This is a genomic window from Agarivorans sp. Alg241-V36 (assembly GCF_900537085.1).
Classification (GTDB): domain Bacteria; phylum Pseudomonadota; class Gammaproteobacteria; order Enterobacterales; family Celerinatantimonadaceae; genus Agarivorans.
In genome coordinates this window covers 57,672-519,044 of record NZ_UNRE01000002.1, presented here as the reverse complement: position 1 = coordinate 519,044, position 461,373 = coordinate 57,672, and the positions used below count along the sequence as shown (strand labels likewise).

General features: G+C 44.9%; 412 protein-coding genes, 2 tRNA genes, 2 other RNA genes, 1 pseudogene and 1 riboswitch (1 of these 418 cut by a window edge). Of the genes and pseudogenes, 169 read left to right on the top strand and 248 right to left on the bottom strand.

Annotated elements, in window-relative coordinates; translation table 11 throughout:
* On the bottom strand, nt 1–143 hold the 5' portion of the coding sequence (locus tag G6R11_RS06810) for a TIGR03503 family protein (protein WP_163132326.1). 1,135 nt of this gene lie to the left of the window's left edge; 143 of the gene's 1,278 nt are visible here — the first part of the coding sequence; the start codon lies at nt 141–143; the stop codon falls past the left edge of the window.
* The gene (gene dnaQ / locus G6R11_RS06805) at nt 125–901 is read right to left on the bottom strand and encodes a DNA polymerase III subunit epsilon (RefSeq protein WP_163132325.1); all 777 of its coding nucleotides are present in this window, start codon (nt 899–901) and stop codon (nt 125–127) included. The genes G6R11_RS06810 and dnaQ overlap by 19 nt, the downstream gene beginning before the upstream one ends.
* A gap of 51 nt (nt 902–952) precedes the next feature.
* Between dnaQ and rnhA the strand changes: the two genes are divergently transcribed.
* Nucleotides 953–1,423: a ribonuclease HI gene (gene rnhA, locus G6R11_RS06800; protein ID WP_163132324.1), complete on the top strand. Its 471-nt coding sequence runs from the start codon at nt 953–955 to the stop codon at nt 1,421–1,423.
* Here rnhA and G6R11_RS06795 read toward each other — a convergent pair.
* Entirely contained in the window at nt 1,420–2,136 is a 717-nt protein-coding gene (locus G6R11_RS06795) for a class I SAM-dependent methyltransferase (protein ID WP_163132323.1), read from the bottom strand. The two genes, rnhA and G6R11_RS06795, sit on opposite strands and share 4 nt — an antisense overlap.
* 71 nt (nt 2,137–2,207) lie before the next feature.
* On the opposite strand from G6R11_RS06795, the gene gloB reads away from it, so the two are divergent.
* Nucleotides 2,208–2,978 (top strand): hydroxyacylglutathione hydrolase, encoded by a 771-nt coding sequence (gloB, locus tag G6R11_RS06790; RefSeq protein WP_205472640.1) that lies wholly within the window; start codon nt 2,208–2,210, stop codon nt 2,976–2,978.
* Between the two features lie 62 nt (nt 2,979–3,040).
* A complete protein-coding gene (locus G6R11_RS06785) occupies nt 3,041–4,630 on the top strand; it encodes a LysM peptidoglycan-binding domain-containing protein (RefSeq protein ID WP_163132322.1) in 1,590 nt (529 codons plus the stop codon).
* Here G6R11_RS06785 and G6R11_RS06780 read toward each other — a convergent pair.
* Nucleotides 4,620–5,441, bottom strand: coding sequence for an endonuclease/exonuclease/phosphatase family protein (locus G6R11_RS06780; protein ID WP_163132321.1), 822 nt, complete (start codon nt 5,439–5,441; stop codon nt 4,620–4,622). The two genes, G6R11_RS06785 and G6R11_RS06780, sit on opposite strands and share 11 nt — an antisense overlap.
* 137 nt (nt 5,442–5,578) lie before the next feature.
* On the opposite strand from G6R11_RS06780, the gene G6R11_RS06775 reads away from it, so the two are divergent.
* The 3 genes from G6R11_RS06775 to G6R11_RS06765 all read left to right on the top strand — a co-directional run bounded on the left by G6R11_RS06775 (nt 5,579) and on the right by G6R11_RS06765 (nt 10,037).
* Nucleotides 5,579–6,448 (top strand): patatin-like phospholipase family protein, encoded by an 870-nt coding sequence (locus G6R11_RS06775; RefSeq protein ID WP_240352412.1) that lies wholly within the window; start codon nt 5,579–5,581, stop codon nt 6,446–6,448.
* 111 nt (nt 6,449–6,559) lie between these two features.
* Entirely contained in the window at nt 6,560–8,221 is a 1,662-nt protein-coding gene (locus tag G6R11_RS06770; RefSeq protein WP_163132319.1) for a methyl-accepting chemotaxis protein, read from the top strand.
* 154 nt (nt 8,222–8,375) lie between these two features.
* The gene (locus G6R11_RS06765; RefSeq protein ID WP_163132318.1) at nt 8,376–10,037 is read left to right on the top strand and encodes a methyl-accepting chemotaxis protein; all 1,662 of its coding nucleotides are present in this window, start codon (nt 8,376–8,378) and stop codon (nt 10,035–10,037) included.
* Nucleotides 10,038–10,108: 71 nt separating this feature from the next.
* Here G6R11_RS06765 and purL read toward each other — a convergent pair whose 3' ends face one another.
* The gene (gene purL / locus G6R11_RS06760; RefSeq protein ID WP_163132317.1) at nt 10,109–14,002 is read right to left on the bottom strand and encodes a phosphoribosylformylglycinamidine synthase; all 3,894 of its coding nucleotides are present in this window, start codon (nt 14,000–14,002) and stop codon (nt 10,109–10,111) included.
* Between the two features lie 180 nt (nt 14,003–14,182).
* Between purL and mltF the strand changes: the two genes are divergently transcribed.
* On the top strand, nt 14,183–15,652 hold the full coding sequence (mltF, locus tag G6R11_RS06755; protein WP_163132316.1) for a membrane-bound lytic murein transglycosylase MltF: 1,470 nt from the start codon (nt 14,183–14,185) through the stop codon (nt 15,650–15,652).
* 105 nt (nt 15,653–15,757) lie between these two features.
* Nucleotides 15,758–15,892, top strand: a complete 135-nt coding sequence (locus tag G6R11_RS21865; RefSeq protein WP_255494555.1) for a hypothetical protein — start codon at nt 15,758–15,760, stop codon at nt 15,890–15,892.
* Here the strand turns inward: G6R11_RS21865 and tadA are convergent.
* From tadA to rlmE, 15 genes are all read right to left on the bottom strand, one after another.
* On the bottom strand, nt 15,872–16,381 hold the full coding sequence (gene tadA / locus G6R11_RS06750) for a tRNA adenosine(34) deaminase TadA (RefSeq protein ID WP_163132315.1): 510 nt from the start codon (nt 16,379–16,381) through the stop codon (nt 15,872–15,874). The two genes, G6R11_RS21865 and tadA, sit on opposite strands and share 21 nt — an antisense overlap.
* A gap of 138 nt (nt 16,382–16,519) precedes the next feature.
* On the bottom strand, nt 16,520–18,634 hold the full coding sequence (gene pnp / locus G6R11_RS06745; RefSeq protein WP_163132314.1) for a polyribonucleotide nucleotidyltransferase: 2,115 nt from the start codon (nt 18,632–18,634) through the stop codon (nt 16,520–16,522).
* 185 nt (nt 18,635–18,819) lie between these two features.
* Complete coding sequence (gene rpsO, locus G6R11_RS06740; protein ID WP_016402372.1) at nt 18,820–19,089, bottom strand: 30S ribosomal protein S15; 270 nt, start codon at nt 19,087–19,089, stop codon at nt 18,820–18,822.
* Nucleotides 19,090–19,190: 101 nt separating this feature from the next.
* Nucleotides 19,191–20,138: a tRNA pseudouridine(55) synthase TruB gene (gene truB, locus G6R11_RS06735; RefSeq protein WP_163132313.1), complete on the bottom strand. Its 948-nt coding sequence runs from the start codon at nt 20,136–20,138 to the stop codon at nt 19,191–19,193.
* Nucleotides 20,138–20,554 carry a 30S ribosome-binding factor RbfA gene (gene rbfA / locus G6R11_RS06730; protein ID WP_163132312.1) on the bottom strand — a complete coding sequence of 139 codons (417 nt, stop codon included), beginning with the start codon at nt 20,552–20,554 and terminating at the stop codon, nt 20,138–20,140. The genes truB and rbfA overlap by 1 nt, the downstream gene beginning before the upstream one ends.
* A 91-nt stretch (nt 20,555–20,645) precedes the next feature.
* Nucleotides 20,646–23,297: a translation initiation factor IF-2 gene (gene infB, locus G6R11_RS06725; protein WP_163132311.1), complete on the bottom strand. Its 2,652-nt coding sequence runs from the start codon at nt 23,295–23,297 to the stop codon at nt 20,646–20,648.
* Nucleotides 23,298–23,320: 23 nt separating this feature from the next.
* Nucleotides 23,321–24,817: a transcription termination factor NusA gene (nusA, locus tag G6R11_RS06720; RefSeq protein ID WP_163132310.1), complete on the bottom strand. Its 1,497-nt coding sequence runs from the start codon at nt 24,815–24,817 to the stop codon at nt 23,321–23,323.
* Between the two features lie 12 nt (nt 24,818–24,829).
* On the bottom strand, nt 24,830–25,288 hold the full coding sequence (gene rimP, locus G6R11_RS06715) for a ribosome maturation factor RimP (protein ID WP_163132309.1): 459 nt from the start codon (nt 25,286–25,288) through the stop codon (nt 24,830–24,832).
* Nucleotides 25,289–25,433: 145 nt separating this feature from the next.
* A tRNA-Met gene (locus G6R11_RS06710) sits at nt 25,434–25,510 on the bottom strand.
* 53 nt (nt 25,511–25,563) lie between these two features.
* Nucleotides 25,564–25,649, bottom strand: a tRNA-Leu gene (locus tag G6R11_RS06705).
* Nucleotides 25,650–25,654: 5 nt separating this feature from the next.
* The gene (gene secG, locus G6R11_RS06700) at nt 25,655–25,999 is read right to left on the bottom strand and encodes a preprotein translocase subunit SecG (RefSeq protein ID WP_163132308.1); all 345 of its coding nucleotides are present in this window, start codon (nt 25,997–25,999) and stop codon (nt 25,655–25,657) included.
* A 159-nt stretch (nt 26,000–26,158) separates the two neighbouring features.
* Nucleotides 26,159–27,496: a phosphoglucosamine mutase gene (gene glmM / locus G6R11_RS06695; RefSeq protein WP_163132307.1), complete on the bottom strand. Its 1,338-nt coding sequence runs from the start codon at nt 27,494–27,496 to the stop codon at nt 26,159–26,161.
* The gene (gene folP / locus G6R11_RS06690; RefSeq protein WP_163132306.1) at nt 27,496–28,326 is read right to left on the bottom strand and encodes a dihydropteroate synthase; all 831 of its coding nucleotides are present in this window, start codon (nt 28,324–28,326) and stop codon (nt 27,496–27,498) included. Before folP ends, glmM begins: the two co-directional genes overlap by 1 nt.
* 61 nt (nt 28,327–28,387) lie before the next feature.
* Nucleotides 28,388–30,316 (bottom strand): ATP-dependent zinc metalloprotease FtsH, encoded by a 1,929-nt coding sequence (ftsH, locus tag G6R11_RS06685; protein WP_163132305.1) that lies wholly within the window; start codon nt 30,314–30,316, stop codon nt 28,388–28,390.
* 49 nt (nt 30,317–30,365) lie between these two features.
* Nucleotides 30,366–30,995, bottom strand: a complete 630-nt coding sequence (gene rlmE, locus G6R11_RS06680; protein ID WP_016402382.1) for a 23S rRNA (uridine(2552)-2'-O)-methyltransferase RlmE — start codon at nt 30,993–30,995, stop codon at nt 30,366–30,368.
* Between the two features lie 114 nt (nt 30,996–31,109).
* Between rlmE and yhbY the strand changes: the two genes are divergently transcribed.
* The gene (yhbY, locus tag G6R11_RS06675) at nt 31,110–31,406 is read left to right on the top strand and encodes a ribosome assembly RNA-binding protein YhbY (RefSeq protein ID WP_163132304.1); all 297 of its coding nucleotides are present in this window, start codon (nt 31,110–31,112) and stop codon (nt 31,404–31,406) included.
* 30 nt (nt 31,407–31,436) lie between these two features.
* Here yhbY and G6R11_RS06670 read toward each other — a convergent pair whose 3' ends face one another.
* From G6R11_RS06670 to G6R11_RS06605, 14 genes are all read right to left on the bottom strand, one after another.
* The gene (locus tag G6R11_RS06670) at nt 31,437–31,928 is read right to left on the bottom strand and encodes a hypothetical protein (protein ID WP_163132303.1); all 492 of its coding nucleotides are present in this window, start codon (nt 31,926–31,928) and stop codon (nt 31,437–31,439) included.
* Between the two features lie 158 nt (nt 31,929–32,086).
* A complete protein-coding gene (locus G6R11_RS06665) occupies nt 32,087–32,692 on the bottom strand; it encodes an HAD family phosphatase (RefSeq protein ID WP_163132302.1) in 606 nt (201 codons plus the stop codon).
* Nucleotides 32,693–32,748: 56 nt separating this feature from the next.
* Nucleotides 32,749–33,225, bottom strand: a complete 477-nt coding sequence (greA, locus tag G6R11_RS06660; RefSeq protein WP_163132301.1) for a transcription elongation factor GreA — start codon at nt 33,223–33,225, stop codon at nt 32,749–32,751.
* A 147-nt stretch (nt 33,226–33,372) separates the two neighbouring features.
* Nucleotides 33,373–36,591: a carbamoyl-phosphate synthase large subunit gene (carB, locus tag G6R11_RS06655; RefSeq protein WP_163132300.1), complete on the bottom strand. Its 3,219-nt coding sequence runs from the start codon at nt 36,589–36,591 to the stop codon at nt 33,373–33,375.
* Between the two features lie 19 nt (nt 36,592–36,610).
* Nucleotides 36,611–37,753 carry a glutamine-hydrolyzing carbamoyl-phosphate synthase small subunit gene (gene carA / locus G6R11_RS06650; RefSeq protein WP_163132299.1) on the bottom strand — a complete coding sequence of 381 codons (1,143 nt, stop codon included), beginning with the start codon at nt 37,751–37,753 and terminating at the stop codon, nt 36,611–36,613.
* A 310-nt stretch (nt 37,754–38,063) separates the two neighbouring features.
* Nucleotides 38,064–42,440 carry a pullulanase-type alpha-1,6-glucosidase gene (pulA, locus tag G6R11_RS06645; protein WP_163132298.1) on the bottom strand — a complete coding sequence of 1,459 codons (4,377 nt, stop codon included), beginning with the start codon at nt 42,438–42,440 and terminating at the stop codon, nt 38,064–38,066.
* A gap of 350 nt (nt 42,441–42,790) precedes the next feature.
* Nucleotides 42,791–43,603 carry a 4-hydroxy-tetrahydrodipicolinate reductase gene (dapB, locus tag G6R11_RS06640; protein WP_163132297.1) on the bottom strand — a complete coding sequence of 271 codons (813 nt, stop codon included), beginning with the start codon at nt 43,601–43,603 and terminating at the stop codon, nt 42,791–42,793.
* A gap of 222 nt (nt 43,604–43,825) precedes the next feature.
* Nucleotides 43,826–44,665 carry an ABC transporter ATP-binding protein gene (locus G6R11_RS06635; RefSeq protein ID WP_163132296.1) on the bottom strand — a complete coding sequence of 280 codons (840 nt, stop codon included), beginning with the start codon at nt 44,663–44,665 and terminating at the stop codon, nt 43,826–43,828.
* 15 nt (nt 44,666–44,680) lie between these two features.
* Nucleotides 44,681–45,703 carry an ABC transporter permease gene (locus G6R11_RS06630; protein WP_163132295.1) on the bottom strand — a complete coding sequence of 341 codons (1,023 nt, stop codon included), beginning with the start codon at nt 45,701–45,703 and terminating at the stop codon, nt 44,681–44,683.
* Nucleotides 45,704–45,771: 68 nt separating this feature from the next.
* On the bottom strand, nt 45,772–47,157 hold the full coding sequence (locus G6R11_RS06625; RefSeq protein ID WP_163132294.1) for a CmpA/NrtA family ABC transporter substrate-binding protein: 1,386 nt from the start codon (nt 47,155–47,157) through the stop codon (nt 45,772–45,774).
* Between the two features lie 590 nt (nt 47,158–47,747).
* Complete coding sequence (locus G6R11_RS06620) at nt 47,748–48,578, bottom strand: sulfite exporter TauE/SafE family protein (protein WP_163132293.1); 831 nt, start codon at nt 48,576–48,578, stop codon at nt 47,748–47,750.
* Between the two features lie 94 nt (nt 48,579–48,672).
* A complete protein-coding gene (locus G6R11_RS06615) occupies nt 48,673–49,701 on the bottom strand; it encodes a methionine synthase (protein ID WP_163132292.1) in 1,029 nt (342 codons plus the stop codon).
* Nucleotides 49,702–49,724: 23 nt separating this feature from the next.
* Nucleotides 49,725–50,699 (bottom strand): DUF1852 domain-containing protein, encoded by a 975-nt coding sequence (locus tag G6R11_RS06610; RefSeq protein ID WP_163132291.1) that lies wholly within the window; start codon nt 50,697–50,699, stop codon nt 49,725–49,727.
* Nucleotides 50,700–50,962: 263 nt separating this feature from the next.
* On the bottom strand, nt 50,963–51,859 hold the full coding sequence (locus tag G6R11_RS06605; RefSeq protein ID WP_163132290.1) for a LysR family transcriptional regulator: 897 nt from the start codon (nt 51,857–51,859) through the stop codon (nt 50,963–50,965).
* A gap of 113 nt (nt 51,860–51,972) precedes the next feature.
* Between G6R11_RS06605 and G6R11_RS06600 the strand changes: the two genes are divergently transcribed.
* Nucleotides 51,973–52,755, top strand: a complete 783-nt coding sequence (locus G6R11_RS06600; protein ID WP_163132289.1) for an NAD(P)H-flavin reductase — start codon at nt 51,973–51,975, stop codon at nt 52,753–52,755.
* 184 nt (nt 52,756–52,939) lie between these two features.
* Here the strand turns inward: G6R11_RS06600 and G6R11_RS06595 are convergent, their stop codons facing one another.
* From G6R11_RS06595 to dnaK, 6 genes are all read right to left on the bottom strand, one after another.
* On the bottom strand, nt 52,940–53,560 hold the full coding sequence (locus G6R11_RS06595; RefSeq protein ID WP_163132288.1) for an FKBP-type peptidyl-prolyl cis-trans isomerase: 621 nt from the start codon (nt 53,558–53,560) through the stop codon (nt 52,940–52,942).
* Nucleotides 53,561–53,613: 53 nt separating this feature from the next.
* Entirely contained in the window at nt 53,614–54,102 is a 489-nt protein-coding gene (locus G6R11_RS06590; protein ID WP_163132287.1) for a GNAT family N-acetyltransferase, read from the bottom strand.
* Nucleotides 54,083–54,949, bottom strand: coding sequence for a M48 family metallopeptidase (locus G6R11_RS06585; RefSeq protein ID WP_163132286.1), 867 nt, complete (start codon nt 54,947–54,949; stop codon nt 54,083–54,085). Before G6R11_RS06585 ends, G6R11_RS06590 begins: the two co-directional genes overlap by 20 nt.
* 33 nt (nt 54,950–54,982) lie before the next feature.
* Complete coding sequence (cobU, locus tag G6R11_RS06580; protein ID WP_163132285.1) at nt 54,983–55,525, bottom strand: bifunctional adenosylcobinamide kinase/adenosylcobinamide-phosphate guanylyltransferase; 543 nt, start codon at nt 55,523–55,525, stop codon at nt 54,983–54,985.
* 134 nt (nt 55,526–55,659) lie between these two features.
* Complete coding sequence (gene dnaJ, locus G6R11_RS06575; RefSeq protein WP_163132284.1) at nt 55,660–56,802, bottom strand: molecular chaperone DnaJ; 1,143 nt, start codon at nt 56,800–56,802, stop codon at nt 55,660–55,662.
* A 117-nt stretch (nt 56,803–56,919) separates the two neighbouring features.
* On the bottom strand, nt 56,920–58,836 hold the full coding sequence (gene dnaK, locus G6R11_RS06570; protein WP_163132283.1) for a molecular chaperone DnaK: 1,917 nt from the start codon (nt 58,834–58,836) through the stop codon (nt 56,920–56,922).
* A gap of 294 nt (nt 58,837–59,130) precedes the next feature.
* On the opposite strand from dnaK, the gene G6R11_RS06565 reads away from it, so the two are divergent.
* Nucleotides 59,131–60,465: a dicarboxylate/amino acid:cation symporter gene (locus G6R11_RS06565; RefSeq protein WP_163132282.1), complete on the top strand. Its 1,335-nt coding sequence runs from the start codon at nt 59,131–59,133 to the stop codon at nt 60,463–60,465.
* A 64-nt stretch (nt 60,466–60,529) separates the two neighbouring features.
* Here G6R11_RS06565 and can read toward each other — a convergent pair whose 3' ends face one another.
* From can to grpE, 3 genes are all read right to left on the bottom strand, one after another.
* Nucleotides 60,530–61,132: a carbonate dehydratase gene (gene can, locus G6R11_RS06560; protein WP_163132281.1), complete on the bottom strand. Its 603-nt coding sequence runs from the start codon at nt 61,130–61,132 to the stop codon at nt 60,530–60,532.
* Nucleotides 61,133–61,223: 91 nt separating this feature from the next.
* Entirely contained in the window at nt 61,224–61,475 is a 252-nt protein-coding gene (locus G6R11_RS06555; protein ID WP_163132280.1) for a DUF1289 domain-containing protein, read from the bottom strand.
* A 174-nt stretch (nt 61,476–61,649) separates the two neighbouring features.
* A complete protein-coding gene (gene grpE, locus G6R11_RS06550; protein ID WP_163132279.1) occupies nt 61,650–62,279 on the bottom strand; it encodes a nucleotide exchange factor GrpE in 630 nt (209 codons plus the stop codon).
* Nucleotides 62,280–62,432: 153 nt separating this feature from the next.
* Between grpE and nadK the strand changes: the two genes are divergently transcribed.
* Together nadK and G6R11_RS06540 are read left to right on the top strand one after the other, a co-directional pair.
* Entirely contained in the window at nt 62,433–63,314 is an 882-nt protein-coding gene (gene nadK / locus G6R11_RS06545; protein WP_163132443.1) for an NAD(+) kinase, read from the top strand.
* 27 nt (nt 63,315–63,341) lie between these two features.
* Nucleotides 63,342–64,046, top strand: coding sequence for a flagellar brake protein (locus G6R11_RS06540; RefSeq protein WP_163132278.1), 705 nt, complete (start codon nt 63,342–63,344; stop codon nt 64,044–64,046).
* An 8-nt stretch (nt 64,047–64,054) separates the two neighbouring features.
* On the opposite strand, the gene G6R11_RS06535 is transcribed toward G6R11_RS06540, so the two are convergent.
* From G6R11_RS06535 to G6R11_RS06505, 7 genes are all read right to left on the bottom strand, one after another.
* A complete protein-coding gene (locus G6R11_RS06535; RefSeq protein ID WP_163132277.1) occupies nt 64,055–65,287 on the bottom strand; it encodes a cysteine desulfurase-like protein in 1,233 nt (410 codons plus the stop codon).
* Nucleotides 65,284–65,925 (bottom strand): 2OG-Fe dioxygenase family protein, encoded by a 642-nt coding sequence (locus G6R11_RS06530; protein WP_163132276.1) that lies wholly within the window; start codon nt 65,923–65,925, stop codon nt 65,284–65,286. The genes G6R11_RS06535 and G6R11_RS06530 overlap by 4 nt, the downstream gene beginning before the upstream one ends.
* Before the next feature lie 241 nt (nt 65,926–66,166).
* The gene (locus G6R11_RS06525; RefSeq protein WP_205472630.1) at nt 66,167–67,387 is read right to left on the bottom strand and encodes a multidrug effflux MFS transporter; all 1,221 of its coding nucleotides are present in this window, start codon (nt 67,385–67,387) and stop codon (nt 66,167–66,169) included.
* Nucleotides 67,388–67,543: 156 nt separating this feature from the next.
* A complete protein-coding gene (locus G6R11_RS06520; protein WP_163132275.1) occupies nt 67,544–68,398 on the bottom strand; it encodes an ABC transporter permease in 855 nt (284 codons plus the stop codon).
* Between the two features lie 9 nt (nt 68,399–68,407).
* On the bottom strand, nt 68,408–69,265 hold the full coding sequence (locus G6R11_RS06515) for an ABC transporter permease (RefSeq protein ID WP_163132274.1): 858 nt from the start codon (nt 69,263–69,265) through the stop codon (nt 68,408–68,410).
* A complete protein-coding gene (locus G6R11_RS06510) occupies nt 69,255–70,370 on the bottom strand; it encodes an ABC transporter ATP-binding protein (protein WP_163132273.1) in 1,116 nt (371 codons plus the stop codon). Before G6R11_RS06510 ends, G6R11_RS06515 begins: the two co-directional genes overlap by 11 nt.
* Before the next feature lie 45 nt (nt 70,371–70,415).
* Nucleotides 70,416–71,486, bottom strand: a complete 1,071-nt coding sequence (locus tag G6R11_RS06505; RefSeq protein ID WP_163132272.1) for an extracellular solute-binding protein — start codon at nt 71,484–71,486, stop codon at nt 70,416–70,418.
* Between the two features lie 392 nt (nt 71,487–71,878).
* Between G6R11_RS06505 and G6R11_RS06500 the strand changes: the two genes are divergently transcribed.
* The 3 genes from G6R11_RS06500 to G6R11_RS06490 all read left to right on the top strand — a co-directional run bounded on the left by G6R11_RS06500 (nt 71,879) and on the right by G6R11_RS06490 (nt 75,341).
* A complete protein-coding gene (locus G6R11_RS06500) occupies nt 71,879–73,093 on the top strand; it encodes a glycosyl hydrolase 53 family protein (RefSeq protein ID WP_163132271.1) in 1,215 nt (404 codons plus the stop codon).
* 147 nt (nt 73,094–73,240) lie between these two features.
* A complete protein-coding gene (gene recN, locus G6R11_RS06495; protein WP_163132270.1) occupies nt 73,241–74,905 on the top strand; it encodes a DNA repair protein RecN in 1,665 nt (554 codons plus the stop codon).
* Nucleotides 74,906–74,981: 76 nt separating this feature from the next.
* Nucleotides 74,982–75,341 carry an outer membrane protein assembly factor BamE gene (locus G6R11_RS06490; protein ID WP_163132269.1) on the top strand — a complete coding sequence of 120 codons (360 nt, stop codon included), beginning with the start codon at nt 74,982–74,984 and terminating at the stop codon, nt 75,339–75,341.
* Nucleotides 75,342–75,389: 48 nt separating this feature from the next.
* Here G6R11_RS06490 and G6R11_RS06485 read toward each other — a convergent pair whose 3' ends face one another.
* Both G6R11_RS06485 and G6R11_RS06480 read right to left on the bottom strand, forming a co-directional pair.
* Complete coding sequence (locus tag G6R11_RS06485; protein ID WP_163132268.1) at nt 75,390–75,734, bottom strand: RnfH family protein; 345 nt, start codon at nt 75,732–75,734, stop codon at nt 75,390–75,392.
* Nucleotides 75,735–75,736: 2 nt separating this feature from the next.
* Nucleotides 75,737–76,165: an SRPBCC family protein gene (locus G6R11_RS06480; RefSeq protein WP_163132267.1), complete on the bottom strand. Its 429-nt coding sequence runs from the start codon at nt 76,163–76,165 to the stop codon at nt 75,737–75,739.
* 101 nt (nt 76,166–76,266) lie between these two features.
* Between G6R11_RS06480 and smpB the strand changes: the two genes are divergently transcribed.
* From smpB to G6R11_RS06465, 3 genes are all read left to right on the top strand, one after another.
* Nucleotides 76,267–76,752, top strand: coding sequence for an SsrA-binding protein SmpB (gene smpB / locus G6R11_RS06475; protein WP_016401009.1), 486 nt, complete (start codon nt 76,267–76,269; stop codon nt 76,750–76,752).
* A gap of 89 nt (nt 76,753–76,841) precedes the next feature.
* Nucleotides 76,842–77,208, top strand: a transfer-messenger RNA (tmRNA) gene (ssrA, locus tag G6R11_RS06470).
* Nucleotides 77,209–77,406: 198 nt separating this feature from the next.
* Nucleotides 77,407–78,456 carry a CNNM domain-containing protein gene (locus G6R11_RS06465; RefSeq protein ID WP_163132266.1) on the top strand — a complete coding sequence of 350 codons (1,050 nt, stop codon included), beginning with the start codon at nt 77,407–77,409 and terminating at the stop codon, nt 78,454–78,456.
* A gap of 89 nt (nt 78,457–78,545) precedes the next feature.
* Here G6R11_RS06465 and G6R11_RS06460 read toward each other — a convergent pair whose 3' ends face one another.
* The 4 genes from G6R11_RS06460 to G6R11_RS06445 all read right to left on the bottom strand — a co-directional run bounded on the left by G6R11_RS06460 (nt 78,546) and on the right by G6R11_RS06445 (nt 82,062).
* Nucleotides 78,546–78,797, bottom strand: a complete 252-nt coding sequence (locus G6R11_RS06460) for a DUF2999 family protein (protein WP_163132265.1) — start codon at nt 78,795–78,797, stop codon at nt 78,546–78,548.
* Between the two features lie 176 nt (nt 78,798–78,973).
* On the bottom strand, nt 78,974–79,423 hold the full coding sequence (gene cynS, locus G6R11_RS06455; protein WP_163132264.1) for a cyanase: 450 nt from the start codon (nt 79,421–79,423) through the stop codon (nt 78,974–78,976).
* A 45-nt stretch (nt 79,424–79,468) separates the two neighbouring features.
* Nucleotides 79,469–81,190 carry a bifunctional protein-serine/threonine kinase/phosphatase gene (locus G6R11_RS06450; RefSeq protein WP_163132263.1) on the bottom strand — a complete coding sequence of 574 codons (1,722 nt, stop codon included), beginning with the start codon at nt 81,188–81,190 and terminating at the stop codon, nt 79,469–79,471.
* A gap of 14 nt (nt 81,191–81,204) precedes the next feature.
* Nucleotides 81,205–82,062, bottom strand: a complete 858-nt coding sequence (locus tag G6R11_RS06445; RefSeq protein ID WP_163132262.1) for a formate/nitrite transporter family protein — start codon at nt 82,060–82,062, stop codon at nt 81,205–81,207.
* A gap of 497 nt (nt 82,063–82,559) precedes the next feature.
* On the opposite strand from G6R11_RS06445, the gene G6R11_RS06440 reads away from it, so the two are divergent.
* The gene (locus G6R11_RS06440) at nt 82,560–84,290 is read left to right on the top strand and encodes a sulfotransferase (RefSeq protein WP_163132261.1); all 1,731 of its coding nucleotides are present in this window, start codon (nt 82,560–82,562) and stop codon (nt 84,288–84,290) included.
* 62 nt (nt 84,291–84,352) lie between these two features.
* Here G6R11_RS06440 and G6R11_RS06435 read toward each other — a convergent pair whose 3' ends face one another.
* Both G6R11_RS06435 and G6R11_RS06430 read right to left on the bottom strand, forming a co-directional pair.
* A complete protein-coding gene (locus tag G6R11_RS06435) occupies nt 84,353–85,372 on the bottom strand; it encodes an endonuclease/exonuclease/phosphatase family protein (protein WP_240352411.1) in 1,020 nt (339 codons plus the stop codon).
* Between the two features lie 166 nt (nt 85,373–85,538).
* The gene (locus G6R11_RS06430) at nt 85,539–86,108 is read right to left on the bottom strand and encodes a phosphoribosyltransferase (RefSeq protein WP_163132260.1); all 570 of its coding nucleotides are present in this window, start codon (nt 86,106–86,108) and stop codon (nt 85,539–85,541) included.
* Nucleotides 86,109–86,195: 87 nt separating this feature from the next.
* Between G6R11_RS06430 and G6R11_RS06425 the strand changes: the two genes are divergently transcribed.
* Complete coding sequence (locus G6R11_RS06425; RefSeq protein ID WP_163132259.1) at nt 86,196–86,813, top strand: phosphoribosyltransferase; 618 nt, start codon at nt 86,196–86,198, stop codon at nt 86,811–86,813.
* A gap of 55 nt (nt 86,814–86,868) precedes the next feature.
* On the opposite strand, the gene G6R11_RS06420 is transcribed toward G6R11_RS06425, so the two are convergent.
* The 5 genes from G6R11_RS06420 to G6R11_RS06400 all read right to left on the bottom strand — a co-directional run bounded on the left by G6R11_RS06420 (nt 86,869) and on the right by G6R11_RS06400 (nt 98,285).
* Complete coding sequence (locus tag G6R11_RS06420; RefSeq protein ID WP_163132258.1) at nt 86,869–87,972, bottom strand: hypothetical protein; 1,104 nt, start codon at nt 87,970–87,972, stop codon at nt 86,869–86,871.
* Nucleotides 87,973–88,093: 121 nt separating this feature from the next.
* Nucleotides 88,094–89,821 carry a DEAD/DEAH box helicase gene (locus G6R11_RS06415; protein WP_163132440.1) on the bottom strand — a complete coding sequence of 576 codons (1,728 nt, stop codon included), beginning with the start codon at nt 89,819–89,821 and terminating at the stop codon, nt 88,094–88,096.
* 152 nt (nt 89,822–89,973) lie between these two features.
* Complete coding sequence (locus tag G6R11_RS06410) at nt 89,974–92,799, bottom strand: glycoside hydrolase family 9 protein (protein ID WP_163132257.1); 2,826 nt, start codon at nt 92,797–92,799, stop codon at nt 89,974–89,976.
* Nucleotides 92,800–93,236: 437 nt separating this feature from the next.
* Entirely contained in the window at nt 93,237–95,396 is a 2,160-nt protein-coding gene (locus G6R11_RS06405) for a cellulase family glycosylhydrolase (RefSeq protein ID WP_163132256.1), read from the bottom strand.
* 66 nt (nt 95,397–95,462) lie between these two features.
* Nucleotides 95,463–98,285, bottom strand: coding sequence for a glycoside hydrolase family 9 protein (locus G6R11_RS06400; protein ID WP_240352410.1), 2,823 nt, complete (start codon nt 98,283–98,285; stop codon nt 95,463–95,465).
* A 121-nt stretch (nt 98,286–98,406) separates the two neighbouring features.
* Between G6R11_RS06400 and G6R11_RS06395 the strand changes: the two genes are divergently transcribed.
* Nucleotides 98,407–98,592: a hypothetical protein gene (locus G6R11_RS06395; protein ID WP_163132255.1), complete on the top strand. Its 186-nt coding sequence runs from the start codon at nt 98,407–98,409 to the stop codon at nt 98,590–98,592.
* A gap of 94 nt (nt 98,593–98,686) precedes the next feature.
* Here G6R11_RS06395 and G6R11_RS06390 read toward each other — a convergent pair whose 3' ends face one another.
* The 3 genes from G6R11_RS06390 to G6R11_RS06380 all read right to left on the bottom strand — a co-directional run bounded on the left by G6R11_RS06390 (nt 98,687) and on the right by G6R11_RS06380 (nt 100,535).
* Nucleotides 98,687–98,992, bottom strand: a complete 306-nt coding sequence (locus G6R11_RS06390; protein WP_163132254.1) for a hypothetical protein — start codon at nt 98,990–98,992, stop codon at nt 98,687–98,689.
* Nucleotides 98,993–99,140: 148 nt separating this feature from the next.
* Nucleotides 99,141–100,106 (bottom strand): sensor domain-containing diguanylate cyclase, encoded by a 966-nt coding sequence (locus tag G6R11_RS06385; RefSeq protein ID WP_163132253.1) that lies wholly within the window; start codon nt 100,104–100,106, stop codon nt 99,141–99,143.
* 204 nt (nt 100,107–100,310) lie between these two features.
* Complete coding sequence (locus tag G6R11_RS06380; RefSeq protein ID WP_163132252.1) at nt 100,311–100,535, bottom strand: hypothetical protein; 225 nt, start codon at nt 100,533–100,535, stop codon at nt 100,311–100,313.
* Between the two features lie 159 nt (nt 100,536–100,694).
* Between G6R11_RS06380 and G6R11_RS06375 the strand changes: the two genes are divergently transcribed.
* Nucleotides 100,695–100,970, top strand: a complete 276-nt coding sequence (locus G6R11_RS06375; protein ID WP_163132251.1) for a nitrogen fixation protein NifW — start codon at nt 100,695–100,697, stop codon at nt 100,968–100,970.
* A gap of 154 nt (nt 100,971–101,124) precedes the next feature.
* Here G6R11_RS06375 and G6R11_RS06370 read toward each other — a convergent pair whose 3' ends face one another.
* Entirely contained in the window at nt 101,125–101,370 is a 246-nt protein-coding gene (locus G6R11_RS06370; protein WP_163132250.1) for a hypothetical protein, read from the bottom strand.
* Nucleotides 101,370–102,413: a pentapeptide repeat-containing protein gene (locus G6R11_RS06365; RefSeq protein WP_163132249.1), complete on the bottom strand. Its 1,044-nt coding sequence runs from the start codon at nt 102,411–102,413 to the stop codon at nt 101,370–101,372. Before G6R11_RS06365 ends, G6R11_RS06370 begins: the two co-directional genes overlap by 1 nt.
* A gap of 293 nt (nt 102,414–102,706) precedes the next feature.
* Between G6R11_RS06365 and malE the strand changes: the two genes are divergently transcribed.
* Nucleotides 102,707–103,885 carry a maltose/maltodextrin ABC transporter substrate-binding protein MalE gene (gene malE / locus G6R11_RS06360; protein WP_163132248.1) on the top strand — a complete coding sequence of 393 codons (1,179 nt, stop codon included), beginning with the start codon at nt 102,707–102,709 and terminating at the stop codon, nt 103,883–103,885.
* Nucleotides 103,886–103,977: 92 nt separating this feature from the next.
* Here the strand turns inward: malE and G6R11_RS06355 are convergent, their stop codons facing one another.
* The 4 genes from G6R11_RS06355 to G6R11_RS06340 form a co-directional block, all read right to left on the bottom strand.
* Entirely contained in the window at nt 103,978–104,985 is a 1,008-nt protein-coding gene (locus G6R11_RS06355; RefSeq protein ID WP_163132247.1) for a M48 family metallopeptidase, read from the bottom strand.
* Nucleotides 104,986–104,989: 4 nt separating this feature from the next.
* A complete protein-coding gene (locus tag G6R11_RS06350) occupies nt 104,990–106,186 on the bottom strand; it encodes a YjgN family protein (RefSeq protein ID WP_163132246.1) in 1,197 nt (398 codons plus the stop codon).
* A gap of 221 nt (nt 106,187–106,407) precedes the next feature.
* Nucleotides 106,408–107,226: a hypothetical protein gene (locus tag G6R11_RS06345; RefSeq protein ID WP_163132245.1), complete on the bottom strand. Its 819-nt coding sequence runs from the start codon at nt 107,224–107,226 to the stop codon at nt 106,408–106,410.
* 27 nt (nt 107,227–107,253) lie between these two features.
* A complete protein-coding gene (locus G6R11_RS06340; protein ID WP_163132244.1) occupies nt 107,254–108,270 on the bottom strand; it encodes a DUF2860 family protein in 1,017 nt (338 codons plus the stop codon).
* Between the two features lie 252 nt (nt 108,271–108,522).
* Between G6R11_RS06340 and G6R11_RS06335 the strand changes: the two genes are divergently transcribed.
* From G6R11_RS06335 to G6R11_RS06320, 4 genes are all read left to right on the top strand, one after another.
* Nucleotides 108,523–109,272 carry a response regulator transcription factor gene (locus G6R11_RS06335; protein WP_163132243.1) on the top strand — a complete coding sequence of 250 codons (750 nt, stop codon included), beginning with the start codon at nt 108,523–108,525 and terminating at the stop codon, nt 109,270–109,272.
* 14 nt (nt 109,273–109,286) lie between these two features.
* Entirely contained in the window at nt 109,287–110,600 is a 1,314-nt protein-coding gene (locus G6R11_RS06330; RefSeq protein WP_163132242.1) for a cell wall metabolism sensor histidine kinase WalK, read from the top strand.
* Between the two features lie 85 nt (nt 110,601–110,685).
* A complete protein-coding gene (locus tag G6R11_RS06325) occupies nt 110,686–111,309 on the top strand; it encodes a PolC-type DNA polymerase III (RefSeq protein WP_163132241.1) in 624 nt (207 codons plus the stop codon).
* A gap of 114 nt (nt 111,310–111,423) precedes the next feature.
* Nucleotides 111,424–111,705 (top strand): RNA-binding protein, encoded by a 282-nt coding sequence (locus G6R11_RS06320; RefSeq protein WP_163132240.1) that lies wholly within the window; start codon nt 111,424–111,426, stop codon nt 111,703–111,705.
* Nucleotides 111,706–111,730: 25 nt separating this feature from the next.
* Here G6R11_RS06320 and G6R11_RS06315 read toward each other — a convergent pair whose 3' ends face one another.
* Genes G6R11_RS06315 through G6R11_RS06305 form a run of 3 tightly spaced genes read right to left on the bottom strand, consistent with a single transcriptional unit; the run spans nt 111,731 to nt 116,168 of the window.
* Nucleotides 111,731–112,015 carry a hypothetical protein gene (locus G6R11_RS06315; RefSeq protein WP_163132239.1) on the bottom strand — a complete coding sequence of 95 codons (285 nt, stop codon included), beginning with the start codon at nt 112,013–112,015 and terminating at the stop codon, nt 111,731–111,733.
* 8 nt (nt 112,016–112,023) lie between these two features.
* Nucleotides 112,024–115,137 (bottom strand): efflux RND transporter permease subunit, encoded by a 3,114-nt coding sequence (locus tag G6R11_RS06310; RefSeq protein ID WP_163132238.1) that lies wholly within the window; start codon nt 115,135–115,137, stop codon nt 112,024–112,026.
* The gene (locus tag G6R11_RS06305; protein WP_163132237.1) at nt 115,137–116,168 is read right to left on the bottom strand and encodes an efflux RND transporter periplasmic adaptor subunit; all 1,032 of its coding nucleotides are present in this window, start codon (nt 116,166–116,168) and stop codon (nt 115,137–115,139) included. The genes G6R11_RS06310 and G6R11_RS06305 overlap by 1 nt, the downstream gene beginning before the upstream one ends.
* 396 nt (nt 116,169–116,564) lie before the next feature.
* On the opposite strand from G6R11_RS06305, the gene gltS reads away from it, so the two are divergent.
* From gltS to G6R11_RS06275, 6 genes are all read left to right on the top strand, one after another.
* A complete protein-coding gene (gene gltS, locus G6R11_RS06300; protein WP_205472628.1) occupies nt 116,565–117,794 on the top strand; it encodes a sodium/glutamate symporter in 1,230 nt (409 codons plus the stop codon).
* A gap of 182 nt (nt 117,795–117,976) precedes the next feature.
* Nucleotides 117,977–118,291, top strand: a complete 315-nt coding sequence (locus tag G6R11_RS06295; protein WP_163132236.1) for a hypothetical protein — start codon at nt 117,977–117,979, stop codon at nt 118,289–118,291.
* Nucleotides 118,292–118,352: 61 nt separating this feature from the next.
* Complete coding sequence (locus G6R11_RS06290) at nt 118,353–118,784, top strand: DUF3429 domain-containing protein (protein WP_163132235.1); 432 nt, start codon at nt 118,353–118,355, stop codon at nt 118,782–118,784.
* A 12-nt stretch (nt 118,785–118,796) separates the two neighbouring features.
* Nucleotides 118,797–119,198: a thiol-disulfide oxidoreductase DCC family protein gene (locus G6R11_RS06285; RefSeq protein ID WP_163132234.1), complete on the top strand. Its 402-nt coding sequence runs from the start codon at nt 118,797–118,799 to the stop codon at nt 119,196–119,198.
* 20 nt (nt 119,199–119,218) lie between these two features.
* Nucleotides 119,219–119,473 carry a DUF3081 family protein gene (locus tag G6R11_RS06280; RefSeq protein ID WP_163132233.1) on the top strand — a complete coding sequence of 85 codons (255 nt, stop codon included), beginning with the start codon at nt 119,219–119,221 and terminating at the stop codon, nt 119,471–119,473.
* Nucleotides 119,474–119,574: 101 nt separating this feature from the next.
* A complete protein-coding gene (locus G6R11_RS06275) occupies nt 119,575–120,066 on the top strand; it encodes a DUF962 domain-containing protein (protein WP_163132232.1) in 492 nt (163 codons plus the stop codon).
* A gap of 79 nt (nt 120,067–120,145) precedes the next feature.
* Here the strand turns inward: G6R11_RS06275 and G6R11_RS06270 are convergent, their stop codons facing one another.
* The 3 genes from G6R11_RS06270 to G6R11_RS06260 all read right to left on the bottom strand — a co-directional run bounded on the left by G6R11_RS06270 (nt 120,146) and on the right by G6R11_RS06260 (nt 123,570).
* Nucleotides 120,146–121,720, bottom strand: coding sequence for a polysaccharide lyase family 7 protein (locus G6R11_RS06270; RefSeq protein WP_163132231.1), 1,575 nt, complete (start codon nt 121,718–121,720; stop codon nt 120,146–120,148).
* Nucleotides 121,721–122,291: 571 nt separating this feature from the next.
* The gene (locus tag G6R11_RS06265; protein ID WP_016400965.1) at nt 122,292–122,471 is read right to left on the bottom strand and encodes a hypothetical protein; all 180 of its coding nucleotides are present in this window, start codon (nt 122,469–122,471) and stop codon (nt 122,292–122,294) included.
* Between the two features lie 172 nt (nt 122,472–122,643).
* Nucleotides 122,644–123,570 carry a hypothetical protein gene (locus G6R11_RS06260; protein WP_163132230.1) on the bottom strand — a complete coding sequence of 309 codons (927 nt, stop codon included), beginning with the start codon at nt 123,568–123,570 and terminating at the stop codon, nt 122,644–122,646.
* 172 nt (nt 123,571–123,742) lie between these two features.
* Between G6R11_RS06260 and G6R11_RS06255 the strand changes: the two are divergent.
* The 5 genes and pseudogenes from G6R11_RS06255 to G6R11_RS06235 form a co-directional block, all read left to right on the top strand.
* Nucleotides 123,743–123,955 (top strand): annotated as a pseudogene (locus tag G6R11_RS06255) (VF530 family DNA-binding protein); the annotation flags it as partial.
* Nucleotides 123,956–124,061: 106 nt separating this feature from the next.
* Nucleotides 124,062–125,000 (top strand): lipid kinase YegS, encoded by a 939-nt coding sequence (yegS, locus tag G6R11_RS06250; RefSeq protein ID WP_163132228.1) that lies wholly within the window; start codon nt 124,062–124,064, stop codon nt 124,998–125,000.
* Between the two features lie 108 nt (nt 125,001–125,108).
* Entirely contained in the window at nt 125,109–125,366 is a 258-nt protein-coding gene (locus G6R11_RS06245; RefSeq protein ID WP_163132227.1) for a YdcH family protein, read from the top strand.
* Between the two features lie 127 nt (nt 125,367–125,493).
* Nucleotides 125,494–126,117 (top strand): NAD(P)H-dependent oxidoreductase, encoded by a 624-nt coding sequence (locus G6R11_RS06240; protein WP_163132226.1) that lies wholly within the window; start codon nt 125,494–125,496, stop codon nt 126,115–126,117.
* Nucleotides 126,114–128,030 (top strand): monovalent cation:proton antiporter-2 (CPA2) family protein, encoded by a 1,917-nt coding sequence (locus tag G6R11_RS06235; RefSeq protein WP_163132225.1) that lies wholly within the window; start codon nt 126,114–126,116, stop codon nt 128,028–128,030. The genes G6R11_RS06240 and G6R11_RS06235 overlap by 4 nt, the downstream gene beginning before the upstream one ends.
* A 56-nt stretch (nt 128,031–128,086) precedes the next feature.
* Here the strand turns inward: G6R11_RS06235 and G6R11_RS06230 are convergent, their stop codons facing one another.
* The 4 genes from G6R11_RS06230 to G6R11_RS06215 all read right to left on the bottom strand — a co-directional run bounded on the left by G6R11_RS06230 (nt 128,087) and on the right by G6R11_RS06215 (nt 131,754).
* Nucleotides 128,087–128,869, bottom strand: a complete 783-nt coding sequence (locus G6R11_RS06230) for an arylamine N-acetyltransferase (protein ID WP_163132224.1) — start codon at nt 128,867–128,869, stop codon at nt 128,087–128,089.
* Between the two features lie 192 nt (nt 128,870–129,061).
* Nucleotides 129,062–129,367, bottom strand: coding sequence for a hypothetical protein (locus G6R11_RS06225; RefSeq protein WP_163132223.1), 306 nt, complete (start codon nt 129,365–129,367; stop codon nt 129,062–129,064).
* A 112-nt stretch (nt 129,368–129,479) separates the two neighbouring features.
* A complete protein-coding gene (locus G6R11_RS06220; protein WP_163132222.1) occupies nt 129,480–130,307 on the bottom strand; it encodes an abortive infection family protein in 828 nt (275 codons plus the stop codon).
* Nucleotides 130,308–130,656: 349 nt separating this feature from the next.
* A complete protein-coding gene (locus tag G6R11_RS06215; RefSeq protein WP_163132221.1) occupies nt 130,657–131,754 on the bottom strand; it encodes an alkene reductase in 1,098 nt (365 codons plus the stop codon).
* 183 nt (nt 131,755–131,937) lie between these two features.
* Here G6R11_RS06215 and G6R11_RS06210 point away from each other — a divergent pair, with 183 nt between their 5' ends.
* A complete protein-coding gene (locus G6R11_RS06210) occupies nt 131,938–132,594 on the top strand; it encodes a DsbA family oxidoreductase (protein WP_163132220.1) in 657 nt (218 codons plus the stop codon).
* Between the two features lie 2 nt (nt 132,595–132,596).
* On the opposite strand, the gene G6R11_RS06205 is transcribed toward G6R11_RS06210, so the two are convergent.
* From G6R11_RS06205 to G6R11_RS06175, 7 genes are read right to left on the bottom strand one after another with little or no spacing between them, the layout of a single operon-like run.
* Nucleotides 132,597–133,118 carry a chalcone isomerase family protein gene (locus G6R11_RS06205; RefSeq protein WP_163132219.1) on the bottom strand — a complete coding sequence of 174 codons (522 nt, stop codon included), beginning with the start codon at nt 133,116–133,118 and terminating at the stop codon, nt 132,597–132,599.
* Nucleotides 133,111–133,584 carry a DUF2878 family protein gene (locus G6R11_RS06200; protein ID WP_163132218.1) on the bottom strand — a complete coding sequence of 158 codons (474 nt, stop codon included), beginning with the start codon at nt 133,582–133,584 and terminating at the stop codon, nt 133,111–133,113. The genes G6R11_RS06205 and G6R11_RS06200 overlap by 8 nt, the downstream gene beginning before the upstream one ends.
* A 3-nt stretch (nt 133,585–133,587) precedes the next feature.
* On the bottom strand, nt 133,588–134,808 hold the full coding sequence (locus G6R11_RS06195; RefSeq protein WP_163132217.1) for a cyclopropane-fatty-acyl-phospholipid synthase family protein: 1,221 nt from the start codon (nt 134,806–134,808) through the stop codon (nt 133,588–133,590).
* A gap of 24 nt (nt 134,809–134,832) precedes the next feature.
* Complete coding sequence (locus tag G6R11_RS06190; protein ID WP_163132216.1) at nt 134,833–135,564, bottom strand: DUF1365 domain-containing protein; 732 nt, start codon at nt 135,562–135,564, stop codon at nt 134,833–134,835.
* The gene (locus G6R11_RS06185) at nt 135,561–136,814 is read right to left on the bottom strand and encodes an NAD(P)/FAD-dependent oxidoreductase (RefSeq protein ID WP_163132215.1); all 1,254 of its coding nucleotides are present in this window, start codon (nt 136,812–136,814) and stop codon (nt 135,561–135,563) included. Before G6R11_RS06185 ends, G6R11_RS06190 begins: the two co-directional genes overlap by 4 nt.
* A 5-nt stretch (nt 136,815–136,819) precedes the next feature.
* Entirely contained in the window at nt 136,820–137,542 is a 723-nt protein-coding gene (locus G6R11_RS06180; RefSeq protein ID WP_163132214.1) for an SDR family NAD(P)-dependent oxidoreductase, read from the bottom strand.
* Nucleotides 137,539–137,979 (bottom strand): nuclear transport factor 2 family protein, encoded by a 441-nt coding sequence (locus tag G6R11_RS06175; protein WP_163132213.1) that lies wholly within the window; start codon nt 137,977–137,979, stop codon nt 137,539–137,541. Before G6R11_RS06175 ends, G6R11_RS06180 begins: the two co-directional genes overlap by 4 nt.
* Before the next feature lie 146 nt (nt 137,980–138,125).
* On the opposite strand from G6R11_RS06175, the gene G6R11_RS06170 reads away from it, so the two are divergent.
* The 3 genes from G6R11_RS06170 to G6R11_RS06160 all read left to right on the top strand — a co-directional run bounded on the left by G6R11_RS06170 (nt 138,126) and on the right by G6R11_RS06160 (nt 140,069).
* Nucleotides 138,126–138,740 (top strand): hypothetical protein, encoded by a 615-nt coding sequence (locus tag G6R11_RS06170; RefSeq protein WP_163132212.1) that lies wholly within the window; start codon nt 138,126–138,128, stop codon nt 138,738–138,740.
* Between the two features lie 80 nt (nt 138,741–138,820).
* Complete coding sequence (locus G6R11_RS06165; RefSeq protein ID WP_163132211.1) at nt 138,821–139,399, top strand: sigma-70 family RNA polymerase sigma factor; 579 nt, start codon at nt 138,821–138,823, stop codon at nt 139,397–139,399.
* Nucleotides 139,392–140,069 carry a ChrR family anti-sigma-E factor gene (locus G6R11_RS06160; RefSeq protein ID WP_163132210.1) on the top strand — a complete coding sequence of 226 codons (678 nt, stop codon included), beginning with the start codon at nt 139,392–139,394 and terminating at the stop codon, nt 140,067–140,069. The genes G6R11_RS06165 and G6R11_RS06160 overlap by 8 nt, the downstream gene beginning before the upstream one ends.
* A 57-nt stretch (nt 140,070–140,126) precedes the next feature.
* On the opposite strand, the gene G6R11_RS06155 is transcribed toward G6R11_RS06160, so the two are convergent.
* Complete coding sequence (locus G6R11_RS06155; protein ID WP_163132209.1) at nt 140,127–141,080, bottom strand: chemotaxis protein CheV; 954 nt, start codon at nt 141,078–141,080, stop codon at nt 140,127–140,129.
* A 254-nt stretch (nt 141,081–141,334) separates the two neighbouring features.
* On the opposite strand from G6R11_RS06155, the gene G6R11_RS06150 reads away from it, so the two are divergent.
* On the top strand, nt 141,335–142,318 hold the full coding sequence (locus G6R11_RS06150; RefSeq protein WP_163132208.1) for a rhodanese-related sulfurtransferase: 984 nt from the start codon (nt 141,335–141,337) through the stop codon (nt 142,316–142,318).
* Between the two features lie 45 nt (nt 142,319–142,363).
* Here G6R11_RS06150 and G6R11_RS06145 read toward each other — a convergent pair whose 3' ends face one another.
* The 4 genes from G6R11_RS06145 to G6R11_RS06130 form a co-directional block, all read right to left on the bottom strand.
* Entirely contained in the window at nt 142,364–142,870 is a 507-nt protein-coding gene (locus G6R11_RS06145; protein WP_163132207.1) for an RNA methyltransferase, read from the bottom strand.
* Between the two features lie 120 nt (nt 142,871–142,990).
* Nucleotides 142,991–143,446 carry a VF530 family DNA-binding protein gene (locus G6R11_RS06140; RefSeq protein ID WP_163132206.1) on the bottom strand — a complete coding sequence of 152 codons (456 nt, stop codon included), beginning with the start codon at nt 143,444–143,446 and terminating at the stop codon, nt 142,991–142,993.
* Between the two features lie 54 nt (nt 143,447–143,500).
* A complete protein-coding gene (locus tag G6R11_RS06135) occupies nt 143,501–144,367 on the bottom strand; it encodes a carboxylate/amino acid/amine transporter (RefSeq protein WP_163132205.1) in 867 nt (288 codons plus the stop codon).
* A 76-nt stretch (nt 144,368–144,443) separates the two neighbouring features.
* Nucleotides 144,444–144,809, bottom strand: coding sequence for an MmcQ/YjbR family DNA-binding protein (locus tag G6R11_RS06130; protein WP_163132204.1), 366 nt, complete (start codon nt 144,807–144,809; stop codon nt 144,444–144,446).
* A gap of 129 nt (nt 144,810–144,938) precedes the next feature.
* Between G6R11_RS06130 and G6R11_RS06125 the strand changes: the two genes are divergently transcribed.
* Nucleotides 144,939–145,838, top strand: coding sequence for an HAD-IIA family hydrolase (locus G6R11_RS06125; RefSeq protein WP_163132203.1), 900 nt, complete (start codon nt 144,939–144,941; stop codon nt 145,836–145,838).
* Nucleotides 145,839–145,889: 51 nt separating this feature from the next.
* On the opposite strand, the gene G6R11_RS06120 is transcribed toward G6R11_RS06125, so the two are convergent.
* The 4 genes from G6R11_RS06120 to G6R11_RS06105 all read right to left on the bottom strand — a co-directional run bounded on the left by G6R11_RS06120 (nt 145,890) and on the right by G6R11_RS06105 (nt 155,741).
* Complete coding sequence (locus tag G6R11_RS06120; RefSeq protein WP_163132202.1) at nt 145,890–146,291, bottom strand: hypothetical protein; 402 nt, start codon at nt 146,289–146,291, stop codon at nt 145,890–145,892.
* A gap of 92 nt (nt 146,292–146,383) precedes the next feature.
* Nucleotides 146,384–151,771, bottom strand: coding sequence for a transporter substrate-binding domain-containing protein (locus G6R11_RS06115; protein ID WP_163132201.1), 5,388 nt, complete (start codon nt 151,769–151,771; stop codon nt 146,384–146,386).
* Nucleotides 151,772–152,158: 387 nt separating this feature from the next.
* Nucleotides 152,159–154,714, bottom strand: coding sequence for a glycosyl hydrolase family 8 (locus tag G6R11_RS06110; RefSeq protein WP_163132200.1), 2,556 nt, complete (start codon nt 154,712–154,714; stop codon nt 152,159–152,161).
* Between the two features lie 316 nt (nt 154,715–155,030).
* Nucleotides 155,031–155,741, bottom strand: a complete 711-nt coding sequence (locus G6R11_RS06105) for a pirin family protein (RefSeq protein ID WP_163132199.1) — start codon at nt 155,739–155,741, stop codon at nt 155,031–155,033.
* Between the two features lie 343 nt (nt 155,742–156,084).
* Between G6R11_RS06105 and rsgA the strand changes: the two genes are divergently transcribed.
* From rsgA to G6R11_RS06090, 3 genes are all read left to right on the top strand, one after another.
* The gene (rsgA, locus tag G6R11_RS06100) at nt 156,085–157,140 is read left to right on the top strand and encodes a ribosome small subunit-dependent GTPase A (RefSeq protein WP_163132198.1); all 1,056 of its coding nucleotides are present in this window, start codon (nt 156,085–156,087) and stop codon (nt 157,138–157,140) included.
* Nucleotides 157,141–157,291: 151 nt separating this feature from the next.
* On the top strand, nt 157,292–158,704 hold the full coding sequence (locus G6R11_RS06095; RefSeq protein ID WP_163132197.1) for an N-acylglucosamine 2-epimerase: 1,413 nt from the start codon (nt 157,292–157,294) through the stop codon (nt 158,702–158,704).
* Nucleotides 158,705–158,951: 247 nt separating this feature from the next.
* Nucleotides 158,952–159,863, top strand: a complete 912-nt coding sequence (locus G6R11_RS06090) for an SMP-30/gluconolactonase/LRE family protein (protein ID WP_163132196.1) — start codon at nt 158,952–158,954, stop codon at nt 159,861–159,863.
* 43 nt (nt 159,864–159,906) lie between these two features.
* Here the strand turns inward: G6R11_RS06090 and G6R11_RS06085 are convergent, their stop codons facing one another.
* The 3 genes from G6R11_RS06085 to G6R11_RS06075 all read right to left on the bottom strand — a co-directional run bounded on the left by G6R11_RS06085 (nt 159,907) and on the right by G6R11_RS06075 (nt 162,453).
* Entirely contained in the window at nt 159,907–160,152 is a 246-nt protein-coding gene (locus tag G6R11_RS06085) for a YdcH family protein (protein WP_163132195.1), read from the bottom strand.
* Nucleotides 160,153–160,287: 135 nt separating this feature from the next.
* Nucleotides 160,288–161,133, bottom strand: coding sequence for an enoyl-CoA hydratase/isomerase family protein (locus G6R11_RS06080; protein ID WP_163132194.1), 846 nt, complete (start codon nt 161,131–161,133; stop codon nt 160,288–160,290).
* 444 nt (nt 161,134–161,577) lie between these two features.
* Nucleotides 161,578–162,453, bottom strand: a complete 876-nt coding sequence (locus G6R11_RS06075) for a radical SAM protein (protein ID WP_163132193.1) — start codon at nt 162,451–162,453, stop codon at nt 161,578–161,580.
* Nucleotides 162,454–162,759: 306 nt separating this feature from the next.
* Here G6R11_RS06075 and G6R11_RS06070 point away from each other — a divergent pair, with 306 nt between their 5' ends.
* The 4 genes from G6R11_RS06070 to G6R11_RS06055 all read left to right on the top strand — a co-directional run bounded on the left by G6R11_RS06070 (nt 162,760) and on the right by G6R11_RS06055 (nt 168,166).
* The gene (locus G6R11_RS06070) at nt 162,760–163,749 is read left to right on the top strand and encodes a zinc-dependent alcohol dehydrogenase family protein (RefSeq protein ID WP_163132192.1); all 990 of its coding nucleotides are present in this window, start codon (nt 162,760–162,762) and stop codon (nt 163,747–163,749) included.
* A gap of 85 nt (nt 163,750–163,834) precedes the next feature.
* The gene (locus G6R11_RS06065) at nt 163,835–165,223 is read left to right on the top strand and encodes an MATE family efflux transporter (protein WP_163132191.1); all 1,389 of its coding nucleotides are present in this window, start codon (nt 163,835–163,837) and stop codon (nt 165,221–165,223) included.
* A 21-nt stretch (nt 165,224–165,244) separates the two neighbouring features.
* Nucleotides 165,245–166,138, top strand: a complete 894-nt coding sequence (locus tag G6R11_RS06060; protein WP_163132190.1) for a LysR family transcriptional regulator — start codon at nt 165,245–165,247, stop codon at nt 166,136–166,138.
* A 294-nt stretch (nt 166,139–166,432) separates the two neighbouring features.
* On the top strand, nt 166,433–168,166 hold the full coding sequence (locus tag G6R11_RS06055; RefSeq protein WP_163132189.1) for a hypothetical protein: 1,734 nt from the start codon (nt 166,433–166,435) through the stop codon (nt 168,164–168,166).
* 61 nt (nt 168,167–168,227) lie between these two features.
* Here G6R11_RS06055 and sstT read toward each other — a convergent pair whose 3' ends face one another.
* On the bottom strand, nt 168,228–169,451 hold the full coding sequence (gene sstT, locus G6R11_RS06050) for a serine/threonine transporter SstT (RefSeq protein ID WP_163132188.1): 1,224 nt from the start codon (nt 169,449–169,451) through the stop codon (nt 168,228–168,230).
* A gap of 424 nt (nt 169,452–169,875) precedes the next feature.
* Between sstT and G6R11_RS06045 the strand changes: the two genes are divergently transcribed.
* From G6R11_RS06045 to G6R11_RS06030, 4 genes are all read left to right on the top strand, one after another.
* Entirely contained in the window at nt 169,876–170,628 is a 753-nt protein-coding gene (locus G6R11_RS06045) for a TetR/AcrR family transcriptional regulator (protein ID WP_163132187.1), read from the top strand.
* A gap of 235 nt (nt 170,629–170,863) precedes the next feature.
* The gene (locus tag G6R11_RS06040; RefSeq protein ID WP_163132186.1) at nt 170,864–173,179 is read left to right on the top strand and encodes an RND family transporter; all 2,316 of its coding nucleotides are present in this window, start codon (nt 170,864–170,866) and stop codon (nt 173,177–173,179) included.
* On the top strand, nt 173,148–173,966 hold the full coding sequence (locus G6R11_RS06035; protein WP_163132185.1) for an outer membrane lipoprotein-sorting protein: 819 nt from the start codon (nt 173,148–173,150) through the stop codon (nt 173,964–173,966). Before G6R11_RS06040 ends, G6R11_RS06035 begins: the two co-directional genes overlap by 32 nt.
* On the top strand, nt 173,966–175,156 hold the full coding sequence (locus G6R11_RS06030) for a hypothetical protein (protein WP_240352409.1): 1,191 nt from the start codon (nt 173,966–173,968) through the stop codon (nt 175,154–175,156). The genes G6R11_RS06035 and G6R11_RS06030 overlap by 1 nt, the downstream gene beginning before the upstream one ends.
* A 200-nt stretch (nt 175,157–175,356) precedes the next feature.
* Here G6R11_RS06030 and G6R11_RS06020 read toward each other — a convergent pair whose 3' ends face one another.
* The 9 genes from G6R11_RS06020 to G6R11_RS05980 form a co-directional block, all read right to left on the bottom strand.
* Nucleotides 175,357–176,058 (bottom strand): hypothetical protein, encoded by a 702-nt coding sequence (locus G6R11_RS06020; protein WP_163132184.1) that lies wholly within the window; start codon nt 176,056–176,058, stop codon nt 175,357–175,359.
* Between the two features lie 171 nt (nt 176,059–176,229).
* The gene (locus G6R11_RS06015; protein WP_163132183.1) at nt 176,230–176,526 is read right to left on the bottom strand and encodes a hypothetical protein; all 297 of its coding nucleotides are present in this window, start codon (nt 176,524–176,526) and stop codon (nt 176,230–176,232) included.
* 24 nt (nt 176,527–176,550) lie between these two features.
* A complete protein-coding gene (locus G6R11_RS06010) occupies nt 176,551–176,688 on the bottom strand; it encodes a hypothetical protein (protein WP_163132182.1) in 138 nt (45 codons plus the stop codon).
* A gap of 114 nt (nt 176,689–176,802) precedes the next feature.
* Nucleotides 176,803–177,528 (bottom strand): HNH endonuclease, encoded by a 726-nt coding sequence (locus tag G6R11_RS06005; RefSeq protein WP_163132181.1) that lies wholly within the window; start codon nt 177,526–177,528, stop codon nt 176,803–176,805.
* 129 nt (nt 177,529–177,657) lie between these two features.
* Nucleotides 177,658–178,308 (bottom strand): hypothetical protein, encoded by a 651-nt coding sequence (locus G6R11_RS06000; protein ID WP_163132180.1) that lies wholly within the window; start codon nt 178,306–178,308, stop codon nt 177,658–177,660.
* A gap of 113 nt (nt 178,309–178,421) precedes the next feature.
* Nucleotides 178,422–178,820 (bottom strand): hypothetical protein, encoded by a 399-nt coding sequence (locus tag G6R11_RS05995; RefSeq protein WP_163132179.1) that lies wholly within the window; start codon nt 178,818–178,820, stop codon nt 178,422–178,424.
* Nucleotides 178,821–178,936: 116 nt separating this feature from the next.
* Nucleotides 178,937–179,350, bottom strand: coding sequence for a hypothetical protein (locus tag G6R11_RS05990; RefSeq protein ID WP_163132178.1), 414 nt, complete (start codon nt 179,348–179,350; stop codon nt 178,937–178,939).
* Between the two features lie 123 nt (nt 179,351–179,473).
* Entirely contained in the window at nt 179,474–179,971 is a 498-nt protein-coding gene (locus G6R11_RS05985) for a GNAT family N-acetyltransferase (RefSeq protein ID WP_205472619.1), read from the bottom strand.
* Between the two features lie 282 nt (nt 179,972–180,253).
* Nucleotides 180,254–180,952, bottom strand: coding sequence for a hypothetical protein (locus G6R11_RS05980; protein WP_240352408.1), 699 nt, complete (start codon nt 180,950–180,952; stop codon nt 180,254–180,256).
* Nucleotides 180,953–181,192: 240 nt separating this feature from the next.
* On the opposite strand from G6R11_RS05980, the gene G6R11_RS05975 reads away from it, so the two are divergent.
* From G6R11_RS05975 to G6R11_RS05960, 4 genes are all read left to right on the top strand, one after another.
* The gene (locus tag G6R11_RS05975; RefSeq protein WP_163132176.1) at nt 181,193–182,074 is read left to right on the top strand and encodes a LysR family transcriptional regulator; all 882 of its coding nucleotides are present in this window, start codon (nt 181,193–181,195) and stop codon (nt 182,072–182,074) included.
* A gap of 101 nt (nt 182,075–182,175) precedes the next feature.
* Nucleotides 182,176–183,258, top strand: a complete 1,083-nt coding sequence (locus tag G6R11_RS05970) for an efflux RND transporter periplasmic adaptor subunit (protein WP_163132175.1) — start codon at nt 182,176–182,178, stop codon at nt 183,256–183,258.
* Between the two features lies 1 nt (nt 183,259).
* A complete protein-coding gene (locus G6R11_RS05965; RefSeq protein WP_163132174.1) occupies nt 183,260–186,343 on the top strand; it encodes an efflux RND transporter permease subunit in 3,084 nt (1,027 codons plus the stop codon).
* Nucleotides 186,330–187,802 carry an efflux transporter outer membrane subunit gene (locus G6R11_RS05960; protein WP_163132173.1) on the top strand — a complete coding sequence of 491 codons (1,473 nt, stop codon included), beginning with the start codon at nt 186,330–186,332 and terminating at the stop codon, nt 187,800–187,802. The genes G6R11_RS05965 and G6R11_RS05960 overlap by 14 nt, the downstream gene beginning before the upstream one ends.
* A 97-nt stretch (nt 187,803–187,899) precedes the next feature.
* Here the strand turns inward: G6R11_RS05960 and G6R11_RS05955 are convergent, their stop codons facing one another.
* The 3 genes from G6R11_RS05955 to G6R11_RS05945 form a co-directional block, all read right to left on the bottom strand.
* On the bottom strand, nt 187,900–188,505 hold the full coding sequence (locus G6R11_RS05955) for a YiiX/YebB-like N1pC/P60 family cysteine hydrolase (RefSeq protein WP_163132172.1): 606 nt from the start codon (nt 188,503–188,505) through the stop codon (nt 187,900–187,902).
* A 373-nt stretch (nt 188,506–188,878) separates the two neighbouring features.
* The gene (locus tag G6R11_RS05950; protein ID WP_163132171.1) at nt 188,879–189,391 is read right to left on the bottom strand and encodes a PEP-CTERM sorting domain-containing protein; all 513 of its coding nucleotides are present in this window, start codon (nt 189,389–189,391) and stop codon (nt 188,879–188,881) included.
* A 269-nt stretch (nt 189,392–189,660) separates the two neighbouring features.
* Complete coding sequence (locus G6R11_RS05945; RefSeq protein ID WP_163132170.1) at nt 189,661–190,539, bottom strand: LysR family transcriptional regulator; 879 nt, start codon at nt 190,537–190,539, stop codon at nt 189,661–189,663.
* A gap of 94 nt (nt 190,540–190,633) precedes the next feature.
* Here G6R11_RS05945 and G6R11_RS05940 point away from each other — a divergent pair, with 94 nt between their 5' ends.
* Nucleotides 190,634–191,146 (top strand): lactoylglutathione lyase family protein, encoded by a 513-nt coding sequence (locus tag G6R11_RS05940; protein WP_163132169.1) that lies wholly within the window; start codon nt 190,634–190,636, stop codon nt 191,144–191,146.
* A 55-nt stretch (nt 191,147–191,201) separates the two neighbouring features.
* Here the strand turns inward: G6R11_RS05940 and G6R11_RS05935 are convergent, their stop codons facing one another.
* From G6R11_RS05935 to G6R11_RS05925, 3 genes are all read right to left on the bottom strand, one after another.
* Complete coding sequence (locus G6R11_RS05935; protein WP_163132168.1) at nt 191,202–191,675, bottom strand: DUF1772 domain-containing protein; 474 nt, start codon at nt 191,673–191,675, stop codon at nt 191,202–191,204.
* Between the two features lie 9 nt (nt 191,676–191,684).
* Nucleotides 191,685–192,578, bottom strand: coding sequence for a DMT family transporter (locus G6R11_RS05930; protein ID WP_163132167.1), 894 nt, complete (start codon nt 192,576–192,578; stop codon nt 191,685–191,687).
* A 145-nt stretch (nt 192,579–192,723) separates the two neighbouring features.
* Nucleotides 192,724–193,635: a LysR family transcriptional regulator gene (locus G6R11_RS05925; protein ID WP_163132166.1), complete on the bottom strand. Its 912-nt coding sequence runs from the start codon at nt 193,633–193,635 to the stop codon at nt 192,724–192,726.
* A gap of 156 nt (nt 193,636–193,791) precedes the next feature.
* Between G6R11_RS05925 and G6R11_RS05920 the strand changes: the two genes are divergently transcribed.
* Entirely contained in the window at nt 193,792–194,481 is a 690-nt protein-coding gene (locus tag G6R11_RS05920) for a type 1 glutamine amidotransferase domain-containing protein (protein WP_163132165.1), read from the top strand.
* A gap of 287 nt (nt 194,482–194,768) precedes the next feature.
* Nucleotides 194,769–195,926 carry an iron-containing alcohol dehydrogenase gene (locus G6R11_RS05915; RefSeq protein WP_163132164.1) on the top strand — a complete coding sequence of 386 codons (1,158 nt, stop codon included), beginning with the start codon at nt 194,769–194,771 and terminating at the stop codon, nt 195,924–195,926.
* A gap of 313 nt (nt 195,927–196,239) precedes the next feature.
* Here G6R11_RS05915 and G6R11_RS05910 read toward each other — a convergent pair whose 3' ends face one another.
* A complete protein-coding gene (locus G6R11_RS05910; protein ID WP_163132163.1) occupies nt 196,240–198,384 on the bottom strand; it encodes a di-heme-cytochrome C peroxidase in 2,145 nt (714 codons plus the stop codon).
* Nucleotides 198,385–198,616: 232 nt separating this feature from the next.
* Nucleotides 198,617–198,877, bottom strand: a complete 261-nt coding sequence (locus G6R11_RS05905) for a DUF1127 domain-containing protein (protein ID WP_205472617.1) — start codon at nt 198,875–198,877, stop codon at nt 198,617–198,619.
* Between the two features lie 216 nt (nt 198,878–199,093).
* Between G6R11_RS05905 and G6R11_RS05900 the strand changes: the two genes are divergently transcribed.
* Nucleotides 199,094–200,539 carry a PLP-dependent aminotransferase family protein gene (locus tag G6R11_RS05900; RefSeq protein WP_163132162.1) on the top strand — a complete coding sequence of 482 codons (1,446 nt, stop codon included), beginning with the start codon at nt 199,094–199,096 and terminating at the stop codon, nt 200,537–200,539.
* 24 nt (nt 200,540–200,563) lie between these two features.
* Here the strand turns inward: G6R11_RS05900 and G6R11_RS05895 are convergent, their stop codons facing one another.
* Complete coding sequence (locus G6R11_RS05895; RefSeq protein ID WP_163132161.1) at nt 200,564–200,785, bottom strand: hypothetical protein; 222 nt, start codon at nt 200,783–200,785, stop codon at nt 200,564–200,566.
* 551 nt (nt 200,786–201,336) lie between these two features.
* Here G6R11_RS05895 and G6R11_RS05890 point away from each other — a divergent pair.
* The 5 genes from G6R11_RS05890 to G6R11_RS05870 all read left to right on the top strand — a co-directional run bounded on the left by G6R11_RS05890 (nt 201,337) and on the right by G6R11_RS05870 (nt 206,320).
* Entirely contained in the window at nt 201,337–201,687 is a 351-nt protein-coding gene (locus tag G6R11_RS05890; RefSeq protein ID WP_163132160.1) for a hypothetical protein, read from the top strand.
* A 74-nt stretch (nt 201,688–201,761) separates the two neighbouring features.
* The gene (locus G6R11_RS05885) at nt 201,762–202,508 is read left to right on the top strand and encodes a sugar nucleotide-binding protein (RefSeq protein WP_163132159.1); all 747 of its coding nucleotides are present in this window, start codon (nt 201,762–201,764) and stop codon (nt 202,506–202,508) included.
* 60 nt (nt 202,509–202,568) lie between these two features.
* Nucleotides 202,569–203,111: an inosine/xanthosine triphosphatase gene (gene yjjX, locus G6R11_RS05880; RefSeq protein WP_163132158.1), complete on the top strand. Its 543-nt coding sequence runs from the start codon at nt 202,569–202,571 to the stop codon at nt 203,109–203,111.
* 403 nt (nt 203,112–203,514) lie between these two features.
* The gene (gene rnr, locus G6R11_RS05875; RefSeq protein ID WP_163132157.1) at nt 203,515–205,803 is read left to right on the top strand and encodes a ribonuclease R; all 2,289 of its coding nucleotides are present in this window, start codon (nt 203,515–203,517) and stop codon (nt 205,801–205,803) included.
* Nucleotides 205,804–206,020: 217 nt separating this feature from the next.
* The gene (locus tag G6R11_RS05870; protein WP_163132156.1) at nt 206,021–206,320 is read left to right on the top strand and encodes a hypothetical protein; all 300 of its coding nucleotides are present in this window, start codon (nt 206,021–206,023) and stop codon (nt 206,318–206,320) included.
* Nucleotides 206,321–206,366: 46 nt separating this feature from the next.
* Here the strand turns inward: G6R11_RS05870 and G6R11_RS05865 are convergent, their stop codons facing one another.
* On the bottom strand, nt 206,367–207,263 hold the full coding sequence (locus G6R11_RS05865) for a LysR family transcriptional regulator (RefSeq protein ID WP_163132155.1): 897 nt from the start codon (nt 207,261–207,263) through the stop codon (nt 206,367–206,369).
* A gap of 155 nt (nt 207,264–207,418) precedes the next feature.
* Between G6R11_RS05865 and G6R11_RS05860 the strand changes: the two genes are divergently transcribed.
* Nucleotides 207,419–208,402: an aldo/keto reductase gene (locus G6R11_RS05860; protein ID WP_163132154.1), complete on the top strand. Its 984-nt coding sequence runs from the start codon at nt 207,419–207,421 to the stop codon at nt 208,400–208,402.
* Nucleotides 208,403–208,629: 227 nt separating this feature from the next.
* Here G6R11_RS05860 and G6R11_RS05855 read toward each other — a convergent pair whose 3' ends face one another.
* Nucleotides 208,630–210,093, bottom strand: a complete 1,464-nt coding sequence (locus tag G6R11_RS05855; protein ID WP_163132153.1) for an alpha/beta hydrolase-fold protein — start codon at nt 210,091–210,093, stop codon at nt 208,630–208,632.
* Between the two features lie 860 nt (nt 210,094–210,953).
* On the opposite strand from G6R11_RS05855, the gene G6R11_RS05850 reads away from it, so the two are divergent.
* Nucleotides 210,954–214,073: a DUF1566 domain-containing protein gene (locus G6R11_RS05850; RefSeq protein ID WP_163132152.1), complete on the top strand. Its 3,120-nt coding sequence runs from the start codon at nt 210,954–210,956 to the stop codon at nt 214,071–214,073.
* Between the two features lie 17 nt (nt 214,074–214,090).
* Nucleotides 214,091–214,627: a DUF1566 domain-containing protein gene (locus G6R11_RS05845; protein ID WP_163132151.1), complete on the top strand. Its 537-nt coding sequence runs from the start codon at nt 214,091–214,093 to the stop codon at nt 214,625–214,627.
* A 169-nt stretch (nt 214,628–214,796) separates the two neighbouring features.
* Here G6R11_RS05845 and ribB read toward each other — a convergent pair whose 3' ends face one another.
* Entirely contained in the window at nt 214,797–215,450 is a 654-nt protein-coding gene (gene ribB / locus G6R11_RS05840; RefSeq protein ID WP_163132150.1) for a 3,4-dihydroxy-2-butanone-4-phosphate synthase, read from the bottom strand.
* Nucleotides 215,451–215,605: 155 nt separating this feature from the next.
* A riboswitch (FMN riboswitch) is annotated at nt 215,606–215,807 on the bottom strand.
* Between the two features lie 181 nt (nt 215,808–215,988).
* Between ribB and G6R11_RS05835 the strand changes: the two genes are divergently transcribed.
* A complete protein-coding gene (locus G6R11_RS05835; protein WP_163132149.1) occupies nt 215,989–216,828 on the top strand; it encodes a hypothetical protein in 840 nt (279 codons plus the stop codon).
* Nucleotides 216,829–216,886: 58 nt separating this feature from the next.
* On the opposite strand, the gene G6R11_RS05830 is transcribed toward G6R11_RS05835, so the two are convergent.
* The gene (locus G6R11_RS05830) at nt 216,887–217,384 is read right to left on the bottom strand and encodes a fasciclin domain-containing protein (protein ID WP_163132148.1); all 498 of its coding nucleotides are present in this window, start codon (nt 217,382–217,384) and stop codon (nt 216,887–216,889) included.
* Nucleotides 217,385–217,688: 304 nt separating this feature from the next.
* Between G6R11_RS05830 and G6R11_RS05825 the strand changes: the two genes are divergently transcribed.
* Nucleotides 217,689–219,428, top strand: coding sequence for a choice-of-anchor I family protein (locus G6R11_RS05825; RefSeq protein ID WP_370525642.1), 1,740 nt, complete (start codon nt 217,689–217,691; stop codon nt 219,426–219,428).
* Between the two features lie 89 nt (nt 219,429–219,517).
* Here G6R11_RS05825 and G6R11_RS05820 read toward each other — a convergent pair whose 3' ends face one another.
* Nucleotides 219,518–221,233 carry an NAD-dependent malic enzyme gene (locus tag G6R11_RS05820; RefSeq protein ID WP_163132146.1) on the bottom strand — a complete coding sequence of 572 codons (1,716 nt, stop codon included), beginning with the start codon at nt 221,231–221,233 and terminating at the stop codon, nt 219,518–219,520.
* A gap of 205 nt (nt 221,234–221,438) precedes the next feature.
* On the opposite strand from G6R11_RS05820, the gene G6R11_RS05815 reads away from it, so the two are divergent.
* Nucleotides 221,439–222,662, top strand: coding sequence for a threonine/serine exporter ThrE family protein (locus G6R11_RS05815; protein ID WP_163132145.1), 1,224 nt, complete (start codon nt 221,439–221,441; stop codon nt 222,660–222,662).
* 150 nt (nt 222,663–222,812) lie between these two features.
* Here G6R11_RS05815 and G6R11_RS05810 read toward each other — a convergent pair whose 3' ends face one another.
* A complete protein-coding gene (locus tag G6R11_RS05810; protein WP_016400309.1) occupies nt 222,813–223,073 on the bottom strand; it encodes a hypothetical protein in 261 nt (86 codons plus the stop codon).
* Nucleotides 223,074–223,435: 362 nt separating this feature from the next.
* Between G6R11_RS05810 and ggt the strand changes: the two genes are divergently transcribed.
* Nucleotides 223,436–225,175 carry a gamma-glutamyltransferase gene (gene ggt, locus G6R11_RS05805; RefSeq protein ID WP_163132144.1) on the top strand — a complete coding sequence of 580 codons (1,740 nt, stop codon included), beginning with the start codon at nt 223,436–223,438 and terminating at the stop codon, nt 225,173–225,175.
* Nucleotides 225,176–225,230: 55 nt separating this feature from the next.
* Here the strand turns inward: ggt and nqrM are convergent, their stop codons facing one another.
* The 11 genes from nqrM to G6R11_RS05750 form a co-directional block, all read right to left on the bottom strand.
* Nucleotides 225,231–225,467: a (Na+)-NQR maturation NqrM gene (nqrM, locus tag G6R11_RS05800; RefSeq protein WP_163132143.1), complete on the bottom strand. Its 237-nt coding sequence runs from the start codon at nt 225,465–225,467 to the stop codon at nt 225,231–225,233.
* Nucleotides 225,468–225,484: 17 nt separating this feature from the next.
* A complete protein-coding gene (locus G6R11_RS05795; protein ID WP_163132142.1) occupies nt 225,485–226,510 on the bottom strand; it encodes an FAD:protein FMN transferase in 1,026 nt (341 codons plus the stop codon).
* Between the two features lie 3 nt (nt 226,511–226,513).
* Entirely contained in the window at nt 226,514–227,737 is a 1,224-nt protein-coding gene (gene nqrF, locus G6R11_RS05790) for an NADH:ubiquinone reductase (Na(+)-transporting) subunit F (protein ID WP_163132141.1), read from the bottom strand.
* A 31-nt stretch (nt 227,738–227,768) separates the two neighbouring features.
* Nucleotides 227,769–228,377 (bottom strand): NADH:ubiquinone reductase (Na(+)-transporting) subunit E, encoded by a 609-nt coding sequence (gene nqrE, locus G6R11_RS05785; protein WP_163132140.1) that lies wholly within the window; start codon nt 228,375–228,377, stop codon nt 227,769–227,771.
* Between the two features lie 4 nt (nt 228,378–228,381).
* Nucleotides 228,382–229,014, bottom strand: a complete 633-nt coding sequence (locus G6R11_RS05780) for an NADH:ubiquinone reductase (Na(+)-transporting) subunit D (RefSeq protein ID WP_016400315.1) — start codon at nt 229,012–229,014, stop codon at nt 228,382–228,384.
* Nucleotides 229,007–229,792: a Na(+)-translocating NADH-quinone reductase subunit C gene (locus G6R11_RS05775; protein WP_163132139.1), complete on the bottom strand. Its 786-nt coding sequence runs from the start codon at nt 229,790–229,792 to the stop codon at nt 229,007–229,009. Before G6R11_RS05775 ends, G6R11_RS05780 begins: the two co-directional genes overlap by 8 nt.
* Complete coding sequence (locus G6R11_RS05770) at nt 229,782–230,999, bottom strand: NADH:ubiquinone reductase (Na(+)-transporting) subunit B (protein WP_163132138.1); 1,218 nt, start codon at nt 230,997–230,999, stop codon at nt 229,782–229,784. Before G6R11_RS05770 ends, G6R11_RS05775 begins: the two co-directional genes overlap by 11 nt.
* 2 nt (nt 231,000–231,001) lie before the next feature.
* Nucleotides 231,002–232,342: a Na(+)-translocating NADH-quinone reductase subunit A gene (locus G6R11_RS05765; protein ID WP_163132137.1), complete on the bottom strand. Its 1,341-nt coding sequence runs from the start codon at nt 232,340–232,342 to the stop codon at nt 231,002–231,004.
* Between the two features lie 296 nt (nt 232,343–232,638).
* Nucleotides 232,639–233,709 (bottom strand): TRAP transporter substrate-binding protein, encoded by a 1,071-nt coding sequence (locus G6R11_RS05760; RefSeq protein WP_163132136.1) that lies wholly within the window; start codon nt 233,707–233,709, stop codon nt 232,639–232,641.
* 31 nt (nt 233,710–233,740) lie between these two features.
* A complete protein-coding gene (locus G6R11_RS05755; RefSeq protein WP_163132135.1) occupies nt 233,741–234,046 on the bottom strand; it encodes a BolA family transcriptional regulator in 306 nt (101 codons plus the stop codon).
* A gap of 18 nt (nt 234,047–234,064) precedes the next feature.
* Nucleotides 234,065–234,739 carry an alpha-ketoglutarate-dependent dioxygenase AlkB gene (locus tag G6R11_RS05750; RefSeq protein ID WP_163132134.1) on the bottom strand — a complete coding sequence of 225 codons (675 nt, stop codon included), beginning with the start codon at nt 234,737–234,739 and terminating at the stop codon, nt 234,065–234,067.
* 11 nt (nt 234,740–234,750) lie between these two features.
* Between G6R11_RS05750 and G6R11_RS05745 the strand changes: the two genes are divergently transcribed.
* The 4 genes from G6R11_RS05745 to G6R11_RS05730 are packed head-to-tail and all read left to right on the top strand — an operon-like array spanning nt 234,751 to nt 238,458.
* Nucleotides 234,751–235,893, top strand: a complete 1,143-nt coding sequence (locus G6R11_RS05745; protein ID WP_163132133.1) for a methyltransferase — start codon at nt 234,751–234,753, stop codon at nt 235,891–235,893.
* Nucleotides 235,894–235,915: 22 nt separating this feature from the next.
* Nucleotides 235,916–236,497, top strand: a complete 582-nt coding sequence (locus tag G6R11_RS05740) for a YajG family lipoprotein (protein WP_163132132.1) — start codon at nt 235,916–235,918, stop codon at nt 236,495–236,497.
* Nucleotides 236,494–237,072 carry a peptidylprolyl isomerase gene (locus G6R11_RS05735; protein ID WP_163132131.1) on the top strand — a complete coding sequence of 193 codons (579 nt, stop codon included), beginning with the start codon at nt 236,494–236,496 and terminating at the stop codon, nt 237,070–237,072. The genes G6R11_RS05740 and G6R11_RS05735 overlap by 4 nt, the downstream gene beginning before the upstream one ends.
* Before the next feature lie 27 nt (nt 237,073–237,099).
* A complete protein-coding gene (locus tag G6R11_RS05730; protein WP_163132130.1) occupies nt 237,100–238,458 on the top strand; it encodes an MFS transporter in 1,359 nt (452 codons plus the stop codon).
* A gap of 2 nt (nt 238,459–238,460) precedes the next feature.
* Here G6R11_RS05730 and G6R11_RS05725 read toward each other — a convergent pair whose 3' ends face one another.
* The 3 genes from G6R11_RS05725 to G6R11_RS05715 form a co-directional block, all read right to left on the bottom strand.
* Nucleotides 238,461–239,705 (bottom strand): RNA polymerase sigma factor, encoded by a 1,245-nt coding sequence (locus G6R11_RS05725; protein ID WP_163132129.1) that lies wholly within the window; start codon nt 239,703–239,705, stop codon nt 238,461–238,463.
* The gene (locus G6R11_RS05720) at nt 239,702–240,043 is read right to left on the bottom strand and encodes a YciI family protein (protein ID WP_163132128.1); all 342 of its coding nucleotides are present in this window, start codon (nt 240,041–240,043) and stop codon (nt 239,702–239,704) included. Before G6R11_RS05720 ends, G6R11_RS05725 begins: the two co-directional genes overlap by 4 nt.
* A gap of 183 nt (nt 240,044–240,226) precedes the next feature.
* A complete protein-coding gene (locus G6R11_RS05715) occupies nt 240,227–240,709 on the bottom strand; it encodes a YajQ family cyclic di-GMP-binding protein (protein WP_163132127.1) in 483 nt (160 codons plus the stop codon).
* Nucleotides 240,710–240,872: 163 nt separating this feature from the next.
* On the opposite strand from G6R11_RS05715, the gene G6R11_RS05710 reads away from it, so the two are divergent.
* Both G6R11_RS05710 and G6R11_RS05705 read left to right on the top strand, forming a co-directional pair.
* Nucleotides 240,873–241,787 carry a ketopantoate reductase family protein gene (locus G6R11_RS05710; RefSeq protein ID WP_163132126.1) on the top strand — a complete coding sequence of 305 codons (915 nt, stop codon included), beginning with the start codon at nt 240,873–240,875 and terminating at the stop codon, nt 241,785–241,787.
* The gene (locus G6R11_RS05705; protein ID WP_163132125.1) at nt 241,780–242,340 is read left to right on the top strand and encodes a DJ-1 family glyoxalase III; all 561 of its coding nucleotides are present in this window, start codon (nt 241,780–241,782) and stop codon (nt 242,338–242,340) included. The genes G6R11_RS05710 and G6R11_RS05705 overlap by 8 nt, the downstream gene beginning before the upstream one ends.
* A gap of 64 nt (nt 242,341–242,404) precedes the next feature.
* On the opposite strand, the gene G6R11_RS21925 is transcribed toward G6R11_RS05705, so the two are convergent.
* The 6 genes from G6R11_RS21925 to prfB form a co-directional block, all read right to left on the bottom strand.
* Nucleotides 242,405–244,000 carry a cellulase family glycosylhydrolase gene (locus G6R11_RS21925; RefSeq protein WP_163132124.1) on the bottom strand — a complete coding sequence of 532 codons (1,596 nt, stop codon included), beginning with the start codon at nt 243,998–244,000 and terminating at the stop codon, nt 242,405–242,407.
* Between the two features lie 246 nt (nt 244,001–244,246).
* Nucleotides 244,247–244,993: a carbonic anhydrase gene (locus G6R11_RS05695; RefSeq protein ID WP_163132123.1), complete on the bottom strand. Its 747-nt coding sequence runs from the start codon at nt 244,991–244,993 to the stop codon at nt 244,247–244,249.
* A gap of 269 nt (nt 244,994–245,262) precedes the next feature.
* Nucleotides 245,263–246,252 carry a substrate-binding domain-containing protein gene (locus tag G6R11_RS05690; RefSeq protein ID WP_163132122.1) on the bottom strand — a complete coding sequence of 330 codons (990 nt, stop codon included), beginning with the start codon at nt 246,250–246,252 and terminating at the stop codon, nt 245,263–245,265.
* 105 nt (nt 246,253–246,357) lie between these two features.
* Nucleotides 246,358–246,804: a DUF1499 domain-containing protein gene (locus tag G6R11_RS05685; RefSeq protein ID WP_240352416.1), complete on the bottom strand. Its 447-nt coding sequence runs from the start codon at nt 246,802–246,804 to the stop codon at nt 246,358–246,360.
* 160 nt (nt 246,805–246,964) lie between these two features.
* A complete protein-coding gene (lysS, locus tag G6R11_RS05680) occupies nt 246,965–248,488 on the bottom strand; it encodes a lysine--tRNA ligase (RefSeq protein WP_163132120.1) in 1,524 nt (507 codons plus the stop codon).
* 16 nt (nt 248,489–248,504) lie between these two features.
* Nucleotides 248,505–249,603 (bottom strand): peptide chain release factor 2 gene (gene prfB, locus G6R11_RS05675; RefSeq protein ID WP_163132119.1). Its coding sequence is split into 2 segments (ribosomal slippage): nt 248,505–249,527 and nt 249,529–249,603, totalling 1,098 coding nucleotides; the frame shifts between segments, so codons are not numbered across the junction.
* Between the two features lie 345 nt (nt 249,604–249,948).
* Here prfB and G6R11_RS05670 point away from each other — a divergent pair.
* Both G6R11_RS05670 and G6R11_RS05665 read left to right on the top strand, forming a co-directional pair.
* The gene (locus G6R11_RS05670) at nt 249,949–251,169 is read left to right on the top strand and encodes a right-handed parallel beta-helix repeat-containing protein (RefSeq protein ID WP_163132118.1); all 1,221 of its coding nucleotides are present in this window, start codon (nt 249,949–249,951) and stop codon (nt 251,167–251,169) included.
* Between the two features lie 168 nt (nt 251,170–251,337).
* Entirely contained in the window at nt 251,338–251,766 is a 429-nt protein-coding gene (locus G6R11_RS05665; RefSeq protein WP_163132117.1) for a hypothetical protein, read from the top strand.
* A gap of 73 nt (nt 251,767–251,839) precedes the next feature.
* Here G6R11_RS05665 and tyrA read toward each other — a convergent pair whose 3' ends face one another.
* On the bottom strand, nt 251,840–252,964 hold the full coding sequence (gene tyrA / locus G6R11_RS05660; RefSeq protein ID WP_163132116.1) for a bifunctional chorismate mutase/prephenate dehydrogenase: 1,125 nt from the start codon (nt 252,962–252,964) through the stop codon (nt 251,840–251,842).
* 13 nt (nt 252,965–252,977) lie between these two features.
* Nucleotides 252,978–254,051, bottom strand: a complete 1,074-nt coding sequence (locus G6R11_RS05655) for a 3-deoxy-7-phosphoheptulonate synthase (RefSeq protein ID WP_163132435.1) — start codon at nt 254,049–254,051, stop codon at nt 252,978–252,980.
* A gap of 250 nt (nt 254,052–254,301) precedes the next feature.
* On the opposite strand from G6R11_RS05655, the gene G6R11_RS05650 reads away from it, so the two are divergent.
* The 3 genes from G6R11_RS05650 to G6R11_RS05640 all read left to right on the top strand — a co-directional run bounded on the left by G6R11_RS05650 (nt 254,302) and on the right by G6R11_RS05640 (nt 258,378).
* The gene (locus G6R11_RS05650) at nt 254,302–256,002 is read left to right on the top strand and encodes a sensor histidine kinase (protein WP_163132115.1); all 1,701 of its coding nucleotides are present in this window, start codon (nt 254,302–254,304) and stop codon (nt 256,000–256,002) included.
* Complete coding sequence (gene btsR / locus G6R11_RS05645) at nt 255,999–256,742, top strand: two-component system response regulator BtsR (protein WP_163132114.1); 744 nt, start codon at nt 255,999–256,001, stop codon at nt 256,740–256,742. Before G6R11_RS05650 ends, btsR begins: the two co-directional genes overlap by 4 nt.
* A gap of 142 nt (nt 256,743–256,884) precedes the next feature.
* A complete protein-coding gene (locus G6R11_RS05640; RefSeq protein WP_163132113.1) occupies nt 256,885–258,378 on the top strand; it encodes a carbon starvation protein A in 1,494 nt (497 codons plus the stop codon).
* A gap of 337 nt (nt 258,379–258,715) precedes the next feature.
* Here the strand turns inward: G6R11_RS05640 and G6R11_RS05635 are convergent, their stop codons facing one another.
* The 3 genes from G6R11_RS05635 to G6R11_RS05625 form a co-directional block, all read right to left on the bottom strand.
* The gene (locus G6R11_RS05635; protein WP_163132112.1) at nt 258,716–259,402 is read right to left on the bottom strand and encodes a TIGR01621 family pseudouridine synthase; all 687 of its coding nucleotides are present in this window, start codon (nt 259,400–259,402) and stop codon (nt 258,716–258,718) included.
* A 65-nt stretch (nt 259,403–259,467) separates the two neighbouring features.
* Nucleotides 259,468–263,292: a DUF748 domain-containing protein gene (locus tag G6R11_RS05630; RefSeq protein ID WP_163132111.1), complete on the bottom strand. Its 3,825-nt coding sequence runs from the start codon at nt 263,290–263,292 to the stop codon at nt 259,468–259,470.
* A 61-nt stretch (nt 263,293–263,353) separates the two neighbouring features.
* A complete protein-coding gene (locus G6R11_RS05625; RefSeq protein ID WP_163132110.1) occupies nt 263,354–263,980 on the bottom strand; it encodes a LysE family transporter in 627 nt (208 codons plus the stop codon).
* 248 nt (nt 263,981–264,228) lie between these two features.
* Between G6R11_RS05625 and G6R11_RS05620 the strand changes: the two genes are divergently transcribed.
* On the top strand, nt 264,229–265,473 hold the full coding sequence (locus G6R11_RS05620) for a diguanylate cyclase (RefSeq protein WP_163132109.1): 1,245 nt from the start codon (nt 264,229–264,231) through the stop codon (nt 265,471–265,473).
* Between the two features lie 12 nt (nt 265,474–265,485).
* Here G6R11_RS05620 and G6R11_RS05615 read toward each other — a convergent pair whose 3' ends face one another.
* Nucleotides 265,486–268,407 (bottom strand): HD domain-containing phosphohydrolase, encoded by a 2,922-nt coding sequence (locus G6R11_RS05615; protein ID WP_163132108.1) that lies wholly within the window; start codon nt 268,405–268,407, stop codon nt 265,486–265,488.
* Between the two features lie 278 nt (nt 268,408–268,685).
* On the opposite strand from G6R11_RS05615, the gene G6R11_RS05610 reads away from it, so the two are divergent.
* Entirely contained in the window at nt 268,686–270,029 is a 1,344-nt protein-coding gene (locus tag G6R11_RS05610) for a DEAD/DEAH box helicase (RefSeq protein ID WP_163132107.1), read from the top strand.
* 125 nt (nt 270,030–270,154) lie between these two features.
* Nucleotides 270,155–271,948 (top strand): ABC transporter ATP-binding protein, encoded by a 1,794-nt coding sequence (locus G6R11_RS05605; RefSeq protein WP_163132106.1) that lies wholly within the window; start codon nt 270,155–270,157, stop codon nt 271,946–271,948.
* A 97-nt stretch (nt 271,949–272,045) separates the two neighbouring features.
* Here G6R11_RS05605 and G6R11_RS05600 read toward each other — a convergent pair whose 3' ends face one another.
* From G6R11_RS05600 to G6R11_RS05590, 3 genes are all read right to left on the bottom strand, one after another.
* Complete coding sequence (locus G6R11_RS05600) at nt 272,046–272,528, bottom strand: DUF2390 domain-containing protein (RefSeq protein WP_163132105.1); 483 nt, start codon at nt 272,526–272,528, stop codon at nt 272,046–272,048.
* A 217-nt stretch (nt 272,529–272,745) separates the two neighbouring features.
* Complete coding sequence (locus G6R11_RS05595; protein ID WP_163132104.1) at nt 272,746–272,958, bottom strand: cold-shock protein; 213 nt, start codon at nt 272,956–272,958, stop codon at nt 272,746–272,748.
* Between the two features lie 275 nt (nt 272,959–273,233).
* On the bottom strand, nt 273,234–273,491 hold the full coding sequence (locus tag G6R11_RS05590; protein ID WP_163132103.1) for a DUF3820 family protein: 258 nt from the start codon (nt 273,489–273,491) through the stop codon (nt 273,234–273,236).
* A gap of 87 nt (nt 273,492–273,578) precedes the next feature.
* On the opposite strand from G6R11_RS05590, the gene G6R11_RS05585 reads away from it, so the two are divergent.
* Both G6R11_RS05585 and G6R11_RS05580 read left to right on the top strand, forming a co-directional pair.
* Nucleotides 273,579–273,860: a pyrimidine/purine nucleoside phosphorylase gene (locus G6R11_RS05585; RefSeq protein WP_163132102.1), complete on the top strand. Its 282-nt coding sequence runs from the start codon at nt 273,579–273,581 to the stop codon at nt 273,858–273,860.
* 6 nt (nt 273,861–273,866) lie between these two features.
* Nucleotides 273,867–274,145 carry a hypothetical protein gene (locus G6R11_RS05580; protein ID WP_205472613.1) on the top strand — a complete coding sequence of 93 codons (279 nt, stop codon included), beginning with the start codon at nt 273,867–273,869 and terminating at the stop codon, nt 274,143–274,145.
* Nucleotides 274,146–274,152: 7 nt separating this feature from the next.
* Here G6R11_RS05580 and G6R11_RS05575 read toward each other — a convergent pair whose 3' ends face one another.
* The 4 genes from G6R11_RS05575 to G6R11_RS05560 all read right to left on the bottom strand — a co-directional run bounded on the left by G6R11_RS05575 (nt 274,153) and on the right by G6R11_RS05560 (nt 278,865).
* On the bottom strand, nt 274,153–274,542 hold the full coding sequence (locus G6R11_RS05575; protein WP_163132433.1) for a MerR family DNA-binding protein: 390 nt from the start codon (nt 274,540–274,542) through the stop codon (nt 274,153–274,155).
* Nucleotides 274,543–274,544: 2 nt separating this feature from the next.
* On the bottom strand, nt 274,545–276,935 hold the full coding sequence (locus G6R11_RS05570) for a heavy metal translocating P-type ATPase (protein WP_163132101.1): 2,391 nt from the start codon (nt 276,933–276,935) through the stop codon (nt 274,545–274,547).
* A gap of 60 nt (nt 276,936–276,995) precedes the next feature.
* Nucleotides 276,996–278,459 (bottom strand): deoxyribodipyrimidine photo-lyase, encoded by a 1,464-nt coding sequence (gene phrB, locus G6R11_RS05565; protein ID WP_163132100.1) that lies wholly within the window; start codon nt 278,457–278,459, stop codon nt 276,996–276,998.
* 70 nt (nt 278,460–278,529) lie between these two features.
* Entirely contained in the window at nt 278,530–278,865 is a 336-nt protein-coding gene (locus G6R11_RS05560; RefSeq protein WP_163132099.1) for a helix-turn-helix domain-containing protein, read from the bottom strand.
* Nucleotides 278,866–278,972: 107 nt separating this feature from the next.
* Here G6R11_RS05560 and G6R11_RS05555 point away from each other — a divergent pair, with 107 nt between their 5' ends.
* Nucleotides 278,973–279,737, top strand: a complete 765-nt coding sequence (locus G6R11_RS05555) for an SDR family NAD(P)-dependent oxidoreductase (RefSeq protein WP_163132098.1) — start codon at nt 278,973–278,975, stop codon at nt 279,735–279,737.
* Nucleotides 279,738–279,765: 28 nt separating this feature from the next.
* Here the strand turns inward: G6R11_RS05555 and G6R11_RS05550 are convergent, their stop codons facing one another.
* The 5 genes from G6R11_RS05550 to G6R11_RS05530 all read right to left on the bottom strand — a co-directional run bounded on the left by G6R11_RS05550 (nt 279,766) and on the right by G6R11_RS05530 (nt 281,680).
* Complete coding sequence (locus G6R11_RS05550) at nt 279,766–280,149, bottom strand: VOC family protein (protein WP_163132097.1); 384 nt, start codon at nt 280,147–280,149, stop codon at nt 279,766–279,768.
* Between the two features lie 2 nt (nt 280,150–280,151).
* Nucleotides 280,152–280,499, bottom strand: a complete 348-nt coding sequence (locus G6R11_RS05545; RefSeq protein WP_163132096.1) for a hypothetical protein — start codon at nt 280,497–280,499, stop codon at nt 280,152–280,154.
* A gap of 12 nt (nt 280,500–280,511) precedes the next feature.
* A complete protein-coding gene (locus G6R11_RS05540; protein WP_163132095.1) occupies nt 280,512–280,877 on the bottom strand; it encodes a hypothetical protein in 366 nt (121 codons plus the stop codon).
* Nucleotides 280,878–280,958: 81 nt separating this feature from the next.
* Nucleotides 280,959–281,186 carry a DUF333 domain-containing protein gene (locus G6R11_RS05535; protein ID WP_163132094.1) on the bottom strand — a complete coding sequence of 76 codons (228 nt, stop codon included), beginning with the start codon at nt 281,184–281,186 and terminating at the stop codon, nt 280,959–280,961.
* Nucleotides 281,187–281,383: 197 nt separating this feature from the next.
* Nucleotides 281,384–281,680: a Dabb family protein gene (locus G6R11_RS05530; protein ID WP_163132093.1), complete on the bottom strand. Its 297-nt coding sequence runs from the start codon at nt 281,678–281,680 to the stop codon at nt 281,384–281,386.
* Between the two features lie 303 nt (nt 281,681–281,983).
* Here G6R11_RS05530 and G6R11_RS05525 point away from each other — a divergent pair, with 303 nt between their 5' ends.
* Both G6R11_RS05525 and G6R11_RS05520 read left to right on the top strand, forming a co-directional pair.
* A complete protein-coding gene (locus G6R11_RS05525; RefSeq protein ID WP_163132092.1) occupies nt 281,984–283,234 on the top strand; it encodes an OmpP1/FadL family transporter in 1,251 nt (416 codons plus the stop codon).
* A 129-nt stretch (nt 283,235–283,363) separates the two neighbouring features.
* A complete protein-coding gene (locus tag G6R11_RS05520; protein WP_163132091.1) occupies nt 283,364–284,071 on the top strand; it encodes an SDR family NAD(P)-dependent oxidoreductase in 708 nt (235 codons plus the stop codon).
* Between the two features lie 14 nt (nt 284,072–284,085).
* Here the strand turns inward: G6R11_RS05520 and G6R11_RS05515 are convergent, their stop codons facing one another.
* Nucleotides 284,086–284,685, bottom strand: coding sequence for a TetR/AcrR family transcriptional regulator (locus tag G6R11_RS05515; protein WP_240352407.1), 600 nt, complete (start codon nt 284,683–284,685; stop codon nt 284,086–284,088).
* Between the two features lie 130 nt (nt 284,686–284,815).
* On the opposite strand from G6R11_RS05515, the gene G6R11_RS05510 reads away from it, so the two are divergent.
* Nucleotides 284,816–285,466, top strand: coding sequence for a peroxiredoxin-like family protein (locus G6R11_RS05510; RefSeq protein WP_163132090.1), 651 nt, complete (start codon nt 284,816–284,818; stop codon nt 285,464–285,466).
* Between the two features lie 25 nt (nt 285,467–285,491).
* Here G6R11_RS05510 and G6R11_RS05505 read toward each other — a convergent pair whose 3' ends face one another.
* Together G6R11_RS05505 and G6R11_RS05500 are read right to left on the bottom strand one after the other, a co-directional pair.
* Nucleotides 285,492–286,310 carry an AraC family transcriptional regulator gene (locus G6R11_RS05505; protein WP_163132089.1) on the bottom strand — a complete coding sequence of 273 codons (819 nt, stop codon included), beginning with the start codon at nt 286,308–286,310 and terminating at the stop codon, nt 285,492–285,494.
* 18 nt (nt 286,311–286,328) lie between these two features.
* On the bottom strand, nt 286,329–286,922 hold the full coding sequence (locus tag G6R11_RS05500; RefSeq protein ID WP_240352406.1) for a LysE family translocator: 594 nt from the start codon (nt 286,920–286,922) through the stop codon (nt 286,329–286,331).
* Nucleotides 286,923–287,132: 210 nt separating this feature from the next.
* Here G6R11_RS05500 and G6R11_RS05495 point away from each other — a divergent pair, with 210 nt between their 5' ends.
* Nucleotides 287,133–287,387 carry a TIGR02647 family protein gene (locus tag G6R11_RS05495; protein ID WP_163132088.1) on the top strand — a complete coding sequence of 85 codons (255 nt, stop codon included), beginning with the start codon at nt 287,133–287,135 and terminating at the stop codon, nt 287,385–287,387.
* A gap of 64 nt (nt 287,388–287,451) precedes the next feature.
* Here G6R11_RS05495 and G6R11_RS05490 read toward each other — a convergent pair whose 3' ends face one another.
* The gene (locus tag G6R11_RS05490) at nt 287,452–288,093 is read right to left on the bottom strand and encodes a MarC family protein (RefSeq protein WP_163132087.1); all 642 of its coding nucleotides are present in this window, start codon (nt 288,091–288,093) and stop codon (nt 287,452–287,454) included.
* A 241-nt stretch (nt 288,094–288,334) separates the two neighbouring features.
* On the opposite strand from G6R11_RS05490, the gene G6R11_RS05485 reads away from it, so the two are divergent.
* Both G6R11_RS05485 and G6R11_RS05480 read left to right on the top strand, forming a co-directional pair.
* The gene (locus G6R11_RS05485) at nt 288,335–288,928 is read left to right on the top strand and encodes a LemA family protein (RefSeq protein WP_163132086.1); all 594 of its coding nucleotides are present in this window, start codon (nt 288,335–288,337) and stop codon (nt 288,926–288,928) included.
* A 15-nt stretch (nt 288,929–288,943) separates the two neighbouring features.
* Nucleotides 288,944–290,911, top strand: coding sequence for a M48 family metallopeptidase (locus G6R11_RS05480; protein WP_163132085.1), 1,968 nt, complete (start codon nt 288,944–288,946; stop codon nt 290,909–290,911).
* A gap of 39 nt (nt 290,912–290,950) precedes the next feature.
* On the opposite strand, the gene add is transcribed toward G6R11_RS05480, so the two are convergent.
* Nucleotides 290,951–291,949: an adenosine deaminase gene (gene add, locus G6R11_RS05475; protein WP_163132084.1), complete on the bottom strand. Its 999-nt coding sequence runs from the start codon at nt 291,947–291,949 to the stop codon at nt 290,951–290,953.
* Between the two features lie 271 nt (nt 291,950–292,220).
* On the opposite strand from add, the gene G6R11_RS05470 reads away from it, so the two are divergent.
* Nucleotides 292,221–293,159 (top strand): aldo/keto reductase, encoded by a 939-nt coding sequence (locus G6R11_RS05470; RefSeq protein ID WP_163132083.1) that lies wholly within the window; start codon nt 292,221–292,223, stop codon nt 293,157–293,159.
* On the opposite strand, the gene G6R11_RS05465 is transcribed toward G6R11_RS05470, so the two are convergent.
* The 6 genes from G6R11_RS05465 to G6R11_RS05440 form a co-directional block, all read right to left on the bottom strand.
* A complete protein-coding gene (locus tag G6R11_RS05465; protein ID WP_163132082.1) occupies nt 293,156–293,557 on the bottom strand; it encodes a MerR family transcriptional regulator in 402 nt (133 codons plus the stop codon). The genes G6R11_RS05470 and G6R11_RS05465 overlap by 4 nt on opposite strands.
* A gap of 48 nt (nt 293,558–293,605) precedes the next feature.
* Nucleotides 293,606–294,169, bottom strand: a complete 564-nt coding sequence (locus G6R11_RS05460; RefSeq protein ID WP_163132081.1) for a DUF4136 domain-containing protein — start codon at nt 294,167–294,169, stop codon at nt 293,606–293,608.
* A gap of 81 nt (nt 294,170–294,250) precedes the next feature.
* On the bottom strand, nt 294,251–294,868 hold the full coding sequence (locus G6R11_RS05455) for a hypothetical protein (RefSeq protein ID WP_152780122.1): 618 nt from the start codon (nt 294,866–294,868) through the stop codon (nt 294,251–294,253).
* Between the two features lie 241 nt (nt 294,869–295,109).
* Nucleotides 295,110–296,999 (bottom strand): DUF3488 and transglutaminase-like domain-containing protein, encoded by a 1,890-nt coding sequence (locus G6R11_RS05450; protein WP_163132080.1) that lies wholly within the window; start codon nt 296,997–296,999, stop codon nt 295,110–295,112.
* On the bottom strand, nt 296,992–297,969 hold the full coding sequence (locus tag G6R11_RS05445; RefSeq protein ID WP_163132079.1) for a DUF58 domain-containing protein: 978 nt from the start codon (nt 297,967–297,969) through the stop codon (nt 296,992–296,994). Before G6R11_RS05445 ends, G6R11_RS05450 begins: the two co-directional genes overlap by 8 nt.
* 2 nt (nt 297,970–297,971) lie before the next feature.
* Nucleotides 297,972–298,883, bottom strand: a complete 912-nt coding sequence (locus G6R11_RS05440; protein ID WP_163132078.1) for a MoxR family ATPase — start codon at nt 298,881–298,883, stop codon at nt 297,972–297,974.
* On the opposite strand from G6R11_RS05440, the gene G6R11_RS05435 reads away from it, so the two are divergent.
* Complete coding sequence (locus G6R11_RS05435; RefSeq protein ID WP_163132077.1) at nt 298,869–299,141, top strand: hypothetical protein; 273 nt, start codon at nt 298,869–298,871, stop codon at nt 299,139–299,141. The two genes, G6R11_RS05440 and G6R11_RS05435, sit on opposite strands and share 15 nt — an antisense overlap.
* 31 nt (nt 299,142–299,172) lie before the next feature.
* Entirely contained in the window at nt 299,173–299,973 is an 801-nt protein-coding gene (locus G6R11_RS05430) for a class I SAM-dependent methyltransferase (RefSeq protein WP_163132076.1), read from the top strand.
* Nucleotides 299,974–300,141: 168 nt separating this feature from the next.
* Here the strand turns inward: G6R11_RS05430 and G6R11_RS05425 are convergent, their stop codons facing one another.
* From G6R11_RS05425 to G6R11_RS05410, 4 genes are all read right to left on the bottom strand, one after another.
* Entirely contained in the window at nt 300,142–300,405 is a 264-nt protein-coding gene (locus G6R11_RS05425) for a hypothetical protein (RefSeq protein ID WP_163132075.1), read from the bottom strand.
* Nucleotides 300,406–300,618: 213 nt separating this feature from the next.
* On the bottom strand, nt 300,619–301,584 hold the full coding sequence (locus G6R11_RS05420; protein ID WP_163132074.1) for a trypsin-like serine protease: 966 nt from the start codon (nt 301,582–301,584) through the stop codon (nt 300,619–300,621).
* A gap of 98 nt (nt 301,585–301,682) precedes the next feature.
* Nucleotides 301,683–302,507: a DUF4037 domain-containing protein gene (locus G6R11_RS05415; protein WP_163132073.1), complete on the bottom strand. Its 825-nt coding sequence runs from the start codon at nt 302,505–302,507 to the stop codon at nt 301,683–301,685.
* 96 nt (nt 302,508–302,603) lie between these two features.
* A complete protein-coding gene (locus G6R11_RS05410) occupies nt 302,604–302,861 on the bottom strand; it encodes a DUF2960 domain-containing protein (RefSeq protein ID WP_163132072.1) in 258 nt (85 codons plus the stop codon).
* Nucleotides 302,862–303,251: 390 nt separating this feature from the next.
* On the opposite strand from G6R11_RS05410, the gene G6R11_RS05405 reads away from it, so the two are divergent.
* Both G6R11_RS05405 and G6R11_RS05400 read left to right on the top strand, forming a co-directional pair.
* Entirely contained in the window at nt 303,252–304,379 is a 1,128-nt protein-coding gene (locus G6R11_RS05405) for an efflux RND transporter periplasmic adaptor subunit (protein ID WP_163132071.1), read from the top strand.
* Nucleotides 304,380–304,393: 14 nt separating this feature from the next.
* Nucleotides 304,394–307,546, top strand: a complete 3,153-nt coding sequence (locus G6R11_RS05400; protein WP_163132070.1) for an efflux RND transporter permease subunit — start codon at nt 304,394–304,396, stop codon at nt 307,544–307,546.
* A gap of 65 nt (nt 307,547–307,611) precedes the next feature.
* Here G6R11_RS05400 and G6R11_RS05395 read toward each other — a convergent pair whose 3' ends face one another.
* Complete coding sequence (locus tag G6R11_RS05395) at nt 307,612–308,325, bottom strand: ABC transporter substrate-binding protein (protein WP_163132069.1); 714 nt, start codon at nt 308,323–308,325, stop codon at nt 307,612–307,614.
* Between the two features lie 150 nt (nt 308,326–308,475).
* Here G6R11_RS05395 and G6R11_RS05390 point away from each other — a divergent pair, with 150 nt between their 5' ends.
* The 3 genes from G6R11_RS05390 to G6R11_RS05380 all read left to right on the top strand — a co-directional run bounded on the left by G6R11_RS05390 (nt 308,476) and on the right by G6R11_RS05380 (nt 311,730).
* Nucleotides 308,476–309,354: a LysR family transcriptional regulator gene (locus G6R11_RS05390; protein ID WP_163132068.1), complete on the top strand. Its 879-nt coding sequence runs from the start codon at nt 308,476–308,478 to the stop codon at nt 309,352–309,354.
* Nucleotides 309,355–309,560: 206 nt separating this feature from the next.
* The gene (locus tag G6R11_RS05385; protein ID WP_163132067.1) at nt 309,561–309,719 is read left to right on the top strand and encodes a hypothetical protein; all 159 of its coding nucleotides are present in this window, start codon (nt 309,561–309,563) and stop codon (nt 309,717–309,719) included.
* 349 nt (nt 309,720–310,068) lie between these two features.
* The gene (locus G6R11_RS05380; protein ID WP_163132066.1) at nt 310,069–311,730 is read left to right on the top strand and encodes an AMP-binding protein; all 1,662 of its coding nucleotides are present in this window, start codon (nt 310,069–310,071) and stop codon (nt 311,728–311,730) included.
* Nucleotides 311,731–311,806: 76 nt separating this feature from the next.
* Here the strand turns inward: G6R11_RS05380 and G6R11_RS05375 are convergent, their stop codons facing one another.
* A complete protein-coding gene (locus G6R11_RS05375; RefSeq protein WP_163132065.1) occupies nt 311,807–313,096 on the bottom strand; it encodes a carbohydrate porin in 1,290 nt (429 codons plus the stop codon).
* 610 nt (nt 313,097–313,706) lie between these two features.
* Here G6R11_RS05375 and G6R11_RS05370 point away from each other — a divergent pair.
* Nucleotides 313,707–314,831: an endo-1,4-beta-xylanase gene (locus tag G6R11_RS05370; protein WP_163132064.1), complete on the top strand. Its 1,125-nt coding sequence runs from the start codon at nt 313,707–313,709 to the stop codon at nt 314,829–314,831.
* A gap of 146 nt (nt 314,832–314,977) precedes the next feature.
* Nucleotides 314,978–316,237, top strand: coding sequence for an NADP-dependent isocitrate dehydrogenase (gene icd / locus G6R11_RS05365; RefSeq protein WP_163132063.1), 1,260 nt, complete (start codon nt 314,978–314,980; stop codon nt 316,235–316,237).
* A gap of 4 nt (nt 316,238–316,241) precedes the next feature.
* Here icd and G6R11_RS05360 read toward each other — a convergent pair whose 3' ends face one another.
* On the bottom strand, nt 316,242–316,757 hold the full coding sequence (locus tag G6R11_RS05360; protein WP_163132062.1) for an adenylate kinase: 516 nt from the start codon (nt 316,755–316,757) through the stop codon (nt 316,242–316,244).
* 491 nt (nt 316,758–317,248) lie between these two features.
* Here G6R11_RS05360 and G6R11_RS05355 point away from each other — a divergent pair, with 491 nt between their 5' ends.
* The 3 genes from G6R11_RS05355 (at nt 317,249) to G6R11_RS05345 (ending at nt 323,315) form a co-directional block, all read left to right on the top strand.
* Nucleotides 317,249–319,690: a carbohydrate binding domain-containing protein gene (locus G6R11_RS05355; protein ID WP_163132061.1), complete on the top strand. Its 2,442-nt coding sequence runs from the start codon at nt 317,249–317,251 to the stop codon at nt 319,688–319,690.
* Between the two features lie 80 nt (nt 319,691–319,770).
* Nucleotides 319,771–320,511, top strand: a complete 741-nt coding sequence (locus G6R11_RS05350; protein ID WP_163132060.1) for a hypothetical protein — start codon at nt 319,771–319,773, stop codon at nt 320,509–320,511.
* A gap of 32 nt (nt 320,512–320,543) precedes the next feature.
* On the top strand, nt 320,544–323,315 hold the full coding sequence (locus G6R11_RS05345; protein WP_163132059.1) for a carbohydrate binding domain-containing protein: 2,772 nt from the start codon (nt 320,544–320,546) through the stop codon (nt 323,313–323,315).
* A 48-nt stretch (nt 323,316–323,363) separates the two neighbouring features.
* Here G6R11_RS05345 and G6R11_RS05340 read toward each other — a convergent pair whose 3' ends face one another.
* The 3 genes from G6R11_RS05340 to G6R11_RS05330 form a co-directional block, all read right to left on the bottom strand.
* Nucleotides 323,364–323,927: a hypothetical protein gene (locus tag G6R11_RS05340; protein WP_163132058.1), complete on the bottom strand. Its 564-nt coding sequence runs from the start codon at nt 323,925–323,927 to the stop codon at nt 323,364–323,366.
* A gap of 243 nt (nt 323,928–324,170) precedes the next feature.
* Nucleotides 324,171–325,031 (bottom strand): hypothetical protein, encoded by an 861-nt coding sequence (locus tag G6R11_RS05335; RefSeq protein WP_163132057.1) that lies wholly within the window; start codon nt 325,029–325,031, stop codon nt 324,171–324,173.
* Between the two features lie 252 nt (nt 325,032–325,283).
* Entirely contained in the window at nt 325,284–326,231 is a 948-nt protein-coding gene (locus tag G6R11_RS05330; protein WP_163132056.1) for a LysR family transcriptional regulator, read from the bottom strand.
* Nucleotides 326,232–326,925: 694 nt separating this feature from the next.
* Between G6R11_RS05330 and G6R11_RS05325 the strand changes: the two genes are divergently transcribed.
* Nucleotides 326,926–328,713, top strand: a complete 1,788-nt coding sequence (locus G6R11_RS05325) for a bifunctional diguanylate cyclase/phosphodiesterase (protein WP_163132055.1) — start codon at nt 326,926–326,928, stop codon at nt 328,711–328,713.
* On the opposite strand, the gene G6R11_RS05320 is transcribed toward G6R11_RS05325, so the two are convergent.
* From G6R11_RS05320 to G6R11_RS05310, 3 genes are all read right to left on the bottom strand, one after another.
* The gene (locus G6R11_RS05320; protein WP_163132054.1) at nt 328,710–331,016 is read right to left on the bottom strand and encodes an FdhF/YdeP family oxidoreductase; all 2,307 of its coding nucleotides are present in this window, start codon (nt 331,014–331,016) and stop codon (nt 328,710–328,712) included. The genes G6R11_RS05325 and G6R11_RS05320 overlap by 4 nt on opposite strands.
* Nucleotides 331,006–331,947, bottom strand: coding sequence for a formate dehydrogenase accessory sulfurtransferase FdhD (locus G6R11_RS05315; RefSeq protein WP_163132053.1), 942 nt, complete (start codon nt 331,945–331,947; stop codon nt 331,006–331,008). The genes G6R11_RS05320 and G6R11_RS05315 overlap by 11 nt, the downstream gene beginning before the upstream one ends.
* 114 nt (nt 331,948–332,061) lie before the next feature.
* Nucleotides 332,062–332,427 (bottom strand): 5-carboxymethyl-2-hydroxymuconate Delta-isomerase, encoded by a 366-nt coding sequence (locus G6R11_RS05310; RefSeq protein ID WP_163132052.1) that lies wholly within the window; start codon nt 332,425–332,427, stop codon nt 332,062–332,064.
* 192 nt (nt 332,428–332,619) lie between these two features.
* Here G6R11_RS05310 and G6R11_RS05305 point away from each other — a divergent pair, with 192 nt between their 5' ends.
* Nucleotides 332,620–333,573: a response regulator gene (locus G6R11_RS05305; protein ID WP_163132051.1), complete on the top strand. Its 954-nt coding sequence runs from the start codon at nt 332,620–332,622 to the stop codon at nt 333,571–333,573.
* A 110-nt stretch (nt 333,574–333,683) separates the two neighbouring features.
* Here the strand turns inward: G6R11_RS05305 and G6R11_RS05300 are convergent, their stop codons facing one another.
* Nucleotides 333,684–334,337, bottom strand: coding sequence for a DUF642 domain-containing protein (locus tag G6R11_RS05300; protein ID WP_163132050.1), 654 nt, complete (start codon nt 334,335–334,337; stop codon nt 333,684–333,686).
* A gap of 294 nt (nt 334,338–334,631) precedes the next feature.
* On the opposite strand from G6R11_RS05300, the gene G6R11_RS05295 reads away from it, so the two are divergent.
* A complete protein-coding gene (locus G6R11_RS05295) occupies nt 334,632–335,903 on the top strand; it encodes an ABC1 kinase family protein (RefSeq protein ID WP_370525641.1) in 1,272 nt (423 codons plus the stop codon).
* A gap of 203 nt (nt 335,904–336,106) precedes the next feature.
* Here G6R11_RS05295 and G6R11_RS05290 read toward each other — a convergent pair whose 3' ends face one another.
* Entirely contained in the window at nt 336,107–337,033 is a 927-nt protein-coding gene (locus G6R11_RS05290) for an endonuclease/exonuclease/phosphatase family protein (RefSeq protein WP_163132049.1), read from the bottom strand.
* 325 nt (nt 337,034–337,358) lie between these two features.
* Entirely contained in the window at nt 337,359–337,796 is a 438-nt protein-coding gene (locus tag G6R11_RS05285) for a DUF4399 domain-containing protein (RefSeq protein ID WP_163132048.1), read from the bottom strand.
* A gap of 251 nt (nt 337,797–338,047) precedes the next feature.
* Here G6R11_RS05285 and G6R11_RS05280 point away from each other — a divergent pair, with 251 nt between their 5' ends.
* Nucleotides 338,048–338,323 (top strand): DUF3634 family protein, encoded by a 276-nt coding sequence (locus G6R11_RS05280; protein ID WP_152780180.1) that lies wholly within the window; start codon nt 338,048–338,050, stop codon nt 338,321–338,323.
* A 45-nt stretch (nt 338,324–338,368) separates the two neighbouring features.
* Here G6R11_RS05280 and G6R11_RS05275 read toward each other — a convergent pair whose 3' ends face one another.
* The 3 genes from G6R11_RS05275 to G6R11_RS05265 all read right to left on the bottom strand — a co-directional run bounded on the left by G6R11_RS05275 (nt 338,369) and on the right by G6R11_RS05265 (nt 341,274).
* A complete protein-coding gene (locus G6R11_RS05275; protein WP_163132047.1) occupies nt 338,369–338,869 on the bottom strand; it encodes a carbohydrate binding domain-containing protein in 501 nt (166 codons plus the stop codon).
* Between the two features lie 284 nt (nt 338,870–339,153).
* A complete protein-coding gene (locus tag G6R11_RS05270; protein WP_163132046.1) occupies nt 339,154–339,894 on the bottom strand; it encodes an ABC transporter substrate-binding protein in 741 nt (246 codons plus the stop codon).
* 144 nt (nt 339,895–340,038) lie between these two features.
* On the bottom strand, nt 340,039–341,274 hold the full coding sequence (locus G6R11_RS05265) for an ABC transporter substrate-binding protein (protein WP_163132045.1): 1,236 nt from the start codon (nt 341,272–341,274) through the stop codon (nt 340,039–340,041).
* 190 nt (nt 341,275–341,464) lie between these two features.
* On the opposite strand from G6R11_RS05265, the gene G6R11_RS05260 reads away from it, so the two are divergent.
* The 3 genes from G6R11_RS05260 to G6R11_RS05250 all read left to right on the top strand — a co-directional run bounded on the left by G6R11_RS05260 (nt 341,465) and on the right by G6R11_RS05250 (nt 344,529).
* Entirely contained in the window at nt 341,465–342,688 is a 1,224-nt protein-coding gene (locus G6R11_RS05260) for a DEAD/DEAH box helicase (protein ID WP_163132044.1), read from the top strand.
* Between the two features lie 550 nt (nt 342,689–343,238).
* Nucleotides 343,239–343,916 (top strand): PEP-CTERM sorting domain-containing protein, encoded by a 678-nt coding sequence (locus G6R11_RS05255; protein WP_163132043.1) that lies wholly within the window; start codon nt 343,239–343,241, stop codon nt 343,914–343,916.
* Between the two features lie 262 nt (nt 343,917–344,178).
* Nucleotides 344,179–344,529 (top strand): DUF2750 domain-containing protein, encoded by a 351-nt coding sequence (locus G6R11_RS05250; RefSeq protein ID WP_016400438.1) that lies wholly within the window; start codon nt 344,179–344,181, stop codon nt 344,527–344,529.
* Nucleotides 344,530–344,704: 175 nt separating this feature from the next.
* On the opposite strand, the gene G6R11_RS21685 is transcribed toward G6R11_RS05250, so the two are convergent.
* The gene (locus G6R11_RS21685) at nt 344,705–344,878 is read right to left on the bottom strand and encodes a PA3496 family putative envelope integrity protein (protein WP_205472611.1); all 174 of its coding nucleotides are present in this window, start codon (nt 344,876–344,878) and stop codon (nt 344,705–344,707) included.
* Between the two features lie 321 nt (nt 344,879–345,199).
* Between G6R11_RS21685 and G6R11_RS05245 the strand changes: the two genes are divergently transcribed.
* Nucleotides 345,200–346,378, top strand: a complete 1,179-nt coding sequence (locus G6R11_RS05245; protein ID WP_163132042.1) for an MFS transporter — start codon at nt 345,200–345,202, stop codon at nt 346,376–346,378.
* Nucleotides 346,379–346,380: 2 nt separating this feature from the next.
* On the opposite strand, the gene G6R11_RS05240 is transcribed toward G6R11_RS05245, so the two are convergent.
* The 5 genes from G6R11_RS05240 to G6R11_RS05220 all read right to left on the bottom strand — a co-directional run bounded on the left by G6R11_RS05240 (nt 346,381) and on the right by G6R11_RS05220 (nt 353,155).
* Entirely contained in the window at nt 346,381–347,070 is a 690-nt protein-coding gene (locus G6R11_RS05240; protein ID WP_163132041.1) for an SDR family oxidoreductase, read from the bottom strand.
* A gap of 216 nt (nt 347,071–347,286) precedes the next feature.
* Nucleotides 347,287–348,336 carry a 3-oxoacyl-ACP synthase III family protein gene (locus tag G6R11_RS05235; RefSeq protein ID WP_163132040.1) on the bottom strand — a complete coding sequence of 350 codons (1,050 nt, stop codon included), beginning with the start codon at nt 348,334–348,336 and terminating at the stop codon, nt 347,287–347,289.
* The gene (locus G6R11_RS05230; protein ID WP_163132039.1) at nt 348,327–349,037 is read right to left on the bottom strand and encodes a hypothetical protein; all 711 of its coding nucleotides are present in this window, start codon (nt 349,035–349,037) and stop codon (nt 348,327–348,329) included. Before G6R11_RS05230 ends, G6R11_RS05235 begins: the two co-directional genes overlap by 10 nt.
* Nucleotides 349,034–351,139, bottom strand: coding sequence for an MMPL family transporter (locus G6R11_RS05225; protein ID WP_163132038.1), 2,106 nt, complete (start codon nt 351,137–351,139; stop codon nt 349,034–349,036). The genes G6R11_RS05230 and G6R11_RS05225 overlap by 4 nt, the downstream gene beginning before the upstream one ends.
* Nucleotides 351,140–351,235: 96 nt before the next feature.
* A complete protein-coding gene (locus G6R11_RS05220; protein WP_163132037.1) occupies nt 351,236–353,155 on the bottom strand; it encodes an alkaline phosphatase D family protein in 1,920 nt (639 codons plus the stop codon).
* 125 nt (nt 353,156–353,280) lie between these two features.
* Here G6R11_RS05220 and G6R11_RS05215 point away from each other — a divergent pair, with 125 nt between their 5' ends.
* The 4 genes from G6R11_RS05215 to G6R11_RS05200 all read left to right on the top strand — a co-directional run bounded on the left by G6R11_RS05215 (nt 353,281) and on the right by G6R11_RS05200 (nt 358,680).
* Entirely contained in the window at nt 353,281–353,565 is a 285-nt protein-coding gene (locus tag G6R11_RS05215) for a DUF1330 domain-containing protein (RefSeq protein WP_163132036.1), read from the top strand.
* A 451-nt stretch (nt 353,566–354,016) separates the two neighbouring features.
* A complete protein-coding gene (locus G6R11_RS05210; protein ID WP_163132035.1) occupies nt 354,017–357,343 on the top strand; it encodes an alpha-amylase family glycosyl hydrolase in 3,327 nt (1,108 codons plus the stop codon).
* 257 nt (nt 357,344–357,600) lie between these two features.
* On the top strand, nt 357,601–358,260 hold the full coding sequence (locus G6R11_RS05205; RefSeq protein ID WP_163132034.1) for an NAD(P)H-dependent oxidoreductase: 660 nt from the start codon (nt 357,601–357,603) through the stop codon (nt 358,258–358,260).
* A gap of 141 nt (nt 358,261–358,401) precedes the next feature.
* Nucleotides 358,402–358,680: a peptidylprolyl isomerase gene (locus G6R11_RS05200; RefSeq protein ID WP_016400450.1), complete on the top strand. Its 279-nt coding sequence runs from the start codon at nt 358,402–358,404 to the stop codon at nt 358,678–358,680.
* A 41-nt stretch (nt 358,681–358,721) separates the two neighbouring features.
* Here the strand turns inward: G6R11_RS05200 and G6R11_RS05195 are convergent, their stop codons facing one another.
* Nucleotides 358,722–358,940, bottom strand: a complete 219-nt coding sequence (locus G6R11_RS05195; protein ID WP_163132033.1) for a TIGR02450 family Trp-rich protein — start codon at nt 358,938–358,940, stop codon at nt 358,722–358,724.
* 170 nt (nt 358,941–359,110) lie between these two features.
* On the opposite strand from G6R11_RS05195, the gene G6R11_RS05190 reads away from it, so the two are divergent.
* The 6 genes from G6R11_RS05190 to G6R11_RS05165 all read left to right on the top strand — a co-directional run bounded on the left by G6R11_RS05190 (nt 359,111) and on the right by G6R11_RS05165 (nt 366,413).
* Nucleotides 359,111–359,284 carry a hypothetical protein gene (locus tag G6R11_RS05190; RefSeq protein ID WP_016400452.1) on the top strand — a complete coding sequence of 58 codons (174 nt, stop codon included), beginning with the start codon at nt 359,111–359,113 and terminating at the stop codon, nt 359,282–359,284.
* A gap of 286 nt (nt 359,285–359,570) precedes the next feature.
* Nucleotides 359,571–360,230: a hypothetical protein gene (locus G6R11_RS05185; RefSeq protein ID WP_163132032.1), complete on the top strand. Its 660-nt coding sequence runs from the start codon at nt 359,571–359,573 to the stop codon at nt 360,228–360,230.
* Between the two features lie 15 nt (nt 360,231–360,245).
* Entirely contained in the window at nt 360,246–362,564 is a 2,319-nt protein-coding gene (locus tag G6R11_RS05180) for an EAL domain-containing protein (RefSeq protein WP_163132031.1), read from the top strand.
* Complete coding sequence (locus tag G6R11_RS05175) at nt 362,554–363,801, top strand: hypothetical protein (RefSeq protein ID WP_163132030.1); 1,248 nt, start codon at nt 362,554–362,556, stop codon at nt 363,799–363,801. The genes G6R11_RS05180 and G6R11_RS05175 overlap by 11 nt, the downstream gene beginning before the upstream one ends.
* Nucleotides 363,802–363,933: 132 nt before the next feature.
* Nucleotides 363,934–364,932 carry a zinc-binding alcohol dehydrogenase family protein gene (locus G6R11_RS05170; RefSeq protein ID WP_163132029.1) on the top strand — a complete coding sequence of 333 codons (999 nt, stop codon included), beginning with the start codon at nt 363,934–363,936 and terminating at the stop codon, nt 364,930–364,932.
* Nucleotides 364,933–365,093: 161 nt separating this feature from the next.
* A complete protein-coding gene (locus G6R11_RS05165) occupies nt 365,094–366,413 on the top strand; it encodes a ferric reductase-like transmembrane domain-containing protein (RefSeq protein ID WP_163132028.1) in 1,320 nt (439 codons plus the stop codon).
* Nucleotides 366,414–366,472: 59 nt separating this feature from the next.
* Here the strand turns inward: G6R11_RS05165 and G6R11_RS05160 are convergent, their stop codons facing one another.
* Nucleotides 366,473–367,393: a permease gene (locus tag G6R11_RS05160; protein WP_163132027.1), complete on the bottom strand. Its 921-nt coding sequence runs from the start codon at nt 367,391–367,393 to the stop codon at nt 366,473–366,475.
* A 106-nt stretch (nt 367,394–367,499) separates the two neighbouring features.
* Here G6R11_RS05160 and G6R11_RS05155 point away from each other — a divergent pair, with 106 nt between their 5' ends.
* Nucleotides 367,500–367,805, top strand: coding sequence for a helix-turn-helix transcriptional regulator (locus G6R11_RS05155; protein ID WP_163132026.1), 306 nt, complete (start codon nt 367,500–367,502; stop codon nt 367,803–367,805).
* A gap of 7 nt (nt 367,806–367,812) precedes the next feature.
* On the opposite strand, the gene G6R11_RS05150 is transcribed toward G6R11_RS05155, so the two are convergent.
* Entirely contained in the window at nt 367,813–368,721 is a 909-nt protein-coding gene (locus G6R11_RS05150) for a LysR family transcriptional regulator (protein WP_163132025.1), read from the bottom strand.
* Between the two features lie 122 nt (nt 368,722–368,843).
* Between G6R11_RS05150 and G6R11_RS05145 the strand changes: the two genes are divergently transcribed.
* Both G6R11_RS05145 and G6R11_RS05140 read left to right on the top strand, forming a co-directional pair.
* Nucleotides 368,844–370,040: an MFS transporter gene (locus tag G6R11_RS05145; protein WP_240352404.1), complete on the top strand. Its 1,197-nt coding sequence runs from the start codon at nt 368,844–368,846 to the stop codon at nt 370,038–370,040.
* Between the two features lie 600 nt (nt 370,041–370,640).
* The gene (locus tag G6R11_RS05140) at nt 370,641–372,143 is read left to right on the top strand and encodes a lytic polysaccharide monooxygenase (RefSeq protein WP_163132024.1); all 1,503 of its coding nucleotides are present in this window, start codon (nt 370,641–370,643) and stop codon (nt 372,141–372,143) included.
* A 71-nt stretch (nt 372,144–372,214) separates the two neighbouring features.
* Here G6R11_RS05140 and G6R11_RS05135 read toward each other — a convergent pair whose 3' ends face one another.
* From G6R11_RS05135 to G6R11_RS05105, 6 genes are all read right to left on the bottom strand, one after another.
* Complete coding sequence (locus G6R11_RS05135; RefSeq protein ID WP_163132023.1) at nt 372,215–373,714, bottom strand: arylsulfatase; 1,500 nt, start codon at nt 373,712–373,714, stop codon at nt 372,215–372,217.
* 311 nt (nt 373,715–374,025) lie between these two features.
* On the bottom strand, nt 374,026–374,619 hold the full coding sequence (locus G6R11_RS05130) for a sugar O-acetyltransferase (RefSeq protein ID WP_163132022.1): 594 nt from the start codon (nt 374,617–374,619) through the stop codon (nt 374,026–374,028).
* 104 nt (nt 374,620–374,723) lie between these two features.
* The gene (locus tag G6R11_RS05125) at nt 374,724–375,395 is read right to left on the bottom strand and encodes a haloacid dehalogenase type II (protein ID WP_163132021.1); all 672 of its coding nucleotides are present in this window, start codon (nt 375,393–375,395) and stop codon (nt 374,724–374,726) included.
* 304 nt (nt 375,396–375,699) lie between these two features.
* Entirely contained in the window at nt 375,700–376,332 is a 633-nt protein-coding gene (locus tag G6R11_RS21920; RefSeq protein WP_304503124.1) for a CAP domain-containing protein, read from the bottom strand.
* A gap of 405 nt (nt 376,333–376,737) precedes the next feature.
* The gene (locus G6R11_RS05110) at nt 376,738–377,307 is read right to left on the bottom strand and encodes a CAP domain-containing protein (protein ID WP_163132018.1); all 570 of its coding nucleotides are present in this window, start codon (nt 377,305–377,307) and stop codon (nt 376,738–376,740) included.
* 243 nt (nt 377,308–377,550) lie between these two features.
* Nucleotides 377,551–378,012: an NUDIX pyrophosphatase gene (locus tag G6R11_RS05105; RefSeq protein ID WP_163132017.1), complete on the bottom strand. Its 462-nt coding sequence runs from the start codon at nt 378,010–378,012 to the stop codon at nt 377,551–377,553.
* Nucleotides 378,013–378,125: 113 nt separating this feature from the next.
* On the opposite strand from G6R11_RS05105, the gene G6R11_RS05100 reads away from it, so the two are divergent.
* Both G6R11_RS05100 and nadN read left to right on the top strand, forming a co-directional pair.
* On the top strand, nt 378,126–379,427 hold the full coding sequence (locus tag G6R11_RS05100; protein WP_163132016.1) for a DASH family cryptochrome: 1,302 nt from the start codon (nt 378,126–378,128) through the stop codon (nt 379,425–379,427).
* A gap of 93 nt (nt 379,428–379,520) precedes the next feature.
* Nucleotides 379,521–381,365, top strand: a complete 1,845-nt coding sequence (nadN, locus tag G6R11_RS05095) for an NAD nucleotidase (RefSeq protein WP_163132015.1) — start codon at nt 379,521–379,523, stop codon at nt 381,363–381,365.
* Nucleotides 381,366–381,529: 164 nt separating this feature from the next.
* Here nadN and G6R11_RS05090 read toward each other — a convergent pair whose 3' ends face one another.
* Both G6R11_RS05090 and G6R11_RS05085 read right to left on the bottom strand, forming a co-directional pair.
* Entirely contained in the window at nt 381,530–383,518 is a 1,989-nt protein-coding gene (locus G6R11_RS05090; protein ID WP_163132014.1) for an alpha-amylase family glycosyl hydrolase, read from the bottom strand.
* Nucleotides 383,519–383,699: 181 nt separating this feature from the next.
* The gene (locus tag G6R11_RS05085) at nt 383,700–384,614 is read right to left on the bottom strand and encodes a LysR family transcriptional regulator (protein ID WP_163132013.1); all 915 of its coding nucleotides are present in this window, start codon (nt 384,612–384,614) and stop codon (nt 383,700–383,702) included.
* A gap of 173 nt (nt 384,615–384,787) precedes the next feature.
* Here G6R11_RS05085 and G6R11_RS05080 point away from each other — a divergent pair, with 173 nt between their 5' ends.
* Nucleotides 384,788–385,708: a DUF1989 domain-containing protein gene (locus G6R11_RS05080; protein WP_163132012.1), complete on the top strand. Its 921-nt coding sequence runs from the start codon at nt 384,788–384,790 to the stop codon at nt 385,706–385,708.
* Nucleotides 385,709–385,777: 69 nt separating this feature from the next.
* Nucleotides 385,778–386,110: a hypothetical protein gene (locus tag G6R11_RS05075; protein ID WP_163132011.1), complete on the top strand. Its 333-nt coding sequence runs from the start codon at nt 385,778–385,780 to the stop codon at nt 386,108–386,110.
* 105 nt (nt 386,111–386,215) lie between these two features.
* Here the strand turns inward: G6R11_RS05075 and G6R11_RS05070 are convergent, their stop codons facing one another.
* On the bottom strand, nt 386,216–387,085 hold the full coding sequence (locus G6R11_RS05070; protein ID WP_163132010.1) for a LysR family transcriptional regulator: 870 nt from the start codon (nt 387,083–387,085) through the stop codon (nt 386,216–386,218).
* A gap of 251 nt (nt 387,086–387,336) precedes the next feature.
* Between G6R11_RS05070 and G6R11_RS05065 the strand changes: the two genes are divergently transcribed.
* From G6R11_RS05065 to yghU, 4 genes are all read left to right on the top strand, one after another.
* Complete coding sequence (locus G6R11_RS05065; RefSeq protein ID WP_163132009.1) at nt 387,337–387,657, top strand: hypothetical protein; 321 nt, start codon at nt 387,337–387,339, stop codon at nt 387,655–387,657.
* A 121-nt stretch (nt 387,658–387,778) separates the two neighbouring features.
* Entirely contained in the window at nt 387,779–388,804 is a 1,026-nt protein-coding gene (locus G6R11_RS05060; protein WP_163132008.1) for a DUF1989 domain-containing protein, read from the top strand.
* A 641-nt stretch (nt 388,805–389,445) separates the two neighbouring features.
* Nucleotides 389,446–390,639 (top strand): MFS transporter, encoded by a 1,194-nt coding sequence (locus tag G6R11_RS05055; RefSeq protein WP_163132007.1) that lies wholly within the window; start codon nt 389,446–389,448, stop codon nt 390,637–390,639.
* A gap of 206 nt (nt 390,640–390,845) precedes the next feature.
* A complete protein-coding gene (yghU, locus tag G6R11_RS05050; protein ID WP_163132006.1) occupies nt 390,846–391,703 on the top strand; it encodes a glutathione-dependent disulfide-bond oxidoreductase in 858 nt (285 codons plus the stop codon).
* A gap of 97 nt (nt 391,704–391,800) precedes the next feature.
* Here yghU and G6R11_RS05045 read toward each other — a convergent pair whose 3' ends face one another.
* From G6R11_RS05045 to ygiD, 5 genes are all read right to left on the bottom strand, one after another.
* Nucleotides 391,801–392,820 (bottom strand): hypothetical protein, encoded by a 1,020-nt coding sequence (locus G6R11_RS05045; RefSeq protein WP_163132005.1) that lies wholly within the window; start codon nt 392,818–392,820, stop codon nt 391,801–391,803.
* 190 nt (nt 392,821–393,010) lie between these two features.
* On the bottom strand, nt 393,011–394,219 hold the full coding sequence (locus G6R11_RS05040; protein WP_163132004.1) for a family 43 glycosylhydrolase: 1,209 nt from the start codon (nt 394,217–394,219) through the stop codon (nt 393,011–393,013).
* A 712-nt stretch (nt 394,220–394,931) separates the two neighbouring features.
* A complete protein-coding gene (locus G6R11_RS05035; protein ID WP_163132003.1) occupies nt 394,932–395,537 on the bottom strand; it encodes a PEP-CTERM sorting domain-containing protein in 606 nt (201 codons plus the stop codon).
* A 267-nt stretch (nt 395,538–395,804) separates the two neighbouring features.
* Nucleotides 395,805–396,773, bottom strand: a complete 969-nt coding sequence (locus G6R11_RS05030; RefSeq protein ID WP_163132002.1) for a glutathione S-transferase family protein — start codon at nt 396,771–396,773, stop codon at nt 395,805–395,807.
* A 20-nt stretch (nt 396,774–396,793) separates the two neighbouring features.
* Nucleotides 396,794–397,618 (bottom strand): 4,5-DOPA dioxygenase extradiol, encoded by an 825-nt coding sequence (ygiD, locus tag G6R11_RS05025; RefSeq protein ID WP_163132001.1) that lies wholly within the window; start codon nt 397,616–397,618, stop codon nt 396,794–396,796.
* Nucleotides 397,619–397,775: 157 nt separating this feature from the next.
* Between ygiD and G6R11_RS05020 the strand changes: the two genes are divergently transcribed.
* A complete protein-coding gene (locus G6R11_RS05020; protein ID WP_163132000.1) occupies nt 397,776–398,687 on the top strand; it encodes a LysR family transcriptional regulator in 912 nt (303 codons plus the stop codon).
* 58 nt (nt 398,688–398,745) lie between these two features.
* Here the strand turns inward: G6R11_RS05020 and arsB are convergent, their stop codons facing one another.
* The 10 genes from arsB to G6R11_RS04970 all read right to left on the bottom strand — a co-directional run bounded on the left by arsB (nt 398,746) and on the right by G6R11_RS04970 (nt 409,734).
* The gene (gene arsB / locus G6R11_RS05015) at nt 398,746–399,762 is read right to left on the bottom strand and encodes an ACR3 family arsenite efflux transporter (RefSeq protein WP_163131999.1); all 1,017 of its coding nucleotides are present in this window, start codon (nt 399,760–399,762) and stop codon (nt 398,746–398,748) included.
* Nucleotides 399,763–399,815: 53 nt separating this feature from the next.
* Complete coding sequence (locus G6R11_RS05010; RefSeq protein WP_163131998.1) at nt 399,816–400,142, bottom strand: metalloregulator ArsR/SmtB family transcription factor; 327 nt, start codon at nt 400,140–400,142, stop codon at nt 399,816–399,818.
* 376 nt (nt 400,143–400,518) lie between these two features.
* The gene (gene choV, locus G6R11_RS05005; protein WP_163131997.1) at nt 400,519–401,715 is read right to left on the bottom strand and encodes a choline ABC transporter ATP-binding protein; all 1,197 of its coding nucleotides are present in this window, start codon (nt 401,713–401,715) and stop codon (nt 400,519–400,521) included.
* A 2-nt stretch (nt 401,716–401,717) separates the two neighbouring features.
* On the bottom strand, nt 401,718–402,566 hold the full coding sequence (gene choW, locus G6R11_RS05000) for a choline ABC transporter permease subunit (RefSeq protein ID WP_163131996.1): 849 nt from the start codon (nt 402,564–402,566) through the stop codon (nt 401,718–401,720).
* A 95-nt stretch (nt 402,567–402,661) separates the two neighbouring features.
* Nucleotides 402,662–403,609, bottom strand: coding sequence for a choline ABC transporter substrate-binding protein (locus G6R11_RS04995; protein ID WP_163131995.1), 948 nt, complete (start codon nt 403,607–403,609; stop codon nt 402,662–402,664).
* 133 nt (nt 403,610–403,742) lie between these two features.
* A complete protein-coding gene (gene betA, locus G6R11_RS04990) occupies nt 403,743–405,437 on the bottom strand; it encodes a choline dehydrogenase (protein ID WP_163131994.1) in 1,695 nt (564 codons plus the stop codon).
* Between the two features lie 70 nt (nt 405,438–405,507).
* Nucleotides 405,508–406,962, bottom strand: a complete 1,455-nt coding sequence (gene betB / locus G6R11_RS04985) for a betaine-aldehyde dehydrogenase (RefSeq protein ID WP_205472674.1) — start codon at nt 406,960–406,962, stop codon at nt 405,508–405,510.
* A 48-nt stretch (nt 406,963–407,010) separates the two neighbouring features.
* Nucleotides 407,011–407,604: a transcriptional regulator BetI gene (gene betI / locus G6R11_RS04980; RefSeq protein ID WP_163131992.1), complete on the bottom strand. Its 594-nt coding sequence runs from the start codon at nt 407,602–407,604 to the stop codon at nt 407,011–407,013.
* 664 nt (nt 407,605–408,268) lie between these two features.
* Nucleotides 408,269–409,297 carry a hypothetical protein gene (locus G6R11_RS04975; RefSeq protein WP_163131991.1) on the bottom strand — a complete coding sequence of 343 codons (1,029 nt, stop codon included), beginning with the start codon at nt 409,295–409,297 and terminating at the stop codon, nt 408,269–408,271.
* 11 nt (nt 409,298–409,308) lie between these two features.
* Nucleotides 409,309–409,734: a hypothetical protein gene (locus G6R11_RS04970; RefSeq protein WP_163131990.1), complete on the bottom strand. Its 426-nt coding sequence runs from the start codon at nt 409,732–409,734 to the stop codon at nt 409,309–409,311.
* A gap of 291 nt (nt 409,735–410,025) precedes the next feature.
* On the opposite strand from G6R11_RS04970, the gene dgt reads away from it, so the two are divergent.
* Complete coding sequence (gene dgt / locus G6R11_RS04965; protein WP_163131989.1) at nt 410,026–411,522, top strand: dGTPase; 1,497 nt, start codon at nt 410,026–410,028, stop codon at nt 411,520–411,522.
* Between the two features lie 55 nt (nt 411,523–411,577).
* Here dgt and G6R11_RS04960 read toward each other — a convergent pair whose 3' ends face one another.
* Nucleotides 411,578–412,180, bottom strand: a complete 603-nt coding sequence (locus tag G6R11_RS04960; protein ID WP_205472609.1) for a hypothetical protein — start codon at nt 412,178–412,180, stop codon at nt 411,578–411,580.
* Between the two features lie 135 nt (nt 412,181–412,315).
* Between G6R11_RS04960 and G6R11_RS04955 the strand changes: the two genes are divergently transcribed.
* Together G6R11_RS04955 and G6R11_RS04950 are read left to right on the top strand one after the other, a co-directional pair.
* On the top strand, nt 412,316–412,732 hold the full coding sequence (locus G6R11_RS04955) for a hypothetical protein (protein ID WP_163131988.1): 417 nt from the start codon (nt 412,316–412,318) through the stop codon (nt 412,730–412,732).
* Complete coding sequence (locus G6R11_RS04950; RefSeq protein ID WP_163131987.1) at nt 412,732–414,033, top strand: DUF6575 domain-containing protein; 1,302 nt, start codon at nt 412,732–412,734, stop codon at nt 414,031–414,033. The genes G6R11_RS04955 and G6R11_RS04950 overlap by 1 nt, the downstream gene beginning before the upstream one ends.
* 247 nt (nt 414,034–414,280) lie before the next feature.
* Here G6R11_RS04950 and G6R11_RS04945 read toward each other — a convergent pair whose 3' ends face one another.
* The 4 genes from G6R11_RS04945 to gcvT all read right to left on the bottom strand — a co-directional run bounded on the left by G6R11_RS04945 (nt 414,281) and on the right by gcvT (nt 420,819).
* Nucleotides 414,281–416,119: a hypothetical protein gene (locus G6R11_RS04945; protein WP_163131986.1), complete on the bottom strand. Its 1,839-nt coding sequence runs from the start codon at nt 416,117–416,119 to the stop codon at nt 414,281–414,283.
* Between the two features lie 136 nt (nt 416,120–416,255).
* Nucleotides 416,256–419,141 (bottom strand): aminomethyl-transferring glycine dehydrogenase, encoded by a 2,886-nt coding sequence (gcvP, locus tag G6R11_RS04940; protein WP_163131985.1) that lies wholly within the window; start codon nt 419,139–419,141, stop codon nt 416,256–416,258.
* Between the two features lie 115 nt (nt 419,142–419,256).
* Nucleotides 419,257–419,649, bottom strand: coding sequence for a glycine cleavage system protein GcvH (gene gcvH / locus G6R11_RS04935; RefSeq protein ID WP_163131984.1), 393 nt, complete (start codon nt 419,647–419,649; stop codon nt 419,257–419,259).
* Between the two features lie 78 nt (nt 419,650–419,727).
* Nucleotides 419,728–420,819, bottom strand: coding sequence for a glycine cleavage system aminomethyltransferase GcvT (gene gcvT / locus G6R11_RS04930; RefSeq protein ID WP_163131983.1), 1,092 nt, complete (start codon nt 420,817–420,819; stop codon nt 419,728–419,730).
* 776 nt (nt 420,820–421,595) lie between these two features.
* On the opposite strand from gcvT, the gene G6R11_RS04925 reads away from it, so the two are divergent.
* Both G6R11_RS04925 and G6R11_RS04920 read left to right on the top strand, forming a co-directional pair.
* Nucleotides 421,596–422,324, top strand: a complete 729-nt coding sequence (locus G6R11_RS04925) for a hypothetical protein (protein WP_163131982.1) — start codon at nt 421,596–421,598, stop codon at nt 422,322–422,324.
* The gene (locus G6R11_RS04920; protein ID WP_163131981.1) at nt 422,324–422,824 is read left to right on the top strand and encodes a GNAT family N-acetyltransferase; all 501 of its coding nucleotides are present in this window, start codon (nt 422,324–422,326) and stop codon (nt 422,822–422,824) included. The genes G6R11_RS04925 and G6R11_RS04920 overlap by 1 nt, the downstream gene beginning before the upstream one ends.
* Nucleotides 422,825–423,014: 190 nt before the next feature.
* Here the strand turns inward: G6R11_RS04920 and G6R11_RS04915 are convergent, their stop codons facing one another.
* Together G6R11_RS04915 and G6R11_RS04910 are read right to left on the bottom strand one after the other, a co-directional pair.
* On the bottom strand, nt 423,015–426,635 hold the full coding sequence (locus G6R11_RS04915) for a response regulator (protein WP_163131980.1): 3,621 nt from the start codon (nt 426,633–426,635) through the stop codon (nt 423,015–423,017).
* 95 nt (nt 426,636–426,730) lie between these two features.
* A complete protein-coding gene (locus G6R11_RS04910; protein WP_163131979.1) occupies nt 426,731–427,138 on the bottom strand; it encodes an XRE family transcriptional regulator in 408 nt (135 codons plus the stop codon).
* Nucleotides 427,139–427,258: 120 nt separating this feature from the next.
* Between G6R11_RS04910 and G6R11_RS04905 the strand changes: the two genes are divergently transcribed.
* From G6R11_RS04905 to G6R11_RS04895, 3 genes are all read left to right on the top strand, one after another.
* Nucleotides 427,259–427,846, top strand: coding sequence for an acyloxyacyl hydrolase (locus G6R11_RS04905; protein WP_163131978.1), 588 nt, complete (start codon nt 427,259–427,261; stop codon nt 427,844–427,846).
* Between the two features lie 197 nt (nt 427,847–428,043).
* Nucleotides 428,044–429,234 carry a serine hydrolase domain-containing protein gene (locus G6R11_RS04900; RefSeq protein ID WP_163131977.1) on the top strand — a complete coding sequence of 397 codons (1,191 nt, stop codon included), beginning with the start codon at nt 428,044–428,046 and terminating at the stop codon, nt 429,232–429,234.
* Nucleotides 429,235–429,249: 15 nt separating this feature from the next.
* Nucleotides 429,250–429,642 carry a hypothetical protein gene (locus G6R11_RS04895; RefSeq protein ID WP_205472608.1) on the top strand — a complete coding sequence of 131 codons (393 nt, stop codon included), beginning with the start codon at nt 429,250–429,252 and terminating at the stop codon, nt 429,640–429,642.
* Between the two features lie 53 nt (nt 429,643–429,695).
* Here G6R11_RS04895 and G6R11_RS04890 read toward each other — a convergent pair whose 3' ends face one another.
* The 5 genes from G6R11_RS04890 to G6R11_RS04870 all read right to left on the bottom strand — a co-directional run bounded on the left by G6R11_RS04890 (nt 429,696) and on the right by G6R11_RS04870 (nt 434,723).
* Nucleotides 429,696–430,904 (bottom strand): FAD-dependent monooxygenase, encoded by a 1,209-nt coding sequence (locus G6R11_RS04890; RefSeq protein WP_163131976.1) that lies wholly within the window; start codon nt 430,902–430,904, stop codon nt 429,696–429,698.
* Nucleotides 430,905–430,923: 19 nt separating this feature from the next.
* Nucleotides 430,924–432,138 (bottom strand): 2-octaprenyl-6-methoxyphenyl hydroxylase, encoded by a 1,215-nt coding sequence (gene ubiH / locus G6R11_RS04885; RefSeq protein WP_163131975.1) that lies wholly within the window; start codon nt 432,136–432,138, stop codon nt 430,924–430,926.
* Between the two features lies 1 nt (nt 432,139).
* Nucleotides 432,140–433,435 carry a Xaa-Pro aminopeptidase gene (pepP, locus tag G6R11_RS04880; RefSeq protein ID WP_163131974.1) on the bottom strand — a complete coding sequence of 432 codons (1,296 nt, stop codon included), beginning with the start codon at nt 433,433–433,435 and terminating at the stop codon, nt 432,140–432,142.
* 24 nt (nt 433,436–433,459) lie between these two features.
* Nucleotides 433,460–434,026 (bottom strand): UPF0149 family protein, encoded by a 567-nt coding sequence (locus G6R11_RS04875; RefSeq protein WP_163131973.1) that lies wholly within the window; start codon nt 434,024–434,026, stop codon nt 433,460–433,462.
* A 91-nt stretch (nt 434,027–434,117) separates the two neighbouring features.
* Nucleotides 434,118–434,723: a hypothetical protein gene (locus G6R11_RS04870; RefSeq protein ID WP_163131972.1), complete on the bottom strand. Its 606-nt coding sequence runs from the start codon at nt 434,721–434,723 to the stop codon at nt 434,118–434,120.
* Between the two features lie 268 nt (nt 434,724–434,991).
* Between G6R11_RS04870 and zapA the strand changes: the two genes are divergently transcribed.
* A complete protein-coding gene (zapA, locus tag G6R11_RS04865) occupies nt 434,992–435,306 on the top strand; it encodes a cell division protein ZapA (protein WP_163131971.1) in 315 nt (104 codons plus the stop codon).
* A 47-nt stretch (nt 435,307–435,353) separates the two neighbouring features.
* Nucleotides 435,354–435,534: non-coding RNA, 6S RNA (gene ssrS, locus G6R11_RS04860), on the top strand.
* A 312-nt stretch (nt 435,535–435,846) separates the two neighbouring features.
* Here ssrS and G6R11_RS04855 read toward each other — a convergent pair.
* Both G6R11_RS04855 and G6R11_RS04850 read right to left on the bottom strand, forming a co-directional pair.
* Nucleotides 435,847–436,527 (bottom strand): penicillin-insensitive murein endopeptidase, encoded by a 681-nt coding sequence (locus tag G6R11_RS04855; protein WP_163131970.1) that lies wholly within the window; start codon nt 436,525–436,527, stop codon nt 435,847–435,849.
* Nucleotides 436,528–436,585: 58 nt separating this feature from the next.
* Entirely contained in the window at nt 436,586–437,536 is a 951-nt protein-coding gene (locus G6R11_RS04850) for a hypothetical protein (RefSeq protein ID WP_163131969.1), read from the bottom strand.
* Between the two features lie 316 nt (nt 437,537–437,852).
* Between G6R11_RS04850 and G6R11_RS04845 the strand changes: the two genes are divergently transcribed.
* From G6R11_RS04845 to G6R11_RS04835, 3 genes are read left to right on the top strand one after another with little or no spacing between them, the layout of a single operon-like run.
* Entirely contained in the window at nt 437,853–439,034 is a 1,182-nt protein-coding gene (locus G6R11_RS04845; protein WP_163131968.1) for a hypothetical protein, read from the top strand.
* Complete coding sequence (locus G6R11_RS04840) at nt 439,031–440,053, top strand: sensor histidine kinase (protein ID WP_163131967.1); 1,023 nt, start codon at nt 439,031–439,033, stop codon at nt 440,051–440,053. Before G6R11_RS04845 ends, G6R11_RS04840 begins: the two co-directional genes overlap by 4 nt.
* Nucleotides 440,041–440,790 carry a LytTR family DNA-binding domain-containing protein gene (locus G6R11_RS04835; protein ID WP_163131966.1) on the top strand — a complete coding sequence of 250 codons (750 nt, stop codon included), beginning with the start codon at nt 440,041–440,043 and terminating at the stop codon, nt 440,788–440,790. Before G6R11_RS04840 ends, G6R11_RS04835 begins: the two co-directional genes overlap by 13 nt.
* 77 nt (nt 440,791–440,867) lie before the next feature.
* Here G6R11_RS04835 and G6R11_RS04830 read toward each other — a convergent pair whose 3' ends face one another.
* Together G6R11_RS04830 and G6R11_RS04825 are read right to left on the bottom strand one after the other, a co-directional pair.
* Nucleotides 440,868–442,571, bottom strand: coding sequence for a solute:sodium symporter family transporter (locus G6R11_RS04830; protein ID WP_163131965.1), 1,704 nt, complete (start codon nt 442,569–442,571; stop codon nt 440,868–440,870).
* Between the two features lie 68 nt (nt 442,572–442,639).
* Nucleotides 442,640–444,742 (bottom strand): alpha-galactosidase, encoded by a 2,103-nt coding sequence (locus G6R11_RS04825; RefSeq protein ID WP_163131964.1) that lies wholly within the window; start codon nt 444,740–444,742, stop codon nt 442,640–442,642.
* A 264-nt stretch (nt 444,743–445,006) separates the two neighbouring features.
* Here G6R11_RS04825 and G6R11_RS04820 point away from each other — a divergent pair, with 264 nt between their 5' ends.
* Nucleotides 445,007–446,065 carry a LacI family DNA-binding transcriptional regulator gene (locus G6R11_RS04820; RefSeq protein ID WP_163131963.1) on the top strand — a complete coding sequence of 353 codons (1,059 nt, stop codon included), beginning with the start codon at nt 445,007–445,009 and terminating at the stop codon, nt 446,063–446,065.
* Nucleotides 446,066–446,076: 11 nt separating this feature from the next.
* Here G6R11_RS04820 and G6R11_RS04815 read toward each other — a convergent pair whose 3' ends face one another.
* Nucleotides 446,077–446,400: an NIPSNAP family protein gene (locus G6R11_RS04815; RefSeq protein WP_163131962.1), complete on the bottom strand. Its 324-nt coding sequence runs from the start codon at nt 446,398–446,400 to the stop codon at nt 446,077–446,079.
* Nucleotides 446,401–446,616: 216 nt separating this feature from the next.
* Between G6R11_RS04815 and G6R11_RS04810 the strand changes: the two genes are divergently transcribed.
* Nucleotides 446,617–447,420 carry a PEP-CTERM sorting domain-containing protein gene (locus G6R11_RS04810; RefSeq protein WP_163131961.1) on the top strand — a complete coding sequence of 268 codons (804 nt, stop codon included), beginning with the start codon at nt 446,617–446,619 and terminating at the stop codon, nt 447,418–447,420.
* Nucleotides 447,421–447,666: 246 nt separating this feature from the next.
* The gene (locus G6R11_RS04805; protein ID WP_163131960.1) at nt 447,667–448,728 is read left to right on the top strand and encodes a polysaccharide lyase family 7 protein; all 1,062 of its coding nucleotides are present in this window, start codon (nt 447,667–447,669) and stop codon (nt 448,726–448,728) included.
* A 102-nt stretch (nt 448,729–448,830) separates the two neighbouring features.
* Here the strand turns inward: G6R11_RS04805 and G6R11_RS04800 are convergent, their stop codons facing one another.
* The gene (locus G6R11_RS04800; protein WP_163131959.1) at nt 448,831–449,487 is read right to left on the bottom strand and encodes a cupin domain-containing protein; all 657 of its coding nucleotides are present in this window, start codon (nt 449,485–449,487) and stop codon (nt 448,831–448,833) included.
* A gap of 157 nt (nt 449,488–449,644) precedes the next feature.
* On the opposite strand from G6R11_RS04800, the gene G6R11_RS04795 reads away from it, so the two are divergent.
* Nucleotides 449,645–450,109: an OsmC family protein gene (locus G6R11_RS04795; protein ID WP_163131958.1), complete on the top strand. Its 465-nt coding sequence runs from the start codon at nt 449,645–449,647 to the stop codon at nt 450,107–450,109.
* 276 nt (nt 450,110–450,385) lie between these two features.
* Here the strand turns inward: G6R11_RS04795 and G6R11_RS04790 are convergent, their stop codons facing one another.
* On the bottom strand, nt 450,386–451,027 hold the full coding sequence (locus G6R11_RS04790) for a hypothetical protein (protein WP_163131957.1): 642 nt from the start codon (nt 451,025–451,027) through the stop codon (nt 450,386–450,388).
* A gap of 86 nt (nt 451,028–451,113) precedes the next feature.
* Nucleotides 451,114–451,752, bottom strand: a complete 639-nt coding sequence (locus G6R11_RS04785) for a hypothetical protein (protein ID WP_163131956.1) — start codon at nt 451,750–451,752, stop codon at nt 451,114–451,116.
* Nucleotides 451,753–452,236: 484 nt separating this feature from the next.
* Between G6R11_RS04785 and G6R11_RS04780 the strand changes: the two genes are divergently transcribed.
* The 8 genes from G6R11_RS04780 (at nt 452,237) to serA (ending at nt 459,462) form a co-directional block, all read left to right on the top strand.
* Complete coding sequence (locus G6R11_RS04780) at nt 452,237–452,866, top strand: hypothetical protein (RefSeq protein WP_163131955.1); 630 nt, start codon at nt 452,237–452,239, stop codon at nt 452,864–452,866.
* A gap of 9 nt (nt 452,867–452,875) precedes the next feature.
* Nucleotides 452,876–453,562, top strand: a complete 687-nt coding sequence (locus G6R11_RS04775; protein WP_163131954.1) for an ABC transporter ATP-binding protein — start codon at nt 452,876–452,878, stop codon at nt 453,560–453,562.
* Nucleotides 453,550–454,764, top strand: a complete 1,215-nt coding sequence (locus tag G6R11_RS04770; protein WP_163131953.1) for an FtsX-like permease family protein — start codon at nt 453,550–453,552, stop codon at nt 454,762–454,764. The genes G6R11_RS04775 and G6R11_RS04770 overlap by 13 nt, the downstream gene beginning before the upstream one ends.
* Entirely contained in the window at nt 454,757–455,500 is a 744-nt protein-coding gene (locus tag G6R11_RS04765; protein ID WP_163131952.1) for an outer membrane lipoprotein-sorting protein, read from the top strand. The genes G6R11_RS04770 and G6R11_RS04765 overlap by 8 nt, the downstream gene beginning before the upstream one ends.
* A 223-nt stretch (nt 455,501–455,723) precedes the next feature.
* A complete protein-coding gene (locus G6R11_RS04760; RefSeq protein WP_163131951.1) occupies nt 455,724–456,440 on the top strand; it encodes a YebC/PmpR family DNA-binding transcriptional regulator in 717 nt (238 codons plus the stop codon).
* A gap of 160 nt (nt 456,441–456,600) precedes the next feature.
* Nucleotides 456,601–457,185 carry a 5-formyltetrahydrofolate cyclo-ligase gene (locus G6R11_RS04755; RefSeq protein ID WP_163131950.1) on the top strand — a complete coding sequence of 195 codons (585 nt, stop codon included), beginning with the start codon at nt 456,601–456,603 and terminating at the stop codon, nt 457,183–457,185.
* A 138-nt stretch (nt 457,186–457,323) separates the two neighbouring features.
* Nucleotides 457,324–457,977, top strand: a complete 654-nt coding sequence (gene rpiA / locus G6R11_RS04750; RefSeq protein ID WP_163131949.1) for a ribose-5-phosphate isomerase RpiA — start codon at nt 457,324–457,326, stop codon at nt 457,975–457,977.
* 255 nt (nt 457,978–458,232) lie between these two features.
* Nucleotides 458,233–459,462 (top strand): phosphoglycerate dehydrogenase, encoded by a 1,230-nt coding sequence (gene serA, locus G6R11_RS04745; protein ID WP_163131948.1) that lies wholly within the window; start codon nt 458,233–458,235, stop codon nt 459,460–459,462.
* Between the two features lie 90 nt (nt 459,463–459,552).
* Here the strand turns inward: serA and G6R11_RS04740 are convergent, their stop codons facing one another.
* Nucleotides 459,553–459,843, bottom strand: a complete 291-nt coding sequence (locus G6R11_RS04740) for a putative quinol monooxygenase (RefSeq protein WP_163131947.1) — start codon at nt 459,841–459,843, stop codon at nt 459,553–459,555.
* Nucleotides 459,844–459,975: 132 nt separating this feature from the next.
* Here G6R11_RS04740 and G6R11_RS04735 point away from each other — a divergent pair, with 132 nt between their 5' ends.
* Nucleotides 459,976–460,911, top strand: coding sequence for a LysR family transcriptional regulator (locus G6R11_RS04735; protein WP_163131946.1), 936 nt, complete (start codon nt 459,976–459,978; stop codon nt 460,909–460,911).
* A gap of 98 nt (nt 460,912–461,009) precedes the next feature.
* A complete protein-coding gene (locus G6R11_RS04730; protein WP_163131945.1) occupies nt 461,010–461,288 on the top strand; it encodes a SemiSWEET transporter in 279 nt (92 codons plus the stop codon).
* Nucleotides 461,289–461,373: the final 85 nt, after the last annotated feature.

Here is a 461,373-nt window from a genome sequence, read left to right as displayed (position 1 = left end):
ATAGTTTGATCGAGGCGAAAACGATTATCGATTAAAGGAATATCTCGATTCTCGAAAATGGTTGAAGCTTGAACGGGTATCACTACACACAACAATAACCACAATATGTTTTTTATCATCAAGTTTAATTGCGCCAGCGACACTGGCCTCCCTTTTTCTCGACAAGGTCTAAGCGTTCTTGGTGAGCACTTAGTTCCTGCTCTGTGGCAAATACCACTTTTAGCGGCGCTCTATTGCTATCAACTAAGCGCACTCCCACACCATCACCACTGCCTTTTTGCTTCAAATTCAGCTTATTTTGGCCACCGGTCATTTTTAAGAAAACGTCGGCCAGCAACTCGGCATCCAGTAATGCGCCGTGGTAAGTCCTTGATGTACGGTCTACGCCATAATAATCACTTAAGGAGTCTAAGTTTTTACGTGAAGGCAGCGGCTTATTGCCGGCCATTTGAACTTCACGCTTATTGTACTCGCCACGTCGCGCCACCAATAATGAGTCGGTGATAGTACAGATATCGGCACATTTGGGCATCGCTTTAGCTAAGGTGCGCGACATCATCTCAAACTCGTGATCAAGGAAACTAATATCGAAGTTTGCGTTGTGCGCCACCAGCTCACCGCCACGGATGAACTCGACAAAGTCATGAGCAACGTCTCTAAACAAAGGCTTGTCTGCAACAAAGTCATCGGTAATGCCGTGAACTTGAATCGCTTCTTCATCAATCAACTGCTCGGGGTTGATATAAACGTGAAAAGTATTGCCGGTAAGTTTGCGGTCAATCACTTCCACACAACCAATTTCAATGACTCGATGGCCTTGATAAATAGGTCCACCGCTGTCATTCATACCGGTGGTTTCAGTATCAAATACAATTAAGCGATGGTTCTTGGATTGGTTCACAACAGCTCCTATGCGACACTAAGCAGATAATCCTGCAAGTTTAACAAAAATATGGCGAAAGAAGTCCACTTGTTTACCGACGGCTCTTGTTTAGGTAATCCGGGGCCAGGAGGTTATGGCACATTATTGGTTTACCAAGAGCATCGCAAAGAGCTTAGCCAAGGATATCGACTCACCACCAATAACCGCATGGAGATGCTCGCCGCCATCATTGGCCTAGAAAGCCTAACTCAAAGTTGTAAGGTGATATTAACTACCGATAGCCAATATGTTCGCCAAGGCATAACTCAGTGGATCCACAACTGGAAAAAACGAGGCTGGAAAACCGCAGCAAAAGCCGAGGTAAAAAATGCTGACCTATGGAAGCGCTTAGACGCCGCTTGTCAGCACCACCAAGTAGAATGGCATTGGGTAAAGGGCCACGCCGGCCATCCAGAGAACGAACGCGTAGATGACTTAGCCCGAGAAGCTGCCAGCAACAATGCAAATTTAATTGATGAAGCATATGAGCAACTCAATTAGCCACTAATTGACGAAGGCACTGGAATACGCTGCTTCACTCTCCAGGCTTTTTTAACCGGAGTTAAAGGTGCGCGGCGTTTGCGTGCCACTATAAAATACGCTGAGGCTGTGGCTCGAAAATAGCGTTTTCCCCAGCGCTCAAACCATTGTGGTGCTGGCCTGCTGTTTACAAACGAGGTGTAAGCAAAACGTTCATCATTAAGCACTTCAAACCCTAATAAATTTAACCAATCTTTGACCCGCGCAGGGGTAAACATGCGACATGACCAAGGCATTCCACGTTTTCTAAAGGGAAAGTAGCGACGCATTCCCAGCAAACTAAATGGGTTAAAGCCACTAATAATCACGTAACCATCGGCAGTGAGCACTCGCTCAACCTCTCGCAACATTTGATGGGGATCTTTGGAAAAATCTAAACTGTGGGCAAGTAAGCACAAATCGATACTGCTTTCTTGAAAAGGTAATTGCTCGGGGTGAGCTCGCAAACCAATTAAGTGCCCTTGTTTACCTACATTTAATTGATGACGAATCATTGAGGCATGACAGTTTAGCTGAGCACTTAAATTGCCCAGTTTTAACATGTGATAGCCAAAGGCCACAGGCAGATGTTGGTCAAGCAAACTTTGCTGTTGCTCCATTAACCAATCACCTAATGGCAGATCTTGCCAGAAGTCAGGGCTTGCAATTACTTCACGAATTTTCGCCGGCTTCATCAATTCCCCGTACCAATCTACTGCAGTTAAGGCAATAATGTGTCATCGACTTTAACGACAGAGATATCATAATGCAAATCATCCATATACCCGCCTTTAATGATAACTATATCTGGTTAATAAAAGAGGCAAATTCAAACGATTGTGTTGTGGTTGACCCAGGTGACGCTGCGCCTGTAGAACAGCGACTTAAAGATATTGGCGGACAATTAAGCGCAATACTTATCACCCATCATCATGCTGATCATATTGGCGGTGTAGAACGCTTACTGGCTAGTTACCCACAAGCGCGGGTGTACGCCCCCAAAAACGCCAAATATAGCTTTGAACATCAGGTTGTTGATGAAGCTAGCATTATCACTCCAGAAGGCTTGAACAGTCCTTTCTCGGTAATTGAGGTTCCAGGGCATACGCTCGACCATATTGCCTATTTAAGTGAAGGCCATCTGTTTATCGGTGATACCCTATTTTCGGCAGGCTGCGGTAGGTTGTTCGAAGGTAGTGCTGAGCAAATGCACCAATCGCTATCAAAAATTAAAAAGCTTTCCCCCGAGACTCTTGTTTACGCCGCACACGAATACACTCAGGCTAATCTACAATTTGCGCTTGCTGCGGAACCAGACAATGTTGAGCTACACCGTTACCAGCAGCAAGTGAGTAAGCTGCGACAAATGGGCTTACCCAGCCTTCCTACCAGCTTAAATCAACAGCTGGCGATAAATCCTTTTTTACGCTGCGATAATGCCAATATTAAGGCCGCCGTTGAATTGGAAGAATTACAGCCATTAAACAATGAGATAGCAGTATTCGCTGGCCTAAGATCATGGAAAGACCGCTACTGACTTGCCAAACAAGGTTTAGCTCAATACCATTGGGCACTGAATTTTACGTAAATGGATGAATCATGAAAGCGCTCATTGTTGGCCTTTTTTCTTTATTATTGGGCGCTTGCCAACTTACTAGTCCTCAAGTTACTGAACCATTAGTTGATGCTAATACCGCAGACCATAGCGAGCTGCAGGCTCAAGAGGAACAAACCAAAGTAGTTGAAGAAGCCAAGGTTCAAGCCGAGCCCGAAGTAGAGCCAGAGCCTCAAGCTCCGGTATATAACGATGTATGGGTACGTATTGAAGATCAACTGGCGATCCCATTGCCAGAAAACAATAAACGCCTACAAGCCCAGCTTAATTGGTTCTTAAAACATCCTGACTACATGCGCCGAGTATCGGTTAGGGCTGACCCTTATTTGTTTTTTATTGTAGAAGAGATTGAAAGGCGCGAAATGCCTCTTGAGCTAGCTCTTCTACCTATAGTAGAAAGCGCTTTTCAACCTTTCGCCTACTCCCACGGACGTGCTGCAGGTATCTGGCAAATTATTCCAGGCACCGGTACAAGATTCGGTCTAGAGCAAAACTGGTGGTACGACGGCCGCCGCGACATTTATGCCTCTACCAATGCTGCACTCGATTATCTCGAGTACCTACACAAATACTTTGATGGTGATTGGCTACATGCTCTTGCTGCCTATAACTCTGGTGAAGGACGGGTGCGACGCGCTATTCGTGCTAACGCCAAAGCCGGTAAGGCCACAGACTTTTGGTCGCTAAACCTGCCAAGAGAAACCCGCGCTTATGTGCCAAAACTGTTGGCACTAAGCCAAATGCTGCAACACCGTGATGAGTACCAGCTAAACATTCCAAAAATTGCCAACCACGCCCATTTTGAGAAAGTGGCAACTTATAGCCAAATCGATTTAGCGCTGGCGGCAGATTTAGCTAACATCAAGTTAGATCAATTGCATAAGCTCAACCCAGGCTTTAACCGCTGGGCGACTGCGCCAAACGGCCCACATTACTTGTTAGTACCAAAGAAAAACGTGCCTAATTTTGAAATAGCACTCGCCTCTTTATCTAAACAAGAGCGCATGCAATGGGCCCGTTATAAAGTAAAATCCGGTGACAGCCTTAGCGTAATAGCCAAGCGCTATAACACCACCAGCAAACAGATCAGAGATCTTAACCAGCTAAGCAGCAATACTATTCGCATTGGTCAACATTTGTTGGTGCCAGTGTCTTCACGTAATCAAAATGCTTACACCTTAAGCCAGAGCCAGCGTTTAGCCAGCCAACAGAATAAACCTCGTGGCGACATAAAACTAAGTTACACAGTGAAGTCAGGAGATAGTTTTTGGAGCATTGCGCAAAAGTATAAAGTGTCGCACCGCAGTGTTGCTAAGTGGAATAGCATGGCGCCTACCGACACCTTAAAACCAGGTAAAAAACTGGTGATTTGGCAAAAATCTCAAGCCAATAAAAATCACATACAGACCGTTACCTATAAAGTACGCAATGGTGACTCGCTGTCTCGTATTGCCCAAAAATTTAAGGTATCAGTGACCGACTTACTTAAGTGGAATGACCTAAACAAAAACCACTATTTGCAGCCAGGTCAAAAGTTAAAACTCTACATTAACGTGGCAGAAGTTAGCGCTTAGCAAAACCAAAGTGTACTAACAAAGCATTGTGATCGGAGCTCTCGGTCACAATGCTCTCACTCTGATTTACTCGTAGCCCCCGATAAAATACATGATCTAGAGCTTTACCAAAAAAGCGGGTTCGATTATCGGGCTCAAACCTCACTGTTCTTAATTGATGTGCGGTAATAAACTGTTCAAGCACCGCTAAACGCCCAATACTCCAAGTATTAAAATCCCCCGCAAGTATCACCGCGCCTTGATAACTGGCCAACCAAGGGCCAAGCTGCTGGAGTTGTCGCAAGTAATCTTGTTCGCTCAGGGTGAAATTAATGCTATGCATGTTAATCAACAATAACTGCTGCTGTTGCCATTGGTATAACTGCAACAAAGCTGATTTCGGCACTCTTATCCATGGCTCGGTGCTTAACGCCAGGCAACTCTCTTCACTAGCAAACTTAGCCAAGTTCATCACGCCTAGGCCGTCACCAAGCCACTCAAAGGCAATGGCTTGATACTGATGCCATTGAGCGCCTTCAGACCACGCTAGCATGCGCTCTCGGCTTGCTTCTTGTAATAGTAAAAAATCAACGTGTTGGGAAAACTGCTGGAGCTGTTCTGTCCAGCCCTGATTCTGTCCTTTATAGCTGTTCCAGACTAAAACTGAAAAGTCTTCAGTGTCTGGGAGTGTTTGAATTTGTTGTAAATTTGCAGGTTGGTAGTCTAGAGTTTGATTATCACAAGCGGGTAAGGCTGCAACTGCTAAAGGGCTTAATACAGTAAGCAAGGAAGCTAGCATTAAAGCTTGGAACAACCAACGAATCACTAGCACACACAGCCCTCTTTAAATACGCCGATAACAAACCAAATGGATAAAACTAAGCACAACTAAAAAGATATTTTGGCAAAGCCTAGCAGCTTGGCAAAATTGCGACATACTTGAGCTATCATCAAATAATGGATAAACAAATGCAATCTCAAGAGCCAAAGACACTAGTTCCTATATTTGCTGGCGGTGGCACTCGCCTGCCGGCACATATTGGGATTCTAGCCGGCTTAAAAGAGCTAAATGTTCATTTCTCTCATATTGTAGGTGTGTCAGGGGGCAGTATTATCAGCTCCTTATTTGCCAGCGGCATGGATGTAGATCAAATAAAAGCCATTGCCTTAGATACCGATTTCGAGCAATTCAAAGGCTTTTCACTGATCAGCCTACTGCGAAATGGCGGGCTTTGCTCCGGTGATAAATTTGAAGAATGGATCGATGACTTACTTAACGGTGTCACTTTCAGCCAGCTGCCCATGCAATTACACGTTGTGGCTACCGACGTACGCTCGGGTTCGCCAGTTGTATTTGATGCTATTCGAACCCCTCACGAAAAAGTATCGCGAGCGGTGCGTTTTTCTATGTCTATTCCTCTAATTTTTTCCTTCAAACCATACCAAGAACATTTAATGGTAGATGGCAGCATTTTATCAGAAGACGCTCTCCATCAAGATTGGGCCGAAGATGGCACTCCCGTCATCTGCTTTAGGCTGCGCGGCGACAATGATATAAAGCCATTGCAAACTAACGGAATTTTTCCTTTAGCCGCTTACATATCTTTGTTAATTAGAACGTTCATGACCACCATTTCAAGAGAGTATGTTAATGAGAAATTCTGGCATAGAACCATCGTAGTCAATACTGGGAATACTTCTCCGGTAGATTTTCACCTCAACGATGAAGCCAAGCTGCGTTTATTCGACACCGGCTATCAAACTGCCATTAATATCGTGCCAGCAAAAATATGGCACCAACAACATCCAGCTCCCCAAGCTGACAACAAACATATTTAAAACAAAGGCTTGATCACGTTTTCAAGCACCAAAGCCGCTTCTTAGCCAGTAAAGCGCATAGCCGACTACACTTAAAAAAAGCCAAAAAAATAACTATTCGGAACGTAGACTATGTCACTGACTATTCGCCAACGCTTACTCTTTTTATCACTAGCACCAGTATTAATTTTGGCTGTTAGTATTTTATTGCTTACCATTTCAGAAACTCAAAAGCTCACTCAAGGTCAATCAAGCGAAACCCGTGAAAACATGCTAGGCATGAAAAAGGATGAGCTAAAAGCTTATATGGGTTTGGCCTACTCTGCGGTTGCTGAGATCTATGAAAACGGCGGAAGCCTAGAACAAGCCTTACCTATACTGCAACGCTTAGAATACGGTGAAACAGGCTATATGTTTGGTTACACCAATAAAGGTGTTCGCGTATTTATGGGCACTCTAGACAAAGGCATTGGCGATAACTTTTGGTCACTGCAAGACAAACAAGGCCAGTACTTAATCCAAGACCTGATAAAAGCCTCGAAAAAAGGCGAATTTTATACTTACTACTTTCCAAAACCTGGCGGCACCGAAGCCCTACCAAAATTAAGTTACGCGATTTATCTAGACCGTTGGGATTTAATGATGGGCACAGGCTTTTACACCGACGATGTTGAAGCGGTAATCAGCACTCTTGAAGAGCATGCTAAAGGCAGCTTACAATCCTCGCTTATGTTCTTAGGCCTTACCGCTGCAGCATTGTTAGGCTTTGCGCTAGTCATTGGCTACTTTATTAATCGAAGCATTATGGCTCCCCTACAGGACCTCAATCAGTCCTTCGAAAAGCTTGCTAGTGGCGATGCAGATCTAAGTGCCCGACTCGATACCAACTACGTACACGAGTTTGGACAACTAGCAACTAACTTTAACTCCTTTATCGAATTACTCCACGAAATCATAAGCATGGTTGGTAATGTTGCCCACGACGTTGCCAAAGAGACTTCTTCAATGTCAGAGCGTGCTAATAGCGTTGACCAACTGCTTGTTGAGCAACGCGAAGAAACGGAGCAAGTTGCCACGGCAATGACCGAGATGACAGCCTCAGCTCACGATGTCTCCGACAATGCTAATCAAGCGGCTGACTCAGCCCAACAAGTGGATACTAACGCTGGACAAGCTATGAGCACCGTTGGTTCTGCAGTAACTACCGTGCAACAGCTAGCAGATGAGATAGGCCAAGCCAGCGAAGTGATTGGCAAGCTTGAAGGCGATGTACAAAATATTTCTTCTGCTCTAGGGGTTATTCAAGGCATTGCTGAACAAACTAACTTACTGGCCTTAAACGCGGCCATTGAAGCAGCCCGAGCTGGTGAGCAAGGCCGAGGCTTCGCAGTTGTGGCCGATGAAGTGCGTCAACTAGCCAGCCGCACTCAACAAAGTACCGGTGAAATTCACGGCATGATTGAACGTTTGAAAAGCGGCTCTGATGCTGCAGTATCTGCTATGGACAGCAGCCAAGAACGTAGCAGTGAAGCGGTAAGTGGAGCAAATGCCGCCAGTGATGCCTTGCAACTCATTAAAGAGTCAATTCAACACATTATGGATATGAATGCCCTCATCGCAACCGCAACCCAAGAGCAAAGCCATGTAGGCCAAGAAATATCGCAACGTATAGTGCATATTGCTGACCAATCCAGCCAATCCGCCGGCCTAGCCCAAGAAAACCGCAGTGGCAGTGTTAACCTTAATGAGCGTGCAGAACAACTTGAACAGTTAGTAAAACGCTTTACCCTTTGAGCTGACTGCACTCAATAGCCCCATGTTTTATGGGGCTTTTTATGTCTATTGCTAAGTAGCAGAATCAATTCACAAAAAAACTTAATTGCTTGTGCTAACCTGCCGATAAACCTCAACAACACCTCTACAAAACCTCAAGCTCAGGGAGCAAACCATGTCTCTAACCATACGCCAACGTCTACTCATTTTAGCCTTAGGACCAGTTCTTATTTTGGCTGCCAGTATGCTTTTCTTAAGCTACTCCGAAACGAAAGCACTTAGTCAGGCTCAATCTTCTGAAACTCAAGAAAACATGATGGAGATGAAAAAAGTCGAGCTAAAAGCCTATATAGACATGGCATACTCCTCGATAGCTGATATTTATGAAAATGGTGGAAGCCTTGAGCAAGCGATGCCCACTCTTAAAAGGTTAAAGTATGGTGAAAGCGGCTACTTATTTGGATACGACAAAACCGGTGTGCGTAAATTATTAGGCACTAGCGAAAAAGGTATTGGCGATAATTTTTGGTCGCTGCAAGATAAACACAACCAATACATAATCCGCGATTTACTAAAAGCATCAAAAAACGGTGACTTCTATACTTACTACTTCCCCAAACCAGGCGGTAGTGAAGCACTGCCAAAGCTAAGCTACGCCGTCTATCTAGATAAATGGGACTTATTCATTGGCACCGGTTTTTACACCGATGATGTTGACGCTGTGATTGCCAAACTCGAAGCTGAAGCCCAAGCTAGTCTTGAGTCATCAATGCTTTTCATCTTCATTACTGGTATTGCCTTGCTTGGCCTAGCCGTGGTGATCAGCTATTTTATTAACCGTAGCATTATGGCGCCACTGCAAGACTTAAATCAGTCCTTCGAAAAACTCGCTAGTGGTGATGCAGACCTAAGCGCCCGTCTCAGAACCGACTATGTTCATGAGTTTGGTCAATTAGCCAATAATTTTAATGCCTTCATATCGCTTCTTCACGACATTATTAGCATGGTGGGTAAAGTCTCTTCTGATGTAGCAAAAGAAACCTCATCGATGTCTGATCGCGCTAACAGTGTAGACCAACTGCTAGTAGAACAGCGCGAAGAAACGGAGCAAGTTGCTACAGCAATGACCGAGATGACAGCCTCAGCTCACGATGTGTCTGACAATGCTAATCAAGCGGCTAATTCAGCTCAAGAAGTTGATACCAATGCTGGACAAGCAATGACTACCGTAGGCAGTGCGGTCACCACGGTGCAACAACTGGCTGACGAGATAGGTCAAGCTAGTGAAGTGATTGGTAAACTTGAAGGCGATGTACAAAATATTTCTTCCGCTCTAGGGGTTATTCAAGGCATTGCTGAACAAACCAACCTACTGGCCTTGAACGCGGCCATTGAAGCAGCCCGAGCTGGTGAGCAAGGCCGAGGCTTCGCAGTTGTAGCCGATGAAGTGCGTCAACTAGCCAGCCGCACTCAACAAAGTACCGGTGAAATTCACGGCATGATTGAACGTTTGAAAAGCGGCTCTGATGCTGCAGTATCAGCCATGAATAGCAGCCAAGAGCGCAGTGGCGAAGCAGTAAGCGGCGCCAATGCCGCCAGCGATGCCTTGCAGCTTATTAAAGAATCTATTCAACACATCATGGATATGAATGCCCTCATCGCAACGGCGACCGAGGAGCAAAGCCATGTGGGCCAAGAAATATCACAACGCATTGTGCATATTGCTGACCAATCGAGTCAATCTGCTGGTTTAGCCCAAGAAAATCGCAGTGGCAGCATCAACCTTAATGAACGTGCTGAGCAACTCGAAGAACTAGTAAAACGCTTTACCCTCTGAGCTAATGCCAATTGGCACTAAAAAGTGCAATAAAAAAGCCACCCTAAGGTGGCTTATTTATTCAATGCGGCTTAACCAACATTAACCCGTGCGTTGCGGAACATACGCATCCATGGGCTATCTTCGCGCCAGTCATCTGGGTGCCAAGAATGCGCCACTGTACGGAATACTCGCTCTGGGTGAGGCATCATAATCGTCACTCGACCATCTTTAGACGAAAGACCCGTAATACCAAGAGGAGAACCGTTAGGGTTAGCAGGATATTGGGTTGTTGCTTCACCATAGTTATCAACATAACGTAGCGCCACAGTACCACTGCTTGCTAAGGCATCAAGATGAGCTTGGTCGCGCACTTCAACACGCCCTTCACCATGCGACACAGCAATTGGCATTTGCGAACCAGCCATACCGTTTAGGAAGATAGAAGGTGATTGCTGCACTTCTACTAAACTAAAGCGCGCTTCAAAACGCTCCGATTCGTTGCGCACAAAACGTGGCCACAAATCGGCACCTGGGATTAACTCACTGAGGTTAGATAGCATTTGACAGCCATTACACACACCAAGAGCAAAAGAATCATTACGCTCAAAGAATGCACTAAATTGCTCTCGCGCTCGGCTGTTGAACAAAATAGATTTAGCCCAACCTTCACCAGCGCCTAATACGTCACCGTAAGAAAAGCCACCACAAGCCACTAAACCAGCAAACTTGTCTAAGCTTACTCGGCCAGCAAGAATGTCGCTCATGTGAACGTCTACTGCGGCAAAGCCTGCACGGTCAAAGGCGGCTGCCATTTCGTGATGCGAGTTAACACCCTGCTCACGTAATATCGCCATTTCAGGTTTTAAGCCTTTAACGATGAATGGGGCTGCTACATCTTCGTTAATGTCAAAGCTTAAGCCAATGTTTAAGCCAGGATCTGCGGCGTCGAACTTAGCCTCAAACTCTTGCTTAGCGCATTCTGGGTTATCGCGAAGCGCCTGCATTTGATAAGTTGTTTCTGCCCAAATACCGCGGTAGTGAGTGCGCGAATTGGCCAATACCACTTCACCATTGCGGGTAAAGCGGATTGCATCATCGCTGTTTAGCGAGCCAATAACATGGCTACAAGACGCCAAGCCATGGCCAGCTAATACATTAAGTACCGCTTCTTTGTCTTCAGTTTTCACCTGAATAACCGCACCTAGCTCTTCACTAAACAGCACATCTAAGCTATCGCCAGCTAATAGGTCTAAGGCTACGTCTACACCGCAATGTCCGGCGAAGGCCATCTCTGCAACGGTGGTAAACAAACCACCATCACTACGGTCATGGTAAGCAAGTAATTTTTGCTCAGCAGTAAGCACTTGAATGGCATTAAAGAAGCCTTTCAGTAACTCTGGCGAGTCTACATCTGGCACTTTATTACCTAGTTGCTTATATACCTGCGCTAAACAAGAAGCGCCCATGCGGTTTTTACCTTGACCTAAATCGATAAGAATCAGATCGGTGTCACCAGCATCGTTACGCAATTGCGGAGTAACCGTTAAGCGAATGTCTTCAACTTTTGCAAAGGCACTAATAATTAAAGAAAGTGGCGAGGTAACCGCTTTGTCTTGGCCTTCATCTTGCCAAGCTGTCTTCATCGACATCGAATCTTTACCTACCGGAATAGTAAGACCCAATGCAGGACAAAGCTCTTCACCTACTGCTTTAACTGCGGCATATAAACCGGCATCTTCACCTGGGTGACCAGCAGCAGACATCCAGTTAGCCGACAACTTAATGTTGTTTAGCGAACCGATATTCGTGGCGGCAATGTTGGTTAAGGCTTCGGCTACTGCTAAACGTGCAGAAGCAGCATGGTCAATCAAGGCCGCAGGCGTACGTTCACCTACCGACATTGCTTCACCATGGTAAGTATCGTAACTTGCTGCGGTTACCGCACAGTTAGCCACCGGTACCTGCCAAGGGCCGACCATTTGGTCACGCGCTACCAAACCGGTTACGCTGCGATCGCCTATGGTGATTAAGAAGGTCTTTTCTGCAATAGCAGGTAAGCGTAATAAGCGCTCTGCTGCTTCAGCCAAATCAACTTGATTAGTATTAAACGCTGGGCCATTAAAGCTGGCAGTTTTAACATCGCGATGCATTTTAGGCGCTTTACCTAACAATACTTCCAATGGCATGCGGATAGGATCGTTATCAAAGTGCGAATCGTGCAGGATTAAATCCATTTCTTCGGTAGCAACACCAATTACGGCGTACAAGGCACGTTCACGCTTACAAATTGCATCAAATACATCTAAGTGCTCAGGAGCAACCGCTAGCATGTAGCGTTCTTGAGACTCGTTACACCAAATTTCTAGCGGAGACATCCCCGGCTCATCATTTGGTACTGCGCGCAGGTCAAATATTCCGCCACGGCCGCCATCGTTAACCAACTCTGGACAAGCGTTAGATAAACCACCGGCGCCAATATCGTGAATAAAGGCAATTGGGTTAGCATCGCCTAGCTGCCAACAGCGGTCGATAACTTCCTGACAACGACGTTCCATTTCTGGGTTTTCACGCTGAACCGAAGCAAAATCCAAGTCTTCGCTAGATTGACCAGAAGCCATAGAAGATGCAGCACCGCCGCCTAAGCCAATGTTCATGGCTGGGCCGCCAAGTACAATGATTTTAGCGCCAACCGGAATATCACCTTTCTCAACATGATCTTCGCGAATGTTACCTAAACCACCGGCCAACATAATCGGTTTGTGGTAACCACGTACTTCACTGCCGTTAAAGCTTTCTACTTGTTCTTCATAAGTACGGAAGTAACCTAAAATATTAGGACGGCCAAACTCGTTGTTAAACGCAGCACCGCCTAATGGCGCTTCAAGCATAATCTCTAGTGCATTAACGATTCGGCTAGGCTTACCAAAGTCACTTTCCCAAGTTTGTTCGAAACCAGGAATGCGCAGGTTACTAACAGTAAAGCCGACCATGCCTGATTTAGGCTTAGAACCACGACCAGTAGCACCTTCATCACGAATTTCACCACCTGAGCCAGTAGCAGCGCCAGGGTAAGGCGAAATAGCCGTTGGATGGTTATGGGTTTCTACCTTCATCAAGATATGGATATCTTCTTGATGGTAGTTGTATTGCTTGGTTTCAGCATTGGGGAAGAAGCGGCCAGCTACCGAGCCTGTCATTACCGCTGCGTTATCTTTATATGCCGACAATACGTAATCGCTATTTAGCTCATAGGTATTCTTAATCATTTTAAACAATGACTTAGGCTGCTTAACCCCATCAATTGTCCAATCTGCATTAAAGATTTTATGACGACAGTGCTCTGAGTTTGCTTGAGCAAACATCATTAGCTCTACATCGTTAGGGTTGCGCTTCATCTTCTCGAAATTTTCTACTAAGTAGTCAATCTCGTCATCGGCTAAGGCTAAACCTAACTCCTGGTTGGCTTGCTCTAAGGCTTGCTTGCCGCCAGATAAAATATCTACCGACTCAAAAGGTGCTGGGCTTGCGTGTTCGAACAATGCACTAGCTTGTTCAGTTTCAGCAAACACCACTTCCATCATGCGATCATGAATTAAGCCTTTAAGCTGCTTGCTTTGCTGCTCATTCAATTCACAGCTGGTATCTACATAATAAGCAATACCACGCTCTAGGCGTTGTACATTAGTTAAACCACAGTTATGTGCAATATCACTTGCCTTAGAAGACCAAGGAGAAATTGTGCCTGGACGGGGAGCAACTAGTAGCAACTGGCCGGTAGGCTGGTGCTCTGCAATAGTAGGGCCGTAGGTCAATAACTTATCTAATACTTGTTGTTCTGCATCGCTCAAATCACTTGAGATATCAGCAAAATGCATAAACTCAGCATAGATAGCTGTAACAGGAAGGTCTTGCTCTGCGCAGCGTTTTAACAATTGCGCAATTCGAAACTCAGACAGTGCAGGTGCACCACGTAGTACCAACATATTTATGTGCTCGCTTTTCCAGATGGAGGTGGGAGGGGGAAAATTGCGCGTATTATAGATAAAAACTGCGACAATGGTAAACAAAACGTTAGCTTGACGAGGAAAACTACGCTTAAAGCTAGACAGCCAAGCGTATATCCCTAAAATCGAATAAAAATAATAGCGTGGAAACCAGATTTGATGATTAAACAGCAACGCTTCACCCTGCTTCTAGCGTTGCTCGCTTTGTTCTTGTTGCAAGGCTGCGAACCCAATCCCTTTGTCTCTGAGCTAGACCAGATTCGTCAACGCGGAAAACTGCGTGTGGGCACCTTGTATAGCCAGCAAGTTTTCTACTATGACCAGCATGAACAGCCAACTGGTATGGAATATGAGCTATTGGAAGACTTTGCTAACTACTTAGGTGTTGAGTTGCAAATGGTGCCTTTGTACAACCAAACAGAGCTTTATCGAGGTTTGCATAATAATCAGGTCGACCTTCTAGCAGCCGCGCTGTCTCCAACTAAAGCGCTACGCGAAAATTTCCGCTTTTCGCCAGAAATTTATAAAGTAGATGCCAAGGTAGTTTATAAAAAGAATACCCGCCGCCCACGTAATATTAGCCAGGTAGATTCACCGCTATGGATTACTACAGGCAGCTATCACCAGCCTTTACTTAAAAGCTACCGTGAAGAAAACCCTGAATTAACTATCGAAGCTACAGACCGCTTAGACAGCAGTGAGTTACTAAAAAGCATCGTTGATGAAGACATTCGTTTTGCCTTAGTGGATGACACCACCCTAGCCCTGCATCAGCGCTTTTATCCCGACTTAGCCGAAGCGTTCACCTTAGACCAAGCCACGTCCGTGGTGTGGATGGTGAACCGCTTACGAGACGACAGCTTGTACAGCGCACTCATCGAGTTTATTGGCGACAAACACAGCAACGGTGACATTACCCGCTTATACGAGCGCTACTTTGGCCACATTCAGCGTTTCGATTATGTAGATACCCGTGCATTCTTGCGCTCTACTAGTACTCGCCTGCCTAAATACGAAGATTGGTTTAAGCAATATGCCGGGAAGTTAGACTGGCGCTTAATTGCTGCCGTCTCTTATCAAGAATCACATTGGCGCCCGCACGCTAAATCGTTTACTGGTGTACGCGGCATGATGATGTTAACCCTACCTACCGCTAAGTCTGTGGGAGTGACTAATCGACTTGATCCTGAGCAAAGCATACGTGGCGGTGCCGAGTACTTACAAAAGCTAATTAATCGCGTGCCCGACAGCGTGCGCGAAGATGACAAGATCTGGTTTGCCTTAGTATCTTACAACATTGGTTTTGGCCACATGTTAGACGCCAGACGAATTACCAGAATGCGTGGTGGCGATCCCGATGCTTGGGTAGACGTAAAAGAAAACTTACCCTTACTAATGCGTAAAAAATGGTACCAACAAACCCGCTATGGCTACGCTCGCGGCCAAGAAGCTTATAACTACGTAAACAATATTCGTCAGTATTATCAAAGCTTACTTTGGTTAGATGCGCAGAAGAAAGAGTCGAAGCGTCGCCGGGAGTTAATGAAGAATCGCGCCCCTTATCCAGTGAATAATCCCAACACTGAGGCGAGCGAGCCAAATAAAACAGAAGTTGATTCCATTAACTAAAGAATAATCTTGACGATTTGTCACAATACTGTCATGTTTTATGCTTAATCTATTACGGAGATTAAATACAGTAAAGCGTCCTGCCTACGCAATGGAGAGGATAGAATGATTAGAAAGAAACGCGTTACCCTTCACTCGCCACGCCGCCGAATTCAATTGGCTCGTCAGCACCGTAAGGTTCTATTAAGACAACGTTCTTATGTTTTAACTGAAATGGGTTTAGTCAGCGTCGCTGAGTAAATCACTGCTCTGTTGTTTTTTTCGCAGCTTGTGTTGTTCACGACGCTTGCGAAAAAAACGACTAATGTTCTCACTGCACTCTTCTGCTAACACCCCTGCTTCCACCTCAGCTCGGTGATTAAGCTGCTCACAATCAACAATATTAAATACACTACCTGCAGCGCCAGTTTTTAGATCGCTTGCGCCATATACCAAACGCTTAACCCGCGCGTGCACCATCGCACCAGCGCACATTGAGCACGGCTCTAAGGTAACGTAAAGCGTCGTTTCTAACAGGCGGTAATTACCTATTCTTTTGCCTGCTTCGCGCAGTGCTAAGATCTCGGCATGTGCTGTCGCATCATTAAGGCTAATGGTTTGATTCCAACCCTCACCCACCACTTCACCTTGATAAACCACCACCGCACCCACCGGCACCTCGCCTTGCGCCTCGGCTTTGTCTGCTAAGCGCAGCGCGTGTTTCATCCAGTCAATATCAGTTTTATCCAAGACGGTACTCCAGCCTGCTATTTTGCGGCACATTGTAAACCCGAAAGGTGGCTGACTAAAGCCCAACCGACCACCTATAAGCAACTACCAAAAACAAAAAAGCCGGCACTAGGCCGGCTTAGCTGTTTTAAGAGGCGTTTATTCAGCAGGTTTTTCTGCTGGAGCTTCGCTAGGCGCAGCCGCTTCTTTAATACTTAGACGTACACGGCCTTGGCGGTCTACTTCAAGTACTTTAACTTTAACAATGTCACCAACGGTTAGGTGGTCAGAAACATTAGCAACACGCTCTTGAGAGATTTGCGAAATGTGTACTAGGCCATCTTTGCCTGGCAATATTTCAACAAATGCACCAAAGTCTGCTAGGCGAACAACTTTACCTTCGTAGAATTGGCCCGCTTCAACTTCTGCAGTTAACTGCTCAATACGCTTAATAGCTTCTTGAGCTTGAGCGTTATCAGTTGCTGCAACTTTCACTGTACCGTCATCTTCGATTTCGATAGTAGTACCAGTTTCATCAGTAAGTGCACGGATAGTTGCACCACCTTTACCGATTACGTCTTTAATCTTCTCAGGGTTGATCTTAAGCGTATGAATACGTGGAGCAAACTCAGAAATCTCTTCACGAGAAGTACCGATAGCTTGATCCATAACACCTAGAATATGTAAACGTGCACCTTGCGCTTGGCGTAGGGCAATTTCCATGATTTCTTTAGTGATACCTTCAATCTTAATATCCATCTGCAATGCAGAGATACCTTCAGAAGAACCAGCTACTTTAAAGTCCATATCACCTAAGTGATCTTCATCACCTAAGATGTCTGAAAGAACAACGAACTTGTCGCCTTCTTTCACTAGGCCCATTGCGATACCCGCAACAGAAGCTTTAATTGGAACACCTGCATCCATAAGCGCTAGTGAGCTACCACAAACAGAAGCCATTGAGCTTGAGCCGTTTGATTCGGTGATTTCTGATACTACACGTACGGTGTATGGGAAATCTTCAGCACTTGGCATTACCGCAGCAACACCACGCTTAGCCAAACGACCATGACCAATTTCACGACGCTTAGGTGAACCGATGAAGCCAGTTTCGCCAACACAGTATGGAGGGAAGTTGTAGTGAAGCATGAAGCGAGATGTTTGCAAGCCAGCTAGCGAGTCAATCATCTGAGCATCACGTTCTGTACCAAGAGTACAGGTTACTAAGGCTTGAGTTTCACCACGAGTGAATACCGAGCTACCGTGAGTACGTGGCAATACGCCAGTCATTACGTCTAGAGCACGAATCATATCTGGTTCACGACCATCGATACGTGGCTCACCAGAGATAATGCGTGAACGCACTACGTTTTTCTCTAACTTACCTAGTTCATCACCAATATCTTGGCTGTCTAGAGTTTCGTCTTCTGCGCTTATTGCTTCAACAACGGCTTTTTTGATTTCGCCAACTTCAGCATAACGCTCAGCTTTATCAGTAATTTGGTAAGCTTCAGTTAACTTAGCTTCAGCTAGTGCTGCTACTTTATCTTTAAGTGCAACGTTAACTGCAGGCGCTTCCCATTCCCAAGCTGGTTTAGCGGCTTCTTCACACAACTCGTTAATGGCAGTGATTACAGCATTTGATTGCTCGTGACCATAAACAACCGCGCCTAACATTACTTCTTCAGAAAGTAATTCAGCTTCAGACTCAACCATAAGTACCGCACTTTCAGTACCGGCTACTACTAGGTCTAGCTTGCTTTCAGGAAGCTCTTCGGTGGTTGGGTTAAGAATGTAGTTACCATCAATGTAACCAACACGTGCCGCACCAATTGGACCGTTAAATGGAATACCTGAAAGGCTTAATGCCGCAGAAGTACCAATTAACGCAACGATGTCTGGTTGAACTTGTGGATTAACAGAAACCACTGTTGCCACAACTTGTACTTCGTTCACGAAGCCATCTGGGAACAATGGACGGATTGGACGGTCAATCAAACGTGCGATTAACGTTTCTTCTTCCGAAGGGCGACCTTCGCGCTTGAAGAAACCACCAGGAATTTTACCTGCTGCGTAAGTACGTTCTTGGTAGTTCACAGTCAACGGGAAGAAATCTTGGCCAGGTGTAGCAGTTTTTTTACCCACTACTGATACAAATACTGTTGTATCGTCCATAGTAACCATTACGGCAGCTGTTGCTTGACGAGCGATAGCGCCAGTTTCAATGGTGACTGTATTCTCACCGTATTTAAACGTTTTTACGATAGGATTCACGTGAATTTCCTTTAATTTATGTTCTCTTTTCAATTCGCGCTAAAGTATAAAGCAATGGCTAATCAAAAGATAACTTTATCCTTACTAAAACCACTGTTATCACACCACTTTGTGACTTTTATTTAAGCAACAAAAAAGGGAGCCATAAGGCTCCCTTTCGGTATTCTTTCTTGGCGACGTTAAAATTAACGACGTAGACCCAATTTAGCGATCAATTCAGCGTAGCTCGCTTGGTTTTTACGCTTCAAGTAATCAAGCAATTTACGACGCTGGCTAACCATGCGTAGTAGACCACGACGGCTGTGGTGATCGTGGATGTGCTTCTTGAAGTGACCTTGCAAGTGGTTGATTTGTGCAGTTAACAAAGCAACTTGAACTTCAGAAGAACCAGTGTCTCCTGCTTCACGTGCGTACTCAGCTACGATTGCTGCTTTTTCAGTGCTACTTAGTGACATACTAACTCCTAAAAATGTAAATTTACTCTCCGCCAATCACTAACTCAGCGAAGAAGGACGCGCATTATATAGTGCGCCCTAATGAGTTGCAAGCTACTCGCTTAACTATCACTACCTTGTATTAAACGCTTTGGTGCAACTAAGCCATCATCATTCAATTGACCAATACCCACAAAACGACGTTGCTCACCAATGGTCAGCCTAAATACATCATTTAGCGGAGCACCTGCTACTTGCATGGCTTGGCCTTGCATTAAGTACCCACCTAAGGCTTCAGGAATATTTACCTCAGCCAAGTGCGCGACTGCAGAGTCCATCGGCAACAATAGGGGATCAAGCAATTCTTTAGGGGCAATCTCTTGCTCATTGGCTTGCTCTAGCAAGGCTTCTAACTGCTCAGGCGTAACCATTCGATCACTAGGATAAGTTGCCACTTGTGAGCGATGCAGCTTAACTACATGCGCGCCACAACCCAGCATTTCCCCTAAGTCATCAATAATGGTGCGAATATAGGTGCCTTTGCTGCAATGCACATCTAAGGTCAGCATGTCACCATCAAGCGATATGAAGTTATTCTCGTACACCGTAATGGGTCGAGCTTCACGTTCAATGGTAATGCCTTCACGCGCATAGGAGTACAAAGGTTTACCATTATGCTTCAGTGCGGAAAACATTGAAGGCACTTGATTAATCGGCCCTCTAAATGAGTCTAACGCCGCTTCTATATCAGTTTGATTGACGGCTACTTCACGCTCTTCAACCACTTCCCCGTCAGAATCAGAAGTATTAGTTCTTACTCCTAACTGGGCAGTCACTTGATAACGCTTATCTGAATCAAGCAAAAACTGCGAAAACTTGGTTGCTTCACCTAAGCAAATAGGCAGCATGCCCGTAGCAAGAGGATCTAAGGCGCCGGTATGCCCAGCCTTTTGAGCAAAGTAAATGCGTTTAATACGTTGCAAGATACCATTAGAAGAAACGCCAGTAGGCTTATTCAGCAGAAGAATGCCGTCTATCGGGCGCCCTTTTTTTCTGCGTCCTTGTCCCATTACTCGCCCTCTTGCTCTTCACTGTCGTGCAAAGTACGACCTGAAGCCTCAGCTTTTTGCTGATCGTCTTTAACGGCTTTAGTTGCTAATTCGGTCATGCGTAAACCTTCACGCAATGAGCCATCATATTGAAAGCGCAACTCTGGCACAGCGCGCAGGCGCATTGCTTTAGCTAACAAATGGCGAACATAACCCACGTGCTCTTCTAGCGCTTCTAAGCTTGCTTTAACCGCTTCTTCACTATCATCTAAAAAGGTGACAAACACTTTGGCGTAAGCAAGATCACGGGTTACTTCTACTGCTGATACAGTGACAAGGCTTAAACGCGAGTCTCGTACTTCTCGTTGCAAAATCATCGCAACTTCTTTTTGAATTTGTTGGGCAACCCGGTCTGGGCGGCTAAATTCTCTAGGCATCACATTTCTCCTGATACCACTCCCAAGGGAGTATTGAAAACACAAATGGGGGCGCAAGCCCCCATCTTTAGAGATTAATTAAGTTGCTAGCTTATAAGCTACGCTTAACTTCAACAATCTCAAATACTTCGATTTGGTCACCAGCACGAACATCATTATAGTTCTTAACGCCGATACCACACTCCATGCCGTTACGGACTTCGTTTACGTCATCTTTGAAGCGGCGAAGTGACTCTAGCTCACCTTCATAGATAACCACGTTTTCACGTAATACACGGATTGGGTTAGAACGCTTAACCTGACCTTCAAGCACCATACAACCAGCAATTGCGCCGAGTTTAGGTGACTTAAATACGTCACGAACCTCAGCTAAGCCCATAATTTGTTGTTTAAATTCTGGAGCAAGCAAGCCAGTCATTGCACTCTTAACTTCATCGATTAAGTCGTAGATTACGCTGTAGTAGTGTAGATCTACGCTTTCAGTTTCGATAATACGGCGCGCAGTAGCGTCAGCACGTACGTTAAAGCCAAGCACAATGGCGTTAGAAGCAGCAGCTAAGGTAGCGTCTGTTTCGGTAATACCACCAACACCGCGACCAATAATGTTCACCTTCACTTCATCAGTAGAAAGCTTAGATAATGAATCAGCAATCGCTTCAAGTGAACCTTGTACGTCAGACTTAAGTACAATGTTTAGCTCTTGAACTTCACCTTCTTCCATGTTGGCAAACATGTTTTCAAGTTTAGATTTCTGCTGACGCGCTAATTTAACATCACGGAATTTACCCTGACGGTATAGCGCTACTTCACGAGCTTTCTTCTCATCGCGAACAACGGTTGCTTCGTCACCAGCTTGTGGCACACCAGAAAGACCTAAAATCTCTACTGGGATAGAAGGACCGGCAGTGTCGATGTCTTTACCGTTTTCATCTTTCATGGCACGAATACGACCGTACTCAAGACCACAAAGAATAATATCGCCTTTTTCTAACTGACCGTGTTGTACCAAGATAGATGCAATTGGACCACGACCTTTATCAAGGCGAGATTCAATCACAACACCCGATGCTGCACCAACGTGGCTAGCAGTAAGCTCTAGTACATCAGATTGAAGAACGATAGCTTCTAGCAGGTCATCGATACCGTCACCGCTTTTCGCCGACACGTGCACAAACTGAATATCGCCGCCCCAATCTTCTGGGATAACTTCGTGTTGTGATAACTCATTCTTCACGCGATCTGGATCAGCGCCTTCTTTATCCATTTTGTTAACAGCAACAACCAATGGAACGCCAGCTGCACGAGCATGCTGAATGGCTTCAACGGTTTGTGGCATTACACCATCATCGGCAGCTACTACTAATACAACGATATCAGTAGCTTTAGCACCACGAGCACGCATTGAGGTAAACGCTGCGTGTCCAGGAGTATCCAAGAAGGTAATCATGTTACCGTTGGTTTCAACGTGGTAAGCACCAATATGCTGGGTAATACCGCCAGCTTCACCATCGGCAACTTTAGCGCGACGAATGTAATCAAGTAATGAGGTTTTACCATGGTCTACGTGACCCATAATGGTAACCACTGGCGCACGGTTAGTTTTCTCACCGGTTGACTCAGCTTCTTGCATTACTTGTTCTTCAAGCGCGTTTTCTTTAACCAATACAACTTTGTGGCCTAGCTCTTCTGCAACGAGAGTGGCAGTTTCTTGGTCAATCACTTGGTTAATGGTCGCCATAGCGCCCATTTTCATCATTGCTTTGATAACTTCTGTGGCTTTGATGGCCATTTTGTTAGCTAATTCGCCAACTGAAATAGTCTCACCAATGCGAACTTCACGCTCAACCGGTTGCGCTGGTTTGTTGAAACCATGCTGCATAGCCGACGGAGTAGCAACTTGACGCTTGTTACCTTTACGGCCACCGCGACGATTGTTGTTATCGTCATTTTGCTTAGCTTTACGCTTTTTACGGCGTGGGGCTTCTGCTTTTTGCTCTTGCTCATCTTCAGCAGCACGGGCATAAGTAGAGGTTGTAGTATGGTAATCAGCAGACTCTTCACGCTTCTTACGTGCTTTCTCTTCTTCAGCCCAACGCGCAGCATTTTCTTCAGCTAGCTTTTTCGCTTCTTCCGCTTTTTTCTCAGCTTCTGCTTCTGCTTTAGCAATCGCAGCTTCTTCTTGCTTACGCTTGATATCAGCAGCTTCTTTCTCAGCAGCTAATTGCTCTGGAGATTTTTCAGCATCAGATTGTTTTTCAGCTTCTTTAGCTTTAGCAGCGGCGGCGGCTGCTGCGGCTTTTTCTTCGCGCTTAGCTTTTTCTTCTGCATCACGCTTAGCTTTATCTTCAGCAGCTTTCTTAGCATTGGCCTCAGCTTCAACACGTGCAGTTTCTTCAGCTTCAACACGTGCTTTTTCTTCTGCTTCTTGCTTCGCTTGTTCTTCTACAGCGCTGCGCTTAACGTAAGTTTTCTTTTTACGTACTTCCACTTGAACGGCACGCGACTTACCGCCAGTACCAGAAACACTTAAGGTGCTTTTGGTGGTGCGTTTTAAGGTCATGCGGCTTGGCGTGCTTTCTTCGCCATGCTGTAATTTTAGGTGCTCTAAAAGTTTAGTTTTCTCTTCTTGAGTCACACTGTCAGTTAAAGACTTTTTAATACCAGCATCTGCAAATTGCTGAATTAGTTTATCTTCGTTTGTTCCCACGTCGGTCGCGAGTTGTTTAATTGAAACTTCTGTCATCGGGCTATTGTCCTCCGTCGACCTTATTCTTCGTCGCCAAACCAGCAAATCTGTCTGGCGGCCATAATCAGTTCGCCGGCTTTTTCTTCCGACAATTCTTCAATATCTTCTAGCTCGTCGATGCCTTGCTCTGCAAGATCTTCCAAGCTAATCACGCCTTTGCTTGCGAGTACAAACGCTAAGTGACGCTCCATACCTTCTAGGGCCAGTAGCTCTTCGCTAGGCTCGGCATTATCTAAAGACTCTTCTTTAGCCAAGGCTTCGGTTACTAGTGCTGCTTTTGCGCGCTCTCGTAACTCATTAACCATGTCTTCATCTAGGCCATCGATGCTTAGTAACTCGTTTACTGGTACGTAGGCAATTTCTTCTAAAGAAGTGAAACCTTCTTCAGCAAGAACCGTTGAAAACTCTTCATCGATGTCTAAGTACTTAACAAAGGTATCGATAGCTTTTTGAGCTTCAGCCTGATGCTTGTTATTAGCATCTTCAACAGTCATTACATTTAGCTCCCAACCGGTAAGTTGAGAAGCAAGACGTACGTTTTGACCATTACGACCAATGGCTTGAGCAAGGTTGTCGGCTTCTACGGCAATATCCATAGAGTGGCTATCTTCATCAACGATGATTGAAGCCACTTCTGCTGGTGCCATTGCGTTAATGGCAAACTGGGCAGGGTTATCGTCCCACAAAACAATGTCTACACGTTCGTTATCAAGCTCACCTGAAACAGCTTGAACACGAGCGCCACGCATACCAACACAAGCACCTACAGGGTCGATACGGCGGTCATTACTTTTAACGGCAATTTTTGCACGAGAACCTGGATCGCGAGCGGCAGCTTTAAGATCAATCATCTCTTCAGCAATTTCTGGCACTTCAATGCGGAACAATTCGATCAGCATCTCTGGGCGGGTGCGGCTCATAAATAACTGAGCGCCACGTGCTTCAGGTTTTACTTCATACAGTAAACCACGAACACGATCACCTGGGCGGAACGCTTCACGCGGAAGTGACTCTTCACGGTGAATAACCGCTTCTGCATTGTTACCTAGGTCAACAATGATATTCTCACGGCTTACCTTTTTAACAACACCAGTTACCAACTCATTCACTTGGTCGAAGTATTGCTCAACAACTTGTGCGCGCTCTGCTTCACGTACTTTTTGTACAATAACTTGCTTAGCAGTTTGCGTAGTAATGCGGTCAAATACTACCGATTCAATTTGCTCTTCAACGTAATCGCCAAGTTCAATTTCTGGCTCTTCGTATTGGGCTGCTTCCAAAGTAATTTCGCGGTATGGGTTTTCAATCGCTTCTTGATTTTCCACTACCATCCAGCGACGGAAGGTGTCGAAACTACCGTCTTTACGGTCGATATCAACGCGAACTTCAATATCGCCTTCATACTTTTTCTTGGTTGCTGTTGCTAAAGCAATTTCCATAGCTTCAAAGATTTTTTCACGCGGTAGAGCTTTCTCATTCGATACCGCATCAACAACCAACAAGACTTCTTTGTTCATTCCTGACCCTCTTTAGTCAAACTGGGGAACCAGATGCGCTTTTTGTACGTTACCAAGCGCGATCCGATGTCGTTCTTTGTCTACTGCTAAAACGACTGTGTCGTCTTCAACAGCAATAATTTCACCCTGCCATTTACGGCGATTGTTTACAGGCATGCGTACCTGTACAAAAGCAATCTCACCAATAAAACGTAGATAATGTTCCGCTTTAAAAAGAGGGCGTTCTAAACCAGGAGATGAAACCTCAAGGTTGTACTCAGTGCTAATTGGATCTTCAACATCCAAAATAGCGCTAGCTTGTCGACTTACGTCGGCGCAATTGTCGACATTAATGCCGTTTTCGTGGTCAATAAACAGACGCACGATAGAGTGCTTGCCAGCACTAACATATTCGATACCTAAGAGCTCAAAGCCCAGCGCTTCAACCGCTGGAGTAAGCATATCAGTTAGTCGTTGTTCTACAGTTGCCAAGGTTCCCCTCCAGAAACAAAAAAAGGGCGTAAAGCCCAGTTCTAGCACCTAAGGTGCGGCGAGAAAATAACAAAAAGCCCCGATGAAGCGGGGCTTTAAAATTTCTGAGCCTTTAACACTATCGTCTACCTAAGTATTTGATAGTTGGTTGCGGGAGCCGGATTTGAACCGACGACCTTCGGGTTATGAGCCCGACGAGCTACCAGACTGCTCCATCCCGCGTCCGATTGCCGAGGATTATATCAATCACTCTGACAGGATGCAAAAATAACTATTGGTGCCGAGAGCGGGACTTGAACCCGCACGTCCATAGGACACTACCCCCTCAAGATAGCGTGTCTACCAATTCCACCACCTCGGCTAAAATTAGTTTGGTACGTCGCTACCAGGGTTTGCTGGTGATGCTGGTACATCAGCATCTTGAACCACTTGTTCAGCAGCAGGCTGAGACAAATCGCTCCACTCATCAACTTGTTGGGTTTGTTTGGCTGAAAGGTTGCCTAACACCAAGCTGATAACAATAAACAACGTTGCACAAATAGCGGTTGCTCTGGTTAAAAAGTTACTTGAACCAGAAGAACCAAATACTGTGTTTGATGCGCCAGAGCCAAAAGATGCGCCCATGTCAGCACCTTTGCCTTGCTGAATAAGCACTAAACCGATTAAAGCCAGTGCAACAACTAAATAAACTACTAATAAAATTTCGTACATTCTCTTTCACCTAAGTGTGGGTCGGTCTTCATTCCGACCGTCATTTAGTGAAACACAAGTCACCAAAGCGGGCGAATATTAGCGAACCTCTGCTACTAATACAAGCGCCCAGCTCAAAAAACTTCTACTCTGTGTTCAACCGTTTAATTATTGTTCGCTTTAGTTACAAGCAGCTCTAACTGCGTCAGCGATATCATTGGCACACTGTTCGACTAATGCGGAGTCTGCCCCTTCAACCATTACTCGTAACAATGGCTCAGTACCAGACTTACGCAGCAGCACACGACCGGAATCACCCAGTTGATTTTCAGCCTTAGCTTGGGCCTTTTTCACTAGGTCACTACTTAAAGGATCACTATCGCCTTTAAAACGCACGTTAACTAATAACTGTGGGTAGAGTGTTAAGTCACTTAACAAACCTCGCAAACTTTGCTTTTGAGCCAACATAGCAGCAAGAACTTGCAGCGCTGCCACGATCCCATCACCGGTAGTGGTATGCCCTAAGCAAATAATATGACCAGAGTTTTCGCCGCCGTAGGTCCAGCCGCGCTCAGACAGTTGCTCCATCACATAACGATCCCCCACTTTAGCACGGCTAAAGGGAATATCCATTTCAGCAAAGGCTTGTTCTAAGGCTAAGTTGCTCATAAGAGTGCCCACTACTCCACCGCTCAAGTGATGACTTAGCTTGGCGTCTTTAGCTAGGATGTAAAGAATCTCATCGCCATCGACTTGCACGCCGTGCTGGTCAATCATCATAACTCGATCGCCGTCACCATCAAGGGCAATACCTAGATCAGCTTGATGCTCTAATACCTGTTCAGCTAATAAACCCGTGTCAGTTGCGCCGCACTTTTCGTTAATATTTAGACCGTCAGGCTTATTACCAATAGCAATAACTTCGGCGCCTAACTCGCTAAATACCTTAGGTGCAATGTGGTAAGTCGCGCCGTGTGCGCAATCTACGACAATTTTAAGGCCTGATAAGTTATATTTGTTTGGGAAAGTACTCTTACAAAACTCGATATAACGGCCAGCTGCATCTTCAATACGACGCGCTTTGCCCAATGCGGCAGATTCAACACATGTCATTGGACTATCTAACTCAGCTTCAATGGCTAATTCCACTTCATCGGGTAATTTAGTGCCGTTGGCTGAGAAAAACTTAATACCGTTATCGTAGTAAGGGTTATGCGAAGCACTAATAACGATGCCCGCTTCGGCGCGAAAAGTTCGGGTTAAATAGGCCACAGCAGGGGTTGGCATAGGACCAACAAAGCTTGCTTGAACACCCGCAGCTGACAGCCCGGCTTCTAATGCGGACTCCAGCATGTAACCAGAGATTCGGGTATCTTTACCGATTAATACTTTACGTGTTCCCTTGCTCGACAAGACCTTACCGGCTGCCCATCCTAGTTTTAAAGCGAATTCAGGGGTAATGGGGTATTCACCCACCTTACCGCGAACACCATCCGTGCCAAAATATCGTCTTGTCATTACTTACTCATCTGTACTTTTGAATAAACGTTTAGCGCATCTGCCGTTTCTTGAACGTCATGCACGCGAAATATGTGCGCTCCCTGCTGTGCGGCTAACACCGCCCCGGTAATACTTGCTGCAACTAGGCTATCTGTCGACCTGCCTAATAACTTACCAAACATACTCTTACGGGAAACGCCTGCCAAAATAGGCAAGCCAAGTTGCTTAAACTCACTTAACTGAGCTAACAACTGAAAGTTGTGGTCAAGAGTTTTACCAAAACCGAAACCTGGGTCAACTATTATATTCGATTCAGCAATACCTGCCGCTACACAGCTCTCAACTCGTTGCTTTAAGTAAGTAATTACTTCGCTCACTACATCTTGATATTGAGGGTTAGCCTGCATACTTCTTGGTTTTCCTTGCATGTGCATAATACATACTGGAAGCCCGGAACTAGCAGCGACCTCTAGGGTTCCTGGATTAGTTAAGGCACAGACATCATTTATGATATCAGCTCCAGCTTCAACCGCCTGCTGCATCACTTCGGCTTTATTGGTATCGATTGAGACCAAACAACCGAAGCGTTGTTTAATAGCTTTGATAACACCAATCGTTCTTTGCAACTCTTCTGCTAACGCCACGTCGGCCGCACCTGGACGAGTTGATTCCCCGCCCACGTCAATAATATCCGCACCTTCCTTTAGCATTTGCTCAACCCGCGCTAGCGCACGCTCATGACAGACATAAGCGCCGCCATCAGAGAAAGAGTCTGGAGTTACATTAAGAATGCCCATAATAACGGGACGCTGGAATTGGTGAGAGCCAATATTGAATGCAATAGTCATTTTTCTTTACTTACAAAAAAGCCCTGCAAGTAACTTACAGGGCTAGTAATTTATTTATAGCTTACTGGGCAGGATCTTCACCCATGGTTTTAGGTGCTTCAGGCGTTTCCACTTTTTCCTCTTCACCCTTATCTTTAGACTCTGGTGGTGTTGGTTTGTCAGAGTCGTCCCAATCAGCAGGTGGACGCGGCGTTTTGCGTTCCATTAAGTCGTCAATCTGTCGAGCATCGATGGTTTCATACTTCATTAACGCATCTTTCATCGAATGCAGAATGTCTTTATTTTCATTCAACAACGATTCAGCACGCTGATAGTTACGGTCAATCACCGAGCGGATCTCTAAGTCAATCGACTTAGCCGTATCGTCAGACATGTGCTTAGTTTTAGCAGCGCTGCGACCTAAGAATACTTCACCTTCTTCATCGGCATACAATAACGGTCCCATTGATTCAGATAGGCCCCATTGGGTTACCATCTTGCGAGCAATTTCAGTTGCGCGCTCAATATCGTTACTAGCTCCGGTAGACACTTTCTCGTCGCCGTAAATAATACGTTCGGCCAAGCGACCGCCATATAGGCTCGAAATCATACTTTCTAGGTGTTGTTTGCTGTGACTCACTCGGTCTTGCTCTGGCAAGTACATAGTCACACCCAAGGCGCGGCCACGCGGAATGATACTCACTTTGTAAACAGGGTCATGCTCTGGCACTAAGCGACCGACAATGGCGTGGCCAGCTTCATGGTAAGCCGTCATTTCTTTTTCAGCTTCGGTCATCACCATTGATTTACGCTCAGCGCCCATCATGATTTTGTCTTTAGCTTTCTCGAACTCTTCCATAGACACAGTGCGCTTGCTGCCACGAGCAGCAAATAGAGCCGCTTCATTCACCAAATTAGCTAAGTCTGCACCAGAGAAGCCAGGCGTACCACGTGCAATAACTGCAGCATCAACGCCATCACCTAAAGGTACTTTACGCATGTGCACTTTAAGAATTTGCTCACGACCACGAATATCCGGCAGACCAACAGTCACTTGACGGTCGAAACGTCCAGGACGCAGCAATGCTGGGTCTAATACGTCTGGTCGGTTAGTAGCAGCAATAACAATGATACCTTCGTTACCTTCAAAGCCGTCCATTTCAACCAGCATTTGGTTTAAGGTTTGTTCACGCTCATCGTGTCCACCACCTAAACCCGCGCCACGTTGGCGACCTACCGCATCGATTTCATCAATAAAAATGATACAAGGAGCTGATTTTTTGGCCTGCTCAAACATGTCACGTACACGTGATGCACCAACACCCACGAACATTTCTACGAAATCTGAACCAGAAATAGTGAAGAATGGTACTTTTGCTTCGCCTGCAATGGCCTTCGCCAATAGGGTTTTACCGGTACCTGGAGGACCAACCATTAATACGCCTGTTGGAATTTTACCACCAAGCTTTTGGAACTTAGTTGGGTCTCGTAAATAGTCTACAAGCTCGCCAACTTCCTCTTTTGCTTCATCACAACCTGCAACATCAGCAAAAGTCGTCTTAATTTGGTCTTCGCTCATCAAGCGCGCTTTACTCTTACCAAAAGACATCGCGCCTTTACCACCGCCGCCTTGCATTTGACGCATGAAGAATATCCATACACCAATGAGCAACAACATTGGGAACCAAGAAATGAAGATAGAGGTTAATAGCCCCTGCTCTTCTGGTTGCTCACCCAATACTTTCACATTGTGGTTGATAAGATCATTAAGTAGGTCTTTATCGTGCAAGGGAATAATAGTGCTAAATTGCTCACCAGTGCGCTTGATGCCTTTAACATCCTGCCCACTAATACGCACTTCGCGGATCTGTTCTTGATTCACTTCTTTTACAAAGGTGGAATAGTCCATTTGCCGACCACTGCTTGAATCAGGGCTAAAGCTTTGGAATACAGACATCAAAACCACAGCTATTACCAGCCATAGAATCAGATTTTTTGCCATGTCACTCAAGACGAAAACCTCACCGGTTATTTTTAAATAAGAATTATTAGCTAGCGTACTATAGTTTAAAGCCACTAGCCACTATATAGACTTCTCGAGAGCGAGCCCTAGAAGAATCTGGCTTACGAGTTTTCACACTGGTAAACATAGAACGTACTTGCTGCAGATATTGATCAAAGCCTTCGCCTTGAAATACCTTTACCGCAAAACTGCCTTTTGGTGCTAAAACTTCACGGCACATATCTAATGCTAGTTCAACTAAATACATTGCACGTGATTGGTCAACATTATTGTTACCACTCATATTTGGTGCCATATCAGACAGCACAACATCAACCTTCTTTTCCCCCACTCGCTCGAGTAAGGCATTTAGTACTTCCTCTTCGCGAAAATCTCCGCAAAGAAAGTCAACACCGGCAATAGGGTCCATTGGTAAAATGTCACAGGCTATTACGTGCCCATCTAAACCTACTTGTTCCACACAGTATTGCGACCAACCACCTGGAGCTGCGCCAAGGTCTACCACTGTCATACCTGGTTTAAGTAACTTGTCTTTATTTTGAATCTCTTCAATCTTAAATACCGCTCGTGAACGCAAACCCAGCTTTTGAGCTTTTTGCACGTAGTGGTCATCAAAGTGTTCTGTTAACCAGCGCTTAGAGCTGGCTGTATGTTTTTTATTGGTCACAAATAGTTTCCACTATAGTTACTAAACTGTACGGTATTCTGATTATAAAATAGTATTAGTCTTTAGATGGCGCTAGAATGTGCCTTTTTCAACCCCGAGTAAGCAGAAAGTTTCATGCAACTAACCAACAAACAAAAACAGCACCTGAAATCCTTGGCTCATAACTTAAAGCCAGTGGTAATGCTTGGCTCAAATGGATTGACCGAAGGGATTTTGGCAGAGATAGAAGTAGCGATTGCTCACCATGAATTGATTAAGGTGAAAATTGCTACTGATGATCGTGAAATGAAGCAGCTGATTGCCGATACCATTGCGGATAAAGTATCAGCGGTAAAGGTTCAGGTGATTGGCCATATATTAATTATCTATCGCCCTAGCGAAGATAAGAAAATCGAGTTACCTCGAAAATAAAAAAAGCGGCATTAGCCGCTTTTTTTGTATCTATACCGCGATTGAAACCGGCTGATAGGGCTCTGGTTGCGGATCTGAACCTCCACCATACTTGGCGTAAAACTCAGCAATCGCCAGCTGTTGATTGACTTGCTTTTGTTGCTCTAGGTTGCTGTTAATACTTTCGAGCGCTTTGTAACTAACAGGGTTGCTCTCACTACCTTTAGTTTCATTGCCCGTTGAACTGGTATAGTAAATATCTAATAAATTTTGCTGATGATTTACAGCTGATACACCCACTACGGTGTTGCGCTTAGCATCTACTTCGGCTTGCTGCTTTTGCTGATAGCTTTCTATTTCTCCGCCAACATAAAGGCGAGCGTTACGTTGCTCTTCTGGAGACAGTTGATCGTATTCATTTGAAATATCATCAACAATATCGCCATAACTTGGCTTATTTGAGGTGCTAGAAATAGCAGTTGAAGCGGATGTAGCAGTAGGAGAATAAGCATACATCGAGTTGGAGTTTACTTGCATAGACATTAAGCCACCTCTAAATCAGTTAATAAACAACCAATCCATGGTGAACTTTTGCACTATATCAAACATAAACTCTGTGTACAATTAATCATCTGAATATCTAAAATATGCAAACAGGATAACTAAGCTTTAATTAAGCTATGCAGTTTTTTATGTCGACATTAAGCCAAGGGTAAAAACTCTGCCAGTTGAGCATCTCTCACCACCACGCAGTCCATTCCTGCGTTGTGTGCCGCTTGAATACCAAATGGCGTATCTTCAAACACCAAACAACGTTTTGGTTCAACAGCCAAACGCTGTGCAACTTGAAGGAAAGTATCTGGTTCAGGTTTATGTGCGGCTACATCTTCAGCACACACCATTACTTGAAAGTACTCGGTAAGTTGAAGATTATTGGTAATACGGTCCATATTGACTCGCTCAGCACCGGTGCCTAAACCTAGCTTTTTAGTGGCCGAATATTCTGCGAGTAACTTACAGCTAGCTGGGATACGCTCAAGTTTATGCCATAAGGCATCAAACCCCGCGCGCTTGTCATTAAGTAACTTAGATGCGTCGATGTTTACTTGGTAGTGTTGCTGGTATTGTTCAGCAATTTTCAGCGTAGGCATACCACCACGCTGTGCGACAAAATCGATATAAACCGGTAAGCCCTGCTGGTTTAAGGCTTCTTCCCAAGCAGCCAAATGTGCTGGCATCGAGTCAACTAAGGTGCCATCCATATCAAAAATAAAGGCATCATACTTTGAGTAATCTATAGATAACAAAACGCTTCTCCAATAAAAAACGCAGCCTAAAGCTGCGTTTTTAAAAGTGATTGAAACTAAATATATTCAACCGCTACAATTTCGTATTCAACTTCACCGCCAGGCGTTACTACGGTTACTTCATCTTCTACGTTCTTACCAATAAGCCCGCGCGCAATTGGCGAGTTAACGGAAATGCGATTTTGCTTAATGTCGGCTTCATCGTCACCAACAATCCCGTAAGTTACTTCTTTGTCTGTATCAAGATTTAGTAAAGTAACCGTACAACCAAAAATCACCTTACCGCTATTGGTCATTTTGGTTACGTCGATAACCTGAACGTTACTTAACTTGCCTTCGATATCTTGAATACGCCCTTCACAAAAGCCTTGTTGTTCTCGTGCAGCGTGATATTCAGCGTTTTCTTTAAGATCGCCATGCTCACGAGCTACCGCGATATCGTCGATAATTTTTGGACGAACCACTGTTTTTAAATGCTCTAACTCTTCACGTAATTGCGTTTCTCCACGCACCGTCATAGGAACTGGTTTCATACTTTTTAACTCAACAAAACTAGAAAAACAGAAAAAAATTTGGCTGTCGATGACAGCCAAATTTACTTGTAATAATGTTAACAGTGTAACGCTATTTTACGCTGCGGTGAAGATCTTCACCGCTTTGCTTATACCGATAGTCACCGATTAACTAATACGTTTATGTAATTCTTGAACAGAAGTCACAGTGCCACGATCGTCTGCGTTGTGCGCCTGACAAGTCGCAAACGCACCATTGAGCGTGGTGGTGTAGTTAACTTTTTGCGCCAAGGCTGCTCTACGTAACTGACGAGAATCTTCGATAGATTGACGACCTTCAGTAGTGTTAATTACGTAGCTGTACTCACCATTTTTCAAACGGTCAAGAATATGTGGGCGGCCTTCGTGAACCTTATTCACTAAGCGAGGGTTAATGCCTGCTTCACCCAATGCCACTGCGGTACCGTGGGTAGCGTCTAGTTCGTAACCTAGTTCAAGTAACTTAGCGGCAAGCTCGGCAACACGTTTCTTGTCTGAATTACGCACCGACAATAGTACTCGACCACCTTTAGGGCCATCGTTACCAATGCCCAACTCTGCTTTAGCATAAGCTTCGGCAAAGGTTGCACCTACACCCATAACTTCACCGGTAGAGCGCATTTCTGGGCCTAAGATTGGGTCAACGCCGTGGAATTTGTTAAATGGCAATACCACTTCTTTCACTGAGTAGAATGGAGGAATCACTTCTTTAGTGATGCCCTGCTCGGCTAGAGAAATACCCGCCATTACACGAGCGGCGACCTTAGCAATAGGCACGCCAGTTGCTTTTGACACAAACGGTACAGTACGTGCGGCACGAGGGTTAACTTCGATTAAGTAAATCTCATCGTCTTTAACCGCAAACTGGGTGTTCATTAAACCAATTACGCCAAGTTCAAGGGCTAAAGCGCGCACTTGCTCACGCATGCGGTCTTGAATTTGTGGGCTTAAGGTATAGGCAGGCAATGAACAAGCCGAGTCACCAGAGTGAACACCCGCTTGCTCAATATGCTCCATAATGCCGCCAATCACTACGTCTTTGCCATCACAGATAGCATCAATGTCGATTTCAACAGCATCGTTTAAGAAGCTATCCAACAGAACTGGAGAGTCGTTAGATACACTTACAGCTTCTTTAAAGTAGCGGCGTAAATCTTGCTCGTCATAAACAATTTCCATTGCGCGGCCACCCAATACATAAGATGGACGAACTACCAATGGGTAACCAATGCGCTCAGCGGAAATAACCGCTTCTTCAGTGGTAGAAACTGTGTCATTTTCTGGCTGTTTAAGCTTCAATCGATCTACAGCGACTTGGAAACGTTCGCGATCTTCTGCACGGTCAATCGCATCTGGTGAAGTACCAATAATAGGTACACCAGCGGCTTCTAATTCACGCGCCAACTTAAGTGGCGTTTGGCCACCGTATTGAACAATTACACCAGTAGGCTGCTCTACACGTACAATTTCTAATACGTCTTCTAGCGTTACCGGTTCAAAGTATAAGCGATCAGAAGTATCGTAATCGGTAGATACTGTCTCTGGATTACAGTTAACCATAATGGTTTCGTAACCATCATCACGCATGGCTAAGGCAGCATGAACACAACAGTAATCAAACTCAATACCTTGACCAATACGGTTAGGGCCACCGCCCAAAATCATGATTTTTTTCTTATCTGAAGGTTGTGCTTCACACTCTTCATCATAAGTTGAGTACATGTAAGCCGTATCAGTAGCAAACTCAGCAGCACATGTATCAACTCGCTTGTAAACAGGTAGCACCTCTAAACGGTGACGAAGCTTACGCAACTCTTTCTCAGATACACCGGTTAGTTTTGCTAAACGCGCGTCGGCGAAACCTTTGCGTTTAAGTTTGCGCATTGTGGCTTCATCAAGACTCGCGACACCTTCTTTAGCGACTTGCTGCTCAAGTAAGATAATGTCTTCGATTTGAACCAAGAACCAGCGGTCAATGTTAGTAAGAGCGAAAATATCTTCTACACTCATGCCAGCACGGAATGCATCTGCAATGTACCAAATGCGGTCACAACCTACATTTTGCAATTCATGGCGAATGGTTTCCATGGCATCTGTTGCATTAAGGTCAACAATTGGATCAAAACCATCAACGCCAACTTCTAGACCGCGTAAGGCTTTTTGAAGTGACTCTTGTTGGTTACGACCAATCGCCATCACTTCGCCTACTGACTTCATTTGAGTGGTTAGACGGTCGTTAGCACCAGCAAACTTTTCAAAGTTGAAGCGAGGGATCTTAGTCACTACGTAATCGATTGAAGGCTCAAACGAAGCAGGTGTGCGACCGCCAGTAATGTCGTTTTGTAGCTCATCAAGGGTAAAACCTACTGCCAATTTAGCGGCGATTTTAGCAATTGGGAAACCCGTTGCTTTAGACGCTAGCGCTGATGAACGAGATACCCGAGGGTTCATCTCGATAATAACCATACGGCCTGTATTTGGACAAATACCAAACTGAACGTTAGAGCCGCCTGTTTCAACACCAATTTCACGCAATACCGCCAGTGATGCATTACGCATCAATTGGTATTCTTTATCGGATAAAGTTTGCGCAGGCGCTACGGTAATTGAATCACCAGTGTGAACGCCCATTGGGTCAAAGTTTTCGATGGCACAAACAATAATACAGTTATCGTTTTTATCACGTACCACTTCCATCTCGTACTCTTTCCAACCAATCAAGCTTTCGTCAATTAGCAGTTCACTAGTTGGCGAAAGGTCTAAGCCACGAGTACAAATTTCATCAAACTCTTCTTTGTTATAGGCAATACCACCACCGGTGCCGCCCATTGTGAAAGAAGGTCGAATAATACATGGAAAACCAACTTCTTCTAATACGCCGTATGCTTCTTTCATAGAGTGAGCAATACCGGCATTAGGACAAGCTAGGCCGATGCTTTTCATCGCTTTGTCGAATCGACTACGGTCTTCAGCTTTGTCGATTGCGTCTGCGGTAGCGCCAATCATTTCAACATTGTATTTTTCTAGTACGCCTTTACTTTCTAGCTCTAGCGCACAGTTCAATGCTGTTTGACCACCCATGGTTGGCAATACTGCGTCTGGGCGCTCTTTTTCAATAATGCGCTCAACCACTTCCCAGTGAATAGGCTCGATGTAAGTCGCATCAGCCATTTCAGGGTCAGTCATAATCGTGGCAGGGTTAGAGTTAACCAAGATCACTCGGTAACCTTCTTCACGCAAGGCTTTACAAGCCTGAGCGCCGGAATAGTCAAACTCACAAGCTTGGCCGATAACAATTGGGCCTGCGCCCAATATTAGAATACTTTTTATATCACTACGTTTTGGCATAAGTTCTGCTGCTCTCTACCTACGCTTGGCCGTTAAGGCGCTGCTCAATTAATTCAATGAAATGGTCAAACAATGGCGCCGCATCATGCGGACCAGGGCTAGCTTCAGGGTGACCTTGGAAGCTAAACGCTGGTTTATCGGTGCGATGAATACCCTGTAAGCTTTGATCAAACAACGAGAAATGCGTCATTGTTAGATTGTCTGGTAAGGTTTTTTCATCTACCGCAAAACCATGGTTTTGCGCGGTAATCATTACTCGGTCATGTTTAATATCTTTAACCGGATGGTTACCACCGTGATGGCCAAATTTCATTTTCGCTGTTTTAGCACCACTGGCTAACGCAAGAATTTGGTGACCTAAACAAATACCAAATACTGGGATATCTGTTTCGAGGAAGGTTTTGGTGGCTGCGATCGCGTAGTCACATGGCTCGGGGTCGCCGGGGCCGTTAGACAAGAAGATGCCATCGGGGTTTAAGGCAAGCACCTCTTCAGCAGATGTTTTGGCAGGAACCACGGTTAATTTACAGCCGCGGTCCACTAACATACGCAAAATATTGCGTTTTACACCAAAATCATAAGCAACTACGTGAAACTTACTGTCTTCACTATCGGCGGGAAGCCCAGCTTTAAGATCCCAAGAGCCTTGTGCCCAAGTGTAAGTATCAGCCGTGGTAACTTCTTTGGCGAGATCCATCCCTTTTAATCCAGGGAAGGCTTTCGCTTCAGCTAAAGCTTGTGCTTCATCTAAATTTTCACCCGCTACAATACAACCGGCTTGTGCACCTTTTTCACGAAGAATACGCGTTAGCTTACGAGTGTCTATATCCGCAATACCTACTACGTTTCTTGCTTCCAAATATTCACTTAAGCTTTGTTGGCTACGGAAGTTACTCGCCACTAAAGGCAAATCACGAATAACTAGGCCACAAGCGTGGATAGCATTCGATTCTTCATCTTCAGGGGTGGTTCCGTAGTTTCCGATATGGGGGTAAGTGAGGGTGACAATTTGGCGAGCATATGAGGGGTCAGTTAAAATTTCTTGGTATCCAGTCATCGAAGTATTAAAAACAACTTCTCCAACGGCAGAACCATTGGCTCCGATTGCGGTTCCACGGAACACGGTACCGTCTTCTAATACCAGCAGCGCTGATTTGCTCAAGGCAACCTCCTAACAAAGAACTGTCGACACGACAAAGTTGAACTAAAGGGTAAACTTTAGCCCAATACGATAAAATTTTGGCAAATTCCGCGGATTATAGAAGAGATATTGCGAAAGGTCTATCAATTTTTATACAAACTTATAAAAACGGGCGCTTAAGGTTCGATTTAAACATTAAGGGGGTGAAATGGAATGTTTTTCTAAATGTGTCATAGCTAGCGTTTTAGCCCAACTACAAAGCTTATCAGCAATCAGTCTATCTAAAAAAAAAGCCGCTCTGGCAGGAGCGGCTTTTAATTAAACGTTAATATTACTCAGCTTTAACGGCTAACTGCTTACTAACCAAATCAAATGTTAATACAAAATTGCCAGCAGCAGCAGGAGTAAACTCTATATTCCCACCATTGTTTGTTAGTGCTAAAGAATCATCAGCTACTACTACAGCATCAAAACCATGCTCATGAATTCCCCAGCCACTGCCAGTAACCTTAAATTGAACCGCTGAGTCAGCAGCAAATGTAAAGCTATAAATTGCGCCATCTACATAGGTCATTTGAGTGGTAGCGTCATGTTTCCAGTCAATAATTGACCCTGGAACATGCATAGCTATATCAGCAAATGCTTCATCTAGCGTTTCCATAGATACTTCAGGGTTAGCACTATCATTAGCATCTAATGTTAATGTATAGAAACCTGATTCAGTAACAGTACAGTTACCGCCGCCACATCCCCAACTAGTATCCCAATTACCAAGTGTGAACTTATATTCCTGTCCTGCCATTACAGCTGTTTCAACAGTATAAAGTCCGTTACCAGCATATGTAGCCTCAGTTCCTGCAGCATCCCAACCATTCATATCACCAGCAATGTATACCTGAGCGAGACCTAAAGGAGGAGTATCTCCTTTCTGCCCTTGTGGTAGACCTGTACCGCGTTCTCCATCGCGAGCCATGTTAAATACAGCTGAAGACCAAGCTGGAACGGTAAACTTACCATCAGCAAAGGCTGCATCACCGGCAATAGAGTTAGCCGCAGAATGTGCTTCACTTAGCTCAAAGTTAGCAAGAGCAATTGGGTTCCCATCACCGTCTACGAAACCGCTTACCATTTGCGATTCAGGCGTTGCATTCACAATAACAACAATACCGTCTAGGTCTGCATCTAAGTCAGCATTATGTCCCAGGCCATTATCGATTGTCATAACAATTAGACCCGGCGTTTGAGCAGGACCAACATTGCGGAAGTCTACTCGGTCAATAATTTCTTGACCACTAGGTAAAGTCATCAACGGAGAAGCTTTACGTAAACGTAACAACTCTTTGTAAACATCAACTGAATTCATCATATCGATGGCAGCAGGTTGAGCTTTATCAGTTAACACACCTTCGATGGTCTCAAAGTTTGCTTCATCTTTCTCCGCAGCTGGTAAACCTTTATCCCAGTTATTGTCAGCTAAAGTGAAATCAACTTTGTTGTACCAATCACCGTAATCGTATGAATCACGTTGCATTGACTTAGAGCGCAGCAACTCCACTCCCATGTGAGTGAATGGCATGGCTTGACCAAGTAACACAGTGGACAATGAAACACCTTGCATCCTTACACGATCTTCAACACTTGCATCATGCGACACTTTATACATATTAATGTCCCAAAGTGTTTGGTTGTCGTGTTTAGATACGTAGTTTTGAATTTCCCATGGTTCTTGTGCATAACCCGCTGCCTGACCATTATAATCAATGGTACTACCCGACATAACTAAGTCATCTTTAGTTAACATTTGGAAGTCACTAAGGTTACCAGCCATACCTAAGCGCGTTAGATCAGCTTGATGAAGAGCTCGAGCTAACTCTATCTCACCAGGTGTTTTTCCGTCTTCGTTAGCTTCTCCAGTTAAAGAAACCAATTCATTTGGCAATACATAGGCACCATTACCAAAACCTTGGGTTGCACGAATGCCGTCAGCAGAGTCAAACGGGCTACCACCACGAACCGCATCACGCAAACGGTCAGAGAAAGAACCAATACCAGTGCCACCTAAGTGTTTTTGCGTAGCTTGGACAAAACGGCGGTCATCTTGAACTTCACCAAAATTCCAGCCTTCACCATAGAAATAAACTTCTTCGTTTACACTTTGAGCGGCAGCTAAAGTTGTTTGCATTTGCTCTAATGGGTGATGCCCCATTAAGTCCCAACGGTAAGCGTCAATTTTGTATTGCTCAGTCCATACTATTAGAGAGTCATCGATAAACTTGGCGTACATTGCGTGCTCAGGTGCCGTATTGTCACAACAAGTTGAAGTTTCAACCATACCTGTATCAGGAACTAGACGTTGGTAATACATTGGAACAACTTTATCAAGAACCGATTTATCGTTTAGACCTGATGCGTTTGTATGATTGTAAACAACGTCAACCACGACATTTAGTCCAAGATTCTCTTTAACTGCCTTAACCATCTCTCGGAATTCTAGAATTCGCGCAGTGCCCTCAGCATCTGTAGCATATGAGCCTTCAGGAACGTTAAAGTGGAATGGGTCGTAACCCCAGTTATAGCTATCGACGCCTCGAACATACTCATTAAGCGCTTGTACTTTAGGTGAGTCGATACTATCTTCCTCAGCTAACTCTTCAAACACCTCAGCTAATGTCTGTTCGCTACGACAATATGATACGAAGTCCTCTGATTCAGCTACAGACCGATTAACACTACACAACTTGCTAAAAGGTTCATCGATATTAGCGACTTTCGTTGGGTCTTCATTAATTGTTGCAAGATCGAATACGGGCATCAGATGTAAGTGAGTGAGACCAGCATCTTGTAGCTCTTTTAAATGTTCAGTAGGTACCGTTCCTTCTTCAGTAAACGCAAGATACTTGCCTTTATTAGCTGTACTTGCATCTAATGATGAGAAATCACGGACATGCGACTCGTAAATAACCATATCTGACAAATCACTACCTAACTGCGAATGGGGTGCAGTTACAGAGTCCCAACCAGCTGGTTTCAAATCATCAGCATCTAAATCAACTACTTGACTGTATAAAGAGTTCATCGACAAGCTTAAAGAATACGGGTCAGTTACCTCATAGCCATACACTTTTTGCTGAGTAGGATTGAATACGGTTAAGGCATAACGGTAGAATCTGCGATCTACATCGGCATTCGGAGCATTAACACTCCAACTGCCTGAAGCTGCATCTTCAACCATAGGCAGACGATCACGTATAGTTTTATCATCGTTATAAATAACTACTTCAACATTTGTCGCAGTTGGAGCCCAAATGCGGAAGGTGGTTTCTTCGCCGCTAACTACAGCACCATAATCCAACTCTTTAGCTGACTCAGCATATAAAGCATCTAGTGCTCCTGCATATTGAACCCCGGTTACGGAACGCATTTCACCAACGTCATTCGAAGCGATAGCGACAACACTACCTTTCAAAATATCAGTTAAAGAAATCGACTCAGGGAGAGAAGGCAAAGTAAATGCTGGGTAATCAGCTAAGTGAGGAAATTTCGACTTCTGTTCATCTGATAAGGTACCGCCAGACAATACAATTGATGGACCGCTAACAACTCCATCAGTTACGGAGAACTCTCCGTCGTGAGTAAACATCAATTGCACCATTGATGCACCGTCACCGCCTCTCCAAGCGATAGTGTCATCATCCAACATAATTGCGCCAACTGTACTCACTTCAAATCCAGCTGAAGGCCCCGCTTCTTCAAAAGCAGTATCACGACTCGCAAATTGGGTTGCGTTACTCGGCATAAGGGTTATTGAACGATTTTCACCCATTGTCGCAACATCAATTCTAATGTCGTCACCAATTAATTTGTCTTTATTTTCGTTAGTACGGAAAATAACGTTAAAACAGCCCTCATCGGCGTCGATTGGGAGGTACCATACTGGGCCAAACCTATCTGAAGTATCCGGAGTAACACTAACATCATCCCATCCATTATTTAGAGCGCTGTCATTTAATGGTGAGTTGTCACAATTGTCTTTCCAAAGGTGCAAGTTCATCGCTGCGTAATCATCCGCAAAGTCACCCATTGGATCATAGATCTGTAAAGCAATTTGACCACTGCTTGCTACTTCATGATCACCGGGTGCTTCAACTTCTGGCAATACTACGTCAGTACCGGCCTGAGGTAGGCCTTGCCCTGCTAAAAGTAGATCCGTTCTCGACCCCTCAATAAGATCGCTACTACCTTCTGATATACCTACATTTTTCCCTGCTAAACCTGCTGATGCCGTGAAAGAGCCTTTCTCTTCTTGATTCTCATCGAGTACTTTGAAATCTGTACACGTTTCTAGTTCACTAACATTAATTAGCCAAGAAGGGCCAAAATCATCGTTACCTTCAGGTGAATAGGAACTATCCGCACATTGTAATACCCAAGCGTTAAATTCTGTTGCGCGGGCACTAAATGCCACTTGGGCTGATGAACCGTTAGCAGCTTCAGCTACATAGCTAAAGGCAAACTGCTCTGCTGAAGGGGTAGGTGCATCACCTGGTAAAACAATTATAGGATCTGTCTCAACTACTTCTGGAGTTGAAACTGAAGGTTCTTGTACCTCCGGAACAATTTCGGTTTTGCTACTGCCACAAGCGGTGATCGCAACTGCGACTACGAATGGCATTGTAAGCTTTGCTAGCTTACTAATTTTTATATCCATGTCAGCCTTTCCTTTCCTTTTACTGAACCGATATTCAGCAAATTACTGTTTTTATGTTTGGGTTTTAGTTACTCTCGCCTTCCATTGGACGAGATGCACATAAGGTAGGATTTCGGGATAAAAAGGACTGTGACGACAACGTAATTTTGGGTAACACAATATTACATTAGTGTGTTTTTTATAGGCTTTGTGAGACCGCTCAAAGAACATAATTCTTGAAAACGCTTTCAAGAAAATCCTTGATAACGTTTTCAAGATATTTTTTAGTATAAAGTACTGCCACTAAATTTAGGGAATAAAAAAACGCCGCATAGCGACGTCCATTAATAAAGAGAAATAAAACTTAATTATTAATCGTTCAAATCCAGTACATCTCGCATGTTAAATAAGCCTTTAGGCTTGTCTTGTAACCAAGATGCTGCACGTACTGCGCCATTAGCAAAGGTCATTCGACTAGAGGCTTTATGGGTAATCTCTACTCGTTCACCAATATCTGCAAACATCGCTGTATGTTCACCGACTAAGTCACCCGCTCGAATGGTAGCAAAGCCAATGGTATCTCTATCACGCTCACCAGTAATACCTTCGCGGCCATATACAGCGACCTTTTTAAGGTCGCGCCCCAGTGTATCGGCAATGGCTTCGCCCATGCCAAGTGCAGTGCCAGAAGGTGCATCGACTTTATGGCGATGGTGGCCTTCAATAATCTCGATGTCGGTGTAATCACCCATTACTTTGGCAGCAACTTCTAGTAGCTTAAAAACTAAATTAACGCCAACACTCATATTAGGGGCAAACATGATGGCAATGTCTTCGGAGGCTTCTTTTAATTGCTGCTTTTGCTCATCACTGAATCCGGTTGTACCAATCACCATCTTCTTATTATTGGCTCGCGCCCACTCAACATGAGCCAAGGTGACAACAGGTGCAGTAAAGTCAATGATTACATCAATATCGTCTTTGGCTTGTTCAATGTTATCAACAATGGCGATGTCTAATTTGCCTAAACCGGCAAGCTCACCAGCATCTACACCAATTAAACTTGAACCAGGGCGCTCTGTTGCCGCACCTAAGGTTGTGGCCGAACTTTGATTTACTGCTTCGAGTAAATTCTTTCCCATTCTTCCGTTACAACCAACAATTGCCACTCTAACTTGCGACATGTTTATTCTCCTTTGAAACTGGCCACACCCGTCTTAATTTGTGGCTCGACTATAACAAAGCAAGCTATATAAAACGAGGTTTAGCCTAAATATCAGCCTAAGGTGCTTAAAAACCTAATTATTCCATTGGGAAAACGGGCTCATTAAAAAAGGCCATTACCGTTTAGTAATGGCCTTTGTTGCTAAGAGGGTGCCAGCTAACTGCAGCTTAAAATGTTTGAATTAAGCTGCTTCACCTGATTTAACCAACTTAGGCTTTGCTTTCTCGGTTGCTTGCGCCGGGTTGCGCTGACGCTCATAAAGAAACTTAAGCACTTGCGAGCGATAATGGTTGTACTCTTGATCATCGGCTAGAGCAACTCGGTCTCTTGGTCGCTCCAGTTTAACATCGAGTACTTCACCAATAGTTGCCGCAGGCCCGTTGGTCATCATCACAATCTTATCGGACAACAATACTGCTTCATCAACATCGTGGGTAATCATGATTACCGTGTTGTTTAACTCTTGCTGGATTTCCATTAAAGAGTCCTGCAAGTGAGCACGAGTTAATGCATCCAGCGCACCAAATGGTTCGTCCATTAGCAGCACTTTTGGTTGCATCGCCAACGCGCGGGCAATACCAACACGCTGCTTCATACCACCCGAGATTTCATCGGGGCGCTTGTGCATGGCGTGGCTCATATGCACAAGTTCTAAGTTGTGCTCAATCCAGTCTTTCATTTCGGCTTTAGATTTTTGCCCTTTAAACACTTCTTTTACCGCTAACTCAACATTTTGATAAGCAGTAAGCCATGGCAATAAAGAGTGGTTCTGAAACACTACCGCGCGATCGGGACCTGGCTGATAAACTTCTTTGCCCTCAAGTACAACACCTCCCTCAGTGGCATTATATAAACCTGCCACAATGTTAAGTACTGTCGACTTACCGCAACCTGAGTGGCCAATTAAGGATACAAACTCCCCCTTAGCTATCTTTAAATCCACCCCGTTTAACGCTCGGAAAGGACCGTTTTTAGTGGGAAAATCAATGCTAACGTGATCAATTTCTAAATACTGAGACATAATATTTTCCTTATCCTATCGGGCACTTTCTGGGCTTGAGTGAGAGATAATTTTTTGCAGGCTCACCATTAACCAATCAAGTACATAACCGATTAAACCAATCACTACAACGGCCACCATAATACGACCTAAAGAGTTAGAACTGCCATTTTGGAATTCGTCCCAAACAAACTTACCTAAGCCTGGGTTTTGTGCCAGCATTTCTGCCGCAATAAGCACCATCCAACCAATACCTAATGAGATACGCAAGCCGGTAAAAATCATTGGCAATGAGGCAGGAATAGCGATTTTGGTCACTTGTTTCGACCAATGTAATTGAATCACACGACCCACGTTTATCCAGTCTTTGTCAATCGAGGCTACACCAGTAGCTGTATTAATCAGCGTTGGCCAAAGTGAACATAAAGTCACGGTAATGGCCGACGTCACAAAGGATTTAGAAAACATTGGGTCACTACTTACATAAACCGCACTCACCACCATAGTCACTATGGGTAACCACGCTAAGGGAGAGACCGGTTTGAGAATTTGAATGATTGGGCTGACTGCACCATAGAGTTTCTTATTCAATCCACAGGCAACACCAATTGGAATAGCAATTAAGCTGGCCAGTATAAAGCCCGTGAATACCGTGTATAAACTAGTAAGAATCTGGTCAAAAAAGGTTTCTTTACCGGTATAAGGGCGAACTTTTATTTTAGCATCTGGGTTTTTGGCTAGTTTCTTCGCATTACGTATTTCTTGGCGTTCATAAAAGGCGACTTCTTTTGCGCGCTCCTCTTTATGCTCCACCACTAAGCCTTGATACTGCTCCCAAACTTGCGCTGGGCCAGGCAAGGTTCCTAGGCTAGTTTGCACTTTTGCCGCAGATACACTCCACAACAACAAGAACAAAGCAATCGCCAGAATAGGCAATCCAATACGCTCAAAAATTTCACTTACTTGCTGCTTTGGGTTTTCACCGCTGGCTAAACGAACCACTGGTACTACAGGGCCCAAACCTACTGTTTCTAGAGAGTGAATTAATTTATCTTTCATCACTACAACTCCTTTTGCGAATCTCGATGCCGGGCACTAGGCCCGGCCGCTCTCAATATTTATTTGGCTTAGATCTTGTCGTCTTTTTTCAAACCAATGTCGAACTTGTCTAAGTAAGCATTTGGTTTTGAGCCGTCATATACAATGTTGTCGATAAAGTGGGTTTGCGGCGGTTTAAAGCCACTCTCTGTTTCGAAATTAGGAAACTCAGAGGCATCAATTACACCATCAGCAATCAGCTCTTTTGCGGCTGTTGCGTAGATGTCTGGACGGTAAACCTTTTTAGCAATATCCATGTACCAAGAATCTGGTTTGTTATCTGAAATCTGTCCCCAACGGCGCATCTGCGTTAAGTACCAAATTGCATCACTGTAGTAAGGGTAAGTCGCGTTATAACGGAAGAATACGTTAAAGTCTGGCACTTCGCGCTTGTCACCTTTTTCGTACTCAAAGGTACCGGTCATACTGTTAGCAATAACGTCGTAATCGGCACCCACATATTGGCTTTTAGACAAGATTTTCACTGCTTCTGGGCGGTTTTTGTTGTTCTCTTCATCTAACCATTTAGCGGCGCGAATCATCGCTTTCACTACGCGAATGTGTGTATTAGGGTATTCGTCAGCCCATCCTTGGCTCACCCCAAATACTTTCTCTGGGTTATTTTTCCAAATCTCGTAATCGGTAACAACCGGTACACCAATGCCTTTAAATACAGCCTGTTGGTTCCATGGTTCACCCACACAGTAACCGTAGATTGTGCCCGCTTCCATGGTTGATGGCATTTGCGGTGGTGGGGTTACAGATAGCAATGCATCGGCATCAATTTTACCTGAGGTATCACCTTTATGAGGCGCGTAATAACCAGGGTGAATACCGCCAGCGGCTAGCCAGTAACGTAACTCGTAGTTGTGAGTAGATACTGGGAATACCATGCCCATGTTAAATGGCTTACCTTGGTCGATGTAACTATCAACTACAGGCTTAAGCGCATCGGCTTTAATTGGGTGAACTGGCTTGCCATCTTTATGCGGAACATGCGGCTTCATTTGAGCCCAAATGTCGTTAGATACGGTAATCGCGTTACCGTTTAAGTCCATGCTAAAAGCGGTGATAATGTCGGCTTTAGTACCAAAACCAATGGTGGCACCTAAAGGTTGGCCCGCCAACATGTGAGCGCCATCTAGTTCACCGGTAATTACTCGGTCTAATAATACTTTCCAGTTAGCTTGTGCTTCTAACTGAACATACAATCCTTCGTCTTCGAAATAGCCTTTTTCATACGCCACTGCAAGTGGAGCCATGTCAGTAAGTTTAATAAAACCAAACTTAAGATCTTCCTTTTCTGGCTCACCCACTTCTGCGTGACTGAAGCCAACAAAGCTGGCTGAAACCACTGCAGCGGCGATGGTCGTCTTAATGATTTTTTGTAAGCTTAATGGTGCTGATGTCTGCATTCCCTGCTCCTAATACCCATTTGGAAGTAACTAATTTGTGATAACACTTAGGGAGTAGCTAAGGACGTGCCAAGATCTAGATCACATTTTTTTAACACCAAAAATCATTAACTTACAAACACTACTACCCCTAAAGGAGTATTTCTATTTTTTTATATAATTCACTAACTTAGAACAAGCGCGCACAATTTTGGCGCACAAAAAACCACTTAACTCTAAGCGCTTTTATCGAGTTTTATATTCATTAGAGATTTTCTGGTGAAGTGAAGATCTAGCACTAGCGAAGATATTTAATTCGATTAGAAGATATCAATCTAGAAACTGGAGAGCGGAAATGTCGGGCAAACTTCACATGATTTCAAGCAACTGTATTTAGAAGGGAGTGTTGCTCATCTAGCATTACTCCCTTTTGGACTATGATGCTACAGCTTAGGCTGAGGTGTTTCACCTGATAAATGATGTTGTGCAGTGCGGCCGAAAAAAGCAGCTAACGAAGGCTACTCAAAGAAATCATCAAGAATGCAGTAAGCAAGCTCATGAAAATCTCCTAGCGTTGCAGCCTATTTCCTTATGAGTGCGCTGTACATCGCTCAAAGTAAGCTTTGGGCTAACATCCGCAAACCAGTTACAAGTAACACAACAGCAAACACTTTCTTTAACTTATTAGCATCCAACTTAGCGGCAACAAAAGCACCTAAGGGTGCAAATAACACGGTGAGAGGCACAATACAGATAAAGCCAATAAGATTGATCAATCCATAGGTACCAACAGGAGCATCTTCCGGTGTGGTTCCCAAAGCCAACATCGTTAAGGCGCCCGGTAAAGAGATCACTAAACCTATCGCTGCTGCTGTGCCTACGGCCTTGTGGGCTGGGTAGTTGTATAGCGTGAGCAAGGGAACAGAAATGGTGCCACCGCCAATGCCTACCATGGAGCTAAAGAAACCAATTGATGTGCCCATGGTGGTTTGCCCGATGTTGCCAGGTAGTTTGTTGAATAGCGCTGACTTGCCCGTTCTAAATAGCATGTTTAGAGCCGACAGCGTCGCAATAATACCAAACAACAAGGTAAGCCATGTGCCGTCTACACGGGTAACCAGCAAACTTCCTAATAAAACGCCAACAAGAATAAATACTCCCCAACTTTTGAGCAGTTCAAAGTCTACGTTACCCTTTTTATTGTGTGAACGAATGGAACTGATGGAGGTTGGAATTATGGTAGCCAACGAGGTGGCAGTGGCAATTAGCATGGCTGATTCTGGCGAAACGCCAAAACCTTGAAATAAGAAAAACAAAACCGGTACGATAACAATTCCGCCGCCCACGCCCAGTAAGCCAGCTAAAAAACCTGCGAATACTCCAGTAGCAACCAAAGCTAAAACAGTGGGAAGATTACCGGCTAAAAAATCAATGATGTTCATGAATGTCTACTTTTAAAGTCTATATAAAGATATTTTGCAATACCGACAAAGGGGCCTAAGCCCCTTCATTTTGTTTTTGCCTAATAACGTTGAGTTAGGCAGCTAACTCTTTTCGAACAATGTCGGCACCGGCACTTAAAGCCTGAAGCTTTCCCCTTGCCACTTCACGAGATAAAGGAGCCATGCCACAGTTAGTGCAGGGATAAAGCTTATCTGCATCCACATATTTAAGCGCTTCTCTTAAAGTACTCGCCACTTCCTCTGGCGTTTCAATCTCGTTAGTTGCAACATCAATGGCACCAACCATGATTTTTTTACCACGAACTAATTCAAGCAATTCAAGAGGAACGCGAGAGTTGTGACACTCGAGAGAAACAATGTCGATATTCGATTGTTGAAGTTTAGGAAACACTTCTTCGTACTGGCGCCATTCAGAGCCTAGTGTTTCTTTCCAATCGGTGTTGGCCTTAATGCCATAGCCATAGCATATGTGAACCACTGTTTCACAATTAAGCCCTTCTATTGCCCTTTCTAAACAAGCAATCCCCCATTCATTTACTTCGTCAAAAAACACGTTAAAAGCAGGTTCGTCAAATTGAATTATATCCACACCAGCGGCTTCTAATTCTTTTGCTTCTTGATTAAGGATCTTGGCAAATTCCCAAGCTAAATATTTTCGGCTTTTATAGTGGTCATCGTATAGCGTATCCACCATGGTCATAGGGCCAGGAAGAGCCCACTTAATGGCCTGGTCAGTTTGCGCTCGTAAAAACTTTGCATCATTAACAAACACAGAATGCGGCCGGCTTACCGGACCAACCACAGTGGGCACACTGGCGTCATAACGATCACGAATTTTTACTATCTCGCGTTTTTCAAAATCTACACCGTCTAGGTGCTCAATAAACGTGGTAACAAAGTGCTGACGAGTTTGCTCACCGTCACTCACAATATCAATACCGGCTTGCTTTTGTTCCTGTAGAGACACTCTTAGGGCATCTTGCTTACCATCTATCAGTATTTCATTCTGTAACTTCCATGGAGACCATAACTTTTCGGGCTCTGCCAACCAAGATGGTTTTGGTAAACTGCCGGCCGTAGATGTGGGTAACAAGGTTTTCATATTAACTTTCCTATTGTCAGCGCTTACGCGTAGTTTTGTGACCATTGCTCAAGCACAGTTTGATAAGGCTTGATGAAATTTTCTTCAGCGAATTTACCCTGTTTGATGGCCAGTTGGCTGCGCTCTTCGCGGTCATAAACAATCTGAGTTAACGAATGATCACGGTGCTTAAGATTTGGCTTGTAGTGATTGCCAGCAACTGCATTGGCGTTGTAAATCTCCGGGCGATAGATTTTTTGGAAGGTCTCCATGGTGCCAATGGTGCTGATTAACTCAATATTGCTGTAGTCACTAAGAAGATCCCCAAAGAAATAAAATGCTAATGGGGCAACACTATTCGGCGCCATAAAGTAACGAACATCAAAGCCCATTTTCTTAAAATACAGTTCAGTTAATGATGATTCGTTTGGTAAATATTCAACACCCAGTACTGGGTGCTTGTTTTCAGTTCGGTGGTAGGTCTTGTTATCTGAAACACTTAAACAAACAACCGGAGGCTTACTGAAATTCTCTTTGTAAGTATCTGAATTAAGGAAATCTTTAAACAGTTTGCCATGTAGATCCCCAAAGTTATCGGGAATGCTGAACGAAGGCTGGTCTTTATTGTGATCCAACAGCAGCACGCTAAAATCATAATCGCGAACATAAGAAGAAAAGTTATTGCCTACGATGCCTTCGATGGACTTACCGGTTTTGTGGTCAATTACATTGGTCCTTAGGATCTCTATAGAAGGGAAGTGTTCACCGTTACCTTTAATATCGACGTCCACAGAAATAATTTCTAATTCCAATGAATAACGATCACCTTTCGGATTATCCCAATTAGCCAGAGCATTAAAGCGGCTATCCACCATGCGCAAAGTATTACGAAGATTCTCTTGGCGGCTTGCACCTCTGGCGAGGTTAGCAAAGTTGGTTGTGATTCGCGTACTATCGGCGGGTTGATAGTTTTCATCAAAGCAGATGCTACTAATTGTATAAGTAAAATGGGTACTCATGGCGACCGTTTCCTGTTCGGTAGGCAACAGATTTAACTGCTACGTTGCTATTACGGTAAGTTATACCCAGGCAAACTCATGAATAAAATTGATTTTATTTCATTGATCCATGACAAGTAATCATGATTAACTTCTGATTGGTGTAAATAATGGCTTTCTAGCTGAATCAATCACTAGCAGGCTGTTAAAAGAAATTCCTAAGGAAGCTAGATAAGCTGCCCCTTAATGGTAGGTCTTAAAAAGGGGCTAAACTTAGATTGAGGCTAAGCAGTCGGAGAATTGAGAGCCTTAGCAAGATCGATAAAGGCTTTAAGGTATTCGATACCTGCATCCCCTTCTCGAGTTCCTAAATAGATTTGCTTATCAATCCCTTTCTCGCCTAAACGGACAACGGCTAGTGGTAGGGTCTTCGAGTATTGGTTAGCTAACCAACGCGGTAATGCAGCAACACCGCGATTACAGGCCACCATTTGCATCATAATATCGGTGGCTTCACAGGTTTTATGAAGTCTAGGATTAACGCCTGCGGGGCTGAGAAACTGGGTATAAATATCTAGCCGATCTGCGGCAACAGGGTAAGTAATTAGCACTTGGTCACGCAAATCCTCTGGCTTTACATATTTATGTAAGGCTACTGGATGGTTGCTTGGTACAACGAGCACTTGCTCGTAATCAAATACAGCTTGGAAAGAAAGACCACTTTTATAGAATGGATCTGGCGTCACCAGTAAATCAATCTCGTAATCCAATAGTGCGCCCACACCGCCAAACTGAAATTTCTGTTTTACGTCTACATCCACATCTGGCCAAGTATCCAAAAAGGGGGATACCACTCTCAACAACCATTGATAGCAGGGGTGGCATTCCATTCCTATTCGCAGCGTTCCTCGCTCTCCCTGAGTAATTTGTTTGAGCTTCTCTTCTGCGTGGTCAAGCAAGGGTAAAACGCGATTAGCAATATTCAGTAGATACTGCCCTACTTGAGTAAGACGAAGGTTACGGCCTTCGCGGATCCAGATCTCGGTATCTAAGTTATTTTCCAATTTACGGATAGTATGGCTTAGGGCGGACTGAGTAACACACAGTTCTTTTGCGGCGGCAGTAAGTGAGCCCTGCTCTTTTACCGCATGGATAATTCGAAGGTGGATACGCTCGATCATAAAGTCTATGAATAATGTTAATGATTTAATGAAAATATAACATTTTTATTCACATAGTAAATGCATTAAGTTTTAGGGACTTTAATATCTAAACCCAAATGATGGATTGTTGTATGAATAACGCAGCTACAGAGCTGAAAGTGGCTACTCATGCTTGTAAAGTAGTAAGTGTCGAGCCTTTAAACCAAACTACCTTCGAGGTCGAATTAACATCCTTAAAGGGTGCTAGCTTAGGCTTTAAAGCGGGACAGTATCTGCAGCTTGTACTAGATGTGAATAATGACGGTGAGTTTCAATCTCTTTCTTATACGATTGCCAGTCGCTTTAATCCAAAGCAGCCCACATGTCTTAAGTTGATTATCCAGAAAACTAGCGAATTCTCGGCTAAAGTCCTAGGCCGCATTCATCAACTAAGCAATGGTCATGAGCAAGTTGATATAAGGCTAGCAATGGGGAATGCGTTTTTGCAAACAAGCTTGGATCTTCCTCATGTGTTGGTGGCAGCTGGTTCTGGTATCTCAAAAATTAAATGCATCACAGAAGAAATTTTACAGCAACGACCCGACGCCAATATAGACATCTATTGGTCTAACAGAAGTGAGCATGACTTCTTCCTGCTTGATCAGTTTTACGATTGGGCTGTTCAATATAAGAACTTAAACTTCATACCAATATTGGAATCAGCAGGTATTAACTGGTCTGGAAAAACAGGTTTTATTTATCAGGTGATACAAGAGACTTTGTCAGATCTTAGCAAGGCTCAAACTTATCTTTGCGGCTCCCCGAATATGGTTTATGGCACAATTTATAAATTAAAGTCGCTAGGTCTAAAAGAAGAAAACTGCTTTTCCGATGTATTTGAATTCGCGCCAAGGGATAGCCAAGTAGCGGTTTAAACGTATTGGTGAAAACGAAGAAGCATTGAGCCGTTTCGAAAAGCAGCAACAAGGCTCTGGTAACCCCCTAAATAATTAAGCCAGCTTACGCTGGCTTAATTGATGTCTGCTCAAAGTGAAGATTGCTTTTCAGCCAAAATCATAAACAAATTGAAAGCGACATTTGTTATAAAAGCGATTGCTCTTAGCCAAGAATAGCTAGCAATTCAACTTCAAATACTAGGGCAGCAAAAGGAGGGATTGCAGCACCCGCACCTTGAGAGCCATAAGCAAGTTCTTGAGGAATGTATAGCTTCCACTTGTCACCTACTTTCATGCGCTGTAGCGCTTCAGTCCAACCTTTAATTACGCCATTTACTGGGAATTCTGCAGGTTGACCACGTTGTACAGAGCTATCGAATACTTCACCAGAAATTAAAGTACCTTCATAGTGAACTTGTACTTTGCTGCTAGCGCTTGGCGATTCGCCTTCACCTTCAACTAATACTTCGTATTGAAGACCAGATTCAGTTTTATTGATTTCTGGGCGCTGGCCGTTATCAGCTAAGAAGTTTTCGCCTTCAGCCATTGCTTCTTTGTGTTGCTCAGCTTTTTTAGCTTCAATGTCTTTAGTAATTTCTTGGAAAGCCGCACCAATAACCGCTTCGTCAAGCTGAGGTTGCGCACCTTGCATTACGTCACGAATACCGTCAAGCATTGCATTCACTTCTAAGCCGTCGAATGCTGCACGCTCAATTTGCTCACCAATTTGAAGGCCGTAGCCGTAACTTGCTTGCGCTGCTGCGCCTTGATATTTATCGCTCATTTGAACTCTTAATTCTGATCGTTAAAAAGAGCCAAAATGTTATCACAAAGTCACTAGAAAAACCGTTGGTCTGCGGCTAAATACGCCTTTTTTTGAACAAAGTAACTACCGGCAAATTCCACTTGACGTTGCTCACCACTAAATTGAAAGCCCGTGTGGCGATAAAAGCCCTCTGCCTGCTGATTATCTTGCATCACCCAACAGTACACTTCCTTCATTGCTGCGCTCTGGCAAGCCTTTTCTAACAAGGCTCTACCCCAACCTTTGCCAATGGTATCTGGTTGCAAATACAGGGCGGCAAGCTCAATCTCAGGGGTTTGTTTTTCCAGCATTAAAAAGCCTTGCACGCCATTAGTTTTTAATACCCAGATTTGATTTTTCTCACTGCTAAGGCGTTGTTTCCACAGCTGTTGATGCAGCTCAAATGGTAGAGCTTGAAACATATCGGAAATGAGTTGCTTAGGGTAGACATGCTGCCAGCTGCATCGCTGCACCCGGCAGATCTCTTTGGCATCGCTAAGGCTAGCTAGTTTTATCGACATCGGACTCTTTAGATGTATCTTTAGCATCAAAGCTCGCAGGGCGAATGCACTGAGGTGACTTACCTTGAGCAATCGCTTGTTTTTCTAACTGAATGGCACGCGACATGCGCGAATTTAAATCGGTAATTCGCGTTTGGCTAGACGGGTGAGTTGATAAAAACTCAGGCACTGAACCACCACCCGCTTTGGCCATATTTTGCCAAAGGAAAACGCTGGCACGTGGGTCAAAACCCGCGCTAGCCATTAAATCTAAGCCCATCAAATCTGCTTCACTTTCTTGGGCGCGCCCGTAAGGCAATAATACGCCATATTGTACGCCTAAACCTAAGGCCGCCATCGCCGCGCCTTTATGTTTAATGTCGTCACTAACGCCAATGGCTACTGCCGCAACAGCGGTACCAATACCGGCTATTTGGTTTTGCGATAAACGTTCATTACTGTGTTCTGCGAGCACGTGGGCAATCTCGTGGCCAATAACCGTAGCCAGTTGATCGGGAGTCTCGGCCACTTTGATTAAGCCGGTATAAACGCCAACATGGGCGCCTGGTAAAGCAAAGGCATTCACTTGCTCGGAGTCAAATACCACGACTTCCCAATCTTCATCGCCATAGTGACCGGGGATCTCGGCGGTAACCGCATTAGATACGCAGGCTACATAATCGTTAGTAGCTTTGTCGGTATAAATCTTTTCTTGTTTTTTAATTTCTTCGAAAGACTGAGCCCCTAAAGCACTCATTTTTGAGTCATCATAAAGCAGCACCCGCTTGCGCCCAGTAGGAGAAGCAGAGCAACTGAGCAATGCAATGATTGAACTGGCTATAACCGCGGCTTTTAATACTTTATTCATTAATGCACTTCCATATCTTTGCAGCCTTAAAGACTACGACTCCTTTAATACTAGCGGTAAGCCAGCACTAATAAATACAACTTTATCGGCTTTTGCCGCTAAAGCTTGGTTTAATCGTCCAAGCTCATCGGCAAACCTGCGGCCCATGGCGTTGTCAGAGACCAAACCTAAACCTACTTCGTTACTCACAATAACCAAGTCCCCATCAATAGCATCTAAACTGGCCAGTAAGTCGCTAGATTGCTGTTGAATATCTAACAGCTGCTGATCGAAAGGTTTGTTGGTACATAACCACCACCCTAGCCAAGTAGACATACATTCCAGCAGTATTGGCCGATTTTGGGCAGTGTAAGCTAGCAACACTTCACTGAGTTGCTCTTTTGAAAAATCAAATTCGTGGGTATCAAAAGATCTGTTTCGCAAAGCTTGATGATGAGCGATCCGTTGTTCCATTTCTTCGTCGCTTGGCATGGCGGTTGCGATATACACGGGTTTTAAACCAGCCTTGTTTTGAAACTGCTGCTCAGCCCAGCGGCTTTTGCCGCTTCTAATTCCACCTAAAACAAGACTTATCATCATGCTACCCAATGATTTTTAACAAATAATATCATAATGAAGGGCGACCTTGGAACGCACTTACTGTTGCTATCAAAGTGAAACAGACATAAAAAAAGCGGCTTAATAGCCGCCTTTCTTTCAAGTAGTTTTGATTAACTGGTTAAGTCATCAAAAAACTTTTTAACTCCGTCGAAGAAGCCTTCGGCTTTCGGTTTGTGCTTACTGCTAGCAGAGCCACCACAACTTTCTTCAAAGTCTTTAAGCAGCTGCTTTTGCGTTTCATTAAGCTTAACCGGGGTTTCAACAATCACTTTACAAATCAAATCACCAATTGGGCCACCGCGCACCGACTTAACGCCTTTGCCACGCATTCTGAACATACGGCCAGTTTGCGTTTCGTTTGGCACCTTAAGGTTCACTCGGCCATCTAAAGTAGGTACTTCAATCTCGCCACCTAAGGCGGCTAAAGTGAAGCTAATTGGTACTTCGCAGTAAAGGTTATTTTCTTCACGTTGGAAGATTGGGTGCTCTTTAACATGTACTTGTACATATAAATCACCCGCTGGAGCGCCGCTTTCTCCGGCTTCGCCTTCACCCGATAAACGAACACGGTCACCAGTATCAACGCCAGCTGGAATGCTAACCGATAAGGTTTTAGCGCGCTCGTAACGACCTTCACCATGACACTTATGGCAAGGATCAGAAATGATAGTTCCCTTACCTTTACAGGTAGGACAGGCTTGCTGCACCGCAAAAAAGCCCTGGCGCATTTGTACTTGGCCTTGGCCATGACAAGTGCCACAGGTTTTAGGCGTAGAGCCTTTCTTGGCGCCGCTACCATTACACTGCTCACAGTGCACTAAAGTAGGTACGCGAATTTCTTTTTTAACACCTTTAACGGCTTGCTCTAAGCTCAACTCTAAGTTGTAGCGAAGATCTGAGCCACGTTGTGGCTGACGACGACCACCGCCGCCTCCGCGTCCACCACCAAATATATCACCAAAGATGTCACCAAACGCGTCGCCAAAGTCGCCGTGTCCGCCACCAAAACCACCAGCACCACGGTTTGGATCAACCCCAGCATGGCCGTAGTGATCGTAAGCCTCTTTCTTCTGAGGATTGTTCAGCACTTCGTAGGCTTCTTTTACTTCTTTAAATTTCTCTTCAGAAGCTTTATCGCCCTTGGTACGGTCTGGGTGAAATTTCATCGCCAAACGTTTGTAGGCTTTTTTAATTTCTCGCTCGCCGGCATCTTTGCCTAGACCAAGAACTTCGTAATAATCGCGTTTTGACATAATGGGTGTTCTACTTTCTCGCAACTAAACCAGTTGAAAGTAATGGCTTTTTGATAGACACACGGGCGTTGTTCTCACAACGCCCGTTATTTACTTACTTAAAGTGTTTAAGACAAATTATTTTTTGTCGTCTTTCACTTCTTCAAACTCAGCGTCAACAACGTCGTCTTGAGCAGGAGCAGCTTGCTCTGCATCAGCTTCGCCAGCATTTGCTTGGGCTTGTTGTTGAGCTACTTCCATAAGTTTTTGAGAAGCTTCGATTAGCGCTTGAGTTTTTGCTTCAATCTCTGCTTTATCTTCGCCTTTGCTAGCGGTTTCTAACTCGCTAACTGCAGCTTCGATTTTCTCTTTGTCTTCAGCTGGAAGCGCTTCACCAGCTTCTTCAACTTGCTTACGGGTACCGTGTACAAGTGCATCAGCTTGGTTACGAGCCTGAACTAGCTCTTCAAATTTCTTGTCTTCTTCAGCGTTGGCTTCAGCTTCGTTTACCATCTTGTTGATTTCGTCATCTGACAAACCAGATGAAGCTTGAATGGTAATTTTCTGCTCTTTAGCCGTATCTTTGTCTTTAGCAGATACGTGTAAGATACCGTCGGCATCCAAATCGAAGGTTACTTCAATTTGTGGCACGCCACGTTGTGCAGGACGAATACCTTCTAGGTTAAATTGACCTAGAGATTTGTTGTCTGCAGCACGCTTACGCTCACCTTGAATTACATGAACGGTTACCGCGCTTTGGTTATCGTCTGCCGTTGAGAATACCTGTGAACCCTTAGTTGGGATGGTGGTGTTCTTTTCTACAACGCGAGTCATTACGCCGCCCATCGTCTCAATACCTAGAGACAGTGGAGTAACGTCTAGTAGTAGTACGTCAGTTTTGTCGCCAGACAATACCGCACCTTGAATAGCAGCGCCCATGGCTACAGCTTCATCAGGGTTAACGTCTTTACGAGGCTCTTTACCAAAGAACTCAGTAACAGCGCTTTGTACTAGTGGCATACGTGTTTGACCACCAACAAGAATTACATCGTTGATGTCGCTAACTGATAGGTCAGCGTCTTGTAGTGCAATGCGTAATGGCTCTAGTGAACGTTGAACTAGCTCTTCAACCAAAGACTCAAGCTTAGCGCGAGTTACTTTGATGTTTAAGTGCTTAGGACCTGAAGCATCAGCAGTAATGTAAGGTAGATTTACATCAGTTTGTTGTGCTGAAGATAGCTCACACTTAGCTTTTTCTGCCGCTTCTTTTAGGCGCTGCATAGCTAGTGGATCTTGCTTAAGGTCGAAACCTTGGTCTTTCTTGAATTCTTCTACTAAGTAGTTGATTAAGCGGTTATCAAAGTCTTCACCACCTAGGTGAGTATCACCATTGGTTGCTAGTACTTCGAAGGTTTTCTCGCCATCTACTTCGTCAATTTCAATGATTGAAATATCGAAAGTACCACCACCTAAGTCGTAAACGGCTACTACGTTGTCGCCTTTAGCGTTGTTAACGCCGTAAGCAAATGCAGCTGCAGTTGGCTCGTTAATAATACGTTTAACGTCTAGGCCCGCAATACGACCAGCATCTTTAGTTGCTTGACGCTGTGAATCGTTAAAGTAAGCAGGTACGGTAATTACCGCTTCTGTTACAGCTTCACCTAGGTAGTCTTCTGCAGTTTTCTTCATTTTTTTCAAAACTTCTGCAGAGATTTGTGGTGGCGCTTTTTTGTCGCCTTTCGCTTCTACCCAAGCATCACCGTTGTCAGCATTAACAATGTTGAAAGGCATGATTTCGATATCACGTTGAACTTCGTCGTCGGTAAAACGACGGCCGATTAAACGTTTAATAGCGAACACTGTGTTCTTAGGGTTAGTTACCGCTTGGCGCTTAGCAGGTTGACCTACTAAGGTTTCGCCGTCGTCGGTAAATGCAATAATTGAAGGGGTAGTACGATCGCCTTCCGCATTTTCAATTACTTTAGGGGTGTCGCCGTCTAGTACTGCAACACAAGAGTTAGTGGTTCCTAAATCGATACCAATAATTCTACCCATGATGGTGTTCTCCAAATTCTAGTTGTAACTAATATTTCGTTGTTGAGAACTAAGTGGGGGCAGCAAATTGCTTTTCAAGGGAAAAAATAAAAAAAACTCACTAAAAACCCATTCTCGCAAAATCTTGGCAATTGCTTAGGTATTGAGCAAGCGATCACGAATTTAGATTATAAAACCAACAAAGTTATAGGTGGTAGTGTCAAAAATGGCTATTTTTATAACCTATGATACTATGCGCGCAACTTTAGGTTATATGCAGTATTAAGTTCTGCGTAAAATACAGAGAGAAGGGAAATGAAAAACGATTCAAAACTGAGTCTTACTCACAAAATACTTATCGGTATGGTTGCCGGTATTGGCTTAGGGGTTTTCTTACAAACCTTTTTTGCTGAGTCTATCTTAGTCAAAGACTACATCGTTGACGGCATCCTTAATATTACAGGTTCGATTTTCGTATCAAGCTTGAAGATGTTAGTTGTTCCATTGGTATTTGTTTCTTTGGTTTGCGGTGTATCTTCAATGAAAGACACTGCGCGCTTAGGCCGCCTTGGCGGTAAAACAGTACTGCTTTATTTAGCCACTACCGCGATTGCTATTTCACTCGCCATGGCCGTTGCACTACTTATACGCCCAGGTACTGGCATAGAGCTAACTACCGAAGCCGCTTTTGTTGCTAAAGAAGCACCAAGCATTAGCCAAGTTATCATTGATATGTTCCCTGATAACCCAATTGCCTCTATGGCTCAAGGCAACATGCTGCAAATCATTGTATTTGCATTGTTGTTTGGTATTGCCATCGCTATTTCTGGCGAGCCAGGTAAACGTATTGGTAAGCACTTTGAAGACTTCAATGTAGTGATCATGAAGTTAGTGACCATTTTAATGAACTTAGCCCCTTATGGCGTATTTGCCTTACTGGCAAAACTGTTCTTTGAAATTGGTTTTGACGCGATTGCGAGCTTACTTAGCTACTTCATGGTGGTATTGGTTGTATTACTGCTGCACGCCTTATTAGTTTACCCTTCTTTATTAAAGGTACTTACTGGCTTAAACCCGCTTATTTTCATTAAGAAAATGCGCGAAGCCATCGTATTTGCATTTAGTACTGCCTCTTCAAATGCGACTATTCCAGTTACTATGGAAACGGCAACTCATAAGCTGGGCGTGCGCAACTCAACGGCTTCGTTCACGGTACCTTTAGGCGCCACCATTAACATGGACGGCACCTCAATTATGCAAGGTGTTGCAACCATCTTTATTGCAACGGTATATGGCATAGACCTAACCGCTGGCAATTTCTTAATGGTTATTGTTACTGCAACCTTAGCATCGGTAGGTACTGCAGGTGTGCCGGGTGTAGGCTTAATTACCCTAGCCATGGTATTGCAGCAAGTTGGTTTACCTGTAGAAGGTATTGCGCTAATTATTGGTGTAGACCGCTTGTTAGACATGGTTCGCACCGCGGTAAACATCACCGGTGATAGCATGGTAACCGTTGCTGTTGCTAAATCTGAAGGTGACCTAAACGTGGATACATACAACAATCCTCAGGCAGGTAGATCTGAAGAAGAAGTTCATCTACCTCACGGTGAATCAGATATCAATGTGGCCTCAGCCGAAAAAGCCTAGATATATAAATAGGTAACAAAAAACGCGGCCTTAGCCGCGTTTTTTATATCTAGAAATGCCGTTTTTAACTGTTGCCAGAAATCGAGATATCTAGATTATTTAGGATGCCGTTTTGGATAGAATAAATACAGCCGTGTACCGACAGTTCTTGGCCATTGCTCCAGGCATTTTGCACGATGGAGGTTTGAGACACGTTCTTAACTTGCTCCATTACATTTAACTCACACAAGCGGTCGGCCCGCTGTTGCTTGTCTTCAATCGCATCAAGTTCTTGCTCATGGTAGCGGTATACATCTTTAAGATGGCGCAACCAATTATCTATCAAGCCAAACTGTTCGTTTTCCATCGACGCCAATACCCCACCACAGCCATAATGACCGGTAACAATGATGTGTTTAACTTTTAGAACGTCGACTGCATATTGAATAACTGACAAACAGTTTAAATCGGTATGCACCACTACATTGGCGATATTACGGTGTACAAAAACTTCACCTGGAGGCAGGCCAGCAATCTGATTGGCGGGTACCCGACTGTCACTACAGCCAATCCATAAGAATTCAGGATTTTGTTGCTCTGACAGATCACAGAAAAAGGTGGGATTCTGCTCTTTTATATTTTTTGCCCAGCTGCGGTTATTTTTTATTAGCTGATCTAAATCTCTCATACAACCTCTAAATGACTCATGCCCCTATTACTGGACGCATATATTGCCCGATGTAAGGGTTAACTACCACCATTTAGCGCAGCATTTACTTTCAAAATGGTAATTCATCCTGTACCGAGTTTTGCTGCTGTTGCTCGGCTAACTTCTTACGCTGCATACGAATAAAGCGCATTCTTCGCTGTTTAGTTAAGCGCAAAATATTCTGTTGCTGGGCAGGTTCTAGGGTTTGCCAAGCAAAACGTTCATCTCGATTCCGAAAACAACCCATGCACAACCCGCGGCTATTGGTTTGACAAATGCCGCGACAAGGATTGGGGATGTCGAAAATCTCTAACTGTTCCATTTACTGCTGTTGTTTGCCTTCTGAGCAATACGAATAATTTTTATTCATAAGTCTACAATGGCATAGCCAAGTAAGTTAGGTCAAAGAATTCCCCTACTCAAAGTCATAACGCAGTGTAAAATTCAGCCACAAAAAAAGGGCCTAAAGGCCCTTTTTGATTCAGCAATAATAAATCTATGCGCTAGTGTCTACCGAAGCAGCTTTAGAAATCATTACCATTGCTGGGCGCAATAAACGGCCATTTAGTAGGTAGCCTTTTTGCAATACTGCTACCACAGTATTAGGCGCTACACCTTCTACTTCTTGCATGCCCATAGCTTGATGCTTTTCTGGGTCAAAGGCTTGGTCTTGTGGTGACACCACTTCAATACCAAACTTCTTCACAGCGTCGATTAAAGTTTTAAGAGTAAGTTCAACGCCTTCAATCATCGAAGTTAGCGCTTCATCTTCACGGTTAGCGTGTTGTAGGGCCATTTCCATGTTATCGATAACCGGTAGCAGCTCGTTAGCAAACTTTTCTAGAGCAAACTTACGCGCTTTTTCTACTTCTTGAGCTGAACGACGACGAATGTTATCTACTTCGGCTTTGGCACGAATCACACCGTCTTTTTGATCGGCAACGGTTTGCTCGGCAGTTGCTAAGCGCTCTAGCAGCTCAGCTACGCTAATTTCTTCACCAGCCGACTCTGCAGCTTGCTCTTCCACTTCACTTTCTAGCTCAGCGTCTATAGCTTCAACCTGCTGCTCTACTTCGTTTTCCGCTACCACTTCTTCAGCTTGTGGTTTGTTTTGCTCACTGCTCATGCAGGGTCTCCGTAATTCTTCACAAATAACTTAATTCTGTTGCATATTATGGGGATCAAACCGCCGCTTTCAAGTGATAGTCACGATAAAACTGGCTGAGTAGTAAAGCCACACGTTATAATCACTAGCAACACAATGTTAAATCAACAAGTTATGACTCAAATCTTCAACACAATCGGTTTAATTGGTAAACCCCATCACGAGGGAGCCAATAATACCTTAACGGCGCTCTATCATTGGTTGATTGAACAATCATATAAAGTATTGGTAGAAGAGCAGACCGGCCAACAACTCACCATTGACGGGCTTAACCTAGTGAGTATTAACCAGGTCGGTGAGCAAGCTGATTTAGCCATTGTGGTTGGAGGCGATGGCAACATGTTGGGGGCAGCGCGAGTGCTGTCGCGTTACGACATAGCTGTACTAGGGGTAAACCGAGGCAACTTAGGCTTTTTAACCGATTTAGACCCTTTCAATTTTGAACACCCCTTAAAAGAAGTATTACAGGGCGAGTTCATTACTGAAAAACGCTGTTTGTTAGAAGCGAAAGTATTGCGCCATAACGCGGTCAAAAGCCGCAACAGCGCAGTAAACGAGGTGGTACTTCACCTCGACAAAGTCGCCACCATGTTAGAATTTGAAGTGTATATTGATGACCACTTTATGTTAAGCCAACGCGCCGATGGCTTAATTGTTACTACGCCTACTGGCTCAACCGCCTATTCTTTATCTGCTGGCGGGCCCATTCTCACCCCTAATTTAGATGCAATAGCTTTGGTGCCAATGTTCCCGCATACCCTAAGCTCACGCCCCATAGTGGTAGACAGCGATAGCGAAATTAAGCTTAAACTGTCTCACGATAATAGTGAGCATATGAACATAAGCTGTGATAGCCACGTATCGCTGCCCGTTATGCCGGGCGATGAAGTGATTATTCGCAAACAAAATCACCCGTTGCGTCTGGTTCACCCTAAAAGCTATGATTACTTTAAGATCTTAAGAACTAAGCTCGGCTGGGGAAGCCGCTTGTTTTAAGCCAACACGGTAAAAAGGAAGTTTATTTTGGCACCTGCTCCAAGCCCTCGCGTTAACCAGCGCCAAGAAGTGGTAGATATAATGCGACAACTGCGCTTTGGCGACATTTTAGATGTGCAGTTTGTAAAGGTGGGCAATGTTCGGATTAAATGTAAATTAATCGGTTTAGACGATGCTAACTTCCTTATTTTTGCCGTGCCCAAGTACGCGCAACAAGGTCACGGTGACGTATTACTTGAAGGCATGGCCTGTGTAATTCGCTCCATTATCGAGGGCGAAGCGGGTCAGTGCATTGCATTTCGCAGCATTATTACCGACATCATCAAATCCCCTAAACACCTGTTGTTTGTAAAATATCCTAGCGAAGTAGAACGCTTTAGCCTTCGTAAACAACAACGAGCCAGTACTCGCATTCCTGCCACTGTGACTCACCGCTCATCGGTGAGTGACCAACAAATCGAAAACGACTTGAGCTTCGATGGCATTATCTTGGATTTATCAGCGGGAGGCTGTCGCTTTAAAATGGCGTGGCCAGAAAGCAATGGCAAACTACTGCTCGATAGCGTATTTGTTTACATTCGCATACCCGGTAAGCCAGAAAGTGATACGGTGATTGAGGGTAATATTAAAAGCCAAAGCCGAGATGGTCATAACCATATTGCTGTGGGTATTAAGTTTGAAGGCGCTGCCGATCTAGATGAGCTATTTGCCCACCTAGCTCTAGATGTGTAGTTACTCTGCTAGCTACAGAACTTATCCAACAAATCCCACAAGCGATCCACTTCCTGATGGGTGTTGTAGTGCATAAAACCTACTCTTAGCACCCCTCCTTTATCCATTAAACCTAATTGTTCCATCATGCCTTGCGCATAAAAATGTCCATGCCAAGTGGCAATATTATGCTCGCCCAGCATAGCGGCAATCTGCTGTGGCGAAATACTTGGCCAGCGCATAGAAAAAGTAGCGGTGCGCTTGTGTAATCGCTGTAAGCTACTTTCTCCATAAAGCGTGACTTGGGGATGAGTAGCTAAACGCTCTAAGAAATTCTGACTTAAACCTTGCTCATGCGCGGCAAACTGCTCAAAGCTCGCAGCTAAAGCCGCTCGCATATTTTGTTGTGGGTTCCAATGGGCTAAGTAATCAACCGCGGCACTCATGCCTGCAATAGCCGCAAAGCTTTGGGTGCCGGTCTCAAAACGTCCAGGGCCAAGGTTGGTTGCCGGTTCTACTTTATAAGGTTTAAGTTGTTCTAACCAAGGGTCGGCCACATAGGCAATGCCAAGATGGGGGCCAAAAAACTTGTAAGCTGAACAGAGTAAAAAGTCGCAGCCCAATTGTTGTACATCCACTAAGCGATGCGGCACGTAATGCACCGCATCAACATACACCATTGCACCAACACTTTTTGCTTTAGCAATCACCCGCTGCAAATCAACAATGCTACCGCTGGTATTTGAAGCGTAAGTGAGTGCTAGCAGCCGGGTATTGGAGTTCAATAAAGACTCTAAATGGGTGTAGTCCAAATTGCAGTTAGTCGGGTCAATATTTACTTGATGAACAGTAGCGCCTTTATCGGCAGCGGCTTGTTGCCAACTGGATACATTAGAGTAGTGATCAAGTGCGCTTACCAGAATTTCATCGTTCGGCTGCCAGTCTCGGCTTATCGCTCTACTCAGTTTAAAGGTGAGTGAAGTCATATTCGCGTCAAACACAATATTATTGGCACTAGCGGCATTCAGCAGGATTCTAGCCTGCTCCCTGCCCTTTTCTACAATCTCTTCAGTATGTTTACTGCTAGCAAAAGCGCCACCTAGATTGGAATTACCTTTGATAAAGTAATCGTTCATAGCTTGCAGCACAGTCTGTGGCAATTGCGCTCCGCCAGGCCCATCTAGGTATGTTGGTATTCCACTTTGATTGCTTTCATTTAACGCTGGAAATAGCTCACGGGCAGCCTCAACAGAAAAACTCATGCTTCATCCTTGGCGGTCAATACAAATACATCCATAAAGCCTGGCTCGCTAGGGCGATGTGCTCGAATGGGCCGTGCATAATGCCAAAGCTTGCTGTCATCAAGTAGCGCAACTTCGCCGCTATCTAAAGCTAAAGTCATAATTGGCGCCTGATGTTTGTCTTTAAACACCATAAAGTCACCACCATCAATATTGTGACGACGTATGCCCACTACCGCAATATGGCTAAACCCATCTTGATGTACACCTTCTGGCGCCACTGGCGTATCTGCAGTTTGCGCAGCAATTCGAATTTGGTGGATTTCTATATCTTGTTGCTCACTTAAGCTATTTGCTTCCAAAAACAACGCGCACATTTCAAACATGCCTTTAGAGGCGATAATGCTTTGTTCAATCTCTTCGAATTGACGCACAACATCACCTTGGAAGTGATTAACTTGCTCACTTTGCACAAAGGCTCTGCCTGGCAGGGCTTGCACCTTGCCTTGATTGACTCTAACCACCGAATAGCGACGCAAGCGGTATTGCCCGTCTGCGTGCTGGGTATGAGGAAGGTTATCGAATGAAGATGATAGATCGTGCACCGCGGCACCGCTTAAGTGGTTTAACTGTAACAGGCAATCTGCGTGAGTGTTCATGGCCAAATCTCTCGTTAACAAAGTGATAACATCAAGATTAATCGCAAACAGCTAGCGATACCACAGCGATCAGCATTAAGAGTTGCTAATTTCCATGTATTCGATACTTAACACCAAGCGTACCTCCAGTTACTTATCACAATCACCAAATCGTAACATGCAATCAGTGAATTAAAGAAAAACCATCCGAATCTTCGCTAAGCCACTGATTTAAAGCAAATTAAAAACGATATTTTATGCTTTAAGCACTAGCGGATAGTTCAGCTTCAGTACTAGTTTTATCAAAGCATTTGATCAGCAATAAGCTACTCGCCGCCACCAACCAAAAGCCAATCACCACTGGATAACAGCTTTGATTGAAACTAAGACCAATAACACTGCCAATTGGAATGGCCACTAAGGTAGAAATACTCGCAACAAAGGCTGAGCCCATTCCAGCAATAGCCCCTAAAGGTTCCATGGCTAAGGAATTAAGGTTACCGAACAAAATCCCTACACAGAAAAATGCCGGTATTAGATAAGCCATAAACCACCACAAAGGCGGAACCCCATTGGTGGCCAGCAACAGTAAACAAAATACACTAGTGAGTACTAACAAGCCCCAAAGTGCCCTATTAATCATTAAACGCATACCGAGCTTGAGTACCAATCGCCCATTAACTAAAGACGCCGCTCCCACTGCCACTGCCGATAATGCAAACAACAGCGCAAAGTTATCCGCTTGATCATAGAGCTTAATAAACACCAAGGGGGCACTGTTTAAATACCCCATAAAGGCACCAAACACTAAACCCGATACAATGGTATAAACCAAGGCGCTGCGCTCGGCGAGTAAAAACTTAAGGCCTTCTATAAAGCTCTTTAAACTAAGCGGCCTGCGCTTATCTTCTGCTAGGGTTTCTTCCTGTCCACGCCAAAAGCCTAAGCCAGTAATAATGGCCATTGCCAGTAGCATGCCGAAGATCCAACGCCAATGGCTAAAAGTTAAAATCACTTGGCCGACAGCTGGAGCTAGAATAGGCACGATGATGAATACAGAAAATACTACCGACATAATTCGCGCCATTTCCGCGCCTTTTAATTTGTCGCGCACTAGAGCCATTGTGATAATTCGCGGCGCCGCTGCGCCCATCCCCTGCAATACTCGCCCCACCATTAGCCAGCTAAATGAACTGGATAAAACGCAAATAATGCTACCCACAATAAACAGCAGGTAGCCCACGTATATAGGTGGTTTTCTGCCTACTGCGTCCGACCACGGCCCATAAATAAGTTGGCCTACAGATAAGCCAATAAATAAAGAGGTAATCGTCCACTGGGCGTGGGCTGGATTGGCCAACTCGAAGTCGTCAGCAATGGCAACAAGGGCGGGCAACATCGCATCTACAGATAGAGCTACCAAGGACATCATGCCGGCAAGTAAAACAATAAAAGCTTTGGAATGGGTACTGTCGTGATTCACTTACAACTCCCTACTACAACAGTGAGCTCTTGGTTATAACATGGCAAATATGCAATAGCGATAAGTAATAGTGAAAGCCCTTAGTAATAAGCTAATTCACTAGCTAACAAGACTTAAATGAAACAAAAAATCATTACTTTTGAAACACTAAGCACATTAACCAGATTTTTTTTCACCATCAAATAACATAGACAACAAAGCGATCAGCGCAGAACCGAGCATCAATAGCAGAGACACAGCGTTGAGTACCGGAGTAGAGCCTTCTCGCAGGCGGTCATACATGGCAATAGTAAGCGGCGCATCGGAGCCAACCAGCATTAAGGTGGTATTAAAGTTCTCAAAAGACATTAAAAAACTCACCACAGCTGCGCCAATAAGTGCTGGACTAAGAAAAGGCAATACCACGGTAAAAAAGGCTACCCAAGCGTTTGCGCCTAGATTTAGTGCAGCCTCTTCTAAGCTGAAATCAAACTTTCGCAGGCGCGCAAGCACTACTAAAGTGGCAATCGTGGTAATAAATGCCACCTGACCAATCACCACTAATACAAAGCCAGGTCTTAGCCATTCAAGCTCCCAGGCAAAACTATTCTCGATGCTATTGGCCAAACTACTACTAGCCACTAAGATGGCCACCCCTAAAATCACCCCAGGGATCACCAATGGCAATAATAAACCAATGTATAACCAGTTCTTTCCGGGAAAATCGAAACGAATGAACAGCCAAGCATTAGCAGTGGCAAGTAGCAGGGAAAATAGCGTAACAAAACAGGCAATCGCAGCGCTCACACCAATACTAGACAACAAACCATCATCGTAAAGAATGCCCAACTTAGGTTCGGTTTGGCCAATAAACCAATCAAAGGTGAAGCCCTGCCAAGGCAAGGCAGCAAACAAACTATCGTTAAAAGCAAATACCGCTACTATGCTTAACGGCAGTGCTAAAAAGACTAAAAAGCCCACCATATAAAATTGATAAAGTGATTTGGCCGGCCCACGTAATTGATGCAACATAAGGCTCTCCTAGCGACCTAAAGTGCGGCTGAAAGACTGGCCACTTAATTTTAAGCCCAGAGCCACCACTAGCGATGAAACCACTAATAAAATCACCCCAAAGGCGGCACCGAGTTCCCAATTAAAACGGGTAATAAACTGGGTGAAAATTTGCTCGGTAAACCACAGGCTGTCTTTTCCTCCTAACAGGCGCGGCGTTAGGTAGTTTCCTAAACACAGCATAAAAACCATAATGCAGCCCGACACAATGCCCGGCATAGCATAAGGAACAATGATTGACGTGGTTACGTTCCAACCGTTGCCACCTAAGTCATAGCCCGCCTCGATTAAGCTTTGATCTAAGCCCTCTAACGTACTTACCAGCGGCACCACCATAAACAGCATTGAGGTATACACCAAGCCCACCAACATGCTTACATCGTTATACAAAAACTCAATCGGTTGCTCGGTTAAACCCAAGGCCATTAAACCTTGGCTAATTACTCCTGATTCGCGCAATAAAATCATCCAGCCATAAGTTCTCACTAATTCACTCACCCAAAAAGGCAACAAACAGCTTAGCAATAACAAGCGTTTGGCTTTGCCCTTTGCAACTTTGGCAATGAAGAAGGCCACCGGAAAACTTACCAATAAGGTGATAAACGTGGCTAACAAAGACATCCACACCGTACGCAGCAAGGTGCGCCAATAAAGCGGCTCACCAATAAACTGTTGGTATTGGTACCAACCTACACTGTCTCCTGCCGCGTAATCTCGCTTGATAAAAGACAGCTCAAGCATCTGCAGGTGCGGTAATACAATAAGCAATACAAACCACAGCACAAAAGGAAGCAGTAATAGGTAAAACCCTAATCCTTTAGCTTTCACCCTTCACCTCTTGGTTGATACAAATGGCTTGTTTAGCATCCCAAAATATCCGTAACTTACTGCCTGGTACTATGTGCTGCAAAGAAAAGCTGGCTCCAGGCGCTACGCGATAACTGTCTTGATGATGCGTATCTCTCACCACTAAGGTGGAACTTGCGCCATCAAACAAGCACTCTTCCACTTCTACATCAAACTGGTTATCGGCTTTAACTTCCCTTCCTGCTTCACAAATGCCAATGGCTTCCGGCCTAACAAACACATCCACCAGCGACTTCTCTGCTTGATCAATACTGGTAGCCACTATTAGATGACGACCTCGAGCGGTTTTAAGTAAAGCAACCCCTTGGCGCTGTTCACACACCACCGCTGAATGCGCATTGGTTTGGCCAACAAATTTAGCCACAAAAGCGGTATCTGGTTGATAATAAAGCTGCTGCGGGCTGGCCACTTGTTCAAAGCGGCCATTGTTCATCACTGCGACTTTGTCAGACATCACTAAGGCTTCAGATTGATCGTGGGTGATATAGATGAACGTAGTGCCAAACTCGCGCTGCAAGTGCTTAAGCTCGACCTTCATTTTTTCTCGCAGCTTGAGATCTAAGGCACCAAGCGGTTCATCAAGCAATAACAAGCGCGGCTCCAGTACCAAACTACGAGCAATCGCAATGCGTTGCTTTTGGCCACCCGATAGCTGAGTAATTTGCTTGTCTTGGCTGCCATCTAAGCCCACTCGCTCTAAAACATCTTTAATCTTATGCTGTCGATCGTTAGCTTTAACGCCACGACGTTTTAGGCCATAGGCAATGTTTTCAGCCACATTCATATTGGGGAATAGAGCCAGATGCTGAAACACCATATTCACTGGGCGCTTATTTGGCGCCAGTTCATTAACCCGCTTTTGATGAATTTGAATCTCCCCTTCACTGGGTGACTCAAAGCCTGCCAACATTCTTAATAAGGTGGTTTTACCGCAGCCAGAAGGCCCCAAAATAGAGAAAAACGAGCCTGCTTCAACTGAGAAGTTAAGCTTATCTACTGCTGTAAATTCTGAGAAATGCTTCGAGAGGTGTTTACATTCAAGATCATATTTAGCGTTTGCCGCCATAGTACTTCCAAGTAAAAGCAGAGGGGCGCAAGCGCCCCAATAAAACTAGTTGGCCGCTTGTACGCGATCCAATACTTTGCCTTCCATTGCTTCTAAACCAGCAGGAACAGCGGGGTACCACTTAATATTGTCGATGTCGTCGCTACTAAAGCTGGCATTAAACTGAGACTTGGCCAATTCGTTTACGTAAGCGTCTGAACCTTTAGAAGCGGTGAAGTTACCCGCAGCCTCGGTGATTTTGGCCGCAACTTCTGGACGCATAACAAAGTTAATCCACTTGTAGGCAGCATCTACTGCTTTTGATTTTTTAGGAATTGCGAAGGTATCAATCCAACCTAGGGCACCAGACTTAGGTGCAACAAACTGAATGTTTTGCTGATCGCGGTTTAGCTTCCACCCGCCGGCATCCCAAGCCATCGCAGCAACTACTTCATTTGAGCGCATCAAGTTCATTAACTCGTCACCGCCAGACCAGTAGGTTTTCACTAGAGGCTTACACTCAACCAAAGTCTTTTCTACTTTGTTCAGTATTTCTTGGTACTTAACGGGATCTGCGTAGGCGGCAAATGGGTCTTCACCCAAGGCAAAGGCAAAACCAATCAAGGTTGGACGCTTTAAGCGGTAAGAGATTTTACCCTGGTACTGCTTTTGACATAGGTCGGTGTAATCGGCCACATCTTTTGCCATTTCGCCATTCACTACTAAACCACTGGTTCCCCAAACATGAGGAACGCCAAATACTTGCTCGCCTACGGCGGTATTCTTTTTAGTTGCGTCTAACATTGAGGTGATAATTTGTTGCTGTTCAATACGCGCTAAATCAATAGGCTGGTAAATGCCAAACTGTTGCTGAACACCGGTGATACGGTCTTGGCTAGGTTGGGCTAAATCAAAACCCGAGCCGCCCGTTGCGCGAAGTTTAGAGATCATGTCTTCGTTATTTGACTTAGTCACCTTTACTTCAATGCCGGTTTCCTTCTCGAACATCTCGATAACTTCCTGCGGTGCATAGCCACCCCAAGTAAGCAAACGTAAAGTTTCAGCATTGGCCTGCGCACTTACCATTGCGCCCATGCTAAGTGCTAACGCACTTAGTGATAAACGTTTATTCAACATAATCTCTTCCATGTAGTTTTACGGTTAAATGGTTTACCGACAAAAGCGGCTTATTTACAACAACTGTTTGATAAACATGCACCAATTTAATGACACTAATGTGACAAGCAAAAGCGTAGTCGCTAAATTTTTAAACAGCAAAGAACTTGAAAGAAAAAATTAACCACAGCAAATTAAGGTAAATTTAATAGCGTCCTAGACCTAACAAACAGTTTTTGTGAAAAGCCTTTTCCAGCTCGCAATCTGGCTTAAAAGCGCTAGCTAAATGGATGTTAAACCGCTCCAATACAACTATTACAAACAAAACTCTGTTTTTTGCATACTTGGTTGTAAAACAGAGCACAAATCCCCAAGGTAAGCGCCCAATAAATGGCTATACAGCGAGATAAACAATGAACTCGAGAATAAAGACAGCGCTACTTTTGATGGTGTTTATTGTTGTTGGCTGCCAGTCGGCGAAGCAATCCACCAGCAGTGATAACAATGCCAGCATTACCGCTCCAGAGCTTAGAGATGACTTTATTCGTGGAATGGATATCTCGATGCTGCCTGAGATTGAAGCCCTAGGTGGAAAGTACTACCAAAACAACCTTGAGCAAGACCTCGTTACCATACTAAAAAACACTGGGGTAAATTCTATTCGTGCCAGGTTATGGCTTAATCCTAACGCTAGTAACGGTGAACCATTTGGTGGAGGAAACAATGACCTTGCACGCTCCATTGAACTAGGTAAACGAGCCCAGCAAAACGGTATGTCATTCCTGCTGGATATCCACTACAGCGACTTTTGGGCTGACCCCAAAAAACAAACTAAGCCGCAAGGCTGGGAAACGCTTACCTTTGATAATCTAAGACAGCAAGTATACGACTATACCGCCCAAGTAATGCAAGCCCACCAAGCCGCAGGCGTAGTACCAGATATGGTGCAAATCGGCAACGAGCTAAATGGAGGCATGCTCTGGCCAGATGGAAAAAGCTGGGGACAAGATGGCAAAGAGTTTGAGCGCTTATCACAACTACTCAATGCGGGAATTCAAGCTGTACATGACAACAACAGCGACAAAGATATTAAAATCATCCTGCACCTAGCAGAAGCAGGTAACAATCAAACATTTCGTTGGTGGTTTGATGAAATAAGCGCCCAAGGTGTCGACTTCAACATAATCGGCATGTCTTACTACCCATGGTGGCATGGCCCAATAGAGCAAGTAAAAGCCAACATGGAAGATTTAATCACTCGTTATAACAAGCCGGTTTTACTTGTGGAAACAGCCTTCCCATTCACTGATGAAAATGGCGACTCACTGGCCAATAGTTATTCGGGCTCTGATCCCATAGAAGGCTATCCAGTGAGTGTAAATGGACAAGCACAATTTCTAGTAGACATAATGTCGCTAATAAATGAACTTCCAAATAACATGGGCTTAGGCATCTACTACTGGGAGCCTGCTTGGCTACCTATTCAAGGAGCAACGTGGTCTACTAACGCTGGACTGGAGTACAGCGGCGAACAATGGGGACTTGGGAACTCCTGGGAAAACCAAGCCTTATTTGATTTTGCAGGCAATGCCTTGCCCTCGTTAGAGGTATTTAAACAGCAAGAGTAAGCGGTCAAAAATCAATTAGAAGAAAAATAGTCATGAGCAATATCTCTTCAACGCTAATACAGAACAACATTTAAGCATTGATGCTTGCAAGTTCACAAATGGAGCTATATATTTATACAGTTACTGTATAAATATTCAGGTAGGGACATGCTCACTCAATTAAGCGTACAAAATTTTGCGATTGTTCGGTTTCTTGAACTCGACTTACACCAAGGGATGACCACCATCACTGGCGAAACCGGTGCCGGTAAATCTATTGCCATTGATGCCTTAGGCCTATGTTTAGGCAACCGTGCCGAAGCCTCGGTAGTTAGACAAGGGGCAGATAAAGCCGAAATTAGTGCTCAATTTGATTTAAGCAATAATCAAGGTGCCCAGCTTTGGCTGCAACAAAATGAGCTGCTAAGTGATGATGAGTGTATTCTGCGTCGAGTGGTGACCAAAGAAGGCCGCTCAAAAGCCTATATTAATGGTACTGCAGTACCTGCAGCGCAGCTAAAGAGCCTAGGCCAATACCTGGTTAGCATTCATGGCCAGCACGCTCATCAACTATTATTAAAGCCAAGTCAGCAGTTAAGCATTGTTGATCAATATGCAGCTCACCCTCAGCTTATCAAAGATGTTAAACAGGCCTATCAAGCTTGGAAAAGCTTATGTAATGAGAAAGATCTAGCAGAGCAACAGCAAAATGAGTTGGCCGCGCAACGTCAGTTACTTGAATATCAAGTTAAAGAGTTAGATGCGTTCGCCCTGCAACCGGGTGAATATCAAAGTATTGAGCAGCAGCACCAATGTTTGTCTCATAGTACCGAGCTACAGCAATCTAGCTATCAACTTACCCAGTTACTCGGTCACGACGAGCATGTAAATGTATTGGATATGCTGGGGCAAGCATGTAAAACCACCAGTCAATTGCTTGAGTTAGATCCTAAACTAGATGCAATAAATAACCTCTTACACGAAGCGCAAATTCAAGTAGAAGAAGCCACTCAACAATTGGACTCTTACAGCGAACAGTTGGATTACGACCCCGAGCTCTTTGCTGAGCTAGAAGAGCGTTTAAGTCAAGCGCTAGAGCTTGCCAGAAAACACCAAACCAACCCAGAGCAACTGCCGGACTTGCATCAAAGCTTACAGAATCAACTAGAGCAATTAAGCCAACAAACAGCCCGCTTTGAACACCTAGCTGAAGATATTGATAAAGCTTGGCAACTTTATCTCGCTAAAGCGAACAAGTTGTCTAAAAGTCGCGAGCGAGCGGCCAATAGCTTAAGCAAACAAATTACCAAAGAAATTCACAAACTAAGCATGGCCAAAGCTCAATGTGAGTTTGCTTTGCAAAGCGATGAGCAATTCACCAACGCCAACGGCATTGATCGAATTGAACTGCTGGTGCGCACCAACCCCGGCCAACCCATGCAGGCCATTGAAAAAGTCGCATCGGGTGGTGAGCTCTCGCGTATAGGTTTAGCCATTCAAGTAATATGCTCTGCCAGTATCTTAACCCCAACCCTGATTTTTGATGAAGTTGACGTGGGCATTAGCGGCCCAACGGCCGCGGTGGTTGGCGGCATGTTGCGCCAGTTAGGTAAACAATGCCAAGTATTGTGTGTTACTCACTTACCGCAAGTGGCCGGACACGGCCATCAGCAAATGCTGGTAAGTAAGCAGCAAAAGAAAAATGAGACCATCACCAACATGCATGCTTTAAATGCAGATCAACGTCTTGAAGAGTTGGCTCGCTTGCTTGCCGGTGATGCCATTACTGCCTCTGCGCTAGCAAACGCACAAGAATTATTGATACAAGATTGAATTCTTAGCATTCCACGCTTCTTTTTATGGCAAGGCTTGGTTATCATGCTTGCCTTAACAAGGAGCTTCGATTCACATGCGTTTTACTGCCAAAATTTTTGTTTTACTAGCCAGCCTTGGCCTAAGCGGCTGTTCTGCCTTCGACTGGATGGTATATAAAATTGATATTCCACAAGGCAACTACATTGACGATGCCAAAGTAGAACAGCTCCGTATTAACATGAGCAAAGAACAAGTGCGTTTTGTTCTGGGTACCCCGATGTTAATAGACGCTTTCGACAAAGAGCGTTGGTACTACTTATACAGTTACCAAAGTGGTAATGGGGATTTTGAAAAGCGTGATTTAGTTATCCAGTTCGTTAATGACCACTTAGCCTTCATCGAAGGTGACTACGAGGTCAGTGAAGACTTTATGCAACCGCTCGATGCCAGCTAAGTTTTAGCACATTAAAAAAGCCAGATTAGTCATCTGGCTTTTTCGTTTCTAGCTATCCACTTTTTTCGTTTTGGGTCTACCACCAGTCACTTTACTGGCCCGCCCTTCTGCTTTTGCCCGCTCGGCACGAATTTTTCGCAACTCTTTAGGGTCTGCGATTAATGGGCGGTAAATCTCTACTCTATCACCATCTCGTAATTCTTGAGTGAGTTTAGCAGCGCGACTAAATATCCCAACCGATGTATTTTCTGGTTCAATTTCCGGAAAGTGCTGCACAATACCAGACTGCTGAATAGCGTCTAATATGCTGCAGCCTTGGTCTACCTTAAACGCCAACAGCACTTGGTGTTCCGGTAAACCGTAAACGACTTCTACATTAATTTGATTCAACACCGTTAATATACCTGCTTCGCCCGCTCAACAAAGGCTTGCACCATGTTGCCAGCTAATTCATTAAATACTCGACCAAAGGCAGCAGCGATTAATTTGTTACTGAATTCAAAGTTTAAATCTAGCATCACCTTACAAGCTTGCTCATCTAAGGCCACAAAATGCCAAACACCAGACAAAGACTTAAACGGACCATCCACCAATGTCATTTTTATCGACTGGTCTTCGGTAAGGGTATTTTCGGTCACAAACTTATTTTTTATGCCCGCTTTGGCAACCCCAACTTCCGCCACCATGCTAGAAGTAGTTTCTTCTAATATTTCGCTATTAACGCACCCGGGTAAAAACTCAGGGTAAGCGTTTATGTCATTAACTAATTGGTACATTTGTTTGGCGCTAAACATCACCAAAGCACTACGGTTTACTTGCGGCATGAACCCACTCTTTCATCAAATCTGCACACATTTTATCATTAGCTGAGCTAATCCGCACATTATCAGTTTTAAAGCCCTGCTGCATCGGTATAATAGCCGCCATGAGCAAGAAAAAATCAAAATCAAAAGCTGGTTCCAACACCATCGCGCTGAACAAAAAAGCGCGCCATGAGTACCGCATCGAAGACAAATTTGAAGCGGGTATGGAACTACAGGGCTGGGAAGTTAAATCCATGCGAACCGGAAAAGTGAACATCGCCGAGAGCTACGTATACGTACGCGACGGCGAAGCATTTGTTTCTGGTTTAAACATCCAACCACTTATTTCAGCCTCTACTCACGTAGTGGCAGACCCAACACGTATTCGCAAACTACTGCTTAATCGCCGAGAGCTAGATAAGCTTATTGGCGCAGTTGAGCGACAAGGTTATACCATTGTTGCAACAGCTTTATACTGGAAAGGCTCTTGGGCCAAACTGGAAGTGGGCTTAGCCAAAGGTAAGAAAGACCAAGACAAACGCGAAGACGAGAAAGATCGCGAATGGCAACGCACTAAAGATCGCGTGATGAAACACAGCTTTAGATAATGCTTGGCTAATTGGGCAAATAAACAGCGTTTAAACCCTCCTGTATATCCGTATGCAGGATGCTTGTGTTAGAATGTTCGAGAAATTCCGGGGCTGAATTGGATTCGACAGGATCAGGAAGGCTTGTGGAGCATGTCGTGGGGCGGTTTGCCACGTAAAAAGCCGCAAAAAAATAGTCGCAAACGACGAAAACTACGCACTAGCAGCTTAATAACCTGCTAGAGCACTTCTACCCTAGCTTCCGCTTGTAAGACGGGGAATCATAGAAGTTCAAACCCAAACAAGATAGCGAGGGATGCTTTGACTAGAGAGCTGAACCGCGAAATAGAATTCTGGTATGTTAGTAAGTGGCGTGTTTGTTCGCAGCTTGCTAACGAGAATAAAGACAAACTAAGCATGTAGCGCCATTGGTTAGAATGGTTTTGGACGCGGGTTCGAAACCCGCCAGCTCCACCAATTCTACAAACGAAGACACCTAATGGTGTCTTTTTTTGTGCCTCTTTTTCAACAGCCAAATTAAGTAAATCTAAATATTCTGCTGCCCTTTTATTGATATTAGTTGATAAACTGCGACTAACGATGACTACGGTACAGTATCTAGCAACGTTACTGCACGCCCAACAGTGTATTTGGGTTTATAAAATGGTGGATTAAGTGTTTCTTTTAGTGAGTTTTTTGTGTCTTGCTATTATTGTTTCATTTTTGTGTTCTGTGCTAGAAGCGGTGCTGCTTAGCGTTTCTCCTAGTTATATTCAGCTGCAACAGCAGCAATACCCTAAAGTGGCCGAGCGCCTTGCTAAACTAAAAGCGAGCATTGATAAACCACTTGCGGCAATTCTTACCTTAAATACGGTGGCTCACACAGCAGGTGCTGCAGGTGTAGGTGCACAAGTGGCTGCGCTTTATGGCTCACAATATCTGGCTATCTCTTCAGCCATTATGACGGTATTGGTATTGGTGCTATCTGAAATTGTTCCTAAAACCTTAGGCGTAACCTACTGGCGCCAACTTGCGCCTTTCGCCTCTTGGTTACTACCAATAATGATTAAGCTGTTTTACCCCTTTGTTTGGTTAAGTGACCGCATTACCGCTCGCATTGGTAAACACCAAGAAGATTTCTCTAGCCTGCGTGACGAGATTAGCGCCTTGGCCGAATTAGGTCACCAGCAGGGAGTGATAGAGCAAGGTGAGTCGCAGGTACTACGTAACCTACTACAACTTGAAAAGCTGAAAGTGACTGAGGTGATGACACCTCGTTCGGTAGTGCAGCGTGTCGAACAAGACAGTAGCGTAGCCGACTTTGTAGCAGATCACCTAAGCCAACCCTTTTCTCGCTTCCCAGTTTACCAAGGTGAGCGCGATAACTTTATCTCTTATGTACATAAACAAGATGTGCTGGGCGCTGCGGCGAATAATCAAGGCGACAAACTCGTAAGTGAATACTCTCGTAAGCTGCTCATGCTGCCAGCCAGCGTAAGCGTTAGGCACGCTTACCAAAGCTTGTTACAAGCCAGGGAACTAATTGCAGCGGTGGTAAACGAGTACGGTGAAGTGCAAGGTTTACTGACTATGGAAGACATTATCGAAACCCTGTTGGGCCAAGAGATTACTGATGAGACAGATGCAATAGAAGATATGCAACGCCTGGCTCGTTTTCAGTGGTTACGCCGTTTACGCACGAAGAAACAACGATATAGCCGGTAGATATTAAGTTAGCTTGGTTTGCTCACCAACAAATAAAACGACCGCCCTTTGCACCTAATGCTCTGGGTAGTCGCTTTAGCTAGGGCCTGTTATTTTTTTAGTTGCTCTTTGGCCGCTTCAACTTTAGAGAAATCTAAACCGAGTTCCTCAACAGCCTCTTTGATTAAACTTGGATTTTGCATGACCTGCCCCATTAACAATTGTAATTGTTCTTGGGGTAAGCCCAATTGACTGATGGTTGCCATGGCAGCAAGAGGGTTTTGCGTAAGTACTTCAAAAAGCTCACTAGATTGTTGGTCGCTAATATTGTTCTCTCTTAGCATCGCAAGAATGGGGTTCATCACACTACCTTTAGACTGTAATAATTTGGGCGACAGTTTAGCGCTTAAGTCTAGGTTTTGACCAGTGCCGCGCAATAATAAGCCGCTAAAAACTAACCTAGTTAACGGCTTGTTGCTGCTGGCGAGGAATAGAAAAAGCCAGCATCTAGCTGGCTTTGTAAATACATAACTGCAGGCTAATAGGTTTTGTAAGGTAAGAACTTCCCAGACAGCACTACGTTTACCCTGTCACCTTTAGGATCGGCCTCGCGTTTGATATCCATCGAGAAATCAATCGCGCTCATAATGCCGTCACCAAACTCTTCGTGAATAAGCTCTTTAATGGTGCTGCCATATACATTTACCACTTCGTACCAACGGTAAATAAGCGGATCGGTTGGTACAGCGGTAGGCAAAGATCCTTTATAAGGAACAATTTGCAGCCAGGCAATCGCTTCATCGCTAAGCTCAAAGATATCGCCTACGGTTTCTGCTTGGCTTTTATCAAAGGTCATTTGCCCCAAACAAGCTGCGGTTGTCCATTCCTTAGAAAGGCCTATGGCACTGGCCACATCGCTCCATTTAATGCCCTTTCTTACCTTGGTTGATACTATTTGTTGAGTAACTTCTTCTCTACTTGATATCATTTTTTGGTTCCTTCCTTTGATTGTAAAACGAAAACAATTAGGTACTTAGTTAATGAGTAGGTAAACCACCATAGCAGCTAAAATTGCAGATATTCCCTGCCATACAGCTACCGGATTACGCTCCACCAAAGGGGCTCTAGCCTTATTCAAAAACGCTTTATTGGGTTGGCGTAAATCACAGAGGAATTCGGTGATTTGGTCGTAGCGCTTTAGCGGATTGATATGCAGTGCTTTCTCTAACGCGTCATCAATCCAAGCGGGAATTTCACTGTCGCTATCTATCACAGTTTGATAACGCAAACGTTTTTGCGCTGCATGGCTTTTTGCTCCAGCGACTTTGGTGCCATAAGGGTAACGGCCACTAAGCATGTAATAAGTAATTACAGCTAATGAAAACTGCTCGGCGCGGGTGCTACCGCCAATGCCTAAAAACAACTCTGGCGCAGAGTAAAGCGCGGTACCCAATAAATGCTGTTGAGTAATATCTTGAGTTTGTTCTGCAAGGCCAGCTGCCCACACCGAACCAAAATCAATAATCTTAATGGTGCCAGAGCTATCAATCATTATGTTGTCGGGCTTGAGATCTTGATGCAGCATATCCATGCGATGAAAGGCACGTAAGCCTTTAGCAATTTGCTCAACAATCTCCCTCACTTTAGCTAGCTCGGGCTTTGGATTATCGGTAATCCATTGGGCTAAGGTTTGGCCCTCTATGTATTCAAATACGGTATACAAGTAATTTCGTTGACGAGGGTTGCGGCTGGCTTTTAATACATAGGCACTGTTTATTCGGCGGGCGATCCATTCTTCAGTATAAAAACGTTCCAAGTAGTCGGGATCATCTCGTAAATCTACCGATGGCGTTTTAAGTATGACTTGCTCACCAGTTTGTTGATCTAATGCTAGAAAAACGTGGCTGCGGCTACTGGCATGAATTTGTCGAACAATGCTGTAGTCGTCAAGGCTCATACGAGCACTTAGCTCTGGAGGAAAAGGTAAGCTGTCTATTTGCTCTTTTAGTTGCTGAGAGCTTTGCTCGGCCAACTGCTCTACCCGAATAATTTGCAGGCTCAAATTGTCATCACTGCCCGCTTGGTAGGCTTGGTCAACAATTTGTTTTGCAGCGGTTTCTAACTCACCCTCACACTGAGCGATGGTGTGGTTGATAAGCTCAGCATCTATAAATTCATAAACTCCATCGGTAGCTAGCAGGAAAATATCACCAGCGGCTACGGGTAGAGTGTGATAATCAAACTCACAGTATTCATCAATGCCTAGAGCTCGACTAAGATAACTTTTGTTTTCGCCCACCCACATACGGTGGTCTTTAGTGAGTAGCTCTAAACCCTCCTGGTTTAAGCGGTATACCCGCGTATCACCAACGTGAAAGATATGCGCTTTATTGCCTTTAATCACTAAGGCACTAAGGGTACAAACATATCCTTTGTCTTTGTCGTAGTGATAGGGGCTTTGCAGCGATTGGCTGTATAGCCAAGAGTTGGTGGCACCTAATACCTTTTCGGCAGCATGTTGTACCGTCCAAGTTTCAGAAGTGCAGTAGTAGTCATCTAAAAAGCTTTTTACTGCGGTTTCGCTGGCGATTTGACTAACTTCACTGCTGCTTATGCCATCGGCCATCACAGCAGCGAAGCCTTTATGATTGAGTTGCGAGCCGCGCGGAGTATAGCTGCCATAACTGTCTTGATTAATGTCTTTACGACCTTTATCAGAACACTGGCCTATAGATACACTCAGCTGGCTCGTCATCTACAATCCTTTAGTTAAGCGTTGCTTGTAGCCGCTTTGCTTGGCGCTTCTACTGCTGCCTTAGCAACTTTACGCTTAGGCGCGGTTCTTACGTGTGTGGTGTAAAGAGTTAAACCGGTAAAGGCTAAACCACCCACTAAGTTACCCAATGCTGTTGGAATTTCGTTCCATAGGAAGTAATCCATAACTGAGAAGTCGCCGCCCATAATTAGACCAAATGGGAACAAGAACATGTTAACTACTGAGTGCTCAAAACCCATGTAGAAGAACAAGAAGATAGGCATCCACATCGCGATAACTTTACCGCTCACGTTAGTAGAAATCATTGCACCTACTACGCCCATTGATACCATCCAGTTACACAGCATGCCGCGAATGAAGATAGTAAACCAACCAGCAACGCCATGCTCGGCATAACCTACGGTACGCGCTTCACCAATGGCGGCAGCTTTAGCACCAACCGCACCCGCTTCAATGTTAAAGCCGTAAGTGAAAATAAAGGCCATCATAAAGGCAACTGTAAGTGCGCCACCAAAGTTACCTAAAAATACCAAGCCCCAGTTTCTTAGCATACCTTTAACATCTACCCCAGGTCGCTTGTCTAACAAGGCCAAAGGCACCAGTACAAACACACCGGTTAGTAGGTCAAAGCCCATCAAGTAGAGCATACAGAAACCAACGGGGAACAAGATGGCCCCAATTAGGAAGTTGCCTGTATTTACTGCCATAGTAATGGCAAAAATTGCAGCCAATGCCAAGATGGCGCCTGCCATAAAGGCTCGAATGAGTGTATCTCGTGTTGACATGAATACTTTAGATTCACCAGCGTCAACCATTTTAGTTACAAACTCCGCAGGAGCTAAATAAGACATAATATTTCCCTATATTGCTTAAGTTGTAGATAAAACCTTTGTCTGGTTCAGCACACCTTGGTCTCCCTCGGTGATTTTACCTTTACAAGCAGAACCTTAAGGTTGCTTACTTGCTTTCTGGGTCTGTCCCTGACCGACAAACAAGAAATTGCAATTGTTAAGCCAAGTGCCACAAAAAACACACAAAACCCTAACAACACAGTAACTCCAGGCTGTTTTTTAAATACGATATAGGAAAACCAAAGACAGTTACTTGAATAGATTTGCACCGCAATGTTGATAATTGCACCAATAAGAGCCAAGCAAATAGTGGTGTATTAACCCAGGTTAAAAACTCCCCAAACTTGGGCAAACCAATGACTAAATTAACCACTCGCTAACACTTTTTCATGAAACAGCATGAGCTTGTAGCACTGCGATAGACTGCGCATCAAAAGTTGTTATTTTGCTTTAGAGTAAAGCCAAACAAGTAAATGCTCGAAATATAGGAAGCACCAATGAAGCCTGAGATGCGCCACGCCATTATGGAAAAAGCCGTAAAGGCCTTACAAGCAGGCAAATACAGCCAAGCCTTATCCACCATTGGTAAAATCAATAAGTTAAAGTCTCAGCAAGATTATAAAAGCCTTGAGTTAGAAGCATTTGCGCTTTTCCAACAGCAGAAACTAGAACGCGCCATAAGTTGCTACCAAGGCTTGCTGGCACTATGTGAAAACCAGCAACAACGCAGCGCGACCTACAAAAATATGGCTAGGGCTGAAAAGCTATTGGGCTTGTTTTCATCGGCAATAGAGCACTTTGAGCAGTGCTTAACCTTAACAGGCGAAGCAGACAACGCCGACATAGCACCAGCCCTTGGAGAATGTTACTTAGAAGAAGATCGTTACCAAGACTTAAACACCTTGGCAGAAAAGATGAAAACTTGGCCAGGGCAGTTTGCACCCGCTCAAGCATTACTGATCTCCAGTGCTAAGCGGCAAAATCAAAAAACGCTTATTTTAAGTCTAATTGAAGAACTGCTAAGTCACAGTAAGTTTGTTGAAGAGTGGCAGCTAGAATTTTCCATAGACACCTTAATGTTTATTCGTGAGCACCAACAAGCCGAGCAATTGTTGCAGCAAGCTCAAATTGATTTTGTAAACAAAGCTTGGATTGGCTTTTATCAAGCGGAGTTAAAAGCGCGCAATAACCAACATGAGCAAGTTATAGAATTGCTGAGTGACGAGCTAATTGACCGCCTCGACTATATGCGCCAAAAGGCCGCATTTAAACTGCGAGCAGAAGCCTTTGATAAGCAAAAAAACTATTCGGCAGCCTTTAGCGACTTTTCTGCCATGGCCAGTTTGAACCATCAACGTACCCAAGGACAAACACGTAAAGATAAGGTGGCAGAATTTCAGAAGCTTGATTTATCGTTTATCCAGCAGCAACAAGATGAAGCTGAGTTTGAACCCAATCAGCAACAACCAGTGTTTATGATGGGCTTTAATCGTTCTGGCACTACTTTACTTGAGAACATATTAGACACTCAGCAAGAGGTTGTGGCTTTAAGTGAAACGCGCTCTATTTATAACTTAACTCAAAGCATCACCAATAAACTTAACAAGCGCTATCCACAAGACTTAGCGATGCTAAGCGCTGAAGAGTTACAGCAACTACGTGAAGAATACTTTAGCTTCGTTCAAAGCTTGAATTTGGAGAAGTCGGCGAACAGTTTAATTGTTGATAAGTTTCCACTCTACACCATAGACTTGCCATTCATTTTGCAGCTATTTCCCAAGGCCAAAATCATATTTTGCTTGCGCCACCCAATAGATACCTGTTTAAGTAACTTTCAGCAAAACTCAGCTAATAACCAAGAACAAGCTTGGCTTAACCAACTAGGTGATTGTTTTAAGCGCTACCAACAAGTATTTACCTTATTTAAGCGCTACCAAGCGGAGCTGCCCTTAAACATCCTCTTTGTACGTTATGAAGATCTGGTCGAGAACCTAGAGCAAGAGGCCAGCAAGGTGTTTGATTTCTTAGGTATCACCGCCAACAACAGCTATTTAGATTTTGACAAACATGCCCAACGCAAGGTAGTTATGTCTGCGTCAAGCAACCAAGTGGTTAGGCCTATTTATACCGAATCACGCTACAAATGGCATAACTACCAAACCTTCTTACAGCCACACATTCCAAAGGTGGCAGAGTTTATTGAGCAGTTTGCTTACCAAAGCGAGTAAACCCACTAACACTTTGGGCTTGGCATGTTTATAGTGGAGTATGCCTAAGTCCTTCCCTTCAATTAGTCCAAGGGCTTATAAACAAAGTTTGCTTTTATTATACCGTGGTCTGTTGCGCCTAATTGCTCGTAATGCTCATCATTTAAATGATCGTTAAATACCTCTAAGCCTTTGAAGGCCCAAATTCTATCGCGGCTTTTGTCATAAAACTGTTCGCTCAGTAGTATATGGTCCAATGATTCAAGCTGGTTATTGTGCACGTGGGTATAGTACACATCACGCTGGCTGCGGTACTGCTGCATGGTACCCGCCGAATACAAGGCGTTGTCGGCTCCCCCTCGCGCATCTCCGTCTAATAAAAAACGTGGCTGCTCAGTAAGAATATTTAAGGTATTGCTGGCTTGGCCATCATTCAGGTCGCCCAATACAATCACCGGCGTATCGGTGTGTTTCATTTGCTCAGTTAAAATCATTCTTAGCGCTACCGCTTCTGCGGTGCGGCGTAAAGTAGAGATGGCATAACCCAAGGCATTACGATGCGGTTTATGCTGTGCATCATCAAACCAATCTTCATGATCAATACGTGTGGGGCGCTTCGATTTAAAGTGACACACATATACGTGTACATTTTCTTCATCGGCATGGGGCTTAATCTGAAAATGCAACACTGGCCGAGAGAAGCTATTAATGTCTAAATCCAAGGCACCTGTTTGCGCATCATCTCCTTGGCTAGCCAGTTTAAAGCTAGCGGGAAACTGACTAATCCATTCAGCCGGACCTTCAAATAACTCATTCCGTACTGCCGCTGCACAGGTAATCCGACCTTGATGACCATCGGGCACCAGTAACTGATACTGAGAATCTAAGCCGGCATTTTGAAACAAATCTAATAAGGCGTCGGCATGCCACAATTCCTGAAATGCCCACAAATCGGCCCCAATGGTTTGTAGCTGATTGACTAGCCAACGCACTTTATCGTCATACTCATTTGGCAGCCAACCTTGTCGGTTACGATACATTGGCAAACTAGGTCGATTGAGGTTTAGGGTATTGGCTGTTGCTACTGAAAATTTGACTGCCATGGCTTGCTCCGCTTAATTAGTAGTCTCTCATTAAGCAAGTATGGTGCAATTTAGCCATTTTATTATTGCGGATTTATGATTTTGTTTTGCGGTAAAAGTTATAGGAAGCTCTTTGAGGTTGGACTAAAACTTATACCAACAAAACCTAGCGTTTATGAATGAGCCGCTACTTTGGCAAATGCGCCTTGATAATTTGATACAGCTCAGGTCTATGCTCGGCGATCTCTGCTGGGCTTAAGCCCTCAAGTGAATGTGGATACTTTAACCATTGCTTGGTTTCGTGCAGGTAGTAATCTGGCACTCGGTCGGTTTTATTGCGCTCTGGCTTAAAATAGGGAACCGCAACTCGAATATCGCTGGGGGTATTTAATCTGGCTAAGCGGCTTAGTTCATTAATAATCGCTTCAATCGACCGGCCAGTATCGAATACGTCATCAACAATCAGCAAACGGTCATGCTGCTGTACATGCTTCACTAAATAGTTAAGCCCAAATACCTTAACCTGCTTTGCTTGATTGTCTATTGCTGCTGCGTACGAAGAGGTGCGAATGGCAATGTTATCGCTAGCAATACCGTGATAAGCCAAAAACTCTTGAACCGCGATACCAATGGGTGCACCGCCACGCCACACAGCAATAATAAAGCTAGGTTTAAAGCCACTCGCTAATACCTTTTCGGCCAAGCGAAATGAGTCTTCTAGTAGCTCTTGTCCGGTGATGTAACGTTTGTCGCTCATAATTACCTACGATTAAAACTGACCTTTTGGTCAAAGGTGTAGTATAAAACTATCATTATAGAACTCGTAAACTCAAGGACACTTTTCATGCCAATGAGCCAGCCGACAGCCCAATTACAAAAGCACTACTTAGATGAAGATAGCTTAATTCAAGATTCTTTTCGTTTAGCCGTGCATATTTTCGAAAGTGGCTTTCGCCCTACTTTTATCGTTGGCCTGTGGCGCGGTGGCAGTGCAGTGGGGATTTACGTACAAGAGTGTTTGCAAACCTTAGGCGTTAAAACCGACCACATCTCGGTACGCACCTCCTACCAAGGGCAGGCCAATTATCATCAAATACTCCAAGAACCTGAGTCAATAAGAGTACATGGTATTCAGTACTTACTGGAAAACCTAAACGTTGACGATAGTTTGTTGATAGTGGATGACGTATTTAGCAGTGGCCACAATGTGGAAGCCGTGATTAAGCGTTTAAAATCCAAGTTAAAACTCAATATGCCGCGCCAAGTAAAAATAGCCACCTTATGGGAACGACCTAAGTTCAACCAAACATCACTAAAACCGGACTTTTGCCTACACCAAACCGATCAATGGCTAGTCTTCCCCTATGAGTTAACCGGTTTAAGCTTGGAAGAAATACAGCAACACAAGGGCTTTGTGAGTCCGTTAATTAAGCCAGAGTTAGCTGATAAACTTAGGCAGTAATTGAAAAGGTTTGTGCCAAGCACAAACCTTTTATTGTTTAATATGCTAACGCAACTTAGTTTCGGTCAAATAATTGATAATCGTTAGGAACATCAAAATTGCTGTTATGTGCTAGCTTATTCTCTACAGTTTTCACTTCGTAGATATAACGTATACGGGCATCTTTCATCCAAGCATCTACTTTTTTCTCAACCATGTCATCGGCAGCATTTTTAACAATATTCCCCAATAAATTGGTCGCAGCATCTTCTAATCCACCAGAAAAGTCGATGTTGGTATCACGCTTCTCTTTCTTTTTGTTGTCTGCGCAAGCTTGCATATTTTGAAACCATTCCAGCTTTATCGACAAAGGATAGCCTTTGATTTTTGCCAGCTCTTGCTGGAACGCATTTAAGCCTAAGTGGTCTGCCTGCTCAGTATCACCGGTGAATGCACTAATGGTTTTAAATCCTTCTCGCCCTAACAGGCGGACTAAAGGGTTATTCTCACCAACCGAGTCTAGATACTTATTGGTAGCAATTTCATGCACCCGCCAAGCTTCTTTCATTTCCGCATTAGGATCAGCTGTCCAAAAAACAAACTGAAGCAAGTTTAGATCTTTTTTGCCTTTCTCATCGGTAAACTCTGTTGACCATTTTACCTTGTATTCTTCGCTTGCTTGGCCGCCAATTTGGCGCTTATTACCAGTAGACAATACTTCAAATTCATTTTTAGTAAGCTCGACCTTACAATCAAGATCTTCATAGCTTTCATACTCTTCTGAACCTTCTTCTGACTCGTCAGCGTTAGCAAGCATCTCAGCATAACCACTTACACAGCCCGATAGAGCACATTCTTGGTAGGTTTTGTTTTTATGGTCAAGTTGCCAAAGTAGGTTTTTATCCATTCGAAAAATGCCGCTAGAATCAGTACCCGCCCATTTCATATAGAAGCTATCTGGCTTCAACTGATTATGAATAGTACGCATGTCTTCACGAGTATATACAACCTGCTCACCTTGAGAATCTGGAACATACAAGCCGTTTAATACAACTTTGGCGGTAACAACAGCAGTTTGCTCTTTAGGTGTTTCATCTACGGGAGTAGATGCACATGCAGCTAACAATAAAGCACTAGACAGCAAAGTTAACTTAGGGTTTATTGAACGATAGCGTTTCACAATGAATCCTTTCATTAAAAAGAAGCAACCTTATCAATAAAAACATCAGCTATCTATTGGTAATATTGTAAATAATTGTTTTCAAGAGAAATAACAAGAAGTCTCGTTAAAAAATCTAGCGCTAATACTGTTGATTTGCCTTTCTATAATTGCCTTGATAATCAAATATTCGGTGTTCGATTATCCAGTAGTGTTTTTGTTTTTTAGCAATAACAAAATCGGGAGCCACCAGCTTAGTGACTAGTGTTTCGGCTTGTTTGGCATCTTTTATTGATGCTGTTGGCTCGGTGACTCTACGACTAAATAAGGCATTAAATTGCTGTTTGGCTTTGGCGTAGTCAAAATTGAAGGATTCGCTGAGTTCTGCGCCATCTTCATCGTGATAGACAAGTTTAAGTTTATTCCCCTCACAGCTAGCAGAAATACCGCTACACCTTAGCACTTTGCGATCTTTTAGCTGCAGCGCATCTTTTAATTGTTTGTCTGGGTCAATTAGCTGAAAGCCACAGCTTTGGCACTGCCTAGCAGCAATGTCATTTTCGGCATTACATTGTGGGCATTGCTTGTATTTATAGCGGTAACTACATTGTTGTTGCTTCGTTTCGTCCAGTGGGTCTTCAACTAAACCTTGGCAGCGCCGCCCGTAGTGCTCAATAACGTCACCGTCTTTATCGGTGATTCCCCAAAACATATTGGCAAATTCACATTGCGGGCAATTCACTTGCACTAGGGTGCTATTAGGATTGGGTTTCGTTTCGCCAATTTCCGGTTGATATAAATCGTAATTATTGCCTGCGTAATCAACAATTAAGCAATCGGTTTTACCTTGATTTAAACGTAGGCCACGCCCAGCTATTTGCTGATATAAACTTACCGATGCAGTGCGCCTTAGTATAGCTATCAAGTCTACGTGTGGCGCGTCAAAACCCGTAGTAAGAACCGATACATTTACCAAAAATTTAAGCTGCTGTTGCTTAAATCGCTCAATTAAACTGTCTCGTTCTGCATGCGGCGTTTCAGCAGTTATCACCGCGGTTTGCTCTTCGGGCAAATAGTGCGCAACTTCTTTGGCATGATTTACAGAAGCGGCAAATACCATTGCGCCCTTGCGCTGTTCAGCAAGCTTTACCAACTGCTTGCAAATGGCTTGAGTCACTCTAGGGCAGCCAGCTAAAAACTTGTCCAGCTGCGCCTCGCTGTATTGCTGAGGGAGTTCATCAAATTGATAGCGGGCTGCGGGAGCATCAACCACTAGCGGCTTAGTTAAATAGCCCTTACTGATAAGATGGCGCATTGGCAGCTCATAAATGCACTTTTTAAACCATGCCTCGGCATTACCACGCACATAGCCATGGTAGTGCTGCTGATAAATCCAGCCTTTATCTAGCCGATAAGGCGTAGCGGTTAAACCTAATACTTTAAGTTGCGGGTTTTGCTGTTTTAGATGCTGAATAATTTGCTGATATTGGCTGTCGGTATCGTCACTCACTCGGTGGCATTCATCAATGACCAATAAAGAATAGTAGCCAGAAAACGCTGCTAAATTGCGACTAAGCGATTGCACACTGGCAAAGGTAACCGGGTATTGAGTTTGCTTTAAGCCAAGGCCTGCGGCAAATACGCCAGATTCAAAGCCATAGGCGCTAAACTTACTTTGGTTTTGCTCGACCAACTCTTTCACATGAGCCAGCACTAATATGGGGTGGCGGGCTAAACGCGCTAACTCAGCAATCACGATGCTTTTACCCGCGCCGGTTGGTAGCACTAATACCGCTGCGTCGTCACTTTTACGAAAGTGGCCAAGTACAGCATCTACCGAGGCTTGTTGGTAGTCGCGCAGTTGTAGCATAAAACAGTGAATTCCAACTAAAGAGTGAGTTTGAGGATTATGCCATGATTGCGCCTCGGGCTTCACTCTGTTTCCCCTATAGGGCGCCCCAAAATTTGCCTAACACCTTAACAAAAAAGGCGGCCTAAGCCGCCTTTAACCTTAGCTAAAACTTAAGGTAATACTTCACATGTTGGCGCATCAAAACTACCGTTGTAGCCGCCTTGTAAACCAAAAGATGTGCTTTGGCTTGGTGCTAAGCGGCCGTTGTAAACTTCGTTTACTGCGGTTAAACCTAAGCCATCGCTAGAAGCTTGGTATTTAGCATTCCAGCCATTAACCAAACTAATTGGCTGCGGGAAGCTTAAGTGAACTTTCCACTCAGTCACTTCTTCGCCGCCGGCATTGGTCACTTTAAGGTTACTTAGCACAAAGCCGGTATTCCAAACGTTGGCTTCACCAACAGTACAAGTAAGTTTAGAATCTCCGCCGCCTACTGGAGGCTGCTCACCCGCTTTTACGCTTAAGCTTAAATCCGCTTCAGCAGATAGCTCAGAACCTTGTTGGTCAGTGGCAATAACCAAAATCACTACTTGTCCTTCAGTTTCTGGCATACTCAGAGCAACGTATCCGCTACCTACTCGGCTAGTGACTAAAGCGCCATCAAGGTAAACATTTGCCCCATATGCATTGGCAAGATCTAAACGAACTTGCACTTGGCTGCCCGGTAGCACTTCACTGCCATTGCTCGGCGAGCTAATCGCTACTGCAGGTACAATAGGCGCAGCAACAGTAACCGTTACTTTCGCTTCTGCAGAGCTTTCACCTTGGTTATCGGTGGCTACATAAGTGAAGCTATCTACGCCAAAAGTTCCAGCATTAGGTAAGTAGCTAGCAATATTTCCGCTTAGGCTAACAGTGCCATTACTCGGCTCTGAGGCAATGGCATAACTCTCAATGCTACCATCAGAGTCACTAGCACTTAGTTCAACCGACACAGCGGTATCTGCAGCGGTGTTTGCACTCTTATTTTGCGCAACTGGCGCACAATTAACCCCGGTTGCTGGCCCACAAGCAGCGCTGGGCTCATTACCCCAAACTAATTCGCCGTTATCATACAATGCAATATTGTTAGCAAGCTTGTAAGAGTTGCTGAAGTTTTCCCAAGAAGGATCGTTGCTGTTGTCCCAATCCGGATCGTTGGTATTGGTAGGTAACGATAAACGGAACTGCACTTCTTTTTTAGAAGCCGATTGACCACCAGGGTAAATGTCTACGCCATTAAAACTAATTTCTGCGTAATACAAGTTATCGCCTTCACCGCCCCAAGCGTGCAAACCACTATAACCAGAACCTTGGTTATAAGCCGTTGATACTCGAACATCATCAACCGAGTAACCGGCAGCAAACACCTCGCTAAGATCAATCCAGTAACGGTAACTAAGTTTGTCGGTTACCCGAGATGGCCAAGCTGTGTGGTTGTGAACGCGCGTTGCTAGTTCAATATGGCGAGTACCTTGCGAGTTAATTTTTGCTTCAACAAACAACTCGGTATCGCGTTGCTCTTTTGCGGGGAAGCTAGCTGCTGCAATGGGGTCGCCACCGTGGTCAAGCCACAAACGCGCTAACGCTGAAGTAAAGCCAGCGTTATAATCGGTGGCCACTTCGTTTTTAACGTAGTCACCGCGATCATCAGCCCAAGAGTCATCTAAACCTGGGCCGCCCACTAATGCACCTACCAATAAATGACGGTTTTCTACTGGGTCACCAGAGTTATCATTCCAAGCACCATGCGCGGTACGGTGATGAGGTTTGGTTGGATGGTAGTCACCGTAGCCAATTTGGTAAGAGATATTTAGTGGGTTGTCACCCAAGATGTAATCCAGCTGGCTTTTAGCAAAGTCGTAATAAATCTCTGCTTTAGCGGTTTTATCGGTATTCTCTTTTAAGTAGTCAGAATAAACCAAGGCCAAGAACGATGTATTGGAGGAGTAACGCGCAGCCCCCCAAGTATCTAGGAAGGCTAAACCACCCGGCGTATAGCGAATTTTTTGACCATTGTAGCCAACCGTCCAGTAGTCTAACCAGCGCTCGGCATCAGCTTGATATTGAGCTTCTCCAGTAAGGCTAGCCATTAATACATAGGCACCGTAAGACTTATCATCCCAGGCTTGGCCCCATTTATAAGAGCGTGTATCGGTTTGTGGCTCGGTACCCAAAGAGCCATATTCGGTCTTCGCTTTGTCTAAATAGCTCGCGTCGTTAGTGGCGCGGTAAAGCCAAATAGCACCCCAAACCAATTCATCTTGATAGCCACTCCAAGAATTGTAAAAGGCTTGCGCATCGGTAATAGAATCAGAGTATTTGCCACGGTAATTATCAGCAAATGAATAAAGCTGTTTAGCGTGTTCTAACAGCATTGCCGCATAGCTTGGATCGCTATCTTTAAACACCATAGAGATTGACGCTAAGGCAGCGGCGGTTTCACCCGCTAAATCCGAGCCTGGGTTGGCGCTATCAACTTTGTAAGAAGGTCGCTCCATTTGCATCACTTCAGCAGAGCCCCACCAAGCGTGGTCAACACTGCCCTTACCCACTTGCCCATAAAGCTCGTTTGGCGCGGTGTGAGCCTTAACAAAATAGTCGGCCACAAAGCGCAGGTTATTCTTGATGTGTTGAAGCTGGTTGGTTTGCTCATAAGCTTGAGGGTAGTCAACCACACCCCATGCCAACATGGTTGCAGTGGCGGCCATAGGGAAGCCAAATTTTACGTGATCGCCTGCGTCATACCAGCCACCGGTAAGGTCGACATTGTTGTCTGCACCATCTCCGAGGGCAGAATCTCCACGCCATTCGTTACGGTTCCAACTAGGCAACACGCCCGACTGCTGGGCTTCATAAAAGTAAATCGATTTTTGTAGCGCTTCACCATAATTTGCTGCTTGAACAGACATTGCACTGGAGATGATCGCGCTTGCTAATAAGGTTTTCCTTAACATCTTTAGTTATCTCATAAAAAATTAGGTCGTAATCCTTCTTCAACTATTCTGTGTAGCGGTAAGAAGTAATGCCGTTTACCGAAAAACAAACTCTTTGCCAAATAACCATTGATGTTGTGCAAGTTCATCGCAGAGCCTTTGAAGTTTGTTTTCCTAAGATGACTAACAAATATGTTTTTCATCAGTAAACCTGCGAGAGCTTAACCTAGTTGAGCCTTGTTTTTAATTCCGGAGCTAAAAAATACCCAAGAGCTTAATCTTTGATAAATCGAACGAAAAACCTAAAATGACAAAATAATCAATTGAATATTTCGCTTAGGCAGACAATCACACCTAAAAAGAAGCAAAGCATTCGCCCAATCAATAAAAAAGCCCTCAAATTGTATTGAGGGCTTTACAGCTATAATGTCAATTAAATCAATAATTAATAATTATTGTTAACGCATACTACAGCTTGGCGCGGCAAAGCTTCCTGAATGTCCACCTTGTAAACCAAAGGATATGCTAGCTCCAGGAGCTAACTGGCCATTATAAGCTTCGTTGGTTACTTCAATAGTTTGTGCGGAGGCATCAAATACGCCGCCCCAACCGCCTACTAAGCTAACCGCCTGCGGGAAGTCCAACACGGCTTTCCATGACGAGATAGTCTCGCTGCCAGTATTGGTAACGGTGATACTGTTAATTACAAAGCCGCTAGCCCAATAATCTGCGGGCCCCACTTCACAGCTTAAATTAGCGGCAGCTGGTTCAATCACCTTCACATTGACGCTGTCAGTCGCATTGAGGTTTTGCCCCTGCTCATCTTGGGCTGTCACTGTTAAGCTGTAATCGCCAACAACACTAGGTGCAGTAAGCTCACCCGAAGTACCAGAAAACGCCATTTGTTGCCCAGCGAACTGTGTTTCAAAACCACTCGCATCTTGCAGACTTACTGCTACGCTAAAGCTACTACCAGCTTCAACACTGGTATTGTTTGCTGGAGCACTTAAGCTAATTTCGGGCTGTAAAGGCACCTCGTTAAGTGCACTTAAAACAATGCTGTCACTTACCGACAGCTCCCTACCATTACTATCTACCGCTACAATAGCAATGGTGAAGTCACCCTCTGAAACCGGTGCAGTTACGCTAGCACTACCCGATGTAGGAGCGCTTTTCACAAAGCTTCCATCTACATATATGTTGACTGATGCCGCTTTGTTCACTGCATAGCTAAGGGCAACTTGAGAACCGCTAAGCACTATACTATTGGCCGTAGGAGAGCTAATGGTGACCGAAGGTGTTAAGCCTTGGTAATAGTCATTTAAGCTTACTCCGGTAGTACTGCCCTCACCGCCTAGTGCAACTTCATGATCCAAACTAATAAATTTACCGGCATCGTTTACCCATAAAGATGGCTTAAACAAGGCGTATTTATCTTCATCCCAGGTTGTCCAATCGTGCCCAAGCAAACCACCAGTATCTCCAGAGTTTGGATTAATACACCAAAAGGTATGGTGAAGTTGGTGCTCAATAATTAAGTCTCGTATTGCCACCATCCATGCCTCGTTTGGCCCGCCATCCATAAAGCCGCCCCACTCGCCAATCAGTAGCGGTGCAATGCCTTCTTCGTGAATGAACATCCAGTTATCTTTCCACACATCTTGGTACAAGGTGTCTTTGTTAAAGCCGGGGTAAAACCACTCCTGCTCAAATACCAAAGGACCATAATCATGCGGCGAATACATAAACTGCTGTTGACGCGCGCCTAAATCGATAGGGAATTCGCGCACACCACGTAAGTTGCCGCCCCACCAGTTAAAGTGAAAGTCGTCTTTACCTTTGCTCTCCCAGTTTTTACCTTCCACTGGGTAGGCTTCAATGCCTTCACACATAACAAGAATATAGGGGTTAATATCAAGAACTCGGTTAGACACCGTTTCACAGGCGTGCTTCCAGTTATTTTCATCGGTGGAATTATCCCACTTAGCAAACTCACCGGCAGCGCTTTCCTTCGGATTACCATGTGGCTCATTCTCTAAGTCATAAGCAATAATGGTGTCATCATTTTTGTAGCGCTCGGTTACCCACTCCCAGGTAGAGTAAAAATCCTCAGAGGTGATGTCGCCCTTGTACCATAGCGGCGCAATGTGTCCCATGTTGTCGGCTTCGGCGCCGTGCACATCTAGCAAGATTTTCATGCCACTGGCTTTTGCGGCAGCAATTAGGGCATCAAATACCTCTAGCGAAGTGGCGGTGGCTAAGGCCGGATTGGCCGATGCATTAACTTGAATGGGAACAAATTGGCCATTCTTCCATTCTTTAAGCAACTCTGTCGAGATAGGAACCCGAAGTAAATTTACTCCACGCGTAGCAATATCTTGAATGGTGTCTTCTAGATTAACCGACCATAATCCATGCAAAACCCGCTCGGTAGTATTAAAACCAAACCAGTTGGCACCGGTTAACCATACGGTATTGCCTTGCATGTCTTTAATTTGGTTACCTTCTACATGCAACCAGTCGTCGCCCGGTAATGTAGATGCAATGAGGCTTGCGCTACATAAGGTAGCGGCCGCGAAACCCGCGCATTTAGCGAGTAGTGTTTTAGATGTATTCATGTTGTTCTCCGTAACAAACCCCAATGAGAAAAGCGGCCGATTAAGGCCGCTTTGGGGTGTTAAGTCCTAAGGTAAGATTTCACAAGTTGGGGCAACAAAGGTGCCAGAGTGCTCACCTTGCAAGCCGAATGAGGCGCTCGCATTTGGCGCAAGTTGGCCGTTATACACTTCATTGCTGGCGCTAATACCTAAGCCATCACTTGAAGCATTAAGCTGAGCATTCCAACCGTTGGCTAAGCTCACTGGGTCGGTAAACACAAGATTTACCTTCCATCCGCTTACCGCTTCACTTCCGCCATTGCTTACAGTAATTGAATTAATCACAAAGCCTGTAGACCAAGTGTCAGCTTTACCTACTTCACAGCTTAAGCCATCACCTACTGGTGGCTCTGCGCCTTGCTTAACCACTAAGCTTAAGCTGGCCTCAGCACTTAGCTCACTGCCTTGCTCGTCGGTGGCAATAACAACAATCGCTACTGCTCCTTCGCTTGCTGGCATCGTTAGCGTAACGGCTCCACTGCCTACTCGATTGGCAGCTAAAGCACCATCAAGATAAACATTTGCGCCATAAGCATTGGCAACATCTAGTTGCAGCACTACATCACTACTTGGGCTAACTTCGCTGCCGTTGGCAGGAGAGCTAATCGTGACAGCAGGAATGATTGGCTCTGCCACCTCAACGGTGACACTCGCAAGCTGCGATACTTCACCCTGATCATCGGTAGCGCTAAACTCAAAGCTATCACTGCCAAAGAAACCAGCGTTAGGCACATAGCTCGCCACGTTACCCGCTAGCGTTACCGAACCATTTGTCGGTTGGCTAGCAATAGCAAAGCTGGCGATAGTGCCATCGCTATCGGTTGCGCTTAAGGTAATCGAAGCAGGAGTATCAAAGTCAGTAGCCACTGATTGGCTTTGAGCAATAGGCGCACAGTTAATGCCGGTTGCTCCGCCACAGGCCGCGCTTGGCTCGGTTCCCCAAACTAAAACACCCGCATCGTACATAGCAATTTTCGGTGCTAATTCATGTGCATTGGTGTAGTTATCCCATGATGGGTCGTTAGCATTGTCCCAATCTGGATCGTTGGTATTGGTCGGTAAGGCTAAGCGGAATTGTACTTCTTTCTTAGACGGTGACTGACCACCAGGGTATATATCTACACCATCAAAGCTAATATCGGCGTAATAAATATTATCCCCTTCATTACCCCAAGGGTGTAAACCACTGTAACCAGTGCCTTGCGAGTAAGCCGTTGAAATAGTTACATCGTCTACAGTGTAACCAGCGGCAACTACTTCACTAATGTCTACCCAGTAGCGAATACTAAGCTGGTCGGTCACGCGCGATGGCCACGCTGTATGGTTGTGTACGCGAGCACTAATCTCGATATGTCGTGGCCCTTCTGAGTTTACTTTTGCATCCACAAATAACTCGGTGTCTCGCACTTCTTTATCTGGGAAATCAGCTTCGGCAATTGGCGCTCCGCCATGGTCTAACCAAAGGCGTGCTAGCGCTGAAGTGAAACCGGCGTTGTAATCGGTGGCCACTTCGTTTTTGTAGTAATCGCCACGGTCATCAGCGTAAGAATCATCGTCGCCAGGTCCGCCTACTAAAGCGCCCACGAGCAGGTGGCGGTTCTCTTCTGGGTGGCTTGATAAACTATCGGCCCAAGCACCATGAGCGGTGCGGTGGTGTGGTTTAGTTGGGTGGTAATCGCCATAACCAATTTGGTAAGAGATGTTTAGCGGGTTATCACCCAATATGTAGTCGAGCTGACTTTTAGCGAAGTTGTAATAGGTGTCTGCCTTGCCTGCTGCGAGGTTATTTTCTTTTAGAAAATCAGAATAAATCAGCGCTAAGAATGAAGTATTCGAGGTATAACGCGCTGCGCCCCAAACATCTAAAAAGGCTAAGCCACCCGGCGTGTAAGTGATTTTTTCGCCGTTAAAACCGGTGGTCCAATAATCTAACCAACGTTCGGCATCATCTTGATAGACTTGCTCGCCAGTAATTTTGGCTAGCAAAACATAAGAGCCATAAGACTTATCATCCCATGCTTGGCCCCATTTGTAAGCGCGATATTCCGTTTGTCCTTCGGTGCCTAGATTAGGATATTCAAGTTTGGCTTTATCTAAGTAAGCAACATCGTTGGTGGCTTGATACAGCCAAATTGCGCCCCACACCAACTCGTCTTGATAACCACTCCATGAGTTATAAAAGGCTTTGGCATCGGTAATTGCATCAGAGTATTTACCTCGGTAGTTGTCGGCAAAAGCATAAAGCTGCTTAGCGTGCTCCAACAACATCGCCGAGTAACTAGGGTCACTCTCTTTAAACACCATGGAAATAGCCGCTAATGCAGCTGCGGTTTCGCCCGCCAAGTCAGAACCTGGGTTAGCAGCATCGATTTTGTAAGAAGGACGCTCCATTTGCATCACTTCAGCAGATCCCCACCAAGCGTGATCTACGCTACCTTTACCTACTTGGCCCCATAATTCATTTGGCGCGGTATGCGCTTTAACAAAATAGTCAGCCACAAAGCGTAAGCTATTTTTAATGTGTTCCAATTGGTTGGTTTGAGCATAAGCATCGGGGTATTCCACTACACCCCAGGCCAACATGGTGGCGGTAGAGGCCATTGGAAAGCCGAATTTAACGTGGTCGCCGGCATCATACCAACCACCGGTTAAATCAACGTTATTATCGCTACCATCGCCTAACGCTGAGTCACCGCGCCATTCATTGCGGTTCCAATCGGGTAACACACCAGATTGCTGAGCTTCGTAGAAATAAATGGATTTTTGTAGCGCTTCACCATAATTGGCTGCGTGCGCCGACATCGCACTAGTTACTATCGCCGTAGCGAGAAGTGTTTTCCTTAACATCATTGCGTATCTCTCTATATTTGCAAAATTAGCTATTTTCTTCCCCTTCATCTTTGTGAAGGTAAGAAGCACACAGGTGTGTAAACCACTGCAAACGAAGAGCTTGACCATGCCATGCTAACTCATGAACGCTCTCATTAGGCCTCACACCTTTTTTGGCAAACCTTACTTTGAGGTTTTACTCAATAATGAAATTAGCAAGCGAAAAACAGTTATCAAGGCCTTTATTGACAAATATGAAATCAATCAAGGAAAAGATTTTTGTGATGAAATGAAAGGGAAAAAGTCAGGCTTTTTTCAGGCAAAATAGTGCGCGAGGTCGCGAATGACGGCTGATAAGACCAGCGTCATTCGTATTTAAAAGTTACTTTTAATTCAGCAATTATTTAGAGAGGCAAATAAAATCAAGCACTTAAGGCATCTTCCACAGCAACTTCACGATATTTAATACGTTTATAAACTAGCACCATAACCATTGTGATGTTGGCAGCTAATACCAAGCTAGTAGTCACCGAAAGCAGTGGGTCGCCCACGACAAACACCGTATAAGACCACGCTAATACCGCATTACATTGGAACATAATCCAACTTAAAAACGAGATCTCTTTAGCGGGGCCTTTTATCCGCATTAAGCGAATAATTTGCGGGCTAAACGACAATATAGAAATGATCCAACTGAAGGGATACAAAAATTGAATAAACTGTTCCAAGTAAATCTCCGATAGCCAAAACGCGCCATCCGAGGCGAACAGTCATACCATTAGTGCAGGCAAAAAATAGTGAGTAATTCTAAAGCTGCGCGATGATACACCAGCCAAGCCAAGTGGTCAAAATAACATCAAGTTATTGCTCAAATTATTACTCTACTTTATGTTGATACATATCTTGATCTGCCAAGGCCATTATTCCTTCCACCTCCATGTTTAGGTCAACATCAATATAACCGATAGCCACCGTATACAAGGGTAAATCTTGCTCGGAGTATTGAGCAAATTGGTCGGTAAAGCGTTGCGCAATGGCATCTAAGTCAGAGTCCTGCTCAATTAAGACCAAAGCAACAAACTCGTCGCCACCCATTCGGCCAATCACGTCAGAACTGCGCACACACTTATGCATCGCTTTTGCCACATCTATCAACACTTCATCCCCTACAGCATGTCCGTAGCTATCATTAATCTGCTTAAACTTATCTACATCTAAATAGAACACCCCCAAGCGAGAACCCATGCGCTTAGCTAAGCGGATCCGCTGCTGGGCTAAGGAACAAAATCCACGGCGATTGTTTAACTCGGTTAAGGGATCGGTAACCGCCAATTTCTGCATATGAGTGTATAACTCAAGCAAGGACAAATCGGCTTCGAGGATGTCTTTTAGCTGCTCAATAAGTTCAAAATAGGTATCGTCGTAGTTGATTTCGCGGTAATCCATGACACAAAAAGTGCCAAATGCTTTACCGTTTGGCCAAAATACTGGAACCCCAAGGTAAGAGCGAAACCCGTCACCATGCACTTCGGGATTACTGTCCCAGCAGGGATCGATCATGGCATTGGCCACATACAAGCTTTTACGTGTTTCTACAATTTTTCGACAAAAGATATTAGCTTGCGGTTCCACCACCATTCCCGCTTGATAGGGGTTAGACTGCTGTTCGCTAGCAATTGTGACCTGATAACCACTTGGGGTGTGTTGAACCAAAAAACCAGCGGGTGCATCGAACAGCTTAGCCAGCAAGTTTACCGTGCGCTGCCATTTGGTAAGCGATATTAAGTCGTTTGGATTTGATAAAATCCATTGTTCAGGATCAATAGCGGGCTTTAAGGGCATCTACACCTCCACAAAAACCAAGTCCAACACGCAAGCTAAAACAGGTTTAGCTATGCCGATAAATAAAGTCTAAGAAAGAAGTACTTATAGAGCCCACTATCAATATTAGTTATTCAACACTTGCATGCTCATTAGCTGGCAACAATTATTTACTGCTGCAGTTTTATAGAGAGATAAGACGGTAGTTGTTTAAATAAGCTGATATTACCTATGCCCTCCGCCACAACCAGCGTGCTGCCACATATCAATTTGCTCTTCGCTAAGACTAAAGGCTTGATTGGCATTAGGTGATTGCTTAATAGATGCCAACAAATCCTGATTATAGTTTTGATTATCCTCTGCCTTATTATCGCCACTGCTCGTGGTAGCTTGGCTAGAACAGGCTGAAATAAGTACGCAGATTATTAAGGGAAGTGCTGGTTTCATCATTTAGGCCCCAATGCAACATTTCATTAACAATTTAGTCTGAGTTTTGTTTAAAGTCATGCTGTTTTTCTCGAAAGGCGATAATTCGACGCTTAATTAAGTCACATCAAAAAACCGTCTTAACGGTTTTGCTAGCCTATTCGCAGGCCTTAGGACTCTTCAATGACTAATACCAAGATCAACAAAACAATAGAAAACTTCACCTGCATTGAAGAAGCTTTGCGCTACTTCGAAATCGACTTTGATAAGAGTTTTATTGATGAAAGCCGAGACTTGTTGGTTAAACGTTTTGGCGGTAACCTCATCTTAAGCAAAGCAGATGACTGGTTTTCGGCACGCCGAGCTTTAAAGAATGCCTACTGCAAAACTCAGCGTGAGCGTTTAGACAAACATACTCGTTCGGCTTGCCGCGGTTGTACCTCCTGTGAACGTAGGTAAGGCTAATTGCCCACCCACGAACCGTTGACACATTTATAACTGCCGATAGTTGCGCCTTCTGGGTACACATTGCCGCCGTGTACACAATCAGCAAAGCTTGGAAAACTAAGCGATAGTGTCACTAGTACAAACCCTATTTTTAGCATTTTCATGGCTATTTCTCCTGGGTATTATCCGTTGGCTGCTGTTCAGTAGCTTCAACGTGAATACCATTACGTTCAGTCAAATCCGTCGTTGTAATTAATGTAGGCTCGGGGTCTGAACTTATTAAAGTAAAATTTCCATCTAAACATTTCAGATTACCTAGCTGAGCTCCCTCTTGATATACATCTCCTTGCAAGGTGCAATTGGCACTAACAGCAAAACTCAAGGGAAGTAGACAAAAGATCATTTTCATCATTATTTACACCACCTATCTATCTTATCTTGCCATCGTTGTCTCCACGCCTCTTGGTGCGCAACCAAAGTCGCTTCAGTGCTGTAGGTCTTTCGACTAGCCTCTAGGCTAGCGTTGGGTACAGAGTCAACTTTGAGAAAGTACTCCAAACTCACTAGCTCTTCATACTTTTTGGGGTTGAGGTCTAGCATTAACTGCTTTAAATCATTATCTAAAAGAGAGCCATAAAGAGACTTAGTGTTAAATAGCATCTCAGCCAGTACTTCTAAATCTTTCTGCTGTTGTTTATTTAGTTTGTCAGGGTCAAGCGATTTAGATTGTGTATTAGACTTACCTAAACGTAAGCCTTGTAAATTGGAAAATATAAAACTGGTTTGAGAAAATGTTAGTGGCAGATTCTCTTCTTTACCTGAAAGTTCTATGGATACATCTTTTAAATTGCTCCAATAGACCCGAGCGCCATTAAGCTTAGTTTCGTTAAAATTTAAGTTCTCCATATTTACATAACTAAAATCTGGGAAGTCAAAGGTCGTCCTAGATAAATAGGATCCAGTCAGGTTCACGCAATACAAACTGGTTGTTGTAAATGTGATGTCGTTTAACTTGATATAAGAAAGATCCTTGCCCGCTAAAGACAGAAACTTCTTCTCTTGAAAATACCTAGTGGTATCAAACAACTTGGCAAAATCATTATCTGAAATGAACTGAATGACCTGAGCTAATAAAGTGGATGTGCTTAAGCTTTCCAAAAGCAGCTCAGAACGAGATACTACGAATCTATCTAAGGCTTCCTCATCAGCCTCTTTAAACATCAACAGCGCTTCGCTAATTGCGGAAACATAATTTGCAACATTTGCCACTTGGGCAGCTTCTTTTTGCGCCTTCAGTTCCTCAGAAAAAAGGTCTGCTGACGTTTGAATAGATTTGTATGCAACACCCACCGTAACAATCACTGTGACAACTGTAGCGATAAACCCTAGCACTCCGTGATGTAAATCAACCCAACGAAAGAACCGCTTAACAGATGAAAGACTCTTATCACTCATGTGAATTCTTAAACTGATGATAACTTTATCTAATGACTTGATGCATATTTAGTACCTAGACCAACATTGTTAACCAAATCAATATGTTTATTTTTTGAACAAATAATCACAATTCAACTTGTGTAAAGAAATGTGACACAATTGTTAACAAAAGCTGAATAAGCAGCCTAAGTTCGCAAATCTATCAACAACTTAATCTTGAGTGTGAGCTCGCTCTATAGCCACTTTGTTTTTCCTTGCAAGTCACTCATGTTTTCTCAATGCTAAGTCGGCAAGCTATCGGGAAAAATATAATGAAAATAGGGATTACCAGCATAACGCTAAGCTGTATTTTAGCGGCCTTTTCAAACTTAGCTTTGGCCGACAATCAACAGCCAGAGCTAACCATATGGACTGGCAAAAGCCACCAACAAATGCAGCTTATTGCAAAACAATTTAGCGACGATACCGGCATTATCGTTGAGGTGAAACAACCCGTCGACATCACTGGAAACTTTGAGATTCAAGCCCGTAATGGTGAAGGTCCCGACATCGTATTCTGGCCTCATGACAGAATAGGCGACTGGGCAAATGCAGGACTCATTAAACAACTAAAACCCAGCCAAGCGCTGCAGGATTCAGCAGTAGACTACGCCTGGGACGCAGTAAAAGTTGAAGGCAAAGTATACGGTTACCCAATAGGCGTAGAAGCAATAAGCCTTATTTATAACAAAGCGCTCATCAAAGAAGTTCCAGCTAGTTTTGAAGAGATTTTCGAGCTAGACAAGCAACTTCAAGAGCGGCAACAAACCAAAGCTATTTTGTGGGACTACAACAATACCTACTACACATGGCCATTGTTTGCGGCCGACGGAGCTTACGTGTTTGGTAAACAAGGTGAGCAATACAATGTAAAAGACACTGGGGTTAATCACCCCAGTGCAATGTACGCAGGTAAGCTACTCAAAGACATGCTGGACCAACAAATAATGCCGCGTAATGCTGATTACTCAATCATGGATATGCAGTTTGTAAAGGGCAAAGTTGCCATGGTAATTAATGGCCCCTGGTACTGGGATGAATTGGAAAGTGTGGGTATGGATTTTGGAGTTGCGCCCTTACCCAATATCAATGGCAAGCCCGCCAAAGCCTTTGTTGGCATTTGGAGCGCCATGGTGAACAGCGCAACTAGCCAACCAGCACTGGTTGACGAGTTTCTAAACTACTACCTAATGAATGTAGACAATCAACGCTTACTGTTTAGCAGCGGCGACATTGGCGCAATGGCAAACTTACAATTACAAAAAGAGCTAACTAACGACCCAAAAGTGCAGGCAGTTTATGCCAGTGCAGCGCAAGGCGAACCGATGCCAAACGCTGCAGCAATGGGTAAGTTTTGGGCCGCCATGGCCACCAGCCTCACCAACATCACCACCGGCAGACAAGCAGTGGATAAAGCCCTTAATGCCGCGGCTAAACGGATTACTCGATAGGCTAAGCGTTTTCAGTCTAAAAAAATGGCGCTCAAACTTAATTGAGACGCCATTTCCAATTCTCCCAAAATGAAACTTACTGCCTAAAAGAACTAATTATTAAAGCAGGTAAGCAAGTGCTCTAAACGCTCTTCATCTCCTGGGTGACTGCTTATCCAAGTAGGAATGTGTGACTCGTGGTCTTCGAATAGTTGCTGGTAACCGGCGAGAAGTTGTTCTTGAGGTAGGTTTAGCTGTTTGCTCCAATGACAGGCGAACAAATCGGCTTGTTGTTCAGCTTCGCGGGAGTAGCCAAGGCTTACTCCAAGCACTGCGGCACTAACTAGGCCATCTACCAGCAAACTGCTATCGCCAACAACTAGCACCACAGCGGTACTGATCAAGGCCGAGCGCACTAGGCTTGCCATTACATCGTTATGAGCCACATGGGCTAACTCGTGTAATAAAATGCCATTAAGTTGTTCAGGGCTATCTAGCAGTTCTACTAATTGGTCGGTCACCACAATGCTGCCATCGGCTAAAGCAAAGGCATTTGCTTCATCGCCCATACGGTAGAAGTACAACTTAGGCTGCATGGGTAGGCCATCGATTTGCTCTACCAAGCGGTTAAAATTTTGGCCTATAGCTTGTTGTTGCTCTGGGCTAATCTCACTTTCACTAAAACCTAAAGTTTCAAACTGCTGCAGCGTTCTTTCACCCAACTCTTGGCTAATGGAGAGCGGCACTTTGCCAGCCAAGTAATGGCTTACCAAAGGAAGTCCTTGGCTAGCTGCGGCGTATATAACAGCTGCGCTTACAACAAAGGCCACAATGATCATCAAGGCATTTCGTTCTAAGCTTTTAACCAAAGAGCCTTGGCCTTGCTTATCTAACCAACTGTTTAGTGATGAGGACTCATCGGCAACAAAGCGGCTGCCATTACTAAAACCAATGGTACGAGCTTGCGAGCCAATCGACATCGCAATATCTAGCTCGGCAACTGGCGCCCGAATAGCGCCAAACTCATCGCTTAGCTCAATCCAGCCTTCATCGGAGCAGTGCAATTTAGCCGCTCTAGACACAGAGCTATTTTCGACAAAAACCTTTCCGGTGATGACCATGGGCTTAAATCACACCAATTTCTACGCCAAAGGCATCGGCAACTTCATCAGCAATGGCGGTTTTGCTATCACTCACTTGGTTATTAATTGCAATGCTTTCAATATCACCCTGCACGGCCGTGGCCTGCGCCATAAACTTCGCCATACGTACTTTTGCGACAGGGATAGCCAAACCAAATGAGAATACAATAATCAGCATATTGCTAAGCATTACGCCCATAAATGCCAAAGGTTTTACGGTCGAAACCATGTACAACTGGCCTTCTATATCCGTTTGTCCAAACTGATAATTTCGCAAACAAGCTTTTAAGTAAGCCGTAACAAACCAGCCCAGCAAAAAGAAGCTGATATAAATTAAAGCGAAGATCCCAACCAGCGCGCCACCGGCTGCTAAGTTTTCACCGCCGCCTTGCTCTAATGAGGCAAACATAGCGCCTAGTTGGCTAAAGTCTGCGCTAAACAGTGCAAATGCCACCAAGGCTCCCAACAAGCTTAAGGCGATTACACCGCCTAAACCTAGCGCTGCGGCTTTCAGGAAAATTTTGAACATGGCCGCAGACTCTATATCTGCAGTAAATTTCATACTGCCCCATTGGTAGTTGTTCAGTACATAGCGGCTCATGTAAGTGGCCATAAAGGCATACAAGTAAGTACCACCAATAGCAAAAACCAGTACACCTAAAATACCTGACACAACAGGCGAAATAACACTACCAAGTCCAATAACTAAGCCAGCAGCTAAAGCAAAAATGATGGTGGCTAAAAACGGCATTACCATTAACGCCATATAAGCACTGCCATAGCTACCAACAAAATCAAATCGAACATTTCGGTAGCGTGTTACTCGCGAGTCAAAGCGCAGGTTCTTTACTACTAAAACCGGCATTACCGCCACAAACATCAGCATCAAAACGGCTTGCAGTATTTCGCTTACCATTGGAGAAACCGCCCAAATAACTACCATTACCACAGCAATTATTCGCCCCAATAAGATTTGTAAGGGTTTTGCTAAATACTCGAAGCGCTCGCCAGCTAACTCGCTATTGCCGTAAAAATACTGTTTATTGCGCACTTTTGCCCAGGCTGAGTAAATACCCAAGGTAGCAATGCTGAGCAATACGTTAACGATCCAAATTCCAAAATACTCGTCGGTTTTTCCATGAAACTTAAAACGATTTTCGTCCAAGTGCTGACTATCCATGCCAAGAATCCCTGATGTTTAACTAATTGAAAATTAATAAGTCAAAAGACTTTAATGATAATAGTATCTAAATAAAACTGTTTTTTGTTATTAAAAATCAAAGGCGGGGGAATTTCAGTTTAATTAGTGTGATTAAAGCGTTTTCAATCACATTTCATTTAGAAAAAAATGAAGCAACCTAAGTGGATACTTCATTTTTAAGTAGCTAAAGCTTGACAAATTTAGAAAAGATATTGCTGCATGTTCACCGTGTAATGGTCTCCATCATCTACACCACTTTGCTGCACAATAAATGCTCCTAACTTATCTTTGCTTAACCACAGCTCGCTGCTCTCTCCTTCGGTGGCTAAGGCAAAGCCATGGCTAACATACACGCGGTTTGCGGCACTTAATGGCTTTTCTCCTAAGTACTTAACTTGATACTGAATAATGTCAAATTCATCTAGATCTAATACTTTGAACTCTTGGGTGTTTTGATGATCAATCGACGCCATCAAGTAATCAGGAAAACTCAAGGAATCAGAATCAAAATCACCGCGTTGTAAAATAGCATCAGGAGCTTGCTCAAAACGATTTAGCAATAGATCCATGCCATTGGTACTATGCTCATTTTCAATCAGCTGCAACAGCTTATTAGTCCACATAGAGTTACTGCTCGCTTGATTCTCTAGCGCATTAATATGGATACCTTGCTCTAATTTATCATTGCCAAAAATTAAATAGCTTTCTTGATTTTCATCTACCTTAAAAGCAAATTGTTTTAAAGCACCATTATCCAACATCACTTTTCCGCTGCGCTGGTAGGCCTCTTTAAACCACAAAAAGCTAAAATCTAATTCCACCTCTTCTTCAATAACTAAGCTATTAGGAAATTGGTTATCAATAATCCGGTTCCGCTGATAAACACCCACCACATCACCTTCCACAGCAATTTGGTAAATAATAGTTCTAGATTCGTGAGCGGCATTTGCAATGCCAGCGCCAAATATAACAAGCAATAGTGATATTAAAACAAGCCTAGAAAGTTGCGCTATCCACATAACAATGACTCCTTAATAAGCTAACGACTAAAACTCGTATGCAACACCCAGCAATAAGCCCAAAGACTTACTCTGATAAAACTCGATATTACTGTCACCCTTGTCATAAGAGGCCATCAAATACACCGAGGTATTCTCAAAATCAAAAGGCTGGGCGTAACCATAAATAGCGTTTATGCCAAAATCGTCATCGCCCTGAGTTTCATTGAATATCGGGTTACGGCCTTTGTAATCACGCTTGGCATAATTAATATACAAGCTAGTAAAGTGGCGCTCGGCAAAGCTATAGGTGGTTTCTAAGCCAAGGGCGTAGGCATCAAAGGCCATTGCATCGCCATCGGTATCCGCCTTGGTATAGGTAAGCTGAGGTGTTACGGTAAAACCGCCTTCATCATAAACCAATACCTCAGCAGAGAGTCGGTGATACTTACCATCACGTTGCATCAACTTTTGCTCACTGGCATCTAGACCAAAAGCCTCACCACTGCGCTCGTTTTCTATATCTGCGGTTGCAAAACCATAACGCAGCGTTAGCGGTGTATCGAACAGATAACGCCACGCTAGCCTAAAACCGCTGCTATCGGCATCGGTTTTTTGGCGAGCACTGCCCGTTAAGTAGGGATCTTGCCAAGTCTCACTAAAGCCCGGGAGTTTAGGAAAATAAGCCAGTTCTAACTGCGAATATTCCCCCACCATTTGGGTAATGCCCAGCTCAAATTGGTCTTGGCCGCGCACAATATTCTCTTCTTGCTGACCCAAGAAAATTTGGGTTTTCTTATTTGCGAAGGTGTAATTTAACTCGGCTAAAACAGCTGGACTCACACCGCTATTCTTATTTCCTGAATTGTTTAAATCTTGTGTTATGGCATTGTCGTCATCAGTATTGAATTGAGATTGCTCTTGGCCAACCATGCCTCCTAACAATAACTCAAAGCCAAAACCAGGCTCATCGTCTACATAACCGGTAGCATTGGCTGCTCCAATAGATGCTAACGTAGCAAGTACGCTGCTTGTTACTAGACGCTTAGTGTGAAATTTTTTCATCCTGTTCCCTATCCTTTTAAACATGTTCAACGCTGCTTTATGCACGCCGTTTAAGCACTTGTTGAGCACATTGTAAAATGCGACAAATTCTCACTCAGTCAGTCTTATGTCAGGGATAGTCACAGTTTTCCGATATTCCAAACTAGATATTGAGAATTAGTTTACATTTAAATGATATTTGTCGTAGTTTTGTAAGTGGTAATTGCATCGACCTAAGGGCTCACTAAAATGAGCCAGCTGAGGGAGTTGTCTATGCAGGGAAATAAGTTGAGCCAAGAACAAAAAAAAATCGTATTAATTGAAGATGATTCACGCCAACAACAGTTGGTGGCTACGTTCTTGCGCAGCGAAGGTTTTGAAGTTATTTCTTCAGAGCGTGGCGACCAAGCACCAGAGCTGATTGCCAAACACTCTCCAGACGCAGTGCTGCTAGATTTAATGCTACCAGGCATGGACGGCATTCAAGTGTGCCAAGTTGTTCGTGACTTTTATTCAGGCCCGATCTTAATGGTTACCGCACAGGGTGATGATGTCACCGAAGTGTCTGCGCTAAACTTAGGCGTAGATGATTTCTTAAGTAAACCATTACGCCCACATGTATTGCTCGCCAGACTTCGTTCTGCGTTGCGCCGCAGTGAACGCGCCAGCACCATTGATGCCTTGCAAATGAGCAATAGCGAACCGGTGCGCCACCCTAATCGCATTATCTGCCAAGAGCTCACTGCCGACAAAACTCAACGCCGAATTTGGTTAAGTGAGCAACTGTTAGAGCTTACCGACGCCGAGTTCGACTTACTCTATTTTCTTATGGACAACGCAGGCCACGTACTACCGCGTGATGTGCTATTCAAAGAAATGCGCGGCATTGATTACGACGGCCTCGACCGTTCACTAGATATGCGAGTATCCACGATACGTAAAAAGCTAAACGACAATACGCCACCTTATCGCTACATTAAGTCGGTGCGTGGTAAAGGCTATTTGTTTGTAAAAGCAGCATAGCGAGCTAAGCCAGCTTGATTACTTTATTCCTAAAGCTGTTTCTGTCTTCGGTATTATCTATTATCGCCGCCACCTTTATTTACGGCGTGATCATTGAAGAGAAAGTGCAGCACATTGAGCGTGAACAAATACGTAAAATTGTGCTGCCTATTTATTACCTACTAGACCGAGATCTACTGCAAGCAGAAAACCCAGACGTAGACAAAGTTCTCACTCGCTACCAAGAAGAATTTCCATTCTTTATCCGCATTTTTCCAATTACAGAACTAGAAGCTGAAGCGCGTTTAAAGCTAATGCGCAACGGCGAGTATGTATCGGTTAAAAGTAATTTTTTAGATGACGATGACATCGTTCTTTATTACCAATGGCCAGACCAACAGGTTCTCGAATTAGATTTAGACGAAGAATTTGTTGATTACGGTGATTGGCTATTTTGGTACATGGTGGCGCTTATGGGCGGCTGTTTAGCTGCTACCGTAATGTGGTTCTCCTTCTCCATTACTCGCCATACTTATCGCCTAGCAAAAGTTACCAAAGCCTTAGGTGACGGTGACTTTGATGTTAGCGCCAACGAAAAAGCGCCCTCGCCTATTAATCACATGGCGCGCAGCTTAAATAGCATGGCTGCAAAGCTTAAGTCGCTGATTCAAGAGCAAGACTCGATGACCATGGCGGCTTCGCACGAGCTAAAAACCCCCATCAATAATTTACGTTTTGCCTTGGATATGACTCGCTCAATTACCGACATGAAAACCATGCACGAGCATATTCAAGAGATGGATGAAGACTTAGATAGTTTGGAAGACCTTACTCACGAGTTAATTAGCTTTTCCCAGCTAACCAAAGCGCGAGAAATAAACCCACAATCAATTAATCCCTACCCTCTGCTGTACAACATGTGTGAGCGGCTTTCTAAGTTAAGTCCCAAGCTAAAGATTCAAATTGAGTGCCCGGTGGGTTTAAGTTTAATGGCCGATGAAAAGCTAGTCCGCCGCGCCTTAAATAACTTGATCGTTAACGCGCAAAAGTATGCTGAAAAACTGATTCTCATCCGTGCGTATGTGGTGAATAAATCGGTGATTTTTGAAGTACATGATGACGGTAGCGGCGTTCCAGAAAAATACCGTGAATCGATTTTTCTGCCCTTTGCACGGGTGGATGACAGCCGCAGCCGCCAAAGTGGTGGGCACGGCTTAGGCTTGTCAATTGTAGAGCGAATTGTCACCAACCACTGCGGCAAAGCCAGTGTTAGTGATAGCCAACTCGGGGGCGCTTTATTTACCCTAGAGCTACCATTATTCCAAAATAGCGAAGACAGCAAAGATTAATAAGGATTCGCAAGCATAGCCATTGCCTTTTAGCGGCGCGGCGTTACCATTGTTGGCTCAAACTACTGACAAGAAGCTCGCACCATTGACCGCTCAAGCCCCCGCTAATACTGTTGTTGTTCTCGATTTTGAAACCACGGGTTTATCGCCTACTCAAGGTGATAGAGCCATAGAAATTGGCGCAGTACTGCTAGAAGATGGCCAAGCTACAGCGCGCTTTCAAGAGTTAATGAACCCAGGGTTTCGCATCTCTTCCTTTATTGAAGATTACACTGGTATCAGCAATGCCATGCTGCAAGAGGCCGCGCCTTGCGATGAGGTAATGAATCGCTTTTATCAGTTTGTCGGCCAGCATAATATGGTGGCGCATAACGCCTCCTTTGATCAGCGCTTCTTGGAAGCTGAGTTTGCCCAAATAGGCCGACGGCTTATAGGCGACTTTGCCTGTTCAATGTTGTTATCAAGACGCTTGTTTCAAGACGCGCCTAACCACAAACTAGGCAGCTTAGTGGCTTACAACAACATCGACAATGACGGTGTATTCCATAGAGCTTTAGCCGATTCAGAAATGACAGCCAAGCTTTGGCTTTGTTTACTCGAGCAATTAGAGCAACACTATTCGTTAATAAATCCAAGCTTTGCGCTAATGCAGCAAATTAGTCGTAAGAGCAAGGCAAATGTCGCGAGCTTTTTGCACAAAATTGCGTAACAATATGTGAGATAAAACAAAGCTTGAGCATCTAGCTAGCCAAAGCATAATCGCTTAACCTTCGCTAAGAGCCTTGCTCACTCAGATAACTTCACCCGCAATTAAAGGTGTTCCATGAAAATACTTGTCCGTAACCTCGCTCGCAGCATTACAGAAGCCGATTTACTCGCCTTGTTCGAAAGCCATGGTGCTGTCGAAAGCTGCGATTTGGTACTGGATAATGAAACCGGTAAATCCAAAGGATTTGGCTTTGTAAGCATGCTTGATGAATCAGAAGCGCAAGCAGCCATTGCCGCGCTAAACAGCACTAAGCAAGCCGGTAATAAAATACGCGTAAAATTTGCTGAAGAGAAAGCCGAATCAGACGATCAAGCTATTTGGCCAGAATCGGAATAGTTACAGCCATTAGCGAGTAAAGGACTTACTCGCTAATAAATTCAATTTGTCGCTGCGGTTTAGCCAGCACTATGCCTTTGTTCGCCAAGCCATCTACTATTTGTTTAACCAGCCCTTGTTGTTCACCATTTTGCTTAGCCAGATTAAGTTGTGAAGCGCTGCTATAAGCACAACTAACTTGCAGGCTCTCGGGAAACCGCTGAAAGTTAACCCGATGACTTATCCATGCAAAACCCTCACTCTCTAGTTTAGCGGCTTCGCACACTTCGGTTAGTGCCGCTACGATATCCTTATCGCGTTTTTTATCCATTTTTCGCATTAGTTGTCACTATTACTCAGTACGCTAGGGGCTTGTAATTGCTGCTTTAGCTGCTCTGCACGCGCTTCGGGCGAGCCGCTTAATGCCCCTAATAAATGATACAAACACGGTACCACAAATAAGGTGACAAAGGTGGCAAGCAACATACCACTAAAGATAACAATACCAATGGCAAAGCGTGTTTCAGAACCTGCACCAGTGGCCAACAACATTGGAACAGCTCCCAGCAAGGTGGTCATGGCGGTCATAATTATCGGGCGTAGGCGATTAGTAGAAGCTTTAATTATGGCTTCTTTAACCGCTAAACCTTGGTCACGTAGTTGGTTGGCAAACTCGACAATTAAAATGCCGTTTTTGGTGGCCATGCCTATCAGCATTAACAAGCCTAATTGACTGTAGATATTAAAACTCTCTCCGGTAATCAACAAACCCAGTAAGCCTCCTAGTAAACCTAAGGGCACCGTAAGCATCACAATGGCAGGGCTAATAAAGCTTTCAAACTGGGCAGCTAATACCAAGTAACACACCAGCAAGGCTAAGGCGAATAACAGCCAGATCTCACGCTGGTTATCGTAGAACTCTTTTGATTCACCGGCATAATCAACGGTGTAACCACTTGGCAAAATCTCGCTAGATGCTTGGTTTAAAAAAGTTAGCGCTTCGCCCAAGCTGATGTTATCGCTCAGGTTGGCTTTTAGGTTGATCGACTTTTTACGCTGGTAATGGAATAAGCCGCGTGCCGAGGCGACATCTCTGGCCTCCACCAAAGTATCTAAAGACACTAAAGCACCGGTATCGCTGCGCAAATACACCTTGCTTAAGTCGCTAGGCGATTGGAACTGGCTCTCGTCAGCTTTTAAGTAAACATCGTACTCTTCACCAAATTCCTCAAAACGGGTTTGCGCGCGGCCACCTAACAATACTTCTAAGGTACTGGCGATATCATTGACACTAATACCCAGCTCACGCGCGGCTAAGCGATTAACCTGCAACAAAATTTCTGGCGTAGTGGGATTGTAATCAAGCTGCACACCATGCATTAAGCCGCTGTCTTTAGCCTGTTGTTCTAGCTCTAGAGCATATTGGTATAGCTGGGTGTAATCATCCCCCTGCAATACAAACTGCACCGGCTCGCCCATGCTGCCACCAAAGCTAGGTTGGTAAGGATAAACTTTCACGTCTGGTACATCGTGGGCGGCCTCGCGGATCATTTCTACCACTTCGGCGGCATCTTGGCTGCGCTCACTCCAATCTTTTAAACGTACAATAAAAAAGCCTTGGTGATCTGCCCAACTACCAAAAGCAGGCGCCGAGTAGTTCAGGGTTTCTATCGGCCCCTCATCCGCCATCATTGGTAACAAGCGTTGTTCAATCTCAGCCATGCTTTTTACCATGCGCTGATAACTGGTCGCTTCTACTCCGCCCACATATACGTTTACTACGCCGCGGTCTTCTTTAGGCGCAAACGCTGGCTGTTGCTGTTGATAAGCCCAAACCAGTAGCCCCATACACAGGACTACAACTGCAACAGCAGAAAACTTGTAGTTAATTATACGAGTTAGTAACTTGGCATAAGCCTGCTGCAGGGCTGTCATAGCACGCCCAACCGAGCGGCTCATCCAGGTGGCTTGATTAGGATTTTTTTCAAATAACTTGCCGGCCATCACTGGCGCAAGAGTCAGTGCCACCAGCGATGAAAAGATCACTGCCGCAGACAACAGCACCGCAAATTCGGTGAACAAATCACCTATTTTTCCTTGCATGAATACCAGTGGCAAAAACACCATCACCAACACTACAGTGGTGGCAATTACCGCAAAGTTTAGCTCTTTAGCCCCTCTAAATGCAGCGACTAATGGCGGCTCACCCGCTGCGCGATGGCGAATAATGTTTTCCACCACCACAATGGCATCATCCACCACTAAGCCAATGGCTAAAATCAGCGCCATCAGAGTGACCAGGTTAATGCTGTAACCAAATAAATAAGCCACAGAAAAGGCCGCAATCAAAGATACAGGAACGGTTACTGCAGGAATAATGGTGGCACTTAAGCGGCCTAAAAATAGGTATAACACCGCCACCACCAACAGCGCACAAATCAGCAAGGTGGAATACACCTCGCTAATCGCCTGGCGAATAAATACGGTGCTGTCGTAATCAACAGTAAGCTCCGCGCCAGCAGGCAAAAAGCGCTTTAGCTCTACTAGCTCGGCTTTTACCATATCGGCTACTTCTAGCGGGTTAGCCTGAGACATAGCCACAATGCCTAGCCCCATACTGTCTACACCATTACTTTTAAAGGTGGTGGTGTCTTTTTTGGCGCCAACATAGATGTGTGCAATGTCTGACAAAGTGACGTGGTCACCAGAGAAATTGGCAATTTGCAGCTTGGCGAAATCGTCAGCCTGCTGATACATGCGCTCCATGCGCACCACAATATTTAGGCTGTCATTACGTACATAGCCGGCGGGGAGCTGCAGGTTCTCGCGATTTAGCGCATCAATCACATCATTGGTGGTTAAGCCGCGCCCAGCCATGGCAGTGGGGTCTAGCTCCACATACATAACCCGCTCTACTAAACCCGAGGTATTAACAGCACTTACCCCCGGCAATAAGCTAAGGCGTTCAATTAAGATCCGTTGGGCAAAGTCACTAAGCTCTAATCTATCTTGCAAGGTAGCGGTGAGGTTAAGCCACATAAAGGGGGCTTCTTCACTGTCGTTTTTACGCACCACCGGCTCATCAACGTCATCGGGTAAGCGATTACGCGCTCGGCTTACCGCATCGCGCACGTCGCTAACCGCAGCCAGCATGTCGGAGCCTTGTTTAAAGGTAATGGTAATGCCCGACCAGCCATCCCAAGAAGATGACCAAATGTAGTCTATGCCATCAATACCACTGAGTTCGTCTTCAATGGGTTTGGTGATTTGCGACTCTACAATTGAGGATGCGCTGCCACGATAGGGCGTACCAATAGAGACCACCGGGCTTTCTATATCGGGCATTTCGCGCACTGCGAGTTCGTTGTACCCAACCACACCAAACAACATCAGTAGCAAGCTGAGTACAATCGCCGCTACCGGGCGATACATCGACAGATCAGATATTTTCATTAGTTAAGTACTTCAATCTCAATACCGTCGTGTAACTTCACCAAGCCTTTGTTAACCACTTGGTCGCCGGCATTTAAGCCACTTAACACTTCAACTAAGTTGTCACCACGCTGGCCTAATTCTAACTCTACTTTTTCAGCCACTTGTTGATTTACCCGATAAGCAAAGCGGCGATCGCCGTTATAGGCAATAGCTTGCAGCGGAATCAATACCCGCGGGTTGGCATTTAAATCCAGCTCACCGCTTACCAAGGTGCCCGGTGCTAGCCCAGCTTGTTGATTATCGATAGATAACTGGATATACACATTAAGGCTTTCGCCACGCACTCGGCTGTCGATGCTACTTACCGATGCATCAAATACCCGCGAGCTTAAGCCAGCTTGATGCAAATAGGCTTGTTGGCCCACTTCAATGCGGCCTAAATGACGGGCTGCGACCGGCACGTTTAGGCGTAAGGTATCGGCATCATCCAAGGTAGTGAGCACGGTATCGGAGTTAACCAGTTGGCCGGGGCTTAAATCCACTAGACCCAACTTGCCGCTAAATGGCGCGCGAATAGCGCGGTCTTGCAAGGCGGCTTCTGCTAGAGCTAATTCAGCTTGCTGCATGGCCACTTGCGATTCGTAACGGTCTACCTCGGCTTGAGTGGTAGCGCCTTTGGGCAGTAGCTGTAATAGGTTTTGATGTTGGCGAAGAATATCGTCGAGACGAGCCTGCTCACGCTGTAATACTGCACGTTGATGGCGATCATCGAGTTGCACCAGTAATTGACCTTGGCGAACGGCTTGGCTGGAGCGAACAGCAATGGTGTCTATTCGGCCATCGACCTCAGCTTTCACATTTACCGAGTGGGCAGAAAAAACATTGCCTAATAAATGAACCTGTTCACGTAGTTTGCCCTTTTCAACGGTTACCACTTCTACGGTAACCGGTTTGCTTGGACTAAGCTCTGTTTCAGCCACGTCGTCACTGTAAAACATCCATGTAACAACAGTAAGAAGCGCCACCACAGCTAAAATGATGCGTCGCATTACTCTTTACCTTTTCAAACTGAGAGCAGACTCTAGCGCAAGCTAAGGTTGCCGGTCTATCTTTAGTTCATGACAAAGGGCATAAATGCGAAGCTAACAGCATCATGAACTACAAAAGACAATAAAAAACGAATAATAGCAAAAAATAGTCAAGCAAAATAAAATTTTTAATCGAACATTCCTCAATTACTCTACAGACAACTAACAGCCTCAGAGCAAGGCTCCGAGCGAAGTAATGACTAAATTACGTTTACTCAATAGCAATCTCTCTCTACACTAAATGTCGAAATATTTGCCGAAATTTGCAACTATTCCGCCACTTATACACCTAAGTAGGATGGATCCTGCTCGACATACCATCGGTATGTATAAATAATTATTGTTATAGGAAGTTTTATGGGTATTGAGTTTGACAATGGAGTTCTACTATTTGACTCCTTCTTCACCGCCACCATTGGTATTTTGGTGCTATTTATCGGTAGACGAATAAATGCAGCGGTAGGTTTTCTTCGTGAGTTTAGTATTCCAGAACCGGTTACCGGAGGGATTTTATTCTCGGTAATGATTGGTTTGATTTACGCGCTTACCTCAGTTGAAATTGAATTTACCCTAGTTGCTCGAGATATCTTGCTGGTGTATTTCTTCACCACCATCGGTATTAACTCCAGCCTTAAAGACTTGCTAAAAGGCGGAATGCCGCTAGTGATTTTGTTAGGCATCACTATTGGTTACATGATCCTGCAAAACTTAACCGGTATCACTGTTGCCAAAATATTCGGTTTGGAATCTGCCGTAGGTATGCTGGGCGGCAGTGTGTCGCTAATTGGCGGCCATGGTACTGCTATTGCTTGGGCACCTAGAATTGCTGAAGACTTTGGCATTAGTAATGCCATGGAGATTGGTATTGCCAGTGCGACCTTTGGTCTAATTCTAGCCAGCTTAATGGGTGGCCCAATTGCCCAGTTCTTGGTTAATCGACACAACTTAAAGCCTAAAAAAGAAGAGCCTTTAGATGTTGGGGTAGCCGAAAAAAATAAAGACAACAGCATTACCGGTTTTGACTTCTTAGACGCCATTTTAGCCATTCATGTCTGTGTGATTCTTGGCTTCTTGCTAAACGAAGCTATTTCACAGGCTGGCCTGCAACTGCCGCTATTTGTGACCTGTTTGTTTGCCGGTATTGTAATGACCAACTTAGTGCCAAATTCGCTACCGCGCTTAACCGGTACACAGTGGCCATCACGCAAACCGGCCATTGCCTTAATCGCCGACGTATCTTTAGGTACCTTCTTGGCAATGTCACTGATGAGCATGCAGCTGTGGACCTTAATTGATTTAGCCGGCCCTATTTTAGCGATTCTTGCAGCACAGTTTATGATTGCCATATTGGTGAACATTTTTGTGGTATTCCCAGCTATGGGTAAATCCTATGATGCAGCGGTAATTTGTTCAGGCTTTGGTGGTATTTCTTTAGGCTCAACACCGACGGCGATGGCCAACATGTCAGCGGTTTCGCAGCGCTATGGTAATTCTCACCTAGCCTTCATCATTGTGCCGTTAGTATGTGCATTCTTTATCGACTTAGTGAACGCACTGCTAATTCCATTCTTCCTGGCTAATTTCTAGCGTCATTGAGGGCAAGGTTATTAAGCCTTGCCCTCAAAAAAATTTAAGCGTTTGTTTCCTAAGGCTATTTACAGCAAAATCAACCATTTCTGCGTAAGTTGTCAATTCCTTTCACTGCTCATTCTGCTATAACTTTACTGTTCAACTGTACAAAATTCACCCACCCTAAGGGGGCGCTCACTATGACAATGATTAGCGCTAAACAGTTTTCATCATGGTTACAAGACCGTTTTGGTGAAGACAAAAAAGGCGTGTGTTTATCACGTGAAGACATCAATCATTTAACTGGCAGGCAAAGCTTCTCTCTAAGCTTTGTACACGATATTCATTACGAACTAATGCCCCACGGCATGGCCTTTGTGACCGACACCAACCGCGAAACCTTTTATTTAGTTCCAATAAGCCAACGAAACTGGCGAGAGCATTTAGAAAAACAGTACGAAAAAGACCTATTCTGCAATGTATTGCCGCTAGATAAGTCTGCCAGTAACAATTAGCTAAGCGATCTATTTGCCACCTTGATGCGTTTTAATAGCAAGCAATTATTGAGGTGACAGATTGGATAAATTACAGCGAAGCTACAAGCTACTGGGTTATGCCGGCTTAAGCGCTTTTATCGCACTAGCGCTGGCGGTTGCAGTGAAACTTCCGCTACTGGGCTTGCCTGCTACTCAAGTATTTTTATACTACAGCGTGGCAATTTTGTGTTTTTTGTCGGGCAGCTTATGGGCACAAACCTTAAACAGCGAAGCCTCTAGCCCAGCGCAGTTGTACCTAAGTAACGGCCTCACATTACTTGGTGTTGCTTGTTTATTGCTTAATTCCCGCAGCAGCGCATTAGTGATACTCGCCTGTGCCTTTATCTACCTTTACTACCGCGAATGGCACAGTAGCAATCCCAGCCGCTTAGGCAAAAGCTACCAGGCCATGCGCTTAAAATTAACCACAGTAGTAGTACTAAGCCACCTAGTGATTCTGGGCTATCAGTAATAGGAATTAATTATGCAATTACGAATATTCTACGATGCACAATGTCCGCTTTGCGCTGAAGAAATGCGTCAACTTAAGTTTTTTGATCATCGCCAGCTCATCGAGCTGCAAGATATCAATCAAGCAGACTTCACTAGCAAGTACCCACACATTGACCGTAGCGAAGCCAGCGACATGCTGCACGCAGAAACCAACGAGGGCACCTTGCTGCTAGGCTTGGATGTCACCGCTCAGGCTTGGGGCTTAGTCAATCAAAAACCGTGGATACAGCTATTGCGCACTCCATTGCTGCGTAAAGCATCGGATAAAGCCTATTTAATCTTTGCTAAAAATCGCTTCAAAATTTCACGCCTGTTAACTGGCAAAGAACGTTGTGACGAGCAAAGCTGTGGCGTAGGTAAGCAGTTTGATTAAACAACTAGGACTAAACTAGCATGCAAAGACTGATTGACGTTAATTTAGTACTGCGGGTTTACGAAAAGATCTGCCGCTTAGGCACCAAGCAGCAAGATAACTACTTGTATGAAGGCCTAAGTGCCAGCTCCGACTGGGACGGCTACACCATTGTTGTAAGCAATGCCCAGCTAGAGCTTAGCGTTTTCTTTCACAACAAATATCAGTTTTCCAGCCACGACGATAAGGCCATCGAGCGCTTTATCAAACAACTCAAATTTATTGACGAAAACTAAAGGTCGCGAGATCCAGCTCTCAAACTTAAAGCCTAAGCCTACTGGTCAGAGCTCTAACTGCTAAAGTAACATTTTTTTAACAAGTAAGCAGGAAGCTTATTGTGTCCAAGCCAGTTCAACAGTGGTTTAAGGAATATGCACGTAGCCATCAACACCCTACTAACAAAGCCATCCACTGGTTTATGGTGCCTGCCATCTATTTCAGTATTGTTGGCTTGCTGTGGTCAGTACCCTTACCGGGAACTAATACAGGCAACAGCAATGCGCTATGTTGGCTCAATCTTGCCAGCTTGCTAGCCATACCGGTTCATGGCTTTTACTTCCGCTTGTCTAAACCGCTCACCTTAGCCATGGCTCTGTTTACCTTAAGTTGCTTTTTAGTCTGTGATTTGATTACTCAGTTTAGCCCGCTGGCTCTTTGGAAAGTAAGCGTATTTATCTTTGTGGTAGCTTGGGTTGGCCAATTTATCGGCCACAAAATAGAAGGAGCTAAACCTTCCTTCTTTGAAGATATTCAGTACCTGTTAATAGGTCCATTGTGGTTGATGGGTTTTGTATTCGATTATCTTGGTCTAGATTATCAAAACAAATAAGCCGCAAAGCTTACGGCAGATAAAAAAATACCCCGCTCTAAAGCGGGGTATTTAGTATAAACAAATTGATAGCTAAGGCTTATTTCTCAGTGTAAGAATCATGAGATGCTTCAAGCTTGTAGAAGGTTGCTTGAGAGTAGTCATCTAAGTCGCCAGAGATATTTTGGTTGTATACACCCGCTTTAAAGTACATGTACTTACCGCCAACATCGTAGCCGCTGTCGCTCATGTCTACTACTTGAACTGCGTCTTCTTTGCCTTCTCGCATAACGCTAACGGTCATGGTGTTACCAACTACTTCGATGCGGTAGCTAAATACCTCACCTAGCGCGATACCGTCTTCGCCAACTTCAGCAGTTAAATCACCTACTAGCGGATAGAAATCCTCTTTTGTAGCGTCTTGGCTTTCGTGGGCAAAGTAAACCGCACCCGTTGCTTGGTTTGGTAGCTTACGGTAGTACAAACGAATTGGCTCATCGTTTTGGTCGTGAATCTGGCCAATGATAAAGCGACCTACTTCGTTAGCGGCACCAGTAGTAGTGGCGTGATCAATCTTAAGGGTAGCGTTTAGCACGCCATCAATACCGCCGGCAGCTTTTAGATCTGACTCAGGAGCACTTGAGAATACCCAGTTGTTTTTGTTCACACCTTTGGTTTTGTGTGACATGTTACCGCGGCGTAGCATTTCACGAAGCTCGGTACGCGCATATTTTGTGTTTTTAGAAGTACGAACACCTTTCACGTAAGACTTAAATACTAAACCACCATCATCTGCTGTATAGAAGATTTCAGGGTGTGAATAACCATTTGCCAAGTTCCACTCATTTACGTCATCTGGACGTTCATTTTTGTCGTGGTCGAAAGGTTGAGATAAGTACCAGTAAGACAAGTCAAAGTTCTCACTTGGCGCGTTACCCGCTAACGGCGTTTCTGGTAGAGGTGGCGTTGGAGGAAGCTCAGAACGCGAACAGCTTACCGTGGTTTCACAAGGGTATACTGCTGGCGCACCAAAATCACCTGAGCGAAGGTCTTTACGCGCTGCTTTACGTGCTTTCTCGGCCGCTTTCATTTCTGCAATCATTGACGCTTCAGCAGCAACAACTGCACTGGTAATGATGTGGCTTGATGGACAAGCGTTAATGCCACAGTTTACTGCAGCTAATTCAGTAACACTGTTCCAACCATTTTTGGTATTGCCGTGGCCAACGTATCTTACGTAGCGGGCATTTACTGCAGGCTCAAACTGGAAACGTTCTAAACCTAGGGCTTTACCAGAGCTCTCTTGGCCCTCTAGTACTGTTGTCCAATTTTCACCGTCAACACTCATTTGGATATCAAACTTAGACTGACGCTGGTTACCTTTACTAAAAGCAGCTTGAACAGCATCAAACTCTTGAACTGAACCGTAGTCCAGCGTCGCCCACTCGCCGTCACCGGCTGCTGACCAACGCGTTGTAATGTCTTGATCGATTAAACGGTCAGGGCCGTTACCATCGTGGCTACTTGCTGTAACTGCTACTGGCGTTAATAGAGCTTCACCGGTTTCTTTGTTGTTGGTAAACTTTTCAACAGAATCAGAGCCAGAAGTTGATGTACAACCAACGGCAAGAAAAACAGAAGTTGCTAGCAAGCTTTTTAGATAGATATGTTTCATTTATCCATTCACCTAATGTTGTATAAATCAACCATATAGTTTTGGTACATAGTCGACTCAGTGCTGTGTGTTGACGTGGAAATAACAGCTATCTCCGTTTCCACATTGTCTGAAACTCTATACGAGAGCGTTTTCAAATCTAATGAACCACAAAGATATATAATTTAATAATACAAATGTGAAAGAATGTTAATAAATGAGATTGAGATCTAATACTGCAGCTCGAAAAGTGATCTGTGTTCACAAAAATTAGGCGTACAAATTAAGGCTTTGCCCAAAGCGTTCAAACATCTACTTTAGCTAAAAGCCTGCGCTTAGTTCCTGTTAGGCACTCGGCTAATTTAAGCTAGTCGTTAGCGGCGAATTCGTCGAACAATTACGCTCTATTTCACTTTGTGAGGCACTATGATGACCAGTCATTTAAATGTGCTATGCACTTAAATAAACAAGAAGCCAAGCTGTTTTCAGCGTTCGATATTGGCTGATCTAAGCTGATTAAGTGGCTTAATCCTGTCGGCTTGAGCATTGAATAGTCAGACAAAAAATAAGCCGCTGATGCGGCTTAGTCTATTTACACTTTTATATTTATATTTTCGCCAAGACCAGCTCTAGTCGCAGGTGCGGCTTCTGGTACATCAGCTGCGGCCACTAATTCTTGCACCGCCTTACCGTCTTGCTCTTGCTGGCTTTTCGCCAGTTTGGCTGAAATCACTTCCATAGACTGCGAAGTGCTTGCTCCACTGATTTCCATTCTACCTCCTATTCCTGGATATCAAATTTATAGCGGCAATACAGAGATTTCCTTTAGCAAATTTTGTTATTTAATCTCAACTCGAGATAATAAGCCTATTTATCAAAATATTACCTATTGTCTTACTTAGTCCTTAACGCTACTTTAGATTGCTTACACTAAGTTGAGCTGACTAATTTTCACAAGCTTCGGTAATGAGTTGGTGCTCACCTTTATCCTCACCCTTGGCAATCACAAAATCACTGACAAATTGATAGCATTGCACATCGCCCTGCATCGCCAATGTTTTTATGGTAATTACCCCGCTGTTACCCGAGCTGCGATTACTCCACTGCTCTTTAGCCCCTTGTTTTGGCTTTTCCATCAGCTTCTTCATGGCTTGTTCGTATTCGTCCCGGTCATCGTCGGTAATGCTGTCTGAGCTCTTAAGGCCTAGTCGCTCGGTAGTGTTGTCGCCAATCCTGCCGATAAGATTGAACGGTGAGGTTAAAATGCCTCCCACAAAACCGGTCACTAGGCCTTTACTGGCCTCTTTACCGGCATCTTCAGCTTTACTCACTAAATCATCGGCGCTGGCAATAATCTCGGGGATCTCGGCTCTAAGTGCTTCACTTTCACCACGAATGGCTTCGCTTTCAGCCAAAATAAGCGGCACTTGCGGCACCACCTTGGCAATCTCTTGATTGGTTCCGCGCACGGTGGTGTTGGTTTCATCCACTCGCTTGAGGATAGACGGTAACTCTTCACGCCAGGCCTCGGTTTGCTCTAATACCGGCTCAATGGCTTGGCGAACTGAAGCGACTTCATCCATGATCAAAGGAAGCTGAGCGTTAATATCATCTACTCGGCTTAATACCTCGGGGATCAGTTCTTGATAGCCCTCGCTTTGCTCAATAATTTGCGGGATAAAGGTTTGCAGCTCAGCAACTTGCGCCACAATAGGGTCAACACGCTGCGCCGTGCTATCCACTTGCTCTAACATGCTGGGCAGCTGTAGTCGCACTTGGCGAAGCTCTAGGGTAAAAAATACAATTGCAGCCGTTAATGCAAACAAACCCAAGGCGGTAAGCACTCGAACCATGCGTAAAAAACCTTCCATTTAAGCCATTTTCCCGTTAATTACATTCCGTTTAACCATAACCTATCTGCGCTGCAGAGTCTGCGCAAACCATAAGAGATATGAAGCAATAAGCCAATTAATCCAGATTTGCTTTAGCTGCCTCTATTTGAAGCTGATACACTGAAGCGGAGCAAGAACAATAGGTTTAAAAATGACCCAAGCAAACAACCCCCTGCACGGCAAAACCCTTCAAAGCATTGTTGAAGAACTCGTTGAATTTTATGGCTGGGACGAGCTAGGCGCTCGCATCAATATTCGCTGTTTTACCCATGACCCAAGTGTTAAATCTAGCCTGAAGTTTTTACGTAAAACCCAATGGGCGCGCGATAAAGTAGAAGCTTTATACCTAAGAATGAAAGGTTTAGCCTAAGCAACACTAGCCATTATATAGCTGCTTGCTAGCCAGCTAATTCAATCGTGCATATAGTAATAAGGCAGTTAAGTTGCTGATAACTAAATAGAGGTTAATTGTGGAACTTCGAATAATACTAAACGGAAAGAAAGCCCACCTGCCGGAAATACGTGAAGCCGTGCAACAGTTGCGCAAGCAAGGTCACGACATTCAGGTAAGAGTGACCTGGGAAGGCGGTGATGTTGAACGTTTAGTCGCAGAAGCCCACCAACAAGGTTGGAACAAGCCAGAGAAAAAATTAGTGATTGGCGGTGGTGATGGTTCGGTGCAAGAGGTGGTATCAGCCCTTATGCACTATCCAGCCGAACAACGCCCTAGCCTGGGTGTATTGCCACTGGGCACAGCCAACGACTTTGCCACAGCCTGCCAAATCCCTAACACGCCATTAGCAGCTTTAGAGTTTGCCTTAGCCAACAGCGCCAAACCGGTTGATGTAATGCAAGCTACCGATTTAGAGACTCAGCAACACTTCTATTTTATGAATGTACTCACTGCCGGTTTTGGTGCACAGATCACCGCCGAGACCCCAGTAGAGCTTAAAAACTTTTTAGGCGGTGGTGCTTATACCCTATCTGGCATTGTGCAGGCTTTAAACTTTAAGCCTTATATTGGCGAGCTTAGCAGCCCAAACAAGCAAATCTCTGGCGGCATCATCATTGGTGCATTGTGCAATGGTAAGCAAGCTGGCGGCGGCCAAATATTGGGGCCCAATGCCTACCTTAACGATGGCCTAATGGACATTTGTTTAGTACGTGATTTTCCCGCTACTGCGCTAAGCCAAGTACTACAAGAAGCTACAGCCTTTGGCAATGGCGAACAAATTGAAGCTGAGTACGTAATCTCTTGGCAAACCCCTTGGTTAGAAACCAAATCCGAGCAATTCATTCCAACCAACTTAGATGGCGAACCGCATAAGTTTAACCATGCCCGTTTTGACGTGTTAGCCAATGCCTTAGCGCTAATCGTGGCCGACTCTTGCCCTTGCTTAAAGCCTTAACCACTAAAATCAGCGCGTAAACTTTTGCCTTAAACCAAGAGCTAAGTGGCCTAGTTTAGCCAATTTCGACTAAGCTAAAAGCTAGGCCAGCAAGCTAACGAGGCAAATATGTTAGGTGAGAACCACGCGCTTATTTTTGAGTTTCCAGAACATCGGGATAAAATTCATCAGCTTAAAGTAGCAGACAGTGATTTTAATGCCCTCGCCAAGCGCTATCATCAACTAGACCATAAAATACGCGGCTTAGAAGCCACTCAAGTCCCTGCAGAAGATCAATACTTCATGCAAATGAAACTACAGCGTGTTCAACTCAAACAACAAATATTTGGTATTTTGTCGCAGCCCGCTTCAGCAACGGTAGAATAGTTAAGCCTCCAGATAAGCCTAATAAGCTAATTTTATTCGCTTTTTACTTGAACCTAGTTGCCAAAACTACCTATATTGAAACTAATTTTTATCGTAGCTTGTTATGCAAGGCTAAAAGGAATTGCTAATGCCGAAGCAGAAAAATAAAGTATTGCTGCTATTTGCGCACCCGTCGCAAGATCGCTCAGAAATAAACAGCCCTATGTTCAAACTCGCCAGTAAAACCGATGGCGTAACCGCCGTTGATTTATATCGCGAGTACCCCAGTTTTCGAATAGACGTAGATAAAGAACAGCAGCGTTTACTAGCACACGACATTGTGATTATGCAATTTCCACTGTACTGGTATTCCACGCCCGCCATCTTAAAAGAATGGCAAGATTTAGTGCTGGAATACGGCTTTGCTTATGGACTCGGTGGCACCATGTTGCATGGTAAAACCTTGCTATGCGCCATTACCGCAGGCGGCGCAGAGGCGGCTTATCGCAAAGAAGGTTATAACCATTTCACCATTCGCGAATTACTGCACCCAATAGAGCAAACCGCCTCACTGATTGGCATGCGCTACCTAGCGCCTTTTGCCTTGTTTAGCTCGCGAACTGCCGCCGAAGAACAGCGCGACAAAAAACATCTAGATGATTGGAGCCAACTACTTAACTCTTTAGTAAACAACAAGCTAGATCTAGAACTTGCTTCTGGCTTAGCCAAGTTAGATGTACAAAACATAGACCTTATAAGGGGCTTGCTATGACAGGTTACTTCTTACAAGCGTTTGTATACTTAATTGCCGCCGTACTGGCTGTGCCGCTGGCTAAGCGCCTAGGTTTAGGTTCGGTATTAGGCTACTTAATTGCGGGGGTAATTATTGGCCCAGTGATTGGTTTAGTGGGCAGTGAAACCGCCACTATTCAACACTTTGCCGAGTTTGGCGTGGTGATGATGCTGTTTGTTGTTGGCTTAGAGTTAGAGCCGCGCATGCTATGGAACATGCGCCACAAGCTAATAGGTTTAGGTGGCCTGCAGGTAAGCATTACCACTGTGGTAGTGATGTTGCTTTGCTTAGCCTTTGGCCTGCAGTGGTCGGTGGCCTTGGCCGTTGGCTTAATCTTTTCGCTGTCTTCGACCGCCATTGTATTGCAAACCTTTAACGAAAAAGGCCTAGCCAAAACCGACGGTGGGCGCTCCTCCTTCTCGGTATTGCTGTTTCAAGATATTGCGGTAATCCCGATGCTGGCGCTAATTCCGCTATTAGCATTACCCGAGCTAATAGCCCTATCAGAAAAGCTGGGTGAAGCGGCGGCCGAACACGGCGACAGCCTAAACTTAGTGGCTCACCTACCCGGCTGGGCGTATGGCATTGTGGTGGTGGTAGCTATTGTGGCCTTAGTTGTTGGCGGCCATTACCTTAGTCGGCCACTTTTCCGCTATGTGGCCAGCTCTGGGCTACGCGAGATTTTTACCGCAGCCACCTTAATGCTGGTTATTGGTATTGCCGCCTTAATGGGCTTGGTGGGTTTATCTCCGGCTCTAGGTGCATTCCTTGCGGGTGTGGTACTCGCCAACAGTGAATTTAGGCACGAGTTAGAATCCACCATCGAACCCTTTAAAGGTTTACTACTAGGCTTGTTCTTTATCACCGTGGGTGCGGGTGTCGACTTTGGCGTATTGCAGCTGCATTGGGGCAAAGTTATCGCCATGGCCTTAGGCATCATGCTAATTAAAGCCACCATTTTGTTTGCGCTGGCGATTACCTTTAAGATTAGAAACAGCGACCGTTGGCTATTTGCCTTAAGCCTGGCTCAAGCCGGTGAATTTGGTTTTGTATTGCTTAACTACACCGTGCAAAACCATGTAATCCCCCAAGACCTATCGCAAATATTGTCGTTAGTAGTGGCCTTCTCAATGTTCTTAACACCGAGCTTGTTCATTCTTTACGACAAAGTTATTTTGCCGCGTTACGAGCGCTCCGAGAATACTCAAGAGCCCGATGATATAGACGAACAAGGCACCGTGATTGTGGCGGGCATTGGTCGTTTTGGCCAAATCGTAAACCGTTTCTTGGTAGCCAATGGGATAAAAACCGTGGTGCTCGATCATCAAGCTGGCCAAGTAGAATTAATGCGTAAAATTAACATTAAAAGCTACTATGGCGATGCCACTCAACCAGACTTATTGCATACCGCTGGCATTGAAGAAGCCAAACTAATGGTGGTCACCATTGATGATAAAGAGAAGGTGCGCGACATTGTTAAATACGTAAAACACGCTCACCCTCATGTACGTTTAATGGTGCGGGCATTTGACCGTGGCCACGCCTACGAACTGCGCAGTTTGGGTGCCGACCACATCATCACCGAAGCCTACTACTCGGCCTTAGAAATGGGTGGTCGAGCACTTAACGAATTAGGCTTTCATCCCTTTAAGTCAGAGCAGCTTAAAAGTGCTTTTGACCAACTAGAAAAAGATAACAAAGAAAAGCTTTATCAAGCTTGGTTAGCTGGTCACGAAGATAACCGCTTTAGTAACGATTACCGCGACCTGTTTTTGCAATTGGAAGAGCTGCTAGGCAAAGCCATGAGTAAAGATCGCAGCGACGGTCACTCACTCACCGAGCGAGGCTGGACGCCACCACCTAAAAACTACCAAGACGACTTTAAGTCGTAGCTTGCAAAACAACAGCAGCCTTGGCTGCTGTTGTTTTGCGTTACCAGCGCGTAAGGCTAAAGCTCAAGCGCAAACTTATCTTTTAATAGAGTGTTTCGCTCAGTATCAGCCACAGCTGTTTCCGTTCGGTTTTGCGCTAAATCAGTCTCGATAAAGGTATTGTCGCTTAGGGTGATTCGCCCCTGTTCGGTCCAGCGGGTTACAACTAGCTTTTGCACAAATACAGAGTCTGGCGAAGTTTCTACATAATGACAGGCAGGTTTAAAGTCTTCACGCATAGCGCCTTTTGGCTTAAATACATAGCGCTGAACAAGCACTTGTTGTTCCGAGCGGTCTTGTATAGAAGCTAACGGCTCAGTTAACAAGACTAGATGTTCATCGTCATAAGCCTCACAATGAAAACGCAGGCCCTCACACTCAGCATAATCACCACCCGCAATCGCTAAGGGTTTGCCTAAATAAATGCCATTGCCCACATCCACTAAGTACTCTTTGCCCGCCAGTTTTACAATTACCGCCATGTGGTTGTAATCCCAATCGGCACGGGCTTTTTTATCTGGCCACATTTGCGCTGCAATGATTCGCGCCTTAAAACCCAGCGCTTGCAAAGCGTCACAAAACAAACTGTTTAGCTCGTAACACACCCCGCCCTGCTTGCGCTCAACCACCTTGTTGAATACTGCCGAAGGGCGATAATCTAGCGGCTTTTGCTGCTGAATACTGAGATTTTCAAAAGGCACATTAAACAAAAACTGCTGCTGTAGTTGGCTTAAAGTGGCAAGGTCTATAGTTACTGATTGCTTAAAATCGATGCGTTGTAAAAAAGCGCGAGTATTCATTAAAAGGCTCCAAACTTGTTCAGTGGCCACCAGCATAAAACCTCAAGCATGCTTGAGGTAAAGAGAAAATGTGTTGATATTTTATTTGTGGTTTATTTGAACACTTTCAACGATATGGGAACGGAGCCAATAATTGATTTAATTTGACTCTGACCCCATTTATTCTCGTTGAGCAACTTGATATATCCCAAATTACATAGCCTGATAGCTATTGACCCCAAACAACCAAGTTATCCACATGAAGAAGTTCAGCAGCAATGCTGAGAATACCAGACCTGATACAACGCTCAGTAAAACTGCAACACGACCGTCAAGTCGCTCCCCAAATATGAAAAAAAACAGAAAAGCCAGTACTGGAAATGAGAGCAACGAATACCAAAATACAATTGGCCCAATTGAACCGAAGTTCGCTAACTTGAAGCTCGCTGAAATGACAACCGGTAAAATGAATAGCCCAATTATGTATGCTGATGCTCTGGCTTTACTTAACGCTTCCATTCCTTCCTTAGATTACAACGCCGCCATACAGAGGCGAAAAATGCTTGGCCATAATTAGCGAAGAATGAGCGCAAGCCAAGCTTTTTGCGGCCTTTCTTGATGGCCTTGTTATCTACTTTTTGCGCCGTTCATCCCAAGTTTCAAGGACAAAAAGAGCAATTGTATGAGCTGAATTGATGGCTAAGCGCGCGTGCCTTGGCTTAAGGTTATATAGTTTTCGACCTTCACCATGAGCTGAACTAGCGTGCGTTCTAAATGCTCCAATTCCATCGACTATAGAAATGATTCCACTGAGCACTCGCTTTAGATCATCATCTTGAACTAGCTTAGGATCGAACCCTAAATCACCTCTAACAATCTTCCAAACGTTTTGAAGGTCTTGCTTTTGTGGTTTACTTAGCCCTTCATCGGCAATATAAACTTTGAAAATTGATTCAAGGATATTGCAAGCAGCAGATACTGCTTCTCGCGGTTCAGAATTGACATTTTCCAATGCTCTATTAAATTCTGCTTCTATTGAGGGAATATCTCGACCTTGAATAAGTTCTGATAAAGCTTTGCTTGGAGCTGCGCTTCCGTCAGAGATGTTACCACCAGATGTATAAGTGAAATGGCATTGTGCAAAAATTGACACGAGTTTTTCTTTAAACTCTTTTTTATGATTAGTAACATTGTGCCCCCACAGGACCTGCTCTTTCTCATCTTGTTCAGGTAATTCCATGTGAGTTTCTATTAGTTTACCCAGCACCTTCAATGGGTAATCAGACTCTTTATTTATTCTTCTGAGCCATGCCTGTACTTTTACAGGTTTAGAGCCTTCTGGCGGTTCTCCGGGAGCATCGGCATACAAGAACAAGTTATCAAGGCTCGCATGAGTTTCTATCTCTGGAAGGTTTTGAGATATAACTGCGATAACTGGTGCAGGGATTTCTTTTTTCATTATGCTCCGAAAATTCAACTAAATAGCTAACATTTGATTACTGCGACCTTGCAGCTTGCTCTACCTTACAAGGTAGTAATCTGCAAAGCCCCCAAGTAATTACGAGCTTTAGAAAAACGTCATTTAATCATACAGTAACAACACCACTGCAAATAACCATTAACTCAACAAGATACCCTTTACTTGAGTTAGCTCACTAATGTTAAGTGACTAAGCGGGACAGCTAGAAGCTAGAACATTAGACGCAGGTGCATTGATAGGAAAGCTGTAAGTTCCCCATCAAGAGCGCAATAAAAAAGCCAGTGAGCAATTACCTTGCTCACTGGCTCTCACAACTAAAACCTACTAACTAGGCCTTATAACTTGGGTAGTCCGTTAGGCCTTTTTCTCCACCGCCAAACAAGCTGTTTGGATCATGTTCGGCCAATGGGTAGCCGTGCTCTAGTCGCGCCGGTAGATCGGGGTTGGCGACAAAGGGGCGACCAAAGCCAATCATGTCGGCAAGGCCTTCCTCTATGGCTTGTTTAGCGCTGTCGGCTTTATAACGGCCTGCGTAAATAAGCACGCCTTTAAAGGCTTCTCGTAATGCTTGTTTAAAGGCTTTTGGTGTTTCTGGCGCGTCGTCCCAGTCTACTTCGGCAATGTGCAAATAAACGATATTGTGTTTATTTAGCAGCGCTGCCGCGGCGGTGTAGGTTTCTTCTGGCTTAGCGTCTACAGTGCCATTTAAGGTAGTGAGCGGAGCTAAGCGTACGCCTACTCGCTCGGCACCAATGGCGTCGACCATGGCGGCAACTACTTCATCTAAAAAGCGCAGGCGGTTGGCTAAACTGCCACCGTATTGGTCGCTACGCTGATTCGATTCTGAATCAATAAACTGGTTGATCAAATAACCGTTGGCGGCGTGTAGCTCAATGCCGTCGAAGCCTGCCGCAATGGCATTAAGTGCTGCTTGGCGGAACTGTTGAATCACTTCATCAATGTCTTGTTGGCTCATTTCGCGTGGAGTAACTACATCAACAAAGCCCGGCTCGTCGCTGCCGTTATCAATAAATACTTTTACGTTTTCGGCTTTAATGGCAGACGATGAGATAGGCTGTTCGCCGTTAATGTTGTCTGGGTGAGTCACTCGTCCTACGTGCCACAGTTGGGCAAATATGGTGCCGCCTTTGGCATGTACTGCCTCTGTAACCTGCTTCCAGCCGGCGATTTGCTCGTCACTATAAATGCCCGGTGTCCATGCGTAGCCTTTACCCATAGGCGAGATTTGAGTGCCCTCGGCTACGATTAAACCTGCGCTGGCACGTTGTGCGTAGTAGCTTGCCATCATTTGGTTGGCAACATCCCCCGGCTGACTGGCACGCGAGCGAGTCATTGGTGGCATAACCACGCGATTGTTTAGGGTGTGAGTGCCAAGCTTGATAGTGTCGAACAATGAAGTGCTCATGGTAGAGATTCCTCTAAATTTAACTGCCAGCATAATAGCAACTCGCCAGCTATCTATTTAGATCAAAAACAACAAATCATTATTGCACCAGCGACAAATAAGCCTACGCCTGATTTAGTGCGGTGGTTGCCAATTTACCGGCAACTCCGCATACTCTAAGCTGGTTTAGTCGAGGGGTAAGTTATGTCTGCTGGTATTTCTTTGCGCATAGATATTGTGTCTGATGTGGTGTGCCCTTGGTGCATTGTGGGTTATTTGCGTTTGCAGCAAGCACTTAGTCAATTAAGCGAGGATATTCGCCCACATATTGAATGGCACCCCTTTGAGTTAAACCCCAACATGCCAAGCGAAGGACAAAACCTGCGCGAACATATTCAAGAAAAATACGGCAGCACCGTTGAGCAAAGTGAAGCGGTAAGAGACCAATTAAAAAGCTTGGGTGAAGAACTCGGTTTTAGTTTCCACTTTAGCCCCGAGTCGCGTATTTACAATACCTTTGAAGCCCACCAGCTGCTGCATTGGGCTCAGCCCTATGGTAAACAAACCGAGCTAAAACTGGCCTTGTTTGACGCTTACTTTAGCCAGGCTAAAGATCCCTCCGATAGAAATACTTTGCTGGATATTGTTGAAAGCATTGGCCTAGGCCGAGAGCTGGCCGAGCGAGTATTAGTAGATGAAATGTATGTTGAGGCGGTAAGAGATAGCAAGCAGCAATGGCAGAATCAAAACATTAGAGCGGTGCCAGCTTTTATCTTCAATAATCGCTATTTATTATCTGGCGCACAACCGGTTGAAACCTTGCTGCAAGTGATTAATGAATGTGTTGAACAAGCTAGCTAGGCTTAGTTTGCACCCACTAATTTACGCTGCTGTTTAGGAAAACGGCTATCTTCAGATAGCCAGATGCCTAAGAAATGCTGACTAAAAAGCTTGTCTTGCAACGAGCCAAGCAACTGGCCATTAAGGTAAAAACGCCCTTGGTCGGCGGAATCGGCCACCAGTTTAAGTTGGTCACCTTTTTTTAGATCTGGCCACAATACCGATAGCTCTGCTAACCATTGCTCGCAAGGCGCTTGCTCACATACGCCAAGGCGCTGCCATTCATCTTGAGTGGCATCTAATAGCTTGTTACGTTTAATTTTTCTTAAGTAATCAATGGTAAGGGTCATGGGGTAGCGGTTTTGCTGGTAAAGCCCATCGGGGCTATGCAAACTCACTTTATAAATGGGCCAAAACAATACCTGTAATTTTGCGTCACCCACCAACTGCATTTGGGTTTCTGCTTGGCTAGCAAAGCTCAATAACAGGCTCGCTAACAGCAAAGATTTGAATGATAAAGCGTTGAACAATCTGGCTTTAAACATAACGTTTCTCCAATAGCGAATTGGCCAAGTAAGCAAAACCGGCCCACAAAGGAAACAAAATAAGTAGGCCTAATATTGCATCGGGCTGTATCGCGAATACCTGCGCTAAGCTGGCAAGGTAGTAAGAAACCGGCCCCATTACCGCCACAAACAAGGGCATAAAAGGTTTAGAGAAGCTGGCTAAACTTGGCAATAACAAGGCAAAACTGGCCCACAGCAGCATCATAAACAGTGGTAAACCTTGTGAAGCAAAACTGAGCACACCCATTTTGACCAGGCTAAAATCTAAAATAACCCCCACCACGCTTAACATGGCGCAAGGAACAAGCACTGCCCACTGGTAGCGGCGAACTTGCAAAGCCACTAAGCCCAGTACGCCAAGCGCCATAAATACCACTGCTTGCTGCCCCCAAAAAAAGGCAGCAAGCCAGTTAAGCTTAAACAGCACTAACACTGGCCATTGCATGACTTAAGCCTTAACCATGGTGAGTTGTTCGGTGCCGATGTTGTGGCTTCTAAAGCCTGCTTCGCAGTAGGCGAAGTAGAAATGCCACAGGCGGTAGAACTGTTCGTCGAAACCAAAGTGTTGGTTATTGTTGTGTTGTTGCTGCACCCGTTGATGCCAGTGCTGTAGAGTTTCGGCGTAGTCGATGCCGATTTCTAAACGTTGTAATGATTGTAATCCCTGCTTTGAGAATAACTGCTTGAGCAACGAGGGCGACGGTAAAAAGCCACCAGGGAATACATATTGCTGAATAAAGTCGACGCTTTTGCGGTAGGCCGAAAAACGGCGGTCATCAATGGTAATGGCTTGCAGCAGCATAATGCCACCAGCCTTTAGTCTGTTGGCACACACCTGGGCAAAGCCGGGCAAAAACTTCTCTCCTACGGCTTCGATCATCTCAATAGACACTAGCTTGTCGTATTGGCCTTCTAAGTCTCGGTAGTCTTTATTGAGCACAGTGACTAAGTGGCTGAGATTGCGCTCCGCGACTTTTTCTAGCACATGGGCGTGTTGCTTGTCGGAGATAGTTGTAGTGGTAACTTTGCAGCCATAGTGGCTAGCGGCGTACATGGCTAAGCCGCCCCAGCCGGTTCCAATCTCCAAAAGGTGGTCACCCGATTCGAGCTTCAACTGCTCACAAATACGTTTAAGTTTATTGTCTTGGGCCTCGGCTAAAGTGATATCTTGTCCGCCAAAAATGGCTGAAGAATACTGCATTTGTGGGTCGAGGAAGGACTGGTAAAAGTCATTACCTAAGTCGTAATGAGCCAGAATGTTCTTTTTGGCTTGGCGTTTGTTATTGCGGCGAAAGAAGTGCTGCACTTTAAACCATGCGTCGGTAAACCAGTGTAGCTTTCTGTCTAGGCTGTCTAGGTGATCTTGGTTGTCGGCCAAGAGTTGCAGTAATTGGTGTAGATTAGAACAGCGCCATAAACCTTCCATGTAGGTTTCGCCGGCGGCGATGCTTCCACCTTTCAAAATTCGCGAAAAAACTTGAGAGTCGAGAATATGTACCTCTACCGTGTCGGGGTGATCAACTTCACCGAGATGAACTGATTCGTAGCCTGTTTGACTCATTAAGATAGCGCCGCCTTTTAAACCATCAAAGGTTTTTAACACAAGGTGACGGGTCCAATCTAAACCACTGGAAACTGAAGCAGAGGAAAGCGATTTTGCAGTAGCCATAGTTTTTCCTTAGGGCAATTTTAATTATTTTTTAGCACTGGCTGGATGACCATAAAACGGGACTTTTTTCATCCAAAGCTTCAATGCTTGCCAGTAAATTCCAGTAACAACTTTGAGAGTCATTAAAGGGTATGAACTTATTACGCGGCGAAGGCTAGAAGAGTTTAATGGCTGCTTAATTAAATTTATGCCAGCACTAAATTCCTTTTGCTGGCGCCAGCAGTTAATCACAATATTAACTTGCTGCTGTACTAATTTAACTTGCCAGTTATAGCGCATATCCATGGGGTTGAACGGGGAAACATGAAAGGTTTTATCGTGATCTTTAAGCTCATTTAAATCGAGCCAATATTGATGTTTTTCCTTCCATGGGGTGTTGGTCACTTCTGCCAACATGTAATCGAACTTTTCACCGTCGCCATAAAGCACGAAATTAACCGGGCTAAAGTACCAACCTAAACAACGCAGCTGACCAAGTAATACCACTTGCTTGGCTTGATAGTCGGCTTGAAAGCGCTGCTGGGCGCGTAAGGCTTTATCTCGAATTGTGCCTTTTTCGCTTCCCAAATAATCACCCGCCTTTAAGCGAAACCAAGGTAAAAAGCGACCAAAGCCGCGCAGCGTTTGCTGCACAGCTTGTTCTTCGGCCAAATCTATCCAAGCGTAATAAAGCCGATAACTAAAGCCATGCTTGCGCGGCACAAAACGTTGATGAAAAGTATCACCAAAGGCAATCGCCGAATGCTTTATATTCATAAGTCCACTCCAAACTTACGACATACCTCCACCGCCGAGCGCACTCCGTCTTCATGAAAACCGTTGTGCCAATAGGCCCCGCAAAAGTAACTTTGATTGTGGCCACAAATGCTGTCGCGTTGTTGTTGAGCTTGGTGGCCTTCTACGGAAAATACCGGATGCATGTAGTTAAAACGTTTAATCACTTTATCCTCGGCGATTGGCTCTAAAGGATTAAGGGTTACACAAAACTGTGGCGCGTCGCTTAAGCCCTGCAAACGATTCATATCATAGGTAACGCTGGCTAAGCGGTCGCCTCTATCTCCACTAGGAGGCAATAGGTAATTCCAACTGGCTCTAGCGCGATGAATGCTAGGTAGCAAGCGCTCATCAGTATGCAGTATCACTTCATTATTCTGATACTTGAGTTTACCTAATACCGAGCGCTCGTCGTCACTGGCTTGTGCACCAAGTGCCGATAAGGCTTGGTCACTGTGGCAGGCAAATATTACTGCATCGCCCTGCCATTTCCAGCCGTCGCTACACTCTATGCTTACGCCGTTCTCGTCTCGTTGAATGCTGCTCACTTGGCTGTTCAAGCGGATTTGCTCATCTAAGCCTTCTAGTAAGGGCTTGATGTATTGTTTTGAGCCGCCAGGAATCACATACCATTGTGGACGGTTGGCTACATCTAACAAGCCATGGTTGACAAAGAAGCGGGCAAAAAACTGCATCGGAAACTGCATAATGCCATTTAGCGAAGATGACCAAATAGCCGCGCCCATTGGCAGCAAATAGTTCTCTTGGAACATTCTCGAGAAGCGATGCTGCTCTAAAAACTGGCCGAGGCTTACTGCGGTATCAATGTCTACGGCTTCTTTGGCTAGCTTATTAAAACGCAGAATTTCATTTATAAACTTATAGAAACTAGGTTTGAGCAAATTACTGCGCTGGGCAAACAGGGTATTTAAATCGTGGCCATTGTATTGCAAGTTGAGCTCTGGGTTTACCACACTAAAGCTCATTTCGGTTTCTTGAGCCTTGATGCCCAACTTGGCCAATAGCTTGTTAAATAAGGGGTAGGTGCGGTCATTAAACACGATAAAGCCAGTATCAACCGCGTGTTCTTTGCCCTCTATAGTGACTTTATTGGTAGCAGTGTGGCCACCTAAATAATCGTTTTGTTCGAGTAGGGTTACTTCGTGCTGCTCTTTTAATAAGTGCGCACAAGTCATGCCGGAAACGCCGGCTCCAATTATGGCTATTTTCATTCTATCTATGCTCCTTCCTTGTGAGCTAAACGGCGACAGATATTTTGTTGCCAGCGATGTGGCAAGCAACTGAGTATGTGCAGAAAGCCACTGAATAAGCTAGGGAAATTAATCACCGCCTTACCTTTAGTTAGGCCTTTTATGATTGATTGACTGGCTTGTTCGGGGCTAATAATACTGGGCATAGCGAAGCTGTTTTTGTCGGTAAGCGGAGTTCTAACAAAGCCCGGTTGAATACAATGAACGCTAACTTGTTTGTCGCCTAAATCGGTACCAAGGGCTTGAGCTAAGTAATGCACCGCCGCTTTGCTACTGCCGTAAGCACCCGCTTGGCTAAAAGGTAATAAATGAGCAAGGCTGCCCACTAAAGCCAATTGCGAACCAGGCTTTAAGTTTTCCCACAGGGCATCTAAGCAGTTAGCGATGGTAAGCACATTGCTTTGCCACACCCGTTCGAACAATTTAGCGTCAAATCGCTGTGGGTCTAGGTATTCACAATTACCGGCACACAACACAATTAAGTCCATCGCGGGTAGGCTGGCAAAGCTGCTACGCACTTGTTCTAGATCGCTAAGCTCAACTTGCAGCGGCGTAATGCCTTGGTCGGTGAGGGCTTGTAAACGCTGTTGATTACGCCCTTGTCCCCACACTTTGTGTCCGAGCTTTTGATAATCTAGCGCGAGCTGTTTACCAATGCCTGAGCTAGCTCCGGTGATGAGAATATTCATTGGGCTAGTCCATTTTTAAGTTTTTTAGAGAGCCAACCAATTACTGGAATGTGGTCGTGCAACATAGCACTTACGTCGTAGTAATCGCGGTGGTAATAGATTTTGTCGTTAAACTTGATGTGACTAATACCATCGAGCGAAAGAATTCGTCCATTGCCCAACTTGGGGTGAGCAAACTGCATTTTCCAGGTAAGACTAAACTCCCCTTCTGCTATTAACCGGGAGTAAAATTCGAAATGGCATTGAGTGGTATTCTGTAATAAATGTTCGAAATAGCTGCGTAAATCTTGCAAACCGTGAAGATGATGCAGTGGGTCGATAAACTCGATATCGTCGGCATATATATCTGACAGGCTCTCTACCTGCGCCATACCTAGCTCGGTGTAAAACTGCTCTAGCTGCTGAACGATATGCGGTGAAGATGCCGTGATACTCATTCAATTTCCCTTTACCAAACAAATATAAGCATTTGTTTCTATTGTCGTTAATCATAGTACGTCAAATAAATTAAGAAAGATCATTCATCCTTTTGGCGACTATTAACGTTATATATGACAAACCACCCATATTTAGGAATGTTTACTTGAGCAGTAACAGTTGTTTTCCGCTAATGATATCTCGCGAACACTTTATGCCGCAGCGCTTCGCGCGGATCAAGGGTGAAGGCATGGTTTTTATCGCCAGTTTGCGCGCTGCAGAAAAAGCTGGCGGCGTGTGGCTAGCTTTTCAAGATAGTGATGGAAATAGTGCGGTACAGGCTAATGACTTAGTGAGCTTTGCTCAAGTAAGCCATATAGATTGGCTTAGCAAGGCACAAATTGAAGTAGAGTTTAAAATACTTCATTGGGGTAAGGTCACCTCGAATGAGCCAGGATTTTGCTCCAACTGGGTATCGCCTACCCTGAGCGCGAACAAAATTGACCTATGGCCAGATTGCTCTAAACAAAAAAATACCGCTGCGCTGCAAAATGCCCTAGCTAACATCAATTTACAGTATCCAGAATTGCAAACAGCTAACTTTGAGCAATCTGTACAAAGCGACCAAGTTAAAACCCTCTGCTGGCGTTGGCTAGAGCTACTGCCACTGCCCATTTGTACCAAGCAACGCTTGCTTAAATCACCCTCTGCTTCTTTATGTATTCGTTATTTAGGATTTATTTTGCGACAAAGTGATCGTTTTACACACCTTGCTCGTTAACTTGTTATCAATCCGCAAACGATTTTGGCAATATGGAAATACACAGTTCAGTATCAAAAATCGGTGGACCGAAAACACCTATGGCTAGTCAAGTAGCTCAGTCCAATAGTGACGATGACATCGCCCTGCTGTTGGCAAACATTGCCAGCGAGCAATGCCGCAAAAGTTATGACTTATTGTTCCGCCAAGTAGCGCCACGCTTATTAAACTTGGCTCGAAAACAATTTGTTGATGAATCTCTTGCCTTAGAGATGGTGCAAGAAACTATGCTCAAGCTATGGCTTAAAGCAGGGCTTTACGATTCAAGCAAAGGCAATGCGATGACTTGGATTTTTTCGGTATCAAGAAACGTAAAGTTTGATTTGATGCGAAAAGGTAAACATCAGCAAAGTTGGATTCAAGGCGATGACTTGTGGCCCATTCTAAGTGAAGAAGAAGACGCTGATAAAGTGTCGACCGAAGACCAAGAATTAGTGAGCAACGAGCTAAAACATTTGATTGACAAGTTGCCAGAAGAACAAGCAGATATCGTAAGGCGTGTTTACCTGCACGGTGAATCGCAACAACAAGTGTCTGAAATATTAAACTTACCGCTTGGCACTGTGAAAAGTCGCCTTAGATTAGCGCTGAAGAAAATGAAGGAGGTATTGGATGACTAGCATTCAATTTCATCCGGCTGAAGAAAGCCTTGAACTGTACGCTGCCGGTCAACTGGACCCAGCAATGAGCATTATGGTGAGTGCTCACTTGGAATACTGCCCAGAATGTCGCCGCCGCGTTGAAGCTGCTGAACTCAAGTTGGCTACTCAACTTGAGCAAGCCCAGCCCGAGACCATGAACAACGAACTGGATTCGATGTTAGCGATGATTATGCAACAAAGCCCTGACAGCGTAATTGAAAGCTCTCAGCCAGCCTTGCAGCAAGAAATCACCCTTGGCAATAAGCGCTTCCCGCTGCCCCGAGCCTTACAAGCTCACCCGCAGCACATTGGTCCTTGGGGGCGTTTACCAGGTAAAATTCAACGTGCTCGTGTTGATGCAGTAAGTGACAGCAAAATGAACTTCATTTACATGGATCAAGACAGCGCCCTGCCAGAGCATACCCATCAGGGACAAGAAATAACCCTAGTACTGGCTGGCACTTTTATAGACGATGCAGGCACCTATGTACCGGGCGACTTCATCATTCAAGATGCGCAAAACAAACATACGCCGCGAACAGCCGCTAACCAAGACTGCTTATGTTTAACCCTGTTGGATGCACCTCTGCATTTCACTTCAGGCTTAGCATCGCTACTTAATCCATTTAGCCAGCTATTCTTTAAGTAACTAGCCGCTAAACTAAAAAACCAGCCAATTGGCTGGTTTTTTTATATCTATTGCTAACTATTGAGACTCTAGCAATTCACGCATTCGTTGCTGAACCACGTCTACCAATAAATCCGGTTGGAACTTAGAGATAAAGCGATTACAGCCTACTTTCTCCACCATTGCCTCATTAAAGCTACCACTTAAAGAGGTATTCAATGCAATAAACAGTTCGCCCATTCGCTCATCACCGCGCACCTCGGCAGTAAGGCGATAACCATCCATTTCTGGCATCTCGGCATCGGTAATCATGAGCAGGATTTCATCGTAAACTGATTTACCTTCATCGGCCCAGCCCTTAAGCATGTTCAATGCTTGCAGGCCATTTTCGGCCTCTATAATCTCCATGCCAAGTTGACCTAATGTTGCCTTTACTTGACCTCGAGCGGTAGAAGAATCATCCACCACCAATACCCGTTTACCGTTAAGTAGGTGTGACACTTTCTGGTCGAGGGCTTCATCTGAAATAGCAATGTTGTAACTAACGATTTCTGCTAGCACTTTCTCTACATCAATAATCTCGACAATACGATTAGTCTCTTCATGCTCGATACGGGTGATCGCAGTTAAGTAGTTACTGCGCCCTACCGAAGTTGGCGGAGGTAAAATATCTTTCCAAGAGGTATTTACTATGTGCATTACCTCACCCACCATAAAACCTTGAACGCTGCGATTATATTCGGTGATGATGAGGTTGCAGTCGACTTTCGCTTCTTCTTTGGCAGGCGGCATTTTTACCGCAGCACGCAAATCAATAACCGGAATAGAATGCCCACGAATGGTAACCACGCCACTAATATGTGGATGAGAACCCGGCAACCTATTCATTCGAGGTAGCTTAACCACCTCTTTTACCTTGAATACATTAATCGCAAACAACTGCATAGAGTTGAGTTTAAAAATCAACAGTTCTAAGCGGTTTTCGCCGACGAGTTTGGTTCGTTGATCCACTGTGGCTAAAACACTAGACATACTACTCAACCTATTCCATGTTAGATAATTACTTCATTATAGCCATCACACACCACTGAGCAAAAACGCAAGTAGCTGTAGAGGCTTGATTTAGCGGCTTAGAACACAATTCTACGCCTTTTCTTGGTAAAGAATCACAACAAAGACTCAACAAAGCACCACAAGATTGCTGCATATTTTAGCATTTTCATTACAATAGCTTTCTTTTTATCAATGCTCTGGGATTACGCCCCAGCAGGCAGGAAGCTAACATTATGAATTCAATAACTATTTGCGCGCTTTATAAATTTGTTCGTTTAGACAACTATAAAGAACTGCAGGAACCGCTATTAGCCTTAATGAAACAACAACAGGTACGCGGCACTTTATTACTGGCCGAAGAAGGCATTAATGGCACTATTGCTGGCCCAGACGCTGGTATAAGTGCAGTGTTAACTTGGCTTAAAAGCGATAGTCGATTAAGCCAACTTACCGACAAGCGCTCATACAGCGAGCACCAACCCTTTAACCGCTCTCGGGTTAAGCTGAAAAAAGAAATTGTAACCATGGGTGTGGAAGGAATTGACCCAAACCACGTGGTTGGCTCTTACGTTAAACCTAAAGATTGGAACGCTTTAATAGCGGATCCTGAAGTAATGGTAGTTGATACCCGTAACGACTACGAAATTCAACTAGGTAGCTTCAAGCATGCGGTTAATCCCCAAACCGATACCTTTCGTGAATTTCCAGACTATGTAGCTGAAGAACTCGACCCAGCGAAACACAAAAAGGTTGCTATGTTTTGCACTGGCGGCATTCGCTGTGAAAAATCTACCGCTTACTTAAAAGAGCAAGGCTTTGAAGAGGTTTATCATTTAGAAGGCGGCATTCTTAAATACTTAGAAGACGTGCCTGAAGAGAACTCCTTGTGGCAAGGCGACTGTTTTGTATTTGATGAGCGGGTAACCGTAGACCACCAATTACAGCCCGGCGACTATGAACTATGCAGCGGTTGTAGAATGCCGATCTCGCCTAGTGACAAGCAAAGCGACAAGTTTGAGCAAGGCGTTAGCTGCCCACATTGCCATGACACGCTAAGCGACGAGCAAAAAATGCGTTTTAGAGAGCGTGAAAAACAAGTTCGCTTAGCTAAGCAGCGCGGTGAACAACATGTGGGAATGGAAGCGGCAGAGCACAGCCAACAGCGCCGGAAACAGAAGCAGCAACTTCGCCAAGCGCAAAGAGCCGACAAAAAGTAGAACAACTTAAGGCTTGTTAGTTTGTCACTAACAAGCCTTACTCAATCACTTAGCCTTTAAGCGATTATTCACATCGCGACTACTGCGAATAAGCGCTTCGCCGCCACTGGCATTCTCTGATTTAGCTAGGCGATCGTAAAGCACCACATTCACTGTGGCAGCTAAATTCAAGCATCCCTTGGTGGGAACATAAACCACCTCATCAGCCTTATCGACTAAAGCTTGGCTAATTGAGCCATCTTCGGGGCCAAAAACATATAAGGCCTGCTCTGGGTGAACAAACTCTGGTAACGGCGTAGCCCCTTCAGCCAGCTCGATACACACCAGTTTTACCTCTTCGCCAACTTGTTCAGCGAGTTCATCAACCCCGGTTAGTGGAATATTCAAACTTTGGTTTTTAGTATCAGTATTAAAGCGGGCAGCGCGAGCATAGCGCTGGCCGGTATAGTAAACCGAAGAAGCGCCAAAACAGCCAGCGGCGCGCATTACCGACCCAACGTTACTTGGGCTTTTAGGGTTAACTAATCCAATTTGAACAGACTTTTGAGACATAAAAACCTATAAAGAACGCTGTATTGATTGCAGCAAAATTAACGAGGCGAAATTGTACCTGAATTTACTGCCTCGCCCTACTCGCTAAAACAAACTATTTAAGCTGAACTCGAGCTAAGGTTATTTAGGCGAGTCAGCCCAAGGGTCTGAGCTATCACTTTTGTTAGAATCCTCAGCCTTAGGTTTTGCGCTACGAGCTTTAGGCGGGCGGCTAGGCCTAGCCTTTGGCTTAGGTTTATTTTGCACTTGAGGCTTGGCAGTAATGTCTATGACTACTGGCGCGCGGGGCTTTTGCTCTAAAGGCACTAGGCGATCACGTGGAGGCAAGGCATATTGAACATCATCGGGGCGCGGTAAATGCTTAAAGCGATAAAGGTAAAAGCTCTCTACTTTTTCACGCGCCCAATCGGTTTTGCGAAGAAACTTAAGGCAAGACTTAGTATTGGGGTTATTGCGAAAGCAGTTCATATTTAAGGCAAACGCTAAGGTTTCCCAGCCGTAATGCTCAACAATTTCATCAAGCAGCACTTCCAGCTTTAAGCCGTGCAAGGGGTTATTTTGTTGTAAGTCTTTCATCAAGTTATCCAATATCAAGCGCTTGAATTAAACGGTGATTGTAGCAAAGTCATGCTAGCCGCTTTTAGACCTTGTGCATGTCCAACGCTCATTAATCGCCAGTGCAGCCAAAATAATCGCAGCGCCAATGCTTAAACGCATAATGTCGGCATCATGGTTCCAAATCAGCAAGTTTACTGCAATGCCGGCCGGAATAAGTAAGTTATTAGCCACCGCCAACGCACCAATGTTGACCAGTGTAGCGCCTTTATTCCAGGCGAAATATCCCAAGCTAGAAGCTATAGTGCCTAGGTATACCAATACGCCCCACTGGGTTACGGTAGTCGGCAAACGTTCAGGATTGCCCATCGTTAGATAAGCAATTACTGCAACCACTAAAGCACCAACAAAAAACCATGCAAATACTGTTTGCTGAGCCAATTGTTTAGACTGCTGGGCCATTATGCGTTTATACGCCACCTGCCCGGTAGCAAAACAAAGATTGGCCCCTTGCACCAATAAAAAGCCGGTTATAAAGCCCCGGTCGATGCCTTCATAGCGTATAGCCACCGCGCCTAAAGTTGCGATAAAAGCACTGAGCAAAAATTGCCAATTGAAACGTCGTTCAAAAGCATCATTCACCAAGGTGACGTAAATAGGCGTCATCACGGTAAAAAGCAGCACTTCGGGCACCGATAAAAACAAAAAGGACTGATAATAAAAACCATACATACAGCCTAATTGAATTGCGCCTACCAACATCAGCTTAAGCGCCAAGGCTCGGCTAACCTGCTTAGGTTTTAGAAAAGGCAGAAACACCAAAGTTGCTAGGGCGACCCGCATTAATACCGAAAACCACGCATCTACTTGGCCCGCTAAATACACACCAATTAAACTAAAAGAAAAAGCCCACAACAGGGTTATCGACAATAAATACGGCATAGATGTTCTTTATGTAAGGAGCAAAGGCTAGAGTGTAATGGCTATTGGTTTTTAGCTAAATAAAAGATTGAGATGATTAAGCTTGGTTTAAGCCCAACTCTTTTTGCATTTTTTTGCTTAAGCCTAGAGAAACGATGCGATGAGACTCGCTAAGGTAGTAGCTTAACTGCTCATCTGAAGCGGGTTCACTTTGATACAGTTGAATCCACTTCATGCCCCGCGAAGCCATATATGGTGCTGGTCGATAACCCGGTTCATCTTTTAAGAACTCGAAGTTAAGCTCAGAGGTTTTAAAAGTGAAAGCAGGTTGATTAAGCTTTTCCCAGCCGCCGATAGCGAACACTTTACCACCTACCTTCCACACGTGAGAATTACCCCATTGCACCACATAACGGGTAGCCGTTAGCGCTTTACAACACTGGTTAAATTGTTGGTAATCCACTGCTAACTCCCAATACTGACTGACCTTGCCTATTTCGCTTTATCTTAAACATATAACAGCTAAGTTTAGTATTTAACTTTTAACTAAAACCTGCCACAGTAGCGCTGTATTTTTTGCTGAGGTTTCACCATGTTTTACAGCCCTACAGAGGCATTTAACGCCTATTTAAGCATTCCTGAACGTATGCCAGAAAACCTGCCTGCGGACAGTTGCCAAACCATCAACAGCATCACCGATATTCTAAGCGATGTTGATGTGTTTTTATTTGATGCTTACGGCGTGCTAAATGTGGGCGGCACCGCCATAGAAGGGGCTAAACAGCAAATAGATAAACTAAGGCAAGCCGGGAAGCTGGTTATGGTAGTCACTAATGCTGCTACCCAAAACAAACAGCAGCTGTTCGACAAGTTTGCTCGACTGGGTTTTGATTTTAGCGACCAAGAAATCGTAAACAGTCGAGAGGTATTGTTGCAATATATGGATTTAGAGAGCGATTCTCGCTTAGGGGTAATCACCCTGCCGGAATTTCGCTTAGATATACAGCGACCGTGTTTATACCCCGAAGATAGCGACTTTTGGCAAGCCGACGAATTTCTCTTTTTAAGCGGGCAAGCGTGGAATGAAACCCTGCATCAGCGCTTTATCACTGAACTAAGGCGTAAACCACGCACGGTTTGGGTGGGTAACTCAGACTTAATTGCCCCATTGGAAGATGGCGTATCACAAGAACCCGGCAGCTATACCCTTACGCTGCCTGCAGAGCTTTACAACAATGTTCGCTGTTTTGGTAAACCCTATGCGCCCATTTTTGAAGAAGCTCTTAGTAGAATAAAGCGAAGCTACGGAGACCTAGATCCACAGCGTATTGCCATGATTGGCGATACCCTGCATACCGATATACTGGGTGGCAACGCGATGGGGTTTAAAACAGTACTGGTGACACAACACGGTTTTTTGCGTGGCTTAGATGTAGCCGAGCATATCGCTAAAAGCCAAATCACCCCTCATTATCAGTTAGCCTCTATCTAAGTTTTACTGCCCGCTTCAGCTAATTGGCTACGCGGGCATTACGCTCTCAACTTAGTGAACTGTAGGCTCTGCTTGAGTAAGAAAAGCCTGCAAAGTTTGGCACTTTTGTTGGCGCTGCTCACTGCTAAGTTGTCCCCACTCTTGTTCGGCAACGTGAACTAAATTAGACACTACCGAATCCATCGGTTTGTCTTGCTCTTTGGCCATCACCGCGACTTCTTCACGCCCTTGTTTAATCGCTTGTTGATTGGCTAAGCGCCAGGCTTGAAAGTCATTTGTTAGTGTTTTATTGCCGGACTTTGCTGCACAAAACCCACTAAGTGAATGATAAATAATCGATTGAGCAAACAGTTGCTGATTAGAAGACACCGAGGCTTGCGGAAATGCTGCCGCAGACAAACTCACCAGTAGGCTAAGTGTTGCAGCTAGACCGAGGCAAAATGGCTTAATCATTGGCTTGTCCTTTTCCAAATGCGATTCATCTAGGGGCAGTTTATCTTTCGGGCTGATTTTTGCAGCAGAAACGCGAGTTCTCATGATATGCATCAACTCAGCATGGCTTTTAAGCTTTGCAGCTTGGCACTAGCAGCTTCAAAGTCATACTCTGCAGCAGCCTTATTAATGCCTAATAGTTGCTTTTTCACCTCTGCGGGGAAGGCCATCTCTGACAGCTCATCGATCCGTTCAACGGCATCTACGTCGCACTCTTCTAGTTGCTCTTCAAGCGTGACAAGCTCAGTTTTAAGCTGCGCTAAATTGCTTTTCTGCTGGCTATCATCCTCTGCATGGTCTTGGCCTACATCTTTAGGCATTAACAAACCAATTTCTTGAAATACCAACTCTAACAAAGCACTAATGTTCGACAGCATCGACTGAATCCGCTCATTGCTGTTTTTAAAACTATTGCTCCCCTCCGAAGACAAAATACTGGCAGCAACAGCTTCTAGCTCGGCAGCTGCGGCTTGCAATACAAGCGCACCAATATTCCCCGCATTACCTTTTAAAGTATGTATTAAACGGGTAGCTAATACCCAGTCTGATTCGCCGCAAGCTCGCTCAAATTGTTCGGCAAAACTGCGCTGGTTGAGGCTAAATTTATTCAGCAATTTGAAGTATAAATTGGCGTTGCCATTACAGGTTGCTAAACCGGCAGCTTGATCAATAATCTCTGGATTTAATCCCTCGGTAATCCCCGAAGGCACCGACTCTTCTGTTGAACCGACAGGTGCTGCTGGCTGCAAACCAGAAGCACTAATCCACTCGGCCATGGTCGTTATCATGGCTTCAACATCTATGGGCTTACTGATGTAGTCATTCATGCCCGCACTTATCACCCGCTCTCGGTCGCCACTCATGGCGTTAGCTGTCATGGCGATAATAGCGATTTCTAAATCAAACTCGCGGATTTTTTGGGTGGCGGTGTAGCCATCCATAACCGGCATTTGAATATCCATTAATACGCCATCAAAAGAGTTATGACGAAGCTTCTCAAGAGCCAACTGGCCGTTTTCTGCCAGCTCGCAACTTACACCAATGCTGTTTAGTAGCTCTATGGCTAAGTCTTGATTAAGTTCGTTATCTTCCACCAGCAGCACGTGTGCACCTTGCAGCTTTTGCTTAGCTAATGTGAGTTTGTCACTCAATTTGGCAAGCGGGGTATATAAAGCGACATCGCGACCACTTACCTGGGCTATCGAATTAAATACCTCTGAGGCAGTAATCGGTTTCGCCAAATAAGCACTTACTCCTGCGTCTTTGCTTTGCTCTTTGAAACGTGCGTGGTCATAAGCCGACACCATAATAAATTTAACCGGGTGACTGCCGGCCTCTTGGCGAATGGCTTCACAGGTAGCCACCCCATCCATATCTGGCATGTTCCAATCAACAATCGCCATATCGTACTTATCTGGGTTTTCAGCCACTAATGCCTGCGCCTCAGAGCCAGCGTGCACCACGCTTACTTCAGGACCAAAAGAGGAGACAATAGAGGCCATAATTTCTGCGGCACTTTCGTTGTCATCCACCACCAAAATGCACATGTTATCTAGGCTTGTTGGGCTAATGGCACTGCGTGTGGCTGGTCGCTCGTGGTTTAGCTTAAACCAGGCCGTAAACAAGAATTCGGTACCTTCTCCCAAGGCGCTTTCTAGCCAAATTTCGCCTTCCATTAGTTCTACCAAACTTTTACAAATGGTTAGGCCCAAACCGGTTCCGCCATATTGTCTTGTGGTGGAGGCATCGGCTTGAGTAAAAGATTGGAATAGCTTTTGTTGCTGCTCGGGCGAAATGCCAATACCAGTGTCGCGTACCGAAAATTGCAGTTTGGCGCGATTGGTTTGTTGTTCCAACAACTTCACTGAGAAGGCAATTTCGCCCTGCTCAGTAAACTTAATCGCATTGCTTGCAAGGTTGGTAAATATTTGCCCTAAGCGAAGTGGATCGCCCATTAGGTTATGCGGCACCGAAGGCTCGACTAAAGTGAGCACCTCTACCCCTTTGTCTTGAGCTTTTAACTCGATTAAGTTGAGCTGATTTTGCAAAATATCTTGAATGCTAATATCCAAGCATTCCATGTCTAACTTGCCCGCTTCAATTTTCGAAAAGTCGAGAATATCGTTAATGATCCCTAGCAAAGACGCCGCTGCATGGGACACTTTATTGAGATAACCACGGGTTTTACGGTCCAACTCGGCATTTAGCGCCAAGTGAGTCATGCCAATAATGGCATTCATTGGGGTGCGAATTTCATGGCTCATGTTGGCCAAGAAATCTGACTTGGCTTTGTTGGCATTGTCAGCTTCATCAATAGCTAAACTTAACTGGGTATTAAGATCTTTAAGTTCACTAATGTCATAACACCAAAATAATATCGCGGGTTGGTCTTTAAACTCTGTGTTTATGTAATTCGCTAAGCCGGTAAATTGCTTGCCATCGGTACGCTTAAAGTCAATTTCCTGATTAACCACAGGTAAGCCTTGTTTAAGCATTTGGTAACTCTGGTCGCGCTGGGCCGGATCGCAATAGATATTGCTAACTTTGAAATCATCTAACTCTTCGGCAGACACACCAAACATATCTCGTGCGGTTTTATTGGAGAATAGGGTTTGCTCATTAGCCACTATCGCCACACCAATTGGGGCAGAATTAAGCATGTCGAACAACAGTTGTTCTCGCTCTTGTAAGCGTTGCTCGGCTTTCTCACGCGCCTTAATCAAACTAGCTAATTTGCGGTTCCAAAACAGTGCCAATATAACTAAAAACAATGCAGCTGCAACCACCTGCCATACCAAGGTGTAATCAACCCGTTCTATCACTTTATTAGGCACCCATTTAGACACAATGGCATCGCGTTGTGCTTGGGTAACCGCGTCGATAGCTTTACTAATAATTGACTGTAAGGTGGGTAAGGTTTTAAGTACATAGATAGTAGACGCTACATCCCTATCAAAGTCTCCGGTTACCGCTAAGTTGCTGTAACCGCGGCTTTGCATAAGGTAGTTAAGCACCAATATGGTGTCTACCATGCCGTCTATTTCACCGTCGGCAACTTGCTGCATGCCAATCTCGGTGCTTTGCGGATATACCCAATTAACATCGGGGCTTTGTTCAACTAAGGCAGCCGTTTGCGAAGCACCTTTAATAATGCCTACAGTTTTACCTCGCAGGTCACTTAAAGAGCCGACAAAGCCTTTTCCAATACGGCCAACATAGCTTACTTCACTCTTAACAATGGGTAAGGTAGTTAAATAATCAAGTTCTAACTCAGTATTGCCAAAGGCTGCTGAGGCTAGCTGCACTTTCCGGCTTCGAATCAATTTTAATGATTCTTGCCAAGTCTCTACCTTCACCGGCTCAAACACTAAACCAGTACTGGCACTAATCAGCTGTAAATAGTCAGCCACTGCACCAATATATTGGCCATCTTCGTCAAAGGCTTCGTAGGGCAGTGCTGCGGGGTCTACCGCAATTGAAATAATAGGATTCTCACTAATCCAAACTTGTTCGGCTTCACTTAAATTAAGTAGTTGCCCTGATAAGTCTTGCCGCTCATAAGCTAAACGAATTTCGGCCATTTGCTCGCCAGACAGCCCACTGAATTGACGTAAATCAGGCACATGAGACGAGATAATCTGTTCAGGGCTATTGGCTTGAGCATAAAAAGTAATGCTGCCCACTTTGTCGGTACTGCCGTTGTGTACATAGAAGCTTTCTTTAGATAAGCGGCTAAGATGGGATACTTTTATCACATCTACACTTTTGAGCTCGCCGTCTATTTCTTGTAACTGCATGATGACTCGATTAGGCGAGTCTGAGCTAACTGATATCGCTTTAATATTGGAGTTTTTATGAAAAACCCTCAGTACATTTCTTAAGTTTTTAAGGTCGTCGTGAAAGATATAAGGCGCCACCACATCAGCAATCAGGTTGCCACGCCTAATCTGTGGGTTGAAGTTTGAGTTTAAGTACAAATCAAATAATTGCTGATACTCCTCACCACTGCGTAATGTCTGCAAGGCTTGATTAAACAAATCGCGAATATGTTGATTACGAAACGCCACCTTATAACCCACTTCAGACTGGTCAAAAATCGAGTGGAACTCGAAATCACTAATTAGCCCATTGGTTAAACCAGAATAGCGGATCGCCCATTTTACTATTTCTATATCAGCCACTAATACGTCAGCATTGCCAGCAAAGAACTCAGTCAACGAAAGCTCTTGAACGGAGTGCTCTTTAAAGCGTGAAGAATTGCTGGCCATTTTCGCATATTCTTCGCCCAACAATTTCTTAGAATCAGCAAAGCTAGACACCGAGTAATTGGCCATATCAGCAGGTGACGACAAAGCAATATTATCGACTTTTCGAGTTACAGCCACATTGTTAAAGTTAACGATATCGTCGGAGTAGAACATATTGTCGGGCAGTTCAGACACACCAACCGAGAAATCTAAATTTTGGTCTTCATGAAGAATTATTTGTCCTCTAAATGTGGGCAGTTGCTCTACATCTTCAATTTGATAGCCCATAGAAGACAATACCCGCCGCACTATCTCATACTCTAAACCCACCTCAGAACTTAGGTCATACATGAACGGTGCCCGCCCGTAACCAAAGGCACCATTAAGGATACTTTGCGACGAACTGTCATTAAGCCAGCGACCAGAAATGCGATTGCGGGTGGCAATATCAATCTGTTCAATGGCTTTATTAATTATCGTTAGTAAGTGCGGATGCTGAGTGCTTAGGCCTATTGAAATTGGCAGATTCTTCCTACCCGCGATGGCGGTATTTTTTTTGATATTGCGCAGGTGCATTTTGTTTTTAAAGTATAGCGTTGAGCTTAACTCACCAATCGTACCAAATACCTCACCATCGGCCACTGCACGCAAACAATGGGCAAGTTCATCGTAGTATTTAAGCTTAATATTTGGATAACGCAGTTTAAGCCAAGAAGTTAGCTCATAGCCTTCGATCACCGCCAAGGTTTTGTTGGCAATAGCATCGAGAGATTGAACATTGGGCTCTGTTTCCAAGGTGTAAAGATATTCACTATGCAAGATATACGGTTGAGAGAATTGAACGTAATCGGTTTTATCTTGGTCATAAAACATCATCGGGATAATGTCTATTTCACCGTCTTTCAAACCTTGCAGCATCTCGGCCCAACTCGGGCCAATTTTGTATGTGAAATTTAAGCCGGTTAATTGGGCTATTTCTTCTAGGTACTCACGAGAAATACCATCGTAAGCACCAGAGTCATTAACAAAGGCATAGGGATAGAAGTTTAAATCGGCCACCACTGTAATTGGCAACTGCTGGTCAATAAACTGTTGCTCTTGGGGGCTAAATGCAATGTTTTCTGCCATGGCAGATGAGGCTAAACACAAACCGTTTAACAGGGCTATCCATAGCACGGCGATTTGTTTCCACATGTTCCTGTTACCTATCTTTCTAATCGGGTTCTAGCGACATTGTTCCATTACAAAAGTGACTCAAGCGGCTGAATTAAAGCTTGAAACCTTCTTATTGATAGTAGACTACTGCTGAGTAACTGCTTGAACTAAGATATGTTTTTAAAGGCTATTAGAGTAAGTTCACAGCTTTATAAATTTAGCTTATCAAACGCTATTTATGAGGGCGGTAAATTTGAGAATAAGGCTAAAAAATGCATGGCAGCACTTGGGCTTTTAAACGATTAACTCATCCATATTAGTATGAGTAACTAGAGCCAAGGCCGAACACAGCGCAACCCACAAAGCGCTAAAACCCAAAAGAGAGGCTAATGCCTCTCTTAATTTACTTTGGTTTAATCGATTAGCTTAGTTACAGCTTGAGCCACCAAGTGTGACTACTTCAGCAGGCGTGTTTGCTGTGCCTTTAGTGCCTTGTAAACCAAAGGTCACCGATTGACCCGGCTGAATGGTTGAGTTCCAAGGTAATGAACTAGCCACATAAGGCTGGCTACCTGTTACTGTGCTATTCCAGCTGCTAGTTACTGCAGAGCCATCACTGTACACCCAGCTCACTTGCCAGCCATTTATAGCCGTTGTGCCTTGGTTGCTAATTGTAATATTAGCCACAAAGCCACTATTCCAATCATTATCTACCGTGTAGCTACACACCGCACCGCCAGGGCCATTATCTGAGTTGCTAACAACAATGTTTACACTATAAACATCACTAGCACCCTTACCGTCGCTTACCGTTAAGCTTGCTGGATAAGTACCAGCAGCACTGTAACTGTGGCTAGCTGTAGATCCTGTGGTGCCGTTGTTGTCACCAAAGCTCCAAGCATAGCTCAACACATCTCCGTCTACATCGTTTGCGCAACTAGCGTCAAAATCAATTGATTGACCAACTGTTGCCACTTCGCTGCTCACGGTAAAACAGGCACTAGGGGGATTATTCACCGTAGTGTCTGTTACCGTAACAGTCACCGTAGCACTTGCCTCTAGTTGCCCATCGCCAATGGTATAACTAAAGCTATCACTGCCCGCATAATTACTATTTGGAGAATAGCTTAAACCATCACCTACCTGGCTAACACTGCCGTTGCTTGCTTGGGTGAAACTCACAATGCTAATGGTATCGCCATCTGGATCATTGTCATTTTGCAAAACACTAACCACTAGTGGCGTATCTTGAGTAGTTGTAACACTGTCATCTACCGTCACCGGAGCTTGATTCTCGGTAGGTGGAACCACCGCATCACATTCTCCAGCTGGGCAATAAACCTGATAGGAACCACTTAATGCCAGCATACCAAACATATATAACGTGCCGTCGTAATAACGCCACTTACCACTAGGTACTGGGGTATCCCAAAGGGCTTGCACAAACTCCCAAGCTTGTTGGTCGTTAGCCGCTAAGCTAGCTAACGCATTCATCGCCACTAAACCAGGAGAGTGGTCACTATTGTTTTGATAAGGCGTACCGTTAAGCTCATACAGACTTGAGTAAGAGTCTATCCCTTCGCTCTTAAAGAAGGCTTGCAAGCTGTTTACATATTGAGTTTGCCACGGATCCTTTTGCCACCACGCAAAATCCATTGCGGCATTGCCAACGGTGCGCCATGCATCGTATTGGAAAGTGGTTTTCCAAGCTTGAAACTCGCCATGCGGAGTGCCATCAAAATAAGCATAATCGGGACTTAAACCATTGGCTGAGTTAACAGTGGTTTTCAAAAATGCACGGCTGGTAGTTGCAATGTCCGCCCAAAATTGATTGTTATTATTCGCCCAACGCGCCCACAATTCATAAAATGCAGGAAGGTGGTAGGAAGGATCAGTCCAGTTTCTGTCAGAAGGTGTGGCTGGAGAGAACACAATTTGTTTTTCATTGTGATCAAACAAACTGATTTCTTCTAACTGACCTTGATTGTTGTAACGCATCTCGCCGTTACCATACATATCATCAAGGATCTGATTAGCTTGCGTGCTGTAGTTGTAAATACCCGTGCCATCACCCCAACGGTGAGAAGCAAAAAATAAAGCAGTGGCAAAGTATTCTTCACCATCGGGCGCAGGGTTGGCATCTTGTATATCTCCGGCGGTGCTTACTTTCCAAGCAAAGTAGCCCTTGTTAGCTCCGGATTTGTTTAGTGAGTAGGTGTGCGCCCATTTCCAAAGCTTGTTGAAGTCATCTTGACGGTTCATTTGCACCGCCATCATCAAGCCATAAGACATCCCTTCGCTACGAACATCATTGTTGCCTACATCCCAGATGTAGGCCATATCATCACCCACCGGAATAAATATCGCTTTATTGGCGGTATCAGTACTATGGAATAGCTGGTCATATACCGTTTGAACACGAGCTTCAACCTCAGCTTTTGAGTAACCAAGCTCGGCAAACATATTCCTGTATACGCCGGTATTGTATGCCCCATCACTTGGCAATACTGGCGCCGTAGGCAAAGCTGCTACATCGCCTATGCGATGCAGCTCAAACCAATCTAAATAGGTATCGTTACTACCATCATCGGTTTCTAATTTAAACGAAAGGCTCGAGTTAAGCGGCATAGTGTCTAATTTGAAGCTAATACTACCAAGCGATGCAGCAGTGCCCACAAACTCTGTTGCACCTATTTTTTTATCATCAAGGTAAACACTAATGCCCGCTGCATTGTTGGCGCTACTCGCGCCGCTAATATCTAAACGAAACTGGCCGGGTGTATTACTAATTTGCGCTGTTGCTTGCACACCATCATTGTTTGCATAAGCAGCAACACCGTTAAACGGACTATCAATTGCGCTTGAGTAACCTGGTAACAAACTTCCATTTTCCAGCTCAAATTTTTGTAATAACTCAGCTGAACTTAATGGCGACCATAGCGCTAGGCTCAATAAAGCCAGCACGGGTTTATCTGAGATCATTCCATTTATCCTCTTACATAGTTAGCCCTGAGTGGCAGGTGTCGGCTAAGGCTATGAACACCCCTCACCTAACAGCTCAAGTAATTGTTTGTTGTTTGCTCTAGTTGCTTTTATATGCAGCGAAACCATAGCAGTAAGAAGAAAAATCCCAAGTTAAAATGCAATCTATCATTATGCGTGGTGAAAAATTGTACGTTTTCATGTTTTTTTTGTGAACAAGATAAACAAGTGTTAACGCCAACATCGCTTATTGGTAAGGGTTTGTCTAAGTAATAGATATAACTTAATAGATAACAAAATCTGTCAATTAAGCGGTTTAGGCACTAGGTAAATCAAACCATAGCGCTTCAAAGGCATAGTTTTCGGTACGAATAGTTAGTGCTTGCTCACCAGAAACACCAACTCCGTCGCCGGGCCTAACCGTATACGCACCGCCAGATGCTTGCTGTAAGTTGGCCGCGCCACTAACCACATGCAAGTAGCCGCAGGCTTTCATCACTTCTAGTTCAAACTCACTATTAGCGTCGATGGCTAATCGATAAAGCGCGGCATCTTGATTCATGATCAACGACCCATCGCGGCCATCGGGAGTAACCAGCGGGGTTAATACCTCACCTTGCTTAATACGCGCTTGCTGGTAGGCAGGAGCCAAACCCGTTTGCTGCGGCTTAATCCATATTTGTAAAAACTCTAAATCTTCTTCGTCTGAGCCATTAAACTCCGAGTGGCTTACCCCAGTGCCCGCGCTCATTACTTGAATATCACCCGCTGGTACTTTGTAGCGATTGCCCATGCTGTCGATATGCTCAACCACGCCGCTCGTCACGTAGGAGATGATTTCCATATCTTTGTGTTGGTGGGTGTCAAAACCCTTGCTGGGCGCAACACTATCTTGATTAATCACTCTTAGCACTGAATAGCCCATGTGCTTAGGGTCGTAATAATTGGCAAAGGAAAAACTGTGCTGGCTTTTCAGCCAACCTAAATCAACAGATCCGCGTTCACCTGCGGGTCGAAAATAATGCATACCCTACTCCACTTCTCTTGCTCGTGTTTGTACTTAAGCTTATTAAGCTATACGCAGTTATTCATAAGATCGTTTTAAACAGTGTGGCTGTTTAAAGCTTAAAGATCCAAGACCTGATTTGTCTCAATTGTTATTCAAGTAATTGTGGGGTTCACTCACAGCTTTTGCTATTATTTAGCCGATTTTTAAACCATAGCGAGGATACAAAATGATTGTAATCACATCTTCTCGGGCTCAGGAACAAGCGTAACACTGTTACTCCTGCTCAGCCCGGTCATTACCGGGGCTTAATTGACCCCTAATTAGTTTCAAATAGCACTCATTGTGCTTGGGGTAATCTCAAATGGGTAATTCTTTTTCTCTATCTGAACTTGGATGGAAACCCTTTTTTCAACAACAACTTAATTTAGACGAACTAAGTTCGTACACTGCTGCGCGCGTATTTGAACAGCACCGCAGCGAATATGTAGTCGCCAGTGAACTTGGCTTACAACGCATCGCAATTCACCCAAACATGCCCAAAATGGCGGTAGGTGACTGGCTGTTGCTTGAACACGCCAATACGCCGGAGCTTAAATTTGTAAAGCAGCTAGAACCTGCCACCTTATTTAGTCGTAAGGCCGTGGGCACTCGCGCCGAATTGCAGCTAATTGCCGCTAATGTAGATACCGTGTTTATCGTGTGTTCACTGAACAACAACTTTAACCTAAGCCGTATCGAACGTTATTTGGCCCTAGCCAATGAAGCCAAAGTAGATCCAGTAGTAGTGCTTACCAAAGCAGACACCTGTGATGATGTTGCTAGCCTACAACAGCAAGTACAAAAGCTTGACCCAATGCTAATGGTTGAAGCGCTTAACGCGCTAGATACCGAGGATGTGGCCAAACTTAACCCTTGGTGTAAACGGGGCCAAACCGTGGCCTTTATGGGTTCTTCTGGAGTAGGGAAATCTACGCTAATCAATACCTTGTTAGGCGAGCAAAGTAGCCAAACGGGAGCGATTAGAGAAGCCGACAGTAAAGGTAGGCATACCACTACGGCGCGCTCAATGCATTTAATGGAGAACGGCGGTTTACTGCTAGATACTCCAGGTATGCGTGAGTTACAACTCAGCGATTGTGAAGAAGGGGTGAATGCCACCTTCAACGATATCACCGAGCTAGCCGAGCAGTGTAAGTTTGCCGACTGCCAACACAACAGCGAACCCGGTTGCCAAGTAAGGCAAGCGATAGAAAATGGCTTGCTTGATGAGCGGCGTTTGCAGAACTACCACAAACTGATGCGCGAACAGCAGTTTAATGCCGCCAGCGTGGCAGAGCGACGTGCCAACGATAAAGACTTAGGCAAGTTTTATCGGCGGGTACAAAACAGCGTTAAACAGTTGAAACAGCGCGGCTAAATCTACTAGGCGATAGCGCAATGCTATCGCCTTTTTTTCAACCATCCTATCTATCAATAAGTCAGCTAAAACTGTGTACTAACACTGATTTTTTCTATCAATGCTCAGATAAAATCTTAAGCGATGGCGTTTTAGCTTAAGGAAATAGACTGTGAAACGAGTATTACTCAGTGTGTGTTTAATTGCTAACGGCAATGCCCAAGCGGGCGATTTGCAAATCCCTTCGGCCCAGCGTTGGCTTGATAGCGTGGAAAACGAGCTGGCTCCTTTTTGGCTACACCAAGATGCCCATGGCACTCCCTTGGGTAACTTCCCTACCTTCCGTTGTAACGACGGCTCGGCATTTAGCCAAACTAGCCCCTGTTCTGAACTAAATGCTGCTCCCGATTGGATGAGACCTCACCTCAATCAAAGCTATACCCGCATGCAGGCTCGCCATACTTTTGTTTATGGCGTTATTTTTCATTTAACCGGTGACCAACAAGCCCTTGCGCTTAGCAAAGCTGGAGTGGATTACCTGCGCACTCACCTGCTTGAAGAGCAAGGCTCGGTGATTAGTGTGCTTGAAGATGGGCAGTCGGCTTTCTCTGCCAAACAACGCACTACTCAAGATCTGGCCTACGCCCAACTCGGCATGGCTTTTTACTATTACTTAACCGGCGACCAAGCGGTACTGAACGACCTGCTTAAAGTAAAAGATTACATATTTGATAAATACTGGGACGAGCAGCAACAGCGCCTTCGCTGGGTTAATGCAGAATCGGCCAACGGCAGTGGCGATGAAGTTGAGTTAGTGGCTCAGCTAGACCAAATAAACGCTTATATGTTACTGCTGTCTCCACTATTACCCGAGCCCCACAAAAGTCAGTGGGACCAAGATCTTAGTAAACTGCTCACTACCATTACTCAACAATTTCTTCGCCCCGATGATTTCCGTTTTTGGGGCACCAAACACGGCAACAACTACCAGCCAGACTCTGCCCGCCATAATGATTTTGGTCATACCGCAAAATCATGGTGGATGACCTGGTTAGCCGCTGAATACTTAGGCAAACAACAGCTGGTGAGTCAAAGTAAACAAGGTTTACAAGCCACCTTACAAGCAGCCTTTATAGAGCAAGGCGAAGGCGGATGGCGTCGCCTACCTAATGGTGCACCAGCAATTTGGTGGGAATATGCCGAGCTAGACCAAGCTGCCGCAAGCTTAGCCTTGGTCGAACCAAGTGCCACCAATTACTTAACCACCACTTACCCGCAATGGTTTGATCGTTTTATCGCCGAAGATGGTGGTACCTATCCCGTTGCCAATCAAGGCCTTAAAATTCACCTATGGAAGAGTGACTATCATGCCCTAGAACACGCGCTGGTGGCCTATTTAACTAGCGCTCAACTTAATGGCGAAACTGCCCGCTTATACTTTGCGATGCCTAGCGAGCAAGCCCAGCTACGCCAGCCTTACTTTTACCAAGCAGAAAAGGCTCAAGCTAAGTCAGTTGGAAAATGGCAAAACTTAACGATTAGCCAAGTAAGCTATCAACAAATTGGTATTAAGAAGCCAAACTAAACACTATGGCAAAGCCAAACTCTCTGGTTTGGTTTTGCCCTTATTTTTCGCTACAAGCTCCCCGCCACGCTAATGAAACACTCTATTGTGGCTATCTCACTTCACTTGAATAGATTTCTAAGCCCCTCGCAAAAATACAATTAATCCATGAAACAAATCATCCAGCTAATGCGAAGTGTTACCATCGACCACGTAAAACCGCAGTGAGATAATTTGCTGCTAGTTGGTCATTTTTCTAGGATTAAGCATGTTGCAAACCCCAAAGGTTACCTGTGTCTGGCAGGCTGAAGCGCGTTTAGGCGAAGGTGTAGTATGGATAGAACAAGAGCAAGCGCTCTATTGGGTAGACATTCTTAAAGAAAGTTTGCACCGCTATCACCCCGCCAGCGGTGAGCAGCAAAGCTGGTCGCAAAAGCCAATGATTAGTGCCATTTTACCCACCCTTATTCCCGGCGATAGCACTACTTTTGTAGCCACCTATGCCAACGGGGTAAAACTACTTCGTGACGATAAAAGCACCTTGTTGCTCGACCCCGAACCGACACTAAAAGAAAACCGCCTAAATGACGCTTGGGTTTCGCCCAATGGCGACTTATGGCTAGGCTCAATGGATTGCCAAATAACCAAGGCTTCCGGACAGTTTTATCGCTTAAGCCCAAACTTAGAGCTAAACACGCTAGATGAAAAATACTGGGTAACCAACGGCCCCACCTTTTGCGAAAAGCAAGGCTATGGCTACTTTGTCGATACCGAAAACTTCCTCATAAAACGCGGAAAACTCAGTGAAGACGGCAACATTAAAGAACTACAAGATTGGCTGCATATTGATCGCAGCTTTGGCAACCCCGATGGCATCACCTTAGATGCAGAACAGCATATCTGGGTAGCCCATTTTAATGGCGCAAAACTTAGCCGCTATACCCCACAAGGTGAACTAGAACGACAAATCGCCATTCCAGCACTTAACGTCACTAAATGTGCCTTTGGCGGTCCAAATTTAAGCACTTTGTATGTGGTAAGTGCCCGCGAAGGCATGAGTGAACAACAACTATGCGACTACCCGCTAAGCGGCGGCGTATTTGCCATAGAGCTTAACGATATTAAAGGCTTAGCCACACCAGCATTTACTATCAAAGAGTATCCAGCGGCTAGCGAATAGCCCAACAAAAAAGCTCAAGCGTTTGCTCGAGCTTTTTCGTTTATTACTTTTCAGCTTGCAAAATCCGCTGATAAAGAGAATCTTTTAGTAGTGAGCGATCATGCTTGAGCTGATGCATGGCTTGATCGTCAATCGGTGAATTGCTGAGTTCTAAATCTCTAATTTTATTGTCTAAGTCTTCGTAGTGCTGCGCATCTCTAGCAAAGCTTTGATCGCTTTTCACTAAGCTTAATATGCTTGCTTTAGATTTTGGGAATTCGTGTAGTAGTGAATGGCTTTCACCTAGCATAGTGAACCTCTCATTTTGTTGATTCGGGTGAATTGAACATCAGTTTTAGCACTTGGCTTGATAAGCTTTAGAAATTAGAAAGCTCCCCGTTTCTCTTTCGAGTTAACACCGTAGGAGCTTTCTTGTTAGCTTGTTCTAGTTAATATCTTGAACGGTCATAACTAACTGTTCCCAGTTACGTTGGTTCTCTATATCGTGCTCTAGGCCTTGCTCATCAGCAATTTGGAAACGCTTAACAGCAGGTGTTTTGCTGGTAGCTTGGTATAACCAATAGGCTTCAGCTTTAAGAGCTTCATCGATTGGTTTGTCGATTGACTCATACACCATCTGCTTACAAGCGTTAATTGATTCTGCAGGGAATTTAGATATACGTTGCGCTAGGGCGTCGACATAAGGACCAATTTCATCGGGTTCTAAAGCTTTATTAATGGTGCCGTAAGCTTCTGCTTCGTCGGCACTAAAATCACGTGCGCTGAGCACAATTTCTAAGGCGCGCCCCAAACCCACTTGGCGAGCCATACGCGAAGCACCGCCGCCACATGGCAAGATGCCCATGCCTACTTCCATTTGCATGAATTTATATTTGCCCCGAGCTGCAAAACGCATATCGCAGGCCAAAGCAAACTCATGACCGCCGCCACGGGCAAAGCCTTCTAGTTTTGCAATAGTCGCTTGAGGCAGCTTACTAATGCGCTCAAGAACTGCTTGTAAGTCGAGTAGTTTTGCTTCTTCGCGAGACACCGCCTCGGTCGACATGTCTTTAAGCAAATCCGTATCATAATGGCATACCCAAATTTCTGGATTTGCCGATTGGAATACCACCACTTTTACGCTGCGATCGCGTTCTAAACGCAGTGCCAAACCGTTTAGGTCAGCTAGCATCTCCTGACCTTGTACGTTAACCGTTCCAAAATCAAAAGTGACATATAAAATCGCCTCGTCTTGTTTTGCGGTAAATGTTGTGTAGCCTTGGTAAGCCATATTCAATTCCTTCCGTTTTATGATTGTCTCGTTATCAGCTCGTGGATAACTAAGTAAAAGGTATGCCCTGCTCATTGTTTAAACAATCAAAGAAAAAACGAAACTAAATCAACAAAAGGTTAACAATGTAAGCTTATGAATTTATTAACTTATCCATAATTATTTCGAGTGTAAAAAAGAAATAAAGCTTATTGATTGGTGTCGACGATTATCAAGTAAACCTTGCTTAAATGCGCTTAGAGAATGTAATCCGTCACTACAGTTCACGATGAACGAACAAGAGGCTACTAAACAGAAAAGGTAAAGAAGAGAGAGGCAAAATCTAGCTCGATTTAAACACATAAAAAAGCGACTTCTATGAAGCCGCTGAATACTCGCTAATCATCATTAGCGTTTAAATCTCCTAGCTATTTACTACCAGGCCATTTACTACCTAGCCGTTTACTACCAAGCGTAAGTCTCAATAGCATTTTTCTGCGCCATTGGATTATGCGAGATATGTTGATTAATGTTCTGTAAAAATGATTGGCGAACCTCGGGCCAAACACCGCGCATAGACGCTATATTGTTGCCATGATCACCCCAGTAATAACAGGGGAAGTCATCCATATTTTCCAGCAAGTACCTTTCCTCTTCCAATATCTGCAGCGGTGTGGGTAGCACAAACTCTCCTCGGTGTAGCTCTCGCTCCAGTTCACTGCCAGGTTGGATTGCAAGTGCCATTGGCGCAATTGCATCTGGCTGCATTATGTTGAGCAAGCTAGTGGTGTTTTCAGCATGCTCGATGGAGCGATCTTTGCCACCTAAACCAAAAATGAAGGAAGCAAGCACCTGAATATTGGCTTCACGCGCCATCTCCATACCTTTAATAGCATGCTCTCGCGTCATGCCTTTTTTAATCCGCTCCAGAACAATCGGGTCGCCAGACTCTAAACCAGAATAAGCGGTGGTAAGGCCCGCCGAACGCAGCTCTTTTAGCTCCGAGATACTCTTACGACGGAAATCGTTAAAGCCTGAATACAAGGCTAGATGTTTAAGCTCAGGAAAAGTTACCTTAACCTTATCAAGGATCTTCAACAGCTTGTCGGTTCGCATCGCCATTACATTGCCATCGATAAGGAATATCGATTCAACCTTATGATGCATCAACCTTGCTTCATCAATGTCTTTAAAGATCGCCTCAAGGTCACGCACCTTAAAGCGTTTGTCGTCGAACATGGTACAGAAGGTACACTGGTTATTGCTGCAACCCAGCGTCGTTTGAATAAGTACACTCTTGGCTTCCATCCAAGGACGATAGATTTTACCTTCATAATGCATAGTAGGCTCCTCAACCTAGGGCGTTTATTGCCGAGAAGTCTACTGCTATGTCAAAGCTGCGATAAGAAAGTGAAAGGTAGAATCAGTGTTAATAAAAATTTAATAATGCTTAGGGCCAATCATCGCCCATAAACCATCTTCAAATTCGCCGCTAGCCGCCTGATGTTGCTGGATTAAGCTTGGTCCACTTCATTATTAACAAAAACTTAAAACTGATTTTGTATTTGCCCTTCTTATCAAATTATTCATGCTGCCTATACTGAAGCCAACTCAATGACAGACAACAACGGATAGAGGTTCATAATCATGAAAGCAACAGTGATTCGCGCATTCGGTGGCAGCGACGTATTTGAAACAGCAGAAATTGCAAAACCAGAAGTAAAACCTGGTCACCTTGTTATCAAGATTGCGGCCTCTAGTATTAATACCATCGACATGATGATTCGTGACATGGGCGAAGCCTTACCTTTTCACCCGCAGCTTCCTGGCGTATTGGGCATGGATTTCGCGGGTACTGTTGAAGCGGTAGGCGAAGGTGTAAGCGACTTTAAACCTGGTGACGAAGTATACGGCTGTGCTGGTGGGCTTGGTGAACTACAAGGCTCGTTGGCCGAATACATGTTGGCAGATGCTGATTTAGTGGCTCACAAACCAAACAACATCTCAATGCGTGAAGCAGCAGCCCTACCACTAGTAGGTATCACAGCATATGAAGGTTTAGTCCGTGCAGGTATTACTGCAGGCCAAAAAGTACTTGTACACGGTGGTGCTGGCGGTGTGGGTCATGTTGCGCTGCAACTGGCAAAACATTTTGGTACCGAAGTTTTTGCAACCGGTGCCGCTGGCGAACAAACCAATCTCATCGCAGAGCTTGGCGCAACGGCTATCGACTTTAAAACCGAAACCGTTGCCGACTATGTTGAGAAGTACACCAATGGTGGCGGCTTTGATGTGATTTTTGATTCTGTGGGCGGCGCTAACATCAACAACTCGATTGAGGCAGCTAAGCTAAACGGTCAAATTGCCACCACCTTATCTATGCACGAGCAAGATTTAACCATGGTGCACATGAAAGGCCTGTCTTTACATGTTGTGTTTATGCTTTTACCGATGATCTATAACCAAGGCCGAGCAGCTCACGGCAAGATCTTAAAAGCACTAGCAAAAATTGTTGAAGCCGGTGAACTAAAACCAGTGCTTGATAGCCAACAATTTGCCCTAGCCGATGCGGCTGCAGCGCACGACCGTTTGGCTAGTGGTCAAGCGATTGGCAAAGTTGTTGTTGATATTAAATAGTCGCTAAGCCTCGCGCTCAATGGCTTGCTTTAAAGCAAGCCATTGTTGTTTCTACCTTCAGCAAATTCCCAATTAGGCCAGCTAGATGATTGCAGTTTCTCCAACATTAATACTTATCATAAAGCGCACGCTGCCACTTACGGTAGGTTTGTTCGCCATTATGTTGGTGCAATTGGTGGACTCTGTATTTATAGGCATGCTTGGGCTCAATCAGCTGGCTGTTCATGGCATCACCCTGCCCTTTCAAGCTACATTTATTGGTATTCAAGTTGGTATTGGTGTTGCGGCAACCTCGATTATTTCTAAGGCCTGTGGCGCGCGCGATAAGCTAAAGTCTCAAACCATTGCCACCTTAGCTGCAGCCGGCGGAAGTCTATTTATAGCCTTACTGGGCGTTTTGCTGTGGCTCTTACAAGAGCCGATATTGGCAACATTTATTGCTACCGACGTAAGCCAAGCACAACAATTAGCATTAGCAGCAATCTTTAATCGCTATTGGCCAGTGTGGTTATTAAGTGCTACTTCGGTGGCCGCTTTATATTTGGTGTCTTGTGTCTACCGAGCCAACGAAGATACTAAAACCACTGGGCAAATGTTTCTGCTGGCCAGTGTTATTAATCTGATTCTTGATCCCTTGCTTATCTTCAGCCTTAACATGGGCATTGTGGGGGCAGCTCTTGCCTCTACGCTAAGCTACGCCTTTTGTACCTTGTACATGCTTTACAAAGCGCGAGGGAAGCAGTGGTTCGCCGCAGTAAGCTTAAATTCAAGCAATAACAGCGCTTACTCTAATCAGTCTGCCATACTCAACTCGCCTTATTTCTACTACGGCAAAGAGTTAATTCGCACCACTGTGCCAACGATATTGAATCAGTCTCTACCCTCATTAAGCGCCTTTATCTGCATGGTGTTAATCGCGCAAATCGGCACCGAAGAAATTGCATTTTGGAGCCTATTAGCTCGACTAGAAAGCTTTCTTCTGGTGTTTACTTTGGCTTTAACCATGGCTATTCCGCCGATCATTGGTCGCTACCTTGGCGAAGGTAAGCTTGGTGAGATTGTTGAGGTACTAACTGTTACTGCTAAGTTTTTACTGGCTTTTCATCTAGTCATCGCGCTTATTGCAGGTATTAGCTCACCCTATATTATTCCCATGATAAGTACTGATATGATGATGCAGAACTGGTTTAGCATTGCACTGTGGGTGATTCCATTTAGCTATGCACCTCTTGGTCTTTGTATGTTGGTGGTGTCCGCATTTAATGCCCTAGGGGAAGCTCGCCGCGCTTTGTTTGTGTCTATGGTTCGTTTATTGGTGTTGTATGTGCCGGCCATTTGGCTAGGCGCAGCAACAGAGAACATTGTTCAAACTATTATTGCGGCGTGTATTGCCAATACGCTTGCAGGTGCCTATGCATGGTTTAAGCTAAAGCAGTGCACAGAACTTCAATTTAACCGCTCACAACTTGCCTAACTAAAAGGTTGATATAAAACGATGAATATAGAGCACCTCCGCTTATTTGTAAGAGTTGCAGCTACCCACAATATTAGCCTGGCCGGAAAAGAGCTTGGTTTGTCGGCACCGGTTGCCAGCATGCATATCAATAAACTGGAAGAAAGCATTGGCGCTCGGCTTATTCATCGCACCACCCGCAAGGTTTCACTTACCGAAGAAGGCGAAGCACTTTTACCCTATGCCGACGAAATTTTAGCCAGCGTTGATGCGGCTCGCTCAACTGTGGGCACCGGCAAAGCCCAAGCAACTGGCACCATTAGAATTACCGCTCCCGCTTCCTTTGGCCGAATGCATGTTATACCTGCCTTAAAAGGCTTTTTAGATAAGCATCCTGAGCTGTCGGTAGATATTCGCTTAACCGACTCGATGATTGATATGATTGAAGGTGGCTTTGATGTAGCCATTCGTGACGCAGACCTAAAAGACTCAACCCTTATCGCGAAAAAGTTGGCGACCGATAAACGCATTATCTGCGCCTCGCCAGAGTATATTGCAGCTCACGGCAATCCAACATCGCTTGAAGAGTTAAAGAATCATAGCTGCGTTAAGCAAATGGGCTTTGATAGCTGGACTTTTAATACCCCCACAGGCCTACAAAACATAAAGCTTAAAGGCAGAGTTAGGGTAGACCACGGAGAAGCTGTACGCGATACAGCCTTACAAGGTTTGGGTGTTGCAATGTGTGCTGAATGGTTAGTTTACCAGCAGCTAAAAAACGGCAGCTTAGTTGAAGTACTAACAGATTACAGCCTCAATGATGCAGCGGCGATTTGGGCGGTTTACCCCAGCTCTCGGCTGCTTGCGCCAAAGGTCAGAGCCTTTCTTGATTACTTCTCAGAATACTATGGCGCGCCGCCCTATTGGGAAAACTAAGCAATACTTCTCACCACTAAGCGCCGCTTGAAAACTCGGCGCTATGTTTTTCTGTAATTCAATTAACTGCAAAATAGAAGCGCTACTCGGGCTAGTTTTGCTTTTCAAACGCACTCATAACGCCCCTGCCACCCAACCCAAATTTTGATGCAAAACAGCGAATTAATTGTTTAATTACTTATTAATTGAAGTGCCTGTTTATCAATGATTTAATAAAGCTCTTTCGCCCCCCTACAGTTGAAGCTAAGCGAGTTTCATCTAGAGGTAATTGCTTAAATAAATACGGAGTTTTAGATGAAAAATGTTCTTATCGCAGGTGGACTATTAGCTATTGGGGCTGGCGCCGGCGGCTATTGGTATTCGCAACAAGCTGGTCAAGTTAATGCCGGTGCAGACGTACTTTCGTACATTCCTGCCGATACCGCGATTTTATCTTTGCAGCTAAAACCGTTTCCGGTAAAAGCTTATATTGATTCACTGTCTGGCTCTTACAAAAGCTTGCCAAGCGATACCTTTGAAGAGTCAGAGATAAGCGATCCTCGCGGCAAATTCTTTGTAGCCTTGTTCGATAGCTACAACCAAGCACTTAGCGACGGACAAACCTTTGTCGATACCTTTGGTTTAGCGGACGATATTCGCAGCTACTTTTATACCTTAGGTGCGATTCCAGTACTGAAAGTAGAAGTGACCAAGGCCGATGCTATCTGGGCATGGTTAGATAAAGCCGAGCAACAAAGCGGCTTTACCCATACTAAGCAAAACCTTAAAGGTATAGATTATCGCGCATACCGCTTAAATGATGAGGGCGACACCGAAACAGCCGACTTAGTTGTAGCGGTAAACAACAACCTGCTCACCATTACCCTTAATACCTCTATTAATGAAGATAGCTTGTTAGAAACTGCGCTAGGCCTTAATCCCGCAGAGCAGCCAATTAGCGACACCACTATCATTCAAGACAGCTTAAGCAAACATGGCTTCTTAGAAGAAGGCTTTGGTTTTATCAACCACCAAGCTATTGCCAAAGCTCTTACCACTAGCGATGGTAGCTTGCTGGCCAAACATATTACTAAGCTAGAGCGAGCGGATAACAGCAATGGCCTTGCGGTTTTACGCACCCCAGCCTGTGAACAAGAGTTTGCCAGCATTACTGCTAACTGGCCAAAAACCGTGATGGGTTTTGATACCTTAGACATTAGCGAGCAAGAAAGCAGCTTTGGCGTTCGCATGGTGGTTGAGAGCAATAACAGCGTATTGCTTAGCGCCTACCAAGCAATGAGTGGCTTTATTCCCTCTTATGCCTCTAATACTGAAGATGCCGTGTTTAGCATGGCTTACGGGGTAGACGTAAACCAACTGGTGCCTTCGTTATTGTCGGTTTGGGAAGAAATGCTGACACCTGATTATCAATGTGAGCCTTTGCAAAATATCCAAATGGCAATGCAACAGCAAAACCCAGGCATGGTAGGCATGATGACCGGCATGGCCAACGGCCTTAAAGGTATTGGCATGGCAGTATTTAACTATGAATTAGCTGACATGAGCCGCCCTGAAGAGCTAGAAAGCCTAGATGCCATAATTAGTATTTCTGCCGATAACCCAGCTGCATTGTTCGACATTGCTAAACAGTTCTCGCCAGAGCTAGCTAGCATCAGCTTGCCAGCAGATGGAACACCGGTTGACGTTAGCCACTTGCTACCATTGCCACCAACCACCAAGGTGCTGCCTCAACTAGCACTTAAAGGTAACCATTTGGTTTTATTTAACGGTGAGCGCGCAGCCGCAGTTAGCCAGCAATTGGCCTCAGAGCCAGTTGCCAACAATGGCTTGCTTAGCATGTACATCGACTACCAGCAAATGTTCGAGCCTATTGTTAGTGGCATTGAAATGAGCGGTGAAGAAGTACCTGAAGAGCTAATGGACTTAAAAGACTACCGAATTAAAGCGCAGATGAACATGGCCGTGAACGACCAAGGCATCTCCTTTGGTTCTAGCATGACTAGCCAAGCAGATAGCGCTGTAAACTAGTTAGCACAAAACAAAAAGGATGGCTTAAGCCATCCTTTTTCACATCAGTTTAGAAAGCTTGTTAAGCTTTTTCTTCAGCTGCCTTACAACATGCTGCGGTAAACAATACATCGGTAGAGCTGTTTAACGCGGTTTCGGCTGAGTCTTGCAATACGCCAATAATAAAGCCTACCGCTACTACTTGCATGGCCACATCGTTAGATACACCAAACAAACTACAGGCTAGTGGGATAAGCAGTAAAGAACCACCAGCAACCCCAGAGGCACCACAGGCTGAAACAGCAGCTACTACGCTAAGTAATAGGGCAGTAGCAAAATCTACCTGAATACCTAGAGTGTGCACAGCCGCTAGCGATAGCACGGTAATAGTAATCGCAGCACCGGCCATATTAATGGTAGCGCCAAGAGGAATAGATACTGAATAAGTGTCTTCATCTAAATCTAAGCGCTGAGCTAAATCCATGTTTACTGGAATGTTCGCCGCTGAACTACGGGTGAAGAATGCTGTTACGCCGCTTTCACGCAAGCACTTAAATACCAATGGGTATGGGTTGCGACGAATTTTGTAGAAAACTAGCAGTGGGTTCATCACCAAGGCAATCAGCAACATAGAGCCAATCAATACCAACAGCAGTTGGCTATAACCTAGCAATACCGAGAAACCTGTTTGAGCAATGGTATTGGCCACTAAGCCAAAAATACCAATAGGTGCTAAACGGATCACAAAGCGCACAATGCTCGACACGCCTGCCGCAACATCGTTAAACAGGGTTTTAGTGGTATCAGACGCACTATGCATCGCAATACCTAAACCAATAGCCCAAGCTAGAATGCCGATATAGTTGCCATTCATAATGGCGCTAATTGGGTTATCGACAATTTTAAATAATAAGGTATGTAATACCTCGCCAATGCCTTGTGGCGGGTTAGCCGAGGTCTCGTTGCTCACCAAAACTAACTCGGTAGGGAACATAAAGCTCATGGCTACCGCCGTTAACGACGCGGCAAAGGTACCAAATAAATACAAGTAAATAATCGGGCGAAGCTGGGTATTTTGGCCACGTTTATGGCTGGCCACCGAGGCTGCTACCAATACAAACACCAATACCGGCGCAACGGCTTTTAAGGCGCCAACAAACAGGCTACCTAACATGCCAAAGGATGTTGCTACATTAGGTGCAAGTACCGCTAACGCGCTACCGGCAATAATACCGATGAGGATTTGCAGCACTAAACTGCCGTGAGTAAAAAATCTTAATATGCTGTTGTTTGATTGTTGTTTCATGCTTCTTATGGTCCTTTGGTGAAGCTATATAATTGGCGAAGGCGTAACCTTATAGGATGAACCACCACATTCACAGGTAATAAGCACATTAAATTGACACATCGCAAAAACTTTTCACTCAGCTTTACTGCTTAAGTAATATACAAGCAATGCCTCACGCCATAACCCCAACATTTTCAGCTATTACTCAATTAACTTAACTTCAATACTTGCCCTTAAGCTCAGTATTTACTTACACTTTGGGCGAGCATTCAGGTTTTTGTGGTATTTATTGTCATCACCCCTTAGCAAAGCACTAGGTATATGGCTTAAGTTAAATCCTAAAAACCTAACATCAAATAAAAATAAACTTGAACTCATCGTCATCAGGGCGTATAACTTGACGAATCGTCACATTGTGACGAAGTGTCAATATAGAGAAAAAATGAATACAAAAACCAGAAAAGCCCAAGAAATTGCCAACCGCGAAGAGCTATTGCTAGATATTGCCTTGGAGTTGATGGCGGAAACCGGCTTTGCTGGTCTTACGATGGATAAAATTACCCAGCGTTCGCAGTATTCTAAAGGCACGGTGTACAACCACTTTGCCTGTAAAGAAGATGTATTGTGTGCCTTGTGTTGCCGGTCGATGCGCTTGCAGATTGATTTATACCAACGCATTAATGACTTTAAAGGCAGTACCCGAGAGAAGATGATTGCTATGGCCTATGGCTATCGCTTGTTTAATCGTCTTTACCCTACTTTGTCGATGGTGGTGTTAAGCATGAAAACACCCAACATCATGGAGAAAACCTCGAGTATTCGCAGTACCAGCGTAAGTGAACACGAAAACAAGATTGTAGGTGTAGCGGTTAAGTTAATTGAAGAGGCCGTAGCCTTGGGCGAGATCCCTGCCAGCCAAAATGTTGATGCAAATGCCGCGACTTTTGCAGCGTGGTCAATGGCCTTTGGTACTAATGCTCTTAGCAGCGCGGTGGTTAATAAATCCAGTAAGTTTTGCACTGCTGGCTTCGACAGCCAATTCGCCCTGCTTTATAACATTAACTTATTGTGTGATGGGCTAAATTGGCAACCGCTGTCGCAACAACAAGACTACCTAGCAACCTGGCAGCGAATAGGCCAAGAGCTTTACGCTGACGAACTGGCAATACTAGAGAAAAACGAAACACTGTACTAAGCGCTTTACGCAAACCGGCAATTAGCTCACAAAGTTTTTGTCAGCGAAACAAGAAAAAGTGCCAAGTTGTTCTACTGTTGTTAAGTGGAATAACAAACGCACGCATTTAGATTCAAACTAACCGCCCGATATTGCGGTTTTTTAAGCAAAGGAAGTGACGATTCGTCAATTTTAGACAAATCGTCATAATTCACTTTTAACCAATTGAATGGTGCAATTGGTATAGGACAGGGCCATGGAACAGAAATTTTTTAATCAAGTGATTGCCAGACCTTGGCTAACACTGATGTTATTAATGATAGCCGTTGTAGCAATGACCTCTGGCGGACGGTTTCTTACCTTTGTAGGTGACTATCGAATTTTCTTTGGTGAGGATAATCCTCAACTTCAAGAATTTGAAAGCATGCAAAAGGTGTTTAATAAAACTGATTCAGTCACCTTTGTTATCTCTCCCAACGAAGGCGATGTATTTAACCCACAATCGCTCACGCTGATTAAAGAGCTTACCGATGACTCTTGGCTCATCCCTAACTCAACTCGCGTTGATTCCATTACTAACTTCCAGCATACCGAAGCAGTAGAAGACGACCTTTGGGTTGAAGATTTGCTGCTAGAGCTAGACATGCTCGATGCGGAGAAGGTAAGCAAGATTAAAGCGGTAAGCCTGAGTGAGCAACTACTAGAAAATCGCTTAATTAGCCTAGATGGTCGCGTGGCAGTAATCGCCGCCACTATTACCATCTCTGAAGATGATATGCAGGCAGAGGTGCCTAAAACCTCTAAATTTGTTCGCGAGCTACAAAGCAAGTATCAACAAGCCTACCCAGAACACAAAATTCTGCTCTCTGGCATGGTAATGATGAACAACAGCTTCATCGAGCAAAGCCAGAAAGACATGTCGACCCTAGTACCACTTATGTTCTTGCTAATTTTGGTGATGCTAGCAATTTTACTTCGCTCAATACTAGGTATGCTCGCCACCCTAGTGGTTATTGTTGTAACCATTGCCAGCACCATGGGCATGGCCGGTTGGATGGGCTTTGCGCTTAATACCGTAACGGTAAATGTGCCTACCATGGTAATGACCTTAGCGGTCGCCGACTGTGTGCATGTGATTGCCTCAATGCTTTACGAGATGCGCCAAGGTAAGTCTAAAAAAGAAGCTTTGGCTTTTAGTTTAAAAATCAACAACCGGGCTATTTTCCTTACCAGTGCCACTACAGCGATTGGTTTCTTAACCCTTAACTTCTCTGACTCGCCACCATTTCAAGCCCTAGGAACCATTGTGGCGGTTGGTGTAATGTTGGCTTATGTGTACGCACTTACCATCTTGCCAGCCCTGCTTAACATTCTGCCAATTAAACAAACGCCGAGTATTAGCAGCCGTTCAAACTACGACCGCTTAGCAAACTTTGTGATTGATTCACGCAAATGGTTAATGCCGGTTACCCTGGTAGTTATTGTTGGCTTCTTGGCCATGATCCCGCGTAACCAACTTAACGACGTGGCTACAGAGTACTTCAGTAAGGAGGTGGACTTTCGTAAATCCACAGACTTTATGGAGGATAATATATCCGGGATTACCACCATTTCTTATGAAATAAGAAGCGGTGAAAGCAGCGGAATAAACGAGCCAAATTACATGCAAAAAGTGGCCGATTTTAGTGCTTGGTTACGCCAACAGCCAGAAATCGACAACGTAAATAGCATCTCCGACATTATGCGCCGTTTAAACAAAAACATGCATGGTGACGACCCTAGCTATTACTTGGTGCCAGAAGAACGCGAACTTTCTGCCCAGTATTTATTGATGTATGAAATGAGCTTGCCCTACGGCTTAGATTTGAATAACCAAATCAATGTAGATAAGTCGGCCACTCGCCTCACCATTACCACCAAAAACATGGGCTCTGTTGGCATGATAGCGCTTGAGCAACGTTCCTTAGAGTGGTGGCAACAAAATGCACCCGATTACCGAGTAATCGCCGCCAGCCCTAACTTAATGTTTGCCCACATTGGCGAGCGTAATATGCCGCAAGCCCTTAAAGGTGCATTTTGGGCCTTGGTGCTTATCTCGGTACTTATTGGTATTTCACTACGCTCACTGCGCCTTACCTTTATTAGCCTACTGCCAAACTTGGTGCCTGCAGGTATTGGTTTTGGCATTTGGGCGATAATTGACGGCAATATTAACTTAGGTTTATCCATAGTAATCAGCGTTACCCTAGGCATTGTGGTGGACGATACGGTGCACTTTCTCACTAAGTATCAGTATGCGCGTAAGCAAGGAAAGTCTGCCGAAGACGCAGTGCGCTACGCCTTTGTCACAGTGGGCAAAGCACTGGCTATTACCACCGCGGTATTGGTGGTTGGCTTCTCAGTATTAATTGGTTCAACCTTCACCATTAACTCCAATATGGGGCTACTTACTTCTATTATTATTGCCGTAGCCTTAATCATCGATTTCTTACTACTACCATTACTCTTGATTAGTTTTGACCGTGCAAAGGGAGCAGAAAATGCAGCAGCACTTCAACAAAAAACCGCTTAGCATGTGGCTTAATCGTGCCGCAGTTATCTGTATTAGCTTGTTGTTTAGCCAACAAGCCTTAGCAGAAACCGCCGAGGAAAAGGGCTTACGGATAGCCCAAGAGCGTAAAGCCTTTGATTTAGGCTGGGTAGATTCTAAAGCTGAAACCGAGATGGTGCTGTACAACGCCCAAGGTGATACCAGCACCCGCTCTATTCGCATTCAATCTCTAGAAGTAGAAGGTGATGGAGACAAAGCGCTAAGTGTATTTGACCACCCAGCAGATGTTAAAGGCACCGCCTTTTTAAGCTTTTCTCATGCCTTAGAGCCCGACGAACAGTGGCTATACTTACCTGCGTTAAAGCGAGTAAAACGCATTGGTTCGCGTAATAAATCTGGTCCTTACATGGGCAGCGAATTTGCCTTCGAAGACCTAAGCTCTTTTGAAGTAGAAAAATACACTTATACCTACTTACGTGACGAAACCATCGCCGGTTTCGACAGCTATGTGGTGCAAAACGTACCGGTAGATAAGTATTCAGGCTATACCAAGCAAATCACCTGGATGGATAAAGAAGCCTACCGCGTGCACAAGGTAGAGTTTTACGACCGCAAAGGCCAACTGCTTAAAACCCTCACCATGAGCGATTACCAAGTGTATGCCGACAAACACTGGCGCCCTTCTAAAATGCTAATGGTTAATCATCAAACCGATAAAAAGACCGAGATGTTCTGGAACAATTATCAGTTTAAAACCGGCGTAAAAGAATCAGACTTTAACAAAAACAAGCTTAAGCGAGCACGTTAATGAAAGCGACCTACACTCAGCTTGCGCTTGCCCTTGGAGCAACATTGTTAAGTGTAAACAGCGCAGCCATGGAGCTGCGCGGCAATGTAGCAGTGCAATATCGCGGCTTTTTTGAAAGCGGCGCATTTCCCGGCCAAGATCAGCAACACCAAGGCTCGATAAGTGCCGAGCCAGAGCTTTACTGGGAATGGAACGATGGCATCGACAGCATCACCTTTACGCCCTTTGCCCGTGCAGATTCAATGGACTCTGAGCGCACTCACGCTGATATTCGCGAGCTAAAATGGCTGCACTTAGCCGACGAATACGAGCTCGAAATTGGCATAGCCAAAGTGTTTTGGGGCGTTACCGAAACCCAGCACTTGGTTGATGTGATAAACCAAACCGACTTTATCGAATCACCCGATGGCGACGAAAAGCTTGGTCAACCGATGCTGCACTTTAATACCTATCAAGATTCAGGCATTTGGGATGTATTTATCTTACCCGGCTTTAGAGAGCGAACCTTTGCTGGGGTAGATGGCCGCTTTCGCCCACCACTTCCAGTGGACCAAGACAACACCCAGTATGAATCGGGCGCTAAAGACAAACACGTAGATTTTGCCTTACGTTGGGCGCAAACCTTTGGCGACTGGGACGTAGGTACTGCCTATTTTCGTGGCACTAATCGCGACCCACTGCTCATCGCCAGTGCCGATGGCACCAAACTTACCCCTTACTATGAGCAAATGGACCAACTTGGCCTAGATTTACAAGCCACCATTGGCGATTGGTTATGGAAGTTCGAAGGTTTATACCGCAATACCAACAGCAACAGTTATAGCGCTGCCGTAGGTGGTTACGAATATACCCTAGTAGGTTTATTCGACAGCATCGCCGACTTAGGGTTAATCACCGAATACAACTGGAATAGTGACGGCAAAGAGGCCACCTCTACCTTTCAAAACGATCTCTACTTAGGCGCGCGTTTAGTATTAAACGACGCCCAAAGTACCGAGTTTTTATTAGGTGGCGCGATAGACCTGGATTACGACACCAACGTAGTCACTCTAGAAGCCAGCCGACGCTTTGGCGAAAACTGGAAAGGCGAGTTAGATCTTTGGTACATCGATGCCGACGATATTGCAGACCCAACCTACACCTTTAGCAAAGACAGCTTTGTACAAGTAAACATGGCCTACTTTTTCTAAAAACTAAATAGAAAATAGATTGTAAAAAGCCCTCTTTGTGAGGGCTTTTTGTTGGGGTTAGTAAATGGGTTAGCTGAAAGTAACGCCGCACTAAGGTGTGAGCAACACAACACCGAAACCGCCGCAGACCACCTTAAACACTAAACCCATAGTAAAAATGCCACGCGTTGCGAATCACTCTTAAACAGTTTGTTATAGCGCTACTCTGTTGACATACCCATCTGTTTCCTAACTGTGTAAGTATAAAGCTCAAAAGCAGGTTTATACCCACTTTCATCAACCGCAATTTTTTCTTCGGCAAACTGGCGTATTATTAATTTGGCTTCTCGCTCAAAATATTTCTGGGAGAATTTTTCTACTGATTCGTCATTGCTAAACTCAGATTTTTCAATCAAAGCATCGTATAAATTAAACTTCTTGGAATTTGTAGACGTCGAATACAAATCAGATACTTCATATCTTATCCCATCATTTACAACTTCATTTACAACCCGATAGACATAAAATGTTATGGCAGCATTTTCAGAGCTGCTCAAGGATACTGTTAGCTTCTTAAGTGCTTCATTTTTTCTAGCCACATCAATTTGCAATTTATCTAGCTGAGCACGTTTTTCAGCAATTTCTCCAGTTTGACGCACAAGCTTCGACTCTGCGTTATATAAGTTAACCTCAGTGCTAGATAACTTACTATTCACACCATCTAAATTTTTAGCGGTTTCCTTTAAGCGATCATCTGTATCCTTTAGCTTGGCAGAGGCTACACTAAGCTTGGTTTCTGTCTCATCGAGTTTATTTAAAGCAACTCCTCTGTCTTTTTCGAGAGATTCGACTTCAAAAGTTAATGTTTCGACCAGAGAGCTCTTTTCATTTAGCTCCTGTTGTTTATCGAAAATTGGTTTCACTGAAAACACGTACGAGTATGTCACAACAGCTAACATTACCGGCGCACATAATTTATACACTCTATCAATATACAGGTCTTTCTTTTTACACATTATTGAACTTTATACTCTCTTTAACTCTGCGCTATAACGTCCAAAGCAGCGGTTTACCCGCTGCCTTTGTTTGTTAAATTATCTCTTTCTTCCGAGTGCTTTTCGAAGCTTGTAGATACCTTCCACAATAGGGGGAATTTCAATTTTTATTCCTGTGACTTTAAACTCGAATTTACCTCCCGAAACAATTAGTGCTACAGTTAGCGCAATACCGATACCGCAAAGAACTGTTTCAAACGGATTTCGACGATAAATATCAACAAGCATCAAATCTTCTTCAGGAGTAAGGACTCTATTAGCGACGGTTCTTAATTCTTCATAAGTCATATACTTAGCTCTTTCCATAATTGATTCAGCCAATTCCTCTTTGGTCATGGACCGAATAGCTACATCATCACCCTAATCTTCTTCCAATGAAAAATGATATTCGTCTAGTGCCAATACATAACAAGCTCTTAACCAATAAAAGTATTTCCCAAACTCGGAAATACTTACTGGCTTGCCATCAGATTGAATTGTGAAAGCTACTTCTTCCATAGTCCCTATGCTCCCTCTAGAAATTCAACGCCTCGTTCAGCGGCGAAAAATAGTTGGCTACAATTTGTGAGGAACGAACAACGCCAACTGTTTTTTGTCCGTTTAAACGACTTGTTATGTGAATCTTGGGGCAGAGTTTTGCTTTACAATATGATGAAGTGAACCAGCAGCATTGCTACACAAAGACTCCACATTGAAATATAGCTCCCAAAACTCATCACGGCGATGGGAAGTTTCTGGATCCATTTCATTATAAAACATCACCCTATATTTGAATTCATATGGTCCGCATTGAAATTCAACGCCCTCTTTTTCAAAAACTTGATTCAATGTAACAATTGCATCTTTAAGGATAGAAACATAATTATTCATGTTCGCAGGAACAATAGTTGTTTCAATATTTTTTTGTAATTGCGAAAGGTTATTCAAATCTGAGTCAGATAATTGGATTTGTATTCCACAGCATGCATTTGAAAGAATAGAGGCGATTCTTGCTGTTGAAAGACCAAAAAACAATGCATTAAAATAGTTGAACTGTCCATTATTAAAAGTTTCACGTACATTTTGATGCCTTAATTTAATATGGTGCAAGTCGGCTACTGGATATTGATCTGGATATTTATCAATTTTTTCTCGATGACAACTGACACACAGATAAATTAAATTATCTGGTGAGTTTCTTTCTATTAACGTTAAATTACTTTTACCCCTAGGCCCATCTGGAGTCTCAGCGACAATATGAGCAGCTTCACCATCCGCCCCAATGTTCTTATTACAAAGGGCACATACACCTAGTGACTCAGCTAAAATAATATTTCTTACTCTCGATGATACTGACATAAAACTCCTGATAATATGCTATTCGCCTAACGCCGCCTTAAGCTGTGAGTGAGCGTGTGCCATGTTTGAGCGAAGCGAGTTCGGCACGCGTTTACGAATCAGACTTGAAGGCTTTGTTATACAAATTTTCTAGCCAAATGATTCGCACCAACTCTTCACCCTACCTTCAAATGGCCGCTTGATTGGTACACCTGAATCAGCACTTTGATTTATATTCAGTGCGTCTTTTGTTTCCTTGTATTTTTTCATACCCAACGAGTTAGCCCAATAGTAAAGCCCCCAATTGGGCAAATCCCAACTTGGGTCATACTGATTGTACTCATAGTCTACGTAGTAAAGCTCTTCATTCATAACTACGAAATTATCGGGAAAATAGTCAATGTTAAGCCCAGCATCCTTTAAGACCTTCGCCATGTCGAAAACTTGCTTCACACAAAATTCTGGTATTGCGTCAGCAATGACCAAGTCTGTGACAAGTTCACCGTGAATATAGTCTTTTAGCAAAAAGTTGCTCTCTGCATTCGCTTCAATCAAACGAGGTACTTTGATACCAAGGCTCGCTAGTTTTTGAAAAGCTTCGACTTCCAGATCTACTTTGTTAGCGTCACCAAATGAGTAGTAGGTGCACGGCTCATAGTGCATAAACTTGATGACATATTCGCCATCATTACTTTCAGCCAAGTATGAGTAACCTGACTTGCCTTTACCCAAGAACTTGCGGATGACCACTTCACCTAGCTTTGTGGTAACTCGTTCTCCAACTGAATTAGTAATGTCCATATTTGACCTATTTTGTATAACGCCCTAAAAATGGGTAAGTGCAGCGGCTCCGCCGCGTCGTAGCACTTGTCCCCGCGAGGTGCGCAGCGACGAGTGCTGGATTGTTTTGCTTGTTAAGCATCGCTTGGTTTGCGCAGATGTTTTACTACTAGGTAATACGCCCAAGATATGACGAGTAATAACACGCTCAAGAAGCCTACAAATTCAGGGATCAGCAAATAGTAGCGCTCTTTGCTGCTTGCCCCTTCAAGCAAACAGCTCCCCCATAAAATGACGGACAAGGTCAGCGATGCATAAGTCACACGCCTGTAAAGGCCAATACCAACGTTCTTTGGCGTCAACTTTTTAGCTGCGAGTATGCACAAAAGGCTCGGTAACGCTGAAACAACTGCAACAATTGATATGAACAAAGCTATCTCTGTCAAAGCAGCGCTAGAGGTTCCGATATCCTGCCATACGTCAGCTCCAGCCATAAGTGCAACAACTAGCACACAGATGTATATTTTACTCATTGAACTCCTTTGAACTATGCATGCTTAACGCCGCATTAAGCGGACAAAAATAGTAGGTTAAAATGTGTAGCGAAGCGAAACGTAACCCACTGTTTTTGTTCAGTTTAAATGCTTTGTTAGTTTTTACACACGCTATAATCAATATTTTCGGGTGCTTTACTTGGCATTTTATCAACTTGAAAGTATCCCCAAATAGAAAAAATAATAAGGACTATAGGGATCAATAGCTGAATTACTGACATTAAACTACTTTTCCAACCTCGTATTATTTTGGTTGGTTTGAAAACTTTAAACCCTTTGGGTGGAAATTGTTTTTGGATGAGTCCTTTATAACCAATTGGGGCCGTAAATGGACCGATCACAATGGCGCATAAAAGTGGTAAGCCTACAAATAAGGCATACCACACTACTGAAATTCCTGAGTATCCGAAAGGAGTATGGCAATGTGCAGTATCAACATACCAATTGATAAATGGAAGATACCATTTATCGTTAATAATATATGCCAAAACACCTAGTAAAAGAGCCAATAATATTCTCTTGAACTTTTCTGGTTTTGAATACTCTTCAGCGTATTCGATAACTCACTCCTTGAGTAAAACTAACGCTTACAGCATTGGCGCGGTCTTTTTCGCGTCCATTGCCTGTGATTGTTATGGTGTGAGTTTCTTGCCCATACATATAGAGCGCTCCACACCAACATAATTTCCATAACCATCTATTTCTAAGTAGCGTTGACTTGAGTAGAAATTTACGGCGTTTTCATTAATCCTACGAGTGGATAAGACTGCCTCAGAGTAACCTAATTGGATGGCAACCCTCTCCAACTCAGAAATTAGGAATTTTCCAACACCTTTCTTTTTAGAATACATTCGTTTTATTTCACAGGTACCTTTGTTGATGTAACGAATGCAGCCAGTACCCATCGGTTTTTTGTCGCTGTAGACAACGACTATGGAATCCGTCGAAGGATTAAAACTTTCTGTGCTAAAGGACGACTCACCAGTGTCACCGGTTAGCAACCCTAATTCTTGGTTTAATTCAGATATTAATGACAAATAGTCCGAATCATTTGGATCTACTGTTTTAGAGACAGGCTTCATCTTTAACCATAACAACTTATTAACAGGAAAAATTCCTTGTTTAAACAAGGGGTTTTTCCTCTTTTCACGCATTTTATAATACAAAGGCTACCACCTTTCCTGCGCTACATCAGCTATCTAGCTCTAAAAGTAACAAAATCATCAGCATGGAAGTATGCAAACACTTGTGGAAAGTAGGAATCGCAGATTGCCTGTATAAATTCACACCAAATCTATGTTTTTTATGTCTTTAGCTAAGCGCTCTTTTCTCTGTAGCATTCGCGATAAAGTGCAGGTGTAAGGCTTAAACTCAGCAGAACTAAGCGCTACTGAGTTTAAGCTGGAGTTAGATTAAAAGTAGACGCTAGCTTGTAGCCAACCTACTGTGTCTTCTTTCGAGATTTTGCTATCTGCTGTGTGGTCAATTTTAATGCCCACAGAGAAGCTGCTATTAATCATGTAGCCGCCGCCCACTTCAATTTGCGGCACAAAGTCTTTAGCTCGGCTTACGTAAGTGGCTTTAGGGTTGGCATATAACCAATGACCATCATCAAAGGCGTACATGGCGTATAAACCGCCTTGCACTAGCGATGAATCTTTAAAGGTTTCGCTACTGTCTTTAATTGGCATGTCTAGCTTACTTTTCATGTAGCCGCCGTAAAGCATTGGGAATAGCGAGATGTTCTTAGTGATATCGAATTTGTACATACCACCAACCAGTGCTGTGGTGGTATTACGATCCCCAACTACGTCTACTGAGTAGCCCAAGCCATCGTTAACTTTGAAGTAACGAACCCGATAATCAAAATCCACTTTACCTTGATCATCTTTTTTGTCGGCGGCGCCTAAATCAGCAAAAATCATATTGCCTTCGCCCCAGCCATAGGTGCCGTTTAACTGCGTACGTTCACTACTACGAGAAACACCTAAAGAGCTAAAGGTTGCGGTTGGGTCGCCATAGTTCACGTCGGCTTTTGCCTCGGCAGCTTGCTCTGCCATTACGCCAGATGAGATAGCCACTAAGGCCACTGCTAAAATTGTCTTGTTCATTTTTTTACCTGCTAATAATGAAATGCCCTTTAGAAAAGAGCGGCATTCCATAGCCGCAAGTGATTGGCAACAGTTTAATGCCGCAAGCCTAGGCTGCTAAACGCGCACCTATTAGTTTTGCTTACAGGTAAATAGCCAACATGCTTGGTCTGAGCCCATATGCATTAGCAATTTATTTGATTTGCTCAAAATAGCTGATAGGCTTCGGCGTGTTTGTATCTAATTTGGTGACAATAAATCATGCGAGTAGAAGACCTTTCCTTGTTCATAAAAGTGGTGGAATCTGGCAGTTTTAGCGCGGCAGCCCATTCGCTGGACTTACCTCGAGCAAATGTAAGCCGGCGCATCAACGAATTAGAACAAAGCCTAAGTACTCGGCTATTTGTTCGCACCACGCGTAAGCTAAACCTTACCACTCAAGGCCAGCAGTACTACGAAAGCATGCAAGACATTATTCGACGCCTTAACGACGCAAACAGCGCCTTGCATAGCCATACTGCTAGCCCGAGTGGTTTGGTTAAAATGGGGGTTAATGTAGGGAGTGATCACTATGTGATCGACATTCTAAAAAGCTTTAAACAACGCTATCCCGATATTAATGTTGAGGCGCGTTATTCTAACGAAAGCTACCAAGGTTTATTTGAGCATGGCCTTGATATGGCTATGTATGTAGGCTCGTTAGACGACTCTAGTTTTATTGCTAGAAAGCTAGGTGGCTTTAGCAAAGTGATTATTGCCAGCCCCGAGTATTTAGAACAAAACCCCGTTCCTGTTACTCCGCAAGATTTACTGCAACATAGCTGCATTATTTACCGAAGCTATAGCCAAAAACTAGAAAATCGTTGGCAGTTTACCAACCAAGAAATTGAAGTAAGCTATCACCATATTAGTAATAACTACGCCCATATTGCTCAAGCTGTTGAGGCGGGTATGGGCATAGCCCTAGTACCCTATATTTTGGCTTATCCAATGATAGAAAAAGGCACGGTATGCCACCTAATGAAAGACTACGTCTCTTCTTCTGAAGAGGCTTGGATGGTATACCCAAGCCGCAACGGTTTAACCCATACGGCAAGGTTACTGCTAGATTATATTGTTTCTCGTGTACCGGAGTATTTATAATTGTCACGTTTTTTATGACACACAAGAACATGTTGGCTAGCAGATAGCCTTAATAAAACTGTTTACCATGCGTGCACTTAAATCTTCCTCCGGAGCACGCAATGAAATACTCCTATCTCGCTATAGCATTAAGCGCTACTTTGCTAAGTGCATGCAGCAATGAACAAACCTCAGAAATCGGTAATGTACAACTGCGCCCTGTTAAGGTTATTAGCTTAAGTGCCGCCAAGCAGGCAAATAGCAGCTACTACAATGGCGTATTGCAATCGAGCACTAGCTCAAAGCTGGCCTTTCGTGTTCCGGGAACCATTCAAGACATTCTGGTGACTAACGGGCAGTCGGTAAGCAAAGGGCAAGTGCTGGCGCGCTTAGATCCGCACGACTACCAAGTGAGCCTGCTAGAGCTAGAAGCCAAACTGCTGGAAGCAAAATCAGCTCAAGCACTGGCTCACAACGAATACCAACGGGTTGAGCAAGCCTCACAAGACAACGCTATTGCGCCAGTTAACCTAAATCGCGCCTTAAGTGGCAAGCAGCGAGCCGACGCCACCGTTGAAGTGGTAAATCAAAACATTCAGCGGGCTAAAGATGCACTTCGCTACACCGAATTACGTGCGCCGTTTGATGGGGTAATCGCGCAGCGCTTTGCCGAAGAGCACGAACAAGCCGTGCCCGCATTACGCGTATTTACTTTGCACCAGCCAGAGCAGTTGGAAGCGGTGATAGATGTACCAGAAAACCAAATTAGCGCCTTCCAAATGGGCCAAAGTGCGCAAATAAGCTGGCACCAAAGTTCCGATGAGCTAAACGCTAAGGTGAGCGAAATTGCTACGGTGCCGGACTTAATTAAGCAAACCTACACCGTAAAACTTAGCCTTGAGAAAACCACAGATGATGTTTACCCCGGCAAACCCATCCAGTTGACCTTAGCGCAGCCTCAGTTGGAACAAGCACGTTACTGTTTGCCCCATTCAGCCTTAATTCTTGATGGTGCTAATGCCAAGGTTTACCGCGTAAACAATCAAAGGGTTGAGGCGGTAGCCAGCGAGATTGTTAACCAAACTCAGCAGCAAGTATGTGTAAGCGGTGATTTTAACGAGGCAGATAAAATCATCGTAGCTGGCAGTCGCTACTTAAACGAAGGGCAACAAGTCGGCCATCTTTTAGATGCGAAGGAGGGCTAAGATGAACCTCGCAGAATTCGCTATTCGCCAACGCACCTTTGTATGCTTTTTTACCGTGTTATGCATTATTGCAGGCATTGGTTCATACATTGGTTTAGGTAAATTAGAAGACCCCTCATTCACCGTAAAAAGCGCGGTAGTGGTGACTTTGTACCCGGGCGCGTCAGCACAAGAAGTTGAGCTACAGGTTACCGATAAGATAGAAACTCGCCTACAAGAAATGGGCGCGGTTTGGAAGTTACGCAGCCTTTCTCGCCCTGGCAGCTCAATGATTTTTGTTGATCTAAAAGAGAGTACTTTATCGGAAGAGCTCCCTCAGCAATGGGATTTACTGCGTCGTAAAGTTAACGATGTAAAGTTGGAGCTTCCGCCGACTGCTCAAATCAGTATTGTGCAAGACGAGTTCTCTGAAGTGTACGGAATGCTGTTTGCGGTGCACAGTGACGACGCTTCTCCTGCCGAGCTAAAAGCCCATGCAAAAGAACTACAACGCCGTTTAAAAGCCGTTGAAGGGATCAAAAAGGTTGAGCTTCATGGAGTTCCTCAGCAAATCGTTAATATTGACCTACCTACTGAGCGCTTAGCCGAACATCAACTCTCTACAGCACAAATATTTAATCAGTTAACTACCCAAAATATGGTGCTGGACTCAGGCAGTTTTAAACTGGGCGAAGAACGGATAAGGGTGAACCAAAGCGGCACCTTTGAAAGCATTAGTGACATTCAAAATCTATTGCTTAAATCTGGTGTGGCCGACTTAGGAACAGGCCTGATTCGCTTAGGCGACATTGCCGACGTTTACTTGGATTACCAAACCCCAGCATTGTCACAAAGCCGCTATAACGGCGAGACCGCAATTACCGTGGCGGCAAGCCCAGTAGACGGCATTAACGTTGTTGACCTAGGTGATACGCTAAAAGAGGTGATTGCGCAATTTACTAGCGAACTGCCTGTGGGCACCGAGGTAGGCACGATTGCCTTTCAGCCCGACGAAGTACAAAAGTCCATCAATAACTTCGTAAGCAATCTCGTTGAAAGCATAGTGATTGTTGTTGCAGTACTTTGGATTTTCATGGGTATGCGCAGCGCTGCTATTGTGGGTAGTAGCTTGTTAATCACTTTGCTGATTACCCTTATCTACATGCTTATCGCGGGCATTGATTTACAACGGGTATCGGTAGGTTCGTTTATCCTAGCGCTAGGCATGTTGGTTGATAACGCCATTGTGATCACCGATATGTTCAAAGCCAAATTGAACCAAGGTATAGAGCGTTACCAAGCCGCGACCAGCAGTGTAAAAGAAACCGCTATTCCCTTATTAGCCGCTACAGTGATTGCGATTATGGGTGCGACTCCGGTGCTGCTTTCGCAAACCGACGCGGCTGAATTTTCAATTTCAGTCTTTCAAATACTATGTAGCTCATTGTTGCTTTCTTGGTTGATTGCCATGACGCTAACACCGCTTATGTGCTGGGCCTTTATCAAACCTAAGCTTAAGCAGCCAAACCAAGCAGAACCTAAGTTAGCTATCTACTCTCGTCGCGTGCTTAACTGGGTAGTGGCTAAACCTTTTAGTGCTATTGCTTGCATTATTCCAGCGCTATTGGTTACTGCCTTAATCGTGCCTAAAATCGCGATTAACTTTATGCCTGGCTCTGATAGACCGATCTTGTTTCTTGATTACTGGCTGCCCAATGGCGGACAAACCGAGGTGGTATCTCGAGACATGAAAGTGATTGAAAAGTGGCTACTAGAGCAGCCAGAAGTGAGCAGTATTTCCAGCTATATCGGTGCTAGTGCGCCGCGCTTTTCAGTTACCGTTGAACCAGAACCTTTTGACAGCAGCTATGGCCAAGTTCTTATTAACGTTAGCAGCTATGAGGCTATTAATGGGCTCATCGAACGTGGTGATCAATGGCTAATGACTCAGTTTCCAAACGCTGAGCCACGCTTTAGAAACCTAAAACTGGCAACTAAAGACAAGTTTGCCATTGAAGCACGCTTTAAAGGACCTGATCCGCAAGTACTGCAAGACTTGTCAGATCAAGCACAAGCTATCTTTAAGGCTCACCCTAATACCAAGTATGTACGTGACGACTGGCGCCAAAGCAGTAAACAGCTGGTGCCAATCATGAACCAAGAAAAAATGCGCCGTGCTGGCATTAATCGCAGTGATGTTGCGCTATCGATTCAACGTGCTTCAAGTGGTGTTGTAGTGGGTGCGCTACGCCAAGGCGATGAAACGCTGCCAATTAAGATTCAAAGCAGCGATACCGACATTGCTCAATTGGCCAACATCCCGGTTCGCTCAATCTTAGGTTTACACAGTGTGCCACTTAGCCAAGTGGTCGACGGCTTTGAAACTCGTGAAGAACAAAGCATTATTTGGCGCCGTAATCGCGTACCGATTATTACAGCCCAAGCAGCAGTATTTGGGGAAACGCCTTCAGATGTACGTAAAGAGTTAGCCGAGCAAATCTTAGCCATCGAATTACCTTATGGTTACAGCTTTGAATGGGGCGGCGAGTATTACGATGAGAAGCGCGCTATCGACGATACTTTGAGCCAAATTCCAAAAGCAACCTTAATGATGGTCATCATTATGGTGGCGCTATTTAACGGCTTTAAACAACCTGCAATTATTCTCATTACCTTGCCGCTAGCCGCCATTGGTTGTGCTTGGACGCTGTTCTTCTTCGATAAACCCTTTGGTTTTATGGCGCTCACCGGTGCCGTGGCCTTATCGGGAATGATCATCAAAAACGGTATCGTGCTAATAGATCAAATTGAGTTAGAGCGTAAACAAGGTAAAGGCATTAGCGAAGCCATAGTAGAGGCCACAATCAACCGCACCATGGCAATTTCTATGGGCGCGCTAACCACAGTATTGGGCATGGTACCGCTGCTAAGCGACCGCCTATTTGACCAAATGGCAGCCATTATTATTGGCGGTTTAGTGGTGGCGACCTTCTTGTCATTAATCATCATGCCTGCTTGGTATCGGATCTTTTACCGTGAGCCCAAAACAGCACCTAAAGAACAAGATCTAACAGTAAGTTCGGAGCTTAACCATGAACAAAACTAAGCCTTTAACTAAGCGCAAAGCGCTTTCGATAATGGTGATCTCGGTATTAGCAACGGCTTGTGCTAGTTCGCCCGAATACCAAATGCCAGATGCTGAAATGGATTCAATTTATTCGGATCAGCACGCTAATCAGTTTGTTAACCAACAAAACCTTGAGGCCGGTTGGTGGCAACAGTTTAACGATCCGCTTTTGAATGACTTGGTGGTGCAAGCTCAGCAACAGAATTTAAACATCAAAATGGCGGCCAATCGCGTTCAAGCGGCGCAAGCTTACCGCAGTGCGGTAGCGTCATTTAAAGTACCCACCGTAAACTTGGGCGGTGGCTATACCAGCTACCAACTCAGTAAAAACGATCCTTTAGCTGGTCCAGCGTTCGGTATTGAAAATCCCATATCGGGCGGAGAGTTCGACTTAATTGAGCGCCAAAACGGCGGCTTTTTTGCCGGCGTAAATGTAAGCTGGGAAATGGATCTATTTGGCCGCATAGACAAACAAGTTAAGGCTGCCGAGATTAGAGGTGAGCAGGCTGAGATTTATCATCAAGGCATGCACACCTTGGTAAGTGCAGAGATCATTAATAACTACCTGCAATACCGCGGCGCTCAACAACGCATAGCCATTGCCAAACGTAATATTAGTGAGCAAGAAACCGTACTAAAACTGGTTAAGTCACTTAGTGCCAGCGGTTATGGTTCTGACATGGATGTGGCAAAAGCCGAGAGTGCACTGGCCTTAAGCCGTGCCGCCCTGCCCCAACTTAACAGCGCGGAAAGCGTTCACTTAAATCGCATGGCCTTAGTGCTTGCACAAACACCTACCAGCTTGGCAGAGCAACTTGGGGAGCCAGAAGCCCTGCCAAACTTTGAAGGGCTTATCCCATTAGGTCTACCTTCTGATTTACTTAACCAGCGTCCGGACATCAACATTGCCGAACGTGAAATGGCGGCGGTAAATCAAGAGCTAGCGGCCAGTATGGTGGCTGGCTACCCACGCTTTTTCTTAACGGGTGGGCCGGGCCTAAGTGCTGAGAACTTTGATGATTTATTCAAAGCAGACTCAGCCACTTGGCTGGCGAGTATAGGTGTGCAATGGACCTTGTTTGACGGCGGACGAAACGATGCCTTAATAGATATGCAGCAGCAGCGGTTTAATAACAGCGCCCTACATTATCAACAAACGGTAAATGCAGCCTTTGTGGAAGTAGAAACCATGTTAATGGCCTACGGCAACAGCCAAGTATTTGCTCAAAGCATCGACCATGCGAGTAGCCAAGCCGATCTCGCTTTAAGTAAAGCTAACTCGCTATACCGAGCTGGCCTACTGGACCACTTGGCAGTACTCGATGCACAACGCCAGCAAAATTTGCTGCAAGACGCACAAGTGCTTGCTCAACTGCAAACAGCTAACACCATTGTTGGCCTACATAAAAGTTTAGGGGGTGACTGGACGATGCAATAAGTTTGGTCATGTTGACGCTTTGGCAGGTAAGCCTAATTAGCTAGCCTGTTCTCGTTTCGCTAATTAGCCAAAGCGTCCTTTTTACACAAAGTGTTGTTTATATATCTGAAAACAAATCTATTTCTGGTGATAAATAAAAGCCATCATTTAGTTGGGTAAGCTGTTTTTCTGACAGATTAGCTGGCGTGTATTCATTAGAGGGCTTGTGTTTATCTAATAGGCCAATGTGCTGATAAGCCGCGGCAACCAACTCACTGCAAAACAGTGAATCTAAGTTTTCTTGATTCTCACCAAATGGACCTTCCCAACCCGCTCGAGCTAGTTCCCAAAAGTCTTGTTCATAATGGCGCAGCTTCAAGCGCTCAAGCAATTGCATTAACTTAGCTAAGTGTTCGCCGGACAAATTCCCACCGAGTAATTGGCGAATAGAAATACTCCCCAAATGCTGTTTCACTCGCTGATGAAGCGGTACTACCTGCACACCGTTACTGGCTTGCTTAGTATATAAGCAGGTGTCTTTGGAATCGGGAATGGCTTCCCATAAGGTGACAAAATCGTAGCCTTCTAATTCCAGCACCATTCCAACATGGGTCCACTTACTAAAGGTACCGTAGCGAATAATGTCACTACCTAAACCTTTACCAGAAAAAAACACCAAGTCGCCGGTTTTAAGTTGTTTGGCTAATGGGGTGGCCTTTAGCATCCTGCTAACTCTCTCGATAGTCCTAAGGGTCTGTTGACCTTTGGTGTTGAAATTTTGTTCGAGATAAGCGGACTTTAATCGCGGCGAACACTTTGAAACCTAGTGGGCTAAGTAAGAAGTGTTCAACAAAGAGTAAAGTTCGCTTATCCGAACCCTCCGGGCAGTATTTGTTAGCCATTTAATTAGCGTTAGTGAGCGATTATTGAGCCCACTCAACTTCACGCTCACTGCCTTGCCTAAATGGCTAACAAATTGCTGAAAAAACCATCAGCAAAGATCAACAGACCCTAATTAGCTTTATATGATAAAAGTAAAAAGCCCGCAATAGTGCGGGCTTAAATCAAAAAAATTCAAATAGATTGAGTGATTATGCTTAAGTTTTGCGGCGCAATACTAAGCCACATAAACCTAATAACATAATTGCCAAGCTAGCTGGCTCATTAACTTGCGCAGGCAAAGAAAGGTTATTAAGGCGCACTAATACAGTATCTTGATAGCCGCCATTTGGTGTGCTTACAAGCGGGTCATTATAATCACAATGGCTATGACTATTATCAAAGTACTGGGCTGCACATTTATTACCATTGCTAAATAAGTTTTTAGCTGGGACATTGGCAAGCTCTAGTGCGCTAGCAAAACGCCAAGTGCTTACACCTAAGGCGGCATTAAGTGCATCGTCGTAAAGACCACCGGCATATTCCCAGTTGTCGACCAACTGACTACAACCGCCGGAACAGGGTGATGCCCATACCCAATCAAAGATATCACTGCTTACAATCACATCTTCTAGAGGATCTAGAGCAATTACCGTTGCTGCTGATTGTTGTGAAAATACCATGCTTGAGATAAACATGGCGAAAAGAGTGATTTTTTTTATTTGTTTCATTTTCCGCTTTCCTTGCTTTAGTTTGTTAGCAGGCGCGTAAATGCAAAAAATATGCCTATATATCAACACCTTTACTTACATGTACTTAGGTAAAAAAACCACAGCCATCAATTGATACATGTAAAAATAACTGACAGTTATTAAAGCATAAGAATTATAATAAACATTATTTTCAATAGCTTGTTAACTCAGTTTCTACATTTTTTAGCTTTTAGGTGAACGGGAAGCTAAACGTGATATTAATCACAATGTATCCGGTAAGAATTAACTCAGCTTTGGGCTAAGCACTGCTGCATAATATCGGTCACTAAGTTAAAGCGAGCGGCTAAACGCTGATAGCGACGCTGTACCAAATAGATGGTTTCACTTACTGGATGACTTAAACGGCTAGCACAAATTAGCTCGGGTTTGGCGAAAGCCGCTACCGCATGCGCAGGTAGAACAGTAAAACCTAAACCCAAGGCTATCGGCTCCAAAATCAAGCCGATTTGGTTGGAAAAACCGCGCAGTTTAAATTGACTGGTTTGCTCAAATTCCGCGTAATTTGCCGACAATAGCAATTGCGAATGATGCGCCCCGTCGGGGTGGTCCACATAACCTAAATCCAATAGTTCCTTCCAGCTAGGATTCTTATACTGTGCCGGCGTAACCAATACCAACGCTTCTTCTGCAAAAACTTGGGTAGACAACTCGCTTAAGGTGCTGGGGCGGGTAATAAAGCCGAGGTCAAGCTGGCGATCAGCCAGCATTTGCTCAATGCTGGCATTAGGCGCAAATTTGTAGTCAAACACCAAATCTGGATGCTTTACCTGTAGATTCAGTAAGTTGGGGTAGAGCTTTAAGCCAACACTGCCGGGGCTAGCAATGCGGCACAAGCCAGCATAGGGGTCATCTTGTTTTAGTGATAGTTCAAGTTGATTAAGCTGAGCTAAGGTTTGTTGCGCTTGTAAATATACTTGCTTGCCTGCTTCGGTAAGGGTGAAACTCTTACCTTCTCGCTGGAGTAAAGCTTGTTGGTAGTATTGCTCTAACTTGCGAATTTGCTGGCTAACCCCTGGCTGAGTCATCGCTAGCTTGTCTGCGGTTCGAGTAAAGTGTCCGGTTTCAATTAGCGTGCAATAGGTTTGTAGCCAGTCAATATTAATCATAATAAAACCTTATTGAATAAACCCTAAAAGATAAGCTCGTGATTCATTATGCAGAACTACACTTGGTTCATCAAACCATGCAAGGAAGTACATCATGAACCAAAACAAACAACCTTACCCTCGTAACTTCTCACACATTGGCATCTCGGTGCCTGATTTAGAGGCAGCCGTTAAGTTTTATACCGAGGTGCTAGGTTGGTATTTAATTATGCCGCCAACCAACATCGTTGAAGACGATAGTGCCATTGGTGAAATGTGTACCGACGTGTTTGGCAGTGGCTGGGATCATTTTCGTATCGCCCACCTCTCCACCGGCGATCGTATAGGAGTAGAACTCTTTGAGTTTAAGAACCAAGAGAACCCAGAAGATAACTTTGAATACTGGAAAACCGGAATTTTTCACTTCTGCGTTCAAGATCCTAATCTGGAAGAACTGGCAGAAAAAGTGGTCGCAGCGGGTGGTAAAAAGCGCATGGCTAAACCTCGCTATTACTACCCAGGGGAAAAGCCTTACCGAATGATTTACATGGAAGACCCATTTGGCAATATTCTAGAAATTTACTCGCACAGCTACGAGCTAACATACTCTGACGGCGCCTATAAGTAGCTAGTTTGCCAAGCAAATAAACCTATAAACAGCCAGCTTGTTAGCTGGCTGTTTGTTAAAGGCCCAATATAAACAAAAACATCGCTAGCGCCGAAGCAAAACTGCGCAGGTGATTCCAACGTGTCCATTCTACTAGATAAGTCTGCCATTGCTGTTTGTGTTGCTCATTTAGCTCATCACTTAATGGAATTAAGGCCAAGGCTTTATTTCTTGGCACATTGGCAAAAGCCGTTACCGCAAAACAACCAAGCAGGTAACAAAGGCTACCCGCTAGCCAACAAAGGTTAAGCTCTACAGAGAACCACAACTGCCAAACAACAAGCGCTAAAGAGAGTAACGCTGCGCCCATAAACAGCCCTAAAAACCCTGGGTTTAATACAGTAATATTAATGCTCTGCATCACCGCTAAGCCTTGTTTGGCGCTCACTCGCGCTAAGGCTGGCATAACAAAGTTTGAAAAAGCCACAAAAATGCCAGCAACTAAACCACTACTAACAGCGGCAGCCATTACTAAAGCTTGCTCAAGCATCCAATCCTCCTACACCACGATCTTTAAGCCGATAACACTAATACACACTAAGCTAATCATTACCCACTGTTTTAGCGTAGGCTTTTCAGCCAATAGCCACCAGCCTAACAACATACTAAATACCATCATGGTGCTTAATATTGCAGCCGCAATCGCCAATGGGCCCAAGGTCATTGCTAAGGCGTAGCAAGCAGTACCAATCACTGTGGGTGATGCAAAAATGAGTATTTGTTTGAACTGCCCAAGGGTGATCTTTTGCATACCGGCTTGCCCGCCAAACTTGCCGCGCGCAAACGCCATCAACATCGCTACTACGCCAATCATCACTTCCCAGCTAAAGCCCACTAGAAAGGGGTGGCTATCACGTGACAGCTTTGCCACCAATATCAGAGCTAAACACATCAAGCCGCCGTAACAAGCGCTGGCTGCAATACCAATAAGAGGTTGGTATTGAGCAGAACTTGCACTTTTTAGGCTGCTATTTTGTGTTTGACTGGCTCCTAACATCAGCACCGCTAACAAGGTAATCCCGGCCATTAGCCATTGCATTGGGCTTAAACTCTCGTCTAAAAACAGCTCGCCTAATAAGCCAACAAACAAGGCAGTAAAAGCCATTGATAAAGCGCTGGCAATACCCACCGGCAGCCTTACAAAGGCGATGGCATTTGCCCAGTTCGCCAAAGCCGCTAAACTTGCCGCTAGCAGCAGCCACATCGATTGTTCAACAAAACCGGCATAGGCCGATTGCGGCACCAGAAACAGCAAAGGAGACATTGTAAACACTAAACTTAAACCGCGGTAAGCCACCGCGCTAAGCAAGTCTGATTGACGATACACCTTGGCCATCAACACCCCTTGCAGGGCGTAAGCGAAGGTGGCAGTTAAGGCAATAATAAAAAACAAGGCAAGATACTCTTTGAGAATTTAGCCCAGCCTACGCAACTCGCTGATAAGCAACAAGGGCTTAAACAAGCTTCGAAATAGCCTAAGCAAAAATCATTAGCCAAACTGAGCTTTGTCGCTCAAGCCCTTGCCCTAAGTTAACCCACTAACGCGCCCGCAGTGATTCTTGCTTGGCTAAGTTCTGCTTTAAGTAATCGATGAGCAAACGTAGTTTTTTAGAGCTAGCCGCACCCTTTGGAAAAACGCAATAAACATCAATATCCTGCAAGGCATAATCAGGCATCACTATTTCTAGCTTTCCGGCATTAATTTTTGGCAAGGCATCGTATAGCGGAACCCGCCCCAAACCGTGGCCACCTTCTACAAACGCGGTGCGCACCGCAGCGTTATTGGTGCTCATACCGCCTTTGGTTTTAATGCTAAATGAGCGAGAACCTTTGCTTAGCTGCAAGGTACTTGAGCCCGCGGTATAGATTACCCATTGGTGAGCATCTAAATCGGCCGGCTTTTGCGGGCGACCGTATTTATTTAAATACTCAGGCGCGCCACATAAACAGGTACTTAGGGTAGTAAGTTTGGCAGCCTGTAAGCCTGAATCATTAAGCGCTGCGCCGCGAATGGCTAAATCAAAGCCATCTTGAATAATATTCACCACTTCGTCGCTTAATACTAAATCAATATTGACCTTAGGGTATAAACGACGAAACTCGTTAATCGCTGGCACGATGGTTTGTAAGCCGGCATTCACCGGACAAGATATTTTAAGCGAGCCTTCTGGCTCTTGCTTAAGGTTTTCTATCTGCAAATTGGCGGCTTTGGCTTGCTCAGCAATGTTATGACATCGCTGATAGTATTGCTCGCCAGCTTCGGTTAAGTGCAAACTGCGGGTTGAGCGATTCAACAAGCTAAGGCCTAAGTGCTTCTCCAGCTTTTTAACGTGATAACTAACCACCGCTCGGGTTATGCCGATATGCTTGGCGGCGGCACTAAAGCTACCCTGCTCCACCACCTGAGCAAATACCACCATGCTTTTTAACTGCTCAAAAGTCACACTCATTGTTTTACTCGCTTTGCCAACACTCAATCCATTGTATCAATTATTCAACCAATCATGTCTATTTAATCTGCATTGTTGGAACAGCCTTGCCCACCTACACTAGCTGCATTGCTACCGCGAACTCGCATAGCCACTATCAACTTAAGGAATAAGCCAATGAGCGCAGCTAAAAAAATACTAATGGTTCTTACCTCTCACGACCAACTGGGTAATACCGAACACAAAACAGGCTTTTGGGTAGAAGAGTTTGCAGCCCCTTACTATGTATTTTTAGATGGCGGTGCAGAAATTACTCTAGCCTCTCCGAACGGCGGCCAACCGCCAATTGACCCGAACAGCGAGCTACCGGGTTTTCAAACCGATGCAACTCGTCGTTTCGACCAAGACGAAGCAGCCAAACAACAATTGGCAAGCACCCACAAGTTAGCCGATGTTAAGGCCAGCGATTACGATGCAGTGTTTTACCCTGGTGGCCACGGCCCACTGTGGGATTTAACCGACAACCCACAATCGATTGCTTTGTTAGAAAGCTTTATTGCTCAAAACAAACCAGTTGCCGCCGTGTGCCATGCCAGCGCCGCCTTATTAAATGTGAAACAAACTGATGGTCAACTATTGGTAAAAGGTAAAGCCGCAACTGGTTTCACTAACAGTGAAGAAGCCGCCGTGCAGCTTACCGAGGTTGTGCCTTTCTTGTTAGAAGATGAACTAAAAGCACGTGGCGCCGATTACCAAGCCGTTGCCGATTGGAACCCCTTTGCAATCCAAGATGGTTTAATGATTACCGGTCAAAACCCAGCGTCTTCAGAGATGGCCGCAGAGAAAGTACTACAGCACTTAGCCTAAGCTAGGGCCTGTTGATCTTTGCTGATGGTTTTTACAGCAATTTCTTAGCCATTTAGGCAAGGCAGTGAGTGTGAAGTTAAGTGGGCTTAATAATCACTCGCTAACGCTGAATAAATGGCTAAGAAATGCTGCCCGAAGGGTTCAGATAAGCGAACTTTACTCTTCGTTGAACACTTTTCACTTAGCCCACTAGGTTTCAAAGTGCTCGCCGCGATTAAAGCCCGCTTATCTTGAATAAAATTTCAACACCAGAGATCAACAGGCCCTAGTTAATTGAAGGAAGTATCATGTTAAATTTTTCGTTCCAAAATAGTACTCAAATCCATTTTGGCGAGGGGCAAATAACCGCCATCGCCAAAGAGATTCCCGCTGATGCAAAAGTACTCGTCACCTATGGCGGAGGCTCAATTAAAAGCAATGGTGTTTATCAGCAAGTAACTAAAGCGCTAGAGAATCATCAGTGGTCTGAGTTTTCCGGCATAGAACCTAATCCAAGCTACCACACACTAATGCGCGCCGTTGAGCAGATAAAAGCGGAAGAGCTGGATTACATTTTAGCTGTGGGTGGCGGTTCGGTAATTGATGGCAGCAAGTTTATTGCAGCCGCAGCATGCTACCAAGGTGACGATCCTTGGGACATCATTGCTAAACAACACCCAGTAGACTCCGCCTTACCACTAGGCGCGGTGCTCACCTTGCCAGCAACGGGTTCTGAAACCAACCCAGCTGCGGTAGTGACTCGCGATGGTACAAAGCTACCCTTTTATGCCTTGGCTGTGCGCCCTAAGTTTGCAGTATTAGACCCAAGCGTGACCTTAAGTTTGTCGCCGCGCCAAGTAAGCAATGGTGTGGTAGATGCCTTTGTGCACGTGATGGAGCAATACCTCACCTACCCGGTAAACGCTAAAATTCAAGACCGCTTTGCCGAAGGGATTTTGCTCACCTTAATTGAAGAAGGTCCAAAAGCGCTTGCTGAAGATAGCAGCCAAAACTTGGAAGTTCGCGCCAACATTATGTGGGCAGCCACCATGGCCTTAAACGGCTTAATTGGAGCTGGCGTGCCGCAAGATTGGGCAAGCCACATGTTAGGTCACGAGTTAACCGCAGCCTATGGCGTAGACCACGCTCGCAGTCTATCAATCACTTTACCTGCGGTAATGAAAATCCGTCGTGAAGCCAAAGCCGACAAACTGCTGCAATATGCGGAGCGTATTTGGGGCATTAATGAAGGCGGAAAGGAGCAACGCATCAACGATGCAATTGCAGCTACCGAAGCCTTCTTCCGCAGCATGCAGGTGCCCGTGCGCCTAAGTGATATAGACTTAGCGGAAAGTGATGTAGAAGTTTTGCTTAACAAACTTGAGCAACACCAAATGGTGGCTTTAGGCGAAGATAAAAAAATCACCTTAGATGTTAGCCGCGAGATCTTAAACGCTGCACTGTAAGTAACCTGAGCTCGGGATAATAAACCGATTTCTAGCGGCTATTTTTACTTATTTCGGTGTTGAAACTACTTGCAATAGACTAGCTATTGGCGCGCAGCTTCGCCTTGAACTAAGCAAAACTATCTCGCCAGAAACATGAAGCTAGATTAAGCACTGGCTTGCAGAGGTATCGTCACTTCCTTATCCCGAGTTCAGGTTTAGTAAAGTAACACGCAAAAAAAGGGCCTAAGGGCCCTTTTTTCTTTTAGCTTTCTCGCTAATGGCTTGTAGCTTATCTTAGCTCAGCTCAAATCACTCCAAAGTCAAAGCAACGCTATATGGTTTTAAGGTATTCAATAATTGCCTCGCACTGCTGTGGATTGAAAGCTGTGCCTATCACCCCTTTTGGCTGATCCAAATAATGTTTACTTGGGTCGTATAAGTCTGAGAAGTGATGGCCACTGTTATGATTACCCGGTATTGAAGTGTCTAAGATAAAGTAGCCATCAGCGGTATATTGCCGGCCTTTCTTCAGCGCTTTACTAGCCACTTTTTCAAAGCCTTCTGGTTGCTGCAAACCTATATTCACCGCGTCAAAAGCGATATTTCCCATCTGCAAGTACTTAGGCCGCTGGCCACCTTCTGGGCAAAGTAGGTCGCGCAATGTTGCTACAGAACCATTATGCAAAAATGGCGCTGTAGCCCACACTCCGTTTAGCGGGCGAGCCTTGTAGCCAGAAGTGACTCGAATACAATTGGGGCGGCCACCTTCAAACTTGGCCTGTAAGGCTTTATCGCTTAGGCCTTGTTGTTTAAACCAAGCATTGACTGTTTCCTGCACTATTGCGCCCAGTGCGAGGCCAAACAGTAATTCACCACTGTCGTTTACTGGCAAGTCCACCAGCTGGGCTTTATCTTTCTTCGAATAGTTAGCGCCAGCCACTTGGCTGCCATAGAGCTGGTTAGGGTTTTCGCCACAAATGGTTTCATCAATACCTAAGCCAGGAGTAACCTTCGCAGCAGCCACATTACTGACCCCAGCTGTACTTAAAGTGCGAGTAGCCAATACATTTGCCTGAGCAGGATCAGTTCCAACTTGCGACAATTTAATCAGCTTAAGTTGCAATACTTTCTCAGCGCTTTGTTTTTGCTCGCCATTTTGCTGATAAACAATTGGCGCAAAATACTGCTCTTGCCAAATATCTGGACTGTCTAAAGGCGGTAAATGGCAGCCCTGACACTTAGTCTTGTAAAGTGATGCTCCAAGCTCGGCTTTTTGTTGATCAATTGGGCCAAATTGCCACTTAGGTGGCTGTAAACCAGAAAAACCTTTAGTTTGGCTAGGCTGCTCCCCACCCAGCAAGTCTTCTAACCACACTAAGTTATTCATTGGGATTGACGAGCTAAAGCGATTGTCGTCCATGGCGCTTTGCATATCCACATAGGCATTTACGCCCATCGCTTCGCCAGCATTGCGAATTAGCGGGCTCATAATCGAGGCATCATACTGCACCCAATTAAACCAAGATGCGGTCCATAAATGTGGGTAATTCACCGGAGCATTGATCGCATGGTAGTTATCACGACGATTAATGTTCTCGGCAAATACTTGGTTACCAATGCGATTAAGTGCATCTAAGCGCATGAAGCCTTCATTCACCTCAATAATATCTTGCTGCCCTTCACTGGCCGCTACAATACTGGCCAGCTCGTCGGCTAGAGATAACTTGGCTGCGGGGCTGTAGCTTGCGCCAAGCACGCGGCGTGCGAAGCGATCGAATCGGCCATCTAGAACCGGCAACTTACTGGAAAGCAAAGTTTGCCCTAATGAGGCAGCTAAGGTTTCGGTTAACAAACTTAAATCGGTAGTAGCTGGAGCACCATCGATAATGTATTCGGTCTTGCTGTCACCTTCACCATGAATAAAGTGGCCGGTATGGCAGGCGGCACACGTAAACCCAATACCAGCGGTGCGAGTGGGATAACCAGGTAAGTTCACCGACGCGGTGCGAGCAAAGCCAATAGGTAAACCATCGGGGTTTTGTTGACTCACTTGCGAGCGAATAAAGCCAAATCGCAGCAAGAACTCATTAGCGGAAAGCAAACCGTTATCGGAAAATCCATTAAGTAGCAGTAAAGACCAAAGCGAGCCACTTGGCTGCTCCAAACTTACAAACCATTGATAAGGAATGGGAATGGTGCGAGTACCTTGCGAGGTATGGTGGTACCTTTTAGCCTCTTCGCTTACATAGTCTCCTTTACTGCCCCAGTTTTGCTCTGGCCAATACTGTTTTAGCCAAGAGCCATCTTGGCGAATAACCTGCAGCTCCGGCAAATTAGGTGGCGTTAAGGCATCGCTAATGCTTTTAAACTTATCGCTATTCAGCAGCACCAATAGATACACTGTGGCTAGCACTAATAGGACAATACCTAAACGCTTAATTAAGCGGCCAAGCTTGTTAGATAAGGGCTTACTCATAAACTGGTTCCTTTCTTCCATGAAGGGTAACAAGCAGATGATGATTCAATATTACGAAGCGCTAAGCAAGCGCTTAACATCCTTGAGAAAAACTCTCTGCTAAGGCTAAACCATAGAGGAAAAGTGGCTTTAATGTAAACCTATTAACTGTGGTGTCAGTACCCTTAGCTTTACACAAGTGAACAAGAACTAGAAATAAGGCAGCTACCATGGTTAAACTGCCTGTCATCCCTTAAGCCTTTAACTTTTGGCTAAACTCATGACCACAACCTTGTCGATTAACTTGGTCACGATGGTTACGCTCAGGTTTACTTGCTTGCCAAAAAGGTTTACCGCCTTCGGCTACCGCTTGCGCTCGGCTCAAGCCGATGTCTTTAAGCAAGTCGTCACTCAAGGCCAACAAGGCTCTGCGACTACGGCGACGCGCTTGATAAAGGGCAAAGCGCTTAATGAGAGCATTAAAAACCATGGGGAAAGTAAATTGTATTTGCATGTTCCGCTCCTTGTTCTAATCAGCTACCCCTCTAGCTTAAATTTTGAACAAGCAAGCTTACAGATTCAGAATACGAGAATTTTGCCATTACAGATGCACTAACTAGCTATCTGTAATGCTTAAGAATGCTCAATCTGTACCGCTTAACCATGCAACTTTGCCTAACTGTATTTCTCTGTGGTATTAATGAGCGATGTTTTGGCTAAGGAGTTGCCAATGACCCTCTACGAACAGTTTGCCCAAGAGCTCAAAGAGCAAATCACTCAAGCTTATTATCCGGTTGGCCAAAAGCTGCCTTCTATTCGCGAAATGAGCAAGGCAAGAGGAGTGAGTATTTCCACGGTGCAAGAAAGCTACCGACTGCTAGAAGATGCAGGCTTTGTTCGCAGCAAGCTTAAGTCGGGTTATTATGTGCAGCAGCCGCCCAGCACAGCACTGTTGCCAGAAACCAGCCAACCGGAGCAGCGCCCGGTGCCTATCGATAATTGGCAAGCAGTGTTAGAACTCACCATGACAGAGAGCAATAGCCGCTTTTTGGCCTTAGGCAGAGGCTCTCCCGATACCGAATTAAGCAGTTTGAAGCCATTACAGCGCTTAATGAGCGACAACATCAAGTATCAAAGCAAACAGGTTTTTAGCTGCTCAAAAGGCAATGGCTTGTTTAAATTACGGGTGCAAATCGCTCGCCTCATGCAGCACTCTGGTTGCCATATTCACCCCGATAACATTCAAATTACTGCCGGTTGCCAAGAAGCTTTATCACTAAGCTTAAAAGCGCTCACCCAGCCGGGAGACATTGTTGCGATAGACTCACCTAACTTCTACGGGTCGATGCAGGCGATTCAATCTAACCAACTCAAAGTTATCGAGATCCCAACCCATCCAGAAACCGGCATCAGCTTACCGGCCTTAGAGCTCGCCCTGGAACAGTGGCCAATTAAAGTGCTGCAACTAATCCCAACATCAAACAACCCCTTGGGTTATGTGATGCCCGAAAAGAACAAATTAAAGCTGCTGAAGATGGCTGAGAAATACGACTTCGCCATTATTGAAGACGATATCTTGGGTGACGGCTACTACCAAACGCCGCGCCCGCGAAGCTTAAAGTCTTACGATAGCCAAGATAGGGTATTATTTTGCTCGTCGTTTTCTAAAACCATTGCACCGGGCCTACGCGTGGGTTGGGTAGCACCGGGGCGCTACGGACAAATGCTCACCCATTTAAAATTTGTCACCTCACTGGGTGCGAACAGCTTACCCTTGTTGGCAGTGGCCGATTTTATCGAACAAGGGCACTACGAAAAACACCTGAGACTATCTAAGCAACAATACCAAGCTAGGCGAGATCTAATGCTACATTGGGTGCAGCGCTACTTTCCCAAGGGCAGTAAGATGAGTTTTCCTAAAGGAGGATTCTTTTTGTGGGTAGAGTTACCAGAGTCAATCGACAGTTTGGAGCTAAACGACCTACTAAAACCCTTTAACATTGGCATTGCTGCGGGGAGCTTATTTTCTGCCGCGGGCAAGTATCAAAACTGTTTGCGCTTAAGTTACGCCAATAAACCGAGTGAGCGCATAGAACAAGCCGTTAAGATCGTTGGTGAACAAGCCAAAGTTCTATTAAAAAAAGCGCAATTAGAACAAACACTAAGGCGAGCTTAAAGGTTTAAACTCGCCAAGCTGTTACTACAGTTTCTTCCACCGTAGCTTTGTGCATTTGCCATTGTCATCATGCACACGGCAACCAAAGCGGTAACCATCTTTAACTAGGCTTTTATTGTAATACTCTGCATTTTTATCGAATTCGCTAAGTGCTGGCTTGCTGCTTGGTTGTTCAGCAGCAATAGTTGTTAAGCTAAGACCTAAACCGAACACAAGTGCAGCTGAACTGATTAAAACATTACGCATTTTTCTTCTCACAATTATTGATAAAAGTCATTTCTGCGTTTTATACCAGCAATTTTCTCCAGTGCAATCTGCGACAGTTTTGTGAAAAAACTCACAATATAAAGCAGAAGTAGAAATGACAGGGTTTTCACTTCTTGAGTATCAGAAATTTAATTAACCAATCAGTTAATAATAAAAATGACATCGATTTCAACAGAGGGTTATTTTTATTTATCCTTAGGTTTAAGCGGCTATTATTTGCACAAGTTTCACGAAAAGCAGCTAAATATCATACTTTAAACATAAATCTTTAAAATTCAGACAATTAAAGAAAAGTCTAAGTAAACGATTTCATAATATAACCTTAATGTTAATAATCAGCTTCTAAATAATCATGTTTATTAACAAACCTTAAATCTAAAATTTTACATGACAAATTAAATATTAATTTCAAGCCTAAAAACTAAATTTGTTAGTTTGACAAGTATCATTGCTTGGGATAATTTTTGTGCCACTGTAAATGGATTTAAATCATATTTAACGGCAATTGCTATTAGATATATAAGGTAACAATGAAATTGAAACACATAGTTAGTGCCGCTGTTATTTTACTTAGTTCTCATGCCAGTGTGGCCAATGAAAGCATAGATAGTTCAGAGCTTCCTGCGCTTAAAAACTACGCCTTTGCTGCTTGCATGTACCACATTCAAGCTAAAATTGATCCTACTCCAGCGGCAACGCTAAATGGCTTACGCGAAGAAATGGAAGTGTTCTACCAGTACAGCGTATTACCCACCGAACACTTTGAAGCGGTATACGCCGAAGCAGAAGCTGGCGCTAAAAACATTCCACCGTCTGGCTCCATTCGCTACTGTATTAGCTGGCTACAAGAAGACAAAGTAGAACAAATACTGGCTAACTAAATTTGCCCTACTCTAGCGCTTAACGCCATCTAACCGCATAATAGCCACTTCTTAGAAAGTGATGAGATTATGCAATGCAAAACGTATTAGTCACCGGCCTAAATGGCCGACTTGCCCCTTACCTAAAACAAGCGCTAGAAAAGCAAGGCATTGCAGTACATGGTTTTAATCGCCAAGAGCTAGACATTAACAACCGCGCTCAGCAGCTAGGTTATATTCGCGGCAACCATATCGACGCAATATTTCACCTAGCCACCGGCCCTGAAGAGTGGCTGGCTTGTTTAGCCGAGATTGCTGGTGAGCAAAATATTCCTATGCTGTTCACCAGTACCGAAAGTGTTTTTAACCCAGAAAGCACCGGCCCATTCACGCCAGAACATCCCGCCGATGCGGTAAATGACTATGGGCTATACAAAATAAGCTGCGAACAGGCTGCCCTTGCCGCTAACCCCAATATCATTATTGCTCGCCTAGGCTGGCAAATGTTCGATAACTTTGAGCAAGACAACCTACTCACCCACGTTAGAGATATGCATGCTGAAAAGGGTTACTTGGCTGCTAGCACCGAATGGCTGCCAGCAGTGGCCTTTGTAGAACATAGCATGCAGTGTTTAGTCGCTTTAGCTCAACAGGCCAAACCGGGGATTTATCATGTAGGCGGAAACGAACAGGGTTTGTCTTTCTACCAGTTGGTGCAAATGATCAATCAAAAATATCAGTTGAACTGGGACGTTCGCCCCGGCACCGTTCCACAGCGAGATGGCCGAATTATCGACCCACGCGTAGCCTGTGGCAGCATTGCCGAGCAATTGGCTGTATAACTTGGCCACGCACTTAATCAGGGCTTAGTCTTTTCCAAACAAAATTGAAGAACAGTAAATATGTCAGAGCAAAGAATGAAAGCAGTGGTGGGCTCGCGCAACCCAGTAAAAGTGCGAGCAGTAGCTAAAGCCCTTGCGATGTATTACCCCAATGCTGAGATTGACTGCCAAGGCATTGATGCTCCCTCTCAAGTACCCGAGCAACCAATGACCAGCCAACAAACTCGCGATGGCGCAGTAAATCGCCTGCGCTACTGCCAGCAGCAACAAACCGCTGATTTTTACGCCGCCATTGAAGGCGGTGTTGATATGTTTGAAGATGGTCCCGCCACATTTGCCTACGTGGCCATTGCCAATCAGCAGCAACTATCGGTTGGGCGCGGCGCTAACATGCCCCTTCCACCCAGCGTTTATCAGGCTCTAGAGCAAGGTGAAGAACTTGGCCCGCTAATGGACAAACTGTTTAATACTCAAAATATTAAGCAAAAAGGCGGTGCCATTGGTTTGCTCACCAATGGCTTAGCCACCCGCGAGGATAATTACGTACATGCCATGCTGCTAGCGCTGGTGCAATTTGCTCACCCGAGCCTGTATCAGCAATAAGCGATAAACCCTCAAAGCGACAAAAGTTGACTTTCCGCCACAAGTCTATAAAGTGGCGGCCATTAGAAATTCAGTCTATTTTTTGAACTCCGCTTTAAGGTTGCCTTCCTCTAACCTTCGTTTCGTCGTTTTAAATTCAAGCTTGTTTTTCCAATCTTGCCATTAGGCAACTATATGATTGTCTGTCATCTAAGTGTCACATAAGCAGCTTATAAGTCAGACCAACAACACAACTTGCAAGGCCAATTAATGGCGTGAGCAAGTAACAAATTTTAGCGTCTTGCTTTAACAGCAAGCGCACAGGCCTAACAACCTTGAGAGTTATATCTGAACTGCATACTTAAAACATTTCATGATTTCCCTAGAGCAAGGTTATTGGCCCTACTAACAGAGAACAATAACTATGAGTAAACACTCAAGCTCTAATGAGCAACAATATGCTAATCCCATTCCTGATCGCGACGCGATTATTGCGCTGCTCGATCAACAAGGCCAAGCCCTTAATCGCGAACAAATAGCCGTAGCTTTAAACCTAGATAGTGAAAACGACTTAGAAGCCTTGCGCCGCCGCTTAATTGCCATGAGCCGCGATGGCCAACTGCACAGCGACCGTAAACGTAACTACTGGCCAGTAGACGAAAGCGAATACTTAGTGGGCACAGTTATCGGCCACCGCGAAGGTTTTGGCTTTTTAAAGTGCCAAGGCTACGACACAGATTTTGTGCTGCATAGCTCGCAAATGAGCAAAGTGTTTGATGGTGACCTAATCCAAGCCTTGCCAAATGGCTTTAACAATCGCGGTCGTGAAGAAGCGCGAGTGATTAAAATACTGGAAAAAAATACCCAGCAAATCATTGGCAAGCTGGTTGAAAGCAATGGCCACTTTAGCCTGCAGCCAGACAACCAAAAAATTAGCCAAACCATTGAAATACCAGCTGAGAAAACCTTAGGTGCAAAGCATGGCCAATACGTTACAGCCGAGCTAATCAGCTACCCGCATAAACGTAACAATGCCATTGCTCATATCAGTGAAGTTATTGGCGACCCTATGGCGCCGGGCATGGAAATCAACCTTGCGATCCGCAGCCACGATATTCCTTTTGAATGGCCAGAAGAAGCCCTAGCACAAGCTAAAGCTTTAGCCCCAGAAGTAGCCGCGCAAGATAAGCTGCACCGGGTAGATTTCACCGCAACGCCGTTTGTAACGATTGATGGTGAAGATGCTAAAGACTTTGACGACGCTGTATATGCTGAACCTCTAAGCAATGGCAACTGGCGCTTACTCGTAGCGATTGCCGATGTATCACACTACATCCAGCCAAACAGTGCCTTAGATATAGAAGCGCAAAAGCGCGGCACCTCGGTGTACTTTCCTGGGCACGTGGTTCCGATGCTGCCAGAGGCGATTTCTAACGGTTTGTGCTCGCTAAATCCGCACGTTGATCGCTTGGTAATGGTGTGTGACATGACCATAAACAACGCCGGTGAGCTGGCTAGTTTTCAGTTTTGTGAAGGGCTTATTCACTCGCATGCTCGCCTTACTTATACCCAAGTAGGCGCCATGCTAGAAGACGCAAATAGCAGCGAAGGAAAGCAACTCTCTGAGCAATTTGACGAAGTATTGCCGCAATTGCAGCAGCTACATAACTTATATCAAGTGTTGAAAGTCGCCCGTGCCAAACGTGGCGCTATTGACTTTGAAACTAACGAAAGCCAGTTTGAGTTTAATGAACAACGTAAAATTGAGCGTATAGTGCCACTGGTACGTAACGACGCTCACAAGCTGATTGAAGAATGTATGCTGTGTGCCAACGTAGCAACCGCTCGTTTTCTTGAGCAGTTAAACATTCCTGCCTTATATCGAGTGCACCGTGGGCCAAAAGAGAAAAAGCTCAACGCATTACGTAGCTTCTTGGGCGAGCTAGGTTTGAACTTAGGCGGTGGCGACAAGCCTAGCCCAGCAGATTATAACCAGCTATTAAGCAGCATAAGTGAGCGAGACGACGCCAGCATTATTCAAACCATTATGCTGCGCTCAATGAGCCAAGCGGTGTACACTCCAGAAAATGAAGGACACTTTGGCCTAGCCTTTGATGCTTACGCCCACTTCACTTCGCCGATTCGTCGCTACCCTGACCTGCTAGTGCATCGCGCTATTCGCTCAATCATTCGTAGCAAAGAGTCTGGCGGCATCATGAAGCGTGCGCTTAAAAGCCTTAGTGGTAAGGGTTTTGATCCGGTACAGCGCCTTAAAGGCGCTACCCCACTAGCCATTGAACAAAGTTATCCTTACGACACAGCGCAAATGCTGATGTTGGCCGACCATTGTTCATTAGTATCGCGTCGCGCCGACGAAGCCAGTTGGGATGTAGACGCTTGGCTTAAATGTGAATACATGCAAGACCGAGTGGGTGAGAGTTTTGAAGGCATAGTAAGTGGCCTAAACGGCTTTGGTTTGTTTGTGGAGTTACCCGCCACTCAGGTTGAAGGCAGCATTCATATCTCAGCGTTAAAAGGCGATTTTTACCATTACGATGCCAACAAGCAGCGTTTAACCGGTGAGAACAGCCGTAAAAGCTATGGCATTGGCCAAGCCATCTCGGTCACCATTGCTCGGGTTGATATGGAACAACGTAAAATTGAGTTTGTATTAAAGCAAAGCAATAAAAGCGTAAACAAAAACGTCGCTTAAACCTTCATACAACAATGGTTTTGAGAAGTGCCTCAAAACCATTGCTCCTTAAAGAATATTGTCCCCTCTAGAATATTGTTCCCCAAGAGCGTTGTTCAAAAAACACCCACCTACCACAGCTAAAAGATAAACACAAATCAGAACCCGACTTATCAGATTCGGCAACGGGCCTTAAAGTACTCGTGAATTAACACAAACACGATTAAGGTAAGCCACCATGAAAACATTTCTAAAAGTAATCGCTTTAAGTACTTTATTCACCGTAGCTGGTGCTCAAGCTCAAAACTACTGCCAAGGCGCTAGCCAGTGCTTAGAGGCTAATCGAAGCAGCCAAGTTCAACTAAGCACTCAAGACTCGCCTACGCAACACTATTGCCAAGGTGCTAGCCAATGTTTAGAGATCAACCAACAGACTCAAGTAAAAGTAACCAGTGAAAAAGCACTCGCTCAATACAACAGCTTATACTGCAACGGTGCAGCTCAATGTAAAGAAATGGGCCTAAACTTTCAGGGTTAGGAGCATCTCTTGGTAGCAATCATCAAGCCAAGGAAGGCAAGGGTAACTAAGGCCTAACTTGACTAAGGTAGTGCTGCAAAAAAGTTACAAAATGTTGTAATCGAGAAGAATGCTCAATTTTAGGTGGATAAAGCATCCACACTTGTCGCTGTTCTACTTGGTAATCACTCAGCACTCGTTGCAAACGCCCCTCGCTAACTAACTGCCACAGCAAATGCTCGGGCACCCTAATCACTCCTTTATGACTGAGCGCAGCCTTAATCAAAATATTATTATCATTTACTGCAAACTGCCCTTTGGCTTCGAACTGTTCGGTTTTACCCGCTTTTACAAACTGCCAATTTCGCCAGCTAGGAAATGCTAAACACTGCAAGTTGGCTAAATCACTGGGTTGAGTTGGCACACCATGAGTTGCCAAATAATCTGGCGAAGCCACTACCCAATGGCAATAAGGCATTAACTTACGCGCTACCATATTTTCTGGAGGTTGGGTGGTAACTCTTATTGCTAAGTCAAAGTTTCGCTCATGCAGATCCTCGAGGTGATGACCAACATCAATTTCAAAACTCACTTCTGGGTAACGCTGTGAGAACTGATAACAAACATCCACCAAGAAGCTATCGGCAAAGGCAGAAGGAGCGGTTAAACGCAATATACCAGCTACCTTATCACCTCTGTGTTCAAGTTCTCGCTCTAGGTCGAGCAAGCCATGGTGCATGGTTTTCGCCTGTGCAAACACCTTATGCCCTTCGGTAGTTAGGCGGACTTTTCGAGTAGTGCGAATGAGCAGTTGAGTTTGTAGATCTTGCTCTAGGCTACGAATTTGCTGCGATAAATAACTACGAGAAATGGCAAGCTGTTCCGCCGCTTTAGAAAAGCTCAAGTGTTGGGCCACTTCGTAAAACAGCAGTAAACGCTCTAGCTTCTTATGATTTTTAGACACCTTGGTTCCATTTACTCACTCACATGTAAACAATAATACTCAAAAAAATAAGTTTGTATGTTATATCAAACAGTATTTTTGTTTCTAGGCTCTTTTTCCCTGCCTAATCTACCCACTATACTGATGCTAATTTCCTCTCTTAAAGTAGGTGTTAAATGCAATATCGTCGTCTTGGCCGCAGTGGCCTGCAAGTTAGTGAATTTGGATTAGGCTCTTGGGTGACTTTTGGTAAACAAGTGGATTTATCAGCTGCCAAGCAAATCATGGCGCGCGCCTATGATGCCGGCATCAACTTTTATGACAATGCCGAAGGCTACGAAAGTGGCGAAAGCGAACGCCTAATGGGTCAAGCCATTGAACAGCTAGGCTGGTCACGCGACAGCTTTGTAGTTTCAAGCAAGGTGTTTTGGGGAGGCGACAAGCCCACCCAACGAGGCTTAAGCCGTAAGCACGTATTTGATGCCTGCCATGCTGCACTAGCCAGATTACGAGTAGATTACTTAGATTTGTTTTATTGCCACCGCCCAGATATTGATACGCCTATCTATGAAACGGTGCGTGCCATGCATGACCTGGTCTGCCAAGGTAAAGTAATGTACTGGGGCACGTCTGAGTGGAGCGCTCAACAAATTACTGAAGCATGGGCTGTTGCCAAGGCCGAAAACCTGCACGCCCCGGTGATGGAGCAACCACAATACAATATGATGGTTCGCGACAAAGTAGAAGCTGAATACTTACCGCTTTACTCATTAACCGGACTAGGCACTACTATTTTCTCACCTCTCGCCAGCGGCTTACTTACCGGAAAATACCTAGATGGTGTTCCAGAGAACAGCCGTTTAAGCCTGCCAGGTTATGAGTGGTTGCGCGACATGCTAATTGGCGAAAACAACAAACTCGAACAAATTGCTCAGCTAAACCAACTCGCCCAACAACTGGATATGCCTTTGCATCACTTAGCCTTAAATTGGTGCTTACGCACTCCTCATGTAAGCAGCGTTATTTTGGGTGTGTCTAAGCTAGAGCAGCTTGAAGACAACCTGCAAGCACTAGAAAACAGCGGCAGTTTAAACCAGCAAGTTTGGCAACAAGTGGATGATATATTAGGTAACAAGCCTGCAGGTCCTGAGCGCTTCTAGTGCTTTAAAAATAAGCACTTACAGGAATAGAGCAAAAGCTCTACCACGGTATACTACCACTTGGGTAGTATACTGATCACAGTATTAAGAAAAACCGCCTGAAATAAACATATTGTGAGTTACTTTTGTCTCAACTTGTCTATACTGACAAAAAGGTGTTTACACCTACAAAACAACAATAGTACTAAACGCATAAATCGATTAGGGGCCTTAGGGCCCCTTTTATTTTATCGTGCAAAAAACGACGATACCTGCTTAAGTACTTGTTCTGAAATACTATTCCAATAACGCCAAGTATGCCCACCCTCAGCGGTCAAATAAGAAAACTCAACCCCCTGCTGATTAAGTTGCTCAACTAAACGTTGATTAGATAAATAACTAATTGAGTCATCCTCACCACAATAAAGAACAAGCTCAGAATCCAATGTGAAGTTCTGCCAACTAAAGCTGGGATACATTTCCATATCAAAATAGCCACTAAGCGGCAGCGAAAGGCCAAATTGTTTTGGATACTTATGCGCTAAATAAAACGCGCCAGCGCCGCCCATTGATGTGCCACTAATAGCACTATATTGTGACCCAGATTCAACCTTATACTGTTCAGCGAGATGAGGCAGCAGCTCTTGCATAATGAAGCTTTCATGCTTCCCTTGGTAATAGCTAGTTCCCGCTGAAGGCATTAACACGATAAACGGCTCAATACTCTTGTCGGCAATCATGTTATCCATTAAGTGTTGAATTTTACCGTCGACAATCCACTGCTTATAATCTTGACCATAACCATGCAAAAGCACCAATACTGGATAATCTATCCCAGATGTTTGGTAGTTGGGCGGTAAATACACTGCATATGGGCTGATTTGATTTAGCTTGTCACTCTTAAACTCAGCCTCAACAAAGTTGCCATGCGCAATCTCAAGCTGAGCTTTTAACAATGGATTCTCTTCACCAATAACCAATACTGAATTAACGCCACCGTGGCCATCAGGCACCGATTGAGGGTTTTGCTGGTCGGCCACCCAAGCCCCGTCTATCACAAATTTGTATTGCCAAGCCCCCGGTTTTAAGTACAAAGTGATAGACCAACGGTTAGCTCCGCTTGGCTGCATAACAAACACCTTGCTTCGCCAATCACTCATTTCTCCGGCTAAGTAGACCTGCCTAGCACCTTTAGCTTCTAGGGTAAAAGTATGAGCAAGGGCACCTTCACTAGGCTCTAGCAATGGGTGTTCTACCTGCATGGCAAATTCTCCCAGCTTGGCATTAGCTGCTTGTTGCTCTGTTAAAATATGCCCTGCAGCCGAGACGACTCCTGAACAACTATAACCGCCGTTACTCCATTGCCAATCATAAGCGCCACTTATTTCCTTGTTGCTTATTTCACTATACGCCGAGGAGTACGTGAGCGTACCACCATCCATCTGAACACTTGGCAATGACCAAGCAATAGTCCCCTGACTGATGGTTCCGGTAGTGCCTCCATCAATACTTAACTGGCATTGATTCTGATTCACCACAAATACTTGTTTGAAACGCTGACCTAAACCGTTGCAACTGTGGTCATCAATATCAACCACCAACTGCCAAGTACCCGCCACGTTGTCGCACTCTTTGATGCTGTTGTTTGAACATCCCATTAGCATCGAAAAGGCAAAAAGCGCGCTTACAAGGCACCGTATTTTATTGTTCATTGCTTTACAGCTCCTATCAAAATAGACCTCCAGCCACTGGAGTAAAAACACATATATCAATAGCATTAAAACATACTGTAAAAACAAGCAGTAGCGGTAACTAGAGCATATGTGAACAAGACAAAATAGTAAGCCTTATTTAGCCTATGTATTTAAGAAGAAACCAAGGTTTGACTACGCGTTCTAAGATAGATTTGGCTGCAGACGTAAGCGAAAGATACTCTTCGTGGTTGCGCACTGCTATGCACTACGAAAAAGCTAAGCAAACAACAGGCTCTAAGCCTTTTATAAAGTTAAAACCTAGCTAGCCTTGCTGATTAGTCTATTTCTATACACCACAATATCTTCAATACCGCACACTGGCATAGCATGTTGCTTAGCCACTAACGCTTAAACTACAAGCCAACTGAACTGCTACGACCAATCTCTCGTTACTCGGCAGATTAATTGCAGAATTCCCAAAAGCACTCAATAATGTAAATAAACCTAGGCCATACACCAAATAGTGTTACACAATATAAAGAACTTAGAATGCATTCTGTAACAATGCACTCGACATAATTGATTAATAAGAGTTGGCTTTAGCAAGCGGAGAATCATATTCCTTCTTCATGCACGCAAATGTAGTAATAGGTAAACTCATGTACAGCCTTATTTCATGCAATTTTCCTAGATTTTTACGAGCAAAGATTGGGCTAGTCCTTATATTTCTCTTGGTAGGTTGTGACCAGTACAGCACCCCACCTGAGATTTCTGTAGAACCTTTCTTACAAGTAAATGAAGGGCAATCTGTTGAGCTATCTGTTAACTCGGCCTCGAGTTCATTTCTCACGTTTCACTGGGAGCAGCTTACAGGCCCAGTGTTTGAGATCGCAGACCCCAAGCAGCAAACTATCGCTGTAACAGCACCAACAGTCACCGAAAATCAAACCGCACTGTTTCGTGTTGAGGCCACCAATGTTGCAGGGCTAAAAAGCCAAGCAAGTGTCGAAGTTTTGATTATTAATGAAAATACCGCCCCTGTATTGTTGACCAACCAGTTCATCGAAACAGGTGAACATAGACAACTCACTCTCAGTGCTGAAGCCTATGATCCCGATGGCGACGTTGTTGATATCAGTTGGCGACAAGAGCTCGTAAATAATACTCAAATGCTCGAAGTTTTAGAAAGAAGGTCTAAATCGATAACTCTTCAAATTCCAGAGCTTGAGCTTGCGACAGTATTCAATTTTGTTGTTGAAGCTGTCGATACTCAGGGTTCAATAACTCAGCGAGAGGTTCAAGTTAATGGTTTTCCGGTGCTTTCTGGAAGAGTGGTTGATGAGCCAATTGCCTTTGCACCCTTGCTCTACAAAAACTGGAACGATGACGAGCTACTTTCCTTAGGACAAACCGATGACTTAGGCAGATACGAAGTTTTACTCCGCAGTAACCAGCAAGACATCGAAGTAGTGACCAATGGTGGAACATTAAATAACCGTAACTTTGAAGGGCAGCTGAGAGCAATTTGTCGATTCGAACAACGTTCTTCCTGTAATTTAACTCCCATTTCCACTCTAGTTTCACAATATGCAAATAGCAAAAACCTGGAAAACATAACCGAGCTACCTCTGTTACTTGAAAACCTCGAAGCCTTACTTGGTCCATTAGAACCAGACCCATTCATTCAAGCCCGCCCAGATATTGATGTTGCAGCTTTAAGAGTTTTGTTTAGTGATGATGGCAGCCAGATTCTCACATGGGTTGAACAAGTTCTGACCTATGTAGAACAGCCCAATGACTCCCCGCTTCAAAACAACATTTCTAGTTGGTTTGAAAGCTCAAACCAAAAACCGAGTGTTAGCTTATCTGGGCCAACCCAAGTTGCTGGCGATAGTAGTGTTGTGCTCACTGCGTCAGCTATAGATCCAGAGCAAGCAAATTTAGAGTTCACCTGGCAACAAACCCAGGGAGCGGCAGTCTCTTTTGAAACTTCTCAAAATAATGAATTAACCTTTATTGCCCCTAAGCTCTTGCAGGAAGAGCAACTTAGCTTTGCGGTGCAAGTAAAGGATGATGCAGGGCTCACAGCCAGTGCGAACCTATCACTCACAGTATTAGCAACCAATATTGGGACACCAAATATTCCTCCCACCGTTTCTGCAGGCAGCAATCAAACCGTGGATGAGCAAACACCGGTAACATTAACCGCTAGCGCATCCGATACCGATGGCAGTATCGCCAGTTATCAGTGGACCCAAACGGCGGGAACCACGGTAACCCTGAGCGGCGCAACTGCCGCTTCTGCTAGCTTTACCTCCCCCATCTTAACCAGCGCCGAAACACTCACCTTTGAGGTGACCGTCACCGACAATGAAAATGATAGCGCCAGTGCTCAAGTCTCGGTGTTGGTTGAGCCGGTTAATGCACTGCCTACTGTCTCTGCTGGTAGCAATCAAACCGTGGATGAGCAAACACCGGTAACATTAACCGCTAGTGCATCCGATACCGATGGCAGTATCGCCAGTTATCAATGGGCACAAACGGCGGGAACCACGGTAACCCTGAGCGGTGCAACAACCGCTTCTGCCAGTTTTACTTCCCCTACTCTAACCAGCGCTGAAACACTCACCTTTGAGGTAACCGTCACCGACAATGAAAATGATAGCGCCAGTGCTCAAGTCTCGGTGCTGATAGAGCCGGTTAATGCACTGCCTACTGTCTCTGCTGGCAGCAATCAAACCGTGGATGAACAAACACCGGTAACATTAACCGCCAGTGCATCCGATACCGATGGCAGTATCGCCAGTTATCTATGGACACAAACGGCGGGAACCACGGTAACCCTGAGCGGCGCAACGACTGCTTCTGCTAGCTTTACCTCGCCTGAAATAACTTCAAGTGAAAATTTAAGCTTTACGGTTGATGTTAGCGACAATGAAGGCGGAACAGCTCAAGCAAGCATCACCGTAACAGTCGTCAATAATAACGTCCCCATTGCTAACGCTGAGGCGCCATTACAGGTAAAAAGTGGTAGCACTATTCAGCTTGATGCAACGACATCTACCGACGTAGAGTCAGCAAGTCTAATTTATGATTGGGTTCAAACCGATAGCACCGGAGTAATAGCTTCATTAACAGATTCTAGTTCTGCGCAGCCAAGCTTTATCGCGCCTGCAGTTTCAACATCCATAACATTGCAATTTCAAGTTACCGTAACCGATGATGGCGGTAAATCTGACAACGCAAGCTTAACTCTTATCGTATCACCAGACGATTCTGCATTTGCTCCAATTAACGATACAGGCTTTTCATTATGCGGTGATTATGCCTACGGAGCTGCGCGCTCAGGCAATCATCAAAATAACCTTGATTGTGCTGACAGTACCGATGTAGAGGGCGATCCAATACCTGAAGATCAAGATGGCCACTTTGGTCGAGATACCAGTTTTACAGACTCTACCGATGGTGCCAATGGTTTCAGCTTTATCAAACTAGATGCCAATGGTTCCGCTTTGGATGTCGACGCAACATCTTGGAGCTGCGTTTACGATACGGTTACTCAGCTAGTTTGGGAGGTGAAAACCAACGACGGAGGTCTTCAAGACAGTACTCACTCCTACACTTGGTATAGTTCCAATACCGATACGAATGGTGGTGACGCAGGCGCTGAAACTGGAGGCGTTTGTGCAGATCTAACTAATTGCAATATGGAAGAGTACCAGGTTGCAATTAATGCTGAACAACTTTGCGGATATACAACATGGCGAATACCAACATACATTGAACTCTTTGGCATTCTAGATCTTAGCCAAGCAAGCCCCGCAATAGACCTTAACTACTTTCCAAATACACAAGTCACTTGGCATTGGACAGCGACACCAGCGAGTTTTAATCCCGCTTGGGCATGGTCATTAATATTTGATCTATCCAATACTCTCGGCCCTGTAGATGCCAAGACATCGGCTTACCCGATTCGACTAGTAGCAGATTTGCCCTAATGAACAATGAGCAGCCTATGATTAATATAAAATCCATTATAGTTCTGACCGCTGTTTGCCTGCACGCCCCCTTGTTGCAAGCAGCCACTTGCACCCCAGATGCTGAGGAAACAACCCCAAATGATCGTTTTCAAATAATCACAGAGGGAACCGTTACAGACTTAGAAACAGGCTTGATGTGGGACCGTTGTGCATTAGGTCAAGCTTGGGATAATGCCCTACAGATCTGCACTGGCACAGCCAGCACTAAAAACTGGCGTCAAGCAACAAGAAGTGGAATGGACCATACCCTTGGAGCTTTTAGCGATTGGCGTTTACCTAACATCAAAGAACTACAAACCATTATAGAAACAGCCTGCTGGCGGCCAGCGATTAATGTGACCATATTTCCTGACGATGGTTTTTTACAATTTCATAATTACTGGTCATCTACACCACATGTGGTTTATGCCAATCAATCCTGGCTAATTAACCTTGATGCAGGGTACATTCGTATCGACTTGATGGATAAAGATTCACAGCATGAAGTAAGGTTAGTGCGAGGCGGAAATTAGGACTTTAATCTACCTATATTGAGCTGCTCTCTTCTTCAGGCACTGACTACTGACTTTACTGGTCTGCTACACAAGCTCCACCTTTATGTTCATAGCGTTAACGCAGTAAAGAACACTACGAAAAACCTAAGTGAATAAGAGGCCCAAAAGCCTCTTATAAGGCGAAGATCTAGCTAGCCTTGCTGATTAGCGCTTTGCGATACACCACAATATCTTCAATACTGCACACTGGCATACCATGTTGCTTAGCAAAATTTACGATCTCCGGTAAACGGGCCATGGTGCCATCGGGCATGGTTACTTCACACAATACTCCAGCAGGTTTTAAACCCGCTAAGCTCATTAAGTCTACCGTGCCTTCGGTATGCCCACGGCGGCTTAATACCCCTCCTGGCTGAGCCCGTAGCGGATAAACATGGCCAGGCCTGGCTAAATCGCTAGGCTTGGCGCCATCGGCAATCGCGGTTTTAATGGTGGCAACGCGGTCGGCGGCAGAAACCCCTGTGCTCACGCCTTGCTTAGCTTCGATACTCACAGTAAAGGCAGTACCAAACTGGCTTGAGTTGTCACTTACCATAGGCGGTAAATCAAGCTGTTTGATTTTGTCGTCAGTTAAACATAAACAAACAATGCCGCTGCATTCACGGATTAACATTGCCATTTGGGCATTAGTAAGGGTTTCGGCAGCAAAGATTAAATCGCCTTCGTTCTCGCGATCTTCATCATCAACAACCAACACTCCCTTACCTTGGCGCAAGGCAGTAAGTGCGGCGTTAACACGTTCAATTGGATTGCCATATTCGGCAAGTAGAGACTGATTCATGGTTAAAGTCCTTAAAATACAACATTAAGTTTTCCAGAATCAGGGCGCGCAGGAATAGAACCTCACGGTAAAGTGAAGTTATTTATCGGCATTAACCAACACTCAGCCACAGGCTAAGTGTTCTGCTCTAACTAGGTTAAAGCAAAGTGATAATACTTGATTCTCTTCCATCCGGACTTATTACAGCTAAGCTGCAAATTACCGTCGGCTCTGGACTGTTAACCCTTCTAAAAAGGCTAAGTCACCAGATCTGCTGACCCCAACACAGTTGGGCGCTCGCGGGCTTTTAGCATCTCGTTTGCTAACGACACACTAATTACCGCCGGTGGGGAGTTACACCCCGCCCTGAGAATTTATGCCACTTGATAAATAAGCAGCCCGCCTATGTTGCCCTGCTTTGCAGTGAAACTCAATCTTGTACTGGCTCAACAAAAACCAGCTTAGCTATTGATAAAATTGAAATAAATATCCAAAGTAGCACTTGATTTAGCAAACCATGTTTACTTCTATCAATAATTAGCGCTTATAAGGTTTCGTCATGGAAGACACAAATACGCCCATAGAAGAAAGAACCGAAGAGTTTATTTGCTACGAACTCGCCATTTTAAAAGACCAAGGGCAGTGGACCAAATATTGCCGCATTGTCGCTAATGCCATGTCGGCAATTCCTTGGGTGGGTCAAGTACTGGCTAGCAGCGCGGCTATTCATGGTGAGAACGAGCAAGGTAGAGTTAACGCATTGCATGAAGAATGGCTTAAAATCCACCAGCAGAAAGTTAAACAGTTAATGCTAACCCTTGATGAAATGGCTTACCGTTTGGATTCGGTGCATGCCAGCCACAAATCACGCATTCAGTCAGAAGAGTATTTGGGTTTAATTCGCCGAGCCTTTAAGTCTTGGGACGCGGCAGAAACCCAAGAGAAACGTGATTACGTGGTGAATCTGATATCCAATGCTGCGGCCTCACCACTTTGCCCAGACGACCAGATTCGCCTATTCAATGATTGGCTCGACAAATACCACGAAATCCACTTTAAGGTGATTAGAGCAATCTACCAAACAAGCGGCGTTACACGCTTAGCTATTTGGCAATCGGTGAGTGAAGAAATGCCTCGTGAAGATAGTGCCGAAGCCGACCTATTCAAGTTGCTGATCAGAGACTTAAGCGCAGGAGGGGTAATTAGACAGTTTAGAGAAACCACCTATGAAGGCGACTTTGTAAAACAGTCAAGCAAAGGGAAAACCAAGAAACCGGCGAGCCCCCTTCTAGAATCGGCTTTTGAAGATACTAAGCCCTATCAACTTACCGAACTAGGCGCTCAATTTGTTCATTACACCATGAATCAAGTAGTCAAGAAGCTGAGCAGCGATTCATAAACCTTTACCAACAGCATACATCGACAAGCGGAGCTTAGATTAAGCTCCGCTTATGGGTTTATTTTGGTAGCAAAACTGTATCTACAACATGAATCACACCATTGCTCGCTTTAACGTCTGCAGCAACAACCTTAGCGTCGTTGATCATCACCATGTCACCGCTAGTGCTTACTGCCAGCATGCCACCTTGTAAGGTATTAGCACTATCAATCTTAACTACGTCAGCAGCCATAACTTTTCCTGAAACCACATGATAAGTGAGCACAGCGACTAACTTATCTTTGTTCTCTGGCATGAGTAACATTTCCACGGTACCTTCTGGTAATTTAGCAAAGGCTTCGTCGGTGGGAGCAAACACCGTAAAAGGTCCATCGCCCTTTAGGGTATCAACCAAGCCAGCAGCTTTAACCGCAGCGACGAGGGTGGTAAAGGAGCCATTTGCGACGGCTACATCAACGATATCCTTTTTCATGCCGTGATGATCAGCGTGAGCCTGAAATGAGAATGTCATTGTTGCGATAATCAAAGTAACTACATTTGCAATTCGTTTTAACATTGTCTGTTTCCTTTAAGCTTATGTTGCGTAGGGTTCGAGAATGATTACGGCTAGCAAATTTGCTTCGATCAAATTAAACAGCTTACAGGCTCATTTAGCCTGACCTATTTACACCACTAACAACAAAAACATAGGCTTTAAATTCAATTGGTTACAATGTATTCACTACAGCATTATTCAGGCCTAAATTCTCTAAATACCTTATTGGAATATTTTAGTGATTGTCATATTTTCGTCATCGTAAAGTCACATTGAGTACACAAAATGCCCTACGAATTGTAACTATTTATAGGGATATAAGATGATGCTCAAGAAGAGCTTGGTTTCATTGGCTGTAATTTCAAGCCTAACATTAACAGCATGTAGCAGTGACGATGGTGCAAATGGTTTAAACGGTGAACCAGGCGCTGATGCTATTAACGGCATCACCCTAAATCCGGTGGGTCGTGCAGTATTAAACCCAGATGGCGCAGCAGAAATCCTGCAATACCACGCAGCTACTCAAACTATTTATGCCATTAATAGCTCTGACGCAACGGTTGAGATGGTTGATGCTTCTGGCCTTAGTTCTGAGCAACTAAGCGCTCCTACAAGCGATACTAACCTAAGCGCAAGCCCACTGACTTTACCTACCGAAGCCAATGGCGTAGCGCTGGGCGGTGCCAACAGCATCGCCGTGCATGATGACTTAATGGCAGTAGCTATTGAAGCCGACGCCCAAGCCAACAATGGCTTCATTGTTTTCTACAATGGTTTAAACGCTGGCACTCCAGTATTCCTAAGTGCTGTTGAAGTAGGAAACTTGCCTGATATGGTAACTTTCACACCTGATGGTAGCAAAGTGATAGTAGCTAACGAAGGTGAGCCAAGCGGCGATTACAACAACGATCCTGAAGGTTCAATTGCAGTAATTAACATCACCGATGGTACGCCAGCAACTAGCGCTACTATCATCGACTTCACTAGCTTTAACGGCATGCAAAGTGAGCTTGAAGCCAAGGGACTGCATTTTCCTAACCCAAGCGGTCGCACCTTGCATGGACAAGTGATTGCCACCACTGTTGCACAAGATTTAGAGCCTGAATACATTACCGCTAGCAACAGCATGGCTTATGTAACCCTTCAAGAAAACAACGGCTTAGCCATTGTTGATTTGAGCGATAACAGCGTGCAAATTATTGGCTTGGGTTATAAAGACTGGTCAGGTTTAAACTTTGACGGTAACGAAGACGGCACAGTAAGCTTTGGCCAATATGACGGTTTATATGGCGCTTACATGCCAGACACTATTGCCTCTTTCACCTGGAATGGCGCCCCCTTCCTAATTACCGCCAACGAAGGTGACGCTCGCGAGTACTTCTTTGACGTAGCCGACGAAGCGGCATGTACTGCTGCAGGTGGTCAAGATTACGATGAAGATGACGGTTGCTTGGCCTTTACTGAAGAAGTAAAACTGAAAAACCTTACTGCTCAAGCAGGTTCTAAGCTAGAAGCTCTGCAAGCTGGCGGCGAAATTGATGGCCTACGTGTAACTAATGTACTAGGCGATGCCGATGGAAATGGCGAATACGAAACAGCAGTAGCCTACGGTGCTCGCTCATTTACTGTGTGGGATCAAAATGGTTTAGTGGTATTCGATTCTGGCGATGAGATCGGCCGCATCACTGCAGCACTTCACGGCAATGCCTTTAACAACGGTGACGATGAAAACGAAGGTGACTCTCGCTCTGAAAACAAAGGTGCGGAACCTGAAGCGTTAACCGTTGGCACTGTTGGCGACAAAACCTACGCCTTTATTGGCCTAGAGCGCATGGGCGGCATTATGGTTTACGACGTAACCAATCCATATAACAGCAAATTTGAAACCTACGTAATTAACCGTAACCTAACAGAAGGTTTAAGTGTTGATGACGGTATTGGTGACTTAGCCCCAGAAAGCCTAGAGTTTGTTGCAGCGGCAGATAGCCCAACCAGTCAGCCACTACTATTAGTGGGTAACGAAGTAAGCGGTTCTTTAACTGTTTGGGAAATTGGCACTAAGTAATTAAACTTAGCAGCTAAAAAAAAAGTAAAAAGGAGCCTGAAGGCTCCTTTTTTATTGAGTTTAGTTAGCTTAATTAAGCCAGCTAAGCACTACACTCTGCGGTAAGGCAGGTAAATAGGCTCCCACATGTGTTCGGCAATTTCTTGATCAATATCTTTACCGCTCAAGCAGCCTTGCGGATCGGTCTCTTGGATTTGTTTCAAAATGGCTTTTGCCACAAAACCAGAAACGTCTTTTAGCTCACGCATTCTTGGGAATACACAGCCACTGTCGAGGTCTTCTTGAGAAACATATTCTGCCAAGGCAAAAGAAGCAGTAGTAAACATTTCCATGGTAATTTTGCTAACGCCAGACACAATCGTAGCAAGACCAACAGCCGGGAAGATAAATACGTTATTACCCTGACCAATACGGTACAAGTTGCCATTGTATTCAACATCATCAAAAGGGCTACCGGTAGCAACAATGGCTTGGCCATTGGTCCATTTATATACGTCTTCTGGCAAGGCTTCACAATTGTCGGTTGGGTTAGATAATGGGAACACCATTGGGCGCTCGGTGTATTCCAGCATTTTCTTCACATGGCTTTCTTTAAACGCGCCACCCACACCACTACAGCCAAGCAATACGGTGACTGGGGTATTGTCGATAAGCTCGCCTAAGCTGGCTTTGCCTTCTTCAGCTAGGCTCCATCCTTCGGCTAGGCTAAATGGTTTAGCGTAGCGTTTTTTGTATTCGTCGAGACCTTCACGATTATCAAATACCACACCACGCGAGTCTAAAATGAAAATTCGGTCACGGGCTTCTTGATGGCTGATGCCCTCTTTAAGCAAACCAGCAAAAATTTGGTCGGCCACGCCTACTCCGCCAGCACCTGCGCCATACACCGCATAAACTTGCTCACCAAGAGTTTCGTTTTTAATTTTAGTAGCACCAATCACACCAGCTAATACCACTGAACCAGTGCCTTGAATATCATCGTTAAACGATGGCAATTCGTCTTCATACTTAGATAAGTTATCGAAAGCGTTAGACTTACTAAAATCTTCCCATTGCAACACTGCCTCTGGGAAATGCAGTTTAGTTTGCGCCACAAACTTCTCGATAAAGTCTTGATACTCTTGACCACGCATCCGTTTTTGCGGAAGACCCAAATACATTGGGTCGTTAAGCAAGTCTTGGTTGTCGGTCCCTACATCAAGCGCAATTGGCAAACAACGTGCAGGGTGAATACCAGCACCTAGGGTATACAGTGACAGCTTACCAATAGGGATGCCCATACCACCAATGCCTAAATCACCTAGGCCGAGAATACCTTGGCTGTCGGTAACCACTATAATTTTGATATCTTTACCAGCAAAGTGGCGCGCCATCTCGCCCATTTGGTCCACGTTCTCAGCGGTAATGTATAGACCGCGATCTTTTTGATAGCGGTGGCTAAACTCCTGGCAAGCTTTACCTACTGTTGGGGTATAAATAATCGGCGCCATTTCTTCAATGTGGCGCGATACCAAGGCGTAAAATAAGGTTTCGTTTCTGTCTTGCAGTGCACGAAGGTACTGGTACTGCTCAATGTCACTACAGGCACTTAAAAAGCCTTGGTAAACCCGCTTTAACTGGTCTTCAAATGTTTGCGGTTTTGGTGGCAACAAGCCCGCTAAGTTGAAGGCTTCGCGCTCTTCAAAACTGAAAGCTGAACTTTTGTTTAAGGTACGATCGTTAAGCAATGCGTTACCCGATATTGAAACTGGACGAAATTCGTTTCCGTTTTCGTCCTTCCAACGTAAATATTTACCAGCGGCCATGGTGTCCTCCGAGACAGCACGTAAGAATAATTAGCTAACTGTAAATGATAAATGATCAGGCCGATTCTGTACGCTATTTCATTAAAAAATAGGAAAAATTCTCTGTTTAAAACACCAGAGGGAGTTTTTTATCTCAAGGCAACTACACCAAACGCCAATCTGTGAGATACAATTAAGCATCTGCTTTTTAGAATTAGCCTCCACATTGAAACAGTCAAGCTTTGAAGTAAAACGTAATTTCATTATCAGGTTGGGCAAGGCCTTACACAAATATGGTACGCCAGCATTTCGCCTTGAAACCCACTTGAGTAACGTGGCCGAGACTCTTGGGCTTAATGGCTATTTTTTAGTGACTCCCACCTCTCTCACTTTCGTGCTGTGGGCACCGGATGATACTCAAGAATACAATTATGTAATGCGAGTAAAACCCGGCGAAATTGATTTGGGTTTATTGGCGCGCACCAATCAGTTGGTAAAAAAGGTCACGGAAGAAGAAGTCAGCTTAGCCGAGGCCATAGAGCGGCTAAATCAAATGGCTAATCAACCGGCCTTGCATTCGCCTTGGGTTACCTGCTTAGCTTTTGCGATAACTGGCGGCGCATTTGCCATGTTAATGTCTGCCAATTGGAGCACCATTATTTGGTCGTGCTTGCTCAGTTGTATTTCATTTTATTTGGCTTATCGCGCCGAGCATTCTAAAGGTGTACATGAAGCGCTAGAGCCTGTAGCGGCTCTGCTTTGCTCCTTTGTGGCCGTGGCTATTTCTCAGTTTGTGCCGGATTTAAACATTCCCATAGTAGTGCTTTCAGCAATCATTATTTTCATTCCCGGCTTATCGCTCACCCTTGGTTTAAGCGAGTTAGCGGCGCGCGAGCTTATATCGGGCACCGCTAGGGTAATGGACGGCATAATGGTGTTGTTTAAGCTCTATTTTGGCGCGGTGCTAGGCATGGCCTTTGGTGCGCTAATTTGGGGGCAAGTAGACCTTCAATCTAGCTTTGTTAGCACTTGGTGGATTAAGTGGCTAGGCGTGGTGCTGTTATCATTAGGCCTTAGCGTGGTGTTTAAAGTACGTGCAAAAGACTTACCTTGGGGCATTCTTTCAGGAGTCATTGCCTATGCCGCCGCCTTTGCAGGTAGCGCCCAACTAGGTGAAGCCTTAGGCCCTTTTGTTGGGGCATTTATCGTCGGTGTTTATGCAAACCTATTTGCCAAATTAACTAAATCGCCGGCCTCGGTAGTATTGTTACAAGGCATTGTATTGCTGGTGCCAGGCAGTAAAGCGTATATCAGCTTAAATTCTTTGGTATTGGGCGAGTCAATGGTGAGCATCCCCAATATTGGGTCGCAAACATTTTTGATTTTTATGTCGATTGTGGCGGGAATTTTGTTTGCTAACGTAGCAGTGCCGCAACGTAGCTCACTATAAAGAAAAAAAAGGCGCTTAAGCTAGCACAGACTTAAGCGCTGGAAAATTATCGAGGATTAAAACTGCTACAAACTAGACCAAATCGCAGAAAAATTGGCCCCCGACAGCGTCCTAAAATTGGATCGGTTCACGAAAACATAAAGGAACTAACTATTCAGCTACTTCGCTGTTTTCAGGGTCTTCAGGTTGAACGGAAATTTCAAGGTTAATGAATTCTGCTTGGCTTAATACACCATCCTGGTCTGTATCAAGCTCGCTCCATACTTCTGTAAGGATTGGTAGTTCGGCAGCTTCTTCCATGCTTACCACCAAATCTTGGTTGGTATCTAGGTCTTTGAACACTTCACTATTCGCCGAGGCTAGGCTGGCTACAAATAGCGCTAACACTGGAAAGCTATACTTCAAGTTCATAAGAAACTCCTTGTTAAACATCTACTTCACTAAATGGCCGCTAACTAATATCAGCGGTTGACGAGGGTACATATAGCAAAGTGTGAACCAACTTTTAAATAATCAATAAAAACAGACAGTTAACAAACAAATAGAGTATTTAACCCACTCTATATGTCGCCAATAAGCGACAGCCAAACAAGCTCATAACGAAGAACTGGCCAACCGCGCGCCTTGGCGCTGTCGCCTATCTGCGTCACCACTTTGCGCCACGCCAAAGCCAAGTTAAAAAAGCATCTAAATTTCAAAGAGATAAACTACATATGGCGATTAATATTTGGGCTGCTACACTGGCTAAATAGCTTCCATAAAAAGGACGTATCATGTTCATTCGCAGTCTTATCGCTTCTACCTTATTGCTAAGCAATGTTAGCCACTCAAACAGCCAAAGCGCCGATGCTTTTGCTCCAGAACAGGCCAGCGGAGTTCAAGCGAAGGCTGAGGTAAGCGCCAAAAAATTCATGGTTTCGGCGGCAAACCCATTAGCTGTAGAAGCTGGTTACGAGGTATTAAAAGCTGGAGGCTCAGCTGTAGATGCCATGATTGCCGTGCAAAGCGTGCTTGGTTTGGTTGAACCGCAATCTTCAGGTATTGGAGGCGGGGCTTTTGTGGTGTATTACGATGCCTCCAAACAACAACTTACCACCTTTGATGCGCGTGAGACGGCGCCTTCAAAAGTCGATGCCAGTTTATTTTTGGACGAGCAAGGTAAACCACTAAAGTTTTATGACGCGGTGGTGGGCGGGCGCTCAGTAGGCACACCTGGAGTAATTGCGTTGTTTGAAGAAATGCATCAACGCTATGGCAGCAGCAATTGGCAAGACTTGTTTAAACCGGCGATAGGCTTGGCCAAAGAAGGCTTTCGAGTAAGTCCCCGCTTAGCTAAACTCATTGCCGGCGATGCCGAGCGCTTAGGTCGCTACCCAAGCAGCCGCGACTATTTTTTTGATGACGCAGCCGAGCCTTTGCGCGAAGGCCACTTACTCAAAAACCCCGACTACGCTAACACCTTACAGCTGATCGCCGAGCAAGGCGCTTCAGGCTTTTATCAAGGCGAGACAGCTAAAGCGATAGTTGCTGCGGTCAGCCAGCTCAATGACAACCCCGGCTTGCTTAGTGAGAAAGACCTTGCCAACTACCAAGTAAAACAACGCCCAGCGCTTTGCTCTGCTTACTTCCAATACTCAGTTTGTGGCATGGGGCCACCTAGCTCAGGCGCAAGCACTGTGGGACAGATCCTTGGAATTGCTGCGCATTACCCCTTGGCTGATTGGGGGCCAAACAATCTACAAAGCTGGCGTATTCTTGGCGATGCTTCTCGCCTAGCCTTTGCAGACCGTGGCGCCTACCTAGCTGATAGTGATTTTGTCGACGTGCCACTGAGCGGCTTACTAAGCCCTGAGTACCTCGCTAAACGCGCTAAGTTGTTAAGTGGTGATAAAGCATTAACCTCGGTAAGCCCCGGTGAGTTGCCACTAAGCGCCTATCGCAGCAAAGATGAGAGCCTCGAGCTTCCCTCTACTACTCACATCAGTATTGTGGATGCTAAGGGTAACGTATTATCGATGACTAGTAGCATTGAAAATGCCTTTGGCTCGAGAGTATTTGTAAAAGGCTTCTTGCTAAACAATCAACTTACTGACTTCTCGTTTGTCGCTGAGAAAAACGGAAAGAAAGTGGCGAATGCCGTGGCAGCTAATAAACGACCTCGCTCATCTATGGCACCAACCATCGTGATGGAGAACGAAAAGCCAATAATAGCCATTGGCTCACCGGGAGGCAGCAGCATTATCGGCTATGTCGCGCAGAGTTTAGTTAATCATTTAAGCTGGGGAATGAGCCTACAACAAGCCGTTGAGCAACCACATTTAAATAATCGCTTTGGCACTTTTGAGTTAGAAGTCAATACAGCCGCCGCAGACCAGCAAGCTGCATTGGAAGCCTTAGGTTACAAAACCAAAATCAAAGACATGACCTCAGGTCTGCAAGGAATTAGGATCTACCCTGATAAGTTAGTCGGTGCAGCCGACCCAAGGCGTGAAGGTGTCGCCAAAGGAGACTAAAACAAAAAAACAGCGCATAAGCGCTGTTTTTTGACAATTGATAAAGCCGCTAGCCTTAGATAATACGATGTTCATCTAACATAGCTTGGCGGGCTTTTTTCTTCTGCTCAACCAAGGCCATTTTGGCTTTGCGTTTATCGCAAGGCTCAGGGCAGTCACACACTTTTTCAATGCCTAAAGAAGCAATACCACCACAGCTTCCACTAATGGTTTTCTTCTGGAAAATGTAGCCCACAGCCATGGCTGCAATAACCACCAGGAAGAAAATGAATGTCACCAAAAAATAAGCCATTACGACTCCTTAATCTGTTATTGGACTACAAAAGGCACAAATTTGGCGCTGATATGCTCAACAAATTCGTTCTCTTGTTTCTCGATAATATACACAGCTAGCTGCTTCGCTTCAGCAAATTCCATTGCTTGCTCCACGCCCATCACGGTAAATGCGGTGGCGTAAGCATCGGCCATCATACTGGTCTCACTAATCACTGTTACCGAAACAATATGATTGGCAATCGGTTTACCGGTATTTGGGTTGATGGTGTGTGAATATCTGACCCCATCTTGCTCAAAATAATTTCGGTAATCACCCGATGTCGCTAAACCGTTATCACCCGGAGCTATCACCTTTTGTACCGCACGCTGTTCAGCCAAGGGCTTCTCTACAGCAATCCGCCAGCCAATGGCTTGGTCATTGTGACCTTTTAAACGTAGCTCGCCACCAATGTCTACCATGTAGTTCATGTAGCCTTCAGTTTCCAGCAAATCGGCAACACGGTCTACTCCGTGCCCTTTAGCGATGGCAGATAAGTCCACATAAAGTTCTGGCAAGTCTTTAGACAGTTTGCCAGCATTCAAACTTAAGTGATGATAGCCAATTTTAGCACGCGTCTGATCGAGCAACTGATCATTAGGTCGCTTCTCAGGGCGACCCTCAGGGCCAAAACCCCATAAGTTAACCAATGGACCAACGGTTACGTCAAAAGCACCATTGGAGTCTTCTGAGAGCTGCAAAGAGGCATCAATCACCAAAGCTAGATTATCTGAAATAGCCACCGCTTCATCATTGCTATGCTGGTTAAAGCGAGATAGCTCAGAATCTGCAATATAAGTAGACATCTCTTGGTTAACTTGCTGCAAAACACGGTCAATCTTAGCTTGCAGCTGGTCGCCCTCTGGCAGCTTAGCCTTAGGTTCAACTAACTTAATTTGGTAATAGGTTCCCATAGTGCGCCCTTCAATTTGTAAGGTATACAAATTGTCTTGCTCACTACAGCCACTAATAAAAAAGGCTAGCCCAAGCAGGGCTAGCCAATAATGCTTCACTAAACTCACGGTTTAGCCACCAAAGTCATCAAGCAAGATGTTTTCGTCTTCCACGCCTAAATCTTTAAGCATGTTAATAACGGCAGCATTCATCACTGGAGGACCACACATGTAGTACTCACAATCTTCTGGGGCATCGTGGTCACGTAAATAGTTTTCAAACAGAACGTTATGAATAAAGCCTGTTTTACCTTCCCAATCATCTCCTGGTTGAGGATCAGATAGCGCAACATGCCATTCAAAGTTTTCGTTCTCACCGGCCAACATATCGAAGTCTTCTTCATAGAAGATTTCACGGCGTGAACGCGCACCGTACCAGAAGCTAACTTTACGCTTGGTGTTCAAACGCTTCATCAGGTCAAAGATGTGTGAACGCATTGGCGCCATGCCAGCACCACCACCGATGAAGACCATTTCTGCTTCAGTGTCTTTCGCGAAGAACTCACCAAATGGACCCGAGATAGTAACTTTGTCACCCGCTTTTAGGTTAAAGATGTATGAAGACATCTTACCGCAAGGTAGGCTCATGTTATTTGGCGGCGGCGTAGCAATACGCACGTTCAACATAATGATGCCTTCTTCCTCTGGGTAGTTAGCCATTGAGTAAGCACGAATGGTTTCTTCATCAACTTTAGATTCTAAGTTGAAGAAACCAAAGTGCTCCCAGTCGCCACGGTATTGCTCTTCTACATCAAAGTCAGAGTACTTAACGTGGTGAGCCGGGGCTTCAATTTGAATGTAACCACCAGCGCGGAATGGAACTGATTCACCATCAGGAATTTGTAGTTTAAGCTCTTTAATAAAGGTTGCTTTGTTATCGTTAGAAATAACTTCACAATCCCATTTTTTCACACCAAAAATTTCTTCTGGTAAAGAAATCTTCATGTCTTGCTTAACATTTACCTGACAAGCTAAACGCAAACCTGTTGCTGCGTCACGCTTGCTAATATGATCTAATTCAGTAGGAAGAATATCGCCGCCACCTTCATGAATGTGTACGTGACATTGACCACATGAGCCGCCGCCACCACAAGCAGAAGATACGAAGATACCTGAATTACCTAATACACCCAGCAACTTGCTACCCGCTTGAGTAGTAATCGCCTTGGCAGGATCATCATTAATTAAAATTTGAATGTCACCAGAACTTACCAGCTTAGACTTAGCAAACAAAATGATTGTTACTAAAGCCAAGACGAGCAAGGTAAACATGGTTACGCCGAGAATAATTTCCATCGACTAATTTTCCTTGTAGTTATTGGCCGTCTTAAAGCTGAACGCCTGAGAACGACATAAACGCCATTGCCATTAAACCTACAGTGATAAAGGTAATACCTAAACCACGTAAGCCGTCTGGCACGTCTGAATACTTCATCTTTTCACGAATACCGGCTAGCGCCACAATGGCTAACATCCAACCAATACCACTACCTATTCCGTATACCAAAGATTCGCCAAGGTTGTACTCACGCTGAACCATAAACGACACACCACCAAAGATGGCACAGTTAACGGTAATCAAGGGTAAGAAAATACCTAGCGCTTGGTATAAAGCCGGGAAGTATTTATCCAATACCATTTCTAGTATCTGTACTAACGCAGCAATAACACCAATAAAGGTAATGAAGCCCAAAAAGCTTAAATCAGCATTTGGCAAGCCTGCCCAGCCTAACGCACCAGGAGCTAATAAGTTGAAGTAGATAAGCTGGTTTACTGGTACTGAGATACCCAATACCACAATAACCGCTACACCCAAGCCAAATGCAGTTTTAACTTTCTTAGAAACCGCTAGGAAGGTACACATACCTAGCAAGAAAGCTAAAGCCATATTTTCAATGAAAATAGAGCGAACTAACAAACTAATATAATGTTCCACTCGATTACTCCTTCGGCTCTACTTGCTCTGGGTATGCGGTGCGCAAAGCCCAAATCAACAAACCAATAATGAAGAACGCCGAAGCAGGCAATAACAACAGACCATTTGGTTGATACCAACCGCCATTGTTAATTAGCGGCATAATCTCAATACCAAATAGTGAGCCTGAACCAAATAGTTCACGAACCGCACCTACCGACATCAAAATTGCACCATAGCCCAAACCGTTACCAATACCATCTAAGAAGGATTTAAACGGTGGCTCTTTCATTGCGAAGGCTTCAGCACGGCCCATTACAATACAGTTGGTAATAATCAAACCAACAAATACCGAGAGCTGCTTAGAAATGTCGTAAACCACTGCCTTAAGCACTTGGTCTACCACAATTACCAATGAAGCAATAATCGCCATTTGAACGATGATTCGCACACTGCTAGGAATGTGATTACGAATCATAGATATGAACAAGTTAGAGAATGCGGTAACAACAATTACGGCTAGGGTCATTACAAACGCAGTTTCTAACTTACTGGTTACCGCTAATGCAGAACAAACACCAAGCACTTGCAGCGCGATAGGATTGTTTGCAAAAACAGGCCCAAATAGAACCTTTTTGGTTTCCTTAGCATCAGCCATTGTTTAGGCCTCCCTGTTGCAACTTGGCAAGGAACTTACCAAAGCCTTTATCACTTAACCAAAACTTGAAAGTAGCATCGACACCGTTACTGGTAAGTGTTGCACCCGATAAACCATCCACTTCGTAAAGTGAATCAGCCGGAGCACTACCCTTAATCACAGAAATCGCAGTATTGCCGCTTTCATCAAACAGCTTCTTACCGATGAACTTGTCTTGCCACAAAGGATTAGCTACTTCGCCACCTAAACCAGGCGTTTCACCTTGGTCGTAGTAAACAATCGCATCAACGGTATTGCCGTCTGGCTGAATAGCCAAGAAAGCGTACATTGTTGACCAAAGACCACGACCATGTACTGGCAAAATAACCCGTTCAATTTCACCTTGAGCATCTTTAACAAGATACACGCTAGCAAGGTTAGAACGACGCACAATGCCTGCAATATCTTCATCGCTAGATAAGCGAATACTAGTAGCAGGATCTTTCGCTGATTTACGTTGTTCGAAAGTCGCTGGGTCAATTTGGTCTTGAGCAACAAACTCACCGGTTTCGATATCAATTACCCGCGGCTCAATAACCTGCGAATAAACTTCTGCTACATTTCGGCCATCTAGCGCTACGCCAGATACTGCTAGAATGTTTTTCTGCTTATCTTCAACCGCATTCTGTTGTTGCATGCCACGTAGGCCAACTGCCGCAAGAGATACCACAATTGAACATACTAAACTTACGCCAACAACAACCTTAATGGTTTTGGCTAAGGAATCATTACTGGCCATCGCGAGCAAGCCTCCGTTTGATATTGGCTTGAACTACAAAGTAGTCAAAAATTGGAGCAAACAAATTAGCGAACAAAATTGCCAACATCATGCCTTCTGGGAATGCCGGGTTAACTACGCGAATTAACACCACCATCACACCAATTAAGCCGCCGTACCACCATTTACCTTTGTTAGTAAATGAAGCTGATACTGGGTCGGTTGCCATAAAGAACATACCTAATGCAAAGCCACCAAGTACCAAGTGCCAATGAGGAGGTAATTGGAACATCATGTTGCTGTCGGAGCCAACCATGTTCAATAGCAAGCTGCTAATCACCATACCAACCAATACACCAGCAACAATGCGCCAAGATGCAATGCGGGTGAAGATGAGGAACAAACCGCCTAGCGCTAACAAGAAGGTTGAGGTTTCGCCACTTGAACCTTGAATAAAGCCAAAGAATGCGTCGCTCCAAGAGATACCTTGGTCAACCAAACCTTGCATGCCTTCTGCTGCAACTACGCTCAACGCTGTTGCGCCAGAGTAACCGTCTACCGCGGTCCATACCGCATCACCAGAAATGGCAGTTGGGTAAGCAAAGAATAGGAAAGCACGACCAGCCAAAGCAGGGTTTAAGAAGTTTTTACCAGTACCACCAAATACTTCTTTCGCCACTACAACACCAAAGGTGATACCTAAGGCTACTTGCCAAAGCGGCATGGTTGCAGGCAGTGTAAGTGCAAATAAGATAGAGGTAACAAAGAAACCTTCGTTAACTTCATGACCACGCACAGAAGCAAACAATACTTCCCAAAAGCCACCTACGGCGAAAGCGGTTAGATAAATAGGCAAAAAGAAAATTGCCCCATATATCATCGACGCTATCCAGCCAGCTTCAGCGCCCGTTGGAACACCTAGCATGCTAATCAGCGCGCCATGCCAATCGTCAGGCACAGTTCCTGCGCCAGCAATAATTGCTTCGTTAGCTTGGATACCCGCGTTGTACATGCCAAAGAACATAGCTGGCATTAACGCAACCCAAACAAAAATCATGATACGTTTTAAGTCAATCGCATCACGTACGTGAGTATTTTTCTTAGTTACCAAGCCTGGCGAGTATAAAAACGTCGCGATAGCTTCGTACAAAGCGAACCACTTTTCATGCTTACCGCCAGGTAAGAATTGCGGTTCAATCTTTTCAATATAATCTTTCATACTGCTCATGCTTAACCTTCCTTCTCAATCTTGGTCAAACAATCACGTAGCACGCTGCCGTACTCGTATTTGCCAGGACACACAAAGGTACACAGTGCCAAATCTTCTTCATCTAGCTCTAAACAACCTAGTTGTTGAGCACTGTCGGTATCATTAGCCAACAAATCTCGAAGCAATAGAGTAGGCAAAATATCTAGCGGCATAATGCGCTCATACTGACCAATTGGCACCATTGCACGCGCACTACCACCGGTAGTTGTTGTGAATGGGAACAATTTGCTCTTATTAAGGCCAGAGATAAATATTCGCGCTAACGAGAACTTACTGGTACCAGGCACAGCCCAACCCATAAACTCTTTCTCATAGCCTTCTTCCAGCGCAACAACTTGTTGGTGATAACGACCAATATAAGCGTGAGGACCAGTAGCATGATTACCCATAAGCACTGAGCCAGAGATAACGCGGTGCTCGCCGTCAACCAGCTCTCCATCGGTCAACTCAACAACGTTAGCGCCTAACTCGGTACGCACTAAACGAGGCTCTTTAACCACCGGACCAGCCAAAGAAACAACACGTTGGTTGTAAATTTTGCCGCTAGCAAACAGGTGACCAAATGCAATCACTTCTTGGTAAGAAAGCGTCCAAACTGTGCGCTGAGCACTAGCAGGTTTTAAGGTATGAATATGTGTTCCAGCTAATCCTGCTGGATGTGGACCAGCAAATTCGTGCTCTTCAACACGGGCTGCATCCGACTTAGGCAAGCTATCGTTTGCTTTACAAACAAATACTTCCCCAGCAGTTAAACGAGACAAAACACGTAAGCCTGTTAAATAAGCACTTTCGTTTTGGTCAATTACTACTTTTGGATCGGCAGCGAGAGGGTTAGTGTCGATGGCGGTAACAAAAATGGCAGAAGGTTCTGAGTCTACTGCTGGCACTTTGCTGTATGGACGAGTTCGTAAGCCGACCCATTGGCCTGACTTAACTAACTTGTCTACAATCGTAGCGCGATCTGCGCTATCGATTTCTGCATCGCTAAGGGCACCAAAATCAATACTATCGCCGTCTTGTTTTTCAATAACAACAGACTGCAATACACGTTGGGCACCACGGTTAATTTCTTGAACAACGCCAGCACAAGGTGCAGTAAATACAACGCCGGGGTTCTTCTTATCTTCGAACAGCGTCTGACCTTGGCTTACCACGTCACCCACTCGAACTTTCATTGTAGGACGCATGCCTACATAATCTTCTCCGAGTACAGCAACTTTGGTAATAATAGACGCGTCTACTATTTGCTGTTTGGGACCGCCTTTTATCGGCAGATCCAGTCCTTTATTTATTGTAATCATACTCTCTTACACATGTGTTGGGTCGGAAGACGAGCGATGATTTCTGCGTAACTTTTGTACTCAAAATTGGGTAGTTCAGCTAACAAGTCTTAGACATTTAACTAACAAGACACAGAAATCGCGTGTATTCTAGCACCAATTAATCCTATTTCTCCAAAGAAAAAGGCCAAAAACCTAACCTATTCGACTTAAGTGTTAGCGGATTGTTAACAGACTTGTAAAACAAGTCATGCTTCCACCAAACAAAGCTCAAATTGCTGACATATCACCATAATTATTTTGTGGTAATTTTTAGCCTATTCTAAGGTTGTTGGATCCAGCTCCACTTGATTGTACTTAAGTACGCCAAATTGAAACCGCTGATAACTATTGAGAACCTTTTCAAAGAACCGATCCTGCTGGGCTAACTCTTGGATCACTTCAACACTGTAACTTTTAAGCGAAGCAAGCACGTCATCGGGGTAAGCCAATACCTCTACGCCATGCTCGTTGGCCAGCACATTGAGCGCTTCTATATTGTAGACCACATATTCGTTAAGGGTTTCTTGATTAACGACTTTGGTGGCATTTTCAACAATTCGTTGTAAATCAGCAGGCAAGGCGGCAAAAGCATCTTGGTTTATTACAAATTCTAAGGTGGTACTGGGTTCGTGCCAGCCTGGGTAATAGTAGTAAGGAGCTACTTTATGAAAACCAAACGCTAGGTCGTTGTAGGGCCCTACCCACTCAACCGCGTCTAACTCACCAGATTGCAAAGCAGTATAAAGCTGCCCAGCGGGTAAATTAGTCGGCTGTCCGCCAGCTAGCTCAAGGACTCGCCCTCCCAAGCCAGGCAAGCGCATTTTCAAGTCTTTAAAATCAGCTATCTTAGTGATTTTTTTATTGTACCAGCCACCCATTTGCGCGTCGGTATTGCCGCCCGGAAATGGAATGATGTTATGCGGAGCGTATAGCTCTCGCCACAGTTCTAAACCCCCACCAAGATAAAGCCATGCATTAAGCTCTTTGGCTCGCATACCAAAAGGTACAGAGCTAAAAAAAGCAGCAGCAGGTAGCTGGTCTTGCCAATAGTAAGCAGCACTATGGCCCATCTCAGCTTTACCTTCAGACACCACCTCAAATACCTCGAGAGCCTGATAGAGTTCACCAGCACCATATACATTTACTTGCATACGGCCATTGCTCATGGCGGCCACTTCTTCGGCAAAGCGGTCGGGCGTTGAGCCTAAACCAGGTAAATGTTTGGGCCACGAAGTCACTAAAGTCCATGTGTGTTCAACCGGTTGAGACTCACCCTGCTCTGCAGTGCGGTCTAAACAGCCATTTAACAGCAGCGCCAATAGCGCCACTTTTATATATACCCGCATTAAACAATCCTTATTTGATGCAGTGTTTTAACTATTGTCCGCCACGACACTGTGGAGAATCAGGTACTTGCTGTTGCTCAGCCCATTGCGCTGGAGTAAGAGTATGCATCGCCAAGGCGTGAATTTCATTTTGCAGTTCTTCTGCCAACAACTGATTTACCGCACGATGGCGTTGTAGCAGGCGTTTTCCTTCAAATGCTTCACTTACAATGGTTACTTTAAAGTGGCTTTCAGAGCCTGCAGGCACGTTATGCATATTACTCTCATTCACCACTTCTAAATGCACTGGCGCAAAATGTTGCTGCAGTTTATTGGTGATTAGTGTTTCAACCCGCATCATTACTTCCTGTATTAATTAGTCATTGGGCATTGTATAACGAAAAGTGAAATTGATCCTCGGCTGTTTTACTCGTAAAGCCTTAGGCAGGCTATGTTGCCACTGGTCTTGGCATAAACCATTCATGACCAGTAAATCACCTTGCTCTAATAAATACTCATGTTGTTGGTCTTTTGATTTATTGCGAAATAAAAAACGTCGAGCATGGCCCAAACTTAGCGAAGCAATCACCGGGTGTTTACCCAATTGTTTTTCGTTATCACTATGCCAGCCCATGTAATCGTGTCCATCTCGATAGTAGTTGAGCAATACACTATTAAACTGATGACCACTTTTTTGCTGTACTGCGAGCTTTAAGGGTAATAAAAAACTCGGCCAAGCCATTGGTTTACGCCACTCACCGGAATAACGATAGGCGGTATTTGCATCACCAATCCACAAGGATAGCCGCGGCTCAAGGCAAGCTTTGCCAAATAGTTTGATGGTATGTTGTTGCCACGGTAAACCACTAAGCGATTGTCGATAAAGCGCTTCAGCATATTCGGCCTTTAACCAACGCTGATGATGAACAATGTCTTCTAGTTTAGTATCTTCTGCTAGCACCACGTACGACAGCCTATTTCCATATGGGTGTTGCTTTAGTTTAGCCCCCAACTTAGATACACTGCTGCCACTAATCAAGGCCTGCAGCATACAAATCCAATATGAGTCATGAATTGCAAATTAACTCGCTCAAATTGAGCTTATCGCGCTACCCAAAACAAGCGGCTAGCGACTTACAAGCATGGAATGCAGCTGACGAATTAATGCTCAACTTTGCCTTTGAGCAAACTAGCGTGCCTCAGCAAATACTCATCATGAATGATGAATTTGGCGCCTTGGCTTGTGCACTACTCGCTCATCCCCAATTTGCCAATAGCCAAATACATTGGCTAAGCGATTCTTTTATTGCTCAGCAAGCCTTAGCAGAGAACCTACAAGCGAATAATCTTCATGCTAATGAGCGGCTCCAGCGACTAAGCAGCACCGATAGCCTTCCCGCATGTGAGTTGGTGTTAATGCGCCAGCCCAAAAGCCTCAACTATTTGGAATATCAACTGATAGCATTGCAGCAGATACTATCGGCAGATAGCCTATTTGCCTGCGGAGTCATGTTAAAGAACTTGCCTAAGTCAGTATTCTCCTTGTTTGAAAAACACCTTGGCAAAGTCACAACCTCATTAGCAAAGAAAAAAGCACGACTGCTGTTTGGTCACTATCAAGGTATTCACTCGGCTAATCCTTATCCTAAGCAATGGAAGGTGGCTGAGCACCAATTTAGCTTGAACGACCACGCCAATGTGTTTTGCTTTGGCAAGTTAGATATTGGCAGTCGTTTTTTGTTAGACAACTTCCCGCAAGGTGATTTTAATCAGGTTGTCGATTTGGGTTGTGGTAACGGCCTGCTCGGTTTGCAAGCGCTCAAACACTACCCCAACGCTCAGGTCTCTTTTTGTGACGAATCAGCAATGGCGCTAGCCTCGGCTAAAAACAATGTGGCGCTTAACTTTCCCGAGCGTATCAACGACTGTAGCTTCAATCATGACAATGCCTTACAGCATCAAGCCGATGGCAGTGCCGACTTAGTGTTGTGTAATCCACCCTTTCATCAACAAAACACCATTTCTAGCCATATTGCGCTGCAAATGTTTCGAGATGCTAAGCGTTGTTTGCGCAGTAACGGGCGCTTGATCGTGGTGGCCAATCGACACTTGGGCTATCACCCACTGTTAAAATCTTACTTTGGCGGTTATAAGTTACTGGCGAGTAATAGCAAATTTGTTATTCTGAGCTGCACTAAGCGTTAATCCACTCATTAAGGTGAACAACTTGAAAACTCAGTTTTTATTGCCCGCTTTGCTAATAGGCGGCGTATTAGGCCTTAGCGCCTGTAGCAGCCAACCGCAACAAGTAGCATTAAGCCCAAGTGTTGAAGTGAATGACCAGGCTCAACACTCAATAATTGCAGCAATAAAATCTCAAGATCTACGCAGCAATCGCTTTTTAATTAGCATTCACCAAGAAGGTGAAGAACAAGCCGAGCTAATCTCAAGCAGTAGCAACTTACGCCAAAGCATCGAGCAACAACTTGCTGCTGCCTGGCAACAACAAGGTATTGGTTTTGTACCAGACTCACCAAACCTGATTACTATCGATATACTAGAGCTTGCCAACAAGGTAGAAGAAAGCAGCGTTAAACATGCCGCCAGCTCAACCATGCGTTTAAAGGTCACTATCGATACCCCACACAAAACCTTAACTAAACAGTTTCGTTCTACCCACACTAACGAAGGCGCGTTTTCCGTCAATGTAACTAAACAAAGTGAAGCCATGAGCTCACAGCTGTCTGAATTACTAACGCAAATCGCCAACGACCCGCAACTTATTGAAGTATTGGAGTATCAATTATGAACTTGGGCCTTATTCGCAGCACTTTAGTTGCGTTCGTTTTTGCCAGCTTAAGCCTTAGCGCTAGCGCTCAAACCTTAAAATTCATCACCAATCAAGGTGAATTTGAAATGGAACTAAAAGCTGAAGCAGCGCCTAAAACTGTAGCCAACTTTTTGCGATATGTAGAAGATGGCAGCTTTAAAGGCACCTTGTTTCATCGCACTATTTCTAACTTTATGGTGCAAGGCGGTGGCTACTCAATAAATTACGAGAAAGTAGATACCTACCGTCCTGTAGAAAATGAGTCGAAAACCGGCTTAAGCAATAAGCGCGGCACAGTAGCAATGGCTCGTACTAACGACCCACACAGCGCTACTCGCCAGTTCTTTATTAACGTTAACGACAATAGCTACTTAGACGGCAGCGCTAACAAATTTGGCTATACCGTATTTGCTGAAATCACCTCTGGCATGGATGTGGTCGATAGAATCGCAAACAAGCCAACCAAAACCGGACCAATCCCTGGAATGCGCAATGTTCCGATGGAAAAAGTCATTATCGAAGATGTATTAATTGTTGACGAAAGCCAGCCTTAATCTCGCCTCTTACTAACCGAGCTATAAATGAACTCATCGCTTAATTGGTCTCAGACCTTACGTTCTTATTTAGATAAACGATTGCTTTGGGTATTTATGCTCGGTTGTGCCAGCGGTTTTCCGTGGGTACTTATTGGTTCAAACATGTCGGGCTGGCTTACCGATGCCGGTTTATCCCGCTCAGCCATTGGTTTTTTTGGTTCAGTATTTACCGTTTATGCCATTAACTTTTTATGGGCACCGCTAGTAGATAGGGTAAAGCTGCCAGTTTTATACCCATGGCTTGGCCAACGCCGCAGTTGGATTTTTCTCTGCCAGGGCATCGTTTTACTGTGTACTTTTGGCATTGCCCAGTTTGATCCAGCCAACAGCCTAGTATTTACCTCACTGCTTGCTTTGTGCATTGCCACCGCATCTTCTACTCAAGACATTGCCATTGATGCCTACCGTATCGACAGTTTCGCCAATGCAGAGTCACACCGCTTACCGCAAGCCTCGGCCATGGCTGTGATTGGTTGGTGGACCGGCTATTCCTTACCGGGTTACCTAGCCTTCATTAATGCCGACAGCATCGGTTGGAACGGCGTCTATTTAGGTATGTGTTTTATTGTGGCCTTGCTGATGCTATTTACCGTGCTAGTGAAGGAACCTGTAAGTAACCGCGAAGCCTTGCAACAACAAGCAGAGCAACGCCATGCCGAATACCTTGGCACAAGATCGCCCTTGCTAGCATGGCTAACAGTAACTGTGGCCGAACCCTTTTTAGATTTTTTCCGTCGTAATGGCGTGCGAGTAGCAATCACCTTGTTGCTGTTTGTATTTCTGTTCAAAATTGGCGAAGCCTTTTTAGGCCGAATGTCGATAACCTTTTACCGCGAAGTGGGTTTTAGTAATGAGCAAATTGGCCATTACTCTAAGCTTATCGGCTGGGGAGCCACCGTAGTATTCACCATTATTGGCAGTGCATTTAATGTGCGTTTTGGCATTATTAAAGGGCTAATATTGGGTGGTATCGCCATGGCTAGCAGCAACTTAATGTTCGCTTGGATTGCCTCAGCTGGCCCAAATGAGCAATTATTCCTAGCCACCATTATCGTCGATAACTTTACTAGTGCCTTTGCAACCGTGGCTTTTGTATCATTTTTAACGGTGTTAACCGGCCAAGCTTTTTCTGCAACTCAATATGCCTTGTTAGCTAGTTTGGGGAACTTGGGACGCACCACCCTCGCCTCCTTCAGCGGTAGCTTGGCAGATTACTTAGAGTCTTGGCCGCTATTTTTCATCTTAACTGCGGTAATGGTCATCCCAAGCCTGATTATGTTACTTAGCTTAAAGGGCTATTTTACCAAGATACTGGCACACAACGCCTCCAGCAAACAGAGCTAAGCCTAGTCTTTAAGAGGCGACAATCTCCAGCGCTTGGCCAACAAGCGCCGAATGTTTTCACTGGGAGCATGGCTAAGGGCCAACTGGGCGTTGCTCTGAGCTGTTTGTTCATCACCACTGCGAAGCTGTAAGTCAGCCAACACCGCATACCAATGATAAGAGCGACTTAACCAAGCCGGTATTTCGCTGTTTTCTAGCTCCGCTAAGCCAGCCTCTGCCCCCTGCCATTGCGCCAAGGCCACCGCCCGATTAAGAATATGAAACGGTGAAGGTGCAAGTTTTTCAAGCAAGAGATAAGACTCAACGATTTTGTGCCAACGGGTCTCGGAAAAAGATGCTGCTAGACAATGTTCAGCGGCAATGCCAGCTTCCAGGTGGTAGCGCGATATATGCTCTCCTTGCGCCGAGCGCTGCAAACAACGTAAACCTAAGGCTATTTGTTGCTGATCCCAGTTACTACGATCTTGCTCCTCCAACAGCAGCAATTCGCCTCCCTGCTGCCTGGCAGCTAGGCGAGCGGTGTTTAAGTGCATCAGTGCTAACAAGGCATAGCTTTCGGGGCAATTTCCTAGTGGGTGCTGGCTTAGTCGCTCAGTTAAGCGAATAGCTTCTTCACATAAGTCTTGGCGAATCGATAGGTCTTCATGAGAAGACAAATAGCCTTCGGTGAACAGCAAATATAAGGTTCGATACACCGCTGGCAGGCGCTTTTGCAAATCGTGTTCACTCAAGCTGTCCAACTGAAGTGGCTGTTGTTGTAGATGTTTTCTGGCGCGACTAAAACGCTTGTAGGCATTAGCTTCACTGATAAAAAGCCGCAAGGCGGTTTCTTTAATGCTAAAACCTACCAAGCTTTTTAGGGTGAAAACCAGTTGCGATTCCACCGCTAGCTTATCGTCACAGGCAACAAACAACATCCGCAACAAGGCATCATTGAGCTCCTTGCTAAGGGGCGGTTCATCGAACTCTTCGCCATGTTGCTCTGCAGATTGATCCAGCAAGCTCGAGTGAGTTTGCTGCTGGCGAAATTGCGACAACAAATGACGCAAAGCGACTTGATACAACCAAGCAGAAGGTTTGTCTGGCACCGCTTGTTTTAACCAGGTATCTAATGCTTGCGTCATCGCCCACTGCACTGCATCTTCTACTTGATCAAAATAGTTAAAACCAAAGCGGCGCACCAATAGCGCCACGAGTTGGCCATACTCGTGACGAAATAAGTGCTCTACTTGCCCATGCGAACTCAAGGTTTGCTTATTTCTCGCAGTTCGATACTGGTATCTGCATTTTCGACCATAGGGCTCGCTTTAATCACCTCGATGGCTTCTGCTAAATCGCTGGCGGTAATTAACATATATCCACCAACAATTTCTTTTACCTCAATGAAAGGACCATCTTTAACTTCATCACGATTAACAACCGCCCCTTCGCTTCCTAGCTTACCGCCCATATCCACAATGTTGTCGGCAAACTTAGTTTGCCAAGCGTTAAATTTGGCGTACATCACTTCCATATCACTGGCAGATAATTGTTCACAACCACCAGAGCCGCTGCGAAGTAAACACATATATTGTTTATTGCTCATCATTTCACTCCATTAAAATTCATATTAATCAGTGAAGCATACTTCACCGACATAGTAATGACGTTTCAGCAATTAATACTTGGACACTTTGTGGAATATTTTTCTAAAAGTTTTTTAAGCTTAACTAAGAGCACAAAAAAACCGCCAATTGGCGGTTTAGTTTATTCAATAAGCAAGGGCCGTTTAATCGCGGAAGTTATTGAACTGAAAAGGCTGGTCGTATTCACCACTGCGAACCAAAGCCATAGCGGCTTGCAGGTCATCACGTTTTTTACCGGTAACTCGAACTTGCTCACCTTGAATCGAAGCCTGCACTTTTAGCTTGGCATCTTTAATCTGCTTAACCACTTTTTTGGCAGTAGGCTGGTCGATACCATTTTTAAAGTTAACTACTTGAGAGTGAGTTTTACCGCTGCGGGTTACTGAGGCTAAGTCTATCGATTTAGCATCTACCGAACGTTTTACTAAGGTGCCACGCAAGATATGTAGCATTTGCTGTAGCTGGAATTCAGCTTCGGCAGTCATTTTAATTGACTCGTCTTTGTATTCGAAGCTGGCTTCAACGCCACGAAAGTCAAAGCGTGTTTCTAGCTCACGTATTGCGTTATCACAAGCATGGCGAACTTCGTTAGCGTCTATCTCAGAAACAATGTCAAATGAAGGCATGTTTTCTCTCCCCTAAAATCTGGTCTTCTGCGAAAATTGCTGCATTATATCTCGATAGCACAAAAAGAGTATCACTTGCGACTAGGCTAGCAGCGATTAATGCTAAGTACCTGCCAAAACACCTAGATTAGTGTGAACAAACTTAAAGGATTAACAACCTTAGATGTACGACTATGCAATCATTGGCGCAGGCGCTGTTGGCGGCCTATTTGCCAGCTTACTTAGCCAAAATAAACAGCAGCTATGTTTTGTTGACTCGCGCCTAAGCCAAACCAGCTCGCTTGAACTGCAAGTTGATAGTATTGAGCAAGGGCTAGTTTACAATAAGTTTAAGCTATACAATCGCTTACCCGCGTGTCGTAGCTTACTAGTTTGTGTGAAAGCCCATCAAGTTAACAGCGCTTTATCCTCACTTGTTATTCCAAGCAACTGCAAATTGATGTTAGTGGTTAATGGCATGGGGTCACACCAAGAGATCTTAGAAAAGCTATTACCACAGCAGCTATATTTGGCGAGCAATACTCACGGTGCGCTGATACAAGAAAAAGTTGAAGAAAAAGCCAATATCCAACTTAAGCTTAAGCATACGGGATTAGGTCACTTAATCGTTGGGCCTTACCTTAAGAACGCTGCTAAACCCAAAGACTTCATAAAACTTGAGCAAGCCTTACCCAGTGCCAATTGGCAAAGTGATATTTACCCTTTTCTTTGGCGAAAACTGGCGATCAATTGCTGTATTAACCCGCTCACCGCTTTGCACAACTGTAGAAATGGCGAACTGCTAAGTGCAGAGTTTCAGCCAGCGATCAGCGCGCTCTGCCAAGAAGTTAGCCAAGTGGCTGCATCTGAACAAATCATACTCAGCGCCGAAGAGCTTCAACAAACAGTACTGCAAGTAGCAAGCGCCACCGCCAACAATTTTTCATCGATGCAGCAAGACATCCATCATCAACGGACGAGTGAAATAAACTACATTAATGGATATGTGGTGAAGCAGGCTGTTAAACATGGTTTTGCCTGCCCACACAATCAGCATCTGTTGCAACAGATTCAGCGCTTGGAGAAGCACAATGACTAAAGTAATGGTAGCCATAGCCTCTGGCAGTGAAGAGATAGAAGCGGTGAGCATTATCGACGTATTACGCCGAGCAGAAATTACCGTTGATGTAGTGAGTATAGAAGCTGACAAGCGCTTAGAAATTGTGGCCTCTCGCGGCGTAAAACTAGTGGCCGATCTGCATATTAGCGATATAGACCCAGCAGACTACCAGATGCTGGTTCTGCCCGGCGGCGTTCCCGGCAGTGAAGCCTTTCGCGACTGTGAATCACTCATTAACATACTCAAGCAACGTAAGGCTAAACAATGGCTAGCCGCCATATGCGCGGCGCCAGCGATTGTACTGGCAGAGCACCAACTACTTGGCGATGCCGATGTTACTTGCCACCCAGGGCTTCAGCAGCAACTGCCGCAAAGCCAATTAAGTGAAGAAAGAGTGGTGGTTGATCAAGCCCATTGGCTCATCACCAGCCAAGGGCCTGGCACAGCCATTGAATTCAGCCTAGCCTTAATCGCTCAGCTAAAGGATCAAGAGAGCGCCGAGCTTGTCGCCGCCCCCATGGTATTAGCCTAAGCGGCACTGCCGATTCACATAAAAGCCATACTAAGTATGGCTTTTACTCTGCCAAATCAAACGTTTACTGGCAAACGCTACCACTGACTGCTGTGGCCGTTCCTGCACCAGTTCCGGTAAAGCCAAACTCAACAGACTCTCCAGCTGCGATAGTGCTATTCCAAGAAAGGTTTGATGCGGTATAGCCTTCAGCTGTTAGCACATCAGCATTCCAAGTACTGCTTATCGCAGAGCCATCACTATAGCCCCAGCTAACTTCCCATCCATTAATCGCCTCGCTGCCATTATTAGTAATGACCACGGCACCTTGGAAACCACCGTCCCAAGAATTAACGACGAGGTGTTTACAAGCCGCGCTGGGGTCAACCGGAACAGTTGGGTCCGTTGGGTCTGTTGGGTCTGTTGGGTCTGTTGGGTCTGTTGGGTCTGTTGGGTCTGTTGGGTCTGTTGGGTCTGTTGGGTCTGTTGGGTCTACAGGACCATCTACTATTCCTCCAGAACCAGCAGGAATTTCACTACACATGGTATAGCCTACACAGTTACCGCCGTTTTCTTGAGAGTGCCCAGCATCTTCATACAAACAAATTGGTACGATAGTGCCGTAAAAATCACACTGTTGAATCACTGGCAGTTCTTGGCCATCAAATACCGAAGCCAACACCGAAGTTTGTTTGATACCATTTACTCCATTGATCAAACGCTCCCCCCAAGTGGTTAGCTTGCTGGCATCAAAGTTAACTGTCATATCTAATTCGAAGGTGCCCGGTGCAGTGTTGCCCGACCAAGACCAACCTAAATAACCAATTTTGTACTCTTCGGCTACGGCTAAAATAGCATCTTCGTCCACATCCTGCCCTTGGTGATCCATACCAAACTCACCCACGATCAGCGGCATATTGTGGCGGTTTAAGAATGTAGAAACATAGGACTCAATCTTTTCGCGAGACTGATAAACCTGATACATGTGCACACTAAACATTATATTGTTTAACGGGTCCGCCGAGGCGACTTCCGAGGCATTATCCAACATAATTTCTTGCCAATCTTGTCCCCAGTTTGCGGCATCAACCATTAAGGTGTGGGTAAACCCTGCTTCACGTAAAGTTGCGATGGCCGTTTTATGCTCATTTACATAAGTTTCTGCGGGCACATTGTTGCCAAAAGGCTCATTAGCAATGTTAATAATCACGTAATCTTCTTCGCCTTGCAGTACACTGGCAAGCTCGACCCAGTATGCCGCAGTAGTTTGGATGTCTCCTGCTTCAGCCTTCTCTCCCGAGCCGGTCACATCATGCACTTCAAGCACACACACCAAGCGATTTAACTTACACATTTTGACTACTTTGGCGACATCCTCAGCATCGTTTTTAGCAAACTGCTGGCCGTCACTCAACACCACTCTTACGGTATTAGCACCCGCTTCTGCGATGTCTCTAAAAGCCCCTTGGCGGTAGTTGTACCAAGCATGGGCATGGTTCACTCCGCGCATAATGACCTCCTGGCCATTGGCGTCTAGCAGCTGAGTTCCCGAAGTAGTGAATCCAGCCATTGCTGGCAGACTGGATAAAGCCAGTAGGCCTGCAGCAGTACTTAAACTTAATAGATTAAAGCGTTTAGCTATTTTGCTTGGGTAATTAGTCCCGAGTCTATTGGTGTTCATCTTGAAGTAACTCCTTTTGGTTTTGATGGACAGGTAAACTATTAACAAAATAAACAATAGACAAAAAATAGAGAAACTCTAAAAAATAAACCGGTTTCATGAATGTTTCACAAAATCTACCTATGTAGATCTACTTTTCAGCAATATATAAAACTACTCATTGACTATTTGTATTATTATAGATTTTAGGGTTTTCACAGGGGCTCAAGCAAACAGCCACCGCTGCTCGCATGATTGATAACAACTCTATTCCACAATTAAACGTGCATTGATGCCTTGAACTGGGCGATTGTTTGGAAGTTTCATAAGCGAGCTGAAATCGTTTATTTGTTGTTTAGATGCACTAACTGCATTTTTCAGCACTATCCACCTAACCCCCTCGCTGCAAGGTGGAGTAGTTAAAGACCCATTAAAGCGGTAGTAATCGTGCTTACTCGGAAGCATATTTAGGCCATTTATCGGCGTAGCTAAACGCGCCTTCTGCCCCGCCTCCTGAGGTAGCTGAGACCATGCTTTAGCTAACTCTTGGTTTTCATTGCCTTGCTCAAACATAAGGGCAACAACAGCTAAATTACCCTTTGAATCGGCATGCACAAAATGCGCTTCCAAGGGAAAGGACTTGCCTCTTAATGTGTTTTCACTGGGAGAGTGGAAATGAAACTGCTTTAGTTCAAACTGATGCCCAGCAATATCAAGATAGCTACCCGGTGCATAGTTCACTTGAATAGTATGCCCGTTGTTGATGATTTCATTTCCTGAAGCTTGGTAATTAAGTGCTAGCGAGGGTAGCTGGCCTTTGGTGGTTGCTGAAATATTGATAGGTGACTGATTTTTACCGCTGGTGCACAGGCTAAACTCTGGGGCTAACTCACCCCAATGCTCTGGTCCTTGGTGGCCCGAATATCCCCAATGCACGTCGCCCTGTGCCAGAGCACCGCCCGAGATAGCTATAACGGTACTTATTAATACTCTTTTCACTTGTTGCTTATTCATTAATACACCCTTTTATTCAATGAAAGCACCCATCACTACAGGCAATAGGCGTCAGTGGATAAAAGGTTTTACCAAATTAATGATAAAAAAATCAATTAAGTTAGGCAACACATTATATTTATTGCCGTTTTCCTGTAAATAAAGCCTTACAAATGTAAGGCTTTATCAAGTATAAATGGCTTATTGCTTGGAGAATAACCGCTAGCTCACTGCGGATCTTTAGCTTCTAAGGAGCAACAGCCTTTATCACCGCAAGCTTGGTGAGCATGCTATTGGCAAAGGGGCGTTTGACCAAATACACAACGTTCTAACTTAGTGTGTATTAACTCTTCCACGGCTTTACCTTGGTGAATGCTATACAGGGTATAAATGGACTGATAGCCCATATCATAGGGTGATTGACCAACATTGCCATGAGCTAAACCTTGCGCTAAAAGGCGCTTTTGCACTTCGAGGGTATCGCCAAAAATAAGCAATAAGCGCTTTGAGGCCAAGCTATCAATATGCGGCGATACAACGTCTGAATACTTAAACTCCAAGGTTTGCGGCCACGCCCCAACGGTAATAATCACATCAAGCAGTTTTGGCTCGTATTGATGCAGGCGTAGCATTCTATCGAGATTATTAAGCGAGCGCTGTGCGTCGTCATCGGAATATATTGGGCAGCGACTTAGCTCTTCCCATAAGTCACTTTTACCACTGTTATTGTTAAACCCTAGGCCGGCATATACACCATTTATACGCTCCACCAAATTGGCCGCCCCCTTATGTCCCGTAATAATACAGAAGGAACCTCCTTGCGGCTTTAAGGCCTGAGTTAGACGCCCCAACTGAAAGCCAAACTGAAAGTTATCGGTACCAATATAGCTATGCCGAAGTTTGGGATCTGCAGCGAGCGACTTTTCGGAGAAGTCAGAATCAAAGGTAACTACCGGAATTTGACTTTGCTTTGCAAGCTGCATGCTACGGTGAGTAAGTACTCGAGAATTAATCACCGACACCGAAATGCCGTCGAGGCCTTGCTCAATTTGCTGAGAAATTATTTGATCTTGATAACGGGCATCGGCTTCTTCAGGGCCAAGGTAGACACACTCTACATCTAACTCAGCGGCAGCTTGTAAACAGCCCTTTTCTACATCATCAAAAAAAGGGTTGGTAACGGTTTTAGGTACCACTAAGAAACGTGGTTTTGCAGAGGAATCAGTTGCAAGAGATTGACAGCTAAAAAGGACTAACACACTAAACAAGAATGCTTTCACGGCATCACCAACTACCTAGGAGAATACTTTAAGCTAAGCCAATAAAAGCCATTAGGTAAAGCCAAGCTGCGCTATCTGCAACTTGGCTCACGCTTTTGTAGGTAATTACTCAGCTTCTAGATATAACTTGGCAAACTCTTGATATCGCTGATTATTTATACCCATATCAGAGTAACCTACGCGAGACTGAGAACGAAAATGTACTAAGTGCTCAGTTTGGTCAAAATGCAGCTCTACATCATCGCGATAACCTACAGTTGGGCTGAAAAATACAGCGTGAACATATTGCTCGTCACGGCTAATCACTTTGTTGTTTGGCATGTGGGCAAAAGCGCGTAAGGCTGCTAGCTGAGTGCTTTTCAAATCGGCTTTAAATGGCAGGGCGGCTACTTTTTTGTCACCCTCAGCGTAACTCGATACGCCATTTGGTGAACTGGCTAATGGCGCGAGTCGACCCGACTGCAAGCCGAGATCACTTGGGGTACTAAGGTTTTTATAAACCATGAACCCAAGCACAACCAACACAATCACTACTATTCCTGACAACAGCATTTTCACTACCTTTCTCCCTTAAACACGCTTATTGCTTTTGGCTAAGCGAATCATTTTATTAGTTTGCTTAGCCTTAGGTATCGCTACTATAACGAAAAAGTGCAAAAAAAAAGCCATACACTTTAAAAAGTATATGGCCTTTAATTAGTTATTTGTGAGCTTAAGCTTGCGGGCGCATCGCTGGGAATAGGATTACGTCGCGAATAGTGTGAGTGTTGGTGAAGAGCATCGCCAGGCGGTCAATACCAATACCTTGGCCAGCCGTTGGTGGTAGGCCGTGCTCTAAGGCTGTGATGTAATCGGCGTCGTAGAACATCGCTTCATCATCGCCAGCATCTTTAGCCTCAACCTGCGCCTTGAAACGCGCATCTTGGTCTTCTGCATCATTAAGCTCAGAGAAGCCATTAGCCACTTCACGGCCACCGATGAAGAACTCAAAACGGTCGGTGATAAAGGCATTGTCGTCATTACGGCGCGCTAGCGGGCTAATATCTGCTGGGTATTCCGTAATAAAGGTTGGTTGAATTAGCTTAGGCTCAGCAGTCTCTCCGAAGATCTCTTCAAGTAGCTGACCGCAAGTCCAGAACTTCTCTACTTCAACGCCAACTGATTTAGCAATGCTCACCATGTGCTCGCGGTCTTGCACTTTGTCGTAGTCCAAAGCTTGAATATCGGCGTGTTCAGGATTGTACTGCTTAATGGCTTGCAGCATGCTTAGGCGTGGATAGCTACCAGCAAACTCAACCGTTTCATCGCCGTAAGGCATAGAAGATGAACCTAGCACCTCAACTGCTACGGTGCGCAGCATTTCTTCGGTTAAGTCCATCAAATCGTTGTAGTCAGCATAGGCCATATAGAATTCCATCATGGTGAATTCTGGGTTATGGCGAGGCGATAAACCTTCGTTACGGAAGTTACGGTTAATTTCGAAGACACGTTCAAAACCACCTACCACCAAGCGCTTCAAGTAAAGCTCTGGCGCAATACGCAAGAACATTTCTTGGTCTAAGGCATTGTGATGAGTAACAAATGGACGTGCAGTGGCGCCGCCAGGGATCACTTGCATCATTGGCGTTTCAACTTCCATGAAATCCTTAGACTCCATAAAGCGGCGAATACCGGCAACCAACTTAGAGCGCACAACAAAGGCTTGGCGTGAATCGTCGTTCACGATCAAATCAACGTAACGCTGACGGTAGCGCTGCTCTTGGTCGGTTAACCCATGAAACTTTTCTGGCAGAGGGCGCAAGGCTTTAGTGAGCAAGGCGTACTCGTCCATGTTCACGTAAAGGTCACCTTTACCTGATTTGTGCAACGCACCTTTCACACCAATAATGTCGCCAATGTCTAGGCCACCAATTTCTTTCAGCTCTTTTTGTACAGGCTTTGGCGCATAGGCTTGAATACGACCCGACACATCTTGAATAACTAAAAATGGACCACGCTTTGCCATGATACGGCCAGCAATAGCCACTACATTACCTGCAGCTTCTAAGTCTTGTTTAGACTGCTCGCCAAATTGTTGCTGTAAATCGTCAGCTAAGTGCTCACGTTTAAAGTCATTTGGGTGGCCGTTAGCCGAGCAAGTTTCGCGAATTTTGTCTAACTTAGCGCGACGCTCTGCGATCAGTTTATTTTCTTCTTGTGCTGCTTGTTCCAGACTTTGTTCTGTTTGTTCCGACATGTGAAAACCTTGCTCGTTACAGCCCTGACTTAAGGCTAGCTTCTATAAATTTATCTAAATCACCATCTAACACAGCTTGAGTATTACGGTTCTCAATGCCAGTGCGAAGGTCTTTAATTCTTGAATCATCTAATACATAAGACCGGATTTGACTGCCCCAGCCAATGTCCGATTTATTGTCTTCTGCCGCTTTTTTCTCGGCATTTTGCTTTTGCAATTCTAGTTCAAACAACTTAGCTTTTAGCTGCTTCATTGCTTCATCTTTGTTCTTGTGCTGCGAGCGGCCACTTTGACACTGCACCACAGTATTGGTGGGCAAGTGGGTAATACGCACTGCTGATTCGGTTTTGTTTACGTGCTGACCACCCGCTCCCGAGGCGCGATATACGTCAATCCGTAAATCACCTGGGTCAATATCCACTTCAATGCTGTCATCAATTTCTGGATAAATGAAAGCAGAAGCGAAAGAGGTATGGCGGCGACCACTAGAATCAAAAGGCGATTTACGCACTAAACGGTGCACCCCGGTCTCAGTTCTCAACCAGCCATAAGCGTATTCGCCACTTACTTTAATGGTTGCGCCTTTAATGCCAGCAACATCACCATCAGACACTTCAACCAACTCGGCCTTAAACTGGTGAGCTTCACACCAACGTAAGTACATACGTAACATCATATTGGCCCAGTCTTGAGCCTCTGTGCCACCAGAGCCTGATTGAATATCAATGTAGCAATCGCTCTCATCCATTTCGCCGGCAAACATACGGCGAAATTCGAGTTTCTCAAGCTGTTTAACTAAGTCTTCAGCTTCAGCCTGCGCTTCATCAAAGGTTTCTTGATCTTCTTCTTCAACGGCTAGCTCTACCAAACCCGCCACATCTTCGATGCCTTGAGTAAGGTTATCGATGGTTTTTACCACCAATTCTAAACCTGCGCGTTCTTTGCCTAAGGCTTGCGCGCGCGCTGGATCATTCCAAATTTCTGGTTGTTCTAATTCGCGACTGACTTCTTCTAACTGCTCTGCTTTTGCATCGTAGTCAAAGATACCCCCGGAGCACTTCTGTGCGCTCTTTAATATCTGCTAGTGAGTTGTTCACCGAATTAATTTCAAACATCTTGCAATGACCTACGTCGAAGTACCAAAAACGCGCAATTTTAACCAATTAAGCAGCGAATAAACATAGTTAGGCGCAATGAAAAGGCTAAATAGCTAAGTTTTTTTAGCATTGCCGCTATTTGGCACTTGAAACAGGCTTACATTTTGTAGCACCACGGTAAACAAGCTCTATTCAACGCCCACCTAGCTACCAACTATGGCCACTTACTAAGCGCTAAATGGATTATTCTTAAGCATTCGAGAATAATGGATGTTAGATTTTTTCATGTTTTGTTAGCCAACAAACAGCTACAAGTGCGAGTTTTAAATAAACTGAGAAAATCAAACACCTAATTCCAAATCTATGCCAAGTGTTTTAAACAAACCCCGTTATCTGCTGCAAACAATTAAACGCTGCATAATTATCTTCGGATTATTTACTTTTGGTTCAATAACTTGGGCTGCTGATTACTATGTTAGCGCCCACCCTAATGAGCAACAGCTTGGCACTAATAATCAACCTTGGGGAGATTTACAGCACGCAGTAAGCCAGCTGAAAGCGGGGGATACTTTATGGCTAAAACCAGGGAATTATCTTGTCAAAAGCAATATCGAACTAAAACGCTCCGGCACCACAGGTCAAAAGATCACTATCCGTAGCCTGCCCGGTGAGCGCGATCGCACGATAATTAGAGGCGCAGGGATCGCTATAAAACAACAAAGCTTTATCACCATAGAAGGCCTAACCATACAACAAGCCTTCAACGGCATATATGTTGAAGGCTCAGCATTATCACCAACTCAAGACATTATCCTAAGAAATAATCGTACCGTGAGCACAGTTCAATCTGGGATTGCTGTTTGGGGTGTCGCCTGGAAACAAGATCCCAAAAACTATTTAAACCTGAGCAAACTACTCATAGAAGGAAACACTATTGAGCAAGCATGTATTGGCAATGATGAACATGCCACTAACGGATACAACGAAGCCATCACTATAGCCAATGGCGTAAGCGAATTTGAGATAAGCCATAACCTCATTACCAACGGCGGTAACCCCAAATATGGTGGAGAGGGTATTGATTTAAAAGAAGGCGTGCAGAATGGAGAGGTGCACCACAACCAAATCCATAGTTTACATCGACGTGGTATCTATTTAGATGCGGGGGGCCTGCTTGGATACTCTCCACCATTTGTAAAAAACATTCGAATTTATAATAACCAGGTGCACAGTATTCGCGAAGCTTTCGACAAGCAGAGCAATAAACGACTATTTGAAGGGGCTGGGGCAATGGCCATCATGACCGAAGGCAACGGCTCCGTTAGCGACATACAGATCTTTAATAATCGACTTGAGCATAGTGATGAAGACGGCATTTTGATTTACCAACATCCCAAGGGCAGCGGCACTGTAAGCAATATTCATATCTACAGAAATTACATAGCTAACCACCGCCGAACTGGGATATTGGTGGATAACCCAAGCGCCACAGGTATCCACATATTTAACAACCAACTAGAAAATAATAATCAGAACCTCATGCTACTGCGTGGAGACGTAAAGCAATTTCCCACAAGTAAATAACCACCACAGTGCTATGTTTCATGCTTACAAGTACTAATGGCTCGAGACGAACTAGCGCAATAAAAAGTCGAATTTGTTAATTGAAACTTGCTGAACTCCAAAACTAGCATTAACTTAAAATAACAAGCCAATACAATTTCGTCGGTTTAGTATTTGCGGGAGACGACATTGCGAGAAGCACACGGTTCTATTGAGTTTTCGCTTAATGGACAGATTATGGAGATTGAGGGTACAGGCCCTTGGAATCTCGAACAAATGGAAGACAGCGGCAGCGCTGCCGCTCCCATATTAGACCAACTATTAGACTCCCCTTGGGGCGTTGTTGCGACTTTTCATGGTGAAACCTTTTATACCGAAGATGCAGCAAAGCAATTAATTGAGTGGTTAAAAGTTGAAAAGCAGCGTGGCCGAGTTGCCACTGCCTTAATCCTTACCCATGCCAGCGTACCCGAGCTCGCCAAATGGCATTTAAGCCAAATCTATATTCAAGCGGGTGAAACCGTGCAGATATTTGCTGAAAAAGATGAAGCATTGAGCTGGCTAAAACAAAAAATAGCTGAATATGAGCAGCAAGCGGCAGTCGAAAATCACCTTTAATGAAATAACCGCTTTAAGAGTTACCGACATAAAAAAGCCAGTCCTAAGACTGGCTAGTGGCTAACAAACCCGCCTAAGAGCGTCGGCTGTCGTTAGCTTGTTGCAGTAAACTGCGGCTTTCTTTTAAGAACTCTTCAGAATAATCGCCAAACCATTCACTCACCCGCTCAAAAGCAGCGATGAAGCCTGCGCGATCTTTATTCTCAACTAACTCTACCAACTCACCGAAGTGTTGATGGTAACGTTTGATCATGGCAGCACTCTGATCAGACGCCATAATAATATCGGCATATAAATCAGGAGACTGCGCAAACAAGCGCCCTACCATAGCAAGCTCTAAGCGATAGATAGGTGAACTTAAATCCAATAACAGTTTTAAGTCGGCATCTTCTTGCGACAAATGCATGCCATAGGCAAACGAAGTGAAGTGACGTAAAGACTGAATCAAAGTCATCGCTTTATCGTGGCTTTCAGCTTCTACCGCATGTAAGCGTGCACCCCAAATGCCCATCTGCTGCAACAGCCATTGATACTGTTCACCACCACGACCGTCGGCGTAAACAATCACTTGCTTAGCAAGACTAGGTACATCAGGGCCAAACATGGGATGCAAACCCACTACAGGGCCTTTGTGCACAGCTAACATTTTGTTAAGCGGCGCAGACTTAATACTGGTGATGTCGGCTAATACGCAGTTTTCTGGCAAGTTGCCCAATTGGGCAATTACCGTTTCTGTAAGATTAATCGGCACCGACACCAATACTAAGCCAGCGCTAGCAAATAGCTCCGGCGCTTTGTGCCAGTCTTCTTTGCCAATAACGTCTACTTGATAGCCGGACAAAGTAAACATTTGCACGAACAAACGCCCTAACTGCCCGCGGCCACCAATCACCACAATGTTGCCAAGCTCTGGATTTATTGTTTTAAAACCACTGTCTTTTTCACTGGTATACGACTCGCGCATAACCCGACGTAATACGTCTTCAATTAAGGCTGGCGGTACACCTTTGTTTTCAGCTTCGGCACGACGCTTAGCCAACATCGCGGCTTCGCGGTCCGGTGCGTAAATAGGTAAGCCATGCTGCGTTTTTACTTCGCCTACCTTATGCACCAACTGAATACGCTGCTGTAACAAATCAAGAAGCTGCTGATCCACTTCATCAATTTGGTCACGTAAAAGATTAAGAGCTTGAACCATGTTGTTTCCGTTATTATTTTGCCAAGCGCTTGGCTAAGCTATCACCAAGATCGTTAAACATCTTCTCTAACAGTGTTGCTGTAGATGTCCAGTCAATACATGCATCGGTAACCGATACACCGTATTTTAGTGCAGATTTAGGTGCTTCACTTGGTTGGTTACCCGCTTCCAAGTTGCTTTCTAACATTAAGCCAATGATTGACTTATTGCCTTCTTCAATTTGATTAATCACGTTAGCGGCAACCAATGGTTGAAGTTCGTGATTTTTGCTTGAGTTAGCGTGGCTACAGTCAACAACCAATTTAGGCTCTAGACCGGCTTTTTCCATCGCTTGCTCAGCTAAGGCTACGTTTACTGAATCATAGTTAGGCTGTTTACCACCACGTAAAATTACGTGACCGTCTGGGTTACCTTGGGTTTGTAGTAAAGATACTTGGCCCTGTTGGTTAATACCCATGAAACGGTGCGAGTGAGCAGCAGATTGCATAGCATTAATGGCTGTGCCTAGGTTGCCGTCGGTACCATTTTTAAAGCCCACTGGCATAGACAAGCCACTGGCCATTTCGCGGTGAGTTTGCGACTCAGTAGTACGTGCGCCAATCGCAGCCCAAGAGAATAATTCTGATAGGTATTGCGGGCTAATTGGATCCAGTGCTTCAGTGGCAACAGGTAAACCTAGCTCAGCAGTCCAAGTTAGCAATTCACGCGCATTGTGCAGGCCAGTTTCAACATCAAAAGAGTTGTCCATGTGCGGGTCGTTAATGAAACCTTTCCAACCTACGGTTGTACGAGGCTTCTCAAAATAAACTCGCATAACGATAAATAGGCGATCGCTATATTGATCGTGCAGTTTCTTCAGGCGTGCAGCATATTCTTTTGCCTGTTCTAAATCGTGGATAGAACAAGGGCCAGTAATTACCAATAAACGTGAGTCACGTTTGTGGCAAATATCAGCGATAGTTTTACGTGATTGCAATACAAATTGCAGTGCTTCTTCTGAAGCAGGAAGCTTCTCACGTAACTGTTCTGGGGTGATTAATACTTGTTCTGACGAAATATGAATATCGTTAATTGGATCTTTTTGCATTTGCTCTGTTACTCCGGTGGCAGATTTAGCCACACATTTCCTTTCCCGTTGCGGGATTAATTATTATAGAAACCCATCACAATACCAGTGCTTACACCATTTGCAAGCAGTCAAGCGTTACCAGCTTGTTAAGAGCATTACCAGTGATTTTGGTAAGTCCTATTAGTTGCGACAAACAGTATGCTAATATGCTGCTATCTACGTTGAATGCCAGATATCCTTTCGCCAACTAGCGAGGCTTTAATAGCTGATGATATTGAGTGATTTTTCCCTGCTATTATCTTTAGCCCAACAAATGAGCGTTTTTCTGGTGATTGCTTACCTGTTAAGTAAAACGCCAGCCTTTCTTCCACTCACTAATTTATCGCCACGCTTACCTAATACCCTCACCATTTATTGCCTGTTTTCCGGCTTTTGTATTCTAGGGTCTAACTTTGGTTTAGCCATTGACGATGCCATTGCCAATACTCGAGCAGTGGGTGCAGTACTCGGTGGTTTGTTTGGTGGTCCAGTACTTGGTTTATTGGTAGGTTTTACTGGCGGTATGCACCGCTATTTTATGGGCGGGTTCACCGATGTCGCTTGCGCGGTATCAACCACCTTAGAGGGCTTAGTTGGCGGTTTATTTCACCTGTGGATCCGCAGACGTAGCCTACACAACGAACATCTGTTTTCACCAACCATTGCTTTTGTCGCGACACTGATCGCCGAAACCCTACAAATGCTGCTAATTCTGCTAATTGCTAAGCCCTTTGAGCAAGCGCTAGCTTTGGTCGAAGTTATAGCCTTGCCCATGGTATTAGCTAACTCTGTAGGTGCTGCGCTATTCATGATGATGATTAGAGACCGTCGCCGTTTATACGACAAATTTAGTAGTCACTCTTCGGCCAAGGCGCTTAACCTCGCCCAGCGTATGGTGGGTATTTTTCACCAAGGCTTTAAACAAGAAGACGCGGTTCGTATTGCCAATATAATCCATGAAGAAACCGGCGTATCAGCGGTGGCAATAACTGATACCCAACAAGTATTGGCTTTTAAAGGCATGGGCAGCGACCACCATCATGCCGGTCGGCCTATTTCTTCAAAACAAACCTACCAAGCGATTAATGAAAACAGGGTGGTATTTGCCGACGGTGTAGAAGAGCCCTACCAATGCAGCTCAAGTGATAAATGCCCACTGGGTTCGTCCTTGGTGGTGCCTATTCGTGGTAGCGAGAACGATGTGATTGGCACCGTGAAATTGTACGAATCGAAGCGTCGTTTGTTTCTGCACATTAACCGCGCGCTAGGTGAAGGTATTGCTAAGGTGATTGCCGAACAGCTGCGCGACAGCCACGTACAACAGCAACAACAGCTACTCACAGAAGCAGAGCTAAAACTGGCGCGGGCACAAATTAATCCGCATTTTTTGTTCAATGCCTTAAATACCATTAGTGCCGTGGTAAAACGGGATGCCAGCTCTGCCCGCCTACTAATTGCCGATTTAGCCTTGTTCTTGCGAATTAATTTAAAGCGTAACCAGCAAAGTAGTTTGGTCAGCGTGGAACTGGAACATGTGAATGCTTACCTGCATATTGAACAAGTGCGCTTTGCCGATAGGCTGGTGATTAAACAAGATATTGATGAATCGTTTATGCACTTGGAGTTGCCCACCTTTACCTTGCAGCCCTTAGTCGAAAACGCCATTAAACACGGCACCGCTCATTTGCTTGAAACCGGTGAAATCACCATTTATAGCCGCGTAAGCAATGGAGTGAAACAGCTGGTTGTGGAAGACAATGCAGGTCTTTATCAAAAACCAGAACAAGCCACCAGCGAAGGCTTAGGCATGCACATTGTCGATACCCGCTTACGCAATGCCTTTGGCACCTCATTCGCGCTACAAGTAGAGTGCCAGCTGAACCAATATACCCGCGTTATCATCTCACTGCCCGAGGAGCAAAATAAATGAGAGCAATCATTGTTGACGATGAACCCTTGGCCAGAGATGAACTGCAAGAGATGCTGCAAAGTTACCCAGAAATTGAAGTCGTCGCGCAATTTGGTAATGCCATCGAATGCTTAAAACACCTTAAGCAACTCCAAGCCGAGGTATTGTTTTTAGATATAGAAATGCCGCAAATTAGCGGTTTAGAGCTCGCCAACATGATTGATAGCGATAATGCGCCAGCCATTGTATTTGTGACGGCTTACGATCAATTTGCGCTAGATGCTTTTGAGCAAAATGCGGTGGACTATTTGCTTAAACCCATCGACCCAACACGCCTATGTAAATCCATAAAACGCTTAAAAGAGCGCCTGCCAGATAGCCAGCCCGAAGTCACTGACGCAGGCTCGCACCACCGCTATCAACACATGCTCAAAGAACAGCAACTTCGCTTAATTCCCTGCTACTACCAACAACGGGTAAAACTAATACGTTTGGAAGATATAGAGCATGCTTCTAGCGATCTAAGTGGGGTGCATGTTGCCACCGAAAATGGCAGCTATCACACTCAGCTCACCCTAAAAGTATTAGAAGATAAATCGCCTTTATTACGCTGCCACCGCCAACACTTGGTGAATGTAGAAGCGATCTCTGAAATATCCCTAGAAGACAATGGTGGCGCAGTATTGTTCACCAAAAGTGGCGAACAGCTGCCAGTAAGCCGCCGCTACTTTAAGTCGATTAAAGAGCATTTTGGCTTATAAAAGTGTTAATTTCATCAACACCACTTAAGTGCTATTTCGACCACTAAACACTAAATAATACCACTCACTCAAGCTGCTACTGTTTGCTCATTTTGGATTAAATATACTGGCCTCGATTACAACTAAGTACTGAGAGGATGACATGCTTTGGTTTCTATTTTGCGTCGCAGCGTTGCTCGGCGGCTACTTCATTTACGGTGCCTTTGTAGAAAAGGTATTTGGCATTAAAGAACAACGACAAACCCCGGCATATGCCAAGCAAGATGGCGTTGATTACGTGCCGATGTCGAAGAAAAAAGTTTATTTAATCCAATTACTTAACATTGCAGGCGTGGGGCCAATTTTTGGTCCAATTATGGGCGCCCTTTACGGCCCAGCAGCCATGTTATGGATTGTGGTTGGCTGTATTTTTGCAGGCGCAACCCACGACTACTTCTCTGGCATGTTGTCAGTTCGTAATGGCGGCGCTTCAGTCCCCGCTCTATCTGGTCGCTATTTAGGAAAAAGCGCCCGTCACTTTATGAACATTTTTGCGATTGTTTTGCTGCTGTTAGTTGGTGTGGTGTTTGTTTCCGCTCCTGCAGGCATGTTGACCAACCTGATTAACGACCAAGCGGGTTTAAGCCTTGGTTTAGGCACTATGGTTAGCCTAATTTTTGTTTACTACATCATCGCTACCATCGTCCCCATCGACAAAATTATCGGTCGTTTCTACCCACTATTTGGCGCGCTACTTATTTTTATGTCGGTAGGGCTTATTACCGCTGTAGCTTTCTCTAGTGAACACCAAGTAATGGGCAACTTTGAAGTTAGCCAAATGTTCACTAACATGAACCCGAACGACTTACCATTGTGGCCAGCCCTGTTTATTACTATTGCTTGTGGCGCTATCTCTGGTTTTCATGCCACTCAGTCACCGTTAATGGCGCGCTGTGTAGAGAACGAGAAAAATGGTCGCTTTGTATTTTATGGCGCAATGATTGGTGAAGGTGTTATTGCCTTAATTTGGTGTGCTATCGCTTTATCGTTCTTCAACTCGATGGAAGGTTTACAAGCTGCAGTAGCTAACGGTGGCCCAGGTAAAGTGGTTTACGATGCTTCCTTTGGTCTACTAGGTGTATTTGGCGGCATCTTGGCTTTCTTGGGAGTGGTTATTTTACCTATCACCTCTGGCGATACTGCATTTCGTTCAAGCCGTTTAATTTTGGCCGAGTACTTTAACCTTTCTCAAAAACCGGTTAAAAATCGCTTATTGATTGCGCTACCTATTTTCATCATCGGCGGCATTCTTACCCAAGTAGATTTTGGGGTTATTTGGCGCTACTTCGGTTTTGCTAACCAAACCACTGCAGTGATGATGTTATGGACGGCCACCGCTTACTTGCTACGCAATGATAAATTCCACTGGATAACCACTGTTCCGGCGATGTTTATGACAACAGTTGTAGTGACCTTTATCCTAAACTCAAGCACGCTGGGCTTTGGATTGCCGATGACTATCTCAACCGTGGCCGGAGTGGTTACTACGTTAGTCATTACTGGGCTGCTGATTGCCAAACTAAAAGGCATTGGTGAAGATGATTTGGATGAAGAGTTAGATGACACAACAAGACTAAATTCGGCCAAAGAAGCCTAATATTATCCTTAGGGGCTGTTGATCTTTGGTGTTGAAATTTTGTTCGAGATAAGCGGGCTTTAATCGCGGCGAGCACTTAAAAGCCTAGTGGGCTAAGCAAGAAGTGCTTAACAAAGAGTAAAGTTCGCTTATCTGAACCCTTCGGGCAGCATTTCTTAGCCATTTATTCAGCGTTAGCGAGTGATTATTAAGCTCACTTAACTGCACACTCACTGCCTTGCCTAAATGGCTAATAAATTGCTGCAAAAACCATCAGAAAAGTTCAACAGACCCTAACCTTTGAGCCGCATTAGCGGCTCTTTTTTTTGCTTAAAATCGACAATTCTAAGCAATGCCATCAACTACCTTTAAGTTGCGGAAAGGCCACTTCCCAAGGTTTGGTTAAACTGGCAATTTTTTCTGCTATTTCAAAACGCTCAAAATCACCATCAAGGTTATCTAAAGCCGTAAAATGCAGTGATTGCTCACCCCAATTAAACTGCAGGCCAAAGGCATGTAAATAGCCCCGCTCTGCCGGCTCACCGCCATAACGAGCATCACCTAATATTGGTGCGCCTAAACTTTTAAGGGCAACCCGCAATTGATGGGTACGACCGGTATGGGGCTTTAACAAAAACAAACGGCGTTTTGGTAACAGGGCGAAGCTAAAAAACTGAGTAATGGCGGGGTTATCACTACTATGCCCGAGCTTCCAACTGCCGTTACGCGCTTTTAGCATATCGCCTTTTATTAAGCCTTGTTTCTTCTTAGGTTTGTTAGAGACTAAGGCTAGGTAATATTTGTTGACTAAACCTTGGCTAAACAGTTCTTGAAAACGCGCGGCCGCCGATTTGTTTTTTGCTAGTAATAATAAGCCAGAGGTTAACTTATCTAAGCGATGCACCGGCCATAACTCTATGGCGAATTGCTGGCGTGCCAATTCAACCAGCCCCAACTCGCCAGACTCGGTATGAAAGTTAATTCCGCTAGGTTTATTTACCACTATAAAATCGTTGTGTTCGGCCACGAGTCGGAGCTTTTGCATACAGCTTTTCCTTACAAAATCAGTGGCATTATCGCCCGAACAGGGTTTAAAACAAGCTTTCGCGATTAATCGGCAATAATACTTAAGGTTACCAGCATCTTACCGCTTTGTTTGTCTAATGCTTGGCGTTGCACAAAGGCCCGGTCAATGGCCAGTTCGTTTTGTTCGGTGAGCACATCTTTCACCGCAATGGCACGCTGCTCTGCAAAACTTTCTAAATCACCATCATTAAGGGTTTGTTGGTCTACTAAGCGCTGATACCACAAGCTATGTAATTCTTGATTTAAACGCTCGGGGCTAAGTAGCTCTTGCTCTTGTAAGCTTTGAGTGAGCTGCTGGCGGTCTTCATTACGGCTTGCTTCTTCAATATTTACTTGAGCCAAGTTAACTAAAGCGGTTCGCAAACTGCGATTCTCTAGTACTGCACTTAAGCTAATATCTTGTGGCGCAATATCTAAATTAGCCTGTTGATTAAGCTGCTTAGCAAGAGCCTGTCTTTTGAGAGCTGGAATATCTTGAGCGGGGTCGATGGAGCCAACTAAGGCAATTTTTAGCTGTGGACGTTTTTTTAGTCCTTCGGCCAATTGGCCCAGTTGAGTAAGCTGTTGCTGCTCAATCTCACTGCTGCCTGCAACAAAGCTCACTTCATTTAAGGTTTCATCACTGCCAATTAAAGAGCCGATTAAAGCAAAGGGAGATGTCACAATTTTTTTAAGTGCGCCGCCTAAGGCTTTCATTACCAATCCGCCAACATTGAAGTCGGGGTCGTTAACATCACCGCTCACTTCCAAACCTAGGTCAATAACGCCTTGATCATCTTCTAGCAAGGCAATAGCAAGCTCCACCGGTAATGAAGTTGCCTTCTCACTGTTAGTGCGTTTACCCAACTGTAGCTGTTCAATGTACACTTGATTACTGCCCTGCAACTGACTCTGTTTTAGCTTGTAAGCTAAAGCTAAAGACATTTGCCCTCGCTCAATCACATAGCCTGCATAGGTACCCGAATAAGCGTTTAAGCGAGTAAGCTCCAAGTGTTTAAAATCAAGCGCAGCGTCGAAAGCAGGTTCTGCAGCTAGAGGCGCAATTTCGCCGCCAAAAGTTACTGGAGCATAGCCGTCCACTTCTCCACTTAAGCTCACTTCAGCAGGCTGGCTAGGGTCTTGAGTTAAGCTGCCAATTTTACCCGCCACCTTTTCTATTTTGGCGGCAAAATTAGGATCTAAAGAGTAATCCGCGAAATCCACTAAACCTTGGCTAAACTGGGTTTGCGCAATACTTATTTGCCAGCTTGCTGACTGACTATTTTCTGGCTTAATAGCCTGTTCATCAAGTTCTTCTGTTGGCTGTTCAAGCTTGGTTTCACTTGCCTCAGGTGATTTTACGATCCCCGCCAAATTAGTGGAAAAGTCTTCTGATATCTCGATTAAAAAGTAGGGTTGAATAAAGTTAAGTTCACCCAAAGCAAGGCGTCGTTGGCGAGTATCTAAATCTAATTGGCTAAGATTAAACTCAGACCATTTTAGTAAATCAGACTGCGCCCTAGCATCTTTTAGATGCAGCGTTTCAATGCTGAGAGGGCCTTTTAACGCCAGTGCAAATTGCTCTTGCCAATCTAGTTGTACTTGCATGTCGGTGTTAAATTTGGCCGACTCAAGTTTTAGTTCGGTGTATTGCGCCAAGTAGGCTTGATAAAAGGCTAAGCCAAATTGGCTTGCTTTAAGGTTTAACTCTGCTTGTTTATCGGCAAGCGCAATTTCACCACTTATCGCAATATCCCCGCCCTGCTCAGCTTGCAAGTCAGCAACAATACTCATCGCAGAGCTTAAATCAGAACGTATATTAGAAACCTCAATTAAAGGCGCTTTCAGTTGGTGATTAAGCATCTGCCCTGAATAAGCTTCGCTCAAACTAAAACGCGAATCAGCTGCGCTTAATTGGCCAATATTAACCAACCATCCGGATTGCTCTTCAAACTCACTTTCGTCAGATTCTTCTGCTGCTAAAGTATCTTGCTCAAGTTCTGACTTAACCTGCTTTTCTAAGGAAATTTCACTGGCTTCATCAGCACTAATTGGCTCAGACTCAAGAGCTAGATTACTTAGCTGCTCAGGCTCAATTTCTGTATCGCTTTGTTCACTGTTGTTATTTACTGCAAATCCTAGGTGTTCAAGCGTGTCCAAATTACCTTGTTCATCAAGGCTGACAATAAACTCTAAGGCTTCACTGCTAATGCTCGCAATATCGACGGTTTGCTTGGTTAAGTCGACATTAATGCCGTCGGCGACAAGATCATTAGCCGCCAACCAATGGGAGTTTTCAGCTTGCTCTGGCACGGCCAGATTGATTTGCGACAAAGCTAAGCGCCCTTTGGAGGAAGTGAGCGTAAAACTGTCTGCGAGCTGCATATCTAGCTCACTGCTTAAAGCCAATTGCCCACTGTTTATATCTAGTCGAACAAAGGGGGAATACCATTTTTCTAGTTGGCTTAGCGCCAGTTGGCTAAGGCTTACTTGACCGCTTAAACGCTGCTCTGGACCACTAAAAGCTAGCTTTGCATTAACTGGAGTCTGCTTGTACAAACGTGCATCAAGCGCTATTTCAGTGGTTTGCTGCATATCACTAGAGAAACCTCCAAGGCTAAGCGCTTGTATCAACAGTTGGTGTTTTTTGGCGGTACCTAACCAAGCTTCCCCCAGCTTTAGTTCAAAGTCATTCACTTGAATGCTGTTGTGACTAAGTACAAAGGGCGAATCCTCACTAGCAGCTTGTGTATCCTGAACATCCTCTTCAATAGCAGATGATTTATCCCCTTGCTCTGCATCATTCGGGTCTTGAGTCTCAACGGCCAGTTTGTCGAAATGCAACCAAGATAGCCAATCTAGTTGGGAATGCTTATCAAAGTTAGCGCTGAGTAAACCTTGGTTGAGGCCTATATCCCCTAAGCTCAGATGTTGCTGATTCAAATCAAAAACGATGTTATTGAGTGAGAGCTGTTCGAACTTAGCGCGAGTATCCTCAAAAGCGCTCAGCTCAAATTGATCAATACTCAGCAGCCCTTGTTCAGTAACAAACTGAAACTGTTGTTGGTAATCAATTAAGTAATCGGTGCTAAGCGTTACCGCTCCTTGGCTAATTCGTAAATCGGTGTAAGGTCGTAAAAAAGCAAAAAGGCGCGGCAACTGAAATTCTTCTAAGGCGAAACTCCCTGATACCTGCGAAGCTGGCAAATCTACTGCTCCGCTCCAAGACAAACGACCACGTTCACCAACTTGCGCCTCGATACTATAGGCATTGGCGCCATCACCAGTTTTCTGGGTGTAAAAGTCATTCAGCAATAAATCGAAACTAGAGATCGAGAAATCGACCGCTTGCTCTGGCAAGTAATCACTCAGCTTTAACTGAGCATTACGCAGCATAAACTGCGTAACCCGCAAGCGGGGAACGCTAGCTTGTTCGCTGCTTTCTGGCTCTGCGTTTTGCTCTTCAGCAGTGCTTGGGAATAGGCTATCTATATTTAGCGCGCCGCTTTTTAAGCGGCTAAGGTGGAAGAACAAGCCATCTAGCTCTAAGGCATCAAAATTCCAACTCCAGTAAAATAAAGAACTTAAAGTGAAATCTACATAGAGGCGCTCGAAACTTGCCAAAGGCTGAGCTTGCTGTTCATCCAGTTCTTTAATGGCAAAGTGACGCAGCGTTAACGAAAGCTTGAGAGGATGAAAGTCTGCTTGTTGCAGAGTAACCGAGTGACCCGTGAGCTGGGTTAACTGCTTTTCAACTTGTTGCTTGATCACCCAAGGTAGCAAGCTTAGTGACAGCACAACATAAAGTATAAAAGCTATAACAAAATACACCCCGGCTTTTTGCCAAGCAGTCGCTTGCTGCCAACGCATTTTTAATTGCCCTATCCTTGTGGCTGCCTTCATAGTTCTCCCGCGTCTTTGATGATGCCTATTAGTTTCGACTACTAAAAAGCAAACGAATTCCCAAACTCACTAAAACAAAACCCATACTGCGATCAAACCAGTGCCCTACTTGCAAAAACTTGCGGCGAACCCGAGCCGTACTAAACAGCCAAGAGATCATGGCAAACCACAAGGCTGTAGCAAAAACCATATATAAACCATAGCCTAACTGCACTAGCATTGGTGTGCTAGGGCTAATAACCACAGTAAATAATGATAGGAAAAACAAGGTCGCTTTAGGGTTTAAACCGTTAGTCATAAAACCACTTAAAAAGGCACTTTTATCGCTAAGTTTAAGGCCTGTATCGGCTTCAATGTCGGCGCCATCCCGACACTTTGCTCGCAAACCTTGAATACCGATCCAAATTAGATAGGCAGCGCCTAACCACTTAATCACGTTAAATAGCCAAATCGACTGAGAGATGATTAGCCCGATGCCCAACACCGAATAAATCACATGAACCATAATCCCGCAGCCTACACCAAGGGAAGTAAATATAGCCGCTCTACGCCCGAGAGAAATGCTATTTTTTAGCACTACGGCTAGGTCTGGTCCCGGTGACGCCACCGCTAACAAATGCACCACAACCACGGTTAAAAATTCAGCCCAGTACACACTTCCTCCTTAAGGAAACAATCAGTGACCATATTCACGTCTGATCGATTAAACAAAACCAGCACGCATAAATCCATCTACAATTGTAATTAGCGCCTAAAAAACAATAAGGCTTAGTGCATTTTTGTTATTACTTATTAAAAAAACTGCGCTGCATCAAACAGTTAATTTGTTATATTAGTTTTTTAAAGTTCAGCTTTATTTGACCCAAAGCACAATAATCAAGTGAGTTTTTAGGAAAGCAAGCTATGCAGAAAATTCTTATTGTAGAAGACAGCCCAACGGTACTAAAAATTCTCAGCCATTTGTCTTCGCGCTTGAATCAGCTTGAGCCAGTATTTGCCTCCAGCTTAGAACAAGCCAAGCAATTGTACAGCGCCGAACCCGATAGCTTCTTTGCGGCACTGGCAGATTTCAATTTGCCCGACGCGCCAAACGGGGAGCTTATTGACTATTTATTGGAAAAAAAACTTCCCACCGTAGTGCTTTCAGGCTCATTTGATGAACAAACCCAATCACTACTAATCATTAAGGGCGTAGTTGACTATGTGCTGAAAGAAGGTCGCTATTCCTACGAGTTAGCCTTTGACACCCTAAATCAACTCTACCTAAACCAAAATACCAAAGTACTGGTTGCCGAAGACTCAGAGCTAGCCAGAAAACACATCTGTGGCTTGTTAAAGCGTCACCTATTCCAAGTAATTGAAGCCAACGACGGACAGGAAGCCTTCCAGCATTTACAAGATGATCCAGACATTAAGCTGCTAATTAGTGATTATCAGATGCCGAATATGGATGGTTTCCAGCTGGTTCAAAAAGTACGCCACGAAATGGGCCAGCGACGGATAAGCATTCTTGGTTTATCCTCCGCCGACAATGCCACCGTATCAAGTAAGTTCATTAAAAACGGTGCTAACGATTACTTGCACAAGCCTTTCTCTATTGAAGAGTTTCAATGTCGGGTTAATCACAGCCTGCACACCTTAGCGCTAGTAGAAAAGCTAGAAAAAGCCGCCTACCAAGATTATTTAACCTCTATTCCTAACCGTCGATTCTTCATTAAACATGGCCGTAAACTGCATCAAAAAGCCGAGGATAAAAACTCTCAACTGGCAGTAGCGGTACTCGATATTGATCACTTTAAAAAGTTTAACGATCAATATGGCCACGAAGCTGGCGATGCAGTATTAATTCACTTCTCTAGTTTGTTAAAAACAGGTTTAGCCAATTTCTTGTTCGCTCGAACTGGCGGCGAAGAATTTAGTGTGGCAATGGCGGGGCTTAGCAACGAACAAGCCTATCAACTGCTCGATGCTTTCCGTGAACAAGTTGCTACTACAGAGTTTATTTACGATGAAACTCCATTGTCGATTAGCGTGAGCATTGGCGTAACCAACAACCTAGAAGAGCATTTAGATGCGCAGCTCAACAGAGCCGATGAGCTGCTCTATAACGCCAAAGATGCTGGACGAAATATTGTTGTTGGAGACTAGGGTCTAGTGACCCTAGGCTTGGTCGGGTAAATAGTCGTTAATATTTACCTCGTCTATTTGCTCTGGTTTTAAGAACGCCTTAGCATAATCGAGGTAAATTCCAGAGTGTAAAAATAGCCTGAATATGTCGGCATCAATATGTTTGTCGTCACACATAAAGCGCATAATTCGAAGCGACTGGCTCAAGCTTTTTCCTTTTTTATAAGGCCTATCTACTGCAGTTAAGGCTTCAAAGATATCTGCCACCGCCATCATTCTTGCAGTGGTTGGCATTTGCTCTTTGGTGAGCTGTTTTGGATAACCAGTACCATCCATTTTTTCATGATGACCACCAGCAATTTCCGGCACCCTTCTTAAATGGTGCGGGAAGGGTAATTTTTCTAACATAATAATCGTTTGTACAATATGGTCGTTAATCTTGTAACGCTCTTCTTCACTAAGCGTGCCACGAGCAATACTCAAATTGTATAACTCTCCGCGATTATACTTGTGCTCAGGAACCTTAAGTTTAAAGCCCCAAGGGTTATCAGCATCAATTATCTCGTCTTCACGACGATGGATAATATGTTCAGGTTTATCATCCAATAATTTTTCAGTCGCTGGCAAACTAACACTTTTCGAAGCGCGACGGTCAAGCTCCATGTGGGATAAACCCAAGCTGTCGTCAATGGTACGCTGCCAAGTTCGTTGGCCTATTTGTTTTATGCGCTCAATATCTTCTGCGCCCATAAACTCACCACCAATGTTAGATTTTGCCACAAAGGCAAACTCTTCATCTAAGCTCGCTAACTGCTGGTTTAACTGCTCTTGCAGATCTTGTTGCTGCTCTTCTGGCACACCGCTAGCCACCTGCTGCCAATAGCTAAGCTGAGCATCGCGTTTAAGCACTTCAAAGCGCATGCGAACTTCATGAATTCGGTCGTAAATGGTCTCCAACTTGGTGGCTTTATCCACCACGTATTCAGGTGTGGTGACCTTACCGCAGTCGTGCAACCAACTGGCAATGTGCAACTCTTCCCATTGCGCTTCATTCATACTGAAATCAGCAAATATCCCGTCTTGCTGCTCTACCGCGGCATTAGCCAGCATCTTAGTTAGCTCTGGAACCCGCTGACAATGGCCACCTGTATAAGGAGACTTAGCATCAATCGCTCCAGCAGTGAGCTTGATAAAGGCTTCTAACAAATGCTTTTGAGATTCAATCAAGTGACGATTTTCTATGGCAATTGTTACCACGCTGCTTAACGCGTCGATAAATGATAATACCCGTGGCGACACATTGGCTTGGTGATGGCTAAAGGTGGCTATCATGCCTACCAGTTTATTCTCACGGTTAATCAGTGGGGATACCACCAAGTTTAGTGGCTGACCTTGGTATTCTAAGCTAGCAAACTTAGTGGCTGAACTAGTGGTGGTATCGAGCAAGTGCTTCACTAAGGGCTGATTTAAGGTATCGGCATAGGTAAAGGTTTGCGGCAGGCCGAAACCCTCTGGAGCTTGGGTTTGCAACTCAAACAGCTGGTCGTTCTTCAGCCAAATTGCTCCTTGCTCCATATTCAAGATAGTTTGCATTTCTTGAACACTTTTCTCGAGCAAGCGACCAAAGTTGTCTTCTTCCCCCAACATGGTGGAGACATCTGAAAACTGTTTGATGGTTTTCTTAAGCTGCTCGGTAATACGGCTTAACTGATGCACCTCTAACACCACCGAATTGACTTGCTTAGTGGCATCAAAATCGAAGGCCATTATCGCTTCATTTTGATTCATTAATTCACGCAAAGGCTTAGCCACCAAGCGAGACACATACCAAGCGATAGGTATTGAAATAAGTACAATGAAAATACTAAAAATAACTGATTGGTCACGCGCGGCTCGCGCATCCATTAATATTTCATTTTCCGGTGAAGCCAAACCTAAAAACAACTTATCAATTTTTACATTCTCCCTATCAGCATTAACCTCCAAGGTGAGTTCGATGATTTGGCCAATCCAAGATTCATGCTCACCATTAATGATAAAACTGCCGCCATCTGCTTCACCAGAATGGCCAGAAAACTGAGAAAGAACGCCTAAATTTTGTTTGTCTAAGCGCGGTAAAATAACTTCTTCTTCAGTGACTTGTAAGTTATCAGCAATCCACGAGGCTTGCTGATGTGCTAACACCGAATATTCACTATTGAACATCACCAGTAACGATGACTCGCTGAGTTTATTCTTATTTAAACTTTCAGAAACACTGGCTAAAGTAAGATCGGCACCCACCACCATATTGCGCTCTTTGTTGGCATGAGCAAAGGTCACGCCCACTTCTTTGGTGGTGTAAAAAATATAGGGATCGGTAGCAACAATGCCGGGACTATTTACTGCGAGTTGATACCAAGGGCGTTCACGGGGATCTAGCTGATAATGGCGCTCTATTTGGTCACGAATAGGCATCAATTCACTATCGTAAAATAGATTACTCGACTGACCATTTACAATTTTTGTCACTAATACCACTGAGCCAATAGGCGCACTCACCATCTGGCGTTTTTCCAAGGTATCTAATGGACGCACCAAGTAAAAATCACCGTTGGCGTAACCCATATAAACCGCTGATAGCCCGCGCTGTTGGCTTAAGCTTGAATACAACATAGGTAACCAACTACGTTGGCTGTTGTTAAGCTGCGACATATCCAAGTTCATTGCCGCCAAGCTATGCACAAAGTTTTGCGCCGGAAACATCACCCCTTCAAGTTCTGATACCGTAGCCCGGCCAACTTGCTCTAAAGCTCTGGCTTGATTCTCGGCGACAATATCGCTGGTGTGAAAATAGTTAAGTGTGCCAATCACCAGACCGCTGGTAATCAACATTAAAATCATCACGCTAACTAGATGAATATGAAACGAAAATCGCCGCTTTGAATCAGCAGCCCTTTCGGAAATACCAGCCATTACCTATCCTTTGCTAAAGCTCATCCTTGCAGCTTCAACTATGGCAAGCCCGTCCTACTTAGGCAAGTAAAAGTCCCTGTTTTTTATACTGTTATGCTATAAATCAATAACTAAGCTTAAAATGGCTTAGGGGGTAAACATTTTCATAATTACTTGGAGTTTTACCGCAAAAAAATTGAATTGTTGCCTAAGCAAACTAATTAAGCTCGAATCCTTAATGTGAGCCCGTTGATTTACGGTTATAATCTCAATCACATACCTTTGAAGAGAGTAACAACTTGCAGTTTTCTGAACTGGGCTTAGATCCCCGCCTAAACAAAACCATTGAACACCTTGGCTTTAGTGAAACCACCGAGATCCAAGCTCGGGCAATTCCCGCAGCAATGGTAGGCAAAGATCTACTGGCATCATCTAAAACAGGTTCAGGTAAAACCTTAGCGTATTTGCTGCCAGCCATGCAGCGAATGCTAAAAACGCGAGCTCTCTCTAAGCGTGATGCGCGCACACTAATTTTAACGCCCACCCGTGAACTGGCTAAGCAGGTATTTGCTCAACTTCGTCTGCTAATTGCTAATACACAAACCCGCGCTTGCCTTATCACCGGCGGAGAAAACTTTAACGATCAAAGTAAGTTGCTACGTAAAGATCCACAAGTAGTAGTAGCAACCCCAGGTCGCTTGGCCGATCACTTAAGCAAGCGCCACTTATTTTTAGATGGGCTTGAGCTACTGATCCTCGACGAAGCAGACCGTATGCTCGATCTAGGTTTTGCTGAACAGCTTAACTTTGTTAATAAAGCCGCTAATCACCGTAAACGCCAAACCTTGATGTTTTCAGCCACCTTAGATGATGCTGCGATTAACTCTTTCGCGCTTGAACTACTCAATGAGCCAGAACGCATTGCTGTAGGCTTTAGCTTTACCCAGCACCAGGACATTAATCAGCAGTTTTTGTTAAGTGACCACCTCGATCACAAACAAGCGCAACTTGCTGAGATACTCAAACAAGATTCGCTTAAACAAGCCATTGTGTTTACCGCAACTCGTGCCGACACCCAGCGCCTCGCCGATGCCTTTAGCGAGCAAGGGTTAAGTTGCTCGGCATTAAACGCAGATTTAAACCAAGGCGCGCGCAACAAGATCATGGACGAGTTTAGCCGTGGCCACCAAAAGGTATTGTTTACCACCGACCTCGCCTCACGCGGCCTTGATATTGTGCAAGTCTCTCACGTGATCAACTTCGACATGCCCAAACACGTAGAAGAATACGTGCACCGCATTGGTCGAACCGGCCGTGCAGGTAATCTTGGGCAGGCATATTCTTTAGTTGGGCCAAAAGATTGGTATAGCTTTAAAAGCTTAGAAGCCTTGCTTGAGCAAAAAGTGGAATTTATTAGCTTAGAAGGCTTAGCTGCCAAGTTTAAAGGCTTACGCGCTAAAAACACTAAACCTAGCTTTAATAAAAATAGCCAAAAAGCTAAGAGCAAACCAAAAGCCAAAACTAGCAAGCCTAAGGTTAAAACCAATAAAACCTTTGCAGCGGGCACCGAGATGGGTGATGCACCGATTATTCGCCAGAAAAAGGCGCAAAAAGCCAGCGATATTGATACTAGCGAAGAGTAAGACTTAACTTCTTACTGCAACTAGCCAAACCTGCTGCAAGCCAGAATGTTTGCAGCCTCTAGCTTTTTCATCTCAGTCTCCGTAGACTTGCCCAATTACAGATGAAAAAGATTCTTATTTAGATTATGCATTCAAACGCCCCCTCGGCTGCCTTTACGTGGGCAACAATTCGCCAACAAATTTTCCACTATAAAAAGCCCTTAGTGTATGCCCACCTAATTGCCATTATGGCTACGCTAGTTAGCGTACCTATTCCACTGATGATGCCTTTGCTGGTTGATGAAGTGCTACTGGAAAAACCGGGCAAAGCCATAGAAGTATTACAACAAGTGCTGCCAGAAGCTTGGCATACCGCCACAGCTTATATTCTGTCGATTCTTGCGGTGGTCGTTTGCTTGCGCTTATCGTCTTTAGTGATTGGCGTGCTGCAAGCTAGGCAGTTTACCTTTATCGGTAAGCAAATTAGCTTTCTAATTCGCCAGCGCCTTGTAGATCACCTGCCCAAGGTTGAGCTGCGCGAATATGAAACCCAAGGCTCAGGCGGAATTAGTGCCCGCTGTATCACCGACGTAGAAACCCTAGATAAGTTTATTAGTGAAAGCCTATCTAAGTTTTTAGTGGCTTTACTTACCATTGTTGGCACCGCGATAATCTTACTGTGGATTGATTGGCAGCTAGGACTCATCATTTTGCTGCTGAATCCAGCCGTTATCTACTTTTCTCGCTCTTTTGGTAGCCATGTTAAAGAGCTAAAAAAGAAAGAAAATGCCGCCTTTGAAGCCTTCCAACTGGCCTTAATTGAAACCTTAGACAGTATTCAGCAACTACGCGCAACCCAACGTGAAGGCCATTACTTTTCGCGAGTAATTAGCGCCGCTGGTGAGTTAAAAGATCACGCCATTGCCTCTCATTGGAAAACCGATGCGGTTAATCGCCTTAGCTTTACTATCTTCCTGGTTGGCTTTGAAGTTTTTCGCGCTATCGCCATGTTAATGGTGGTTTTCTCTGATTTAACCGTAGGGCAAATCTTCGCGGTATTTGGCTACTTGTGGTTCATGATGGGACCGGTACAAGAAATATTAAGCATTCAGTACAGCTACTTTAGCGCCAATGCAGCATTAGCGCGCTTGAACCAACTGTTTGAGCTAAAACAGGAGCCACACTACCCTTGCGAAGTAGACCCTTTTGCTAAGCAGCAAAACTTTGATATTGAGTTTAAGAACGTAAACTTCAGCTATTCAGCAGAATCCCCAGTACTAAAAGACATAAGCCTAACCCTGCCTGCGGGTAAAAAAGTCGCAGTGGTGTCGGTCAGTGGCGGAGGTAAATCGACCTTAGTGAACCTGCTACTTGGGCTTTACCAAAAAGACAGCGGGCAAATACTGCTAGATCAAGCTCCCATAGAAAAAGTCGGGTACTCCACAATCCGCAGCAATATTTCAACAGTTTTGCAGCAGCCTATTTTGTTTAATACCTCGGTGCGAGAAAACCTCAACATGGGCCGCCAACACAGTGATGAAGAACTGTGGCAAGCGCTGGCAATTGCCGAGCTACAAACCACCGTAGAAAAACTGCCCGATACCCTAGACACTCTAGTGGGCAGAAGTGGCGTACGGCTCTCGGGAGGACAAAAGCAGCGCCTCGCGATTGCAAGAATGATCTTAGCTAAACCTCAAGTAGTGGTGCTGGATGAAGCGACATCGGCCTTAGATACTGATACTGAAGCTAAACTACACCGCAACCTGCAAGGCTTTTTAGACCAGCGAACCACCTTAATTATTGCTCATCGTTTAAGTGCGATTAAACAAGCTGATCTAATTTACGTATTAGATGACGGCGCCATTAGCCAAGTCGGTGAACATCAGCAACTAATTGAACAAAGCGGCTTATACAAAACCTTGTACCAGCATCAGAACTAACTCGAGTATAACCAAGTTAACCTTGAGCTAGTTGATAGTGACTGAGTCCATAGTGGCAATTTTCTGGGCTGATACCTCAGCCTAGTTAAGGGCTTAGTTAATGCTGCAACTTGCTGTCCAGAATGGCTAAGTTCATTGTGGCTAAATACTGGGCTGATGCATCAGCCTGATTTAGGTAGTTAGTTAAGGCTACGTCGGCAGTTTGTTGGCCTGGGTGGCGCTGCTGGCTGAGCACTAATAATTGTTGTTGGCGGCGTTCAAGCTTAAGTTCGTGTTTAAGTAACAGCTGGTATTGAGTTTCACTGAGGTAGAGCTTCATCTTTTTGCGATGGCGGCGGAACTCGGTAATTTTCTGTTCGCTATGTTTAATTTGGGTGAGCAATAACTCTAAATTAACTGTCCAGCGTTGCTGTTGGCAAAAGCTCAACCACAGCAGTAAGTTTACGTTACGGGTGTGTTGCTCTTGTAACCATAAACACAGCTTCTTCACTTCAGGTCTTGAATAAACCTGTTCCGAATAATGCCAAAAACTATCGGCAATAGTTTGCATTTCTGGCACCAAACAAGATTTTGAAATCACGGTCTAATCTATCCTTATTTAATGAATAAGGTCGAAATGGATCGCCCTACACAGACCTGAACAGCTAAAAAATCTTTCAACTTTTGCACCGGATTAGATTAACAAAGCAGCTAACTCGCTGACAACACTATAAGTATTCAACCTTAGTCGTATGTGTAAACAAAAAAAAACGCTATCTAAGTGATAGCGTTTTAACTGAAACAGACAACTGCGTGAATTAAAGGGCAGTTACGTTTTCAGCTTGCGGGCCTTTTTGGCCTTGAACAACATCAAACGTTACCGATTGACCTTCAGTTAAGGTACGGCGACCGTTACCGTTGATAGCGCGAAAGTGAACAAAAACGTCCGGACCTTTCTCTTGTGCAATAAAACCAAAACCTTTTTCATCGTTGAACCATTTTACGGTTCCTGATAATCCCTGACCTGACATTATCGTCCTCTCATATTTCAAGTGCAATTTAACGTATTTGCTAGGCAAGCCAGCGACAAAAATTTAACCACACCTAAATAACTTAGAACCAGGAAAAACTTTGGACTATCAACAAGCATTGCTAAAGCGTTTTACATTCTCTACTAAATACTCAATAAGATCAGCCCTCAACCATCAATAAACTGTTAAATTTTGATTAAAGTTCTGAACAAAAGCATTTAGAATTAACACGCTAGCAAAGAGATGAACGAAAAACAACCAGTTGGCAATTAAAGTTATTGATGTTTTGTATCAATAAGTGGCCAGATGATTTTTTCTAAGCCAGCTATTTGAATTTCAAGGGCTAATGCCATTAATTGACCAAGCTCCCCTTTAGGAAAACCATCGTTATTAACAAACCAGAGTAAGTATTCTTCAGGTAGGCGAATAATCTCCCGGCCTGCATATTTACCAAATGGCATTTTATGACGCGCTACCTTAAGCAATAAGGTTTTATCAAAAGGCTCATTTGCCGATAAGGACTGTTCATTCATTGTGCAAATAACTCATTAGTCGATCCAAATATCCTAACATTATGCTAGCCTGCGCTTTCGCACAATCGATTCAGACAAGGAAATATGATGTTAAAGAGTAATGAATACTTTGACGGACAAGTGAAATCAATCGGATTCTCCGGTAAAGAGAAGCCATCTTCTGTTGGTGTAATGGCAGTAGGTGAATACGAGTTTGGCACTGCTGAGCCAGAACTAATGGTTGTAGTAGCTGGCGAATTGATTGTTAAACTGCCTGGTGAAACTGAGTGGAACAGCTATAAAGATGGCGACAAGTTCAACGTACCTGGCAATGCAAAGTTTCAACTAAAAGTGCCAACAGAAACCGCCTACCTATGTGTTTACGGCTAAGCTAACATGCTGAAAAAAGATCCAGAAAGCTTACTAAAAAAACGCCCTGCACTAATACATTCAGAAAATGTAAAAGTGGCGTCACATGTGCAGCGTGAGGAAGGAGACTGGATCTTACATACCCTAATGATCGCGGGCTACGATGTGCCTTTTATCTATAAACGTAAGCAACGCTACCAAGATCTAAAAGGCGCTCGGGTAAACCTAAGTTACTACCCAAGCCAGCAGCTGCGTGCAGGCTTCGAGTTTGAGATAATGAAGGTGGTGAGGCTGCGCCGCAGCTAAACAAACACTATCTCTCCGCTAAGCCATCAATAATTGGGCAGTCGGGGCGAGCATCGCCATGACAACAATCCACCATTTTGGCTAAGCTATGCTGCAACTGTTGAAGTTGCTCAATGCGTTGCTCTATCTCGCTAAGATGTTCAATCGCGATGTGCTTTACTTCGCTGGCGCTACGCTGCTTATCTACGTACAAAGACAACAATTGTTGACTCTGGCTTAAGCTAAACCCAAGCTCCCTGCAATTACCTAAAAAACGTAAATGCCTTATTTGCAGCTCATTGTAATAGCGATAGCCATTTGCTGCTTTCAGCGCTTCAACTAAACCGACGTCGTGGTAATAACGTACTGTTTTTATCGACAAACCGCTAAGCTTGGCCGCTTCACCAATTTTGATCATCACTAAACGTCCTTTTCACCGAGAGTAATTGGACTTTTCCAGTAATTAAGTCTCACCGCATTGCTCACGACACACACCGAACTTAAGGCCATCGCCGCGCCAGCAAAAGCGGGATTGAGTAAACCCATTGCCGCAATGGGGATTCCAATAAGGTTGTAGATAAAAGCCCAAAACAAGTTTTGCTGCAGTGTTCGCCAGGTTTGTTTCGCTAAGGCAATCGCCTGTGCAATCAACAAAGGATCGTCTCTCATTAACACTATATCGGCACTATTTAGGGCGATATCGCTACCGCCTCCCATGGCAATGCCAACATCGGCCTTAGCCAAAGCAGGTGCATCATTAACACCGTCACCCAGCATCATTATTACGTAATCTTGCGCTTGCATCTGACTAACTTGCGCCAACTTTTGCTCGGGTAGCAACTCGCCTTGCCAATGCGGAATCGCTACTTGCTTAGCAAAATCCTGAGTCACCGGTTTAGCATCACCACTGAGCAAATGCGTGTTTAAGGCCAAGCTTTGCAAGGCCTTTACCGCAGCTTTAGCATTGCTTCGCATTTCATCTTTAAAGGCCAGCACGCCCAATACTTGCTGTTGATTTGCCACATAAACAGTGGTGAAGCCTTCAGCTAGCCATTGCTCGGCATTAGACTGCAATTGAGGCGATAAAGCTTGCTCGATGCTGTTTTCTACACGCTGCTCTATAAGGCTAAGATTGCCGAGATAGAAGATTGAATCAGCTTCATCATCGAGGCGGAGTTGAGCTTCTATGCCTAAACCCGGATAACTATTAAAGTAATTTAATGGCGCTAGAGGAAGGGATTCTGCAGCGGTTAACATAGCGCTCGCCAAAGGATGCTGGCTTCCTTGTTGAGCACTCGCCGCCAAGCGAATTAATTCCTGTTGGCTAATATTATCGCTAACTGCAAGTTTGACTAAACTAGGCTTACCTTGCGTTAAGGTTCCGGTTTTATCAAACACCACATCGCTAACCTTATGGCTAAGCTCAAGCGCTTGAATGTTGCGATACAAAATCCCCAACTTTGCTCCGCGTCCGGTGCCGGCGACTAAGGCGGTAGGGGTTGCTAAGCCCAGCGCGCAAGGACAAGCAATCACCAGCACCGACACTGCAGCAATCAGCCCTTGATTAACATCGCCCAAAGCCGTCCAGACTAACAAGGTTGCTAAGGCGATTAGCAATACTATTGGAACAAAATAGTGGCTTATTTTATCCACCAAACCTTGTATCGGCGCTTTACCAGATTGAGCTTCACTCACTAATTGGATAATTTTACTCAAAGTACTATCTTGGTTTTCTGCCGTGACTTTCACTTGCAATAAACCCGAGCCATTTAAACTGCCAGCAAGTACCGAGTCATTAAGCGATTTCTCTAAAGGAACGCTTTCGCCGGTGATAACAGCTTCTGATACCTCGCTACTGCCCCAGCTAACTTGACCGTCTGCGGCAATTTGTTCGCCCGGCTTAACCAAAATCACATCACCAATGCGCAAGTCTGCGACATCGACTTCTTCGCTCAGCCCTTGTTGGTTAACTCGTAAGGCGCGTTGCGGGCTAAGGTTTACCAACTCGGCAATGCTTTTTGCAGCCCGTTGCTTGGCTCGCTCTTCTAAATATTTACCCAGCAAAATAAGCGTAATGATCACTGCTGCGGCTTCAAAGTATAAATGCCCCACCAGCCCACTCATCCACAGGTAAATACTATAAAAATAGGCGGTACTTGTGCCCAATACCACTAAGGTATCCATGGTGCTACTGCCCTGTTTTAACGCTTGAAATGCCCCACGGTAAAAGGGCTTAGCGATAAAAAACTGTACCGGAGTAGCGAGTAAAAACTGCCACAAGGCAGGCACAGTAAAGCTACTCACTAGCATTGGCAGCACCAAGGGGAAAGATAAAGCCATGCTCAACAATAAACGCCAAGGTAAAGAGGTAGCTGGAGGATTGCTTGAGTTTGTAGCGCTTTGCTTAAGGGTGAAACCATTGCTTGTTAAAGCTTGCTTCACTTGAGCGAGGTCTTGAGCATCGGGCAATAGCTCAAAACTAACTTGGTTTAAGGCGAGATTAACATTGACCTTATCGATGCCTTCAAGCTTGGCTAAGGCATTTTCCAGCTTACTCACACAACTCGCACAGTTTAGGCCTTCTATTTGCCAACAATGACGCACAAAGGGAATATCAAAACCCTGCTCAGCTAATAGCTGACGAAGCTTGGGTAACAATGCAGGAGTCGCACTATCTAAGCGAACTTGGTTGAGGGCCAAGTTAACCGAGACTTCAGACACACCTTGCTGCCCAGACAGGAGCTTTTCAACCTTGCCAACACAGCCGGCACAACGTAAGCCACGTAAGGGGAAAACCAAAGTTTGAGTCATTTGCTACTCCACAGGCATTAGCACTTGGAGTACAGTGTAAACCTTCCCGCAAGGGGAAGGTCAAGCGGTGTTTTTAGCTTTCTCGGCGCTTTTTGCCTGTTCAAATAAGTGCAGCGCTTGTTTGCGTTGCTGGCCGTGGTCAACTATTGGCAAGGGGTAGTTTATCAACAAGCCATTCTTTTCGGCCCAGGTATGCGGGGTGTGAGCATGTTTACCGGGAACTTGCGCTAACTCAGGAAGCCAAGCCCGCACAAATTCGCCCTCAGGATCAAAACGCTGGGCCTGAGTGGTGGGGTTAAAAATACGAAAGTAGGGTTGCGCATCGGTGCCGGTTGACGCCGCCCATTGCCAGCCGCCGTTATTCGAGGCAAAGTCTCCGTCGATGAGATGCTGCAAAAACCAGCGCTCACCTTCGCGCCAATCAATCAGTAAGTCTTTGCTTAAAAAGCTGGCCACCACCATCCGCAGGCGATTGTGCATCCAGCCCGTTTGCTTAAGTTGCTGCATCGCAGCATCTACTATCGGGTAACCCGTTTGGCCTTGCTGCCAAGCTTCAAGTAAGGCCTTATCGCTTTGCCAAGCTACAGACTCGGTCCATCCTAGGTAGGCCTCTCCTTTACATAATCGAGGGTTAGCAGCGATTAAATGACGGTAAAATTCGCGCCAAATAATTTCGCTCAACCAAGTAAACGCACCGCCTTGTTGCGAAGCAATATCCTCAGCATGCTCCAAATAAAGCCTAGCTAAACATTGGCGTGCCGATAACATTCCCAAGGCCAAGTAAGGCGACAAACCACTAGTAGCATCAAGTGCTGGAATATCGCGGTGTTCTTTGTAATCGCTAGCCTTGCTTGCACTAAAATCTCGTAATTGCTGAATGATTTTTTGGTCATCGCTAGCCCAAGCATTACTATCCTCTCGCGGGTAAGAGCAGCCTATCTCTGGCGGCTGCTCAAGCAGCTGCATGAGAGGCTGAGAGATTAAGCTTTTATTTACCGCAGCAGGCGAACCTAAGGGGCTAAAAGACTGCTCAGTTAAGCTAGCCAACCATGCCTTACGAAAAGGTGTAAACACCTTAAAGTTCTCGCCACTTTTAGTGAGTACGCAACCAGGCTTCACCACACACTCTCCGTGGTGACGATTAAAGCTAATCGCTTGCTGGTTAAGCAGGTGCTCCACTGCTTCATCGCGCACTTGCTCGTTTAACTCATATTGATAATGGCAATGTACATCGGTAATTTGATGTTGTTGGCACAAGCCTAACAAATACTCTGGTACCTGTTTAAAACTAGCCAACTCAGCCACTACCAAGGGAATGTTAAGCAGCGCTAGATCTTGTTGAAGCTGAACTAAGCGACGCACGATTAAATCTGCCTGGATAGGCGCTAAGTGATGTTGCTGCCATTGCTTGGTGCACAAGGTATATACCGCCAATACAGCATCACCACTTTGTACTGCAGTACTTAAGGCTTGATTATCTTTCGTGCGTAAATCGTTTCTAAACCAGAGAAGTTGTGTGCTCATTGCTTGCCTTAACAAATCTTTTCAACCTAGGTTTAACGCAGCTAAAAGCTAAAACGATCAACCAATTATGCTATTGAGCGAGCTCTTGCTGTAGCTCTTCTAGCTGCTCCAAAATACGTAAGAACTTGTCGCCAAATTCGGTAACTTGATATTCCACCCGAGGAGGAACCTCTGGATACTCGATACGCCGCAAAATCCCAAACTCTAAGTTTTTGCGCAAACATTCGTTAAGCACCTTAGTAGATAAACCCTCTACATTGCGCACCATTTCTCCTGGTCGATTAATTCCATTAGCTAATAATTGATACACCGTTAGTGACCATTTACAGCCATAAATGGTTTCAACCATGCGCGCACTACGCTCAGGAGCTGATTTTCGTGAAAATAATAACTCGTTATTTTTCATTAAGATGTACTCAAAAGTACCTACGGTACGAATTTGTGCCTACTTTTCTTGGTAGTTAAATGTTCCATAAGATGGACTGGAACTCAAACACTTATCAAGGATTTAGCATGACCCAGCCAACTCAGTCTTACAGTTTAATTATTGGTGGTTCTAGCGGCATTGGCTACGCCACAGCGAAACAACTTTTAGAACAAGGTAAAGCGGTAATTATTGTTGGTCGTTCGAAGCAGAAGCTCGCCGATGCCAAACAACAATTGTCAGATCTGGGGGAGCTTATTACTTGGCAGTGTGATTTGTACCAAGCTGAGCAAGTGAGCCAATTACAACAAACGATTGCTGACTACGCGCCAATAAACCAACTAGTCAATGCTGCCGGCTACTTCAAGCCAACGGCATTTTTAGAACACAGCGAAAGCGACTATCTGCAATACATGCAATTGAACCAAGCGCTATTTTTCATTACCCAAGCTGTTGCGCAAAATATGATTAAGCATCAGGGTGGCAGTATCGTCAACATAGGCTCGATGTGGGCCCACCAAGCGGTTAAAGCCACACCGTCATCAGCCTACTCTATGGCTAAAGCAGGTTTGCATGCGCTAACCCAACACTTAGCAATGGAGCTAGCCGAATATGATATTCGAGTAAATGCGGTAGCACCTGCGGTAGTAAAAACGCCGATCTACCAAGCCTTTATTGAACCAGAAGCACTAGATGAAAGCTTAGCTGGCTTCGATGGCTTTCACCCTATCGGTAGAATTGGCCAAGTAGCTGATGTTGCCAATACCGTGAGCTTTTTACTGAGTGATAAAGCCGATTGGGTTACCGGCGCGGTGTGGAATGTAGATGGCGGAGTAATGGCTGGTCGAAACTAGCACAGTAGTCATAGTGCTTAAAACACAGTTATTGCTGATACAGCTCCAGCGGTAAGCCATCTGGGTCACTAAAAAAGGTGAACTGTTTGCCGGTGTAGGGATCAACTCGCACCGGCTCTACCTTAATTCCTTTAGCGCTTAATAGGGCAACGCTTTGTTCAACATCTTCCACCGCAAATGCCAGGTGTCGCAAGCCTTGTGCTTCTGGGTAGCTTGGTCTTGTAGGAGCATCGGCAAAAGAAAATAGTTCAACTTGCTCACCACTAGGCAAGGCTAAATCTAATTTGTAGGAGTCGCGCTGCTCACGGTAATGTTCGGCGACAACCTCAAGGCCTAGCAATTCACAATAAAAGTGTTTTGAACGGCCGTAGTCAGAGCAGATAATCGCCACATGATGAAATGCCTTAAACATTGTTACTCCTCTGCCGTTTCAGGCTCAGCATGTTGCCAAAAGAAAGCGCTCAATCCCGATAAAGACATAGTAAGCATTAAGCCCGCCATCAGCCAATTACTTGGCGACAAATGAAAGCTGCCACCAACGGTTGCTGCTAACATTAGCAACGCCAAACCTAACAGCGCTAATACTCCGCCAATTCTAGCCAACAATATGGCTATATAGTCAAAGGCTTTAATGTACAAAGATAAGCTAACAAATGCTGCAAGAGCCAAAAATAACAAAGGCCACCAGCTCAAACCAAAAACCAGCAAACTGCTTAAACAGGTAACAGCGGTACAAACAGAAAAAATCAAACGCGCTAGCAAAGCTAAAGTCCTTTATTGCTGAGGGGATGCATGACAACTGGGCGGTACCCTAAGCTGCCAATCTAGTATCTTATCTAAACGCAGCACTGCGGGATAGTCTTGGGCGTAACCGTCGGTGGCGGCAGGAAGAAGCTTAGCTTCGGTTTGAACATAAATGGCTTGATAAGGCTGGGTAATGTTGCTTTGGTAAAACTCCAGTAGGTCGGCAACCACCTCTTCATCTGCTTGCCACCAAAGAGCAGAGCGACCACAAGGAATAAACTCCCTTACTTCATGACCATATACAAAATGGCCGCTGTAAACATCGGGTTTTTCTTTGCAAGCGCTAAGGCTGTACAAACCACCCACAAGCACTAATATTGCACTTAGCTTTATCATTACTAAACCTGCACACAACCAGCCATATCAGCGAGTATCAATCATCATAAGACAATTAGCTAACAGCAAAAACAGTGGTACTTACTCTAAGCTGGCGCGGTAAAAGTCCCACTGCTCTACCACTCGCCCATCAGCAAAGTGACAATACCCTACTTCACCATCGGCGGTTTTCTTAATTTGCGGATCTCCACCTTGCTCTACACAATATACTGCAGCAGGATTAGCCATACTTACTGAGGCAGAATCTTCTTGCTCAGATCCACAAGCTACCAAACCGGCCATCAACAAGCCGCTTACTACCATTCTCATTTGCAAACTAAGCCTCATACAACAACGCATTAACTAGCTAGCGCTAGCGACACCTTATGTGTTTGTTTTCAATATCAAGCATAATTGATTAAAAACACAGCAACAAGCTAATCGATGCTGGTAAGACCTAAAACCATTAATTATTACAATTGAGTAGCGAAACAGTGTTTACCAAAGCTTAGTATTTATCCGCGGGATTATAGGGTGTAGTCAAATACAATGATGTCTTCAAGCAGGGGGATAAATTGCTGTTTTAGCTTTTCGTGTTCTGGGTGAGGTAAATAACTTTGCCTAGCGGCCTCGTCAGAAAAGCTCATTAATACACTGTATTGATAATCTTTATTTAACCCCTCTGGGCTATCGTTTTTGCCCCACTCTACACTTAGCACCCCACTGATTTTATTCGGTATATCTAGAAAGTTTTGTTGCGCCTGTTGAATGCTCGTTTCACTAGCATCTGCCTTAAATTTGATAAGTAAAATATGGCGTATCACGATTTGCTCCTGTGTATTTAGCTCTCATTTTGTGAAATTAATTATCGTCTATCCCATTGTAAGTCAATTGAGGGTAGCAAGTGTTCAGATACCGATTTACAAAATTATTCACTATAAACCATACGCTTAGCTAGCTTCAGCTAGATAAGATAGTTGGTTTTAACAAATTCAACATTAGAATATTTGCTCTGGTCGGAGTTGTGGAGGACTGATCACTTGCCTAAGATGCGCAAAATATTACAAAAATAAAACAAATCAGTTACGCCTTGCGAACTGAAACACCCATTCTAGAGATAAGAAGTTATGGATAAACGTAAACTAAGTCTAATTGCAATTAGTGTCTCACTACTTTCTAGCCAAAGCTTAGCGGCTGGTTTTCAACTCAATAGCCAATCAGCCACCGGTATTGGTCGTGCTTTCTCTGGTGACGCAGTTATCGCCGATAATGCATCAGTGTTATCTCGTAACCCAGCTGCCATGGCAATGTTCGACCAAAAAGCCCTATCTTTAGGTTTAACTTACGCTGACGTAGATGTAACAATTAAAGATGTTAGCGCCCTTGGTGGAACGATTAATTACGGCAGTGAATCCGATGCTGCCGATAACAAAGTTATTCCTAACATCTACTACATCCACCCAATCAATGACTCGTTTGCCGTGGGTGTAGGCGCATTTTCGAATTTTGGTACAGGTACTAATATTAGCTCGCTAAATAATAGCGGCAAAACTGTAACGCCTGTAGACTTGTTTGGCGAAACCGAAATCATTACTTCTAACTTCAACGCCAGTGTGTCTTATCGGATTAACCAACAATTTAGCATTGGTGCCGGTGTGGATTTCATTTACGGTGAGGGTAAATTGAAACGCCAAGGCGAAATTTTTGGGGAACCAGTAAACTCAGGTCAATCTACATTGGTTGACGTAGAGGCAGATGGTTGGGCGATTGGTGGCATCGTGGGTGCTACATACGAAATCAACGATAAAAACCGTTTAGGTATGAGCTACCGAGTTAGCCCAACCTTCAAAGCTAGCGGTAAAGTTGACTATGGCTTTCCGGTAAGCAGCAGCTACGATGAAATTCATATTCCACTACCAAACATTTTCCAGATTGCCGGTTATCATGAGTTAAACCCAAGCTGGGCGGTTCACTATACTGCACAGCATACCAGTTGGGGTGATTTTGAACATATTATCGCAACTGGCTCAAACCCTGATGCCACAGTTAAAAGCTACCAGTGGAAAAATTCTTGGTTATTTAGCGTAGGTGGTACCTACACTATCAACCAAAACTGGACAGCCCGCGCAGGTTACATGCACGACAAAGGTGTAGTAGACGAAATTAGTTCACTATCTATTCCTGATTCAGATCGTAACTGGTACACCGCTGGTGCTAGCTACCACTTAAACAAAAACTCAAGCATCGACTTTGGTTTAGCCTTTGTGCGTGGCGAAGATGTTGAAGTACGTGAAACCAGTGCGATTGCCGGAGAAGTAGTTGGCCATACCCGCTCAGACGCTATCTACTACTCTATGCAATACAGCCACTTATTCTAATTTGGCTTTAAGTGGCAGGCTGCGGCCTGCCATTCTCTTCTTCCCCTCCCCGAACACCTAGCTCTATCCAGTAAACTTCTTGTCGCTTAACTACGTAACTCAATAAACTCTTCAACAAAGCTATATAAAATGAACGTTCTGGTGATTGGCGGTAGCGGTGGTATAGGCTTGGCTTTAGTCAAGCAGCTGTTAGAACAACACAACATCCACTCATTAATCGCTACGTGGTGCACTAAACAGCCCACATTTGAGCATCCTAAGCTAAGCTGGCAAAGACTCGACCTTTGTGATGAATCTGCGATTGCAGCAAGCTTAAGCCAGATAGAAAAGCTGGATTGGCTAATTAACTGCGCTGGAGTTCTGCACTCCGAGCACTTAAAGCCCGAAAAGAGCCTAAGCCAATGCCAAGCCGACAGTTTTATGCAAAGCATGCAAATCAACGCTTTGCCCAGCCTGTTACTCGCCAAGCATGCGGCCAAAGCTTTAAAAGGTAGTCAATCTGGAGTTTTCTTAACTATTTCGGCCAAGTTAGCCTCAATTAGCGACAACAAAATCGGTGGTTGGCATAGTTACCGCTGCGCCAAAGCTGCATTGAACATGGCCTTAAAGAATGTATCTATAGAATGGCAACGCACTCACCCTAGGGTTTGTGTAGTGGCTTGGCACCCAGGCACAACCGACACCGCATTGTCCAAACCCTTTCAAGCTAATGTGGCTCCAGAAAAGCTGCTGAGTAGTGAGCACAGTGCCCGTTTACTGCTCAACAAACTGCAGCAACTAAGCCCAGTAGATACCGGCACTTTTTGGTCTTGGGATGGCCAGCAACTAAGCTGGTAAGCGATACAGTAAGTTTAGTGGTTTAAGCTTTGCCAAGGCAGCCAAGCCAGGCCAGCGCGCAAAGCCTGCCGCATCGCCAGCTCACTGCCTGAATGATAGCTATAAACACGAATACCAAATATATGCAGCATAATTGAGCAGGCTTTAGCCTTGGCTTGCTCCTCACCATATATATCGCGCAATCTTGCGGCATACAGACCTTCAATTTGCTTAAGCTGTTCACTAACAAAGGCTTGCAGTGAAGGCTCATCACTTAGCTCTAATTGGCTTTTTACCAAAAAGCAACTGCAGTAATCACTGGCTGCAGATTGAGCAACCATTCCCTCGAGGATCTCGCAAATCCCTAACTCAACAGATTGAGCAGCCGCTAAACTGGCTGCGATTCCCTGTTTAGAGAGTTGTGCATAATGGCTTAAAGATTCTTTAAACAATGCCTCTTTATTACCAAACGCCAAGTAGACACTGCCCGGCTTTAAGCCTGTGTGTTTAAACACTTGCTGCATAGAGGTGGCGTTATAACCTACCCGCCAAAACAAGTTTGCTGATTGCTCTAATACTTGTTCACGCTGAAACTGCATCTTAGCCATGAATTGCTCTGCTCTGCTGTTAGTCACCTTGCCAGTATACCTTGGCATGACTAATTAAACATCTTTTTGAACGTTTATTCAAAATAAACTTGAACAATCATTCAAACACTGCTTGAATGTTCATTCAAGAACTTACTAACACCTCTAAGGAATGACCATGAGTTTACAAACAGAGATCGCCGATTACATTGCTTCTTTTGTGGCTAAAGCCCCATTAGAGGTACAACAACTAATGAAGCAAGCCACTAAAAACCTCGCCGAAAGTGGCATTGCTGCTAAAGCTCCTCAGCAGGGTCAGCAGTTACCAGCATTTTCCCTGCCTAACCAAAGTGGCAAACAGGTAAGCCTTGAAGAATTGCTCAAAGATGGCCCTGCCGTGGTAACCTTTTATCGCGGTGGTTGGTGCCCATACTGCAACCTAGAGTTGCGCGCCTATCAGCAGATTCTGCCACAAATTAAAGCTCTTGGAGCTAGCTTGGTTGCGATCACTCCTGAACTGCCTGACGCATCTTTAACTACCACCGAGAAAAATGACTTAGAGTTTCAGGTACTGTCAGACGAAGGTGCCGAGTACGCTAAAAGCCTAGGCATTGTGTTTGCTTTGCCTGAAGAGCTTCGCCCTATTTACTCATCTTTTGGTATTGAAGTTGAGCAGCACAATGGAGCAGGCCATTTTGATTTACCGCTGGCTGTTACTTACGTGATTGCGCAGGACGGTTCTATTGCCAGCGCCTTTATCGATGCCGATTACACCAAACGCCAAGAGCCGAGTGACTTGTTACCAGTATTGGAATCTTTAAAGAACTAAGCAAAATTAGCGTTACTTAAGTTAACTAAACAAAGAAGCCTTGGTATTGCCTAGGGGTAAGTGCCAAGCGCTTTTTAAAGTTACGTTGAAAATGGCTTTGATCTGCAAAGCCTAAATCCAGAGCAGTATCAGCAATACTGCTTCCTTCACGCAGTAGCGCTTTAGCTCGATTTATTCGCTGATTAAGTTGAAAAGCATGTGGCGACAAACCATAGACTTGCTTGAAGCTTCGCACTAAATGATAACGGCTCAGCCCGGCTACCTCGGCAAGGTCGCTCAAACTTAGCGGGCTATCTAATTGGTCGTGAATGCACTCTTTAACCCTTTTTAGTTGCGGCTTTGCAATACAACGAAGCTCTGCTCGCAATGGATGTTTCCCCACAAACTGCTGCTCTAAAAACGCAATCAATAGGCTTTCTTGCTCCAGAGAATCACTTTCAAAACTGATGCTGTTAAACACCTTATCAAGTAGATGGTAGCTGTGTTGATCACTTAAGTAGTGCTGCTCAAAGGCGCAATAATCGCTGGCAGGACGGGCTAACATCTCTTGTTGTAATTGGCCTATCCAAGCAGTGTCTACAAACAGCATTCGATAAGACCACGCACCCTGCTTAGGATTACAAGAATGCACATCCCCTGGGTTAATGGTTACCGTATGTCCTTGGCTAATATGGTGATGACGCTGCATGTTCTTATAAATTGCTTCGCCGCTATCAATAAGGCCAAAGGAAAACTCATCGTGAGAGTGGCTATGGTAACAAGCTACCGAATGCTCGGCTTGGCGCAACTCAACAAAGGGTAATTGCTTACTTCGCTTTAACAGATGCTTTGCAGTGCTTGTCATAAAGCCTCACCAATTAAACTAGACAAAAAGAGATAAAACCGAAGCCGCCAACAATAGCGCCATTAGCCAATTGAACGCTCGCATTCGCCTGGGTGATTGCAAATAGCGGGAAATTAACGAACCAACTGCTGCCCAAGTGCCCACTCCTGCTAAACAAACAATAAGAGAGATAGTGCAAAAAACCAATAAATAAAACCATGCGGGCTGCTGCGTGGAAACAAACAAACTCACCCCAGACATCGCCACTAGCCAAGCTTTTGGGTTTAAACCCTGTGCCAACGCGCCTTGCAATAAACTGGGTGGTTTAGTCAGCACTTGCTCCCCTTGCGCAACCACCGGAGACAGAGCAATCTTAAGCGCTATATATAACAAAAAAGCACCGCCTAAATACTTTAGCAGCTCAGTTAAACTGGGTAGCCAATGCAACAAAGCGCTTAAAGCTAAACCAGTTGTGAGCACAACCAAACTATAACTGACACTGGCCCCCACAACATGTGGCAAGGCTTGGCGAAAACCATAGTTGGCCCCCGCCCCAGTCGCAATAATGTTCACAGGCCCCGGTGATATTGCACCAATAAAAGCAAATACCAGCATCGACATAAATATATTCACGGCGAACGTCCTATTCCTAGCAAAAATCAAACTATAGAGATTCAGCGGAAAACTTTATTGAACAAAATTGCGCTAGGTCATTGAGAGATTTTTGCAGCGCTAGCTAAGTAAATAAAACATTGCGTCAGGTATCAGTTCTTATCCTGACCGCTTGCGCAATAAGTGTGGGCTTTCTAATGTGGAGTTAACAAAAACATAAAGGATGGCACGATGAAATTTACTCCCAATACTATCGCCGAACTAAATCTACTGCTGCAATTTGATATGAGCAGTTTGCAAACCGGGATTAAGGTTCACCATGACGCAGCGCCAGAAGTGGTTGCTGCAGCTCAAAGCCTATTTGATAAAGGCTTAAGCACCCTCCCCGACGGAGGCTACCTCACCGACTTAGGCATTGAAGTGACAGAACATGCCCAGCGCCTACTAGCGGTATTATCAACCAAGCCTGAACAAGTTCTCGCATAAATCCAAGCCATAACCGAAAAAAACCAAGGCATGCCTTGGTTTTTTTAGTCGATTGAATTAGAGCTTAACTAACATTCTGAAACAACATATAAGCATCGTGCACGCCTTGTATCAGCATTTGCATTCCAATTACCGTAAGAATTAGCCCCATCAGCCTGGTGATGATGTTTATTCCATCTTCACCCACTTTGTTCACCAACTTGGGGCCATATAAAAAGCAAACAAAGGTAATTAAACACAGCAGGGCAAAGGCGCTAACAGTAACGATGATGTTTATAATGCCACCAGACGCTGAGTAGTTCATCGCCGTAGCAATGGTTCCAGGGCCCGCTAAAATGGGCAGAGCCAATGGAGACACAGCAATGTCTTTGTCGGTATCTTCGCTATCGCTGCTGGGCGTATGAGAATGCAGTTTTGAACTAGAGCCCTGCAACATGTGATATCCCACCAGAAACACTAATATCCCACCCGCTAAGCGCAGCGCTGGAAGGGTAATACCAAACAGTTCGAATATACCTTTACCTAGCAAACAAAAAGCTGCCACGATAAAAAATGCTGTCGCTAATGAGCGAAAAGCTGTGCGCTTACGCTGAACAGCATTCTGGCTGCCGGTTAAGCCAACAAACACCGCTGTATTAGCAATGGGATTCATCATCGCAAAAAAGCCCATAAATACCGTCACCGCTAGTGTCGCGAGTTCATGCATAGTATTACCTTTCCCATTTTCATCCTTGAATCACTTTAGCATCGCATGATTCGCTGGTTAAACTAAACTGCTTTTTCTTCAGCCAGCATAGCACTGTGGAAGCGGTCGAAGCATTTACTTAACCCACGCAAACAATAACTTAATCATTTAAGCGTAAACTGCTAATTAAGCCATAGCATTGTTAAGCTAGATCAGTATCATGCAGATATTAAGTATTTAATAAATAAAGGAACTTGGGCAGATGGATGTATCACTAATTGTTATTTTGGTAATCATTGCAGCGGTAATTTTTTATATTGTAGGTATCTACAATCGCTTGGTGAGTTTACGTAACCGTTATCAGAACGCCTTTGCCCAGATAGAGGTGCAATTAAAGCGTCGTTACGATCTTATTCCCAATTTAGTTGAAACAGCCAAAGCTTACATGGCTCATGAAAAAGACACCCTAGAAGCAGTAATTAGTGCCCGAAACGATGCCTCTGCGCTGCTGCGTGCCGCTGCTAGCGATCCTACCGGCGCAACCCTTAGCAAACTGGCCAGCGCTGAAGGTTTATTGCAAGGTGCAATGAGCAAAATGAACATCGTGATGGAAAATTACCCCGACTTAAAAGCCAGCGACAACATGATGCAAGTAAGCGAAGAGCTCACCACCACCGAAAATCGGGTTGCCTTTGCTCGCCAAGCTTTTAATGATTCAGTCACCGAGTACAACGAATACCGTCAATCTTTCCCACCTGTGTTTTTTGCTGCCCAATTTGGCCATAAAAAAGATGCAAGCCTACTTGAGTTTGCCGACAGTGCAGAAATTCAAAGTGCCCCAAAAGTGTCTTTTTAAGCACCGGGTAGCCCAATGAACTTTTTTGCCGAACAAGACCATGCGCGTCGTAACACTAAATGGTTAGTTTTATTGTTTGTGATTGCGGTGATCATTCTTATCGGGCTGAGCAATATACTAATTGCCGCTTGTTTGTGGATGTTTGAATCAACTAGCCCATTAGATCTGCCAGATAATCGAAGCTTCTTTTCTGCCGACATTTTGGTATTTGTTAGCTTGGTAATGACCAGCATCATTATCTTTGCTATTGCCTTTAAATGGTTTCAGCTAAAAGATGGCGGCAGAAGAATCGCCGAATCTCTTGGCGGCCAGCGTATTCTGCCTAATAGCCAAAATCCCGAACAGCAACAAATATTAAACGTAGTAGAAGAGATGGCGCTTGCCTCTGGCATGCCGGTTCCTTCGGTTTATTTGCTCAAAGATGAAATTGGCATTAATGCCTTTGCAGCTGGGCATACTCCAGCCGATGCGGTGATAGGTATTACCCAAGGAGCGCTAGAACAGTTAAACAGAGACCAGTTACAAGGCGTAGTTGCTCACGAGTTTAGCCACATACTAAACGGTGATATGCGTTTGAACGTGCGCTTAATAGCCTTACTTAGTGGCATTGTGTTTGTTGCTAATCTTGGGGAGTTTCTTTTACACACTCAACGTTACAGTGGCAGCTCATCCAGTCGTACAAAAAGTAATGATGTACGCGTAGCAGCGGCAGGAATAGGTTTACTTGCTCTAGGTTGGATAGGCATGTTTTTCGCCAACATGATTAAAGCGGCAATTAGCCGTCAGCGTGAATACCTCGCTGATGCATCGGCGGTGCAATTTACCCGCAACCCTGATGGTATAGCTGACGCCTTAAAAATCATTGGCGGTTATGATGCAGGCTCGGGGTTACGCACTCCTCTTAGCCAAGAAGCCAGCCACATGTTTATTGGCGACGCCCGCCGCTTAGGCAGTTTTTTTGCCACTCACCCAGCGATTAAATCTCGAATAAAGCGCATTCTTCCACGCTGGGATGGCGCTCTAATTAAACGAGATATTAAGAAAGTCGCTAAGCCGATTTACAGCAAAACCAGCCAACAGAAAGCTAATCAACACCGCCAGGAACAACTCAAAAAAACCGTATTTGTGGCTGCCGCTGCAGAGGCAGCCATTGATGCCTTAGAAAACAAATCAGAAAAGGCTGAATTTAGTTTATCGGAAAACACCGTAACGGTGAGCGGCGAGCTGGCTCACCTTCCCGATGGCTTGCTGAGCTTAGCTCACGACCCTTGTGGTGTAATTAGTGTGGTTTACGCCTTGCTACTCAGCGATGAAGAGGCGCAGCGAAACAAGCAGTTAGACGATATTAAAGATAATCTTAGTAAGTCATCAAGAATTGAAGAAACGCTAAAGGCCTGGCAGTGGATAGTATCGGTGGACAAAAGCTACCGCCTGCCGCTACTTGAGTTATCATTCCCCGCCTTAAAGTGCATGTCTGCTAAGCAGTATCAACGCTTTATGGACAACCTTCGCAGCTTAATAAAAGCCGACCAACAAGTAGATATGTATGAATGGTGTTTGTATCACTTGGTCAAACACTACTTGTCGCATCAATTTGAAAAGGTAGAACGTAGTAGACCTATCTTCAGTGCTATTCCTGAGATTGCAGCGCCCTTTTCGGTGGTGTTATCCAGCTTGGCTTACTTTGGTCATGAAGAGGATAAAGACATCCAACGAGCCTTTGGTATTGGCGCTAATAGCATCGGTTTATATACCATTGGTTTATTGCCAAAAGAACAGTGCCAAGTGGAACATTTTGGCCCCGCGGTTAAAAAACTAGCCAATGCTTACCCGCAAATAAAACAACGCATTCTGCGTGCCTTGGTTGCTTGTGTCTGTCTAGATAAACAGCTCACGGTACTAGAAAATGAAATGATCCGCTGTATAGCAGCAGTAATGGATTGCCCCGGCCCACAAATAAGTTTGGGTGTGCGCCGTCCATAAAAAAGCCCGCGCTATTGCGGGCTTGTTGTTTTATTCAATTTAGCGTTTCGAGGCTTTCTCGCGCAAGGCCTGGCGAGCACTCTCGCTAATAAATGCCATTTTCAAACCGTTGCTTTGCAACTTGGCAATTTGCTCATCGCCAAAGCCTAATTGCTCACGAGCAATTCGATATTCGTCGGGTAAATCTATCGCCGATACACCAGGATCGTCGGTATTTAAGCTGGCTCGAATGCCATGCTCTAAAAAGCGCTTAAGCGGATGTTGGCTTAAATCGGGGGTGGTATTGGTTTGGAAGTTAGAAGACAAACACGACTCTACGCCTATTTTGTGTTTTGCCACATACTCCATTAACTCTGGATCTTCGGCAATTTTAACGCCGTGACCAATGCGGGTAGCGCCAAGTTCACGAATTGCCTGCCATACACTCACTGGGCCAGCCGCTTCACCGGCATGAACGGTAATCGCAAAGCCAGCATCACGAGCACGAGAAAATTGTTCTACAAACAAATTCCCCGGATAGCCTAGCTCATCGCCGGCCAAATCTACTGCCACAATTTGATCGCGAAATGCCATGCAAGCTGCTAGCTCGTCACTACAACTTTGCTGGCCAAAGGTACGGCTCATTATGCCTATCAAGTTAACTTGCACATCATGCTTTTGCATGCCGCGACGCACACCTTCGATAACCGCTTCTACTACACCTTCAGGCTTGAGCTTATGGCTCATTGCCATGTAGCCAGGGCTAAAACGCAGCTCTGCATAATCAATCTGTGCCTTAACCAAGTCTTCCACGTTTTCTTCGGCTACTCGGGCACATGCATCGTAATCACCCAGTACATTCACCCCCCAATCTAGTTTAGAAAGAAAAGCGACTAAATTAGGTTCTTGCTTAGTAATTTGCACATGGGGGATAAGTGCTTCTAAGGTATTTGCAGGCAAATTTACGTTAAATTTTCGGCCCAATTCTAAAATAGTATCTGCGCGAATGGTGCCATCTAAGTGGCGGTGCAAATCAGTAATTGGGTATTGTTTTAACATAAAGGTTCCTGCTTCTTTTTTATTGCTTATTTGTCGCCTCAGTGTAGTCAGCACAAGGTTGCAAGCCAAATCCGATTCACCTAAATAAGGCCCTCTTTTTCAATAAGTTTAGGGCTTAGTTTAATCCTAGCCGAATGTGTTGAAATTTCATTGGCTAGAGCGGTTTTTCAGATCTTGCTTTTTGCACTTGACTTGGAGTTAACTCCAAGATTTACACTCTGCCTACATTACTTGTTAACTTAGCACTCAACAAGGCTTTTAAGGAGTCAGCATGGAATTGGCACGGTTAGGCAACAGCGATCTAGAGATTACTCGCATTGGATTAGGCGCTTGGGCAATGGGCGGGAAGTGGCAATGGGGCTGGGGAGCACAACAAGACGAAGACTCCATCGCTACCATTCAACATGCCTTGTCTTTAGGCATAAACTGGATTGATACTGCGCCTGTCTATGGCCTTGGTCACAGTGAAGAAGTGGTTGGCAAAGCGATTAAAGGATTAGCTCAAAAACCACTTATTTTTAGTAAATGTGGTTTTAACTGGGATGCAAAAAGCAACATAGAACCTTGTTTGAAAGCAGCCAGCGTTAAAAAGGAAGTAGAAAATAGCTTAAAGCGTTTACAAGTAGAAACCATCGACCTATATCAAATTCACTGGCCCACCCCTGCTGAGGATATTGAAGAAGCCTGGCAAGCAATGGCAGAACTTAAGCAACAAGGAAAAATCCGCTATTTGGGGGTATCTAACCACTCGGTTGAGCAAATGCAAAGACTACAGAAAATCGCTCCAATTAATTGTATGCAACCACCTTACAGCTTAATTAACAGAGATTGTGAGGCCGAGTTATTGCCTTATTGCCAACAACACAATGCTGGCGTGATTTGTTACTCGCCAATGGGCTCTGGTTTACTGACTGGGAAAATGACTGCCGAACGCATAGCTGCAATGGGTGATGATGATTGGCGTAAAAAGGCCGATTATTTCAACGAGCCAAAACTCAGTCATAACTTAAAAATTGTTGCCGCGCTGCAGCAAGTAGCAGAAAGACATCAAGTGTCGGCAGCTGAAGTAGCCATCGCTTGGACCCTAAAGCACCCAGCAATAACTGGCGCTATTGTTGGCATGCGCAGCCCTGAGCAAGCAGATGGCGTAATAAAAGGCGCTAACCTTAAGTTGGACGAACAAGATATAGCCTTGATCGAGTCGGTTTAAAGCGACTTAAGCTTAATACTCAGTTCACGGCCAGTTTGATAGTGCTCAATCTTTCGCTTTACGTGCTCTAGATTACTGTTTAGGCAGGCTATTTGTTGCTCGGTTTGCTGTTTATGATCGAGCAACAGCTGCAAACGTTGTTGCTCGGTACTTGGCCCTGCATCCAGCATATCGCGGTACTGTTTAATCGCATCAAGCGACATGCCGGTAGACTTCAAACAAACAATAAAACGCAGCCACTCTATGTTTTGCGAACTAAAACGCCGATGGCCACTAGGAGAGCGATTAATCGTAAACAGTAGACCTTTTTTCTCATAAAAGCGCAGGGTGTCACTGCTTATACCCGCCAGCTCTGCCGCTTGTTTTACGCTAAAACTACTTGGTTTGTTCCCGGCCATTACGCCCTCCCTTGGTAAACTCGCTCAGGCAATATAACTCAACAATAATTATCGCTGAGGAATATATTGCAACAAACGGGTAATAGCGTGTTCGATACGCTGTTTTCTCTCGCTAAGCGCTAACTCGGTTGGAGCCATTCCTTGACCAAGTGCACGCCAAAACGGGCCGCCCTCTTCAGTTTGAAATAGCGCTACCATAATCGACCCTTTTTGGTATAACTCGGGGTCTAGCGAGTCACTAGACATTCCAGCCTTCATACCGGCACGTTCGAGAATTTGCTGGTCGCTCATTTGCGATTCAAGTGCTGCGCCAACGCCAATCAAAAAGTCCGGCTGTTGCTGCAAAGACACTTGTTGGTAACCCTTTTCTGCCATTACTTTTGCTATGTTTTTGCGTAATTCACTTAAAAGTAAGCTTTCATTTTCGCTTTTTCCCAAGTGAGCTTTACCAAGGCTTGGGTGCCAAGCATATCGGCCACTGGAGCTGTTTAGATACTCAACATCACCGGTAACAACGGTCGTTGAGCGGGTTTCAGGAGCACGGGCTTGCTCGACAGGAACGCAAGCAAATAGCAAAGGCAGAAACAAAAACGGCAGCAATTTCAAACGCATATTACAGTTACCTAAAGGCAAATCAAAAACTCACACTAGCATAAAATTAACAGCATGTTGCGCTATTCTGCTGCCTTAGCGCTAAGCAAGTTTATATTGGTATAGTGCTGCATTATCGCCCGAAGGTTTGAAGCCCATTTTCACTAAGTACTGTTGATGGCTCGCTACTGCGGTATAACTAATTAGCTGTTTAACACCCAAGGCCTCAAAGAAACCTGAGCTATGGTAAAGGTAGTCGCCAGTTTTAAAGTCGCGATAAGCTGGGAACACATAGTCGAGCTTTATTTCAAACTCATGCAGCTGCTGCTTGCCCACCAAAATGCCTGCAGGCTCACTATTGCGCATGAGCATATAACAGCCCTGCCCCAATAAACTATCTGTTGAAAACTGCGGGAAGTACTTCTCGATATCCGTTTGATAGTGCTCAATCCAAAAACCAAGCAAAGGGCTGCTAGCTTCCACTGCCACTAATTTGAACTGGTCCTTGCTGCGGTAAATACCCTGCAGGTAATAAACATTGGCAAATACGATAAATAGATTTAACAAGGCAACCGGCATTGCGCCAATAATAAATCCATAAGTTGAAAACAGCGCTGCACCCACCATGTTTAACCAACGCAGTTTTACAATAGAACTCATGGTTAACGAAATGGCCACCACCACCGACGCCAAGTAACCAAACCACTCGATCCAATCCATAAACTTCTCCTTTTGCCTGAGCTTTTAGTGTCGCTCACTTTACGAGCAGCGCAGTTAATAATCTGGTTAGCTCACACAAAAAGACAAATAAGTTAGCGATTTTTAAGAAAACTCACTGAATTTGTTGAAAAGTACTGGTGAATAAACCCTGATTTTTAAAGAAAAGCCAAGGGGTGGCAAAGCATCAAAAGCTTAAGCGAATCACAATCGCCTGTAGCTTGTTTGAGCTTAGCCTAGAGCCTTAAGGCTGGTAGCGCTTTTGGTTATAGCTATTAATGGCTTGTGCTAGGGCTAATGCTCGCTGCGGAGCTTGCTGCTCTACCCGTTTTAAAAAGTGACTGAAGCTTTCACCTTTGTCACGAACTACGCCCCGCCTTGCTAATAGCCAACACTGCCATTTAAGCGCGACAACTTGTTTATTCGGCAGGCGCCATTGCCAAGGTTTAGCCATGAGTAAAACAGTCGCGAATAAACCCAGCAAAATCATTCCCGCAGTTAACATTAGCAAAGAGCTGCCCGGCAACCATGCCAGCAATTGCGAAAACAAATTTAGCTGTCGTTTGTGGTCAAAATTAAGCACCCACTTAGCCCACCAATAATCAGCTTGAGCAAGCCATAAGCGCATTTGATTAAAACCTTGGGTGTACCAAATTTTTTGACTCCAGGCGCTCATACTTTGCCATTGCTCTGCAGTAGCTTGGCTTTGCTGAAGGTTATTTTCTACCCGGTCGGGTGCGATCCACGCGGTGGGGTCAAGCCGCACCCAACGCTCACCATCCCAATACTCCATCCAAGCATGAGCATCGTAGTTACGTACCGCTAACAGGCTATCTTGTTGCTCCCATTCTCCGCCTAAAAAGCCGGTTACCATGCGAGCTGGGATGCCCTGCAAACGCGCCAGTATCACCACGCTTTGCGCATAGTGAACACAAAAACCACTTTGCTGTTCTAACAAAAAGCGCTCTACCCCTAGCAGCCCTGGGTAAGCAGGCGGGCTAAGGGTATAACTAAACTGCTGACTCAAAAACCATTGCTGTACCCGCGCCATGACTTGCTGCGGGTAATTAGGTGCACGAGGGCTTAAACCTAAACGCAATTGCTCACTCAACTCGCTAACATTTGGTGTAACGCCTTCAGGTAGACGGGTGAGAAAGTGCAAATAGGCCGGCGGAATAGTGGGACTAGCAAGCGACTCTAATTGACTAAAATTTAAGATTTGTCGGGGAAAGCTTTCACCTTCTCGCTGCCAGCTACCATCGGCCATATAGTTAGCTCCACCACCACGAACTTGGCTAGGATTTAAAGTTGCTAGCCAGGCCTGATTAGCTGGTTCCAACAAGAGTTGATACTGGTTGATAGCACTTGAGCCATTGGGCGCTTGTTTTTGTTGAGCTATCTGGCTGCGCGTCCATTGCTCACCATCAAACTCATCTAAGACCATGGCTCGCCAATAAAGCTCATCACGCTCTGGCGCGCGACTAAACTCCGCTCGAAAAACCAACTTATCTGAGCGAATCAACTGGCTAATGTCACCAGGGCGAACCACATCCGACAAGCCCGTTTGTGCACTACTTGGAGTAGGCATTTTCCACAAGGGCGCTAAGCGTGGCGCCACAATAAACAGCGCGATAGCTAAGGGAGCAATAGCCAATAACCATAAACTCAATCGCTTAGCCCAGTTAAAGCTTACTTTCACATCCAAGCTAAGCAAAAGTAGTAAGTGTAAAAATGCCACCAGCGCGGCCAATAATGCCGCCAAAGGTTGGCTAGAAAAAACCAATGAAAATGCCACCAAAAATAAGCCAGTTAGGCTAAACATTTCCACATCACGCCGCTTGTGCAGCTCAATATACTTTAAGCTGTAGCCTAGCATGACTAGGCTCACCAGCTTATCAAACAGCTCAAAGGAGCGAGCCAACCAAAGCACCAAGCCAATAAGCAGCACTAAGGTGAGTTTTACCCAGCGCGGTTTAGGTAAAGTGGCTAAGCCTTGCATCACCCGCAATCGCCACCAACCCGCAGCTAAACCCACAAGCAATAGCAGCCAAGGCACATGTTGCAGCAATAACAGGGCTGTTGCTGAGTAGCACAACAAAGACGTACGAATATGCGAACTGTTGAGATTATTCATCAATGCTCGGCGCCTCTGCAAGCAAGCGTAGACCCGCTTTTAGTTGCTGATGACCACTGCCGCTAGCCAGTTGCTCGGCACCTACTTGCAAACTAAAGCTCTGCTGTTGCTGGGCCAACTGACGTAACCAAAAAGCCAATACCGAGAGAGTTTGTTCATAGTTTAAACCGCTGTGCCGGCGATCATTAAGGTGTAAATCAATACTGGGGTTGCCGGTAAATGCCTTAGTCTGTAAACCCCGCCCAGCTGCAAACTGCTTCCAAGCCAGTAAACTTTTACGCTCGCCACTGCGATAAGCCTTAAGACCTGCAAACTCACTTTGTAGCTGGCTATCACTGGCAGCACGCTCCACATCATGGGCTTCTACCCACTCTTGAGAAGGGCAAGCAAAACCAGCCAGTGGCGCCGGGTAAGCCAGCAATTCACAATTAAAATCAGCCACGGTCCAACATCTAAATAAGCCTAGAGGAAATACACTGGATAGGCTGATGCGAGGCAGTAATTGGCGCCCGCGCTGCTTTACTTCTAGATCTAAAGCTAACTGACCATCGAGCTGTTCAGAGGCTTGTTTGCCAGGCCAGCTTTTTATTTCGGCCGCCAAGGCCAGCGGCTGCTTGTGGTTAACGATATTGAGTAATAAACGAAGCGGTTTATCGCATTGCCCTTCAGGCCGCTGCAATAAACTCACAGTACTTCCTGATAAGTTCTGATGGCATAACACCAAGCACACCAACCAAAGCGCCAACAACCATAGGCCTAAGGCAATAATTAGGTTGTTTTGGTAATTGCTGCCCATCATCAACATCACCACTAAGGCGATTAAAAAGCCCCAGCCAAAGCGAGTAGGTAGAATAAACAGGTTTTTGCGAGTTAAACGTAAACTGCCGCTGCTAGGTACGCGTTTAGCTAGCCAAGCGGCGCTGCGAATACCTTTCCATTGTTTAAACGCCTCTAGCTGTGTGAACTTCATGCCTAAGTTAAATCACTGTAAGGATCTACTTCAGCCAAAATTTGTTTGGCATAGGCTTCACCGCTATCTCCTCGGCCCAAGCGGTGAGCGCTTACCGCGCTAAATACTGCTTGTACATCTTCTGGAGAGACATGCTGTTTATGGTGAACAAAGGCCCAGGCTTTGGCACAAGCCAGCAAAGTTAAACTACAACGTGGCGACAGTGGGCTTGCCCCTTCCAATACTCGGCTGCAGTGAACTAAACGCAATAAATAATCTAACAAAGCATCACTGCAATGCAGCTCACTTACTTGTTGTTGTAAGTTCAACAGCTGCTCTACAGAAAGTGCCGCTAAAGATTGGCTGGTTTGCTTGCCTCGTTTAAGCATCGCCATTTCAGAATCTAAATCAGGAAAACCGATGCTTAAGCGCATCGCAAAGCGATCTAATTGAGACTCGGGTAAGTCGAAGGTGCCAAGTTGTTCACGCGGGTTTTGCGTAGCAATAACAAAGAACGGCGCCTTTAAAGAATAGCTTTCACCGTCGGTACTCACCTGCTGTTCTTCCATCGCTTCTAACAGCGCACTTTGGGTTCTAGGGCTGGCGCGATTAAGCTCGTCAGCCAACACCAAATGATGAAAAATAGGCCCAGGATGAAACTTAAACTGCTGAGTAGGCGGCTCAAATACCGACACTCCGATAATATCGGCTGGCAGTAAATCGCTAGTAAATTGAATTCGCTGAAAGCTTAAACCAAAGCCTGCAGCAAGCCACTTGGCTAAACTGGTTTTGCCCACACCAGGCAGATCTTCAATCAGCAAGTGACCAGAGGCCAACAAACAACTCAAGGCCAAGCGCACCGCTTTGGGCTTGCCCAGCAATTGCTGCTCAAGGTAGTCACAAATTGGAGCTAATTGAGGATGTATTTGATTCATATAAGTAAAGCCTTGTTTTTAGTCGCTCTAGCATACAAAGCTTTTGCTCATTTGTGCAGCCAAAGTCGTCAAACTTATCGCGATTATCTAAAACTTGTAGCGGTGGTCTCACCCAATGTTGATAACCGAGCAGCCCTAAGCGTCCTTCCCAATAAGCAATCAGCTACACCGCGTAAAGCATTTGCTGTAAAGCTAATGCTGCACAAGCCTCTACCTTTTATCGCCTTGTCTGGCTTTAAGACTGGCTCACTAGACTAAAGTCTAAACGGGCTAACTAATGGAGCTTGAGATGAATCCCAAGCAACACACAACAACCGGCAAGACTAATGGGCGGCTATGGGGATTGTCATCTCAAGATTGGGCCAATATTCAAGAGCAAACCTGTCGCCCAGTTTATCTAGCCGCATTTGAAAAACTGAACCTTAACGAGACAAGCTGTTACCTAGACGTAGGGTGTGGCTCTGGTATGGCGGCAGCCTTGGCCTATCAGCAAGGAGCCAAAGTGCATGGCGTTGATGCTTCTCAAGCATTAATAGAAATCGCCGAGCAGCGCTCACCAAATGGATCATTTCATGTATCTGATATCGAAAAGCTACCCTTTGAAGATAGTCGCTTTTCTTGTATTACCGGCTTTAATTCTTTTCAATATGCAGGGGATCCGATTGCCGCCTTGAGCGAAGCCAAACGGGTAGCTAAACCTGGCGCTGCGGTGTTAATTATGACCTGGGGTGAGCCAGAAGGAATGCAAGCGGCCTCGCTAGTGGCAGCTTTAAAACCATTATTACCAGCACCTCCTAAAGGCGATCCGGGACCTTTTGCCCTATCTAACAAAACAATGTTGCGAGAATTTGCGCTTGAATCCGGACTAAAACCGATAGAAATCTTCGACGTTGAATCTCCCTGGCGATACGCTGATTTAGACACTGCTTTGCGCGGCTTAGCCTCTTCTGGGGTTGCAGCTAAGGCCGTTGAAAACACTAGCCATCAGGCATTAGACCAAGCTCACCGTCAGGCTTTAGCGCCATTTAAGAACCACGATGGCAGCTATCATATTGGGGCGACTTTTCGTTGCTTATATGCCAGCGCTTAAACAGTCAAAATTAAAGTCACGTGATAGGCAGGTTCAAACCACAATGATTTGGAGCAAATGTAAGGGGGATAATTGCAAATAGGCAAAGAAGGTTTTAAGGATTTATTAAGAACTATCGCCGCAAAATAAAGCAGATAGTTCTTAAGGTCACCGCTAAGTCATAAAGGATTATGCTTGAGCGACAGCAGGCTCTCGTTTGTAATACTTAACAATACCTACCACTGAAGCACCAATCCAAAATAGCTCAATTACAAAGCTAGCTAGATTAAAATTAATGCACAAACTTATTAGCAGTAAGATAGCACCGCTTAAGTTCATTAGGTTATAGGTAAGTTGTTTGGGGTTTAAACGCTCTAACTGTAAAAGAAAAAACGAACCTACCACTAAGGCAGTACCAAGTAGTCCAACGATATCGGCAAAAATACTTTGCATAAAATTCTCATTAACAAGCAAAAATGTTCGTCCAAATTGCTGGCCCAATCCTTGGGGTGGACGTTCTCAACTGTTTAACAGCATTCCATGAGACAGCTTGTTAGTGGCATTAAAAAATGCGGGCGTAATCTATCAGAAAACGCCCGCCTATGCATGAAGAATTTTTAAACAAATAGTTAAAACAGGTTTCTGTGCATTAACTATTTGAAAGGTTTAACTTTTGGTTTTTCTGAACCGGCAAAGTGCTAATAAGGCAATCACTATAAAGCCTCCTGCTGCTCCACCTCCACTAGAGCTAGGTCGAGGAACAGCGGCTAGTTGAGAACACAAACTTGGGTCGGTACGCTCTGTCTCGCTGGCTTGGATCACTTGATTAATCCAAGCAGACAACTTACCAACATCTGCGTAAACCCCAGGCGCATTAGCACAACTGCGTGTCCCCCAGCTCACAATGCCCGCCAGCTTATACTGGGTGCCTTCGTCGATAAATAATGGGCCGCCACTGTCTCCTGAACATGAATCGGCTATATCACTATCCGCGCAAAACATTTGCCCAGTTAACCATTCCGCTCCGTAAAAGTCGCTACACTCTGAAACTGATGTTAAAGAGAGATCGGCTTGTTGAAGCTCATCAAGATACTCGGGATTATCAGCATCGTTGTTTATTCGACCATAGCCAATTACTCGCAAACCAAAACCCGGGCTATATTGGTCAAAAATAGCACTTTGATTGACTGCTATTGGCGTAATGGAGCTAGCGTTAGTTAAACGCATTAATACTAGATCATAGTCACCAGTAACTTGGCCTTCTTCTGTGCTATCAAAATCAACGTAATTTGGATGTTGGCATACCTCCGCCACTGGCAAGCCTTCTTCATAAGAATAATTGAACTCATCTTCACCAATAAACGCGATGATATCTTCGGCTTTAGTATGCTGACCTTCTTGAAATTGATCGAAAGTACAATGCGCAGCACTTAACAGCCATTGCTCATCAATTAACACAGCACCACAGTGGCTGCTACCCGCTTTAAGTTGAGCCATCCACGGATAGGCTCCTTTGGGCGCATCCTGGCCTCCGACTACATAGGGAACGGCGACATTAGGGCTAGCCAAAGAAGCGCCTGAAAATAGTGTTAGCGCAAGCAATCCGAACTTAGCCTTATAAGCTATTGGCATTAATACATCCTTGTTTTTACAGCTTAAGTTAGCGCTACTCTCACATTAATTATCATATTAATCAATAGAGATGGATCAATGTAGTTTATCTTTATCTGCTATTGCTTAGCCGGCCAAGTTAAGGATGTTTGAGTAGTAACTACTTGCTGCAGGGTTTCACTTAACAAACTCACAGTATCTAATAAGCTGTCTGCCACTTGCCCTACCTCGGCCAGTAAACGCTCTACATTTTCAGTCAGCTTGTCTGGGCAAATATCGCAGTGCAATTCAGCATACTCTAGCATCCGTTTCTCACCGGGATGCGGCAGTGCGTTAATCGCAAAAAGAATGTCAAAATAGCTGGCTAAAAACTCTGCACAACGGTGATTCAAGCTAACGCTATCTTGACGTTTTAAGGCCTTGGCTAATTGGAAGTAGTAGGCTGGCATTTGCTGCATAAGCAACGGCGCATTTTTGTTTATTATCGCTTGTTGCAGTGCGCTGGGGTAAGTCACTTTAAAACGTTGTTGTAAGCGCTTGGCTTGACCGCTTGCGTCATAAAGGATTTTTGAATCCAGAAGGTTTGCCCAAAAGCAGGTGCTATAGCCTACTTTCGCTTGATGGCGCTCAACTAAGTGATGCAGCTCATTTTCCAAGAAGGCAAAATCACGATAGATCAGTTCAATCTCAATCCCATCGAGCAATACGCCGTCGTCTTCGGTTTCCCAAAACTGATTATTCAACTCAAGATACTGGCAATGCTTTGCCACTAACTCATGGCGTGTTTCAGCGGCCAAGGGGGCATTTAAATAAACATACACATCGTAGTCAGAGTAATCATCTGCTAAGCCGCTAGCTCGTGAGCCTGCCAAAAGAATAGCATCAACTTGTGCCAGCGCAGAAAGCTCATCAACCAGCGCCAAGAAGTGGGTAGATTCAGACATATTTAACATTCCCTGTTGTTTATCAAGCTAGCTTAATAAAAAACCATGTTAAATATAGGGGCACTTTATAGAAAAGCGCTTTCAAGCACTAAATCACTATTTAGCTTCTTTCTCTTCGTCTTTTAAGAAGCGGATGTCGCTAAAACCCAAACGCTGAAACTCTTTTGCTCGGTATTCTTTCAAGGTAGCTTTATCTCTGGTAGACATAGCCAGCTGTTTCTCCATTTGCAAAAACGAAGAAATATCAACACCTTCAGCCGCAGCTACTGCTTCATGTGCATCATGAAACTTGTCAAAAGAAAAATTAATGACTTTGGTTTGACGTTTATATTTGTAAGTTATTTGGCGTGCCATCATGCCCTCTACGCGCTAAAATTTTGCTAGATCATAGCGTAAAGCCAAGGCGAATGCCGAGCTTTATCCTATTCCATAAAAGTGTGTTTAGTTAACAATCAAGCTAGTCACTGTTGCGAATGAGTGCAACCTCCACCTAACCTCAAGCAAAAATCAAACAGGCGGACAAAAACCGAAGCTTTACCTCGGTATTACTGAGGGTATCTTTGCTAAGTATACGTGTATATTTAGCCTCTATTTTATTTTTAGTAAATACTAAAATAATGGCGTCAGAGAGGCGTTTCGCAAGGATCGCGTCCTAGTTAGCATCCGCCAACTATATCAATGCAGGGAGTTCACGACTCTTTCGGCAATTTGTTCCGTACCATTGTATAGTTTGAGGATAGTTTCATGTTTCCCACCCATCTTCGCAGGCTTTTGGCAGGCGCAGCATTAGTTCTTCTTAGCGCTTGTAACTCGTCCACCGAATCTGCTGCTCAGGTACCTGCCAGCTTAGTTAATATCGAATCTGCACAAAACCTTAAATATGCGCCGTCACAGCAATTTGTTGGCCGTATTGAGGCCTACCAAGACGTTGATATTAGAGCGCAGGTGAGTGGCTATCTAGTCAAACGCCACTTTGAAGATGGCCAAATGGTAAAACGTGGTCAGCTGCTCTATGAAATTGACTCAACCCGCTATCAAGCTGCTGTCGCACAAGCCAAAGCTTCCCTAGCAAAAGCAAACGCTGCCTTAACCAATGCTGAAATAAACTGGCAACGCGGCGAACGTTTACTGCCGAAAAAAAATATTAGCCGCTCTGAGTTTGATCGCCTAACCGCCGAAAAACTGTCTGCCGAAGCTCAGCTAGAAGCAGCTGAAGCCTTACTGAGTGCCAGCTTAGTGGATTTAAAACATACCAACATTGTGGCCCCTTTTGATGGTCGAATTGGCCAAAGTAAGGTGAGCAAGGGTGACTTAATCACCATAACCAGCGGCGCCTTAACTAACCTTGTGAGTTTAAACCCCATTCGCGCCAGCTTTCGCGTTTCTGAACGTGAGCGTTTAGCTATGGGGCTTGATCACGTTGATGCTCACTCTAGCGCTCAAACCGACTCCACCATTGTAAATCTGATTATTAGCGACAGCCGCAACTACTTAAATCAAGGTCGTTTGGACTTCATTGATAACCGCATCGATTTACACACCGGCACCATCAACATCAGCGCCCAATTTGATAACCCTCAGCAACAGCTATTACCCGGCCAGTATGTTGAAGTAGAACTCACTAGCACCACTTTAGTTGAAGCTACAGTTATCCCTCGTCGCGCTGTTCAAAGTGACCTAGAGGGCGAATTTGTCATGTTAGTGGGTGAAGACAACAAGGCAGAACGTCGCAATGTCACCATTGGCCCAGTGCTCGAACAAGGTGTGGTGATACATAAGGGTTTGCAAGGTAACGAGCAGGTAATCACTGCTGGCCTGCAGCGTGTGCGCCACGGCCATCCAGTGCAAGTTGTTGAAAAGCAGCAAGGATAAGGTAATTAATCACTATGCTTAGTCGCTTTTTTATTCAAAGGCCAAAGTTTGCTTTGGTAATCTCAATTCTACTGTCATTGGCAGGGGCAATTGCCCTAATGGTTTTGCCAGTGGCCGAATACCCTCAAATTAGTCCGCCTTCGGTTAGCGTTTCTGCTTACTACACCGGTGCCAGCGCCGAAACCGTAGAGGAAGCCGTTGCCGAAGTTATCGAGAGCTCGGTAAACGGTGTGGAAGACATGTTGTACATGAACTCCAAAAGCGCCAACGACGGCTCGTATTCATTAACGGTGACTTTTGATATTGGTACCGACCCTGACATGGCACAAATTAATGTGCAAAACCGGGTCACCCAAATCGAATCAAAATTGCCGCCAGAAGTACGCCAAGTGGGTGTCACCGTGCGCAAGCGCTCACCCGATTTGCTAATGGTACTTAACTTCTATTCGCCCGACGGACACTACGACGATACCTTCTTAAATAACTACGTCACACTCAATATTGAAGACCAACTGGCAAGGGTTAAAGGCATTAGTGATGTGCGGGTTATTAGCTCAGCAGAATACGCGATGCGAGTGTGGTTAGACCCACTCAAGCTTGCCAACCTTAATCTTACCACCAGTGATATTCGCGCAAGTTTAGCCGAACAAAACGTGCAAGTAGCTGTGGGATCTATTGGCGCACCACCTTACGAAGCTAACAACGATGTGCAGTTTAGTTTGCTCACTAAAGGGCGCTTAGACACCGTAGAAGATTTTGAAAACATTTTACTAATAGCTAACGCTGATGGCTCTAAAGTCTATTTAAAAGACGTAGCGCGAGTAGAGCTTGGTAAGCGCGGCTATGCGGCATTTGGTGAGTTTAGAGACCAACCTTCGGTATCGGTAATCCTGTCACTGCAAACCGGCGCTAACGCTTTAGAAAGTGGCGAAGCTGTGATGGCTTTAATGGGCCAGCTCAAAGCCAATATGCCAGAAAAGATGGATTATGAAATTGCCTACGACACCACCCTATTTGTGGAAGAGTCGGTGAAAGGGGTAATTAAAACCCTGATTGAGGCCATTTTGTTGGTAATTTTGGTTACCTACCTGTTCTTAGGTAGCTGGCGCTCTACGCTTATTCCAGTAGTAGCTATTCCAGTATCATTGATTGGTACTTTTGCCATTATGTTAGCCACTGGCTTCACCATTAATACCATTACCTTATTTGGCTTAATTCTGGCCATCGGTATTGTGGTTGACGACGCTATTTTGGTGATTGAAAACGTCGACAGTAAGCTCTCGGCACACCCAGAACTCAACCCGCGTCAAGCCACCTTAAAAGCCATGCGCGAAGTTACCGGGCCGATTGTTTCCTCTACCTTAGTATTGCTGGCGGTGTTCTTACCGGTGGCCATGCTACCGGGCATTACTGGCGTAATGTATCGCCAATTCGCGATTACTATTTGTATCTCGGTAGTGATTTCCTCGATCAACGCCTTAACCCTTTCTCCGGCTATTTGTTCGTTGGTACTAAAGCGCGGCAAACAAAAACAAGCACGTTGGTTCGCGCTATTTAATCGCGGCTTAGTGGCAGTCACCACCCGTTATGGGCAAGCCGCAGGCATGTTGGTAAGGCGCAGTGCTGCGCTAGTAGTATTCTTCTGCTTAGCCATTGCAGCGGTAGCGTGGATGAATCACAACACTTCTAAAGCTTTTGTGCCACAAGAAGATAAAGGCGTACTGCTGGTAAACGTGCAACTGCCAGATTCTGCTTCGCTAAGCCGCACGGCCGAAGTCTCGCAACGCTTGAATAACATTATTCTTGAAGAGCCGGGTGTGGAAGCGGTGAGTTTAGCCAATGGTTACGGTTTGCTCGCTGGTGCTATTCAATCTAACGCAGCAACCATGTTTGTGAAGTTAAAGCATTGGGACGAGCGCAACGCCTTGCAAGGCGATCACAGCTCTTTTGCCATTAGCCAACGGATCAATGAACAAGCTTATGGGCGAATTCAAGATGCGATGATCTTCGCCTTTGGTCCGCCCGCTGTTCCAGGCATGGGAACCGCTTCAGGCTTTGAGTTTGTATTGCAAGATGGTTTAGGCCGTTCGCGCAGCGACTTAGCCCAAGTGATGCAAGACATCACCATTAAAGCCAATGCTGCGCCTGAAATTGGCAGCGCCTTTAGTACCTTCCGTGCCGATGTGCCGCATTTTTATGTAGACATTGACCGCAGTAAGGCGAAACAGTTAGGCGTGCCGCTAGGAGATTTGTTCACTACCCTACAGGCCAACCTTGGCTCCTTGTATGTGAACGACTTTACCCTCTACGGCAAAAACTTCCGCGTAACCATGCAAGCCGAGGATGAATACCGCAGCCGTTTGGACAACCTTGGCCAGTTTCATGTTCGCAGTAGCAGTGGTGATATGGTGCCGTTAAGCACCCTGGTTAGCATTGAGCAACAGTTTGCCCCCGACGTAGCTTGGCGATACAACTTATATCGCAGTGCGGTATTGCAAGGCCAACCTGCGCCAGGTTATTCCTCGGGTGATGCCATTGCCGCAATGGAGCGGATCGCCGCTGAAGAACTGCCTAACGGTTATCAATATGAATGGACCGGTATGGCTTACCAAGAAATTCAGGCAGGCAACATGGCCATTTATGCCTTTGCCCTAGCATTGCTGTTCATCTATTTGTTTATGGTAGCGCAATATGAAAGCTGGACTATCCCGTTAGCGATTATCCTGGTAGTGCCGGTGGCAACCTTAGGCTCGTTTATTGCGTTAACGTTGGCAGGTTTGCCAATGAACTTGTACGCGCAAATTGGCCTGGTATTGCTGATAGCACTCGCTGCTAAAAATGCCATTTTGATCGTAGAATTTGCCCGTATGCAGCGCGAAGACAACGACATGCCGATTAACCAAGCAGCGGTAACCGGTGGCACCCTGCGTTTTAGGGCGGTAAACATGACTTCGTGGTCATTTATCTTTGGCATGATCCCGTTAGTACTGGCCAATGGCGCAGGCCATATAAGCCAAAACTCTTTGGGCATTTCGCTGGTTGGCGGCTTGCTCTGTGTATTGCTAGTAGGTACCTTCTTAATACCAGGTTTCTACGCCATGATTCAGCGTCGCAGAGAGGTCCACCATGGCGGCTCAACTAAGCTGGAAGAAATCGAAGAAGCTTAAGATTGCGCTAGCATATAAACTAAAAAGCAAGCCTTAGGGCTTGCTTTTTTATTGAAAAACGACACCTAGAAATCGTCTCGATGTCGCCTAATAGCGCTATTTATTTCATCTAAGTGTTCCAAGCAAGGCGAGGATTTAGACATCACCATATAAATTGGCTGTTTACTAATACTAGGCTGTAAATCCACTAATATATCGGCATATTCTGTATCAGCAATCTTTAGCCTTCCTCCGTGGGTGGCATATAACAAATAGTCAGCTCTTTTTAAGGCAATAAGCTTAATGGCCCTGTCTAAGTCATCCATTGTTGAAATAGTAAGGTTCTGTTTCGCAAAGCTGTCAAACTGGTCGCCAAAACTACTGCCTAACAGGTGTATGCCCTGCTTGCCCTCTAAACTAGCTAAACCAGTAAAAGCAGCGCTTTGCTCTTTGTGTATAAACGCAGTGCTATACTCCACGCCCACAGCTTCGCTAAACACAAACTTTTGGCTTCGCTGCAGGTTGTGAAATGCCGCTACAATTAAATCTAAATCACCGGTTTCTAACTGCAAAAACTGTCGCTTCCATGGCACCATCGCTTGATACTCGGGCTTAATACCCACATCAGCAAATACTCGGTTAGCCAAATCTACTGCCAAACCCTCCAGTGGAGCTTGCGAGTTCTCTCTGTATGACACATCAAACCAATTATGCTCACCATTAACTCTAATGGTTTCACACGCAGCCTGCGCAGAGACAATAACTAAGTAATTAAGAAAAAGTATTAATATGCGTAACACCGCTGCTTCCTTTCTTCTCCCCTAAGCTAACACTAGTAAAAACAAGGCTATAATCAAGCTTATAGTCAGTAAAAGCTAACAAATACAAGCTAGCACTAAATAGGATATAGTAATAAGTATTGACCTCTAATAAGGCCTCCCTAGATAGCCATGCCTGCATCCATTGAGCAACTCGAAGCATTTGTTTATACCAAAGAATATGGAGGCTTTGGTCCAGCGGCACGTAAACTAGGTAAACACCGCACCACCGTTAGCCACTTGGTGAATGACCTAGAGTTAGATCTTGGTTTGAGCTTATTCACGCGCTCGGCCAAATCAGTAAAGCTTACTGAAGCAGGCATCTCACTATATTGCTACGCTAAATCAGTGCTTAGCGAGCTAAATTACTTTGAGCAAAAGTCCCAAGCTTTACTTGAAGCACAACCCGATAAGCTCAACATCGCGGTTGATGTATCCCTCATGGACGAACAATTTGCCACAGGGCTAAAGATCCTCAACCAACAATATCCAAGCCTAGATATAGACGTACTTAGTGGCGACACCATGAGCATTCACCAATGGGTGGAACAAGGAGAGGTTGATATAGGATTTAGCCTGGGAACCTTTGAGTATTCACCACAGTTAATTTATTCTCGTGCCTATCAGTTTGAGTTGTGCTGTGCGATTAAAGCTGAGCCTTCTCAGCAAGTAGTAGAGGTCTCAGAGCTAGAGCTACGCCAGCTTAGGCAGATAGGCTTTAACTTTTTCAACCAGCTGGGCTTAGCAAGCTCTCAATCCATTAGCCACCGTCAAATTCGCGCCAGCAATAGCCAGCAGATTATTGAGTTAGTAAAAGCTGGTTTAGGCTGGGCTATTTTGCCTCGCTATTTATGTGAGCCGCTTTTCGCACAACAACAGCTTAGCGAATTGTGGGTAAACGGAATGAGCAAAGAGCACTGGCACTGCGATGTTGTGTGGAAAAAAGAACGCCATCAAAACCTCGCCATGCAAGCCTTCACCGACTACTTCTGCAAGCTTGACGACAAATAACAGAATTTTATTTCGAAGATTCAATTCCAACACTCTCTAGCAATTGATTAAGATTGCCAGTCACACCGTAGATAGTGGAATATATCACCCGCGCACCAAGAGATATAAATCAAATCGCTTAGAGAGTTATTAGTGTCGCATTATCAATCTACACTGCAAGCACGCTTTAGCAATATCGCTAAGGTCATAAAGCAGAGGAAATACTCATGGGCGACACTTTAGATATGATTGGAATCGGCATCACCTTGGAAGCTTCACGCAATAACTTAAACAAATTTGCGACTGAAGACTTAAAACGCAAAGTCGCAGAAGTGCAGGCTTTGGCTAACAACATAAACACTCAAACAAAGCAGAAAAATGACTAAGTACTAATGACTAGGTACCAATGCAAAGCCTAAACACCACTGCCATTGTTGGTTTAGGCTTTGCTAGTCAAAAAGCTCTCTCCACTACCCCACTCCCTTATTTAAATCTTTGCTAAGGTCAAATAATCTCGGTGCATATCGGCACTTTATCCACAAAACTGGTTACTTGATGAAATTGGCTAATGATTTAGCTCAACGATTCACAAAAATACGCTAGGGTTTATTATCCCAATCAGCTAATCTTGCGGGCAAAAATAGATAAGGCCCAAACAGCATATTATCTGCTTGGTAAAACCGCTTGGTTCGCCAAACAGGACTATTAATGCTAACTAATGGGTGAGGATAGAATATGAATTCATCAGACCAACCTTGGTTAAAAAGCTACCCAGACGATGTGCCCGCAGAAATAAGCACAGAGCAATTTGAGAATTTGCTGGAACTGTTTGAACACAGCTGTAAACAGTTTCCCAAGCAAACCGCCTTTATCAACATGGGTAAAAGCCTCACCTATCAAGAGCTAGACCAGAAATCACTAGCCTTTGCCGCCTACTTGCAGCAAGAACTAGGCATGCAAGCTGGCGAGCGCATCGCCCTAATGATGCCTAATGTATTGCAATACCCCATTGCGCTATATGGCGCCCTGCGAGCTGGTTTAGTCGTGGTAAATGTTAACCCGCTATACACTCCTCGCGAATTAAAGCACCAGCTTTGCGACTCAGAAGCTAGCGCAATTGTGGCTGTGACTAATTTTGGCAACAGCCTGCAGCAAGTGATTAAAGACACCCAAGTTAAGCACGTTATTCTTACCAGTATTGGCGACCAACTGGCCGTGCATAAACGCACGCTGGTTAACTTTGTAGTTAAGTACGTTAAAAAAATGGTGCCTAAATACAACTTGCCTGGCGCTATATCGATGCGACGCGCCTTAACTCAGGGCAAAACCATGGCTTATCAAAAGCCTCAAATTAGCGGCGATGACATTGCTTATTTGCAATACACCGGTGGCACCACTGGTGTGGCTAAGGGTGCAATGTTAAGCCATCACAATGTGCTGGCTAACGTGATTCAAGTTTATTATCACTTTGCCCCTCGCACTTTGTTAGACCAAGAACATGCTGTAACACCGCTGCCGCTTTACCATATTTTCGCGAATACCGTGAGCATGATGTTCATCTTGTACATTGGCGGTAAAAACTTGCTAATTACTAATCCGCGAGATCTTAATGGCTTTGTAAACGACCTACGTAAGTACCCGTTTACCATGATCTTTGGCTTAAATACTTTGTTTAACGGCTTGCTTAATCACGCAGGCTTCAGGCAGCTAGATTTTTCTAAAGCCCGTTTCACTATTGCTGGCGGCATGGCGACTCAAAAGCACATCGCCGAGCAATGGCAAGAGCTTACCCAAATGCCGATAATTGAAGGCTATGGACTTACCGAGTGTTCACCAGTTGTGGCCGCAGGTACCCATGAACAACAGGCCTTTATTCCTTCTATTGGCGTGCCCATGCCTAGCACCCAAATTCGGGTGGTAGATGAAGAAGGCAATGAGCTAGATGTTGGTGGCATAGGCGAACTACAAATTAAGGGCCCGCAAGTGATGCAGGGCTACTGGAAACAAGAGGAAGAAACAGCCAACGTAATCACCAAAGACGGTTGGATTAAATCTGGCGATATTGGCCGCATGGACGAACAGGGTTACTTCTTTATTGAAGACCGCAAAAAAGACATGATTTTAGTCTCAGGCTTTAACGTATTTCCGAGCGAGATTGAAGAAGTTGCAACGCTACATCCGTCGATTGTGGAAGCCGCAGCAGTAGGTGTTCCAGACGATGTGAGTGGCGAACGCATTCGCTTGTTTGTGGTGTGTAATGCGCGGGTTGGACGCGATGAGATTAAAAAGCATTGCCGTAAACACTTAACCGGCTACAAAATGCCAAAAGACATAATTTATCGAGAAGAGCTGCCCAAAACCAATGTGGGTAAAATACTCCGCAGAGAGTTACGCTAACAAAAAGGGGCGCAGGTTTACTGCGCCCAACAACTCAAATACACAATAGGTGTAACATTAAGGGTTTATTTAAGCCCTACCACCAAGACTCAAACATTGCGCCCATGGCTAAAGTATCTTGCTCGGCGGCAATCGCTTCGTTACTACGAACTTGGTTATCGGCTTGACCCGCTGTCACGTAAAAGCGCAGCATTGGACGAGCATTGGCAAAGGCGTTAATGGTAACGTTTTGCGATAAGGTCACTTTCCAAGCTTTGTTTTTACCACCTTGGTCGTAATCAACCACAGAGTAACCCGCTTCTAACCAGGTAGAGTGCGTTTCGTTCCAGTTGTACATTGGGCGCATAATGGCACTGTAGTTAGTACGATCATCTTCTGAAGAGTTAGCATCGTAATTGTGGTAGGCACCTAAGTACTCTAAGGCCACTTTCTCATTAAAATTAACCGCACCTTCCAAGCTTAAATACAGCGTGGTTAAGTCTTCGGTTTTATTGAATACGCTGGTATCGGCATTATCTGCATAGCGCGCGATAAACTGATTGCGGCCTTTAGACCAGTTTTGATCTAACACTGCGGCTAAGTGGTAAGCATTGATCTTGTCTTTGTTTTCAATTACGCCATTGTCGTCATATTGGTCGCTTTCAAAGCCGTAGTTGAACAAAAAGCTTAAGGCTAATGAATCAGCCAGTTGCAAGGCATGTAACTTAGAGGTAAGTGCGTAGTTGCCGTTATCTCCAGGACCATCAACTTGACCCACTACCGAGAAGTCTAGTTTTGCCATATCACCCAATTCAAGGTTATAAATACCACCACCTTGACCATCGTGAGACATCCAGAAGTAATCATTTATGCCCTGTTGTGGACGTTGGTGGAAGTCTCGTCCAGCCCAAATGTAAGCGTTAGGTTGCGAAGCAAAAATGTTAGTGGCACCGGCGTAGAATTTTTTAAGCGCTATATCACCATACTCTGATATTTCTTCACCACTTTGCAGCTCTGACTCGTACTTCCACCAGTTTTCTAGCATCAATACCACATCCCAAATTGCGCCACTGTCACTTTGGAAGGCTTTAGCAAATTGAAATTCGCCACCATTGGTTTCGTTACCTAAGCGACCTGTCGCACGCCCCGCTAGCTCACCTTCAGCTTGAACATATTTTTGAAAGTCATCGGAATAATGCAAACCGTAACGCGCATAGCCAGAGAAAATAATGCCCTCTTCAACTTGAAAGTCAGGGTCTAAAACAACCGGTTGTGAGTCTTTAATTTGTTGAAACTGGTCGGCGTTAACCTCATCTTCAGCTGCGCTAGCTAAAGGTGAACAAGTAAGTGCAATTGCCACTGCCGATGTAAGCGCTTTCACGTTCATATAAAACAACTCCTGGAATAATGATATTTTTATGCTTTTTATTTTGCCGCGATGGGGCTGGCGACAACGAAACAGAATATACATCCAAAAAATTGACTAAATTGAGAGCAATATCACGCATGAAAACCTTACCATAGATACAGATCACAAATGAAAGCAAAAGCTGTAATTTATTCTATCGCGCTGTTATAAAACGTAATGCAGCATTAAATATCACCAAACAATAAAAATAAGAATATAAAGTCTTAATTGGTGATATAAGCAGAGAATACAGAAAAGCAACAGTTCAAAGCGAACGCTAACGCCAGTTTATAACAACAAACATTAACTCTATAGAAGACTAACTAGGCAGGATTAAAAGCTATAGCATTAGCGGAGGTAAGCCCTAACCCACCTTTCTTTCTCATTGATTTAAAGGAAATTTAAGGGGACAACTAGTCATTCCAAACTGCCAACTTCCGTTCTAGGTCACAAAAGCAATTTCTTATAAAACGATAAAGTGTTTTAGCAATCCCATGAAAGCGCTTTATCTTGGTTTAATAGGAAAATCTCTCGGCGACAGGTTTTATCAAAGGTTGCTGTTAGCGCTAACAAATATCAAGGATTAGGTATGCGTTCACTATCAATGGCACTCATTTCAACGGCAATTTGTGCAAGCTTAGCTGCTTGCGGAGGCTCCAGCTCAGATTCAGGAGAGCCGATTGAAGTCCCAGAAGTAGCTAGCCTTAAAGATCTCACAGCTAGCTATGTAGGCGCTGCGGTTCCAGCTGAGTACCAAAACTGGTTTTCTAACGGCATTTTATCTCGACCTGATTTGCAAAATGTAGTGATTCAGCATTTTGACCAAATTACAGCAGAGAACATCATGAAGTCCTCTTACTTACAGCCCACTCAAGGCAACTTTAGCTTTGAAGATGCCGATAATTTGGTGAACTGGGCCTTAGACAATGGCGTTACCGTGCACGCTCATGCCTTGGTCTGGCACTCGCAAATGCCAGACTGGATGATAAATTTCAGTGGTAACTGGGAAGACATGATGGAAGCCCACATTACCACCGTAGCTCAGCACTACGCCGGTAAAGTATTTAGTTGGGATGTGGTAAACGAAGCCTTTAACGACAATAACGACAACGGCTACGCCAGCTACCGTGATACCGATGCAAACAGCGGCGGCCATGGTAGCCCTTGGTATCGTAATTTAGGTAAAGACTTTATTCCAAAAGCCTTTACTATGGCGCGCGCAGCAGACGCTAGTGCAGAGCTTTACTACAACGACTACAACATTGAAGATGACGGAGCTAAGCTAAACTCGGTATTACGTTTAGCAGACGAACTGCTGGCCGATGATGTACCAATTAACGGCATTGGATTTCAAATGCACGTAAATTACGATTGGCCAAGTGCAGAAACCATTGGGACTTCTTTTGCCAAAGTAGCTGCCAAAGGCTTGAAGGTTAAAATTACCGAGCTAGACATAAAAATGAACCCCAATGGTGACAGAAATAACTTCACCGCATCAATGGCCCAACAACAAAAAGAGCGCTACCAAGAAATTGTTGCCGCTTATTTTGCCAACGTTCCAGCTAACCAGCGTGGTGGCATTAGCGTGTGGGGTGTGAGTGACGCAGACAGCTGGATCCCTAACTTCACTGGTCATAACGATTGGCCACTGCTATTCGATGAGCAATTAAAACAAAAACCTGCCATTGAAGGTTTCGCCAACGCACTTCAATAGTTTATTGGGCTAAGCACTACACCAGCGCTTAGCCTTTTCTCTTGCTTTAAATCCTTACCACATCACTTCTTGCAGCACTCAGCGTTGCCCCTGTTTAATTCGCCAAGTAGAGTAAAGACCAAGCACTCGTTACTTTTAGGCTTTACATGCCCTATCAACATATTCGCATTCCCGCTGGCGGAGAAAAAATAAGTATTAACCAGCAACAAGAATTGCTGGTACCCAATAAGCCCATCATCACCTACATAGAAGGCGATGGCGTGGGAGTAGACATCACTCCGGTGATGCTAAAAGTGGTTGATACCGCTGTTGAGAAGGCTTATGGCCAGCAACGAAAAATTATGTGGATGGAAGTCTTTAACGGTGAAAAGGCCGCCAATATGTATGACGGCGACTGGTTTCCGCAAGAAACGCTGGGGGCGATTCGCGAACACAAAGTGGCGATTAAAGGCCCGCTCACTACCCCAATCGGCGGCGGATTTCGTTCACTGAATATTTCCTTGCGCCAAGAAATGGATCTGTTTGTGAATATTCGCCCTATTCGCTGGTTTCAAGGTGTCCCCTCGCCGCTTAAACATCCTGAGCTAACCGACATGGTAGTGTTTAGAGAAAACTCCGAAGACATTTACAGCGGCATAGAATGGAAAGCAGGCAGCCCAGGCGCAGAGCGGGTGATTGACTTTCTTCAACAAGAAATGGGCGTGACTAAAATGCGCTTTAGTGAAGAATGTGGCGTGGGCATCAAACACATTTCCGAACAAGGCTCTAAACGACTGATCCGCCATGCGATTCAGTACGCACTGGACCACCAGCGAGAATCGGTAACCTTGGTGCACAAAGGCAACATTATGAAATTTACCGAAGGCGCCTTTAAAAACTGGGGCTACCAATTAGCTGAAGAAGAATTTGGCGCTCAAACTCACAGCAACGGCTATTGGTTAGAGATCCCGCGCGAAAACGGCCAAGCGCCGTTAGTGATCAAAGACATCATTGCCGACAGTATGTTCCAACAGGTGACCTTGCACCCAGAGCTCTACGATGTGATTGCCACCATGAACCAAAACGGTGATTTACTGGCCGATGCACTGGCAGCCCATGTAGGTGGCATTGGCATTGCCCCAGGCGCCAACATGAGCAGCGAAGTCGCCTTTTTCGAACCCACACATGGCACCGTGCCGCGCCTAGCTGGGCAAGATAAAGTAAACCCTTGCTCTATTATTCTATGCGCCCAAATGATGTTAAAACACATTGGCTGGATAAAAGCTGCCGAGCTGATCAGCCAAGGTGTAGACGGCGCCATTGGCGCACGCACCGTCACTTATGACTTTGCTCGAATGATAGATAATGCCAGCGAAGTAAGCTGCTCAGCCTTTGGCGACGAAGTGATCAAACACATGAGCAGCTAAGCCTCTATTCTTGATGTTGTTCAACAAAGCGGTTTAGCTCTGCTACTGAGCGAATCACATAGAGCTTTTTGCCCTTTGCTATCTCTTGCAGCTTCTGCATAAATTCATCATTCCAAAACTTGGGACAAAGCTTTAGGGTTTTATAGCTTTGCAGCGTTCCTTTAATCACCGAACTGCCACTGGGCCAACCTGCGGGTTTAATAAATATTCCTTTTAATAGCCGTTTAGTCACCAGCCAATAACTCACCGCATAGGGTAAATCGATGTAAATAAGCGTATCGGCCGCCTCAAGGCGCTCATAAAAAGAAGATATTGGACCAAAGCCGTCAATTATCCAGTTTTCAGAATGCAATATAGCGCGATGCTTGTAGTCGTAAGCTTGGCGATCTATTTGGCTGCCATCGGCATTAAACAAAATGGAATCTAAAGCATGCAACTCGAGATGTGTTGCCTGAGTCAAAGCCTTGCTTAAGGTTGACTTACCACTGCCTGGTTTCCCAAATATCGCTACTTTTTTCATGTTACCTCCTAACAGTAAAATCCCAAGAGGCAGAAATAGAAAACCCGCCTCGAGGGCGGGTTTCTAGTTTCTAAGCACATCAGCAAACCCACCATTCCTATGGAATGATGATAATTCGCGCTGAAACTTGGCTAAATAATATACTCATAAGTTCATACTTATAGATTAGTAGGTAATTGTCAAATTCACATGCAAGTCTTTAAAGCCACCCAACCTCAAAGCAGTTTCCGGCGTTTCTATTTGATTTGCTTAATTTGCAACTGAATGTCACAGATAGCAGCTTAAATCGCCGCCCTTACCTGCCAATCCAAATCTGAAAACGATATCTTATTAATTTATAAAGATTTATTGATGCTTGTTATTTACTTTGTTAATTGTAGGAGTATGATTAGCCTGCTTTAAAATCATACAATTACTATAAATATAAACTCAAAAGGATTTGAGCGACTAGCAACAACACTGCATTTGCTAGCGGTCAATAGGGAAACTAAATGGCTAAAATTCTGCGCCACAGTATGGTTATGTGCTGTGCAATCTTAATGTGTTTGTCGAGTAACTCATTTGCTGCTCGATACAATGGTGGTGTGGCAATTAACATCGACCAAAATGTTAATTTCAACTTCAATATCGCCAATCAAGGAAACCGAACCGCAACGGTTTGGTACAGCAACAATATGGCAATTGCTATTGAAGGGGCGTCTGGTAGCACTTATGAACGCGCTACCATGGAAAAAATCGTTGCCTTAATGGCTGCATCGAAAGCATCTTTCGAAGAATTCACCGGCCTTCGCAACCTCTCATTGAATGGTTCTTATAAAGGGCGACCCACCATTCAAATACCCAAGGACAATAATGGTGCAGGCGGTCTTGCTGCTCATGGCGTCTTTGGCTTATCGGTCGGTAGCGGTTTGTTTAACCCTTTTTATGAGCGAGTACGCCAAGGGAATATAAGCATTGACCAAGTATGGTTATATGAAATGAATCGGAACTTTTACAAGACCGGTTCTAACGGATGGAATGCTTGGATAGATTGGGCAATGGACGGTAATAACTCAGCCTATGGCTACTGGACAGTTGGCTTCAACAACGCCGCAGCCTTTTGGATTGTTGATGATTTAGGTGTAGGTCTGCACTATTTCGGTAAAGACTATGCTCGCTTTCGCCAAGATCATCGAGACGAACTCAATAAGTACCTAAACAACAATGCTTATACTTTTGATAACGTTTGGGCTACCAGCAAACTGCCTTGGCGTAACGGTACCATCAACACACTAATGTCAGCGGTCTTGCTGGAGTGGTATGACACCTTAGGAGGCAAGGCTTTTGTACAAAGACTTTATCAACAAATAGACAACAACCCACGTCTGAGTAACCGCTTTGCTCACCAACAAGCACGAGATAACTGGTATCGCATTGTGAGTCGAGCGAGTCGCAGCGACCAAGTACAATACTTCGAAAATACTCTGCGCTGGAGTATCTCTAGCTCAGCCAAAGCGCAAATACAAAATGAGCTCGGTGGCAATAATGGCGGTGGTGGTAATGATAGCGACATCATCATAGAGGCTGAAGATGCTCAACTCTTTGGTCTGTTCAAAATAGGCAACGATAGCGCCGCGTCAGCCGGTCAGTACATTCATGCTGAATACCAAGGCAAATACTACAGCGAAAACGTAGAAGCTAACCGTGCCGAGCTTAGCTTTACAGCTCCTAAAGCGGGTTTGTATGCCCTCAAAGGCACCACCTTTGCGCCGAACAATCAAGCAGACTCGTTCTACATAAAAGTTAACGACAACCCTCGTCAGGTTTGGGATACCAACAACACCTCATACTATGAGGAGATGGATGTTAACTACCGTAACGAAGCCAACCAAGTTGAGATTGATATCTCAGCAGGGCAACACAAAATCGTAGTCTATGTACGTGAAGACGGCACGCGTTTAGACCGTCTGCGCCTGGTTCGCATTGGTGCGGGTAATGGCGGCCAAGATGATGGTGAAAACGGTGGCTACGACGGTATTCCCCGCCCTATCACTATTGAGGCAGAGAGCGCCAATTTGTCTGGTGAGTTTAAAGTAGGTAGTGACAGTGCTGCTCAAGGTGGTGCATACATCGACTCCGCCTATAGCGGTAGCTACTACGAGGGCAATACTAGTAATCCTCATCGCGCTAAGATGTCCTTTATTGCCACTGGCGCCGGGCGTTACCTAGTGAAAGGCACTGCTTATTCGCCTACCCAAAGCGCTGATTCATTTTGGATCCAAGTAAACGATGGTGACATTCATTTGTGGGACACCTTAGCCACCGCTGCTTATGATGAAATGGACGTAAATTCACGTGGTAATACCGACAGCCTTGAAGTTCAGCTAAACGAAGGCCAAAACACTATCACAGTATATGTTCGTGAAGATGGTACTCGCTTAGACCAACTGCGTTTACTACCCGTAGACGGGAACGGCGGCGGTGAAGAGCCTCCAATTCCTGAACCAGAAGTAAACCTGCTGGTAAATGGTGACTTTGAAACAGGCAACAGCACAGGCTGGGTTTCTGGCTACTCAGCCACCACCACCACTACAACCAGTGCTTATAGCGGCAATTATGCGTTGTTAAGTAAAGACCGTAGCGCTTGGTATCACGGTCCCAAGCAAGACGTCATCAGCATGCTCAACGTGGGCAGCAGCTATAAACTCAGCGCCATGGTGCGCATGGTTTCTGGCAGCAGCACTAAGATTGAGTCTCGCTTGCTTACTCAAGATAGCGCTGGCCATGTATGGCACAAACTAGGCCAGGTATCAGGTAGCACTGCCTGGCAAGAGATCAGCGCCGAATTCACCGTTCAAGCGAGTGGTAGCCTGATCAATGCAGAGCTGTTTTTCTTCGGCCCAGATGCAGCTAAGAGCTTCATCATTGATGAAGTATCGCTGACCGAGCAATAAACGCTTGAGGCTTGGCCAACCTTGCGTCGGCCTAGCCCATCCTCGCACCGCTTTAATTGTATTTGATACAAGAGAACGACATGAAAAAGACAGCCCCTTTAGGCGCACTTGCTCTGCTGACCGCGAGCTTAGCCGCCTTGTACAGCCTAAATAGCAATGGCCCTCAACAAGACTTAGAGCAAGCCTTAATTCCACCACCTCAGCAAAAAGCAACCAGCAGCGCTGAGCAAACAAACCAACCCGAAGGTAGCGATCTAAGCGCTAAACACGGCAAGACCATTACGCCTCAGGCGCCCATCACTGAGAAACAGCAACAAGCGCTTCAGCTGGCAAGCGAAGAAGGTAGCGTAGCCAACTCCCTACCGCGCGAAAGCCATGTTCGCGCCTGGAACGTATTACCAGAAGTTCCTGCCCAATTTGAAGAACTGCTAAAAGACGGAACCGAGCGCCGCTTTGTCGAGTATTCGAATCTCAATGTGCAAGATTTACGGGTTGGTGATCAACTGGACATCCCAGTCCCGCAATTGGATGAGAACTTCGTCACCGAAGTTGTCAGTGTTGTGCCGCTAGATCATGGCGGTAAAGACATCATCTCTCGTTTTGATACCGGAAACGGTGAGAACTACCTAGTCACGCTTACCTCTGGCCAAGATGCGCTATATGCCACCATCGATACCCCTTATGAAACTTACTTCATTCAGGGGCACAGCGGTGAAGCTTGGATCATATCGAGTCGAGAAATGAGTTCGCTACGCAGCTGGAATCACTCTGACGAGCTATTGCCTGAGCCCGTGGTAACTCCCAAGCCGCCGATTAACTAATTCACTACAAAATCTATAAGAGAAATCACAACATGTTTCAAGGAAAGAAAAAAGCTACGGCAAAGCTAGGAATTTGCCTTGTTGGCTTGCTCGGCTCTGCCGTTGCACAAGCCACGCATACTGTTGATGTGATGGTGCTTTACACACCCGCGGTAAAAGCCGAACAAAGTGGTGCCATGGACACCTATATTAGCCACCTAATCAGCACCACAAATACTGCCTATCAAAATAGCGGTATGAATATAGAAGTGCGCTTGGTGCATAGCAGTGAGTATAACAAGGCTGGTGCTACCGCGATGAGTAGCAACGCGCTAAACCAATTTCGCCAAGATCAGAATGTAATGAATTTACGCACTGAGCATGGCGCCGACATCGTGACCCTACTCACTATGCCCAGCAACAGTACTTGCGGTTTAGGCTACGTAGGTACCGGCTCCAACGGTCGTTTTGATGGCTATTTCAAAAATTGGGCTTACAACTTTGTTGGTGGCAGCTCGGGCTGTGACTCACTTACTTTTGCTCATGAACTCGGCCACAACATGGGCCTTGGCCATTCTCGAAAACAAAACAGTTTAGGTGGCGTATTTGACTACGGCACAGGCTACGGGGTTGACCGCTCATTTAGTACTATCATGGGCTACCCTCAAGCCTTTAGCACCTACACTCGCGTTCGTCAGTTTTCTGATGCGTCCGTTTCTACTTGTCGCGGCTACCCTTGTGGTGTAGATAAGAACACTGCAAATGGCGCGGAAGCGGTGGACGCGATTAATGCGGTCGCTCCGCAGCTAGCGGCATGGTATCCAACTGCCAACAACGGCGGTGACAATGGTGGTGGCGACAACGGCGGAGATAACGGCGGCGGAGACAATGGTGGTGATAATGGCGGCAACAATAATGATGTCATCTTAGAAGCCGAAAGCGCTAGCTTGTTTGGTTTGTTTAGAACCGGCACCGATAACGCAGCAAGTGCGGGGGGTTACATCGATACAGCTTTTCAAGGCAACTACTACGACGATACGGTTAGCACACACCGTGCCGAGCTGAAGTTTACCCTCGAACAATCTGGGATCTACCGTTTAAAGGGTACCGCTTACTCTTCTAGTAACAAGAGCGATTCGTTTTGGGTGCAAGTTGATAATGGCACCCGGCACTTATGGGATACTTTAAGCACTCCGAGTTACGATGAGATGGATATTAACTCGCGCAACGTCAGTGATACCGTTGAGGTCGACCTGAGCCGCGGTGAGCATTACATCAATGTGTATGCGCGTGAAGACGGTGCTCGCTTGGACCAAATCCGCTTAGTTCGCATCGGCGATAGTAATAACGGTGACAACGGTGGTGGAGATAATGGTGGCGGAGATAACGGTGGTGGCGAAACCGGCAATGAGCCAAGCACCATTGTGATTGAAGCAGAAGATGCCCAGCTCTATGGTATCTTCCGCCGAGGCAACGACAGTGTAGCTAGCGCAGGCAGCTACATTGATTCAGCCCTAAACGGTAACTACTACGAAGGCAATGCGGTAAGCGCCAACCGCGCCGAGCTAAGCTTTTATGCCACCGGTGCTGGGCTCTACAGCTTAAAAGCCACTAGCTACGCGCCAACCGCAACCGCAGACTCATTCTGGTTTAGCATCAATGGCGGTGAGCGCCACCTATGGGATACCCACAATCTAGCCGAGTACCAAGAGATAGACGTAAATGCGCGCGGCATTTCGGAAACCTTCGAGGTTGAGCTAACTCAAGGTGACAACACAATTACCTTCTACGTTCGCGAAGATGGAGCCCGCCTAGACCAAGTTCGCTTCATTCCTGTAGATGGAAGTGGTGGCGATAATGGGGGTGACAATGGCGGCGGCAGTGAGCCTCCACAGCCAGCAACTAACCTGCTAAAAAATGGTGACTTTGAGAGCGGCCAAACCACTAATTGGAAGTCTGGATACAGTGCCACCACTAATATCACTACCAACGCTTACAACAGCAACTATGCACTACTCAGTAAAAACCGTTCCCAGTGGTATCACGGTCCCAAGCAAGACGTGTTCAACGCGGTAAAAGCTGGGCAACGCTACTTGTTATCCGCTCAAGTGCGCATGAGCTCAGGAACTGGCGTAATTGAGTCACGCTTATTGATTCTCGATGACGCTGGCCATACTTGGTATAAGCTAGGCAAAGTATCTGGTAACTCTAGCTGGCAAGAACTAACCGCCGACTTCACTGTGCAAGCCACAGGTGCTATTCAAAGCGCAGAACTATTCTTCTTCGGACCCGGTGCGGGCACCGAGTTTATCATTGATGACGCCAAGCTAAACGACTGGCAAGAAGCTGAAACACCCACTGACCCTAACGATCCAACAGATCCTACTAATCCTGGTGATGGCGGAGAAACAGGTACAATTTCGGCTGAACTACTCGCCGCAGTTAATGAAGCCAGAAGCGTCGGCCGCAACTGCGGCAGTAGCTATTATGCGGCTACCACTCCAGTGCAATTTCATCAGTCTTTGCAACTGGCTGCGCAGGAGCATTCCGACAACATGGCCAATAATAACTTCTTCTCGCACACCGGTCAGGATGGTTCAGATTCCAACGACCGAGCTCGTAAGCACGGCTACGACAAGTACTGGGCAGGTGAAAACATTGGCGCTGGTTATGGCTCAGTTGCTGATGTGATGAACGGCTGGCTAAATAGTGAAGGTCACTGCCGCCACATAATGAATTCTAACCATAAAGATTTTGGTGGTGCTAGTGCTGAAAACAGTAACAGTAGCTATCGTATCTATTGGACATTGTTGCTGGGCTACTAAAACCCTGTGAATAGAAAAACGAGGCAAATGCCTCGTTTTTTTTATCTTCTAACCATGGCTCACCATAGCTGGGGTATCGTGGTATTCAGCACGTTCCCTAGCTTGAGCAATACAGGCTACATTGTCTACTGGGCGAATCACTTCTATATGTTGCGAATCAAATCCCATTAAACAATGCGCGCGAGCAAACACCGCTTCCATTAACTCTGCTTCAGCTTGATTGGTGGTGCTAAGCAATAGCATCATATCTTGCTTATTAGCGATTACCGTAGTGGTTAGCACATCCAATAAACAGCTTGGAATAGCACAGCTGTACTCATCAAGAATGGCTTTGCTGCTGCCGTGGCTAATGTTGATTGTGCTTGGCTTGTCTGCACTAGCTTGGCACTGTTTTAAGTGGATCTCACAGGCCATTTCTTGGCAGCTTTGGTTTAATTTACGGTAAGTTCCACCAAATTCTTCTACCAAGACAGACAGCGCTTCAAAGAATTGAGCCGCATCAGCAGTATTATTGCCTAGCAGTTTTTGCTCAATAAATGTCGCAAGGGGAGCGTCTATAAATAGGTTGTCTTTGTGTTGGTAACCTTGACCGCTTTGTTGTGTTGTATTCATGGTCAAATTCCTTCTGGTGGTATTTTGTTATTGTTTTATTGGCTAAGTCGTTCGTTTAACTAAGCCTCAACTTCAAGATAGCGCGCCACCAAAATAAAATGAAATTGTAGTTTTCAATACAAACTATAGATTTTATGAATAGTAGTAGTTTGAACCCTCTGACTTCCTGTATTGAGAAGGTTTAGCTCAAAGAGGAAATGAACAGTGAAAGGTTTACTTGCTGACTGATTGTTACTTCATCATTTACAGGCTAGGCAGCACTGGTAGCACATTTGCTAGCTGCTGCTGAGACAAGGTATGCATGGTAAACCACTGCCAATCATTACCAATACAGCTAAATCTGCCAATGCCTACATCACCGTTGGTAGTCCATTGTTGCCATCCGGCTTGTTTATCAAGCCAATAGTCTGAACCAACACTCATCAAGTATTGAGCTTGATCGCGATTATCGGGACCACTGGGATCCGCTAATACCAAACGGGCTGCAACCACAGAAATAACGCCGGCAATACGCGACTCACTGATGGCTTTTCGCCCGCTAGTTTTGGGCCAAAAATGAAAGTTATAGTCCGCGGTTACAGTAACCGAACTACCTAACTCCTCTTTTCGTAAGTCAGCGATTTTGTTTTCATCATCAACAAAGTCTTCACGGTAATAATGACCATCAATATCGCTAGAAGACTGCAGCACATACCAAAGGCTATCTTCGCTATCTAGTACATAGCTTGTTAGATGCGCAATTTGAATTCGAACATTATCAACAGGTTCACTGCCCGCAGCCAAATAAGCCTGCCCCCAACTTAAAAAAGCGCTAAATTCACCTGGGTAGTTTCCATAGCCAATGCGAGGAACGTGTGACCAATCATACGAGCTAGGCACCCCACTGGGTAACATTTGATGCGGTAGGCTCATGTCGTCACTTAAACGTTGAGCTAAGGCAGGCTGCAGCAAAACAGCCGCTTGAGACTCCACTTCCAAATCTGATGAAGTGGCTTGGTTTACATGTTGCGAAGAATTACAGGCTAACAAGCATGAGCTCAAAACAACTACGCCAAGCGTATACTTTGAAGCTAAAACTTTGAGCCATTGTGTCAAGGTGCGCATAATCTTATCTCACTGCTTAAGTCATAGGTTTAGGCTACGAACTAACAAAGAAAACAAGGCATAAGCATTTGAATATATGCGATAAGCAAGCATGCCTTCCTTTACTTAAGCTGTTTAACTTGCCACAGCTAGACAAGCGATGATGAGAGCTAGTTCATAAGCTTAAGTAAACTGGCGAATACTAGCCAAAGGTCTGACAGCAACCCAACAATATCGCTAAAAAACAGTAGCGCTTAGTAATTATCGTAATGACTAGCGATCTAATACCGTGGTAGAAAATTCGGTCAGCGAGCGACGCAACCATTGGTGGGCTTTAGAGTGCTGTAACAGTGGGCTCCAAATCATTTTGGTCTCAATAGGTACAATTTGAAATGGCACCCTAACAATGCGCAAGTTGGGGCTATCTTTATAAAGCATGGCTTGTCGGCGTGGTAAGGTTGCCACTAGCTGAGGCTGAGCCACCAATAAACCGGCCAGCGCATAATGGCGAGTATACACCCGAATATTACGAACTTGCTCTAGCTGAGCCAAAGCCTCATCTACCCATCCCAGCTTTTGGCTAGCAGCTTGATTGCCAATACTGGTTTCTGCGCCCCAGCCAGCTCGGTTTAACCAAACATGCTCTGCTGCTAAATAGCTAGGTAAATCTAAGTGTTCTACATAAGGATGGTCTTTATGTACCAAGCAGCAAAAGTTATCGCGCCAAATGCTTGATTGATGAAAGGTTTTAGGCAAGCTAGTAAAACGATTAATGGCTAAATCTATCTGGCCCTTTTCCATATCGCCTAAACGAATATCGCCGGGTGCATAAATATCAAAGTTAATTTTTGGCGCACTTCTAAGCACACTCTGAATAAAAGGCGCCAACAAGGTTGCTTCTATGTAGTCGTTACACATTATTCGAAACGTAACGCTGCTTTGTGCTGGTGAGAAATCTTTGTCTGGCTGAGTGATCTTCTCCGCCATACTCAATAAGCTAACGATTTCTGGCTTTAACTTTGTAGCTTTTTCGGTGGGCGTCATGCCCTCTGCGGTGCGCACTAGCAAAGGATCATCAAACAGCTCTCTAAGGCGTTTAAGTGCGTTGCTCATAGTAGGTTGCGTTAGCGCCAACTTGCTAGCGGCTCTAGAAACATTGCGCTCTTCTAGCAACACATTTAAGTAAACCAATAGGTTTAAATCGACCTTTCTAATATTCACAAAAACTATGAACCTCAAAAAAACTATTCCTTAGTTCAATGTATGTAGCGAGTAACGCAGAGTAAAGCGCCAATTCAACAAAGCGTGACTAAGTCTTCAAGACGCCAATCACTAATGCTCCCATGCCAAGGGCTATTTGGCCTACGTTGACTAAATCGACTAGCCAACACTATGTTTTTTTGTTCACTAACAGGCCACTTATTGACTTTAAGCTTTTAGCGAATGTGATGAAAATTTGGGATTTTACAGATCAATAAGCAGTGTGCTTCAGGTAAGCTAGCCGCGCTTTTAAGCGCGACCGATTAGACAAACCCTTTAAAACGTAAGCTAGCTCTATGTTTTGCAAACAAAATCCATTGGTGTACTGGTAGATTCTAGAGATCCTTGGCTATGCTTTTATAGCAAGCAACTAACTCTTCTGATTTTGCTGCAGTAATAAGCACCAGCGTAAGTTGTTAGCGCTCACCCAAAGGCAAAGATACCGCCAATCGAGCTGGTACATTCAACGAGGCTTAAACGAGAAACTCTTATCAACAATAATGAATTAGAACAGTGCAATGAAAGAGATAGAGCCAACCTCTTATACGACAATGCGTTTTCTGGCATTGTAATCTCAATCATCGCATCCAGTTTTTTAGTTTTTGCCTTCAACATTAGTGGCACTCAGCAGTTTAAGCACGCCTGGTGGGTAGTAATGACGAGTTTATTACTAATTAGATTGCTTGATTGGCGAGTATGGAAACACCGTGAACAAGCTACAGCATTCAACGGAAAAAACGCCACTCGGCGCTTCATACTAGGCGCTAACATTACCGCGGTAATGTGGTCGATTTACATTCTCAAAGTGATTTCTAATCCGCTGAGTGGGGATATCGATTTAAGCACCCACATCATCATTATTTCTGCCATGGCTGGCGGCTCTGCCACTGTGCTAGCTGGGCACAAGTACACCGCCATGGCTTACGCCTTTATTTTACTCGCGCCTCCCTCAGTGGGCTTAATGTTCTCAGGTATTTACGAGCGCCAAATGCTCGGAATATTGGGGGTATTATTTGGCATAGTGATGGTGGTGATAGCTAAAAAAAATGCCGAGTTCACGGCCCAAGCGGTGTTACTAAAAAATCAAAATGCGGTGCTGGTTCACCACATGGAAGAAAAAGTAGAGCAACGAACTCATACTATTTATGAGCTGTCGAACCTAGACCCTCTCACTGGTTTGTTTAACCGCACGGCGTTTTTACAACACTTAAAGCTTCGTTTGCTTGAAGCCAAACAACATCAACGGTCATTAGCGGTATTGTTTATCGATCTAGATGGCTTTAAAAAGATTAACGATGCTATTGGTCATGACACTGGTGACCAAGTGCTAAACAATACTGCGCAACGCCTTAAACATCTTTGCCAAAACCATCAACTGTTATGCCGCTGGGGTGGCGATGAGTTTTTGCTTGCTATAGAAGATTGCGATGAATCACTAGCGAAAGACCGCTCCAATGAAATTATTCAAGCTTTATCAGCAGCTTACACCTTTGCTAATAATCGTCTTTCGGTTGGCGCCACGGTAGGCATCGCGCTTTATCCGCAACATTCAGAAAATGAACATAGCTTAATACGCCTTGCCGACACCGCCATGTACGCGCAGAAAAAGCGAGCGCCATCTACCGTTGGCGTATTCTCCGATCAACTAGAAAAACAGATTCATCGTGAATTGCTATTAAAAGATGGCCTAAGCCAGGCTATAGATAAACATCAGCTGAGTTTAGTGTACCAACCGATTATTGATGCTAATGATTGCCAGGTAGTCTCCTTTGAGGCTTTGCTGCGCTGGCGTTTGAACGATGAAATGATCCCGCCCGATGAGTTCATTAGCATTGCTGAGCAATATGGTCTGATCCGAAGAATTGGCCAATGGGTATTGGAGCAAGCCTGCCAAACAGCCAGCACTTGGGCGCAGCGCCACACCATTGCTATTTGCGTTAACGTATCGGTGGCTCAGTTAGAAGATGATGACTTTGTAGAGATAGTTTCTACCGCATTGCAAAACAGTCAGCTAGCACCAGAGCTACTGCATATTGAAATGACAGAGTCGGTATTTACCAGCGACATTGGTTTATTGGCCGAACAAATTAAAGCCCTACAAGACATAGGAGTGAAGGTATCGATTGATGATTTTGGTACCGGCTATTCCTCGTTATCTATCATGCAAGATTTAGCGGTGAATGTGGTAAAAATTGACCGCTCTTTTGTGCAGCGTATCGATACTAACGGCTACGCCATTATTACCGCGGTAATGCATATGGCTAGAGCCTTAAACTACTCGGTAGTAGCCGAAGGCATAGAAACCCAAAAACAAATGCAAATCCTACGCAGCCTTGGAGTGGATTACCTGCAAGGCTACTACTTTGCTAAACCCTTAGCCATCGAACAAGTAGAGCAACTAATTAGCTCAGAACAAGCCCCTAAGCTAATAGCCGAGTCTTAAGTTTGCGCTGTCTCAATTCGCTCTTGGCTAGATGCACTCAACACAATTGCGACCGACTTAGAGGTGGGCGTATCACTAAAATCCCCCTTGCTGGCTAGCGGCACTAGAGGGTTTGCCTCAGGAAAAAAAGCAGCCGCATTGCCTTGAGGGATCTCATAAGCAATTAACTTAAAGCCACTAACTTTGCGCTCTACGTTATCTGGCCACAGCGTCTCTATATCCACCAATGCCCCTTCTTCAAAACCTAGAGCTTGAATGTCTTTTGGATTGATAAGCAGGATTTTTCGTTCGTTAACGATGCCCCGGTAGCGGTCTTCAAAACCATAGATGGTAGTGTTGTATTGATCGTGGGAACGCAAAGTTTGCAGCACTAATACTCGGTCGTCACTTAACGCCCGTACTTCGGCAGGCAATACATCTTCGGGTAAGGGGTGGCTAATAAATTGAGCTTTGGCAGTGGCAGTATTCCACTCTCGTCGTCGAGCACTATTGCCTAGATAAAATCCACCAGGCTGTTGAATACGTTGATTAAAATGCTCAAAGCCGGGAATAGTCTGTTCAATATAATCTCGAATATTAGCGTAATCCTGCACGCAGGCTAGCCAGTCTATGGGCGAAGTGCCTAATACCGCATTAGCCATACCAGCAATAATCGCCGGCTCAGAGCGCATGTTATCGGCGCTTTCATCCACTAAACCGGCGGAGGCATGCACCATAGAGAAAGAATCTTCTACAGTGACCTGCTGAGGACCAGCTGCTTGTATATCGACATCGGTTCTTCCAAGGCAGGGCAGAATAAGCGAGTATTTGCCCGGTGTAACATGAGTGCGATTAAGTTTGGTAGCGATGCTTACGGTAAGCTCACAATTAGCCAAAGCTTGCTCACTTAAGCGAGTGTCGGGGGCAGCCGCGACTAAGTTTCCGCCCAAACCAATAAACACCTTACTTTGGCCCTTTAACATTGCCTCAATGGCCTGCACAACGTTATGGCCAGGTTTACTTGGTGGAGCAAAGCCAAATACGTCTTCAATACTTTTCAAAAATGCTGCACTGGGCTTTTCGTTAATGCCCATGGTACGGTCACCTTGTACATTGGAGTGGCCACGCACTGGGCAAACCCCTGCCCCCTCCTTACCAATTTGGCCAAACAATAATTGCAGATTGGTAATTTCATTAATGGTGGCCACCGAGTGCTTATGCTGAGTAATGCCCATCGCCCAGGCAATAATCACCCGCTCCGACTGCTGATAAATATCGGCAACACTTTCTAACTGCGCTTTGCTCAGCCCTGATTGCTGCTCAATGTGCTGCCAAGTGGTTTGCTCAACGTCTATTAAATAGGCTTCTAGGCCTTGCGAATGCTGCTCGATAAAAGCTTGATCAAATACGCTATCACCATGGCGTAAGGCCTGCTGATGACGGGCTAGTAGTATTTTCACAATGCCACGCACCGCTGCCATATCTCCACCGAGTTTAGGCGTAAAATAATGGCTAGTTGTTGGGCTAGCAGCGCCGCCCAGCATTTCTACTGGCTTTTGTGGGTTCGCAAAGCGCTCTAAACCGCGTTCTTTAAGGTTATTAAATGCCAACACCTTGGCGCCACGCTGAGTCGCGTGAGCCAAAGTTTCTAACATTCGAGGGTGATTAGTACCAGGGTTTTGCCCAAACAAAAAAATAGCGTCGGCCAGCTCAAAATCTTCGATGGTGACTGTGCCCTTACCGATGCCAATACTGGCCGTTAGCGCGTGGCCACTCGCTTCATGGCACATGTTGGAGCAATCTGGGAAATTGTTGGTGCCGTAACGACGCACAAACAGTTGATACAAAAATGCCGCTTCGTTGCTGGCTCGCCCAGATGTATAAAACTCGGCCTGATCGGGGCTAGCTAATTGGTGCAGCTGTTCGGCAATCAACTTAAAAGCATCATCCCAAGAGATGGCTTGATAATGATCGCTACCCGGCTTAAACACCACCGGCTCAGCTAAGCGCCCTTGGTATTCTAAAAAATAATCGCTTTGCTTGGCCAACCACTGCACCGAGTGCTGAGCAAAAAAGCTGGCGTCAACTCGCTTCGAAGAAGCTTCCCAGTTAACTGCTTTAGCGCCATTTTCACAAAAGCGAAAAGTGGCTTTGTGCCCCTTTTCACCCCAAGCGCAACCGGGACAATCAAAGCCGTGATCTTGATTGGTATTGAGCAAATTTTTCAGGTTTTTAGCGACGTTTTCGCTTTTTAGCAAATGCTTAGCAGTGCTCGCTAAGGCAGCCCAGCCACCTGCTGCACCTTGATAGGGTTTATGACTCATACAAGCTTCCACCTTCTTTACTTATTCGCCACGGGGCATGATAAACGTTAAATTGACTATTTTTAGTAAAGCCAATGAGGGTGATATTAAATTGTTTCGCTACCGATAAAGCCAAGCTAGACGGCGCACCAACAGCCACTACTACTGGCAGTTTAGCCACCAGCGCTTTTTGCATTAATTCAAAACTCACGCGGCCACTTAATACCAACACACTTCGCGCCAGCTGCTTTGGTGCTAACAATAACTGGCCTAGCACTTTATCTAGGGCGTTATGTCGGCCAATATCTTCGGCAATACTCAAGTATTGGCCATTTGCCCAAACCCCAGCGCCGTGCACCGCGCCGCTTTGTTTAAACAGGGCTTGTTGTTCTTGGAGCAAACTAGGTAATTGATATATAAGGGACTCCGCCAGCCAGCCTTCGCGAATATCTAGCTCGGCGGGTTGGCGTAATGCCAAGGCTTTAAGCGAACTTGCACCACACAAACCGCAGCTTGAATAGCTAGCAAAATTGCGCTCTAGCGCGGCCCAATCAAACTGGACATGCCGAGCCAGCTCTAGCTCTAAGTGGTTGTAATCATAAGGTTGCTTGGTGGTTGCGCCTTGAGCGAATCGAATATCCTGCACATCACTAAGTGACTCAATAATATTTTGGCTTTGCAGAAAACCTAAGGCTAAGGCCACATCATCACCGGGGGTGCGCATGGTAAGGCTAAGTGGACGTTGCTGATATTGCTGGCGACGCTGACAAAACCATTGCAAACTAAGCTGCAATGGTTCTTCTATGGCTAAACAGTCTTGCTGAATCTGATGCGCGTGATTGGCATTAGCAGAAAAGCGTTGAATGCCAGTGATATAGCTAGCCTTAGCACTAGTAGCATTCTCTCGTGCTAAGGCTAATTCAAGGTTTGAATGTTGTTTAGGCTTTAGCATTTCGCTCCTACTATAAAAGTAACAACTCACAGCCAATGCTGCCGAATATTCAGCCTAATCAAAAGCCTGGCGCAAGGCCAGAACTTTGCTTGCAGATGTTCTAAGCTGTGATGTTTATACCGCCTCGCTCAAGGTATTTAAGCTGGCGCGATTAGCATAGGCTTGCACCGCGATATCACGCACCTCAACCGAGATCATTTCAACCCTTGGTAATAGCTCACATACTGCGCGAGCAATATCGTTAGCTAAGGCTTTCTTTTGTAACTCACTACGGCCACTTAATATCTGCACTTCGGTATGCACATAAGGCGCTCGCTTCCCACCTACCCGATAATGGTTGGCTAAGACTAAACGGGCCTTTACATCCCCCGCAGAAAACAGCCCACTGGCGTCGGCCGCATCGTGCACCGCTTCCACCAATACATCAAAATTTACTATGCGGGCTAAATCAGCCGGACATTCAATTACGCAGTGTGGCATGGAGATTCCTTAATCTGTGTTGTATTCCATTAACTCAATCCTCGCCATTACGGGTCAGGGATCGCACATTTGATCAGTTTGCTTGAATCGCTATAGCTTCTTGCCTAGAGTGGTTTCGCGCTATCAAAGATATGACAAATACTCTAGGAAGAGTAAACCAAATTCAGCTTGAGTCTATTTAAAAGGAAAATTATGACAGTAGAAACCATTCATAAAATAATTCTTCATCCTTTCATCCAAGAATCTTTACAGAGCCTTAAGCTAATGACCGGTCTAGACGGCCGTGCTGATGAACCATTTATTGATAAAGTGGAAGACTTTCGCTTTAAAGGTTATGCCGTTTGTTCTGATATGCAAGGCCAGCTAGATGGCGTGATATTGATGCACCACTATCAGGAAACAGCTGTAGCCATTGGCCAAGCGGTGCAACAATCTTTAGTGGGAGAAGCGAGTAGCAGCGATACCCTAGATGAAGATCTAGTAGCGGCTCTTGAAGAATGGGGCAACACCATTGTGGGTCGGGCTACTCATATTCTGCAAAAACACAATTTAGGGTTTGAATTTGCTAGCCCGCATGTGGCTCTCGATTTAGCCGACATGAGCCGCTATTTAGAAGGCGTACAACAAATTGTAACAGTACCGGTACATGTAGAAGGTGTAGGCCGTTACTATTTTAATCTGCTAGTTCGCAAACTTAACCAGCAAAACGATTACCAAGAAGCGGTGTTTAACTCAGACGCCTGCATTGTTGCTCCGCCCACTAGTGGAGAAACCTTGGCTAAAGATGCACTGATCATGACGGTGGATGACAGCCCTTTAATTCGCAAGGCCATGAAACGTATTCTTGCCGGCATAGGCTACAACAATGTTATCGAAGCCGATGACGGCGATAGCGCTGTAGCAGCATTAACAGAACATAAACCAGAGTTTGTGTTTATGGATGTGGTAATGAACCGCTTAAATGGTGATAAGGCGCTAAGCCAAATGCGCCAGTTTGATAAGCAAACGCCTATTGTGATGCTCTCTTCGGTCACCGATAGCAATGTGGTTGATGCCTGCCAAGCGCAAGGCATTCAAGGATTTATTTTCAAACCACTAAATGCCGCAACCGGTGGCGAACTATTGCAAGCCTACTTAAAGCGTTAGTAATCTAATGATGTGAAAAAGGGGAGGCATTAGCCTCCCCTTTTTCACATCATTAGATTGCTCAACGCCAAGCTTCACCGCAAGACAAGGCACTCGCCAAACCTAGATTATTACTCTTTTGGTTTTCTAGTAATAATAAGCAAGGCCAGTGCAAAAATGAGCAATACAATCGTCACGGGTTCTGATACCGAAAAAACCGCCGCACTAAAGCCACTCACAGGAATCGCTTCTACGTAAACATTGTCGATTAGGTTACCCAACGAACCATTTATCATTGAATCGAAACGAAGTCTGGATAATGAGTCTGTCGCTACAAAGTCACCGGAAAAGCTTTGCCAAGTAGATTTATCATGGTCATCGATAAGCTGTTCGAACACCTGATTACCACTGCTGTCTTGGATACTCACGGTAAATGCCTCTGCTTTGTTGGTGCGGGCACGGTAGGCCAAACCAAAGCGATATTGTGCGCCCGGCTCGGTGACAAAATCTTGATAGATGTGGTAGTTACCGGCTTGGCAAGCCTTAGCTCCTTTCCCAGAACAGTGGGCGTTTAGCTCAATAAACTGTTGCCCATGAGCAGCTTCTAAGTTAAATAAGTGATCCCAGATTTCGATGTTATGGCCTTGCCAGCCCTCGACATCATTACTGGAAAAATAGCCCCATCCGCCATAGCGAACATCATTTTGTTCAAAACTGCCGTTGCTGATAATTCCGGCTTGGCTTATCAAAGGTAAGCAACATATCAACATCAATAACGTTCTCATAAAGCCTCTCTTGCAAATTGCTAATAACACGATTTAACTAAGTTAAAGCAATCAGTATTCCAACTCACCAAAACAAAATTAAGTCTTTGAATATATGGAATATTATTCCTATTGCATTGATATGCATTATGAGAAAAGGGTTAAGCTGCGGGATGCGACTAAAACCAAAATGTAGATCCTTAACGGTGTTTTCAGCGTAAGCTTAATTACCAATAGCAGGTCTTGGGATAACTCCTCATTAGCAACTCAGACAGAAACAAAGCCTCTAAAGTACCAAGCTCTCGGCTAGCCCGATTGACCAAGCTGGGCTCTCTAGCGTCTCGCGTAGCAGGTGGCATGCTGGCAGAAGGTGCGGCTCAGCTCGCGGCGGGTAAACGGCCAAAACTAAATGAAGTTTTGCTAACCCCTAATAACGTTAAACGGGTCGCCGACCAATTAGCTAAACTTCGTGGCGCCGCCATGAAAGTCGGTCAGCTAATGTCGATGGACGCCGGAGACATGTTACCCAAAGAGGTCAGCGAGTTATTGGCTCGTTTACGCGCTGACGCTGATCCCATGCCAATCGGCCAGCTTAGCCAAGTACTGCTCAATGAATGGGGCGACAACTGGCAGCAGCAATTTCAGCAGTTTTCTTTGCAACCCATTGCAGCCGCTTCCATTGGCCAGGTGCACAGTGCCTATCTCGACAAACAGCAACGAGTAGCGATTAAAATTCAGTACCCCGGTGTGAAAGGTAGTATCGACAGCGACGTGGACAATGTAGTTAGCTTACTGAACATTAGCGGAGTATTGCCTAAGCAATTTGACTATCAACACATCCTCCAAGATGCCAAGCTACAACTTCACCAAGAAGCTGATTACTTGCAAGAAGCAGAGTACCTTCGCCAATATCAAACTAAGTTAGCCAAGCATAATGAGTTTGAAATACCCGAGTTATTTAGCCACCTAAGCACCAGCAACATTCTGACCATGAGCCATCATGAAGGTGAAGCCATCGATCAACTGCAACAGCAGCCTCAAGCGCTGCGCGACGAGGTGATGCATAAGCTGTTTAGTTTGTTGATGATGGAGTTATTTGAGTTTGGCTTAATGCAAACCGATCCCAATTTTGCTAACTACCTTTACTCGGCGCAATCAAACAAAATTGTACTGCTAGACTTTGGCGCTACGCGGCAAATTCCTCAACAAATTAGCCAAGCGTATCGCCAGCTTCTGAGTCGCGCTTTGGCTGAGCCATTTACTCTCGATTTAGCAGCGCTTGAACAATTAGGCTTTGTAAAACCCGACAGTACCGAGCGGCAAATTGTCACACTGCACAGTATGTTAGCGTTGGTGATACAACCGCTAAAACACTCTGGTACCTATGACTTTGCATCTTCCCCCTTAGCTAAAGAGTTGCGTGAAGCAGGCATGGCGCTTAGTTATGAGCATGACTACTGGCACACCCCACCGATTGATGTATTGCTGATTCACCGAAAAATAGGCGGAATGTACTTGTTGGCCAGCCGACTAAAAGCCAAGGTAAACTTACAGCAGCTGTTCGAGCCTTATCGACTAGCGCATTAAGCCCACGTATTAAGCCCACGCTTTAAGCTCAACCATCACAGCCGCATGGTCATGCTCAGAGTCTTGACTATACACTTAGCAACAGCCCCCTCTCATTACTGTATTGCTGATTCTTGGTAAACCTGGCGGGAGTACTTATGGCCAGCCGACTGAAGGCCATAAGTACACTTACAGCAGCTGTTCGAACCTTATCGACTAGAGCATTAAGCCCACGCTTTAAGTTCAATCATCACAGCTGCATGATCGCTGGCTTGACTATCTATTGCATAATCGGCATGAGTGAGGTGGCGGTCGAAACAGTGGTAAGCCACCACTTCGGCCATTTGCTGCTGATAATCGTTTGAGAACTCACCTGACAACAAAATGTAATCGAGAACACTGCCCTGCCCGCCCCAATAATGAGTAGCTGCACGCTGCTGATTAGTTTGGCTCAGTGCAAAGCTGTCATGCATCCGCCAAGCTTGTTCAACCTCATCGTGCTGGGCTAAAGGAAGATCAAATATATGACTCAGCGCGCCTTGGGATATATCGTCATTAAAATCTCCCATCACCATAACCGCTTCAAGTGTATGTTTGCGGCAACTCAAAATATCCTGCATCAATAAACTGACTTCTTTCGCTCGCAAAGTATCAGATTGCCAACGCCCCATGTATTCATCAATGTCACTAGGCTCGCCTACTAGATCTTCATCCAACATAGGCCGTTTGGATTTAAGGTGCACCACATAGGTTTTAATCCAACCAATTTCTGGCAACTTGACTTTTGCCACTAAGGGCGCGCGACTAAAGATGTCTAAATGGGCTGGATTATATAGAGCTCCACTGCGCAGTGGATATTTACTAGCTAGCGCTAAACCGGGCTTACGATATACATAACTAGATTCGTCCAAGCTACTGGGAGTGGACAGAAAATAAGGGTAGCCAAGGCTTTTACATTGCTCGGCTAGCGCCTCGGCACTAAACACTTCTTGAAACGCCATCACATCGGCATCGGCTAAGCTGATTAAGCTGCTTAACCAAGTTTGCTTTTGCTGCCATTGCTGCGAATCCAAAATATTATCAAATTCGTAAGCCGCATACGGGGGAGCTAAGTAATTGAGTAAGTTTAAACTGAGAATTTTAATGCTCACTCCTGAGGGTCTGCTGACCTTTCACTGTTAAATGTTGTTCGAGAGAAAATCGTTAAGGCGCGGCAAGGAGTATGCAGCTTAGTTATTCTAAGCAAATACTCCTTCACAAAGCGTAAAACTCTGTGAGCCTAACCCCTAGGGCAGCCTTTGTGACTCATTTCTACTGCCTTATCGGCTTCTCATGCTGGCTAGCTGCACATTAAAGCCTCTGCCATGTGTAGATAAGCCAAAAACTGCTGCAAAAATCAGCTTAAAAGAGCAGCACAACCTAGCTAAGCCCCTGTTTTATTTAGCACTGTGCTTGAATAATTAAACAGTAACAAGCTTATTTCACGGTAATGGTAATTTTCTCAGACATTATTGGCGGCGAGTGAGGAATGTGGGTCATGTCGCCTAGCAATAATTGTAAGGTATGTTCACCCGGTGCCAACTCGATACTGGTTTCGGTTTGCCCGCCACCAAAGTGTAAGTGTTGTTCATCGGCAGGCACTGGCATATCAAGGGCAGGAAGTTCAGCCACATCAATCAGCAAATGATGATGACCGGTTTTGGCGTTATCGGTTCCTGCAGGCGCAACGCCCATTCCTTTCAAGCCAAAACTAACGGTAAACGGACTGCTCACCACAGCGCCATCTGCCGGTGAAATAATATAAACACTAGCGCCTTCTGGAGCCTTTGTTTGCGCCCAAGAAAGCGGAGCAAAAAGTACAGCGGCGAGCAAAGCGAACCAAATAGATGACTTAGCAGGTATAAAATTATCCATATTCATTAGCCTAAGTTTTTAACAAGAGAGCTTTAAAGGTAGTAACGATGCACTTACTAAGCAATTTGGCTACGCGGTGAACTTGAATGAGTCAGAGCAAGCCTTTTTCTTGAAGCGCTATCGTGCTCACGTTTTGTAAACGTAGCAAGTTACAGTTTTGCTCACTGAGTTAAGCCAAATAGCAAATAAGCACGTATTATTTTATGATTAAGAATCTAACTAGACGGGTTAGTTAGCCGCAGTAGGTGAAGATGTTAAAAGCAATAAGTGCACAATTTGTAATTAAAGTAGATGGAATTCGAGTAGAAGTAAGCAAAGGCCAGGTGCCAGAGTATTTTATTCGAGAGATTAAGCTAGTACAGCGCAGTGCCCAAGCCATTAAAGGCAAAATCTACGGTATGCGCCGAGGTCGTCAAATAAACCTAGAGTGCTCAAAAGACATCCCCGAGCACATCTTACAGCGCTTGCGTAATGTTTGGCGCCCTAACCCAACACCGAGTAACGATGGTAGCTTAAAGCGCCGCTAAGCGACGCGTGTGAACAAATAAGGCTGTTAAAAACAGTCGAACCGACTAATCACGCTTGCGCTTTACTCGAAAGCGGTCAAAACGTCCTTTGCCGCCATCTTCATAAGCCCCAAATATGATTACCTTGTCGCCAATTCCGCTGTTGAAATCAACTTCTATAATTTCCCAATCACCGTGGTAATCATCGTTAGCATAAGTTTGAATGGAGAACTCTTGAAACTTGTTAATTAGCTTTTGTTCTTCGGTGGCTTCTGTTGTTACCGTTGCACCTATTTTCCCCGAACCTTTTAGAAATACAGCCAAGGTATAATTGGTGTTAGGTTTTACTTGTACTTCTTGCTCAAAACGACCGCCTTCACCGGTAGTTTTTGCCGATGATTCATCATCGCGTCCTTCTCCAGAAATGGCCGCTGAACCGGATTTTTTCCAGCCATACCAACCCTGCTCAAAATCAGGGTTAATCACAATGACTTTGGCCACAGCGGCTTGACTCATAACCAGTGAGCATACACACCCGCAGAGTACCGACAACACTCGTTTTAACATGTTCAATTTCCTTATTTTTTGTTTACCGTACCGTCTTATATCAATAGCAAACTGCCGCCTGTTATTTGTATCCCTAGGCCGCAAAATAAGTAATCTTATAACACAAATAAATCAGGTTAGATCTATTCCAATCTTTGTTGGATTAATCCCTGCATTGGCCTTCCCATACCAACATTTGTAATACCAAACTACTTATTGATGATTTTCTCTAGAATTGTTGTTTAAAAACAGAGAGAAGCGGTAATTTTGTGAGCCAGCTCATGCACTTATTACAGAGCAAGACATCAGTTGGTCATTACAGGAACCGGGATCTGTTGAGAGTGATAGTAGTTTTCTATTGTTGCGCTTAGCTTTCCAGAGTGTTGCAGATAGTTAAGCAAGTGCTCTAGCTTTGCTCGCTTAGGGTACAAACTTGATTGACGGGAGATGCCTATATAAACCTTGCTATCGTAAGGCACTTCAAACTTGGCAATTTTAAATTTTCCAGCCCACGTGGTGGAATTCAAGGCTTTGTGGCGTCCAGTTTCGCCCGCTAAGCATACATCTACCCGCTTTCGCTCGAGCATATTCAAGCATTCACTTTGATTGTTTAACTTCACTTTATAAAGTTTAGGATCTTGATCGAAACGCTCGAAGTGTTTGGCACCAAGCTTAACGCCCACCCGCATTGGGTAGAGATCTGAATACTGATTCAAGCTTCTTAATTCGCTTTTACGCATAACGAAATAATGCCGAGCAGTGTTTAAGTACGCAGGTTCTAGGAAGTAAATATCTTGTTCGCGCTGTTTGGTTTTTATTAAACCCGCGGTTATGTCCACCTGGCCCGTCTGCAAACTGCGCAAACGCCTGGCAAAGGGTAAGTAACAGTTAATACTTTCTACCCGCGCTTCTTTAACCAATAGGTTCATCACATCGTGACTTAACAAATGCTGCTTTGTCGAATAGGCTACGCGCCAAGTCGATCTTGACTCTGCCGTTGCGGTATTTAGCAATAAGCAAAGCGCTAGCAATAAAACGACTCTCATTAGCAAAAAATCCCTTTTAACTACTATTAAGCCTATGATTCCTTTGAGGCTTTCTCAAAAAGTCGCCAACAGGCTACAGCAACACAAAGTCAAAATTAAAGCACTCAAAGATAAAAATCCAAGAAGAAACGCGGAAAGATTTGTTTACGGAGCAGTCGTTTTGAGGCTTGAAGAGGGCTTAAATGCAAACTGCCTAGCTTGCTCTAAATCACGCTTTAAGCGCGCGATATCCGCATCCTCTAAAAACTGAGTAAATGCTTTTACCGCAACTCGCTCAAATGCAGGAATGGTATCGCGATCAAAGTACTGCGACACCGCGATGGATTCTTTTAACATGCTAGCCCCCTCTACCACCAAGCTATTGCCACTCACTTCAGATAGGGTAGAAGCTGGAATATACCCTAGCCCCTCGGCTAGCTGGGCTTGTACCTCGGGCCTTGCCATGAATTTTACAAACACTTCTGCCTGAGCGACTTTCTTAGTGCGCTGAGCAATCATAAATACATCGGTAGGGGCCACTTCGTAGGTTGGTAAGTCATACAACACGGGGAATGGCATAAAACCAATATCGTCTTCCAGTTTGGCTGGCCACTTGGTGGCAACAAAATTGCCTAACAACAAAAACGCTACTCGCTCTCGATAAAAAATAGGCAGTATTTCATCCCAAGCGTAATCATGGTGATCGGCATTAAAGAAACCCTGCTTAATCAATGAGGCCCACTGCTCGTATACTTGGCTTAATCGAGGATCATAAAAAGACACCTCACCACGCAATACTTGTTGATGAAAACTTAAATCATTAATTCTAAGGTTGAGATGGTCAAACCAAGCCGCGGCCGGCCAATAGTTTTTGGTGCCAATTCCTATGGGCGTAATGCCAGCTTGCTTAAGCTTCTCACACTGACGAACAAAGTCTTCCCAAAATCGCTGTGGCCCACCGTGTTTTTCTATTAGCGATTTACGGTAAAAAATTCCCCAGTGATAATAGGCAAAAGGTAAAGCGTAAACCTGCCCATTTTCACTGACTCCGCTTTGTAAGCGGGCAAAACTTTGGCTAAGTTTTAGCTCATCCCATATATGGTTAATTGGCCTCACTAACCCTTGACGAGAAAACTGAAATAAACGCTCTGAAGCTTGCCAATGCAGTACATCTGGGGAGTGCTCTCCCCCTTGCAACCAATCTTCTATCTCTATCTTATAATCTTCGTCATTGCGAATAATCGATTGAATGTGGATGCCAGTCTCTTGAGTAAAGGCCTCGAACACATGATGAAAGCTATCACGCTGCTTTGGCGTTAATAGTAAAGACACTCTAAGCGGCTCGGCCACACAACTTAAGCTTAAAGAGATAACCAACAAGACCAGCCACTTGAGCAACATAAGGATCCTTCACTATTCGTTTGCTAACCCTCTGGCTAGATGTAGTTAAAGTGTAGTCTCAATTGGCAACATTCGCGTTAACTCAGCTAGGGCTTTAAATGACAAAAAAGCCAATTAAAACAAAAGACAGTAGCAATGGATACGATTAGGTATACTGAGTTCAGCCACTATCAGCTTGTTAGCCAACACCATGAAATTTAGCCAACTGCAACTCAACTCTCATCTACTCAGTAATCTTGCCGCTTTGGGCTACCAGCAAGCTAGCGAGATTCAACAGCAAGCCATTCCTCTAGCATTGGCTGGCCACGATTTAATGGCCTGTGCACAAACAGGTACTGGCAAAACCGCTGCGTTTTGCTTACCCATTTTGCAAAACATTAGCCAGCAAGAGGGGGCTAAACACATCCAAGCGCTGATTATTACCCCCACCCGTGAACTGGCTCAGCAAGTTCACCAAAACCTAGAAAGCTACGCCAAAGGCAGTGGGCTTAACTTTGCCTTAGTGTATGGAGGGGTGAACATAAACAAACAACAGCTAGCACTTAAGCAGCCTTGCAATATAGTGGTGGCTACGCCGGGTCGAATGTTAGATCACTTAACTCGCGGTTCTTGTGACTTAAAGCACTTACAGTATTTGGTGTTAGACGAAGCCGATCGCATGCTGGACCTTGGTTTTAAAGATGAATTAAGCGCCTTGCTAAAGCACTTACCGCAACGGCGCCAAACCATACTGTTCTCGGCGACCTTAGATGCCAGTATCTATCGCTTTGCTAAACCTTGGTTAAACCAAGCCAAACAACTTGAAGTTGCTAAAGCCAATAGCAAGGCAGTAACAATTGAAGAGCGCGTTTACAATGTTGACCAAGATAAAAAAGCCGCCTTGCTTTGCCAAATCATTAAGCAAGCCCAGTGGCAACAAGCTCTGGTATTTTGTCGCACCAAACAAGGTGTCGATAAACTGGTAAAACAGCTAACTCAACAAGGGATTAATGCTTCGGCTCTGCACGGTGATTTAAGTCAAAGCGCACGCGAGCAAAGCTTAGCAAGCTTTAAAACAGCAGAGACAAAGCTGCTGGTTGCCACCGATGTAGCGGCTCGCGGCATTGATGTGAGCAAACTGGCCTGCGTTATTAATCTAGAGCTGCCCTACAAAAGCGAAGACTATACTCATCGCATTGGCCGCACCGGGCGCGCCGGAGAAAGTGGTATTGCCATCACTTTATTGAGTGTTGACGACGAACACTTACTGCACGACTTAGAAGCCCAGCTAGATCGCCGATTACCTCAGCAATGGTATCCTGGCTTTGAGCCCGACTTAAGCCAACCCGCACCTTCTAACAAACGCAATTCTCGTTCAGCCCAAAAGAAGAAGGCACGGAAAAGGGCTTTGGGTGCTAATAGCAAGAAACGCTGATTTAAACCTATTTTGGGTAGTTTTTAGCTCTTCGCCAATTGTCTTTATCCGCTCGGCTAAAAACTTGCCTACATGAGACATTTTATTTTTGTGTATGACTCTAAGCTATTACCGCTGACCATTTTGATCTCTTTAAATCTTCAACTAGACCGGGCAACTTTGTGGCAAAGCACCTTGTAATTGCTTTAATTGCTTAGCCATAAGGTAGGCTACTTGTTAGAGCTGAAGTAAGCGCTTTTGGCACTATGGCTAGTGCATCAGTAGCTCGTGTATTTGCCAGACAAAACATCAATAAACCTAGGTTCTAACGATAATTTACTAAGCCAAATGCCTGAGTACTAAATAATAATATGTTCTTAAGTATTCAAATCTTAATATTTTTGACAGTTTAATTAATTACATCTAGGTGTTTGTTTCTTTTACACTTTCTGACTCAAAGCCCCCGCAGGAAAACACAAACCATTGAATTTTATGCATATAATATTTTGGTATGAAAAGTGCTTACCAGGCGATTAACTTTTTAATCAATAGCAAACAAGGGTATAACTGCATGAAAAAAGTACTAATTTCTTCTATCCTCCTAGGACTTTCGGCATCGGCCAACGCTAGCGTTATCTTTTTTGGGGAAGATCTTAACCCCGGCACGAGTACTGCAAACAGTAGCGCTGCTAAAGATAGCTTTTTTGCATCACTAGTAGGCGCAGGAACAGAAGATTTTGAGTCATTCGCTACAGGTACCAATGGCCCGCTAACCGCTGATTTTGGTGTAGCAGGAACAGCAACCTTATCTGGATCAGGCGATATTGATAATGGAGGCGCCGGTCGCTTCGCAACTTCAGGCTCTCAGTATTGGGAAACAAATCAAAACTTCACTATTGAATTCTCACAAGCAATTTCTGCTTTTGGCTTCTACGGCACTGATATCGGTGATTTTGGCGGACAAATCACACTGGATTTTTTAGGTGGTACATCTACTAGCTATACTGTTGACAATTCAACTAACGCTCCAAATGGCACCCTACTTTACTGGGGTATTATCGATACACTGAACCCTTTCACCAAAATCACTTTCGGCAATACGAACTCTACTGACATTTTTGGATTTGACGATATGACTATCGCTAACCAAACACAAGTACTGCCTAGCCAGGTATCTGAGCCTACTAGCGTATTAATGTTAGGCCTTGGTTTATTAGGCTTCGCAGCAAGCCGCCGTAAAACCAAATAACAAACTAATTTGCTAAGCCACATTCTAAGTGGCTTAGCCCATGGATTTTCCATCTAATTGCAACTTTATTACACACTTAATTCAACACAATTCCCCACTTATTGCTCACACAAAAAATACCAAGATACCTAAGCTTCCCTTCACTAAACCTTCATACTCAAGTCGTTTATTAGCACTTCCTATATGACACCTTTAGGCTATATTACTTGCGTATAAGTTCAATATGCGCAACTATCGCGAGCTAACAACTACGGAGCAACACATGTCTACTTCAGAAACCAATCTATCAGCCTTTAGCCAAGCAGTAATTGCAGCAGGAGAGCTTTGGGTGCTCAGCGCCGATGATGAATTTGTAGTGGTAGATTCCATCGAATTTGAAGCCACTGATGTAATGCCGCTATTTTCTAAGCAGGCCAATGCACAAGCACTATGTATTGAAGATTGGGCCAGCTATCAGCCTGTTGCAGTAAAGCTTGAAGAGTTTTTTGAAGAGTGGCTACCAAGCCTAGATGAAGACAAGGTATTAGTGGCAATAGATTTGGATGAAAACTTAGTAGGTGAAGAAATCGAAGCCTTTACTTTAGCCAAGCAACTCGCCGCAGACGACGCCTAAATCCAAACAAAAAACGCCACTCAAGCAGTGGCGTTTTTTTATAGTGGTCTGTTAACCTTTAGTGGTTAAATTCTTCGAGTAAAAATCATTTTAGCCACGGCAAAATCAGCCGGAAAGTTCAACATACCCTAGGCACTTGGATTACCTAGCTTACTTGTCTAGCAGTTATTCACTTTTAAGAAAATGTACTGAACTCCGATAAAAACGAAGCCAGTTGCTTTCGTTCATGATATTCATCAATACGTCGTCGAGTACGAGAAGTATTTTTGGTCTTTTTGAAATGCTTAATATGAGCAGCTTTGTCTTCGTCTTCCCACTCATCAATATCATCAAATCTAGAGTATCTCATTGCTATTAACCTAATTTAGCTAAAAATATGACAGGCTATATGGTGCGAAAAAGTCAGCGATGTAGTGCTACTTTCGCCTGCTAAATGTGCAAGAAAACTATTTTTCCGTCAATCTATTTCATCTAATTAGAAATCATCTATTAAAACGACACTTATTTATAATAATCAATTATTTAAACAATGAAACTCACTTAGCCTGGCCATCGAAAACATTCTTATCGTTACCACAAAAAACGTTTGTTTCACCGCAACAACAATTACTGACATTATCGCGCGGCTTTGGTTAAAGCACTGTCTATTAATCGTGTTTGTAGGTGAGTCATGTTTAACAATTCTGTACAAGCTCCAAACTCAGGGATCCTTAGCCCGCTGTTAGGATTAGCGCTTTTTGCGGTAGCCTCAGGCTACCTCATGAGCCTATTACCACTGGCCTTAACTGCCTTAGCTCTACCACTGTCGTTAAGCGCATGGTTGGCAAGTGCGTACTACACAGGTTTGTTACTTGGCGCCCTACAAGCACAACGCTTAATCGCAGTCATTGGCCATCGGATGGCCTTCATTATTTGCTTATTAGTATTGCTCGCCACAGTATTACTAATGTTCATGCTTCCCTATGCAGGTGCATGGCTAGCTTTGCGTCTTGTGGCTGGTGCAGCAACCGCAGGTATTTTTGTGGTGGTTGAATCATGGTTATTGCTAGTGAATGACGACAAACAACGCGCTGCTCGTTTGGGCATATACATGCTAACCCTTTACGCCGGCAGCGCAGTTGGCCAATTGCTGATTGAGCCAATAGGAATTGTAGGTTCAGTGCCATTTATCAGCATCGCGACTTTACTGGCTTTAGCCATTTTGGCGCCACTGTTTACTCGCACAGCTAAACCCCAACAGGTTTTGCATAGCGCTGTGTCTATCAAAGAGCTTTCAAGCTTAAGTAAGCCCGCTTTTATTGGCTGTGTTGTCTCGGGTTTGGTGCTGGGGCCTATTTATGGACTAATGCCTAGCTACTTGAGTAATTACACTCAGTGGGGCAACAAAGTAGGTGTATTAATGGCGAGTTTAGTACTAGGCGGAATGTTGGTGCAGCCCTTAAGTAGCTATTTATCGGCACGTTTAAACAAAACCTTGCTACAAGCTTTTGCTGCAGCTATTGGTGTACTAGCGGCATTGGCGATAGCCATGGCTAACACTTGGTTAGCCATGTGGTTAAGCTTGTTTATATTGGGGGCGGCGGCATTTTCTATTTACCCAATCGCGATATCTCAAGCTTGTGTAAATGTGCCAGCGGAGAAAATTGTCGCCATCACCGAGCTAATGCTAATTAGCTACAGCATCGGCTCAATTTGCGGTCCTTTGTTGGCAGGCTCGGCTCAAAGCTTGGCATTTAAGCTGCCCTTATATATCGCTTTGGTACTGGCTAGCACCAGCGTGTATATGTTGATAATGGCCAGCAAAGAAAAAACTGGCCGAGGCCACCTACCGCCAACACTTGGGGTTTGAACTTAGCTGTAGTCTTGGGCGCAATAGAGCTGGCCACTGCCTGCGTTATCTTCTAGTAATGCCGGGACTAAAGCGCCCGGTATTACCGAGTCGGGATGATTAGGCGCTTGCTCTCCGCCTAGGTCAGTCTGCAACCAGCCAGGATCCATTAAGTTCATCAAAACACCGCTGCCCGCTAAACTGGGAAGCATATCGCGAACATAACGATCTAAGGCAGCTTTAGAACAGCTATACGCCATAAGCTGAGCTTGGTCGGCAATGCCAGAGGTAACATTAACAATCCGCCCCTCACCTTGCTGCTTCATTTGCGGCAAAAAGGCATCACACAAGGCTGCCGGTGCAATGCAGTTAACTTGAAAACTTAAGGCGTAATCCTCAGCTGGAACCACCGCATCCTCTCGCCAAGGTGTCATTATTGCAGCATTGTTATATAACACCGCTAAAGAATGGCCGCTTAGTTGATTGGCTTGCTCCACTAAGCTTGCCACCGCTTGTGGATTAGATAACTCAGCCTCGACGGCAACAGCAAAACCTTGGTGGCGGGTAATTTCATCCACCACTTTTTGCGATGCACTTACACTTCGGCTATGCACTATCACCTTGGCACCTTTAGCTGCTAATGCTTTGGCAACGCGTAATCCAACTCCTCGACTCGCCCCAGTCACTAAAGCCCATTTTCCTGCTACTTGCATACTCTGCCCACCCTCAAATACCGTAAAATTAATGCATTCTCTCAATGCTTAATCTTACCCTTAGTAAAGAGTAATCTAGCGGTGAGATTGAGGTAAATTGGCAAAGATAGAAGCACTTCAAAAGAGAGTGAAACAGAATGAAAGAGTGAGCTTTTTACTGGCAGAAAAACACCACTAGTACTGCACTAGCTCACAGTAACAATTAGCGCAAGCGCACTAGTGTTGATAAACAAAACCGCCATATAGGTATTTGGTCGCCTCTGCCCCAAGCACCAACACTTGATCGCCGGGCTCTAAGGGACAGTGTTCGAGTAAACGGGCAAAGCTTAACCAAATAGCCGCTGAACCTAGGTTACCAAATAGTTTTGCGTCATTAATGATCTGCTCTTTGGGATAGTTAAGCGCTTTGCTCAGTAGCTTGTCGATATGACCATTGGCTTGGTGAGGCAAAATATAACGAAAATCACTAAGTTGATAGCCACGCGACAATACCGCTTCTAGGCCCAGTTCAAACAGCTGCGAGCCGGTTTCTTTTACCTGGGTAATATTATGATGAAAACGCGCCATATTGCCCTCACCCACACTATCAGCGCCAGCATCTAAGTAAAACCCCGGAGCTTTGTTGTGGCCAATTTGCCCCAAATAGATGTCTTTTATCACCTTTTGCGGCTGAGTTGCTGGACCAACTATCACTCCACCGCAACCGTCGCCCATTTGCACAAAGTTAACCAACTGCTGCTGATCAACAAAGCCCTTGTCTAAATCGAAATATACCGAGCCTGTTTCGCTGCCCACAATAGCCACTGGTGCTTGGTCTGCAGCACAAAGCGCGCTAGCCAGCTGCAGGCCATTGGCAAAACCTGTACACGCTTGGCGAAGTTCAGCATAAGCCCCGTGATAAGCCAGCTCATCGGCCAACCACGCCGCATTGGGCGGAACCTGAGTATGCGGCGTACAAGTATGGCTGAGCAAATAGCCAAGTTGATTCACCTCTACACCCGATTGCTGTAAACACTGCTGCAGTACTTGCTTAGCCATAGCCACACCTGTGGGAGAAGCTTGGCTGCGCGACTGAGCAAAACTGCGACTTAAAAAACGCTGTTCTACGCCTAAGCGCTTAGCAATAATTTTGGCTTTACGCGCCATCCGCCAGCCACATTGCTCAGACATAAAACCTAAGAGCTGCTCATTACTAACTGGTTGATGCGGCACGTACCAATTAGCGGCTAATAAGTTTAGTGAATGACTTGCAAACTTTACTGCCATTTAAGCTCCAATTTCTTTTCTAATTTGTCTAAATCAACGCCAATTAATTCAAACTGACTAGCTTGTTGTTTTAGTAGTGTCATTAATGCGCTTAGCACCCACAAGCGCTCTTCAGCCATTTCATGCACGCTAGCGCCTAGATGCTGAGCAAAGTGCTTGCTTACATACACATGTTTGGCTTCATCTTTTTTGATTAAGCCACACAGCAAAGAAAAAGGATGACGACTGCCAATACTGCCGCGCTCAATAAGTTGCATCAGCTGAGTAACACAGGCATCTAAACTGGCAATCCGCACAAACTGTTGTTGCAAGCTAAGGCTGCGCCCAAGCCCGCTATAAAAGCGCTGAGCAGCGCGGCGTACTTGGTGCTGGCCGCTAAGCTCAGGTAATTGCGAGAATACCAGTTGCAAGGCTTCATCATGCCAAGCTTCATCGGCTTCTACTTCGTTTAAAGCTAACACCGAGTCAGCGGGTTGATGCTGAGCTAATTGCAGAGCTTGTTGCTGAAAAACCAACTGGGCAGATTGCTCTCCACATAACAGCAGCGGCATTAACAAGGATAAGGCCTCGGTATGCTGGGAAGAAAACTCAATGGGTGAGCCGGCATACTGCTTCGCCCAACTGGCTATAGGGTGTTGTTGATTTAAAGTAGGGGTCGCCAACTTAGCAGCAAAACACCTACCCATGGGATGACGTTTCATGATTGCCCCCTTAGTTTGGCTGCTTGGGAGCGCTTAGCGCCTGGTAAACACAAAGGCAATATCAATAGATCCACCAACAAAGCTAATAATAAAGTTAATGCCGAGAGTAGGCCCATTTGCTGAATCGGCAGAAAATCCGATAGATAAGCGAGAGCGAAGCCGATAATCAGCGCTCCAGAGGTGAGCAATAAGGCCGGCGTAATGCTAGCCATGCCTTGCTGCAGTTGGGCGCCGCCACGAATGGGATCAACTTTAAGCAAAATGTGTAAACTGTCATCGACAATAATGCCAAGCATCATGCCCATCACCACCGCACTACCTAGGCTCAAGTGTTGGCCAAATAGTTGCCATGCAGCAAATACCCATAATAGTGGAATGGCGTTAGCCGCTAGCGCGAGAAGCATTAGGTAGCCACTGCGCTTTAACACGAGCACCACCACCGCCACCAACAAAAAAGCTAAGCTAAAAGACAGCAGCATTGCTTGGCCATTAGCTTGGTTAAACTTAGCAAAAATAAGGTTGCTGCTATAGGCCGGAGACAGTTGAATTTGCTCACTGGCAGCCCACTGGGCAACGCGTTGTTCAAATTCTATAAGCTGGCGGTTACTTAAAGGCTGTAACCACACCGTGAGTAACTCCGCCTGTTTAGCTAAATCAAGCCCGCTTTGCTGCACCGCAGACATACTCATCATTGCAGTAGGATCTTGTTCAAACCAATCTAACCAGTCATGTTTACTGTTTACTTGGCGAACTTCAGCCTGCTGGTTCAAGTAGCTTAATAAGCGAGTTAGTGGCTCTGAGCGAGCCAAGGGCTCATCGCTTTGATCGCTCAGTTGATAACGTAAGGTGTGCAAGCCTAAAAACTGTTGCTGTAACTTGTCTCTACTCACCGAGAAGTCATTATCCGCTGCAAAGTAGCTTAAAGGATCATCGTCAAAACGCAGCTGATTTACCGCCCACCCCGAGGCCAAACTCACAAATAGTGCCACAAGCAAAATACCGCTTCGATACTTAAGCAAATAGGTAAAATTCACTAATTTAGCGTTTTGTGTTGAGCTAACTTTTTCCGAACTCGCCATGCCTTTTAGCCACCAGGGCAGCAAGGAGCAACAGGCCAAGCCATTAATCAGCACTGCAAACGCCACCATTAAACCAAAATCCGCAATTGGTGGTGAGGGGCTTAGCGTCAATAATAAGAAGCCAGCTGCGGTGGTTAACGCGCCCCAAAGTAACGGTGAAAACTTATGCTCTAAAGCGCGAAATATTGCTTGATAACTATCATTGCTAGCGGCTAGTTGTTCTCGCCATGCAAAATACAAATGGCTGCAATAAGCCATAATTAAACTAATAATCACCAAGGGAATAAACGCACTAATTGCCGCCAGTTTCAAACCCAGCCAGCCACTTAAACCCAAGGTAAGCAGCAAACTAAACAAGGCACAACTGGCCATGGCGGCTAACCACCGCATATTGCGAATAACCAAGGTGAATAGCAAGGCAAAGCTGAGCACCAGCGCTGGAGCAAACCAGCTTAAATCATGCTTTAAAACCTTAAGGTATTGCTGACTTAAAGCTAGCTCTCCAGCGTATTGGTAAGAAATACCTTCGGCAGCAAAGGCTAGCAATACATTATCAAGCTGAGAGAACAGCTCTGGCACTTGTTTGGCTTGTTCAGCAATAGTTGGCGCTACATTCAGACTAAGCAATACACTTAAAGCATCATCGCTTACTACCTGCTTTGCCAGTGTGGGAGGTAAAGCAGATTGTAGGGCTAAAGCGGTGCTTGGGCTAAGGGCTTCAACTCCGTTAAGCAGAAGTAACCGCTGACTCACACTTTGTAGTAAAGCTTGTTGATTTGGACTATCCCAGCCTTTAGCGCTAGTAAGCAAAAGCTGAAGATTAGTAGCAGCACCAAATTGCTGTTCAAATTTGTTTAGAGCAATAAGTTCTGGGTCAGTTTTAGAAAAGTAGGCTTGAATACTTGGCTGCAAGTTAAGTTTGGGCAAGCCCAGCAAAGCTAAAATTAGCAGCAACAGCCAGCCAACTTTTACCCAAGCATGTTGCATGCTTAGGATAAACATTGTGGCCTTGGTGTGTTGCATAGTCCGCCTTTTACTAACTTAAAAATACTGCCTGTTTAACTAGACCAAGGAACACGCAATTTATTTTCAATAAAAATGAATCAGTTACAAAAACTTTTATTCCCAGCGTGCATCTTGCTCAGACATTTCAAAGGCTATTGCCTCGCCTTTGGCGGTTAATTGCAGCACAGCCTTGGGAGAGCCATCGCTATTTAGCTTAAGCAAACCAATACCAGAAGCATTTAATAAACGTTCTCCACGAGCAGCATTTTCTGGTCGATGAGGCACAATTCGCATTCGTCTGCGGCGAGTAAACCAATTAAGTGGTGAGCGAGGTGAATATAGCCAGCGATTGATCCGGTCAAGGGCATCCAGCAAGCCTTCGGGAAACTGGTTTTTTATGCCACTGCTGGTAATTTGCCAAATGTCGGGGCCACCTTCTCTGCCACGTAGCTGAATTTGATAAGCAAATGAGTAATGCACATCACCAGATAAAATCACAAAATGCTGCGGCGTTTTGGGGTGGCGAAATAAGTTTAATAAAGCGTTAGCCGAGCCAGGGTGCGCCATCCAGTTCTCTGCATCCACCAGCAATGGCTTTCCTGCCAAGGTAAATAGCCGTTGAATCACCTCTATCAGCTTCACCCCAAACATTGGTGCGGGTGAAACCAATATCACTGCATCAAGGCCAATCAATTGCTGCTGTAAATCGGTAAGCGCTTCCCAATCCATTAAGCCCGAAGGGGAATTAAGATTGCGCTCCGAGCGCCAACGATGGGTTCGAGTATCCAATACTAATAATTTAGGCTCGGTATCCCAATGGTAATGCCACTGGGGGTAGCTAAGTAGGGTATCGATTAAATCTAAGTGTTGCTGGCTACCGGGGGCCAACAAGCTAGCTTGCAGTTCGCCCAACAACTTCGCTGAAAAGTTATCTGGTGCATTGCCCCAGCCTTGGCATAAAAAGTAAGCGACTAAGGCATTGCCAATAATCCGTTTAGAAAAGGGATGGCCGTAAGCGCTTTGCTCCCAAGCTGCAGTTAAATTCCAATCGTCGGTTACGTCGTGGTCATCAAACATCATCGCGCAAGGCAAGTGCGCCATTAGGCGCTGCACTTTAGCTAAGCCCTCAACAAAACCTTGTAGGGTTTCGCGCTGCTTAACAAACTCATCCAATTGCTCCAAGCTTAGGTCTTCGGGCGGGCTCATATCCAGCTTGGACCAAGCGCTAGGTGACCACACCAACAAGTACATGGCGAGCATTTCGGCCAACGAGATCAAATGATTGTTAGCATGATCAGAGGTGAAAATAGGTTTTTTCACCGCACTAAACAAAGCTTTATTAGCAGCCAGTTCTACTCCCTCTTTGGGTAATAGCTCTTGGCGTGACAAGTAGTGCCCTTGCGCATGAAGTGGCTCGCTAGCCGCTAGTTTACTCTCTTGGAAAGGCTCATTAGCCAAGCCTAAGCGGGCAATTAACTGGTGAATAGCCACCAACATGGGAGTGGCAACATCGTCGGCATATACTTGGTCGCCACTTAGCATTAGCAAACTGGGCCAGCTCTCTAACTCTTGTTCGGCTAACCAAGCATCCGCTCTAACCAAACCATCGCCACTGGCAAAGTGCGGTTTACGACACGAGCCGTGCAGCATTTGCTTGACCTTATTAGGTACCACAAAACCCGGTAAGCTGCGCGGTGGATACACCAGTTCTGGCGCCCAATCCCGCCAGGCTAAGGGCGCTGATTCACCGGCCTTAATTAGGCCTAAATCGTAAGTAACCCAAGTATCCACAGGCAAGCTTGGCTCTAGTTCTAGCTCAATTAAATAGTAATAAAGTCGCTCACCAGCGCACATGCATTGGCTAGTTTGCATGATTTGCTGATGGTCAAATAATAGTGGCGACTGGCCCTCAGGCTGTAAGCTAAGTTGCAGCTCTATGGTTTGCGACGTGGCAATCCACATGCTCAGCTTAGTGGTGCTGATTTGTCTTAGGATCGGGCCGGCTAAAACTAGTGCTAAATTTTCTTCACTCATATCAAAAGTATACAAGCGCTTCAGGAAAAGACCATTACGCGTTATGTCGAATAATTTATCGGTTTCCAAGTGAGCATATTAAGACTAGCTTTAAAAGCAATATAGGAAACACGTTTTGAGGCAGTATGGCAGCGTTTTTATTGGGACAAGTAAAGATCAAAAACCAAGAGCTTTGGCAGCAATATGTGAAGGGTGTTGGCGAGTCTTTAGCCCCCTATAAAGCCAAGGTATTGCTGCGTGGGCAATGGCACAAGCAATTAGCAGGTTGTAGCCAGTTTGAGCAAAGCGTTGTGATTGAATTTAGCAGCACTGAGCAACTTGAGCATTGGTACTATTCACCCACTTACCAAGCACTTATACCACTGCGAGATAGGGCCGCAGAGGTAAACATTAGTAGTTACAGTAACTAGACGAACACCATTTAGCCGCAACTCTGAGTCGCTCCGCCCTCCCCAAATGCCAAACTCTTTGGCATTTTATCCAGTAATGGCTCGAGTAAACCCGTGGTTTGATGAGTGCGATATCAAAACACGCTTGGCCTTATCCACTTGCCCTCAGCCAATTATTAGAAATGTTGCGGATATGCCACCTCACAGTGACTTATCTGGTTAAAACAAAATTTGTGAATAATCAGCGGAATATAAACATTTGGTTGATATGACAAATAAAATGAAATCCTTTTCAATCACAAAATCAATATATTTATTTGATGAATACCTCAGTTTGCTCATTTTTAAAGCTATTTTTTGTTTGACCAGCGTTATGGTCGCGCAATAAATGACCGCCAAGAGTCATTTAACATTGGCTAACAGCTTGATATGCCTTTGGCTATCACAATAAATACTCGAATAAGGAAATGACATGAACAAGGTAGTACTCCTTGGCTTGTTAACGGCTTCTCTCTCTGCTCAAGCAGAATGGGAGTTCCGTGGCACGCCAAATGGCTGGCAAACCACCGCCATGGATCAGGTATCTAGTACCGAGTTTCAAACCTGCCAAACCTTTGGCAACAACGACCCACGTTTTAAAATTGACCGTTGGGGCAATTGGCAAGAAGCCTACCCCAACCAAGACTACCGCGTATCGGCCGGTAGCTACCAAATAACCTTTTACAGTGACAGCAAAAATATCGACGCAGTATCGGTAGCAAACTGTGATAGTAACCAAGCGCCAACTGCTGTTATCTCACCAGCAAACGCGCAAACCGTAGATGCAGGCACTAGCATCACCTTCTCGGCAAGCGGCTCTAGCGATAACGATGGAAGCATTGCCAGTTATTCGTGGAGCACTGGCGAAACCACTGAATCTATTAGTGTTACCTTCACCCAAAGCGAAACCGTTACTTTACAAGTTAGCGATAACCAAGGCGCGGTAAGTAATACCGCCAGCGTAGACATTACCGTTGCTGGCCAAGAGCCTGCAGTATGGTGTTTCCGCGGCACGCCAAATGGCTGGGGCCAAACTCCATTGCAACTTAACTCTGCAACTGGCCTATATGAGCTAACCCAAGCCTTTGCCGGTGAAGAAAGCCCAGCACGCTTTAAGATTGCTGCATGTTCTGACAACGGCAGCTGGGGCGAAAACTACCCTAACCAAGATTTCCAAGTTGAAGACAATACCAACTACAACATCAGCTTTAATGCTTCAAGCAAAGCTATCGCTGCCGACGTAGTCATTATTGAAACCAAACCAGAGCTAACTGTTAGCCCTGGCAGCAGTGACTTTAGCACCGACACACTAGCGGTAACCTTAAGCTACAAAGGCGAAAACGTTACAGATAGCAGCTACCAGCTAAGCACAACTGGTGGCACCCAAGGTGTAAACTTTAGCAATGGCGACATCATCAACATTGGTGGTGAGCTTGCTGTAGGCGAGTCCGTTGAGTTACAGGTATTTGTAGCCAATGCTCAAGGTTCGGTTACTCAAACCTATACCTACAATAAGATTGCCGCTCCAGAAACTGGCTTTACCGTTTACCTAAACGCGCCAGCAGAATGGACGCCGTCAATTCACCACTGGGATGCCCTTCCTGCAGGTACTGAAGCAGATTCAGCTTGGCCTGGTGATGCAATGACAGCCCTTGGTGAAAACTGGCATGAGTTTAAGTTTGAGAACAGTGACTCAAGCAAACTTATCTTTAGCAACCAAGGCAATAGCCAAACGGATGATCTATTCCGCGACAAAAACGGTTGTTACACCATTAGCAGCCAGAGTTGGACTGATACTTGTGAAATACCTAGCGATGATGCCAAGGTAAGTATTGATCCTGCAATAAGCACCTTCTGGACAAACGAAGTAAGCATCACCTTAGGTGCTACGGGTGATGACGTTACCGGTGGCTTATACACTACCGATGGTAGCGATCCAGTTAACGGCATTGCTTATAGCAATGGCGAAAGCATTTCGGTTGGCAGCAACCTAGCCGTTGGTGAGTCTTTGCAAGTATGTTTGTATGCAGAAAACGCAAACAGCAACGCTAACCAGTGTTTCACCATTACCAAAGTTGAGCAGCCAACAGCGTCTGACTTCACATGGGATAACGCTAACGTTTACTTTGTAATTACCGACCGTTTTAACGATGGTAACTCAAGCAATAACAACTCTTATGGCCGTCCAAGTGTTGATGCCACAGGCAAAAACATTGGTACCTTCCATGGTGGTGATATTGCTGGCTTAACCGCGAAATTGGATGAAGGCTACTTCACCGATTTGGGTATTAACGCCATTTGGTTAACGGCACCTTACGAACAAGCTCACGGCTTTGTAGGTGGCGGCAGCGACGGTGATTTTGCTCACTACGCTTACCACGGTTACTACGTACAAGATTACACCAACCTTGATGCCAACATGGGTACACCTGCAGAGTTTAAAGCCTTTGTAGATAAAGCGCATAGCCAAGGCATTCGTGTAGTGATGGATGTGGTAATGAACCACGCCGGTTACAATACCCTGAAAGACATGGATGAGTTTAACTACGGCTCTGACACTGCTGGTCCAAACTGGACACCTAGCAATGGTCAAAACTGGTTCGGCTACCATGACTTCATCAACTACGATGGCGATGAAAACCTATGGTTGAACTGGTGGGGTAAAGATTGGGTACGTGTTGGTTTACCGGGCTACGATGGCTGTGGTGGTGATGACCTAACCAAGTGTTTAGCCTTCTTGCCAGACTTTAAAACGGAGTCTACTCAGCAAGTGGGTATTCCTCCGTTCTTAGCCAATAAATCTACCTTTGGCCAAGGCTACTTAAGTGACTACCAAGCACAAGGTAACAAGCGTGTTCGTGATTGGATCACCGAGTGGTTAGTTCAATACGTGCGTGACTACGGTATCGATGGTTTCCGTGTAGATACTGCCAAACACGTAACTAACGACCACTGGGCTAACCTAATTAGCGAAGCCAAAGGCGCGCTAGGTGAATGGCGTCAAAACAACCCTAGTGCACCAGGTGCCGATTGGAACGATGAGTTTTGGGCAACTGCAGAAGTATTTGGCCATGGATTTAACCAATCTAACTATCATACCGATGGTGGCTTTGATTCTGTAATTAACTTCAGCTTCAAAAACACTGTTAATGGCATGATTTCTAGCACCGACACTATGCTAAGCGAGTTTGCTAATTACGCTAACCAAGTTAACAGCTCTAGCGATTGGAACTCACTCAGCTACATTTCTAGCCACGATACCGGAGCCGTATTCTACAACGGTGACGACAACCGCCAGAAACGTGCAGGTACCGCCTTATTGCTACTACCTGGTGGCGTACAAGTGTTCTACGGTGATGAACTTGGCCGTGTAAACGGTGATGGTGGTTCAGACGCCGACCAGGGCAGCCGCTCTAGCATCGACTGGAACAAAGCAGGTAACAGCGTTCACCAACACTGGCAAAAAGTGGGTCAGTTCCGTCGTGATAACCCAGCTGTAGGCGCCGGCCAGCACATTACTGTTAGCCAGTCTAACGGTAAGGCTTTTGCGCGTACTTGGACTAACCCAGTATCGGGTGAAAGCAACAATGTTGTTGTAGTGGTAGATGGCTCAGGCACAGTATCTGTAAATGTGGCTGGCTACTTCGACAACGGCAGCAGCGTGCGTAACGCTTACACTGGCTCTATTGCCACTGTAAACAATGGCACAGTGAGCTTTGATGCGGGCAGCGAAGGGCTGATCTTAATCGAAGCAATGTAATCCAATAGCCTTTTATATCCTTTGCCGCTCAAGCGATTGAGCGGCTTTTTTGTTTCTGCAACTGTGTCTTCTAAATTCATCGAACAAAGTTAGTCTCTTAACGCTTTACTAAGCTCCCATCAAAACTCACTCGCTTTATCAGTTCTGCATCATTATGGACATTAAAGACCATAATAATTGGAGAGTTCGACCCTGTTTCTTAAAAACAGAACCTCATAAGATGCGCCCATCTAAACAAGCTTAGCGAGGACTTACCTATGTCTCACCCAATTATTAACGATCTAAACAGCCGCTACACTGCTAAAAAGTATGATGCCTCAAAGCGTATTTCAGCAGAGGACATGAGCGTAATTAAAGAAGCCATTCGCTTATCCGCGTCTTCAATCAACTCGCAGCCTTGGAAATTTATCGTGCTAGAAAGCAGCGAAGCTAAGCAACGCTTTCATGACAGCTTCGCTAATATGCATCAGTTTAACCAAGCACACGCAACCGAAGCTTCACACATCATTTTGTTTGCTCATAACCCCAACTTTACTAAAGATGACTACCGCAAAGTGGTAGACGTTGAAGTAAGCTCTGGCCACTTACCGGCAGACATGTACGACGCGATGCTGAACGGCGGATTTAGCTTTGCTGAAGCCAATACCGACGAGAGTGGCTTTAACGGTAACTGGACCAAGGCGCAAACCTACATTGCATTAGGTAATACCTTGCACGTATTAGCGCGTTTAGGCATTGCTTCAACCCCAATGGAAGGTGTGGATTCAGCGTTAATTGGCGAGATTTTCGAGCAAGAACTTGATGGGCACGTTTGCCACTTTGCTTTAGCACTGGGCTACCACTTAGACGGTGAAGACTACAACCACGGTCTACCAAAAGCTCGCTTACCAGAGCAAGACGTTATTACCGTGTTATAAAGTTTGACTGGGGAAGCACAAAGCGTGCTTTCCCAATTTGACAGACACTAAGCTTTACCACTACATTTGCCCTCTCAAGCTAAGCATTCAGTAAGTAAATAGGGCTTAGCCATTAACAGCGACATATACAGAGGACATCTCATGCCAAGAGCAAGCGCACGCCATATTCTGGTAGATACCGAGCAACAGTGTTTAGATCTAAAAGCACAAATTGAAGGCGGGGCCGCATTTACCGACATCGCCAAGCAGCACTCAAACTGCCCATCAGGGGCAAACGGCGGCGAACTTGGTGAGTTTAATAAAGGCGATATGGTGCCAGAGTTTGACACAGTAGTATTTAACGAAGCGCTTAATACTGTGCATGGTCCAGTGAAAACCCAGTTTGGTTATCACTTACTAGAAGTGACTAGCCGCAGCTAATGCACTCTAGTTTAGGCACTGTAAAGCAGTGCCTAACTTTACTACTTCCATCCTTGCTGCCAATGGCAGCGATCTTTTAGCTCTCGCCAATCAATCTCAAAGTCTTGCTGGTTATAAACCGCTTGAATCACGCAACGTTGCACTGCTTGTAATTCATCAAGCTCCAACTCTGTCACTATAAAATGCTTTTGCTTGTTCACCACTGCTTGTTTAGTCCACTTACTATTAAGTAAACGTTTGGGATTAATTTGATTTTTCATACTCGGGCTCACCATTGTTTAAGGCCTTCGGCGCTCAGCTAATGCTAATGCTTACTAGGCAGGTGATGATTTAGATCATCGAGCAATAACTTTTCAATATCCAAGCACTGCTACTGAACACCCATTTGCTGATATACTTAGTCCAACTAAGTTTTATCGTGAGAGCCACCATGTTAGATAATTTAAATATTCCAGAAGGCATCGAAAAAGAGCCTGAGCTTCCAGTCCCATCAATGGAAGAGCAAAAGCTTATTGTAGCGGAGCTAAAGCGCTTAGAAGAAGCCGGTGAATTAACTCCCGAGATTCTCGAAGAATTTATGACAGGTAAGCGCAAACCTGAGTAAGCAAAAAAGCAAACCATTGGGTTTGCTTTTTTATTGCCCTTTAACTGCATGAATGCGGCACTCTTGACCGTTCAACCCCAGTTTACTTAAATAAGCCGCTTAGATAAGTCGCATTTAGCGCAAGTTCCCCTTCCTCAATCAGTCCCCAAGTGCATACACTTAAATCAGTTAATGGAGCCTAAACCAAACAAGCTGTAATATTTGGCTAAGTGCTAAGGTCTAAGTACTAGAATCATTACCACCAACAGATTTCATCAGCCACCAGTAATGTGGCGAAAGGATGCCGATGAGAAACATAGTCACCAGTTTAGCGTTAGTACTTCTCAGCTTTTCGAGCCTTGCCAATTCAAACTTTAGCTACCAGTTAAGTCTCAGCCAGCCTGATGGCAGCCCCGCCGCTAATGTGGTGGTTTATCTCGAGCCACTAGGCCATCAACTTAATGAGGTAAACCAACAAACCGTTGTGATAGGCCAACGAGACAAAGCCTTTGTGCCTTACATCAGTGTGGCGCAACGTGGTAGCCAAGTTGATTTTAATAACGATGACAACATTACCCACCACATCTACTCTGCTGCCGGTGATAACAAGTTTTCATTTCAAATTAAATCGGGTGAGACCCACAGCAAACATGACTTCGACCACAGTGGTGTGGTACCTATGGGGTGTAACATTCATGACTGGATGGGCGCATATTTATTGCTGGTTGATACGCCCTTGTTTAACAAAACCAACGCCCAAGGAATGGTTGAATTTATTGCAGTGCCAGCAGGTGATTACCAACTGGTTGTTTGGCATCCAGAGCTTAAAACAGCTAATCAGCAAATTAGCCAACAGATAAACATTAACGACAATGGTAAGCTAGCACTTAACTTGCCCAACGCTATAGAAGATGCAGAACTAGAACAGCAAAATCCGGATGATTTTGATTTTCTCTCAGAGTACTAATTGGCAGGAGCGCCGATGAAAAGCATAAAGACCAAAATACTACTGCTGATCGTATCGCTATTATTGTTACTACAAGCGATCTCATTTTGGTCTACCTACGACTCCTTAAGATTAAAAGAAAAAATCGCCATTGACTCGCAGTTGAGCAAAGCCAACGCCTTATTTCAAAGTGAGTTTAATCGCCGTGGGTTTTACCTAAGCAGCTTCGCCGAAACGGTCACCAATGATTACGGATTAAAAAGTGTATTTGGTGAAGATCAACGCAGCGTTGCGATTGCTCTACATAATCACGGTAAACGCATTAATGCAGACTTAGCCATGGTGGTCACGCCATCAGGCATGATTGAACTGCAATTAGTAAACAGTCAGCAAGCTAATCAAAAAAGCAAAGTGGTGAGGGGTGAACAACAAGGCCAAGCTTTTGCCTTTATGCCTGCCCTACAACAAGACCAACTCCCCCCCTACTACGCTATTGGCAAGCGGCTTTACCAGCTGCATCTCTCGCCAATTAAAAGTGGCCCTGCCATTATTGGTTGGGCCGGTTTTGGCTATGAAATTGGTAAGCCATTGGCAGAAAGCTTTTTAAACCAAACTGGCTTACAAACCGACTTTATCTTGCAGCAACAACAAACATGGTCTTTGTTAGGTTCAAGTAATCCAGATGCAAACCTTGCTAGCGCCAAAGCTTTACTGAACCAAACAAATAGTGAAGTGCTCGCCCTACACCAACAATTTAGCGTAGCAGGCGACGGCGCATTTTATGTGGTGTTACATAGCTCCAGAGACAACCTAGTGGCGGTGATTCAACAAAGTTGGGTGCAAATTTTACTGCTCACCGCACTCACGCTGTTTTGTTCGATGGTCGCGGCATATCTGATTGCCGATGACATTACTCGACCGATTAAACTACTGGTGAAACAAGCTAAACGGCTGGCTGCTGGTGATTATCAAACGCCAGTATCAATTAACGACAGAACCGAACTTGGCCAGCTAGCCAGCGAGTTTAATAGCATGCAAGAGCATGTTCTCAGTCGTGAACAAGCGATTAATCACCGCTTGCACCACGACCCACTTACCGAGCTACCTAACCGTAACTGGCTAGCCAACAAGCTGGCAACGTTAACGGCCGATAACCAACAACCCTTCGCCATGCTGCATTTAAACATTTGTCGCTTAAAACAAGTGAACGATACCTTAGGGCATGAGGCTGGCGATCAACTAATCAAAGAGGCGGGAAAACGCCTGAGTGCGCTAAGCAGCGAGCACTATCTCTGTCACATTGGTGCCGACGAATTCATTGTGATCTTGCCCGCTGTGAGTCGCGACAACGTTCACCATCACTTGCAACTTATCTCCATGCAAATGCATGAAGGCTGCAACTTCCAAGACATGCACCTGCAGCTACAAACGCATGTGGGTGTTGCGCTGTTTCCAGAGCATGGCCACAAACCACAAGAACTACTACAAAAAGCTGATGCAGCCTTAAATCACTGCCGTGAAGCCCGCAGCCATTGCTATATTTATGACCCTAGCGCCGATACCAATACCGTTGAGCGATTAAGCTTAATCAACGATCTTAAAAAGGCGATTCAAAATAACCAGCTCACGCTGCACTACCAGCCAAAGTTTAGTTTTGCCGCCAACAAAATTACCCACGTAGAAGCCTTGGTGCGCTGGCAACACCCTGAGCTAGGCATGGTTCCACCCGATGCCTTTATCGAAATTGCCGAACATACCGGGCAAATTAATCCGCTCACCCGCTGGGTATTTTTAGAGGCATTATCCCAAAGCTTGGCTTGGAAAGTACAAGGCATTGATATCAACATCGCGATTAATATTTCTGGCGAAAACCTAAAAGACGATAACTTTTATAGCTTCATTTGCCAGAGTATCGAGAGTAAACAGCTGGCAGCTGAATCCTTCACCTTGGAAGTCACCGAAAGCGCCTTGGTGGACGACCCCGAAACAGCCATCGCCTTACTCGCACGCTTTAAAAAACGCGGCTTTAAGTTGTCTATTGATGACTACGGCACTGGCTACTCCTCTCTAGCTCAACTTAAACGCCTACCAGTACACGAGCTCAAAATTGACAAATCTTTTGTACAAAAGCTGGCCATTGATGCTGATGATGCGATTATTGTGAAGTCGACCATTGAGCTGGCGCACAACATGGGCTTAAGTGTAGTAGCAGAGGGTATTGAAGATATCGAAAGCCTACGCTGGCTAGAAAAAGCCAAGTGTAATTTAGCGCAAGGCTACTTTATTAGTCGTCCAAAACCCGCTAAAGAATTGTATGAATTACTCGCTCAGGAGAGCATCGAGTTTGCCGAATAAGGGAATTATTTTCAGCATAAGTGTGATGCTAGCAGGTACGTTAAATCCGCTTCTAGCCGCAGAGTATAAAATCAATGGGATCTTAGATCTGCGCGCCAGCCATTTAGATAGCAGTGACAGCTATGTACAAGGTGGCTTTGGCAAATTTGGCTACTCCGATGGAAGCCAACTATCGATAGCCCAGGCCGGCCTAGATTTAAGTGCTCATTGGGACAATGGCTTCTCTGGCAAATTAGTGCTCAACAGCTGGCTAGACCAAGAAGGCAGCGCAATAGGCTTTACCGAAGCATTCTTTGCTTACAAAGGTTTACCAAGCGAGAATGGACTGCGTTGGTCAGGCCGAGCAGGCATTATGTACCCGAGCATCTCACTCGAAAATACCGCCACCGCTTGGGCTACCCCTTATACCTTAAACGCTTCTACCCTAAACACTTGGGTGGGCGAAGAAATTCGTACCACCGGCATAGAAGCCAAGCTAGAACGCCTAGGCAAGTTCTCTAATTCCAAGCACAACTTATCTCTTAGCGGCATGTTGTTTGTGGCTAATGACCCTGCAGGCGCTTTATTGGCTTGGCATGGCTGGGCAAGCAGCACCAGACAAACGCTATGGGGTGAAACGCGGCCATTTCCAGAATTATTGCAGCCGGCATTGGCCGATCAAACCCGCCGTTCAAATCCCTTTAAAGAAATTGATAATCGCCCCGGCTTTCATACCAACCTTGACTGGAGCATCAAACGCCACGCGCTGTTTAGAGTAGGCTACTACGATAATTTAGCTAAGCCTTACTTAATTGATGGCGGCGACTACGCCTGGCGAACTAGGTTTGCTCACTTAGGTGGTAAATGGCGCATAAACAAGCAATGGCAATTATTGTGGCAATACATGAACGGCTCAACCTTGATGCAATCGCCCGATCGCCAAGACGCAGTAAACATGGACTTTGCCAACGGTTTTGCCATGCTCACCCACAGTTTTAGAAAGAAGCACCGAGTGAGCCTACGGGTAGAAGCCTTTGAAAATATCGACCGCGACAATACCCCTTTGGATGACAATAACGAGCGCGGTAAAGGCTTTACCTGTGCCTATCAATATAGGCTAAATAAAAACTGGTTTTTGGCGGGCGAATACCAATGGCTAAACAGCCAGCGACCGCAGCGCGCCTTGCATGGCTTAGAGTGGGATAGTAACGAACAACTGTTCCAGTTAGCCGCCCGTTATTTTTTTAGTGCCATTTAGCTTAGAGCACCTAAGTGCCGCTCGCTGATTATCAAAAATAAATTGAAAGTGATTTAATCAAAACTGTGTTTTTCCCAAGGTTAATCTCTACTACACTGAGTTATCTGGATTTTCGCCCTAATGGAGCCACCAATGAAAGCTGTCGCCTACCAACAAGCCCTAGCAATTAATGAAGACTTATCACTGCAAGATATTGAACTGCCAAAGCCTAGTGCGAGTGGCAAAGATTTATTAATAAAAGTTGAGGCCATATCTGTAAACCCGGTTGATACTAAAATTCGCGCCAATGTCTCTGCAGAATCAGGCCAATGGAAAGTCATCGGTTGGGATGCAGTTGGCACCGTGGAGCAAATTGGCGACCAAACCCAGCTTTTCAAAGTAGGTGACAAAGTGTGGTATGCCGGCGATCTAACCCGCTCTGGCAGCAATGCCGAATACCAACTCGTAGATGAGCGAATAGTAAGTTTAGCGCCTAGTAGTATTCCTACAGCCAATGCAGCTGCCTTGCCGCTTACCGCCCTAACCGCTTGGGAAATGCTGTTTGACCGCTTACAAGTAAGCAAAACTGAGCCAAAGTCGATTTTAATAATCGGCGCTGCTGGCGGCGTAGGCTCAATAATGGTTCAGCTAGTAAAACAGCTCACCAAATTAAAAGTAATCGCCACCGCCTCTCGCCCAGAAACCCAAGCATGGTTAAAAGAGCTTGGCGCCGATCAAATTATCAATCACCGCAATCCACTGAGTGAAGAGCTGGGCGAGCAAGACAACATCGACTACGTAGTGAGCTTAAACAATACCGACGAACACATGGGCGAAATAGTTAAAGTAATTAAGCCACAAGGTAAGTTTGGCTTAATAGACGACCCCGCAGAACTCGATGTAAAACAGCTCAAGCTAAAGAGTATCTCGCTACACTGGGAGTTTATGTACACCCGCTCAATGTTCCAAACCGAAGACATGATTAAACAGCATGACTTGCTTAGCCAAGTGTCCACATTGATTGACCAAGGCAAGATAAAAAGCACCTTAGGTGAGCATTTTGGTCAGATAAATGCCGACAACCTAAAACAAGCCCACGCCTTTATCGAATCGCAAAAAGCCAAAGGGAAAATAGTGCTAGAAGGGTTTTAAGCAACTAAAACGTTAGTTAGGTGAATGGCAAGGTTGTTCATCTAACTTACTTCCCATTTTCACCACCCCCGCTCCTCACTTTACACTTCTTTACCCTCGCTTTACCTAACTAGAGATTGGCCTTTTTATACTTAACACTTAGGGATAAGTAAGGCCGAATCATGCGTAAAACCTCTCTCACTATTTTGCTGGTCATAGCTACCGTCACAGGGTTGTGGCTTCAAGCAGAGCCCAATATTTTCTCTGCAGATAACTTCTTTAAATGGCGCTCTGCGCTGATTCAATACAGCGGTATTCTCACCATAGCCTTAATGAGCCTTACTATGCTGTTAGCCTTACGCCTGCCATTTATCGAGCAGCTAACCAAAGGCTTAGACAAGTCTTATCGTTTACACAAACACTTAGGTATTGCTTCTGTTGTACTCGCTACAACGCATTGGTTACTTGCCATTATCCCTAAGCAACTGGTTAAAGCAGGGCTCTTAGACAAGCCAGTTAAAGGCTCTGGCCCAAATAACCCAGATTCTTTATATGCGCTAATCCGCCCTCTGCGAGAGTTAGCTGAACAAGTGGGTGAGCTGGCATTTTATGGCATTGCTTTACTGGTGCTCGTGGCCTTGCTGGGAGCAATTCGTTACCGAGGTTTTCGTTATTCGCACAAACTCATGTCGCTAGCATTTTTAGCATTGGCATTTCATTCCGCCATATTGATTAAACACAGCTATTGGCCTTACCCCATTACGCTCATCGCATTAAGCTTTATTTGGGTAGGCTGTGTTGCGGCGGTTTATAGCTTGTTTGGTCGAATAGGTAAAAGCAAACAGCACAACGCGACCGTTAGCCAGATAAACTACTTAGCCAAAGACAAAGTCTTAGATTTACGCTTAGCAGCGCCTAGTTGGAGCGGACACCACAGCGGCCAATTTGCTTTTGTGCAAGTAGCAGGTGAAGAACCCCACCCCTTCACTATTGCTAGCAGCGCTAAACAAAATGGGCAATTGCGCTTTTTAATTAAAGAGCTGGGGGACTTTACCAGTAGCCTGAAAAACCGACTAAGCCTCAAGCAAAAGCTTCGAATAGAAGGGCCCTATGGTCAGTTCGATTTTAAGCATCCAGCTCCGCAGGTATGGATAGCTGGCGGCATAGGCATTGCAGCATTCAAAGCCATTATTGAAGAGCGCCAACTCGCCCTAAAAGAGCAAGTAACTCACCTCTATTATTGCGCAGACAACCCAGACCAACAGTTTATTGATGAGCTAAAACAACAGACGAGTAAGGCTAATATACAACTCCATATCGTTAATAGTGCCAGCGATCCTCTGCTTAGTGTTGAACAGCTGCACCATGAGGTCATTGATTTAATGCAGCGTACTATTTGGTTCTGCGGGCCGATCGCTTTTTCCAAGGCGCTTAAAAACGATTTGGCCAAGCTTACTTTCAACTTAAATAACTACCATGAAGAGCTATTTGAACTGCGCTAGAACTTTGTGAATAGAAGCAATAACCCCTTGGGACGCAAAGCCCCAAAGAGTTTCTGCAATTAAAAAACAAAGTTATAAAGAAAACCTGCGCCTATAGCCATGCTTAAAATTACCACCAAAAACGCCGCGATCATCTGGTTCTTAAAAATTGATTTAAGCAAAATAACTTCAGTTAAGCTGGCGCCAGCACTGCCAATAATTAAGGCCATTACCGCGCCTAAGCTCATGCCTTTAGCTGCTAAGGCAGCACTTAGCGGGATTACCGCTTCGGCGCGAATATATAAAGGAATACCAATTACCGCCGCCACAGGAACTGCAAAGGGATTATTGTCGTTCGCAAAACGGGCAATCAACTCGCTAGGCATGAAGCCGTAAATCAATGAGCCCACCGCGATTCCACCAATAAGGTAAGGCAATACCTTTTTAAAATCTTGCCAAGTGCTATCCCACACTTTCAACCACTTGCTACGCTCCACCGCGGGCTTACCTGAACATGCAGAACCACATTTTTTGGCTTCTGGCTCAAGGTAAGACTCAGCTTTTACATACTTTTCAAAACCCAGCTTCTCTAGGCTGTAACCAGCCACCACAGATACCCCCATAGCTATAACAAAATAGAACAGGCTAACTTTCCAACCAAAAGTAATCGCAAACAAACCAATGATAATCGGGTTAAGCAATGGGCTGGCAAACAGAAATACCATCATGGTGCCAAAACCCGCTCTAGCACGTAATAAGCCCTTTAAAAAAGGTATGGTTGAGCAAGAACAAAAAGGTGTTATTGCTCCTAAAAAACCAGCCACGATATAACCCGAACCATTTTTAGCACTCAAAATACTTTGGATTTTTTGTGGTGGTATATACAGCTGCAATACTCCTACCAAGTAGCTAATAGCTAAAAACAACAAGGTGAGCTCTACTGCTAAAAAGCCAAACATATTTAGGGCCTGCCAGGCCATTTCACTATTAATATCAAACATTGATTTATTTCCAAATTTCTAGATTTTTCGAAATATATACCTGAGCATTGGAAAAAACAAGATGTTTCTAGTAATATCGAAATATCTTGTTTCTAGAGAAGTCAGTATGAATACAGAAAGCATTGCTAAAGCCCTAAAAGAACTTGGTCATCCTACGCGCCTAAGCATTTATCGCAGCGTGGTAAGGGCGGGTTACGCTGGTATCGCAGTAGGCGGCTTACAAGAAAATCTAGGCATTCCCGGCTCAACCTTGTCCCATCATATCTCCGGTTTGGTCTCTGCAGGTTTACTTAGCCAGCGCCGAGAAGGACGTACTTTATATTGCGTGGCCGAGTTTGAGTGCTTGCAAACTGTTATTGGCTTTTTGCAAGACGAATGCTGCGCCGATGAGCAAACAACTCCCAAGCAATAGTCCTTGGTTATGGCATAGATGCTTGAATCTCAGTCAAAGACGCTAACGCCAGTTCAACAAAAGCATTCACGGTTGGCTTAGTTGCCATAGCAGGATAATGCAGCTGCAAATAAATCGGCTGCGTATTATCGCGAATAGGCACAAACACACAGTGCTCGCTGTGCAACTTGGCGATACAGTAAGGGACAAGAGAAACCCCTAAGCCCGATGCTACTTCGGTTAACAAGGTTTGCATATGGTTAGGCTGACTAACAATACTTGGCGAAAACTCAGCCTTTTGGCATAAGGCAATAATCCCATCAAACAAACCAACTGCTTCACTGCGCTTAAACAATACAAAGGGCTCTCTGGCCAGTTGCTTTACACTCAGTGATTTTTCTTTTGCCAAGCAGTGGTCTTCTGGCAGCACCGCCACCAGCTTATCTTGATAGATAGTCTCAGTAACAAACTGCTGGCTAAACTCGGCAGGCAAAGGCCGCGAAAAGCCCAGATCAATTTGCTCTTGCTGAAACGCCAACACTTGCTGGGCAGCTGTCATTTCAAAAAGGCTCACTTTCACAGCTGGGTGGCGCTGTTTGTAAGCGCGCACTAGCCCCGCCATAAAGCTTAAACAGGCCGAGCCTAAATAGGCTATACGTAGTTCCCCTATTTCGCCTTTGGCACTGCGCAAAGCCTGTGACTTAGCCAGCTCTGCACGCTCAATTAAGTCTTTGGCGTCCAGCAATAGTTGTTGTCCTGCTGCAGTGATATGCACTTCTCGTGAATTACGCACAAACAAAGCCACACCGAGTTCTTCTTCTAAAGTGGCAATATGGCGACTAATGGCGGGTTGCACAGTATGTAACTGGCGGGCAGCAGCAGAAAAATTTTGCAAGTCGGCAACCGCTATAAAGCTCTTGAGAGTTTTTAGTTCCATTTCATCTATACCAAAATACTATCGCTAGAATCAAATATTAGCATTTCTGCTATAGACACCAAAGGCGTAAAGTGGCTGCCAACAAACTAGCTATTCACTTCAAGCGACATAGAAGAAAAATTATGACTGATTTAAGCCACAACTCAGCAAACAACCCTTCGCTAAACAAAGGCCTACTACTGTTAATGTCTAGCGCGGTGTCTGCTACAGCAGCCAACCTTTATTACAATCAACCACTGTTGCCACAAATGGGGCAAGAGTTACAACTAAGCGGTGAGGCGCTGGGTGCCATTCCAGCAGCCACCCAGTTTGGCTATGCTGCAGCCTTGTTGCTGATCTCACCTTTAGGAGACAACATGTCTCGCAAAGGCTTAATTGCGGTACTGTCTTTTTTTCTAGTCTCCGCCTCTTTGTTGGCATTTTCTGCACAGAACTTGGCCATGCTGCTAGGCGCTGTTTTTGTCATCGGCTTAAGCGCCAACATAACTCAGCAGTTAATCCCCTTTGCGGCATCATTATCTTCGCCAGAACAAAAGGGCCGGGTTATCGGCACCATGATGACGGGGCTTACCATTGGTATATTACTGTCTCGAACCGTTAGCGGTGTAGTAGGCGAACACCTTGGTTGGCGGGCGGTATTTGCGATGTCTGCGGCTATCGCTTTGGTATTTGGGTTATGGCTTTATCGCTACCTTCCCAGCAATACACCCGCAGGAAAACTGCCTTACCCCAAACTAGTGGCTAGCATGTTTGGCCTTGCTAAAAAGCACCCTGCTCTGCGCACCTCAGCCTTAACGGGTGCACTGTGGTTTGCTGCTTTTAACGCGCTTTGGGCCACCTTAGCGCTACATGTTGGCGAAGCACCATTTAACTACAATGCACAACAAGCAGGGTTATTTGGAATTATTGCTTTGGCAGGCGTAAGCGGTGCCAAGCTCTCTGGCCCATATGTGACCAAGTTCGGCTCTCGCAATATGATTAGTGCCGCCTTGTTACTGATTGCTGCTGGCTTTTCCATCTCGGCAAATTGGGGTAACTCATTGCTCGGCTTAATTGTTGGCATCATTTTGATTGATTTTGGTGTGTTTAGCGCTCAAGTGTCTAATCAGGTAAGGGTGTTTTCAATTGACCCTGCCGCACAAAGCCGCATCAATGGAATATACATGCTGGGCTACTACCTTGGCGGTGCGTTTGGCTCGCTATTAGGAGTGAGAGTGTTTGACCAGTATGGTTGGAGTGGCGTAGCTCTATTTAGCATTGCCTTAATACTCAGTAGTTTATGGGTAAATAGCCGCAAAGCTAAAGCACCGGCTAATTAATAGGTCTCGAGCGTGAGTGAAAACGGTAATTACTTTAATCAGTCATTGTAAGTCTTCGAAGATAAATCGGTTTTCGTTTTCGCTCACGCTTTGTATTGTTAACTTTCCCCTTTAAATGGCCGTTAGCGATTCACAAAAAGCAAAGCTAAAGAGAGCAGCAGAAAGCTGCCGAACTATGGCACTAAAAACTTAAACAAAGCCAATTTATCACTCGCAAACGCCTACCCGAACTGTACAAAAAAACAGTCAAACTTTATTTGCTAAATGTGATTTACCCCAATACAAGAGCGATTACCAGCTACCAATCCCCCCGCTAGCACAGCGTGTTTTCGAACTCCTCCGACAACAAAACGTGATTAGTAACAACATAATCAATTACTAATGAAACTGACAGAATCTTGGCTTCAGCAATTTTCTGGATCAACGCAATATGCTCAACTAATTTCCCTTAAATAACTTATTAGTTATTACGGACGTGATTTGTCCTAATGACTTAAGTTTTACCAAGTTTGAAAACTATAACAAACGGACTTGGTAGCAGGAGTTTGCCCACCAGCTTGGCGCTGGTGTTCATTCCATACACAACAATAAGGGAATAACATGACTAACAAACTAATACTCTCACTAAGCATCCTCGCCACTAGCCAAGTGTTGGCTCACGGCTTAATGGTTGACCCCCCCTCTCGAAATGCGCTTTGCGGCTTCAGTGAAAAGCCCGATCAAGCCAGCAGCACTCATTGTGTTGACGCTTTCAAAAATGACTCGCAAGGTGGCTACAAATTCATGAGTGTGCTTACTCATGCCGAAGGGCGTGCAGTAGTATCACCTCTCCCGAACAATGTATGTGGCTTTGACAGCGAAACTTGGCAGGGCGGCGCCACACCTTGGGACGTAGCGACTTCTTGGCCAGGCCAACCCGCTCAAGCTGGGCCACTGGATATTACTTGGAACATTAGCTGGGGAAATCACTTCTCTGATACTCGAGAATTTCACTATTGGATAACCAAGCCAGGCTTTGTATTCGACCCAAGCAAAGCCTTAACTTGGGATGATTTTGAAACAGAACCGTTTTGTGCTTTGCCATATGATGATAACAACCCCAATGCCAATCCAGCGGTAGTATCCGACAAAACAGCCAATACTTTTATCACCAGCTGTACTCTGCCCGAACGCAGCGGTCATCAGGTGATTTATGGCGAATGGGGCCGTAACTCTTGGACCTTTGAGCGCTTTCATGGCTGTATTGATTTAGCCTATGCAGAAGATACCTTGGGTACGCCCATTGCCACACCACAGCAACTTGCCACTCCACAAGATACGCCAATAAGCCTCACCTTAAGTGGCAGCGACAATGGTGGCGAAATAGCAAGCTACCAAGTGCTTAGCCAACCCATTAATGGCAGCTTAAGCGGCACAGCGCCTGCTTTAACCTATACTCCAGCAACAGGCTTTGTGGGCAGCGATAATTTCAGCTTCAGTGTGACCGACAACGAGGCGCTTGAGTCCGCTCCGGCTGAGGTTACCGTTGAAGTAAAATCTACCGCCAATACCGCGCCAATAGCGAGCTTTGAAGCAAGTAGCCAAGGTTTATCTGCCAGTTTTGACGCTAGCAGCTCCAGCGATGCTGAGGGCGACACGCTAAACTATCAGTGGAACTTCGGCGATGGTTATACGGCAAGCGGTGCTTTAGTCAGCCATGACTATGATGCAGCGGGGAGTTATTCGGTAAGCCTTACCGTGTCTGATGGCCTACTTGAGACAAACACCAATCAAGAGCTGGTGATTACTGCCCTTCCACCAAGCCAGGCTGGCTGTGAATATGTGATAGTAGACCAATGGGGTTCTGGCTTTAACGCAGAAGTACGTATCATTAACACCGGCGAGCAAGCGATTAATGGCTGGCAAGTTAGCTGGGCATACACCACTGGCAACAGCGTTAATCAATTATGGAATGGCGTACTATCAGGTGATGGCCCTTACACCGTAAACAATGCAGCATGGAACGCCACTATCGAACCAGGAGCAAGCGTGAGCTTTGGTTTCCAAGGCAATAGTAATGGCACTCCAGAAGTTCCAGAACTAAGCGGTGATATTTGCCAATAACTCATCCACCTAAATAGAAAAAGCCAGCTCCTTGCTGGCTTTTCTAACTAGAGGCCTTACTACTTGTTACTTTAGTTCCCTACTCCGCCAACACTAGCGCTATCGTTGGCGGTGACCACTGGCCACTTCTCAAAACTCGCTAAATGCTTCTGCACCGCCGCTTGAGCTGGACCAAATGCCCACATTTTTTCACCCATCCACTTAATATACATTCCTGACTCTTCGGCGGCTCGCTCATACGGGTCACGACGCAGGTTAAATAACAGAGGCGCATTTAGCTCTTCTTTTGGTCCACTCCAGCCTTCGTTTTGAACAACGAAGTGCGCTTTCCAGTCACCTACTCTCACAGCCTGTAACTTGTCTCGTTCATAGTAGATGATGTGTTCGCGATTCGAGGGCTTGTTTTCAGTTAACATATCTAGCTGATTGTAACCGTCTAAATGGGCTTTGAAGCCCTCAAAGCCTTCTAACATTTGCTGTTTTAAATCCTCTGGACCACCAGCAGCGCCAACCAATGTAGGCAACCAATCCATTCCATCAAACATGCCATTATGAATTTTTCCCGCTGGAATCTTGCCTGGCCAACTCACCAATAGCGGCGCTCTAACTCCCCCCTCCCAAGTGGTGCCTTTTTCCCCATGGTAAGGGGTCATTCCACCATCGGGCCAAGTCATAATTTCTGGACCATTATCGGCGGTAAACATCACAATGGTATTATCAGCAACGCCTAGCTCTTCGAGTTTTGCGAGCATTTCACCAACGTGATCGTCTAAGTCTTTCATCACTACTTCTTGTAAGCCCCAGCCATTTTGACCCAGCATTGCTTCATATTCAGGTGAAAGGTGTGTCCAAACATGACCTCGAGACGGGCAATACCAAGTAAAAAACGGTTCATCAGCTTTTACCGCTCGCTCAATAAAATCAATGGCATGTTTGTTTACTTCATCGTCGAGAGTCTGCATACGCTTTTTAGTTAACGGGCCATCGTCTTCTATGGTTTGATTACCTTTTCCGTCAGATTTAGCGTAAATAACATTGCGTGGAGCAAACTGCTCAAAAGCAGGATCTTTTGGCCAATCAGGATCTTCGGTATATTCCATCGCATTAAGGTGATACAACCAACCCCAGTACTCATCAAAACCGTGCATGGTAGGCAAAAACTCATCGCGATCACCTAAATGGTTTTTGCCAAATTGCCCCGTGCGATAGCCCATGGTTTTAAGCAGCTCTGGCAGCGTAGGAGTATCCTGGTTTAAGCCAACCGGCCCGCCAGGTAAGCCCACCGAATGTAAACCAGTACGCACAGGAAACTGCCCGGTAAGAAAGGCTGAGCGCCCAGCAGTACAAGAAGGTTGAGCATAGTAATCTGTGAGCAACATGCCTTTTTCGGCAATGCTATCAATATTCGGCGTTTCACTGCTCATTACGCCGCGGTGATAGGCACTTAAATTTGAGATACCTACATCGTCGGTAAAAATAACAAAGATATTAGGTTTATCTGGCTTGGCATAAGCGAAAGACATACAGCCTAAACCAAGTATTAACGCCAAAGTAGCCAAAATCCTTTTCATAGTTAGTCCTTAATATTGTGTCGCTTAATGAGCATCGCGCTCAGCCTAAATGCCAATAACCCAAACAGCAGCAAATGCCTTGAGTGGCAACCGCTCTAGCTAGCTAATGTGGAGTTAATGATTTTTTATTCGGTAGTTACTGTAAAGGTAGGAAAGATTCGCTTTACGTCAACTTAGTAGGTGTAAACAAAGAAGGAAAACGACGAATTAGAACAATAGCTGTCTTTTAATAGGGCAAAGACCAATGAAAAAACTAGCAGCGGCGTGCTTGAGTTGAGCGCTCCTGCTAGCCTTGTAGCGGACAAACTCCCTTAATCAAACGCCAAGTCTTTATAATAAAACTGTTTGTCATGCTCGCTTATTTCACGCAATACCTTGCAAGGGTTGCCAAGCGCAACCACGTTGGCGGGAATGTCTTTGGTCACTACACTACCCGCCCCAATAACGCTATTTTCTCCAATAGAAATTCCCGGCAATACCACCGAGTTAGCACCAATCCACACATTAGTGGCAATATGAATAGCCACATTAAATTGAGCGGCTTGCATTCTCGGCTCGGGGTTTACTGGGTGACCCGCAGTGGCCAAAGTGACATTCGGGCCAATCATGGTGTAATCGCCAATGTAGATATGCGTATCGTCTACTAAGGTGAGATTAAAGTTGGCGTAAACCTTATTACCTAAATGAGTATGCTTTCCCCAATTGGCATGCAGCGGCGGCTCTATCATGCAATCTTCACCTACTTCGGCAAAAATCTCGTTTAGCAAAGCTGCGCGACGCTCTACCTCAGAGGGGCGACTGTGGTTGTAGTCATAAAGTACTTCTTGGCATTGGGTTTGCTCTTCAAAAATGGCTTGATCAAAGTAGTAAATTTGTTGGCTGTGTTTTTTATCTACTTTCGTCATATTGCGACCTCCTTAAAGCTTGAATTGAATAGCTGTCTATTTGCAGCACTGTAGCAATATGCAAGGCGTTAAACTTAGCGCGAGTTCAAAAGAAAGCAGCGTGCTTAGGCTGTTAAAGCAGCAGCTAAATCTGATAATGAAGTGATAGTAACAGTGGGTGCTAGCTCCCAAGGGTCAAATACCGCTGCGGGCGAACGTTGCACCCATGCAGCCTGCCAACCGGCCGAAACCGCGCCAGTAACATCAAAAGGATTAGATGACACCAGCCAAGTGGCCTCAGCTAGGCTTTGGGTTTTATCGAGAAAATGTTGGTAAACCGCTGGATCAGGTTTAAAGCTTTTTACCTCGTCAACGCTCACCACCGCACTAAAAAAGTCTCGGATCTCTGCCGTTTCTAGTAACAACTCAACCGCAGCTTGCTGACCATTAGAAAATGCATAGAGCCTAAAGCCCGCTTGTTGCAGATCAGCTAAAGCTAACTTTGCATCGGGGTGAGCTGGCAATACTTGGTAAATAGTCAACAAATCCTGCTTTTGTTGCTCACTGAGAGGCACCTGAAACACTTGGCAGCAATAGTCCAAAGCTTGCGCCGTACACAAGGCAAAGTTTTGGTAGTTTTGCATCAAGCCTCGGCGAAACGAATACTCTAATTGCTTATCTCGCCAAGCTTGCGAAAAAGGTGCTGCCTGCTCGCCCATATATTCGCGCAGTTGATTTAGCACACCTTGGGTGTCGATCAGGGTGCCATAAACATCAAAAGCCAGTGTTGTTGCCATCAAACTCCCTCCATCAGACTCACTACTTCAAAATAGCAGAGTAACAAAACAAGGCCGCTGTGTTTTGAACTCATCAACAACAATAGAAGATAGCTTTAGGCTTAACTAGGGGCAGTTGAGCTTTAACAGAGAAACATGTGTTCAACATGAAATCACTTTAGCTGCATTTACATCTACATTTTGGATTTAGTAGGCATCCATGAAAAAGAAATTACCCAGCTCCACACCAACTAACAAAAAAGCCCAGAGCGTTAACTCTGGGCCTATAACTATTAGCCATTAACCATTTAGCACTTTTCTTATTTTAGTATTGCGCGCCAAAAACTTGTGTCCAATATTGGCCATAAGTACTACTGCTATTTTCACTCATTGCTGCACCTAACTCGGTGTATTTATCACTCATGATATTTGAGCAGTGACCACTACTCTTCAACCAGCTAGACATGGCATCTTCCAAGGTGCGGTTGCCTGCGGCAATATTCTCACCAACATAAGATGAGCTATAGCCTTGACCTCTTGCTCGGCTAGAAGGGCTAGAGCCATCTAAGCCAGAATGTGAGAAGAAGTTGTAGTTTGCCATGTTATTAGAATGCTCTTCAGCGGCCAATTGCAGGCTTAAATTAGAACTTAATGGCTCAGCGGCTGGATAATAGGTGCTGCCACACTTACGCCCAACACTACGTGCTTCGTTTACTGCTTTCAGCATTTTAGCTTGCAGAGTATCTTCTACAGGATCGGTAGGCTCAACTGGGTCAGTTGGTTCGACTGGGTCGGTTGGCAATACCGGATCAACAGGGTCAACGGGATCAACCGGGTCAACTGGGTCGACTGGATTAGTTGGTTCGCTAGGATTCTGCCCACCAGGGTCGGTCGGTTCAGTAGGATCTGCTGGGCCACTAAGACCAAGTAACAACAATAAAAATTTGAAGAATGACATATATTTCCTTATATCGTCAGGACTGCGTGTGTTCGTAAGCCAAGGTACACATTCACCGTAATTCAACTTCGGCAGTTTGTAGCACGGAGTTACTGTTCCCTCAGTAACGAAAGCACTCATTAAAAGTTTGATTTAACTTGTGAAAACCTTAATTTCGTCGCTCAATTTGCACAAGCAGGAAAATAATACATAACTACATATTTAAAAACATGATCTAAACACTACTTTTAACAAATCGATCAACAAAATCCATAATCAATTGATTTACAAATAAATCCAAATATAAGCAACTTGTTTCAGCAGCCGTCAGAGGCAGTTATTGCATTATTTGTATGACTGATAGATTTAAAAACAGTGAAAGAAACGCAATATTTAATTGAGCCTTAGGTTCAGCAAGAGCTTACCCTACCGAGCAAAAACTTGGGTCCAGTAAATGCCATAACTACTGCTAGCATTCTCAGCTTTGGCAGCCCCTAGTTCACGGTAATTAGCATTCATAATATTGGCGCAATGGCCGCTGCTGTTAAGCCACCCGTTCATCGCCGCCTCTACCGAGCGCTGCCCTGCGGCTATGTTTTCCCCTACATTTGACCAAGAATAACCTTGGCGACTAACCCGAGTAGCCACGCTTGAGCCATCTAAGCCGGTGTGAGAAAAGAAGTCATAATTGGCCATATTGTTGGAGTGTTCTTCAGCGGCTAATTGCAACTTCAGGTTACTGGTTAGCGCAGCTACCGCGGGATAAAAAGTATCTCCGCAATCTCTACCTACACTGCGTGCTTGGTTAACGGCATCTAGCATTAATGCCTGTACCGAACTATCTGCAGGCTCTTCGGGCTCAGGTTCGTTTGGCTCAGGGTCAGCGGGTATTTCTTGTTCGTCAGATTGCGGCGCGGGTGAATCACTAGCACCGCCACAAGCACTAAGGGTAAGTAACAACAACCAAGTCAAAGGTAATACTTTAGAGAAATACATCTACCAACCTATATGATGAGGAAGCGAACATCGCTAGTAAGATTGTCGCCTAGCAGTGAAAAAGCTGATTAGTAACCAAGCCTTAGCTGAATCTAAGCGCAAACATTTAAATTTGTAGTATCTTCATAACAAGTTATAAGTGGGACAAGGTCACACTAAACAGATAGTACAAATTCATAAATAACATACACTTAGCCTAACACTACTGGTGATGTTTTATCAAAAAGTTATCACCATCTTCTGTTAATTAAGAGAGCTAATATCTACCTCAAACAAAGGGTGGGGTTTGTTTAAAACAAAACTCTGCCAAACCTGCTGATAGACTTCTCGCTGATTAGGAAAAGGCACCAAATCACAGGCTTCTTGCAGGCTACACCAACGATACTCGGTATGTTCATGGTTCAATACTATCGCTTGCTCTGGTGGGCAAAGTACTGCAAATACTGGAATAATCTGGATCACGTTCACATTGGCTTCAAAAAACTGTTCGAGAATTTGCCCGTTGTATAGCTGGCACACTTCAATTTGGGTTTCTTCTTTAAACTCTCGAATGATCGCCTGCCAGGCTTTTTCCTCGCCCTCAATATGCCCCGCTACATGGCACCAATAATTGCCCTTGCTTCGCTTCATTAGCAACATTTTGGTTTCACCATTGATTTGCGACAAAGCGACACCCGCCACTATCGAAGTACTCAGAGGGATCATGATCATTTCCTTTGTTAAGAGAAAAACTAAGCAGCCAAACTCTCGTCAGATTAAACTGAATAACAAGCAGATACGTACACTCATTTACTAACCACAAACTTTGGAAAGCAAAAATGCGACTAGGGCTGTTTATTTTCGATAACGATTGCAGAGTGCAAGACAATCCAGCGCTAGAACAACTAGCACAGCAAGTCGACCAACTCATTTGCGTATATATAAACCAGCCCACCAGCCCTTTTGTTCAGCATTTTAGCCAAACCAGCGTTAGTTCGGCCAAACAGGCTTACTTAAACCAGACCTTAAGTGAACTCAATCTTAGCTTAAAGCAACTTGGCCAACAGCTGTTTATTGAAGATGGCAGCTTTGAGCAGCAAGTCGCCTGTTACATTCAACATTATCGCATTACCGATATGGGTAGAAGTGTTCACCCAGGCAGCGACGAAGCCCAACAGTGGCTAGCCTTACAACAGGCTTACCCGTTAATCCGCTTTCACGCGGCCAATAGCTCCTGCTTATTTGAACAGCAGCAATTGCCTTTTGGCTTAACTAAACTTCCGGCTAGTTTCACGCCTTTTCGTAAGCTAGTAGAGGCTTTAGAGATCCCCAAAACCTTGCCGCTGCTAAAGCAATTACCTAAGGCTCCTAACTTGCTCGCTCATGCACCAACAGCCATGCCGCCAGCAGAAGGCAATCGCTACTATCGAGGTGGTGAACAAGCAGCTCAAGACCATTTAACAGGCTACTTTTCCAGCCAAGCCGCCAGTAGTTACAAGCAAACGCGTAATGCTTTAAGTGGCGAGGATTTCTCAACCGGATTATCACCATTTCTGGCCCATGGCGCGCTTAGCCCTAGGCAAGCGATGCAAGCACTAAAGGCTTACGAAGCCGAACATGGAGCCAACGAATCCAGCTATTGGATTTACTTCGAATTGCTATGGCGAGAGTACTTTTACTGGTATGCCAGAGCGCATGGTGACAAGTTGTTCGTTTTTTCTGGCACCACAGGCAAAACACCCCATTGCAGTTTTTATCCGCAACGCTTTAAGCAGTGGTGCAGTGGTACTACGCCCTACCCACTGGTTAATGCCTTAATGCACCAGCTCAATGCTAGTGGCTGGATGTCTAATCGCGGCAGGCAAATCGTTGCCAGCTGTTTGGTTAACGAACTGCAAGTAGACTGGCGCTACGGCGCGGCCTACTTTGAGCAATGCTTAATTGATTACGACGTAGCCAGTAACTGGGGAAACTGGCAATACATCGCAGGCGTTGGCGCTGATCCGCGCGGTGGCAGACACTTTGACATCGATAAGCAAACGGCCATGTTCGACCCAGAGCAAAAGTTTATTAAGCACTGGAAAGGCCAACAAAGCGTTAGCCCACTGCAAACTAGCAGCATGGTTGACTGGCCGAGTTAGGCGGCCGACACAAAACTAACAAAAATAGTTCATCTATGGTTCATCTTAGTTCTCTAGTGTTTAGAGCTTTCTATCTAAACGGAGTTAGTAAAGATGAATTTTCGCAAGGAATGGTTAGCCTTTCTGCCCCTTAGCGTTGCATTAGTTGCCTGTAATGATGACGACAGCACACCCAGCCCACAGCCACTAAGCATTAACGTACTGCATGTGAATGATCACCATTCACACCTGCAAGCAGACACTGGCATAGACCTTAACCTAGCCGGTGAAGAGACCCGCGTATCGGTTGGTGGTTTTCCTAAAATTGTGGCGAAAATCAATGAACTGGCCGCAGCTAAAGACAATGTATTAAAACTGCACGCTGGTGATGCGATTACAGGTGACCTTTACTACACCTTGTTTAAAGGTGAAGCCGATGCAGCATTAATGAATGAAGTATGTTTTGATGCCTTTGCCTTAGGTAACCACGAATTTGATGGCGGCGATGCCGGCCTTAAAACCTTCTTAGAGTTTTTATACAGCCCGACCTGTCAAACTCAAGTATTGGCCGCCAACGTAGAGCCGGAAGTAGGTGTATCACCTCTCGCTCCTGTTACCCGTTGGGACTACTTCCAACCTTACATGATTAAGTCTTTTGGTGATGCCCAAGTAGGTATTATTGGCATCGACATCGCGACTAAAACCAAGAATTCATCTAGCCCTGATACCACTACCCAGTTTCACGACGAAGCCACCACAGCGCAAATGTACATTGATGAGCTAAAAGGCAAAGGGGTGAATAACATCATCTTGCTTACTCACTACCAGTACAGCAACGACTTGGAGCTAGCGGCCAAACTTACCGACGTAGACGTTATTATCGGCGGTGATTCGCACACCTTATTGGGTGACTTTGAAGCGCTAGGCTTGAATTCTGCTGGTGAATACCCAACCATGCGCACTAACTTAGATGGCGACCCAGTTTGTATCGCCCAAGCATGGCAATACTCTGCGGTAGTTGGCGACCTTGCCATTACCTTTGATGGCAACGGTAAGTTAGAAAGCTGTGCCGGTACTCCACACCTATTGCTAGCAGATAGCTTTAAACGTAAAGACAGCAATGGTGACCGTGTTGAACTTGTAGGCGCTGAGCGCACTGCAGTAACCGACGACGTTGCAGCAAATGCCAATTTGTCGATTGTTAGCGATGATGAGAATGCAGCAGCTGTACTAGCGGTTTACGCTGCGGAAGTTGATGTATTGAAACAAGCGGTAGTGGGCAGCGTAGCGCAAGACTTATGTTTTGAGCGTATTCCAGGCCAAGGTCGCAGCACCTTATGTGATGTTTCTGCCACCAACGCCAACGGCTCAGATATTTCAAACTTGGTGGCTCAAGCCTTTTTAGAGCAAGCGGTACGTGGTGAGGTAGCCATTCAAAATGCCGGTGGCGTGCGTAACGACGTACCACAAGGTGATTACACCATTGGTGATGCCTACACCTTATTACCTTTCGCTAATACCTTGGTTTACCTGGAAATGACTGGTGCCGAAATCAAAACAGTGCTTAACGAAGCCGTTGATTACGCCCTAGATCCAGAAGGCTCTACTGGTGCTTACCCTTATGCAGCAGGTTTGCGTTACAAGGTTGATATGTCACAAGCAGCCGGTGCACGCTTATACGACGTAGAAGTAAAAGCCAAAGGCACTAGCGATTGGATTACCTTAGCCGATAGCGACAGCTTCACTGTAGTAACTAATAACTACATTGCCGGCGGCCGAGATGGTTACTTTAGCTTTGCCGACATTGCAGCAGACGAGAGCAAATTTGAAGATAGCTTCCTAGACTACGCCCAGTCATTTGTTGACTACGTAGAGCGTCGCGGCAGCATCGACAAGCTTCCTCTAGAAAACTACAGCACCCAGATGTTTTACGACACAGACGGCAACTTACAAAACTAAGCCCGCTTGATTTGCTGTTCGTTACTCTACAAAGCCTGCGATTAAGCAGGCTTTGTTATTTGTAAGCTGTAACAGCTAATTAGTTTCAGCCGCTGCTGATTCTCAAATAGCACCCGCTTTAGCGGTTTGTTCCAAGCTGTACAAAGCTCTTAACAATCTAAAAGCTAATCACACTCAGTTTGCTGCTCTACCAAGTGCTGACGGCTCTGTGGGTTAAAACTAAATAGATAACAGCCACTGTTGGCCGCCCTTAATCGAATATTTTCGCCATCTATATCACCTATGCCGTTACGGCGATTATCTCCCCAGTTGCGTCCCCACAAAGGTTGGCCATTTACTTCAAACTTGTATTGATAACGGCCTTTTTGCAGTTTTACCCTAACTTGCCACTGGCCGTTTTCATTTAAGGTCATGGGTAAACTGCCATCCCAGCCATTCATATCACCACGCAAATACAAGCTTTTTAAGGCAATGGCGCTTGGCACTAGTGCAGTTGTTGGTGCTACTACCTTGCCAGGGTAGCCCGCCACCAAGCTTGCTTGCTGTTCCCCAAAATACAGCACCGTTACACTCTCTCCCGCCAGCTGTTCCAGTTGATAGCTAGCCGCGCCAGCCAAAGCCTCACGGCGTTTTAGGCTCGGCTCTCCCAACACAGGCCATAAGCGATAATCTTGATTCGCACTTAATGAGCTAATTTGCGCCATATTGAGCTGCGCTCGACTGGGTGTTTTATTGGTATTAATGAGCACCACCAGCGCTTGGTGCTGGGTAGCTAAAGCATAGGCAAATACCTTATCGCTTTGGGTATCTAAAAAATGCAGCGAAGCCTCACCAATAAAAGGGTGTTCGCGGCGTACCTTAAGTAGGTGGCGATATTGATTTAACAAGGAGTTTGGCAAGGCGAGTTGCTGCTCTACATCCTGCCAATTAAACAAACCACGGAGCTGGGCATCGGGTTGATGTTCTCCCAACATACCTAATTCATTGCCATAAAAAATAAACGGTGTTGCGCGACTAAGTAGCTGCAAACTGGCGGCTTGCAGAGCTTGATTAGCATTGCCTTTATATACAGTCATTGGTCTGGAGAGATAGCTATCGTGGTTACTCAAAAAAGCCGCCGTTTGATAGCCCGGTGGATAATCTTGGTCTTGCTGCTGATGCAGGTTTCGCAAACCCTGATCATTACCACGTTTAATCGCGCCGGGAATTTGCCAGGCAAGGTCAAAATCAAAACCCATATGAATTTGGTTGTGGCCGTTACCAAAATACTTGGCCACCACCTCAGAAGGTCGCCACGTTTCGGCTATTAGCACTTTGCCTTGCTCATAGCTGTCAGCAATAGCTCGATACTCACGCAATATTTGAAAGGTTTCTGGTCGGTCAGCCTGCTTGCCTGGGCCGTCTTCAATTAAATAAGGAGCGCCGTCTATTCTGGCGCCATCAAAGCCGAAATCGAGCCAGTATTTTAATACCTCTTCTAAGGCTTGCCGCACCTGTGGGTTATACAAGTTTAAATCGGCAATTTCGCTGCTTTGGAAGTAACTATAAAAATAGCTATTGCCATGAGCTTTCCATACATCTTGCCAACTACCTCCTCCCCAAGCGGCTTGCCACTGAGAAGAGGGATTTGTATCCCATACATACCAATCACGCTTATCGCCGCCATTGGCAGAATTAATAAACCAAGGATGTTTTATCGAGGTGTAAGCGGGTACAAAATCAAACAACACTTTTACCCCACGGCTATGGGCTAAATCTAACAGCTGCTTCAGGTCACTCTTATCACCAAAAACCGGATTAACTTGGTAATAATCCACCGCGTCATAACCATGAATATTATCTAAAGGATCTTCAGAGCTACGCGCACTAAGGTAAAAAGGCGAAAGTAAAATGGCGTCTACTTCAAGATCTTTACCCGCATTTTCCTTGCCATCATTTAGATAGTCGAAGCGCTGAATAATTCCCTGAATATTGCCAACCTCATGCTGTTGATGAGAGGCAGCAAAAGACTTAAGCCAAATATGATAAAAACTGGCCGAGCGATACCAATTTTGCGCTTCAGCAGCATATAAGCCCTGACTCCACAGACAGCCGAGCAAGATAAAAACCCAACGTAACACCAGCCAATCCCCCACACTAAAAACAATTAGCATAGCTGCATCTACAGATAGTTTTGGTGAGCAAGCGCTTTGTTTTAGCTAAAGGCGTCAGCTAACGGTAAAGGAAGCTTATTTCTAAACAAACTTTTGGACACAAACGTGTCACCATGCCTAACCCATTTTTGGACATAAGCTAAGTACTTATTGAAGTATTATTTCGCGATGTCTTAACACATTAAAGCTTATTGGATATCTCTCCCGCCACTTGTTTCTCTTGCACCCAACTACGCACCGCTTGATGTACTAAGCCTTGGCTGGTTTGGCTTCGCCAGATCACTGCCGACGGTATACTGCGCTGTAAGTCTTGATGCACAGGTAAAGAGACTAAACTGCCCGTCTCTACAAGTGGGCGGACAAAGGACGGCGGCGACATGATCCAACACGCGCCGCTGGCGGCTAATTCCGCTGCGGCAAACAATGTGTCAACTTTCCATACCTTGGCTGAGATTTGTTGCGAGCTAAAGTAGCTACTACGTGCCAGTATGCCTTGGCGATAACGCTCTAGTTGATGTAATTGGGTCGGTTTACGGCTTGATTTTCCAAATGCCAATTGCGCTAACTCATGTTTCGGTGATACCAAGTAATGCAACTGTACATCGGGCATAGGCATATAACTCATCTGGCTAGATACCGCCTGCTGCAATAGCGTAAAGCCAATATCTGCCTCCCCTTTGGTGACCAACGCGATAATGTCTTGTGATAAAGCCTCGCGCACCCGTAACTCTAGATTAGGAAACCGCTCTGCCAACATCATTAACAGTTCTTGTTGTTTGGGTAAATCGAAGTAATCATCTATGGCAATGGTAAATTGGCTCTCTTGCTGCGGGTGTAATTCGCTAGCCAGTTGTTCAAAGTAACGACAATTCGCCAGAATACTTTTTGCTTCGCTAAATAGCACTTCACCCGCTGTTGTTAGCACGGGCTCACGCGCACTGCGGTCAAACAACTCCTGTCCAACATCCAACTCTAAGTTAGAAATTGCCGTGCTCACCGCAGAGTGAGCTTTACGCATTTTGCGCGCAGCCGCTGAAAATGAACCTAACTCAGCAGCTAACACAAAGGCTTGTAATTGATGCAGGCTGAAATTCATCACTTCTCCCTCGCTTCTCTATTTCACTCACTGTAGCACAACCTGCCTGATTTTTAGAAAGGTAACTAACTTTGTATTTTCTCTAATTGTTATAAATTACACATCAACAGCACGGGGCACCAACAACAGCTACCGAGTCAAATAACTTAAACCTTACTAGAGAGAAAATCATTATGTCACACGCTATCGATACCACTTACAACGCAGACGTAGACCCAGTAAAAACTTACGAACGCGCAGTGTCTCCAAACCTTGCTTTTTACCAGCAGGTTCGTGCAACCAAAGCGAACGATACCCGTCGCCATGTTTACGACGACATCTTGCTTCCTCATACCGGTAATGCGTTTTTTGTTAAAGCTGGCCAAGTCATTCGCTTTGAGCAGCGCCCTGGCTTGCACAATGGCCGCACTCAAATTATCGATGTGCACATGGTGACGCCAGACCTAGAGCAATGGGGTGACCACTTAAATACCAGTGCGCTAGATGGCCTTAATCAACGCTTACACAGTGCCGTTTGGTCACAAAGTGGCTTCTGCGAAAAAATGGTGACACTGGTAGAAGATGAATTCCCTTATGAAAAAATGGAAGAGAACTACAGCCACATTTTCTTTGCGGCGCACTGTTGCCCTGATTGGATCACTATGGTTCATGGTAAAGAAGGTAATGTGAACTCGTGCCAAGAAAACTTCTACCAAGCATTTGGTCGTATTCCTGCCATTGCCAATATGGAAGATGAGGCCGAGAAGCGCCGTATCATTAAACTGTACTCAGATCGCAATGACATCAATATGTTCCAACCGAACAAGTTTGACCAAGACGCGAAAGGGATCACCCGCTGTATGTTAGCCCCAAGCCCTGCGGTAGATGATGGAGTGGGCTGTGAGTTTTACGCTGAAAAGGATATGTACTTTGTGGTGAGTAACTGCCCTTACGCGGACCAAGCGCTGCCTTATCCAGAAGCGCGTCCGAACCCTGTGTATGTCAGTGTTTATGACACAGGTATCGCGCCAGAGACAGGCCACTTAGGTGACAACCAAGGCTGGGAAGATGACATCTTCGCCCGTATTGCTACTAAAGATAACAGTGTGAAATAACACCTAAACCAAAACGCACGCCTATCAAAGGTGTGCGTTTACTTTTCTTTAAATGAAACGGAGGCTCTAATGTCTACTCCAAGCAAACCGACGCGCTCTGCCATACCAACAAATTTGAAACCGTTTGAACTGAATAAACTGCTAAACACCCCCTGGAAGAAATTGGCCTTAGTCGGTTTAGTGTGTAGCCAGCTACTCATTTTTGGTTTTTTGGCCATCGCTGGCGTAATAGGTGCTCTGATTCATTTGAGCGTTGAACAAATTGCTAGTTTAGGCGCTGGCTTATGGGTGTTGGGAGAGGTATTGTTTTTTGCTAGCATCGCTATTCTCGGCAAGCCGGTTTTTAATATCTTAAAAGCACAAGCTATGGCTTGGCTAAAGCGCTCGAATATCAAGAAATAGCCAAGCATATCGGTGAGTATTGAACTCACCGATATGCGTTTATTTCTGACTTACCTTATGGCAGCCTTCTGCCAGTAAACTTAGCCTTTAGGTGATACCTAAAAATTAATTATGTTGGCTGCATAGTTCCCTGAGAGCAGTATGAACAGGCCCTGACTCTTTGCCAATTTTCCATATTAATGCGGCGGACACTTGCTTTATAAGTGATGGCTCAACATTAAGTGCGACCAACCGACCTGATTCAATATCGGAGCTAACAAACGGCTCAACCACCATGGCCCAGCATAAACCATATCCCACCGCAGTTTTGGCAGCCGATATAGATTCGCATTCCCAAGTATTCGGTGAAATAGCGGTGTCGTTGCGGTTAGCGTGATGCGGCATGTATGCTTGGCGATGATGTTTTAAATCAATTAAAGACACGCATTCTAAGGACGCCAGTGGGTGCTCTGGAGTGGCAACATATAACAAGTTGGCAGGCGGCAAAGAAATAGCACCTAAGTTACTAAATAGCGGCTGCTCAACTAAGGTGAATCCAATATTCGCCTTTTCTTGGATTACCGAGCTAATCACTTCTGAGGAAGGACTTTCCACCATTTTTAGCGCTAAACGAGGAAAGCGCGTTGCGAGCATCTCTAAAATTTGTTTCTCAAATGGGATGCTATAAACACTATCGAGGGCGAGCGTAAATTCAACCTCTTCCTCTGGTTCTAGCGCATTGGCTAACCTTTCAAAATTTTCACATTGGGCTAGCACCAACTCAGCTTCTTTTAGCAACTGCTCTCCCGCTGGCGTTAGCGTTGGATTGCGTGTTGAGCGATCAAACAGGTCCTGATTCAAGTCGAGCTCTAAGTTCGCAATCGTCATACTGATGGCAGAGTGTGTTTTTTTCATCTTTCTGGCGGCAGATGAAAACGAACCTAACTTTGCAGAAGTCACAAAAGCCTGTAGCTGCAATAAGCTCACAGTCAACATGTCAGAAATCCTTACACCTTAAATGTATAAATCGTTGATTTAGCTTAATGATAGAGCCTTTGTGATGCATTTCAAGCGCACTAGTAAGCCATATCACTCTCTTAATGTGTCAATTTTTCTTAAGGTTTACTGAATTTTAATTAAATAAAAAATGACTAATATGGGCATCACCAAACGGGGAGAGATTGGAAAGCAACCATGTTGCGGAAGATTAAGCGTTTACTCTCTTAATGAAGTTATGAGGATTTGTTATGTCACATCAATCAAATACAGGCATTACGGCGCTCGTTGACACACGGTTTAAGAAAACAGCACTGGCTGTGTTTATAGCGACAAACGTCGGCATGGTGGCTGTGCCAGCGAGCTTGGCATCTTATGGTGCGTCACAAGGATGGACGGTAAGTCAAATCGCTTTTTATTCAAGCATTGGCTTTGTGGTTAACGAGGTGTTTCTGTTTGGTTCAGCGGCATGTCTGGGTAAGCCCATCGTGATACTGATAACGGCAGAAATAAAGCGACTATTTAAACAAAACACCAATAACAAGAAAGGCAGAAAAAGCGATAACCAATAGCATTCACCTTTTTATTGAACAAACAGAATTCAGGGGGCAACCCCATACTTTAATCCGGTGCACAAAGGAGTATCGGTAACCAACTTCGAACGGATGCTGCATATTTTTTGAGGAAATGAATATGACTAATCTAAGCAAATCATGTGGTGAACAACTGACCGAAAACTTCAACTCTTCTTATGACGCAGAGGTTGATCCAGTAAAAACTTACTCAGACTCTTTATCGGCTGACTTAGCCTTCTACGAGCGGGTACGTGATACCAAACGCAACAACACGCGTAAACATGTTTATTCCGACGTATTAAAAGCCGAAACAGGTAACTCGTTTTTAGTCAAAGCTGGTCAAGTGATCCGCATAGAGCAACGCCCAAATGCAAAAGGTAACAATGGCCGCACCCAAATCATGGATGTGTTAATGGTTACCACCGACTTGGCGCAGTATTCAGACCACCTGAATTCAACGGCCATCGAAGGCTTTAACCAACGCCTAATGTCGGGTATTTGGTCACAATCACGCCACTTCCGTAAAATGGCAACGTTGGTAGAAGATGAATTCCCCTATGAGGAGTTGGAAGACGGCTTTACCCATATCTGGTTAGCTGCTCACTGTTCGCCAGAATACATCGGCCTGGCACATGGACTGGATAAAGTGACGAACTCTTGCCACGAGAACTTTATGCATGCATTTAACCGCATTCCAGCTATCGCTAATATTCAGGATGAGAAGCTACGCAAAGAAGTGGTTCAGTACTTTGCTGACCGCAACGACTGGAACATTTTTCAAGGCAACCAGTTCATGTTGGACGAGCAAAACATCACGCGAGCTCGCATGTGCCCAACGCCACCAGTGAAAGATGGCACTGCGATTGAATGGTATGCCGAGCAAGACATGTACGTAGTGATCTCTAACTGCCCATATGGTGACCAGCACACTTGCTACACCAAAATAGAAAACAACGATGTCTTCATCGAAGTATTCGACACCGGCATCGAACCTTATGCTCCAGCTTTAACCGACAAGATCCAAGGTTGGGCAGGCGAAGCATGGAAACGCGTGGAAGCTCGCGATAGCTCATTAGCTGAGCAACAGCCATTAGAGCCAGTGACATTGCAATTTCCTATCGATGTTATCGATTTGAATCAATAAGTAACGGCCCCTCTAAAACCTCGCAATAATTGCGGGGTTTTAGAACGATAGGCTTTTAATTGTCTCGAAAACACCTAGCTTGCTTTGGGGCAATTACGAGTTACACCTCCCTGTTTTTTAACAAGTTTGGCAACGCTCAAAACGTAAGCAGTTAGCCCAAAAAAGACAGAAGCCCGCTTTTAGCGGGCTTCTTTTATCTCATGTTTTGTACTAGCCATTTAAGGTAATGATATCTGGGAACCTATGAGACCATACCACCCAAAACAAACCATTGTGAGTAGGCAGCTGCTCTCCATCTTCCCCTACCAAATAAGCAAAGTCGTGTTCTTGGTTGTATTCAATGCTTAACTGCTGACCGTTGATTTCAAAGACTTCTCCACCAAAGGTGCGCGCATCATCAAGGCTAAATGCAAATTGGAAATCGCCGCCGTCGTAGCCATAAATCAGTTCTTTTTGGTAAATGGAACAATAAGCCTACGTAACTTACTTAAGCGGCTAAGTAACAACGAGTAAGACACTGTGCCGAAGCGGGCGATATTCATACCCTGAGTTAAACCAAATTATCCGCCGATGTTTTCACTCAATAGCTTTAGCAAGTTTTGAGGAAATCAAGGCGAGTTGAATTAACTCTGGAGGTATAAATGAAAACCGTTAAACCTTGGTACGTGGCCCAAATGTCGATTGGCGTGGTGCAGTGGGTAGCGATTGCCCTGCTACTTGCCCCACTAATTATTGAACGCACTGGCAGCGGAGCGTTAATGGGCTCGGTCATGTCGCTCATTGGCATTTTTGGTATTAGCGCGCCACTTATTGGCTGGCTGGCCGACAAATACGCGATTCATCGGCAACTGCAAAAGGTGGCGCTATTCTCTCACTTACTATCGCTAATACTGCTCTACTTCGCTACTACGCAAAGCTATATGTACTTGCTGGTTGGCTTAAGTATTGGCATTGGTACGGTGTCGCAGTTGGTGCTAAACCCAACTTTTGTGTTAAATGCACTGCCAGCCAAGCTACATAGCCGAGGCTTAAGCAGGCTATTCCAATTTCAGTTTTTAGGTATTGTTATCGCCGGCTCATTACTAGGCTTAGTAAGCCTATTTAATTGGACTAGCGAGCAACAATTGCAATTGCAATTGCTAATGGCACTGGTGAGTATTTCTATCGTTACGGTGTTTATTGCCCCGCCACCTAAAATAAGCCAGAGCAAAGAGCTTGAGCAAGCGGCTGACGAAACCAACAAAGAAGAGACTCTGACACCGAAAAACAAAGCGGCGTTTTGTGCCTTTTTGGTCACTATTTTTCTTTCAATGTTTACCTCTACCAACCTAATGGAAACAGGTCCACTAATTATTAAACAGGTATTTTCGGTGGACTTGGGGCACTCGGCCTTTGGCTTAGCTATCTCAGCCATTCTAACCATCATACTGCTTGAACCCGCCGGTCGCTGGGCAGATAAAAGCGGCCCTTATGTTGTGTGGATAACCGGGCTTAGCTGCTACGCCATTACCGCTATTGGTTTGTGCTTAGCTGTGGGAACACAAATACCTAGCGCCCTACCGGTTTTGTTGATTGTGCTGCTGATGCAGGCTATTTCTTGGTTTGATATGGTGATCCCCGCCATCGCCGAGCAACTCAGCCCCTACTCTCCGGCGCTAACCCAAGGTATCTTGCTGTTTGCTATGTCTTTTGGTTTTGGTTCTGGAGCACTAATCGCTGGCGAACTCATCGACAGCGACGGCTTTGTAGCGATTGTAGAGTTTTGCGCTATGAGTATGCTAATTACTTTAGCCATTGCAGCACTTACTTTAGGCCTTAAACGCCGCTCTCGTTAAACCATTTGCTATGCCGCTACACTGTTATGCGGCATAGCAATATCTTGTTCGCCTCTCTATCTCAAGGTAATGTAATTAAACAATATCCGCTTCCATTCGAATTGTTTTATCAGTTAACGGTTCTTATAGTTAACCCTACACTTTATTAACGCCCGTATTTGCCAACATATTTATCTTGTTAGCAGCAAACCAGTTAAGGAGCAGTAATGACTACAGAATTTATACCGCCTAAAGTTTGGACCATGGACAGCGAAAGTGGTGGTCAGTGGGCAAGCATTAATCGACCCGATTCAGGCGCTCGGCATGAGAAAACCCTGGCTGTGGGCGCCAACCCTTTGCAACTGCATTCGCTCGCTACGCCTAACGGGCAAAAAGTAACGATTATGCTTGAGGAGCTGCTTGCACTGGGTATTAAAGAGGCAGAGTACGACGCTTATTTAATTAACATTGGCGAAGGCGATCAATTCTCTTCTGGCTTTGTTGATATTAACCCAAATTCTAAAATCCCGGCCTTAAGTGACCATTCCGGTGATACGCCGATTCGAGTATTTGAATCAGGTGCTATTTTGCTTTATTTGGCTGAAAAATTTGGCCACTTACTTCCTAAAGATCCAGCAGCACGCACCGAAACCATGAACTGGCTGTTTTGGCTGCAAGGCTCGGCCCCTTACCTTGGTGGTGGCTTTGGTCATTTTTATGCCTATGCGCCAGAGAAATACGAATACCCAATTAACCGCTTCACCATGGAAACCAAACGCCAGCTAGATGTATTGGATAAACGCCTCGCCAACAATCAGTATTTGGGTGGCAGTGAATATAGCATCGCCGATATTGCTACCTGGCCTTGGTATGGCAATGTGGTGCTTAACACGGTGTATGAAGCCGCCGAGTTTTTGGATGCCGCTAGCTACACCAATGTAATGCGTTGGGCCAAAGAAATTGAACAACGGCCGGCCGTGCAGCGCGGCCGCATTGTTAATCGCGTTTGGGGCGAAGAGTGGGAGCAATTGGCAGAACGCCACAGCGCAGCAGATATAGATGCGGTGCTAAGTAAAAAGCCTTAAGTTCTAGCAAGGTGTCTAGCGCTAAATAAGCGTTCAAGCAAACCAATAAAGCCTCTTTTGAGGCTTTTTAGTTTCTCAACTACTACTGCCAATAGGCTTACTCACTGGCAACTAAAGCCCATAGTGTTTTAGATAAGTTAGAGTCTTCAACTTCCAGAATTAACTCCCTCAATTCACCGTTATCCATGTAACTTGCTTGATGCCGAATATACTCCTGTAATGAGGCATCTTTAATCGGGCCTCTCGCTTGCTCATCGATCCACTGTTTCGCCAACGTTGGCTGACGCGCTAGCATCGTTCTCACTAGTGCACCGCTAATACTTAGCTGCAAAGCTTCGGGGTAGCGATACAAGTGTTCAATATGCCGAGTAAGCTCTTGAGTGCTCATTGCTGAAATAGCATTAACCGCGACTTGTTGAGTGAGTGATGGTTCTAACTCTGGTTGCTCTAATAAAAAATCTAAAGCTAAGTTGGGTTGCAGCTGTGCCCATTGCGTTAATACGCTTGATTTTGCGTGGCTAGCCGAACTTTCTAGCTCAACGGTTTCTAGCCATTCTAAGGCTAAGTTAATATCTTGCTTGGCCAACTCATTAGCAAAAGTCGTGATTAAAAAACTGTGATTCGTTAAGTCTTGAGGGAGCTTGGCGATGAGGTAAGCCAACTGCTGTTTATCGCTAAGCGGATCCAACAAGGCGCTTAACACTATAGCTTGGTAAAAACTTGCCATTTCTTGGGTATCTTGTCGTTCTAACCACGCGAAAACTTCCATCAAGTCGTATTTAGCCCATTGCTCCAGTAAGCCCATTGATTGGAGAAAGTTTTCTTTAGACGCTGCACTACCGACTTGCATGGTCAATTGCCCAGCAAAGTCATTAACTCCAATGAGAGAATTCTTATCCTGAAGCCTATCTCCCTCGGTTAACGGCTCCCCTAACGAAAAAGTGTCAACTGTTGGGCTGCTATAAGCTTTTGCATTTGCAGGTATCTGCGAACGCGCTTGAACACTAACTAACTCTGCTAAGGTTTCGTCTTTACCGTCAAATCCCTTAAGTGAGAATGCGCCCCCCATCAGCAGGGCAACAAATGAGAGCATAACTAAACATCGAACATTCAACATTAATTGGCTCCATCACTTAGCGTTAATAGCTAAACAGTCTGGGCCACAGCAAGACTTTATTTAAACTAAGCCGTGGCCAGATTCATTGAATAAAGCCTACGCCCGATTTGAATAAACAAAATATGTAGCTTCCATAAAAAAACACATTTCACTTAAACTGTTAAGGGCAATAAGCTTTAAGGGCTCAACATCAATTAGATAAACTAGGCTGACTCACTATATTATCTGGTCTAAATGGTTTAACTTCACCACGTTTTGATACATCAATTTCCACTAAGCTATACATCGCTCGACGGTAGTTATGTGTTTGGTTGGGTGCAGTGGGTGTATAGCCTGAGTTTTTGCCATTTAAATGGTCGTGATAAAACGCCCAATAGTTATTCGCCCAAGAAACAACCGAGCCATGGTTAGTGCCTGGATTACCAAATGGATGAACCATAATGCCTCGCTGATCAAAATTCGATAGCGGATTATTGTTATTCCATGCCACCGCCTGCTTTATTTGGTAGCCACCAGGATAAGGCCATTGAGCTGGCGCAGTAACACTTGCCCATTGTAACCACAGGTCACTACCTATCATGTAAGCATGGGGCCCTTCCAGATAACTGCCCGGCTCTAGCATTAAATCGAGAGGGTTATAAATATAGTTGAAGTTGGCATCAATTTTTGCAGCCCAAATTGCTTTGTTACCCCCACTGCCATTTTTAGCGTAGAAAATGTACCACTGGTTGCCCACCTTGATTACCGACGGGTCAAACACATGGTCAAAATTATTGGAGGTAGCAATCGGTGAAGGCCTCGCAACAAATGGACCCGCAGGGGAATCTGCCACCGCCACACCGATGGTTTGATGGTTATTGTCACCTCTCACACTTGGGAAGAACATGTAATACTTACCATCATCTCCCTCTACAACGTCAGCCGCCCACATAGTGGCGCTATTGCCCCAACCTTCGGCAGACTTTCTAGCCCAAGGCACGTCTTTTTGGCGTAATACCAAACCATGCTTCTGCCAAGTACTCTGATTTAGTGAGGCATCAGCAGAAGAAAAAACTTGATAACCCGGCATACAAAACCCGGTATTAGCCCAAGGTGCATAAGCATGTTTTTGTAGCTTGTCACTGCGTATTTGGCAAAGTTCTTTACTGTCTGTTGAGGTATAAACGTACAGGGTTCCGTTAAAAACTTTAGCGGTAGGATCTGCAGAGCCAACTGGCTGCCACTTATTAAAGTGAGGATTATTACCACCATCCCAAATTAGATTTGGAGCCCATACCTCAGGTAACAATGTTCTATTTCTTAATGTTTCGGCATATGAACTTACCACTAATAATGGGGCAAGCATTACACCAATCACAATTTTATTACAGTTCGTGAAATTGTTTTTAATTATATTCATTACTTCACTTCTCCTTGTAGAGCAATTGCATTTAGAATTTTATTTTTAGTAATAGCTAATTAATCCCGACAACTACACTGATTAAAAAACCATCAACCCGAGTAAAGCCTACCTTTGGTTAAAAACCATAATCATTTATTAGATAAATAGAGAGTCATTCACAATTACTAAAAAACGTAAAAGAGTTGGAAAAATAAACACTAAAAATAAGGGTACTTAACGGTTATGTTTTGTTCAGTTAATTTTCCGCTCTTAATAAAATCGCAAAGATAGGCGCTTTTTCCAGCGCTAAAGTAGTACTGTTGTTGAGAGAATAATAGACAGCTAAACAGAGCAAGGACTGCTGGGAAACGGCCATTCATTGGCAAAACGAAATGGCTATAAAATAATTAGGCTAAAAGCCATGTTAACAAGGTAGTTAACGAGTTAGATTAACGCTTTAGCGATTGCATAAATAGCTAACATTTCAAGTAGCTTACCTCCTATTAATTGAGCGACATTAAACGCCCAGTTATACCAACACCCTGCACAGACACATTCATCGCCGGTTCTAAGTTAACAAAATACCAATTCGATGTATTAGGCAAGCGATTGGCAGAACGCCACAGGTATTGATACGGTATAAAGCAAGCAACCTTAGACTCTGCAGTTCCAACTAAAAAAAGCACCCTCGGGTGCTTTTTTTGAGAAAGGCTAAAACTAGCCTGATAATTTAAGCTTTTCGCTTGCGAGAAACGCCAAGACCACAAATAGCCAAACCTAACATAAGTATCGACGCTGGCTCTGGAACAGTAGCTGGCTGAACAATAGAAACCTCTGAACCGAAACCAGCAACATTGGTTGGCGCATAGGTACCAAAACGCTGGCTGCCATCAGAGAAGATAGCTAAGGCCGTAGCACCAAAAAACTGATTACCATTTAGACCATTTGCATCAGGAGCATTTAAAAAGTCGGTATCAACACCAAAAGTAAAGAACTCGCCAGCATCAAAATCAGTAAACGAGATGGTTAAAATACTCGAACCATTCAAGGCATCGTTGGTTGGGAAAATATGACCTACAGAAGAAGAGGCACCTAATGTAAGTGGGCTACTGCTCAAACCAGGGCTCGTATTGGTTGAATCAAAGAACGCGCCAATTGGGCTTAAATCCCAAGTAATAGAGGTGATTTTCTCACCCTCTGTAGAATCATTAAAAAACTGGAATGCGTTATTGCTAGAAAATGTAGTTCCTTCAATAATCAAACCGCTTGAAATTGGGGTGGCTTGTGCAGCTGCGCTAAATAAAAGTACGCTGATTAAACTGATTAACTTTTTCAATGTCTGTCCTTAAGTTTTGAAAGTGGAAGTTAGTTGACTAGTTTGTCACTCCAGCGTCTTTAAGCACAAATCGGACCAGACTCATAAGCGTTTGATATTTATAGATATAAACCCCAGATAAACTTATAAGCTGGTCGAGAATGTAAAATTAACTGACAGTTAAATCAAATAAAATTACTTTAAGTTCATGGACTTAAGCCAACTGGCCTAAACTGAGCTCAGTCCACAATAACATCAAATAAACGCTACCCGTTTGCAGCATTAACCCTAGGCTAACGCCGCCATTAAATCATCGATATGCGCAGGCCCAATAGGCCTAACTCCAGATGGGTTTAAGGCTTTAATTGAATAATAGCCGCGAGTGATGTGGTCAACATTAACCGTCTCCGCCACTCCAGGTAAGGCCAGTATTCGTTGCATGTAAGCTGATAACAGCGGGTAATCAGCTATTTGTTTACGATTGGTTTTAAACAAACCGTAATAGGCAAGATCAAAGCGTATTAGCGTTACAAAGGTGCGAATATCAGTTTCGGTAAGCTTGTCCCCGATTAGGTATTGCTGCTTTGTTAGCCTTTTCTCCAACTCCTCTAATAGCTCAAACACTCCGGTTACCGCCTCTTGGTAAGCAGTTTGTGATTGAGTAAATCCAGCCTTATAAACGCCGTTATTAAACTGGTGATAAATTCGCGCATTTAGGGCGTCAATCTCTTCACTATGTTGCTCTGGATAAAGGCGAATGTTAGAAGGTACTAGCTGCTCAAAGGCACTATCAAACATCCGCAGAATATCGGCGCTTTCATTATTCACTATCACATTTTTTTGCATGTCCCAGAGCACTGGCACGGTGGCTCTACCGGTAAAGCTAGGATCGGCACGGGTATATATTTGATGCATGTAAGAGGAAGCAAACAGCGGGTCTTGATCGGCGCCTTGGTAGCCGCCAAAGCGCCAGCCTTGCGAGCTTAAACTTGGGTTAAGCACTGTAACAGGAATTAATGCTTCTAAGCCTTTAAGCTTGCGCGCAATCAGCGTGCGTGATGCCCAAGGGCAAATTAAGGCTACATATAATCTATAGCGCCCCGCTTCGGCTTTAAAGCCCCCCTCGCCCGTTGGCCCAGGACTGCCATCGGCAGTAATCCAATTGCGAAACCCAGAGGTTTGCCTTACAAAACGCCCCTGTTCATCGGCTTTTTGTAAAGGCTGCCAGTCTTCGGTCCACACTCCATTTACTAACATTGGTGACTCCTCATTCAATCTTAAATCTGATGAAAAACAAACGAACGCATGGATATAGCGCTAAGGTCAAAACCCTGGCAAACCACACTTAAATGATCTTGTTTACTTGACGCACCCGCCACAGTAATTGCTGGTATATAGTGCTCTATACTTGGGTTAGCCTTGCGCATTAAGCCGCCCATGGCTGCTGGGTTTAATAGCTCGGAAAACTGTCGCTGCTCTAAGCGCTTAGCAAAAAATGCATCGAACTCTTGGGCCCATTCATAGGGCTGCTGGCTCGGCTTTAGCGCTGCTAAGTTATGTACTACATTGCCCGAACCAATGATTAACACACCGCGCTTACGCAGCGCCGACAAAGTGCGCCCTAGGGCGAAGTGCCAACTCAAGTCTTTTGATACATCGATAGAAAGCTGAAATACCGGAACATCTGCAGCTGGATACATCCACTTAAGTACCGACCAAGCGCCATGATCAAGGCCCCAGCTGTTATCAGTTTGCACTTGTTGCTCACTTAACAACTCCGTTAGCTGCTGCGCCAACACAGGGTCGCCCTTGGCGGGATAACGCTGTGCAGATAAAGCCTCTGGAAAGCCGTAAAAATCATGAATGGTTTTAGGCTTGGCCGAGTTATCTACCAGACTTACTCCCTTGCTCACCCAGTGCGCTGAAATCATCAATATTGCCTGCGGCCTAGGCAGAGCTTGCCCAAGCTGCGACCAACTTTGGTTAAAGCGATTTTCCTCTATGGCATTCATTGGGTTGCCGTGGCCAATAAACACCACTGGCATAGACTGCGTTTTTGCTAGCTTAGCGCTAAGTGTGTTTAAGCCTTGCAAAGTAACCATCTCGCTGCTTTCTCCTTTGTTCTTTCTACCCCACAGCCACTTGGCTTGGGCGAAGCGTTAAACTGGAATGCAGCAATTATCGGCTTAAGAGATTCACCTCACAATGGAGAAGATATAGAATAACTATCTTCAATTTGTTCTTAATAGGCAGCTAGACATGGACTTGATTGACGGCTTAAAAGCATTTGTTGCTACAGCGCAAACCGGTTCCTTTACCGAAGCAGCGCAGCGCTTAGGCATATCTAACCGGCTAAGCTCAAAATACGTGGCGGAGTTAGAAACCAAGATTGGTGCTCGTTTGCTGCAACGCACTACCCGAAAAGTAGGGCTTACGCCTTCGGGTCAGCAGCTACTTAATCGCGCGCCCGCCTTATTGGATGAGCTAGATGATTTGCTCACAGGCATTGGTGAAGAAGCTAAAGGCCTAAGCGGTATATTACGTATAGCTGCGCCGGTTACTCTTGGTGAAATTTACATAAAAGGTTTATTGAGTCGCTTTGCCGCCATCCACCCTCAGCTAAGTATTGACCTGCGCTTAAGCGACGAGCATGTAGATCTAGCAAGTGATGGTTTCGACTTGGCCTTTCGAGTAGGCATGCCCGATGTAGTAACGTTAAAAGCTCGCAAGCTGTTTGAATTCACCAGCCACTTAGTGGCCTCGCCCAACTACTTAACGCTTAAAGGCACGCCACTTCGCCCCGATGACTTAGAGACCCATACTTGTATCATCGACACCAATAGGCGTAATGCTAAACGCTGGGTATTCCAGCAAAACGGCCAAGAATACGCCTTTAACCCTTCACGAAACCTAATGGTGAACAGTGCCAATATTGCTCGAGACTGGGCTGTGGAAGGTTGCGGAGTAGCACTATGCCCCAACTTTGTTTTGCATAAAGAGCTAAGTGAAGGGAAGCTGGTGCGGCTGCTGGAAAACTACGACCTGCCAATGCATCCGCTGTTTGCGGTTTACCTAGACGGTAATGTGCTGCCGCGTAAGGTAAGAGCGCTGATCGATTTTGCGGTGGAAGATGTTCAGAACAATCAAATTGTCTCTCTCCCCACAGCTTAGAGCAGGGAGAGAGGTTTTTACTTAGTTCAGCTAAAGCCTAGCTTAACTAAAGCCTCGCTTAACTAAACCAATGGCGGGTGCGGTTAGCAAACCAGACTAAAGAAAGCATTACTGGTACTTCAACCAATACACCAACCACAGTGGCTAATGCTGCACCAGAGTGTAAGCCAAACAGCGATATAGCAACCGCTACAGCTAACTCAAAAAAGTTAGAGGTGCCAATCATACAAGCTGGGGCAGCAATGTTGTGCGGTAACTTCATACGCTTGGCCAACCAATAGGCCAGAGCAAAAATACCGTAGGTTTGAATAAGCAAAGGAATGGCAATAAGAACAATTGCCTCTGGTTTAGCTAAAATCGTTTCCGATTGAAAACCAAACAACAACACAACGGTGGCCAGCAAGCCAATAATCGACCACGGTTTCATGGTAGCTAAAAACTGATTTAAGCGAGAATGGTCATTTTCTTTATCCAGCTTTTTACGCGTAACTGCGCCTGCTATAAGTGGCACTAATACGTAAAGCACTACCGATATTAACAAGGTATTCCAAGGCACGGTAATGTCACTCATGCCAAGTAAAAAACCGGCGATAGGCGCAAAAGCGAAGATCATAATCACATCATTAATCGATACCTGCACCAAGGTATAGTTAGCATCGCCCTTAGTAAGCTGGCTCCATACAAATACCATGGCGGTACACGGCGCTACGCCGAGCAAAATCATGCCTGCGATGTACTCGGTAGCGGTGCTTGGGTCTACCCAATCGGCAAAAATACCTTTAAAAAACAACCAACCTAGCAGCGCCATGCTAAAGGGTTTAATCAGCCAATTAATCACAATGGTAAGCACTAAACCTTTAGGCTTTTTGCCTACATCCTTAATCGATGAAAAATCAATTTGCACCATCATTGGGTAAATCATTAGCCAAATAAGTAAGGCAATCACTAAATTAACATGCGCGAACTCAAGGCCAGCCACTACCGCAAATACCTCTGGCATTAAGCTACCCGCAGCAATGCCCACAATAATAGCGAGGCCGACCCACACGGTTAAATATCTTTCAAACAATCCCATTTTATTACCTTCTTTCCCATCCACATGTGTCAATGAACTCTGTGATTAATCCACTAGCAAAGCTGTTGTTTATTCGCCTCAAAGCGCGCTAACTCTGTTTGGTAGTAGTCTTTGTTGTTGGCTTGAGTTTCTCGGATCACCCGTTCAGCCCAAGCGGGTAATTCCGGATGTAATTGGTAGTACACCCACTTACCACGGCGTTGATCTTGCAATACTTGGCATTTGCGTAACTGGGCTAAATGGCGAGAAGTCTTTGGTTGGTCGAGCTGCAAGGCCTGCATCAAATCACAAACACACGCCTCACCAGCCTCGGCAATAATCATCAAGGCTTTTAAGCGCACGTCATCGGCCAAACATTTATAAAATAATTGAGGGTTCATAGTTCATATGCATTTATTTACATATGTGTAATTTTGCATGTGTACGTTTTTTTGTCAATCTATAATACTGGTCAAACAAAACGGGGGAGGCTCACAACAACTCTCTAAATCGAAGCCCTTACAGCGAGGAAGGTAGGCATAAACATATAAAGGAGACATTGATCCCTACTACTAAGATTAGCACCGCCTTAATAGACTTTTTTGTTGTTAAGGCCATTTTTGCAATACAGCGCTTACCCAGTGAGTCGTGCGTAATTTTTATAAACTGATGAATACAAAAAGGCGAATCATATTGATCCACCTTTATGGCTTAATTTAAATACTTTTCGTCATCAGCAAAGGGTTATTACCATCACCCAAAATATTGAAAAAATATTTAGGCGCTCGCTTCATAAGAAAAGTGTTTACCTAGCAGCGCATGGTAGAAATCATTATCGGCTAATACTCCCACCAGCACGCCTTCATCGGCCAGTAACACTGGTAATCCCGTTCTATAGCGTATCTCTAAGCCCTCGCGCATCGATACATCTGCAGGTGCTATTACTTGGCTATCCCTACTTAGTGACTCTAACTTATCACCCTCTTGCCATCGATGCAGAGGCAAAAGCTTTTCACCACGCGTCACTGATATTACCTGCTTAAGATGGTTCACTTGAATAAAGCTTTGATCATACTCGCTCAATACCAGCTTATCGTTTAGAACTTTAAGCGCACTTGCTTTAGTCATTAAAGAGCGACCACACAGCACATTCAAGGGATTAGTATGAGCAACAAACTCCCCTACGTATTCAGTTTTAGGATTAAGCACTATGTCTTCTGGTTTACCATGCTGTATTAAACGACCCGACTCCATAATGGCAATTTTATTGCCTAGCTTCAGCGCTTCGTCTAAATCGTGACTTACAAATACAATGGTTTTATTTAGCTTACGCTGTAGCTCTAACAGCTCATCTTGTAACTGGGTTCTTATCAAAGGGTCTAGCGCCGAAAACGGTTCGTCCATCAACAAAATATCGCTGTCCATGGTAAATGCTCGCGCCAGCCCTACCCTTTGCTGCATGCCACCCGATAGCTCATGCGGGAAGTTATCTTTCCACTCGGCTAAGCCCACTAGCTCGAGAGTTTCTTCGGCTAAACGCCTGCGTTCGGCCTTGGCAATGCCTTGCATCTCTAAGCCAAAGGCAGCGTTATCCAAAACACTTAACCAAGGCATTAAGGCAAATTTTTGAAACACCATCGAGATACGATTAGTACGCAAGTGGCGTAAAGCCGCTTTGTCGCAGTTAGCCAAATCAATAGGCTGTTCGCCATCTTCAATGGTCAGTGAACCACGCGTAACCGTATTTAGCCCATTAATCGCCCGTAACAAGCTCGACTTGCCCGAACCAGACAAGCCCATTAATACGCAAATCTCGCCCTTTTTAATATCAAGGCTCACATCATGAACGCCTACCACATCACCTGTGGCATCAATAATCTCTGGGCGGCTAGCGCCTTTGTCTAACAAGGCTAATGATTTGGCAGTATGAAAACCAAAAACAACATCTAAGTTTTTAATACTAATTGCGCTCATGTCTAAGCCTCTTTGTTCTGGCTGGCAGGGCTTTTACATAAGCGGTCTAAAATAATCGCCACCAATACAATCGCTAATCCCGCTTCAAAACCTTGGGCTATATTCACCGTGTTTAAAGCGCGAACTACCGGCTTACCTAGGCCGTCAGCCCCTACAAGGGCGGCTATCACCACCATTGATAAAGACAACATAATGCACTGGGTTACTCCTGCCATAATATTTGGCATTGCCGCCGGCAACTCAACTTTAAGCAGTAACTTCAATCGGCTTGCACCGAATGCTTTACCGGCCTCAACCAGCTCATCTGGTACCCGGCTAATGCCTAAATAAGTGAGACGTATTGGAGCAGCAATGGCAAAAATAATGGTAGAAATAAGCCCCGGAACCACCCCTAAACCAAATAGCACTAAGGTGGGAATTAAATAAACAAAGGTGGGAATGGTTTGCATCAAATCGAGAATGGGCCTGAGTATGGTGTATAACCAAGGTTTATGTGCAGCAACAATGCCAATTGGCACGCCTACCAACAACGAAATAGTGGTAGCACTTAGCACCAATACTAATGTTTCAAGCATCTCTTCCCAGTAACCCATGTTCATAATTAGCAACAAGGCAGCTACGATAAATATCACGAGGGAAATACTGCGGTGTAAAAACCACGCTAATAAGGCGGTAACCACAATGGGCACCGAAGGCGGAAACCATTTAAATAACTCCACCAAAAACATAATCACTGATTCGAGGGTATATGACACTGAGTCAAAAAATCCGGCGGCGCTGTAGGTTAGCCAATCCACGAAGGTGGCCATCCATTCACCTAATGGGATTTTATGCTCTGTAATAAAGTCCACTGTTACTCCTTAATGGTCTGTATTGTATTGATTAAAGTGACAAGGTCACGCTAACTTGCTGCCGCATATTTGCCGCAGCAAGCTAAAAAATTTGGCTAGATGTTTAGGTAAGCTTGTAGCGCTTTGCTAGCATCGCTACCGTCACGTGCAGTCACTTGCTTAAGCCATTCAACTAGGGCTTCAGGGTTGGCTTTTAACCAAGCTTTGGCTGCAGCATCTGGCTGTTGTTTGTCATCCAAAATGCTCGCCATCAGTTGATTTTCCATTTCTAAACTAAAGCTTAAGTTTTTAAGCAACTGACCTACGTTTGAACAAGTTTCTAGGTAGCCTTTGCGCACGTTAGTGTAAACATTAGCGCCACCGTAGTTAGGGCCAAAGAAGTCGTCGCCACCGTCTAGGTAAGCCATATCAAAATTGCTGTTCATTGGGTGTGGCGCCCAGCCTAAAAAAGCCACCCATTGCTCACGGTCAACCGCGCGTTTTACTTGCGACACCATGCCAGCTTCGCTTGATTCAATGAGTTTGAAACCTTTTAGATCAAAAGCATTTTTGTCGATCATATCTTGAATAAGGCGATTACCATCGTTACCCGGCTCAATGCCATAAATACGGCCACGAAGCTGTTCTTTATGCTTGGCCAAATCGGCAAAGCTATGCACGCCCGCATCGTAAACATATTTAGGTACCGCTAGGGTGTACTTAGCGCCTTCTAAATTGGCGCGTACCGTTTCAACAGTTCCTTGCTCACGATACTTAGCAATGTCGGCTTCCATGGTTGGCATCCAGTTACCTAAAAACACATCAATGTCGTTGTTGGCCATAGACGAGTAAGTCACTGGCACAGACAACAATTGTGTCGTGGTTTGGTAACCCAAGCCTTTAAGTACTTCACTGGTAATTGCAGTTGTGGCGGTAATATCTGTCCAACCTACATCAGAAAAACGCACAGTGTCACATTGCGCAGCAGCAACCGTTGAGGCTGAAAAACTCAGTAGTAAAGCGGTACTGCCAATAATGGCGCGTTTAATCGGTGTATTGTTCATGACTCTTCCTTTTTAGTCGGTAGTGAGTGTTATCGAGGCACGCTTAGCGCCCCTAACAAATTCTTGCGTGTAACAACTTACTGGAGTGGTATTTGTCTCCAGTAAACTGTTATGTGTTTTAAAGTGTTCTTTGTCAGCGAAAGGCTGGGCGTTGGGCGCGCCCAGTGCGTTGCTCGGTTTCCCAGTCGGCAGCAATCCAAGTTGCTGCATCTGAGGCAGCAAGCGGCGTATTTCCTAAAATAGAATCTGCGATTTTTTCGGCGACCATAATGGTAGGAGCATTTAGATTACCGTTGGGAATAGTAGGAAATACTGAAGAATCTACTACCCGTAAACCGCCTACCCCTCTTACCTGACAGTGCTGATTAAGCACCGCCATTGGGTCGTTATCTGCACCCATCTTGCAGCTACAAGAAGGGTGATAAGCGCTTTCTACATTTTGCCTTACCCAAGCATCTATCTCTTCGTCGCTATCAACATCAACGCCCGGTTGAATCTCTTCACCGCGGTAGTCATCCATGGCTGGCTGCGCCAAAATCTCGCGGCTTAAACGGATACAGTCGCGCCAATCTTGTTTATCTTGCGCGGTACTGATGTAGTTAAATTCGATACTTGGTTTGCCATGAGGGTCGGCAGAAGTCACCCGAATGCGGCCACGACTTTGCGGTTTGTTTGGTCCAACATGTAACTGAAAACCATGGCCATCAAACGCCGCTTGGCCGTCGTAACGCATAGCCGCAGGCAAAAAGTGATACTGAATATTCGGCCACTTTAAACCCGCTCGCGAGCGAATAAAGGCGCAGGATTCAAAGTGATTGGTCGCCCCTAAGCCATCTTTTAATAGTATCCAGCGGGTGCCAATCAAACCTTTGCTAATTAGCCCTAGTTTACTGTTAAGGGTAATCGCTTGGCGACAAGCATACTGAAAATACACTTCTAGATGATCTTGCAAATTCTCACCCACGCCGGGTAAGTCATGCTCTAGGGCAATACCAGCATCTTTTAGCACTGCTTTGGGGCCAATGCCAGACAGCTGCAATAGCTGCGGCGAGCCAACAGAACCCGCCGACAATATCACCTCGTTGTTGGCATAAATCGATTGAATTTTTCCACCGACTTCAATTTCAATTCCTACCGCTCGCTTGTCTTTTAACAGTACTTTACGGGTCACTACGCCTTGTTTTACCGTAAGGTTTTGTCGCTTCTTAGCCTGTTTCAAATAAGCGTTTGAACTAGAAGCGCGAACCCCTTTATCTACGGTCATATGCATTGGGCCAAAGCCCTCTTGCTGGTAACCGTTGTAGTCGTTGGTTTTTGGGTAGCCTGCTTGCTGCCCTGCATCAATAAAGGCTTGGTAAAGCGGATTCAGAGTCATGTTATTGCCATTACACGTGGCCAGTGGGCCATCGCCACCTCGGTAGGCATCTTCGCCCCCTATCCACGACTCTGCACGACGAAAATACGGCAAGCACTCTTGGTAACTCCAGCCAGCAGCGCCTTGCTCTACCCACTCATCAAAATCACAAGCATGGCCACGCACATACACCATGCCGTTAATCGATGAACTGCCGCCCAGCACTCGCCCTCTAGGACAATGTAAGCGGCGATTATCTATGCCAGCTTCTGGCTGACTTTCAAACTGCCAGGCGTATTTATCGCTGTTCATGGGGTAAGACAGCGCGGTCGGCATTTGAATGAAAATACTGCTATCACTACCACCTGCTTCAACCAGCAAAACCGAGTGCTTGCCCGAGGCACTTAAGCGGTTAGCTAATACACAACCCGCAGAGCCCGCGCCAACAATAATGTAATCATACTTGGTGTTCATTTCTTTCCCTGACATTCCAATCAATAAGGTGTGCTATTTCCTAGGCCTAAACATAACCACTGTACCTGGCCTATTCGTAAGGACACTCAAGATCGCCCAGCTCAATCAACACACTCTTGTTTTGAGTGTAATGATTAAGTGTTTCAATACCGTTTTCTCTACCAATGCCCGATTGCTTGTAACCGCCCACTGGCATTTCCGCTGGCGAGCCACCCCAAGTATTTACCCAACAAATACCGGCTTCTATTTGCGCAATCACCCGATGGGCACGTGATAGGTTTTGGGTAAACAAGCCCGCGGCTAAGCCATACTCGGTAGCATTGGCGCGCTTTATCACTTCATCCTCGTCACTAAAGCGCAGGATCGACATTACCGGACCAAAGATCTCATGCTTAACTTGCGGCATTTCGTCGCTACAATCGGCAAAAATGGTTGGCTGCACAAAGTAGCCTTTACCAAGGCCATTAGCTGTTTCACGCTCTCCACCACACAATAAGCGCGCGCCAGAGGCTTTAGCTGCTTCAATAAAGCCCAGCACCTTCTCTAAATGATCGCGCGAGATAAGCGCACCAATTTGAGTCTCCATATCGCTAGGGTCACCAACTTTAAGCTTGTTGGTTCGCAGGGTGATTTGCTCAATAAACTGATCGTAAATCGCATCATGCACAAATACTCGAGTGCCGTTGGTACACACTTCACCTTGGGTATAAAAGTTAGCTAGCATGGCTGCCGACACCGCATTGTTAAGTTTGGCATCATCAAACACGATCAGTGGAGACTTACCGCCAAGCTCCATGGTGATGTCTTTTAAGGTGCCAGCTGCATCGGCCATTACCTTCTTACCCGTGCCAGACTCACCAGTGAATGACACCTTAGCGATATCAGGATGGCGAGACAGCATTTGCCCAACTCGATAATCACCCTGCACCACGTTAAACACCCCATCAGGCACACCCGCTTCGCTGAAAATCTCAGCCAGTTTTAATACAGATAAGGGCGTTTCCTCAGAAGGTTTAAACACCATGGCATTACCGGCCGCTAATGCTGGGGCAGATTTCCACATGGCGATTTGAATAGGATAATTCCATGCACCAATACCGGCGCAAACACCTAACGGTTCACGGCGCGTATAAAAAAACTGACCATGGCCTAGGTCTTGTTGCTGGCCTTGAATAGCCGCCGCTAGTCCCGCGTAATATTCAATCACATCGGCGCCTGTCACAATATCCACTTCAATAGCTTCTTGAATCGGCTTGCCGGTATCTTTTACTTCTAGCTCTGCTAGCTCGTCGTTACGTTCACGCAATATAGCAACTGCACGCATCATAATGCGGCCTCGCTCCATGCCGTTCATCGCCGACCATACTTTAAAACCCTGTTGTGCCGACGCGACAGCTCGGTCTACATCCTCTGCAGATGCTTGACCAATCTCGGCCAACGGTTCGCCAGTGGCGGGGTTAGCAGTAACAAACGTTTCAGCTGATGTGGCATCAGTTGCCTGACCATGGATGTAAAGAGACTTCATTTTCATCAAAATGCCTTGATAATTAATAGTGATTGCATGGTTAACGCGTTAGCTCAAGTATGGCGCGAGCTGTTTTTCGAGATAATCGGAAATGATTTTTTGCGCATTTTCTGGAGAAATTCCATCGGGATTTAGCGCCCCCCGTAGCCAAATGCCGTCAATTAAGGCCGCGATGCCCTGCGCCATAAACTGTGCCTGCTCGGCAGGTAAGGCTTGTTTCAATTCATAACGAAGATGCGACAACAAACGGCGCTCGTTAACCCGCTGTAATCGATGTAAATCTTTGTCGTGCATTGCCTGCGCCCAAAAAGCCAACCAAGTTTTTACCACTTTGCTTTCAACTTGGTAGCCATCAAAATTAGCTGCCACAATCGCCATTACCCTAGCGGCAACGTTATTAGGGTCAGCGGCTTGTAAGTGCGCAATAGACGTAGCAGATAACCGGCGCAACACAGTGCGCATAGTTTCTTCTAATAAACCGTGCTTGCCGCCAAAGTAGTGATGAATAATCCCTGAAGACACACCCGCTTTTTTACTGATTAAGGTAACGCTAGCGCCCGATAAACCCACCTCGTCAATCACCGCCATAGTGGCTTCTACAAGTTGTGGCTTACGTATTTCAGGCATTCCTACTTTAGGCATTTTGTTACTCAAATGTTTCTTAATTGAACGTGCAATTAAAAATAAATTTACAGCAATTCAAATAAAAGTCAAAGTTTAGTCAGTGCGTTCAAGGGCAAGCGGGGTGGCTTTCATGGCAGATTCACAGTGAATTGAACAGCGGCTTTACCCGCAGCTAAACAAACCCAGAACAGAGGTTTAAAGCGCCAGAATAAGAAGTGGGAATGATTTCTATTTAGTTATTTCAAGTAGATAGCGAAGTAATTACCGAATGAGAGACCAACTCCAAATAAGCGGTACACAGTAGAAAAACACCAGCAACTAGCCACGCTTAGCCCAGCTAAAAATGAATACATCTTCACGAAAAATTAATTTGAAATGAGATCCTAAAAGATCAAAAACCAGCGTTACAAGGGCTGTGGCTGCTTGCTAAAACAACATCCCAGCGCCAGCAAAGGTATCGCTACTATTTAGTTCAAAATAGCTACTTATACATCACCCAAAACTCGCTACACCTACACCCCGCCTTTAACCAAGGTGAAGAAGGTTCAAGCAAGCCTTATCACGTGTTGCGTATCAAGTTAGATTAGAAGAATTAATAGACAAGATATGAAGTGGTCTTTATATCTTGTCGCTTTTAGAGTGTTCGAAGCATACCAATTGAAAAGAATACAGCTACCTAGTACTAGATATGACGCAAGTACCTTATGCACTCTTTTTCATCAGCAGATGTCCAGCCACTTTCCATCGTTTGGATTAGATAAGTTTTTAGTGATTGGTGAAGAGAAAGCGCTTGTTTTACCAAAGGAAAACCACCATTTTTAATTAGCTTTGTGTAGTACATTGCAACATCGTCAGCATCGGTTGAATACTTGTCATTCAATTCAACAAAAACACCAAATACTTTATCAAGTTCATAAGTACACTCTTTAACTAAAGCGCTAGCCATTTGACTTTCTTTAGTAGAAAAAGCATTGGTAAATCTAGGAATAAAAGCCTTCGCAAAATCACCATCTGGACCAGCTAACTCAACATAAACTTGGTCAGAGAGGATGGACCCCAAAACACCACCAACCACAACTCCAATTGCAACACCAATAGGTCCACACCATATCCCTGCTACTGCCCCACCAGCAGCACCACCAGCAAAACCACCACCTACATTTGCGGCTTCTCTTCCAGTGGCTTTCAACTTATTGCTGGCGTTACTAATGTTATAAACAGCAATGCAAGCAGACAAAACCCATAGCGCTCGCCCAGCTCGGCCTAAGTTATTAGCTCTAACACTAACTTTTGGGTTTGCCCTTCCAGCACTAGACACTATTTGCTTATAAATCGCTGCGGTTTCTGGCTCCGTTAGCTCGCTAAAGGTTTTGCCAAATTGCTTGCTAGCATATTTGTTTAGCAATGTTTCAAGATCTAACCCTCGCGCCTTAAGCTTAACTACTTTTGCTCGGCCAATATCACTTGTATTACTTCGAGCAAAATCCATTATCTCATTTCGCATTTGACTTGCAGATAAAGCGGCCTGTTTTGGCGTAATCTGGCCTGATTTATATGCAGCAGTCAGTTCTGTAGCCATCGCTTTGGTCTGCGCCATGTAAAGAGCACGTACTTTTGAATCATTAATAAAGCGACTTCCAAAGTTAATTGCAGCAACTTCCATTTGCTGAATACTGTTTTGGATGTCTTTGTCGTTTAAATAAGCGTCCATTCTTATTTACCTTACTTTGAAATCGTTAAGTAGCTAGGAGCAAGCTTGCTCGAGTAATGGCACCCAGCTTGGGGGAGGAAGCGAGAAAAGCGTAATTTTTTTTCTTTCTCTATAGTTACCTGATGTGTCTGCCCTTGCCAAAACTCAAATTCGATATAGTTACCCTTCGACACAACATCTTTTAAAACTCCAGGGGTGTAGGCCTTGTATAACTCTACCCGTTCGGTAACCAATGACTCAGAATCAACGAGGCTTATATAAAGCGTTTCCTCGTATGGTGAATCGTTGCTGGTTAGCCAAAGAGTACCTATTGGTGGCACATTAAAGCCGTTCTCAACTACAAGGCCAGGTAAGTTTATTTTCTGTTCAGAGCTTGAGAGAGTGACGTCTACACTTCCCTCCACCTCTTCCACTAAAAAACCCTTTAACTCTTCCATTTAATGAATCGACTCCCTTCGGATAACGGCAAACGCCAACAGTGATAATCAAAAGCAATTCTAATTTGATGAAGGTATCACTTAAGATGTTGTAAATACTACCAGTAGTAACATAATAATCAATTAACTAAATAAATGTCTTTTGGCTGTGACCAATACAAAACGAAATAAGCGCTAGTTAACCCAATAAAGAACTCAACTACGGAGTTATCTCCATAAAACCTACTAATTGATTTTCCATTGATAATACAGCAGTATAAATACTCTAATTGATAGAGGACGGTTTAGAGTATGACGGTAAACTTTAAGGCAAAAATTACAAGTCAACGCCCGCACGATTTTAATATTCCTCTTCCAAAACAGTTTGAAAGCGACCGAGGCCGAATTATTAACAGTGCTGCGGTTCGTCGGTTACAGCAAAAAACTCAAGTTTTTCCCTTAGAGCGAAACGCCGCGGTGCGCAGCCGCCTTACCCACTCTTTAGAAGTACAGCAAGTCGGTCGACATATCTGCCAACTAATTTGCGAGCAAATTAAAGAAAATGCAAAAAAATCCCTACCTGACCACCAGCTAATAGAACTTGAGCGGCAACTAGAAAGTATTGTTGAAATGTCTTGCCTCATGCACGACATAGGCAACCCGCCCTTTGGTCACTTTGGCGAAGCCGCCTTAATTGACTGGCTAAGTAAAAACCTCAATAGCCTATATCAAGCCTCTCAGCCAACAGAACTAGACGAAACAGATAAAGAGACACCCAAACAAACTCTGCCCGCTGCCATTCATCGAGATTTAGTCAGCTTCGAGGGTAACGCCCAAGGCATTCGGCTTATTCACTCGCTATTAAAGCTAAACCTTACCTACTCGCAAGCCTCTGGCATACTCAAATACACCCGCTGTGGCAGCGAAGCCAAACCCACAGATGATGACCCTTTTAACTACTTAAAAAAGAAGGTGGGTTACTACCTTAGCGAGCAAAGCTACATTCAAGATATTCGCAACAGCCTAGACATAGGCCAATACTGCCGCTCGCCCTTTTCTTACATTATGGAAGCGGCCGATGATGTGTCTTACGGCATCGCCGATTTAGAAGACGCCATAGAAAAAGGCGTGCTAAGCGTAGATGATCTAAAAACAGCCTTAACAGACAAGTTCGCAAGTTTAGCCGCATCGCTGCCAGAAGCTGAGCGGGAAACAATGAGCAAGATGCTAGATAAAGCCTCAACGCGCGGGCGCGAAAGCAACAGCATGTTTTTTGTATTTTTACGGGTAGAGGTAAACCAGCGCTTGCCAGAGCATGCCAAAAACCAGTTTGTAGCAAACCTAGAAGCAGTATTCCAAGGCAGCCTAAACCGAGCCCTTATCGAAGATGGCAGCGTAAACCACCTGATAGTAGAAACCTTTAAAAGCGTCGCGCTAGAGCATTGCTTTTGCCACCCAGAGGTAGAAGCCCGCGAGCTACAAGGCTACCAAATTATCTCTGGCTTAATGGCCTGTTACCAGCCGCTATTGGAGCTAAGCCAAGGCCAGTTTGAATACTTAGTGGATAACACAAAACCCAAAGATAAAAGCTCAGCTTATATACAGCGCTTATTCAAAAAACTGCCGGCTAAGCACTTAGCAGCCTATCAAAAAGCCATGACGGAAGAGCCCATAAGCGAAGAGTTTGGCAACGAGCAGTGTCGCGAGTTTTATTACCGCACTAGACTCATCATCGACTACATCAGCGGCATGACCGACCAATACGCCTACGACGAATTTAGAGCGTTTAATGTGATAAGTGATTTTTAGTTCTTAGGCCAAGCAACTAAAGGGAGCAGATGGTTAAAGTTACTCTGACCCCTCTTTATTCTATTCGAGCTTCGGTTTTTTCTTCATTACTGCCATAACCCTTATCAGGTTCACCCCTAGCACCACCGGTTTTCCCAGTTTTCGTACTGATTATATTTGCCGACAGTTCTTGCAGTTTTTTAACAAATATATCCCAGTTATAACCACTAATCCCCCCGATAGCCAAATAACCTAGTGTTGCTTTAGTATCCATGCTATTTGGCTCTGTTGTATAACTTTGATGTGTTAAAACAACTAACCCACTTTGCAATATCGCAAAGGTTAGCAACCCGACATTAAGAGCCAGAACTGGAGCTAAAATAAATCCCCACAAATGATCACCATCAAAGGTTTTGTGAATCGCCTTATAACGATGAAATGAAGTAATACCAAGGACAGCACAACCTAGTAATGAACCAATCATCGTAAATAATAAATTGTACACTAGCTCAGGAAACACAAAGCCCTCTGCATCAATAGACCACATCCAATATATTGAAGAGAAGCCATTGACCCAGCCATCAATTAATAGCCATATGGCTAAAAAGGTGTAAATAACAATGTAGAAAGGTGCAATAAACGATATTTTACATTGGGGGTTGGGCTGAGGAATGGTCACTGTAGAGACTCCAAATCAGTAAAAAGTGTTCTTTTGATACCTCGCAGGCTTCTGATAATAGTATCAAATATGATAGAGTTCTCTTAGTTTATTTTTTCCCTCTTTTAAATAGAGGCTAGGTAAATAAGAGTTTTCATGAAAGAAAGTAACATTTCGTATAACTGGCCGAGTGATTTGCCATCTGAATTATTTGAAGAGCTAGAGTTAATCCCAGCTCAAGGGGAAGTATACAGATTGGTGAGTGGGATTCCACCCACCAGTGAAGACTTTATTCGTCACAGAGATACGAACACTGAGTATAATTACCAAAACAAAATAGAGCGCTTACAATCGTACGGTGTATCTGTTTGGTCAAAACTCACTAAGTTAAAACGCCGCAAAAAAAACTTCCCCGCTAATTCACAACTTGGTCAGATGCGTATAGTAAGCGGCTATTTAGTTCCAGAGCTCGGCGTTATTTCAAGTGAATCTCGCAGAGATGGACATGTTACACTATGGAAGCAGGTTAAAGCTGAGCCTCATGTGCATATAAAAAATGAGGTAAATGATTAATGAAAGTATTACCTAATGACACAGAACTTGGGCGTTTGAAGTTTTTCGAAATATACGAGGATTTTTTAGGCCCTAAGTGCTTTTCTGTAAAAGATGAGTTAGACCACCTTTACTTAGTCTACTGGAGTGGTGATTATGACAATTGCACTAAGTGGGTATATTTGCCGATCTCACAAAGCACTCTTGATGCCTTACTTCGTGAAGAGCTTACTTTCAACAAAGCCTTTACAGACTCGAAAAGACTAAAGGTTATGTCTGTGTACGAAGGTAAGCCAACCGTTTTTGAATCAATCACTAAAGAAAGCATCAATACAGTAAATCTCCCACCCAAAGACTTTGAACTAGATGTGGAGGATATCCAGTCAATAGCACCTGAGTCTCAGTGGGACTTCAATCTACACATTGCCAAAAAGTCCGATAAGCACGGTAAACCGACCGATTCAATCGTTGCTAATATTTTAGGTGTTTTCGGCGAGATAACAAAATCGTTGATGAAAGGAGAAGCTAAGACAACACCGACTATTCACCCGTTATCGGCACAGTTTGGTTCCTTTGATGTCAAACTAGGAGCTAGCGACCATGAAAGGGCTGCGGTTGCAATTGAACTGCTTGATTCATTACTAGCAGAAAGTGATAAAATAGAAGATAAGCTAGCAGAGATAGAGTTAGATCCCTATCGATTAAAGAATTTGTTGGATATTGTTCACCTCAACAAACTAGAATTGACTCTCAGAGCCAAAACATCTGACAGCCTAAAAAAACCCATAATCATAAGCTCTAGTAAATTATTGCCAGTTATTGAAAAACTAGAGAGCATGAGCCTTACAATTATAGACTCCTATAAAGTGCCACAAGCAGACAGCCTGGAACGTCTTATTTGTATAGTTAAACATCGGGTTAACGGCGGAAATTTGACCCATGAGCAAATAGAAGGATTAAACTCTCAGCGGCAAGTTAGATATTACACTCACGCAGCTCAAAATTTGGGCTTATTCAATAAGAACCTCACGGTAACTTCTGCGGGACGTTTTTTAGCTAAGAAAGATGATCTTACAGCCCAATTCCAATTTTTGGCTGATAGAGTCGAATCGAGTGACTTTGGCTGGGCTTGGATGAAATGGGCTCAAGTATCAAGTATTTCTGAATTAGATGAATTAACAGCAGAAGAATTTATTAGGACATGCGTAAAAGGGTTGAACCGGGGAACAATCCAACGACGAGCGACTAGTATAAAAAATTGGGTAAAAATACTTAAAGAACACCGTAGGGATTATGGTGATTCGTTAGCAAGCGAAGATTGACTTGCACATTGTAACTCTAATATCGAATAGTATAGTAACTGTAAAATCCAGAGCAGCTAGCTTAAACACACTGGGACGAAGCATCACAGCTTCGTCCTTTCATCTAAATTAAAAAATTTAAATACTTCGTAATTTTGCTAACCAAAACTCAACCGCTGAGAAAACAACCAAACTAAAATTGAAACTACTTTTAGGCTATGCAAATTCTCCAACTGAAGTCTCGAACGACAGCGGTCATAAAGGAAAGCTAGCTCAGCCCACCTTTATGCCAGCTATCGGCTAAATAAGTTAATTTATCTAGCATCCTCAATAGTCTTTCTTTGCTACGGTCAATAAATGGTTCTTCAAAAATAACACTTTTGTCATTGTAGGTACCTATAACAGAGGAAAATTTATAATCAAATAGGTCTCGATACCTTGCGAGTTGGGGTGGAGACTCTAAGTACCTAGATAAGTTTTCTTCAGCTTGAGCAAACGTCTTATAAAAAGCAAATTCGGTTTCTTCGCCTTTATCATTGATTAACTGAAAGCTGCCTTCGCCGAAGTACCTTTCGATAATCGACATGTCTATGACAGGATACCCATTAACCTTCGTACCTACGCAATGCGGGACACTAGAAAGATAACAACAAAGCACTTTATCTGCAGAAAGGGGAAAGTCAGAGCTATCATCAAAGTTCTCTCGAAAGTCCAGATAATCCTCAATGAAGAACGCCTTTTTCTGCTCAAGATCCGAATTAGCCATTACGTTGAGAGTATTGTAATAGCCCATGTTTCCAGTACGGTAACAAAAAGATTTAGTTTCCACTAAAAGATAAGTTTCTCCGATTCTAATGACTAAGTCTATTTCTTCATTTTTCTTCCCTCGCTTTTGCCTGTAATTTGTTTTAACTACTTTGCAGAAGCCTTCATTAAGCAGTGTATTACTATGCATAAGAGTAGAGAGTGCCGAACAAACTTCCTGCTCAAAAAGTGTCCCCTTTTGCATCCTTTTGTTCCGATCTAGCTTCGGTATCAACTGAGAGTTAACGAAATAGTCCACTACTCGACTAAACTGACCGTAAATTAGAGCGGGCAAGCACAAATGAACACCGTCATTTAAAACATAAAGCGGCCTAATGTATAAATCTTCTGGCGTAGATCTAGAATTGGAAAATATGGAAATTATTTCATTAGATTTTGCGCGATTAAAAGAACAGCAATGCATCAAAATTTCTGCAAGGTAACTTTTATCGAAAGCGGAGTAGAGCCCTGGATGTTCTAGCTCTACCTTTCCCTCAACATAACAACTCGCAAGCTTGGATAAGACTAACCACCCCAAACCCAAGTCATGTAAGCTAAGCAATGGGTAGTCTTTAAATGTCATATGTGCAAACTGCGCATAGTAGAAAGACATCTGGCAAAAAAGAACATAACTCTGTACTTGTGTGTTGTTGTCAGGCTTTGCAAAGGCTAACCTAAGACCTTCATCCAAAACTTCTAGTTTACTTGGTACATATTTAATTCGCGGATCATTGTAGTCTCGATTTTTATCTAGAATATAGATCATTTGATTCAATAAATCTTCAAGCCGTACAATGGCCACAACTTCTCCAAAGTCATGCTCTTTATTGCTACTTACGAATACTATTCGATCAGGTTTAACCTCTAACGAAAACCGTTGGCACTCTACTTTAGACCATTTCTCCACCAAGTATAATCTCAGCGAAGCCAATTTAAATAGTTCATCATAACCCTCCATAGATGTTGTTGGCTCCAGAGAGTGGCTAGATGTTTTAAGAAGCTCCTTAGTTCCATCCGTCAATGATTCAAACAGCTGGGGTAGACCATCAATAGGTTTTCCTCGTTTCATATCCTTACAGATTTGGATAAAAACATGAGATTGATAAATAAGTAGATGTTGCTCTGTGGGAGGACCATATTTTCCAACTATAGAACTATATTTATCATCGATACTACGTAGCAAAGAGCCTATAACACGTCCCGACTCAACGTAGTTATAATCAATTTTTTCTCTGTCCCCTAAAGTTTTTAGCCATTTATTCACATCAAAAAAATAGCTAGTCGGAGAGTAGTAATTCTTCACTATCTATTAACCCATAACCTACTAAATAACAGGCAGAGTAACTTTAAGCGCATTTGCGTTCTACTCCCTTAGCCACAAAAAAAGCGAAGCATCGCTGCTTCGCTTTCTATCATAACACACTGAAAAGCTTTTGATTTTACTCTTGGTAGGCTTCCATTGGAAGGCAAGCACAAAAGAGGTTTCTATCGCCAAACACATCATCAATGCGGTTTACTGTAGGCCAGAATTTGTTTTGCTTAACTGCGTCACATGGGAACACCGCTAGCTCGCGGCTGTAGTTGTGGGTCCACTGGGCGTCGGTGAGGTCGTCTAGGGTATGCGGGGCAAACACTAGTGGGTTGTCTTGTAAGGTCCACTCGCCGGTTTCTACTTTGGCTATCTCGGCGCGTATCGATAACATCGCATCAATAAAGCGGTCGATTTCGGCCAGCGATTCCGACTCAGTTGGCTCTACCATTAAGGTGCCCGCTACCGGGAAGCTCATGGTTGGTGCGTGGAAGCCGTAATCGTTTAGGCGCTTGGCTACGTCCATTTCGCTAATGCCGGTGGCTTCTTTTAATGGGCGCATATCAATAATACATTCGTGCGCTACTCGGCCATTTTGTCCGCTATACAAAATAGGGAAGGCTTGGCTCAAACGGCTGGCTAAGTAGTTAGCGTTTAGAATGGCGATTTCTGATGATTGGCGCAGCCCTTGGTTACCCAACATGGCTACGTACATCCAGCTAATTGGCAAGATAGACGCACTGCCGTAAGGGGCAGCCGATACCGCTGCATTGGCGTGACTAGCTTTACCGTTACTTACTACGCTGTGGCCTGCCACAAACGGAGCTAGGTGGGCTTTTACGCCAATAGGCCCCATACCTGGGCCACCGCCACCATGTGGAATAGCAAAGGTTTTGTGTAGGTTTAAGTGGCTTACGTCGGAGCCAATAAAGCCCGGTGAAGTAATGCCTACTTGGGCGTTCATGTTGGCGCCGTCCATGTACACTTGGCCGCCGTTGTCATGAACAATGTCGCAAATCTCTTTAATGGTTTCTTCGTATACGCCGTGGGTACTTGGGTAGGTAATCATCACACAAGACAACTGCTCAGATAGCTCTTCAGCTTTGCTGCGCATGTCGTCCATGTCTACGTTACCCTCTTTGTCGCAGGCCACTACCACTACTTTTAAGTTGGCCATTTGCGCCGAAGCTGGGTTAGTACCGTGGGCCGAACTTGGAATTAAACAAATGTTGCGGTGATGGTCGCCGCGGCTAGCGTGGTATTTTTGAATAGCTAACAAGCCTGCGTATTCGCCTTGTGCGCCAGAGTTAGGCTGCATACAAATTGAGTCGTAACCGGTGATGTTTACTAGCCAATCTTCTAACTGGCTAATCATCGCATGGTAGCCCTGCGCTTGGTCACTTGGGCAGAAGGGGTGCATGCTAGAAAACTCTGGCCAGGTTACCGGGATCATCTCGGCGGTGGCGTTTAGCTTCATGGTGCATGAGCCTAGCGAGATCATCGAGTGGTTTAGCGCTAAGTCTTTACTTTCTAGCTTACGAATGTAACGCAGTACGTCGGTTTCGCTGCGGTAACGGTTAAATACTTCGTGCTCTAGAATTGGCGTATCGCGCAATAGCGTTTCTGGAATGCAGGTTTCGCCTTTTACTATGGCGTCTAAACGGGCGGCATCTAAGCCGTGATCGTCACCTAGCAATACCGTGAATAGGTCGTTTACATCGGCTGCTGTGGTGGTTTCATCAAGGCTAAGCGCTACGCTGCCATCTAAGTCCATACGCAGGTTAATGCCTAGAGCTTCGCTGCGCGCTTTAATTGCGTCTTTATCGCTTACTTTAATGCTTAGGGTATCAAAGTATTGGGCGTGCTCTGGGCTTAGGCCTTTGGCTTCTAGGCCGTGGGCGAGTATGGCGGTTAAGCGGTGAATACGCTGGGCAATGGTGCGTAGGCCATCAGGGCCATGAAATACCGCGTAGAACGAGGCCATGTTGGCTAGCAATACTTGGGCAGTACAAATGTTTGAGTTGGCTTTTTCGCGGCGAATATGTTGCTCGCGGGTTTGCAGCGCCATGCGCAATGCAGGCTTGCCACGGCGATCTTTAGATACACCAATAATACGACCCGGTAGCGAGCGCTTATAAGCATCACGGGTGGCAAAAAATGCCGCGTGAGGGCCACCGTAACCCATAGGTACACCAAAGCGCTGGGCACAGCCTAGTACTACGTCGGCGCCCATTGCGCCCGGTGATTTAAGCAGTACCAAGGCCATAATGTCGGCGGCAACTGCCACAATGCCTTTGTTGCTATGTACTTGTTCTATTAGCTCGCTTAAGTCACGCACACGACCAGTAGTGCCAGGGTATTGCAGTAAGGCACCAAATACATTGTGCTCAACCACGCTCTCGGCTGGGCCTACTTCAATATCAAAACCAAAGAAGTCGGCGCGCTCTTTTACTACGTCGATGGTTTGTGGGTGAACGTCGTCGGCAATAAAGTACAGGTTACACTTTTTGTTTTTAGACACACGCTTGGCTAGCGCCATGGCTTCTGCCGCGGCGGTGGCTTCATCTAGTAATGAGGCACTGGCTAGCTCTAAGCCAGTTAGGTCTAAGGTTAACTGTTGGAAGTTAAGCAGCGCTTCTAAACGGCCTTGGGCAATCTCTGGCTGGTAAGGCGTGTAGGCGGTGTACCAACCTGGGTTTTCAAATACATTACGTAAAATAACGTGTGGCACATGGGTATTGTGGTAACCCATACCAATGTAGCTACGGTAAACCTTGTTTTGTTTAGCTAGCTTACGTAATGCGGCCAGTGCTTGTTGCTCAGTAAGGCTGTCACCAATGTTTAAGCCTTCGCTTAGGCGAATTTGTTCCGGCACCGTTTGCTCGATTAGTTGCTCTACAGAGCTTAAGCCAAGCTGTTTAAGCATGGTGTTAACTTCGGCTTGATCGGGGCCAATATGGCGGCGAATAAAGTCTTGGTTTTGCTCTAGTTCGGTTAACGGCAAAGAGGGGTTCATTGAACAATTCCTGTATTACTGAAACAAAGTGTGTCGCGTTTAGTTTGCTGTGTACTTTTTGATTTTTTAGATAAAAAAAGCGCCCCGACTAGCGGAGCGCATTATTTATCAAAGCTTATTCATCTTCTTCGATAGTGGCGGCGTAATCTTCGGCCGAGAGTAAGTTCTCTAGCTCGCTTTCGTCGCTCACTTTTACTTTGAACATCCAACCATCGCCGTAAGCATCGCTGTTTACTTGCTCTGGTGAATCTTCTAATTCTTCGTTAATTTCTACCACTTCACCGCTTACTGGTGCGTAGATGTCTGAGGCAGCCTTAACCGACTCTGCCACTGCGCAGTCATCGCCTGCGTCAATGTCGTCGCCTACGTCTGGCAGGTCAATAAATACCATGTCGCCAAGCAGCTCTTGAGCGTGCTCGCTAATGCCAACGGTGTAAACGCCGTCGCCTTCTGAACGTACCCACTCGTGAGTACTGGCATAACGCAGTTCGGCAGGGATATTAGCCATAATTCCTTTCCTCTATAAGTTCTTACTTAAGGTTTTAATTTAAAGTTAAATCTACAAACAAAATTCGATTATTTGGGCTTACACTTTGGCGCCATTACGCACAAATACAGGTTTTACTACTTTCACTTTAACCTGTTTTTTGCGCATTTCCACTAAGGCTTCTTCTACATCGCAATTGGCGATGCGAGCCAGCGCAATACTTTGACCCAAAGTTGGCGAGAAAGTGCCGCTGGTGACTACACCAGGCAAGGCTTCACCATATTCATTAACCACGGTAACCGCTTGGCCAGCACGCATTACGCCTTTGCTTTCCATTACCAAACCTACCAGCTTGTCGGTGCCTTCGGCTTTTTGTGCCTCTAACGCTTTACGACCAATAAAGTCGCGCTCTTGCGGTTCCCATGCAATGGTCCAGCCCATGTTAGCCGCCAGCGGTGATACGCTTTCGTCCATGTCTTGACCATATAAATTCATGCCTGCTTCTAAACGCAGGGTATCGCGCGCGCCTAAGCCACAAGGTTGTACACCTTGCGCTTCTAGGGCCTTCCAAAGAGCTACCGCTTTATCTTGAGGTACTACAATTTCGTAGCCTTGCTCGCCGGTATAACCGGTGGTGGCAATAAACAAATCGCCAGCTTGCACACCAAAGAACGGCTTCATGCCTTCTATGGCGAGGTTTTGATCGTTGTCTAATACAGCAGAAGTTAGCTTTTTAGCTTGTGGGCCTTGTACTGCAATCATCGCTAGCTCTGGGCGCTCGGTAATGCTTACTGCGTAATCGCTGGCTTGCTGTCTTATCCAAGCGAGATCTTTTTCGCGAGTGGCCGAGTTAACCACTAAACGGTATTCGGTTTCGCTGAAGTAGTAAGTAATAAGGTCGTCAATCACGCCGCCTTCGTGGTTAAGCATGCCGCCATATAGCGCCTTACCTTTAACCGTGAGTTTGGCTACGTCGTTCGCCAGTAGCTTGCGCAGGAAAGGCTGAGCTTGTTCGCCCTGCACATCAACAATGGTCATGTGGGATACATCAAACATGCCCGCGGCTTGGCGAACAGCGTGATGCTCTTCGATTTGCGAGCCATAGTTAATTGGCATTTCCCAGCCAAAAAAATCAACTAATTTTGCGCCTGCGTCGAGGTGCGCTTGATGAAGAACCGTTTGCTGTGTCATGTGCTGTTCCCTTTATTATGAGGACGCGAAGGGTAATCCCCCCTGCCAATGCTGAACAATTATAGCGAGATGTGCGCAACAAGAAAGCACCAATCACAAGCTGAGCTAATCTATAACTTGCACAATTCCCTTACATCCCTTCAACAGCTCGGTGACAAGCTTTAGTAAAAAACCGCCAAAAACAGCAAAAACCACCAATAAACCGAGCCAATCCTTAGTTATTCACTAATTATTGCTCGCTTGTGCAAACATAAGCACAATTTAAAAGGCAGCCTCAAAACTACCAGTCATTAGTTAAACTAATCGACATGAAAAAACTTAATAAAAATAAATCACCTGTTTGAGCGCAATCGCCTAGCCTTTTTTAGGGGGTGAATTCGTCTAACTACTGCCCAGTTTTTCGCTTAGCTCAAACCAATCTAGCTGTACTACACCCAAAAACCGACTAAAACAGTAATAGCCCAACTGCAATGAAGTCTGGTACGAAAAGGTTAAGCAAGCAACGCCCAAAACGAAGTACTGACTAGCATACATACAGCAAGCTCTATCGTTTCATCTAATAAACAGTAGCCTATTCAAAGCTATAAATAGGTATTGCTGAAAACTCCAATGATTATTTATTCCATCAAATAAACAAAACCTAAGCTCTTTTGTGACGCCAGTAATAACTAAAAAAACTTGTCTAAATAAACATCATATTTTGATGATTAAGATCAATAATAATTAACATGTTTGTCATCTAACCTGTAAGTGAATGAATTATGAAGGGATCTCAAATGAATTCACTAAATAAGCTAAAAGATAAAATATGGTTAATATTCAAATCACCGGATTTAAACATCTCTTTAAAATACGGCCTTGCGAAAAATGAAGGGCCATTTTTTAGTGAATTCACACGAACTTTTTTTAAGGAAGTAACACGTCGACATCCTAAAATGCCTATATTTGGTCGAATGACTCGTGGCGTAGCAGTTTGTAAGTTAGATGCTGATTACAACTCATACTTTAGCTCCCTAGAGAGCTCTGCTCGAAGAAACGTTAGAAAAGCTTTGCGCCTGGGGTATGTATTCGAACCCATCAATTACAATGACTACCTTGATGAGATTTACGAAATTCGCTGCTCGGCTAGCGTTCGCCAAGGAGCAATGGACGCAGATATGTTGAATACCAAACCAAAACCTAACACCGATAAAAAATCTAAGAGTGGCACCCATAACTATCCATATTTTGGAGTGTTTGATAACAACAGAAAGCTAGTCGCCTATGCTGGCTGTATAGTTGCTGGTGAGCTTCTAGAGCTTTCACATTACTTTGGGCACAAGGATTACCAAAGAGATGGAATCGTCCCTTTGCTTATTACAGAGATTGCAAAAAAAAGCATTGAAGGTTATTCAGGTGTTAAGTACTTCGTATACGGTTCATACGTCAATTCATCCGAAACATTAGCTCGATTCAAAAAGAAACTAATGTTTAAACCTTACCATGTACATTGGAAGTTAAACTGATGAAACAGTTTGTTTATTCACTCGAAGTTAGTGAAATTGTTCCCAATGAAAAGATCGCTCTTTCCTCTACAAGCAAACTGATGATTATTGATAATTTCTCGTCATTTATTAGGAATGCAAAGATGTTGCGTAGCCATTTTGGTTCGGGGAAAGAGCTCTTAAAGCTTATGTTAAAGATCTCGTTAAAAAGAAGTTCAATGTATTGCTGTGGGACCAAAACAACACTTCAAAGTCATGGAGTCATCACTTATGGTCGCTGCACACATTACCCGGTAGCGAGCTCCGATGCGGTTATTGGCCCCGTGTTTACTAACAAAAATATGCGCGGACAAGGAATGGCTACCCGAGCTCTAATTTTTGCAACGCAACATATACACGCGAAACACCAATCCAAAAGAATTATTATTGACACCAGCGAAGACAACTACGGGATGCAAATAGCGATAAAAAGGGCTGGCTTCAATGGCCCTATAATAGAGTTTCAGCGCAATGAACGTTAAGCGGCAATAGTCCACACATAAACCTTAATTTCACTTTACCTGCAAGTTCAGCTCAAACGTTGGTGCTCTCGCAGAGTTTTCATTAGTGAGTGCAGCAGCTCGATGTCTTGGTTCGGCATGCTCATCATATCATCCATTAAACTAAGCATACTGGCGGGCACTACTGAATAGTATGTATGGAAGCCACTTGCTAGTTATTGTTTGCTAAAGATTTGGCGAGTTCTAACGCTGACTCAAACTCGTATTCGAGTAAATGCTGTTGAATTTCTCTTAGCAATTCATGTTCAGACTCGGGCAAGCTAAGCAACAAGGTTTCGCAAACATCTAGCGCTTCTATGTCGGCGTGTTCTAATAAGTCAACGAGCCGCTCGGGGCCAATAGATGCTGTTGATGTGCTTGGCTCTGCAGGTGGCTGGGGATCGGCTTGCTCAGAGACCCGAGCCAATAAGCGAGGGATGTCGGCAAGTACCAGTATAAGTTCACTAAGCGTTCGAGCGAGGGTATCGCTAATTTGTTCTGCCAAATTAAGCTCACAGGCTTTTTCTAGCGCAGCGCTTTGATGGAATAGCTGGGTGGCTCCAATGGTTCCAGCAACGCCTTTTATGCTATGGGCTAAACGCTGTTTTTCTTCTAAGCTTGCTGCTTGCATAAATTCTTGCTCAAACTGGCCAAAGCTCTGCTCAAAACGCGCTAACACTTTGCCATACAAGGCCGTATTGTTATTACAGGCGGCGATACCTTCGTTATATTTAATCACCCCAGAATCGAGCTTTCTGGTAACGGCTGGTGAATGTTGATGCGTAGCTTGTTTTACCTTGGGGTTCTTTGGCTTTATCCACTTGGCCAAGGTTTTAAACATTTGCTCTACGTTTAGAGGCTTGCCAATCAGGTCGTTCATGCCGCACGCCAAAGCCTTTTCTTTATCTTGGGTAGTGACGTTGGCGGTCATGGCTAGTATCGGTAACTCCGCATACTTTGGATTTAAGCGAATTTTTTGGGTAGCTTCGTAGCCATCCATTTCTGGCATCTGACCATCCATCAAAATTCCATCAAACTCGTCTTGCTCCAACATCGCTATGGCTTGCAGGCCATTTTCGGCCACTATCACTTCTATCCCCTGCTCGCCCAGTAACTCCATAGCAAGTTCTTGGTTAATATCGTTATCTTCGGCCAGTAACAATTTAGCACCGCTTAATGGTTTGGCTAGTTGATCTATCGCGCTAGTGTCCATGGGGAGTAAGCGCTCTGTTTGGCTAGACATACTAAACACTTTAAGTATTGATTCATGCAAGCTAGATGGTGTCATGGGCTTACGCAGTACGTCACTAACTTCTAATTGAGCATCACTAAACACGAGATGCAAATTCTCATTGCCCGCCATAGAAGTAATAATAATTTTGGGTGGCTTAGTCTCTGTCAGAAAAGCCCGCAGGCGATCGATGCGCTCTTGGGAGTATGCTTCTTCGCCCCATGATACAAATAATAAATCTATATGGTTTTGCTCAATTAACTGAAAGGTAGAATCGCGATCACTACTGGTTAGTACCCTAAAGTTCATGGAACTTAACATGTTAGTCATAGCGATTTGAGAAACTGGGTTTTCGTCGATAACTAACACACTTATATCTTTTAAAGTCTCTGGTGCGCTAAGTTGGCCATTACTGTGCTCAACACCTAGCGGTAAACTAAAGCTAAACTCTGTACCTTGTTGATAGGTGCTTTGCACTTGTATGCCGCCCCCCATCATCTCTACTAAGCTTTTACTAATAACTAAACCTAGGCCTGTTCCACCAAACTTACGGGTGGTTGAACTGTCTGCTTGAGCAAAGGCCGAAAACAATTTATTTAGCTGTTCTTCGGTCATGCCAATACCACTGTCTTTAACCGAAAACAGTAACTCTGTAGAGCTCGCATCGCTCTGCAGTTGTTTAATGGTAATGCTGACCTGTCCAGACTCAGTAAATTTGATCGCATTGCTCACTAAATTAAGCAGTACTTGTTTTATGCGTAGCGGATCACCAATAAGGCCTTTGGGAATAACCGCACTCATGTCGGTAACCAGCTCAAGGCCTTTTTCATGAGCCTTTTGCGACATAATGTCACTCACATCTCTTAGTACTTGTTCTAAATCGAAATCAATATGCTCGAGCTCTAGCTTGCGAGCCTCAATTTTAGAGAAGTCGAGAATATCGTTAATAATGCCCAACAACGCTTCTGCTGCACGATGAATGTTATTCACATAACCGTGCTGCTTTTTGTTGAGATCAGACTTAAGCGCGAGATGGCTCATGCCAATAATGGCATTCATGGGAGTTCGTATTTCATGGCTCATGTTGGCTAAAAAGGTCGATTTAGCTTGGTTAGCTTGCTCTGATACATCTTTAGCGGCACTTAATTCGGTGGCGAGGGTTTCAATGGCCGATTGAGACTTACGAATGAAGAAGGCCAATAAGCCCATGGCTGCGGCAAACACCAGGCCTAACAACAACAGTAAATCAGAGAGTCCGCGGGCACTTTGCATATCACTAAAACGTAGATCACGGGTATTCTCTAATAGGCTATCGGCTTGTTGTGCTGCCGCAATCATAGCGCTAGACACCTTATAAACACTTAAGGTTACCCGTTCTACTGCTCGGAAATTTTCTAAGTAATTGGACACCTCGGGGACAAAACTGGCAAAGGCTAATATCTCATCCTCTTCTATAAGCGAAAGCTGCAACTGTTCAGCGCGATTTAGCACGGTATCTAAATCTGCAGTAACCGAGCGTGCATACACCTTTTTAGCCTCTAGTGAGTTAGATAAGGCTAAGTCTCGGTCAGATTGTCGTGCATTGGTTAGGCGGTTTAGCAAGCTGTCGATGTCTTTACTAATTTTTAGTCGCTTGCTCATTAAGTCTTGCGTGGCATCTATCTGCCTACGCTTATTTTTTAGCACTTCCTGCTCGCTATCGCGCAAGGCAAACGCGGCATTGATGAGGTGGCTGGAGCTGCGATCTAAAGTAGTAATAATTGCTGAACGCTCGTCTAACTCGCCCAAGTTTACTACCTGTTCAAGCTTATTTAACTCTTCGAGATAGTTATCTGTTGCTTGAGACATACCTTGCAAAATGACTTGGCTATTTTCATCTTTGATACTGGATTTGAGTAAGTCGGTAATGCTGATAATTTTAATCACTGCATTACGGGCATTAATTAACTCTTGAGGATTTTTATTAAGCAAATAGCTTTTTTCGTGCACTTTAGCTATTTCAGCAGGGATGATTACGTTGTAGGTTTTATTGGCATTGTCTATCACTCTGGTGACTTCGAAACGCAACTGTTTGATTTTGTCGCTATCAAAATCGATGTATTTTTCTTGTAATCGCTGCAGCGACAAGGCACTTGAAGAGGCTTGCACAGCGGCAATCACCATCTGCTCACGAGCCTCAATCATCTCTTCAATCAACTCGACGTATTGAGCAAACCCTTGATGATAGTCATCAATCGCTTTTGGTAACTGGCTTAAATTGGTTTGATTGTTTTCATCGGTACTTGTGTTAACAAAAGCTTTAGACAACGAGGATGCTTCGGCAATTTTATCTAAGCTTCGTTTGGCTGCGGTAAAATTATGATCACGAGTAAATATAAGTTCTTGCAAGCGCGCTTGTTCTAACTTGCTGACTAACTCACCGGCTGAAACATAGCGATCTACCGCAAGGAAAAGCTGAGCAATACTAAAGGCTCCTACCACTACAACAATAAACAGTAAGCTAATCACTCCAGCAAAACCGAAGAAAATCCGTTTACTTTGTTTAATTCCCTTTAGTGACACTAGTTTCCTCTTTTTAACCAAGCATTTGTTGCACTCAATTTAGTGCAATAACAGCAATTTAGCCAACAACTAGCCAATCTAATCAGCTTTAGAGCCTAGCTTATGCGCTGGTGCTCTCGCAGAGTTTTCATTAGTGAGTGCAGCAGCTCGATGTCTTGGTTGGGCATGCTCATCATTTCATCCATTAAACTAAGCACACTGGCAGGCACTGCCAACTGGCCACCGTGGATGCGGTCTATTTCGTCAACAGGGAAAAACTGCAAAATACTAACGTCTAATACTTTGCCCAAGCGGAATAAATCAGACACGGTAAACTGGCTACCTTGCTGCTTATCCATCTTGCTATAAAAGGCAGTTTTGCCAATATTAGCTTTGTCGGCCAAGGCACTCTTACTAATGCTGTTATGCACCATGTAGGCTTCGATCCGCTCTATCAGCATCATTCTAAAACGATGTTCATCTTCGCCAAAAAACTCAAAACCTTCGGTATTCAATTCCGCCATTTGCCTTTGCTCTTTTTACACAATATGAAATAAAGCTTAGCTTCTTGTTCATATTATGAAAACAGATTTATTTAGAGTTGCTCTCAGAACGCTTTAAACAACCACCATGAGACAGCATTTATGCAGCAAGTTGCATTACTTCCCCCTTCCAAGGCTAAAGGCCAACAACTAAAAACCAGCTTAGCCTGGCTAAGTTTAATGCTAATAAGTATTGAGTTGCCCGCCAAACAATTAAACATTGGCGTGGGCTATGGCCCGCAAGTAGGCGCCAATGTTGAGCGACAAAATAATGCGGTATTTGATCTTAGTTACACCTTTTGGGATCGCCGCTTTGGCGAGAATGAGCGCTGGCAATTACTGCTGGGTGTGGGCTACAGCCACTTGGTGAGCGATGTGGAACAAAACAGTAAAGTAGATGTTTACTCAGTACTTCCCACCATTCGTTACAACTTAAAATCTCGCGACAACTTCGACCCATATTTCGGCTTTACTGCTGGGCCATCGATCATGTCATCCAATAAGTTGGGCTATCAAGAGCAAGGCTCGCGCTTTCTGTTTAACGACTTCATTAGCTTTGGCGCTTATTTTGGAGAGCACAGACAGTGGGAGCTTAGCTTTTCTTGGCGTCATCTTTCTAATGCCGATTTGCTTCCTCCCAACCCCGGTTTTGATGTGCCCTTTAGCCTTAGTCTTGGCCGCAAATTCTAAGCCCTAGCTTGCCAATACCGCGACGAATTAAAAGCAATCGGCTCTTTTCATATTACGAAATCGACCAAGTTCAGAGTTCATATTATGAAATTGGCATTCCGTAATATGAAGACATTGAAACAACAACATAACTTTGCAGCTTGAGGACCAAGTTGTTAACCCTAGGCAGGATTCGCCAAACCATAAGGTGAATAACCATGACAAATAGCAAAACGCTTAAAACGACCTTACTCGCGAGCTTAGCCGCTGCAGCCATTTTTAGCACTGGCGTAAGTGCTGCGCCTTCTAACCTAACGCCATTAACTATTGATACTTGGCAACAGCAACGCGCCGAAGGTTTAATAAATTTACCGTCAATTACCCCCAACCTAATGGCCGTTAACGCGCAAGACAGCTTTCGCATCAATCACCAAAAACGCCATTACGAGATTCATGAAATTGACTCAGTTGCCAGAATCATTAACCACCCGGCGGTGGCCAGCATAGTAGTGATGAACCAGCACGGCGATGTAATGCTAGAGCACTACCGAGATAGTGATCGCAACAGCATTTACTCGGACCAGTCTTCGACTAAGTCGATGGGTTACATATTGCTAAACCGTGCCCTTAAAGCCCAACAAATTAGCCTGGATGACAAGGTAGAAAAATACCTGCCAGAGATTGGCGCAGGCTTTAGAGGTCGCACTGTAGCCGATGTAGCTAACATGGCAGTAAACCATGATATCTCTGAGCTAGCCGCTTACACCGGTGACCCAGAAGCCTTAAAAATGTTTGACGAAGATGAGCGGGTAATTGGCCTGCAACGCAACGACCAGCGTAAAACCCTACGCGAATTTGCCAGTGAAATTGGCGCTATGGGTGCCAGCAATGAGTGGAAAGGAAAAATTGCCAATTACGCCACCATTAATACCAACGTACTAATGCTGATTCTTGAGGCGGCAACTAACACGCCTGCCGACCAGTTAGTGCGCGAACTAATGCATGATATTGGCGGAGAGAAAACCGTATACATGGGCACCGATTTTGAAGGCGTGCCAATGATTGGCGCTTCATTAATGTCGGCTAGCTTAGATTTTGCTCGCTATGGCCGCTTGCTCATTGAAGACAACAAGGCTGCAAAGCAGGATATTAAACAAGCTAAGAAAGACGGTGAGGTAGTGCCAGCAGAGCTTACCGCCATTGAGTCTCGCTATTACAAATCGGCGATTATGAACAAATATGGCTTGGGCCATAGCGGTTGGGGCGGACAACTTATTTGGGCTGACCCAGAGTCTGGCACCATTATCGCGATTAACAGCCGCATCGCCAGTGAATTGCCAGCGCCTTACGAGCACTTTAATAAGCTCTACCAAGCTGCTTACGACATTATCGAACTGCTACGTAAATAGGCCAAGGAGAGCAGCATGAATTTGCAAAAACTAAACAAAAGTATTCGACATAAAACGGTGATGATTAGAGCTTTACTGGCAGCGATGGTGATCATGCTTATGTTGTCATTAAGCGTACATGCCGACGAAGTACACCAACAAACCGGTGAAGAGTACGCCATGGTGGTGGCCAAAGGAAAACTACTGAGCTTAACCAAGTGGAAGGTTGAAGTAGACTTTGGCCAAGCCTTAGAGATTGGTTTAAAAAACAAAGATCTATTGCGAGACAACCAAGGCAAAGTAATTGCTTTTAACTCACCGATGGATGCACTTAATCACTTGAATCAATCGGGTTGGATATTGGTATCAGCCAATACCAGTGGCGACCAGTTCTCGGCGATTATGAAGCGCAGTAAGCCACGCGACTAATAAGCTTCGCAACTAAAAGCGCTGGCACTTTCTCTAAGTGTCAGCGCTAAAGCTTAGACTTTACAGCTGGCACGCTTAGGCAGGTCACCTTCTAATCCCAAGGCGCGGCGCATAGCTTGTTGCTTAAGCGGTTCAGCTTTATCCACCAAGCTCATGCCTACTCCGCGCAGCAGTTTAAGTGCAGGATTAGTATTGCCAAATAAGCGCTTAAACAATTCCATTGAGGCGATCATTTGGCTGGCTTCGCTTTTACGCCAGCGCTCAAAGTGGCGCAGATTGGCGTAGTCATTAATGCTCTTGCCAGCTTGTTGCAAAGCGATTAACTCTTGCGCCAGCGCGGCAGCATCCATTAACCCTAGGTTAACCCCTTGGCCTGCCAATGGATGAATGGTGTGGGCGGCGTCGCCAATTAAGGCAAAACCTTTACCGGCAAAATCGCGTGCATAACGCATCCGCAGTGGGAAGCCAGCGCACTCTCCTACTCGCTCACACAGACCTAAGCGATTATCAAAGGCCATAGTGAGCTGCTTATTAAACTCTGCCTCACTCATGGCTTGTAGCTCTGCCGCTCTGTCGGGGGAAACCGACCAAACAATAGAACAGGTATTGGCATCGCTTAAGGGTAAAAAGGCTAAAGGGCCTTCTGGGGTAAATATTTGGCGGGCACAATCTTGATGCGGTTCGGCGGTTTTGATGGTGGCCACAATCGCGGTGTGTTGGTAATCCCAATAGGTAAGCGGGATGTCTAACTGCTGACGCAACCAAGAGTTTGCGCCATCTGCTGCTACCAACAGCTTGCTGCTTATGCTTTGGCCATTGGCAAAGCTTAACCACGACTCGCTATCGCCACGGTGTAATTTGTCTACTGCATGCTCAACAATTGTTACGTTGCTCTGCTGGCTAACTTGCTGCCATAGGGCGTGACGAATAATGTCGTTTTCTACAATATGGCCAATATTTGGCACCAATAAAGCTTCGGCCTGAAAACGAATTTTAGCGAAGCTGTCGTGCTCCCAAACTTGCATGTCGTTATAGGGCGCGACTCGCTGCTCAAGGATGTGTTGCCATACCCCTAAAGACTGCAAAAACTGCTGGGAAGACAGACTAACGGCACTCACCCGCAGGCTGTATTGCGCTAAGTTAGGCTGTTGCGAGGGTTTGGGCTCAACAATGGCGATGCGTAAAGGGCTATCGGCTAAGGCACTGGCTAAGGCCAAACCTACCATTCCACCACCAATAATTGTTAAATCAACCGCTTGCATGTGCCTGTCCTAGTGCTTGTTAAGAGAGATGTAAACCTAAGCTTTGTTTCGCTAACAGCGATTTAAAGCTAGGGGAAAGTTGCATGGCCATTAGGCCAAGATTACGTGGAACCACCGAGGTTTTGTCATTGCTGGCAAACAAACTGGCCAGCGTAGAAGTCATGGCAATGGTGCGGGCATTGTCTTGCTCACGGCGCTGTTGGTAGGCGTCTAATAGGCTGTGTGCGCCTAAATCGCCGCCACTGCTGCACTGCTGTTGAATAAGCTCTGCCAAGGCCGCTACGTCGCGCAGTCCTAAATTAAAGCCCTGCCCTGCAATGGGGTGCAGCGCATGGGCAGCATTGCCCAGCACCAATAAACGGTGACTAAACAAACGTGGGTAATAACGCAGCGCTAAAGGATAGGCAAAGCGTTTACCCACGCCGATAAAGCGCCCTGCACGATAACCAAAGGCGCTTTGTAATTCGGCTAAAAACTCATTCTCACTGGCGGCCTGTAAGCGCTGAGCGTCTTCTGCATTAAGTGACCACACCACCGACCAACGATTGTCGGTCATTGGCAGTAGCGCCAATGGCCCGTCTTCGGTGAAGCGCTCAAAAGCCCGACCTGCGAGATCTTGCTCTGCTTGCACGTTAGCAATTAAGGCAAACTTGCCAAAATCATGCAGCTGCTGATTGCCAATTTGTTTACCCACTAGCGACTCAGCACCGTCTGCGCCCACTAATAAGCTAGCGCTTATGGTTTTCTGGTTATCTAGCTCCAACAGCACTTGCTCAGCTTGTTGCTCAATTTTGTTCACCTTGTTGGGGCAAAACAACTGCACTTGCTGGCGTTGGCTAAGTAGAGTGTGAAACTCACGACCAGCGTGCTCTAGCTCAATCACTTGCCCTAGGGCATCAAGCTGATACTCCTGAGCATTTAAGGTGGTATAGCCGCAATGGCCACGATCCGAGACATGGATATGCTCAATGGCGCAGGTATGTGGCGCTAGATATTGCCACAAGCCTTGTTGCCTAAGCCATTGCTCCGAGCCAGCCGATAAGGCAATAGCACGGCCATCAAAGCCTGGGTGTTGGCCAAAATTAAGTTCAGCCGCTTCGATTACCGCAATGCGTAAGGGCTGTTCAGCACTAGCGTTGCTTAAAGCTAAAGCAAGGCTTGCGCCCGCCATGCCCGCGCCCACTATCGCAATATCAAAGTGCTGATGCTGGTCTTGGATTTGGGCTTGGCTCATACTAGCTAGTCGCCATTAGTACTTCAATTTCGGCAATTGATTTAGGCACATCGCTAGTAAGAATGTCGCAACCGGAGCTGGTAATAACCACATCATCTTCAATACGAATACCCACACCTTGATAAGCTGCAGGTACTTCGGCATCAACAGGAATATATAGGCCTGGCTCAATGGTAATTGCCATGCCTTCTGCCAGCGGGCGGCTGCGTTTTACATCCCAATAGTCGCCCACATCGTGAACATCTAGGCCAATCCAATGCCCTAGGCCATGCATGTAATATTCTTTATAAGCTTCTTCTTCGATGAGCTTAGCAACGTCGCCCTGCATAATGCCCAGTTCCACTAAGCCACTTACCATAATGTTAAGCACTTCTTGGTTAACTTGGTTAATAGACACACCTGGTTTTAGCATGGCTAAAGCGGCTAACTGGGCATCTAATACCACTTGGTAGAGCTTGGCTTGCTCGGGGCTAAACTTACCGTTTACCGGGAAGGTACGGGTAATATCACCGGCATACATTTGGTATTCAGCGCCGGCGTCAATCAACACCAAGTCGCCGTCTTTCATCACGCTTTCATTCTCGGTGTAATGCAAGATACACGCGTTATCACCAGCGCCAACAATGGTGCCGTAAGCAGGTGCGCGTGAGCCGGCCATTAAAAACTCGTGATGAATTTCTGCTTCTAGCTGGTACTCATACATGCCAACTTTACAACTGCGCATAGCGCGCACATGACCCGCGGCAGAAATCTCGCCAGCTTTGCGCATAAGCGCTACTTCTTCGGCCGATTTAATCAGGCGCATTTCATCAACAATGGGTCGCCAATCTTCAATTTGCTTAGGTGCTTTAAAGCCTTGGCGTAAACCATTGCGCAGACATTCGATGGCGGCAAAGATTTGCTGATCGTAAGCGGGGTAACGACCTTGCGCCAAATACACTTTGTCTAAGCCATCTAGCTCAAGATGTAAATGCTCGCCAAGTTCTTCTATAGCGTGAGCTTTATCTATAGCCAAATTACTTACGGCTTGCTCTTGGCCTAAACGGCGGCCTTGCCAAATTTCGGCTAGCTTATCTTTGCGGCGATTAAACAACACCGTGCGAGTTTCGCCAGCGTGTTTAATAAGCAATAACATTGCGCTGGGCTCGTTAAACCCAGAGAAGTAGTAAAAGTCGCTGTCTTGGCGAAAAGGAAACTCAGTGTCGCGGCTGCGGGTTTGTTCCTCAGCAGCACAGAAAATCGCAACACTGTTGTCTGACATGGCAGCAAATAACTGCTGACGACGTTGTGAAAACACAGCAACTCCTTGGCTTATAAGTGTTTAATGCAGTGTAGGTTGTTGTTGGTCGCTATCACTGGCAGTGAGGTGAGCAAAGATAGTAATGGCGCCAATACGAACGTATTCCACTACTTGGAATAGGGCTTGTTCGTTCTCTTCTTCGTCATCATCTAAATCGGAAGACAATTGACTGATTTCGGTGAAGTCTTTAACCAGTTCTTGCACGTCTTCAGAGAGTTTATTTAGGTCGTTTTGCACTACCCCAAAACCCACTAAAAAGCTTTGTACCCATTGGGCTAAGGCTTCGGTGCGCTCTTCTACTACCACTTCATCGTCGGGCAACATCAATTGAAAACCCAATAAGCTGTCACTCATCCCGCTATGGGTGGCTTCCATTACTATTTTAAGCTGCTTTTTAATCTCAACCGGAAGGCCTTGGCCATCGTTAATCAGCGCATTAATCTGGCTCATCCAGTCACCGTCATTGGGTAGGCCAGCTGCTAGTAAGCCACTTAACAGGCCATGAACTTCTGCAGGGCTTACCAATATTTTTGAACCTATGAGTAGTTCACCCAGATCTTCGTAATCTGGATATGCAATTTTAGTCACGTTAAATACCTAGCTACTTTTAGTCCGCTAATCCTAACACTGCTTAAGGGTAGCGGCCATTTTTAAACTCATATTTGGGGCAGTAAAAGGGCTATTTTTGTTGGGCTTCTTTAAGCTGTTGGCGACGCAGGCGCACCCGCTCAATGTATTGATCGCGAAACAGTTTAATTAAGGTGCTCTCTTGTTGGCGAATAAAGCGCGCCGACATGTGGGTGGCCTTAGTAAACTGCAAACACAGTTGCGGATAAGGGTCACGCTTGTTTTCAATCTTGCGCACAATTCTCGCTTCAAATTGATGTTCGTAACCTTCGGTACTGTAGAGCAAGCTTAAATCTTCGAATTCGTCTTGGAGATCTTTAGGCAGGTAATCAACAATTTTGCTTAGGTCTTTGTGAAATAACACCCGCCCAACCAAAATTTTACTGGAAATAGGTAAAGGCTCGGCAGAAGAGCGCCACTGAATACGACAGCCTCCTTCGGAGACATCTAACACAGGAAAGACATGATCGCCCAAGTACATCATCGGCATGAACTGCGCCGCGTAGGCGTCTTTCACTTCTGATTTTTTGCGGCCTTGAGGGTCAACGTTGGCAATTTTAGTGTTAACCATTTTGATGAGGAGCTGAATCAAACGCACTGGGTAGACAATGCGGTAAAATCTGCGACGTTCATCGGCAAAACTGCCTGCTTGCGCCATGAAGCTTTGTATCCTGTTACCTAAAAAACTTTTGAAACTGGCGTTAAGGTTAACGCTCAAATAATTATAGTTGGCTATGGTGGACAAATCGTTAGGGATATTCAAGCAATCAAATAAGCTTTTATGAGACCGATAACGCAGTTTTGTTTAGCTTTACAGCAAACTGCTCGTTATTGCCGCAGCTTGCACAAAGCCACGGCAACAATGGTTGCAAGTTAGCGCGCTGCGCTATATATTCGGTCGTAATAGAGTTTAGCTAAGGCGAATCATGACGCAGGGCGTAGACATAATATTGTTAGGCAAGAATTATCGGGTAGCTTGCCCGGTAGGTGAAGAAGATAAGCTTCGCCAAGCCGCCGACGAATTATCTCAACGTTTAGAAGCGCTCAAACAAAAGAGCAGCGTTAATAGTACCGAGCACTTAGCCATTATGGTTGGTTTGCATCTCTCTTATGAGCTGCATAGCGAACAAGCAAAAAATCAGAATTATGCTGATAACATGAATCAGCGCATAGTAGAGCTACAAAACACCATTGAACGTGCCTTGTTAGAACAGAGCCAACCAGTGGATAATGTTGAATAGAGTACTCGCAGGGTATTCGAAGTTTTACTACAGTGTATAAAGAGTTTAGTTTCCTGGGGTGTTCGCCAGTTGGTGATGTCCCTGAGCCGATAATTGTATCTTAAGGGTAATTTTTCTCTGCTATTGAGCATGCTCAGCCCGACTGAGAAGCCTACGGTAGGGTCTTGTTTCCCGCCTTGAACCTCATGGTTCAAGGGCTAAAATCAACAGCGGCACTCTGGGTACTTCTTTCTTCCCCAAAACTGTTTCCCCCTCTCCATAAGAACCTCATAGCTCAAGGGCTAAAATCAACAACTGCAGTCTGTTACTTCTTTCTTCTGCCAAAAACCGCTCCAAAAGTTGTAATCACATACTTGAACTTGCACATTCGCAGGTAAGTAACCAATAGAGCGTAACGTCAAACAAGCGGGTGTTGTAATTCACCACTGGAAAGAAATGAGTTAAGAAAGTAATTTAAGCTGTGATGCCTTGGGTAAACCTAAGCTAAGCATACTCAGTATTAACGCCAAAAAATGGGTAGCCAAACGTTGCAACGATTGATCAAATCAGGGCGGAGCACGGAACCTTAAAGTCCACATGATAGTGTTCATCATGTCTTACCCACGAGCGTTTCTTTGAAAATTGAATATGCTCTTTCAGGTACTGCCCGTATTGTGTTTTAAGTAGATTTGGCTGCAACTCAGGATCAAAAATAACACGCCAAAGATCAACATTATACGCCAAAGCTTCCTTGTGTAATGCAACGATATGAGCAGCCATTGCTTCATAGTCGATGACTAAACTGTCATATTGCCCTTTCGAGTCAAACTCAATCTTGTACCCAAGTTTATTAAAGAGGTTTGTTGGAAGGTGAACTGACTTACCTTTTGCGTCCATAACAGGAGTCATAAAATCTACCGACAAACCATTACGATGTGTTTTGTGAGGCCTGAAACGGCCACCAGATTCAAAACCGGTTTCCGCGTATTTATAAACCTTCGTTGGTAACTCTTGGTAAAGGCGAGCATAAGACGAAACCACAATGTCGTGTACAGTCGAATGAACATAGGTTCGCCCAGCTAAGCGCGCAACGGTGCTGTAAGTGACAAAATTATCTCCCTCTGAAGGAAGCTCTACGCCATTTTCCAAGTGTCCATTTGAAGTCGTTCCATAGCAAACACTTTCGGCAGCAACAGAACCAAAACAAATAGATAAAGTTAAAATTACGAGTAATCTATCCATGTAGTACCAACGCTTCAAACACCGGAGGAGCGTAGCGACATCCGCGTGATTTGATTTGTTAAGGCTTGAGGACAAAAATTTGTTCATGATGATTAATCCATAAGCTCATATTAAAAAAATTAATTATCTTAGGTTCTTTTTCATCTCTTTCTTTAGGTGGCACCCATTCACCTACCGAAGTCTTGACAACACCATACGCCAAAAGCCTCTGGCCTTCTGAATATCCTGAGAGGTCGAGCCCCTTATCTGCCACAATTAGCTCAATACTTGGAATTGGTGTGACATTATCTAAGAGCTCATAGAAAGGGCTGTGTAGTTTAATTTTCCAGTATTTAAATTTTTCGGTTGGACCGATCAATTTAGAAATCACCCCAGTAAAACACATTGGATATTGCACCTTTCTATCTTCGATAAGGTTGTAAGCTGAAATATACTGCTCTTCCTCAAAGTAAAAGTTACTCCACTTGACCTTCTTTCCTCGGTAGTTGAGGACGATCAAGGAAGCAAGCTCGCTATCCTCTTCAAGCTTTGATCTCAATGTAAGAACTTGATTTAGTACTTTTATGTAACTAGAGGCTGTGCCTTTTTTGGTATACGCTTTACCCTTCGGGATTTTTTTAGGGGGGGGTGTTGATTTTTTTGTCGCACCACTTTCATCCTCCCTAAGTTCGGGTTGGTGAAGTATCTGAAGACTGAACTCATACTTGTTGTTATCTAATGACCTTAGTACATTTGGATCTGAGTCTCTTGCAATAACCTCAACCGCCCCCTCGGTGTTGTACGGACACAACTTGTACGAATGCTTTTGGTTTTGTTTTAACTTAAAGAAAGAAGGAACTGTAATTACTTTTTCTAGCCGTCTTTGCTCATAAGAATAAACAAAGGACATCTCTGCGTTACACCCATTGACATGACATATGTACTCGCCATCATAGCCGCCCTCGCAATCTTCAATGGTTACGTCGCCATGAGTTTTTTTGTCTTTAACTCTATTTACTTGTACGCCCAAAACTAAATCCTTACTGATTACGCCTTAACATTTTATTAAGATAAAACCCAGATTATCACCTTTCCTAAGCTGCATCAGCCACCTAGCTCGAATAATAACAAAAACATCAGCACAAAAGCATGCAAGCCCTTGTGGAAAGAAGGAATCGTAATTCACATTCCAATTACCCCACATAAAACCTCAATAATACCCTTACCACTTATCCCTGCTTAAAACACTTTATCAACTTAACTAACCGTTTATCGCATTCAAAACAGTTAACTTAGCCTCTCTCATAAGCTAATGCTCAAAGGACAGGATTTCACGAGGATACGTTTTGGCTCAGTTTGCTTTAATTTGGCTTTTGTTGCTGGTTAGTACCTTTAGCCATGCAGCTTGGCAGCAGCAGTGGCAACTGGAACTAGATGCTGGTTTTGCGAGTGCGTCTAACAGCCCGGTATTTGCTAGCGAGGACCAGGGATTTGCCGACGTGGCTTTACGCTGGTTTCCACAGTACGGCAATCTGCAAGCCCAGTTGGTAGCACTTAGTCAAAACAAGCAAAAACAAGATAACCAGCACGATTTGATCTTTGCCGAGCTGTTCTGGAAAACCGAGTTAGCCGAGCGTGACCTGCTGGTAGGTAAGCAACGCATCGACTTAGGTGTAAGTTATGGCTTTCGCCCCTTAGACATGTTTTTGCCCTACCGACGCAACCCAGTAGCGATTCAAGTTGAAGAAGGTGTTGGGGTGTTAAGCCTTAGTCAGTTTAGTGGCAGCGGCGAATATGCCTTGTTCTACACCGACTCCTACCTAGCCACTGAGTCCGAAGGTTTGCAGCAGCGCGGAGCCGGTTTACGTTGGTACCAGCTAAGCAATAATAGCGAATGGCAAGCGCTTACTTACTACGATAATAAGCGAGCACTTAACCTTGGCGGAACGTGGGTAACGACCTTTGGCGATGCTTGGGAAGTACATGCAGAATCGCGCTATCAACAGCATTACCTGCGCGCAGTTAGCCACTTAAATCCCGACAACATTGGCACAGTTCCGCCAGTTAACGAGCAAGAGTTTAAGCATGGTTTCCAAGCGCTAATCGGCATGACCTGGGCGAACTTAAACGGCGATAACCTTATCTTGGAATATTGGTTTGATAACCGCGCCCTAAACCAACAAGAATGGCAAAATGTAGCAGATATTAGCCGTTACCTTGAGCAGCAAAACGGCGGCATTAGCCAACTGCGTTATTCTCAAGGTGAGGTGTTTAATGGCCAAAACTTGGTTCAACATAATGTGATGCTGCACTGGCATCGAGATATTGAAGATTGGCAACCGGCATTTGATTTAATGCTAGCGCCCGAAGATGGTGGCGTGATCGCCACAGCAAGGCTGGATTATGAATTCAGCCAAGGATGGACGCTTGGCGCTAGGCTGCGCTATCTTGGTGGAGCTAGCTCTGCGGTATACAGCCTATTGCCCGAAAGCAAAATTGTCTTAATAAAACTTGAGGGATACTTTTGAAAACTAAATGTTTTGCATCGGTGTGGCGCTCACTGGCCATTTGTGCACTATTCTCCTTTGCCATTGGCTATGTCACCAATTCTATTTGGGGCGGCCCCTATTGGATGCACTACCTTATTGCGCTCGTTTTTGGTGTGGTTGGCACCATTACCGGCATGTTAATAGACATCCTTTTCCCTAAGATGAGTACCTTTTGGACCTTTCTGCTTAGTGCCCCCATCACCTTAAGCATTGGCAGTGCCCATACTTGGTATTGGATTAGCCCTTATTACGACAATTTCAATTGGTCGTTGATGCTTAAAGTAGTGTTAATTGCGCTATTTTTCTGTGCCGCCATTTACTACTACTTTTTTAGTCGCGAACAAAACCTAGAAATGGCCTCGGCGCTGCAACAAGCGGAATTAGAAAGGCTAAAGGCGGAGCAAGCACTTACCTACAGCCAACTTAAACTGCTGCAAAGCCAAATAGAACCCCACTTTTTGTTTAATACCTTGGCTAATTTAAAAGCCTTGATTGCGGTAGAACCGAAACAAGCAGAAGTACTGTTAGATAAGTTTACCGAGCTGCTTAGAGTTACCCTTAAAAAAAGCCGCCAAGAGAGCATTCGCTTAGAGGATGAAGTGGCCGGCATAAGCGCCTATTTAGCCATTCAACAAATTCGCTTAGGTGAACGCCTACAGTTCTCTGTAGAACTGGCCTCGCCAGAACTTAACCAGCACCAACTGCCTCCCATGTTATTGCAACCCTTGGTAGAAAATGCGGTTTTTCATGGTATAGAGCCTAAGGCCGAAGGTGGTCGGGTTACGGTGCAAATTGCGCTTAATCAGCAGCGCTGGCAAATAAGCATTGAAGACAATGGCATTGGTTTTAAGCAAGCCGCCAAACAAGGCAATGGCTTAGCCTTAGGCAATATCCAAAAACGCCTAGCTAGCTTGTTTCCCAACCAAGCCAGCTTAAACATTCACGCTTTAGACCAGGGCGGCACCTTGGCCCTTTTGGAGTTTCCATGCGAGCAATAATTGTTGATGACGAACCCCTACTGCGTTTTCATTTAGACAAAATGCTCGGTGAGTGCTGGCCAGAACTTGAGATTGTAGACAAGGCCGGTGACGGCCCAAGCGCCTTAGCCGCTGCCGAGCAGTTAGCCGCCGATGTGGTGTTTTTAGATATTCGTATGCCCGGCATGACCGGCATTGAAGTGGCGCAAAAGCTCAACCAGCTGAGCAAGCCGCCCCATATTGTATTTACCACCGCCTTTGACGAATACGCCATTCAAGCCTTTGAACAACAAGCGGTTGATTACTTACTAAAACCCATTGATGAGCAACGCTTATTACAAACCTGCCAGCGTATTCAGCAGCGCCAAGCTACGCCCGACGCTAGCCCCAACTATGACTTACAAGCCCTAGTCCAAGCCTTAGACGATAAACCTGAATATTTGCAATGGATTAGAGCCAGTAAAGGCGAAGCGGTAGAGCTTATCGCCATAGACGGCATCTTGGCTTTTGTTGCCGAAGATAAGTACACCACAGTGCGCAGCCAGCAAGGCGACTACGTAATTCGTACGCCACTAAAAGAACTACTGGGACAAATTGAACCCGGCTTGTTTTGGCAAATTCACCGCTCAACCTTAGTGAGAGTGAATGCCATTAAACGGGTGAACAAGAACATCTTAGGCAAACTAACCGTGGCTTTAGAAGATGATAGCGAATACCCGGTAAGCCGCAGCGCTAACCATTTATTCAAAGCGATGTAGGTCTTAACTATTTACCGTTCGTCTAGCCATAAAAAAGCCCAGCAACAAGGCTGGGCAAAAGATGAGTAAGCCAATAATTAGCTAGCTTCAGCTTCTGGCTGAAGTTGTTTACGCTTAAGGTGTCTGAAGAAATTACCCACCAACATAATCAAACCACAGAAGCCGTAGGTTTGTAGCAGCGTAGGATCGTCTGACATTAAGCCGATATCTGAGAACATGATGAACGCACCCAATACCATGTAAAGCACAATGGCAGAGGCTTCAAAACGGAATTCCCAAGGTGTTACGTCCATGTCTTTATTAATTGGCATAACGTAATCTTGCTCCCGCGGTTTAAAGGCGCCAATCACAAACATTAAGATGGTACAAACCACAAACAAAATGGCTAATTGGTGTAGGAAGTGCAAAGGCGTTTCAAACACTAATTGCATGGCGGCGTAAGACGATACAAACACTACCAAAGCCACTTTGGCTGCCACAGCAGGCACACGCTTAGAAATATAACCGACAAATACAATTGTGAAGATTGGCACACTAAAGAAGCCTGCAACCATTTGTAAGTATTGGAATAAACCTTCTGGCGCAAACATAATAAAAGGTGCAATACATACCGCAATAATCGCAATTAGTACCCCAAATACCCGGCCTTTAGCTACTAACTCTTGATCAGACTTACCTTCCCCAAACAAGGGCTTGTAAACGTTAAGCGCAAATAAAGTGGTTGAGCTATTAAGCACACCGTTAAAGGTACTAAGAATGGCACCAAACATTACCGCAACAAAAAAGCCTACCAGTGGTTTCGGTAATACTTCGTTCACCAAACGGGTATACATGGTGTCTGGGTTACCCGCGTCAGCGCCAAACATATGGAAAGCAATAATGCCGGGAATAATTAAAAACAGTGGCGAGATAACCTTAATACCACCGGCTAAAATTACCCCTTTCTGCCCTTCTTTAAGATTTTTAGCCCCTAAAGCACGCTGGATAATAGATTGGTCGGTACCCCAGTAATACAAGTTCACTAATAGCAAACCGGTAAACAAGGTAGAGAATGGCAGTGGGTCGCTAGAGGTACCTACCGACTGCAGCTTCTCTGGCGCAACCGTAACAATTTGATGCAGGCCATCGGCAAAGCTGCCGCCACCCAACACAATTAAACCAAATACCGGGATCATTAAACCGCCAATAATTAAACCTACACCGTTAATGGTGTCGGCAATTACAACCGCTTTTAGGCCACCATAAATAGCGTAAAAGAAGCCCAGCACACCAATGGTGGCAGAGATAATGGCAATGGCAGCAAACTCAGACACACCTAACAAGGTTTGAATATCAAAGATTTCACCCAATACCACCGCACCGGCATACAAGGTGGTTGGTAAAATATTAATCACGTATTGGCACAAAAATAACAAGGTAACAAACTTCTTCACCGATAAGTCATAACGGCTTTCTAAGAAATCGGGAATAGTGGTAATGCCCTGCTTTAAGTAACGCGGCACCAATAACAGCGCAATAATAATTAGGGTTACACCCGAGGCGACTTCCCAGCCCATTACACTCATATTATGGGTGTAAGACTGCGCGCTCATGCCCACAAAACTGGTGGCACTTAAGTTAGTTAAAATTAACGAGCTAGCAATTAAGCCGCCGGTTAAACTGCGGCCACCCAAAAAGTAGCCATCTTGAGAATCATGCTTGTTTTTCTTCACTTTGTTATAGGTGAATACCCCTACAAAGCCAGTAAACAGCAGGAACGATAAGAACACTGTTATAGACATGGTTAATCCTTCAATAAGTTGGCGAGCGGCAATCACTGCCCACTCGGTTGAGACTAAAATTTCAATAACTAAATTCGTTTCAGGTGCACCATCAAGGCAGACTCAGGGTCTAAAATCGGCAGCGTTAAGCCAATCTCGCGTAGGTTATCGCCGCTCAAGGTAAGGGTCTTATCTAACCAACTGGGGCGCTGCTTCATTAACTGGAAGCTGGTTTCTGGCATTTCTACCAACTTAACTTGGTAGCTTGCTCCGGGTTCTACGCAGCTAATGCGCAGAGGTGCTGGCAAGGCGTAATCAGGCATTGCTAGCTGACATACCGTGATCAACATTTCGTCGTCACTTTGTACGCCGCTTATGTGTTGGCGATTATCCGAAGCATTTAAACGGAAGCTTCGGCCACTGTGTAATAGAGGGCGATAATGCTTGTGCAGTGCAATATAGTGAGCAAAGGCTTGTTTCTCTTCTGCTGGCACTTTAACCGGGTCTAGCTCTACGCCCATGTGTCCGCTTAATGCGGTCATGCCTCGCATATTAATGTGATGGCAACGGCGAGTAGTATGGCTCTCGTCTGGGCCAATATGCGCCCCCATAACTTCTGGCGGGAAGAAGTAGCTCATGCCTCGCTGAATGGTTTGGCGCTCTAGTGCGTCATTACAATCAGAGGCCCAAAACCGGTGAGTACGTTTTAGTATTTCAAAATCAATACGGCCACCACCCGATGAGCAAGACTCAATCTCAACCTTGGGGTGGGCCGCCAACAATTTATCCAGCAAGGCATATAAGGCTTTAGTTTGACCATTTACCGCTGGGCGACCAACATGGCCAGGCTGGACTAACTCGCGGTTCATGTCCCACTTCAAATAACCAATGTTGTAGCGAGTAAGCAGCTCACTTAAGCGTTCAAACAGGTAGTTGAAGCAGTCTTTATTTTGCAGATTAAGTACATATTGCCAACGCCCTGATGGCTGGTGATAACCCTTTAGCTCTAACACCCATTCTGGATGCTCGCGGTACAAGATAGAGTCTTTACTGATCATCTCTGGTTCAACCCACAGGCCAAACTCCATGCCCTGTTGGTTTACATGCTCAATCACCGGCTCTAAACCGTTGGGGTATTTTTTCTCATCCAGATACCAGTCACCCAAGGCGCTTCGCTCGCCACTGCGACCAACAAACCAACCGTCGTCGATGATAAAACGCTCCACGCCCATCTCGGCGGCTTCGCTAGCCATCTTCATGATGTACTCAGGATCGTGCTCAAAGTAGATCCCTTCCCAAGTATTTAAATGCACTGGACGAGGTTTGTTTTCTGGAAACTTGATAATGTTGGCGCGAACATAGCGATGGAAGCGATCAGAAATACCATTTAAACCGGTATTACTGGCACAGGCGTACAACCAAGGCGTGCTGTACGTTTGCATGTAATCTAAACGCACTTCGCCCGCCAGTAGCAGTTCACCGGCTTGAACAAAACGGCGGCCGTCACTTTTTACATCGGCCCGTAATTGGTGGTTACCGCTCCAGCCCAAGTGAAAGCCCCAAACCTGACCATTTTGCTGATCAAAGTTATTGCTACCGGCAAACAAACCAGGGAAGTTTTCATGGGAAGTGCGGCCGCGACGGTTTTCTTGCATAAAACCACCGTGAGAGAAAGCTTGACGGTGGGTTTGAAACTCGCGGCTCCAGCGACCATGAAAAGTCATTAATTCGTTAGCATGGTGTGGCAAGGGCAAGGTAGCAGACAGCTTGGTGAGGTAGTACTTGGTATGTTCTAAGTTGGTCACGCTAATGCGTTTTTTCACCACATCGCTGTCGTAATCGAGCTCTATTTCAATTTTAAGCTCAAGATTGGCAACATCGTCACGCAGGGTAAATACCGCGCAACTCTCGCTGGAGTAATGATCGGTAGTGTTAAAAACTGGCGCCCAATCGTAACCGTTACGGTGCCCTTCTATGCCAGGCGCATTGAAGTGACCACTGCCTAACTCGGGACACAGACTTAATGGCACATCTACGTCTAAGCGTGCTTGCGAAATAGGTCGCTCAGTGGATAGCAGAATATCTTCATCTATCTGCTCTATTTTATTGCCCCAATGTAAAATTTCTGGCACCCGCGCCAGCTTGATAATGAGGCTGCAATTTTTGCTACAAAGGTGAACAATCTGACTCATAACAACATCCAAGTGTTTGCGTAAACATTGAGCGAAATATGCGCCTATTTACACTTATAAGCCATTTAACCTCGGATGTTATGTGATCAAGATCGACAGGGAAAACGTTTACTTGTGACGTTGATCGGGTTGTGTTTTCGAAAACACAGTATCTACTGTAGCGTTGAATCGCGTTTTATTAGCTCGCTTAAGATTTCCCTTAAGCTGGGTGTTACAATTTATTGGCTAAAGCGAAACAAAGAACTAAACACAAGGGATTTGCAGGTGAGCGTTACATTTAAACAAGTTGCCGAGCTGGCAGGAGTCTCTACTCAAACGGTTTCTCGGGTGACCAACGGTGCCACTAATGTTGCCGAAGAAACACGTGAAAAGGTTAATGCTGCCATCGCTCAACTTGGATATGTTCCCAACAAAGGCGCTCAGTTGCTAAGTGGAGCAAAGTCTAAGGTTATTGGCTTAATTACCCTTGATGTATCGCTGCATGGCATCTCAATTATTGCCAACAATATTCGCATTCAAGCCCAAGCGCACGGCTATGGAACCTCCTTTGCGGTAGTCGATGAACACGCTTTAGAAAAAGTGCTAACCGCCACACGAGAACTAAAATCCCAGCGCATAGAATTCATTATTGTGAACCTTCCGCTCACCAAAGATGAAGCAGAACAATTGGTTGCACTATTTGCTGATCTGCATTTTGTATTTATTGATGTACCCAATGACAGCCAAGTTAATTCGGTTAGCGCAGCCCACTACCAAGGGGCCAGTGAAGCCGCACAATTAATGCTAAAGCAAAAGAGGCAGCGTTTATTGCTGATTACTGGGCCACAAGATTCCACAGCATCAAGCCTGCGCCTGCAAGGCTGGCTAAGCCAAATTCAACAATTTGAAGCCACCGTAGTGGCGCAGCTGGAAGGAAATTGGCTCGCAAGCAGTGGTTACCAGCTTACTCGTGAAGCACTAGCCAATGGTGCAGTTATCGATGGTGTGTTGGTGGCCAGTGACCAAATGGCATTGGGGGTATTGCGTGCCCTTCACGAGCACAACTTAGCGGTGCCACAACAAGTCGCGGTGATAGGTTTTGATGACAGCGCCGACAGCGCCTACTTCTACCCGCCCCTTAGCACCATAAAGCAAGATTTTGCGGCGATCTCGGCGCAGGCTGTGGAAATGCTATTTAACGACTCTGCCAGCGAACCGCCTTTTAAAGCTTCGGTCGCCACTCAGCTGATTGAACGCGCCAGTACCCAAGTTTTAAACCCACAAGCTTACGATAAAGCGCATGTAGAACAACTGCTACAACAAGTTAAAAACGCCCTGCCTTAGCCACAATAGGGCTAGCTTTCATCACTAAATGCAGGCTGCAGTAGGCGAACCTTTACACTGCTTTCATCAATTAGCTCGAAGACTTTAGGCCGCACATTATCAATCCACCATTGATCGTAGAGCTGGCTATAAACTGCCTGGCGACTTTGCTCATCTTTAAATTTTCTTAACCAAACAAACCACTCGTCACCCTTATCATCAGAATATGTGTAGCTATTTACTAGCTCTACACCTTTAGATTGTTGATAAGGAAGTATTTCTTGTTCCATCCAAATAAGCCATTGGCGGGTTTTACCGGGCTTAATTCTGTACTCGCGCAACTCAATCACATTCATTTTGGGTCCTTGCCTGTAGCCTCTTTGGTCGAAGTAAACCTTTGTCAGTATTTTTTACATTATACAAGTCTTTGATGTATCAATTAAAAGTCAATATCCTTATTTTTTATAAGGTTATATTCATAGGACTGATTTTTGCTTACAAACAAATAAGTCAGCAACAAGTGTAACACGATAAAACTGACTACTATCATTAACTTACAATGGAAATGTAAAATGAAACTATTCCCCTCACTGTGTTGTGCTTTGGTGCTTACAGCCACCGTTAACACTGTACATGCGGTGCCCTTCTACCTAGACCTAGGTGGAACAAATACTGCCAAGGCCGACTTTTTTACCACCAATATTCATGCTACTTCTGCGTTGCATAATGGTAACTGTACGGGAGGCTTGTGCAGCCCTGATGAAAACTCTAGCTTCACAGAGTCAGGCAACGGCAGCGCTACAGGTTTATACCGAAACCCAAATACCCCACTGTATAACGCAGGCTTAAATAGCAGCTGGGCGATGACCTTTGACTACAGCGATTTAAGCGGCGGCTTTACCAATACCGGTGGCGTTAGCTTCGATCAGGGTGGCAACATAGACATTAATTTCGCTACGGTTCTAGGCTATGACCAAGACAGCGGTGAGATCATTTATGGCGACAGCATTAAAGTAGCTCAGTTAGTTGTTAACTCAGGCAGCGCGGTAATGGGTGATGTATCGCTAAGCGGTTCTCTAGATTACAGCTGGTACGACGCCGCTGTTGACGATGCGCTAACTGAAGGTTTTTTCACTACCGACTATGGCAGCTTATTTGAGCTTTGGGAAAATGGTGACAACTTGGTGTGGCAGCTTAACTTTAACATTACCAACAATATGAATACCCCCTACATCGGTGATGAAAACGAAGCCATTCGCGACACCATTCTTAATGGTCAACTTGCCATTGTATCGGTCTCTGAGCCAGGAACCTTGGCTTTGTTTGGCATCGGCCTTATTGCGCTAGGTTTACGACGCCAACACAAAAAACTCTAATCCTTTAGAGCTTGTTATAGGCAGGTGTATGGTTTTTTACGCACCTGCTTTTTTTTGTTTACCTTATCCATGCACAGCCCCGCGTTAAGTCGCTCGCTTCTAAACTCTTCTTCGAACATGCAAACAAAAACCAAACAATCGCTGCATTTGTAAGCTAAATCACAATTTGTAATACAATATTATTATAAACTCCTTTGCAACTCAGTCATATGGCTGCCTGTTTTATTCATTAACAATGGAAAATTCATGAAGACATTAGCGATTAGCTGTGCAGTGGCAGCATTGGTAGTAAGTGGGGCAAACGCTGCTACTTCAAGCCAAGCAACACCTGCGCCTAGCGATTACCAAAAACAATTGATGGCTAAGCTTGATCCTACTAAAGCGCCCAGCGAAAACTTCGAAATGAAAAAATGGAAGATCAACCTTCCAATTCCAGACCTTACTGAAGCCCGTAAAGGCAAAGAGATGGAGATTACAGCTGCCCAGCTTAACTACGTTAACTACCCTTACGTTCATCCAGAGTGGTTTTATACCAACGCTGAAACAGGTGCCATGGTATTTGCAGCGCCTAACACCGGCCCAACTACGCCTAACAGCAAAAATACCCGTAGCGAATTGCGCGCCATGTTAGACGTAAAAGAGGCATACCAGTACAAAGCGCCGGCCACTAACTTTGCCATTGAATCACACAACAACAGCGAAGCCTTTGGTTCGGTAGGCGGGCGTTTAACCGCAGCCCTTACGGTAGATGCCGTAAGTAAAAGTGGTATCGACACAAAAATGGGTGCTCACGCCGTGGTGATTGGCCAAATTCATGGCTCTAACAATGAACCACTAAAAATCTATTACCGCAAAATGCCTAACCATACTCATGGTAGCGTTTTTTGGAACTACGAAATAAACCCTGAAAACAAGAAAGATCGCTTCGATATCTCTCACGATGTATTTGGTAAGCACGACCTAACTAAAGCCGATGCTAATCCAGAAGATGGCATTTTATTGGGTGAATTAGTTAGCTACGACGTTAACTTCATTGGCACTGTTATGCACCTCACCTTTACCAGCAATATAGGTGAAGAAGATGAAAAAGAAGTGAAGTTTGCAGTGGATTTAGCCAAGCCTTACCCCGGTGAGGAAGCCCTAGATACCAGTTACGCCCAAGATTGGATGTACTTTAAAGCCGGCGCTTACAACCAATGTAACCAAGGCACTAAAAACCCAATTTGGGGTACAGGCTGTACCAACAAAGGTATAGAAGCAGGTGATTACACCCAGGTAAGTTTTTACAAGTTGGTATTAGACCAATAGTAAGGTTTTGTAGGGGCGATGCCCGCCCGACTCTCCTCATTGGGCATCGCTCTTACTTCTTTCTCGCTCAGCCCTGTTTCATCCCTTTGCCTACAATGGTGCTTAACTCTCTACCGGTAAGTGACCCGTTTTCACCAAAATAATCGTTTCTTGTTCAACAAAGGGATGATGCTGACTCATGTGCGGGCTGCGCAGCCAAGTATGTTTTGGGTAGCTACCATGTTCATCTTTAAACTCTCCCGACAGCACTAAAATTTCTTCTCCGCCAAAATGCCGATGCGGCTGAAATACCTCTCCTGCAGGCCACTTAACCAAAGCTACATGCTCATGCTCAAACTCATGTAAGGGCATTACCTCAAGGCCACCTATGCCGGGTAACCAAGCAGTTTGTTTAGTATTAACTCTCACCGACCTAAGGTCTCGAGCATCAAACTGATTAAGTTTTACAAATATCACGCAGCCTTGTTTACTAAAGGGGCTATGTTTAGTGCCCGGCGGGTTACGAATATACGTACCCGCAGGGTAATCGCCCAGCTCATCAGAAAACACGCCCTCTAATACAAATATCTCTTCACCTTGCGGGTGTGGATGCTCTGGGAAAAACGACTCTGGTTGATACTGCACAATGCTGGTTACATGGCCAGATTCTTTAGCTTCTCGCTCGAGCGGTTTACGCAATACCCCAGCCGAAGGGCTAGCCAGCCAATCCATTTGTTCGGTATTAATCGCCAAAGCTTGGTCAAAATTCATATTTAACATGATGTTTCCAAAACAAGGTTGTTAAACAATAGAGTTGCTTGCTTAACAATAAATTTCAAGCCAATGCTCTTATCCTTAGATTTGTGATTGCCAAGCACCAGCGACTGCAGCATGCTAAGCCAGTGCCGTTTACCTTTGCTTTCTCCTAGGATTGCTTATGTCTGAATACTTCGCCATTGTAGAGTGGCAACGCCAAGCCGATGAAACCTATACCAACAACCAATACAGCCGAGGCCACCATTGGCACTTTGATGGCGGCCAAACCATTGCGGCCTCTTCTTCTCCACATGTAGTGCCGCTGCCTTACTCGGTAGAAGCAAACGTTGACCCCGAAGAAGCCTTTGTGGCCTCGCTGTCGAGCTGCCATATGCTGTTTTTCTTATCGATTGCCGCTAAAAACCGTTTAGTGGTAAATAGCTATGAAGACAAAGCGGTAGGCGTAATGGCCTTAAATGAACAAGGTAAAATGGCCATGACCGAAGTAACACTCAACCCTAAAGTGGTGTTTGCAGAACAACAAGTGAGTCTTGAGAAGCTTGAGAAAATGCACCACCAAGCCCACCAGCAATGTTTTATTGCCAACTCAGTGACCACTAAAGTGACAACGAATATTGTGGTTTAGTGCTACTGACCAACAATAAAGCCTCAACAGGTGTTCAGGCTATTTTTCTTCCCTCAGCTAACGAGGCTTAATCGACTATTGTAGCAACTGCTATTCATCAACGTCTGCCAGGCTAATAAAGGTAGATCATTTCTAGGCACATTTTGGGATGTAAATGAGTTAAAAGCTCGGCTGGAAAAATATGTAGGATGAATTAAAAGTGATATTAGAATTAACACATCACACCGCCGTTGCTTTACTGCTTCCGGTACAAAATGCGCGTAGTTAATTGACTTGTTAATTATCGTTTTGTTGGCAAGTAGCAGCCAAGAAACTATCCAAGTATTGGTTACACTCCCCAAATGCATCACGAATCAACTTAGCGGTCTTCGGAGCTGTGTGCCTAACCAACCCTTTTTCCAATACTCCATCCTTTACGCTGTATGGGCGCCTTAAAATAGCATACTCTCTTGAAACTTCGTGACGCTGGAAACCGTCGGGGTCGAAATGCGTAGCTTTGTGTCGAGCGAGGAATGTGCTACTCAATTTGACATGCGTTGAGCCAAGAATTTCAAATGAAGAGGACTTCTGAGTGAATTTATCAAGTTCTTTCCAAGCATTTGAAAGCTGATAAGTTAACTCCATAAAGCTAGACGCAAAAGTTTCTTCAACATCAATCTGAAAGAACTCCCATCCTAAAGCCCCCTCTTCGATGGATTCCATATCTTTTAAAGCTAACTCTGTGAGCCTAGCTTGAATCTCAAACCGGCATAAAACAGTTTCGAGAAGATCTATTGTGTGGACAAAATCTCGAACACACTCAAGATCTTCTACTTCTTGATAATTCTCAGGATGATTTTTGGAGTCAAACCATGTCCGAATAGCCTTAGCTTTTTTGGCACAACCTGAAATTTTTTCGAGACTAATATTCGTTTTCATATCAACTTAGATCGCTAACGCCTCAATAACCGGTGCAGCTTTGCTACGTCCGTCGCCGTAGGCGCGAAGTTGATTGATTTGTTAGTTTAATGACTAATCACCTTTACAAGATAGAAGAACCCAGGAATGACAAAGGACAGAAAAATTAATATTCCAAAAACAGAGCTAAGTAGTGCTTTTAACCGGAACCAGAGACTATAGCGCCAGTCACAAACCTCACCGCTAATGTCGACCTCCACCATTTTTATACCGTAAAACCTATTAATTTCATCTGCGATTTTCTCTTCCGAAAACGGGCCTATTTCAAACTGTTTCTTTAATTCGTTGCCACCATCTTCAGTATATATAAACCATTTGTACCATATCCCGTCATCGTCATAAGCTTCTCTGGACAATTTTCTAATTTTTTTGGGGTCAATCTCGAACGGCTCTACTTCTTCATTGTCAGGCGTTTCTAATCTAATAGAGTCGCGCTTTAGTTCAATACGCCAATCTCCTCGAAAGTTACGTATTCTTCTAACTTGATAAATTAGGCCATATAAAATTAGCATTGCACCTAGAAAAAATACACCAGAGATAAATAGCTTGACCATCTCAGGAGGCTTGCCAGCTGTATCCCCATTAATAATCATGAATGAGCCGCTAAGCAGCAAAACAAAAATGAGAGCTAGCAGCGCACAATCGGAAATCACTTTTCTTATGGACGAATGTCTCTCTTGATACATTTTAAAAACCTAACAACTTATTAAGAGTAAAACTCCTTGTTTAAACAAGGAAAATTTCCTCCTTTCACGCATCTGATAAATCCAAGACTATCACCTTTTATTAACGGCATCAGCCACCTAGCCAGAAAAGTGATTGAAATATCAGCACAAAAGTATGCAATCACTTGTAGAAAGTAGAAATCACCGATTTCTGTATATCATCACAGCATTTATCCGTTCAGAAAGGTTCATTTACAACGAAATAGGTCAGACTGTATTGTTCGCCAATATAAGCTAAGCAACGGTGAATGAGGTAAGATTGCGGCCCGCAAGCAATCTCTTTGACTAGTCATGAAGTAAGCACTTTAAGCCCTACTCTTTGCTCCGCTCATTCATCAGCTCAACATTCCATTAATCTGCGCCAACTACCTTTTATCGCATCGAACAGTTATTAAACAACATCAATCGTAATCTTGCTCATGTACTCAACTGACAAGGATTGATCATGAAAAAGCTTACTTTAGCCAGCCTACTACTTGTTTGCTCTTATTCGGCAAGCGCTAGCATTAACGAGCAACAACTTGCGACTTACTACCAGGCTACCCAAGGCGACTATTCACAGTTAGATACTCTGTACAAAGAGCTGCAACAAGCCCACCAGCAACAACCTAGCGACCCATGGACCTTGTTTTATTTGGGAGGCACAGAAACCCTAAAAGGTGACGATGCTTGGATGCCTTGGAGCAAAATGAGCTACACCGAAGATGGCTTGGCACGTATGAATAAAGCACTAAACATGATTAGTGAACAGCAATGGCAGCAGCAATATCGTCACCTTCCGCAGGCCATTTTTATGCAAGCCACAGCGGCTGTTACCTATACTCGCGTGCCCGATTTCTTTAACTACCAAGACCAAGGCATGCAGCTATTCAAGCAAGTGCTTAACGACCAGCGCTTTTTGCAATCTCCAGCGCCAGCCACTTCTTGGGTTTATCGCTTTGCTATAGAAGCGGCTTTAAACAATCAGCAACCCGCATTGGCTGAGCAGTGGTTTAAGCAACTACAGCAAACTGGCGTGAAGGATGATTATAGCCAGCTTACCGCGCAGCTAATGGCTGAACATGGCAAAAGCTAAGGATGGAATATGTTGCAATTTAAAGGCTTAAATAAGTTCTACCAAACGGGTCAAGTAAGCCAACAAGCACTGAATGATGTAAACGAACACATTCGTGCTGGCGAAATGATTGCTCTTTGCGGCCCCTCTGGCTCGGGCAAAAGCACCTTACTGAACATTTGTGGTTTGTTGGATCTTAGCTACCAAGGCGAGCTCTACTTTGATGGTGAAAAGTTAGATAAGGATCCTCAGCATTGTATGCAGCTGCGCAGGCAGCAATTGGGCTTTGTTTTTCAGCGCTTTAACTTAGTGCCGGTGATGAGTGCTTACGAAAATGTTGAGTACCCACTAATGCTTAACCAAGTGCCAAGTCAGCAGCGTAAACAGCGCATTATGCAGATTTTAGATGCCGTAGGCATGGCAGAGTTTGCTCAGGCTAAACCCGACCGTTTATCGGGTGGCCAGCAACAGCGGATTGCGGTGGCTCGCGCGCTTATTCACCAGCCTCGCTTGGTGATTGCCGACGAACCCACGGCTAGCCTAGACAGCCATACCGCTCACCAAGTTGTAGAGCTAATGAAGTCTATAGGCAAAAGCCACAACACCACCTTTGTGATTGCCACTCATGATAACCGTATGAGTGAGCATTGCGACCGCCAAATAGAACTATTAGACGGACAAGTATTATCCAGGGAGGTAAGCGCATGCGTCGCTTAAAACATGCTCTACTTAACGTACAACGTAATCGTCGCCGCAGCATTATGTCGGTGCTCATTATCGCGATTGCGGTAATGGCTTTAGTCACAGCCGGCGGCTTTGGTTTGTTTACCTATCAATCGCTAGCCGAAGCAGCAGCCCGCGACACTGGCCACTTAACTCTGTCTAGCCCCGAGTATTTTAATGAGCAAGAAGATACGCCCTTGCAATATGGCTTAGAAAACTGGCAGCAACAACGCCAAGAGCTAATGGCATTAAACGGCATAAAGGCGGTACAGCCACGCATAGAATTTAGCGGTTTAATTAGCAATGGCGATAAGTCAGCCATTTTTATTGGCCAAGGCGTATTGGCCAGCGAGTTCACCCAAAAGGGCCCCTTTTTAGATCTTAAAGCTGGAAAGCTACTTACTGAGCAAGCTCAACAAGACATGCCACAAATACTGCTGGGTGATGAACTAGCACGCAATATGAAAGTGCAGCCCGGCGACTGGCTCACCTTACTCAGCACTACTACCGAGGGCGCGCTAAATGCCTTCGACTTTACCGTACAAGGCATTGTGTCTACTGGTGTTCCAGAGATGGATAAGCGTTTGGTTTATATCTCATTAAGCGATAGCCAAGCTTTGCTCGCCACCGATAAAATGAGCTTAATGTCGGTGTTTGCCTTTGCCAATCAAGATATTAATCAACTGCAGCAACAAGTAGAGCAACAGCAGCCAGCCCTATTGGTAACGCCTTGGTGGGAACAAGCCTTTTTCTACGAGGCAGTGAAAGGCTTGTACAACCGCATCTTTGGAGTAATGGGCTTTATTATGGCGCTAGTGGTATTTGTATCGCTGTTTAACACCCTAAGCATGTCGGTCACCGAACGTACTCGCGAAATAGGCACTCTATCTGCCTTAGGCACTGCCAACTCAGAACAGCTAATTGGCTTTGTATTAGAGGCAGTAGTGCTGGCATTAATTGGCAGTGTGATTGGTGTATTGCTTAGTGGCTCGGTATCCATCAGCCTGCTATTCGCCGATATTCAAATGCCTCCGCCACCCGGACGCAGCGTTGGTTACCCACTGCATATTACCTTTTCGTTTTATCTCGCGGCCATGGTCTCTTTAGGCGTGGTGTGTATTTGCGCTTTGGCATCTGCCATTGCCGCCAACAAAGGCTTAAAAAAGCCGATTACCGAGGCACTTATTTATGTTTAGTCTATTTAAACTGTGGGTATTAGGCGGCTTGTTTAGCATAGGTTTAGCCCAAGCCAACGAAGAAGTAAGCCTGCGTTTACTCGAAGCCGACAGCTATCGCTTGCAAAGCGCGTCTGCCAAAGTGGTGACCGAAGTGAGTCAATTTGAGAAGCAGCAACTTAAAAAGCAACACCGCTACAACGTGTATATTCGCCCAGAGCGAGAATCACTAGTGGTATTTAAAGCGCAATCGGAGCTAGGGCAAAAAATGCTGATGTTAGGCGATAACTACTGGCTGCTTATGCCAAACAGTCGCAGGCCGATTCGCATTACTCCCATGCAAAAGCTATTGGGGGAAGCCTCGGTAGGCGATATTTCTACCCTTACCTGGAGCGAAGATTACCAAGGCAAGCTAGGAGAGGTAAGTGAGATAGACGGGGTAAGCGCCCAACACTTGCAACTACAAGCCAAAACCAGTGGTGCCAGCTACCAAAAAATCGACTTATGGGTAGACCAAAACAATAATTTTCCACTTAAAGCGGACCTTTACTTAAAGTCAGGGAAGTTGGCAAAACAAGCCTACTTTGAGCAAGGCCAGCGAGACGGGCGAACGGTAGTGACAACCATGACCTTGGTAGACAGCATTCAAACCAATAAAAGCACGGTGATTGATTATCAGTCGGTGCAGGCGCATAGCCTAGCCGACAAATACTACAACCCTGCTTATTTAAGTAAGCAGTCTTTAGAGCAGCTTTAAAGCATTTATCAATCAACGCATTAAAGCTAATGCTTATTAGCAATTAATAGCATTAGCGAATCAGCTACTTAGACAATCGTGAGGTTTTAACAGTTAAATACCTCACGATTTAACTAAATTAACCGCATTATTGATCGAGAACCCGCGCCAGCCCTTGTTCCTTGCATTTCAGCTGGTAAAATCCTTTCCCAGAATTTTAAGCATCGAAGAAAAGAGCATCCCCATGGGCAGAAGTTTTGAAGTACGCAAGGCCTCAATGGCCAAAACCGCTGGTGCAAAAACCAAGGTTTATTCTAAATACAGTAAAGAAATCTACGTTATCGCTAAGAACGGCGGTGCCGATTTAGACGCAAACCTGCAACTACGCAGTGTGGTAGACCGCGCCAAAAAAGACCAAGTACCTAGCCACGTAATCGACAAAGCTATCGACAAAGCCAAAGGCGGCGCTGGCGAAGATTACGTTCCAGCACGATACGAAGGTTACGGCCCAGGTGGCTGTATGGTAATTGTTGACTGCTTAACCGATAACAACAGCCGTACCTTTACCGACGTTCGCCAAGCTTTTGTAAAAACCAAATCTAAAATTGGTAACCAAGGCAGCGTGGCGCATATGTTCGACCACCAAGCCATTTTTGCTTTTAAAGGTGACGACGAAGACGCGATTCTAGAAATCCTACTAATGGACGACGTGGAAGTTACCGACGTAGAAAGCGAAGACGGTATGATCACCGTATTGGCTCCTCACACTGAATACTTCAAAGTTAAAACTTCATTAACGCAAGCTTTGCCAGAGTTAGAGTTTGAACTGGAAGAAATTAGCTTCATTCCACAAACTTACACCACTATTAGCGGTGATGACGTGGCGATGTTTGAAAAGTTCCAAGCTATGCTTGATGACTGTGACGACGTGCAAAACGTTTACCACAACGTAGAGCAATAATAGCCTTAGGCGTTTTACCAAGCCTGTATTCCAGGCTTGGTGGCCTTTCGACCTCCCTCAGCTTGTATCAATTGATTTGCGCTTTAGAATCCTCAGCACCTTGCTTGATAGCCAATATCGATACACACTTAAAGTCTTATTTATCCATTAAAGCTTGTTTATGACACAGCTCGACCCTCGCCAGCAATTACGTAAACAAATTCGCCAACAGCGCAGTGCGTTAAGCCCTTTGCAGCAAATAGAGGCTAGCCAAGCCATTCTAGAATACTTGCAAGATGATCCCGATCTGATTGCTATGCAGCGTGTGGCCCTTTATTTGGCGTTTGACGGTGAACTGGATTTAAGCCTGTTAATCAATTGGCTGTGGCAGCAAGGTAAACAAGTTTATGTGCCCTTGGTTGACCCCACTAAAAATGGCGAAATGTGTTTTCACCGCTACCAAGCAAGCAGCCCTTTGCAGGCGAACCGGTTTGGCATTGGCGAACCGGTATTTGATTCAGAACAAGTGATTGATAGCCAGCAGCTAGATTTGATCCTAGCGCCTTTAGTAGCCTTTGACTCAAAAGGAAATCGCCTTGGGATGGGCGGCGGTTATTATGACCGCCTACTGGCAAAAATTAGCGATGATAAACCCTTGGTTATTGGCTTGGCTCACGACTGCCAGCAAATAAACGAAGTGCCTATTCAAGCTTGGGATCAACCACTTAAACGGATTATTACTCCCAGCAGATATTGGTGTTGGTAAGCACCGCTACTTCTCCCCTAAAATACGCTGAAAAAAGCGCCAAACGGGCATAGCGTTCGCGCCAGTGCTTGGTTATAATCCGCGCCACAATAGTGGGCGAACTGCTGCCCTCCCCTTCACTTTGCTCGGAGCACAGTAATGACACAAGATGAAATGAAAAAAGCCGCTGGCTGGGCCGCCTTGGAATATGTTCAAGAAGACACCATTGTTGGTGTAGGTACCGGCTCTACCGTGAACCATTTCATTGACGCCTTAGCGACCATGAAAGACAGCATTAAAGGGGCAGTTTCAAGCTCTGAGGCTTCAACCGAAAAGCTACTGGGCTACGGTATTGAAGTGTTTGATTTAAACAGTGTAAGTGAGTTGTCGGTTTACGTAGATGGCGCCGACGAAATTAACGCGCAAAACCACATGATTAAAGGTGGCGGTGCAGCCCTAACTCGCGAGAAGATTATTGCCGCGGTGGCCGACCAGTTTATTTGCATCGTAGACAATACCAAAGAAGTGCCAGTATTAGGCACCTTCCCGCTGCCAGTTGAAGTGATTCCAATGGCGCGCAGCTACGTAGCACGTGAGCTAGTGAAACTTGGTGGTGACCCAGTTTACCGCGAAGGTGTAGTTACCGATAACGGCAATGTGATCTTAGATGTTCACAACATGAAGATCGTTGACCCAGTAACAATGGAGCGCGACATCAATGCCATTGTTGGCGTGGTAACCAATGGTTTATTTGCGGCGCGCGGTGCAAATCAAGTGATTATTGGCACCCCAGAAGGCGCTAAAAAACGCTAATCAAGTAAGTCCTTAAAAAAAAAGAGTGCATAGCGCGCTCTTTTTTTTGTGAAATATTCCAACACACCAAAAATAATCTCGATCAAGCTCCAACCAACACACCTTTTCCAGCAGTAAAAACTTCATAACCCCACCTTCACCGAACAAAAATCACAAGATGAATATAATTTGATGTAATAAAATTACATTCCCTAAGTGCTGCTTTTTTGCTAAATTTAGCCGCTCGAGCGGTAACATGGGTATTAGGAAGCAAACATGGCAAAGTATTCGTTAGGCAAGGAAAAAATCAAAGTATTGTTGTTAGAGGGTTTACACCCTAGCTCACTGCAATCTTTCCAATCTGCGGGTTATGAGAATGTAGAAATGATCAAAACCTCGCTAGCAGAAGAAGAACTGATTGAGAAAATCAAAGACGTTCACTTCATTGGTATTCGTTCCCGTACAGACCTAAACGAACGTGTGCTAGCAGCAGCGAACAAGCTAGTTGCAATTGGTTGTTTCTGTATTGGTACCAACCAAGTAGACCTTAAAGCGGCCCAGCAAAAAGGTATTCCGGTATTTAATGCACCGTTCTCAAATACACGAAGTGTTGCAGAGCTAGTGCTGGGTGAAATCATTTTGCTACTGCGCGGCATCCCAGAGAAAAATGCCAAAGCACACCGTGGTGAGTGGATTAAGTCTGCCGACAACTCATACGAAGCGCGTGGCAAAAAGCTAGGTATTATTGGTTACGGCCACATTGGTACTCAGCTAGGTATTCTTGCCGAAACCTTAGGCATGCAAGTTTACTACTACGACATTGAAAACAAACTGTCTTTAGGTAATGCCACGCAAGTAGCTGACTTAGAACAGCTATTAGCCATGAGCGACGTAGTAAGCCTGCACGTACCAGAAACCGCTCAAACCAAATACATGTTTGGCGAAGCGCAACTGGCTGCCATGAAGCAAGGTTCAATCCTTATCAATGCTTCACGCGGCACCGTGGTTGAGATTGATTCACTGGTTTCGGTACTTGAAAGCAAAAAACTTGCGGGTGCGGCGATTGACGTATTCCCAACTGAGCCAAAATCAAACAAAGAAGAGTTTGTCTCGGCTTTACGTGGCTTTGACAACGTAATTCTTAGCCCACACGTGGGTGGCTCAACTCAAGAAGCCCAAGAAAACATTGGTATTGAAGTAGCCTCTAAGTTGGCTAAATACTCTGATAACGGTTCAACCTTATCAGCAGTTAACTTCCCAGAGGTTGCATTACCTGAGCACACTGGCACTAGCCGCTTGCTGCACATTCACCACAACCAACCGGGCGTACTAACCAAGATTAACTTGGCCTTTGCTGAAGACTCTATCAACATTGCAGCACAGTACCTGCAAACTAACGACAGCATTGGTTACGTTGTAATTGACGTAGAAACCGCTCAAGCAGAACAAGCCATTAGCAAGCTTAAAGAAATTGAAGGCACTATTCGCGCCCGTATTCTTCACTAAGCCTTAAGCCATACTTGTGATGCAAAAAAGCCAGTCAATTGACTGGCTTTTTTTATTGCCGCTAAAGAGGCTTAATCTCACTTTTGAGTGCTAAGCAATCTGCGTCATTTCATTCAAGGTGAACTCTTCTACCGCACCTTCGGTCGCCGCCATGTATTCAGCCAAATGCGTATTGCCCATGTGAGTTTGCCAAAGTTCACGTGACTCCCAGTTTTCATAAAACACAAAATGCGCTGGGTTTTCGTTGTCCTGATGTAGGTCGTAATTAATGCAGCCTTCTTCGGCTCGCGTGATGTCAATCAACTTAAGCAGTTCTGCTTTTACTAATTCAACTTTGTCTGCATTGGCTTTAATGTTTGCAACGATAGTTAACTTGGCCATGTGGCTATCCTCTAATTAATAATTTGCTGGTTCGCTTTAACGTGATTAATAGTAGCTTTTGTACTCAACGCGATAAACAGGGTAATATTTGAAACATTAGCTAATAATATTTGAAAATATAGGCGCAACTTTATGCTACTCGAAGACTTACAGGTGATATTAAAGGTAGCAGAATGCCGCAGCATTAGTGCTGCAGCCGCCAAATTAGATATGCGCGCAGCTACCGCTAGCGCAGCAGTTAAACGCGTTGAGGCTCACCTAGGTGCTGAAATATTTGTTCGCACCACCCGGCACCTGCGATTATCTAGTGCCGGCGAACGTTATATCCCGCAATGTGAACAAGCACTGTTGATGCTTGAACAAGCTAAGCAAAATATGAAGCATGACCTAGACGTGATTGATGGTGAATTACGCATTGCACTTTCCTCGGATCTAGGAAGAAACGTGATTAGCCCATGGCTCGACGAGTTTATGGCCAGCTACCCCGCCCTAAGCCTGCGCAGCAGCATCAGTGACAGCAACATAGATTTTTATCGAGACTCGGTAGATATGGCTTTGCGTTATGGCTCACCCAGTGATGCCAGTGTCTACGGTTTTAAGATATGTAAGGTGCCGCGGTTATTGTGTGCTAGCCCAGAGTATTTATTAAAACACGGTAGCCCACAGCAACCTGAAGACTTGAGGGAACACAATGGCTTGCTCTACCAACTACGCGACATTGTTCATGACGTATGGCGCTTTAGCCACCAGCAACAAGAATACAAAATAAAAATGCCGAGCAATCGTGCAGCCAACGATGGTGACTTAGTCAGACGTTGGTGTGTGGCTGGCCACGGGCTGGCGGTAAAATCTAGTTTAGATATGGCCGAAGATCTCTTATCCGGTAAGTTAGTGAGTGTGATGAGCAACTATCAGCCTACTGGTACCGAGCTATGGCTTATTTGCCCCAGTCGCCAATCCATTACTCCAGCAATGCGCTTGTTACGTGACAACTTACGAGAACAGACTCAAGACCTACTGCAACAACTGGTGTCCAAAAACATCTTGTCGGCCAAGGTCTTATCTTAAGTGACGGGGTCTTAGTTTCCCCTGCACAATCATTTACACTGTTAACCAAAAATGTATAATTCTTCAAAATTGGTTTACCAATAAGAATGGAAGATTATATGACAGCCCTTACGGTTTTAGGATTAATTGCAGCAAGCTGCACCACTTTGTCATTTGTGCCACAGGTGATCCACATTATTAAAACTAAAAATGTGGCCGGTATTTCTTTAAGCATGTACTCCATTTTAACCACCGGGGTGGGCCTGTGGATGGTGTATGGCTTTCTAATCCGTGACCTTTCAGTATTTTTGGCCAACGTCATTACCTTCATCCTAGCCTCATGGGTGTTAATTTTAACTATTCATCAGCGACTTAAATCAAACAAAAACAAAGCTTAAAATGAAAGCTACTTGCTGCTCCACCAAGCGATTGTGAAGCGGTCTACACTTTAGTTTGTGGTCTTACGCTACAGTAAGTAGCAAC

What these genes read in the sequence shown, in the direction of transcription:
- rnhA (WP_163132324.1), top strand. Translation starts at nt 953, where the DNA reads ATGGCGAAAGAAGTCCACTTGTTTACCGACGGCTCTTGTTTAGGTAAT.
- G6R11_RS06795 (WP_163132323.1), bottom strand. Translation starts at nt 2,136, where the DNA reads ATGAAGCCGGCGAAAATTCGTGAAGTAATTGCAAGCCCTGACTTCTGG.
- gloB (WP_205472640.1), top strand. Translation starts at nt 2,208, where the DNA reads ATGCAAATCATCCATATACCCGCCTTTAATGATAACTATATCTGGTTA.
- G6R11_RS06785 (WP_163132322.1), top strand. Translation starts at nt 3,041, where the DNA reads ATGAAAGCGCTCATTGTTGGCCTTTTTTCTTTATTATTGGGCGCTTGC.
- G6R11_RS06775 (WP_240352412.1), top strand. Translation starts at nt 5,579, where the DNA reads ATGCAATCTCAAGAGCCAAAGACACTAGTTCCTATATTTGCTGGCGGT.
- G6R11_RS06770 (WP_163132319.1), top strand. Translation starts at nt 6,560, where the DNA reads ATGTCACTGACTATTCGCCAACGCTTACTCTTTTTATCACTAGCACCA.
- G6R11_RS06765 (WP_163132318.1), top strand. Translation starts at nt 8,376, where the DNA reads ATGTCTCTAACCATACGCCAACGTCTACTCATTTTAGCCTTAGGACCA.
- purL (WP_163132317.1), bottom strand. Translation starts at nt 14,002, where the DNA reads ATGTTGGTACTACGTGGTGCACCTGCACTGTCTGAGTTTCGAATTGCG.
- mltF (WP_163132316.1), top strand. Translation starts at nt 14,183, where the DNA reads ATGATTAAACAGCAACGCTTCACCCTGCTTCTAGCGTTGCTCGCTTTG.
- G6R11_RS21865 (WP_255494555.1), top strand. Translation starts at nt 15,758, where the DNA reads ATGATTAGAAAGAAACGCGTTACCCTTCACTCGCCACGCCGCCGAATT.
- rpsO (WP_016402372.1), bottom strand. Translation starts at nt 19,089, where the DNA reads ATGTCACTAAGTAGCACTGAAAAAGCAGCAATCGTAGCTGAGTACGCA.
- truB (WP_163132313.1), bottom strand. Translation starts at nt 20,138, where the DNA reads ATGGGACAAGGACGCAGAAAAAAAGGGCGCCCGATAGACGGCATTCTT.
- rbfA (WP_163132312.1), bottom strand. Translation starts at nt 20,554, where the DNA reads ATGCCTAGAGAATTTAGCCGCCCAGACCGGGTTGCCCAACAAATTCAA.
- infB (WP_163132311.1), bottom strand. Translation starts at nt 23,297, where the DNA reads ATGACAGAAGTTTCAATTAAACAACTCGCGACCGACGTGGGAACAAAC.
- nusA (WP_163132310.1), bottom strand. Translation starts at nt 24,817, where the DNA reads ATGAACAAAGAAGTCTTGTTGGTTGTTGATGCGGTATCGAATGAGAAA.
- secG (WP_163132308.1), bottom strand. Translation starts at nt 25,999, where the DNA reads ATGTACGAAATTTTATTAGTAGTTTATTTAGTTGTTGCACTGGCTTTA.
- glmM (WP_163132307.1), bottom strand. Translation starts at nt 27,496, where the DNA reads ATGACAAGACGATATTTTGGCACGGATGGTGTTCGCGGTAAGGTGGGT.
- folP (WP_163132306.1), bottom strand. Translation starts at nt 28,326, where the DNA reads ATGACTATTGCATTCAATATTGGCTCTCACCAATTCCAGCGTCCCGTT.
- yhbY (WP_163132304.1), top strand. Translation starts at nt 31,110, where the DNA reads ATGCAACTAACCAACAAACAAAAACAGCACCTGAAATCCTTGGCTCAT.
- G6R11_RS06670 (WP_163132303.1), bottom strand. Translation starts at nt 31,928, where the DNA reads ATGTCTATGCAAGTAAACTCCAACTCGATGTATGCTTATTCTCCTACT.
- greA (WP_163132301.1), bottom strand. Translation starts at nt 33,225, where the DNA reads ATGAAACCAGTTCCTATGACGGTGCGTGGAGAAACGCAATTACGTGAA.
- carB (WP_163132300.1), bottom strand. Translation starts at nt 36,591, where the DNA reads ATGCCAAAACGTAGTGATATAAAAAGTATTCTAATATTGGGCGCAGGC.
- pulA (WP_163132298.1), bottom strand. Translation starts at nt 42,440, where the DNA reads ATGGATATAAAAATTAGTAAGCTAGCAAAGCTTACAATGCCATTCGTA.
- dapB (WP_163132297.1), bottom strand. Translation starts at nt 43,603, where the DNA reads ATGTCGCAAGTTAGAGTGGCAATTGTTGGTTGTAACGGAAGAATGGGA.
- G6R11_RS06635 (WP_163132296.1), bottom strand. Translation starts at nt 44,665, where the DNA reads ATGTCTCAGTATTTAGAAATTGATCACGTTAGCATTGATTTTCCCACT.
- G6R11_RS06630 (WP_163132295.1), bottom strand. Translation starts at nt 45,703, where the DNA reads ATGAAAGATAAATTAATTCACTCTCTAGAAACAGTAGGTTTGGGCCCT.
- G6R11_RS06625 (WP_163132294.1), bottom strand. Translation starts at nt 47,157, where the DNA reads ATGCAGACATCAGCACCATTAAGCTTACAAAAAATCATTAAGACGACC.
- G6R11_RS06620 (WP_163132293.1), bottom strand. Translation starts at nt 48,578, where the DNA reads ATGAACATCATTGATTTTTTAGCCGGTAATCTTCCCACTGTTTTAGCT.
- G6R11_RS06615 (WP_163132292.1), bottom strand. Translation starts at nt 49,701, where the DNA reads ATGAAAACCTTGTTACCCACATCTACGGCCGGCAGTTTACCAAAACCA.
- G6R11_RS06610 (WP_163132291.1), bottom strand. Translation starts at nt 50,699, where the DNA reads ATGAGTACCCATTTTACTTATACAATTAGTAGCATCTGCTTTGATGAA.
- G6R11_RS06605 (WP_163132290.1), bottom strand. Translation starts at nt 51,859, where the DNA reads ATGATCGAGCGTATCCACCTTCGAATTATCCATGCGGTAAAAGAGCAG.
- G6R11_RS06600 (WP_163132289.1), top strand. Translation starts at nt 51,973, where the DNA reads ATGAATAACGCAGCTACAGAGCTGAAAGTGGCTACTCATGCTTGTAAA.
- G6R11_RS06595 (WP_163132288.1), bottom strand. Translation starts at nt 53,560, where the DNA reads ATGAGCGATAAATATCAAGGCGCAGCAGCGCAAGCAAGTTACGGCTAC.
- G6R11_RS06590 (WP_163132287.1), bottom strand. Translation starts at nt 54,102, where the DNA reads ATGTCGATAAAACTAGCTAGCCTTAGCGATGCCAAAGAGATCTGCCGG.
- G6R11_RS06585 (WP_163132286.1), bottom strand. Translation starts at nt 54,949, where the DNA reads ATGAATAAAGTATTAAAAGCCGCGGTTATAGCCAGTTCAATCATTGCA.
- cobU (WP_163132285.1), bottom strand. Translation starts at nt 55,525, where the DNA reads ATGATAAGTCTTGTTTTAGGTGGAATTAGAAGCGGCAAAAGCCGCTGG.
- dnaJ (WP_163132284.1), bottom strand. Translation starts at nt 56,802, where the DNA reads ATGTCAAAACGCGATTATTACGAAGTTCTTGGTCTAGGCAAAGATGCC.
- dnaK (WP_163132283.1), bottom strand. Translation starts at nt 58,836, where the DNA reads ATGGGTAGAATTATTGGTATCGATTTAGGAACCACTAACTCTTGTGTT.
- G6R11_RS06565 (WP_163132282.1), top strand. Translation starts at nt 59,131, where the DNA reads ATGAAAAACGATTCAAAACTGAGTCTTACTCACAAAATACTTATCGGT.
- can (WP_163132281.1), bottom strand. Translation starts at nt 61,132, where the DNA reads ATGAGAGATTTAGATCAGCTAATAAAAAATAACCGCAGCTGGGCAAAA.
- G6R11_RS06555 (WP_163132280.1), bottom strand. Translation starts at nt 61,475, where the DNA reads ATGGAACAGTTAGAGATTTTCGACATCCCCAATCCTTGTCGCGGCATT.
- grpE (WP_163132279.1), bottom strand. Translation starts at nt 62,279, where the DNA reads ATGAGCAGTGAGCAAAACAAACCACAAGCTGAAGAAGTGGTAGCGGAA.
- nadK (WP_163132443.1), top strand. Translation starts at nt 62,433, where the DNA reads ATGACTCAAATCTTCAACACAATCGGTTTAATTGGTAAACCCCATCAC.
- G6R11_RS06535 (WP_163132277.1), bottom strand. Translation starts at nt 65,287, where the DNA reads ATGAGTTTTTCTGTTGAGGCTGCCCGTGAGCTATTTCCAGCGTTAAAT.
- G6R11_RS06530 (WP_163132276.1), bottom strand. Translation starts at nt 65,925, where the DNA reads ATGAACACTCACGCAGATTGCCTGTTACAGTTAAACCACTTAAGCGGT.
- G6R11_RS06520 (WP_163132275.1), bottom strand. Translation starts at nt 68,398, where the DNA reads ATGTTGCATCAATTACGTGGGCCGGCCAAATCACTTTATCAATTTTAT.
- G6R11_RS06510 (WP_163132273.1), bottom strand. Translation starts at nt 70,370, where the DNA reads ATGGCGGCAAACGCTAAATATGATCTTGAATGTAAACACCTCTCGAAG.
- G6R11_RS06505 (WP_163132272.1), bottom strand. Translation starts at nt 71,486, where the DNA reads ATGTTGAATAAACGTTTATCACTAAGTGCGTTAGCACTTAGCATGGGC.
- G6R11_RS06500 (WP_163132271.1), top strand. Translation starts at nt 71,879, where the DNA reads ATGAACTCGAGAATAAAGACAGCGCTACTTTTGATGGTGTTTATTGTT.
- recN (WP_163132270.1), top strand. Translation starts at nt 73,241, where the DNA reads ATGCTCACTCAATTAAGCGTACAAAATTTTGCGATTGTTCGGTTTCTT.
- G6R11_RS06490 (WP_163132269.1), top strand. Translation starts at nt 74,982, where the DNA reads ATGCGTTTTACTGCCAAAATTTTTGTTTTACTAGCCAGCCTTGGCCTA.
- G6R11_RS06480 (WP_163132267.1), bottom strand. Translation starts at nt 76,165, where the DNA reads ATGCCGCAAGTAAACCGTAGTGCTTTGGTGATGTTTAGCGCCAAACAA.
- smpB (WP_016401009.1), top strand. Translation starts at nt 76,267, where the DNA reads ATGAGCAAGAAAAAATCAAAATCAAAAGCTGGTTCCAACACCATCGCG.
- G6R11_RS06460 (WP_163132265.1), bottom strand. Translation starts at nt 78,797, where the DNA reads ATGAACCCCATTCTTGCGATGCTAAGAGAGAACAATATTAGCGACCAA.
- cynS (WP_163132264.1), bottom strand. Translation starts at nt 79,423, where the DNA reads ATGATATCAAGTAGAGAAGAAGTTACTCAACAAATAGTATCAACCAAG.
- G6R11_RS06450 (WP_163132263.1), bottom strand. Translation starts at nt 81,190, where the DNA reads ATGACGAGCCAGCTGAGTGTATCTATAGGCCAGTGTTCTGATAAAGGT.
- G6R11_RS06445 (WP_163132262.1), bottom strand. Translation starts at nt 82,062, where the DNA reads ATGTCTTATTTAGCTCCTGCGGAGTTTGTAACTAAAATGGTTGACGCT.
- G6R11_RS06440 (WP_163132261.1), top strand. Translation starts at nt 82,560, where the DNA reads ATGAAGCCTGAGATGCGCCACGCCATTATGGAAAAAGCCGTAAAGGCC.
- G6R11_RS06435 (WP_240352411.1), bottom strand. Translation starts at nt 85,372, where the DNA reads ATGGCAGTCAAATTTTCAGTAGCAACAGCCAATACCCTAAACCTCAAT.
- G6R11_RS06430 (WP_163132260.1), bottom strand. Translation starts at nt 86,108, where the DNA reads ATGAGCGACAAACGTTACATCACCGGACAAGAGCTACTAGAAGACTCA.
- G6R11_RS06425 (WP_163132259.1), top strand. Translation starts at nt 86,196, where the DNA reads ATGCCAATGAGCCAGCCGACAGCCCAATTACAAAAGCACTACTTAGAT.
- G6R11_RS06415 (WP_163132440.1), bottom strand. Translation starts at nt 89,821, where the DNA reads ATGCTACAACTGCGCGACTACCAACAAGCCTCGGTAGATGCTGTACTT.
- G6R11_RS06410 (WP_163132257.1), bottom strand. Translation starts at nt 92,799, where the DNA reads ATGTTAAGGAAAACCTTATTAGCAAGCGCGATCATCTCCAGTGCAATG.
- G6R11_RS06405 (WP_163132256.1), bottom strand. Translation starts at nt 95,396, where the DNA reads ATGAATACATCTAAAACACTACTCGCTAAATGCGCGGGTTTCGCGGCC.
- G6R11_RS06400 (WP_240352410.1), bottom strand. Translation starts at nt 98,285, where the DNA reads ATGATGTTAAGGAAAACACTTCTCGCTACGGCGATAGTAACTAGTGCG.
- G6R11_RS06395 (WP_163132255.1), top strand. Translation starts at nt 98,407, where the DNA reads ATGAACGCTCTCATTAGGCCTCACACCTTTTTTGGCAAACCTTACTTT.
- G6R11_RS06385 (WP_163132253.1), bottom strand. Translation starts at nt 100,106, where the DNA reads ATGCCCTTAAAGCCCGCTATTGATCCTGAACAATGGATTTTATCAAAT.
- G6R11_RS06380 (WP_163132252.1), bottom strand. Translation starts at nt 100,535, where the DNA reads ATGATGAAACCAGCACTTCCCTTAATAATCTGCGTACTTATTTCAGCC.
- G6R11_RS06375 (WP_163132251.1), top strand. Translation starts at nt 100,695, where the DNA reads ATGACTAATACCAAGATCAACAAAACAATAGAAAACTTCACCTGCATT.
- G6R11_RS06370 (WP_163132250.1), bottom strand. Translation starts at nt 101,370, where the DNA reads ATGATGAAAATGATCTTTTGTCTACTTCCCTTGAGTTTTGCTGTTAGT.
- G6R11_RS06365 (WP_163132249.1), bottom strand. Translation starts at nt 102,413, where the DNA reads ATGAGTGATAAGAGTCTTTCATCTGTTAAGCGGTTCTTTCGTTGGGTT.
- malE (WP_163132248.1), top strand. Translation starts at nt 102,707, where the DNA reads ATGAAAATAGGGATTACCAGCATAACGCTAAGCTGTATTTTAGCGGCC.
- G6R11_RS06355 (WP_163132247.1), bottom strand. Translation starts at nt 104,985, where the DNA reads ATGGTCATCACCGGAAAGGTTTTTGTCGAAAATAGCTCTGTGTCTAGA.
- G6R11_RS06350 (WP_163132246.1), bottom strand. Translation starts at nt 106,186, where the DNA reads ATGGATAGTCAGCACTTGGACGAAAATCGTTTTAAGTTTCATGGAAAA.
- G6R11_RS06345 (WP_163132245.1), bottom strand. Translation starts at nt 107,226, where the DNA reads ATGTGGATAGCGCAACTTTCTAGGCTTGTTTTAATATCACTATTGCTT.
- G6R11_RS06340 (WP_163132244.1), bottom strand. Translation starts at nt 108,270, where the DNA reads ATGAAAAAATTTCACACTAAGCGTCTAGTAACAAGCAGCGTACTTGCT.
- G6R11_RS06335 (WP_163132243.1), top strand. Translation starts at nt 108,523, where the DNA reads ATGCAGGGAAATAAGTTGAGCCAAGAACAAAAAAAAATCGTATTAATT.
- G6R11_RS06320 (WP_163132240.1), top strand. Translation starts at nt 111,424, where the DNA reads ATGAAAATACTTGTCCGTAACCTCGCTCGCAGCATTACAGAAGCCGAT.
- G6R11_RS06315 (WP_163132239.1), bottom strand. Translation starts at nt 112,015, where the DNA reads ATGGATAAAAAACGCGATAAGGATATCGTAGCGGCACTAACCGAAGTG.
- G6R11_RS06310 (WP_163132238.1), bottom strand. Translation starts at nt 115,137, where the DNA reads ATGAAAATATCTGATCTGTCGATGTATCGCCCGGTAGCGGCGATTGTA.
- G6R11_RS06305 (WP_163132237.1), bottom strand. Translation starts at nt 116,168, where the DNA reads ATGCGACGCATCATTTTAGCTGTGGTGGCGCTTCTTACTGTTGTTACA.
- gltS (WP_205472628.1), top strand. Translation starts at nt 116,565, where the DNA reads ATGGGTATTGAGTTTGACAATGGAGTTCTACTATTTGACTCCTTCTTC.
- G6R11_RS06295 (WP_163132236.1), top strand. Translation starts at nt 117,977, where the DNA reads ATGACAATGATTAGCGCTAAACAGTTTTCATCATGGTTACAAGACCGT.
- G6R11_RS06285 (WP_163132234.1), top strand. Translation starts at nt 118,797, where the DNA reads ATGCAATTACGAATATTCTACGATGCACAATGTCCGCTTTGCGCTGAA.
- G6R11_RS06280 (WP_163132233.1), top strand. Translation starts at nt 119,219, where the DNA reads ATGCAAAGACTGATTGACGTTAATTTAGTACTGCGGGTTTACGAAAAG.
- G6R11_RS06270 (WP_163132231.1), bottom strand. Translation starts at nt 121,720, where the DNA reads ATGAAACATATCTATCTAAAAAGCTTGCTAGCAACTTCTGTTTTTCTT.
- G6R11_RS06265 (WP_016400965.1), bottom strand. Translation starts at nt 122,471, where the DNA reads ATGGAAATCAGTGGAGCAAGCACTTCGCAGTCTATGGAAGTGATTTCA.
- G6R11_RS06260 (WP_163132230.1), bottom strand. Translation starts at nt 123,570, where the DNA reads ATGGAAGGTTTTTTACGCATGGTTCGAGTGCTTACCGCCTTGGGTTTG.
- G6R11_RS06245 (WP_163132227.1), top strand. Translation starts at nt 125,109, where the DNA reads ATGTTAGGTGAGAACCACGCGCTTATTTTTGAGTTTCCAGAACATCGG.
- G6R11_RS06240 (WP_163132226.1), top strand. Translation starts at nt 125,494, where the DNA reads ATGCCGAAGCAGAAAAATAAAGTATTGCTGCTATTTGCGCACCCGTCG.
- G6R11_RS06235 (WP_163132225.1), top strand. Translation starts at nt 126,114, where the DNA reads ATGACAGGTTACTTCTTACAAGCGTTTGTATACTTAATTGCCGCCGTA.
- G6R11_RS06230 (WP_163132224.1), bottom strand. Translation starts at nt 128,869, where the DNA reads ATGAATACTCGCGCTTTTTTACAACGCATCGATTTTAAGCAATCAGTA.
- G6R11_RS06225 (WP_163132223.1), bottom strand. Translation starts at nt 129,367, where the DNA reads ATGGAAGCGTTAAGTAAAGCCAGAGCATCAGCATACATAATTGGGCTA.
- G6R11_RS06220 (WP_163132222.1), bottom strand. Translation starts at nt 130,307, where the DNA reads ATGAAAAAAGAAATCCCTGCACCAGTTATCGCAGTTATATCTCAAAAC.
- G6R11_RS06215 (WP_163132221.1), bottom strand. Translation starts at nt 131,754, where the DNA reads ATGAGCACTTCATTGTTCGACACTATCAAGCTTGGCACTCACACCCTA.
- G6R11_RS06210 (WP_163132220.1), top strand. Translation starts at nt 131,938, where the DNA reads ATGTCTGCTGGTATTTCTTTGCGCATAGATATTGTGTCTGATGTGGTG.
- G6R11_RS06205 (WP_163132219.1), bottom strand. Translation starts at nt 133,118, where the DNA reads ATGTTTAAAGCCAGATTGTTCAACGCTTTATCATTCAAATCTTTGCTG.
- G6R11_RS06200 (WP_163132218.1), bottom strand. Translation starts at nt 133,584, where the DNA reads ATGCAATGGCCAGTGTTAGTGCTGTTTAAGCTTAACTGGCTTGCTGCC.
- G6R11_RS06195 (WP_163132217.1), bottom strand. Translation starts at nt 134,808, where the DNA reads ATGGCTACTGCAAAATCGCTTTCCTCTGCTTCAGTTTCCAGTGGTTTA.
- G6R11_RS06190 (WP_163132216.1), bottom strand. Translation starts at nt 135,564, where the DNA reads ATGAATATAAAGCATTCGGCGATTGCCTTTGGTGATACTTTTCATCAA.
- G6R11_RS06185 (WP_163132215.1), bottom strand. Translation starts at nt 136,814, where the DNA reads ATGAAAATAGCCATAATTGGAGCCGGCGTTTCCGGCATGACTTGTGCG.
- G6R11_RS06180 (WP_163132214.1), bottom strand. Translation starts at nt 137,542, where the DNA reads ATGAATATTCTCATCACCGGAGCTAGCTCAGGCATTGGTAAACAGCTC.
- G6R11_RS06175 (WP_163132213.1), bottom strand. Translation starts at nt 137,979, where the DNA reads ATGAGTATCACGGCATCTTCACCGCATATCGTTCAGCAGCTAGAGCAG.
- G6R11_RS06165 (WP_163132211.1), top strand. Translation starts at nt 138,821, where the DNA reads ATGGCTAGTCAAGTAGCTCAGTCCAATAGTGACGATGACATCGCCCTG.
- G6R11_RS06160 (WP_163132210.1), top strand. Translation starts at nt 139,392, where the DNA reads ATGACTAGCATTCAATTTCATCCGGCTGAAGAAAGCCTTGAACTGTAC.
- G6R11_RS06155 (WP_163132209.1), bottom strand. Translation starts at nt 141,080, where the DNA reads ATGTCTAGTGTTTTAGCCACAGTGGATCAACGAACCAAACTCGTCGGC.
- G6R11_RS06150 (WP_163132208.1), top strand. Translation starts at nt 141,335, where the DNA reads ATGAATTCAATAACTATTTGCGCGCTTTATAAATTTGTTCGTTTAGAC.
- G6R11_RS06145 (WP_163132207.1), bottom strand. Translation starts at nt 142,870, where the DNA reads ATGTCTCAAAAGTCTGTTCAAATTGGATTAGTTAACCCTAAAAGCCCA.
- G6R11_RS06140 (WP_163132206.1), bottom strand. Translation starts at nt 143,446, where the DNA reads ATGAAAGACTTACAACAAAATAACCCCTTGCACGGCTTAAAGCTGGAA.
- G6R11_RS06135 (WP_163132205.1), bottom strand. Translation starts at nt 144,367, where the DNA reads ATGCCGTATTTATTGTCGATAACCCTGTTGTGGGCTTTTTCTTTTAGT.
- G6R11_RS06125 (WP_163132203.1), top strand. Translation starts at nt 144,939, where the DNA reads ATGTTTTACAGCCCTACAGAGGCATTTAACGCCTATTTAAGCATTCCT.
- G6R11_RS06120 (WP_163132202.1), bottom strand. Translation starts at nt 146,291, where the DNA reads ATGATTAAGCCATTTTGCCTCGGTCTAGCTGCAACACTTAGCCTACTG.
- G6R11_RS06115 (WP_163132201.1), bottom strand. Translation starts at nt 151,771, where the DNA reads ATGTGGAAACAAATCGCCGTGCTATGGATAGCCCTGTTAAACGGTTTG.
- G6R11_RS06110 (WP_163132200.1), bottom strand. Translation starts at nt 154,714, where the DNA reads ATGATCTCAGATAAACCCGTGCTGGCTTTATTGAGCCTAGCGCTATGG.
- G6R11_RS06105 (WP_163132199.1), bottom strand. Translation starts at nt 155,741, where the DNA reads ATGCATTATTTTCGACCCGCAGGTGAACGCGGATCTGTTGATTTAGGT.
- rsgA (WP_163132198.1), top strand. Translation starts at nt 156,085, where the DNA reads ATGGGTAATTCTTTTTCTCTATCTGAACTTGGATGGAAACCCTTTTTT.
- G6R11_RS06090 (WP_163132196.1), top strand. Translation starts at nt 158,952, where the DNA reads ATGTTGCAAACCCCAAAGGTTACCTGTGTCTGGCAGGCTGAAGCGCGT.
- G6R11_RS06085 (WP_163132195.1), bottom strand. Translation starts at nt 160,152, where the DNA reads ATGCTAGGTGAAAGCCATTCACTACTACACGAATTCCCAAAATCTAAA.
- G6R11_RS06080 (WP_163132194.1), bottom strand. Translation starts at nt 161,133, where the DNA reads ATGGCTTACCAAGGCTACACAACATTTACCGCAAAACAAGACGAGGCG.
- G6R11_RS06075 (WP_163132193.1), bottom strand. Translation starts at nt 162,453, where the DNA reads ATGCATTATGAAGGTAAAATCTATCGTCCTTGGATGGAAGCCAAGAGT.
- G6R11_RS06070 (WP_163132192.1), top strand. Translation starts at nt 162,760, where the DNA reads ATGAAAGCAACAGTGATTCGCGCATTCGGTGGCAGCGACGTATTTGAA.
- G6R11_RS06065 (WP_163132191.1), top strand. Translation starts at nt 163,835, where the DNA reads ATGATTGCAGTTTCTCCAACATTAATACTTATCATAAAGCGCACGCTG.
- G6R11_RS06060 (WP_163132190.1), top strand. Translation starts at nt 165,245, where the DNA reads ATGAATATAGAGCACCTCCGCTTATTTGTAAGAGTTGCAGCTACCCAC.
- G6R11_RS06055 (WP_163132189.1), top strand. Translation starts at nt 166,433, where the DNA reads ATGAAAAATGTTCTTATCGCAGGTGGACTATTAGCTATTGGGGCTGGC.
- sstT (WP_163132188.1), bottom strand. Translation starts at nt 169,451, where the DNA reads ATGAAACAACAATCAAACAACAGCATATTAAGATTTTTTACTCACGGC.
- G6R11_RS06045 (WP_163132187.1), top strand. Translation starts at nt 169,876, where the DNA reads ATGAATACAAAAACCAGAAAAGCCCAAGAAATTGCCAACCGCGAAGAG.
- G6R11_RS06040 (WP_163132186.1), top strand. Translation starts at nt 170,864, where the DNA reads ATGGAACAGAAATTTTTTAATCAAGTGATTGCCAGACCTTGGCTAACA.
- G6R11_RS06035 (WP_163132185.1), top strand. Translation starts at nt 173,148, where the DNA reads ATGCAGCAGCACTTCAACAAAAAACCGCTTAGCATGTGGCTTAATCGT.
- G6R11_RS06030 (WP_240352409.1), top strand. Translation starts at nt 173,966, where the DNA reads ATGAAAGCGACCTACACTCAGCTTGCGCTTGCCCTTGGAGCAACATTG.
- G6R11_RS06015 (WP_163132183.1), bottom strand. Translation starts at nt 176,526, where the DNA reads ATGACCAAAGAGGAATTGGCTGAATCAATTATGGAAAGAGCTAAGTAT.
- G6R11_RS06010 (WP_163132182.1), bottom strand. Translation starts at nt 176,688, where the DNA reads ATGGAAGAAGTAGCTTTCACAATTCAATCTGATGGCAAGCCAGTAAGT.
- G6R11_RS06005 (WP_163132181.1), bottom strand. Translation starts at nt 177,528, where the DNA reads ATGTCAGTATCATCGAGAGTAAGAAATATTATTTTAGCTGAGTCACTA.
- G6R11_RS06000 (WP_163132180.1), bottom strand. Translation starts at nt 178,308, where the DNA reads ATGGACATTACTAATTCAGTTGGAGAACGAGTTACCACAAAGCTAGGT.
- G6R11_RS05995 (WP_163132179.1), bottom strand. Translation starts at nt 178,820, where the DNA reads ATGAGTAAAATATACATCTGTGTGCTAGTTGTTGCACTTATGGCTGGA.
- G6R11_RS05980 (WP_240352408.1), bottom strand. Translation starts at nt 180,952, where the DNA reads ATGAACAAGACAATTTTAGCAGTGGCCTTAGTGGCTATCTCATCTGGC.
- G6R11_RS05975 (WP_163132176.1), top strand. Translation starts at nt 181,193, where the DNA reads ATGCGAGTAGAAGACCTTTCCTTGTTCATAAAAGTGGTGGAATCTGGC.
- G6R11_RS05970 (WP_163132175.1), top strand. Translation starts at nt 182,176, where the DNA reads ATGAAATACTCCTATCTCGCTATAGCATTAAGCGCTACTTTGCTAAGT.
- G6R11_RS05965 (WP_163132174.1), top strand. Translation starts at nt 183,260, where the DNA reads ATGAACCTCGCAGAATTCGCTATTCGCCAACGCACCTTTGTATGCTTT.
- G6R11_RS05960 (WP_163132173.1), top strand. Translation starts at nt 186,330, where the DNA reads ATGAACAAAACTAAGCCTTTAACTAAGCGCAAAGCGCTTTCGATAATG.
- G6R11_RS05955 (WP_163132172.1), bottom strand. Translation starts at nt 188,505, where the DNA reads ATGCTAAAGGCCACCCCATTAGCCAAACAACTTAAAACCGGCGACTTG.
- G6R11_RS05950 (WP_163132171.1), bottom strand. Translation starts at nt 189,391, where the DNA reads ATGAAACAAATAAAAAAAATCACTCTTTTCGCCATGTTTATCTCAAGC.
- G6R11_RS05945 (WP_163132170.1), bottom strand. Translation starts at nt 190,539, where the DNA reads ATGATTAATATTGACTGGCTACAAACCTATTGCACGCTAATTGAAACC.
- G6R11_RS05940 (WP_163132169.1), top strand. Translation starts at nt 190,634, where the DNA reads ATGAACCAAAACAAACAACCTTACCCTCGTAACTTCTCACACATTGGC.
- G6R11_RS05935 (WP_163132168.1), bottom strand. Translation starts at nt 191,675, where the DNA reads ATGCTTGAGCAAGCTTTAGTAATGGCTGCCGCTGTTAGTAGTGGTTTA.
- G6R11_RS05925 (WP_163132166.1), bottom strand. Translation starts at nt 193,635, where the DNA reads ATGAGTGTGACTTTTGAGCAGTTAAAAAGCATGGTGGTATTTGCTCAG.
- G6R11_RS05920 (WP_163132165.1), top strand. Translation starts at nt 193,792, where the DNA reads ATGAGCGCAGCTAAAAAAATACTAATGGTTCTTACCTCTCACGACCAA.
- G6R11_RS05915 (WP_163132164.1), top strand. Translation starts at nt 194,769, where the DNA reads ATGTTAAATTTTTCGTTCCAAAATAGTACTCAAATCCATTTTGGCGAG.
- G6R11_RS05910 (WP_163132163.1), bottom strand. Translation starts at nt 198,384, where the DNA reads ATGAGTAAGCCCTTATCTAACAAGCTTGGCCGCTTAATTAAGCGTTTA.
- G6R11_RS05905 (WP_205472617.1), bottom strand. Translation starts at nt 198,877, where the DNA reads ATGCAAATACAATTTACTTTCCCCATGGTTTTTAATGCTCTCATTAAG.
- G6R11_RS05900 (WP_163132162.1), top strand. Translation starts at nt 199,094, where the DNA reads ATGACCCTCTACGAACAGTTTGCCCAAGAGCTCAAAGAGCAAATCACT.
- G6R11_RS05895 (WP_163132161.1), bottom strand. Translation starts at nt 200,785, where the DNA reads ATGCGTAATGTTTTAATCAGTTCAGCTGCACTTGTGTTCGGTTTAGGT.
- G6R11_RS05890 (WP_163132160.1), top strand. Translation starts at nt 201,337, where the DNA reads ATGAAATTGAAACACATAGTTAGTGCCGCTGTTATTTTACTTAGTTCT.
- G6R11_RS05885 (WP_163132159.1), top strand. Translation starts at nt 201,762, where the DNA reads ATGCAAAACGTATTAGTCACCGGCCTAAATGGCCGACTTGCCCCTTAC.
- yjjX (WP_163132158.1), top strand. Translation starts at nt 202,569, where the DNA reads ATGTCAGAGCAAAGAATGAAAGCAGTGGTGGGCTCGCGCAACCCAGTA.
- rnr (WP_163132157.1), top strand. Translation starts at nt 203,515, where the DNA reads ATGAGTAAACACTCAAGCTCTAATGAGCAACAATATGCTAATCCCATT.
- G6R11_RS05870 (WP_163132156.1), top strand. Translation starts at nt 206,021, where the DNA reads ATGAAAACATTTCTAAAAGTAATCGCTTTAAGTACTTTATTCACCGTA.
- G6R11_RS05860 (WP_163132154.1), top strand. Translation starts at nt 207,419, where the DNA reads ATGCAATATCGTCGTCTTGGCCGCAGTGGCCTGCAAGTTAGTGAATTT.
- G6R11_RS05855 (WP_163132153.1), bottom strand. Translation starts at nt 210,093, where the DNA reads ATGAACAATAAAATACGGTGCCTTGTAAGCGCGCTTTTTGCCTTTTCG.
- G6R11_RS05845 (WP_163132151.1), top strand. Translation starts at nt 214,091, where the DNA reads ATGATTAATATAAAATCCATTATAGTTCTGACCGCTGTTTGCCTGCAC.
- ribB (WP_163132150.1), bottom strand. Translation starts at nt 215,450, where the DNA reads ATGAATCAGTCTCTACTTGCCGAATATGGCAATCCAATTGAACGTGTT.
- G6R11_RS05835 (WP_163132149.1), top strand. Translation starts at nt 215,989, where the DNA reads ATGGAAGACACAAATACGCCCATAGAAGAAAGAACCGAAGAGTTTATT.
- G6R11_RS05830 (WP_163132148.1), bottom strand. Translation starts at nt 217,384, where the DNA reads ATGTTAAAACGAATTGCAAATGTAGTTACTTTGATTATCGCAACAATG.
- G6R11_RS05825 (WP_370525642.1), top strand. Translation starts at nt 217,689, where the DNA reads ATGCTCAAGAAGAGCTTGGTTTCATTGGCTGTAATTTCAAGCCTAACA.
- G6R11_RS05820 (WP_163132146.1), bottom strand. Translation starts at nt 221,233, where the DNA reads ATGGCCGCTGGTAAATATTTACGTTGGAAGGACGAAAACGGAAACGAA.
- G6R11_RS05810 (WP_016400309.1), bottom strand. Translation starts at nt 223,073, where the DNA reads ATGAACTTGAAGTATAGCTTTCCAGTGTTAGCGCTATTTGTAGCCAGC.
- ggt (WP_163132144.1), top strand. Translation starts at nt 223,436, where the DNA reads ATGTTCATTCGCAGTCTTATCGCTTCTACCTTATTGCTAAGCAATGTT.
- nqrM (WP_163132143.1), bottom strand. Translation starts at nt 225,467, where the DNA reads ATGGCTTATTTTTTGGTGACATTCATTTTCTTCCTGGTGGTTATTGCA.
- nqrF (WP_163132141.1), bottom strand. Translation starts at nt 227,737, where the DNA reads ATGGAAATTATTCTCGGCGTAACCATGTTTACCTTGCTCGTCTTGGCT.
- G6R11_RS05780 (WP_016400315.1), bottom strand. Translation starts at nt 229,014, where the DNA reads ATGGCTGATGCTAAGGAAACCAAAAAGGTTCTATTTGGGCCTGTTTTT.
- G6R11_RS05775 (WP_163132139.1), bottom strand. Translation starts at nt 229,792, where the DNA reads ATGGCCAGTAATGATTCCTTAGCCAAAACCATTAAGGTTGTTGTTGGC.
- G6R11_RS05770 (WP_163132138.1), bottom strand. Translation starts at nt 230,999, where the DNA reads ATGAGCAGTATGAAAGATTATATTGAAAAGATTGAACCGCAATTCTTA.
- G6R11_RS05765 (WP_163132137.1), bottom strand. Translation starts at nt 232,342, where the DNA reads ATGATTACAATAAATAAAGGACTGGATCTGCCGATAAAAGGCGGTCCC.
- G6R11_RS05760 (WP_163132136.1), bottom strand. Translation starts at nt 233,709, where the DNA reads ATGCGGGTATATATAAAAGTGGCGCTATTGGCGCTGCTGTTAAATGGC.
- G6R11_RS05755 (WP_163132135.1), bottom strand. Translation starts at nt 234,046, where the DNA reads ATGCGGGTTGAAACACTAATCACCAATAAACTGCAGCAACATTTTGCG.
- G6R11_RS05750 (WP_163132134.1), bottom strand. Translation starts at nt 234,739, where the DNA reads ATGCTGCAGGCCTTGATTAGTGGCAGCAGTGTATCTAAGTTGGGGGCT.
- G6R11_RS05745 (WP_163132133.1), top strand. Translation starts at nt 234,751, where the DNA reads ATGAGTCATGAATTGCAAATTAACTCGCTCAAATTGAGCTTATCGCGC.
- G6R11_RS05735 (WP_163132131.1), top strand. Translation starts at nt 236,494, where the DNA reads ATGAACTTGGGCCTTATTCGCAGCACTTTAGTTGCGTTCGTTTTTGCC.
- G6R11_RS05730 (WP_163132130.1), top strand. Translation starts at nt 237,100, where the DNA reads ATGAACTCATCGCTTAATTGGTCTCAGACCTTACGTTCTTATTTAGAT.
- G6R11_RS05720 (WP_163132128.1), bottom strand. Translation starts at nt 240,043, where the DNA reads ATGAGCAATAAACAATATATGTGTTTACTTCGCAGCGGCTCTGGTGGT.
- G6R11_RS05715 (WP_163132127.1), bottom strand. Translation starts at nt 240,709, where the DNA reads ATGCCTTCATTTGACATTGTTTCTGAGATAGACGCTAACGAAGTTCGC.
- G6R11_RS05710 (WP_163132126.1), top strand. Translation starts at nt 240,873, where the DNA reads ATGTACGACTATGCAATCATTGGCGCAGGCGCTGTTGGCGGCCTATTT.
- G6R11_RS05705 (WP_163132125.1), top strand. Translation starts at nt 241,780, where the DNA reads ATGACTAAAGTAATGGTAGCCATAGCCTCTGGCAGTGAAGAGATAGAA.
- G6R11_RS21925 (WP_163132124.1), bottom strand. Translation starts at nt 244,000, where the DNA reads ATGAACACCAATAGACTCGGGACTAATTACCCAAGCAAAATAGCTAAA.
- G6R11_RS05695 (WP_163132123.1), bottom strand. Translation starts at nt 244,993, where the DNA reads ATGAATAAGCAACAAGTGAAAAGAGTATTAATAAGTACCGTTATAGCT.
- G6R11_RS05685 (WP_240352416.1), bottom strand. Translation starts at nt 246,804, where the DNA reads ATGCTGTTGTCAGGAATAGTAGTGATTGTGTTGGTTGTGCTTGGGTTC.
- lysS (WP_163132120.1), bottom strand. Translation starts at nt 248,488, where the DNA reads ATGTCGGAACAAACAGAACAAAGTCTGGAACAAGCAGCACAAGAAGAA.
- G6R11_RS05670 (WP_163132118.1), top strand. Translation starts at nt 249,949, where the DNA reads ATGCCAAGTGTTTTAAACAAACCCCGTTATCTGCTGCAAACAATTAAA.
- tyrA (WP_163132116.1), bottom strand. Translation starts at nt 252,964, where the DNA reads ATGGTTCAAGCTCTTAATCTTTTACGTGACCAAATTGATGAAGTGGAT.
- G6R11_RS05655 (WP_163132435.1), bottom strand. Translation starts at nt 254,051, where the DNA reads ATGCAAAAAGATCCAATTAACGATATTCATATTTCGTCAGAACAAGTA.
- G6R11_RS05650 (WP_163132115.1), top strand. Translation starts at nt 254,302, where the DNA reads ATGATATTGAGTGATTTTTCCCTGCTATTATCTTTAGCCCAACAAATG.
- btsR (WP_163132114.1), top strand. Translation starts at nt 255,999, where the DNA reads ATGAGAGCAATCATTGTTGACGATGAACCCTTGGCCAGAGATGAACTG.
- G6R11_RS05640 (WP_163132113.1), top strand. Translation starts at nt 256,885, where the DNA reads ATGCTTTGGTTTCTATTTTGCGTCGCAGCGTTGCTCGGCGGCTACTTC.
- G6R11_RS05635 (WP_163132112.1), bottom strand. Translation starts at nt 259,402, where the DNA reads ATGCAAAAGCTCCGACTCGTGGCCGAACACAACGATTTTATAGTGGTA.
- G6R11_RS05630 (WP_163132111.1), bottom strand. Translation starts at nt 263,292, where the DNA reads ATGCGTTGGCAGCAAGCGACTGCTTGGCAAAAAGCCGGGGTGTATTTT.
- G6R11_RS05620 (WP_163132109.1), top strand. Translation starts at nt 264,229, where the DNA reads ATGCAGAAAATTCTTATTGTAGAAGACAGCCCAACGGTACTAAAAATT.
- G6R11_RS05615 (WP_163132108.1), bottom strand. Translation starts at nt 268,407, where the DNA reads ATGGCTGGTATTTCCGAAAGGGCTGCTGATTCAAAGCGGCGATTTTCG.
- G6R11_RS05605 (WP_163132106.1), top strand. Translation starts at nt 270,155, where the DNA reads ATGCATTCAAACGCCCCCTCGGCTGCCTTTACGTGGGCAACAATTCGC.
- G6R11_RS05595 (WP_163132104.1), bottom strand. Translation starts at nt 272,958, where the DNA reads ATGTCAGGTCAGGGATTATCAGGAACCGTAAAATGGTTCAACGATGAA.
- G6R11_RS05590 (WP_163132103.1), bottom strand. Translation starts at nt 273,491, where the DNA reads ATGAATGAACAGTCCTTATCGGCAAATGAGCCTTTTGATAAAACCTTA.
- G6R11_RS05585 (WP_163132102.1), top strand. Translation starts at nt 273,579, where the DNA reads ATGTTAAAGAGTAATGAATACTTTGACGGACAAGTGAAATCAATCGGA.
- G6R11_RS05580 (WP_205472613.1), top strand. Translation starts at nt 273,867, where the DNA reads ATGCTGAAAAAAGATCCAGAAAGCTTACTAAAAAAACGCCCTGCACTA.
- G6R11_RS05575 (WP_163132433.1), bottom strand. Translation starts at nt 274,542, where the DNA reads ATGATCAAAATTGGTGAAGCGGCCAAGCTTAGCGGTTTGTCGATAAAA.
- G6R11_RS05570 (WP_163132101.1), bottom strand. Translation starts at nt 276,935, where the DNA reads ATGACTCAAACTTTGGTTTTCCCCTTACGTGGCTTACGTTGTGCCGGC.
- phrB (WP_163132100.1), bottom strand. Translation starts at nt 278,459, where the DNA reads ATGAGCACACAACTTCTCTGGTTTAGAAACGATTTACGCACGAAAGAT.
- G6R11_RS05560 (WP_163132099.1), bottom strand. Translation starts at nt 278,865, where the DNA reads ATGAAAAATAACGAGTTATTATTTTCACGAAAATCAGCTCCTGAGCGT.
- G6R11_RS05555 (WP_163132098.1), top strand. Translation starts at nt 278,973, where the DNA reads ATGACCCAGCCAACTCAGTCTTACAGTTTAATTATTGGTGGTTCTAGC.
- G6R11_RS05550 (WP_163132097.1), bottom strand. Translation starts at nt 280,149, where the DNA reads ATGTTTAAGGCATTTCATCATGTGGCGATTATCTGCTCTGACTACGGC.
- G6R11_RS05540 (WP_163132095.1), bottom strand. Translation starts at nt 280,877, where the DNA reads ATGATAAAGCTAAGTGCAATATTAGTGCTTGTGGGTGGTTTGTACAGC.
- G6R11_RS05535 (WP_163132094.1), bottom strand. Translation starts at nt 281,186, where the DNA reads ATGAGAATGGTAGTAAGCGGCTTGTTGATGGCCGGTTTGGTAGCTTGT.
- G6R11_RS05525 (WP_163132092.1), top strand. Translation starts at nt 281,984, where the DNA reads ATGGATAAACGTAAACTAAGTCTAATTGCAATTAGTGTCTCACTACTT.
- G6R11_RS05520 (WP_163132091.1), top strand. Translation starts at nt 283,364, where the DNA reads ATGAACGTTCTGGTGATTGGCGGTAGCGGTGGTATAGGCTTGGCTTTA.
- G6R11_RS05510 (WP_163132090.1), top strand. Translation starts at nt 284,816, where the DNA reads ATGAGTTTACAAACAGAGATCGCCGATTACATTGCTTCTTTTGTGGCT.
- G6R11_RS05505 (WP_163132089.1), bottom strand. Translation starts at nt 286,310, where the DNA reads ATGACAAGCACTGCAAAGCATCTGTTAAAGCGAAGTAAGCAATTACCC.
- G6R11_RS05495 (WP_163132088.1), top strand. Translation starts at nt 287,133, where the DNA reads ATGAAATTTACTCCCAATACTATCGCCGAACTAAATCTACTGCTGCAA.
- G6R11_RS05490 (WP_163132087.1), bottom strand. Translation starts at nt 288,093, where the DNA reads ATGCATGAACTCGCGACACTAGCGGTGACGGTATTTATGGGCTTTTTT.
- G6R11_RS05485 (WP_163132086.1), top strand. Translation starts at nt 288,335, where the DNA reads ATGGATGTATCACTAATTGTTATTTTGGTAATCATTGCAGCGGTAATT.
- G6R11_RS05480 (WP_163132085.1), top strand. Translation starts at nt 288,944, where the DNA reads ATGAACTTTTTTGCCGAACAAGACCATGCGCGTCGTAACACTAAATGG.
- add (WP_163132084.1), bottom strand. Translation starts at nt 291,949, where the DNA reads ATGTTAAAACAATACCCAATTACTGATTTGCACCGCCACTTAGATGGC.
- G6R11_RS05470 (WP_163132083.1), top strand. Translation starts at nt 292,221, where the DNA reads ATGGAATTGGCACGGTTAGGCAACAGCGATCTAGAGATTACTCGCATT.
- G6R11_RS05465 (WP_163132082.1), bottom strand. Translation starts at nt 293,557, where the DNA reads ATGGCCGGGAACAAACCAAGTAGTTTTAGCGTAAAACAAGCGGCAGAG.
- G6R11_RS05460 (WP_163132081.1), bottom strand. Translation starts at nt 294,169, where the DNA reads ATGCGTTTGAAATTGCTGCCGTTTTTGTTTCTGCCTTTGCTATTTGCT.
- G6R11_RS05455 (WP_152780122.1), bottom strand. Translation starts at nt 294,868, where the DNA reads ATGGATTGGATCGAGTGGTTTGGTTACTTGGCGTCGGTGGTGGTGGCC.
- G6R11_RS05450 (WP_163132080.1), bottom strand. Translation starts at nt 296,999, where the DNA reads ATGAATAATCTCAACAGTTCGCATATTCGTACGTCTTTGTTGTGCTAC.
- G6R11_RS05445 (WP_163132079.1), bottom strand. Translation starts at nt 297,969, where the DNA reads ATGAAGTTCACACAGCTAGAGGCGTTTAAACAATGGAAAGGTATTCGC.
- G6R11_RS05435 (WP_163132077.1), top strand. Translation starts at nt 298,869, where the DNA reads ATGTATTTGATTCATATAAGTAAAGCCTTGTTTTTAGTCGCTCTAGCA.
- G6R11_RS05440 (WP_163132078.1), bottom strand. Translation starts at nt 298,883, where the DNA reads ATGAATCAAATACATCCTCAATTAGCTCCAATTTGTGACTACCTTGAG.
- G6R11_RS05430 (WP_163132076.1), top strand. Translation starts at nt 299,173, where the DNA reads ATGAATCCCAAGCAACACACAACAACCGGCAAGACTAATGGGCGGCTA.
- G6R11_RS05425 (WP_163132075.1), bottom strand. Translation starts at nt 300,405, where the DNA reads ATGCAAAGTATTTTTGCCGATATCGTTGGACTACTTGGTACTGCCTTA.
- G6R11_RS05420 (WP_163132074.1), bottom strand. Translation starts at nt 301,584, where the DNA reads ATGCCAATAGCTTATAAGGCTAAGTTCGGATTGCTTGCGCTAACACTA.
- G6R11_RS05415 (WP_163132073.1), bottom strand. Translation starts at nt 302,507, where the DNA reads ATGTCTGAATCTACCCACTTCTTGGCGCTGGTTGATGAGCTTTCTGCG.
- G6R11_RS05410 (WP_163132072.1), bottom strand. Translation starts at nt 302,861, where the DNA reads ATGGCACGCCAAATAACTTACAAATATAAACGTCAAACCAAAGTCATT.
- G6R11_RS05405 (WP_163132071.1), top strand. Translation starts at nt 303,252, where the DNA reads ATGTTTCCCACCCATCTTCGCAGGCTTTTGGCAGGCGCAGCATTAGTT.
- G6R11_RS05400 (WP_163132070.1), top strand. Translation starts at nt 304,394, where the DNA reads ATGCTTAGTCGCTTTTTTATTCAAAGGCCAAAGTTTGCTTTGGTAATC.
- G6R11_RS05390 (WP_163132068.1), top strand. Translation starts at nt 308,476, where the DNA reads ATGCCTGCATCCATTGAGCAACTCGAAGCATTTGTTTATACCAAAGAA.
- G6R11_RS05385 (WP_163132067.1), top strand. Translation starts at nt 309,561, where the DNA reads ATGGGCGACACTTTAGATATGATTGGAATCGGCATCACCTTGGAAGCT.
- G6R11_RS05380 (WP_163132066.1), top strand. Translation starts at nt 310,069, where the DNA reads ATGAATTCATCAGACCAACCTTGGTTAAAAAGCTACCCAGACGATGTG.
- G6R11_RS05375 (WP_163132065.1), bottom strand. Translation starts at nt 313,096, where the DNA reads ATGAACGTGAAAGCGCTTACATCGGCAGTGGCAATTGCACTTACTTGT.
- G6R11_RS05370 (WP_163132064.1), top strand. Translation starts at nt 313,707, where the DNA reads ATGCGTTCACTATCAATGGCACTCATTTCAACGGCAATTTGTGCAAGC.
- icd (WP_163132063.1), top strand. Translation starts at nt 314,978, where the DNA reads ATGCCCTATCAACATATTCGCATTCCCGCTGGCGGAGAAAAAATAAGT.
- G6R11_RS05360 (WP_163132062.1), bottom strand. Translation starts at nt 316,757, where the DNA reads ATGAAAAAAGTAGCGATATTTGGGAAACCAGGCAGTGGTAAGTCAACC.
- G6R11_RS05355 (WP_163132061.1), top strand. Translation starts at nt 317,249, where the DNA reads ATGGCTAAAATTCTGCGCCACAGTATGGTTATGTGCTGTGCAATCTTA.
- G6R11_RS05350 (WP_163132060.1), top strand. Translation starts at nt 319,771, where the DNA reads ATGAAAAAGACAGCCCCTTTAGGCGCACTTGCTCTGCTGACCGCGAGC.
- G6R11_RS05345 (WP_163132059.1), top strand. Translation starts at nt 320,544, where the DNA reads ATGTTTCAAGGAAAGAAAAAAGCTACGGCAAAGCTAGGAATTTGCCTT.
- G6R11_RS05340 (WP_163132058.1), bottom strand. Translation starts at nt 323,927, where the DNA reads ATGAATACAACACAACAAAGCGGTCAAGGTTACCAACACAAAGACAAC.
- G6R11_RS05335 (WP_163132057.1), bottom strand. Translation starts at nt 325,031, where the DNA reads ATGCGCACCTTGACACAATGGCTCAAAGTTTTAGCTTCAAAGTATACG.
- G6R11_RS05325 (WP_163132055.1), top strand. Translation starts at nt 326,926, where the DNA reads ATGACGAGTTTATTACTAATTAGATTGCTTGATTGGCGAGTATGGAAA.
- G6R11_RS05320 (WP_163132054.1), bottom strand. Translation starts at nt 331,016, where the DNA reads ATGAGTCATAAACCCTATCAAGGTGCAGCAGGTGGCTGGGCTGCCTTA.
- G6R11_RS05315 (WP_163132053.1), bottom strand. Translation starts at nt 331,947, where the DNA reads ATGCTAAAGCCTAAACAACATTCAAACCTTGAATTAGCCTTAGCACGA.
- G6R11_RS05310 (WP_163132052.1), bottom strand. Translation starts at nt 332,427, where the DNA reads ATGCCACACTGCGTAATTGAATGTCCGGCTGATTTAGCCCGCATAGTA.
- G6R11_RS05305 (WP_163132051.1), top strand. Translation starts at nt 332,620, where the DNA reads ATGACAGTAGAAACCATTCATAAAATAATTCTTCATCCTTTCATCCAA.
- G6R11_RS05300 (WP_163132050.1), bottom strand. Translation starts at nt 334,337, where the DNA reads ATGAGAACGTTATTGATGTTGATATGTTGCTTACCTTTGATAAGCCAA.
- G6R11_RS05285 (WP_163132048.1), bottom strand. Translation starts at nt 337,796, where the DNA reads ATGGATAATTTTATACCTGCTAAGTCATCTATTTGGTTCGCTTTGCTC.
- G6R11_RS05280 (WP_152780180.1), top strand. Translation starts at nt 338,048, where the DNA reads ATGTTAAAAGCAATAAGTGCACAATTTGTAATTAAAGTAGATGGAATT.
- G6R11_RS05275 (WP_163132047.1), bottom strand. Translation starts at nt 338,869, where the DNA reads ATGTTAAAACGAGTGTTGTCGGTACTCTGCGGGTGTGTATGCTCACTG.
- G6R11_RS05270 (WP_163132046.1), bottom strand. Translation starts at nt 339,894, where the DNA reads ATGAGAGTCGTTTTATTGCTAGCGCTTTGCTTATTGCTAAATACCGCA.
- G6R11_RS05265 (WP_163132045.1), bottom strand. Translation starts at nt 341,274, where the DNA reads ATGTTGCTCAAGTGGCTGGTCTTGTTGGTTATCTCTTTAAGCTTAAGT.
- G6R11_RS05260 (WP_163132044.1), top strand. Translation starts at nt 341,465, where the DNA reads ATGAAATTTAGCCAACTGCAACTCAACTCTCATCTACTCAGTAATCTT.
- G6R11_RS05255 (WP_163132043.1), top strand. Translation starts at nt 343,239, where the DNA reads ATGAAAAAAGTACTAATTTCTTCTATCCTCCTAGGACTTTCGGCATCG.
- G6R11_RS05250 (WP_016400438.1), top strand. Translation starts at nt 344,179, where the DNA reads ATGTCTACTTCAGAAACCAATCTATCAGCCTTTAGCCAAGCAGTAATT.
- G6R11_RS21685 (WP_205472611.1), bottom strand. Translation starts at nt 344,878, where the DNA reads ATGAGATACTCTAGATTTGATGATATTGATGAGTGGGAAGACGAAGAC.
- G6R11_RS05245 (WP_163132042.1), top strand. Translation starts at nt 345,200, where the DNA reads ATGTTTAACAATTCTGTACAAGCTCCAAACTCAGGGATCCTTAGCCCG.
- G6R11_RS05240 (WP_163132041.1), bottom strand. Translation starts at nt 347,070, where the DNA reads ATGCAAGTAGCAGGAAAATGGGCTTTAGTGACTGGGGCGAGTCGAGGA.
- G6R11_RS05235 (WP_163132040.1), bottom strand. Translation starts at nt 348,336, where the DNA reads ATGGCAGTAAAGTTTGCAAGTCATTCACTAAACTTATTAGCCGCTAAT.
- G6R11_RS05230 (WP_163132039.1), bottom strand. Translation starts at nt 349,037, where the DNA reads ATGAAACGTCATCCCATGGGTAGGTGTTTTGCTGCTAAGTTGGCGACC.
- G6R11_RS05225 (WP_163132038.1), bottom strand. Translation starts at nt 351,139, where the DNA reads ATGCAACACACCAAGGCCACAATGTTTATCCTAAGCATGCAACATGCT.
- G6R11_RS05220 (WP_163132037.1), bottom strand. Translation starts at nt 353,155, where the DNA reads ATGAGTGAAGAAAATTTAGCACTAGTTTTAGCCGGCCCGATCCTAAGA.
- G6R11_RS05215 (WP_163132036.1), top strand. Translation starts at nt 353,281, where the DNA reads ATGGCAGCGTTTTTATTGGGACAAGTAAAGATCAAAAACCAAGAGCTT.
- G6R11_RS05210 (WP_163132035.1), top strand. Translation starts at nt 354,017, where the DNA reads ATGAACAAGGTAGTACTCCTTGGCTTGTTAACGGCTTCTCTCTCTGCT.
- G6R11_RS05205 (WP_163132034.1), top strand. Translation starts at nt 357,601, where the DNA reads ATGTCTCACCCAATTATTAACGATCTAAACAGCCGCTACACTGCTAAA.
- G6R11_RS05200 (WP_016400450.1), top strand. Translation starts at nt 358,402, where the DNA reads ATGCCAAGAGCAAGCGCACGCCATATTCTGGTAGATACCGAGCAACAG.
- G6R11_RS05195 (WP_163132033.1), bottom strand. Translation starts at nt 358,940, where the DNA reads ATGAAAAATCAAATTAATCCCAAACGTTTACTTAATAGTAAGTGGACT.
- G6R11_RS05190 (WP_016400452.1), top strand. Translation starts at nt 359,111, where the DNA reads ATGTTAGATAATTTAAATATTCCAGAAGGCATCGAAAAAGAGCCTGAG.
- G6R11_RS05185 (WP_163132032.1), top strand. Translation starts at nt 359,571, where the DNA reads ATGAGAAACATAGTCACCAGTTTAGCGTTAGTACTTCTCAGCTTTTCG.
- G6R11_RS05180 (WP_163132031.1), top strand. Translation starts at nt 360,246, where the DNA reads ATGAAAAGCATAAAGACCAAAATACTACTGCTGATCGTATCGCTATTA.
- G6R11_RS05170 (WP_163132029.1), top strand. Translation starts at nt 363,934, where the DNA reads ATGAAAGCTGTCGCCTACCAACAAGCCCTAGCAATTAATGAAGACTTA.
- G6R11_RS05165 (WP_163132028.1), top strand. Translation starts at nt 365,094, where the DNA reads ATGCGTAAAACCTCTCTCACTATTTTGCTGGTCATAGCTACCGTCACA.
- G6R11_RS05160 (WP_163132027.1), bottom strand. Translation starts at nt 367,393, where the DNA reads ATGTTTGATATTAATAGTGAAATGGCCTGGCAGGCCCTAAATATGTTT.
- G6R11_RS05155 (WP_163132026.1), top strand. Translation starts at nt 367,500, where the DNA reads ATGAATACAGAAAGCATTGCTAAAGCCCTAAAAGAACTTGGTCATCCT.
- G6R11_RS05150 (WP_163132025.1), bottom strand. Translation starts at nt 368,721, where the DNA reads ATGGAACTAAAAACTCTCAAGAGCTTTATAGCGGTTGCCGACTTGCAA.
- G6R11_RS05145 (WP_240352404.1), top strand. Translation starts at nt 368,844, where the DNA reads ATGACTGATTTAAGCCACAACTCAGCAAACAACCCTTCGCTAAACAAA.
- G6R11_RS05140 (WP_163132024.1), top strand. Translation starts at nt 370,641, where the DNA reads ATGACTAACAAACTAATACTCTCACTAAGCATCCTCGCCACTAGCCAA.
- G6R11_RS05135 (WP_163132023.1), bottom strand. Translation starts at nt 373,714, where the DNA reads ATGAAAAGGATTTTGGCTACTTTGGCGTTAATACTTGGTTTAGGCTGT.
- G6R11_RS05130 (WP_163132022.1), bottom strand. Translation starts at nt 374,619, where the DNA reads ATGACGAAAGTAGATAAAAAACACAGCCAACAAATTTACTACTTTGAT.
- G6R11_RS05125 (WP_163132021.1), bottom strand. Translation starts at nt 375,395, where the DNA reads ATGGCAACAACACTGGCTTTTGATGTTTATGGCACCCTGATCGACACC.
- G6R11_RS21920 (WP_304503124.1), bottom strand. Translation starts at nt 376,332, where the DNA reads ATGTCATTCTTCAAATTTTTATTGTTGTTACTTGGTCTTAGTGGCCCA.
- G6R11_RS05110 (WP_163132018.1), bottom strand. Translation starts at nt 377,307, where the DNA reads ATGTATTTCTCTAAAGTATTACCTTTGACTTGGTTGTTGTTACTTACC.
- G6R11_RS05105 (WP_163132017.1), bottom strand. Translation starts at nt 378,012, where the DNA reads ATGATCCCTCTGAGTACTTCGATAGTGGCGGGTGTCGCTTTGTCGCAA.
- G6R11_RS05100 (WP_163132016.1), top strand. Translation starts at nt 378,126, where the DNA reads ATGCGACTAGGGCTGTTTATTTTCGATAACGATTGCAGAGTGCAAGAC.
- nadN (WP_163132015.1), top strand. Translation starts at nt 379,521, where the DNA reads ATGAATTTTCGCAAGGAATGGTTAGCCTTTCTGCCCCTTAGCGTTGCA.
- G6R11_RS05090 (WP_163132014.1), bottom strand. Translation starts at nt 383,518, where the DNA reads ATGCTAATTGTTTTTAGTGTGGGGGATTGGCTGGTGTTACGTTGGGTT.
- G6R11_RS05085 (WP_163132013.1), bottom strand. Translation starts at nt 384,614, where the DNA reads ATGAATTTCAGCCTGCATCAATTACAAGCCTTTGTGTTAGCTGCTGAG.
- G6R11_RS05080 (WP_163132012.1), top strand. Translation starts at nt 384,788, where the DNA reads ATGTCACACGCTATCGATACCACTTACAACGCAGACGTAGACCCAGTA.
- G6R11_RS05075 (WP_163132011.1), top strand. Translation starts at nt 385,778, where the DNA reads ATGTCTACTCCAAGCAAACCGACGCGCTCTGCCATACCAACAAATTTG.
- G6R11_RS05070 (WP_163132010.1), bottom strand. Translation starts at nt 387,085, where the DNA reads ATGTTGACTGTGAGCTTATTGCAGCTACAGGCTTTTGTGACTTCTGCA.
- G6R11_RS05065 (WP_163132009.1), top strand. Translation starts at nt 387,337, where the DNA reads ATGTCACATCAATCAAATACAGGCATTACGGCGCTCGTTGACACACGG.
- G6R11_RS05060 (WP_163132008.1), top strand. Translation starts at nt 387,779, where the DNA reads ATGACTAATCTAAGCAAATCATGTGGTGAACAACTGACCGAAAACTTC.
- G6R11_RS05055 (WP_163132007.1), top strand. Translation starts at nt 389,446, where the DNA reads ATGAAAACCGTTAAACCTTGGTACGTGGCCCAAATGTCGATTGGCGTG.
- yghU (WP_163132006.1), top strand. Translation starts at nt 390,846, where the DNA reads ATGACTACAGAATTTATACCGCCTAAAGTTTGGACCATGGACAGCGAA.
- G6R11_RS05045 (WP_163132005.1), bottom strand. Translation starts at nt 392,820, where the DNA reads ATGTTGAATGTTCGATGTTTAGTTATGCTCTCATTTGTTGCCCTGCTG.
- G6R11_RS05040 (WP_163132004.1), bottom strand. Translation starts at nt 394,219, where the DNA reads ATGAATATAATTAAAAACAATTTCACGAACTGTAATAAAATTGTGATT.
- G6R11_RS05030 (WP_163132002.1), bottom strand. Translation starts at nt 396,773, where the DNA reads ATGTTAGTAAATGGAGTGTGGACCGAAGACTGGCAGCCTTTACAAAAA.
- ygiD (WP_163132001.1), bottom strand. Translation starts at nt 397,618, where the DNA reads ATGGTTACTTTGCAAGGCTTAAACACACTTAGCGCTAAGCTAGCAAAA.
- G6R11_RS05020 (WP_163132000.1), top strand. Translation starts at nt 397,776, where the DNA reads ATGGACTTGATTGACGGCTTAAAAGCATTTGTTGCTACAGCGCAAACC.
- arsB (WP_163131999.1), bottom strand. Translation starts at nt 399,762, where the DNA reads ATGGGATTGTTTGAAAGATATTTAACCGTGTGGGTCGGCCTCGCTATT.
- G6R11_RS05010 (WP_163131998.1), bottom strand. Translation starts at nt 400,142, where the DNA reads ATGAACCCTCAATTATTTTATAAATGTTTGGCCGATGACGTGCGCTTA.
- choV (WP_163131997.1), bottom strand. Translation starts at nt 401,715, where the DNA reads ATGAGCGCAATTAGTATTAAAAACTTAGATGTTGTTTTTGGTTTTCAT.
- G6R11_RS04995 (WP_163131995.1), bottom strand. Translation starts at nt 403,609, where the DNA reads ATGAACAATACACCGATTAAACGCGCCATTATTGGCAGTACCGCTTTA.
- betA (WP_163131994.1), bottom strand. Translation starts at nt 405,437, where the DNA reads ATGAACACCAAGTATGATTACATTATTGTTGGCGCGGGCTCTGCGGGT.
- betB (WP_205472674.1), bottom strand. Translation starts at nt 406,962, where the DNA reads ATGAAGTCTCTTTACATCCATGGTCAGGCAACTGATGCCACATCAGCT.
- betI (WP_163131992.1), bottom strand. Translation starts at nt 407,604, where the DNA reads ATGCCTAAAGTAGGAATGCCTGAAATACGTAAGCCACAACTTGTAGAA.
- G6R11_RS04975 (WP_163131991.1), bottom strand. Translation starts at nt 409,297, where the DNA reads ATGGACGCTTATTTAAACGACAAAGACATCCAAAACAGTATTCAGCAA.
- G6R11_RS04970 (WP_163131990.1), bottom strand. Translation starts at nt 409,734, where the DNA reads ATGGAAGAGTTAAAGGGTTTTTTAGTGGAAGAGGTGGAGGGAAGTGTA.
- dgt (WP_163131989.1), top strand. Translation starts at nt 410,026, where the DNA reads ATGACGGTAAACTTTAAGGCAAAAATTACAAGTCAACGCCCGCACGAT.
- G6R11_RS04955 (WP_163131988.1), top strand. Translation starts at nt 412,316, where the DNA reads ATGAAAGAAAGTAACATTTCGTATAACTGGCCGAGTGATTTGCCATCT.
- G6R11_RS04950 (WP_163131987.1), top strand. Translation starts at nt 412,732, where the DNA reads ATGAAAGTATTACCTAATGACACAGAACTTGGGCGTTTGAAGTTTTTC.
- gcvP (WP_163131985.1), bottom strand. Translation starts at nt 419,141, where the DNA reads ATGAACCCCTCTTTGCCGTTAACCGAACTAGAGCAAAACCAAGACTTT.
- gcvH (WP_163131984.1), bottom strand. Translation starts at nt 419,649, where the DNA reads ATGGCTAATATCCCTGCCGAACTGCGTTATGCCAGTACTCACGAGTGG.
- gcvT (WP_163131983.1), bottom strand. Translation starts at nt 420,819, where the DNA reads ATGACACAGCAAACGGTTCTTCATCAAGCGCACCTCGACGCAGGCGCA.
- G6R11_RS04925 (WP_163131982.1), top strand. Translation starts at nt 421,596, where the DNA reads ATGAATTCACTAAATAAGCTAAAAGATAAAATATGGTTAATATTCAAA.
- G6R11_RS04920 (WP_163131981.1), top strand. Translation starts at nt 422,324, where the DNA reads ATGAAACAGTTTGTTTATTCACTCGAAGTTAGTGAAATTGTTCCCAAT.
- G6R11_RS04910 (WP_163131979.1), bottom strand. Translation starts at nt 427,138, where the DNA reads ATGGCGGAATTGAATACCGAAGGTTTTGAGTTTTTTGGCGAAGATGAA.
- G6R11_RS04905 (WP_163131978.1), top strand. Translation starts at nt 427,259, where the DNA reads ATGCAGCAAGTTGCATTACTTCCCCCTTCCAAGGCTAAAGGCCAACAA.
- G6R11_RS04900 (WP_163131977.1), top strand. Translation starts at nt 428,044, where the DNA reads ATGACAAATAGCAAAACGCTTAAAACGACCTTACTCGCGAGCTTAGCC.
- G6R11_RS04895 (WP_205472608.1), top strand. Translation starts at nt 429,250, where the DNA reads ATGAATTTGCAAAAACTAAACAAAAGTATTCGACATAAAACGGTGATG.
- G6R11_RS04890 (WP_163131976.1), bottom strand. Translation starts at nt 430,904, where the DNA reads ATGCAAGCGGTTGATTTAACAATTATTGGTGGTGGAATGGTAGGTTTG.
- ubiH (WP_163131975.1), bottom strand. Translation starts at nt 432,138, where the DNA reads ATGAGCCAAGCCCAAATCCAAGACCAGCATCAGCACTTTGATATTGCG.
- G6R11_RS04870 (WP_163131972.1), bottom strand. Translation starts at nt 434,723, where the DNA reads ATGGCGCAAGCAGGCAGTTTTGCCGATGAACGTCGCAGATTTTACCGC.
- zapA (WP_163131971.1), top strand. Translation starts at nt 434,992, where the DNA reads ATGACGCAGGGCGTAGACATAATATTGTTAGGCAAGAATTATCGGGTA.
- G6R11_RS04855 (WP_163131970.1), bottom strand. Translation starts at nt 436,527, where the DNA reads ATGGATAGATTACTCGTAATTTTAACTTTATCTATTTGTTTTGGTTCT.
- G6R11_RS04835 (WP_163131966.1), top strand. Translation starts at nt 440,041, where the DNA reads ATGCGAGCAATAATTGTTGATGACGAACCCCTACTGCGTTTTCATTTA.
- G6R11_RS04830 (WP_163131965.1), bottom strand. Translation starts at nt 442,571, where the DNA reads ATGTCTATAACAGTGTTCTTATCGTTCCTGCTGTTTACTGGCTTTGTA.
- G6R11_RS04825 (WP_163131964.1), bottom strand. Translation starts at nt 444,742, where the DNA reads ATGAGTCAGATTGTTCACCTTTGTAGCAAAAATTGCAGCCTCATTATC.
- G6R11_RS04815 (WP_163131962.1), bottom strand. Translation starts at nt 446,400, where the DNA reads ATGAATGTGATTGAGTTGCGCGAGTACAGAATTAAGCCCGGTAAAACC.
- G6R11_RS04810 (WP_163131961.1), top strand. Translation starts at nt 446,617, where the DNA reads ATGAAACTATTCCCCTCACTGTGTTGTGCTTTGGTGCTTACAGCCACC.
- G6R11_RS04805 (WP_163131960.1), top strand. Translation starts at nt 447,667, where the DNA reads ATGAAGACATTAGCGATTAGCTGTGCAGTGGCAGCATTGGTAGTAAGT.
- G6R11_RS04800 (WP_163131959.1), bottom strand. Translation starts at nt 449,487, where the DNA reads ATGTTAAATATGAATTTTGACCAAGCTTTGGCGATTAATACCGAACAA.
- G6R11_RS04795 (WP_163131958.1), top strand. Translation starts at nt 449,645, where the DNA reads ATGTCTGAATACTTCGCCATTGTAGAGTGGCAACGCCAAGCCGATGAA.
- G6R11_RS04790 (WP_163131957.1), bottom strand. Translation starts at nt 451,027, where the DNA reads ATGAAAACGAATATTAGTCTCGAAAAAATTTCAGGTTGTGCCAAAAAA.
- G6R11_RS04785 (WP_163131956.1), bottom strand. Translation starts at nt 451,752, where the DNA reads ATGTATCAAGAGAGACATTCGTCCATAAGAAAAGTGATTTCCGATTGT.
- G6R11_RS04780 (WP_163131955.1), top strand. Translation starts at nt 452,237, where the DNA reads ATGAAAAAGCTTACTTTAGCCAGCCTACTACTTGTTTGCTCTTATTCG.
- G6R11_RS04775 (WP_163131954.1), top strand. Translation starts at nt 452,876, where the DNA reads ATGTTGCAATTTAAAGGCTTAAATAAGTTCTACCAAACGGGTCAAGTA.
- G6R11_RS04770 (WP_163131953.1), top strand. Translation starts at nt 453,550, where the DNA reads ATGCGTCGCTTAAAACATGCTCTACTTAACGTACAACGTAATCGTCGC.
- G6R11_RS04765 (WP_163131952.1), top strand. Translation starts at nt 454,757, where the DNA reads ATGTTTAGTCTATTTAAACTGTGGGTATTAGGCGGCTTGTTTAGCATA.
- G6R11_RS04760 (WP_163131951.1), top strand. Translation starts at nt 455,724, where the DNA reads ATGGGCAGAAGTTTTGAAGTACGCAAGGCCTCAATGGCCAAAACCGCT.
- G6R11_RS04755 (WP_163131950.1), top strand. Translation starts at nt 456,601, where the DNA reads ATGACACAGCTCGACCCTCGCCAGCAATTACGTAAACAAATTCGCCAA.
- rpiA (WP_163131949.1), top strand. Translation starts at nt 457,324, where the DNA reads ATGACACAAGATGAAATGAAAAAAGCCGCTGGCTGGGCCGCCTTGGAA.
- serA (WP_163131948.1), top strand. Translation starts at nt 458,233, where the DNA reads ATGGCAAAGTATTCGTTAGGCAAGGAAAAAATCAAAGTATTGTTGTTA.
- G6R11_RS04740 (WP_163131947.1), bottom strand. Translation starts at nt 459,843, where the DNA reads ATGGCCAAGTTAACTATCGTTGCAAACATTAAAGCCAATGCAGACAAA.
- G6R11_RS04735 (WP_163131946.1), top strand. Translation starts at nt 459,976, where the DNA reads ATGCTACTCGAAGACTTACAGGTGATATTAAAGGTAGCAGAATGCCGC.
- G6R11_RS04730 (WP_163131945.1), top strand. Translation starts at nt 461,010, where the DNA reads ATGACAGCCCTTACGGTTTTAGGATTAATTGCAGCAAGCTGCACCACT.